We start from the raw sequence: 399,971 nt of genomic DNA on the forward strand, positions 1-399,971 counted from the left end.
CGGCGAACATCCGGTGATGCTGCATCGGGGCGGCTATTGGGAACCGCTGTTCGCCGTGCTGCCGACCCGGCTGAAGGAGGCCGTCGAACAGGCCTGGCTCGCCGGCGAACGCAGCCCGCAACGGATTTTCCGCGAACGCTCGCCCGTCGCGGTCGAGTGCGACATCGACGATCCGCGCCTGGCCAACCTCAACAGCCCGGAACTCCTGGCATCCGCCGCCGAAGACGGGGACCGGCCGCGCGCCGATTGAACGGCACCCGCCGGCGCAAAAAAAGCCCGCTCTAACCCCTTGTGCGGCAAAACTTTTTCGGTACAATGCGCGCCATTCTCGGAGCGTAGCGCAGCTTGGTAGCGCGTCTCGTTCGGGACGAGAAGGTCGCTGGTTCGAATCCAGTCGCTCCGACCAACACAAGGTTTCAGGCACATCGTCCCGCCTGAAACCACAAAAAAGCCCGCCTCGCGCGGGCTTTTTCGTTTCCGCTCGCCGGGCATCCTGCCCCGGGCGTTCCGGCAGGTCGGCTCCGGCAACCGTTTGCGCCTACAATCGCGCATCCGCCCTCTCTCAAGGAGTCCCCGTGCAACCGGCGATCTCGATCCAGCAACTGACCAAGTCCTATGCCTCCGGCCACCACGCCCTGAAAGGCATCGATCTCGACATCCAGAAGGGTGAAATCTTCGCCCTCCTCGGCCCCAACGGGGCCGGCAAGACCACCCTTATCAGCATCGTCTGCGGCATCGTCAATCCCGGCGGCGGCAAGGTCAGCGTCGACGGCCACGACATCCTCGACGACTACCGCCTGGCGCGGGCGAAGATCGGCCTGGTGCCGCAGGAGCTGTTCAACGACGCGTTCGAAAGCGTCTGGGCGACCGTGAAGTTCAGCCGCGGCCTGTTCGGCAAGGGGCCGAACCCGGCGTACCTGGAGAAACTGCTGCGCGACCTGTCGCTGTGGGAGAAGCGCGAGGCGCGCATCTTCGAACTGTCCGGCGGGATGAAGCGCCGGGTGATGATCGCCAAGGCGCTGTCCCACGAACCGGACATCCTCTTCCTCGATGAGCCCACCGCTGGCGTGGACGTCGAGCTGCGCCGCGACATGTGGGAGATGGTCCGCGGCCTGCGCGAACGTGGGGTGACCATCATCCTCACCACGCACTACATCGAGGAGGCCGAGGAAATGGCCGACCGCATCGGCGTGATCAGTAAGGGCGAGATCATCCTGGTGGAGGACAAGGCCGTGCTGATGGACAAGCTCGGCAAGAAACAGCTCCGGCTGATCCTGCAGCGCCCTCTGCAAAGCATCCCGCCCGCGCTGGATGCCTACGCGCTGGAGCTGTCCGCCGATGGTAACGAGCTGGTCTACACCTTCGATGCGCAACGCCAGCACACCGGCATCGCCGAACTGCTGCGCCATCTGGGCGAGCACGGCATCGACTTCAAGGACCTGCAGTCCAGCCAGAGTTCGCTGGAGGACATCTTCGTCAATCTGGTAAGGGGCCGGGCATGAATTTCTATGCGATCCGCGCGATCTATCTGTTCGAGCTGGCACGCACCTGGCGCACGCTGATGCAGAGCATCGCCACGCCGGTGATTTCCACCTCGCTGTACTTCGTGGTGTTCGGCTCGGCGATCGGCTCGAGCATGGTGCAGATCCACGGCATCGACTATGCGGCCTTCATCGTGCCCGGCCTGGTGATGCTGGCGCTGCTCACCGAGAGCATTTCCAACGCGGCCTTCGGCATCTATATGCCCAAGTACTCGGGGACGATCTACGAAGTGCTGTCGGCGCCGATTTCCTCGTTCGAGATCGTCGTCGGCTATGTGGGTGCGGCGGCCACCAAGTCGGTGATCCTCGGCCTGATCATCATGCTCACCGCGCGGCTGTTCGTGACCTTCGAGATCGAGCATCCCTTGTGGATGCTGCTGTTCCTGGTGCTCACCGCGGTGACCTTCAGCCTGTTCGGCTTCATCGTGGGCATCTGGGCCGACGGCTGGGAGAAGTTGCAGATCGTACCGGCCCTGATCGTCACACCGCTGACGTTCCTCGGTGGCAGCTTCTACTCCATCAGCATGCTGCCGCCGGTGTGGCAGAAGATCACCCTGTTCAACCCGGTGGTCTACCTGATCAGCGCCTTCCGCTGGTGCTTCTATGGCGTGTCGGACGTGAACGTCGCGGTCAGCCTGGGAATGACGCTGCTGTTTCTCGGCGGTTGCCTGGCCATCGTCTTCTGGATGTTCAAGACCGGCTACCGGCTGAAAAGCTAGGTAACTGGAGCCAATAAAAAGCCCCGGCTTGCATGACAAGCCGGGGCCTTTTTATTAACGGCGCTTATTGCAGCCAGCTTTCCACGGTTTGTGCGCCGTGCTGTTCTTTCCAGGCTTTCAGGACTTTGTGGTTGCCGCCCTTGGTTTCCACCAGTTCGCCGGTTTTCGGATTCTTGTAAACCTTCAGCACGCGCTCCTTGCGCTGGCGTGCAGCCGCCTTGGGCGCGCTGCGCGAGCTGCTGCTGGCGCCCACGTCGAGCAGCTCGACGATGTCGCGCAGGCCTTTGTCATAGTGAGCCATCAGCGCTTTGAGCTTTTCCTCGAACTCCATTTCCTTCTTCAATCCAGCATCGGACTTCATGGATTCCATCTGCGCCAGTTGCTCGGCCAGTTTCTGTTCGAGTGCGCGAAATTCGGCAAGTTTTGACATGTTCATTAGTCCCCGGATTAGTTGTGGCAAGTGTTTTAATCCATCAGTTGTTTTTTTTCAAGAGAATTACGATCACCTCGGAACTAACGAATGATCCCTGCGCACTTATCGCGCCCGTTACAAACAGTCCGCACTCATCTCAACTTCCCTTTGGCTTCTACCGTTTCGCAGCGCCTGGAGGGTCGCTGTGTACCGTTCGAGTTGCCAGCCCCCACGAAAAAGTTCCGCCACAGTTGTCGAAAAATGCATGCCTACCGTTCGTAACCTTCCCTGAACTTTGCAAAAAAAACGTCCCTCCTAATCCATGCGAATTATGTAAATCCATGAACGAAGAGGAAATCCAGCATGGACAATAAAGAAGTAATCTCCGTACTCAACGACCTCATCGAAACCAGCAAAGACGGCGAAGAAGGCTTCCGCACCTGCGCCGAGGACATCAAGAACGCCGAGCTGAAGGCGCTGTTCGTCAGCCGCTCGCAAGCCTGCGCCAGCGCGGCTGCCGAGCTGCAGCAAGTGGTCCGCTCCCTGGGCGGCGACCCGGAAACGAGCACCAGCGTCAGCGCGGACCTTCACCGCCGCTGGGTCGACCTGAAGTCGATCATCACCGGTAAGGACGAAGAGTCCATTCTCAATGAGTGCGAGCGCGGTGAAGACGTCGCGATGAAGAGCTACAAGAACGCGCTCTCCAAGGATCTGCCGGCGAATATCCGCTCGATCGTAGAGAAACAGTTCGAAGGCGTTCAGCGCAATCATGATCAGGTGAAAGCCCTGCGCGATATCGCCCGCGCCAGCTGATTCCCGGCCGGCAGTTAGCGCTACGAAAATAACGCCACTTGCTGGCGTTATTTTTTTGCCTTTTTTATCGGTCTAACACAATCGACACGCGTCGTCGGCGCGATTTGAATGGTTATCCGAAATGTTAAAAACCCTTCACGAAATTTTCACAGGGCCTGTTCTAAGGTGAATCTCAGCTGAAGGAACAGCGCCCCGTCAAAGCCCGCTCCGGCGGGCTTTTTCTTTACCGCACGGAAAGTAGCGATGCAGCATCGATCCAAATCCCTTTCATCGTTAACGAGCCGATCCATCGAACTCGCTACCGGTGATCACCCCATCAGGACAGGCATCACGCCGGCTGTTACACTGCGCGCCTCCTTTCCTTGCGGGAGAGGACCCTCGGTAAGACCGCCCGCTGCACTCACAGGCAGCCGCAGCCCTTCCCCACTCCGATGTCTGGTAGCCACGTCTTCGCAAGAAGGTGTCTCGTTTGGCTAGTTACGGCTCATGGTTAATTCGAACCTGCCGATACACGTCAGCCAACCCCCTGCATCGGGCGGAACTTTCTTTCGCCCCTTCAGCTCCGATAAGGATCATTCGGCCACCCCATTTGGGCGGCGACTGCGGAGCTTCTAGTCAACGGCCCACGCCGTATTCGTTCAGGAACATATAAGAACCATGTCGATTCATCATCACGCACAAAACGCCATGAGCGCACTCACCGCGGCCTTCGCCCCGTTGAGCTGCCAGATCATGGCTCTCAGCCGCAAAGGCAACTTCAGTTTCACGCTGGTCAACGAGCACGGCATTGCCTGCCACACCGAACGCCTCTACCCCGATCAGTACATGGGCAACGAGCGTTTGCAGAACGTGATCGAGCGCACCCGCAAGGCAATGACTGCCTGACGCGGACGACGCGCACAAAAAAGGCGGTGGAGAGATCCACCGCCTTTTTTTATGCCGCCAATACCGTGATCAGCCGCCCGTGACGCTCATGAAGCGGACCACTTGGACCTGCTCGTCGTTGCGGAAGAAATGCCGCTCCGGCTTCAGATGCAGGGCCTCGACCAGCGCATGCCGCAGGCGTTGTGCGTCCCCCGGATGCCGACGCATCAAGGCCTTGAGGTCCAGTGCGCCCTCGTGGCCAAGACAGAGCACCAGCTTGCCTTCGGCGGTGACCCGCACCCGGTTGCAGTCGCCGCAGAAGTTGTTGCTATGCGGAGAGATGAAGCCGACCCGCGTGGCGCTGCCCGCCACCTGCCAATAGCGCGAGGGCCCGCCCGTGGCATGACTGGAGCGCACCAGCGCGTGGCGCTGCTCGATGCGTGCGCGCACCTCGTCGCTGGAGCAGAAGGTGATCTCGCGGCTGTGGCTGGAGACGCTGCCCAGTGGCATCTCCTCGATGAAGCTGATGTCGAGGTCGCGGGCCATGGCGAATTCCACCAGATCCAGCACCTCGTCATCGTTGCGGTCCCTCTGCACCACGCTGTTGAGCTTGATCCGCGAAAAACCGGCGGCGCGCGCGGCGTCGATGCCGGCCAGCACCTGGTCGAGGCTGTCGCGCCGGGTGAACTCGGCGAAGCGCTCGCGGCGCAGCGAGTCGAGGCTGATGTTCAGCCGTTTGACGCCCGCGGCGCGCAGCTTTCCGGCCAGGTGCGGCAACTGGGAACCGTTGGTGGTGATGGAGAGGTCTTCCAGCTCGTTGCGCGCACCGAGCTTTTCCAGCAGCCCGACTACGCCCTTGCGCACCAGCGGTTCGCCGCCGGTGATGCGGATGCGTTTGACGCCGAGGCCGATGAAGGCGTCGGCCACCGCATAGAGTTCTTCGAGCGTGAGTATCTGCGCCCGCGGGGCGAAGACCATGTCCTCGCTCATGCAGTAGGTGCAGCGAAAATCGCAGCGGTCGGTGACCGACAGGCGAAGGTAGGTGATGCGGCGCCCGAACGGGTCGACCAGTTGTTCGTCCGACATGGCGGATACCTGATACGGCAGGAGTCTTCGGCGTGGCCGCCGATGAAACCAGAAATGACGGTGCGGGTACACCACTAACCTCCAGCCGGCGCACCCTCTTCAATCCGACTGCCCCCGCCTTGAGGGGTTCAGGAGGCCGGTGCTAGCATGCGCCGACCGGTTTGCCGCCATCTGCTGCGGCGGCCCTGGACCGAGAGCGCCATGAGCAGTATCCGCGAACGCAACAAAGGATTGATCCTGCGCGCGGCCAGCGAGGAGTTCGCCGACAAGGGCTTCGCTGCCGCCAAGACCAGCGACATCGCAGCGAAAGCCGGCCTGCCCAAGCCCAACGTCTACTACTACTTCAAGTCCAAGGAAAACCTCTACCTGGAGGTCCTGGAAAGCATCGTCGAGCCGCTGCTGCACGCCTCGTCGCCGTTCAACCAGCCCGGCCGCCCGGCCGAGGTGCTGCGCAACTACATCCGCTCGAAGATCCGTATTTCCCGCGAACTGCCGCACGCCTCGAAGGTATTCGCCAGCGAGATCATGCACGGCGCGCCGCACCTCACCGCCGAACAGATCGAGCAACTGAACAACCAGGCGCGACACAACATCAACTGCCTGCAGGGCTGGATCGACGAAGGCCTGATGGCGCCGGTCGATCCTCATCACCTGCTGTTCAGCATCTGGGCCGCGACCCAGACCTATGCCGACTTCGACTGGCAGATTTCCGTGGTCACCGGCAAATCCACCCTCGCCGACAGCGACTACGATGCCGCGGCGGACACCATCACTCGCCTGGTGCTCAAAGGCTGCGAGGTGGACGAGCGAGACGCCCGGGCGAGCCAGATCAAGCGCGCCTGAACCAAAAGCGCACCCGCGACGACTTCAGCGGTCCATCTGATGGATGAGCCCAAGGCTCGCAGCATCGAGAATTCCATGGAAAACGGCAGCCGGCGCGAGCGCCTCAATCGGATCATCTTTTTCAGCGACACCCCCGCCGGCAAGCGCTTCGACAGCTGGCTGCTGGGGATCATCCTCGCCAGCCTCGTGGTGGTGATGGTCGACAGCATCCAGCCGTTGCATCAACGCTTCGGCACGCTCCTGCTGGCGCTGGAATGGGGCTTCACGCTGATCTTCGCCGTGGAATACCTGGTACGCGCCGCCGTGCATCCGAAACCGCTGCGCTACATGCTCAGTTTCTACGGGCTGATCGACCTGCTGGCGGTGCTCCCGGCGTTCCTCACGCTGATCTACCCGGACGCCCACTACCTGATGATCGTCAGGGTGGTGCGGATGCTGCGGATCTTCCGGGTGCTAAAGCTGACGCCCTACCTGAGCCAGGCCAACTTCCTGCTGGTGGCGCTACGCGGCAGCCGACAGAAGATCGTGGTGTTCCTGCTCAGCGTGAGCACCCTGGTGACCGTCTTCGGCACCCTGATGTACGTGGTCGAAGGGCCCGAGCACGGCTTCACCAGCATTCCGATGAGCATCTACTGGGCGATCGTCACCCTGACCACCGTCGGTTTCGGCGACATCGTCCCGAGGACGCCGCTGGGCCAGGCGCTCGCGGCGCTGGTGATGATCACCGGTTACTCGATCATCGCGGTGCCCACCGGGATATTCACCGCGGAGCTGGCCAACGCCATGCGCGGCGACACCCTGCAGCAACCCTGCCCGACCTGCAGCAAGGCGACGCACGAAGCCAACGCGGCGTTCTGCAGCCGTTGCGGAAGCCCGCTGTTCAACGCGAAACCCGAACGCGAGAGTTGATCGGCGGAGTCAGGGCGTGTTCGGGTTCGCTACCGGCGTCATGGCCTGGGCCGCGTCCCGATCCGCCGAATCGGCAAAACCGGTGGTCAGCACCCGCGGCCTGTTCGCCTGCGGATAACGCGCAGCCAGCAGCTCTGGAACCCCCGCCCGGTCGACCTCGACCCAGGGCCCGCTCGGGCGATCGCTCCAGTGCCAGGTGTCGGCGAAGCGGTAATAGACCTGACCTCGGTAATAGAGATCGCGGTCATCGTTCATGACGAACACCTTCAATTGCGGGTCCCAGCGGCCCTGGCCGAAACGCGGCGGCGGGCCGGCCTCGGCGGGGAGTTCGACAGCCGCCGGATAACTCTGGGCGACGCAGCTTTGCCGATCGATCATCGAGCAGCCAGCCAAGGGCAGCAGCAATCCCAGGCCGAGAGAGCGAAGGTTCATGCGGAGTCCTCCTCGTCACGCCGCGCGCAAATCCGCACGGCGTGAACATGGGACTGTCCGAAGCTCGCTAAAAGTCCCGAGCGATCGGCGCCGGATCAGGGATGCCGGCTGCGCAGGCCCGGCGGAACGCTGGGACCGTCAACGCTTTCCCAGGGGCCGTCGATGCGCCCCGCGCAGTACCAGCCCTGATCCCAGCGGTAATAAAGCCTTTCGCGGTAGTACAACTCCTTGTTGTCGACCACGTAGACGCCCAGGCGCGGGTCCCAGAAGGCGTCGCCCTGGGGCGGTGGAGCGTAGCGCGGGTGTGTCTTCATCACCGCCGGAGGCGCGGGAACCTTCGGTGCGGGCGGCGGCGCAGGCGCCTGGGTCGTGCCGGAAGGCAGTTGTTCCTGCGGCAGACGCGGCAACGGCTGGTCGTCAGAGGGGGCGTTGCGCCCGGCACAGGCGCCCAGCAGGAGGGCCATGCCCAGCACACCGGCCAGGCGAAACAGACGGCTTTGCCGGCCTGGTGGAAACTCGTTCATCGTCACTCCACGGCCGGCTACTTCCGGCGGGTTCAGGGGCTATCGGGGCTGTCGACGGTCAACTGCTGCACGTCCCTGGTGGAGGTATCGAGCGCCTTGCTGCGACCGATCCACTCCCCGGCGGTGGCGTTGCCGGCGCGGGAAATCCGCGCCACCAGTTCGACCTTCGGGAATTTGGACAATTGCAGTTGCGGCATCATTGCATCCGAATCGCGCAAAGTTACTTCGCTGGGCAGGTCGGCCACCGTCAGGCGCTTGGCCGCCAGCGGCATGGGCGGGCCGGATACCGCGCGGGCGAAGACGAACACGACGTCGCCCGGCTCGACCTTGGCTTTCAGCGCCTCCGCCAGCTGCACGCGGACTTTCAGCGCCACGCCGGTTTCGGCCACCGCGGGAGCCTCTTCCTGCGGGTGTTCGGCGAGCTGTTCGCGGGCACGCTGGATGCCGCCCTGCAACGCCGCGCGCGAGGGGTCTTCGGGGGGAAGCACGTTGACCAGGCGCTCCCAATAGCTGACGGCGTCCTGGAAGCGCTTGCCTTCGAAGGCCGAGATGCCCAGCAGACCGAGACTGGTGACTTCGTTCGGATCGCTTTTCAGCGCTTCGTCGGTGAGGTCCTGGATCGACGCGCTCCATTGCTTGCCACCGGCGAAATACAGCGCCTGCGCCCACTGCCCGAGCAGCTCGGGCTGGCGGCCGGCCAGTTCGACGGTGCGACTGAACGCCCTGACCGCATCGTCCGGGCGGCTCTGCGCCATGTAGCTACGGCCAAGGAAGTACCAACCTTCGGCGGAGTCCGGCTGCGCCTTGACCGCCTGCTCGAGGCGGATCGTCATCTCGGCGAGGCTGCGCGGCTGCTGGGAAAACTCGCGGGCCAGTTCGACTTTGTCGCTGGCGCCCCAGTGCAGGTACAGCGCGCCACCGAGCAGCGGCATCAGCACCGCCATGACCAGCGGCACCGTACGGCCCAGGCGGGCGCTGCGCTCGCGATCGCTGCCTTCGGCATCGGCGAGCAGCTCGCGCCCGGCTTCGGCACGGCCGGCTTCCAGCTGATCGTCGGTGAGGATGCCCGCCGCGTGCTGGGCGACCAGTTCGGCCTGGCGCTCCTCGTAGAGCGCGACGTTGAGCGCGGTGCGGTCTTCTTCGGTCTGGGCGCGGCGGCCACGGATCGCGGGAATCAGCAGAAATGCCAGGGCTACCAGCAACAGCAGGCCGGCGGCGAGCCAGAAATCGGTCATGGGGCGTTCTTATCCAGCGGGTCTTTGGTCATGAGGGCGGAAAGGCGGGCCTGCTCGTCGGCGGACAGCAATGCATCCTGCGGGCGTGCATCGACACGCCGGCGGCGAACCACGATCACCGTGATCGTCAGCAGGCCGCCGAGCAGCAAGGCCGCGGGGCCGAACCAGAGCAAGGCGGTGCGCCCTTCCAGCGGCGGCTTGTAGCGGACGAAGTCGCCGTAGCGGGCGACCATGTAGTCGACGATGTCGGCGTCGCTCTTGCCCTGCTGCAACTGCTCGTGGATCTGCTTGCGCAGGTCAGCGGCGATCGGCGAGTTCGAGTCGGCGATGTCCTGGTTCTGACATTTCGGGCAACGCAGTTCCTTGGTCAGCAAGCCGAAGCGCTCGCGTTGCGATTCGTCGGCGAACTCGTAGGTATCGATCGCCGCATGGACGAAGCCGGCCAGCAGCAGGCCGGCCAGCCCGATGAAGGATGCGCGCTTCATTGCCCGCCCTCCTCGCTGAGCTGCGTCCACAGCGGCGCCAGTTGCTCGCGCCAGACACGCTCGTTGATCTCGCCGACGTACTTGTGCCGGATGATCCCGTTGCGGTCGACGAGGAAGGTTTCCGGCGCGCCGTAGACGCCCAGGTCAAGGCCCAGGCTGCCCTCGACATCGCTGACGTCGAGGCCGTAGGGGTTGCCGTACTGCGCCAGCCAGCGCTGTGCGGCCGCGGTGTCGTCCTTGTAGTTGATGCCGTGGATGGTCACGCCCTGCTCCGCCAGCTTGTTCAGCATGGCGTGCTCTTCGCGGCAGGTCGGGCACCAGGTTGCCCAGACGTTGACCAGCGACGGCTTGCCCTTGAACACGGCCTCGGTCAGCGTGCTCTGGCCGTCCACCGAGGGCAGCGAGAACGCCGGGAACGGCTTGTCGATCAGCGCCGAAGGCTGCTCGGTGGGGTTCAGGAACAGACCGCGGTAGAGGAACACCGCAACCACCAGGAAGATCGCCAGCGGAATCAGCAGCAATGCGCGCCTCATGCGGGAACTCCTTCGGCCAGCGCGCCACGCACGCGGGCACGCACCTTGACCCGGTAACGCTTGTCCAGCGCCGCGAGTACGCCGCCCAGGGCGGTCATCAGGCCGCCGAGCCAGATCCAGCGGATGAACGGCTTGACGTGCACGCGCACTGCCCAGGCGCCGTTCTCCAGCGGTTCACCCAGGGCGACGTACAGGTCGCGGGTGAAGCCTCCATCGATGCCCGCCTCGGTCATCATCGAGTTCTGCACGCTGTAGAGGCGCTTTTCCGGATGCAGGAGCGCGATTTCGCGGTCGCCGTCTAGCACCCGGATACTGGCCCGGTCGGAGGTGAAGTTGGGGCCCTGGAAGTGCTTGGCGCCCTCGAAGACGAAACGATAGCCCCCCAGTTCGACGGACTCGCCCGGCGCCATGCGCAGGTCACGCTCGGCGTTGTACTGGCTGGAAAGCACGACGCCGAGGGCGCAGAAGGCGATGCCGAAATGCGCGAGCTGCATGCCCCAGTAGCTTCGGGTGAGGCTGCGCACGCCGGCGACGAGCCCCTTGTGGCGGGTCTTGTCGAACAGGTCGCGAACGCCGGCGAGCACCACCCAGGCCGACAGCATGCAGGTGGCGAGGACCGCCCAGTGGAAATCGCCGAGGAGGAACGCCGCCAGCGCGCCGATCACGCCGCTGCCGATCAGCACCGGCGTGAGCATGCCGACCAGCCAGTTCACCGGCGTGTCCTTCCAGCGCACCAGCACGCCGACCGCCAGGGTGAACATCACCAGCGCCATCAGTGGCAGGAACAGCGCGTTGAAGTACGGCGGCCCGACCGACAGCTTGGCGCCACTGATGGCATCCAGCAGCAACGGATAGAGCGTGCCCAGCAGGATCATCGACGCCGCCACGATGAGGATCAGGTTGTTCGCCAGCAGCAGGGTTTCCCGCGACCACAGGGCGAAGCCGACCTGGCTCTTGACCACCGGCGCGCGAATGGCGAACAGCGTCAGCGAGCCGCCCACCACCGCCAGCAGGAACATCAGGATGAACACCCCGCGCTCGGGATCGGCGGCGAAGGCGTGCACCGAGGTCAGCACCCCGGAGCGGACCAGGAAGGTGCCGAGCAGCGACAGCGAGAACGCCGCGATCGCCAGCAGCACCGTCCAGCTCTTGAACACGCCGCGCTTCTCGGTCACCGCCAGCGAGTGGATCAGCGCGGTGCCGACCAGCCACGGCATGAACGAGGCATTCTCCACCGGGTCCCAGAACCACCAGCCGCCCCAGCCGAGTTCGTAGTAGGCCCACCAGGAGCCGAGCACGATGCCTATGCCGAGGAAGGCCCAGGCGACGATCGTCCACGGCCTCGACCAGCGGGCCCAGGCGGCGTCGAGGCGCCCGCCGAGCAGCGCTGCGATGGCGAAGGCGAACGCCACCGAGAAGCCGACGTAGCCCATGTAGAGCATCGGCGGGTGCACGATCAGGCCGATGTCCTGCAACAGCGGGTTGAGGTCGCGGCCGTCCGCCGGGGATTGCGGCAGCAGGCGGTCGAACGGGTTGGAGGTCACGATCAGGAACAGCAGGAAACCGATGCTGATGATGCCCATCACGCCCAGCACACGGGCCAGCATGTCCTCCGGCAGCTGCCGGGAGAAGATCGAAACAGCAAAGGTCCAGCCGCCGAGGATCAGCGCCCAGAGCAGCAGCGAGCCCTCGTGGGCGCCCCACACGGCGCTGAACTTGTAATACCAGGGCAGCGCGCTGTTGGAGTTGCTGGCGACATAGGCGACGGAGAAGTCGTCGTTCATGAACGCCCAGGTCAGGCAGCCGAAGGAGAACGCCAGGAAGGCGAACTGCCCCCAGGCCGCCGGCTGCGCCAGGCGCATCCACTGGCGATCACCGCGCCAGGCACCGATCAGCGGCAGGCTCGACTGCACGATGGCCATGCACAGCGCCAGGATCAGCGCCAGGTGGCCCAGTTCGGGAACGATCAACGCAGCGCTCATCACTTGGCTCCCTCTGCGGACGACATCTGCCCGCTTTCCTTCAGCGCCTTGGTGACTTCCGGCGGCATGTATTTCTCGTCGTGCTTGGCCAGCACCTCGTCGGCGACCAGCACGCCATCGGCATCCAGCTTGCCGAGGGCGACGATGCCCTGGCCTTCGCGGAACAGGTCCGGGAGGATGCCGCGGTAGCGGATGGTCACGTTGCGGGCGAAGTCGGTGACGACGAACTGCACGTCCAGCGAATCGCCGGAACGCTGCAGCGAGCCCTTCTCGACCATGCCGCCGGCGCGGATGCGGGTATCCTTCGGCGCCTCGCCGTTGGCGATCTGCGTCGGCGTGTAGAACAGGTTGATGTTCTCCTGCAAGGCGGAGAGCGCCAGCGCCACGGCGATACCGACCCCGGCCAGGATGGCGAGGACGATGTAAAGGCGCTTCTTGCGCAACGGTTTCACTTGGATTCCTCCCGGCGCATACGGCGCGCCTCATCTTGCAGGTAACGCAGGCGCGCCAGGATCGGCAGGCCGAGGTTGAGCAGCAGCACGCCAAGGCACACGCCGTAGGCCGACCAGACGTAAAGGCCGTGATGGCCCATGGCGAGAAACTCGCCGAACGAGGAAAAACTCATCGCACGCCCTCCACCCGAGCCCGCACTTCCGCCTTGGCCCAGCTGCTGCGGGCTTCGCGGCGCAGCACTTCCAGACGCATGCGCATCAGCAGCACACAGGCGAAGAAACAGTAGAAGCCGATCACCATGATCAGCAGTGGCACCCACATTTCCGCCGGCATCGCCGGTTTCTCGGTGAGCTTGAAGGTGGCTGGCTGGTGCAGGGTGTTCCACCACTCCACCGAGTACTTGATGATCGGGATGTTGACCACTCCGACGATCGCCAGCACCGCGCACGCCTTGGCCGCACTGTCGCGGTTACTGATCGCCTGGCCGAGGGCGATGATGCCGAAATAGAGGAACAGCAGGATCAGCATCGAGGTCAGCCGCGCGTCCCAGACCCACCAGGCGCCCCAGGTCGGCTTGCCCCAGACGGCACCGGTGAACAGCGCGATGAAGGTCATCCAGGCGCCGATCGGCGCGGCCTGCTGCACCGCGACGTCGGCCAGTTTCATCTTCCAGATCAGTCCGACCGCGCCGGCCACGGCCAGCATGATGTAGCAGGACTGCGCCAGCAGCGCCGCCGGTACATGGATATAGATGATGCGGAAACTGTTGCCCTGCTGGTAATCCTGCGGCGCGAACGCCAGCGCCCACACCGTGCCCACGACCAACAGCAACGCCGCGGCGCAGGCCAGCCAGGGCAGCCAGCGCCCGCTGATCTCGTAGAACCACTTGGGCGAGCCCAGTTTGTGAAACCAAGTCCAGTTCATCGCAGCACTCATCGGTCTTCGGGGTGGCAATCGAGCGTCGACTCGCGCCCCGCTAATCGGGTTGTTCTTTTCTTATTCGCCGACGCTGATGGTCAGGCCCGCGGCTATCGCAAAGGGTGTCAGGGTAACCGCCAGAGCGGTCAGGCTGGCCATCCATAGCAGGTAGCCGGTGGTCGGCAATCCTTGCAGGGCCGCCTGCAGCACGCCGCTGCCAAGTATCAGCACCGGGATGTACAGCGGCAGAATCAGCAACGCCAGCAGCAGGCCACCGCGCTTGAGGCCGACGGTCAGCGCCGCGCCTACCGCGCCGAGCAGGCTCAGCACCGGCGTGCCCAGCAGCAGCGAGACCAGCAGCACCGGCAGGCAGCGGCCGGGCAAGCCGAGCATCAGCGCCAGCAGCGGCGCCAACAGTACCAGCGCCAGACCGGAAAACGCCCAATGCGCGAGGACTTTGGCCAGCACCAGCAGCGACAGCGGATGCGGCGAGACCACCCATTGCTCCAGCGAACCGTCCTCGAAGTCGCTTCGGAACAGGCCATCCAGAGAGAGCAGCACGGCGAGCAGCGCGGCGACCCAGACCAGCCCGGGCGACAGTGTCTGCAGGAGCTGCGTTTCCGGGCCGACAGCGAGGGGAAAGAGTGCGATGACGATGGCGAAGAACACCAGGGGGTTGGCCAATTCCGCCGGGCGCCGACACAAAAGGCGGGCTTCCCGGACCACGAGCAGGGTAAAGACGTTGCTCATGCGACGCGCTGCCCCAGGTCAAGGTCGCGATAACCGCTTGGCCGCAGCCCCAGAGTGTGGTGCGTGGTCAGCACGACGAGGCCGCCCCGCTCGCAGTGCCGCGCCAGATGCGCCTCCAGTTGAGCGACGCCGTGCTTGTCCAGCGCGGTGAAGGGCTCATCGAGAATCCACAGCGGTGGCGGCGCGAGATACAGCCGGGCCAGTGCGACGCGGCGCTGCTGGCCGGCGGAAAGCGTGTGGCAGGGAACATCCTCGAAACCCTTGAGTCCCACTTCGGCAAGGGCAGCCCAGATCGATGCGCGGGAAGCGCGATGGTGCAGCGCACTCAGCCAGGCGAGGTTTTCCTCGGCGCTGAGCAGGCCCTTGATGCCGGCGGCGTGACCGATCCAGAGCAGGTTGCGCGCCAGCTCGCCGCGTTGCGCATCGAGTGGCTGGCCTGCCAGGCGGACTTCACCGGATGTGGGCTGCATCAGACCGCAGAGCAGGCGCAGCAGGCTGGTCTTGCCGCTGCCGTTGGGCCCGGAGATCTGCAGCATCTGGCCGGCATGCAGTTGCAGATCGAGGCGCTCGAAGAGCATCCGCCAGTCGCGCTCGCAGGCCAGGGATACGGCTTCAAGGAAAGGGCTGGTCACCACATCGCTACCATGGACGTTCAAGAAGGCGAGATCCTTGCCGCTATACTGCAGACCCGTCGCGACGGATCGCTGTCGTTCTGGCCAGGGATGTTCCGAACTCGACGTGCTACCGGCGGGACGCCGCACACGCTGGTCTGGACGGGGCGGCATTATACATGCGAGGCCTGACCTCCAAAGCTGGCTTTTTCGACAGGTTGTAACCCGTTCATGACCGAGATCAGCGGACCGGCTGCCGTATCGACTGTTGCGCCCGCCGTGCGTCCAAACGCCACAGCCGGCGAAGTGGCCCTCAAGTTGCTGCAACCCCTCGAAGGCCTGCTGCTGCCTGGCGAAAGCGCCGACGCCGAAGTCCTCGCGGTCAAGCAGACCAGCGAGAGCTTCCAGGCCCTGCTGCGCCTGACTCTGGAAAGCGGTCGGCAGACCATCCTCGCCACCGCTACCAACCGTCCGTTGGAGTTGGGGAGCGCCTTCGGCGTCACCGCCCTCTCCGAAACCAGCCTGACCGCCGCCTTGCAGAATGCCGCAAAGGGCGCCGCCGGGCAGCCGATGATCATGCTCGACCTCGACGAGCTGCCGCCGGGCACGCTGTTGCAGGGCAAGGTCACCGCTAGCCAGCCACTGCCGCAGACGCCCGGTGAACCGCAGGCGTTCAAGGTCATCGTCACCCTGCTCAACACCGCGCAGGCCGGCAGCAAGCTGGTCATCGAAACCAATCTGCAACTAGGTCTGGGCAGCCTGCTCACCGCCGAAGTCAAAGGCAGCCAGGAGCTGAACTTCCTGCCGCTGAGCGGCCGCCTCGACCAGCTCGAACTGGGCCAGCAACTGACCAACCAGGCCGGCCGCCAGGGTTCGCTGGACAACCTGACGCGGGCGCTGTTCAACCTCAGCAGCCAGCCGGATCTGCCGGAAGCGCTGAATGCCAGCGTCGACAAGCTGCTGGCGAGCATGCCGGACATCCAGGAACTGACCGATCCGAAGGCGCTGGCCAAGGCGCTCGACGCCAGCGGTCTGTTCCTCGAAGCGAAACTGCTGCAGGGCCAGGGCGGCGCCCTGCCCCTCGACCTGAAAGCCAACCTGCTGCGCCTGATCTCGCAACTGTCGCCGGGGCTGACCCCGGACAGCCCGCAACTGGGGCCCAACAGCGGCGCGATGATGGCGCAGGCGCTGCCCGCCTTCGTCCGCAATGCGCTGGGCGCACTGGGGCAGGCCGGCGCGCGCCAGCAGGCGATGGGCTTTCCGCTGCCCTCCGGCCTGATGCAATCGCTGGAGGACGAGGACGACCTGGAGAGCCTGCTCAAGCTCGCCGCCGCCGCGGTGTCGCGGCTGCAGACGCACCAGCTGTCGAGCCTCGCGCAATCTCAGGTGCTGCCGGACGGCACCCACCTGACGACCTGGCAGCTGGAGTTGCCGATGCGCGCCCAGCAAAACCTCGTGCCGCTGCAGATCAAGCTGCAGAAGGAAGAACTGCCGTCGCCCAAAGGCCGCCAGGAAGACGGGGAAAAAATCTGGAAAGTCGAACTGGCCTTCGACCTGGCCCCGCTCGGCCCGCTGCAGGTACAGGCGCAGCTGATTCGTGGCGCGCTCTCCAGCCAGCTGTGGGCTGAACAGGCGCGCACGGCCGAACTGATCGACCACGAACTAGGGCATCTGCGCGAGCGCCTCGTCGAAGCCGGCCTGCAGGTCAGCGAACTGGCCTGTCGCAAGGGCCAGCCGCCCCGGGGGCCCCGCACAACGCTCGAACAACGCTGGGTGGACGACACCGCATGAGGAGATCGAGATGAGCGGACGCCAGGCGATCGCGCTGAAATACGACGGTCAGAGCGCCCCGACGCTGAGCGCCAAGGGTGACGACGAGCTTGCCGAGGCGATTCTCGCCATCGCCCGCGAATGCGAGGTGCCGATCTACGAGAACGCCGATCTGGTGCGGATACTGGCGCGGCTGGAACTGGGCGATGCGATCCCCGAGGCGTTGTACCGCACCATCGCCGAGATCATCGCGTTCGCCTGGTACCTCAAGGGCAAGGCCCCTCAAGGCTTTGGCGAACGCCGGGAGCGCGAGTTCAGCAATCCGCCGCTGCGCCTGGAAGGCCCCATCAGGGACTGAACGCGACCACCTCGCCCGCCAGGCCCTTGCCCTGCGGATAGTCCTGCAGCATCCATGCGAAGTAGCCCTCGCGGAAGTAGAACACCTGCTTGTATCCCCACTTGACCGCCAGCGCGGAGGCCACGGCGCCGCGCGGGCAGACATCGCTGTCGCAGTAGATCACCAGCGGGACCTCGCGTGGCCATTCGGGGCGTGCAAGACCGGCGAAACGCTCGGAGAGCTCGAGGTGCACGGCGCCATGCACATGCCCCCAGCTCCACTCGCTCACCGGACGCACATCGATGAACACCGCGCCCAAGTCGAAAAGACGCTTGGCCTGTTCCACGTTCACGGTCATAGCACCGGCGATACGCTCGGGCGCCTCTTGCGCCTGCACGTAACCGGTCGTCAGCAGCATCAGCAGGAATATGCGCAACATGGCGGCCTCCGAGGTCCTCGGGCGAGAACCCACCCTCAGCGAAAGAAACGCGCGCAAATGAATGCCGTGAGCATGAGCCGCGTAAAGGTAGGAGGGAAAGCGAGCGGATGGGTTCCGGGGAGGGAGACGAACGGTGTGGCTCAGCCCTTGCGTTGCGACTGATGGAGCTTGGCGACCAGTTCCGCTTCGGCTTTGGACAGCCCGCAGGACTGGGTCAGGTCATCGACGCTCGCGCCCAGCCCGACCAGCCGCGCCGCCTGGGTGAAGGAAAGGCTGGAGGGGTCGCGTTGTTCGATCTGGGTCAGCTTGTCGGGCAACGGGGCGACGGTGCGGCGCAGCTCGTGCAGCTCCTCGCCCATGCGGATGCTGCCGGTAAGGTAGGCATCCAGACGCTTGCTCAGTTCCTTGATGCGCTGGTCGCGCGCATTATCGCGCTCGGCCTGCTGCCGCGCCTGTTGGCGCTGGCCCTGCGCCAGCCACCAGCAAACATAACCCAGCCCGACGCAGACCAGGGCAAGAAAGACCAGCGCGGCTTCCAGCATCAGATGCTCTCGAGTTCCGACCACTCTTCCTCGGACATCATCTTGTCCAGCTCGACCAGGATCAGCAGTTCGCCGTTCTTGTTGCAGACGCCCTGGATGAACTTGGCCGACTCGTCGTTACCGACGTTGGGCGCGGTCTCGATTTCCGACTGACGCAGGTAGACCACTTCGGCGACGCTGTCGACGAGGATGCCCACGACCTGCTTGTCCGCTTCGATGATGACGATGCGGCTGTTGTCGGTGATGGAGGCCGAATCCAGACCGAAACGCTGGCGCGTGTCGATCACGGTGACCACGTTGCCACGCAGGTTGATGATCCCGAGCACGTAGCTGGGCGCGCCCGGGACCGGAGCGATCTCGGTATAGCGCAGCACTTCCTGCACCTGCATCACGTTGATGCCGTAGGTCTCGTTATCCAGGCGGAAGGTCACCCACTGCAGAATGGGATCTTCGGAGCCTTGCGCAGATGTCTTCTTCATATCCCAGCCTCTTCAATCACCGCAGGCGCGGTATGCGCGGGTTGCTTCCCGCCGTTGTCGTTGTCGCTCGCGCCAATCTGCGCGAGCCGTGGATTCAATGCAACTGCCCGTTGTTCATGCGTTTCACCGCACCGCTGGCGATGAGTTCGGCGAGGGCCGATACGTCCAGCAAGGCGCACATGTGCTCGATCACCGTGCCGGCCAGCCAGGGACGCTGGACGCGCTGGCTGCGCCATTTTATCTCGCTCGGGTCTAGGCGTATCGAGCGACTCACCTGATGCACCGCCAGGCCCCACTCATACCCCTGCACCGAAATCACATACTGCAGGCCCCGGCGAAAATCGTCGCGATAACGGTCGGGCATCACCCAGCGGGCGGTGTCCAGCACCTTCAGGTTGCCGGCCTGCGAAGGCAGGATGCCGAGGAACCATTCCGGTTGCCCGAACAGCGGCGTCAACTCCTGGTCCACGAGCGGGTAGATCGAGCCCAGGCACACCAGCGGCACTGCCAGGGTCAGCCCGGCAACGTCGAACAGCAGGCACTCGAAGGGCTCCTCGGCCCAATCGGGACGCTCGTCGAAATTCAGCGGCGCCGGTACACGCTCGGCACGCTGCTCAAGCTGCAGATCGACCACCGGCTCGACCACGATCACCGGCTCGATCACCGGCGGCGGCTCGACGACCGCCGCCGACGGGAGCAGCTCGACGGTCGGCAGCACCAACGGCCTGGGCTCGGCGAAGTCCAGACGCGCAATCGGCGAAGGTGCACGGGCCGGAGCCAAGGCGGGCGCCGGCTGGCGCGCATCGCGGACCTGCTCCTCGAGCACGGCGGCCTGGAACTCGTCGATGGCGACGCTGCTTTCCGGCGCCGTCCCGGGCTCCAACTCGAGCGTGGCTTCCTGCAACAGACCATCCAGGTAGGACTGGAGAGCCAGTTGGGAGCGTGTTGAAGTGGCAGCCGAACGACTCATGAAAAGAATCCGGGGGAATGGGAATAGTCAGTAAAGCCTATCGGCCGCCCTGCCCGCCTACTTGAGCCATGACGATGAAGAAACCCTGGCATGTCAGGCGACCTGCGCCGCCGCCTGATGCTCGAGCAGATGCTTGAGCAAGGCGCGATAGGCGATGACGCCACGACTCTTGGGGTCGAACTGTGACGGCGTGAGGCCCGCGCGACTGGCATCGCGCAGGCGCGTATCGACCGGAATGTAGGCGTGCCACAGCTGCTCGGGATAGGCATGGCGCAGCGTTCGCAGCGTCGACATGGATGCCTGCGTCCTGCGGTCGAACAACGTCGGCACGATGGTGTAAGGCAACGCCTGCTTGCGCGAACGGTTGATCATCGCCAGCGTATTCACCATCCGCTCCAGGCCTTTGACGGCGAGGAATTCGGTCTGCACCGGAATGATCAACTGCTGGCTCGCGGCCAGGGCATTGACCATCAACACACCGAGCAACGGCGGGCTGTCGATGATCGCGTGGTCGAAATCCTGAAAAAGCTGCGCCAATGATTTGGCGATCACCAGGCCCAAACCGCCCTTGCTCGGCGATTGCCGCTCCAGCGTAGCCAGTGCGGTGCTCGAGGGCAGCAGGGAAATGCGCTCGTGGCTGGTCTCCAGCAGCAGTTCGCGCGGCAGTCCCTGCGGGACCGTGCCCTGATGCAAGAACAGGTCGAAATTGCTGCGATCCAGCGTGTCCGGATCATGCCCGAAGTAGCTGGTCATGGAGCCGTGCGGATCGAGGTCGACGACGACCACGCGCTTGCCGGCGTCGGCCAGCAGGCCCGCCAGGGCGATGGATGAGGTGGTCTTGCCGACCCCTCCTTTCTGATTGGCTACTGCCCAAACTCTCATGGCTGATTTCCTCCCGGCGCGGCTTGCACCGCGCCGAGATTGGCGCCGCCCGGTGGCGGCGACGAAGGATTGACGGCTTCACCGATGGAAGCCCGCGCGTCCTGAGTATTAGCAGGTTGCGTGCCAGCCCGCTTGAGGGCCGCATCCGGTTGCGCCTTGCCACTGCCGGAACCACTGACGCTACGGCGCACATCCAGGTTGCGCGACACCACCAGCACCACCCGGCGATTGCGCGCACGGCCATCCGCGGTGGCGTTGTCCGCGACCGGCTGGAACTCGCCGTACCCCACCGCCGCCATCCGCCCGGGCGCAACGCCCTCCATCGCCATCATCCTCACGATGCTGGCGGCACGCGCCGCCGACAGCTCCCAGTTGGTGGGGAACTGCGCGGTGCGAATCGGCAGGTTGTCGGTGAAACCTTCGACATGCACAGGGTTTTCGTAGGGCGCCAGGATCTTCGCCACCTTCTCGATGATGGAGAAGGCGGCGTCGTTGGGGATCGCATCGCCGCTCGGAAACAGCAGGCTCGAATTGAGGGTGATCTCGACCCACAACTCGTTGCCCCGCACAGTCAGCTGCTCGGTCTTCATCAGGTCGCCAAAGGCGTCGCGAACGTCGTTGGCGATGGTTTCCAGGGGATCGGCAGGCCCGCGCTCCGACGATGAGTCGCTGCCTTCGATATCGTCGGTCAGCGAGCGATCGGGCTCGGTGGTGCGCGGGCGTTCGTCGCCGATGGGAATCGCCTTGATGGAGCGGTCCGGCTGATTGAACGCGCCGACCATGCTGTCCGAGAGCACCTTGTACTTGCCCTCGTTGATCGAGGAGATCGAGTACATCACCACAAAAAAAGCGAACAGCAGCGTGATGAAGTCGGCATAGGAAACCAGCCAACGCTCATGATTCGCGTGTTCTTCGGGGCGACGGCGGCGGGCCATGGGTCAATCCATGAAGCCTTGCAGCTTCAGTTCGATGGAGCGCGGGTTTTCGCCTTCGGCGATGGAAAGGATGCCCTCGAGGATCAGCTCGCGGTAGCGCGACTGGCGCATCGCAACCGAGCGCAGCTTGTTGCTTATCGGCAGCAGCAGCAGGTTGGCGAAGCTCACCCCATAGATGGTGGCGACGAACGCCACGGCGATTCCGCTGCCGAGTTGCGCGGGGTCCGCCAGATTGCCCATGACGTGGATCAGGCCCATCACCGCGCCGATGATGCCGATGGTGGGCGCATAGCCACCGGCGCTCTCGAAGACTTTCGCCGCCTGGATGTCGCGGTCTTCCTGGGTCAGCATGTCGACCTCGAGAATACCGCGGATCGCCTCCGGCTCGGCGCCGTCAACCAATAGCTGCAAGCCTTTGCGCGCGTAGGGATCGGGCTCGGCATCGGCGATCGGCTCGAGTCCCAGCAGCCCCTCCTTGCGCGCCGTCATGCTCCAGCCGACCACGCGATCGACGCCGCCGAACAGGTCGATGCTGGGCGGGAAAATGATCCAGCGCGACACCACCAGCGCCCGCTTGAGCACGCTCATCGGGGTCTGCAGGAAGGAAGCGCCCAGCGTGCCCCCCACGACGATCAGCGCGGCCGGGCCGTTGAGCAGCGCACCGATGTGCCCGCCCTCGATGTAGTTGCCACCGACGATGGCCACCAGCGCCAGGACGATCCCGATGAGACTCAGTGCATCCATCAGATGACGGCCTCGGCCAGATGCCTGCCGATGTCGTCGAGGCCATAGACGGCGTCGGCCAGGTTGGCTTTGACGATCGCCATCGGCATGCCGTAGATCACGCAGCTGGCTTCGTCCTGCGCCCACACCTGGCTGCCGGCCTGCTTGAGCATTCGCGCGCCTTCGCGACCGTCGGCGCCCATGCCGGTCAGGACCACGGCCAGCACCTTGTCGTTGTACGAGCGCGCAGCCGAACCGAAGGTAATGTCGACGCACGGCTTGTAGTTGAGGCGCTCGTCGCCCGGCAGGATTTTCACCGCGCCACGGCCGTCGACCATCATCTGCTTGCCACCCGGTGCCAGCAGCGCCAGGCCCGGGCGCAGCAGGTCGCCATCCGCCGCTTCCTTGACGGATATCCGGCAGAGCTTGTCGAGACGCTCGGCGAAGGCCTTGGTGAAGGCCGCCGGCATGTGCTGGATCAGCACGATCGGCGCGGGGAAGTTGGCGGGAAGCTGGGTCAGGACCCGCTGCAGCGCGACCGGTCCGCCGGTGGAGGTGCCGATCGCCACCAGCTTGTAGGAGCGCCGTTTGGGCGTCGGGCTGCTCGCGCTCGGCGCGGCGGGCGCAGAGTGCGCTGGCGCAGCGGACGGACGAGCAGGCGCCGGCGCGGGATGAAGATGCGCGGACGTCGTGGAACCGGGTGCGTGGGAATGCACCGGCGCCTGGGCGAAACTGCCCAGCCGGCGGTTGCTGCGCGAGATGGTGTGAATCTTCTCGCAGAGCATCTGGCGGATCTTCTCGGGGTTGCGCGAGATGTCCTCGAAGTTCTTCGGCAGGTAATCCACGGCGCCGGCGTCGAGCGCATCCAGCGTCACCCGTGCGCCTTCGTGAGTCAGCGAGGAGAACATCAGAACAGGCGTCGGGCAACGCTGCATGATCGTCCGCACGGCGGTGATGCCATCCATCATCGGCATCTCGTAATCCATGGTGATCACGTCCGGCTTCAGCGCCAGCGCCTGGTCGATCGCCTCACGGCCGTTCGTCGCAGTGCCGACCACCTGAATGTTCGGGTCCGCCGAGAGTATTTCCGCCACCCTCCTGCGGAAGAAACCGGAATCGTCCACCACCAGGACTTTTACAGCCATAACAACTCCTCATGGAACGGGCCGTGACCCGCCCCGAAATCAGATGCGCCGCGCGTAGCGCTTGAGCATGCTCGGCACGTCGAGGATCAAGGCGATACGTCCGTCACCCGTGATGGTCGCGCCGGCCATGCCGGGCGTTCCCTGGAGCATCTTGCCCAGTGGCTTGATCACCACTTCTTCCTGGCCGACCAGTTGATCGACGACGAAGCCGATCCGCTGCGTGCCGACCGACAGGATCACCACATGCCCTTCGACCTGCTCGTCCTGAGCGGCGCGCGGCACCAGCCAGCGCTTGAGGTAGAACAGAGGCAGCGCCTTGTCGCGGACGATCACCACTTCCTGGCCGTCGACGACGTTGGTGCGCGACAGGTCGAGGTGGAAGATTTCGTTGACGTTGACCAGCGGGAAGGCGAAGGCCTGGTTCGCCAGCATGACCATCAGCGTCGGCATGATCGCCAGCGTCAACGGCACCTTGATGACGATCTTCGAGCCCTGGCCCTTGGTGGAGAAGACGTTGACCGTGCCGTTGAGCTGGGAAATCTTGGTCTTCACCACGTCCATGCCGACACCGCGGCCGGAAACGTCGGAAATCTCGGTCTTGGTCGAGAAACCGGGGGCGAAGATCAGGTTGTAGCACTCGAGCTCGGTGAGCCGCTCGGAAACGTCCTTGTCCAGCAGGCCTTTCTCGACGGCCTTGGCGCGCAGGACGTTGGCGTCCATGCCTTTGCCGTCGTCGGTGATCATCAGCAGGATGTGGTCGCCTTCCTGCTCGGCCGACAACACCACTCGGCCGGTGCGCGGCTTGCCGGCGGCCTCGCGCTCTTCCGGGGTCTCGATGCCGTGGTCGACGGCGTTGCGCACCAGGTGGACCAGCGGATCGGCCAGCGCCTCGACCAGGTTCTTGTCGAGGTCGGTCTCTTCACCGACCAGTTCCAGGTTGATCTCTTTCTTCAGGTTGCGGGCGAGGTCGCGAACCAGCCGGGGGAAGCGTCCGAAGACCTTCTTGATCGGCTGCATGCGCGTCTTCATCACCGAGGTCTGCAGGTCGGCGGTGACCACATCCAGGTTGGAGACGGCCTTGGACATGGCTTCGTCGCCGCTGTTGAGTCCCAGGCGCACCAGGCGGTTACGCACCAGCACCAGTTCGCCGACCATGTTCATGATTTCGTCGAGCCGCGCGGTATCCACGCGCACGGTGGTTTCCGCCTCGCTGACCGGACCGGCCTTGTCCGGGTGCGCCGCGGCCGGAGCGGGAGCTGGCGCCGCGGAGAGCTTGGGCGCGGGCTTCTCGGCGGGCTTTTCAGCCGGTTTGGCGGCAGGGGTCGCCGCGGGCGGGGGCGCGGGCTTCGCCGGCGCAGCCGCTACGGGGGCGGCCTCCACGGGCGGAACGAACTTGCCCTTGCCGTGCAACTGGTCGAGAAGCGCTTCGAATTCGTCGTCGCTGATGTTGTCGCTCGCGCCGGCGGGCGCGGCCTCTGGCGCAGGCGCAGGCGCAGCGGGTGCGGCATCGACGGGAGGCACGAACTTGCCCTTGCCGTGCAACTGATCCAGCAGGGCTTCGAATTCGTCGTCGCTGATGTCGTCGCCCGACGGGGCGGCAGCGGATGCAGCTGCTACAGGCGCGCTCGGTGCGGCGGGCGCAACGGCGGACACCGGTTTGTCGCCGTGTAGCTGATCCAGCAGGGCTTCGAACTCGTCGTCGGTGATTTCATCGCTGGCGCTGGCGCTGGCGGCCGGAGCCTGGGCGGGTTCGCTGATCGCGCTTAGCAGCTGCTCGAACTCGCTGTCGGTGATGTCTCCCGAAGGCTCTGCAGCCGGCGCCTCGGCCTGAACCACGGGCTCGACTTCGGCAGCGGTCTCCTCAGGAGGCGCTTCGGCCGGCGCGGCGGCAGAAGCCGGGGCGGCCAGACGAGAAAGCGCGGCGAGGAGTTCGCGCGGCGCCGGCGTCGGCGCGGTTCGCTCGCGCACTTCGGCGAACATCGCGTTCACCGCATCGAGCGCCTGCAGCACCACATCCATCAGTTCGGCATCCACGCGGCGTTCGCCCTTGCGCAGGATGTCGAAGACGTTCTCAGCGATATGGCAGCACTCCACCAGCTCGTTCAGCTGCAGGAAACCCGCGCCGCCCTTGACGGTGTGAAAACCGCGAAAGATCGCATTGAGCAGGTTCATGTCGTCAGGGCGGCTTTCCAGCTCCACCAACTGTTCCGACAGCTGCTCGAGAATCTCGCCGGCCTCTACCAGGAAGTCCTGGAGAATCTCTTCATCGGCGTCGAAGCTCATTTCCACCTTCCCATAGGATCTGTTGACGTTTCGTCGCGAACCGTGTTGAGCCGCAGGGACGGGGCGCGTTTTTCGCAGGCCGGCGTCACTCGTCGTTCATCTGGAGCAACCAACTTCTCTCCTCCTTCCTTGCCCTGCGAAAACGCCTAGGTCGTGGCCGTAACCAAAACGTCGACGGGTCCTAGAATCCAAGACTGGATAGCAGATCGTCGACATCGTCCTGACCGGATACGACGTCATCACGCTTATCGGCATGAATCTGCGGACCTTCACCCCGGGAGGACTCTTTTTGTTGTTTTTCTTGCTCGGCACGCAGCCCTTCGTGGTCGTGCTTGATGCCGGCGAAACGATCGACCTGGCTGGCCATGAGCATCAGCTTGAGCAGATTGCTCTCGACTTCGGTGACCAAGGTGGTGACACGCTTGATCACCTGACCGGTGAGGTCCTGGTAATCCTGCGCCAGAAGAATGTCGTTCAGGTGGCCGGAGAGCTTGGCGCCGTCCCGCTCGCTGCGCGCGAGGAACAGCTCGACACGCTTGGCCAGGTCGCGAAAGGCGTCCGCACCGATTTCGCGGCGCATGAAGCGCTGCCATTCGACGCTCAGGCTCTGGGCCTCGTCGGCCATGCCGTTGACCACCGGCGCGCACTCTTCCACCAGATCCATCGTGCGGTTGGCCGCACGCTCGGTCATCGTCACCACGTAGGAGAGACGCTCGGTGGCATCGGAGATCTGCGAGACTTCCTGCGCGTGCGGAACACGGGGATCGAGCTGGAAGTTGACGATGGCATTGTGCAGCTCGCGGGTGAGCTTGCCGACTTCCTGATACAGACCGCGATCGCGGACCTGATTCAGTTGATGGATGATTTGCACCACATCAGCGAAGTTGCCTTTTTCGAGGCTTTCGGTCAGCTGACGGGCGTGGGACTTCAGGGTCGACTCGAAGTCATCGCCCATAGAGATGTTGTCGTGATCCATAGCGCCCTCGAGGCGAACATCAGCCGTTGACCCGCTCGAAGATCTTTTCGATCTTCTCTTTCAGTACCTGGGCCGTGAAGGGTTTGACCACATACCCGTTCACGCCGGCCTGGGCCGCCTCGATGATCTGATCGCGCTTGGCTTCAGCAGTCACCATGAGCACGGGAAGGTGCTTGAGTCGATCATCGGCGCGCACCGCACGCAGCAGATCGATCCCGGACATGTTGGGCATGTTCCAGTCGGTGACCAGGAAGTCGAAGCTGCCGCTGTGCAGCATCGGTAATGCCGTGGTGCCGTCGTCGGCCTCCGCGGTATTGGTGAACCCCAGGTCACGCAGGAGGTTCTTGATGATCCGTCTCATCGTGGAGAAGTCGTCCACGATGAGGATTTTCATGTTCTTGTCCAAGTCGACCTCCGTACAATCCCAAACGCCGCCTCGCAGCGCGCGCCTCGCAAGCGTGAAACCGGCTGCCTCAGTGCGCGCGCCATTCAACCAGACGTGCCCGCAAACGCGCGGCACACTGGCTATGCAACTGGCTGACGCGCGACTCGCTGACCCCCAGCACCTCGCCGATTTCCTTCAGATTCAGTTCTTCGTCGTAGTACAGCGAAAGAACCAGCCGCTCGCGTTCCGGAAGATTGGCAATGGCGTCGGCCAAGGCCCTCTGGAAGCGGTCATCCTCCAGATCGCGGGCGGGTTCGTAATGGGTGAAGCTACCGTCCTCGTGCAGGCCCGAACCGTGCTCGCCTTCCTGCAGGAGGTCGTCGAAGCTGAACAGGCGGCTGCCCTGAGTGTCGCTCAGGATGCCGTAGTACTCTTCAAGACTCAATTTAAGTTCGGCCGCAACCTCTTGATCTTTAGCGTCTCTGCCCGTTCTCGCCTCGACGGCGCGGATGGCGTCGCTGACCATGCGGCTGTTGCGATGCACGGAACGCGGAGCCCAGTCGCCCTTGCGCACCTCGTCGAGCATCGCTCCACGGATACGGATTCCGGCGTAGGTCTCGAAGCTGGCGCCCTTGCCCGAGTCGTACTTCTTGGCAGCCTCGAGCAGGCCGATCATTCCGGCCTGCATCAGGTCCTCCACCTGCACGCTGGCCGGAAGCCGGGCCAACAGGTGGTAGGCGATCCGCTTGACCAACGGTGCATAACGCTCGATGAGCTGAGTTTGCGAGTCCTTCGCCTGCGATTTGCTGTACATACGAAGTCCACTGGCGGCTGTCATACGGGTGAGTCTGCGGTAGTCGGTTTAACCAGACGCTCGACGAAAAACTCGAGGTGACCGCGCGGGTTGGCCGGCAACGGCCAGGTGTCGACTTTCTGCGCGATCGCCTTGAACGCCAGCGCACACTTGGAGCGCGGAAAAGCTTCATAGACGGCGCGCTGCTTCTGTACGGCTTTGCGCACCGACTCGTCGTAAGGCACGGCACCCACGTACTGCAGGGCGACGTCGAGGAAGCGGTCGGTGACCTTGGTGAGCTTAGCAAACAGATTGCGACCTTCCTGGGGGCTGTGCGCCATATTCGCCAGCACCCGGAAACGGTTCATGCCGTAGTCGCGGTTGAGCAGTTTGATCAGCGCGTAGGCGTCGGTGATCGAGGTGGGTTCGTCGCAGACCACCACCAGCACTTCCTGGGCGGCGCGGACGAAGCTGACCACGCCGTCGCCGATCCCGGCCGCGGTGTCGATGACCAGCACGTCGATGTTGTCGCTGATGTCGCTGAACGCCTGAATCAGACCGGCGTGCTGCATCGGCGTCAGCTGCACCATGCTCTGGGTGCCGGAAGCGGCCGGAACGATGCGCACGCCGCCCGGGCCTTGCAGCAGCACGTCACGCAGGTCGCAGTGGCCGTCGATGACATCGGCCAGGGTGCGCTTCGGCGACAGGCCGAGGAGCACGTCGACGTTGGCCAGACCCAGGTCGGCGTCGAGCAGCATCACCCGCCGACCGAGGTCGGCCAGGGCCAGCGACAGGTTGACGGACACGTTGGTCTTGCCAACGCCGCCCTTCCCACCGGTCACTGCGATCACTTGAACTGGATGCAAACTAGCCATTTCTCTCACACCTTGTCTGCGACTGAGGCAGGCAACTGTCTCTCGACGGTCAATTAGCCGACGCGACGCGCCGAACTGTTATAGAGGCCGGCGAACATGTCGGCCATTGCATCTTCACTGGGTTCTTCCGGCGCCTGCAGGGCGACGGCGCGGCTCACCAGTTGATGACTGCGCGGAACGTGCAGATCATCCGGGATTCGCGGGCCATCGGCCAGATAGGCTACCGGCAGACGCTGGCTGATAGCCAGCCCGAGCACTTCGCCCAGGCTAGCCGCCTCGTCCAGCTTGGTCAGCATGCAACCGACCAGGCCGCAGCGCTTGTAGCTATGATACGCGGCCTTGAGCACCTGGCTCTGGCTGGTGGCCGCCATGACCAGGTAATTCTTCGATTTCAGGCCACGGCTGGCGAGCGCTTCGAGCTGCATGCGCAGGGCCGGGTCGTTGTTCGGCAGGCCGGCGGTGTCGATCAGGATCACGCGCTTCTTCGCCAACGGGGCCACGGCCTGGGTCAGCGAGCTGCCCGGATCGACCTGGGTCACCGAGACGTTGAGGATGCGGCCAAGGGTCTTGAGCTGCTCCTGGGCACCGATGCGGTAGCTGTCCATGCTCACCAGCGCCACATGCTGGGCGCCGTACTTGAGCACGTAGCGCGCCGCCATCTTCGCCAGGGTGGTGGTCTTGCCCATGCCGGCCGGGCCGACCAGAGCGATCACGCCGCCCTCTTCCAGCGGCTCTTGGGCCGGAGTCTTGATCGCGTGGGCCAGGTAGGCGAGAACCATGCGCCAGGCCTGACGCGGTTCCTGAACCTGGCCGACCTTGTCCAGCAGCGCGCGGGCGATTTCCGCCGGCAGGCCGAGGCGTTGCAGGCGACGCCAGAGGTTGGCCTGCTGCGGACGCTGACTCTGCATCTGGGTCCAGGCGAACGAGCCGAGCTGCACTTCGATCAGTTCACGCAGGCCATTGAGTTCGTGGCGCATGGCATCCAGCGCACGCGAATCACCGGCCGGAGCGGCGGCGACGGCGGCCGGCTGTGCCGGGACCTGCGGACGCGCGGTGACCTTGGAGGTCGGCAGCTCGGGGGCAACCAACGGTTCGTTGGCGAACAGCTGGCGGTCCTTGACCACTTCGCCAGCGGCGCGCACGGCCAGTTCGGCGTGGGCCGACGCGATCTTCGCCTGGGTCTTGCGCAGCTCGGCCTCAAGCTCGGCGTTCGGCTGGCGTACCGGCTCGGACGGCATCTGGTAGTCGAGCGCGGCAGTCAGCTCCACGCCGCCGGCAACCCGGCGGTTGGCGATGATCGCGGCATCGGCCCCGAGCTCATCACGAACCAGCTTCATGGCTTGACGCATGTCGGCGGCGAAGAAGCGTTTCACTTGCATGGCCTGTTAACCTCAGTTTTGTCCCACGGTGGCGACGATGGTGACCTGCTTGTTGTCCGGGATTTCCTGGTAGGCCAGTACGTGCATGTTCGGCACGGCCAGTCGAGCAAACCGCGAGAGCATCGCCCGGATCGGACCGGCTACCAGCAGGATCGCCGGTTTGCCCATCATCTCCTGACGCTGCGCCGCCTCCACCAGGGAACGCTGCAGCTTCTCGGCCATGCCAGGTTCGAGGAGGATGCCATCCTCGGAGCCCTGACCGGCCTTGTGAAGACTATTGAGCAATATCTGTTCCAACCTTGGATCGAGCGTGATGACAGGCATCTCCGGCTCTAGTCCCACAACGGTTTGCACGATTGAGCGGGCCAGCGCGACGCGGACCGCTGCAACCATGGCGGCGGGATCTTGACTCTTCGCAGCGACGTTCGCGATGGCTTCGGCGATGGTGCGGATATCGCGAACCGGAACCTGTTCGTTGAGCAGCGCCTGCAACACCTTGAGCAGCGTGGACAGCGAAATCATCCCCGGCACCAGCTCTTCGGCCAGCTTCGGCGAGCTCTTCGCCAGCAGTTGCAGCAGTTGCTGGACTTCTTCGTGGCCAAGCAGCTCGTGGGCATGCTTGTTCAGCACCTGATTGAGGTGAGTGGCGACCACGGTGCTGGCGTCGACCACGGTGTAGCCAAGCGATTGCGCCTGGTCGCGCTGGCTGGGGTCGATCCAGACCGCCTCCAGGCCGAACGCCGGATCTTTGGCGGCGATGCCGTTGAGGCTGCCGAATACCTGGCCAGGGTTGATCGCCAGTTCGCGATCGGGATAGATCTCCGCCTCGGCGACGCTGACACCCATCAGGGTCAGGCGGTAGGCGTTGGGCAGCAGGTCGAGGTTGTCGCGGATGTGCACGGACGGCATGAGGAAGCCCATCTCCTGGGAGAGCTTCTTGCGTACCCCCTTGATCCGCGCCAGCAGCTGGCCACCCTGGTTGCGGTCGACCAGTGGAATCAGCCGATAACCCACTTCCAGACCGACCATATCCACCGGGGTGACGTCGTCCCAGCCGAGCTCCTTGGTTTCCTGCGCGCGCTGGGCGGGGATCAGTTCCTGCTGGCGGGCGGTTTCCTGGACCTCGGCTTCCTTGGCCTTGTTGGCCTTGTTCCAGATCATGTAGGCGCCACCGGCGGCTATCAGGCCCAGACCGATGAAGGGCACGTGCGGCATGCCGGGAACCAGGCCCATGGCGACCATGATCAGCGCCGATACGGCCAGTGCCTTGGGCGAGGTGAACATCTGCCGGTTGACCTGCTGCCCCATGTCCTCGGAGCTGGACACGCGGGTCACCATGATCGCGGCGGCGGTCGACAGTAGCAGCGACGGAATCTGCGCGACCAGGCCGTCACCGATGGTCAGCAGTGCGTAGATGCGGCCGGCATCGCCGAACGACAGGTCGTGCTGGAGAATGCCGATGCCCATGCCGCCGATGAGGTTGATGAAGAGGATCAACAGGCCGGCGACGGCGTCACCGCGGACGAATTTGCTGGCACCGTCCATCGAACCGTAGAAGTCGGCTTCCTGACCCACTTCCTGGCGGCGCAGCTTGGCTTGCGCCTGGTCGATGATGCCGGCGTTGAGGTCGGCGTCGATGGCCATCTGTTTGCCCGGCATGGCGTCGAGGGTGAAGCGCGCGCTCACCTCGGAAATACGCCCGGCACCCTTGGTGACCACCACGAAGTTGATGATCATCAGGATCGCGAACACGACCACGCCGACCACGTAGTTGCCGCCGACGACCACGTCGCCGAAGGCCTGGATCACCTTGCCCGCGGCGTGGTGACCTTCCTGGCCGTGAAGCAGCACGACGCGGCTGGAGGCCACGTTCAACGCCAGACGCAGCAGCGTGGAGACCAGCAGGATGGTCGGGAAAACCGCGAAATCCAGCGGTCGCAACGCGTACACGCTGACCAGCAGAACGACGATCGACAGGGCGATGTTGAAGGTGAAGAACACATCCAGGAGGAAGGCAGGCACCGGCAGGATCATCATGCCGAGCATCACCAGTACCAGCAGCGGCACCCCGAGGTTGCCACGGCCGGCGCCGATCGCATTCATTCGCATGTTGTTGAACAGCTGAGTGCGTTCCACCCGATTCTCCTAGCCCGATCCAAACAATCTTTTGACGCCAGTGGGCGTGCGCCAATGCCAGTGCAAGAGCCCGGCCAACTTGGAGAACCCAATGAAGATCAATGGCTTGCGGTAGGCGCAAACCATTGGCGGGCGCTACGGAGAACCGCGCTGGCGGCGGGGAGTCAGAACACTGTCGGCGGGCAACGACGCGCGCCGCAGGTTGCAAGGAGCCACTTCATGAAGAACTGGATGATCGCCGCACTCGTAGGCGGCTGCGCACTCAGCGCCCAGGCGGAAAGCCTTTCGATTCCGATGAACATCGTCAGCGCCAACGGCATTGGCGAAAAGGTCGGCACGGTAAGCGTCGAGGAAACCCCGTATGGCCTGGTGTTCACCCCGCAACTGGCGGGCCTGGCGCAAGGCATTCACGGTTTCCACATTCACGCCAAGGCGAGTTGCGACGCCGCCCTCAAGGACGGCAAGCCCTCCGCGGCAGAAGCCGCCGGCGGCCATTGGGACCCGAAGGAGACTGGCAAGCACGGCGCGCCCTGGGGCGATGGCCACCTCGGCGACCTCCCTGCCCTGCTGGTGACCGCCGACGGCAAGGCGATGCAGCCGGTGCTCGCACCCCGCCTGAAGAGCCTGGCGGAGATCAAGGGTCATGCGCTGATGATTCACCAGGCCGGAGACAACCACTCCGACCATCCGCAGCCACTGGGCGGTGGCGGCGCGAGAATGGCCTGCGGGGTCATCCGGTAACGCCGCGAAACGCGGGAGCGGACTATCACTCGTCGCGACGAAGGTCCGGTGGAATCGGCAGATCGGGCAGCGGCGTGGGCCGCTTGCCCTTGCCGGAGCGGAACTGCTTGAGCTGGTAGACGTAAGCCAGCACCTGCGCGACCGCCAGGTACAGGCCCGCCGGGATTTCCTGATCGACCTCGGTGGAGTAGTACACCGAACGCGCCAGCGCCGGTGACTCCATCAGCAGCACCTTGTGCTCCTGGGCGATCTCGCGAATCTTCAGCGCGAGGAAGTCGCCGCCCTTGGCCAGTACGACCGGCGCCGTACCCTTGGTCGGGTCGTACTTCAGGGCGACCGCGAAGTGCGTCGGGTTGGTGATCACCACGTCGGCCTCCGGCACCGCCTGCATCATCCGCCGTTCGGCCATTTGCCGCTGCATCTGGCGGATCTTGCCCTTGACCTCGGGCTTGCCTTCGCTGTCCTTGTACTCGTCCTTGATCTCCTGCTTGGTCATCATCAGCTTCTGCTTGTTGTCCCAGAGCTGGAACGGCACATCCACCGCCGCAATCAGGATCAGCCCGGAGGCCATCCACAGCGCGCTATTGCCAAGCACCTCGACGGCGTGGCCAAGCGCCGTTTCCAGCGGCTGGCCGGACAGCGCCAGCAGGTCGTTGCGGTCGTTGGAGAGCACCACGATGCCGACCATGAGCGTAATGCTGAACTTGGCCAGCGCCTTGACCAGCTCGATCACCGACTTCTTGGAGAACATCCGCGCCAGGCCGGGACCGGGATTCATCCGACCGAACTTGGGCACCATGGTCTTGGTGGAAAACATCCAGCCGCCGAGCGCGATGTTGCCGACAATCGATGCCGCCAGCAGCACCGCGAGGATCGGCGCCAGCGCCTTGATCGCCATGGTGCCCGCCTTGAGCAGCAGCAGCGCCATGCTGCCGGTGTCCATCAGCGTGTCGCGGCTGATGCTCAAGCAACCACGCATGAGGTCGACCAGTGCGCTGGCCAGGTCGCCACCGTAGATCATCAGCGCGATCACCCCGGACATCACCACCACCAGCGTGCTCAGCTCCCGGGAGCGGGCGATCTGCCCCTCCTCCCGCGACTCGCGCAGGCGTTTCTCGGTGGGTTCCTCGCTTTTGTCGGCACCGCTCTCGCTTTCAGCCATCGCTCACCTCGCCTGCGCCAGATCGCGCAGCATCGCCAGGGCCACGCTGGAGAGATTCTGGTACTGATTGAGGGTATCGGCCATGCCGATCCAGACCACCACCAGGCCGAAGGTCAAGGTCAGCGGAAAGCCGACGGAGAAGATGTTCAGCTGCGGCGCTGCGCGGGTCATCACGCCGAACGCCAGGTTGACCACCAGCAGCGCGGTCACCACCGGCAGGGAAATCAGCAGCCCGGCGCCGAGCACCCAGCTGAGCTTTCCGACCAATTCCCAGTAGTGTCCGACCAGCATTCCGCTGCCCACCGGCAGCGTCACGAAGCTCTCGGTGATCACCTCGAAGACCACCAGATGGCCGTTCATGGCGAGAAACAGCAGCGTGGTGAGCATCGTCAGGAGCTGGCCCAGCACCGGCACGGAAATCCCGTTGGCGGGGTCGACCATCGCGGCGAAGCCGATACCCATCTGGATTGAGAGAATCTGGCCAATCACCGTGTACACATGGAAGAACAGTTGCAGCATGAAGCCGAACATCGCGCCGATCAGCACTTCCTGGGCGATCAGCAGCAGCGAGCGCAGGTTGAGCGCATCGACCTCCGGCATCGGCGGAAGGGTCGGCACGATGACCACGGTGATCGCCAGCGCCAGGTACAGCCGCACCCGGGTCGGGACCAGCTGGGTGCCGAAGATCGGCATCACCATCAGCAGCGAGGAGATCCGGAACAGCGGCAGCAGGAAGCTGGAGATCCAGCCGCCGATCTGGCCGTTGGAAAGCTCGAGCATCGCTAGCCGATCACCAGCGGAATGTTCTGTATCAGCGTCGTGGTGTACTCCATCAGTTGCCGGACCATCCACGGCCCGCCGACGATCAGCGTCAGCAGCATCACCAGCAGGCGCGGCAGGAAGCTAAGGGTCTGTTCGTTGATCTGCGTCGCCGCCTGGAACATGGCGACGACGAGGCCCACCAGCAGGCTCGGCAGCACCAGGATGCCGACCATCACCGTGATCATCCACAGCGCTTCGCGAAAGATGTCCACCGCCACTTCGGGTGTCATGTGTGCCTCCTGGCCGCCGGGCGGCCGAAATGTGCCGCTGCCGCTAAAGGGTGCCGAAGCTGCCCGCCAGGGTGCCGATGATCAGGCCCCAGCCGTCGATCAGCACGAACAGCATGATCTTGAAGGGCAACGAGATGATCATCGGCGAGAGCATCATCATGCCCATCGCCATCAGCACGCTGGCCACCACCATGTCGATGATGAGGAACGGAATGAAGATCATGAAGCCGATCTGGAACGCCGTCTTCAGCTCGGAGGTGACGAACGCCGGCACCAGGATGGTCAGGGGCGCGTCCTGCGGGCTGGCGATGTCGGTGCGCTTGGAGAGGCGCATGAACAGGTCGAGATCGCTCTCCCGCGTCTGCCCGAGCATGAAGTTCTTCAGCGGGCCCTGCGCCTTGGCGATCGCATCCTGGGCGGTCATCTGCTCATTCAGGTAGGGCTGCAGCGCCTCGCGGTTCACCTGGTCGAACACCGGCGCCATGATGAACAGCGTGAGGAACATCGCCAGGCCGATGAGTATCTGGTTGGACGGCGTCTGTTGCAGACCAAGCGCCTGACGCAGGATCGAGAAGACGATGATGATGCGGGTGAAGCTGGTCATCAGCATGACGAACGCCGGGATGAAGCTCAGCGCGGTCATGATCAGCAGGATCTGCAGGCTGACCGAATACTCCTGCTGCCCCTGCGGGTTGGTCGACAGCGTGATCGCCGGGACCGACAGCGGATTGGCGCTATTCACGGCCTCCTGGCCGAACGCCAGGGGCGCCGCGATCAGCACGAACAGGGTCAGCAACAAACGCCACATCAATTCTTATCCTTGTCCTTGTCTTTACCGAGCAGCTCCATCAGGCGCTGGGCGAACTCCGGCGACGCCGGCTCTGCGTCGGCGACCAGCACCGGCTCGGCGAGCACGTGCAGCGGCGTGATGCGGCCGGGCGAGATTCCCAGCAGCACCTGCTCGCGGCCGACCTGCACCAGCAGCAGACGGTCGCGCGGGCCGAGCGCCTGGCTGGACACCAGCTTGATCGCCTGGCTGCCGCGCGGGCCGATCTGCTGCACGCGGCGCAGCGCCCAGGCGAGCAGGAAGATCAGCCCGATCACCAGCAGCAGGCCGAGCAGCATCTGCCCGATCTGGCTGCCGAGGCTGCCGTTGCCCGGCAACGCGGCGCTGCCCGTTTCGGCGGCCAGCGCGGAGAGTGGCAAACCGAAGAGTACGGCGAGGGCGGCTCTGCTCATGCTCAGCTCAGCTTCTTGATGCGTTCGCTGGGGCTGATCACGTCGGTCAGGCGGATGCCGAACTTCTCGTTGACCACCACCACTTCGCCATGCGCGATCAGCGTGCCGTTGACCAGCACGTCGAGCGGCTCGCCCGCCAGGCGATCCAGTTCGATCACCGAGCCCTGGTTCAGCTGCAGCAGGTTGCGAATGGTGATGTCGGTGTTGCCGACCTCCATCGAGATCGACACCGGAATGTCGAGGATCACGTCCAGGTTCGGGCCGTCCAGGCTGACCGGCGCGTTGGAGCGCGGCACGCTGCCGAACTCCTCCATCTGCGCCCGCGGCGCGGGCGGCGCCGCGCTCTGCGAGAGCATGGCGTCGATATCGTCCTGGTCGGCGTCGCCGGCCTCGGCAAGTGCCGCGGCCCATTCATCGGCCAGTGCTTTCTCCTCGGGGGAGGTGTCTTGATCGTCTGCCATCGGTGTTCCTCGGCTGGCTCTGAAAAGGGAATGGAGACGCCCGCCTCAGCGGGCGCGGCCTATCGGCTCGAGCACCTGCAGGGACAGGTTGCCCTTGTGCGCGCCGATCTTGACCTTGAACGCCGGCACGCCATTGGCGCGCAGGACGATGTTTTCCGGCAGCTCCACCGGGATCACGTCGCCGGGCTGCATGTGCAAGATGTCGCGGACCTTGAGCTGGCGCCGCGCCACCGTGGCGCCGAGCGGCACGCTGACGTCGAGGATGTCCTCGCGCAGTGCCTTCACCCAGCGCTCGTCCTGATCGTCCATGTCGGACTGGAAGCCGGCGTCGAGCATTTCCCGGATCGGCTCGATCATCGAGTACGGCATGGTGATGTGCAGGTCGCCGCCGCCGCCGTCCAGCTCGATGTGGAAGGTCGAGACCACCACCACTTCGCTGGGACTGACGATGTTCGCCAGGGCCGGGTTTACCTCGGAGTTGATGTACTCGAAGTTCACGTCGAGCACCGCGTGCCAGGCTTCGCGAAGGTCGTTGAAGGCCTGGTCGATGACCATCCGCACCACGCGCAACTCGGTCGGGGTGAACTCGCGGCCTTCGATCTTTGCGTGACGGCCGTCGCCGCCGAAGAAGTTGTCCACCAGCTTGAACACCAGCTTGGCGTCGAGGATGAATAGCGCAGTTCCGCGCAGCGGCTTCATCTTCACCAGGTTGAGGCTGGTCGGCACGTACAGCGAATGCACGTATTCGCCGAACTTCATCACCTGCACGCCGCCGACCGCCACGTCCGCCGAGCGGCGCAGCAAGTTGAACATGCTGATACGGGTATAACGGGCGAAGCGCTCGTTGATCATCTCCAGCGTCGGCATGCGACCGCGAACGATGCGGTCCTGGCTGGTGAGGTCGTAACTCTTGACGCTGCCGGGCTCGACGTCGGTTTCGGTCTCGACGGCGCCATCGTCCACACCGTGCAGCAGGGCGTCGATTTCGTCCTGCGACAGCAGGTCTTGTACAGCCATGGACGGGCTCCTACTGCAATACGAAGTTGGTGAAGAGAACCTGCTCGATCACGGTCTTGCCGACCTCTTTCTGCGCCAGCTCCTGGACGCTAGCGGTGGCCTTCTGGCGCAACATTTCCTTGCCGACGGCGCTGGTCAGGCTTTCGAAATCCTGGCTGGAAAACAGCATCACCAGGTTGTTCCGCAGGACCGGCATGTGCACCTTCAACGCGTCGAGGGACGCCTGATCACGGGCCATCAGTGCCACCGTGACCTGCATGTAGCGCTGCCGGCCGTTGTAATTGAAGTTGACCACGAAGGCCGGCGCCAGCGCTTCGTAGATGGCCGGCTGCTTGACCGGCGCGGCGGCGTGCTCCTCGGCTGCGGGGGCCTCGTCCTTCTTCATGTTCTTGCTGAGGAGGAACCAGGTTGCGCCGACGGAACCGCCGATCGCCAGCAACAGGGCCAGCACGATCACGATGATCAGTTTGAGTTTGCTTTTGCCCGCAGGTTTCTCGGCCCCCTCGGGGCTGGGCTGGGGTGGAGCTTTCTTCGCCATGCCAATATTCCGTCGCGCGTCAGGGATCTTTACAGCCATCAATGGCTTAGGAGCAAGTGCTATGCCAGCTTATAAGTAAAAGGTCTTCCCGGAAAACTCTTTCGCCGGGCATCTTCGACCTCGCGTCGCGCGCTGCATAGCCCCTGTGTTGGCCGACCGCCGAGAAAACCGGCAGCGCCGGCGGGAGCGCAAACGAAAAAGGCCCAACGGGAGGAAGCCGATCGGGCCTTTCGCTTTTTTTTGAAACGCCGCGTCAGGCGTAGTAGTCGACCAGTCCGCGACCCGCCTTGAGCGGCGTGCTGGAGACCTCGACGCTGCCGATGACCACTTCGTCCTCGGAACCGCCCGAGCCGCCGCGCGACGATGAACCGCCGCGGCCCTGCCCTTCGCTACCCTGCCCCTGCCAGCCACGCGCCAGCGACTGGTCGGAAACGTTGACGTCGCCCAGATTCATGCCCTGCTGGGTGAACATGTCACGCAGACGGTTCATCTGGCCTTCCAGCGCCTCGCGGACCGCGGCATGCGGGCTGGCGAACGCGATCTGGGTCTGGTCCTGGTTAAGGCTGATCTTCACGTCCAGACGCCCCAGGTCCTGCGGATCGAGCTGTATCTCCGCTGACTTCAGATTCTGGCTGGACATCCACATCACCCGATCGACCACCGCTTCGGACCAGCCGTTCTGCTGCATGGGCACCGGCTGCCCCGGCACCACGGCGGAACGCTGGGTAGCGTTGACCTGCTGGGTCATGGCCTGGTTGAGCGAATTCAGTTTATTGGCGAAGTTTTCCGCGCGCAGCTCGCTGACACTGTCCTTCAGGTCACCCGAATCGGCTTCGAGATCGCCGGGCGTCAGTGCGGCGAGCGCCTCGCCATCGACCGGCAATTGCTCGACCAGCGGAGAGGCGAGCGCAGGGTCGAGCGGCGCCTTGGCGGCCTCGGTGTTCACGGTCTGGACCGCGACCGCCTTGGCCTGCTGCGCCACCACGGCCTGGGCGGCCTGGAAATCCTCCGGCAACGTCAGGCCGGGCGGCAGAAGGTCTTCGACACTGCCCGAGGCCTGCGGCTCCGGTTCGCCCTGCGTCGCAGCGGCCAGCGGAACGGCCGGCACCTCGACGGCGGCAACGTCCGTCGCCAGCGCGGCAGGCACCTCCACGGCCGGCTCCGGCACCGTTGGAACCACGGGCTGCGGCACCAGCCCCATCAGCACCAGCGGGTCGATTGGCTGGCCGTTAGGCTGGTCGGTCGCCTGCACCTGCTCGTCGGCCGGTTCCGCGTCGTCAACCGCCTTCTTGCTCGGCAAGGCTTTGCCGCTATCGGCAACCTCCGGCTTCGCCTTGGCGGTCGTGTCGTCACGCGCGTCGTTGCGCTTGTTGTCGGCGGTCTTCTCATGGCGCGCCTTCGCAGGCGCATCGCTGCGGTCCGCGGACTTGGGCTGGCGTTCCTTGGCATAGACGTCGGCGAAGCTGGAAGCCTCGCGTTTGCTGGTGTCGTCGGTCTTTACCGGGGCTTTCACCGCGGGCAACTTCATCCGCGTATCGGACGCGGACTGAAGAAGCAGATCGGGGGCGACGGACATGGGGCACTCTCCGCTCGGATGGGTCGTGCCTGAAATAAGCAAGTTAGGGGCCAGCTTTGGGAAAGCGCCGGTTTACGCGGCTTTGCGCCGGGATAAGGGTCTTCGCAGTCACTCAACCGCGAAAACGTTGACGCTCCGACTTCATCAGGATGCGGACAATGGCGAATTCACGGTTGATCTGCTCGACCAGAACGGCGGCGCTGTCAAACGACTGCCGCTCGCTCTGGTCTTCGAGCTGCTTGCACAGGTCCGCCAGCGACAGGGCGCCCATGTTGCTGCAGCTGCCCTTGAAGCTGTGCGCGGTCAGACGCAGGAGCTGCGCATCCTTGACCTGCAAAGCCCCGGCCAGCAGGCGCACGCGCTCTTCGGAATCGGCCAGAAAGGTATCCAGCAGAACCGGGTACTCCGCTTCCATGAGGTCCTGCAGTGAAGCGAGGACAGTACCGTCGAGATGCGCGTCTGACACTTGCTCACTCCATGATCAAGGGGGTGGGAATTATGCCTGAGCGGACCAGGAAAACTCCACGCTGACGCCCCGCCCATCGTTCTCCCAGTCACTCTTCTCGGCCAGCTGGCTGACCAGTTTCAAGCCACGCCCGTGCAGTTGTTCGGCGGCTTGCTCGCAGGCTCTGGCCGCCGCCAGGTCGAATCCGCCGCCGCTGTCCTCGACCCGCATGATCAGGCGCCCGCCTCCGTGCTCGGGGCGCAGTTCCAGGTGAAAACGCACGAAGCCTTCCTCCAGCCGGGCGAGCCGCTCCCGGCGCTCGCCGTAGTACTGGGCGAAGCCTTGCACGTCGCGCTTGAGCGACGAGTCCAGGCGCAGCACGCCGTGCTCCAGGGCGTTGGAGTAGAGCTCGACCAGCACGGTGTAGAGCGCTCCAACCTGAGAACGCAGGCCCTGCACCTCCAGCAGCAGCTGCAGCAGGTAGGGCAACGGATTCATATGCTTGAGGGTTTCCGCGCGGAATTCGAAACAGGCCGACCAGTCCAGCGGCGTGTCGTTGCCGTCGTTGGAGAACGTCAACGGCGAGGACCTCGCCTCCTCGATCAGGCTGAGTTCGATCAGGCTGACGTCGTCCTGGGTTTCGCCGCGGAAGGCGCTCAGGGCCTGCTGCACCTCGTCGAACAGCTGGCCGCGCTGCTCGTTCGCCGCCATCAGGTCCAGCAGGCGCTGTTCGCCGAACAGCTCGCCGGCATGATTGCGCGTCTCCAGCAGCCCATCCGACAGCAGCAGCAGACGGTCGCCCTCCAGCAGCGGGTAGACCTCGTACTTCTCGTCGAACACCGCCGGCTCCAGCACGCCGAGCGGCAGGTGACGGGAAACCAGCGGAATACGTTCGTTGCTCCCGCCGCGCAGCAGGTAGCCGTCCGGCAGGCCGCCGTTCCACACCTCGACCACGCGCCGGTGGAAACTCAGGTTGATCAGCGTCGCGCAGCAGAACACCCCGACCGGGAGGATGCGCTTGAGCTTGGCATTCACCTCGCGAAGGATGTCGGCAAGCCCGTAGCCCTTGGTGGTCATGCCGTAGAACACCTCCGCCAGCGGCATCGCCCCGATCGCCGCGGGCAGCCCGTGGCCGGTGAAGTCGCCGAGCAGCACATGCATGCCGCCAGAGGGTTTGTACGCGGCCAGCATCAGGTCGCCGTTGAACAGCGCGTAGGGCGATTGCAGGTAGCGGATATTGGGCGCGTTCAGGCAGCCCGAGTGCGCGACCTTGTCGAACACCGCCTTGGCCACGCGCTGCTCGGCAACCAGGTGTTCGTTGTGCTTGGCGATCAGGTCGCGCTGCTCCAGCACCGTCTGCTGCAGGCGGCGCAGGCGGTCCATCGCGCGAATCTTGGCGCCGAGGATCACCCGGTTGTAGGGCTTGGCGAGGAAATCGTCGCCGACCTCGAGACAATGCACCAGGGCGTCGTTCTCGGTCAGGGAGGTGAGGAAGATGATCGGGACGAGCGTCTCGCCAGCGGCGAGCTTGATCAGCCGCGCTGCCTCGAAGCCGTCCATCACCGGCATCAGCGCGTCCATCAGCACCAGCTGCGGCCGTTCGCGGCAGAACAGCTCCAGGGCTTCCTGCCCGTCGGCGGCGGTCAGCGCGCGATGGCCCTCGCGGGTGACGATGGCCGAGAGCAGCAGGCGATCGGCGGCGTTATCCTCCGCGATGAGGACCGACAACCGCTCAGACATACCGCCTCAACTGATCCGGAAGAGCTGTTCGAAATTGGAGATGGTGAGGATCTTGCGCACGTCCGGACTGCAGTTGATCAGGCTGATCGCGGCACTCTCGCCGCCGGCGTGATCGCGCAGCAGCAACAGCATGCCGAGCGCGGAACTGTCCAGATAGGTTGCACCCTTTAGGTCGATCACGTAGCGCTTGGGCGAGGTGCTTATGCGTTCGTAGGCGTCGCGGAATTCCTGGTGGGCACCGAAATCGAAACGCCCCTGGATGAGGATGGTCAGCTCCTGACCGTCATCGGAGGCTTGCGAGGTTATAGCCATGAATTCTCCTTATGCGCCGGGAAAGACTGCAGGCGGCGCCTGATCAAGATGTAGCACCGACTTGCCAGGGGAGCAACCGCAGTCAGTCGGTACGCCGCGCGGCCAGCCGGGCGGCAAGCTCGTCGAGCTGCTTCTGCTCGCGCTTCTCGTCCGCCGCCCGCGCTTCCTCGATGTAGCGCTGGACCAGCTTGCGCAGCCCTTCGAGGCGCGTGTAGCAGGCCTGCCAGGCGTCACGCGCCTTACGCAGGTTCTCGCGGTGAAAATCGACGTTGCGCTGCTGCTGGGCGACCGCCGTTTCCAGCTGCGACAGAAAGCGCTGGTAGTTGATCAGCCATTGCCCGGAAACGCCCTGCTGCCCCTGATTGACCAGTTGCTTCTGGTAGTCGCCGCGATACCGGTGCAGTTCGTTGAGCTGGTTTTCCACCTGGCCGAGCTGCGTCTGGCAGCGGCCAAGCATGCGCGCGGCCTCGCGCTCGGCCTTTTCCGCCATGTCCACCACCGGCACCAGCCGGGCCGCTCTGCTCTGCGCCATCTATCAGCCCTTGCCGGCCTGCAGAACCGCAGCCAGGTTCGCCGACGCCTGCTCCAGGCTCTCGCTTTCGCGCAGGCCCTGGCGCAGGTAGGCGACCATCAGCGGCTGCTTGGCGATGGCCATGTCGGTCTCCGGATCGCCGCCGGCGACGTAAGCGCCGACGCTGATCAGGTCGCGACTCTGCTGGTAGCGCGACCACAGCTGCTTGAAGCGCTGGGCGTTGCGCAGGTGTTCGGGGCTGACCACCTGCGGCATCACCCGGCTGATGGAGGCTTCGATGTCGATCGCCGGGTAGTGGCCCTCTTCCGCCAGGCGCCGGGACAACACGAAGTGACCGTCGAGGACCCCGCGCGCCGAGTCGGCGATCGGGTCCTGTTGGTCGTCACCCTCGGAGAGCACGGTGTAGAAGGCGGTGATCGAGCCGCCGCCGGCCTCGGCGTTGCCGGCCCGCTCGACCAGCTTCGGCAGCCGGGCGAACACCGAGGGCGGATAACCCTTGGTCGCCGGCGGCTCGCCGATGGCCAGGGCGATCTCGCGCTGGGCCTGGGCGAAACGGGTCAGCGAATCCATCAGCAGCAGGACGTTCTTGCCCTTGTCGCGGAAGTACTCGGCGATGCGCGTGCAGTACATCGCCGCGCGCAGGCGCATCAGCGGCGCTTCGTCCGCCGGCGAGGCCACCACCACCGAGCGCTTGAGGCCTTCCTCGCCGAGGATTTCCTGGATGAATTCCTTCACCTCGCGGCCACGTTCGCCGATCAGCCCGACGACGATGATCTCGGCCTCGGTGAAGCGCGTCATCATGCCCAGCAGCACGCTCTTGCCCACGCCCGTACCGGCGAACAGGCCGAGGCGCTGGCCGCGCCCCACGGTGAGCAGGCCGTTGATGCAGCGGATGCCGACGTCCAGCGGCTCATGGATGGGCTCGCGATTGAGCGGGTTGATGATCGGGCCGTCCATCGGCACCCAGTCCTCGGCCTTCATCCGGCCCTTGCCGTCGAGGGCGTTGCCTGCGCCGTCGAGCACCCGGCCGAGCATGCTCATGCCCATCGGCAGGCGGCCAGTATCGGGCATCGGTACCACGCGGGCGCCGGGCGCGATACCGGCCAGGCTGCCAACGGGCATCAGGTAGATCTTGCCGTTGGAAAAGCCCATGACCTCGGCTTCCACCTGGACCGGCTGGTAGCTGCCGTCATTGATCACCAGGCAGCGACTGCCGATGGCGGCGCGCAGCCCCTCGGCTTCGAGGGTCAGGCCGACCATGCGCAGCAGGCGCCCTTCCACCAGCGGCTGGCTGGGAAGCTGCACGGCCTCGACGTAGCCTGCCAGACGCCGGGCGAGGCTGGTGCGCTCAAGACGCATCGGGCGTGCTCAGGTCGACAGCGACATCGGCAGCCGGCGGGTGGACCTTCTGCTCGCGCTGGTGTTCGAAAATCTGGTTCATCGCCTGGGCCAGGCGCGTCTCGATGCTGGCGTCGATCTGGCTGTGCTCGCTTTCCACCTTGCAGCCTCCGGGCAGCAGGTTCTCGTCTTCCAGAATCCGCCACTTCTCCTCGTTGCGCTCACGCAACGCCTTGACCAGCTCGAAGTCCTGCGGATTGACATGGATACGCACGTTCTCGGCACCCATCGGCAGCAATTTGAGGGACTCACGGACGACCTGGCGCAACTGGCTGGAATCGGTCACCAGCTCGCGCTGGATGACCTGGCGAACGACGTGGCCGACCATTTCCACGAGCGTAGCCTCGAGCTGCTGGTCCTGCTCGCCGATGGGCTCGAACAGCTGTGACATCAGCTGTTCGAGCCGCTCGAGCTTGACGTTCAGCAGCGCGTCGGCCTCCTGCTTGGCCTTGATCTGGCCCGAATGGAAGCCGTCCTTCTCGCCGGTGGCGAAGCCTTCGTTGTAGGCGTCCTGGCGGATCGCCTCGAGTTCGTCGAGCGTCAGCGGCTTGACGGCCTGATCGGAGATGTCCTCGATCAGGTTCTGCGCACTCTCCTCGCTCGGCTCCGGCACCGCGGGCTCGCTGCCCGGCAGCGGCGGCGGGTCGAAACTGGGCAGCGACCAGCTCTCGAAACCACTGCCGCGAACGTCGCGCGCGCGGATCAGGTCGCTGGGCTCTTCCTTCGCCATTTAGATCATCTCTTCGCCGCCCTTGCCACCCAGGACGATTTCCCCGGCTTCGGCCATCCGGCGGGCAATGGTAAGAATTTCCTTCTGCGCGGTCTCGACGTCGCTGACGCGCACCGGGCCCTTCGCTTCGAGGTCGTCGCGCAGCAACTCGGCGGCGCGTTTGGACATGTTCTTGAAGACCTTTTCCTTAATCGCCTCGTCGGAGCCCTTGAGCGCTAGGACCAGCACGTCGGACGAGACTTCGCGCATCAGCGCCTGGATGCCGCGGTCGTCGACGTCGGCCAGGTTGTCGAAGACGAACATCAGGTCCTCGATCTGCGACGACAGGTCTTCGTCCATCTCGCGGATCGAATCCATCAACTGGCCTTCGGACGAGCTGTCCAGGTAGTTCATGATGTCGGCCGCACGCTTCACGCCGCCCATGGTGGCGCGCGAGGTGTTGGAGCTGCCGGAGAACTGCTTCTCGAGAATCTGGTTGAGCTCCTTCAACGCCGCCGGCTGCACGGTGTTCAGCGAGGAAACGCGCAGGATGATGTCCAGGCGCACCTTGTGGTCGAAGTGGCTGAGCACCTCGCCGGCCTGGTCGGGGTCCAGATAGGCGACCACGATCGCCTGGATCTGCGGGTGCTCGTAGCGGATAACGTCGGCCACGGCGCGCGGCTCCATCCACTTCAGGCTGTCCAGACCGCTGGTGCTGCCACCGAGGAGAATCCGGTCGATCAGGCTGCCGGCCTTGTCCTCGCCCAGCGCCTGGGTCAGCATCTTGCGGATGTAGCCATCGGCGCCGACGCCGAGGCTGGTCTGGTCGCCGACGATGTCGACGAACTCGCCCATCACCTTCTCGACCTGCTCGCGGTGCACGTTGCGCATCTGCGCCATGGCCATGCCGACGCGTTGCACTTCCTTCGGACCGAGGTGACGCAACACCTGCGCAGCGTCGGTTTCACCCAGGGACAACAGCAGGATGGCTGCCTTGTCGACCTTGTTCAGCTTGGTGGGGGCGCGCTCATTCATCGGCGTTGATCCAGTCTTTCACGACCTGGGCGACACGGCCCGGGTCTTCGGCCACAAGATTCTTGATGGCGTTGAGCTGCGCATCATAACCCTCGGACGGGCTCGGCAGCATGATGCTCTGCGGGCCGCCAAGGCTCACGCGATCGTCCGACAGCTCACCTTCAAGCCCACCGTTCAAGCCTCCGGCTACACCACCCGCGGCACCGAAGGCGCCCAGCTCCTTGCCCTTGCCGCCGCCGCTGATGTTGTTCAGCACCGGACGCAGGACGAACCACACCAGGATCATGATCAGCAGCGCCGGGAACAGTTGCTTGAGCGTACTCATCAGCATGCTGAACCAGGTCTGCTCGTACCACGGAATGTCGATGGCCTCGATGCCGGTGTCCGGAGCGAAGGCGTTGTTGATCACGCTCACGCTGTCGCCACGGCTGGCGTCGAAGCCTACGGCGTCCTGTACCAGGCGGGTGAAGCGCGCCAGTTCGTCGGCGTTCCATGGCGTGTGGGTAACTTCGCCATTCTCAGGGTTGACCTTGATCTGGTCGTCCAGTACCACCGCAACCGACAGACGGCGCAGACGGCCCTGCTGCTGCTTGGTGTAGCTGACGGAACGGTCCAGCTCGTAGTTGCGGGTAGCCTGTTCGCGCTTGTCGGCCGGGAACGGCGCCAGCATCGGCTGACCGGTGGCCGGGTCCATGATCTGTGCGCCATTGGCGTCGAGCAGCGGCTGGCCGGCGGCGATCGGGCCGGCAGGTGCGGCAGCGGCCTGGCCGGTCTGCTGCGGTGCGCTGGCGGGACCCGGAGGCTGGTTGGACAGCGCGCCCGGCACGCCGCCGCTGCTGGAGCTGGTGCTGCGTTGTTCGTTGACCGACTGCTCGCTGCGCAGCGCCGGCTGATCCGGGTTGAAGGTTTCGGAGGTGGATTCCACCGCGCTGAAATCGACGTCGGCGGAAACTTCGGCCTTGTAGCGGCCGTTACCGACCACCGGCTGGAGGATGTTCTGCACGCGCTGGGTGAACATGGTTTCCATGCGGCGGCTGTAGTCGTACTGCTTGCCGGCCATCGACAGCTCGGACAGCTCCTGCTGGTCGGACAGCAGGTTGCCCTTCTGGTCGACGACGGTGACTTGCGACTTGCTCAGCTCCGGCACGCTGGTGGCGACCAGATTGACGATCGCCATCACCTGGCTCGGCTCGAGGCTGCGGCCCGGGTACAGCTCCACCAGCACCGAAGCGGTCGGCTTGCGGTCGTCGCGAACGAATACCGAACTCTTCGGGATCGCCAGGTGCACGCGGGCAGCCCTGATGTTGTTGAGGCTGGCGACGGTACGCCCCAGCTCACCTTCCAGGCCGCGACGGTAGTTGGTCGCTTCCATGAACTGGCTGGTGCCGAGGGCCTGCTCCTTGTCGAGAATCTCGAAGCCGACGTTGCCGTCGGACTGCTGGATGCCGGCGCCGGCCAGCTTGATGCGGGCGCGGGCAACGTCGTCGGCCTTGACCAGCAGCGCGCCGGAGTTCGGCTCGATCTTGTAGGGGATGTCGGCCGTGGTCAGTGCTTCGATCACCTGGTTGGCGTCCATACCGGTCAGGCTGCCGTACAGCGGACGGTAGTCCGGCTGTTGCGACCAGAGCACCACGGCGAAGCCGATGGCCACGCTGGCGGCCAGGCCAACCAGCAGCCCGATCTGGCGCAGCATGCTCATCTGCGACAGGTTGCTGAGGAAGGCGAGACCCAGCAGCGGCTTCTTCGGCTCCGAAGCGTCGGCGGGGTTGCGGGCGGGAACGTTCATAACAGCATCGGCCATGTCTTGATCCTACCTGCCCTTAAACCGGCATCTGCATGATGTCTTGATACGCCTGAACCAGTTTGTTACGCACCTGGGTCATGGCCTGGAAGGAAACGCTCGCCTTTTGGGATGCGATCATCACGTCGGTGATGTCCACCCCACTCTTGCCCATCTCGAACGCATTGGAGAGCTGGCTGGAGGCTTGCTGGGTTTCATTCACCTTGCCTACGGCCTGACCGAGCATGTCGGCGAAGCTTGGCGCGCCCACTGCGGCGGGCTCGCTGGCCGCCGGTTTGGCGCGGGCCATCGCTTCCGTCTGCATGGAACGCATTTCCAGCATCAGTCGATTGAATTCAATACCCTGGCTCATCGCACTCTCCGGCTTCCGCAGCTTTTTTGACGCTTGGCGGCTTCTTGAACAGGAGATTGCAACTAGGGTGCCAAAACCTGAACAGGTTCGGCATACGGGCTGGAGCGCCCGGTGGACGCGGCCTGCAGCGATGCAGGCGCTTTCGTCAGGTCAGTTTTTCGATACCCGCGCGAACGAAATCTGTCGAGAAGTTCGACGGAATCGGCGGCTGGGATAGCCGCTGGCGGATTACTGGCGGGATGCTGCGGACGACCTCAACTGGCGTAGAGATAGGCCTCCACATCCATCCCGGCGTCGCGCATCTGGGCCAGCTTGTAGCGCAGGGTGCGCGGGCTGATCCCCAGGCGCTCCGCCGCCTCCTTGCGTCGGCCGCGCTCGCAGCGCAGCGTCTCGATGATCATCTTGAACTCCCGCCGGCGCAGGTCTTCGCTCAGGTCGCCAGCGGCCTGCGCCGCGGCGGGCGGCGGACTGACCAGCATTGGCGCGGCCACCGGCACCGGCACCGGGGCATAGCCGATGGGCGAGGTCAGGCACAGGTCGTGGGGCTGGATGATGCCGCCCTGCTGGAGGATCAGCGCGCGCTGGATGGCGTTGTCCAGTTCGCGCACGTTGCCCGGCCAGGGATGCGCGGTCAGGCAAGCGCGCGCCTGCTCGGAGAAGCGCACAGCGGCGTGGTTCATTTTCTTGACGTGCTTGCTGAGCAGACGTTCGGCCAGCGGCAGGATATCGGCGGTCCGTTCGCGCAGCGGGCGCCAGGCCAGCGGGAATACCGAAAGCCGGTAGTAGAGATCTTCACGGAAGCGCCCCGCCGCCACTTCCGCCTGCAGATCGCGGTTGCTGGTGGCGAGCACGCGGATGTCCAGGGCAATCGGCTTGCGCGCGCCGACACGCTCCACTTCGCGCTCCTGCAGCACCCGCAGCAGCTTGGCCTGCAGGCCGAGCGGCATTTCGGAAATCTCGTCGAGCAGGAGAGTCCCGCCCTCCGCCAACTCGAACTTGCCCGGCTGTGCGCTGACCGCGCCGGTAAAGGAACCCTTCTCATGGCCGAACAGCGTGGCCTCGAGCATGTTGTCGGGAATCGCCGCGCAGTTGATCGCGATGAACGGCTTGGCGGCACGCGGCGACTGCTGGTGGATGTAGCGTGCCAGTACTTCCTTGCCGGTGCCGGATTCGCCGGTGATCATCACCGTCGAGTCGCTCCGGGCCACACGGGCCGCCAGGTCGAGCAGTTGCAGGCTGGCCGGCTCCAGTGCGACCGGACCTTCCTCGCTTACGCCAGGACAGCCGAGCGCGTGGCGCCCGACGAGCTCCAGCAGGGTGTTCGAGTCGAACGGTTTGACCAGGTAATCGACGGCGCCCTGGCGCATCGCGTCCACCGCCCGCTCGACGGCGCCGTAGGCGGTCATCAGCAGCACTGGCAATTGCGGATAGCGCGAGCGGATCAGCCCGAGCAGCTGATGACCATCCATGCCCGGCATGTTCACGTCGCTCAGCACCAGGCTGAAAGCGTGTTCGTGCAGCGCGGCGAGCGCCGCCTCGGCGCAGTCCACGGCGACGAAATCGTGACCGGCCAGCGCCAGCGTGTCGGCCAGGGCCTCGCGCAGGGCGCGGTCGTCTTCGACGAGCAGGATGTTCGCGGTCATGGTCACTCCGGAAAAGCAGTGGGGGCCGCAGCGATCAGCGGCAGATCGAGAATCGCGCAGGTACCGAAGCCAACCCGCGAACGCAGTTGCAGCGTGCCGCGATGCGCACGCGCCACGGCCTTGACCACCGCCAGCCCGAGCCCGGTGCCGGTGGTCCTGGTGGTGAAGAACGGTTCGCCCAGCCGCGCCAGGGTCGGCGCATCGATGCCGGGGCCGTTGTCGCTGACGCACAGGCGCAGGTGGTCGCCGCGCGCGTACAGGTGAATCTTCAGGGCGACACCGCGCCCGGCGGCCTGGAGGGCGTTCTCGATCAGGTTGATCGCCGTGCCGACCAGGGTGTCGCGGTTGCACAGCAGTTCGCCCACCCGCGCGTCGCACTGCCAGCGCACGTTTACCCCGTCGATATGGGTCTCCGCGGCGCTGCGCAGCGCGTCGAACAACGCCACCGGCGTCAGTCGATCGGTCATCGGCAGCTCGCCACGGGCGAACACCAGCATGTCGCGGACCTGGTGCTCCAGCTCATGCAGGCGCTCCTTGAGACGCCCGGCGAAACGTTGTTGCTGCTCGGGAGGCAGCACGCGCTCGTTCAGATGGCTGGCATAGAGCATCGCCGCCGACAGCGGCGTGCGCACCTGATGCGCCAGCGAGGCGACCATCCGGCCGAGCGCGGAAAGCCGCTCGTGACGGGCCAACTGGTCCTGCAGGCGGCGGGTTTCGGTAAGGTCGGTGAGCAGCACCAACTGGCCCGGCTCCCCATTCAGCGAACGCGTCGCGATGGACAGCCGCCGGCCATCCTTGAGCGACACTTCGTGGCCATCGTCCTGGCGCGGCGCGAAGCAACGGACGATCACCTGGCGCCAGAGCACCCCGACCAGCGGCTGGCCGAGGAGTTGTCCGGCAACCGGATTGGCTTCGCGGACCAGGCCCTGGCCGTCGATGACCACGACCCCGCCGGGAAGCAGGTCGAGCAGGCTCTGCAGACGCTGCGCCAAGCGCTCCTTCTCCGCCAGCTCCTGCATGCGCTGAGCGCTGACCAGTTCCAGTTCGCCGGTGAGCTGATCGACGCGGGCCTGCAGCGATCCGTAGGAGTCGCTGAGCCGTTCCGACATCTGCTCGAACAACGCATACGCCCGGCCCAGTTCATCGGCGGAGCGATCGCTCGGCGGAACGGGTTCGATGGCGGCGCTCTGGGCGACTGGCTTCATGTGAATCTCTCGCGTGGCGACCGTCAGAGAACGGTCGTGTTGAGAGACGAATAGCAATCCCCGTGCCCATAAAAAAACAGCCCGCTTTTCAATGAGTTGAAAAGCGGGCGTCAAACTTTTGGAAGGGAAACCCGTGAAGCGGGCGTGAGAGACGAGAAGCGCGTCAGCCCTCGTCTTCATCCTCGCGGCGGCTCATGCCGTATTTGCGCATTTTCTCCACCAGCGTCGTGCGGCGGATGCGCAGGCGCTCGGCGGCGCGTGCCACCACGCCGTTGGCGTCGTCCAGCGCTTGCTGGATGAGGCCCTGCTCGAGGTTGCCCAGATAATCCTTGAGGTCCAGGCCCTCGGGCGGAAGCATGCTGCCGGAGTCGATGCCCACCGGAAGCTGGCTGGTCAGCGCGGCGCGCTCTTCGAGCTCTTCGCGCAGGCTGGCGGTGAGGTTCTCGTCCTCGTCGTCGACGTAGCGGAATTTCTTCGGCAGGTCGGAAACGCCGATCACCCCGTACGGATGCATGATAGCCATGCGCTCCACCAGGTTGGCCAGCTCACGGACGTTGCCCGGCCAGTCGTGCTGACACAGCGACATGATTGAGCCGGAGTTGAAACGGATCGAACCGCGCTTCTCATGCTCCATGCGCGAGATCAGCTCGCTCATCAGCAGCGGGATGTCCTCGACGCGCTCGCGCAGCGGCGCCATCTCGATGGGGAAGACATTGAGGCGGTAGTACAGGTCCTCACGGAAGCTGCCCTCCTCGATCATCTTCTCGAGATTCTTGTGGGTGGCCGCGATGATGCGCACATCGGCGCTCTGGGTCTTGTTGCTGCCGACGCGCTCGAAGGTGCGCTCCTGCAGCACGCGCAACAGCTTGACCTGCATCGGCAGCGGCATGTCGCCAATTTCATCGAGGAACAGCGTGCCTCCGTTGGCCAGCTCGAAGCGCCCTGCCCGGCTGGTGATGGCGCCGGTGAACGCGCCCTTCTCGTGGCCGAACAGTTCGCTTTCCAGCAGCTCCGCCGGGATCGCCCCGCAGTTGACCGGCACGAACGGCCCTTCGCGACGCTTGGAATGGTAATGCAGGTTGCGCGCGACCACTTCCTTGCCGGTGCCCGACTCGCCGAGGATCAGCACGCTGGCCTCGGTGTCCGCGACCTGCTGCATCATCGTCCGCACGTGCTGGATGGCGCGGCTTGTGCCCACCAGGCTGCGGAACAGGTTCGGCTCGCGCTGACGACCACGCTCGCGGGCCTCGTCGTACATTTCGCGATAGACCTGGGCGCGGTGCAGCGAGTCGAGCAGCTTGTTGTAGCTGGGCGGCATCTCCAGCGAGGCCAGCACGCGGCGGCGCAGCTCTTCTGGGCAATCCGCGGCGAGCGACTCTCCGATCATCAGCACCGGGAGGAACTCGTCCCAGGCACCGATCTGCTTGAGGAGCTCGCTGCTACCGCCCTTGGCGATGACTTCGCCGAGCAGTACGCCAAGCACGTCCCGACTGGAGTTCAACGGAGCGATGCAGTCCCGCCACTCCTGACTGCGACAGGCCAGGTGATCCTCGCCAAGAAAATTGAGGATAACCGCCAGGTCGCGACGACGGTCGTCATTGTCATCGATCAGGAGAATCTTGGTTTCACGCCACATAGAGGTTGGCTTCTAGGTCGGACGGAGAAAAGGCCACACGGCTCTAACGCGGTAGCAATATGCCGCTAGTAAAGTCAAAAAACGGTCGCCAGTCAAATTTATGGCACAAAAAAAGCCTGGATTTGACTCAGGCTTGCTTTGTGTCACTTCACCAGCACGGTGTCAGCCAAACATCTTGTAGATCTTGGCGCCCTGATGGGCCTTGTTGACCTGTGCCATTTCCTCGCCGAGGCGCTCGCGAACATTCCTGCAGGAGGTGACCAGATCGCGGTAGATCGCAAGGATGTCCTCCAGCGTCATCTTCAGGTCGCTGTCGCGCTCGACTTCGCGCATGGCGTCATCGACCGCTTCGCGGCACTGCTGATCGAGCAAGCCGATAGCCGCCCAATCCTGATTGGTCAGCGCATCCCGCAAAGCTAAACCGGTAGTTTCGAGACGCTTAACGGCAGTGTTCATGATCACGCACCTTGAATGGGAGCAGGAGCCGGCGCGATGCCGTCCCAACCATCTTTGACCTTGCGCAGCAGGGAAGAAACCAGTTCCAGGGAGCTGGGGTCGTTTTTCAGGTTGGCCTGAAGCAGACGCTGGCTCATGAATTCGTACAGGCCTTCGAGGTTGTCGGCGTACTCGCCGCCCTTGTCCTTGTCCAGCGCCTGACGCAAGCCGTTGATGATATTGATGGCTTTGCCGATCAGCACGCCTTTTTCGCTGGTCTGACCACGCGCCATGGCGCCCTGAGCCTGGGCTATCCGGTCCAAAGCGCCCTCGTAGAGCATCTGGATCAGGCGGTGAGGAGTTGCTTCGGCCAGTTGCGACTGGGTGCTGACTTGCTGGTAATTCCTGAGGGCAGAGGCTGGGTACATGCCGGCGGCTCCTAAATGAGACGAATGAAACCTTCTGATTTAGTTATCGGGTCAGCCGGTGGAATCTTTAGCGTGGAACGCAAATTTGCTCGGAGAAAGCGTGGCGGGGAGACACAAGGCAACGCCATTACGGAGCGTGGCGATCGCGGCAAATGCCCCGTTACTCATGCTCCGTCCCAGGTGGCGGATGGGGTGATAGCCCCGGAACATCAATTGTCCTTGTTGTTCAACGCGTTGAGCGTTTCGAGAATGCTCGAGCTGGTCGCGTTGAGCTGGGCCACCAGGGCATCCATGGTGTTGTACTTCTTGTAGAGGCTGGTCTGCAGTGTCTCGATCCGCCGATCAAGCGATTCCTGCTGGTCATCCAGTTTGTCCAGCGTGCCCTGCAGCGAGTCCTGCTTGCTTTCGAGAAGGCCGCCCTTGGCGGTGTACACCGAGGTGACATCGCCGAGACGCGAAATCAGCCCGTCGTCTCCCGTGAAGAAGGACTTGACCGAGTCGTAGTTGGCTTCGACTCCGGCGGTCAACGCCTTCTCATCGAGCTTCAGGGTGCCGTCCTTGTTCGTCGATACGCCCAGCTGCGCCAGGATGCTCAGGCTACCGCTGCCCGTGGACGGCTGGACCATTGCACTGCGGACCGAGTTCATCATGGTCCGCATCGTCGCATCACCGACCAGAGCGCCTGCGTCCGTGGTGCTGCCATCGGCGGACACGGTGACCTTGGTCAGCGCGTTGGTCACCGTCATCAGGGTGTTGTAGGCGTTTACGAAGGTCTCCACCGACGACTTGATGCCATCGGTGTTGGTCGACATCGAGATCGTCGACTCGCCCTTCCCCTTCAGGGTGATGGTCAAGCCGCTGAGGGCGGACGTGGTGTTGGTCGAACTGGACATCTCCAGCCCGTCGAGGGTGAACTTGGCATCCCCGGAAAGGGTGATGTAACCGGCACCGGTGCCGCTCTGCTTCTGCAAATTGTGCGACACGGTGGTGACGCCGTCGTCGTCGGTGGTGGACGTGACGTTGACATTCAGTGCGGCCAGATCACCGGTACCCGACATGAAGATATCGGTATTCTCGCCGGTGGTCTCCGACGACAGTACGAGGCGTGAACCATTGGAGTCGGTAACGATGTTCGCGGTGATACCGGCGCTCGAAGACAACTGCGAGTTGATCGAGTCGCGGATGCTGCTCAGCGAGGCGCCGGCAGCCACGTTCACCGAATAGGTGGCGTTGTCGCCCACGTCGATTTTCAGCTTCCCACCGGACGCAAAGGTGGTGGCGCTGCCGCCGCTGAGACTCGCGGTAGCCACCTTCGAGGCGGTGGCAAGACTGGTGACGTTGAGCGCGTAGGAACCCTCCACGGCACCCGACTTGGAGGTGACGGTGGCGACCGTCTCGGTGGACGACTTGGCACTGAGACCGTCGAAACTGGTGCTCTTCGACGTCAGCGCGGTCAACGAGGCCTCGAAGGCCTCCATTGCCGCCTTCAAGGTGCCCACGGCAGACAAACTGGTTTCGGTCTTCGCCGTAAGGCGATCGATCTGCCCCTGCTTGGGCGCCTTCTCGGCGTTGACGGTGACTTCTACCAGCGCATCGATATCCAGCCCGGAACCCAGACCGGTGATCGACGTTTTGGTGGACGACGAGTTGGTGGTGGTAGCCGGCGTCGTCGTAGACGTCGTTCCCGTCGTAGAAGTTGTAGTCACCATCGCTGATATCCCCTATGCCATTTTAGTGGCGCTGATACTTCCCTTCCAGCAAAAACCGCGCCAGATCAAGCCTGTTCGCGAAACAGCAAACTGCGCATGCCGTCCAGATTAGCAGCCAGTTCCAGCGCTTCCTCCGAGGGAATTTGGCGAATCACTTCACCGGAGTCGCTGGCGACGACCTGCACGACCACCCGGCCACTGGAGTCGTCGAGGTGGAAATCCAGATTGCGTTTAATCGACTGGGCGTAGTTCTGCATGCTCGCTACCGCCGAGTCCAGCTCGCCACGATCAATCGATTCACCCGCACTCACCGCGTTTTCGGCCTTCCCGGTCGCCACGCTGGTTACCGCCTCCGACGAAGCCTTGCCCGACGTAGCGGACGTGGACGTGGTCGTGGACGGGACATATTGCACATTCGGAGTCGTGATGTTCATTTGGAAATCACCTCACAACGGGAAAAGGGGGAAGGCATCAATGCACTTCCCCCTCCACCCTATTTGGTATCGATTACTGGAGCAGACTCAGTACAGCGGACGGCAGCTGGTTGGCCTGGGCCAGGATCGCTGTCGACGCTTGTTGCAGAGTTTGCTGCTTGGTCAGCTCGGCAGTTTCCGATGCGAAGTCAGCGTCCTGAACGCGGCTACGTGCAGCCGTGGAGTTCTCGGAGATGCTCTGCAGGTTGGAAACCGTGCTGTCGAAGCGGTTCTGTACGGCACCGAGGTCGGCACGCTGGGCATCGATGTTGGAGATCGCCTTGTCGATGACCGAGATCGCTTTCTGCGAGCCGCGAGCCGAGGTGATGTCAGTATCGGTGACGCTGGTCAGCTCGGACTTGGTGGTGCCGCTACCGAACACAGTGGCCGCTACAGTACCGGTCTTGTCGGTGAGGCTGTAAGCCTTGGCCGAGTTCAGATCGACAGTACCGCGGACGGTCTGGCCGTCGGCCACCTGAGTCCCAGCACCGAACTCGCCGTCAGAATCCTGCACCGCGACCTTCACGCCCGCTGCGGAAGCCGTGTTGCCTGCGTCCACGTCGAAGGAGATGTTCTCACCGGTGCTGGAGGTGATCGACAGCTCGCCGCTTTCTTCGTTGTAGTTGACGGAGATACCCAGCGCCGAGGCGTTCGAGCTGAGCTGGTCGGCCAGGTCGGAGGTCGAATGGGCACCCACGATGCTCGCCGAGGCAGTGCCGACGTTGACGGTGAACGAAGCACCGCTGGTTGCCGCGCCGCTACCGGTGTCGATGCTCAGTTGAGCGGTCGTGGAAGCGGTGGCGCTCAGGCCGGTGATCGAGTTGTTGAGGCCCTTGGCGATGTCCTTAGCGGATGCGCCGGCTTCGATATCGACGTCTTTGGTCTTGCCGCCACCAGTAACGGTGATGGTGCCTGCACCGGCAGCCGAGCCGCTGGCGACGACGGCCGCGTCGGCGGAAGCCTGCTGCGAACCGATACGGTTGGCCGAAACGTTACCCAGGGTCAGGTTGATGGTTTCGTTGGCGTTGGCGCCGACCTGGAAGCTGGAAGTACCGAAGGAGCCGTCGAGCAGGTTACGACCACCGAAGGTGGTGGTGCTGGCGATACGGGTCAGTTCGGTGGAGAGCTGCGAGTACTCGGCCTGCAGGGAGTTGCGGTCTTCGTCGCTGTTCGAGCCGTTAGCCGATTGCAGGGCCAGTTCACGCATACGTTGCAGGATGTTGGTGGATTCCTGCATGGCGCCTTCAGCGGTCTGCGCGATGGAGATGCCGTCGTTGGAGTTCTTGACCGCTACATCCAGGCCGTTGATCTGGCTGGTCAGGCGGTTGGAGATCTGCAGGCCAGCCGCATCGTCTTTGGCGCTGTTGATTTTCAGGCCGCTGGACAGACGTTGCATGGTGGTCGACAGAGCGTCAGAAGACTTGTTCAGGTTCTTCTGGGTATTCAGTGCGGCAATGTTGGTGTTGACGGTAAGAGCCATGACGAGAACCTCGTGGTGTGGGCTTGTACGACTCCCGGCCTTGGCAACCGCCGGGATTGGCCTAGAGAGCTTTCGTGATGTTTATCGTCGTGCCGGCAGAAAGCTTTAACGTTTTTTAAAACTTTTTTGCTGTAGGGCTTGACCGCCCTCGCGAGACTCCGAACATCACCACGGAGCCACGTCTTCAGGCATCCGGGTTATCGGTTCGGGCTCGCGAAACTTTAACGCTTTCAGTCAGGCAGCCAGGCCTTGCGCCAGGCCTGCAGATTGTCGCCTTCGAGCATCCACTCGGCACGCACCTTGGTCTGCAATGCCGCGCCCATCGCAGCCGCCGCATCCAGGTCCTGCAGGTGCGCCCGGATCGCGTTGAGCCAATCCTTGTAGCGGTTTTTCACCAGCGTCACCGGCAGGTCGCACCGGTAGGGCTCGATATCGCTGCACACTACCGGGAAGCCGCAGGCGCCGTACTCGAGCAGGCGAAGATTGCTCTTGCACTCGTTGAAGCGGTTTTGCTCGAGCGGCGCGAGGGCCAGATCCAGGTCCAGACTTGCCAGCCTTTCGGGATAGCGGTCGAACGGAACACCGGGGTGGTACTCGGCCATGAACGGCAACAGCTCGTCCGGGCACATGCCCATGAAGACCCAGTCCACCTCGCCCGCCAGCGCCCTGACCACGTCGGCGACCATTTTCAGATCGCCGCCATGACCAAGCCCACCAGCCCAGCCCACCCGGGGCTTCGGACCCGACCGGCGCTGCCCCTGCAAACCTTTCCACGACTCGGGAGCGAGCGTGTTCCTGACGACGCGAATGTCCGAATGCATGCCGGCCAACGCCGCCGCCAGCGGCTCCGTCGATACGACGAAACGGTCGCACAGGGAAAGGACCTTGCGCAGCGAACGCACGACTTCACGGGAAAAATCGGCACGGTGCTGGCTGCCGAGCGGAAGCTCGATGATGTAGTCGTCCAGCTCATAGACCTTGAGCGCCGTGGAGAACGCCTTGAGTCGGCTGACGTAGTTGATCTGCGGTTCCAGCAACTGCCGCTGGAGGATCACCGAGTCCGGCTTGAAGCGCTCGACCTGGGCAGGCGTCAGCAGATAGCGGCTGTATCCACCCTGTGCAAGCCCCGCCTGCGCCAATGCATTGAACGGCTGAAGAACGCGGTATTGCCCGCCGCCATACGCGTCCGCGGCGTGGCAAAGAATCGACGGCACGGCTTTCTCCGCGAACGGCTGCCAATAGAATCGCTCGCTCTCGGCAGCCAGGGAGAAACCGCCCGCATACAGCGTGAGGTTCTTGTTGTAGGCGGGGTCTTCCGCGATCTGTGGGAGCCAGCGGGCATACATCGCCAGTTGCTCGCTGTTGAAACGCTCCTTCTTCGACGACGCGTACTGCGAATCCAGATTCCTCTGACTGACGCTGCCCTCGTGCACCAAAACCGCATAGGGCGTCCACACCGTCAGATAGCCGGCGTAACGCACCTTGAGGCCAAGATCGACATCGTTGTACGAGACCTTGAAATCGTCTTCGTCCAGGCCACCGACCTCGGCATAGACCGAGGCACGGATCATCAGGCAGGCCGCGGTGACGACCGTGTAGTTCTGATCGACCAGCAGCCGATGCATGTAGCCGGGAGCGTCGGCCTGCTCCCCGATGAACGGGTGGTCGGCAGGGCCACCCAGACCCAGAATGACGCCGCCGTGCTGGATGGTCCCATCCAGGAAGTGAAGCTTGGCACCGACGATTCCCACTTCAGGGCGCCGGGCGTGGTTCAACAGGGCATCCAGCCAACCGGCTTCTATGATCGCGGTGTCGTTGTTCAGCAGAACCAGGTACTCGCCCCGCGCCTGCTCCGCGGCGAAGTTGTTGATCGCCGAATAATTGAAAGGCTTGGGATAGCGCAGTATGCGCACCTTGTCGCTACCGAGCTGCTCCATGCCGGCCAGCCAGGCGATGGCCTCGAGAGTTTCGCTCGCGTTGTCGACGATCAGCAGCTCGTAGTTCGCATACCGCGTCTTCTCGATGAGGCTTTCGACGCAGCGCCGCAGAACGGGAAGTTGGTCGCGGGTGGGAATGATGATGGAAACCAGCGGCTGGCTGGCGTTGTGGTAGGCCACCCGATTGATCATCGGCAAGGCGCCCTGGGTAATGCTGTGGGCAATGCCCAGGCGAGTCAGGTGATTGGACGTCAGCCGCGGTGCGTTCGCAATCACCTCATCCTCGGCCAGCCAATGCCCCATATGCCTGTCGCAGTGCACCAGCACTTCGGCGATATGACCAATCGAACCCAGCCCCCGGCTTTCCACCAGCCGGAACATCACATCGTGCGGGCTCAACTCGCCAAAGGACGGATCGAACCCGCCGACGGCCAGGAAGGCGTCCTTCTCGAAGGCCAGCGTGCGGCCGCAATAGGGATAGCTGCGCAGGAAGTCGAGGTTGAAATCCGGCTTGAAGAAAGGATCGCGATAGTGCGCGCCGTCCAGCGCGTCCTCATCGGCGTAGATACTCGATAACGACGGCTCGGCATTGAGGCGGTCGTTCAGCAACACCAGTGCGTGCGCGTCCAGCACGTCGCCCGCACGCAGCAGATAGAACCAGTCGGCCTCTAAGGACGGAATGACGTCGTTGATTTGCGACCACACTGAATCGCCCTCGAGCCAGAGGATACGATCGGACAGCTCGCCCGGCCTTCGCTGCGCGGAAAACACGATGATGGGCCCGGCGTGATAGCACTGCTCATCCACGGCACGGAGGGTTCGGCCCAGAAGCTCCGGCGAGCCGTCGTGATCGCTGATGACGACAGCGAAGCGCAAGGCGGCGGCATAGCCTTCGATGCGGGCGGGCAGATTATCCGCCTCGCCCAGCGACAGCGTTCTGCCGGCGACCCAGCGCCCGTAATCGGCGACGAACGAATCGAACGCCGGATCAGGCCGCACCGCTATCTCGCCGGCCACACTGACGGCTTCGTTGACGGCCTCGCGGGTTGCCTCTAGGTACGCCAGGCCGTGCCTGACGTCGGGCTCGAGGTGGCAGCCCTCGCCCCACTCGTTCCAGGCGTTGATGAAGACCAGACGCTCGTCGCCCTCGAATTCCTCCAGGGTCTTTCTCAGCGTCGTGCCAAGCCAGTCCTTGTAGGCCGCGGGGCTCGCATTGACCAGCATGGTCGCCCCACCCTTGCGGCGCCGCGCGCTGTTGTCCCAGCTCGGCACCAGCCCGCGGAAGCGCTTGTATTCCGCGCGAGGGCGGGACGACCAGAAGTCGGCGAGCTTTTCGTAATCGCCAATGGACTGGATGTGCTGCCGGGGGTGCGTCAACGGGCCTTCCGGAGCGAGCACGGAAAAATCGACCTGGTGCGGCAGGAACTCGCAGTTGGCATCGAAGCCGGCTTCGCTGGGGGAGAAGAACTTGAAGCTTTCCACGCCGACCAGATAGGCCTCGCCAATCCCCGCGTCCCGCCAGGTCTGGCGCCAGGTTTCGAGCGTCGTCTGGAGGTCCGGGATGATGTCGCTTCGATAAACGAGAAGCACCGGCTTGCCCTCGACCCGGATGTAGCGCGGGTCGGAGAAGTACGGAATCAGGTCTTCGGCGAACTTCTCGCTCAACTCCGGCGAGTAGCTCTGCGCGATCAATATCTCCTTGTCTCCGCCATCCCAGCGGCGGGTCCAGTTTTCATTGGCCCAGCACAGGCAGAACGGCAGATCGATGTCCGGATTGGCCAACAGCAAATCCACGGGCTTTTCGAGAAGCCGCTTTCTATCGAACCAGTAGTAGTAGAAACAGAAGCCATACACGCCGTGACTGCGGGCCAGTTCGGCCTGGCGACGAAGCGTCTCGACATCTAGAAGGTCGTAGTAACCCAGGTCCCCGGCAGGAACATGCGGCTGGTAATGCTCGTCGAACAGCGGCCGCCCGAGCTTGACGTTGTCCCACTCGGTGAACCCCTTGCCCCACCAGGCATCGTTCTCGGGGATCGCGTGAAACTGCGGCAGGTGGAATGCGATCAGACGCAGCAGGTCTTCGGGCCTGGGAACCGGCTCGCAAGGCACCACGGGAGCCAACTCGGTTGACTTGGATTCGGGCGCCTGCCGGTCGATTTCGACCGCCGCGCTCGCCACCACGGCGGCGAGCGTCGAGCTCTGCCCCAGGCTGCCGCGCAGGACGCCTTCCAGATTCGGCTTGTCGCCTGTGAGATAGGCGTCGTGAAGTTGCGCCAGCGTGTAGACGGGACGCTCCTCGTCGAAAACGCCCTGCCCGACGGACAGGCAGAACGACTCGAACCAGTCGCCGTCGTAGATCGATTCGAACAACACGTAGTAATGGCTGAACAGCCAGTACAACGCATGATCACGCGCCGCATCGAAGCCCTTCGCCAGAACGTCGTCCAGGCATTCGAGGCGATGGGCATCGGCGAACGGCGTCATGTAGGAGTCACCCAGCGCGATCAATGGGCGCTGGTAAAACAGGGCATGCATGCCGACCGAAGAGGTGACTGTAACGACGGCATCGCACAACAGCAGGACCAGCTGCGAGCAGGCGTAGATATCACGACCGCGCGCATCCCAGATCAGGTTGGGATGCCTGGCCTTCAGGTAGCTGTAAATCTCGTCCGTCACCGCCGGGTTCTCGGGGTGCTCGGTGACCACCACCGCGATATCGGCAGATACGTTGCGCAGGACGTGCTGCAGGTAATCGAACTGCGAGGAGAACTCGCAGTTGGCATCGAAGGCGTAATAGTCGGAAAACTGCAACGGCAGCAGAACGCTGCGGGAAAACGCGTTCAACCGGTCGCCGTAGATTTCCTCGGCGATCGGCAGCAGCTTTCTGAGCCCGTCATCCAGATAGCGCTCGCGCAGCTGCGAAATGAAATGCAGCGCCTCCGGCCCCGCACGAAAGGCGTTGATCGCATCGGCATGTCGGCACAGGTAGCTGTCCCGGAACATCCCGCAGGCGTCGAAATACAGTGTCATCGGGAAGGGCTTGCGGGAAAACATCCCCACTTCGATGTTCAGGATCTGCGCGTCGGGGAACACTCGGTTCAGAAACGGCGCGGGCGAAAAGGAAAAAATCACATCGGGCTTGTAGTCGCCCAGAAGACGCTCGGCATACGCCGCGAATACGTCGAGGACTTCGCCGTCCTCGCCGTTGTACCAGCGGGAGGTGATATCGAGATAATCGCGGCCGACCTTGCCAATGAATGGCTGATAGTCAGCGATATACAGCTCTTCCCGAGCAAACCCTCTCTTGAGCGCCTCCGACTCCAGTGGTTCACCGATCAACAGGCGAAAATCGCCCCCAACCTCCTTGAGCGGTTTGGCGAAGGTTTTCGCGAAGTCCAGCCAGCCCGCTTTCCAAAAGGGCCTCTGCCGTTCGATGAAGGGTTCGAGGTAGTACAGAAAATTCATCAAAACTCCCCAATCGAACTGAAGATTTCCTGGGCCGGAAGCCCCATCGCTACCGCCCTGCCGACGCGCCACTCCTTGTCGATGCCCTGCAGCACGGCGGCCTTGACCTCAGCCCATTTCTCCCGCGGAACCACGACGATTCCGTCTTCGTCGCCGAACACGTAGTCGCCGTTGGCCACGCGTACTTCGCCGATCAGAACCGGCTTGTTCATCGAGCGGACGACTCCGCGATACTTGATGTCGGAGCAGTAATGGCCCTGGGAGAACACCGGGAAATCCAGGTTGCGCACGGCGTTCACGTCGCGGGTCAGGCCGTTGATGACGGCGCCGACCGAGCCGGCGCGGGACGCGAGCCCAGCGTTCAGATTGCCGAAATAGGCGCTGTCCGGAACCGGATTGTTGACCACGATGACATCGCCCGGACGGACGAATTCGTAACTGCCCAGGGCGTCATAGATGCCCTCCCAGGACTCGGCGGGCTTGCAATGATCGAGCTGCAGGGTCTTCGCCAGGCCGAACACGCGCCGGCCCATGTTGGGCTTCAGCTCTTTCGGCAGCGTGCAGTCGTACCCCAGTTGCCGGGTGATATCGGAGAGGATTGCGGACGACAGGAAGGGTTTGAGCGCCTGCATCGCCAGGTTCTCCTGGGCGCGCTTGCCGGCGGAGACGGTCTCGGCCAACTGCAGGTCGGCGGGCCAGTTCACATCCAGGCTTTCTTCGGGGCTGAGCTCGAAAAACGTCGGCTTCTCGGTGAAACGCCGGGTGATGGGGGCGTCACCTCGCTTGACCATGTACAGGCTCATCGCCTCGATGTAGGTGGGCGGCAGATCCACGCTGTTGGGGATGCGCCCCGTGCCGTAGTGAGGGCCGTCCTCCCCCCAGGTGTATTGCTTTTCCTTGCGGATGGCGATCAGCGAATCCGCCCCGCTCTCGCGCAACTGGCGAAGCGCGCGGCCGATGCACTCGGCATCGACGAAGGGCGCGGTGCAAAGCGTCTGGATGTAGATGTCGGCCTCGACCTGGGCGCATTCGTAGGCGAACAGCTCATGCCCGTCGGTTTGATTGCTCGCCAGCTCGCTCGGGCGCTTCAGGAACTTGACGGGCAGATCATCGACCAGCGCAGCCAGCTCGTCCGAATCGGTGTCGAGATAGACCTCGTCGATCTCCTTGCAGTCGAGCAGTTGGCGAAGCTTTCTCTTGAAGAGGTGCTCACCGTCCAGAACGGCCAGGTTCTTGTTCTTGATTCGTTCGCTGCTGCCCTTTGCGGGCATGATGGCGACCACTTTTCCGGACATATCTGGCTCCTGTACCGAGCATTCGCTCAGAGACAATCGAATACGAAGGCACGTCCGTGCCAGCCGTAGGATGAGAGTTCGTTCAATTCGAATCCGGGATTGGCATTCAGCCATTCCGCGGTGGCCCGACGTTCGCCAAAGCGGTTGGAGGCGTTGAAGCAGTTCCAGTCGTCGAACAGCATTACCACGCCGGGACGCACGTGGCGGGTGACCGCCTGCAACACCCAGTTGCAGGACTCGTAGAGGTCGACATCGACATGGATGACGGCCACCGGTGAGTCGCCCAGCGCACGGGTGACTTCATCGGCGGTATCGGGTCCGAACCAGCCTTTCACGAACGAGACGGGCGCGGCATCCGCCACCCCGTACCGCTCCAGGAAAGCCTCGACGGCGGGCTGGTCGAACGCGTAGTCGCCGCGCTGGAACTGGCGGGAGCCCACGTCGACGCCGGTCAGCTCGGGCAGGCCCTCGAAGGAATCGCAAAGGATGTAGCGGTCACAAACGTTTTCACGGCGATAGGCCCGCAGCGCCGACACCGCCGAGCGGCCCTTGCCGACGCCGAACTCCAGGTAGGCGCCCTGGGTGCGGCTGTCGGAGAGGAACTTCGCCGCCAGACTGTGTATGTCGACCCGCCCCGTCACCGAAAGCAGACTGGGATAGCCCTCCGCGTAGGGCAAGGGATCCAATTCATCGCGACGCATGTTTCCTCCGGACGTCAAGGCAGCCCACCTGTTTTTCATACCCGTTGCGTGGCGCCTTGCGGCTGCCCCAACCCGCCCATGAAGCCATATGTCGATCAGGCATGCTCGAATACTCGTTCATTGCGGCGCAGAACGAAAAGTGCCTGGGGCAGACAGGAGCGGCTGTCGACGAAGTCCACCAGGTCGAAATACTTCAGCCAGTGCTTCTCGATATGCCCCTTCGGCACCAGCGTTTCGCCGTACGTACCACCATACTGACCGAAGCCCGCGTGCAGCAGTACACCGCTGTCGTAGTCGCGGTAACTGGCCTCGACATCGACGAACGAGTTGATCAGTGACACGAACCATTCGTTGGAGCGATCGTTGCGCCTTCTAATGTCGGCGCAGTAATCGATGAACGAACGGCCCTGGGTCGTCATCATGACCAGCCCGCCCGGCCGGGTAATGCGCGCGAACTCTTCGATCCAGGCGTTCGCGCAGTCCGGCGACAGGTGCGAGAACACCGAGTATCCGAAGGTGAGGTCCAGCAGCCCGTCGCGCAGATCGCAGGGCGGGAAAGCCTCGACCTTCAGGAAGTTGCCCAGGCCGAACGCCTTGCGGCAATGCTCGACCATGCCCCTGTTCACTTCGAGGCCGTAGATGTTGTCCGGGCTGGCGTACTTGAGCAGGAAGCGCGTGTAGCGGCCCCAACCGCTGCCGAAGTCGGCGATCTTGGTCTTGTCGTCGAAGGCGATGCCATTTGTCCTGGCGTACCGCAGTACGACGCGCATGAAGCGCATCGCCTCCTGAAGTGCCGCCCCGCCCGAAGAGCCGACGAATACCGCCTGATCGGTCGCGCTGATGAAGCCGGGGAGAAAATGGTCCAGCTGAACGGGATCGTCGACGCTTTTCAGAATGACCTTGAACCACTCCTCGTCTTCCAGCGCGGCGGCGGCGCGGTGCAGCGCGTACGGGCTGTCCTTGCGCCAGATTTCGAGGGCTTGGCCGGTCAGGCTGCGGCCCAGATCGGCGAAGGCGGATGAGACGGCGGATATCGGCGCGGGCGCAGGCGCGGCGACCGGCGCAGCGGGCTTGAGAGCCGCGCTCTTCACCTGTTCGTCGAGGATTTCGATGGCATTCACCGCGAGGAAATCGCCGCCGCCCAGGCTCAGGGAATGACGAAACTTCTCGACGGCCTTTTCCGTCTGCCCCAGGCGGTAGAGAACGACGGCGATGTCGTTCGCCAGTTCGGCGTCCTCCGCTTCGCTCTCCAGTTGCCGGAAAAGCGTCAGCGCCTCATCGAAGTTGCCCTGGCTGAAATGCTCATACGCTTGCTGCCGAACGGCTTGTGCCTCTTCCATCATCGTCGCTGCCTCTATGCGCTCAACCGCGTGGCGGTTTTTTGGCGGATGCTTAGGTTGTGACTGGGGTTTGCAAGCTTGATGCCTGTTTCCACCGAGCTTGTTTGTGAAAACAGCATAGAACGAACGAAAGCGCGCCGTTTCGGGCGCGCTTTTTCGTCAGCGAGGAAGGGAATTGCCGGCGAAGCCTTACATCTTGTCGAACAGGCTCAGCTGGCTGATCTTGATGAAAGAGGCCTGGGCGGCTTCGAGCATGGTTTGCTGCAGGACCAGTTGGGTGGTCGCGGCGGCCATGTCGGTGTCGCGGATGTCCGACTGGGTGGATTTGTTGGTGATGGAGAGGGTTTCGTTCTCGGTGCTCAGCACGTCGATGGTGTTCAGTCGTGCGCCGATCGAGGCCTGTGTGGCGAGGACCTGGTTGGAACCCTTGTCGAGGTTGGTGATCGCCGAGGCGACCGCGTCGCGCAGGGCGAGCTGCGCAGCGGTGTCGCCGGAGGTCGGCGTCTTCAGGGCAGCGGTCAGGTTGGAGATGGTTTCCAGGATGCCCTGAGTTTGCTGCGACTTGGGCTGCAGGGTGAACTGGTCGCCGTTGGCCGGCACGGCGCTGATGGTCATGTCCACGCCGCCCGCGCTGATGGTCTGCGGGAAGGTGGCGCCCAGGGTGCCAGTGGAGATCGCCGCATCGCCCGCCTTCATCGGCTGCGCGTACACCGAGTAGGCGGTCGCGCTGCTGAACTGGACGATCACGCCGTTGGCCGGGAACTGTGTGGTGTAGGCGTTCTGGTTAGCAACGCTGGCGGTCATCTGCGCGCTGGAGGTGTTGGTCGCGCTGCGGGTCACGGCGAACTCGTCGGGTGCCATGCCGAAGTCGAAGCTGTAGCCGGTCAGCAGGTTGTCCAGCGAGGTGTCGGAGGAGTTGTCGTTCTCCTTGAGGGCGACGTCCAGCTCAAGGCTAACCCCGCGGAAGGTCACGGTGTTGCCGTCGATCGCGGTCGGATCGAAGCTGCCGTTTGTGGCGGACGCCTCGGACGTGACATCCACGCCGGCGCTGTCGGTGATCCTGAACTGCGTGCTGCTGACCAGCTCCAGGGTGTACGGCGAGCCAGCGCGGAAGCTGTCGTTGTACTTGCTGTCGTTTTGCACCAGCCCCTGGGAAAGGAACACACGCTGATCGCCCGCAGCGACGGGGCCGGTCACGGCCACGCCGGTGTCCGGATCGGTGTAGTCGCGGGTGGGCGCATCCGAATAGGTCCGACTGGCGTTGGTGACGTTCTCGAACACGCTCCAGCCGCTGTCGTTGATCGACATCCGCGTCGAACTGGCCACCTGCAGGCCCAGCGCGCCCTGGTCGCCCTGGTAGGTGTAGGTGCCATCGGGATTCTGGATGTAGGGCTGGGTGCCGCTGTTGGAACCGCTGAACAGGTACTGCCCGCTGGAGTCCTTGCTGTTCATCAGGTTCATCAGCTGGGTCTGGATCTGCTCCAGTTCGCTGGAGATCGAGGTGCGGTCGTTGTCCGACAGCGAGCCGTTACCGGCGCGCACCGCCAGCTCGCGGGCGCGCTGCAGCACGTTGGTCACGGAGGTCAGTACGCCCTCCTCCTGGGTCAGGCTGTTGGTCGCCGTGGTCAGGTTGGTGCTGTATTGGCCCAGCTCGGAGCTCTGCTGCTCGAGCTGCAACAGGCGCGCGGCGCCCACCGGGTCGTCCGCCGGGGTCTGGATGCGCACGCCGCTGGACAGCTGCTGCTGGGTCTTGACGATCTCCGAGTAGCCTTTCTGGTAACCGGAGACGTTGGAGGTGAACACCTGCGAGGTGGAAAGACGCATTTCTCAGCCTCCGCTTAAAAGCTGTTGATCAAGGTGTCGAAGGTACTGCGCGCGATCTGGATGATCTGTGACGACGCGTTGTAGTACTGCTCGAACTTGATGAGGTTGGCGGCCTCCTCGTCGAGGTTGACCCCCGAATAGGAATCCCAGCTGCTCTTCGCCTGGGTCAGGATCGCCGAGGTCGCGCTGGCATCCAGCTTGGCCTGGTTGGTCTTGGCGCCGACCTGCTCGATCAGCGAGCTGTAGGCGGCGACGAAACTCTTGCCCGAGCTGCTGCCGCTGGAGCCGATGGTGGCCTTGGTCTGCAGGTCCAGCAGGCTCTGCGCGTTGCGGTTGTCGGCGGTGCCATTGGCGTTGAACGAGAAGGTGAAGCTGTCGCCGGCACCCGGTTTGCCGCTGATGGACGTCTCGAAGCTGAACGCCGAGGGGACGCTGGGCGGGTTGGCCGCCACGTTGACCGTCACGGTGTTGTTGTTGCCCGGCACGATGGTGCCGGTGCCGATGTTGTTGCCGGCCGAATCGTAGAGGTTGTAACCCTGGGTTCCGGCGCCAGCGGCGTCGAACACCATCTTCACCGGCATGCCGCTCTTCAGGCTCGCCTGCATGTTGGCCTGGGCGACGGGGTCGGTGATGTCGATCTTGGTGGTCAGCGTGGGCTGGGTGATCGCCCCGGAACCGTAGTTGCCGGTGGTGACCACGCCGGCCAGCGGCGCGGCGAACGCCAGTTGCCCGGCATCGGTCAGCGAGGTGCTGATCGAACCCGCCGCGGTACGCGTGGGAATGATGGTGAAGGTGTCGCCCGCCGCGGCGTTGCCGCCGGTGAGCTGCAGGGAAAATCCATCGACCACCGGCGCGGGATTCGTCGCGGTGTCGAAGGTGCCGTTCCCGGACGGGAACTTGGCGCCGTCGGAGGAGCGGGTCACCGTGTAGTGCGTGCTGTCGGTGAAGGTGACTTCGTAGTCGCTGGTGGTCAGCGCGCCGGAGTCCTTGATGGTGACGTTGAAGTTCGACGTCGCGCTGCTGTTGCCCTCCTGCGCGAGGCTGCGCTGGGCGATCAGCGTGGCGCTGTTGATGTCGCCGAACAGCGGAGCGCCGAACTCGCCCTTCAGGTCCAGGCCCTGGCCGAGCTGGCTGTTGACCGCGTCGGAAACGACCAGCGCCATGCGCCCGAGCTCGTTCATCGTCGAGTCGAGCACGTCGGTGCGGTAGCGCAGCAGGCCGCCGATCTCGCCGCCGGTCACCGCGGAGGTTACGTCACGGGTCGCCGAACCCTGGGTCAGAGTCAGCGCGTAGCGCGTCGGGTCGTCCTGGCTCGGCGTGGCGTTCAGCGTCGAGGCGCTGTTGCCGACGACCAGCGGCTGGCCGGAACCGATGTACAGGTTGTAGTTGCCATCCTGGTTCACCACGGACACGCCGATCAGCTCGTTGAGCTGGCGAACGGTCTCGTCGCGCGCATCGAGCAGGTCGTTGGGCGTGGCACCGGTGGACGCGGCCTGGGTGATCGCCAGGTTGTATTGGGCGACGTTGGAGGCCAGCTTGTTGACCTGGTTGGTCATGCTGCCGAGCTGCTCGTTGATGTAGCCGTTCTGGTCGGCGAGCTGGTCGTAGATTGCGTTGAAACGGCTGGACAGCGCGTTGCTCTGGGTCAGCAGCAGTTGCCGCGAGGCGGCATCGGTCGGGCTCGCGGCAGCGGTCTGCAGCGAGGTGAAGAAGCTCTGCAGCACGGTGCTGATGCCCGTGGTGCTGTCGGCCAGCAGCGAGTTCACCTGCTGGATCTGGGTGTAGTACGACTGCGAGTCGCTGCTCAGCGAGGTGCTGGTGTTCACCTGGGTGCCCAGGTAGCTGCTGTACATGCGTCGAACGTCGGTCAGCGTGGTGCCGCTGCCGATGTAGACGTTGCCGCTGCGCTGCGACGGCGCCGCCACCTGCTCAGTGGTCTTGCGCGTGTAGCCGGCGGTGTCGGCGTTGGTGATGTTGTTACCGGTGACGTTGAGCGCCGCCTGGCTGGCAGACAGTCCGGAAAGACCGATGGAAAGTAGGTTCGACATGGCTCAGGCCTTATATACGAGTGGTGCCGGAGCCGACCGAGGCCAGCGTCTGGATCGAGTGATAGGTGTCCATGCTGCGTGCGATCTGGTTCACCTTGCGGGCGTAACGCGGATCGGTGGCGTAGCCGGCTTCCTGCAGCTCGGTCATGAATTTCTCGGAGTTGCCATTGGTCTTCAGGGCGTCGCCGTAACGCTCGTTGGTCTGCAGGAAGTCCACGTAGTCGTGGAAGCTGTCCGCGTAGGAGTCGTAGGTGCGGAACTTGGCGACTTCCTTCACTTCCTTGCCGCCGACGTACTCGTTGGTCACCGCGTTCACCGAACCACCCTTCCAGCCGTGCGACTTGATGCCGAACAGGTTGTTGGCATTGCTGCCGTCGGCCTGGCGAATCATGTGCTTGCCCCAGCCGGTTTCCAGCGCGGCCTGGGCGACCAGGTAACGCGGGTCGACGCCGATGCGCTTGGCAGCGGCTTCGGCCATTGGCAGCATGGTCTGGATGAAGTCTTCCTTGCTGCTGAACCGGGTCTTTTCGCTGGTGGCGGCGACTGCATCGGCCTTGCTGATCGACGCCGGCGCGGCGCTCTTGTCGAGGCCGGCGATGCGGTTCTGGAAAGGGTTGGCGGCCTGGGTCTGCGCGCTCTGCTGAACCTGCTTCCAGTCGCTGCCGATCTGCTCGGCGATGCTGGCGACCGCCGCGGTCTTCTCGGCGCTGTCCGGGACGATGCCGGCGGCGATGCGCTGGGAAATCGACGCGGGCAGCGACAGGCGACGCTGGTTGATCAGCTTGGAGTCGTCGCGGGTCGGATCGACGGCGGCGAGCTTCTTCGAGGACGACGGCCACACCGCACCGTTGGGCTGGGTCTTGCCCTTCTCGGTGGTCGCGGTCACCGCGGCGGCATCGCCGGACTGGGCGAACGGATTCTTCCGCCCGGCGCCGCTGGTGGTGTGGCTGAGTTGGCGCTCGAGCACGCCCGCCAGGCCGATGCCGCCCTCCTTGGACAGGTTCATCGCCAGTTGCTGGTCGTGCATGTCCTGGTACTGCTTGCTGGTCTGGCTGGAGAACGGGCTGTCCTTGTCGGCCAGCACTTCGTTCGCCGAGCGCATGGACTTCATCATCTGGCTGAGGAACAGCGACTCGAACTCCTGGGCGACTTTCTTGACGTTCTCCGCGCTGTCCCGGTTCTTGCCTTTCATGGCGGCGAGACGGTTCAGATCGGTGACCGAGCCCGAGTCGGTGTTGCTGCTGTAGTTTCCGCCCAGGCGTGAGTCCATCGCTGTAATCCCCGCTTAGATGACGATCAGATCGGCCTGCAAGGCGCCGGCCTGTTTCAGAGCTTCGAGGATGGCCATCAAATCCCCCGGTGCCGCGCCGACCTGGTTAACCGCACGGACGATCTCGTCCAGCGTGGTACCCGGGCCGAACTTGAACATCGGCTTGGCTTCCTGTTCCGCCTTGATCTTCGAATTCGGTACCACCACCGTTTCGCCGCCCGCCAGCGCGTTGGGTTGGCTGACGATCGGGTCTTCGCTGATGGTTACGGTCAGGCTGCCGTGGGTCACCGCTGCGGGTGAGACCTTGACGTTCTGGCCGATGACAATGGTGCCGGTACGCGAGTTGATGATGACCTTGGCAACCGCCTGACCCGGATCGATGTCGAGGTTCTCGAGAATCGATATGTAGTCGACGCGCTGGTTCGGATCCAACGGAGCATTGACGCGTACAGAGCCTCCATCAATGGCTGATGCAACGTCCGGGCCAAGCAGCTCGTTTATCTTGTCGACAATGTGCTTCGCGGTGGTGAAGTCCGAACGGTTGAGGTTCAGCGTCAGGCTGTTGCCCTGGTCGAAGCCGCTCGGCACCGGCCGCTCGACGGTCGCGCCACCGGGGATGCGTCCGGCCGACGGAACGTTGACGGTGATCTTCGAGCCGTCGCGGCCCTCGGCGTCGAAGCCGCCGACCACCAGGTTGCCCTGGGCCACCGCGTAGACGTTGCCGTCGATCCCCTTCAGCGGGGTCATCAGCAGGCTGCCGCCGCGCAGGCTCTTCGAGTTGCCGATCGAGGAGATCGTCACATCGATGGTCTGGCCCGGCTTGGCGAACGCCGGCAGGTCGGCATGGATCGACACGGCGGCAACGTTTTTCAGCTGCACGTTGCCGCCAGCCGGCACTTTTATGCCGAACTGCGCGAGCATGTTGTTGAAGGTCTGGATGGTGAACGGAGTCTGCGTGGTCTGGTCGCCCGTGCCGCTGAGGCCGACCACCAGGCCGTAACCGATCAACTGGTTGCTGCGCACACCCTGGATGCTGGCGATGTCCTTGAGCCGCTCGGCGTGAGCGGCGGTGGCGGACAACAGCAGAGCGATCCCGACGAACATCGACTTGAACATAATCATGCGCCTCAGAAGGGCCACAGCGGACTGGTGAAGAACTGGCTCAGCCAGCCCGGCTGACTGGCATCGGCGAACGCGCCGGTGCCGGAATAGGTGATGCGGGCGTCGGCCACGCGGGTCGACACGACGGTGTTGTCGGTGGCGATGTCATCGGCGCGAACCAGGCCGGAGATGCGCATCAGCTCGTTACCGGTGTTCAGCGTCAGCCATTTCTCGCCGCGGACGGCGAGGACGCCGTTGGGCAGCACTTCGGCGATGGTCACCGTCAGCGAGCCGGTCAGGCTGTTGCCCTGCGCGGCCTGGGAGTCGCCCTTGTTATCGCGACTGCCGGAGAACTGGGCACTGAGGTCCATGCTGTTCTTGGTCAGCGGGTTGGTCCCGGACACCGCGCCGCCGAACAGCGAGGTCAGGCCGAGGTTGGCCGAGCTGTCCTTGGAGATGTCGGAGCTGGCGTTCTTGCTCGCCTGGGTACGTTCCTGCAGCGTGATGGTGATGATGTCGCCGACGCGGAACGCCTTGCGGTCGCTGTACAGGTTCTGGTCGAAACCCGGCTGGTAGATCGAACCGTTGGTGGCGGCGGCCGGCATCGGCGTGCGCGGCATCACCGGCGCGTAGTACGGGTCGTTGGGCTTGGCCGCCGGGGCCACGCATCCTGCGAGAAAAAGCGCTCCGAGCACGGGGACGATAACGGTAAGGCGGATCATGGAGCGCTACCTCGCGGGTATTACAGGTTCTGGGTGACGAAGCCGAGCATCTGATCGGCGGTGGAAATGACCTTGGAGTTCATCTCGTAGGCACGCTGGGTGGTGATCATGTTCACCAGTTCCTCGACCGTGCTGACGTTGGAGTTCTCCAGGGTGTTCTGCAGGACGGTCCCGAGGCCGTTGAGGCCCGGTGTGCCGGTCTGCGGCGCACCGCTGGAGGCGGTCTCCATGAACAGGTTGTTACCGGTGGCCTGCAGGCCGGCCGGGTTGATGAAGTTGGCGGTCTGGATGTTGCCGATCACGGTCGGCGTCGAGCTGCCGGCCACGGTGACGGAAACGGTGCCGTCCTCGCCGACGGTGAAGGTCTGGGTTTCCGGCGGAACGACGATCGCCGGCTCCAGCGGAAAGCCGTTGGCGGTCACCACCTGGCCATCGGAGTTCAGGTGGAAGGTGCCATCGCGGGTGTAGGAGACGGTGCCGTCGGGCATGGTCACCTGGAAGAAGCCGTCGCCGTTGACCGCCATGTCGAGCGGCTGGTCGGTGGTCTGCAGGCTGCCTTCGGTGAAGTTCTTCTGCGTGCCGACGATGCGCACACCGGTACCCAGCTGCAGGCCGGACGGCAGCTGGTTGTCCTGGGTCGCCTGGGCGCCCGGCTGACGACGAACCTGATAGAGCAGATCCTGGAACTCGGCGCGATCACGCTTGAAGCCGGTGGTCGAGACGTTCGCCAGGTTGTTGGAAATGGTGGTCAGGTTCATGTCCTGGGCGGACAGACCGGTCTTCGCGACCCAAAGTGCAGAAAGCATGTGGCTTCTCCTCGCGTCGGTTTTTCGACGCCTCAATCACTTATTCAGCTGAATTGCAAAACCTTGGCCAAGGCGGCCGAGTCGTCCTCGGCGGTTCGCATCATCTTGATGTGCAGTTCGAATTGGCGGGACAGAGCCAGGATCGAGGTCATCTCCTCGGCGGCGTTGACGTTGCTCGCCTCGACGAAGCCGGAGGCCACGCGCACGTTGGCATCGACGTCCGGCGCGGGCTGGCCGGCCTTCATGTGGATCAGGCCGTCGGTGCCCTTCTCCATCTGCTTCTGGTCCGGGTTGACCAGCTTGAGGCGGTCGACCTGGGCGATGACGTTGGCGCTCTGGCCCTGCGAGCGGATGCTGATGCTGCCGTCCTGGCCGATCTCGATCTTGGTCGCCGGCGGTACGGAAATCAGCCCGCCGTTGCCCAGGACCGGAAAGCCACTGGCGGTACGCAGGATGCCGACGGCGTCGACTTCGAGGCTGCCGGTGCGCACGTAGGCCTCGCCACCGCTGGGCGCCTGCACGGCCATCCAGCCATCGCCTTCGATGGCGACGTCGAGATCGCGACCGGTCTCCTGCAGCGCTGCCGGGGTGAAGTCAGTGGCCGGACGTTCGCTCATGGCGTAGACCCGCGACGGCATGCTCTCGCCGAAGACCTGCATGGAGCGCGCTTGCTCCAGGTCCTTGCGGAAGCCGGATGTCGAGACGTTCGCCAGATTGTTGGCGTGCGCGCGCTGGGCCATCTCGTTCTGGCTGGCACCGGTCATGGCGACGTAGAGAAGTTTGTCCATGAATCACCTCGAAGCGACGGAGGAGCGCCGTCATTGAATCGTTCGAGAGTGATAAAGCAAGCGCTATGCCAAAAACCAAACCGCGCTTTAGGCAACTGATTTTAAAAGAAAAAGCCTCGAACGAGGCTTTCTTGAAGCGGACCAGGCGGCAGTTATCTGCCGCCTGGAGCGGGGTCAGGTCATCTGGATGATGGTCTGGGAGATGGTGCTCTCGGTCTCGATGGTCTTGGCGTTCGCCTGATAGTTGCGCTGGGCGACGATCAGGTTCACCAGCTCGGCGGTCAGGTCGACGTTCGAGTCTTCCAGCGAGCCGGAGGACAGCGTACCCAGCGTTCCCGAACCCGGTACGCCGATCACCGGCTCGCCGGAGGCGAAGGACTCGGCCCAGTCGGTGTTGCCGACCGGCGTCAGGCCCTGCATGTTGGCGAACGTCGCCAGCACGGTCTGGCCGATCACCTTGGACTGCCCGTTGGTGTAGGTGGCGAACAGGCTGCCGTCGTCGGCGACTTCCAGGCCGGATAGCTGACCGGTGGTGTAACCGTCCTGGCTCACGCTGTTCACCGCGAAGTTGGTGTTGGTCTGGGTCGAACCGCGCATGTCCAGGGTCAGGCCCGTGGCGTTGGCCGTAGCGCCGTTGCTGCCCCAGGTAACCGGATTGGTGTTGCGGTTGGTGATGGTCGCAGGCACCCAGTCGGTCAGCGAAAGAACGCCGGCCGGAGACGTGGCGACACCGTCGAAGCCGGTTGCGCCAACCAGGTTCCCGGAGGCATTGAAGGTCAAGTTCGAAGCGTAGGGCGCGGTGCCCAGCGCTTCGGATGCCGCGGCCACGGCCGAAGCGACGCTGGCAGCGGTGGCGCCGGTGGCGGCAGCCGCAGCGTTGGCGGCCGCGGTCACGCTGGCGTCGGTGCCGGCAGGCAGCGCGGCGACCACGCTGGCCGGCGTCGAGCCGGCGGCGTTGGCGGCGGTCTGCGCGGCGCCTACGGCAGCGCTGTCACCGCCCGGGTTGCTCGGGTTGCGTCCGTCGACGGTCACGTACATGGTCCAGCTGTTCGCGTCGTTCTTCACGAAGTACTGCGACATGGTGTGCGAGTTGCCCTGGGAGTCGTAGACGTCGACCGAGGTGGACCAGTTGTAGCTCGCCGAGACCGACGGATTGAACGGCGTGGTGGTCGGAACGGCCGCGGTGGAGTTCAGCGCGACGACCTGGTCGATATCGGTGGTGGCCTTCGGCAACTGGTTGGTGGTATCGATCTTCAGATCGGTGATCACCCCGTTGACGATGTTGCCGCTGGCATCGACGCCGTAGCCCTGCAGCCTGTTGCCCGAGTTGTCGATGACGAAACCGGCGCTGTCCGAATGGAAGGTGCCGTTACGGGTATAGACCCGGGAGCCATTGTCGCTGAGCACGAAGAAGCCGTTGCCGTTGATCGCCAGGTCCAGGCTGCCACCAGTGGAGGTGATGTTGCCCTGGGTGAACTGCTGCGAGACGTTGGCGGTGAGTACGCCGCTGCCGGTGGTGTTCTTGCCGGAGCCGAACATCGAGGTGGCGTACACGTCGGCGAATTCGGCGCGGGAGGCCTTGAAGCCGGTGGAGCCCACGTTGGCAATGTTGTTGCCGGTCACGTTGAGGTTCTTGCTGGCGGCGTTGAGGCCACTCAGGCCGATATTGAAAGACATGAATTTCTCCTTCCGGCGCGCCGGCTTACTGGCCAATCACCTGGACTTGCGACAGCTTCACGCTGCCCATCCCGGCTAAGTTGAGGGTCATTTCTCCGCCGTCCTGTCCCAGCGTCACGCTGCTGACAGTCGCCGGCATGTAGGTCGAAAGAGCGGTCTTGGTGTCATCGATGGTGGCGGTCGCCTTGAACGTGTAGGTGCCGGCCGCGAGCTTCGTGCCATTGGTATCGGTACCGTCCCACTCGAACGTGACGTTGCCGGCCTCCTGGGCGCCGAGATTGATCTTCTTCACCACGGCGCCAGCGGAGTCGTACACGCTGACGGTGGTTTCGGTGCCGGCCTCAGGCAGCTTCACCGCGCCGGTGATGCCGGTAGAGGTATCCACGACCGCCTTGTCGGTTTGCGCGATCACCGAACGACCGACCAGCGACGAGGCCTGCAGCGCCTGCGAGGACTGGAAGCCGCTGGTGATGGTGTTGACGGACGCATTCAGGTTCTCCATGCCCTCGACCTGGCTGAACTGCGCCAGCTGGGCGACGAACTCGCTGTTGTCCTGGGGATCGAGCGGGTTCTGGTTGTTCAGCTGGGTGACCAGCAGTTGCAGGAAGTCGTTCTTGCCCAGGGAGCTGGAGCTGCTGGACGAACTGGTGCTGCTGGAATCTTTCGGCTTCGTGGTGCTGGACAGTCCGGCCAGTACGTCGGAGGCGCTATTGACAGTGCTCATTGAAGTTCTCCGCTTACTGACCCAGCGTCAGTACTTTCTGCATCATTTGTTTGGCGGTATTCATAATTTCCGCGTTGGTCTGGAACGCACGGCTGGCGGAGATCATGTCGGCCATTTCCTCGACGACATTGACGTTGGGGTAATACACGTAGCCGTCCTTGTCCGCGGCCGGATGGTTGGGCTCGTAGCGCGCCTGCAACTCACTCTGGTCCTCGACGATTCCGGTCACCTGAACGCCTACGCCGGCCTGGCCCTGGTCCTCGAACAGCGAACCGCCGCCAGCGCCCTGGGCGCCATTGAGCATGGTGGCGAACACCGGATGCCGCGCGCGGTAGGTCTGATCGACGCTGGAGGAAACGGTGTCAGCGTTGGCGATGTTGCTGGCGACGGTGTTCAGGCGCGTGTTCTGCGCACTCATGCCGGTACCGGCGATATTGAACAGGCTACTGAGTGACATGCTTATTCTCCGCGAATGGCCTCGATCAGCCCTTTGAACTTGCTGTTGAGAAGCGTGAAGCTGGCCTGGAATTCCAGAGAGTTCTGGGCGTAGGCGGCCTGCTCGACCTGTTCGTCGACGGTGTTCTGGTCCAGCGACGGCTGGGTCGGAATGCGGTAGCGCAGCGACGCGTCGGTGGTGGTCATGGCAATGCCTTCCGCCTCGATGTGGCGGCCGCTGGTGGTCGTCAGTGTCGGCATGTTCGAGCTGGAGCCACCCTTCGCCATCTTGTCCGCCTGCTCGGCGAGCACCGCGCTGAAGTCCAGGTCGCGGGCCTTGTAGTTGGGCGTGTCGGCGTTGGCGAGGTTATTGCCTAATACCTCGGCGCGTTGTGCACGGAAGGCCAGGGCTTTCTCGTGGATACCGAGGGCGTTGTCGAAACTGATGCTCATGGTCGCGGGACCTATGCGGTGTGCTGTATCAGCGATAAAGCAAGCGCCATGCCATGAATTTTTTTTACTTATAAATCAGTAAGTTGCAAATCAGCGACAAAAACCGGATGCGAAAACGGCAATTAATTTCCGCTTTCGGAGGTTATCTTCGGGAGGGGGCGGCAAAACTTTGGCGCCGAGGGCGGCAAGCCATGCCAGGGAGCGGCAAGCGCTTTCCGCCGCGGAAAGCGCTCAGGAGGAAAAGGCCTTACTTGACCTTGTAGATGATGCCGGGGCTGCACTGAACCATCTGGTAGAGGTCGGGCAGCCCGTTCAGCGCTTCGGAGGCGCCGAGGAACAGGTAGCCACCCGGTTTCAGCGTGGCGTGGATGCGCGTGAGGATGTCCTTCTTCACTTCCGCGGAGAAGTAGATCAACACGTTGCGGCAGAAGACGATATCGAACTTGCCGAGCACCGAGTAGCTGTCCAGCAGGTTCAGCGCGCGGAACTCGATCCGGTTGCGGATCGGCGCCTTGACCGCCCAGCGGCCCGGCGCCTTCAGATCGAAGTAACGCTGCAGACGCTCCTGCGAGAGGCCCCGCCCCATCGCCAGGCTGTCGTACTCGCCAGACTTGCAGGCGGTGAGCATGGTCCCGGAAAGGTCGGTGGCGACGATCTGCACGCCGGCCTTGAGCTGGCCGAGGTTGGTGCGCTCGAACTCGTCGATCGCCATGGACAGCGAATAGGGCTCCTGCCCCGACGAACAGGCGGCCGACCAGATTCGCAGCCGTTGCCCACCGGCGTTCTTGATCATCTCCGGAAGAATCCGGGATTTCAGTACCTCGAACGGGTAGGCATCGCGAAACCAGAGGGTCTCGTTGGTCGTCATCGCGTCGACCACCTGCTCGCGCAGGCCGCTGCGCGGCTGACTTTCGATACGCTGGACCAGCTCGCTCAGGGAACGGATGGATTGCTGCTCCATCAGTTTGTTGAGGCGGCTGGATACCAGGTACTGCTTGTTGCTGCCGAGCAGGATGCCGCAGGTTTTCTCCAGGAAAACCCGAAACTGCTCGAAGTCCAGATTGCCTGAAGACACGGGTACTGCCTCTCCGATCCGATGGGCTGCCAAGAGTATTCCTTAGCCGTTGACTGATTGTTTGACACGCTCGACGACCCGCGAAGCGAGGTCGTCGGGGCGGAACTTGGCGAGAAAATCGTCGGCGCCCACTTTCTTCACCATGGCCTGGTTGAACACGCCCGACAACGAAGTATGCAGGAGAATGTGCAGCTTCTGCAGGCGCTGATCGGCGCGAACCTCCGCGGTGAGCGTGTAGCCGTCCATCTCCGGCATCTCGATGTCGGAAATCATCATCAGCAATTCGTCTTCCGGGTGACGACCCTCGTCGGCCATGCTCTTGAGATAGTCCAGCGCCTGGCGACCGTCGTTCAACGCAGTCACCTCGACGCCGACGCTCTCCAGACAACGGCTCACCTGCTTGCGCGCCACCGACGAGTCGTCGACGATCAGCACGCGCTTGGTCACCGCGCGCTGCTGGGTCTCGACGTCGATCACGCCCTCGGAGATGACCTCCGAGGTCGGCGCCACTTCAGCGAGGATCTTCTCCACGTCGATGATTTCCACCAGCTGGTTGTCGACCCGCGTCACCGCCGTCAGGAAGTGGTCGCGACCGGCACCCTTTGGCGGCGGATGGATCTCCTCCCAGTGCATGTTGACGATGCGCTCCACGGAACGCACCAGGAAACCCTGCACCTTGGTGTTGTACTCGGTGATGATGACGAAACTGTCTTTCAGGTCGTTGAGACCCGGATTACCGGTGGCCATGGCCAGGTCGAGGATCGGAATGGTACCGCCGCGAATGCTGGCGACGCCGCGCACGACCGGGCTCGATTTCGGCATGATGGTGAGTTTCGGGCACTGCAGCACCTCCTTCACCTTGAACACGTTGATGCCGTACAGCTGTTTTCCGTCCAGGCGGAACAGCAGCAGCTCGAGGCGGTTCTGCCCCACCAGCTGAGTTCGCTGGTTAACCGAATCCAATACACCGGCCATGCCAGATTCCTCTAAATGAATGTCCCGCGTCTGCTCAGGTTAGCAGGCGGCACGACCCTTGCTATCTCACCTGTCATGAAAGAACTCACGACATTTTTTCGACGCATGATGTCAAAACGACAGCGCATGTCTCGTGTTTTACCCACTTTGTGCGGGCTCGGCTACACCGGTCTGGTGTTGGCCCAGCAAACCATGCCTGAGCAACTTATCGACACGACCCAGGGATTTCTTGAATTCGCCGTGGAAGATTATCTGCGTACCGTGGACATACCGGGCCGCTACGAAATCCAGGTCAACCGGCTCGATCCGCGCCTGCGCCTGCCGCTGTGCGATCAGGAGCTGAACGCCAAGCTGGAAAGCCCGGCCCAACCGATCGGGCGGGTCACGATTAAGGTCAGCTGCGACGGCAGTTCGCCGTGGAGCGTGTTCGTTCCGGCCCAGGTGAAGGTGTTCCGCGACGTCGTGGTGGTCAAGCGCCCGCTGACCCGCGGCAGCATTATCGGCGACGCCGATGTCGCGCTGGCGGAACGGGACACCGGAACCCTCGGCCAGGCCTTCCTCGTCGCTACCGAGCAGGCGGTCGGCAGCAAGCTGACACGACCGGTGGTCGCCGACCAGGCGATCCTCCTGACGAGCCTGGAAAAAGCCGACGTGATCGCCAAGGGCGACCACGTGGTGATCAAGGCGCAAAGCGGCGCCATCAACGTGAACATGCCCGGCGAAGCACTTTCGGCGGGCGCTCCAGGCGAGCAGATCCGGGTCAGGAACCTGCAGTCTCAACGTGTGATCAAGGCCCGGGTGACCGGCCCGGGCGTGGTAGAAGTGGCTATGTAAGGCATGAAACGGCTGGCGTGCAGACAGGACGGTTCTTTACACTGGCGGACGGCGCAAATCTTTTTGCTCTGTCTCGCTAAAGTTATCGGCGTGATCGCCGAAAAGCTGGGCAAGCGTCCAGACACCGTCCGAGGTTTTGCATCATGGTTATCGACTTCAACCGGCCCAACAATGCCGTTACGCCGTCTTCGACGACGCGTACCAGCAGCAGCCAGCCCGGCAGTCGCACCGAAGCCGCCGCCGACAGCAAAGCGAGCAGCACCGTCGAGCAGACCCCAGCCAAGGGCGGCGAACCCGTGCAGCTCAGCCAGGAGGCACAGCAATTGCAGTCCGTTAGCGACAAGCTGCGTGACCTGCCCACCGTCGATAGCGAGAAGGTCGCCCGGCTCAAGCAGGCGATCACCGAAGGTAGCTATCAGGTCGACAGCAAACGCGTCGCCAGCAAACTGCTCGATTTCGAGTCCCAGCGTTAGCTTCAGGCCGCGCTGGGGATTTTGGACGCTTGATTCCCAGAGCCCGCCGCCATGAACGACACGACCCTGCTGCACCTGTTCAGCGAAGATATCGGCCACGCCGAGCAGTTGCTTGAATTGCTCGAGAGCGAGACTCAGGCCCTGACGAGTCAGGACCTCACCTCCCTGGAAACCATCCTCACCAGCAAGCAGACCCTGCTCGCCCTGCTCGACCAGCATGGCCGGGCACGGAGTCGCGTGCTCGTCTCGCTGAACCTGAGCGCCGACCGCGCGGGACTGCAGGCACTCGCCAAGGCCTCGGCGCAGGGCGAGGAACTGCTCGCCGCCGGCGATCGGCTCAGCGCACTGCTGCGTGAATGCCAGGACACCAACCTGCGCAATGGACGGCTGATTCGCGCCAGCCAGACCAGTGTCACCAAGCTGCTCGGAATCCTTCGCGGCGCAGAGGTGCCCAACCTCTACAATAACCGTGGAGCGACGTCGCGCGTCGGCTATCAGCGTCCCTTGAGCCAGGCATAAATCCCTGAAATAAGAACGACATGCAGCCGTGTTGCCCGTATGCTAGCGCAGCCTATTGCCGGGAGAACGCTGGAGTGCCGAACCCCTTCATCGAGGAGAATGGTCCGCAAGAGCCCAGGCTGCTTAGAGCTCCGCTGGAGATCTTCGCCAACCTGCGCCTGCTGCAGCAGAACCATGACCCTCTCGTCATCACCTTCGAAGGCCGCTCGCAGCGTTTCCAGAGTTTCGTGGTCCAGGTCGACCGCGAGCGCAACCTGCTGGCCCTCGACGAACTGATACCCAACGACGGCGAACGCTATCTGCAAGCCGGCGAGTCCTTCCACGTCGAAGGTTTCCACGAGGGCGTGCGCATCGCCTGGGATTGCGAGCAGAAGCTCTACATCGGTGAGCTCGAAGGCGCCCGCGCGTACTGGGCGACGCAGCCCGAGGAGATGCTCTACCACCAGCGTCGGGGCGCCTTCCGCGCGGTGCTGAAACTGACCCAGCCGGTCCAGGTGAGCCTGGACGGCGACAAACTCAGGACCTCGATCGTCGGCCAGATGCTCGACATCTCCGCCACGGGCTGCAAGTTGCGCTTCACCGGTGACGTCACCGACCGTCTCAATCCGGGCGAAGTCTACGAGCGCCTGACCGCCGAGCTGCCGTTCGGCGCGGTCACCACGTCGGCGGAGCTGCGTCACCAGCGCCATGACGCGAGGCTCGACGTGACCTTCTGCGGGCTGCGCTTCTTCCGCCTCAACGGGCTCGAACAGCGCGCGGTCGAGCGCTTCGTCTATCAGCTGCAGCGCGAAGCCCGTCGCCTCGACTGAGCCCCGCCGATCAGCCGCTCGGCGGCGATTCCGACGACACGCCCCCCTCCCCGCTCTGCATCTGCGCTTCCACCACCTGCCCATCGACCCGCGGATCGAGCGCCGCCGTCAGGGGCGAGCTGGCCGTGCTGTCAGGCATCGGGATGTGCTGCAGCGGCGCATCGTCGACCTGATGCAGGTTGGTCACCGCTTCCGGGCGGATCCGCCAGACCAGGATCAGCGCGCACAGGCTGACGAAGGCATACAGCATGTTCGCGCCCAGGTACTTCATCAGCACGCCGGCGAGCAGCGGACCGACGCAGGCACCAATGCCGAAGGTGACCAGCAGCATGGCGCTCAGCGACACCCGGCGCTCGGCTTCCACATGGTCGTTGGAAAACGCCACCGCCAGCGGATAAAGACTGAACTGCAACAGGCTGACGACGAAGCCGAGCGGCAGCAGCACCGCCAGCGGCACCTCGCCCAGCAGCGCCAGCGGAAGCGCCGCCACGCTCAGCAGCAAGGCGCAGGCGCGAATCAGCCAGGCGCGGTCGCGACGATCGGAAATCCACCCTAGCGGCCACTGCACCAGCAACGCCGCGAGGATGCAGCTGCCCATGAACACGCCGACCTGCTGCGTCGACAGTCCCAGGCGCGTGGCGTACAGCGGCGCCAGGCCATAGAAGGAGCCGATAAGCAGTCCCGAGACCAGCACGGTGGTCAACGATTGTGGCACCCGGCGGATGAAGAAACGCGGTTCCAGCGGCGCCGGATGCAGCGCGGCGGGGTGAATCTTGCGAGTCGCCGCCACCGGCACCAGGCACAGCGCAAAACACATCGCCACCAGCATCAGCAGCTCGATGCCGAGGCCCGGGTGGACCACCAGGACCATCTGCCCCAGCACCAGTCCGAGGTACGAGGCGATCATGTAGCCACCGAATACCCGCCCACGCTGGCTGGCCTCGGCCTGATCGTTCAGCCAGCTTTCGATCACCATGTACTGGCACATCATGCCCAGGCCCACCAGCATGCGCAGGATCAGCCAAGCGGGCAGCCAGTCGATCAGGCCATGCCCCAGCACCGCGGCGGTTACGATCGCCGCGCAGGTGGAATAGGCGCGAATGTGGCCGACCCGGGCGATCAGCCGGTGGCCGGTCTTGCCGCCCAGCGCCAGGCCGAAATAGTTGGCGGCCATCAAGGCGCCCACCCAGAGCCCGTCGACGCTCTTCGACAGACGCAGGGCCAGGTAGGTGCTGAGCAACCCCGAGCCGAGCAGCATCAGGGTGGTGGCCAGGTACAGCGGGCCGAAAGACTTCCAGATCCTGGACATCGAGGCGGGAAACTCCTGCTGGGGCCGGACCGCCTGAGCGGCCCGGCGGAGGTCACGCCTGGGCGGCGAGAACGCGGCGTTCCCAGGGCGTGATTTCATCGAAGAAGCTGGTCAGCTCCATCGCCTTGCTGGCGATGTAGCCTTCGATGAACTCGCGACCGAACAGTTCCCGCGCCAGCTGGCTGCGGCGCAGACGCTCCAGCGCGGCGTGCATGGTACTCGGCAGGGTCAGTTCGTCCGGCACCACGAACTCGCCCTGGATCGCCGCGCTCGGCTCCAGCTCGCGCTCGATGCCGTGCAGCCCGGCGGCCAGGCTGGCGGCGATGGCGAGGTACGGGTTGGCGTCCGCGCCGGGCAGACGGTTCTCCACCCGTCGCGCGACCGGCGAGCTGGCCGGGATGCGCAGGCCCGCGGCGCGGTTGTCGTGGGACCAGCAGGCGTTGTTCGGCGAAGCGAAGGGATGGCAGAGGCGCTGGTAGGAATTGACGTTCGGCGCGAACAGCAGGGTGAAGTCCGCCAGCGCCGCCTGCTGACCGCCAATGAAATGGCGGAACGCGGCGGTCGGCTCGCCCTGCTCATCGCTGAAAATATTCCTGCCACTGCCCTGCTCCACCAGGCTCTGGTGGATGTGCATCGAGCTGCCGGGGGTTTTCGCCAACGGTTTGGCCATGCACACCACGGTGATGCCGTGCTTGAGCGCGACCTCCTTGAGCAGGTGCTTGAAGAGGAACGTCTGGTCGGCCAGCAGCAAGGGATCGCCGTGCAGCAGGTTGATCTCGAACTGGCTGACGCCCATCTCGTGCATGAAGGTGTCGCGCGGCAGGCCGAGCGCCGCCATGCAGCGATAGACTTCCTCGAAGAACGGCCGCAGGCCGTTGTTGGAGCTCACGCTGAACGCCGAATGGCCATCCTCTCGCCGCCCGTCCAGCCCCAGTGGCGGCTGGAACGGCTGGTGCGGGTCGCTGTTCGGCGCGAAGACGAAGAACTCCAGCTCGGTCGCCACCACGGGCGCCAGGCCGCGCTCGGCATAGCGGGCGATGACCTGCTTCAGCAACCCGCGGGTGGACAGCCCCGAGCAACCGCCTTCCAGTTCGTCGGCATCGCAGATCGCTAGCGCGCGGGGCGTCTGGCTCCACGGCAGGCGGTGGATCTGCGCCGGGTCGGCGACCAGCGCCAGGTCGCCATCGTCGCTGCCGTAGAAACGCGCCGGCGGGTAGCCGCCCATGATGCATTGCAGCAACACGCCGCGCGCCAGTTGCAGGCGGCGGCCTTCGAGGAACCCCTCGGCCGTCATCACCTTGCCGCGAGGCACGCCATTGAGATCGGGCGTGACGCACTCGATTTCGTCGATACCGGCCAATCGTTCGGCGAGTGGGCTGCGGCCGCTGCTGGTCATTGCGTCTGTTCCTTGATCATTCTGAAAGCCGGGATTCGGCGAGGTGGACAAAATACGCATCAGCCGTTCGAAATATCAAGCATCGGGCAATGGCCAGGCGCGCGGGTGTCGCATTGATATCGGGAGTGGCAGGCAAAGCGGCGCGAATGCGCGAAAGATGGCGTCCCCTACTGGAGTCGAACCAGTATCTAGCCCTTAGGAGGGGCTTATTCTATCCATTGAACTAAGGGGACAACGCCGCGGCGAAGCTTGCCGCCGCGACGGGGCCGCATGTTAGCGAGGCCGGCGCGGTTTGTCATGCGGCGGCACGCGCCGCGATCAGGCCGCTGGTTCGTAAAGATGCAGCACCTGCACCTCCCCCGCCTGCAACCGCGCCAGCAAACGGCGTTTCTCCTGCCTCGCCGCCTCCAGCGCGCGCTGCTTGACGTGACCGTAGCCGCGAATCTGCTCCGGCAACTCGGCGATCGCCACCGCCGTGCGGTAGTTGGCCTCGTTCAGGACGCCGAGCAGGTGGTCGACATCCGCCTCGTAGTCGGCGATCAGCTCGCGCTCCAGGCGCCGCTCGGCACTGTGCCCGAACGGATCGAGCACGCTGCCGCGCAGGAACTTGAACATCGCCAGCACGCGGAAAGCGCCGAGCATCCACGGACCGAACTCACGCTTGCGCGGCTCGCCGGTGCGCGGGTCCGGGCGGCTCAGCCAGCTCGGCGCCAAGTGGAACTGCAGGCGATAGTCGCCCTCGAACTGCGCCTCCAGCTGCCGGCGGAACGTCTCGTCGCTGTAGAGCCGCGCCACTTCGTACTCGTCCTTGTAGGCCAGCAGCTTGAAGTAGTAGCGCGCCACCGCTGCGGTGAGCGCCTGCTGCGGACCACGGTCGACACCTTGCACGCGCTCCACCAGTGCCCGGTAGCGCTCGGCATAAGCCGCGTTCTGGTAGTCGCGCAGCAGCGCCATGCGGTGGGCGATCACCTCATCGAGGCCCTCGCAGCGCGGCGCCGTCATCTCTTCCGGCTGAACCAGGCGCTCCACCGCGGCCAGATCATGGGCGGCGCGCCGGCCCCAGAGGAATGCCTGGCGGTTCGCCTCCACCGCTACCGCGTTCAGCGTGATGGCCTGCTCGATGGCTTCGGCGGAAACCGGCACCAGGCCCTTCTGATAGGCGTAGCCGAGCATGAACAGGTTGCTGGCGATGCTGTCGCCGAGCAGCCGGCTGGCCAGTCGCGTCGCATCGATGAAATGGATGCGCTCGCCGCCGACCGCTTCCGCCAGCGCCTCCCGCATCGCCGCACCGGGCACTTGCGCATCCGGGTTGCGGGTGAACTCGGCCGTGGGCGACTCGTGGCTGTTGATCACCGCGTGGGCGATGTTCTCGTTGAGCTTGGCCAGGGATTCCTCGCTGGCGGCGACCACCAGATCGCAGCCCAGCAGGAGATCGGTCTCACCGGCGGCGATGCGCACGGCGTGGATGTCCGACTGCCGCGCGGCGATGCGGATATGGCTGATCACCGGGCCGAACTTCTGCGCCAGGCCGGCTTGGTCGAGCACCGTGCAGCCCTTGCCTTCCAGATGCGCCGCCATTCCGAGCAACGCGCCGACGGTGGTCACGCCGCTGCCGCCGACGCCCGGCAGGAGGATGTTCCAGGGCCGCGTCAGCGCCGGCTGGCGCGGTTCGGGCAGCGCCTCGAACAAGGCCTTGGCGCCCATCGCCGCCGGTTTGCGCAGGCTGCCGCCATGCACGGTGACGAAACTCGGGCAGAACCCTTCGACGCAGCTGAAATCCTTGTTGCAGGCGCTCTGGTCGATCTGCCGCTTGCGTCCCAGCTCGGTTTCCAGCGGCAGCACCGACAGGCAATTGGACTTCACGCTGCAGTCGCCGCACCCCTCGCACACCGCCGGATTGATGAACGCGCGCTTCGCCGGGTCGACCAGCTTTCCGCGTTTGCGCCGGCGGCGTTTTTCGGTGGCGCAGGTCTGGTCGTAGATGATCACCGAGACGCCCTTGAACGCGCGCAACTCGCGCTGCACGGCGTCCAGCTCGCGGCGGTGGTGGAAGCTGACGATAGGCGCAAAGCCGGCGCGACTGGGGTACTTGTCCGGCTCGTCGCTGACCAGAGCGATGCGTTTCACCCCTTCGGCGAAGATCTGCTGGCTGAGCTGGTCGACGCGCAACTCGCCGTCGATGGGCTGGCCCCCGGTCATCGCCACCGCGTCGTTGTAGAGGATTTTGTAGGTGATGTTGACCCCGGCCGCCACGGCCGCGCGCACGGCCAGGTGGCCGGAATGGAAATAGGTGCCGTCGCCGAGGTTCTGGAACACGTGGGCGGTTTCGGTGAACGGCGCCTGGCCGATCCAGGTGGCGCCCTCGCCGCCCATCTGGGTGAAGGTGTCCGTGCTGCGGTCCATCCACTGGGTCATGTAGTGGCAGCCGATACCACCCTGCGCGCGACTGCCTTCCGGCACCTTGGTCGAGCTGTTGTGCGGGCAGCCGGAACAGAAATGCGGGGTGCGCTGGGTATGGTGGCGCGGCGCGGCGAGGGCTTTTTCCTTGGCGTCGAGGAACGCCAGGCGCTCCTCGATGGCCGCGCTGCTATAGATCGGCGCCAGGCGCCGGGCGATGACCCGGGCGATCATCGCCGGGGTCAGCTCGGCCAGGTTGGGCAGCAGCGAGGCGCCCTGCTCGTCGAACTCACCGACCACACGCGGGCGCTTGCCTACCGGCCAGTTGTAGAGCTGCCCGGTGAGCTGGTCCTCGATGATGCTGCGTTTTTCCTCCACCACCAGAATCTCGTCGAGCCCTTCGGCGAACTCGTGCACCGAGACCGGCTCCAGCGGCCAGCTCATGCCAACCTTGAGCACCCGCAGACCGACCTGGGCGCACAAGGCCTCGTCCAGGCCGAGGTCTTCCAGTGCCTGGCGCACATCGAGATAGGACTTGCCGGTGGTGATGATGCCGAGGCGCGGACTGGGCGAATCGAGCATCACTTTGTTCAGCCGGTTGGCGCGGGCAAAGGCGCGCGCGGCGTAGATCTTGAAGGTGTTGAGGCGTTTTTCCTGGGCCAGCGGCGGGTCCGGCCAGCGGATATGCACGCCGTCCTCGGGCAGCGCGAAATCCTCCGGCAAGGCGACCTGGATGCGCAGCGGATCGACATCCACCACCGCCGAGGAATCGACGTTCTCGGCGATGGTCTTCAGCGCCACCCAGCAGCCGCTGTAGCGTGACAGCTCCCAGCCGAGGATGCCGTAGTCGAGGATTTCCTGGACGTTGGCCGGATTGAGCACCGGAATCGACGCCGCGATGAAGGCGTGCTCGCTCTGGTGGGCGATGGTCGAGGATTTGCAGCCGTGGTCGTCGCCGGCCAGCAGCAGCACCCCGCCGTGGGGCGAGACGCCGGCGGAATTGCCGTGCTTGAACACGTCGCCGCAGCGATCCACGCCAGGCCCCTTGCCGTACCACAGGGAAAACACGCCGTCGTAGCGCGCGCCGGGGAACAGGTTGGTCTGCTGGCTGCCCCACACTGCGGTGGCGCCCAGTTCCTCGTTGATGCCGGGCTGGAAGTGGATGGCATTCTGCTGGAGAAACTCGCGCGCCTCCCACAGGCTCTTGTCGAGCCCACCCAGCGGCGAGCCGCGGTAGCCGGAAATGAAGCAGGCGGTGTTGAGGCCGTGGGCCAGATCGCGCTGGCGTTGCAGCATCGGCAGTCGGGTCAGGGCTTGCGTGCCGGTCAGGTACAGGTGACCTGTGGCGAGGCGGTACTTGTCGTCCAGACGGATTTCGGCCAGGGACATGGCGGTATTCCTCTTGTTCTTATTAGTAGGCACCGGCGGCCGGGACCGCTGCGGATCTCTGCCTAGAATATGACCGAGCGGTACCGGAGTTTTCTTCCTAAGTGGAGGGAGAAATGCCGATACTGCGCATGATCCTTGCGCCCATAACAAGAATAGGGAAACGAACATGCAGGTTTCGCTGAGCGGCATCGACCGCAAGATTCTTCGCCTGCTGCAGCACGACGCCGACCTCTCCGCCGCGGAGATCGCCGAACGGGTCGAGCTGTCGCAATCGCCGTGCTGGCGGCGCATCCATCGCATGCAGGAAGAAGGACTGATCGAACGCAAGGTCGCCCTGCTCAACCCGAAGCTGCTGGGCCTGAGCATGACGGTCTTCGTCAACATCAAGCTCTCGGCCCACGGGCGCAACAACCTCGCCGAGTTCGAGCAGGCCATCGTCGGCTACCCCGAAGTGCTGGAATGCCACACCATGGCCGGGAGTTCGGACTACCTGCTCAAGGTGGTGGCGCGCGACATCGATGCGTACGAACGCTTCCTGCGCGATCAGCTGCTGCGCCTGCCACACGTGCAGGAGGCGCATTCGAACATCGCCATGAGCGAAGTCAAACGCACCACCGAGTTGCCGCTGGATTGAGTCCTCAGCTGCGCGGCGGGGGCGCTTCGCCGAGCAAACCCAACAGCGCTTCCAGGGTCTGGGCCAGGGCGCCCGAATTGTCGAGGTGCAGCACGCCCTGCTCTTCGCTGCCGGACTGCAGCGCCAGGCTGCGGGCCAGGCGCTGCTCGATTTCTACGGAGTTCTCGCGTCCGCGCGCCACCAGGCGCTGGCGGAGGACCTCGGGCCGGACGCTGAGCAGGATCGCCAGCATCGCCGGGTAGCGCCGCCGGGCGTCAGGCAGATAACCGCGCGAGCCGTTGACCAGGACGTCCTGACCACCCGCCAGCCATTCGTCGATCTCACGCGGAATGCCATAGGCCAGGCTGTTGGCGCGCCAGCACATCGCGAACGCACCCTGCGCTTCGAGTTGGGCAAAGCGTTCCGGGGTGACCGCATGCGCGTCCTCGCCGACCGCTTCGGCCGAGCGAGTGATGACCCGCCGCGCAATTCGCCCGCCACGTTCCTGCCACGGCTGGCGGATGGCATCGAGCAGGCTGTCTTTCCCTGAACCGGACGGACCCATCAGATAAATCAGCCTGCCTGCCATCGAATCCCCTACAGTTGCTCGATCAAGCCAATGAATATAACCCGCGCACCTTCATCGCAGCCGAATGAGCGGATCGATAGCGGCAGCAGGGTTGTCTAACAAAGCGCACGTGCAATTTGCATGGTGTGCTGGCAAAAAGCCTGTACTTTATAAATAAATGACGCATAATTGGCGTCAACGAAACGTTATGCATGGCTTCGTCGGTATGCAGTACACTGATGCGATGGTTGAACGACTCGCAATTACGGAGGTCCAACCGGTGGATACTCCTGCCCATTGTGCCAGTACTGCCTTCTTGAACTAACCGGTCTCTAATGTATGCGCCCTATGAAACAGGCTATTTATTCCAGTCGTACAGCTGACAAATTTGTCGTCCGACTTCCGGACGGAATGCGTGAGCGCATCGCCGACGTAGCACGAAACCATCATCGCAGTATGAATTCCGAGATCATCGCCCGTCTCGAGCAGAGCCTGATCCAGGAAGGCGCGCTGAGCGATGATCTGACCATGCGCCTGGACAGCCCCGAGCTTTCCCTGCACGAACGTGAACTGCTGCAACGCTTCCGCCAGTTGTCCGGACGCCAGCAGACCGCACTGGTCGCCCTGATTGCCCACGACGCGGAAATGGCCAACGAAGACGCCTGATTCGCTCGTGCGATGCAAAGAAAAGCCGGCTTAAAAGCCGGCTTTTCCGTTTCAGACGTCCCACGGCGCCGTTTCAGCCAGGCAACCGCACCCGAAAGGCGATCACGCCATCCTGATACTGCACGTCGATGCTGCCCTGGTGAGCCTGGACGATGGCCTGGCTGATATACAGTCCGATGCCCAGTCCGCCCTTGTTGTGCAACGAGCCCGAAGCGTTCTTGAACGGGCTGAACAGCTGCGACAGGTCATCCAGCGCGATCGGCTCGGCTTCGTTGCGCACAGTCAGCTCCAGCTCCTGCTCTTCGCGCCTCAGCGTCAGTTGCACCAGACGGCCCTGCCTGCCGTGGTGGCGCGCGTTGCTGAGCAGGTTTGAGACCACCTGTGCGTAGCGGTCCGGGTCGATCACAGCGCGCAGATCGGCCTCGATGACGCTGTCCAGCTCCATTCCCGGAAACGCCATGAGCATCTCCCTGACCGAGTCGGCGACCAGCGCCGAGAGATCCACCTCCTGCATGCGCATCGCCAACCCGAGGCCGGCCTGCAGGCGGCTCATCTCCAGGATCTGGCTGATCAATCGCTCCATGCGCCCGCTGGAATAGGTGATGTGCTTGCGCAGCTCGGCGCTGCGGGTGTCGCTGGACGACATCATGGAAGCGGCCATGGAAATCGACTGCAGCGGATTGCGCAGGTCATGGCCGAGCACGGCGATCAGGCGCTGGCGCATGTGGTCGATTTCCGCTGCGCGGTTCAGGCAGATCTCGACCAGTTCGCCGCGCAGCTTCTCGGCGATCGCGAGCTCGGCCGCCGACCAGCCAACGGCACGGTCGCGCACCACTTCTTCCCAGGCCTCGAAGGACCCGCGCGGGGTCAGGCGCGAACCGGAAGGTCCGACACGCTCGATCTTCTCCGGCTTGCCGGCCCAGGTGATGGTCTGCGACTGCGGCTGGCGCAGCCAGACCAGCCAGCCGGATTCCTGGCGGTGAAAGCGCAGCGCCAGCACGCCGCAGAAGATGGCGCCGCGCGAGTCGGTGAAGGGCTCGTCGAAACGCGAGGTCTGGTAAAGATCGAGTTCGGGATCGGCTTCCAGCGAGGCAACGATGCGCACGGCGAAATCGGCCAGCTCAGGATTGTCGCCCGCCTCCACGCGTCCGCCGAGCATCACCACCACGTCGGAACAGTCGAACAACTGGCGGATATGAGCCGTCCCCTTGGTCAGCGCGGCGATCAGGTCGTCTGAATCGCGCGCCTGCTTGGCCAGCTGCAACTGCAGATAGGCGGCCTTGCGCACGCGTTCGGCGGCGATCTGCATCTCCAGGCGCGCCACCACGGCGCTGCACACCTGCGAGAGCACCTGGAACGCCAGCCGCGTCGGATACGGCAGGACCTTGGGCGCCATGTGGTGGCAGGCGAACATCCCCCACAGCTGGTCGCCGACCACGATGGAAATGCTCATCGAGGCGAACACGCCCATGTTGCTCAGGTATTCGCAGTGAATCGGCGACACGCTGCGCAGGTGGCTGTAGCTCAGGTCGAACGGGGTCCCGTCCGGGCAGGTCGACGGCGTCAACCTGACCGGCGCGTAGGCGATGTCGGCGATCATCCGCGTCGGGTTCTCGATGAACAGCCGGCGCGCCTGGGCGGGTATGTCCGACGCCGGGTAATGCTGCCCGACATAGCTGACCAGGTCCTTGCGCCGCGCCTCGGCCACCACTTCGCCGGAAAGGTCCGGCTTGAAGCGGTACGCCATTACCCGGTCGTAGCCGGAGAACTCGCGGATGCTCGCGACCAGGCTCTCCAGCATGACCTGGATGTCCTGCTGGTGCTGCAGCTGGCTGACCAGCCGGTAGATGTTGTGGGTGCCCAGCGACAGGCTGGTCAGGGCGGCCTCGCGGCGCTCGAACTCCAGGTAGAGGATGCCCTTGTGGGCATGCGCGATGACATCGAAAAGCGCGTCGCCGAAGCTTGCCTCCAGCACGTCCATCCACGGCTCGTCGCTGCGCAGGCCGCATTCGAGCATCTCCCGTACCGCGCGCGGCAGGCCGACCTGCCACAGCGGCTGGTCGGGAAGCACCTTCAGGCCAAGCATCGCCTGGGTGTTCTCGCTGGCGCTGAGCACCAGCCCCTGGCGGTCGAAGGCGATCAGCGCGCCGTGCGGCTGGATCGCCGCGGGAATGTGGATCGGCTCGTCTTCGCAGGTGGCCAGCGTCACCGGTTGGCTCATGCGGATTCCCCCCGCACGACCCAGCGGCTGAACGACTCGAAGGCCTCACGGGCGGCGGCGGACGCGGCCTCGATCTGCGCCGCTTCGCTCAGTTGCTCCTCGAGGCGGCGAATGAAGGATTTCCACAACGGCCCGGTGGCGGCTCCGTAGCCGAGCAGCCAGTGCAGCGGCAGCGGCGCCAGACGCGGTTGCAGGCGACGGAAGAGGAAGCTCGAGCCGAGCGTCGAACCCTCGAGCACATAGGCGATGCCGAAACGACGGGCGTCGTCGCTGGCCTGCGGCACATACGGACAGACCGGAATGGCATCGACCTGCGCGCGGCTCCAGCCGCCCTCGAGCAGGTCCGCTTCGATCCAGGCGAGCTTGCCGGCGCGCTGCCCGGCATCCGCCAGCGCTGGCCACGGCGACGCCCACAGCGTCGCTTCCAGCGGCTTCAGCCAACCGGAGACGCGGGAGATGTAGTTCAGGTAGTCGGCGTGAGCGAAATCGTCACGCTGCAGCGGAAGGTTCTGGTCCAGCGCGCTGTGCTCGGCCTGTGTGGCCAGTCGCAAGGCGGTCAGCGCGGAAGGAATGCGCAGGTCGGATTCGGTTGTTTCGGGCATATCCCTCGAGTGCCAGGCAAAGCAGTGCAGCAGGAGCCGGGAAAGTGAACGCCCGGAGTGTTCGATCAGCCGTGGATCAGACAGCGGCGAAGCTGCTGCGCATTCCCTGCGTCGAGTTCAACCCAGAATACAGGTTTTCCGGCAAGCAGTGCGCCGGCGGGGGCGCCATCCTGATACAAGACGCGATTGCCGGCAACAGCCGGTATTTTGGCACCCGGTAACAGGCTACCCAGCAGATTCAACGGATCGCTGGCGGATACGCTGATCAGGCTGCCATCACGCGGGCGCTTGCGTACCTCGCGCAGCAGCCCCACCGCTTCCGGCAGGGCGAACTGCTCGCCGGCCAGCCCCGCGACGAAGCGCCCGCCGCGGATGTCGCCGCGCGCCTCCAGCCGATGATAGACCCTCAGCAACTCGCGCCACGGCGGCAACCAGTCCGCTTCGCGGTCGAGCAAGCGCCAGAACACCACGCCATAGCGGCGCAGGAGCGTCATGGCGATGTGTTCCAGCGCCTGGGGATCGGTCTGCGGGCGGCGCTTCGCGGTGCTTTGCGCAACGTCCGCTCCCGGCGGGCGGCGCACCAATGACCAGCGCCCAGCATCCGCCATGCCGCCGATCAGCGACCCACCGCGCCCGCGCCGGCCGGCGCGCGGCTGACGCTTCGCCGCCGGCATCAGCAGCGCACGCAGCCCGGCGAAGCTGTCGGCATTCACCAGGCCGACCGCGACCAGCTCGCCGAGGGCATTTTCCAGCTCGGTGCGCAGCAGGCGCACGTCGTCCATCAGTTCGTCGAAGAACAGCGCGCCGTGCCTCGCCAGCGCATCGCGAACCAGTACGGCGCGGGAGGACAACTCGGGCTCCGGGGCGTCCATCGCCAGCGCGTTCCACTCGGCCAGGTGACGGCGCGGCAGCAGCACGACGGGCGTGCCGCGAACCGGCCCGCCACTGGCGCGCAGGCGGCCGGCAAGACGGGTCCAGACGATGCGCCCGGAGCGACAGAGGTCGTCGAGCCAGTTGATGCCGTAGTCGCGCACACGTGCCGGCAACAGCTCGCCTTCCCAGGCAGCGGCGGCGGCCTGGAAGCCTTCCAGCTGGCTGATCACTCCGCCCAGAGCCTCGGCGCCACGCGTGCGGGTGTCCGCCGAAACATGCTGCCAGTCGAACAGGAAGCGCATGAAATCGCTGAGTTCGACCGGCTCGATCTCCCGGCGCAGCCGTTTCACCGTGTAGCGATGGATGCGCGCCAGCAGGTGCCGCTCGCACCACTCTTCGTCCGGCGCACCCGGCGTGAAGCGTCCGCGCAGCACGTAGCCTTCGGCCTCCAGGCGGGTCAGCGCCAGCGCCACGGCGGAGGCCGGCTGCGCCAGGCCGCGGGCGATGCGGTCCAGCGGCAAGGGACCGAAACCGGTCAGGCGCGCGCGCACCACCTCGAGCAGCGCGTCCTCTTCGCTGCAGTCCTCCTCGAAGCCGGGCAGCACCTGCAGCGGCGGCTCGGGTAACGCGGAGGGATACAGGATGCGGAACAGCGCCAGCCGTTCCACCGGCAACCACAACCCGTCGCCGCGCGTCACCGGTATCCGCGCGGCGCGGCCGGCGCGGGCAAGTTCGGCGAGCAGCACCGGCCAGCGTTCGTCGCGCTGCGCTTCGGCGTCGCCGATGCAGGCCAGGCCCATCAGCGCTTCGTGCATTTCGTCGGCGTTGCGCGCCTGCGGCCAGGCCTCCTCGCTCACCGCCTGAATGGCGCCGATATCCAGCGCGCCGAGGTCATCGCTGGATTCGGGGTCCGTCCAGCGTCTATTGAGCACGGCCTGGGTACGGCGTTCCTCCAGCGGCGCGTCGTCGAGAAAGGCATACGGCCGCGCGCCGAGGGTCTCCATCGCCAGTGGCGACGGCGCCGGCAGATCGCGGGCGAGCAACCGCACCTCTCCGCTCTCCATGCGCCGCAGCAACGCCAACCAGGCGTCCGCGTCCATCGCGTCGTGCAGACAGTCGTCGAGGGTCTGCTCGACCAGCGGGTGCTCCGGCACCTCGCGCTCGCCGACGATGTTCTCCAGGCAAGCGACCTGATCGGGGAACACCGTCGCCAGCAGGTCCTCGCTCCTCATCCGCTGCAACTGCGGTGCGACCTTGCGCCCCCCGGCCATGCGCGGCAGCGCCAGCGCGGTGGTGGCGTTCCAGCGCCAGCGCACGCCGAACAGCGGAGCGTCGAGCAGCGCCTGGATCAAGACGTGCTCGGCGGAATTGGAATGCAGATAGCGCCACACCTCGTCCAGCGGAAAGCTGTGACTGGTGGACAGCGAGAGCACGATGGCGTCTTCGGTGGCCGCCGCCTGCAGCTCGAAGTTGAAGGTGCGACAGAAGCGCTTGCGCAGCGCCAGACCCCAGGCGCGGTTGAGGCGGCTGCCGTAAGGCGAATGGATGACCAGCTGAGTGCCGCCGGATTCGTCGAAGAAGCGCTCCATCACCAGCGTGCGCTGGCTCGGCAGCGTACCCAGCGCGGAGCGCGCGCGGGCCAGGTACTCGACGATCTGCCGCGCCGCCGGCTCCGGCAGGCCGAGTTCGTCGATCAGCCAGTCGAGGGCCAGCGTCAGGCGCGAGGGCTCCTGATCGTCACCAGGCAGGCTGCGTGAGGCTTCGGCAAGGGCCAGGCGACGGTCGATTTCCTCGCGCAGGCGCGCCACGCCGGCCGACAGTTCGTCGCTGCGCCCCGGCGCCTCGCCGAGCCAGAACGGGATGTTCGGCGGCTGACCCTGGGCATCCTCGACACGCACCCTTCCCGGCTCGATGCGGATGATCCGGTAGGAGGCGTTGCCCAGCTGGAAGATGTCCCCGGCGAGGCTTTCCACCGCGAAATCCTCGTTCACCGTGCCGATGTTCAGCCCGGCCGGTTCCAGCAGCACGCCATAGTCGGCGTTGTCCGGAATGGTCCCGCCGGACGTCACCGCGGTGAGCTTGCCGCCGCGCCGCCCGCGCAGGGTCCGGCTCACCGCGTCGCGGTGCAGGTAGGCGCCGCGCGCGCCGTGGCGGCTGGTGTAGCCCTCGGCGAGCATCGCCAGCACCGACTGGTAATGCGCCCAGTCCAGCCCGGCGTAGGGTTCGGCTCGGCGGATCAGGGCGAACAGCGCGTCCTCGTGCCACTCCTGGCTGCCGACCTCGGCGACGATCTGCTGCGCCAGCACGTCGAGGGGCGCACGCGGGATCACCAGCGTATCCAGTTCGCCGCGGCGCACGCAGTCCAGCAGCGCGGCGCACTCGATCAGGTCGTCGCGGGAATTGGGAAACAGCCGGCCCTTGGGCGTGCCGCCGACGTGGTGACCGGAACGCCCGACGCGCTGCAGGAATGCGGAAATCGAGCGCGGCGAGCCGAGCTGGCAGACCAGTTCCACCTCCCCGATATCGATGCCCAGCTCCAGCGACGCGGTGGCGATCAGCACACGCAGCTCGCCGCGCTTGAGACGCTGCTCGGCGTCCAGCCGCGCCTCCTTCGCCAGGCTACCGTGGTGCGCGGCGACCGCGGCGTTGCCCAGGCGCTGGGTCAGGTGGCGGGCGGCGCGCTCTGCCATCCGCCGCGTGTTGACGAACACCAGCGTGGTGCGGTGCTGCTCCACCAGCGCGGCCAGGCGGTCGTAGACGCCTTCCCAGACGTCGTTGCTCATCACCGCCTCGAGCGGCACCGGCGGGACTTCGATGGCCAGATCGCGGGGGCGGTCGTGACCGATATCGACGATGGCGCAGGGCCGCGGCGCGCCCGCCTCCGCGGACGCAGGCTCGGCTGCCTGGCGACCGGCGAGGAAACGCGCCACGGCCTCGATGGGCTTTTGCGTGGCCGACAGACCGACCCGCACCAGCGGCCGCTGGCAGAGCGCCTCGAGGCGCTCCAGCGACAGCGTCAGGTGGCTGCCACGCTTGCCGTCGGCGATGGCGTGGATCTCGTCGACGATCACGCTGCGCGTACTCGCGAGCATCCGCCGCCCGGACTCCGAGCCGAGCAGCACGTAGAAGGACTCCGGAGTGGTCACCAGGATATGCGGCGCGCGCTTGCGCATGGCAGTGCGCTCGGCCTGCGGGGTGTCGCCGGTACGCACCGCGGTGCGGATATCCACCTCCGGCAGCCCGAGGGCGGCCAGCTCGGCTGAGATCCCGGCCAGTGGCGTTTCCAGGTTGATGCGGATGTCGTTGGACAGCGCCTTGAGCGGCGACACGTAGACCACGCGGGTTTCGTCGGGCAAATGGCCGCCGTTGGCCAGCGCTTCCTGGACCAGTTCATCCAGGGCGGCGAGGAACGCCGTCAGGGTCTTGCCCGAACCGGTGGGCGCCGCCACCAGCGTCGACTGTCCGCCACGAATCAGCGGCCAGGCCGCGTGCTGCGCCGGCGTGGGTGCGGGAAACCGGCGCTGGAACCAGGCCGCCACCGCGGGATGGAAACCGGCCAATGCCTCGATCGGGGAATGCTCGTTCATCCGATGAATATGGTGGCGCGCCGGGCCAGTCGCAAGCGGTGAACGAAACGCTTCGTCGGTTGACGACGCTCCGTCGGCGCTGCGGAACCCTTCGGCAGGCACAGGTCTCTACCCTACTCCCGCCGCAACCTGGAGGCCGCCATGACCACCACCCCCGTGGAAATCGACAACGCCATGAAACTCGCGACCGAGGCGTTCCTGCCGCTCGGCTGCGTGACCAGCGTAAACACCGAGGACGACAGCTTCGGCTTCACCGTGATGAGCGAAGGCGGCAGCGAACTGCTCGGCGTACCGCACGTGCCGCGCACCCAGTATTCCGACCCGATCCGCCTCGCCGGGGTGTTCATGCAGGCGCGCCAGGATCTGAAGAAGAAAGGCGTCGAGCTGGAAGACTGGGAGATGCCCTTCATCACCGACGACAGCGCCATCCCGGAAACGCCGCCGAACTATTGAGGCTCATCGGCCTGGTTTTTCCGATGGTGGGTAACGCCGCGCGGGCTTCGTTGAACGAACCGAATCGTACGAGTCGCGGCCTAAACCACCCTACGAAACTACGAACCCCTAACTGTAGGGTGGGTTAGCGGCCTCTCTTGATGCTGGCAACGCCACCCATGCCCATTGCCGCGTAACCCACCAAGCGCATTCCCGGCGAAACACCGCCCGGTGGGTTACGCCGTGAGGACCTCGTCGCCTGCCTGAACCAACCGAGTCGCGGCTTTACCCACCCACGAAATATCGCCCCCGAAACTCCGAACCCGACCGTAGGGTGGGTTAGCAGCCCCGCTCGATATCTGCAACACCGCCAATCCCTACCGCCGCGAAACCCACCAGGCGAAGTCCCGCCGAAGCACATTCCCCTCACACCTGCGACAACGGCGCCGCGACGCTTTCCAGCGATTTGCGCTCCGCCGCGACGCCCCACACCGCCTGGACCACACCGCCCGCCAGCATCAGCACCGCGCCGATGGCGTAGCCGATGAAGACGTTCTCGCGGCTGGCGCTTTCGATCAGTTGGCCGAACAGCAGCGGGCCGACGATGCCGCCCAGGCCGGTGCCGAAGGCGTAGAACACGGCGATGGCCAGGGCTCGGATCTCCAGCGGGAAGGTTTCCGCCACCGTGAGGTACGCCGAGCTGGCCGCTGCCGAGGCGAAGAAGAAGATCACCATCCAGGCGACGGTCTGCTGCGTGGCATCCAGCAGGCCCTGGCGAAACAGCCAGCCGCTGATCAGCAGCAGGACGCCGGAAAGGATGTAGGTGGAACTGATCATGATCCGCCGGCCGATCACGTCGAACAGCCGGCCGAGCAGCAGCGGCCCGCAGAAGTTGCCCAGGGCGAACGGCAGGATGTACCAGCCCACCCGCTCGCTGGGCACGCCGTAGAAATCGCTGAGCACCAGGGCGTAGGTGAAGAAGATCGCGTTGTAGAAGAACGCCTGGGAGGTCAGCAGCGTCATGCCCACCAGCGCGCGCCGGCGAAGCCGGGAAAACAGCGCATGCAGCACTTCGCGCAACGGCGTGTGATCGCGGCCGCGCAGGCGCAGGCGCTGTTCCGGCGGCACCGGGGCCAGCCGATGGCCATGCTTGCGAAAGCGCTGCTCGATGTCCTCGACGATCCGCGTGGCGGCGTCCGGCTGGTTGTGGATCAGCAGCCACCGCGGGCTTTCCGGCAGCCACAGGCGCATCAGCAGGATCAGCAAGCCCAGCGCGGCGCCGAGGCCGAAGCACAGGCGCCAGCCGAGGTCGCCACCGGCCACGCTGGCATCGAGCAGCAGCACCGAGGCCATCGCGCCGAGCGCGGCGCCGATCCAGAAGGTGCCGTTGATCGCCAGGTCGACCCAGCCGCGAAAGCGCGCCGGGGTGAATTCCTGGATCGTCGAGTTGATCGCCGAGTATTCGCCGCCAATGCCGGCGCCAGTGAGGAAACGAAACGCCAGGAAGCTCCACAGGCTCCAGGAAAATGCCGTCGCCGCGGTCGCGCCGACGTAGACGATCAGGGTGATGAAGAACAGCTTGCGGCGCCCCAGGCGGTCGGCGAGCCAGCCGAAGAACAGCGCGCCGATCACCGCGCCGGCGATGTACGCGCCGCCGGCGAGGCCGATGCCGGCATTGCTCAGACGCAGCGCCGGGCTGTCCTTCAGGGCGCCGGCAACGGAGCCGGCGAGTGTCACCTCCAGGCCGTCGAGCAGCCAGGTGATACCCAGCGCGATCACCAGCAGGGTGTGGAAGCGCCCCCAGGGCAGGCGGTCCAGCCGCGCCGGCAGATCGGTCTCGTAGACGCGCTCGGCGTGTGGGGCCTGGGGGCTGGGCAGGGCTGACGTCATCGCGAACTCCCGCTGGCGGACCGACGCGATAACCGCCCGGCTGATGAAGCTCAGAGCCGCCCGGCGACCCGGGAGTTCGACGGCCATCGGAAAGCACACCCGGCGTGCGCGTCGGCCTAATAACCGCTGAAACTTTCGTTATGCCAACCGGTCGGTTCAAGAGGCCCACGCGATTCGAGCGTCGGCCGAACGCTCCCTGGAGGGACCAGCATGAGCAACCTGGCTCGACCGATTGCCGCCCTACCCATCCGTTTCGATGACCTGCTCGCCCGCTTCCGGCAGGTCCGCACCCTCAGCGAATCGATCTGCGCGCCCTTGCAGGTCGAAGACCATGTCATCCAGAGCATGCCCGACGTCAGCCCGCCCAAATGGCACCTGGCGCACATCAGCTGGTTCTTCGAGGCATTCCTGCTCAAGCCCTACCTGAAGGGCTACCGCTCGCCGGACGCCGCCTACGACCACCTGTTCAACTCCTATTACGAAACCCATGGCACGCCGTTCCCGCGCGCCAGCCGCGGGCTGATCTCGCGGCCGGGCGTCGCCGACGTCTATCGCTTCCGCCAGCATGTCGATCAGTGCATGGGCGAGCTGCTGAGCAACCCGCCGGCGGAGTTCGCCGCGGAGATCGCCCGGCGCGTCGAGCTGGGCCTGCAGCACGAGCAGCAGCACCAGGAGCTGCTGCTGATGGACATCAAGCACATCCTCGCGCAGAACCCGCTGCACCCGGTCTACCGCAGTGATCTGCGCCCGGCGCCCGGCGCCACGGCAGGCTCGGTGCAGCGCTGGCACGACTATCCCGGCGGCCTGCGGCAGATCGGCCATCCCGGCGGCGAATCCTTCGCCTTCGACTGCGAGCTGCCGCGCCATCGCCAGTTCCTCGAGGACTTCAGCCTCGCCAGCCGCCCGGTGAGCAACGCCGATTACCTGGCCTTCATGCTCGACGGAGGCTATTCGCGCTCGGACTTGTGGCTCTCCGACGGCTGGGCGCAGGTCAAGCAGGCCGGCTGGAACGCGCCGCTGTACTGGCTGCGCCACGAGGACACCTGGCACGAGATGACCCTCGGCGGGCTGCGCCCGCTGGACCTTCACGCACCGGTCTGCCACGTCAGCTTCTTCGAGGCCGACGCCTATGCGCGCTGGGCCGGGGCGCGCCTGCCCGCCGAAGCGGAATGGGAGATCGCCGCCGCCGAGCAGCCGGTGCGCGGCAACTTCCTCGACAGCGACCACCTGCAACCGGTGGCCGACCTCTCCGGCGACGGCCCGAGCCAGTTGTTCGGCGACGTCTGGGAATGGACCGCCAGCGCCTTCCGCCCGTATCCCGGCTTCCGCCCGCTGGAAGGCAGCCTCGGCGAATACAACGGCAAGTTCATGTCCGGCCAGATGGTCCTGCGCGGCGGCTGCTGCGCGACCCCACCGGAGCATGTGCGCGCCACCTACCGCAACTTCTTCTACCCCCATATGCGCTGGCAATTCGCCGGCTTCCGCCTGGCCAAGGAGATTTGAGCATGGCTCTCGCCGTTCGCTTCCACGATCAACGACAGTGCGAGGCCGGTGCCTCCCTGCGCGACGAGGCCCTGGCCGGCTTTGCTGCGAAGACCAAGCAGATTTCGCCGAAATTCTTCTACGACCGCCGCGGCTCCGAGCTCTTCGAGCAGATCTGCAAGCAACCGGAGTACTACCCGACCCGCACCGAGGAGCTGATTCTCAGCCGCGCGGCCAACGACATCGCCGAAATCGCCGGCCAGGACGCCAACCTGGTCGAGCTGGGCAGCGGCGCCAGCCGCAAGGTGCGCCTGCTGCTCGAGGCGATGCACCCGGCCAGCTACCTGGGCATCGACATTTCCGAGGATTTCCTGCTCTCCAGCACGCGCCGGCTGGCGGCGGATTACCCCTGGCTGGAAGTGCACGCCTCCTGCGCCGACTTCTCGCTGCCGATGACCCTGCCCGACGGCTTCGACGGCGCGCATCCGCTGGCGTTCTTTCCCGGCTCGAGCATCGGCAATTTCAGCCCCGAGCAAGCCCTCGCCGTCCTGCGCAACCTGCATGAGCTGCTCCCCGCGCAAGGCGGCCTGCTGGTGGGCGTCGACCTGGTGAAGGACAAGGACCTGCTGGAGGCGGCCTACAACGACGAAGCGGGCGTGACCGCCGCCTTCAACCTGAACCTGCTGCAGCGCATCCGCCAGGAGTTGGACAGCGACATCGATCCGGATCGCTTCATCCACCACGCGTTCTTCAACGAAGCGGAATCGCGCATCGAGATGCACCTGATCAGCCCGCAGGCGCAGGACGTGACCATCGAAGGCCGGCGCTTCCACTTCGAGCGTGGCGAGAGCCTGCACACCGAGAATTCCTACAAGTACACCCCGGCCAGCTTCCGCGACCTGGCGGGCAGTGCCGGATTCAAGGCGGTGGCAATGTGGACCGACCCGCGCGAGCTGTTCAGCGTGCATTACCTGCAGCGCGACTGAGGCACGGCGGTGGAGACGCAGGGTGCGTGACGGCACCCTGCGAGGCTGTGGTTATCAGGCCGCGAGGCTGTCGAAGACTTCCGGCACCAGCGCCGCTTCGCCCTTGGCGTCGAGCTGGCTGCGTGCGCCCTGCGGGTCCGGGCCATCGCTGTCGAGCAGATCCAGCAGTCGCATGCCGCGCTCGGTGAGGATGAAATTCACCCCGTTACCGCCCAGCTCTTCCGGACGCGGTTCGATGAAACCGCCCTGCAGCAGTACGCCTTCGAGGTCGCCCGCTTCCTTCTTCAGCGAGTCGACATTGCCCACCGTTTCGCCCTGATTGGCCTTCTCGCCGGCCAGTTCTTCGGCGTAGACGCGGGGCGCGAAGTTCTTCCCGGAGGAGTCCTGCACCTCCAGCAGCAGCCGTTCGATCAGGTCCCAGTTGTAACTCATAGCCACCTCTCTTGGCGGATGTGCCATCGGGTTCATTACCTAATTCCGACTCGCACCCACGGCCGATGGTTCGCGGCGCACCCCGGAACAATGGTCGCAGCGCACCGGTCAGAGGCTAGGGTTCGCGCCGCCTGCAGCCCTGCCTTCCGTTCCCGGCGCGCCTTCGATCATGGAGTTTTCGATGCTGCGCCCCCTGCTTCCGCTGCTCATGCTGTCCGCCCTCGCCCAGGCCGACGAACCGCTGCGCATCGAGCGGCTGCAACGTTGCGAGGACCTGCTGAGCGAGCGTCAGGTTTTCTGCGCCGGCACCCGCGGCCTGGCGGCTGGCGAGGTGAAGGTGTTGCTCGGCGGCAAGGCACTGCCCGCCTCCGCACTGCGCCGCGACGGCGACCGCCTGCGCCTGGACCTGGACGCCCGCCCCAGCGCGCCGCTGTGGATCGAACAGGGCGAGCGACGCAGCAATCCGGTATGGCTGAGCATGGCCGGCAGCCACGTACTGGCGGCAAAACCGAACGAAGTGGCGAAGAACATGGACGGCCTGACCACCTACGTCGATCTCGTCAGCCTGATCATCGAGGAGCGCTTCGACGGGCGTAAGGAAGCCGAGCGCCTGGCGCAGAAGTACGGCGCCAAGGTGGTGGGCGCCATCGCGCCCCTGAATACCTACCAGTTGCGCCTGCCGGCCGCCGACCTGGTGCAGCGCGACGCCCTCGTCCTGCGCCTGGGCAGCGAGGTCAGCGTCGACGCGGTGGTGGTGGAGGAATCCGCCGCAGAGTCCAGCGAGGCTGGCGCCGCCACCGAGCAGAAGCCGGACAAGGACGAATGGGCCGCCAACCGCTTCCTCGACGCGGTGAATTACTACCAGCGCCGCGTTCCGGCGAAACAGGCGCCTATCCAGGCGACACCGATCCGCATCGGCATCATCGAACGCGACGTGGATTTCGACGCCGCCGACTTTTCCTCATACCTCGCCCCCTGCGACCCGCAGCGGCGCACCTGCCTGTACGCCCGCGACGCCGACAAGCCCGACGGCCACGGCAGCACCGTCGCCGGGATTCTCGCGGCGAGCTGGAACCAGGGCGGCAACACCGGCTTTCTCAGCGGCCTTGACGGCGCCAGCCGAGGCTTCGAGGTGATCGTCGAGCGCAACTCGGACGCCGGCATCACCGCCAACGTCGCCGCCTCGGTGAACCTGGTCGAGGACGGCGCGCGGGTGATCAACTGGAGCTGGGGCATCCACCGGGTCGGCGCGAAGAACGTCGACGGCGACGAGGTGGACTCGCTGATCCGCTCCGGTCTCGCCATGGGCGGCTACGAGGAACTGCTCGAGGAGTTCTTCCTCTGGCTGCGCAAGGAGCATCCCGACGTGGTAGTGGTGAACTCGGCCGGCAACGGCTCGTCGTTCTCCAGCACCGACGAATACCGGCTGCCCTCCTCGTTCGTCACCGACCAGTTGCTGGTGATCGGCGGCCACCAGCGCAGCGAACGCGACGACGTGGCGGTCGACGATCCGGCCTACGTGGTCAAGCGCGCCTCGTCGAACGTCGACATGCGCGTGGACATCACCGCCGCGGCCTGCACCCACGCCTCGACCCTGCGCGCGGACGAAGTCGGCGAGGTGCATTGCGGCACCTCCTACGCCACGCCGATGGTCAGCGGCGTGGTCGCCGCGATGCTCTCGCTGAACCCGAGCCTGGCGCCCGCGCAACTGCGCATGCTGCTGCGGCGCAGCGCCATGACCATCGGCGGAAACTACGATTTCGAGCCCATGGACGCGGACGACCTGACCGCGCCGATCCTGCCCTCGGAGCGCAACTACGAGCTGCGCAACAAGGACGTCGGCCGCTCCGCCCGGCTGGACATGCAGAAGGCGCTGGACCTGGCGGTGCAGAGCCGGGATCGGGTGCGCTGAACTTTACCCGAGCGGCGGCGATCCATTTTTTGGGACCAGACCGAAAAAGGAGTTGCCCATGAAAAGCCTGATTTGCCTGACCGCCAGCGCGGCCCTGTTCGCCGCGACGCCGATCTTCGCCGAGTGTACACCCGAGCAGGCGACTGCGAAGGCCGAACAACTGGCACAGAAGGTCAGCGCGATTACCGAGAGCAATCCGCAGAAGGCCAAGGAGATCAACGACGAGCTGAAAGCGATGAAACTCAAGAACACCACCGACGGCATGCCCGACGAGTGCGCGACCTATGACCGTCGCCTGAAAGAGTTCGACGAAGTGGACCGCAAGACCGAATAACGCCGCGACACCGCCTTGCGTGCACGAGGCCCCTCCCGATCACGCAGCGCCGTTGCGGCGCTGCGATCGCGCAACTCCAGCCCCGCTTATTCTTCCGCCGGCTTGCGCTTCTTCAGCGGCGCCAGGCCGTCCTGGCTGACCAGCGTCGACGCCGCCGGGCGCTTGGCCACCGGCTTGCGTTTCGCCGGAGCCTTGGCCGCGCCCTTCTTGTCGTCGGTCTTTTTCTTCTTCGCGCCGACTGCCTTGCCGGACGCCTTGACCTTCTTCGGTCCCTGGTAGACGCCCTTCAGTTCCTTGATCACACGGCGTTCGAAGCGCTGCTTGAGGTAGCGCTCGACGCTGGACATCAGGTTCCAGTCGTTGTGGCAGATCAGCGAAATCGCCAGGCCGTCGTTGCCGGCGCGACCGGTGCGGCCGATACGGTGCACGTATTCGTCGCCCGAACGCGGCATGTCGAAGTTGATCACCAGGTCCAGGCCCTCCACGTCGAGCCCGCGGGCGGCGACATCGGTGGCGACGAGGATCTTCACGCCGCCCTGCTTCAGGCGGTCGATGGCCAGCTTGCGGTCCTTCTGGTCCTTCTCGCCGTGCAGCACGAAGACCTTGTGGTCGCTGGCCACCAGGCGCCCGTACAGGCGGTCGGCCTGGGCGCGGGTGTTGGTGAAGATGATCGCCTTCTGGTACGTCTCGTTGGCCAGCAACCAGTGCACCAGGCGTTCCTTGTGAGCCGGATCGTCGGCCGTGATGATCTGCTGGCGAGTGCCTTCATTGAGCTCGCTGATGCTGTTCAGGCGCAGGTGCTGCGGATCGCGCAACACCGCGGCGACCATCTCGCGCAGGCCGTTGCCGCCGCTGGTGGCGGAGAACAGCAGGGTTTGCGCGCGGTTCGCGCATTCATTGGCCAGGCGCTGGACGTCGTCGGAGAAACCCATGTCGAGCATGCGGTCGGCTTCGTCGAGGACCAGCAGTTCGACTTCCTTCAGATCGAGGTTGCCGGCGTTGAGTTGCTCGATCAGCCGCCCCGGCGTACCGATCAGCACGTCCGGCACCTTGCGCAGCATCGCCGCCTGGTACTTGAAGTCCTCACCGCCGGTGACCAGCCCGGACTTGATGAAGGTGAACTGCGAGAAACGCTCCACTTCCTTCAGCGTCTGCTGCGCCAGCTCGCGGGTCGGCAGCAGGATCAGCGCACGGATGCGCACGCGCGGCTGCGCATCGCCGATCAGACGGTTGAGCATCGGCAGCACGAACGCCGCGGTCTTGCCGCTGCCGGTCTGCGCCGTCACCCGCAGGTCGCGCCCTTCCAGGGCCGGCGGAATGGCCGCCACCTGGACCGGCGTCGGCTCGACGAATTTCAGCTCGGCGACGGCTTTGAGCAGGCGTTCATGCAGGGCGAATTGGGAGAACACGGGGCGTAACCTCGAAAAAAACGGAAAATCAGGCGCATAGCCTAACGGTTGTCGCGGCAAAAGGCCGCTTTTCTTCGGCGAGCGGCCCGCCTAAGCGCGGTTGAGCCGGGCCTGCCTGCGCAATACCCGCGCGCTGTCGGCGGCGCTCAGCAGCACGGCCAGCCAGATCGGCAGGTAGGTCCACAGCTTCGCCTGGTCGAAGGGTTCGCCGAGCAGCGCCAGCGATACCGCGAACAGCAGCACCGGCTCGCTGTAGCTCAGGATGCCGAACAGCCCGAGCGGCAGCAGCCGGCTGGCCGCCATCATCGCGGCGAAGGCCAGGGTGCCGAGCAGTGCGAACCCCGGCAGCAGCCAGATCAGCGCCGGCGCCTGGGTGAAGAGGTCCTGCGGGCCGTGGGCGACGATCAGCCAGATCGCCAGCGGAGCCAGCACCAGCATTTCCAGCAGAAAGCCGGACAAGGCATCCAGCCGCATCCAGCGACGCAGCATGAAGTACGGCGGGTAGCCCAGCGCCGTCACCAGGGTCACCCAGGAAAACGCCCCGGTTACCCACAGCTCATGCAATACCCCGAGGCCCGCGCAACAGACGCCAAGGCGCTGCAACGGGCTCAGGCGCTCGCCGTAGAACAGCCTGCCCACCAGCACCATCGCCAGCGGCAGGAGGAAGTAGCCGAGCGACACCTCCATCATCTGCCCGGCCAGCGGCGCCCAGACGAACAGCCCCCACTGCACGCCCAGCAACACCGCCGCCAGCGGGCAGGCGAGCACCAGCAGCGGCTCGTTGCGCAGGCGGGTCAGGACCTGGCGGAACGTCGCCCACTGCCCCGTCAGTAGCACCAGGGCGAACACCGCGGGCAACGACCAGAGCACCCGCTGGGCGAACACCTGAATGCCATCCAGCGGCGACAAATGCTGGACATAGCCGGGCATCAGGGCGAACAGCACGGAGGCGGACAGGGAAAACGCGACGCCTTTGCCGGAGAGATTCACGAAGAGGATCGACCTGAGAATGAACGAGAGCGAACGTCCGAGAGGTCTGCGGGCCCGTTCTTTCGCCAATGATAACAGTCACTTGAGATGACAGGGATGCCGCGCCGATTTCCCCGGCGATGGCGGCCGGGCCGCAGCGGCTCGTCGGAACGAAGCGTCTCTTCAGCGCGACGGCAATCTCCTACCAAACGGGTCAACATAGAATGGCGAAAACGGGCATCATGCCCGGCCGATTTTCCGCGGCTCGGCCAGAGCCTGCCCTGTGCAGCGGGCGCGCCACCCGTCCAGTCGAATAGTGATGACCATGCTTCCTCCCGCCAGTGTCGAGATTCCTCCAGAACCCGATCGCTACCGATTGCTCATCGAGTCGATCACCGACTACGCGATCTACATGCTCGATGTGAACGGTCACGTGAGCAGTTGGAATGCCGGAGCACGGCGCTTCAAGGGCTATGAGGAAGCGGAGATCCTCGGCGAGCATTTTTCCCGTTTCTACACCGAGGAAGACCGCGCCACCGGACTGCCGCGCCGGGCGCTGAAAATCGCCGAGAGCGAAGGCCGCTTCGAAAGCGAAGGCCTGCGCGTGCGCAAGGACGGCACGCGGTTCTGGTGTCATGTGGTGATCGACCCGATCCGCTCGGGCGATGGCCAGTTGCTTGGCTTCGCCAAGGTCACCCGCGACCTCACCGAACGCCGCGCCGCGGAGGAGTCGCTGCGGCGCTCCGAACAGCAGTTCCGCCTGCTCGTACAGGGCGTGACCGACTATGCGATCTACATGCTCGACACCACGGGACGCATCACCAACTGGAACGCCGGTGCACAGCGCATCAAGGGTTATCGCCCCGAGGAAGTCATCGGCCAGCATTTCTCACTGTTCTACGAGGAACAGGACCGCGCCAACGGTCTTCCCGACAGGGGCTTGCGCACCGCGATGAACGAGGGCCGTTTCGAGAGCCAGGGCTGGCGGGTACGCAAGGACGGCACGCGGTTCTGGGCGAGCGTGGTCATCGACCCGATCCACGATGACGCCGGAACGCTCATCGGCTTCGCCAAGATCACCCGCGACATCACCGAATCGATGGAGGCGCAGCGCGCCCTGAAGCTGACCGAGCAGGCGCTGTTCGAGTCGCAGAAGATGGAGGCCCTCGGCCAGCTCACCGGCGGCGTGGCGCACGATTTCAACAACCTGCTGATGGTGATCCTCGGCAGCCTGGAAATCGCCCGCAAGCGCTTGCCCGACGACGCGCGCATCACGCCGCTGCTGAACAACGCCATCCAGGGAGCCCAGCGCGGCGCCTCCCTCACCCGGCGCATGCTGGCGTTCGCGCGGCGCCAGGAGCTGAGCCTGGAGCTGATCGACCTCGCTGGCATGATGCATGGCATGTCCGACCTGCTGCACAGCTCGCTGGGGTCGGCGATCCACATCGAAACCCGCTTTGCGCTCGACCTTCCCTCGGTGAAGGCGGACGTGAACCAGCTGGAACTGGCGATCCTCAACCTGGCGGTGAATGCCCGCGACGCCATGCCCGGCGGTGGCGTGCTCACCATCGAGGCATGCCAGCGCCACCACGCCGGCGATCAATCCCGGCTGCAGCCCGGCGCTTACGTCTGCCTGTCGCTGACCGACACCGGCGAAGGCATGGACGCCGAAACCCTGGCCCGCGCCACCGAGCCCTTCTTCACCACCAAGGGCGCCGGGAAAGGCACCGGGCTGGGCCTGTCGATGGTGCATGGCCTCGCCGAGCAGATGGGCGGAAGGCTGCTTCTGAGTAGCCGTGTTCCCGGCGGAACAACCGCCGAGCTGTGGCTACCGCTCGCGGCGCAGGCGCCTGCCGAGGTCCCTCGGCAAAGCGAGGCGGCATCACGGCTGGCCATCCAGCCGAAGACGGTGCTGGTGGTGGACGACGACCCGTTGGTGCTCACCAGCACGGCCGCCATGCTCGACGACCTCGGCTATGGCGTCTACACCGCCGATTCCGGCGAAGAGGCGCTGGAGAGGCTCGGCGCTGGCGGCATCGACATCCTCGTCACCGACCACGCGATGCCGGGCATGAGCGGAACCGAACTGATCGATCGTGCCCGGGCACTGCGCGGATCGCTGCCGGCGCTGATCGTCACGGGCGTCGTCGAGGACGCCTGCAGCGGACTACCGCGCCTCTCCAAACCCTTCGACCAGCGCGCGCTGTCCCAGGCGCTGGACGCCCTGGAACGGACCAAACCACAGTGACGGCCCGGTGTGCTCACGCTCCGGGCAGGCACCGCGGAAGGGCCGTATAATCGTTGGCCAGCCTGATGAGGACACACACCATGCGACTTCTACACACCATGCTTCGAGTGGGCGACATGGATCGCTCCATCGACTTCTACACCCGGGTTCTGGGAATGACGCTGCTGCGCCGCAACGACTATCCGGAAGGCAAGTTCACCCTCGCCTTCGTCGGCTACGGCAACGAGGCCGAACACAGCGCCATCGAACTGACCCATAACTGGGGCGTGGACAGCTACGAGATCGGCACCGGCTACGGCCACATCGCCATCGAAGTCGAGGACGCCGCGAAGGCCTGCGACGACATCCGCCACAACGGCGGCAGCGTCACCCGCGAGGCGGGCCCGATGAAGCACGGCACCACGGTGATCGCCTTCGTCGCCGACCCGGACGGCTACAAGATCGAGCTGATCGAAAAGTCGACCTGATCCGCGATTGCGATGCCCTGAAACGCAAAAACCCCGGCGCGAGGCCGGGGTTTTCTTATGCGTTGCCGTACACCTGGGGGACCTGGCAGGCCCGCCGGACCGCCGGACCGCCGGACCGCCGGACCGCCAGACGCTTAGAACAGCGTGCGGCCCTTGCCGGCGGCGATGCGCATGCGCAGCGCGTTGAGCTTGATGAAGCCCGCCGCGTCCGCCTGGTTGTAGGCGCCGCCGTCTTCCTCGAAGGTGGCGATATTGGCGTCGAACAGCGAGTCGTCGGACTTGCGCCCGGTGACGATGACGTTGCCCTTGTACAGCTTCAGGCGAACCACGCCGTTCACGCTGGCCTGGGACGCATCGATCATCTTCTGCAGCATCAGACGCTCGGGGCTCCACCAGTAGCCGGTGTAGATCAGGCTGGCGTACTTGGGCATCAGCTCATCCTTGAGGTGAGCGACTTCGCGGTCCAGGGTGATCGACTCGATGGCGCGGTGGGCCTTGAGCATGATGGTGCCGCCGGGGGTTTCGTAGCAGCCGCGGGACTTCATGCCCACGTAGCGGTTCTCGACGATGTCGAGGCGACCGATGCCGTTCTCGCCGCCGATGCGGTTCAGCTCGGCCAGTACGCTGGCCGGGCTCATTTCCTTGCCGTCGATGGCCACGATGTCACCGGCGCGATAGGTCAGCTCGATGTAGGTCGGAGTATCCGGCGCCGCTTCCGGCGACTTGGTCCAACGCCACATGTCTTCTTCGTGCTCGGTCCAGGTGTCTTCCAGCACGCCGCCTTCATAGGAGATGTGCAGCAGGTTGGCATCCATGGAGTACGGCGACTTCTTCTTGCCGTGGCGCTCGATCGGGATCGCGTGCTTCTCGGCGTAGTCCATCAGCTTCTCGCGGGACAGCAGATCCCACTCGCGCCACGGGGCGATGACCTTCACGCCTGGCTTGAGCGCGTAGGCGCCGAGTTCGAAACGCACCTGGTCGTTGCCCTTGCCGGTGGCGCCGTGGGAAATGGCATCGGCGCCGGTTTCGTTGGCGATCTCGATCAGGCGCTTGGCGATCAGCGGGCGAGCGATGGAGGTACCGAGCAGGTACTCGCCTTCGTAGACGGTGTTGGCGCGGAACATCGGATAGACGAAATCGCGGACGAACTCTTCGCGCAGGTCGTCGATGTAGATTTCCTTGACGCCCATGGCCTGGGCCTTGGCACGGGCCGGCTCGACCTCTTCGCCCTGACCGAGGTCGGCGGTGAAGGTCACCACTTCACAGTTATAGGTGTCTTGCAGCCACTTCAGAATCACCGAGGTGTCCAGGCCACCGGAATAAGCCAGGACTACCTTCTTCACGTCCGCCATGCCATCGCTCCACGGGGTTGTACGAAAACCGTGGATTCTACCGACCGCGCGGTCCGATTTACAGGGGCGCGACAGGCAAAGACAGCTCGGCGACAGAGGAGCGCCCCGCCGCAGGACTCAGGACGTACCGGCGGTGGCGGGTGGCGTAGGCGCAGGCGCCGCCGGCTCGGTGGGCTTGCCCGGCGCCGTTTCGCGCGACAGGTGCAAGGTAACGCGGCGGTTCTTCTCGCGGTTGGCAGCGCTGGTATTGGGCACCAGCGGATACTGTTCGCCGTAGAAGCGCACGGTGATCTGCTCTTCGCCGATGCCGTTGGCCTTGAGGTACTGCTCCACCGCCAGGGCGCGGCGCCGCGAGAGGTCGCGGTTGCTCAGGCGGTTGCCGCTGTTGTCGGAATAACCGTCGAGGCTGAAGCGGTTGATGCTGGGGTCGGCCTTGACCAGTTGCAGAATGATGTCGAGCTTGGCGCGGGTGGTGTCATCCAGTTCGGCACCGCCGCCGGGAAAGCCCAGCGTCGCCTGCTTCACCTGGTCGTAGTTGACCGGCAGAAGCTTGGCGGTGCAGCCGAGGTAGTCGTTGTAGGCCTTGCTGAAGTTGGTCGGCAACAGGCGGACTTCCAGGCTGTCGCCGCCCTGCAGCGTGCGATGGCGAACCAGCGGGCTGCGCCCTTCCAGCAGCCCGGTGAGCAGGCGGCCGGCCTGCTGCTGAGTGCTGCTGAACGGCACGTCGCCATTGCCCACCGTCACCGCACCGAGGTTGATGTCGCCGCGTCCCGGCTGCCAGGGCGCCGCCGCAGCCAGCAGCGTCGCAGACCCTCTGTCCAGCCAGTGCTCGCGGGCATTCAGACGGAACACCGCCTGCTCGCCGGCCTTGCGCACGAACTCGCCGCTGCCGAAGTCGGTGACGGGTTGCGACAGGCGGCATTCGAACTGATCGCCCTGCACCTGCCACTCGGCCTTTTCCAGACGGGTCTGGAAAGAAACGGCGGCGGCGGGCGCACAGGCGAACGCACAGAGCAGGGCGAAATAACGCTGGCGCACGGGAGGCTCCACGATGAAAAACCACATTCCCGATGGGTATCGGTGCCTTGGCGGAAAACTTGAAGGTCGCGACGCGCTTCGGCGAATGGCCAGCATGGCCTCGCTCACCCTGCGAATCGGCGCCCCAGGGCGGCGGCGCACGGAACTGCGGCGTGCCGCCACAGCGCTTTTCCGGTAGCATTCCCGACAGCTTTCACCGTTTGGAAACCTTCATGTCCGACCGCCTTACCCTGCTGCGCCCCGACGACTGGCACATTCACCTGCGCGACGGCGCGGCGCTGCCGTTCACCGTCGGCGATGCGGCCCGCAGCTTCGCTCGCGTGATCGTCATGCCCAACCTGGTGCCGCCGGTACGCAATGCCGAAGAAGCCGCCGGTTATCGCGCACGCATCCTCGCCGCGCGGCCGCAAGGCAGTCGCTTTGAGCCGCTGATGGTGCTCTACCTCACGGACCGTACCCAGCCCGAGGACATCCACACGGCCAAGGCATCGGGATTCGTGTACGCCGCCAAGCTCTACCCCGCCGGCGCGACGACCAATTCGGACTCCGGCGTGACCAGCATCGACAAGATCTTCCCGGCGCTCGAAGCCCTGGCCGAATGCGGCATGCCGCTGCTGGTGCACGGCGAGGTGACGCGAGGCGAAATCGATGTGTTCGATCGGGAAAAGGTCTTCATCGACGAGCACCTGCGTCGAGTGGTCGAACGCTTCCCTACGCTGAAGGTGGTTTTCGAACACATCACCACCCAGGAAGCCGTGCAGTTCGTCGAGTCCGCGCCGGCCAACGTAGGCGCGACCATCACCGCCCACCACCTGCTGTACAACCGCAACCACATGCTGGTCGGTGGCATCCGCCCGCACTTCTATTGCCTGCCGATCCTCAAGCGCAACACGCACCAGGAAGCGCTGCTCGGCGCGGCCACCAGCGGCAATCCGAAGTTCTTTCTCGGCACCGACTCGGCGCCCCACGCGCAGCATGCCAAGGAAAACGCCTGCGGCTGCGCGGGCTGCTACACCGCCTACGCCGCCATCGAGCTGTACGCCGAGGCGTTCGACCAGCGCAACGCGCTGTCGCGCCTGGAGGCCTTCGCCAGCCACTTTGGCGCCGACTTCTACGGCCTTCCACGCAACCAGGATCGCATCACCCTGGTTCGCGAAGACTGGAAAGCCCCCGCTACCCTGCCCTTCGGCGAACATGCCGTTGTACCCCTGCGCGCCGGGGAAACCCTGCGCTGGCGCCTGCTGGAGACCAATGCGTGAGTGAAGATCAGTACGACGACGAACTCGACGGCAGCCTGCCGAGCGGCCCGCGCCATCCGATGGCGCTGCGCTTCCGCGGCTATCTGCCGGTGGTCGTGGACGTGGAATGCGGGGGCTTCAACGCCGCCACCGACGCGCTGCTGGAAATCGCCGCGGTGACCATCGGCATGGATCAGGACGGCTTCCTGTTCCCCGAGCACACCCATTTCTTTCGCGTCGAGCCGTTCGAAGGCGCGAACATCGAAGCGGCCGCGCTGGAATTCACCGGCATCAAGCTCGACCATCCGCTGCGCATGGCCGTCAGCGAGGAAACCGCGCTCACCGACATCTTCCGTGGCGTGCGCAAGGCCGTCAAAGCCAATGGCTGCAAACGGGCGATCCTGGTCGGGCACAACAGCGCCTTCGACCTCGGCTTCCTCAACGCCGCGGTGGCGCGCACCGGCATCAAGCGCAACCCGTTCCACCCGTTCTCCAGTTTCGATACGGCGACCCTCTCCGGCCTCGCCTACGGCCAGACGGTGCTGGCGCGCTCCTGCCAGTCCGCCGGGATCGATTTCGACGGTCGCGAAGCGCACTCCGCCCGCTACGACACCGAGAAGACCGCCGAGCTGTTCTGCGGCATCGTCAACCGTTGGAAACAGATGGGCGGCTGGGAAGACTTTGACGACTGATCGTTATCAGCCCTGGAAAAGCCCGGCACGACCGGGCTTTTTTTCGCCTGCGAATCGTGCGATCTACACTCAGGCACCTCACCGTCACCCGCAACCGCCTCCTGCCCAGTGCGCTAGCTCTGCGACCAGGCAACCGCTCATCGCCAGCCCAGCATCTTCTTGGCGCAAGGCCCTGTTCTTGACCCTCACGGGCCACTTAACTGATTGATTCGTATCGATTATCTGCGAACGTGAATGCGAGCCCCGATCTTTTGACTATCATTCTCATTTAGATTAGTATCGCTCCATCGACTCAACCTGATGAGCCCTTATCTATGTATGTCTGCCTCTGCCAAGGTGTCACCGACGGACAAATCCGCGATGCGATCTACGAAGGCTGCTGCAGCTACCGTGACGTGCGCGAGACCTTGGGCGTAGGCAAGCAATGCGGCAAGTGCGCCTGCCTTGCCAAACAGGTGGTACGCGACACCATCGGCGAGGCTCAAAGCCAGGCCGCGGCGAATTTCTCGGGAAATTTTGTCGCCGCCTGAAGATCGGATTTTCAAAAAACCGGACGCTATGTCCGGTTTTTTTATGCCTGAATTCAACGGTTTAGCGTCGCGATGCGGAACTCAAACATTCTCATTCGGATTTTAATCTTCTTGCAATTCAATAACTTAGGTTTGACTTAAACTTTTGACCGCGACAAACTTCGAGCCTGCCCTCACCTTGCGACAGGACCCGGCCATGAAAGGCGACAAGCAAGTCATCCAGCACCTGAACAAAATCCTCGGCAACGAGCTCATCGCCATCAACCAGTACTTCCTGCATGCACGCATGTACGAGGACTGGGGCCTGGAAAAACTCGGCAAGCACGAGTACCACGAATCCATCGACGAGATGAAGCATGCGGACAAGCTGATCAAGCGCATCCTCTTCCTCGAAGGCCTGCCCAACCTTCAGGAACTGGGCAAGCTGCTGATCGGCGAGAACACCAAGGAAATGCTTCAGTGCGACCTCAACCTGGAGCACAAGGCGCATGCGGATCTTAAATCGGCCATTGCCTACTGCGAGAGCGTCGGTGACTACGCGACCCGCGACATGCTCGAGGACATCCTCGAGTCCGAAGAGGAACACATCGACTGGCTGGAAACCCAGCTGGGCCTGATCGACAAGGTCGGCCTCGAGAACTACCTGCAGTCGCAGATGGACGAATAAATTCGCGGCGACTGAACGAAGGCGGGCCTAGGCCCGCCTTTTTCATGCCCGCAGAAACAGAAAACCCCGCCGAGGCGGGGTTTCTGCTTAGGGGGCGCGGATCAGGCGTCGGCTTTGCCGGTGGCAGCCTTGATCAGTTGCTGCAGCTCGCCCTTCTCGAACATCTCGGCAAGGATGTCGCTGCCGCCAACCAGCTCGCCACCGACCCACAGTTGCGGGAAGGTCGGCCAGTTCGCGTACTTCGGCAGGTTCGCGCGGATTTCAGGGTTCTGCAGGATGTCCACGTAGGCGAATTTCTCGCCACAGGCCATTAGTACCTGGGTAGCGCGAGCCGAGAAGCCACACTGCGGGGCGTTCGGCGAGCCTTTCATGTACAGCAGGACGGTGTTGTTGGCGATCTGCTCTTTGATGGTTTCGATGATATCCATGGGGTCACCTCGGCTGACTATCCGACCCAATGGCCGGCACGGTGGCGGCATTGTAACGGAAAGCCGCCGCCGGCGCTCAACCCCGGTATTGCGCTCAGGCGGCCTCCACCCGCACGGGCACGCCATTCAACGCGGCATTGCCGGACAACGCATCGAGTTCGCGTTCATCGGTGAGGTCGTTGGCGCTGGCGCCCGGCTGCGCGCTGGCGATGCGGGCCTGCACGCCAGGACGCGCGTGTCCCCAGCCATGCGGCAGACTCACCACGCCGGGCATCATCTCCTCGCTGGCGGCGACCTCCACCTCGATCAGCCCCACCCGCGAGCTGACCCGCACCCGCTGCCCGTCGGCCAGGCCGCGCGAAGTCAGATCCTGCGGATTCATCAGCAACTGATGGCGAGGCTTGCCCTTCACCAGCCGGTGATAGTTGTGCATCCAGGAATTGTTGCTGCGTACATGGCGACGACCGATGAGCAGCAGCTCGCCCGTCACCGGCTGTTCGACCGCCGCGAAACGCGGCAGGTCGCTCAGCAGCAAGGCTGGCGCGGCCTCGACCTTGCCCGACGGCGTCTTCAGCCTCGCCGCCAGGTTCGGCCTGAGCGCACCGAGGTCGAGGCCGTGCGGGTAGTCGCGCAGACGCGCGAGGCTCAGCTGGCGCGGCGAACGCTCACCGTGCGGGCCGTGTCGCAGGCCCAGATCGATCATCTGCTGCGGCGACAGGGTCGGCTTCAATTCGACGCCGGTCTGCTTCGCGAAGGCCTGGGCCAGGCCGACGAAGATTTCCCAGTCATCCAGCGCACCCTGCGGCTTGGCCAGCACCGCTTCGTTGAAACGCGTGACGTTGCGCACGGCCAGCAGGTTGAAGGTGGAATCGTAGTGGTCGTGCTCCAGCGGCGAGGTCGGCGGCAGGATCAGGTCGGCGTAGCGGGTCGACTCGTTGATGTACAGGTCGATGCTGAGCATGAACTCCAGCCCGTCCAGCGCCTGCTCCATCTGCCGGCCGTTGGGCGTGGAGAGCACCGGATTGCCGGCCACGCTGATCAATGCGCGAACCTGTCCGTCGCCGGGCGTGAGGATTTCCTCGGCGAGCGCGGAGACCGGCAACTCGCCGCCGTACTCGGGCAGGCCGGAAACGCGGCTCTGCCAGAGATTGAAATGCCCGCCGGAGGTGCTCGCCACCAAGTCGACCGCAGGCTCGGTGCACAGCACGCCACCTTCGCGATCGAGGTTTCCGCTGACCAGGTTGATCATCTGCACCAGCCACTGGCACAGGGTGCCGAACGCCTGGGTGGATACGCCCATCCGGCCGTAGCACACCGCCTTGTCGGCACTGGCGAAATCCCGCGCCAGCTGGCGGATCTGCTCGGCCGGGATGCCGCAACGCGGGCCCATGAGTTCGGCATTGAAGGGCGCCACGGCGCGGCGCACCTCATCCAGGCCCGCCACCGGCAAATGAGTGTCGCGGGTGAGGTTTTCCTCGAACAGGGTGTTGAGCAGGCCGAACAGCAGCGCCGCGTCCTGGCCAGGGCGGACGAACAGGTGCTGGTCGGCTATCGCCGCGGTCTCGCTGCGCCGGGGGTCGACCACCACCAGCTTGCCGCCCCGGCTTTTGATGGCCTTCAGGCGTTTTTCCACGTCCGGCACGGTCATGATGCTGCCGTTGGACGCCAGCGGGTTGCCGCCGAGGATCAGCATGAAGTCGGTGTGGTCGATGTCCGGAATCGGTATCAGCAGGCCGTGGCCGTACATCAGGTGACTGGTGAGATGGTGCGGAAGCTGGTCGACCGAGGTGGCCGAGTAGCGGTTGCGGGTCTTCAGCAGGCCGAGGAAGTAGTTGCTGTGGGTCATCAGCCCGTAGTTGTGCACGCTGGGGTTGCCCTGATACACCGCGACCGCGTTCCGCCCGTGCCGTTGCTGGATATCGGCCAGGCGCTCGGCAGCGTAGGCGAAGGCTTCGTCCCAGGCCATTGGTTCCCATTCGTTGCCCACCCGGCGCATCGGTTGGCGCAGTCGGTCAGGGTCGTCCTGGATATCCTGCAGGGCAACGGCCTTGGGACAGATATGCCCGCGGCTGAAACTGTCTTCAGGGTCGCCCTTGATCGAGAGGATGCGCTGCGAACCGTCGGCCTGGGTCTCGGTTTCGATGTTCAGGCCGCAGATGGCTTCGCACAGGTGGCACGCACGGTGGTGGAGGGTTCGGCTCATGGGCACGCCTCGTCTTGTTGTTCTAGCCGACCGGTCGGGTCGGGTCGGCGGATGACGAGACTATGGCGCGAAATGAAGGTGTTCACCACGAGCCTTCGCGGCATGAATCGACCGGCATCATGTACGCCGATTTCCGCGCTGGGGTCTGGCGCGTGGCGCCGTCACTCGGAGACGGCGAGCAACTCGTCGATCGAATGATCAAGCTGGTCGAGCATGAAGGGCTTGCCGAGCAGCAGCGCGTTCATCTGCTTGAAGCTTTCGGCTTCCCACACTTCGTAGGGGTGCCCGCTGATGAACAGCACCTTGATGTCCGGCAGCGAGCGCAGCGCCGCCTCGGCGACCATCAGACCGTTCATGCCGTCGTTCAGACGGAAATCCGAGATCAGCAGATCGACCGAATGATGACCGTCCAGCAGGGCAATCGCCTGCTGCGCAGTCTCGGCACCGAACGCTTCATAGCCGCTCCCTTCCAGGTGCTCCACCAGAAGCGAAAGGATCGACGGTTCGTCATCAACAACGAGGATGGACTTAGGCAAAACGGACACCGCTAAAGTTTGTTGGCATTTTCATCGAGACCGCGTACCGCTCATTTTTACAGACCCGGCCGGCCGCCTTTAATTCCGGCGAGCGACTAATGCAGACAAAAGGACGCGAGCGAACGTTGCGCGAGGAAAACTCAGCGCCGGGTGAGCCGCTCAAGAATCTGCGCGGTGGTGCGCTCAGCCTTGGATTCGGCGGACAGCTCCCTGGTCAGAATGCCCAGGACCAGCATCAGTTGGCCACGCACGGCGGGGCTCAGCTCATCCCAGTTGTCCAGCAGCGTCTCGAAGAGCAGCGCCCCGGTTACCGAGGGCGCGAAGTCCGGCAGGTCGTCCGTTGCGATCAGGCGTGTCAGCGCGGCGAGCAGCTCCTTTTCGGTCATACGACTCAGGCCCCGAAGTCCGGCGGCGGTTGATCCTCGATGTGCAGTTCACGACGGACCACGGCGAGCATGTTCTGCAAATCCACCGGTTTGAGCAGGAAGTCGATGACGTTGAGGTGCATCGCATCGATCGCGTCCTGCATGTCCGCCTGGCCGGACATGATCACCACCGGCAGTTCCGAACGTTCCGACTCGCGCACCCAACGAACCAGTTCCAGGCCACCGCTGGGCCCCATGCGCAGATCGGTGACGATCAGCGAGATGGTCGCGCGTTTTTTCAGCAGACGAATGGCGGACTCGACGCCATCGGCCGGAAAACAAAGGATCCCATGGATATGGAAGACTTCGGCAAGCAGTTCACGGAACGCTTCGTCGTCGTCGACCAGAAGCACTGCCGGCCGCGAGATCTCCGGTTCGTGAACCACCTCGGACAATGCTTTCTGCTCCTCCTTGCTCAACAAATCTTCGTCCATACATCTCTCTTGATATCGATGGAATAGCCGCTTTAGGGAAAAAAACCCGGCAAAACAGCGGCTCTCAATGACCGGTTACAGTACGTGGCGATTGGCCACTTGGCGTGCCAACGGCGACGAGCGGCATCTCCAGGACACCAACTGCGCAGGGTCGATGGCAGGCAGACACGTGCATTCGTGCAACGTTTGACCACCGGTCCGGGCTTACACAACCTTTACCTATGACCACTCCACGACGCGCTTGTTTAGCGGTCAGATATATCGCCCGGAACCTATTCCCCGGGCATGGAGGAACACATGTTTGGTCGCATCCCCCAGGTCGCTCTCCTGGTCGGCAGCCTCGTTCTCAGCGGACAGGCCGCAGCTCATGGGCATGGCTCGGACAACGCGGTAATGGGAGCCGTAGTCGGGGCTGTGGTAGGCGGGGTCTTCGTCGCTTCGCAACGACCGCCGGAACGGGTCTACGTCCAGGCGGCACCGCCGCCCGTCACCTACTACCCGGCTCAGCCGGCCTATTATCCGCCACCGCCGCCCGTCTATTACCAGCCGGTGCCGGTGTACTACCAGGCGTATCCCGTGGTGCGCATGCCGCCGCCGCACTACGGCCCGCCGCCAGGCTACTACTATGGTCCGCCACGCCCGCGCTGGTAGTCGCGGGCAAAGTAAAAGCCCGCTTCGTGCGGGCTTTTCGTTGCTGCGCCTCTGCGTTAGCATCGCCCCGTCCCTCAAGGAGCGAATGCCATGGCAATCCGCCTTTCCCGCACCTTCAAGATCAGAGTTCTGAGCGTCGCCGGTGCACTGGCCATCGGCACCGCCGGTTACCAGATCAGTCTCGCCCTGATAGACAGTTATACCGCGCGTCAGGTTGCCGAGGCGCAGGCCGCCGCCGAGCGTGTCCGTACGCTGGAGGCTGAACGAGTCGCCCTCGAGAAGACCTTGCAGGATCGCAGCGCCCAGGACGAGAAGCTCGAGGCGATGGTCATCGCCGTATCCGAAATGCGCCGCGAAGCCGAAAGCAAAGGCATGCAACAGACTTCCTGGTAGACCGAAAGCCCCTCCAACGCCTGCCGTTGCGTTCATTGCCAAGCGACGCAGGCGCAGTGTACAAATGCTCCCTTCCTGCTCCGGCTGGCGCTTTTTCACCTGGAAAAGGCTAGCCGTCGGTCCTGCCGGGATTGGCGATCCGGGGGAGTGCACAAGCCCTCGCCCGCCAAGCCGCAACAGCCGCAAACCCGGCGGTGACAGGTTCCAGCGTGGCGTGAAGCGACATTTTTTTATAACATCGCGCCTTCCCCGTTTCGTCGCACCGTGCGGCCTCAAGCCGTAGGTCGTCGTATTTTTCGTGAAAACAGGATGTCCGGACGGCGTCCGGTGCAGTCAAGGTAATGAACATGAGCGTCAGGCACTTTCTCTCGATGATGGACTTCACCCCCCAGGAACTGGTCGGGCTGATCCGCCGAGGCAGCGAGCTGAAGGACCTGCGCGACCGCGGCGTGCTCTTCGAGCCCCTGAAGAACCGCGTCCTCGGGATGATCTTCGAGAAAGCCTCGACGCGGACCCGGCTGTCCTTCGAAGCCGGCATGATCCAGCTGGGCGGCCAGGCGATCTTCCTTTCGCCGCGTGACACCCAGCTCGGCCGCGGTGAGCCGATTGCCGACAGCGCCAAGGTCATGTCGCGCATGCTCGACGCGGTGATGATCCGCACCTTCGCCCACGACACCCTGACCGAATTCGCCGCCAACTCGCGGGTGCCGGTGATCAACGGACTGTCCGATGACCTGCACCCCTGCCAGTTGCTCGCCGACATGCAGACCTACCACGAACACCGCGGCAGCATCGCCGGCAAGACGGTGGCGTGGATCGGCGACGGCAACAACATGTGCAACAGCTATATCGAAGCGGCCCAGCAGTTCGACTTCCAGCTGCGCGTCGCCTGCCCAGAAGGTTACGAGCCGAGCGCCACGCTGCTGGCCCAGGCCGGCGATCGTGTGCAGGTGATGCGCGACCCGCACCAGGCCGTGGCCGGCGCGCACCTGGTGTGCACCGATGTCTGGGCGTCCATGGGCCAGGAAGATGAAACCGCCGCCCGCCTGGCGCTGTTCCGCCCTTATCAGGTCAACCGCGCACTGCTCGCCGGTGCCGCCGAAGACGTGCTGTTCATGCACTGCCTGCCGGCGCACCGCGGCGAGGAGATCAGCGAAGACCTGCTCGATCAGCCCTTCTCGGTGGCCTGGGACCAGGCGGAGAACCGGCTGCACGTGCAGAAGGCGCTTCTCGAATTCCTCGTCGAACCGGCTTACCACTACGCATGAAACACGACCTCCTGCTCGACCTGCGCGACCTCGCCTGCGGCTACCAGGAGCAGCGCGTGGTGAAGACCCTCAACCTGCACCTGAATGCGGGCGACATCGGCTGTCTGCTCGGCCCGTCCGGCTGCGGCAAGACCACCACGCTGCGGGCCATCGCCGGCTTCGAGCCGGTGCAGGAAGGCGAGATTCGCCTGGCGGGCGAGGTGATTTCCCGCCCCGGCTTCACCGTCGCGCCGGAGAAGCGGCGCATCGGCATGGTCTTCCAGGACTACGCCCTGTTCCCCCATCTGAGCGTGGCGCAGAACGTCGCCTTCGGCATTCGCCAGAATCCCGACCGCGAGCGCATCACCGCCGAGTTGCTGGACATGGTCAACCTCGGCGCGCTGGCCAAGCGCTATCCGAACGAACTGTCCGGCGGCCAGCAGCAACGCGTTTCGCTGGCTCGCGCGCTGGCGCCTGAGCCTCAGCTGCTGCTGCTCGATGAACCCTTCTCCAACCTCGACGGTGAACTGCGCCGGCGCCTGAGCCATGAGGTGCGCGACATCCTCAAGGCACGTGGCACCAGTGCCATCCTGGTCACCCACGATCAGGAGGAAGCCTTCGCCGTGAGCGATCAGGTCGGGGTGTTCAACCGCGGGCATCTGGAGCAGTGGGATACGCCGTTCAATCTCTACCACGAGCCGGCGACGCCCTTCGTCGCCAGCTTCATCGGCCAGGGTTACTTCATTCCCGGCCGGATGACCGGCCCGGACTGCGTGCACACCGAACTCGGCGAACTGCGCGGCAACCGCGCCTATGCCTGGGAAAGCGGGACGCAGGTGGACGTGCTGCTGCGCCCGGACGACATCACCCTCGATCCGGGCAGTGCGCTGAAGGCGCGTATCCTCGGGCGCACCTTCCTCGGCGCGGCGACGCTGTATCGCCTGCAACTGCCGACTGGCTGCCAACTGGAATCGATCTTCCCGAGCCAGACCGAGTTCCTGCCCGGCCAGGACGTCGGTATCCGTGTCGCCGCCGAGCACTTGGTGCTCTACCCCGCGCAGGGCGAGACGTCGTCCGAGCAGATCGGCGTGCGCCGCTGCGGCGGCATGGCCTGATCCACCTCGCCCGACGCCTGCGCGCCGGGCGATTCGATTGCCGCGCTCAACCGATGTGCAGTTGCCCGCTGGCCACCAGCGTCGCGTAGCCGCCGATCTTCACCCGTTCGCCTTCCAGCCGACACCACAGCTGCCCGCCCCGCGCGCCGCCCTGGTAAGCCCGCAGCACGTTCTTGCCGAGCCGCTGCGCCCAGTAGGGAATCAGGATGCAATGCGCCGAGCCGGTCACCGGGTCTTCGTCGATACCGATCGCCGGGGCGAAGTTACGCGAGATGAAGTCGTACTCGCTGCCCGGCGCGGTGATCATCACGTTCGGCCAGTCCTGGCTGGCGAGGCGCTTCAAGTCAGGCACGCAGGCGCGTACCGCGTCCTCCGATTCGAGGAGCACGAGCAACTGCGGTGCATCGAATACGGCCGACACCTTCTGCCCGAGGATGCTTTCCAGGCCCTCGGGAATGGCGACGGGCGTCGCCGCCTGGGCGGGAAAGTCCAGCACCAGCCGCCCCTCCTCCCGCGTCACTGCCAGTTGGCCACTGCGACAGGTGAAATCGATGCGCTCACCCGGTTCGCGGTATACCTCGAACAACACGTGGGCGCTGGCCAGAGTCGCGTGGCCGCACAACGGCACCTCGGCGCTCGGGGTGAACCAGCGGATGTGCCAGGCGGCGCCCTCGCGCACCACGAAGGCGGTTTCCGCCAGATTGTGTTCGGCGGCGATGCGCTGCATCAGAGCGTCGTCGAGCCATTGATCGAGGCGATAGACCATCGCCGGGTTGCCGGCGAACGGGGTGTCGGAGAAGGCATCGACCTGGTGGAAAGCGAGGGGCATATCGGGCTCCATTGCTGAACGGTGGTGGCAAAGCATGCCCGTTCGACCGAAATGGCGAGCGATACAGTTTCGAATTTTTATGGCGATACAAGCCGCTGTACGGATGACCCTCGCAGGGTCGCCTGAGCCATCCGTGAGCGGACGGCGCGTTCAGCTCCGGCCGATAGCGGCGAACTGCCCGCCGGTATGCTCGGCCAGCACCGCGGCGGCCAGTTCCACTTCCAACCCGCGGCGCCCGGCGCTGACGTGGATGGTCGGGAAGTTCTGCGCGGAGACGTCGATGAAGGTGCGCAGACGCTTCTTCTGTCCCAGCGGGCTGATGCCCCCGACCAGGTAGCCGGTCGAACGCTGCGCGGCGTTGGCGTCGGCCATCTCGGCCTTCTTCACGCCCGCCGCATGGGCCAGCGCCTTCAGGTCGAGGCTGCCGGCGACCGGCACCACGGCGACCAGCAGTTCGCCCTTCTCGGTCGCCGCCAGCAGCGTCTTGTACACGCGCTCCGCCGGCAGCCCGAGTTTTTCGGCGGCCTCCAGGCCGTAGGACGGCGCCTTGGGGTCGTGGACGTAGCTGTGAACCTGGTGTTCGGCGCGGGCTTTCTTGAGCAGATCGATGGCGGGAGTCATGATCGTAACGGGCGTACTGAAGGGGTTTGTCTACCTTATCGCAAAGCCCGCGGCGCATGCAGCGCGCCGCGTCAATCGCCTCAGATTTCCACCTGGGTGCCCAGCTCGATCACCCGGTTGAACGGCAGCTTGAAGTAGCGAAGGCTGCTGTTGGCATTGCGCAGCAGGAAGGCGAACAGCGCCTCGCGCCAACGCGCCATGGCCATGCGCTTGGTCGGGATCACCGTTTCCCGGCTGAGGAAGTAGGTGGTGCGCATCGGGCTGAAGTCCAGGTCGGTGAGATGGCACAGGGTCAGCGCCTGCGGCACGTCCGGCTCCTCCATGAAACCGAAATGCAGGATCACCCGGTAGAAGCCCTCGCCATAGGCCTCGACCTCGAAGCGCCGGTCCTCCTCGACCCGCGGGCGGTCTTCGCTGACCACCGTGAGCAGCACCACCTGCTCGTGCAGCACCTGGTTGTGCAGCATGTTGTGCAGCAGCGCATGCGGCACCGCGTCGCTGCGGGCACTGAGGAACACCGCCGTGCCCATCACCCGGTGCGGCGGCTGGATGCGGATGCTGGCGACGAAGGTCGGCAACGGCAGCACGCTCTCGCCAAGACGCTCGACGAGAATCTCGCGACCGCGCTTCCAGGTGGTCATCAGAACGAACAAGCCCATGCCGGCGATCACCGGGAAGGCGCCGCCCTCGAAGATCTTCGGCACGTTGGCGGCGAAGAACAGGCTGTCCACTAGGAGGAAGCCGAGCAGGATCGGCAGCGTCACCAGCAGCGGCCAGCGCCACAGGCGCAGCATCACCACCGAGAACAGCAGCGTAGTGATCAGCATGGTGCCGGTCACCGCCACGCCATACGCCGAGGCCAGTGCGCCGGACGACTTGAAGCCCAGCACCAGCAGCACCACGCCGACCATCAGCGCCCAGTTCACCGCGCCGATGTAGATCTGCCCACGTTCATGGCTGGACGTGTGCTGGATGAACATGCGCGGGATATAGCCGAACTGGATGGCCTGGTGGGTCAGGGAGAAGGCCCCGGAAATCACCGCCTGGGAGGCGATGATGGTGGCCAGGGTCGACAGCGCCACCAGCGGCAGCAGCGCCCAACCCGGCGCCAGCAGGAAGAACGGGTTGCGTGCGGACTCGGGGTCGGCCAGCAGCAGTGCGCCCTGGCCGAAGTAGTTGAGCGTCAGCCCCGGCAGCACCAGGACGAACCAGGCGCGGGCGATCGGCGAACGGCCGAAGTGGCCCATGTCCGCATACAGCGCCTCGGCGCCGGTGAGCGCCAGCACCACGGCGCCGAGCACGGTTACACCGATGCCCGGATGAGCGAGGAAGAAATTCACGCACCAGTACGGGTTGATCGCCTTGAGCACTTCCGGGCTCTGCACGATGCCGTACAACCCGAGCGCCCCAAGCGCGATGAACCACGCCAGCATCACCGGACCGAATACCACGCCAATGCGCGCCGTGCCGTGGCGCTGGATGAGGAACAGCCCGATCAGCAGCACCAGCGACAGCGGCACCACCCAGTGCGCCACCGTGGGGAACGCCACTTCCAGGCCTTCCACGGCCGAGAGCACGGAAATCGCCGGGGTGATCATGCTGTCACCGTAGAACAGCGCGGCGCCGAACAGCCCGAGCAACATCAGCAGGTTCTGCAGCCGCGGGTATGCCGCCGCGGCACGACGCGCCAGCGCGGTGAGCGCCATCACGCCGCCCTCGCCCTGGTTGTCGGCGCGCAGTACGAAGAGCATGTACTTGATCGAGACCACCCAGATCAGCGACCAGAAGATCATCGAGAGAATGCCGAGCACGCCGTCGTGGTTGGCCTGCACGCCGTAATGCCCGGCGAAGACTTCCTTGAGGGTGTAAAGCGGGCTGGTGCCGATGTCGCCGTAGACGACGCCGACCGCGGCGATCAGCAGGCCTATCCCCGCAGGGCGATGCGCGTTGGCGACGGCGGGCGTGGGTTCGCTCATGGACTCTGGTTTTTCCGCACAAAAGGGAGCGAATGCTGCGCCTCTCTCGACGGCCGATCAAGCCCCCCGGCCGCCACGCCCGCGGCCTGCAAGTGTTCGTCGCGAGGCAAGGCGATGCCCACGCCTCGCCCGATGCCCTGCCGAACGCCGGCGGCCTGAAGCCGCCCCTGGGGCGAGCCGAACTCAGGCCAGTTGGCTACGCAATTGCCGCGCGGCGGCGACCATGTTCGTCAGCGCCTGTTCGGTTTCCGCCCAGCCGCGGGTCTTCAGGCCGCAATCCGGGTTCACCCACAGGCGCTCGGCGGGAATCCGCCGCGCCGCCTTGCTCAGCAGGCCGACCATCTCCGCGGTTTCCGGCACGCGCGGCGAGTGGATGTCATAGACGCCGGGGCCGATGTCGTTCGGGTAGGCGAAGGCCTCGAACGCCTCCAGCAGCTCCATGTCCGAGCGCGACGTCTCGATCGTGATCACGTCGGCATCCATCGCGGCGATGGACTCGATCACGTCGTTGAACTCGCTGTAGCACATGTGGGTGTGGATCTGGGTTTCGTCGCGCACGCCGGAGGCGCACAGGCGAAACGCCTCGGTGGCCCAGTCCAGGTAGTGCGGCCAGTATTCGCGGCGCAGCGGCAGGCCCTCGCGGAACGCCGCCTCGTCGATCTGGATGATGCGGATGCCGGCGGCTTCCAGGTCGACCACTTCGTCGCGGATCGCCAGCGCCAGTTGCCGCGCCTGCACCTCGCGCGACACGTCCTCGCGCGGGAACGACCACATCAGCATGGTCACTGGCCCGGTCAGCATGCCCTTCATCACCTTGTCGGTGAGGCCCTGCGCATGGCGGATCCAGTCCACCGTCATGGCGTGCGGGCGGCTCAGGTCGCCGTAGATCAGCGCCGGCTTCACGCAGCGCGAACCGTAGCTCTGCACCCAACCGAAGCGGCTGAAGGCATAGCCGTCGAGCTGCTCGGCGAAGTACTCGACCATGTCGTTGCGCTCGGCCTCGCCGTGCACCAGCACGTCCAGGCCGAGGCGCTCCTGCACCTGAACGGCGTGGCGGATTTCGCTGTGCATCGCCTCGGTGTACTCCGCCACCGACAGCCTGCCCTGCCTGAACGACTGTCGCGCCAGACGGATCGCCGAGGTCTGCGGAAAGGAACCGATGGTGGTGGTCGGGAACACCGGCAAGCGCAGGCGCTCGCGCTGCACCTCGATACGCGTGTCGAACGGCGACTGGCGCCGTGCGTGGACCGGCCGGATCGCCGCCAGGCGCGCCTGCACCTGGGGCTTATGGATGCGCGGCGAGGCGGCGCGGCTGGCCTGCACGGCGCGGCTGGTGCGCAGCGCGGCCTGCACGTCGGCGGCGTCCGGCTCCTCCAGCGCGCGGGCCAGGATCGACACCTCGGCACACTTCTGCACGGCGAAGGCCAGCCAGCTCTTCAGTTCGGCGTCGAAACGGTCCTCGCGGTCCAGGTCGACCGGGCTGTGCAGCAGCGAGCAGGACGGCGCCACCCAGAGGCGCTCGCCGAGCCGCTCGGCGGCCGGGCGCAGCACGTCCAGCGCCTTGTCCAGGTCGCACCGCCAGACGTTGCGCCCGTTGACCAGGCCCAGGGACAGCACCTTGTAGGTCGGCAGGCGGTCGAGAATCGTCGGGTACTGTTCCGGCGCGCGCACCAGGTCGACGTGGATGCCGTCCACCGGCAGATTCACCGCCAGCCCGAGGTTGTCATCGAGTGCCGAGAAATAGGTGGCCAGGAGTTTCTTCAGCGGCGCGTGCTGCAACAGGTTGTAGGCGCGTTCGAAGGCGTTCTTCCATGCCTGCGGCAGGTCGAGGGTGAGGATCGGCTCGTCGATCTGCACCCATTCGACGCCCTGCGCGGCCAGCCGGCCGAGCACTTCGCCGTACACCGGCAGCAGCCGTTCGAGCAGGTCGAGCTTGTCGAAGCCGGCCTCCTTCTCCTTGCCCAGCCACAGGTAGGTCAGCGGCCCGATCAGCACCGGCTTGACCGTATGGCCGAGCGCCCGCGCCTCGGCGACTTCCTCGAACAGTTGCTCCCAGGACAGGCGGAACTGCTGGTCGGCGCTGAATTCGGGGACCAGGTAGTGGTAGTTGGTATCGAACCACTTGGTCATCTCGGCCGCATGCGCGCCGCCGCAGCAGCTGGAACTGACGCCGCGCGCCATGCCGAACAGGGTGTCCAGCGTGGGCAGGCCGCTGGCCGGACGAAAGCGCTGGGGGACCACGCCGAACATCAGCGAGTGGGTGAGCACCTGGTCGTACCAGGCGAAATCGCCCACGGGCAGCAATTCGATGCCGGCATCCTTCTGCAATTGCCAGTGCGCGGCGCGCAACGCGCTGCCGACCGCACGCAGCCCGCTTTCGTCGAGTTCGCCCTTCCAGAAGGCTTCGAGGGCTTTCTTCAGTTCGCGGTCGCGACCGATGCGGGGAAAGCCGAGGTTGTGGGCGAGTGCCATGAATATCTCCATCCGATTGATGGGAGATAGTGTCGACGGCAGCGCGTACATGAGACAAACTCAACCTACTCTCTTTCATCACAAGTTCTGCTCATCCAAAAGCAGCCGGAGTCAGTCCTCCATGCTCGAACTTCGCCACCTCAAAACCCTTCACGCCCTGCGCGAATCCGCCAGCCTGGTGGAAGCCGCCGAACGCCTGCACCTGACTCAGTCCGCCCTCTCCCACCAGTTCAAGGAACTCGAGGATCGGCTGGGGATGTCGCTGTTCGTGCGCAAGACCAAACCGGTGCGCTTCACCAGCGCCGGGCTGCGCCTGCTGCAACTGGCCGACTCGCTGCTGCCGCAGTTGCGCGCCGCCGAGCGCGACCTCACGCGGCTGGCGGGCGGCACCGCCGGCCGGCTGCACATGGCCATCGAGTGCCACAGCTGCTTCCAGTGGCTAATGCCGACCATCGACCAGTTCCGCGACGGCTGGCCGGAGGTCGAACTGGACCTGGCCTCCGGTTTTTCCTTCGCGCCGCTGCCGGCGCTGGCGCGCGGCGACCTGGACCTGGTGGTGACCGCCGACCCGCTGGAACTGCCAGGCATCACCTACGTGCCGTTGTTCACCTACGAAGCGCTGCTGGCGGTGGCCAACCAGCACCCGCTGGCGAGCAAACCCTTCGTGCTGCCGGAAGACCTGGAGAAGGAGATCCTCATCACCTATCCGGTGGAGCGCGACCGCCTGGACATCTTCACCCGCTTCCTCGAGCCGGCCGACATCGAGCCGGCCCAGGTACGTACCTCGGAGCTGACGGTGATGATGATGCAGTTGGTGGCTTCGGGACGCGGCGTCTGCTGCCTGCCGAACTGGGCGATCCACGAGTACAGCTCGCGCGGCTACGTCACCGCCCGCCGCCTCGGCGAGAAAGGCCTGTACGCGACGCTCTACGCCGGCATTCGCAGCGACATGCTGGATGCGCCGTTCATGCGCGACTTCCTGCTCACCGCCAAGGACACCTCCTTCGCCACGCTGGAAGGCGTCAGCGCCGCCGCGAAGAACCGCTGAAAGGGGCAACCGCAGGGTGGGTTAGCGGCACGCCGAGGCCGAAGATTTCCCTCGCACCCTACCCGCGTAACCCACCGGGCGCCCGAGGCGAACCCCGCACCCTCGGCGAACCCCGATGCCCCGAATCACGCCTCGCTGAAGTCCATCTCCGGCGGCTGGCGGCGGAAGCCGCCGGTGAGCTTGACCAGGTAGATCACGCCAATCGCCAGCCAGGTCAGGCCGAGGATGATCGCCATGCGGTCGAGGTTGGCCATCAGCCAGAGGTCGGCGAGCATGCCGATCAGCGGCAGCAGCAGGTAGGAGAAGATCTCCTTCGGCCCGCGCTGGCTGGCGCCGATGAAGTAGTGGCCGATCACCGCGAGGTTGACCAGGGCGAAGGCAAGGAAGGCGCCGAAGTTGATGAACGAGGTCGAGGTGGTCACGTCCAGTTTCAGCGCCAGCAGCGCGACGACGCCACACAGCAGCAGGCTGTTCACCGGCGTGCCGAAGCGCGCGCTGAGCGTACCGAACAAGCCTTTGGGCAGCACGCCGTCACGGCCCATCGCATAGATCAACCGCGAGGCGCTGGCCTGGGCCGACAGCCCGGAGGTGAACTGGCCGACGATCAGGCCGATCAGGAAGATAGTGACGAAGACGTCGCCGCCGATGTTCCTGGCGATCTCGTAGGCCGCCGAATCGACGCTCTCGAACTGGATCGACGGATGCGCCAGCTGCACGAAGTAGGACACGGCGATGAAGATCAGCCCGCCGAGCAGGGTGATCAGCAGGATCGCCCGCGGAATGGTGCGCTGCGGGTCGCGGGTTTCCTCGCTGAGGGTGCTCACCGCATCGAAGCCGAGGAACGAGTAGCAGGCGATCGCCGCGCCGCCCATCACCAGCGGCAGCGAGGAACCGGCACCGAGGAACGGCTCCAGGGTGAACAGCGGCTGGCTGCCGTCGCCCAGCACGTAATGCACGCAGAGCACGACGAACGCCGCCAGCACCAGCAGTTGCACCAGCATCAGCAGGCTGTTGATGCCGTTGGCGAGCTTCAAGCCGACCACGTTGATCAGCGTGGTGACGCCGATGAAAGCGAGTACCCACAACGCCTGCGGCACCGCCGGGAAGGCCGAGTGCAGGTACGAGGCACCGATCAGCCAGATCGCCATCGGCAGGAACAGGTAGTCGAGCAGGATCGCCCAGCCGGCGATGAAGCCGAGCTTCGCGCTGATCGACTTGCGCACGTAGGTGTACGCCGAACCGGCCTGCGGGAAGGCGCGGGCCATGCGGGCGTAGCTCAGGGCGGTGAACAGCATGGCGACGGAAGCCACCAGGTACGCCGCGGGGACCTGGCCCTGGGTGACGTCGGCGAGGATGCCGAAGGTGCCGAGGACGATGATCGGGGTCATGTAGGCGATGCCGAACAGCACCACCGAACCCAGTGACAGGGTTCTTTGCAGACGGGCCATAACTTCTCTTCTCCTTTAGTTGTGTTTTGGCAGAGCGCCGGAAACCGGCTGGAAGCAAAAAGGAAGGCGAACCCCGCTCTGACCGGCTACGGAACGCGTCACGCAGCCTGTGCCGGCGGAGTTTCGGATCGAGCGGTTGTCAGGGAATCAGCAGCTCCCGGCGGCCATCGGCGTGTTCGATCAGCTCACCGGGCAGACGCATGCGGCGCTCGTCGAGGTAGCGGTAATCGCCGCGGGCGGCCTGTAGGCGGTCGAGGTCGAGTTCGAGGATCTGCCGGCATTCGTCGCGGCCGGCTTCGCAGAGCAGGGTGCCGAACGGATCGACCACCGCGCTGCCCCCGGCGAAGGTCAGCCCGCCGTCGCCCTCGCCGACGCGATTGACCATCACCGCGTAGGCCTGGTTTTCCATCGCGCGGGCCATGATCGCGGTGCGGTGCACCGGGCCGTAGGGGTCCATGTTGCCGTTGGTGACCACCAGCAGCTCGGCGCCGAGCTGGGCCAGGGCGCGGGCGGACTCGGGGAATTCGATGTCGTAGCAGATCAGCAGGCCGATGCGCAGGCCGTTCCACTCGCAGGTGGCGTAACGGTCACCTGGGCTGAACACGCCGCGGTCGGAGGCCCAGAGGTGGGTCTTGCGGTAGCGCAGCGCGATGCCCTGCGGGGTGATCAGCAGCGTGGTGTTGTAGAACTGCCCGGTATCGGCCTCGGCGATGCCCAGCACCACCGCCACGCCGCGCTCGCCTGCCGCGCGCTGCACCGCCTGGATGCTCGGCCCGTCCAGCGGCTCGGCCAGCTCGGCGATGTTTTCAGCGGTGGGAAAGCCCGTGAGGTGGGTTTCCGGGAACACCAGCAACTGGGTATCCGGGGCGCTGTTGGCGATGGCCTGCAGCGTGCGCGCCAGGTTGTACGCGGTGTCGCCGTCACGGCCGGCGAGCTGAACCAGTTCGACCTTCATCGATGCTCCTGGGAAGTTGGTCCCCGGTGCATGACCGGGGCGCGGCGAAGGGGCAGAATGCAGCCCTCGCCCAGTCGGGATGGCCTGAGTATGCGGCGCGTCTCGCGGCCGCATAATCACGCGCATGAGGTAACCCATCGGGGGTAGAAGTATGACGCTGACCTTGCAGGATGTGGCCTGGCACCGCGATGTCGGGCAGTTGATCGCGGCGCTCGACAAGCCGAATTTCTGGACGCTGCTGATCCGCCTGCTGCGCCGCTACCTGCCGTTCGATAGCTGGGTGGTGCTGCTGTTCGGCGCCGGCCGCCCGCAGGTGTTCGCCGAAAGCCCCGGCGCGGACGGCGGCGTCGACCCGCTGTTCCAGGACTATCTCAAGGGCCTCTACCTGCTCGACCCGTTCTACATCGCCGCGCGGGAAAACCCCGCCAGCGGACTGTTTCGCCTGGCCGACGTGGCGCCGGAGTGCTTCGAGCAGACCGACTACTACCAGCGCTATTTCAGCCTCAACGTGGTCGCCGACGAGGTGCAGCTCAACGTGCAGCTGGACGAGCATCGGGTGCTCTGCCTGTCGCTCGGCTCGCACCGCCCATTCAGCCCAGAGCAGACCGCCCTGCTCGGCCTGCTAAGCCCCTGGCTCGGCGCGCTGCTGGCGCAGCGCCGGCATTTCGAGGCGCTGCCGCGTGCCGAGACGGCCGAACCGGACTGGCAGTCGCGCCTGGCGCAGCAGCTCACCCAGCGCGAACTGGACGTCGCGCGGCTGATGCTCAGCGGCCATTCCGGCAAGGAGATCGCGCGCAAGCTGGAGATTTCCGCGGAAACCGTCAAAGTCCACCGCAAGCACATCTACAGCAAGCTCGGGATCAAATCGCACTCCGAACTGTTTTCCCTGCTGCTCAAGGCGCAGGACGCCTGAGCCGCCGACTGGCGGCGCTGAACCAGTGTCGTCACGCGGCGATCTAGTGTCCTGCACCGGAAACAGGTTGCGCCGCCGGCGAATTGCCATTGACGGCAACGCCGGACGAAGCGCGAAGACGCCGCCGCAGCGCGAGCGCCGCCTCCAGAACAGAACCCGGTTCCGTATTCACTCACCTCTCCCACCCGGATGGACCTCATCGTGTCAGCTGCCTACTCCGTCACCAGCCATCGCAACGGCCCGCGCAAGACCCGCCTGATCGGCGAAAAAGCCCACTACCAGTGCGCCTGCGGGCAGGCGGTGTTCTTTCGCAACAGCGTCTGCCTGGCCTGCTCCTCGCCGCTGGGATTCGCGCCGGACCGCGGCGAGATCGTCCCGCTGAGCCCGGCCGGCGAGGCGGATACCTGGCGCATCACCGACGACCCGAAATCGCAGGTCTATCTGCGCTGCGCCAACCTGACCATGCCGGCCGGCTGCAACTGGCTGGTGCCGCAGGCCAGCGGCCAGACGCTGTGCGTCGCCTGCCAGTTGAACCGGACCATCCCCGATCTCTCGGTGGAAGGTAACGGCGAGCGCTGGCACAAGATCGAAGCCGCCAAACGCCGCCTGGTGGCACAGCTGCTCGACCTCGGGCTGCCACTGATCAGCAAGGCGCAGAACGAGGAAACCGGCCTCGCCTTCGATCTGCTGGGAACCGACGCCGAAGGTCAGAACCCGATGACCGGCCACTCGGGCGGGCTGATCACCCTCAACGTCGCCGAGGCCGACGATGCGCATCGCGAGCGCATGCGCGCGCAGTTGCACGAGCCCTACCGCACCCTGCTGGGGCACTTCCGCCACGAGGTCGGCCACTACTACTGGGATCGCCTGATCGCGGGCAGTGGCTGGCTCGCCGACTTCCGCCGGCTGTTCGGCGACGAACGCCTGGACTACGGCGAAGCGCTGCAGCGCCACTACGACAACGGCGCACCGGCCGACTGGCAGCAGAGCTTCGTCAGCGCCTACGCGACCATGCACCCCTGGGAAGACTGGGCCGAGACCTGGGCCCACTACCTGCACATGATGGACACCCTGGACACCGCGGTGGGCTTCGGCATGACCGCGATGAACAGCGACCTCGACTTCGTGCCCTACACCCGTGACGTGCTCTACGACCCGCAGGACGAACAGGGCGACGACTTCATCGCCTTCGTCAACGCCTGGATCGAGATGGCCGCGATGCTCAACGAGCTGGCCCGCAGCATGGGCCAGCCGGACACCTACCCGTTCGTCCTGCCCGCGCCGGTGATCGCCAAGCTGCACTTCATCCACCGCGTGGTGCAGACCCGCGGCAACCCGCCCTCGCTGGCCAACCTGAACGACGCCTGAGGCGCGCCAGAGCGCACGGCGGCAGGCGATGCACGGCAACGCGCCGCGCCTGCCTTGCCGGGCACGCATCGCGAGGCGCCGAAACCGTCGCCGACGGCAATGCGCCGACGCCTCAACACATCTGGAAACCCCTTCCGACGAGCGGAGCACGGGGTTTTACGGCACCCTTCGCGCTGCACGCCGCTGCAGCATGTTGGCCCGAGGGCCGACGATTGCGCTCCCACGCCCTGCGGGCGCGAAGCTTGCTAGTAGAATGCGCGCCCATACGCCGCCGTCGACCCTTCGTCAGCGCTGGCGCCGAGGGCGCGAGCGCGCCCTGCACTAATTGGAAAAACGCATTGTCCATAAAACAGAGTCGCCTTTCGGCTGGCTGCCAGAGCCCTGCAGCCCCACTGTCGCGACAGAACGAGAGGCGCACGCCAATGAATACTGGACGTGATCACCGCATCGATTTTTTTCGCGGGCTGGCCCTGATCTTCATTTTCTGGGACCACATTCCGCAGAACGTCCTCGGGCTGATCACGCCGCGCAACGTCGGCTTCAGCGACGCCGCGGAGATCTTCGTGTTCCTCGCCGGCTACGCCTCCGTACTCGCCTACGGCAGGGTCATGCAGCGCGACGGTTATCTGGTGGGCTGCCTGCGGGTGCTGCGCCGCGCCTGGGTGCTCTACGTCGCGCACATCTTCCTGCTGGCGGTGCTGATGGGCATCGTGTTCACCGCCAACGACCATATCGAGACGCGCAACATCTCCCAGGAGATGGGCCTCGATTACTTCCTCGCCAACCCGCAGCAGGCCCTCATCGACGAGTTGCTGCTGCGCTTCAAGCCAAACCTGATGGACCCATTGCCGCTGTACATCGTGCTGCTGCTCAGCCTGCCGGTGGTGCTGCCGCTGTTGCTTAGGCGCGTCGACGTGGCCGTCGGGCTGTCGCTGCTGCTCTACGTGCTGGTGCAGGCATTCGGCTGGAACTTCAACGGCCTGCCGCCGGACGGCAAGTGGTATTTCAACCCGCTGGCCTGGCAGGTGATCTTCGTCCTCGGCGGCGCGGCGGCGGTGATGGCGCAACGTGAACCGACCACCACGCAGGCACAGCGTCGGCGCGGCGCGCTGTTCTTCGTGTCGATGGCCTACCTGGCGGTCTGCGCGCTGGTTGCGCTGTCGTGGAAATGGCAGCCGCTGCATGACGCGCTGGTCCCGGAAAGCGTCGCCCAGCTGATCTACCCGATCAGCAAGACCGACCTCTCCCCGGTGCGCCTGCTGCACTTCATGGCGCTGGCCTACTGCGTGCCGCTGCTGCTCGCCCGCGGCCCCTGGCTGCAGACGTGGCCGGCGCAACAGCTGTGCCGCATGGGACGTTATTCGCTGGAGGTGTTCTGCCTCGGCGTGCTGCTGGCGCCGCTGGCCGACTTCACCAATTCGCTGAACGGCGACACCCTCGCCGCCAGCCTCTTCACCGCCCTGCTCGGGGTCGTCCTGATGGCCTTGCTGGCGCTGTGGCTGGACTTCAACAAGCGCCTCAACGCTCCGCAGAAAGCGCCGGCCGCCGCCGCGCCGCTGACCGTCACGCCGACCTGATCGGCGTGCCGCGTGCGTGCCTAGCCCCTGGCACGCATGCGGATGAACAGCGCTTCGACCTTCTCCCGCGCCCACGGTGTCTTGCGCAGGAACGCCAGGCTCGACTTGATGCTCGGGTCGCTCTTGAAGCAGCGGATGTCGATGCGCCGCGCCAGCTCCTCCCAGCCGTAATGTTCCTGCAACTGCCGCAGGATGGCTTCCAGCGTGATGCCGTGAAGGGGATCGTTGGAACTCATGGGGATCGTCCTGGAGAAGAATCCGCGCACCTTAGCCGAGCGGCTCGAGGGGCGAAAGAGCCGCCAGGCAACATCGGGTAACGCCTGCGCGACGCCCTCGGCGCAACGCCGCAGCGCTGTCCCGGTCAACCAAGACGAGGTTTCATCCACCCGAGGAGGCCGAATGCCGGCTAGCTGGATCGAGGCGCTGAAACGGCGCTGGCTGCGCCTGTGCATTCTTGCCGCGCTGCTGCTGGCGCTGCCCATCGGCTGCGCACAACTGGAACAGAAGGAGCGCGAACTGGTGTTTCGCGTCGAGTCGGGAACCGCCAGCTGGTACGGCGGCCTGCCCGACGATGTGGAGGAAATGCAGCTGGATTCCAGCGACTTCCTCGCCGGCCAGAACGTCCACGCCTGGTGGTGGCCGGCGGCCCGCAAGGATGCGCCCGCCCTGCTCTACCTGCACGGTTCGCGCTGGAACCTGACCGGCCAGTTGTTCCGCATCGAGCAGTTGCACGACCTCGGCTTCTCGGTGCTCGCCATCGACTACCGCGGCTTCGGCGAAAGCCCGGGCGACCTGCCATCGGAACGCAGCGTCAACCAGGACGCACGCATCGCCTGGCAGCGCCTCGAGCAGTTGCAGCCGGCGCCCGGCAAGCGCTACATCTATGGCCACTCCCTGGGCGGCGCGGTCGCCGTCGACCTCGCCGAGGAACTCAGCCAGGACGCCGAACGCGAGGGCCGGGCGCCGGCGGCCGGCGGCCTGATCATCGAGTCGACCTTCACCAACCTCGCCGACGTCGCCGCCAGCATCGCCCACACCTCGCTGCCGATCCGCTGGATTCTTTCGCAGAAGTTCGATTCGCTGGAGAAGATCGCCCAGGTCCGCCTGCCGCTGTTGATCGTCCACGGCAGCAACGACCCGTACGTCTCGCCGCGCTTCAGCGAAGAGCTGTTCGTGGCCGCCAACGAGCCCAAGCAACTGGTCATGGTCGAGGGCGGCACCCACAACAACAGCATGCGCCTGGGCCACCGCCAGTATCGCCAGGCGCTGGAGCGCCTGCTCGGCGAGGTGCCGGCACAGGCGACGCGTGCCCCGTAAGGCCACCTGCAACCGACGCCGGTGGCGCTCAGTACCAGACCGACGCCGCCTCGCGCATGAAGATTTCCACGGTCTTGGGGCCGACGCCCTCGAACTGCGCCAGGCGCTTCTCGAACGCGGCGCGGTCTTCGCTGCGCGCCTGGATCGCGCCGACCGCGCCGTCGTACTCGTCCATCAGCTTCCGGCCGAGCTTGAGCAGGCGCGCGGCCGTCGACTCGTCGTAGCGCACGTAGCGCGCCTCGCCAAGCATGCGGACGAGCTGCCGTTGGCTGCAGGCGCACAGCTTGCGCGGGGTATCGAGGCCATGCCGGTCGACGATCACCCGGTAGGCCTGCGCGGCGATCTCGCCCTGGATGCGCTTGCCGAACAGGAAGCTGGCGATCAACCACCTGAACAGCGCGGCCTCGTCGCCGTGGACGAGGTCGATGTTCAATTGCCGCGCGCCGATCTGTGCCGCCATGTCTGACTCCCCATGATGCCGTCCTGCGGATGACGCGCGCCGCGCCGGGCGGGTTCGACCGAAGCGCCGAATGGCCCGCGCTGAAATGCAAACGGCCCGTCCTTTCCGGGACGGGCCGCGTGCCATACAGGGCTGCGCTCAGGACCTCAGAGGTGAGCGTCCTGGTATTCCTTCTCGGCGGCGTCGAAGCGTTCGAGCATGCCGGCGGTAGGGCCGCTGCCGATCTTGCTGAAGATCAGGATCGCCAGGCTGGCGAAGATGAAGCCCGGAATGATCTCGTACAGGCCCAGGCCGACGTACTGCTTCCACAGCACCACGGTCACCGCACCGACCAGCATGCCGGCCAGGGCGCCGTTGCGGGTCATGCCCTTCCACACCAGCGAGAAGATCACCACCGGGCCGAAGGCCGCGCCGAAACCGGCCCAGGCGTAGGACACCAGGCCGAGCACCTTGCTCTCCGGGTCACGGGCGACAATGATCGCGATCACCGAGATCAGCAGCACCATGCCGCGACCAACCCAGACCAGCTCGCGCTGCGAGGCACCCTTGCGCAGGAAGGCCTTGTAGAAGTCCTCGGTCAGCGCGCTGGAGCACACCAGCAACTGGCAGCTGAGGGTGCTCATCACCGCGGCGAGGATGGCCGACAGCAGCACGCCGGCGATCCAGGGGTTGAACAGCAGCTTGGCCAGCTCGATGAACACCCGCTCCGGGTTTTCGCTGACGGCGCCGGCAACGTCCGGGTTGGCCGAGAAGTAGGCGATGCCGAAGAAGCCCACGGCCACCGCGCCGCCCAGGCAGAGGATCATCCAGGTCATCGAGATGCGGCGTGCGGCGGGGATCGACTTCACCGAGTCGGCCGCCATGAAGCGCGCGAGGATGTGCGGCTGGCCGAAGTAGCCAAGGCCCCAGGCGAGCAGCGAGATGACGCCGACGAAGCTGGCGCCCTTGAGCATGTCGAAGTTGGTCGGATCGTTGGCCTCGATGGCCAGGAAGGTGGTGTCGACGCCGCCGGTGGCGAGCATCACCACGATCGGCGTGAGGATCAGGGCGAAGATCATCAGCGTCGCCTGCACGGTGTCGGTCCAGCTCACCGCGAGAAAACCGCCGACGAAGGTGTAGGCGATGGTCGCTGCGGCGCCGGCCCAGAGGGCGGTCTCGTAGGACATGCCGAAGGTGCTTTCGAACAGGCGCGCGCCGGCGACGATGCCCGAGGCGCAGTAGATGGTGAAGAACACCAGGATCACCAGGGCCGAGAACACACGCAGGATGCGGCTATTGTCCTCGAAGCGGGTGGTGAAGTAGTCCGGCAGGGTCAGCGCGTTACCGTTGTGCTCGGTCTGCACGCGCAGGCGCCCGGCGACGAACAGCCAGTTGAGCCAGGCACCGGCGATCAGGCCGATGGCGATCCAGCTTTCCGAGAGGCCGGACAGGTAGATGGCGCCCGGCAGGCCCATCAGCAGCCAGCCGCTCATGTCGGAAGCACCGGCGGAGAGCGCGGTGACGAAGCTGCCGAGGCTGCGACCGCCAAGGATGTAGTCGGAGAAGTTCCTGGTGCGCAGATAGGCGAACAGGCCGATCAGGACCATGGCAGCGATGTAGATCACAAAGGTGATCAGCATGGGGGTATTGGCGCTCATTGATGGCTCCATTGGTTGTTGTTATGGGCGCACGGGTTGGCCGTGGCCGTTTGCGCAAGCACGCTCTTGAGGCAGGCGTGTCGTCTGTCCGGCGTCGCGGTTGGCGCGGCGCGGATCTCTTGCTCGGAAATGAAAACGGGCCCGGCCCGCGAAAGCTGCAATCAGCGCTCGCGGACCGGGCCCGCCTTCTACGGCAAAACGGGGTGGATGATCAATCCCCCAGCGACAGCAGCGAGGCGTTGCCGCCCACCGCGGTGGTATTGATCGAGGTGGTGCGCTCGTTGGCGAAGCGCATCAGGTAGCTCGGCCCACCGGCCTTCGGGCCGGTGCCGGACAGCCCGCAACCGCCGAACGGCTGCACGCCGACCACCGCGCCGATCTGGTTGCGGTTGACGTAGAGGTTGCCGACCCGCGCCAGTGCCTCGATGCGCGCGGCGGTTTCCTCGTTGCGGCTGTGCACGCCGAGGGTCAGGCCGTAGCCGGTGGCGTTGATCGCCGCGACGACCTTCTCCAGGTCGGCCGCGTCGAAACGCACCACGTGCAGCACCGGGCCGAAGTGTTCCTTCTTCAGCTCGTGGATGCCGCCGATCTCGAACGCCACCGGCGCGACGAAATGACCGTTCAGGCCGGCCGGGAGCCTGGCTTCGGCGATTAGCTTGCCCTCGCCCTTGAGCGCGGCGATGTGCGCCAGCAGACCGGCGCGGGCTTCCTCGTCGATCACCGGACCGATGTCGTTCTCGCGCAGGTGGGTCGGGCCGACTTTCAGCTCGGCCATCGCGCCCTTGAGCAGGTCGATCACCCGCTCGGCGATGTCGCGCTGCACGTAGAGCACGCGCAGGGCCGAGCAGCGCTGGCCGGCGCTGGTGAAGGCCGAGCCGACGGCATCCTTGACCACCTGCTCGGGCAGCGCGGTGGAGTCGACGATCATCGCGTTCTGCCCGCCGGTCTCGGCGATCAGGGTGGCGATCGGACCTTCCTTCTCGGCCAGCTGGCGGTTGATGATGCGGGCGGTGTCGGTGGAGCCGGTGAAGCACACGCCGACCACGCGCGGGTCGCGGCAGAACACGCCGCCGAGGGTGGCGCCGTCGCCCGGCAGGAAGGCGATGGCCTGCTTCGGCAGACCGGCCTCGAACATCAGCTGCAGCGCGCGGGCGGCGATCAGGCTGGTCTGCTCGGCCGGCTTGGCCAGCACGGTGTTGCCGGCGACCAGCGCGGCGGCGATCTGGCCCAGGTAGATCGCCAGCGGGAAGTTCCACGGGCTGACGCAGACGAACACGCCACGGCCTTCGTGGAACAGTTCGTTGCGCTCGCCGGTCGGGCCCTTGAGCTCTTCGCGGCCGAGCTTCAGGCGCGCCTGCTGGGCGTAGTAGCGGCAGAAGTCGACAGCCTCGCGAACCTCGTCGATGCCGTCTTGTAGGGACTTGCCGGCTTCCACGGTGCACAGCGCCATCAGCTCGGCGCGGTTGCTTTCCAGCAGGTCGGCGAGACGCTCGAGGACGTTCGCGCGGGTATCCACCGGGGTAGCGTTCCAGCGCGGCCAGAACGCCGCGAGGGCGTCCACCGCCTGTTTGGCCTGGGCGGCCGTGGCGAACTGCGCACTGCCGACCACCTTGTTCAGGTCGAACGGGCAGCGCACCTCGCTGGCGCTGCCGGCGAGCGTCTCGCCATCGATGACCGGCGCGGCCTGCCACTGGCGGTCGATGAAAGGCTGGTAGGCGTTAGCCAGTTCGTTCCACTGATTCTGGATATTCATATTGAGGCCCTGGGAGTTCTTGCGCTGGCCGTACAGCGCCGGCGGGAGCGGGATTCTGTCGTTGGCGAGGGTTTTGAAACTGCGCAGCTGGGTGACCGGGTGATCGATGAGCGATTCGACGGCGACCCGCGGGTCGACCAACTGGTGGACGAACGAGGAGTTGGCACCGTTTTCCAGCAGGCGGCGGACTAGGTACGGCAGCAGGTCCTTGTGCGCGCCGACCGGGGCATAGATGCGCACGTTCTTGCCGTGCTTCTCCAGCACGGTGTCGTAGAGCGCATCGCCCATGCCGTGCAGGCGCTGGAACTCGAATTCGCGCTCGCCCGCCATCGCTAGGATGCAGCTGACGGTGTGCGCGTTGTGGCTGGCGAACTGCGGGTAGATGACCCCGCGGGTATGCTCGGAGAGCAAAAAGCGCGCGCAGGCCAGGTAGGAGGTGTCGGTGGCTTCCTTGCGGGTGAACACCGGGTAGCCGTCGAGGCCCCAGACCTGACACTGCTTGATCTCGCTGTCCCAGTAGGCGCCCTTGACCAGGCGCAGCGGGATGCGCGCGCCGAGCTCACGGCCCAGCAGGGTTAGCCAGACCAGGGTCGGTAGGCAGCGCTTGGAATAGGCCTGTACGACCAGGCCGAACTCGCCCCAGCCGGCGATCGCCGGGTCGCGCATCAGCTTCTCGAACAGCTCCAGCGACAGCTCCAGGCGGTCGGCTTCCTCGGCGTCGATGGTGATGCCGACGTTCAGCCCGCGGGCCATCACGGCCAGCTCGCGGACGCTGCCGAACAGCTCGGTGAGCACGCGCTCGCGCTGCGCCACTTCATAGCGCGGGTGCAGCGCGGACAGCTTGATCGACACCGACGGACGTGGGCCGGAGCCGACCTGCGGCTCGGCGCCCACGGTCTGCACCGCCTTGCGGTAGTCGGCCATGTACTTGGCGGCGTCCTCGACGGTGAGGGCCGCCTCGCCCAGCATGTCGAAGGAATAGGTGTAGCCCTTCTCGCGCTGCGGACGGCCGTTCTTCAGCGCTTCGGAGATGCTCCGGCCGAGGACGAACTGCTTGCCCATCAGCTTCATCGCCTGGTTCATCGCGGCGCGGATCACCGGCTCCCCGGAACGCTTGATCAGGCGGCCGAGAACGCTCTTCGGCCGGCCATCGGCGGTCTCCGGATCGACCACCTTGCCGGTCATCACCAGGCCCCAGGCGGCGAAGTTGACCAGCACGTTGTCGCTCTGGCCGAGGTGCCGTTCCCACTCGGCGGCATTCAGCTTGTCGCGGATCAGCGCATCGGCGGTGGCGGCGTCCGGCACCCGCAGCAACGCCTCGGCCAGGCACATCAGCATCAGGCCCTCGTGGGTGTCGAGGCTGTACTGGCGCAGCAGGGCATCGAGGGTGTCTTCGACGTTGTCGCGGCTGCGCACGTCTTCGATCAGGCTGCGGGCCTTCTGGCGAACGGCTTCGATGCCGGCTTCGCCCGGATCGGCGAGCTGCAGGAGTTCGGTGAGGTAGGCGGCCTCGTCGACGGCGTAGTTGGCGCTGATGACGGGGAAGAACTCGGTGGCCGATGCATTGAGTGCGTCGGCCTGCAGGACATGAGCGGCTTTGAACATCGAGACCCTCCTCGGGTGGAGACTGCTTTCGTGGGTCTTGCCAGGCGTGCACGGTCGGGCAAGGACCCGGCGCAGGCGAGCGCGTGAGCGGACGGTGGAATGTAGTGGCAGTCGCCGCGCAGGTTCTTGCGCAAAGCTACGGACTTTTTACGAAAAGCTCCGGCCCGGGGAACTCGATCGGAAAGCGGCGGCCCATAGCGGTTGGCCGCCCGGCGACCGCCGTCTCAGCGACCGACGACGTCGCCGCGCCCCGGCGCCAGGCGTGCCAGCAGTTGGCTCTGCACCGGGCCGGGAACGCCCTGGGCGTCCATCGACGCCCGCAGGTCCTCGACCAGCGCGCCGAAGCCCGCGGGCGAGAGGCCCAGCCCCTCGCTGATGCGCTGCACGCTGTCGCCGCGCTCGCAGGGGCCACCGCTCTCGGCGCAGAACTGCTCGATCAGCCTGTCGCGCAGGCGGACGATGTCGACGTCGTGGAAATGCCGGAAGATGCGGGGGTCGGCGGCGACGTTGAGCAGCATGCCTTCGACGATGCGAGTGATCCCGGCCTGCTCGCCCAGTTCGCGGTAGAGGCGTTCGTCCGGCGCCGGCTGTTGTGCGCACGCGGACAGCAGCAGCGCCAGCGCCACCAGCAGCACGCGCAGGTCGATGATTCTCCTGATGGACACCATTCAGGTCCTCCTGCGGACGTAGGCCCGCGCGGGCGGGCAGGCTTGTCGGGGCGGCCGCCGCCGGACGGGCTTGGGCCACCCACCGGCAAAAGGCAAATCAGGCGTCGCTGCCGCGCAGACGTTTCGGCGTCAGGCCCAGGTAGCGCCGCATGGCGGTGGTCAGCGCGCTCTGGCTGGAGAACCCGCACTCACCGGCGATGCGCACCAGCGGCAGCGGGCTTTCGCGCAACAGCCGGGCGGCGCGGTCCAGGCGGGTCTTCAGCAGGTATTGGTGAGGGGTCAGGCCGACGCTGTCCTTGAACTGGACGTGGAAGTGGCTCGGGCTGAGGCAGGCCACCTGCGCCAGTTCGGCCACGCTGATGCGCCGTGCCAGGTTGTCCTGGATGTGCGCGTCGAGCCGCTCCAGGTCCAGCGGGCCGCGCACCTGCGGCGACTGCTCGCCGAACAGGCGCAGGTGCATGGCACGCAGCAAAAGGCCGCCGAGGGCCCGCGACAGCGAGGGGTCGCTGCCGTAGCGGGTGAGTTCGGCGCCGGCGTAGTTGAGCAGGTTCTGGAAGTCCGGATCGAGGGCCGGATAGCGCGGAATCTCGAACAGCCGCATGAGCAACTGCAGATCCTCGGCGCTGGATTCCTCGCCGTCCATGTCGATGATCAGCATGCGGTTGTCACCCACGCCGGCGAACTCGTGCTCCGCATCGCCCGGCACCAGGCAGGCGCGCATCCGGCAGACTTCGCCGCCCGCACCGTTCACCTCGAATTCCGCGCGCCCGGAAAGGGACATCACCAGTTGGTGATAGTCATGGGCATGTTCGTGGGCCTGGGCATCCAGGCACATGAGGCGGGCTTTGAGCATGGCGGGATCACGACTGATCAAATTTTGCGCACTCTACTGTAATGGCGCTTTTTTTCCCAGTATCGAGCGGTCGACGGCAGCTTCCGGCGTGGCGGCATTGAATTCCTCGCTGCACCAACCCATGTAGAGCTGCAAACACGGCTTACAGGTGCCTCATGAGCGACCAGGACATCACCGCTGAACTCGTTGAAGAAGTCATCCATTCGGAAGGAAAACTGGCGCTGCCCGGGCAGACCCTGCCGGACAAGGTCTACATCATTCCGATCCACAACCGGCCGTTCTTCCCGGCGCAGGTGCTGCCGATCATCGTCAACGAGGAGCCCTGGGCGGAAACCCTGGAGCTGGTGGCGAAGACCGATCACCACTGTCTGGCGCTGTTCTTCATGGAGAACCCGCCCGAGGACCCGCGCCATTTCGACACCAGCAGCCTGCCCGAGCACGGCACCCTGGTGCGCATCCACCGCGCCAGCCGCGAGAACGGCAAGGTGCAGTTCGTCGCCCAGGGGCTTTCGCGGGTGCGTATCCGCGGCTGGCTGAAGCGCCACCGGCCGCCGTTCCTGGTCGAGGTGGATTACCCTCAGGCCCCGCCGGACCCGCGCGACGAGGTGAAGGCCTACGGCATGGCGCTGATCAACGCGATCAAGGAGCTGCTGCCGCTCAACCCGCTGTACAGCGAGGAGCTGAAGAACTACCTGAACCGCTTCAGCACCAACGACCCCTCTCCGCTCACCGACTTCGCCGCCGCGCTGACCACCGCGCCGGGGATCGAGCTGCAGGAAGTACTCGACTGCGTGCCGATGCTCAAGCGCATGGAGAAGGTGCTGCCGCTGCTGCGCAAGGAAGTCGAGGTCGCTCGACTGCAAAAAGAGCTGTCCGCCGAGGTCAACCGCAAGATCGGCGAGCGCCAGCGCGAGTTTTTCCTCAAGGAACAGCTGAAGGTGATCCAGCAGGAGCTGGGCATCACCAAGGACGACCGCAGCGCCGACACCGACGAATTCCGCGCCCGCCTGGAGGGCAAGACGGTGCCGCCGGCCGCGCAGAAGCGCATCGAGGAGGAGCTGAACAAGCTGTCCATCCTCGAGACCGGCTCGCCGGAGTACGCCGTCACCCGCAACTATCTGGACTGGGCGACCGCCCTGCCCTGGGGCGTGTTCGGCCAGGACAAGCTCGACCTGCGGCACGCGCGCAAGGTGCTCGACGCCCAGCACGCCGGCCTCGACGACGTGAAGAACCGCATTCTCGAGTTCCTCGCGGTGGGCGCCTTCAAGGGCGAGATCGCCGGTTCCATCGTGCTGCTGGTCGGCCCGCCCGGCGTCGGCAAGACCAGCATCGGCAAGTCCATCGCCGAATCCCTCGGCCGGCCGTTCTATCGCTTCAGCCTCGGCGGCATGCGTGACGAGGCCGAGATCAAGGGCCACCGGCGCACCTACATCGGCGCCCAGCCGGGCAAGCTGGTGCAGGCGCTGAAGGATGTCGAGGTGATGAACCCGGTGATCATGCTCGACGAGATCGACAAGATGGGCCAGAGCTTCCAGGGCGATCCGGCCTCGGCGCTGCTGGAGACCCTCGACCCGGAGCAGAACGTCGACTTCCTCGACCACTACCTCGACCTGCGCCTGGACCTGTCCAAGGTGCTCTTCGTCTGCACCGCGAACACGCTGGACTCGATCCCCGGCCCGCTGCTCGACCGCATGGAAGTGATCCGCCTGTCCGGCTACATCACCGAGGAGAAGCTGGCCATCGCCAAGCGCCACCTGTGGCCCAAGCAACTGGAAAAGGCCGGCGTGCCGAAGAACCGCCTTAGCATCAGCGACGCCGCCCTGCGCCTGGTGATCGAGGGCTACGCCCGCGAAGCCGGCGTGCGCCAACTGGAAAAGCAGCTGGGCAAACTGGTGCGCAAGGCGGTGATCAAGCTGCTCGACGACCCGCAGGCAAAGATCAAGATCGCGCCCCGGGATCTGGAAGAATCCCTCGGCATGCCGCACTTCCGTACCGAACAAGTGCTGTCCGGGGTCGGCATCATCACCGGTCTGGCCTGGACCAGCATGGGCGGCGCCACCCTGCCGATCGAGGCCACGCGCATCCATACGCTCAACCGCGGCTTCAAGCTGACCGGGCAGCTCGGCGAGGTGATGAAGGAATCGGCGGAGATCGCCTACAGCTACATCAGCTCGAACCTCAAGGCGTTCAAGGGCGACCCGACGTTCTTCGACCAGGCCTTCGTCCACCTCCACGTGCCCGACGGCGCCACGCCCAAGGACGGCCCCAGCGCCGGCGTGACCATGGCCAGCGCGCTGCTGTCGCTGGCCCGCGAGCAGGCGCCGAAGAAAGGCGTGGCGATGACCGGCGAGCTCTCGCTGACCGGCCAGGTGATGCCGATCGGCGGGGTTCGCGAGAAGGTCATCGCCGCGCGGCGGCAGAAGATCTTCGAGCTGATCCTTCCGGAAGCCAACCGCGGCGACTTCAAGGAACTGCCGGACTACCTCAAGGAAGGCATCACCGTGCACTTCGCCAAGCGCTTCGCGGACGTGGCGAACGTGCTCTTCCCCTGATGGCTGGCGCCCGGCGCCGTGATGACGAGCGGGCGCGGCCATGCCGGCCGCGCTCCGGTCTGCCGCCAGCTTGGGCGGCGGCGCGCTCGAACCGACCCAGCTGGCACGGTTTTGGGTAGAGTAAGGCGGCATCCCCTTCGAGGTATCCGTCGATGTCCGTTCCGCTCCGCCTGCTCCTGCCTGCCGTCCTGCTGCTCGGCGGCTGCGCCGGCAAGCCGCCCGCTACCGTGACCCTGGAAGAAAGCCAGGCTTCCCGATGCCATCCGCTGAAGTTGCACCAGGGCCAGACGCTGGTGCTCAGCCTGCCCAGCGACCCCACCAGCGGCTACCGCTGGCAATTGCTCGACGCCGCTCCCGCGGTGCTGCGCAGCCTCGGCCCGGAGGTCTACGCCAACCCGGAAGACAGCGGCGACCTGGTGGGCAGCGGCGGCGAGTCGACCTGGCGCTTCCAGGTGGCGAACGCCGGCGACGCGCTCCTGGCGCTGCGTTATCAGCAGGCGTGGGATGCCGACGGCGCCCCGGCCCGGACCTTCGAGTGCGCCCTGCACGCCGAGTGACGCCACGCCGCCCGAATGCGGCCAGCCGGCGTGCCGGCTTTGGCATTCGCTCAGGCTTGGCTAGAATGCCGGCCTTTCCGCACAGCGCCGGTAGTGACCACCGTGAAACAACAGCCCGACCGCCTCTTCGCCCAGCCCGTCCAGCAGGTGCCGGACTTCGTCTTCAACGAGGACGTGGTGCGCGTGTTTCCGGACATGATCAAGCGCTCGGTGCCGGGTTACCCGACCATCGTCGAGAACCTCGGCGTGCTCGCCGCGCGGTTCGCCCAACCCGACACCGCGCTCTATGACCTGGGCAGTTCCCTCGGCGCGGTGACCCAGGCGCTGCGCCGCCACGTGCGCACGGAGCGCTGCCGGGTGATCGCGATCGACAACTCGCCGGCGATGGTCGAGCGCTGCCGCGAATACCTGCACGCGCAGGATTCGATGTTCCAGGAACTGCTGCCGGTGGAGGTCATCGACGCCGACATCCTCGCCCTGGAGTTCCAGCCGGCGTCGCTGGTGGCGCTGAATTTCACCCTGCAGTTCATCGATCCGGCGCAGCGCCTCGCCCTGCTCGGCCGTATCCGCCAGGCGCTGGTGCCCGGCGGTGCGCTGATCCTCTCGGAAAAACTGCGTTTCGAGGACGCCGAGGAACACGCCCTGCTCAACGAGCTGCACCTCGACTTCAAACGGGCCAACGGCTACAGCGAGCTGGAAATCGCGCAGAAGCGCAGCGCCATCGAGAACGTGATGAAGCCCGACAGCCTGGAACAGCACCGCGAGCGGTTGCTGGCGGCCGGTTTCAGCAAGGTGGTGCCGTGGTTCCAGTGCCTCAACTTCGCCTCGCTGATCGCCCTGCCATGATCGGCCGCTTCGACCTCGATGCCCTGCAGGCCCGGTTGGCCGGTAGCCCGCTGCAGGACTGGAGCGCGGACCTGCCGGCGCAGATCGATGCCAAGCTGGCCATCGGCCACGGCGACCTGCCGCGCTGGTATGCCGCCGTCGAGGCGCTGCCGCCGCTGCACGCCGGGCAGGTCGACCTCCTGCACGCGTTCAGCCTCGACGGCCAGCGTGACGATTCCGCCCGCGACGCCCTGGAAACCGCCCTGCGCGGCCTGATTCCCTGGCGCAAGGGACCCTTCCACCTGTTCGGCGTGCACGTGGACACCGAATGGCGCTCGGACTGGAAATGGCAGCGCGTCGCCCCGCATCTGAACCTGGCCGGCAAGCGCGTGCTGGATGTCGGCTGCGGCAATGGCTACTACATGTGGCGCATGCTCGGCGCCGGCGCGGACGCGGTGGTCGGCATCGACCCCAACTGGCTGTTCCTCTGCCAGTTCCTGGCGATGAAGCATTACCTGCCGGACCTGCCCGCCTGGCACCTGCCGCTGGCGTTCGAGGAACTGCCGGGCAAGCTGCAGGGCTTCGACACGGTGTTTTCCATGGGCGTGCTCTATCACCGTCGCTCGCCCATCGACCACCTGCTCGACCTCAAGGACTGCCTGGTGCGCGACGGCGAACTGGTGCTGGAAACCCTGGTGGTGGAAGGCGATGCCCAGCAGGTGCTGGTTCCCGAGGATCGCTACGCGCAGATGCGCAACGTCTGGTTCCTGCCGTCGGTGCCGGCACTGGAGCTGTGGCTGCGCCGCGCAGGCTTCGTCGACGTGCGCTGCGTGGACGTCAGCATCACCTCGGTCGAGGAACAGCGCGCCACGGACTGGATGCGCTACCAGTCGCTGCCCGAGTTCCTCGATCCCGAGGACCACCGCCGCACCGTCGAAGGCCTGCCCGCTCCGCGTCGCGCGGTACTGGTCGCGCGCAAGCCGTGACCTGAAGGCCGACGGCCGGCCCGCGGCTACCCTCAGCGGCGCCCGGCCGCCGCCACGATCAGGTGCTTCATCTCCAGCACCGCGGCCTTGAAGCCGACGAACAGCGCGTGCGCGACGATGGCATGGCCGATGTTCAGCTCGTGAATTCCCTTGATCGCCGCCACCTGCTCGGCGTTGTGGTAATGCAGGCCGTGGCCGGCGTTGACGATCAACCCTTCGGCCACGCCAAAGGCCACGCTGTCGCGCAGACGCTGCAGCTCCTGAGCCGCGGCGGCCGGTGTCTCGGCGTCGGCGTAGCGGCCGGTGTGCAGCTCGATGGCCGGCGCGCCGATGCGTTTGGCGGCGGCGATCTGGCGTTCCTCGGCATCAATGAACAGCGACACCTCGCAGCCCAGCCGGCCGAGGCGCTCGACCGCGTCGCGGATGCGTTCTTCCTGACCGGCGACATCCAGGCCACCCTCGGTGGTCAGTTCCTGGCGGGTTTCAGGAACCAGGCAGATATGCTCCGGGCGAATGCCTTCGGCGAACGCCAGCATCGACTCGGTGACGCCCATCTCGAAGTTCATCCGCGTCTGCAGGGCGTCCTTCATCACCCGCACGTCGCGTTCCTGGATGTGTCGGCGGTCTTCGCGCAGGTGCAGGGTAATGCCGTCGGCGCCGGCTTCCTCGGCGTCCAGCGCCGCCTTCAGCGGGTCGGGATAACGCGTGCCGCGGGCCTGGCGCAGGGTGGCGACGTGGTCGATGTTGACGCCCAGCAGAATGCGATTGAGGTCACTCACTTGGGAGGCTCCTTGAGGATCATGAACAACTCGCGGCTGACCAGCGGTCGGCCGCCCAGATGGGGCGCCAGGGCCTGGCGCATCAGGCGCTTGGCCGCAGCCAGCGCGCCGGGAGAAGACCAGTCGGCCTCGGCCATGGCCAGCAGGTCGGCGCCATGGAACGAGCCGGGCTGCAGTTGGCCGATCGGCTCCAGGCCGGCGTCGGTGAGCAGCCGGTAGATGCCGTCGGCAGCGATCGCTTCGCCATGCCGGTCGGTGTCCAGGGCGAAACCATAGCCCAGCTCGTCCAGCAGGCGCCATTCGAAGGCGCGCAGCAACGGTTCGATCGGCCGCCCCTGGGCCAGCGCCGCGACTGTCGCGGCGTAGTGCTCGAAGAACTGCGGGTGCGCGACTTCGGCCGGCAGCAGCCGGATCAGCAACTCGTTGAGGTAGAAGCCGCTGAACAGCGCCTCGCCAGCCAGGAGGTTGGGAATGCCGGCGCTTTCCAGGCGGGCGATGCTCTTCAGCTCGCCGCGCCCGCGCAGTTCGACGTCCAGCGGCAGGAAAGGCCGCGCGCCACTTCCCGACTTGCCCCTGGCGCTGCGCTGTACGGCGCGCAGACGACCCTGCTCGCGCGTGAACAGGTCGACCATCGCGCTGGTTTCCTTGTACGGCCGACTGTGCAGGACGAACGCGAGCTGGCTCATGGGCGGGGACACTGCGGCGGTTCGGAAACGGACGCCCGCGCCGGGCACGGGCGCCGGAGGGTGCGGGGTTTACTGGTCGTGGTAGCCCAGCGAGTGCAGCGCGCGCTCGTCGTCGGACCAGCCGCCCTTCACCTTGACCCAGAGGTTGAGCATGACCTTGGAGTCGAACAGCACTTCCATGTCCTTGCGGGCGTTCTGGCCGATGCTTTTGATCCGCTCGCCCTTCTCGCCGATGATGATTTTCTTCTGCCCGTCACGCTCGACCAGGATCAGCGCATGGATGTGCAGGATGCGACCTTCCTGCTTGAACTCTTCGATTTCCACGGTGATCTGGTACGGCAGCTCGGCGCCGAGCTGGCGCATGATCTTCTCGCGCACCAGTTCGGCGGCGAGGAATCGGCTGGAACGATCGGTGATCTGGTCTTCGGGGAAGAAGTGCTCGTTTTCCGGCAGCCGCTCGGCCACCAGTTTCTCGAACAAGTCGAGATTCTGCCCGTGCTGGGCGGAAATCGGCACCACCTCGGCGTTGGGCAGTTGCTCGGACAGCCACTTCAGGTGCGGCAGCAGATCGCCCTTCTCGTCCAGGCGATCGGTCTTGTTCACCGCGACGATCACCGGCCCGGTGACGTACTGCACGCGCTCGAGAACCATCTGGTCTTCATCGGTCCAGCGCGTACGATCGACCACGAAGACCACCACGTCGACGTCCTTCAGGGCGGCCGACGCGGTCTTGTTCATGTAGCGATTGAGCGCTTTCTCGCCGTTCTTGTGCAGACCGGGAGTATCGACATAGACCGCCTGGATCGCGCCCTCGGTCTTGATCCCGAGCATGTTGTGGCGGGTGGTCTGCGGCTTGCGCGAAGTGATCGCCAGCTTCTGCCCGAGGATGTGGTTGAGCAGCGTCGACTTGCCGACGTTGGGACGGCCGACGATGGCGACATAGCCGCAACGCGTCACGCTTTCATCATTCATTGCCATTCTCCACGCCCAGGGCGATTAGGGCGGCGGCGGCCGCTACCTGCTCGGCGATACGCCGGCTGGCGCCCTGCCCGCGGGTCTTTTCATTCAACAGCGAAATCTGGCACTCGACGAAGAAACTCCGGCAGTGCGGTTCGCCCTGGATATCCACCACTTCGTAACGCGGCAGTTCGCAGGCGCGCGACTGGAGGAACTCCTGCAGGCGCGTCTTCGGGTCCTTGTTGGTGTCGACCAGCGTCAGGCTGTCCAGCTCGGAAGTGAGCCAGGCCAGCACGCGCTCGCGGGCGGCCTGCATCCCGGCATCGAGATAGATCGCGCCGATCAGCGCTTCCAGCGCATCCGCCAGGATCGACTCGCGACGAAAACCGCCGCTCTTCAGCTCGCCCGAGCCCAGACGCAGGTATTCGCCGAGGTCGAAACCGCGCGCCAGCAGCGCCAGTGTCTCGCCTTTGACCAGCCGCGCGCGCAAGCGCGACAGCTGGCCTTCGCGGGCCTGCGGGAAGCGCTCGAACAGCGCCTCACCGGCGACGAAGTTGAGGATCGCATCGCCGAGGAACTCCAGACGCTCGTTGTTGCGTCCGGCGAAGCTGCGATGAGTGAGGGCCAGGAGCATCAGCTCGCTGTCCTTGAAGGTATAGCCGAGCTGACGCTCGAGACGGGCCAACTGTGGGTTCACGGCATTCTTACGCGAAATTCTTTATCGAAACGGGCCACCAGATCGAGGTTCTGGATCAGCGGCTCGCGTTTTTCGTACTGGAGGTGAACGCGGAACTCGTTGTTCACCACTTCGACCTTGACCGCATCGTTGACGTTCAGGTCGCGGATGTTGTTGATCTGCATGCCCCGACTGACATGGCTGTAGAACTCGGGAATGGTGCGGATCTGCGAGGCCTTCTCGGTTTCCACCGAGGTGATGATCTTCTCCATCGACATGTAGTCGAGGTAGTGCGGGATCATCTTGAACGCCGCGCTGGCGAAGAACGCGACCAGTGCCAGGACCAGCATCCAGCCCAACAGCGAAAAGCCTTTCTGCGAACGCGCACCTTTCATGCTCGACCTCAATGTCATGTATTCCGATGGGGAAACGCAGCGGCGCCCGGAGGCGCCGTCGACAATCAGTGGATCAGACCGACCCGGCTGAAATTGGGCAGGTTGCTCATCTTCGGATCCGGCCAGCTCAGCCAGACCGCGAAGGCCTTGCCGACGATATTGCGGTCCGGAACCATGCCGAGAACGTCCTTCGGAATCTTCGGATCGTTCCAGTAGCGGCTGTCGTTGGAGTTGTCGCGGTTGTCACCCATCATGAAGTAGTGACCACCGGGCACCGTCCACTCGCGGCCGGGTTCGGCGCGGTAACGGCTCATCTCCTTGCGGATCAGGTGCTCGGCCTCGCCCAGCTGTTCCTTGTAAAGCACCGCGCTGCCGAGCGTGCCCGGCTCCTCGCCGATCAGTTGCTCGGCAACCGGCTGGTCGTTGACGAACAGGTGCTTGTCGGTGGTGTAGCGCACCTTGTCACCCGGCAGCCCGACCACGCGTTTGATGTAGTTGACGTTGGGATCGCTGGGGTAGCGGAACACCATCACGTCGCCGCGCTGCGGATCGCCCACCTCGATCACCTTGCTGTCCATCACCGGCAGGCGGATGCCGTAGGCGAACTTGTTGACGAGGATGAAATCGCCCACTTCAAGGGTCGGTTTCATCGAGCCTGACGGAATCTGGAAGGGCTCGACGAGGAACGACCGCAGCACCAGCACGATGGCCAGCACCGGGAAGAACGACTTGCCGTACTCGACCAGCAGCGGCTCCTTGTTCAGGCGCTCCACCACCACGGGATCGGCCTGCCCGACGCTGCCCTGGTAGGCCGCGATGGCCGAACGCCGACGCGGCGCCAGCACCAGCAGATCGATGAGCGCGAGGAGGCCGCAAACGGCCACCGCGATGACCAGCAACAACGGGAAATTGATCGACGACATCTAGCTATCCACTTTGAGTACGGCGAGGAAGGCTTCCTGGGGAATTTCCACGCTACCGACCTGTTTCATTCGCTTCTTACCGGCCTTCTGTTTTTCCAGAAGCTTGCGCTTACGGCTGACATCGCCGCCATAGCACTTGGCAAGAACATTCTTGCGCAACGCCTTCACGGTCGTCCGCGCAACGATCTGACCGCCGATGGCGGCCTGGATCGCGACGTCGAACATCTGACGCGGGATCAGCTCTTTCATTTTCTCGGTCAGGGCGCGGCCTTTGTAGTGCGCCTTGTCACGATGCACGATCAGGGCCAACGCATCGACCTTCTCGGCGTTGATCAGTACATCGAGCTTGACCAGGTTGGCCGACTGGAAGCGGTCGAACGCGTAGTCCAGCGAGGCATAACCGCGGCTGACCGATTTCAGGCGGTCGAAGAAGTCCAGCACCACCTCGTTCATCGGCAAATCGTAGCTGATCTGGACCTGGCTGCTGAGGAACTGCATGTCACGCTGCACGCCGCGCTTCTCGATGCACAGGGTGATGACATTGCCCAGGTGTTCCTGCGGCACCAGGATGTTGGCGCGCACGATCGGTTCGCGCATTTCCTCGATGGAGGCAAGATCGGGAAGCTTGGACGGGTTGTCGACGTAGAGCGTGTCGCCGTTCTTCATCACCACTTCGAAGACCACGGTCGGTGCGGTGGTGATCAGGTCGAGGTCGTACTCGCGCTCCAGGCGCTCCTGGATGATCTCCATGTGCAGCATGCCGAGGAAGCCGATGCGGAAACCGAAGCCCAGCGCCTCCGAGCTTTCCGGCTCGTACTGCAGCGCGGCGTCGTTCAGCGTCAGCTTCTGCAGCGCTTCCCGGAAATCCTCGAAATCGTCGGAGCTGACCGGGAACAGACCGGCATACACCTGCGGCTTGATCCGCTGGAAGCCGGGGAGCACGTCGACGTCCGGCGTGCTCGACAGGGTCAGGGTGTCACCCACGGGCGCACCGTGGATGTCCTTGATGCCAGCGATGATGAAGCCCACTTCGCCGGCCTTGAGGTCCTCGGTGCTGGTGTGCTTGGGGGTGAACACCCCGACGCTGTCCACCTGATGGATCTTGCCGGTGGACTTGACCAGGACCTTGTCGCCCTTCTTGATTCGCCCGTGGCGTACCCGCACCAGCGAGACCACGCCCAGGTAGTTGTCGAACCAGGAGTCGATGATCAGCGCCTGCAACGGCGCCTCGATGTCGCCGGTCGGCGCCGGGATCACCTTGACCAGGCGCTCGAGCACATCGATCACGCCCATGCCGCTCTTGGCGCTGCACGCCACCGCGTCGGTCGCGTCGATGCCGATGATGTGCTCGATCTCGTCCTTGACCCGCTCCGGTTCGGCCTGGGGCAGGTCCATCTTGTTCAGCACCGGCATCACTTCCAGGCCCTGCTCGATGGCGGTGTAGCAGTTCGCCACCGACTGCGCCTCGACGCCCTGGCCGGCATCCACCACCAGCAGCGCGCCTTCGCAGGCCGCCAGCGAGCGGCTAACTTCGTAGGTGAAGTCGACGTGCCCGGGGGTATCGATGAAGTTCAGCTGGTAGGTTCTGCCGTCCTGCGCGTTGTAGTGCAGCGTCACGCTGTGGGCTTTGATGGTGATGCCGCGCTCGCGCTCCAGATCCATGGAGTCGAGGACCTGGGCCTCCATCTCGCGATCGGCAAGGCCGCCGCAAATCTGGATGAAGCGGTCCGCCAGCGTCGACTTGCCGTGGTCGATGTGGGCAATGATGGAAAAGTTGCGGATATGACTCAGATCACTCACGGATCAACACTCGAAAGACCGCGGAAGATTCCCGCCGAAAAATAGCCGGCAAGTGTACCCGATAGGCCTGCCGAGCGTCACGCCCGCACAGGCCCGCGGGCATGAAAAAGGGCGATTCGCATCGCCCCTTTTCACGTCGCTCCAATGGCCTTTAGCCGCTATTCGGACAGCTTGAAGGTGATGAAGCTGGCGCGGCCCTGACGCAGTACACGCATCGATACCGAGCGATTCTTCGGCAGTTGCTGGGCAACTTCGGTGAAGGTCTTCGCCGAATCGATGGACTGGTTGTTCAGGTGGGTGATCACGTCACCCGGACGCAGCCCGATCAGCGCCGCGGGACCGTCGAGCACCTCGCGAATGACCACGCCGCCCTGCAGATCGAGGGATTTCTTCTGCTCGGCGGTCAGCTCGACCACTTTCACGCCCAGACGGTTGCTGCTGCGCTCGACGCCTTCCTCGGCGCCGCCCATCGACATCTCCTCGCCTTCCGCCGGCAGCGCGCCGACCGTCAGTTCGAGCGTCTTGCGCTGGCCTTCGCGGGCGACCTCCAGCTTGACCTTGGACCCCGACTTCATCGCACCGACCAGGTGCGGAAGGTCCGCGGACATCACGATCGGTTGCCCGTTTAGGCTGAGAATGACGTCGCCGACCTTCAGACCGCCAGCCGCGGCCGGACCGTTGTCGAGAACCTGAGCAACCAGCGCACCCGCCGGCTTGTCCAGACCGAAGGACTCGGCCAGATCCTTGTTCACTTCCTGAATCACCACGCCCAGCCAGCCGCGGCTGACCTTGCCGTCGGTCTTCAACTGGTTGGCGACGTCCATCGCGACATCGATCGGGATGGCGAACGACAGACCCATGAACCCGCCGGAACGGGTGAAGATCTGCGAGTTGATCCCGACCACTTCGCCCTTCAGGTTGAACAGCGGACCGCCGGAGTTGCCCGGGTTGATGGCCACGTCGGTCTGAATGAACGGCACGTAGCTCTCGTTCGGCAGGCTGCGGCCCTTGGCGCTGACGATGCCGGAGGTCGCGGAATGATCGAAACCGAACGGCGAGCCGATGGCCAGCACCCACTCACCGACCTTGAGCGCCTCGGAGTTGCCGATCTTCACGGTCGGCAGGTTCTTGCCGTCGATCTTCAGCAACGCCACGTCGGTGCGCGGATCGGCACCGATCAGCGTGGCCTTGAGCTCGCTGCGGTCGGGCATGCGCACGAGGATCTCGTCGGCATCGGCGACCACGTGGTTGTTGGTCAGGACATAACCGTCATCGGAAATGATGAAACCCGAACCCAGGGACTGCGCTTCACGCTGGCGACCCTTGGGCGCATTGGGCCCCTGCTGAGGCATCCCGCGCTCCAGGAATTCCCGCAGCATCGGCGGGAGACCTTCGAGGTCGGGCATCTGCGATTGCGCGACGCCGCGGTCGGGCAGTTTCTGCGTGGTGCTGATGTTCACCACCGCGGGCGAAGCCGCTTCCACCAGGCCGGTGAAATCAGGCAGTTCAGCCTTCGCCACCAGCGCCTGGGACATCAGCAGCAGCGCTGCGACACCCGACAGATAGGACTTGAAACTTGCTTTGAACATGGGGCCTCCCCGGAAACAAAAAAACTCGGCACGCGCCCGAAGGCACCGCGAGTCTGGTACGCCGCCCCAGGCGGCGCAACTCGACACCAGCGCAAGGCTGAGAATCAGGAAATGGGTATTTGCATCTGTAAGCCTCGCAGGACGACGGATACTACGAAATCACGCCTTTCTTCGCTCATTGCAGGCTTTGCGCTTCACCAGGACGGATCGACAGCGCTATTCGCTCGGCTGTGCCCAGCGGAATCTCGCCCACAACGGTCACCATCACCTCGCCCTCGGCGGTCGGCATATGCCGGGAGACGGCTACGGTCGGGCCCAGTTGGCTACGCGCATCGTCGAAACGGGCGCCACGCAACGGCTCGAGAAATACGGAAAACTGGGTGATGCCGTCGCCATAGAGCATGCAGGCGACAGGCTCGGAGGACGCAGGGCTGCGTCGCTGGAGAATGCTGTTCAGGGTAAATCCCGGTGGAACCCAGTCCGAACGCCAGGCGTTATCGGGAAGAACCTCGCTTTGCGAGACCTGGACCGGCTTGCAGTCACCGCTCGCCTTGGACGCGGCGCCATCCCCAGCCTCTTGCGGAACGAAGTCGGTGAACTGGAAACGCTCCAGGACGTGACCGTCTTCGTTGATCAGCAGGGACTTCAGCGGCAATGCGGTTTCCCGATCGAGGTGCAACTCGAAGCCGTAGCGATGCTGATCACGCGGAACCAGTGCCAGGACCACGGCATTGCGACCCGCGACCCGGGATTCGCCCGCATCGCGCAAGTCATACCATTGGGAGAGTTGCTGAGGGTCCAGCGTGCGGGTGAGCCAGGACTGACCCGCCTCGCTCGACTGCTCGACCAGAGTACCGGTGGCGCAGTCGGTTTTGCCATTGGTGCGCAGCACTTCGTAAGGAGGACCGTCGAGTTGCAACAGCCGCTCTTTCACGGCGCCACCCGCGTCCACCTCATGCCAGATGCCATGCGTGGAAAAGCTCCCATCGCGCTCATAGACGAACGTCCCATGGAAGCTTTTCTGTTGCTCGGCGCTTTGCAGTTTGAGAAGCCAGTCCTGCGCATCGGCGGCATTGGCCGCCGAGGTCGCCAACAAGCTCCCCATCAACACCACCAAGGGGAAACTGCGCATGTAACCCCTCAGTGCTGTTCTTCGAGGCTCGCTGCGCGGGCGTAAGGCAGAGGGCCTTCGACACCGTTGGAGGCGGACTGCTGGGCGTGCTGACGCAGGTACTCGGCCAGACGCTGGTCATGCCAGGCTGCCTGATTGCCGTCTGCAGCAACCGGAGTCTCGGCCTGGGCACCGTTGGCGGTGAAGCCTGCGAGCACAGCGCCACCAGCGACCTGTTGAGGCACGGTTACCTGAGAAGGCTGAGCCTGTTGAGCGAGCTGAACGCCGCCCACTTCGTCCTGGTTGTAGAAGCGCACGCCTGCCAGTACGGCGACGGTCACCGAAGCAGCAACGGCCAGGCGGCTAACGCTGCGCCAGGCGGTCGAAACCTTGCCCGGAACCTTCTCTTCGGCGATCGCTGCGGAGACCGCGGAAGCGATGTCCAGGTGAGGGACAAGCAATTCCTTGTGCATAACGGCGCGGGCGACCTGGTAGCGAGACCAGGTGGCACGTACGTCGGCATCGTCGCTGGCGGCGATCACTCGACGCAATTCAAGTTGGTCCGCTTCGTTATCCATCACCGCGGACAGCGATTCCTGCAGGGATTCACGAGTCATGGCAGTTCCTCTCTTGGCTTTCGCCGCTGTCTTAGGAGTTATCATGCAACAAGGGTTGCAATGCTTTATCGATCACTTCTCGCGCTCGGAAAATGCGCGAACGTACAGTGCCCACCGGACACTGCATGACGCTCGCAATGTCCTCGTAGCTCAAACCATCGAACTCGCGCAGCGTCAGCGCTGTACGCAAATCCTCAGGCAACTGCTGGATGGTTCGATGGACCGTGTCCTCGATCTCGTCCCGCAGCATTGCTCGTTCCGGTGACTCGATGTCCTTGAGGGCGTGATCGCCGTCGTAGAACTCCGCGTCTTCGGCACTCACGTCGTTGTCGGGTGGACGACGCCCGCGTGCTACCAGGTGATTCTTGGCCGTGTTGATGGCGATCCGGTACAGCCACGTATAGAACGCGCTGTCCCCGCGAAAGTTTCCCAGTGCCCGGTATGCCTTGATGAAGGCTTCCTGAGCCACGTCCTGAGCCTCATGGCTGTCGTGCACGAAACGCACGATCAGACCCAAAATCTTGTGCTGGTACTTGAGCACCAGCAAATCGAAAGCCCTTCTGTCTCCGCGCTGAACACGCTCGACCAGCTGCTGATCCTGCTCCTGGGTTAGCATGACAACTCCTCGTTGAGCCTGGAGTTAGGTCGCGCTCCGTGACAGATCGGCTTAGCAAAATAGACCCACATGTTGCGCAAAAGTTCTCCCCTCCAGGCAAAGCTCCAGCAGCCCGCTCAGGTTCTGCTTGGAAAATCAGGCAGTGGGCTTTCCACTGCGTCGAATACGTCTTTATGCCGAGCCTTGAAGTGAGGGCAACCGTGAGACTACTTTCACCACAAGCGCCGGGCGTACCTTTCTAGGTAACCTGCTATGGAACCTGGCTGAATTAGAAAGTTCCAGAGCACCACCGAACGACATAAGCCCGCTATTGTGCCGAGCACCTGCTCTATATACTAGGTCCCGCTTCTTCCGCGGAATCTGGTCATGAGCCAACACTTACAGCACGACGTCCTGGTCATTGGCAGCGGTGCTGCCGGTCTCACCCTCGCCCTCACCCTGCCCTCCCATTTGCGCATCGCCGTGCTCAGCAAGGGCGAGCTGGCGAACGGCTCGACCTATTGGGCCCAGGGTGGCGTAGCGGCGGTGCTGGACCACGCCGACACCGTCGAATCCCATGTCGAGGACACCCTCGTCGCGGGCGCCGGCCTGTGCCGCGAAGACGCCGTGCGCTTCACCGTCGAGCATAGCCGCGAAGCCATTCAGTGGCTGATCGACCAGGGCGTGCCGTTCACCCCGGATGACGAGACGGATCGCGAGGATGGCGGCTTCGCCTTTCACCTGACGCGCGAGGGCGGCCACAGCCACCGGCGCATCATCCACGCGGCGGACGCTACCGGCGCCGCGATCTTCAACACCCTGCTCGACCAGGCGCGACGCAAGCCGAACATCGAGCTGCTGCAGCAGCGCGTGGCCGTCGACCTGATCACCGAGCGCAAACTCGGCCTGCACGGCAAGCGTTGCCTCGGCGCCTACGTACTCAATCGCGACAGCGGAGAAGTGGACACCTACCACGCGCGCTTCGTCGTGCTCGCCAGTGGCGGTGCCTCCAAGGTCTACCTCTATACCAGCAACCCGGACGGCGCCTGTGGCGACGGTATCGCCATGGCCTGGCGCGCCGGCTGCCGGGTGGGCAACCTGGAGTTCAACCAGTTCCATCCAACCTGCCTCTACCACCCGCAGGCGAAGAGCTTCCTGATCACCGAAGCCGTGCGTGGCGAGGGGGGCCTGCTCAAGCTGCCCAACGGAGAGCGTTTCATGCAGCGCTTCGACCCGCGCGCCGAGCTGGCCCCGCGCGACATCGTCGCCCGCGCCATCGACCACGAGATGAAACGGCTGGGGGTCGACTGCGTCTACCTCGACATCAGCCATAAGCCCGCCGAATTCATCAAGGCACATTTCCCCACGGTCTACGAGCGCTGCCTGGATTTCGGCATCGACATCACCCGAGAAGCGATTCCGGTGGTCCCCGCCGCTCATTACACCTGCGGCGGCGTTCTGGTCGACCAGCATGGACACACCGACATTCCCGGCCTCTATGCGATAGGCGAGACCAGTTTCACCGGCCTGCACGGCGCCAACCGGATGGCCAGCAACTCGCTGCTGGAGTGTTTCGTCTACGCACGCTCGGCGGCGGCGGACATCGTCGGGCAACTGGACGACGTCACCTTGCCCAGCAAGCTGCCGACCTGGGACTCCAGCCAGGTCACCGACTCGGACGAGGATGTGATCATCGCGCACAACTGGGACGAGCTGCGGCGCTTCATGTGGGACTACGTCGGCATCGTGCGCACCAACAAGCGCCTGCAGCGCGCCCAGCATCGCGTGCGCCTGCTGCTCAACGAGATCGACGAGTTCTACAGCAACTACAAGGTGAGTCGCGATCTGATCGAGCTGCGCAACCTGGCGCAGGTCGCCGACCTGATCATCCGCTCGGCAATGCAGCGTCACGAAAGCCGCGGCCTTCACTACACCCTGGATTACCCGGAGATGCAGGCCGAAGCCCACGACACTATTCTGCTGCCGCCCATCTACGCCGACTGAATTTCAGACAGACCCGCAGGCGCCGATGCTCCGCACGGCTCAGGGCGTCACGGGGAATGCACAGGCTGCGTACCCGGCGCTGCCCCGGAAAACGAAAGCGCAGCACCACGATCGAGGGTAACGCCAGGCTGTCCGGTCGCAGTTGAACAGGCTGCCAGCCGGCGCCCCGGCTCCACAGCCGCCAGCCATCCTCGTCATGCTGCAACCCGCGAAACGCGACCTCTGCGCTCAGCAGCACGTTGCGCGGCAGATACCACGCCGCGTGGGCGAGACACAGGACGATGCCGAGCAGCCGGAATGGCCAGGGGATGTCGGCGACGATGACCGCTATCGAGGCCAGCACCGCCGCGACCAGGTAGAACGCCAGCAGCCACCGTGACGGTCGCCAGTGGCATTCGAATCGATCACTTGGGCTGGACACGGTCCAGGATCATGCGAACCATGCGCTGGAGGTCCGGATCGTCCGGTTCGGCGCGCTGCATGAACCAGCCGAACATGTCCTGATCCTCGCAGGTGAGCAGCTTGCGATAACGCGCGCGGTCCTCGTCATCGAGGTTGGGATAGACCTCGCGCACGAATGGCACCAGCAGCACGTCGAGTTCCAGCATGCCGCGGCGGCTGTGCCAGAAAAGTCTGTTGAGTTCGATATCGTCGACCATGCAGCGGGCTCCTTTGTGAAGGCCGGCATTATAGCCCCCCGCCCCTCGGCCGACACCCGCTGACAACCCGGGAGCGGCACTCTATGATGACGCTCCAAACCCTTGCGCAGCGAACTCCATGGCCGACTCCGCTTTTTTCTGCCCACTCGCCCACGAGGGCGTCATCGCCGTTCGTGGTCCGGATGCGAGCACATTTCTCCAGGGCCAGCTGACCTGCAACCTCAATTACCTGAACGAAAGCCACAGTCTCGGCGCCCGCTGCACGCCCAAGGGACGCATGCTATCCAGCTTTCGCATCCTGCCCCAGGGCGATGGTTACCTGCTGGCGATGGCCGCGGAACTGGTCCAGCCGCAGCTCGATGACCTGAAGAAATACGCCGTGTTTTCCAAGTCCAAGCTGTTCGATGAAAGCGACGCCTGGTCGCGTTTCGGCCTGTTCGAGGGTGATTCGGCCCTCGGCGAACTGGGCTTCGCCCTGGCACCGGAAGCCGGCGCGCTGCAGCAAAAGGATGGCCTGCTCGCCTTGCGCCTGGAGAACGGCCGCGCGGAACTCTGGGCTCCGGCCGACCAGGCCCGGACGCTACTCGGGAAACTGGTCGCCCTGCTGCCATCGGCCGACGTCGACGCCTGGAAGCTGACGCAGATTCGCGCCGGGGTCGGCCAGGTCTTCGGCGAAACCCGCGAGACTTTCATTCCGCAGATGATCAACCTGCAGGCCGTCGGCGGCGTCAGCTTCAAGAAGGGCTGTTACACCGGACAGGAAATCGTCGCGCGCATGCAGTACCTCGGCAAGCTCAAGCGGCGCCTGCAACGGCTGGCCGGTGACGCCGACCTGCCCGCCCCCGGCACCGAACTGTTCTCCCCGGTTCATAGCACCAGCGTCGGCGAGGTCGTGCTCGCCGCCCACTCGGAGGGCGGCATCGAGCTGCTCGCCGTGCTGCAGGAGGATGCCGTCGGCGACGGCCGGATTCACCTGGGGAGCAGCGACGGACCCGCTCTGCGCCTGCTGGACCTGCCTTACAGCCTGGACGCCGATCGCGAGATCATGCGCTGAGCGCAGTCCCCCAAGAACGCCTGAAACCTCAGAGAGAACCCATGAGCAAGCTTGCCGAAAAAGTACAACACGAGTTGATTCAGGCGATCGAGAACGACGAACTGGTACTGCCGACGCTGCCGGAAGTAGCGCTGCGCGTTCGCGAGGCGGCCGAGGACCCGAACATCGGCATCCCAACGCTGAGCAAGGTCATTGGCAACGACGCCGCGCTCAGCGCGCGCATCATCAAGGTGGTCAACAGCCCGCTGCTGCGCACCAACAAGGAGATCACCGATCTGCAGATGGCGGTCTCCCGGCTCGGCATCAACTACACCTGCAACCTGGCCACGGGCCTGGCCATGGAGCAGATGTTCCAGGCCACCTCCGACGTCATCGACCGCAAGATGCGCGAAGTGTGGAACCGCAGCACCGAAATCGCCGGCATCTGCCATGTGCTGTGCCGCAGCTACACCCGCCTGGCGCCTGACCAGGCGACCCTCGCCGGGCTGGTTCACCAGATCGGCGCGCTGCCGATCCTCACCTACGCCGAGGATCACGCCGAACTGATGAACGATTCGATCAGCCTCAACCATGTGATCGAGCGCATCCACCCGGTCATTGGCGACAAGATCCTGCGCACCTGGGATTTCCCGCTGCCGATCGCGGTGGTGCCCGGCGAGTACCTCGACTTCACCCGCAACTCGGAAAAGGTCGATTACGTCGATATCGTCCAGGTTGCCACGCTGCAGAGCTATCTGGGCACCGAGCACCCGTTCACCCAGATGGACTGGAGCGGCATCAGCGCCTTCGCCAAGCTGGGTCTCGATCCGAACATCGACATGCAGGCGGAGGACGAGTTGTCCAATGCGATGGAAGCGGCGATGAGCATGCTTCGCTGAGCAGCGCCTCCGCATGATGGGCCGCCGATAAGGGGCGGTGTCATCTCACCCGTCGGCCAAAAGGAATTAGCCATGCGCCAGTCGTTGACGTACCTGTTGTTCGCTTCGCTCGTGCTGTTCGGCCATGCCGTGGCGGCGGAGGAAATCCTCCTCACCAACGGCGAGTGGGCGCCGTACCTGGGCCAGCAACTGCCCCACAATGGCGTGGCCTCGCGCATCGTCAGCGAAGCCTTCGCCCTCGAAGGCGTCCAGGTGAAATGGGAATTCCTGCCCTGGGCGCGCGCGCTGCACCTGGCCGAACAGGGCCAGCGCGCCGGCACGGCGGTCTGGCTGCGCAGCCCCGAGCGTGACACGCAGTTCTACGTCAGCACCGAAGTGGTCAGCAGCGGTTACAGCCTGTTTCATCGCAAGGGTGAGACGCTGAACTGGCAACGCGTTGCCGATCTTCGCGGGCTGCGCATCGGCGGCATCAACGGCTATGACTATGGCGCGGATTTCCAGCGCGCCGAGCAGTCCGGCGAACTCAAGGTGGTCCGCCTGCCCAGCGAAGAACAGGGGCTGCGGATGCTCCTGGCGAACCGCCTGGATCTGTTTCCCATCGATCCCGTCGTGGCCATGGACCTGCTGCACAGCCACTTCAGCGCCGCCGAGCGCGCGCGTCTCACCTACGCCCCCAAGCCGCTGCGCAGCGACAGCCTGCACTTGCTGCTGTCGCGCAAGGTGGCCGGCAACGACGCCCTGATGGTTCGGTTCAACCGTGGCCTGGCCAGCCTGCGCGCCAGCGGACGGGTAGCCCAGTACCTGATGGAAACCCGGCAGTCGCTGAGCATGACGCAGTAAACGCACCCGCCGACAACGCACCCACACTCCATCGCGAATCCAGCACTACGCCCGCGGCTCAGCCCGCTTCGGGGAAACGCACCCGCACCAGCAGACCGCCCTGCGCGCCCTCGTGGAGGCTGATCTGCGCCAGGTGGGCACGGCAGATCTCGCCGACGATCGCCAACCCGAGCCCGGCGCCGCCGACCTGAGGGTTGCGCCGGTAGAAGCGCTGGAAGACCTTGTCTCGCTCCGCCGCAGGAATCCCCGGACCGTCGTCCTCGACCTCCAGCGTCGCCGGCGCGACCACCCGCAGGATGACGTTGCCGCCGCTCGCGCTGTGCGCCATCGCGTTGTCCAGCAGGTTGCTCAGGAGCTCGTTGAGCAGCGTCGGCTCACCCATCACCCAGGCCGTGTCTTCCGCCTCCAGCGCCACGGCGATGCCCCGCGCATGGGCCAGCGGCGCCAGCGCCATGCCCAGCTCACGCGCCAGTGCCCCCAGCTCGATACGCTCCGCGCCGCCCTCGGCGATGGCCCGCGCGCCGCTCTCGATGCGCGCCAGCGACAGCAATTGGTTGGCCAGGTGGGTGAGCCGGTCGGTGTTGGCGGCGGCCTCCACCAGGGTGCGATGCCACTGCTCCGGCTCCCGCTCGCGCAACCCCAGCTCCACCCGCGCCTTGAGCGCCGCCAGTGGCGTGCGCAACTCGTGGGAGGCATCGGCGATGAAATCCGCCTGGCGCTGGAACAGCCCGCGCAGGCGCTCGGTGAACTGGTTGAGGGCACCCACCAACGGCTTCAGTTCGGCCTGCACGGCCACCACCGGCAGCGGGCGCAGGTCGTCGGCCTGGCGTTCCTCCACCGCGTTGCGCAGCTCGGTCAGCGGGCGCAGCGCCGCACTCACCACCAGCCAGACCAGCCCCAGCGCCGCCAGCGACATCACCGCGAGGCGCCACAGGGTGTCCACCAGCAGCCCGCGTGCGAGGCGCTCGCGGGCTTCCTCGGTCTCGGCCACACGGATTTCCGCCATGCCCTTGATGCTTTCCTCGCTCACCGGCCGCAGCAGGCTCACCACACGCACGTCGACGCCCTCGTAGCGCGCATCGTAGAAGCGCGCCAGGGCCGGATAGTCATTGGTGCGCGGCATCCCCTTCGGCGGGCCGGGCAGGTTCTCGTAGCCGGAAACCAGGTTCCCCTCGATGTCGGTCACCTGGTAGAAGATGCGCCCCGCGTTGTCATAGGCGAAGGTGTCCAGGGCCACGTAGGGCACATCGGCCTTGAGCCGGCCGTCGGTCTCGTAGAGCCCGGCGGAAATGGCCCGCGCCGAGGCCAGCAGGGTGCGGTCATAGGCAGTGTCGGCGGCCTCGCGGGCGTTGAAGTAGGCGGTCAGGCTGCCTATCAACAGCAGCACCGTGAGCAGCGCGGCCAGGCGCAGCAGCAGCCGCCCGCGCAGGCTGCCGGCTTCACGCATCCTGGTGTTCCAGCAGGTAGCCGAGGCCACGGAAGGTGACGATGCGCACCGTGCTGCCTTCCAGCTTCTTGCGCAGGCGGTGGATGTAGATCTCGATGGCGTCCGGGCTCGCCTCCTGGTCCAGGCCAAACACCTGGGAAGCCAGCTGCTCCTTGCTCATCACCCGCCCCGGGCGGGCAATCAGCACCTCAAGCACCGCCTGCTCGCGGGAGGTGAGCGTCAGCACCTCGTCCTCGAGACTGAAGCGCCGGGTGCCGAGGTCGTAGAGCAACGGGCCGCAGCGTTGCTGCTGTTCGCCGCCGAGCACGCTGCGCCGCAGCAGCGCCTTGACCCGCGCCTCCAGCTCGCTGAGCTCGAAGGGCTTGGCCAGGTAGTCGTCTGCGCCGAGGTTGAGGCCATGCACACGGTCCTTGACCTCGACGCGCGCGGTGAGCATCAGCACCGGCAGCGTCTTGCCCCGCCCGCGCAGGCGCGCCAGCACCTCGAAGCCATCCATGCGCGGCAACCCCACGTCGAGCACCGCCAGGGCGTAGTTCTCGCTGGCCAGGGCCAGGTCGGCAGCCACGCCGTCGTGCAGCACGTCCACCGTCCAGCCCACGGCCTTGAAGGCCTGGGCGACGCTCTCGGCCAGTTGGGGGTGGTCTTCGACCAGCAGGATTCGCAAGGCGGCACTCCGGAAGACGGGCGATCGGGCTGAAGTGTAACGGCCAGAAAGCCGCTGTGAATGACACCGGGAGATTTCTTTCACGCTGAAAGGCTGGCGAAAGTTTCAGCCCCTAGCATCCGGCCAGGGTGGCAAGAACCACCCACAGACGCAGGCTCCTGGTCGGGCCCGCGTTAACAAAAACAAGAATTGGAGACCACCGATGCTCACTGCATCCCGCCAGGCGCTGCCGCCTGTTCGCACCCTGACGCTCAGCCTCGTAGGCTGCTCGCTCGCCCCCTTCGCCCAGGCCGACTTCTTCGAAGACAGCTCGGCGTCCCTGGAAGCCCGCAACATCTACCTGAACCGCGATTTCCGTGACGGCGCTGGCCAGTCGCGCCGCGACGAATGGGCCCAGGGCTTCATCCTCAACATCGAGTCCGGCTACACCGAAGGCACCGTCGGCTTCGGTCTGGACGCCCTCGGCATGCTCGGCATCAAGCTCGACTCCGGTCGCGGCCAAAGCGGCACCGACCTGCTGCCGGTGCAGGACGACGGCGGCACTCCGGGCGAGTACGGCAAGCTAGGCCTCACCGCGAAGATGCGCTTTTCCAAGAGCGAGCTGCGCCTGGGCAGCCACATCCCCGAGCTGCCGGTGGTCAAGGCCAGCGACAGCCGCATCCTGCCCCAGGTGTTCGAGGGCGGCCTGCTGAGCTCGAAGGAGATCGCCGGCCTGACCTTCAACGGTGGCCGCCTGCGCGAGGTCAAGGACCGCGCCTCGACCAACTCCGAAGACATCGCGCTGAACAACAAGAACCGCCGCTTCGCCAGCGCCGCCAGCGGTTCGCACTTCGACCTGGCCGGCGCCGACTACGCCTTCAGCAAGCAGCTCACCGGGCGCTACTACTTCGCCGAGCTGGATGACGTCTACCGCCAGCACTTCTTCGGCCTGCTCGCCAGCCAGCCCCTGGGCGCCGGCACCCTCAGCGCCGACCTGCGCTACGCCGTCAGCGATGACAGCGGCCGCGCCGAAGCCGGCAAGGTGGACAACCGCGCACTCAACGGCATGCTCAGCTACGCCCAGGGCAGCCACAAGGTCGGCCTCGGCTACCAGCGCATGAGCGGCGACACCGGTTTCGCCTACATCGATGGCACCGACCCCTTCCTGGTCAACTTCGTGCAGATCAACGACTTCGCCAACGCCGACCAACGCTCCTGGCAAGCCCGCTACGACCTGAACTTCGCCGCCATGGGCGTGCCCGGCCTGAGCTTCATGACCCGCTACATCAGCGGCGACAACGCCAAGGTCACCGGCAGCACCGAGGAAGGCCGCGAGTGGGAGCGCGATGTCGAGTTCAAGTACGTGGTTCAGAGCGGCGCGCTCAAGGACCTGACGTTCCGTGCCCGCCATGCGGGATTCCGTTCTACCTTCGCCCGTGATGCGGACGAGCTACGCCTGATCGTCAGCTACGCCCTGCCGATCTGGTGATTCACAATAAGACCCAAAGGAGAACACCGATGAAGATTGCCCTTACCCGCCTTGCCCTCGCCGCATCCTGCCTGCTGCTTTCCGGCCAGTTGCTGGCCGAACCCAAGCGCCCCGAGTGCATCGCACCGGCCGCGCCCGGTGGCGGCTTCGACCTCACCTGCAAGCTGGCCCAGAGCGCCCTGGTGGACGCCAAGCTGCTGAGCAAACCGATGCGCGTCACCTACATGCCCGGCGGCGTCGGCGCGGTCGCCTACAACGCCGTGGTCGCCCAGCGCCCGGCCGACGCCGGCACCCTGGTGGCCTGGTCCAGTGGTTCGCTGCTCAACCTCGCGCAGGGCAAGTTCGGCCGTTTCGACGAGAACGCCGTGAAGTGGCTGGCCGCCGTGGGCACCAGCTACGGCGCCATCGCGGTGAAGAGCGACTCGCCCTACAAGACCCTCGACGATCTGGTCGCGGCGCTGAAAAAAGATCCGGGCAAGGTGGTGATCGGTTCCGGCGGCACCGTCGGCAGCCAGGACTGGATGCAGACCGCGCTGATCGCCAAGGCCGCCGGCATCAACCCGCGCGACCTGCGTTACGTGGCCCTGGAAGGCGGCGGCGAAATCGCCACTGCGCTGCTGGGCGGGCATATCCAGATCGGCTCCACCGACATTTCCGACTCCATGCCGCACATCCAGAGCGGCAACATCCGCATCCTCGCCGTGCTCTCGGAAAACCGTCTGGACGAGCCGGAAATGAAGGACATCCCCACCGCCAAGGAGCAGGGCTACGACATCGTCTGGCCGGTGGTTCGCGGCTTCTACCTCGGGCCGAAGGTCAGCGATGAGGATTACGCCTGGTGGAAGGACTCGTTCGACAAGATGCTCGCCTCCGAAGACTTCGCCAAGTTGCGCGACCAGCGCGAGTTGTTCCCCTTCGCCCTGACCGGCGAGGAGCTGGACGCCTACGTGAAGAAGCAGGTGGCGGAATACAAGGCGCTGGCCAAGGAATTCGGGCTGATCCAGTAAGCCCTTCGGCTTCAGCAACCCGTTCACTCTTCCAGTTCGAGCATCTCCAACGAGGATTCTTCCATGATCCTGCAACGCCTTTTCGCCCTGGTTCTGCTGGCCGTATGCGCCGCCCTGGCCGTGATGGCCTGGCCCTACCAGGCTGCATTTTCCTATGAACCGGTCGGACCCCGGGCCTACCCGTTGCTGATGCTCGGGCTGATGAGCCTGGGCCTGCTGTACCTGGCCATCCGCCCCACCCCCATCGTGCACAAGGAAGACGAGCCGCAACTGGACCGCGAAAGCCTGATCAAGATCGCCGCCTGCGTCGGTCTGCTGATCGTCCTGGCCGCCACCTTCGAGTCGCTGGGTTTCATCCTCAGCGCGATCCTGGTCGGCCTGCCCATGGCACGCCTGTATGGCGGCCGCTGGCTGCCCGGCGCCATCGTCGTGGTGGGCATGAGCATCTTCCTTTACTGGCTGTTCGATCGCGTGATGGACGTGCCCCTGCCCCTGGGCCTGCTGAGCGCACTGGAGAACTGACACATGGATACTTTGAGCTACCTGGGCCAGGGCTTCGGCGTCGCCCTGAGCCCCTACAACCTGGTCACCGCCCTCACCGGCACCCTGATCGGCACCGTGGTCGGCCTGCTGCCGGGCCTGGGTCCGATCAACGGCGTGGCCCTGCTGATCCCCATCGCCTTCGCCCTGGGCCTGCCACCGGAATCGGCGCTGATCCTGCTGGCCGCGGTCTACCTGGGCTGCGAATACGGCGGCCGGATCAGCTCGATCCTGCTGAACATTCCCGGTGAAGCCTCCACCGTGATGACCACCCTCGACGGTTACCCCATGGCTCGCCAGGGCCTGGCCGGCGTGGCCCTGTCGCTGTCGGCGTGGAGCTCGTTCATCGGCGCGCTGATCGCCACCTGCGGGATGGTGCTGTTCGCCCCGCTGCTGGCGAAATGGGCGATCGCCTTCGGGCCGGCGGAGTACTTCGTGCTGATGGTGTTCGCCATCGTCGCCCTGGGCGGCATGGCCGGCGACAAGCCGCTGAAGACCTTCATCGCCGCACTGATCGGCCTGTTCCTCTCCGCCGTGGGCATCGACGCCAACAGCGGCGTGTACCGCTTCACCGGTGACAACGTGCACCTGGCCGACGGCATCCAGTTCGTCGTGCTGGTGCTGGGCCTGTTCTCCATCAGCGAGATCCTCCTGCTGCTGGAAAAGACCCACCATGGCCACGTTGCGGTCAAGGCCACCGGACGCATGCTGTTCAACATGAAGGAAGCAGCCTCGGTGTTCGTCGTGAACATCCGCTGCGGCCTGCTGGGCTTCTTCATGGGCGTACTGCCGGGCGCCGGCGCGACCCTGGCCAGCGCCGTGGCCTACATGACCGAGAAACGCATGGCCGGCGACAAGGGCAAGTTCGGCAAGGGCGACCTGCGCGGCCTGGCGGCCCCGGAAACCGCCATCGGCGCGTCCTGCTGCGGCGCCCTGGTGCCCATGCTGACCCTCGGCGTACCCGGCTCGGGTACCACCGCGGTGATGATCGGCGCGCTGACCCTGTACAACATCACCCCCGGCCCGCTGCTGTTCCAGCAACAGCCCGACATCGTCTGGGGCCTGATCGCCTCGCTGTTCATCGCCAACATCATGCTGGTGATCCTGAACATCCCGATGATCCGCATCTTCACCCGCATCCTCGCCGTGCCGAACTGGGCGCTGGTGCCGGTGATCGCCATCATCACCGCGATCGGCGTCTACGCCGTGCATGCCACCACCTTCGACCTGTTCCTGATGGTCGGCATCGGCATCATGGGCTACATCCTGCGCAAGCTGGACTTCCCCCTGTCTCCGATTCTGCTGGGTTTCATCCTCGGCGGGCTGATGGAACAGAACCTGCGCCGTGCGCTGTCGATCTCCAACGGCGAACTGGGCATCCTCTGGTCGAGCCCGATCAGCATGAGCACCTGGGCCCTGGTGGTGGTGATGCTGGCCCTGCCGCTGCTGCGCATCTGGCGCCGCCGCAGCGCCCGGCAGCGCGCCCTGGCCGATGCGTGATGGCTGGCGCGCCTGGTGGGCGACCCCGCTCGTAGGCGCGCTGGGCGGGCTGCTGGCCAGCCTCGCCCACTGGCCCCTGCCATGGATGATCGGCGCCCTGGTGGCGGTCATCCTGTTCCGCTGCACCACCCCCTGGCAGATCCGTGATCTGCCAGGGGGCCGCAAGACCGGTCAATGCATCATCGGCGTCGGCATCGGCCTGCACTTCAGCCCCGAAGTGGTGGAGCAGGTGCTGGCGCACTTCTGGCTGATCCTCTTCGGCGCCCTGTTCACCCTCCTCTCCAGCATCGCCGCCGTGTGGCTGCTGCGGCGCACCGGCGAAGACCCGGCCACCGCGTTCTTTTCCTGCATGCCCGGCGGCTCCGGGGAAATGGTCAACCTCGGCCAGCGTCACGGCGCGGTACTCAGCCGGGTCGCCGCGGCGCAAAGCCTGCGGGTGGTGGCCCTGGTGCTCTGCGTGCCGATGATCTTCAAACTGCTGATGGGCGACGGCGATGCACAGTTCCAGGCGGCGCCCGCGGACGGGCTCTGGCTGGCCGTGCTGCTGCCGGCCGGCGCGGCGCTCGCCTGGCTGTGGCAACGCCTGCAACAGCCGAACCCGTGGCTTTTCGGCCCGTTGCTGGTGAGCGCCACCGCGAGCATCGTGTGGAACCTGCACATCGGCCTGCCGCACGGCGCCAGCCAGCTTGGCCAGTTGCTCATCGGCAGCGGGCTGGGCTGTCATTTCGACCGTGCATTCTTCCGCCGCGCACCGGCGTTCCTGCTGCGCACGCTGTTTTCCACGGCCTTGATGATGGCGCTCGCCGCGCTGGCGGCATTCGCCCTGGGCGCGCTGACCGCGCTGGATATCCGCTCGCTGACGCTGGGCATGATGCCCGGCGGGATTGCCGAGATGAGCCTCACGGCGGAGACCCTGGCGCTGTCGGTGCCGCTGGTGACGGCGATGCAGGTGATGCGTCTGCTGCTGGTGCTGTTCCTCGCCGAACCGCTGTTCCGGGTCTGGCGCAAACGCCTGGATGAAGGGAGGTGAAACACGCCTCCCTCTCCGCACGGGAGAGGGAGGCAGCGCGGCTCATTCGCCGCCGGGGATGTCCTTGCGCAGCTTGACCGGGTCGTTCTGCTTGCGACCCAGCTTGGTGCGCAGGCGGATGTTCAGCGCCTCGACACCCAGCGAGAAGGCCATCGCGAAGTAGACATAGCCCTTCGGCACGTGGACTTCGAAGGCTTCGGCGATCAGCACCGTACCGACCACGATGAGGAACGACAGGGCGAGCATCTTCAGCGATGGGTGCTTTTCGATGAAGTCGCTGATGGTGCCGGCGGCCAGCATCATCACCATCACCGCGACGACGATCGCGGCGACCATCACCGGGACGTGGGCGACCATGCCGACCGCGGTGATCACCGAGTCCAGCGAGAAGACGATGTCGATGATGGCGATCTGGATGATGGTGCCGATGAAACCGCTGGCCTTGCTTTTCGGCTCTTCGCCGGCGGTTTCGTCTTCGCCTTCGAGGCCGTGGTAGATCTCCGAACTGCTCTTCCAGAGCAGGAACAGGCCGCCGAAGAAGAGGATCAGATCACGCCCGGAAATCCCCTGGCCGAGGACATGGAACAGGTCCGCCGTCAGGCGCATCACCCAGGTGATCGACAGCAGCAGCAGAATCCGCGTGACCATCGCCAGCGCCAGCCCGAAGAAGCGCGTCTTCGGCTGCATGTGCTTGGGCATCCGCCCCACCAGGATCGAGATCATGATGATGTTGTCGATGCCGAGGACGATTTCCAGGGCGGTCAGGGTGAAGAAGGCAATCCAGATTTCCGGATTGGTGAGCCATTCCATGATGGTTCCTCTAGGGGGTTCGAGAGTGTTCGGATGACGCTAAACGTGGCGACCCGGAAGCCCGGACTTCCTGCCTGCCCGGGCTTTTGCCATTCGCATCAGACGCCGCCGTGGCCGGGAAAATCCCCGTCGGCGAAACCGCCGAGCAGGATACAGGCACGGATGCCGACTGCCCACTTCGCGGTGAGGCGCGGCTCGTCAGACCCGATCCTCGCCCGCCCATCCGCAGATCGGGCAACGAAAGCGGCGCACAGGGCAGACGCGCCGGCTGTCGACGATCGAGCAACGTCGGCATCGGTTCAGGGCACGGCACGCGGTCAGCGCGGAGTTTCTGGCGCAGAGCAAACGATCGGTGGGAGAGACTGGAAGAGCGGCAAGGGACGTTTCATGGCGATCACCGTTGTTGTTTTTGTAACTGGCGCTGCGGCCAGGCGCCGATCGGAATCGGCGGCACGTCGATCCTAATGCGGCGAGCTTTCGCTCACCTTTCGCTGGGAATCGCGCAGCAACCGGCGCCCGGGCGCAGTGCCGGCACTCAGGGCGCGTCCGGCAGGCGCCAGTCGATCGGCTCCAGGCCCTGTTGCTGCAGGTACTTGTTGGTGCGACTGAAATGCCCGTTGCCATTGAAGCCGCGGTGCGCGGAGAGCGGCGAGGGATGCGCGGACTTCAACACCAGGTGCTTGGTCGCATCGATGAGCTTTTGCTTGCCCTGCGCATGGGAGCCCCAGAGCAGGAACACCAGGTGCGGGCGCCGCTCGCTCACCACCTCGATGATGCGGTCGGTGAACGGCTGCCAGCCCTTCGCCGCGTGGGAGCCGGCATTGCCCTGCTCCACCGTCAGCGAGGTGTTCAGCAGCAGCACGCCCTGCTCCGCCCAGTGCTGCAGGTAGCCGTGGCGCGGAATGTCGATGTTCAGGTCGCGCTTGAGCTCCTTGTAGATGTTCTGCAGCGACGGCGGAGTGGGCACGCCCGGCTGCACCGAGAAGCACAGCCCATGGGCCTGGCCGGGCCCGTGGTAGGGGTCCTGACCGAGGATCACCACCTTCACCTGATCGAGCGGCGTGGAGTTCAAGGCATTGAAGATCAGCGGCCCGGGCGGGAAAACGACCTTGCCGGCCGCCTTCTCCTGGCGCAGAAACTCGCTAAGCTGCCGCATGTAGGGTTTGTCGAACTCGTCGCGCAATACGGCCTTCCAGCCTGCCTCGAGCTTGATCCGATCCTGCGTCTGCGCCATGGTGCACCTGCTGTGAAAGTAGCCGCGGCACCCTAGGAAAGCCTCACCAGCTTGTCAATCCGCAATAGCGAGCCCCCATGCAAAGCCAACCCCATGCCGACGCCAGAAACCTGCGTCTCGCCCTCCTCGACCGCTTTCTGCGCGGCGAAGCCCGAGTTCCGCAGATGCCCGAGAACGCCGAAGCCATCAGGCGCCTGCTGGAAGATTCACGGACCCAGCTGGAACAGTTGTCGCGGGTGATCAACGGCGACCCGGCGCTGGCCGCCTACCTCATGCAGTTCGCCGAGAACCCGCTGTTCAAGACCGGCCGCCCCTGCCAGCACCTGCGCGACGTCCTCGGCCGCCTGGGCATCCGCAACCTCAACAACCTGGTTCTGGCGTTCTCCCTGCGCAACCTGTTCACCAGCACCGAACCGACCTTGCAGCGGGTCTTTCGCAACCGCTGGAAGAACGCCCAGCTGCGCGCCGCCTACAGCGCGGCGCTGTGCGGCCGCTGCCCGGGCATTGCGGTGGAGGATGCCCTGCTCGCCGGTCTGCTGCAGGACATTGGCAGCCTGCCCCTGCTCGACGAGATCGGCCGCTGGCCGGACGCGCCGCGCGACGAAGACGAACTGCACGCGCTCTGCGACGCCATCTCCGGGCCGATCGGGGTGATCTTGCTGACCAGCTGGAATCAGGTGCCGGCGATCGTCGATGTCACCCGTCACCGCGACGACTGGCAGCGCGAACACGCCGGCAAGGCCGACCTGGCCGATCTGGTGCAGGTCGCCAGCCTGCTGCAACAGCCCCGCGACGAGGCACCCTTGGCGCAGTTGCCCGCGCTCCGCCAGCTGTTTCCCTACGCCGACCACGCGGCGCTGGCGCAGCAACTGGGCGACGAGGTTCCAGGCGAGGCGGCGTTCTGGCTCAAGCTGCTGGGTGGCAAGGCCAACTGAAAACGGCATGACGCCCGCCGGAGAATGAGGCAACCTGAGGGCGTCCAGCGGCCGGCAGCCACGAGCGGCCCGCCCTGCAACCCTCGCACCGAGGGCATAACAAGAACAACGTACCCACGAGGACGCCCATGGATTTCGAATTCTCCGAAGAGCAGCGCCTGCTGATCGAAAGCGCACGCACCTTCGCCAGCCGCGAACTGGCGCCGCACGCCGCGGACTGGGACCGCGACCACCATTTCCCGGTGGATGTCATTCGCCTCGCCGCCGACCAGGGCTTCCTGGCGCTCTACCTCGACGAGGCGGACGGCGGGCTTGGCCTGTCGCGGCTCTCCGCCTCGCTGATCTTCGAACAGCTGGCCGCCGGCTGCGTCGCCACCACCGCCTTCCTCACCATCCACAACATGGCCAGCTGGATGCTCGCGCGCTTCGCCGAACCGGCGTTGAAGGACGCCTGGCTGCCGCGCCTGATCAGCGGCGAACTGCTCGCCTCCTACTGCCTCACCGAGCCGGACGCCGGCTCCGATGCCGCGCACCTGCGCACCCGCGCGCGCCGCGACGGCGACGACTATGTGATCGACGGCAGCAAGTGCTTCATTTCCGGCGCCGGCAGCACCCAGGTGCTGATCGTGATGGCACGCACCGGCGAAGACGGCGCCCGTGGCATTTCCTGCTTTCTGGTGCCCGGCGATGCCGAGGGCGTGCGCTACGGGCGCAACGAACTGAAGATGGGCTGGCGCGCGCAGCCGACCCGGACCATCACCTTCGAGGGCGTGCGCATCCCTGCCGGCAACCGCATCGGCCCGGAAGGCCAGGGTTTCGTCTACGCGATGAAGGGCCTGGATGGCGGGCGCATCAACATCGCCAGCTGTTCGCTGGGCGCCGCCCAGGCCGCGCTGGAGCAATCGCTGCGCTACGTGGAGGAACGCAAGCAGTTCGGCAAGCCGCTGGCGGAGTTCCAGGCGCTGCAGTTCAGGCTCGCCGACATGCTCACCGACCTCGTCGCCAGCCGGCAAATGGTCCGTCTCGCCGCGCACAAGCTCGACGCGGGCGACGCCGAGGCCAGCCTGTATTGTGCGATGGCCAAGCGTTTCGCCACCGACCATTGCTTCGAGCTGTGCAACCAGGCCCTGCAACTGCACGGCGGTTACGGCTATCTCAACGATTACCCGCTGGAGCGCTGGGTACGCGACAGCCGCGTGCACCAGATCCTGGAAGGCACCAACGAGATCATGCGGGTGATCATCGCGCGGCGCCTGCTCGAACAGGGCGGCATGCTCGACCGGATTGCGTAGGTGCGCCGCGGCGTGCGGCGCGCACGATGTTTCCCGCCAGGACTGAGAAGAAAACAGGAGGATTCGCATGAGCAATGCACTGGAACCCTACAAAACCCAGCTATTCGACCTGACCCACAAACTCACCGTGGAGAAGCACGGCAACACCGCCCTGCTGACCCTCAACAACCCGCCTGCCAACACCTGGGAGCGCGAGTCGCTGATCGGCCTGCGGCAGTTGATCGAGCACCTCGACCGCGACGATGACATCTATGCGCTGGTCATCACCGGCCGCGGCGAGAAGTTCTTCAGCGCCGGAGCCGACCTCAAGCTGTTCGCCGATGGCGACAAGGCCCGCGCCCGCGAGATGGCCCGGCTGTTCGGCGAAGCCTTCGAGGCGCTGCGCGACTTCCGCGGCGTGTCGATCGCCGCGATCAACGGCTATGCCATGGGCGGCGGGCTGGAGTGCGCGCTGGCCTGCGACATCCGCATCGCCGAGCGCCAGTCGCAGTTGGCCCTGCCGGAAGCCTCGGTCGGCCTGCTGCCGTGCGCCGGCGGAACCCAGGCACTGCCCTGGCTGGTCGGCGAAGGCTGGGCCAAGCGCATGATCCTCTGTGGCGAGCGCGTGGATGCGGAAACCGCGCTGCGCATCGGCCTGGTCGAGCAGGTCGTCGATGCCGGCGAGGCGCGTGGTCACGCCCTCCTCCTCGCGGCGCGCGTCGCGCGGCAGAGCCCGGTGGCGGTGCGCGCGATCAAGCCGCTGATCCAGGGCGCCCGCGAGCGCGGCCCGAGCACCTGGCTGGCCCAGGAGCGCGAGCGCTTCGTCGACCTGTTCGACGCCGAAGATACCCGCGAGGGCGTCAACGCCTTCCTCGAAAAACGCGACGCCCACTGGCGCAACCGCTGACCGACAACCGGATGCGAGGCCACGGCGCCTCGCGATGGGAACCCAAGAATGAATGTGATCTTTCAGGAACTCCCCGCGCTGCACGGCGTGCGCATCGGCATCGCCACGCTGGATGCGGAAAAAAGCCTCAACGCCCTGAGCCTGGCGATGAACGAGGCCCTCGACGAAAAGCTGACAGCCTGGGCCAACGACCCGGGCATCGTCTGCGTGATGCTGCGCGGCAATGGCGCCAAGGCGTTCTGCGCCGGGGGCGACGTGCGCAAGCTGGTAGAGGCCTGCCGCGAGCAGCCCGGCGAAGTACCGGCACTGGCGGCACGCTTCTTCGCCGCCGAGTACCGCCTCGACCATCACCTCCACCGCTTCCCGAAGCCGCTGATCGCCTGGGGCCATGGCTACGTGATGGGCGGCGGCATGGGCCTATTGCAGGGCGCCTCGCTGCGCATCGTCACCCCGAGCTCGCGGCTGGCGATGCCGGAAATCAACATCGGCCTGTACCCGGACGTCGGCGCCAGTTGGTTCCTTTCACGCCTGCCGGGCAAGCTCGGAACCTTCCTCGGGCTCACCGCCAGCCAGATGAATGCACGCGATGCGCTGGATCTGAACCTCGCCGACCGCTTCCTGCTCGACGAACAGCAGGACGAACTGCTCGAAGGGATGGTCCAGCTGAACTGGCTGGAACAGCCGGAGATGCAACTGATCAGCCTGCTCAGGTCGCTGGAACACGAAGCCCGCGATCGACTCCCGGCGGCCCAGTGGCTGCCACGCCGGGAACGCCTGGACGACCTGCTCGATGTCGCCGACCTGCCTGCCGCCTGGCGGGCGATCGCCGCGCTGCGCGACGACCCGGACAGTCTGCTGGCGCATGCCGGCAAGACCCTCGCCGAAGGCTGCCCGCTGACCGCGCACCTCGTCTGGCAGCAGATCGCCCGCGCGCGCCACATGTCGCTCGCCGAAGTGTTCCGCATGGAATACGCGATGAGCCTCAACTGCTGCCGCCATCCGGAGTTCAGCGAAGGCGTGCGCGCGCGCCTGGTGGACAAGGACCACGCCCCGCGCTGGCACTGGCCGGATGTCGCGAGCATCCCGGACGCGGTCATCGAGGCGCACTTCGAACCGACCTGGGAAGGCGAGCATCCGCTTGCGGATTTGCGCTAGTGACCCGTGGCTTGCCCGGCCAACGCTACTCGTCGGCCGGGCGGCCGCCTGTCGACGGCGTCGAAGGCGGAACGCCAGAACTCAGCGCTCGCGCAACGCCTCGGCGCGGGCGCGGAGGATCGGCTTGAGCAGGTAGCTGAGGATGCTCTTCTTGCCGGTCATGATGTCCACGGAGGCGACCATGCCGGGGATGATCAGCAGCGGCGCCTCGTCGGAACCCAGGTGGCTCCTGTCCGTGCGCAACTGGATCAGGTAGAAGCTGTTGCCGTCCTCGTCCGTCACCGTGTCCGCGCCGATCTGTTCCAGCTTGGCCTGCAGGCCGCCGTAGATCGTGTAGTCGTAGGCGGTGAACTTGACCACCGCCTTCTGCCCCGGATGGAGGAAGGCGATGTCCTGCGGACGGATGCGCGCCTCGACCAGCAGGTTGTCGTCCAGCGGCACGATTTCCACCAGGTCGCTGCCCGGCTGGATCACCCCGCCGATGGTGTTGACCAGCATCTGCTTGACGATGCCGCGCACGGGCGAGGTCACCAGCGTGCGGCTGACGCGGTCTTCCAGCGCCTTGCCGGTCGCCTGCGCCTTGCTCAGGTCGGTGCGCGCCTCGTTGAGGTTGCCGAGGGCCTCGCTGCGAAAACGCCCGCGGGTCTCGTCGATCTTGCGCTGGACTTCCTTGATCGCCGCCTGGGCGCGCGGAATGGCCAGGTCGGTGGCCTCCATCTGCCCGCGGTTCTCGATCTCGGAGCGGCGCAGGCGCAGCACCTCGACCTGGGAAATCGCACCTTCCGCCACCAGCGGCTCGGACATGCGGATTTCCTGGCTGAGCAGTTCCAGGCTGCGTGCGTACTGGCTGCGCTTTGAGCCGAACTCGCGCAGTTCCTGCTGGCGCTGGACCAGTTGTTCCTCGAGGCCGCCGATTTCGTCCTTGAGTTGCTGCTGGCGGCTCTTGAACAGCGCCAGCTCGCTCTGCGCAAGACCGGGAGCGGCCTTGACCAGATCGGGCGAGAGTTCCAGTTCGGTGCCGTCGACTTCCGCCTGCAGGCGTTCGACACGGGCCTGCATCGCCAGGCGATCGGCCTCGGTTTCGCCGACGTTGGAGGTGAAGCGGGTGTCGTCCAGGCGCAGCAGCGGCGCGCCGGCTTCGACGATCTGCCCTTCGCGCACGAACAGCTCGGCGACGATGCCGCCCTCGAGGTTCTGGATCTTCTGCAGCTTGGAGGACGGAATGGCCTTGCCGTCGCCGCGGGTGACCTCGTCGACCACCGCGAAATGCGCCCACACCAGGCCGAAGACGAAGAATCCGACCAGCACCCAGATGGTCAGCCGGATGACCCGAGGGGCATCCTCCACCAGCGCCTTGTCGACCTCCGGCACCGGTTGCCCGGCCAGCGAATCACCACCGTTGAAATAACCACGCAGGGCGCTGAACAGCCCCTGTCTACGCGAATCAGGCGACATTGATCTGCCCCTTCTTCAAGGCTTCCATCACTGCTTCCTTGGGTCCATCGGCGATGATCTGGCCCTTGTCGACGATAATCAGCCGGTCCACCAGGCTGAGCATCGAGGAACGGTGCGTGACCAGCAGCAGGGTCTTGTTCTGGATGACCGCGGCGAGACGCTGCTTGAGCCGCTCCTCGCCGGGGTTGTCCATGGCGCTGGTCGGTTCGTCGAGCAGCAGGATCGGCGGGTCGAGCAGCAGCGCGCGGGCCAGGGCCACGTTCTGCCGTTGACCACCGGACAACTGGTGGCCGCGCTCGCCCACCTGCAGCTCGTAGCCTTCCGGGTGCAGGCGGGCGAACTCGTGCACGCCGGCCAGCTCGGCCGCGCGCAGGACGCGTTCGTCCTCCACGTAGCGCGCACCGGACACCAGGTTGTCGCGCAGACTGCCGCTGAGCAGCTGGATGTCCTGCGGGACATAGCCGACGTTGTGGCGCAGGTCGCTGACATCGAGCTGGCGAACGTCCACGCCGTCCACCAGCAGGCTGCCGGCGTCCGGCTCGTAGAGGCCGATCAGCAGCTTGGCCAGCGAACTCTTGCCGGAGCCGCTGCGGCCGATGATGCCGATCTTCTCGCCGGGACGAACGACCAGGTTGACCCCGCTGAGCGCGGCGTTCTGCTGGTTCGGATAATGAAACTCCAGGCCGCGGCACTCGATGGCACCCTGCAGCGACTGGCGGACCAGCGGGCGCTGGTTCTCCTTGCGTTCCTGCGGCAGCTCCATCATCTGGTCGATGTTGACCATGGTCAGACGCGCCTGCTGGTAGCGCGTGAGCAGCCCGGAGAGCTGCCCCAGCGGCGCCATGGCGCGACCGTTGAGCATGTAGCAGGCGATCAGCCCGCCCATGCTCAGCTTGCCGTCGATGATCAGGTAGACGCCCAGCACGATCATCACCACGCCGGCCAGTTGCAGGATCAGCTGGGTGATGTTCAACGCCAGGCTGGAGAGCATCTTCGCCCGCAGCTCGAGCCGGCCGAGGGTGCCGATGGTCTGCTCCCACTGATACTGGCGCTCGCTCTCGGCATTGTTCGCCTTGATCGCGTCGAGCCCGGAAAGGGTCTCGATCAGGCTCGACTGACGCTCGGCGGACAGTGCCATGGTGCGGTTGAGGGTCTCCGCCAGCGAACGCTGCAGGACCCAGCCGATCGCCAGCGCCAGCGGGAACGCCAGCAGCGGAATCCACACCAGGTGCCCGCCGAGGATGGCGATCACCGCCAACACCAGCAGGGTGAACGGCATGTCGATCACGCTGGTCATGGTCAGCGAGGCGAGGAAGTCGCGCAGCGTCTGAAACTCGTGGATGTTCTGCGCGAAACTGCCGACCCGCGCCGGGCGCATGCGCATGGCCATGCCGGCGATGCGCTCGAACAGCGTCGCCGAGATGATCATGTCGGTCTTCTTGCCGGCCAGGTCCAGGCACAGGCCGCGCATGGTCTTGAGCAGCAGGTCGAACAGGTAGGCCCCGGAAATGCCGATCGCCAGCACCCAGAGCGTCGACGCGGCCTGGTTCGGCACCACGCGGTCGTAGACGTTCATCACGAACAGCGGCGCGAACAGACCGATCAGGTTGATCAGGAAACTGGCGGCGATGGCATCGACATACAGCCAGCGGGAGCGCCGGAGGGTGTCGCGGAACCAGGCGCGCGCACGCGGGACCAGGTTGCCGTGGTTGAGGTCGTACTTGTGCCGCGGCTGCGCGAAGAACACCTCGCCGCTGTAGTCGGCAGCGAGTTGCTCGGCATCCACGAGCGCCTCGCCTCCCTCGCTCTCGCTGAGCATCAACCGATAGCGGCCCTGCTCGTCGCGGCCCAGCAGGATCGCCGAACGGCCTTCCTTGAGCAGCAGCAACGCCGGCAGCGCGAGCTGCGGGATCTGCCCCAGGCTGCGACGCAGCAATCGGCCCTGCAGCCCCACCCGTGCGGCGGCGCGCGGCAGCAGGTCGGCGCTCAGGCGCTGATCCGGCAACGGCAGGCCCGCCGTCAGGATCGCCCGGCTGGCGGGTCGCTGATGGAGCATGCACAGAGACAACAGACTATCGAGCAGGGGGTCGTCGTAGCGGCTACGCGGATCGCCTCCGGGCTGCGCTTGACTGGCTTGGGACACCACGCGGGAACACTCTCGTGACGGAGGAAAGGAAAGTCCGACAACCACCGAAGGTCGCGGCCGGGCCGCATGCTCCAGCATTTCGTCGACCCACACCAGAGGGGAACGACGAAATCCGGTCTAGCCGTGCAGTCCCCGCCGGACGGCGGGGACTGCGGTGGATCAGTTCAGGCCGGGCAGCTGGACCTTGGTCTTGACGTCGGACATCGCGGTCGAGGCCATCGGCGCGACCACGCCCTGGCTCTTCAGCAGGTCACCCATGGTCGCCTTGATGCGGTACTGGGTCATCAGCTCGATGAAGTTGACGTCGGAGAGGCGGCGTTGCGCGGTGAACAGTTCGTTCTCGCTGTCCAGCAGGTCGAGCAGGGTGCGCTCGCCAAGACCGAACTGCTTCTGGTAGGCCTCACGCACACGCTTGCTGAAACCGACGTTGTCCTCGGCGATCGGCTTCTGCGTGCGGGCGTTTTCGAGGGCGTTCCAGGCCAGGCCGAGCTCTTCGTTGAGCTGGCGCAGGGCGTTGTTGCGGATGTCCAGCGCTTCGTTGATCTGGTAGCTGCGGGCTTCCAGCGTGGCCTTGTTGCTGCCACCCGAATACAGGTTGTAGCGCATGCGCAGCATCGCCTGCCATTCGTTGGAGTGACCTTCGATGCCGTCGATGTTGTTGTCGAAGCTCTGCGAAACCTCGGCGTCGACGCGTGGCAGGAAGGCCGACTTGGCGGCGGCGTACTGGCTTTCGGTGGCGGCCACGTCGGACTCGGCCGAACGCAGGCTCGGGTTGGTCGCGACCATCTGCTGCTTGGCTTCGGCGAGGGTCGCCGGGAGCAGGCCGTTGAGGCTGTTGGGCATGCTCAGATCGGTCGGCTCGCTGCCGATGACGCTGTAGTAGTTGACCCGCGCATCGGCCAGGTTGGTCTGCTCGGTGATCAGGTTGTTGCGCGCCAGGGCCAGACGCGCGTCGGCCTGGTCGCGGTCTGCGGTGCTGCCGACGCCACGCTGGCTGCGCAGGCTGATCTGGTCATAGATGCGCTGGTGGTTCTTGAAATTGTCCTCGGCCAGACGAACCAGTTCCTCGCGACGCAGCACTTCCAGGTACACCTGGATGGCGTCCAGCGCGGTGCGCTCGGAGGTGGCGAGCAGCCCGTAGGCGCGGGAATTGACGATGGCGGTCTGCCGGCCGACCTCTTCACGGGTGGCGGAACCGTCGTAGATCATCTGTTGCAGACGAATGGAGGATTCACCGCGGGTCAAGGTGCGGTAATGATCATTGTCGTTGCTGTTGAAACGGGTGGTGGTGTTGTCGGTGCCTTCGCGGCCGATGCCGGCGAGGATGTCGACCGACGGCAGGTATGCACCACGAGCCGCTTTCAATTGATAATCGGCCGCCAGACGGCCGTTGATGCCTGCCTGCACTTCCGGGTGATTCTCGATGGCTTGCTGGACGGCTTCCGTCAGTGTCTGTGCCTGGGCGTGAACGGCGATCGCCAGGGAAAGCGGGAGCAGAGCTAAATAGGGAAGACGCATTTATGATTTCCTTGTTTGACAGTGACGGCGCGCATCGCGCAGCCAAAAAACCATTCCTTCGTACACCTTTCCACCCAACTTTCGGAGGGCCTACAGGGCTTGAAGCGGTCGATCATGAAGTGCAATTAATATCAAAGTGACATGATGTAACAGATTCTTTAGGATAGGCCTCGTTTGGTCAAGACATTGGCGATTTTTCCCGGCAGGCGGACGCCATGCCAGATACTTGACGCAGCGTGTTTTGTCCATCTTTATTTGTTGTCCTGCGGGCACTCTTCGATGCCGGAAGCATCGAAGCGTTCAGTTCGAAAATAACCGGGAGTTACATATTCATGAGCAGTGTGATCGCGATCGTCAAAAGTGTTGTCGGCCAGGTCTTTGCAGTGTCTGCCGAAGGCGCCAGCCGCCTGCTCGTGGAGGGTGACCGCATATTCCAGGACGACCAGGTGCTGACCGGCACTTCGGGGATGATCACACTGGAAATGAGCGACGGAAGGATGCTCGATCTGGGCCGCGATACCCAGTGGAGCCAGCAGACCGGCTCCGAGTACACCGAGGACGTCGCCGCCACCGAACAGTCGGTCGCCGACCTGCAGCAGGCCATCGCTGCCGGGGCTGACCCGACGCAAGCCTTCGAACCCACCGCAGCAGGTCCGACCGCTGCGGGCACCGGCACCGGGAATGCCGGTGGCGGGCACAGCTTCGTGGTTCTCGACGCCACGGCGGGCAGCGTTCAGCCCACCATCGGCTATCCCACCTCCACCGATGGCTTCGCGATCGCCGCCGACGACACCTTCATCGGTGAGACCCAGCTGCCGCAGGACCTGATTCCACCGACCGTCTCCATCGCCCTCGACCCGATCACCTCGGACGACGTGATCAACCGCGGCGAAGCCAACAGCGGCACCATCACCCTGACCGGTACCGTCGCTGGCGACGTGCGGGTCGGCGACGCCATCACGCTGAACATCGGCGGCGTGGTCTACAACGGCAACGTGATTCAGCTGGCCAATGGCAACCTTGGCTTCAGCATCGACGTCAGCAGCAGCAACCTGGCGGCGAACAACAACGTCATTGCCACCGTTACCAGCAGCGACGAAGCCGGCAACGTCGCCAGCGCGACCACCGACCGCCCGTATACCGTCGATACCGAGGCCAATCTCACCGTCACCCTCGACGACCTCAACGGCGCCACCGTGGCCAATGCCCCGCTGAGCGGCACCTCCGACGTCGGCGGCGGGCGTACCGTGACCCTGGTGATCAGCGACAGCGACCCGAGCACGCCGGACATCACCGTCACCGCAGTCACCAACCCCGACGGCAGCTACAGCACCACGGCCGACCTCAGCAGCCTCAGCGACGGTCCGCTGACCGTGAATGCCAGTGTCACCGACGCCGCCGGCAACCCGGCCCAGGCGGTCGACGACGCCAACCTGGACACCATCGCCAACATCACCGTCAGCCTCGACGACCTGAATGCCTCGAACGTCGGCGATGCCCCCATCACCGGCACCTCCGATGTGGGCGGCGGTCGCACCGTCACCCTGGTGATCAGCGACAACGACCCGAACACGCCGGACATCACCGTCACAGCGACCACCAACCCGGACGGCAGCTACAGCACCAACGTCGACCTGAGCAGCCTGAGCGACGGTCCGCTGACCGTGAATGCCAGCGTCACCGACGCCGCCGGCAACCCGGCGCAGGCCACCGACGATGCCGCGCTGGACGCCACGCCGACCGATGCACCGACCATCGTCATCACCAGCGACGTCAACAACGACGCGTTCCTGAGCAACGGCGAGCTGGGCAACAGCACCACCGTCGCGGTCACCGTGGGTCTGCCGGCAACCGCGGTAGCCGGCGACACGCTGACCGTTACCGACGGCGTCAACAGCCAGGACATCATCCTCACCGCCGACCAGATCGCGGCGGGCTCGGTGGAAACCACCGTGCCCCGTCCGCCGGAAGGTGCCGAGCTGGTCGTCACCGCGACAGTCACCGACGCAGCGGGCAACGTCTCCGCGCCGGCCACCGACAGCGCCGTGCTCGACACCACCGCGCCCTCCGCGCCCACGGTCGTCATCGTCGACGACAACAACCCGGACGACGGGCAACTCACGGTCGGCGAGATCGGCAACGACGGCGTCCAGGTCAGCGTGCAGGTCAGCAACGCCGAGCTGGTGGCCGGTGGCTCCGTGACGCTCGAAATCACCAACGGCAACACGTCGAGCACCGTCAACCTCAGCCTCGACAATGGCACCGCCCAGTTCACCGATGCCCAGGGCAACCCGCTCAGTGGCTTCAATTACGACAACGGCACCATCACCTTCACCGAAAACGCACCGCCCCTCGGCGGCTCGCTGACCGTCGTAGCGACCCAGACCGACCTCGCCGGCAACCAGTCGGCGCCGGGCAGCGACAGCGCGATCGTCATCAACACCCCGCCGGACGCGGTGGACGACATTTCCGGAACCCCCTACACGGTCACGCTGGGGGACCGTAACCTCAGCGCGTCCGGCACCGGTTACGACTACGGCAACAACCGCTGGAACCAGGTCGACAGCAAGGGCAACCCGACCTCGATCGTGGCGCTGAACGCCGATGGCAGCACCGGCACGCTCTATCAGGGCGGCTGGGATGGCAACGCCAACGCCATTGGCGTCGATGGCACCACGCGTCCGGGCAGCCAGGTGGCCCCGCAAACCGAATTCGACCCCACCACCGGCAAGTCCGAAGCGATCGTGCTGAACTTCAGCGGCAACCTGAACAAGGCACAGTTCACCGTCGCCCACCTGATCGGTGACGAAAACGGCGGCGAAGTCGGCCGCTGGGTCGCGATGTACAACGGTGCGGAAGTCGCCAGCGGGACCTTCCAGCTCGACCCGACGAATACCACCGGCTACGCAACGTTCGGCATCGACACTGGCGGCAAGGCCTTCGACAGCATCCGCTTCGAGTCGCTGGACACCGCCGCTGGCGGCGGCGACGGCTCCGACTACTTCCTTGCCGGCTTCTCCGGCAGCGGCAGCGCGGCGCTCAACAGCCCGTACACCCTCAGCGAAAACGGGACCCTCGCCATCGCCAACGGCAGCACCAGCCTGCTCGCCAACGACAGCGACGCCGATGGGGATGCCATCGCCGTGACCGCGGTGAACGGCCAGCCGTTGAGCGGCACCATCACCCTCGCCAGCGGCGCGCTGCTCACGGTGAATGCCGACGGCAGCTTCAGCTACAACCCGAACGGCAAGTTCGACGCCCTGACCGCCGGGCAAGTCGGCAAGGACTCCTTCACCTACACGATCTCCGACGGCCACGGCGGCACGGATACCGCCACCGCGACCATCACCATCATCGGCACCAACGATGCCCCGCTCATCGCGGGCAACGACACCGGCGCCGTGGTCGAAGATGCCGCCAACCCCGTCCTGACCGACGCGGGCACTCTCACCATCACCGACGCCGATGCAGGCCAGTCGGTGTTCCAGACCACCGGCATCACCGCCAGCAACGGCGCGCTGGGTAGTCTGAGCATCACCGCCGCCGGCGCCTGGACCTATAGCGTCGCCAACGCCGATGTGCAGTACCTCAAGGCCGGCGAAGTGAAGACCGAAACCTTCACCGTGCGCAGCGCCGACGGCACCCCGCACGACATCGTCGTCACCATCACCGGCACCAACGATGGCGCGACCATCGCCGGCGACGACCGTGGCGCGGTGACCGAAGACGCCAGCAACCCGACCCTCACCGACACCGGCACCCTGACCATCACCGACCCGGACACCGGGCTCGACGGCAGCGGCGAGGCGAGCTTCCAAACCACCGGCATCACCGCCAGCAACGGCGCGCTGGGTAGCCTGAGCATCACCAGCGCCGGCGTCTGGACCTACAATGTCGCCAACGCCGATGTGCAGTACCTCAAGGCCGGCGAAGTGAAGACCGAAACCTTCACCGTGCTCAGCGCCGACGGCACCCCGCACGACATCGTCGTCACCGTCACCGGCACCAACGACCTGCCCGTCGTCAGCAGCAATACGCTGACCGTGGCGGAAGGAAGCGTGGGTACTCCGCTGGGCCTCCAGGCGCCCGCCGACGTAGACGGCGATGCGCTGAGCATCACCGTCACCGGCCTGCCCACCCTGGGCAGCGTCACTCTGGCCGACGGCACCGCCGTCACCAACGGCCAGACGCTGACCAGCGCCGAACTGCAGGGCCTCAAGTACAACGGGCCAGCCGACTACACCAGCGGTCAAGCGGTCGGCAACTTCACCTACAGCGTCAACGATGGCACGGCCACCGTCACCGGCAGCGTCACCCTCGGGGCGACCCCGGTCAACGACAACCCGGATGCCGTGGACGACCCGAGCGGCGCGGCATACAGCGTAGCCCTGGGGCAACTGGCCGGCGGCACCAGCGCCTCTCACTGGGATGCGCTGGACAGCAAGGGGCTGGGCATCACGCCGGTCGCACTGAACGCCGACGGCACTCCCGGCACCCTCTACGCGGGGAATGTGGACGGCGATCGCAACGCGCTCGGCGTGGCCGGCACGCCGCGTGATTCCACCGCCGTCGCCAACCAGATCGAATACGACCGGGCTACCGACAAGAGCGAATCCGTCGAACTGAACTTCAACGGCAACCTCAACCAGGCCGAGTTCACCGTCAGCCACCTGATCGCCAACGAGAACGGCGGCGAGATTGGTCAATGGGTCGCCCTGTACAACGGCTCGGTAGTCGCCAGCGGCACCTTCAGCGCCGCGACTGGCGGCACTACGACCGTGCAGATCGATACCGGTGATCTGGTCTTCGACAGCATCCGCTTCGAGTCCGTGGATACCGTCAACCGGAGCGGGGACGGCTCCGACTACTACCTCACCGGCTTCAAGGGAACCGGGCCTGCCAGCGCCAACACCGCCTACACGATCAACGAGAACGCCACGCTGTCGATTGCCGATGGCAACCGCGATCTGCTGGCCAATGACACCGACGCCGATGGCGACACGCTCACCGTCACCCAGATCAACGGCAGCAATCTCACCAGCGGTGCGATCACGCTCGCCAGCGGCGCGCTGCTTGTCGCGAGCGCCAACGGCAGCTTCAGCTACGACCCGAACGGCAAGTTCGACGGCCTGAAAGCCGGTCAGGTAGCCACCGACACCTTCACCTACACCGTCAGCGACGGGCATGGCGGTACCGATACCGCCACGGCGACCATCACCATCATCGGCACCAACGATGCGCCCGTGGCTACCGGCACCTATGCCAGCACCATCAATGACACGCCGGCGACCGACGACTTCGCCAACATCACCGGCACCCTGGTGGCCACCGACGCCGATGACAGCGTGCTCACCTGGAGCGGCAGCGCTTCGGGCACCTACGGGCAACTGATCATCGAAGCCAACGGCAACTACACCTACGTGGTGAACGACGCGGCGGTCAACGGGCTCAACGCCGGTCAATCGGTCACCGAAAACTTCACCGCGACGGTCACCGACCCGAATGGTGCGACCGATACCCGGACCATCGCGATCACCCTCAACGGGGCGAACGACATCCCGGTGATCACCTCCTCCGCCCCCGCGGCTACCGGTTCGGTCACCGAAGCGGGCGTGAACGGAAATGGCCAGCCCAGCGTTTCCGGTACCCTCACCTCGAGCGATGCCGATGCAGGCGCCACCGCGTCCTGGTCGCTGGCATCGACCGCCGGCACCTACGGCAACATCGCCATGACCAGCGCCGGCGTGTGGACCTACACCCTGGACAACAACGCCGCGGCCACGCAGGCGTTGAAAGAGGGCGAGTCCAAGCTGGAAACCTTCCAGGCGACGGTTTCCGACGGCCACGGCGGCACCGCCACCCAGACCATCACGGTCAACGTGCTGGGCGCCAACGACGCGCCGGTTGCCGTGGACGATCACTACAGCCTGGGTCTCACCGGTCAGTACTTCGGCTATGCGCAGAATGGGGCCAACCCCAACCTGACCAGCATCGCCCAGGTGGAAGGGTTCATCGCCGGCAAGACGCCGAACGCCACCTTCACCGCCACGTCGATCAACTACGGCTCGGTGGGTGGGGACCTCGGCCGCGCCGACCACCTGCAGCAGTTCCTCGGCAACGACAAGGGCAGCCTGTCGCAGGACCCGGGCGATACCTCTGACGCGATCATCAAGCTGAGCGGCCAGGTAACCCTGGCGGCGGGCAGCTACGACTTCAAGGTCACCTCGGACGATGGCTTCATCCTGCGCATCGACGGGCAAGACGTGGTCAAGTTCGACGGCATCCGCAGCCAGGGCGTGACCACTTCCACCGTTCCCTACACCATCGCCACCGGCGGTGCGCACCAGGTCGAGATCATCTATTGGGATCAGGGCGGCGACGCCATTCTCAAGGTGGAAAGCAAACCCGCCGGCGCAGCCGACAGCGCTTACAGCGTACTCGGCGCGAGTGGCAGCACCAGCTCGCTGGTGACCACCGAAGACACGCCGCTGACCATCAGTGCCGCTTCGCTGCTGGCCAACGACAAGGACGTCGACGGCACGCTGCTGACCCTCAAGAGCGTGCAATCCGCCGAGCACGGCAGTGTGTCGCTGGTCAACGGGGTGGTCACCTTCACCCCGACCGCCAACTACAACGGCGAAGCGACCTTCACCTACACCGTGCAGGACGCCAACGGCGCTACCGCCGATGCGAAGGTCACGCTCTACGTCACCGCCGCGACCGACGCCTTCAACGACACCGCCTCGGTCAAGGAAGACACGCCGATCACTCTCGACGTGCTGGCCAACGACACCTTCGGCACGGCGGCGAAGACCATCACCGCCATCGACGGGAAGGCCTTCGGCAGCGACGGCACCGTGAGCGTCGAGCACGGCGTCGTGAAGCTCGGCGCCGATGGCAAGCTGACCTTTACCCCGGCCGCCGACTACCACGGTGCCGCGACCTTCACCTACACCGTCTCCTCCGGCGGCGTGAGCGAAACGGCTACCGTCAACCTCGACGTGGTGTCGACCAACGATGCCGTCAACCCGACGCTGAACGTCACGCCGAAAGGCTTCTGGACCTTCAACGAAGCGCCTGGCAGCAGCGTCACGACCAACCAGTCCACCGGCGCCAAAGGCACCCTGGCGGACAGCGACAGCTCGGGCGGGACCGGCCTGCCGACCTTCGTCACCACCCCGCGCGCCGAAGGGGCCGGCAACTACATCTCGCTGAACGACACCGGCGACCGCATCAACCTCGACGCCAGCGCGACCCATGCGCTGATGGGGGCCGCGGCCACCCTCACCTTCTGGATCAAGGCGGCTGCCCAGCCAGACAGCGGCAACGATGGCGCAGGAAGATCCTGGGACCTGCCGAGCGTGATCGGCAGCGAACACAACGGTGGCGGCAACGACATCCAGTGGGGCGCGATCAACAACGCCGGCCAGATCGGGCTGGCGGTCGGCAACGCCGCTGGCGTCTACAGCACCACCTCGGTGACCGACAACCAGTGGCACAACGTGGCGATCACTCACAGCGGGTCGACCGTCGACATCTACATCGACGGTGTTCTCAACGCCAGCGGATCGACCAGCGACTCGGCGTTCAACGGCCTGTACAACCAGTTGCTGTCCATCGGCGCGACCAACCGCTTCGACCTCAACGGCAGTAACGTGACCGACTTGACGGACACCAAGTACCTGACAGCCGCCCTCGACGACCTGCGGATCTACAGCGGCGTGCTGAGCGCCGGGCAGATCGCGGCGATCCACAACGTCGAGAACGGTTACGAACACACCGCCATCGCCAACGCCTGGGGTTCGGCTGCCGACAAGCTCAGCCTGGGCCTGGCGGAAAGCGCCGGGGTGACCTCCACCACCGTCAGCGGCCTGGCCAAGGACATCGTCATCAGCGACGGCACCCACAGCCACACGTCGACCGGGATCAACGACAACGTCGACCTGACCGGCTGGACCCTGGGCTCGCTGACCCTGAGCAACACGGGTACGGAATCCGGCACCCTGGTGTTCACCGCCACCAGCACCCTGCCCAACGGCGACTCCGCCAGCACCAGCGAGTACCTGACGCTGGCCAACGGCAACTCGGTGCTCAGCACCGGAACCTCGGGCAACGACACGCTGAAGGGCTCCGAAACCCTCGCCGCGGCTGACCTGCTGCGCGGTGGAGACGGCAACGACACGCTGTATGGCTACGGTGGCGACGATCGCCTCGAAGGCGGCAACGGTAACGACACGCTGTATGGCGGTGACGGCAACGACATCCTCATCGGTGGAAAAGGCAACGATGTACTGTGGGGGGGTGCCGGCGCGGATACCTTCGTCTGGAAATCCGGCGATGCCGGCAGCATCGGGTCGCCGGCTGCCGACATCATCAAGGACTTCAGCCTGAGCCAGAAGGACAGCATCGACCTGCGCGACCTGCTGCAGGGCGAGACCACGGACTCCATCGACCACTTCCTGCAGATGAGCACGCAGAACGGCATCAGCACGCTGTTGGTCAGCACCACCGGCCAGTTCGATACCGCTGCCAGCGCCACCGCCAACACCGGCAAGGCCGACCTGACCATCCAGCTCGACGGAGTTGACCTGAGCAGCAGCAACCTTGGCGCCAACTCGTCGCAGATCATCAACTCGCTGATTCAAAGCGAACACCTGAAGGTCGACCACTAAGCGACGAGGTCTCCGGCAGCACCCCAACGGGTGCTGCCGGGATCGGCCGTTCGATAACGAGGATTAGCGATGCTTTACGTGCAACGCGACATGCAGGGACAGCTGGTTCGCGTGGAAGCGGCCGATTTTCCTGGCATGACCGAGACGCTTCCGGCGGACGATCAGGAAGTGCTGGCCTGGTATTCCAACCAGTCGGTGGAGACCAGCCTGCTGCAACTCAAGCAGAGCGACCTGGACATGATCCGGGTGCTCGACGACCTGCTGCAGCTGCTGATGATCAAGGGCGTCATTCGCCTCACCGATCTGCCGGCCGCGGCGCAGGCCAAGCTGCTCAACCGCAACCAGGCGCGTGAAGCCCTGGGCGGGTTGAACAGCCTGATCAACGAAGAAGAAGACGGGATGATCTGACGGCAACGCCGGACAGAAAGGCATTACATCCAGCGCAACGAAAAAGGACGCGACCTCGGTCGCGTCCTTTTTCATTTCAGCCCTGCCAGACGGCGATCAGTTGCCCACCCACGGCCCCGGCTCGCCGAACAGCCGGCCCTTCACGCCCTGGATGCCCATCTCGCGCAGCACCTGCAGTTCACCCTCGGTTTCCACGCGCTCGGCGATCAAGGGCAGATCGATGCTGTTGGCGGCGCGCTGGACCGCCTCGATGAACAGGCGCTTGTCGCTTTCCCGGTCGATATGGCGGATGTAGCTGCCGTCCACCTTCAGCCAGGCGAGGCCGAGGCGCGCCAGGTTGCCGATCATGCTGAAGCGTCCGCCGAAGTGTTGCAGGCTGAGGTTGAAGCCCAGGTCGTGCAGGCGCTTGTTCAGGCGCTCCAGGCCCGCCTGGTCGGGCAGACGGTTCTCTTCCAGCTCCAGCGTCAGGCGTGAACCGAAGGCGCTGTAGTGGGCCAGTTTGTCCAGCACCGCATTGAGCGCCGTCGAGTCCTCCAGCGTCGCGCCGGAGAGATTCAGGGCCAGCGATTTGTCATGGCTGGCCATTTGCGCCAGCACCAGGTCCAGCATCACCAGGTCGAGCCGGCCGGACCAGCCGAAGCGTTCGATCCAGGGCAGGAAGCGACCCGCGGGAATCAGCGCACCCTCGCCGTCCTGCAACCGCGACAGCACCTTGTAATGGAGTACGCGGCCGGTCTCGTGACTGTCCACCACCGGCTGGAAGAACAGCTGGAAGCGCTTGTGCAGCAATGCCTGGTCGAGCAGCGCATGCCAGGCATGGGTCTCATCGCCCGGAAGCGGTTCGCCGGCGAGTTCCACGCAGGCCCAGCAGCGCTCGCTCAGACCCTCGGCGCGAGTAAGCGCCTCGTCGACCTGGCTCAGCAGCGTGGCCGGCGAGATTCCCGGACTGAAGGGAGCCAGGCCGATGCTGGCGACCGGCAACACATCGGTGACGCCCGTTGCGTGCAGGCTGGCCAGCGCGCTTTCCAGGCTGGCCGCCAGTTGCTCGGCCTCCTCGCGTACCAGGCCGGGGACCAGCAAGGCGAACTCGCCGCCACGGGTGCGGGCGATCAGCACGTCGCTGCGCGTCGATGCGATCGGGTGGGGCAGCAGTTCGCCTATGGCCTTCAGCAACTGGTCGGTCCTCTGGCCGCCCAGCCGGGCATTCAGCCCGGCCAGGTCGTTGACGCGCAGCGACAGCAGGTAGCCGTGGCTGACCTCCTCCTCGGTGCCCAGGCGGCTCTGCAGCTGCATATCGAAGTAACGCCGGTTGGCGAGACCGGTGAGGCTGTCCTGGTACGCCTCCTCGCGCAGCTTCTCGCTGCGCAGCGCCTGCTCCTGGAACAGCGTCTTGAGCTTCTCGACCATCTGGTTCATGGCCTGCACGACCCGGCGCAGCTCCGGCGTGCGCGGCAGGTTCGGCAGGCTGAGGAATTCGCGACGGGCGATGGCGTGGGACTGTTCGACCATGTAGTCGAGCGGGCGCAGCTGACGACGCAGGAGGAACGCGCCGAGCAGGCAACTGACGACGCCGCAGACCGCCAGCCAGGCCAGGCTGCCGAGGGCGTTGCGCCACAGCCGAGCGACGGCGAACATCGGATGGCTGACCACCTCGACCCGCGCCGCCTGCTCCCAGCCGCGGCTGACGATGGCATCGCCACCGGCCGGTTCGAGGCCGATCAGCTTGACGAACCAGGCGGGCACCGAGGGCACGTCCGGCGTGCCGCTGCGTTCGACGATCACGTTGCCGCTGGCCAGGTCGACCACGCGGATGCTCTCGTAGTAGCCACTGTCGAAGATGGAGCTGACCATCAGCTCGACCATTGCCGGATCATCGATGTTCGGCGTCAGCGACAGGCCAAGAGCCGTCGCGGCGTCCTGCGCGTGGGAACGCAGCTGGTTGACGTACTGCTCGCGGGAGCTTTCCAGGCCAACCAGGAAACTTCCGCTGAACGCCACGACCAGGAACAGGCAGATGGCAAGCAAGAGCTGTTTGAACAGGGACATCGTTTCTCCTATTGAGGCAAGTCCGTGGGAAAACCCTCGGCTTCCATCTTCTTCAGCAGGTCCTGCCAGCGCGACAGCCGTTTGGCGTCGCCGACACGTTTGTTGCCCGCGGCGCCCTGCAACCAGAGACCGTCGGCGTTGAAGGCATAGACCGGCAGCAGGTCCTTGCGTTGACTCGCCGGCCGAATGCTGTCGATCAGGTTGTCCAGCACAAGGGGCACCGCTTCGGGGGTTTCGTAATAAGTCAGCACCATGTGTGCCTGATTCAGCTTCAACGCCTTGACGTAGGTGATGCGCAGCTTCTCGCTGGGAATCCCCAGATGACGCAGGCTCATGTACTTGGCGATGGCGAAATCCTCGCAATCACCGCCCCCGACACGCAGCGCCTCGACCGGCGTTGCCCAGTAGTCCTCGGTGTTCCACAGCGAGCGGTCGTCGGTGAACTCCAGCGACCGGTTGAAGAAGTCGTTCACTTCGCGCATCTGCTCATCCACCGGCTTGCCGGCCTCCGCTTCGAGCAGACGCTGCCAGGCATTGATCCGTCCACGCCCGGCACCCAGAGGACCGTACAGCGACTCGGCGCGTTCGGTGATCAGGGAGAAATTCCAGTCCGCCTGCAGCGAACCGATCAGCACGCCCATCAGCAGGCACAGCAGCGCCGTCAGCGAACAGCGCCGACGCCATGCGCAGAACCTGACGGAGCCTTTGAACACAGCCTGGATTCCCGAAAAAGTGACGCTGGCTCGCCAAGCGACCGATGGCCGCTGAGCGAACGCCTTCATGGGGGAGGAATGGTGCGGGCTGGCGGGTGAAAAGACAATGGCACTCTGAAATCACAGCGAGCGCTGCTCACCGCGGCAGGCAGGCGCCGCCGCTGCGCCCGCGACTTGGCCAAGCCGCCGTCAGCGGCGCGGCATGCCATGGATCGCCCCACCCTGCGGGCGCCCGTGCGGACGCGGCCCGCCGTAGCCAGGCGGACCGTAGTGACGCGGCGGCTGGTAATAGCGCGGCGGCGGTGGCGGCCGGCGGTAATCGTGACGCGGCGGTGCCTGACGATAACGGTAATTATCGTTGCGGAAATCCTCGCGGTAGTAATAGCGGCCATCGTTCCAGCGACGCTCGATGGGAGTGGCCCGGTAGTACTCGTAGGAGTCGTAACGCTGCACGTTGTAGCCGCCGTAGCCACCGCCACTGTAGATACGCACGCCATCGGCGTCGGCATAGGGCGAGGCGCAGCCGACCAGCGAAAGACCAATCACGGCGAACAGCAATGCTTTGAGTGACATGGGCGGCCTCCTGCGACCGCTGGAGAACCTGCTCACGAACCACGGTGGTGGCATTCGCAGGCGGTTCTGGGAAAGCGTCGACGGACGTCGACACCCGGGATTCACTCCCTGCCAGCTTGGACAACGAATCGGCGATTTTGCTGTGTGACGGCGCAAAATCTTGATTTCCAGTTATGTCGCGCACCGTTAGGGAGCACGAATGGCAACCTGCCCTTTGCGTGGAAAGCCGGCGAAACGCCCAGCCCGTGCGGAACGCCCCCAGGTTGGCACGTCATTCGCTTTGACCTTGGCGTGCAGGAGCTGCCCAGGACACCGGGTACGGCACCACAATTTGCAAATAGCCGACTAGGGTTCCGGCTCGCCACCTTCGGGTGCGACGAGTGTCTGGTCCGAGAGTTGGCGACCTCCAGTCGAGGTTACACGGCGGGATAAAAGCCCGGGAGAACGCGCGCCCCTCAACGCTTGGGGGACAGATCGCGCAGCTCCTGCCCGCCCCGAAACGAACTGGAGGTTACATGCACGATCCCCGCTCAATCGCCTTCCTCGTTGCCCGGCACCCGGGCGCCACGGCTCACCTCGCGCTGCGTTCCGCCACCCACGGCGGCAGGCGCTGATGCACGCGCCTGCCCGACGACGCCCCGCTTCCCGCACGAGGACACGCCCATGCGCCTGATCAACCGCTACCCGGATCGGCCCAGCCGGCTGCTCCTGGTGCTCATGCCGTTCGCCCTGGTGTTGCTGGTGTACTTCATCGGCTCGGCGGACAGGCTCGCGGAAAACCCCAACGACAAGCTGCTGCCCAGCGCCGCGCAGATGGTCGATGCCGTCCACCGGCTGGCTTTCGAAGCGGACAAGCGCTCCGGCGACTACCTGTTCTGGGGCGATACCCTGTCCAGCCTGCAACGCCTTGGCATGGGCCTGGGCATCGCCGCGCTGGTCGGCCTGTGCCTGGGCATCGCCGCCGGTAGCCTGCCGCTGTTCGGCGCACCGCTGTCGCCACTGATCGGCGTGCTGTCGATGGTGCCGCCGTTGGCGATCCTGCCGATCCTGTTCATCGTCTTCGGCCTCGGCGAACTATCCAAGGTGATGCTGATCGTGATCGGCGTCGCCCCGGTGCTGGCCCGGGACCTCGAACAGCGCGCCCGCGAGATCCCCAGCGAGCTGCTGGTCAAGGCTCAGACGCTGGGCGCCACCACCTGGACGCTGATCCTCCGGGTGATCCTGCCGCAGTTGCTGCCGCGCCTGCTGATCGCCCTGCGCCTGGCGCTCGGCTCGGCCTGGCTGTTCCTCATCGCCGCCGAGGCGATCGCCTCCACCGATGGCCTCGGCTACCGGATATTCCTGGTGCGCCGCTACCTGGCGATGGACGTGATCCTCCCCTACGTCGCCTGGATCACCCTGCTCGCCTGGCTGATGGACCTCGGCCTCAAGCACCTCACCCGCCTGGCCTTTCCCTGGTACGAAGGGGGCCGGGCATGATCGAAGTACGCAATCTGTGGAAGCAGTACGGCGACCAGACCGTGCTCGAACGCATCAACCTGACCATCAAGGAAGGCGAGTTCTGCTCGCTGGTCGGCGCCTCCGGCTGCGGAAAGTCGACCTTCCTGCGCATGCTGCTCGGCCAGGAACGGCCCTCGCGTGGCGAAATCCTCCTCGACGGCAAACCCCTGGCGGATGAGCCGGACAGCAGCCGCGGCGTGGTTTTCCAGCGCTACTCGGTGTTCCCGCACCTGTCGGTGCTGGACAACGTCGCCCTCGGCCTGGAACTGCCGCGCGCGCCCCTGCTCGGCCGCCTGCTCGGCAGTGCCAAGGCCGAAGCCCGCGAACAGGCGCGACAGCTGTTGCAGCGCGTCGGCCTCGGGCATGCGCTGGAGAAGTACCCGGCGCAGCTCTCCGGCGGCATGCAGCAGCGTCTGGCGATCGCCCAGGCGCTGATCATGAAACCGCGCGTGCTGCTCCTCGACGAACCTTTCGGCGCGCTCGATCCGGGCATCCGCAAGGACATGCACGCGCTGTTGCGCGAGCTTTGGCAGGAAACCCGGCTGACCGTGTTCATGGTCACCCACGACCTCAACGAAGGCTTCAGCCTGGCCAGCCGCGTGCTGGTCTTCGACAAGCTGCGCGTCGATCCGCACGAACCGGGCGCCTATGGCGCACGCATCACCTACAACATCCCGCTCAGCCGCCGCCGCGAACCGGTGTCGCTGGCTGCAGTGGTCACGTCGCCCGGCGCTTCAGCCGCGGCCCTGATCCCGAGGTAATCGCCATGACTTCGAGCTTGCCCCTGCGCCCCGCCCTCTACCAGGAAACCGTTCCGGGCGGCGGCCATACCTCCTTCGTGCTCAAGCGCGGCCAACTGCTGCGCATCACCGATCTCGAAGGCGGCGCCAACGTCAGCCTGATGCTGCTAAACGCCACCGAGAAGAGCGAACGGCTGAACCTGCCGGACACCCTCAAGTGCCAGCACACCGCCAAACTGACCACCGGTCACTGCCTGTATTCGGACATGGGCCGCGTGCTGGCGGCGATCACCGCCGACACCTGCGGCTGGCACGACAGCTTCGGCGGCCTGCTCAACGCCGCCGAGGTGAAGGAGAAGTACGGCGAGGGCCGCTATCAGGAACTGCGCAACGGCTTCTTCCGCAACGGCGTGGACAACCTGCTGGTGGAAATGGGCAAGTGGAACCTCGGCCTGGCCGACCTGCTGATGGTGCTCAACCTGTTCAGCAAGGTCAGCGTCGATGCCGAGGGCTACTTCCATTTCGAGGCGGAGAACTCCAAGGCCGGCGACTACATCGAGCTGTACGCGCCGATGGACTGCCTGGTGGTGCTCACCGCCCTGCAGCACCCGATGGACCCGAACCCCGAGTACGCGCCCAAGCCGGTCCAGCTGAGCTGGAGCCAGGTCGCCAGCGATGGCATCAGCGTGCTCTGCCGCACGTCGCGCCCGGAAAACGGCCGCGGCTTCCACAACACCGAACGTCTGTACCTCTGAGGGCTGCCGCCATGTCCCTGACCACCAGCGAAAAACATTCCGACGCCGCCACCCGCACCTACATCCCGGCGGGCGAACCGAGCCTGACTGAGCTGAAAGCCGGGCAGACCCTGCGCATCCACGACCTGGAGGGCAACCAGGCGGTCGACACGCTGTTCTTCAGCGCGCGCAACCCGCGCGAGCGCTACGACGCCCAGCGCACCCTGCGCAAACAGAACCGCGTCTACCTCACCACCGGCACGGTGCTCTGGTCCAACCTCGGCAACCCGATGCTGACCATCGTCGCCGACACCTGCGGTCGCCACGACACCCTCGGCGGCGCCTGTGCGCAGGAGAGCAACACCGTGCGCTACGCCCTCGACAAGCGCTACATGCACAGCTGCCGCGACAACTTCCTGCGCGCCAGCCTGCACGACGGCCGCCTGAGCAAGCCGGACATCGCGCCGAACATCAACTTCTTCATGAACGTCCCGGTGACCCCGGAAGGCGGGCTGACCTTCGAGGACGGCATCTCCGCACCGGGCAAATACGTCGAACTGCGCGCCGAGATGGACGTGATCGTGCTGATCTCCAACTGCCCGCAGCTGAACAACCCGTGCAACGGCTGGAACCCCACGGCGGCCGAGCTGCTGGTCTGGGAGTGACGCAACGTCCCGAAAGGGCAACCGGAGGATGGGTTGAGCCCGCGACACCCATCGCTTTCCAACGCCGGTCCCGATGGGTATCGCTTCGCCCGACCCAGCCTGCGAACACGCAACGCCCTCACCGTCCAGAAGGGATGAGGAAATACAGAGATACCACCCACCACGGACGACCGTGGTGTCAACCGAATAGCGGCGGGACGCCCCGCCCCTTCATGGGGAACACCTCATGTTCAGCACGCTGCTGATCGCCAACCGCGGCGCGATTGCCTGCCGCATCCTGCGAACCCTGCGCACGCTGCAGGTGCGCGGCGTCGCCGTGTACTCGGAAGCCGACGCCGCCAGCCTGCACATCAGCCAGGCCGACGAAGCCTTCAGCCTCGGTGAAGGCCCCGCGGCCGGCACCTACCTGGACGTCGCCAAGCTGCTCGACATCGCTAAACGCAGCGGCGCCCAGGCGATCCATCCCGGCTACGGTTTCCTCTCCGAAAACGCGGCGTTCGCCGAAGCCTGCGAGGCCGCCGGCATCGCCTTCGTCGGTCCGACGCCCGAACAGCTGCGCGTGTTCGGCCTCAAGCACACCGCCCGCGCGCTGGCCAGGCAGCACGGCGTGCCGATGCTGGAAGGCACCGAGCTGCTGGAAAACCTCGACGCCGCGCTCAGCGCCGGCGAACAGGTCGGCTACCCGGTGATGCTGAAAAGCACCGCCGGCGGTGGCGGCATCGGCATGCGCGTGTGCCGCTCGGCGCAGGAGCTGGCCGATGCGTTCGACGCGGTCAAGCGCCTCGGGCAGAACAACTTCAGCGACTCGGGCGTATTCATCGAGAAATACATCCAGCGCGCCCGCCATCTGGAAGTCCAGGTGTTCGGCGACGGCCAGGGCGAAGTCATCGCCCTCGGCGTGCGCGACTGCTCGGTGCAGCGGCGCAACCAGAAGGTGCTGGAGGAAACCCCGGCACCGAACCTGCCGGCCGGCATGGCCGACGCGCTGTGCGCGGCAGCGATCAAGCTGGCCAAGGCGGTCAGCTACCGCAGCGCCGGCACCGTGGAGTTCGTCTACGACAGCGAGGCCGAGCGCTTCTACTTCCTCGAGGTGAACACCCGCCTGCAGGTCGAGCACGGCGTCACCGAACAGGTCTGGGGCGTCGACCTGGTGCGCTGGATGATCGAGCTGGCGGCCGGCGACCTGGCGCCGCTGAGTGAACTGACGGAGCACCTGAAACCCAGCGGCCACGCCATCCAGGCACGCCTGTATGCCGAAGATCCGGGCCGCGACTTCCAGCCCAGCCCCGGCCTGCTCACCGCCGTGGACTTCCCCGAGACCGACGGCAAGGCCCTGCGCATCGACACCTGGGTCGAGGCCGGCTGCGAGATTCCGCCCTACTTCGACCCGATGATCGCCAAGCTCATCGCCTGGGCACCGACCCGCGAGGCCGCCCGCGCCGGGCTCGACCGGGCGCTGGCCGACACGCTGCTGTACGGCGTGGAATCCAACCGCGGCTACCTGCGGCAGATCATCGAAGACGCGCCCTTCGCCAGCGGCTCGCCCTGGACCCGCTGCCTGGAAAACCTGGTCTACCGGGCCAACACCTTCGAGGTGCTCTCCGCCGGCACCCAGACCACCGTGCAGGACTTCCCCGGTCGCCTCGGCTACTGGGCGGTCGGCGTGCCTCCGTCGGGGCCGATGGACGACCGCGCGCTGCGCCTGGGCAATCGCCTGCTGGGCAACGACGAAGGCGCCGCCGGCCTGGAAATCACCATGAGCGGTCCGCTGCTGCGCTTCAACACCGATGCGGTGGTGGCGGTGACCGGCGCGGAAATTCCGCTGAGCGTGGATGGCGTCGAACGCCCAATGAACACCGCGCTGCTGATCGAGGCCGGCAGCACGCTGAGCCTCGGCACCCTCGCCGGCAGCGGCGCGCGCGCGTACCTGACCCTGCGTGGCGGTCTGCAGGTGCCGGAATACCTGGGCAGTAAAAGCACCTTCACCCTCGGCCAGTTCGGCGGCCACGCGGGCCGCGCCCTGCGCGCCGGCGACGTACTGCACCTTCCGGCCCTGAGCGACGCCAGCAACGGCGCGCAACTGCCTGCCGAGCTGTGCCCCGCCTTGCCCGCCGTGCGCGAAATCCGCGTGATCTACGGCCCGCATGGCGCGCCGGAATACTTCACTCCGGCCTACATCGACACCTTCCTCGCCACCCATTGGGAAGTGCACTTCAACTCCAGCCGCACCGGCGTGCGCCTGATCGGCCCGAAACCGGAATGGGTGCGCGACAGCGGCGGCGAAGCCGGCCTGCACCCGTCGAACATCCACGACAACCCCTATGCCATCGGCGCGGTGGACTTCACCGGCGACATGCCGGTAATCCTCGGCCCGGACGGCCCGAGCCTGGGCGGCTTCGTCTGCCCGGTGACCATCATCGAAGCGGACCTGTGGCAGCTAGGCCAGCTCAAGGCCGGCGACAAGCTGCGCTTCGTGCCGGTGAACATCGAGACCGCCCGCACGCTGGCCAAGGCACGCAAAGCAGAAGTGGCCGGACTGGAAGCGGTCGCGGTGAACTGGCAGCCAATCCCGCTGGAGCCGCCGGTGATCCTCGACATCGGCAGCCAGGACAAGCGCCTGGTCGCCCGCCTCTCCGGCGACACCCACCTGCTGCTGGAAATCGGCCAGCCGGAACTGGACCTGGTGCTGCGCTTCCGCGGCCATGCGCTGATGCAGGCGCTGGAAGCCAAGAGCCTGAAGGGCGTAGTCGACCTTACCCCCGGCATCCGCTCGCTGCAGGTGCACTACCAGCCGGAAACCCTGTCGCTGGCCAACCTGCTGGCGGTGGTGATCGGCGAGTGGGACGCGGTGTGCAACACCCGCGACCTCAAGGTGCCGTCGCGCATCGTCCACCTGCCGCTGTCCTGGGACGATCCGGCCTGCCAGCTGGCCATCGACAAGTACATGACCACGGTGCGCAAGGACGCGCCCTGGTGCCCGAGCAACCTGGAGTTCATCCGCCGCATCAACGACCTGCCCAACCTGGATGAGGTCTACAAGACCGTCTTCGACGCCAGCTACCTGGTGATGGGCCTGGGCGACGTCTACCTCGGCGCGCCGGTGGCCACGCCGCTGGACCCGCGCCACCGCCTGGTCACCACCAAGTACAACCCGGCGCGCACCTGGACCGCGGAGAACTCGGTGGGCATCGGCGGCGCCTACCTGTGCGTGTACGGCATGGAAGGCCCCGGCGGTTACCAGTTCGTCGGCCGCACCCTGCAGATGTGGAACCGCTACCGCGAAGTCGGCGCATTCCACGGCAAACCCTGGCTGCTGCGCTTCTTTGACCAGATCCGCTTCTACCCGGTGGGCGCCGAAGAGCTGCTGCAGATCCGCCGCGATTTCCCGCTCGGGCGCTTCGACCTGCGCATCGAGGACAGCGAGCTGGCCCTGGCCGATTACCAGGGATTCCTCAACGAGGAAGCCGAGGGCATCGACGCCTTCCGCACCCAGCAACGCGCCGCCTTCGACGCCGAACGCCAGCGCTGGATCGCCTCCGGCCAGGCCCATTACGAAAGCGAGGAAGTGGTCGCCGAGCTGGGCGACGACGCCCCGCTCGCGGCCGGCCTGCACAGCATCGACAGCCACATCGCCGGCAATCTCTGGCAGGTGCAGGTCGAGGAAGGCAGTGCGGTGAAAGCCGGCGACGTGCTGGTGATCCTCGAGTCGATGAAGATGGAAATCCCGCTCACCGCCCCACGCGATGGCGTGGTCCGCGAAGTCCGCGTGCAACCCGGCTCGCCGGTACGCGCCGGGCAGCGCGTGGTGGTGCTCGAAGAGGCCTGAAACCGATTTGGGAGGCGGCTGGGGCCACACCCTCCGCCCCGAAACTCACAGACGCGCGGCGCCGTAGGGTGCGCCGCGCGCACCAACCGAACCTGCGGTGCGCACGGCGCACCCTACGAGGGAACTGCGATGACCCATGAATTCGACCTGCGCCTCGGCGCCCTGAAAACCGCCTATGCCGAAGGCCGCCTGAACCCACGCCAGTTGATCCTCGCCCTGCGCGAAAAAGCCGCCGCGCTGAACCCGGAATTCAACCTGTTCATCCACCTGCTCAGCGTGGAAGAGCTGGAACCCTACCTCGCCGCACTGGACGGCAAGGCCGCCGACAGCCTGCCGCTGTTCGGCGTGCCCTTCGCGCTGAAGGACAACATCGACCTGGCCGGCATTCCCACCACCGCCGCCTGCCCGGCCTTCGCCTACACGGCGGAGCGCTCGGCGACGCTGGTCGAGCAACTGATCGCCCTCGGCGCGGTGCCGATCGGCAAGACCAACCTCGACCAGTTCGCCACCGGCCTCAACGGCACCCGCTCGCCCTACGGCGAATGCCGCAACAGCGTGCACCCGGACTACCCGTCGGGCGGCTCCAGCGCCGGCTCCTCGCTGGCCGTGGCGCTGGGCGTGGCGAGTTTCTCGCTGGGCACCGACACCGCCGGCTCCGGCCGCGTGCCGGCGGCGCTGAACAACCTGGTCGGGCTGAAGGCGACCAAGGGCCTGGTGTCCACCGCCGGCGTGGTACCGGCCTGCCGCACCCTGGACGTGGTCAGCTTCTTCACCGCCAGCGCCCGCGAAGCCAGCCAGCTGCTCGCCCTGACCGCCGCCCTCGACCCGCGCGACGCCTACAGCCGCGCCAACCCGCTGTGGAACGACGGCAGCGCCTTCGGCAAGCCACGTCCGTTCCGCTTCGGGGTGCCGACCCAGCTGGAGTTCCTCGGCTGCACGGAAAGCCCGGCCCTGTTCGCCGAGGCCGTCGCCAGCCTGAAAGCCCTCGGCGGCACCCCTGTGCCGCTGGACTTCGCGCCCTTCCTCGAGGCCGCGCGCCTGCTCTACGAAGGCCCGTGGGTCGCCGAGCGCTACAGCGTCGCCGGCGAGCTGATGGAGAATGACCCGGAAGCCGTGCTGCCGGTGATCCGCGCGGTGCTGGCCAAGGCGCCGGGCACCACGGCTGTCGAGGCGTTCCGCGCGCAGTACCGTCTGCAGGAACTCAAGGCGATCTGCGACAAGGCGTTCGAGGGTCTGGATTGCGTGCTGACGCCAAGCATTCCACGCCCGGTAACGCTGGCCGAACTGCACGCCGAACCGGTCGCGCGCAACTCCGACCTCGGCTACTACACCAACTTCATGAACCTGCTGGACTACGCCGCCGTCGCCGTGCCGAGCGCCTTCATGGCCAACGGTCTGCCGTGGGGCGTGACGCTGTTCGGCCGCGCCTTCACCGACCAGTACCTGCTCGGCATCGCCGACGCACTGCAGGGCGAACGCAACCTGCCGCTGGTGGGTGGATGGGCGCTGGACGCCGTCGCCTCGGCCACGCCGTCGCGCAACGACAGGGCCCGCGTGGTGGTCTGCGGTGCGCACCTGGACGGCCTGCCGCTGAACTGGCAGCTGCGCAAGCGTGGCGGGCGGTTGCTGCAGACCACACACAGCTCGCCTGACTACCAGCTCCATGCGCTGGCCGGCGGCCCGCCGTTCCGCCCGGGCATGGTGCGGGTCGCCGAGGGCGGCGTGGCCATCGAAGTGGAAGTCTGGGAGCTGTCGAGCGCCGAGCTGGGCTCCTTCCTCACCGGCATCCCCGCGCCACTCGGCCTGGGCAAGGTGCAACTGGCCGATGGCAGCTGGGAAACCGGTTTCATCTGCGAGCCCTACGGCCTGCAAGGCGCCACCGACATCACCTCGTTCGGCGGCTGGCGCGCCTACATGAAGAGCCGCTGACCCCGGCGCGACCGCGCGCCGCCCGGCGCGTGACGCCCCGGCGGCGCCACGCTAGCATGGCGGCGCGTTCAACCAGGCCCGCCGTCCATGCCGCTGCCCACCGATTCCGGCGCTCGCGCCGCATCCTCCGTCGATCCCGCTCGCTGCCCGTTGTGCGGGCAAGCCAACCGCTGCGCGCAGAGCGACCCGGCGACCCGCAAGCTGCCCTGCTGGTGCTTCTCCACGCCGGTTTCGCCAGGCACCCTCGCGCGCCTGCCGGAAGAGGCACGCGACAAGGCCTGCCTGTGCCCGAACTGCGCCACGCTCGACGAGCCGGGCTGACGCGTGCGCCTGGATCGTTTTATCGCCAACCTGCCGCAGCTCAACCGTCAGCAGACCCAGCGCCTGCTGGTGGAACGGCGCGTGCGGGTCGACGGCGAGCCGGTTACCGATGGCCGTCACGAGGTGCGTGTGTTCAGTCGCATCGAGCTGGACGATGAACTGCTGCAGGCCGGCAAGCCGGCGCGCTACTTCATGCTGCACAAGCCGGCCGGCTGGGTCAGCGCCACCGAGCATGACGAACATCCCACGGTCCTCGACCTGCTGAACGAGCCGGACAAGCACGAGCTGCACCTGGCCGGGCGCCTCGACCTGAACACCACCGGGCTGCTGCTGATCACCAACGACGGCCAGTGGTCGAGACGACTGACCCAGCCGCAGACGCACCTGCCCAAGGTCTACCGTGTCGAGACCGGCGAGCCGATCCTGGAGGAATACATCGAGGCCTTCGCCCGCGGCCTGTATTTCCGCTTCGAGGACCTCACCACCCGCCCCGCCCGACTGCGGATTCTCGACAGCCACCATGCGCTGCTGACGCTGGTCGAGGGGCGCTACCACCAGGTCAAGCGCATGTTCGGCCACTTCCAGAACCCGGTGCTGCGCCTGCACCGGCAGAGCATCGGGCCGCTGCAGCTGGACCCGGCGCTCGCCGAAGGCGCCTACCGCGCACTGCGCGCGGATGAACTGGAGGCGCTGCAACGCGCGGTGGCAGACGCCTCGTCGGCCGACGGCCTGGCGGATGGCATCGAACCGGACTAGTCGCCTGACGCGAGGCGCCCAGCCGCGGGCAAGCCACCACGGCCCTCAGCAGATCCCAGCCTGAAAGGCGCGACCAGGCCACACAGGCCGCTTTTCGCGCACGGCCGGGACGCGCGCCAACGCCCCACAGGCCGCCAACCACGGTGCCTGCAGCCGCCCGTCCGAGCCGATAGGTGGCAGTTGGCCGTTACCGGGAAACGGCGCATGCTCTGGCACGCAGCTGTCCCGGTTCGCGGCACGTCCGGCCTTTTCTGGCGGGAACCCCGAACGCCATCTGCGTCTCCGATCCAGACGTAACTGAATGCCTCGTCAGCCCGTGCTCCCGCCAGCAACGGGCCGTTCGTGGTGCAGGGGGTGGATGGCCATGGATTTTCTCTCGATCCGCAACACCACTGGCTCCCCTACTACTATTCCTCACGTCCGGGCGATCACCGGGACGAGCCACTGGCATATTTTCAAAACCGCCGAACGTTATTGCGAGAAAACGGGTCAATTTCCGTCGCGGGACACGGGTGTTACGCACGACACGCAGTCCGAGGATAAAAATGCACAAAGGATGGGGCTGGTATGAAGAAGTCTGATAGCGAGATCGCCAAGATCGCGTTCGTTTTCGTGCCCATGGTCCTGCAACCGCTGCTGAACTTCCTCTTCCTGATCCTCGTGGCCAAGCATTCTTCGCTGGAGGAATACGGCTCGCTGGCGCTGAGCATGGTGCTGGTGTCGGTGGTGGTCGGCTTCTCGGATTTCGGCCTGCGCGATTACCTGCTGAGCAAGGGCGCCATCGCCAAGGGCCTTTCCAGCGGCGAGAACCTGTTCCTCCCGGCGACCGTGGGCTACCTGATTCTGGTCATGGCCACGATGTTCTACCTGGGCCAGGTCGGCGGCACCAACGCGTCCTACTACCTGCTGATCTGCTTCCTGCCCGAGGCGCTGGCCTTTGCCGTCCTGCAGCGCTGCCTGTTCTTTCACTACCAGCGCCAGGACCGGCTGGTGCGTTTCTCGTCGCTTGACTCGCTCTTCAAATCGCTGCCCTTCGCGGTGAAGATCGGCGTCTTCCTGCTCACCGGCAACCTGATCCTTTCCGTGGCGCTCGGCGCAAGCGTGGCGATGGTGGCCTACCTGGCCTGGTTCTACCTGCGCTGCATCCGTGAGCCGGGTTTCTTCGCCGCCAATACCCAGGTCTTCGCGACGCTGGGAAAGATGCTGACGCTGTGGCGCTCCTGGCTGCCGTTCACCATTTCCTTCTTCGCCTTCTTCCTCTACTTCGGCGCGGACCGGATTCTCATCGAGGCCCTCCTCGACTCCGAGCACCTGGCGATCTACGCCGCCGCCACCTCGTTCATCGCCATCGGCCAGATCGCCGTCACCGCCTTCTGGTCGCTGTACATGCCGCGCATCTCCCGCGGCTACAACGAACTCGGCCAGCGCAAGTTCATCGTGCTCGCCTTCGGCCTGTCGCTGGCCATGTTCGCCGCGTACCAGATCTTCGCCCTGTTCCTGTTCCACCTGTTCTATCCGAACACCTACGCCGGCGCCTCGCTGATCCTCAAGATCATGGCCTGCTTCTTCATTTTCCGGCTGGTCAACGTGGTGTTCGAGATGTACTGGGTGGCCAAGGAGCGCTACGCGATCTTCGTCAAGATGCGGGTGTTCTGCGGGCTGCTCAGCGTCGGCCTGAACTGGATCTTCATCCCGGTGTTCGGGCTGATCGCTCCCGCGGTCATCGTGGTCCTCTGCGAACTGACGCTGACGCTGTTCATTCTCGTTGCCGAGTACCGCTGGAAAGCCCTGCCCGTGGCCGAATTCCAGGAAACGCCCGTGGAGATCCTTCCGGCCGCCATACCGCTCGAGGTCAACGCCGAATCGCCGCCGGGCGCGATCGCCAGCAACACCTTCGTCGAGCAGACGGTGCTGGGCTCCGGCAGGCCCGGCGCCTGACCAGCCCCGCCGCTCAGCGACGGCTGCGCAGCGCGCGTTCGCGCAGGTAGTCCACCAGTTCGTCCTGCTTGCCGGCGAATTCGATGCGCTCGGCCTTGCTCTCGCGCTGGAAGGCGTACATCGGATCGTAGTACTCGCGCAGAAGCCCCTCGATCCAACCGCGGTGCAGGTCCACCGCGCCGCTGCGGCGCTGCTCGTCGAGCGCCGCCTGCATGATCGCCAGCAAGCGCTGGTAGCGCTCACCGCCGAGGCGCTTGTGGATGTTGCCCAGGCTCTCCAGCAGCCGTGCGGCATACTGCTCGAAGCCGGCTTCGCCCTGAAGGTCGACGAATTCGGCGCACAGATCGACCACGTAATCGCGCAGGATGCGCTCCACCCGGTCGTCGAACGCATCCTCCAGCCAGACCAGCGGGAACCCCTGCATGCCCTGGTACAGCTCCAGCGGAAGCGCGCAGCGACCGATCATCCGCCCCTCGTCCTCGACCACGAACTGCTCGATGCCGGCGGCGCGCTTCTTCAGTACGTCGACGGCCAGGCGGTTCTCGAAATCGATGTTCGACGGCTGCCCGGTGGCGCGCTTGCCGAAACTGGAGCCGCGATGGTTCGCGTGGCCCTCGAGGTCGAGGCTGTTGTCCAGCCGGGCGATGACGTCGGTCTTGCCGGTTCCGGTCAGCCCGCCGACGACGACGAACGCGCACCGCTCCAGCGCCTCGCGGGTGGTTTCGAGGAGAAAGGTACGCATCGCCTTGTAGCCGCCGACCACCCGCGGATAGGCGATGCCCGCCTCGCTCTCCAGCCACTGCTGGACGATCTGCGAGCGCAAGCCTCCGCGGAAACAGTACAGGTAGCCCTGCGGGTTGGCCTGGGCGAACGCCGCCCAGCGAGCGATGCGCTCGGCCTTGGTGGCGCCGGAAACCAGCTGGTGACCCAGTTCGATGGCGGCCTGCTGGCCGTGCTGCTTGTAGCAGGTGCCGACGCGCTGGCGCTCGACATCGGTCATCAGCGGCAGGTTGACGGCGCCGGGGAAGGCACCCTTGTCGAACTCGACCGGTGCGCGGGCGTCCATCATCGGCAGGTCGTTGAGGAAGATTTCGCGGTAGTCGGCGCTGTTGTCTCGCATCAGCAGACCTCGACCGCGTAACGCTGTCGCTCGACCAGCTCACCGATCGGCGCCAGGTCCAGCCCGAGCTCGGCGGCAACGGCGAGGAACTCCGCTTCGCCCTCGACGCTCACCGCCACCAGCAGGCCGCCGCTGGTCTGCGGGTCGCAGAGCAGGTGCTGCTGCTCCTCGCTGAGCGCGCCGATGCGCTCGCCGTAGCTCTCGTAATTGCGCAGGGTACCGCCGGGCACGCAGCCTTCGGCGAGGTAGTGCTCGACGCCAGGCAGTCGCGGGACCCGGGCGTACTCCAGGCGCGCGCTGAGCCCGCTGCCATCGGCCATCTCCACCAAGTGGCCGAGCAGGCCGAAGCCGGTGACGTCGGTCATCGCGGTGACTCCGGCCAGCTTGCCAAAGCGGCTGCCGGGCTTGTTCAGCGTGCACATCCAGTCCCGCGCCAGGCCGACGTCCTCGGCACGCAGCCTGGCCTTCTTCTCGGCGGTGGTGAGGATGCCGATGCCCAGCGGCTTGGTCAGGTAGAGGCGGCTGCCGACGCGGGCGGTGTCGTTGCGCTTCATGTGGCGCTTGTCCACCACGCCGGTGACGGCGAGGCCGAAGATCGGCTCGGGCGCATCGATGGAGTGCCCGCCGGCCAGCGGAATTCCGGCGGCGTCGCACACCGCGCGGCCGCCGCGGATCACCTCGCGCGCCACTTCCGCGGGCAGCAGGTTGACCGGCCAGCCGAGGATGGCGATGGCCATCAGCGGATCGCCGCCCATGGCGTAGATGTCGCTGATGGCATTGGTCGCGGCGATGCGGCCGAAGTCGAACGGATCGTCGACGATCGGCATGAAGAAGTCGGTGGTGGAAACCACGCCGCGCTCGTCGTCCAGCGCGTAGACCGCCGCGTCGTCGCGCGAGGCGTTGCCGACCCAGAGCTTCGGGTCGAGGTTCTGCGCGCCGCTGCCGGCGAGGATCACTTCCAGGACCTTGGGGGAAATCTTGCAGCCGCAGCCGGCGCCGTGGCTGTACTGGGTCAGACGAATAGGCTCGCTCATCGGGGTACCTCGGGACTGTGGCGGCGGATTCTAGCAAAGCGGGCCGCGCCTGCCCGCGTCGCTCCATCGGTTCACGCCTGCGGCCTGGAGGCGGATGCACGCGGACAGGGACAACGCTCGCGACCCGGTGCCGCCATGGCGCCACGGCGAAACCGTGAATCCATGGAGGACACCAAGCGCTGGAGTTCGAACGCTTGCAGTCGGCGCCCCGTCGCGCGGACAACGGCTCGCGACGACCATCCGTCGAGCGAAACTGCAGACAATCGCTGGCAGTCACAGTCATCCTTCTTATAATCGCCGCCACCGCGATCCGCCGCGAAGCATGCGGCGGCATCTCTTTCCTTTTTCCGCCATTGAACCGGAGAACTCCCATGCTCAAGCGATCCCTCGCGCTCGCCGCCGGCTTTGCCCTGTCCCTGACCGCCACCCTCGCCAGCGCCGCCGACGTGCTGCGCGTCAGCGCGATTCCGGACGAAGCCCCCACCGAACTGCTGCGCAAGTTCAAGCCGCTGGGCGAATACCTGGAGAAGCAGATCGGCATGAAGGTCGAGTTCGTCCCGGTCGCCGACTATCCGGCGGTGGTCGAAGCGCTCGCCACCGATCGCCTGGACATGGCCTGGCTCGGCGGCTTCACCTTCGTGCAGGTGCACCTGAAAGCCAAGGACGCCATTCCGCTGGTGCAACGCGAGCAGGATGCGCAGTTCACCAGCAAATTCATCAGCGCCGATCCAGCGGTGAAATCCCTCGCCGATCTCAAGGGCAAGACCTTCGCCTTCGGCTCGATCTCTTCCACCTCCGGCAGCCTGATGCCGCGCTACTTCATGCTGCAGGACGGCATCAAGCCGGAAACCTACTTCAGCCGCGTGGCCTACTCCGGAGCGCATGACGCCACCGCCGCCTGGGTCCAGGCCGGCAAGGTCGACGCTGGCGTGCTCAACGCCAGCGTCTGGCAGAAGCTGGTGGACAGCGGCAAGGTCGACATCGGCAAGGTGCACGTCTTCGCCACCACGCCCAGCTATTACGACTACAACTGGACCGTGCGCGGCAGCCTCGACCCGGCCATCACCGCCAAGCTGAAGGCCGCGTTCCTCGCCCTCGACCCGGCCGTCCCGGAGCAGAAAGCCATCCTCGACCTGCAGGCGGCCAGCCGCTTCATCGAAACCAGCCCGGAAAACTACAAGGGCATCGAGGAAGCCGCGCGCGCCGCCGACCTGCTGAAATGACCCTGCGCCTCACCCAGGCCGGCCTGCAGCATCGCGACGGCAGCCACGCCCTGCGTGGCGTGGACCTGAGCATCGAAGCCGGCGAACGGGTCGCCATCATCGGCCCGTCCGGTGCCGGCAAGTCGAGCCTGCTGAACCTGCTGGGCACCGCCAGGCCGCCCAGTTCGGGGCGGCTCGAGGTGCTCGGCCGGCAGCCCTGGCAACTGTCCGGACGCCAGCGGCAGAAGCTGCGCACACACATCGGCCTGATCCATCAAGCGCCGCCGCTGCCACCGCGCCAGCGCGTGGTCACCGCGGTGCTGGCCGGCAAGCTCGGCCAGTGGGGCTTGGCCAAAAGCCTGCTCAACCTGCTCTATCCGCTGGACATTCCCGGCGCCCGCGGGCAACTGGCGAAGCTGGATCTGGCGGACAAACTGTTCGCCCAGTGCCAGCAACTGTCCGGCGGCCAGCTACAGCGGGTCGGCATCGCCCGCGTGCTGTACCAGGCGCCGGAGTTGCTGCTGGCCGACGAGCCGGTGTCGGCGATGGACCCGGTGCTGGCCGACCACACGCTCTCGGTGCTCTGCCGACATGCCGGCGAGCATGGCGTGACGCTGGTCGCCAGCCTGCATACGGTGGAACTGGCGCTGGCGCACTTCCCCCGGGTGATCGGCCTGCGCGAAGGCCGAATCGTCTTCGACCGCCCCGCCGCAGAGGTCGACCGAGGGTTGCTCGACGCCCTCTACGCCAACGAGCAGTTGCTCCCGCCGGCCCCGCCGCACATCGGGGCCACGGCCGTACAGATTCCCCGATGCTGAAGACTGCCGAACGCGACCCGGCCGCCCTGCCGCGCCTGCTGATCGCGCTGCTGGCCATTGTCCTGCTGTGGCCGGGCGTGCGCCTGAGCGAACTGGACCTCGGGGTATTCCTGCAGTCCGGCAGCAGCGAGGTCGGCCGCTTCCTAGCCGGTTTCTGGCCGCCGGCGAGGGACGCCGAGTTTCTGCAGATCCTGCTCGACGCCACCCTGCAGACCCTGGCCATCGCCACCGCAGGGATGACCCTGGCGCTGCTCATCGCGTTGCCCGCCAGCCTGATCGCCAGCCGCGCGCTGTCGCTGTCCGCCGCAGTGCGAGGCGGCCAGCCGCTGTGGTGGGCGCAGTTGCTGCGCTGGCCGGTGCGCGGCCTGCTGATCTTCCTGCGCAGCGTGCCGGAGATCGTCTGGGCGCTGCTGTTCGTGCGCGCCGTCGGCCTCGGCCCCACGGCCGGCGTTCTGGCCATCGCCATCACCTACAGCGGCATGCTCGGCAAGGTCTATGCGGAAATCTTCGAGTCGGTGGACCAGCGCCCGGCCCACGCCCTGATGCAGGCTGGCAGCGGTCGGCTGGCGGCCTTCCTCTATGGCGTACTGCCGAATGCCGCGGCGGAAATGCTCTCCTACAGCGTCTACCGCTGGGAGTGCGCGATCCGCGCCTCGGTGGTGATGGGCTTCGTCGGCGCCGGCGGCCTCGGCCAGCAGATCGATCTCTCGCTGCGCATGTTCGCCGGCAGCGAAGTCGCCAGCATCCTGCTGACCTTCTTCGTCCTGGTGCTGCTGGCCGACCTGCTCAGCCGCCTGTTGCGCGGGAGGCTGGGATGAAGCGTCTGCTGGACGCCGGCCTGCTGCTGGCATTGCTGGCGGCAGTGATTGCCGCGTTCGCCTACCTACGCATCGATCTCGGCGCCCTGACCGGCAGCGAGAACCTCGGCCACATGGGCGACTACGCCAGGCGCTTCCTCAGCCCGGACCTCAGCGCCGGGCACCTCGGGGCGATCGGCAAGGGCGCGTTGGAAACCCTGGCGATGTCGGCCGTGGGCACGCTGCTCTCGGCCGTCTTCGGCCTGCTGCTCGCGCTGCCCGCTTCCGGGCGTTTCGGCTGGGCCGCGGCGAACCCGGCGCGGCTGCTGCTGAACGCACTGCGGGCGATTCCGGAACTGGTCTGGGCGGCGCTGATGGTATTCGCCGCCGGCCTCGGGCCGAATGCCGGCACCCTCGCCCTCGCCCTGCACACCACCGGCGTACTCGGCCGGTTGTTCGCCGAAGCGCTGGAAAACACCCCGCAGGCGCCGGCCCAGGCGATCCGCCTGCAGGGCGGCGGCGCCGTGCTGGCGTTCGTCTACGGCACCTTGCCGATCCTCTGGCCGCAACTGCTCGCCTACAGCCTGTATCGCTGGGAAAACAACATCCGTATGGCCAGCGTGCTTGGCTTCGTCGGCGCCGGCGGCCTCGGGCAGATGCTCTACGTGCACCTGAGCCTGTTCCAGGAGGCCCAGGCCAGCAGCGTGATCATCGCCATGCTGGCGCTGGTGTTCGCCGTCGACGCCTTGAGCGGCTGGAGCCGTCAGCGCTGGGTCAAGGCCTGAGCGCGGGAGTGCTCGGGTTGGCGCGAATCCGCTCAGCGTTCTTCGCGCCGGGGCGCCAGCTCGTCGACCTGGAGGTCCAGCCCCCAGTCGCCGGAGGCATGCCAGTCCTCGCCGAAGAGCTCCGCCGGATGCTGGGTGCGGCTGGCGCCATTGCCGCAGTCCATCGCATCGGTCGCGCAGTAGCGGTCGCAGCCCCAGCAGATGCGCTCGGGATGCTTGGGGTTCAAGGGAAATTTCTTGGCCATTGGCGTGGTGTCTTGTTCTGTCGATTTCACGTTCGCAGAGGATGCGCCAATGGCTTTTCCAGGAGCTTGACCATGCTCAAGACGTCGGCCGAAGCCGCGACATTTTGCCCGCAGTGCGACCGACTGGAACCCTTGCTGCGTCATTCTGTCTGAGCCTCGGCTCCCCCTCATCCGCCGCCCCGTCAGGCCTGCCGATCCGCGAGAACGAAGCGACGGCGCGCCTGTCCACCGCTTAGCTACCTCGCCTCCGGAACCGCCGAACGACGGGGCCTGTGCTACGCTTGAAGTCACTCACCGGCCCCATTGCAATACAGGCCGGAGCGGCCAGAAACGGAGGTTGGGAAGCTGGATCGTTCATGACCAATGACCCGGACCGCAGACTGATCCGGCCCCCATTCAAGCGGCAGAGAAGCGCTGCAATGATAGGAAGAGTGAAGGGATTGTGGCTGACATTGATGTCTGTGCCCCGCGACAATCCTCGGCTGTTGAGGGCCCAGTACGTCGCCTTGTCCCGCCAGTTGCCGATGATGTATTTCATCCTTCTGGTGAATACCTGGGCGCTCGCCGTTACCCATCTCGATACGGCGCCCGGCTGGCTGACCCTCGCAATGCCGGCGTTGCTCACGATCATCAGTTTCTGGCGTGCGCAGATCTGGTGGCGCAACCGGAACGACCCGGTTTCCGAGGCCGACATTCTCGCCACGCTGACGCGCACCAATCAGTTGGCGCCGTTCATCGCCGCCGGATTCACCGCCTGGTCCCTGGCCCTCTATCCCTATGGCGATGCCTACGCCCAGGCGCATGTGGCGTTTTTCATGGGCATCACGGTGATCGTCTGCATCTTTTGCCTGATGCACCTGCGCTCGGCGGCGCTGATCACCACGCTGGTGGTCGACGTGGCGTTCGTGGTGTTTTTCGCCTCCACTCATAACCCGACGTTCATCGCGACGTCCATCAACATCCTGCTGGTATCGTCGGCGATGCTCATCGTCCTGCAGAACAACTACCGCGATTTCACCAGCCTGGTGAACGCACAGGCGAAAACCGAGCAGTTGAGCAACGAGAACCTTCGCCTGGCCAATCTGGACAGCCTCACCGGCCTGCCGAACCGGCGCCAATTCTTCACCACCCTCGACAACGCGACGTCCGAGGCCTTGAAAAGTCGCAAACGCCTGGCAGTGGGCATTCTCGATCTGGATGGCTTCAAGCCGGTCAACGACCTGTACGGCCACAGCGTCGGGGACAAGGTGCTGACGCTGGTCGCCGAACGCCTGCTGGAACTGTCCAGCCCGACCGTGCACGTGGCGCGGCTGGGCGGCGACGAGTTCGCGCTGGTGATGAAGGACGACCTCAGCGACGAATCGCTGCAGGCCCTCGGCCGCAAGGCCTGCGGCCTGCTGCGCACCGAGTTCATGCTCGCCGACGTGCCCATCCACATCGGAGCGACCCTGGGCATCGCCACGTTTCCCGGCTCGGCCTCCGACACCACGCAGCTCTATGAGTACGCCGATTACGCGCTGTACCAGGGCAAGCGCAGCAATCCGGGTACCGTCTGCCTGTTCTCCGCCAGCCACCACGAACAACTGCATCGCGACGCCATGACCGAGCAGGCGTTGCGTCGCGCCGACATGGAGGATGAGTTCTACGTCCTGTTCCAGCCGATCCTCAACAGCCACAGCCATGAGACCGTGGCATTCGAGGCGCTGGCCCGATGGAACAGCCCCGAGCTGGGTCAGGTCGCGCCCGGCGTGTTCATACCCGTGGCCGAACACACGGGCCTGATCAGCCGGCTGACGCCTCCGCTGCTCGGCAAGGCGCTCCGCGAAGCCCACGCCTGGCCGGAGGGCATACGCCTTTCCTTCAATCTCTCCGCGATCGACTGTGGGTCACATGAAAGCGTCCAGCAGATCATCGCACTGATCCGGGACAGCGGATTCGACCCCGCCCGCCTGGACCTGGAGATCACCGAAACCGCCATCGTCCAGGACATGGCGCAGATGCAGCGCGCGATCATCCAGTTTCGCCAACTGGGCTGCGGCATCTCGCTGGACGACTTCGGCACCGGCTATTCCAGCCTCAGCCAGCTGCACGCGCTGTCCCTCACCAAGCTGAAGATCGACCGCAGCTTCGTCGCCGGCATCCAGCACAATCCGGCGACCTTCAAGATCGTCAAATCGCTGGTGGGCCTGACCCACGACATGGATATGGAGTGCGTCATCGAAGGCGTCGAAACCCGTGAGGAGCTGGCCGCCCTCACCAGCCTGGGATGCACCCAGGTGCAGGGCTACCTGTTCAGCCGCCCCATCCCCGCAGCCGAGACGCTGGCCTGGCTGGGACAGGCCCGTGTGGAACGGCTATCGAGCTAGGCCCACGAATCCCCGCAAGCAATCGCCAGAGCCTTCCCGCCCCGCAACCCACCAAAAGCCAGCCTCCAGAAACGACAAAGCCCCGAAAACGGGGCCTGGCAAAGCGATTCTGGAGCGGGCGAAGGGAATCGAACCCTCGTCATGAGCTTGGGAAGCTCAGGTAATGCCATTATACGACGCCCGCTGAGGGCGCTCTTTTTACCAGAAAGTGTTTGGGAATTGAAGCGCGTTCGGAAGTTGGACAGCCAAAGGCCGCGGCTGGCCGTGGGGCGCGTCGTCAGTCTCGTGGAGGTTCGCTGCCGGCAACGGCAGCGCCTGCGAACCTTCATAAACCGTTGATCTTCCGTGAAATAGCCGCGCATCCAGGGCAGACGCCGGCATTTTCGCGTGATTCGCATGAAACCCGCTTCGACGAAAAACCTGCAGGAGTCACTTGCAGAGTGAAATTCACCCATTTAGATTATGACTGTAATTCTAAAGCCCTAGGATCGTTCGCGATGAAGAAAACCCGCTTCCAGAGCACGCAATGTCCCGTCGCGAGGAGCCTCGATCATGTCGGTGAGTGGTGGAGCATCCTCATCCTGCGCGATGCCTTCTACGGGCTGAGCCGCTTCGACGATTTCCGCAAAAGCCTCGGCATCGCACCGAACATGCTCACCCGGCGGCTCAACGGGCTGGTCGAGAGCGGGTTGCTGGAGCGCCGCATCTACAGTGAAAAACCGCTGCGCCACGATTACCTGCTGACCGACCGTGGCCGTGACTTCCGGCCGGTGCTGCTGACGCTGATGGACTGGGGCAACAGGCATTTCGCCAAGGGCGGCGCCAGCGTGTTGCTTGCCGACAAGGCCAGCGAGCAGCCCGTGCGATTGCAGCTGATCGACGCCCATAGCGGCGCGCCCATCAGCCGTGAGCGGCACGTGGTGCGCCCAGGCCCGGCGGCGGACGAAGCCCTGCATCGGCGGCTGGACAGCGGCCGGCGGCGGCGCGCCGAACGTGATGCCCAACTGCCCGCCACCTCGGTGACCCTGCCATGACTTCACTGAGCGGCATCGAGCCCGCCACCCAGGCCACCACGCTGAAACCTGCGCGCGGCAAGCCGTTCAAGCGCGTCGTCGCGCTACTGCTGCTGATCGCCCTGTTGGTCGCCGCGGCGCTCTATGCGCTGCACTGGTGGCAGGTCGGTCGTTTCATCGAGCACACCGACGATGCCTACATCGGTGGCGACGTGACGGTGATCGGGCCGAAGGTTGCCGGCTACATCACGCAACTGGCGGTGACCGACAACCAGCCGGTGCGCGCCGGCGACCTGCTGGTGAAGATCGATGATCGCGATTACCGCGCTCGCCTCGACCGCGCCGAGGGTGCGGTGGCGGCCGAGCAGGCGCTGCTGGCCAACCTGGATGCCACCTTGAATCTGCAGCAGGCGCTGATCACCCAGGCCCGTGCGGATATCGAATCCGCCAGCGCCGAGCAGAACCGCGCGCGCAACGACAACCGGCGCTACGTTTCGCTGGTCAGCAAGAACGCCGTTTCGGTGGAGAACGCGCAGCGCGTGGAAGCCACCTACAAGACCGCCCAGGCGAACCAGGCCAAGGCACAGGCCGGGCTGCTCGCCGCCCAGCGCCAGCTGGATGTGATCGCCACGCAGAAGCAACAGGCCCGCGCCGCGCTGATGCAGGCGAACGCGGAACGCGAGATGGCGCAGCTGGACCTGAGCTACACCGAACTGCGCGCGCCGGTGGACGGGGTGATCGGCAACCGCCGTGCGCGGGTCGGCGCCTATGCCGCTGCCGGTACGCAACTGCTGGTGGTGGTGCCGGCGAGCGGGCTCTGGGTGGATGCCAATTTCAAGGAAGACCAGCTTGCCGAGATGCGCCCCGGCCAACCGGTGAGCGTGCGTGCCGACGTACTACCCGGCCGCGAGTTCCACGGCCACCTGGACAGCCTGGCGCCGGCGACCGGCGCGCAGTTCAGCGTGCTGCCTCCGGAGAACGCCACCGGCAACTTCACCAAGATCGTCCAGCGCGTCCCGGTGCGGGTGATCCTCGATCCGGCCGACGGCCTGCTCGGCCAGTTGCGGCCAGGGCTTTCGGTGACCGCCTCGGTGGACACCAGGGCGCAGGCCGAAGCCGCCTCCGCGCCGCTGGCCAGCGTGCCGTGAGCGCTGCCGCCGGCGCCCCGGCATTCGATGCCGCCAGCATGCCCACCGCCCAGAAGGTATTCGCCTTCGCCGCCATGTGTGTGGGCATGTTCATCGCGCTGCTGGATATCCAGATCGTCTCCGCCTCGTTGCGCGACATCGGCGGCGGGCTCTCCGCCGGCGCCGACGAGACCGCCTGGGTACAGACCAGCTACCTGATCGCCGAGATCGTGGTGATCCCGCTGTCCGGCTGGCTGTCGCGGGTGTTCTCCACGCGCTGGCTGTTCTGTGCCTCGGCGATCGGCTTCACCCTGACCAGCCTGCTCTGTGGCCTGGCCTGGAACATCCAGAGCATGATCGCCTTCCGCGCGCTGCAGGGTTTCCTCGGCGGCTCGATGATCCCGATGGTGTTCACCTCGGCGTTCATCTTCTTCAGCGGCAAGCAGAAGGTCATCGCCGCCTCCACCATCGGTGCCATCGCGTCGCTGGCGCCGACCCTGGGGCCGGTGATCGGCGGCTGGATCACCGAGGTTTCGTCCTGGCACTGGCTGTTCTACATCAATCTGGTGCCGGGCATCTTCGTCGCCGTCGCGGTGCCGATGCTGGTGCGCATCGACAAGCCGGACCTGTCGCTGCTCAGGGGCGCCGATTACGCCAGCATGGCGTTCATGGCGATCTTCCTCGGCTGCCTGGAATACACCCTGGAAGAAGGCCCACGCTGGAACTGGTTCAGCGACAGCACCATCGTCGCCACCGCGTGGATTTCCGCCATCGCCGCACTGGCCTTCGTCAGCCGCAGCCTGATCGTCTCCAACCCGATCGTCGACCTGCGCGCACTGAAGGAGCGCAACTTCGCCCTCGGCTGTTTCTTTTCCTTCGTCACCGGCATCGGCCTCTTCGCCACCATCTACCTGACACCGCTGTTCCTCGGTCGAGTGCGCGGCTACAGCGCGCTGGACATCGGCCTCGCGGTGTTTTCCACCGGCGTGTTCCAGGTGATGTCGATCCCGCTCTACGCATTCCTCGCCAACCGCATCGATCTGCGCTGGATACTGATGGCCGGCCTGGCGCTGTTCGCCGTATCGATGTGGGATTTCTCGCCGCTCACCCATGACTGGGGCGCCCGGGAACTGCTGCTGCCGCAGGCCCTGCGCGGCATGGCCCAGCAACTGGCGGTGCCGCCGGCGGTCACCCTGACCCTCGGCGCGCTGGCTCCGGCGCGCCTCAAGCACGCCTCCGGCTTGTTCAACCTGATGCGCAACCTCGGCGGCGCGATTGGCATCGCCGCCTGCGCCACCCTGCTAAACGACCGCACCAACCTGCACTTCACCCGCCTGGCCGAACACCTCAACAGCAGCAACGAGGCGCTGAACCGCTGGCTCGACCAGGTCGGCGGCACCTTCGCCAGCCTTGGCCAGAGCGGCATCGAAGGCAGCACCGCCGCCTTGCGCCAGCTCTGGCTGCTGACCTACCGCGAGGCGCAGACGCAGACCTTTTCGGATGCCTTCCTGACCATCATGTGCTGCTTCATCGTCGCCACCGCGCTGGTGCCGCTGATGCACAAGATCGTGCCACCGGCCGCGCCGCCGGCGGATGCGCACTGAGCAGGAGCGCTGGCGCGCCGCCACTCAGCCACGCGGCTGGTCGTCCCAGAACGGGCGGTTGAATTCCTGCTCGACGTCCACCCGGGTCAGGCCGATGTCCTTGAGCGTCGCGTCGCTGAGGCTCGCCAGGTGACGGCGCTGCGCCGCCAGGCGCTGCCAGCGCGCCAGCAGGGCAAGCAGCCGGCGCCAGTACGGGGGGCGCGATGCCGGGGATAGCTGCCCGCGCATCACCAGCGCATAGCCCTTCTGTTGTTTTTTCATCGCAACCTCCTTCCGCGCAGGCGGGGTTTCGGGCGGCTAACGCGCCGGTGTTTCGAGGAATATCGCCAGGCGCTCGGCTTCGCTGGCGAAGGCGTCGAGCGCGGGATAGGCGCGGGTATCGAGCGCATCGCCGAGCATCATGCGAGTGAAGCTCCAGACGACGGCGACGGTGATGCCGTCCTGGCCGATCGTCTCGCCACCCTGCAGTGGCCGCTGCACCAGTTCGGCCTCCAGCTCGGCGTAGGCCGCGAGCAGTTGGCCGTTGACCCGTTCCAGCCAGGGAGCGTGCTGTTTCTCCACCGGGCGCAGGTTCCGCTCATAGACGATCTGCACGGTCTTCTCCGCCGCGGCGAGCGCCAGGCCGATCACCCTCAACGCGCGCAACCGGTCTGGGAGTGCGGAAGGCATCAGGCTGTGGCCCGGCCCGGCGAGGGCCTCCAGGTAGTCGATGATCAGCGTGGAATCCATCAGCGATTCGCCGCCGTCGCAGACCAGCGTCGGCGCCTTCACCACGGGGTTGATCCGGCGAAAACGCTCGAAGGTGCTGAACACCGAGAGCGGCTCGTGCTCGAAGGCAATGCCCAGCCGCCGGAGGGAAATGGCGACCCGGCGGACGTAGGGCGAATCCAGCATACCTATTAGTTTCATTAACGAATTCCTTTGAGTGTGGATAGCGCCAAGCTGTTTCCCTGGGCGCCATATGGCGGCTCCATGGCAGTTAAATTAGCGCTTAATCTGCCGTGCGAAAATCGATAGAAATTAAGCAATTCTGTTAGATTTGCTTACATGACCACACTTCCCCCGCTCTCCGCATTGCGCAGTTTCGAAACCGTCGTCCGCCTCGGCAGCATCACCCTGGCGGCCGGTGAACTGCACGTCACTCATTCGGCGATCAGCCAGCAGATCAAGCTGCTCGAACAGTTGCTCGGTTTGTCGCTGTTCGTCCGCGAGGGCCGCGGCCTGACGCTGACCGAGGACGGCCGGCTGTATGCGCTGCAGATTCGCCACGCGCTGGCGAACATCGCCGAGGCGACGCGGCTGGTGCAGGACCGCCCCGGCCGCGACGACCTGGTGATCGCCGTGGTGCCCTCCTTCGGGCTGAGCTGGCTGCTGCCGCGGCTGCCGGGTTTCCAGGCGCGATACCCGCGTTACCGGGTGCGCCTGCAAGCCAGCCTGGGCCTGCAGAACATCCGCCAGGAGGCCATCGACGTGGCGATCCGCATGGGCCAGGGCAATTGGGAAGGAGCGACGCAGAAGAAGCTGTTCGACGACGAACTGATCCTGGTCGCCTCGCCACGGCTCAACGGCGGCGAGTTGCCGGACACCCCCGAAGCGGCCATGCGCCTGCCATTGATCCGCACCGGCGAGCCCTGGCTGCGCTGGTGCCAGGCGGCCGGTGTGGAGGAACCTTCCGACAGCGCGGGCCTGTGGATCAACGATTCCAACCTGGTGCTGGAAGCGGTGCGGCTGCAGCAGGGCATCGCCCTGGAGCGCCGCAGCCTGGTCCACGCCGCGTTGCAACACGGCGAACTGGTGCAACTGACCTCGATCGCGGTGCCCTATGCGCATCCGTACTGGCTGGTCTGGCCGCCGCGCGAAAGCAGCCGGCGCAAGCAGGAGGAATTCGCCGGCTGGCTGGAGGAGGAAGTCGCGTTCTATCTGGCGCAACTGAGCCGCTAGGACGCGATCTGCGTTGCTCCGTCCAAGACCCGCGTAGTTCTCTCCAACCCGGCGCGGGGCGGCTTGCGCACACTGCTGGCAAGCAAACCGACAGGAGACCTGCCATGAGTGACTACGTGATCGCCCCCAACGCCCTGCCCTCGGTGGCCGTCGCCGGCCAGTTCGCGCGCTTCCCGATTCGCCGGGTGTTCTGCGTCGGGCGCAATTACTCCGAGCACGCCCGCGAGATGGGCCACGACCCGGACCGCGAACCGCCGTTCTTCTTCATGAAACCGGCCGACGCGGTCGTCCCGGCCGAGGGCACCCTCGCCTATCCGCCGCTCACCGCCGACCTGCACCACGAGGTGGAACTGGTGGTGGCGATCGGCAAGGGCGGGGTCGATATCGACCCCGCGCAGGCGCTGGATCACGTCTGGGGATACGCCGTGGGCCTGGACCTGACGCGCCGCGACCTGCAGGCGCAGGCCAAGAAGATGGGTCGCCCGTGGGAATGGGCCAAGGCCTTCGACGGCTCCGCGCCCTGCAGCGCGCTGGTGCCGGCGAGCGTGGCTGGGCACCCGCAGCGCGGCGCGATCTGGCTCAAGGTGAACGGCGAGGAGCGCCAGCGCGGCGACCTGGCCGAGCAGATCTGGCCGGTCAGCGACGTCATCGCCCATCTCTCGCGATCGGTGCAGCTCAAGGCCGGCGACCTGATCTTCACCGGCACCCCGGCGGGCGTCGGCGCCTTGCAGCCAGGCGACCGCCTCGAAGGCGGCATCGAGGGCATCGCCGAATTCAGCCTGGACATCGCAGCACGCTGATTAAGGCGCGCAGCGGCGAACTCTCCAGGACCAGGGCGCTCCCACAAGCAGATAGGATGGCGCAGCGCACCCGCGCTCGCCCTCCCCGATCACCCTGCGGCCTTCACCGCCCGAGATTCCGGTTACGCCGAACATGCCCGATCCGTCCCGCGTGCCCACGTACGGCATGCACCAGCGCAGCGACCGCGCGGACTTCTACATCCGCGACAAGCAGGCGCGCCCGGCACTGACCGCTCCGCACCGGCACGAGTACTTCCAGATCCAGATCAACCTGGGCGGCGACACGCTGCAGCACATCGGCGGTGCGATCCGACCGTTCCCGCGCAACACCCTGGCGTTCATCCTGCCGCATCGCCTGCACGTGATCCCGCACCCCGAAGACGGCAACTTCGTGCTGATCAACTTCGCCCAGGAGTTCCTCCTGCCGCAGGTGCGCTGCGACGCGCTGGACCTGGAGGACATTCCGCTCAGCGAGGCGCAGGAACTGGCGCCGTTCCGCTTCCAGGAGCACCTGGATTTCATCCTCGACGACGACGAATTCGGCCCGGTCGCCGAGCTGCTGGAACGGATGCGCGCGGTGGACGGCGCGCGCCACTTCGGCTCGGAGCTGATCCTCAAGGGCTACCTGCTGCAGTTGATCGGCCTGGTCTGCGCACGCTACCAGAACGAGTTGCTGGCGCTGTCGGCGAACAAGGCCGAGAAGCGCGGCCGGCGGGATGCCATGGGCCGGGTGTCCAGGTACATCCGCGAACACCTGCTCGACCCGCGGATGAACCTCAAGGACGCCGCGGCGGCGGCGTTTCTGTCGCCCAACTACCTCACCCACCTGCTGCGCAAGGAAACCGGCAGCAGCTTCTCCGAACTGGTGCTGGAACGCCGCATGCGCCTGGCGCGCACCCACCTGATCAACGGCAACAAGCCCCTCGCCCACGTCGCCCTCGCCTGCGGCTTCACCGACGAAGCCTACTTTTCGCGCTGTTTCCGCAAACGTCACGGCATGCCGCCAGGACAGTTCCGCCGCGAGCAGCAACGGGGCGCGAAACCCTGAACCAAAAACGGCGCCCTACGGCGCCGTTCTTTTGTCAGACGTTTTCCATCGGAGGCTTGGGGTAGACCAGCGCGCGCAACTTCTTCAGGCGATCCTTGATTCGGCGCTTCAGCCCGACGCCCTTGCGTAGCGCGTTGAGCTTGATCTGCTGCAGCAGGTTGCCGGCCACGTACATCTGGTTGGTGGCGATACAGAACACCGGTTTGCCGGTGATGCGCATGATCTCCTGCGCCTGGAATTCCTCGCTCTCGATGAACAGCCGCGAACTGAGGTTCTTGCCGTAGACCTCGGCCTTGAACTTGTGGTGGATGTTCAGGCGCCGCCGCTCCTCGGCCGAAGGCAGGTCGACCATGTACAGGGTTTCGTACTGAACCCCGTGGCGGGCCAGCCATGCTTCGGTTTCGCCGCGGTATTTCTCCAACCGGCTGGTGACCAGCGCGGCCACCTTGGTGGACGGAATGAACAGCGGTTTGGCGGTGTTGAGGAACTCGATATAACGCGGGCCGTCGTCGTTCTGCTCGGGAGTGGGGTCTTCGCAGAGGACGCCATCGATATCCAGACAAGCGGACATCAATAACGGGTGATGCATGATGTTCCACTCGAACAGTCGTGGCTGCGGGACAACTTCGAAGTGCACATCGACCTGCGCGGTATTATCGCTTTGGGCGAATACCGCCAGGCTCACCACGTCGCCGGAATATGCGGCCCTGACCTGTTCCAGTGCGGCCTGCATGGACTTCCCCGTAGAGATGCTGTCGTCCACCAGAAGAATCTTCTTCGCCTCCTGAGGTTTGCTCCGGGTCGCGAACTTGTAGGTCCGGGTACTGCCCTTCTTCAGGTCGTCGTTGCGCAGGAACGAGTAGAGATCGGTCAGCGGAAGATTGAGTTTCAGGGAGATGATGCTGGCGGCCAGCATGCCGCTTCGCGGAATGCCCACGACGAGCTCTACATCAGGCGGAATGCGGGTTGCAAAGCGGGTGGCCAGGTAGGACACGTCGTTGATGCTTCTGTAGTTCATGCACGAAACTCCTGGGCGCAGAATCCTTCTTGACGACAAACGGAGGCGCCTTGCGGGGATGGCCGCGAAGCATCGTTCGATAATCGGAGGGGGTAACCTCGGCGACTTCCCTGTTTGTCGGGAACGACTATGTCGTAGTGGTCATATACGCATCGGACTGCACTTCGCCGGACGCCCGATCAAACCGGCGAAGTCCGCGAATGCATGCTTTTTTCATTCGGGAATATATATGAACGAATTACCGAGAAACCCCGCTTGTCATAACTCGTAACACTCGCCTGTCTTCAGCCCCACGCGAAGGAAGTTATCCGCCCTGTATCACGTGGTCATATCTGGCCAATGACGCACATGCAGACACGCCGATATGTGAAGTGTCGGGAAAAGTGTGTCAGGAAAGTTGGAGTCCAATCCCGGGAAGTTCGGCATCAACGCGGACGATCCGTCCCGAAGAAAGCCTGCGCGTCTGGCGGCTCAGGCTTGGGTGGCGGCCCGTGGAGGTTTAAAATGACGGCCCTTTTGCAGTGCGGTGCTTCCCAATGAGCTTATCGATTTCCACGGCGGCCCCGGCTCCGCGTCCAGGTACGCCGATGGTCGCCATGGCCTTGCTGCTGCTCGGTGCGGTCGCCCTGAGCCTGGGCGTCAGCGGCCGTCAGGCGTTGCTGTTCATCGTCGGCGCGGCGCTGGGCCTGGTGCTCTATCACGCCTCGTTCGGCTTCACCTCGGCCTGGCGGGTGTTCCTCAACGACCGCCGCGGCGCGGGCCTACGTGCGCAGATGGTGATGCTCGCGGTGGCGGTGCTGCTGTTCTTCCCGGCGCTGAGCGCGGGCACGCTGTTTGGCATGCCGGTGAAGGGGCTGGTCGCGCCGGCAGGCACCTCGGTGGTGATCGGCGCCTTCATCTTCGGTGTCGGCATGCAGCTGGGCGGCGGCTGCGCGTCCGGCACGCTGTTCACCGTCGGCGGCGGCAATGCGCGAATGCTGGTCACCCTGCTGTTCTTCATCGTCGGCGGCGTGCTGGCTACCCATCACCTGCAATGGTGGTCGGCGCTGCCGAGCCTGCCGCCCACGTCGATCATCACCACCATGGGCATGCTGCCGGCGCTGATCTTCAGCCTCGCGCTGTTCGCCGCCATCGCCGCCCTGAGCGCGCGCCTGGAACTGCGTCGCCACGGCCAGCTGGAACGCGCGGCACCCAGCGAACATCAGGGCATGCAGCGCTTTTTCCGTGGCCCCTGGCCGCTGGTCTGGGGCGCCGTGCTGCTGGCGCTGCTCAACTACGCGACCCTGGCGCTGGCCGGACGCCCGTGGGGCATCACCTCGGCCTTCGCCCTGTGGGGCGCCAAGGTGCTGCAAGGGATGGGGGTAGCGGTGTCCAGCTGGCCGTTCTGGCAGCAGCCGGCGAATGCCAGCGCGCTGGCCGCACCGGTCTGGCAGGACATCACCACGGTGATGGACATCGGCATCATGCTCGGCGCGCTGCTGGCGGCCGGCCTGGCCGGACGCTTCGCACCGAACCTGCGGATTCCGCTGCGCTCCCTGGTGGCCGCGGTGATCGGCGGGCTGATGCTCGGCTACGGTTCGCGCCTGGCCTATGGCTGCAACATCGGCGCCTACTTCAGCGGCATCGCCTCCGGCAGCCTGCACGGCTGGCTGTGGCTGGTGGCGGCGTTCGTCGGCAACGGCGTCGGCGTGCGCCTGCGACCGCTGTTCTTCCCCGGTGAACGCCGCGAAGTCCAACTGACCGGCTGCTGAACCTGGGCGGCTCAGGGAATGAGCCGCAACTCGCGCAGGCGGGCGAACACGTCGAAGAAGGCATCGTCGCTGGCCTGGTAGTCGAGAAAGCCCAGCTTGCGGCTCTTCGACATGTCGGTCACCACCTCGATGGGTCGGCCAAGGTCGGCGTCGGTGTGCCAGGGCGAGATCAGCCGGTTCAGGTCCGCTTCGGCCAGGCCGAACTTCGCCACCATCTCGGCCCAGACCTTGCCGTCATCCGCCATCTGCCGCTCCAGCGGCTGCAGGCTGCCGTCGAACGGCGCCGCCTCGAGGCCGAACCACTCGGCGATGCGTCGCCACATCCAGCTCCAGCGGAACACGTCGCCGTTGACCACGTTGAACGCCTGGTTGGCCGCTGCCGGCGTGGTCGAGGCCCACAGCAGCTGGCGCGCCAGTTGGCGGGCATCGGTCATGTCGGTGAGGGCATTCCACTGCACCTCGGAGCCCGGGAAGCGGAACGGACGACCGCTGAAGCGGCAGATCGAGGCGTACACCGCCAGGGTGGTCGCCATGTTCATCGCATTGCCCACCGCCACGCCGGTAATGGTGTGCGGGCGGTGCACGCTCCAGCGGTAGCCATGCCGCTCGGCGCCGGCGAACACTTCGTCCTCCTGCGCGTAATAGAAGTTCTCGACGTCGAGGCGGCCCTGTTCCTCGCGGAACGGTGTTTGCGGCAAGGCGCCCTTGCCATAGGCCTCGAACGGGCCGAGGTAGTGCTTGAGCCCGGTGACCAGTGCCACGTGTTCGAGGCTGCCGCGCGGCCCGACGGCATCGAGCAGGTTGCGCACCATGGCGGCGTTGACGCGGATGTTCTCGGCCTCGCTGGACTGGCGCGACCAGGTGCTGATGAACAGGTGCGACGGCGCCAGCGTGGCCAGGGCGGCGTTGAGCGAGGAGGCGTCCAGCAGGTCCGCTCCGATCGGCGTGACGCCAGGCCGGGCAACCGGTTTGCGCGCCAGGCCGGCAACCTGCCAGCCCAGCCCGAGCAGTTCCTCCACGGTCGCGCTACCGACGATCCCGCTCGCCCCGACAACCAATGCAACCTTCGACATAATCGACTCCACGGATAAACGTTCCCGACACCATAAAGACCCCTGGACCGTTGTCCAAGTCGGCACCAAAAGGTAACCACCGATGAAACCCGGGACTCCCGAAGAGCAATGGCGCGAGGATTGCGCGCCGCGCCGCGTGCTGGAACTGTTCGCCACCAAGTGGACCAGCATGATCCTGCACACCCTCCACGCCCGGCATGGCGGGCGGGCGCGTACCGGCGCGCTGCACCGCAGCCTGTCCGGCATTTCGATGAAGATGCTCAGCCAGACCCTGCGCGAGCTGGCCGCCAGCGGCTTGGTCACCCGACATGTGGAGGACAGCGTGCCGCCGGCGGTGGAGTACGCGCTGTCGCCGCTCGGCGAGCTGATGGTGCAGCCGATCGAGATGGTCTACGACTGGGCGCGGGCGAACGCCGCGGCGCTGGACGATCTCGAGCCGCGGGCTACCTCGAAGCGACGCTGAGGCTCAGGCGAACGGCAGCGGGCCGGTGAACGAGCCGATCGGTAGCCAGTGGGTGATCAGCCCGGTTTCGGCCCGCCAGTGGTGCAGCAACATCGCCGGCGGCTCGATGTAGGACGCTTCCTCGGCGTCCGGGTCCAGGCGCAGGGCGATGGCCGTGGTGGTGCTCGGCGCGGTGCACAGCAGCGTGCCGCCGAAGCGCAGCTGCATCGAGCGGTGGATATGTCCGCAGACGATCCGCTCGACCGCCGGGTAGCGCGACACCAGCTGCGCCAGCCGATGGCCGTTGCGGCATTTGTACAGATCGATGTAGGGGATGCCGCTGTCGAACGGCGGCTGGTGCAGCATGATCAGCGTCGGCCGCTGCGGCTCGCGCGCCAGCGCCTGCTCCAGCCAGGCGACGGCGGCTTCGCTCATGTCGCCGTGGTGCTCGCCGGGCACGGTGACGTCCAGGCCGATGATGCGCAGCGGTCCGTGGTCGGCGGCAATGAAATGCAGCGGGCCGCCGGCAGGCAGATAATGGTGGTCGGTGAAGGCTGCGCGAAACGCCTCGCGCTCGTCGTGATTGCCGGGAATGAGCAGCATGGGCTGGCGAACCCCGGCCAGTAGCGCCCTGGCCATCGCGTACTCGGCGGGAGAACCTTCGTCGACCAGATCGCCGCTGATGATCAGCAGGTCGGGCTGCGGATGCAGCTGGTTCAGCTGGTCGATGGCGGCGCGGAACATCGCGTTGGAATCCACCCGTCCCTGGTAGAGCGTATCGGCAGGACGGATGTGCGGGTCGGACAGTTGGGCGATGAGCATTCTTTCCCCAGGGCTCGTATGATCGATGCCCCGGCGGCAATCACGCAGAGCATTCGGCGGAATACCGCAGCAAGTAACGCGCCACACAGAAGGGCCCGGGGAAGGACAAGTTCATCTGGCGCTTCTCGGAAAAATCCATATATTGAATGCAAAATACAAAAAGAGAGGTGACGAAATGAACAACCCGCCCCTTCGCCCGGTCACGGTGCGCTTCAAGGGTCCTTCGCTGCTGAGCACGCCGCTGCTGAACAAGGGCACCGCCTTCTCTGCCGAAGAACGCCGCGAACTGGGCCTGCTCGGCCTGCTGCCGAACCAGATCGAAACCATCGACCAGCAGGCCGCCCGCGCCTACCGGCAGTTCGAGGCCTGCAATACCGATCTCGAACGCCACGTGCTGCTGCGTTCGATCCAGGATTTCAACGAAACCCTGTTCTACCGTCTGGTCGACGAGCACCTCGAGGAGATGCTGCCAGTCATCTACACGCCGACCGTGGGCAAGGCCTGCCAGGAATTCTCGCGCATCTACCGCAGCCACCGCGGCCTGTTCATCTCCTACGATGACCGCGAGCAGATGGATGAAATCATCGGCAACGTCACCAAGGACAACGTCAAGGTGATCGTGGTCAGCGACTGCGAACGCATCCTCGGCCTCGGCGACCAGGGCGTCGGCGGCATGGGCATCCCGATCGGCAAGCTGTCGCTGTACACCGCCTGCGGTGGCGTCAGCCCGGCCTACACGCTGCCGATCGTGCTGGATGTCGGCACCAACAACCCCGAGCGCCTGGAAGACCCGCTGTACTTCGGCATCCGCCGCCAGCGCGTGCGCGGCGAGGAGTACTACGCCTTCGTCGAGCAGTTCGTCGCCGCGGTGAAACGTCGTTGGCCGAACGTGCTGCTGCAGTTCGAGGACTTCGCCCTCGCTACCGCGATGCCGCTGCTGGAGCGCTACCGCGACGAGCTGTGCTGCTTCAACGACGACATCCAGGGCACCGCGGCGGTCACCGTCGGCACCCTGCTGGCTGCCTGCAAGCTCAAGGGCGAGAAGCTCAGCGAGCAGACCGTGGCCTTCGTCGGCGCCGGTTCCGCCGGTTGCGGCATCGCCGAGCAGATCATCGCTGCAATGAAGGCCGAGGGGCTCAGCGACGCGCAGGCACGCCAGCGCGTCTACCTGCTCAACAGCAAGGGCCTGCTCACCGACGACCAGGAAGGCCTGTACGACTTCCAGAAGCGCCTGATGCACAGCCGCGACGAGGTGGCCGTCTGGAAGACCAGCGCGACGCTGCCCTCGCTGCCCTCGCTGCTCGACGTGGTCGCCAACGCCAAACCCAGCGTGCTGATCGGGGTGTCCGGCAAGGGTGGGTTGTTCACCCAGGAAATCATCGAGACCCTGCACAGCCACTGCCCGCGGCCGATCATCATGCCGCTGTCCAACCCGACCTCGCAGATCGAGGCGCGCCCGGAAGACGTGCTGACCTGGACCAAGGGCCAGGCGCTGATCGCCACCGGCAGCCCGTTCAAGCCGGTCACCGTGGACGGCAAGACCTACCCGATCGCCCAGTGCAACAACTCCTACATCTTCCCCGGCATCGGCCTGGGCGTGCTGGCGGTGCAGGCTGAGCGCGTCACCGAAAGCATGCTGATGGCCTCGGCGCTGGCACTGGCCGAATGCTCCGCCAGTGACGAGATGCTGCCGCCGCTGAGCAAGGTGCAGGAAGTCAGCAAGCGCATCGCCTTCGCCGTGGGCAAGGCCGCCCAGGAAGCCGGCGTGGCGCCGGGGCGCAGCGACGACGAGCTGCACGCGGCGATCGAGGCGAACTTCTGGTATCCGCGTTACCGGCAATACCGCGCGCAGGACTGATCGTCCCGACGCCTTGGCGAAACCAGAACCCCCGGCTTGTCCGGGGGTTTTTCGTTATGGGGACGCAGTGTCGGGGGGACTGAACGGCGGGAGGCTGGACGGCGGTGGGCTGAAGCCCACCCTACGCGCTGCGATTCGGCGAACCCCAAACGCGGGGTGATGGGCGCAAACGAAAAGCCCCCGGCATCGCTGCCAGGGGCTCTGGAATTTCGCGCAACGCCCGTAGGGTGGACTTCAGCCCACCACGATACCGCACCTACCGAACGCGGCCGCCGCCGGAACTCAGACCAACGTCAACTCCACCGCCGGCAAGCCGGTGATGCTGCCTTTCACGGCACCGGCGCCTTCGGCGAAGTACATGCCGATGTAGGAACCGGTGGTGACCACGGTTTCCGGGGTCAGCACGATGCCCTGGGCGGTGCAGTGATTGACCAGCCACGGCAGCAGGCGGCGTGGATCGCCGGCGGTGTTGACCGCGGTCCAGTCCGGCAGGCGGCGCTCGCCGGCGAACTCGAAGTTCAGCGAAGGGGCGGCGAAGGGAAAGTCCTCCCGGTAGGGAATGAACTCGCCGACCACCAGCGCGCCGTGGCTCATCAGGTCCGCCAGTTGCCAGAGCGGCTCGACCTTCGGCCAGTCGGCGTAGCGGCTGGTGACCAGCTCGATGGTCGGGCCCATGGAGCCGATGGCCTGCATCACCTCCTCGTCCGAATAGCTGCGCCCCGGCTCGAAGCGGCGGTTGAAGCGGAACGCCACCTCGAGTTCCAGCGCCAGCGGCTGGAAGTCGTCGCGGCGCAGTTGCACGCCGGTCGGATGCACGCCGTCGGCAGGCAACGGGGCCGCCTGGATCGGGCCGTCGGAGGATTTCGAGCCGACCTTCCAGCCCGCCACTCCTACATTGCGCAAGCCGAGAATCTGCTTGTGCACGGCGTAGGCGGCAGCCGGGTTGGCGGGCGCCAGCGCCGGGTCCAGCCCGGTCAGCGGCTGGCGGTCCTGGCGCGCCCGATGAAGCAGGCTGGCGAGCGTTGATGCGGGAGCAGTGGTAGTCACGGCGGATTCCTCGTTTCGTTCGGTCGGTCGCCACCCGAGGGTGGCGGCCGAGGATCAGGGCGTGAGCGGCCGTGTCGCTAGTGCTGCACCACGGCGCCCACGGGAGCTTGCGGCTGGTAGGACTGGATGTCGAACTTGCGCTCGGGGTGCATGCGGAACGACAGCAGCACGCCACAGCCCATCAGCACCATGCTTACCACAAACGGCAGTTCCCAGCTGCCGTAGTGGTCGATGAGGAACCCGGAGACCACCGGCGAGAGGATCGCCGCGGCAGCCGAGCCGGTGTTCATCATGCCGCTGGCGGTGCCCGAGCATTCCGGCGCGATGTCCATCGGAATCGCCCACACCGGGCCGATCATCAGCTCGGCGAAGAAGAAGCCGGCGGACAGGCAGGCCATGGCCAGGTACATGTTCTTGGTGAAGGCCACCGGAATCAGCGCGATCAGTGCCAGCGTCATGCAGATGGCGATCATCCAGCTGCGCGAGCGTTTCAGGCAGTTGGTCTTCACCAGCACGCGGTCGGTGATGATGCCGCCGAGGGTGTCGCCGATGACGCCGGCGAAGAACACCGCCGAGGCGAAGATCGCCGACTTCTTCAGGTCCAGGCTGTAGTTGTGCAGGAAGTACTGGGGAATCCAGGAGAGGAACAGCCAGAGCGTCCAGCCGTAGCAGAAGTAGACGATGGTCACCGGCCACATGCGCTTGAACAGCGGCCCCCAGGGAACGACGATCTTGACCTTCTTGGGTTCGGGCAGGGAGTCGATTTCCTGCTGGGTGATGCGCGGGTGGTCCTTCGGGTTCTCGGTGAAGAGGAAGGCCCAGGCCGCGACCCAGATCAGGCTGATGATCCCGCAGGCGAAGAACGAGGCGCGCCAGCCGTAGATCGACATGATGCCGACGATGGCCGCCGGCGCCACGGCGTTGCCGATGCGTGCCGCCGAGTGGGTGATGCCCTGGGCGAAGCCGCGCTTCTCCTTCGGCACCCAGCGCGACATCGCCGCGGTGGCCGCGGGAAAGGTCGCGCCTTCGCCCAGGCCCAGCAGCAGGCGGGCGACGAGCAGGGAAACCAGGCCGCCGGCGAAACCGGTGAGCAAGGTGGCCGCGGCCCACATGAGGCCGCAGAAGATCAGCGTGCGGCGCGATCCGAAGCGGTCGCTGACCCAGCCGCCGATGATCTGGAAGATCAGGTAGGGATAGGCGAAGGCGGAGAAGACCAGGCCGATTTCGGTGTTCGACAGGTGGAATTCGGGGCCGAAGCCGGAGGCCGCGGTACTGACGTTGACCCGGTCGAGGTAGGTAATGAAGTACATGACGCAGAGCATGCCCAGCACCAGGCTGGTGGCACGGAAACGAAGCAGTTTCATGTAGCTATCTCCACATTCTTATTGTTCGTGCCTGGGCGGCACATGAGTCGGGATAGTTCGGTCTTGAAGCTTGGAGCAGTGGGTTCCGTGCACGACGGCAAGGTGCGAAGGCGTGCCCCGGCGGCGGATCGCCGGGGCACACGACGGTTCAGCGATTGAACGGCACGCGTTGCGAAACCAGATAGTCCATGGCGGCGCTGACACCGCTTCCGGCGAGTTTCATGCCGGCGATCTGCATGCCCATCTCGCACCCGGTGAGGGTCGCCATCAGGGTCAGGTCGTTGCAGTCGCCGAGGTGGCCGATGCGGTACATGCGCCCTTTCATCTTGCCCAGGCCGGTGCCCAGCGACATGTCGAAGCGCTCGTAGATGGTCTTGCGCAACTGGTCGGCATCGATGCCTTCGGGCGTCATCACGCCGGTCAGCACCGGGCTGTAGACCGCGGGGTCGGCGCATTGGATTTCCAGGCCCCAGGCGCGTACGGCGATGCGACAGGCTTCGGCCAGGCGGTTGTGGCGGATGAAGACGTTGTCCAGGCCTTCGCCGAGGATCATGTCCAGCGCCTCGGACAGGCCATAGAGCAGGTTGGTGCTCGGCGTGTACGGCCAGTAGCCGGTCTTGTTCATCTCGACGATCTCGTCCCAGCCCCAGAATGCGCGCGGCAGCCTGGCGGTCTTGCTGGCTTCGAGGGCTTTCGGCGAGAGGGCGTTGAAGCTGATGCCCGGTGGCAGCATCAGGCCCTTCTGCGAGCCGGAGACGGTGACGTCGACGCCCCACTCGTCATGCCGGTAGTCGGCCGAGGCCAGGCCGGAAATGGTGTCGACCAGCAGCAACGCCGGGTGGCCCGCCGCGTCCATCGCCTTGCGCACGGACGCGATGTCCGAGGTGACGCCGGTGGAGGTCTCGTTGTGCACCACGCAGACGGCCTTGATGGTGTGGCCGCTGTCCTGGCGCAGGCGCGCTTCGATCTGGTCGGCCTGCACGCCGCGGCGCCAGCCCTCGATGCCCGGCAGGCCGATGAACTCGGGATTCAGCCCGAGGTTCTCGGCCATCTTCTTCCACAGCGTGGCGAAGTGCCCGGTCTCGTACATCAGCACCGTGTCGCCGGGGCTCAGGGTATTGACCAGCGCGGCTTCCCAGGCACCAGTGCCGGAAGCGGGATAGATGACGACGGGATGCTGGGTCTTGAAGATCTGCTTGATGCCATCGATGACCTTCAGACCCAGTTCGGCGAACTCGGGGCCGCGGTGGTCGATGGTGGGGTAGCTCATGGCCCGAAGGATGCAATCGGGGACCGGGCTCGGGCCGGGGATCTGCAGAAAATGACGACCAGCGGGATGGTAATCGAGTCGGAGCATGTAAGTGCCTTCTGTCTTTTTGTTTTTTGAATGCAAAATACAATATCAATGTCTGTCGATACGTCAATAGGGGTTTGATAATCTGCAGGCCTTGAATTCAGGGAACGCGCCTGCCGGCGTTATGGGGATTTTGTATGCCAGATGCGGGAATGAACGTCGAACGACCCGTTGCAGCGATTCCGCTCAAGGTGGAGCGCCAGCAACTGCACGACACCGTGGTCGGGCACCTGCGGCGGTTGATCATCGAAGGCGTGCTGGAGCCGGGCAAGAAGCTCAACGAGCGCGAGCTTTGCGAAACGCTGGGGATTTCCCGCACGCCCCTGCGCGAGGCGCTGAAGGTGCTCGCCGCCGAAGGGCTGGTGGAAATATCGCCGAACCGCGGGGCAAGCATCGCCAGCATGTCGGAAACCGAAATCCGCGAGGCGTTCGAGTTCATGAGCGGCCTGGAGGCCTTCGCCGGGGAGCTGGCCTGCGAGCGCATCTCCGCCGAGGAACTGGCCGAGATCAAGTCGCTGCACGCCAGCATGCTCACCTGCAAGGCACAGAACGACCTGCCCGGTTACTACCAGCGCAACCAGGCGATCCACGACCTGATCAACCAGGCCGCGCGCAACGCCACGCTACGGCAGACCTACGTGTCGCTGAACTGGCGCATCCAGGCGCTGCGCTTCCACTCCAACCATCACGTCTACAAGTGGGATCGTGCGGTACACGACCACGAGGAAATGATCGAGGCGCTGGAGGCGCGTGACGGCAAGCGCCTGAGCAACATCCTGCGCCATCACCTGCTGGAGAAGCGCGACGCCGTGCTGTCGATGCTGCAGGCGAACACGCTCAAGCTCTAGTCACAGAGCGGACTGACAAGCTGATACAGCCCGAGCAGGATCAGGCTGCCGAAGAAACACGAACGGAACAGCGCCGGCGAGAGCACGCCGCGCAAGCGCTGGCCGAGGTACATGCCGGCAAGCGCCGGAGCGAGCATCGACAGCGAGGCACCCACCTCGCCGCCCGAATAGCTGCCGTTGAACGCCAGGGCGACGGCCAGCGCCAGCGTGGAAATGCTGAAGGACACGCCCATCGCCTGGATCAACCCGTCGCGCCCCAGGCCCAGCGCCTGCAGATAAGGCACCGCCGGCACCACGAAGACGCCGGTGACGGCCGTTACCAGCCCCGTCAGCAGGCCGACCAGCGGCCCCAGCCAACCTTCTGATCGCGTCGCCACCGCCGGCGGAGAACCGAACAACCCCCACAGCGCATAGGCGACCAGCACGACACCCAGCGCAGCCCCGGCCCAGGCACCGTGCGGCGCACCCAGCGCCGCGGCGCCGAGCCAGGTGCCCAGGCAGACGCCCACCTGCATCGGCGCGATACGGCGCAGCAGCGGGCCCAGTGTGCGCCACGGCCAGACCTGCCAGAGGTTGGTCAGCAGCGACGGCACGATCAGCAGCGCGGCGGCCTGAGCCGGCGTCATCAGCACTGCCAGCAGCGCCATGCAGACCGTCGGCAGCCCAAGCCCGACCACGCCCTTCACCACTCCGGCGAGCAGGAACACCGCGGCGATCGCCACGAACGACAGTGAGCCGAAGACGGACAGCGAATCGGAAAAAGGCATGCGGCACTCCTTGGGCGAGGCGCCAGTGTCGCCGCCCTGCCCGGCGGGAAAAATCGGGAAGCCCCGTAGCCGGCCTCAGGCACAGCCTGAACCACGCATGCTAGGCTCGGCCAATGCGCTTCGATCTGACCGACCTGCGGCTTTTCCTGAATGTCCACGAGGCAGGCACCATCACGGCCGGCGCACAGCGCTCGCACATGACCCTGGCCTCGGCCAGCGAGCGCATCCGCGGCATGGAGGAACTGCTCGGCGTGGCCCTGCTCAAGCGCGACCGGCGCGGCGTCGAGGTCACCGCCGCCGGGCGCACGCTGGTGCAGCACGCGCGCATCGTGCTGCAGCAGATGGACCGCCTGCGGGGCGACCTCGGCCAGTACGGCCGCGGCCTGAAGGGCCAGGTCCGGCTGCTCTGCAACACCGCCGCGCTGAGCGAGCACCTGCCGGAAATCCTCGGCCGCTTCCTGCGCAGCAACCCACAGATATCCCTCAACCTGGAGGAGAAGCTCAGCTACGAGATCGTCGATGCCCTGCGCCAGGGGCTGTGCGACCTGGGCATCGTCTCCGATGCCACCGACCTGCAGGGCCTGCAGGTGTTTCCCTTTCGCCACGACCCGCTCGACCTGGTGGTGCCCCGCGAACACCCGCTGGCGGGCAGCCGTGGCATAGGCCTGGCCGAAGTCAGCCACTACGATTTCGTCGGCCTGGTGGAAGGTAGCGCGCTGCAGGATCACGTCGCCCATCACGCGCGGCGGCTGGGCAAGCGGCTGAACTACCGGGTGCAGTTGCGCAGCTTCGAGTCGATCTGCCGGATGGTCGGCGAGGGCATTGGCGTGGCCATCGTGCCGCGCACCGCGGCGATCCGCTGCGCGCGCTCGATGCCGATCAAACGCATCGCCCTGAGCGACGCCTGGGCCGCGCGCAGCCTGGTGCTCTGCGTGCGCAGCCTGGACGAATTGCCCGCCCATGCGCGCCTGCTGGTGCAGCACATCCTGCACGGAGGCGATGCCGCCGCGAGCACCGATGACGGCGCGCAGGCGCCCTAGAACTGCGGCCCCGAGCGGGTGTTGTTGCCTTTCGCCAGACGGTCGTAAAGCACCACGTTGACCGTCGCCGCGAGGTTCATGCAACCGTTGGTGGGGATGTAGACGACGTCCTCGCACCAGTCGCGGATTTCCTTGCTCAGCGAGCCGTCCTCGGCGCCGAAGATGTACAGCGCGCGGTCCGGATGGGTGTACTCGGGCAAGGCGCGGGCGCCTTCGACCAGTTCCACGGCCACCGGGATACAGCCCAGCGGGAGGATCTTGCGCAGGTCGTCGATGTTGATCAGCGGAATGCCCTGGTGGACCTTCTTGGTGTCGGTGATGAAGTCCTTCGCACGGTCGTAGCGGGTGCCGGTGTAGAACACCGAACTGACGCCGTAGCAACCGGCGGCGCGCATGATCGAACCGACGTTGGAGGGCGACTTGGGATTGCTCAGGCCGATGCAGGCGTAGCGTTTGCTCAAGAGAAGGTAACTCGCGGGAAAAACGCGATTATACGGACAGCGACGGCGGGCGTGCCCGTCGCGCGAAATGCCCTCGTCCTCAGACCGCGCGCGGCGCCTTGAACACCTTGAACGCCAGCGGATAGCGGCCTTCCTTGTTGCGGCGCACGCGGTAGAGGTTCCACACCACCGTGGCCAGGGTCAGCGGCATGGCGATGAAGACGTTGAAGAACAGCGCCAGTTTCGGCGCCAGGATGAACAGCACCGCGGTGACGCCGAACAGGGTCAGCTGGAAGTTGAACGCATTGCGTGCGGCATCCACCAGCACCCGCTGATCGCTGTGGCGCTGCGCCCACCAGTAGGCACCGGTGGAGATCACCGCGAGGAAGGTACTGAGTATCACCGTCAGGCCCAAGGCATGGGCGGCATAGACCTTCCACAGCGGGTTCGCCTGCCAGGCCGCCTTCAGCCGGGTGAAGGCCGTCGGTTCGCCGTCCGTCGGCGCCTGCGCTCTAGCGCCGTCGGTTGCGTGCCGGGTCGCGGCGGCCGGGTCAAGGGAGGCAACGAACAGGCGCACGGCGGCATGGATCAGGCTGGCGAGGATCAGCGACAGCAGCAGGTGTTCCATCAGCCCGTCGCCGAAGCGGTAGTCGAGGCTCCCGCGCACCGCGACCGACTCGCCGAGCAGCGCGCCGAACACGGCCACCACCAGCAGCGCGACGTAGCGACGAAGGTATCCGGTAACCAGGCCGTTGATGACCGCGACCAGGCCGGAGACGACAAAAGCACCCATTCGAAACTCCTCGTATTCGAGTGATGACGGCGAAAGGTGGTTTCTTGTTGTGGAAGGCCGTGGGGAACGGCCGGACATGCAGTACCACTACCGACCACCGGGCGAACCCGTGAGTTCGCCCGCCGCGGTCATCGCGAGGTGCTTCGCCTTCAGTCGGGGCGCAGTTCCTTCTCGTCCTGGCTGTCCGCCTCGAACAGCCGCTCGAGTTCGGCGCGCGCCTCGCGGGCGGTCTGCATGACCTTCGCCGCGTCGTCGTAGACCCGCTGCTGCGCCTCGAGGAGCTGTTCGTCATGGCGCTTGAAGCGCGCCACCCGGGCGTCGGCCTGGGCCGGGCTGAGCCCCAGCCCGACCAGCGTGCGCCGGCTCATCTCCAGGGCGGAGTGGAAGGTCTCGCGCACCGCCTGTGCGTCGAGGTCGACCAGCCGGTGCACGTGCTGGCGGTTGCGCGCGCGGGCGAGGATATTGATGTGCGGGTAGAGCCGGCGCACCAGCGCGGTGGTCTTGATGTTGGTTTCCGGATCGTCGGTGGCGATGACGAAGTACTCGGCCTGCTCCACCTTCGCCGCGCGGAGGATTTCCGGTCGCAGCGGGTCGCCGTAGAACACCGGCACGTGGCCGAAGCTGCGCGAGAACTCGATGGACTCCACCGCGGTATCCAGGGCGACGAAGGAAATCTTCTGCGCGCGCAGTATCCGCGCGATCACCTGGCCCATCCGGCCCATCCCGGCGATCACCACCCGAGGTGCGTCGCCGACGATGTCGCGGTACTCCTCGGGCACGTCCAGCGGCGCCGGCTTCGGTTTTGGCAGGCGCGACAAGGCCAGCAGGAGCAACGGCGTCAGCGCCATCGACAAGGTGATGGTCAGCACCAGAAGGTCGTAGAGACCCGCCTCGAAGAGCCCGCGGTCGCGGCCGATCTTGAACACCACGAAGGCGAACTCCCCGCCCGCCGCCAGCACCACGCCGAGGCGCAGCGCGCTTTCGCGGCCGAGGCCGCCGGCCATGCGCCCGACGAAATACAGCAAGGGCAGCTTCAGCACGATCAGCAGCAGGGTCAGCTCCAGCACCCTCACCGGCGCACTGAACAGCAGGCCGATGTTGGTGCCCATGCCGACGCTGATGAAGAACAGGCCGAGCAGCAGCCCCTTGAACGGTTCGATCTGCGCCTCGAGTTCGTGGCGGTATTCGGAATCCGCCAGCAGCAACCCGGCGAGGAAGGCGCCCAGCGCCATGGACACCCCGGCCAGCTCCATCAGCCAGGCGGTGCCGATCACCACCAGCAGCGCGGTGGCGGTGGACACTTCCTGCAGGCCGGTCTTGGCGACGATGCGGAACACCGGGCGCAACAGATAGCGCCCGCCGATCACCACGATGGCGATGCTGCCGAGGATCTGCAGGCCGTGGGCCAGGTCGTTCTCGGCGTTGTGCTCGACGCCGGCGAGCAGCGGCACCATGGCGATCAGGGGAATCGCCGCGATGTCCTGGAACAGCAGAATGGAGAACGCCAGGCGCCCGTGCGGGCTGTTCAGCTCCTTGCGTTCGGCCAGACTCTGCAGGCCGAACGCGGTGGACGAGAGCGCCAGACCCAGGCCGAGCACCACCGCGGCGTTCAGCGGCTGCTCGAAACCGAGCAGCGCCACCGCGCCGATCACCACGCCGGTCAGCAGCACCTGCGCCAGCCCGACGCCGAACACCGACTTGCGCATCACCCACAGCCGCCGCGGCGACAGCTCCAGGCCGATGATGAACAGCAGCAACACCACGCCCAGCTCGGAAATCTGCCCGACGCTCTGCGGATTGCCCGCCAGGCCAAGCACCGCGGGGCCGATGACCACGCCGGCCAGCAGGTAACCGAGCACGGCCCCGAGTTGCAGACGTTTGGCCAGCGGCACGGTGATCACCGCGGCGAGCAGAAAAACCACCGCGGCCTGCAGCAGATTGCCTTCATGGGGCATGGGTCACTCCTGGTCGAAAAGAATCGCCACGCACCCTCCCGGCACGCGCGGCGACATGCTGCCAGCTCAGCGGCGTCGCAGTCGAGGCGCGCATGTTGTCTCAGCCCTAATTAGCTGCGGCGGAGACAGACCCAAAGGTGCGCCTACCATCCCGTAGGGTGCGCCGCGCGCACCGATGGAACCTGCGGGTTTACCAAGGCGGCTGAACCTGCGCCGCCGCTGCCCGGCGCGTCTGCGCTCGTGGGTTTCACCCGCCCTAGAAGATGGCGATGCTTGGTGTAGGGCGGGTGAAACCCGCGAGCGGCAATACCGGTATCGCCCGGCAGGCACACAGGAGGAATGGATAATCGACGACATGATCCTCGAAGCGCGTATCGGCGAACTGCTCGCCGCGCGCAGTCCCGACGCTTCCCTCTGCCCGTCCGACGTGGCGCGCTCGCTGGCCAGCGGGGAGAACGCCTGGCGGGCGCTGATGCCGGCTGTCCGCCGCGTCGCCGCGCGCATGGCGGCGAGCGGACGCATCCGCGCGACTCAGGGCGAGCGCGAGGTGGACCTGGACGGCGAGGTGCGCGGACCGATCCGCCTGCGTCGCGGCGATCGCTTCGACTGACGGCGAACGAAAGAAGCCGCCCGATGGACTGATGCCGTTTACGTTGCCGTGGCCGAACCCGATCAGTCCCTTCACCCTCCAGCGGAGGGGAGACTGGCCGTTCCGCGGCGTTTCGCCCCTCTCCCCCAGCCCCTCTCCCATGAATGGGAGAGGGGCGGTACGGACGAACCTGAAGTGAACAGCGTTGGCCCCGGCCTGCGGCTTCGTCTACAGCCCGATACGCCAATCAGCCGGCCGACACCGGCGGCACGCGCCTGCCGGGTTGCAGCAGGGAGCGTGCGCCCTCCTCCGTGGACGCCGCGCCAGGCTGCGGGCTACCGCAGGCGACGAAGTCCTTCTGCCGCAACATCAGCAAGGCGATCAGCGAGGCGACGCCGGTGCCCACGTAGAAGTACCAGGGCGAGGTGATGTCGCCGGTCCGCTGGATCAGCCAGGTGGAGATCAGCGGCGCGCTGCCGCCGAACACCGCGACCGGGATGTTGTAGGCCACCGCGATACCGGTGGAGCGGATGCGCGTGGGCAACAGCTCGCTCATGGTCGCGTAGGTCGAGGACGCGTAGAGGCCGAAGAACACCGCCACGGCCATCAGCGGGTAGATGAAGGTCGCCGGCGTCGCCGTCGGCGCCGACTTGAAGAACCAGTACATCGACAGGCTGGCGAATACGCCGACCACCATGAGGAACGGCTTGCGCCCGTAGCGATCGGTGAACATGCCCCCCAGCGGCATCACCAGCGCCGAGGACAGACTGGCGACGAAGACGTAGAGCAGCGTGGTGCCGCTGTCGAACTTGAGCACCTTGGCCATGTAGGTCGAGGCGAAGGTCAGCACCAGATAGAAGATCGAGCTGTGCAGCGTGATGATGAAGAACACCAGGGCGATGGCGCGTTTCCACTGCAGCACCTCGCGCAACGGCGCCTTGGAGGTTTCGCCCTTGCTCACCAGGGCAAGGAATTCCGGGCTGTCCTCGAGCTTCAGGCGGATGTACATCGACACCAGGCCCATGGGGGCGGCGAACAGGAACGGAATGCGCCAGGCCCATTCCTGCATGGCTTCCGCGCCGAGGAAGAAGGTCATGCCGTTCGCCACCACGCCGCCGAGCACCAGGCCAAGCACGGCGGTGACCATCAGCCAGCTGGTGGAAAAGCCGCGACGGCCAGGGCCGGCGTATTCGGAGATGAAGCTGGTGATGGTGCCGATCTCGCCGCCGGCGGAGAAGCCCTGGATGCAGCGGATCAGCACCAGCAGGATCGGCGCGGCGATGCCGATCGACTCGTAGGTCGGCAGCAGGCCGAGCAGGAAGGTCGAGCCGGCCATCATCATCAGCACGGTCACCAGGGTCTTGCGGCGACCGATCTTGTCCGCCAGCGGGCCGAAGAACAGCCCGCCGATGGGCCGGATGAAGAAGCTCAGGGCGAAGGCGGCGAAGCTGCTCAGCAGGCTGGTCATCGGGTCGTCGGAGACGAAGAACGCCTGGCCGATGTAGACGGCGAGGAAGCCGTAGACACCGTAGTCGTACCACTCGATGAGGTGCCCCGAGGTGGCGCCGATGAAAGCCCGGCGGCGTTGCCGGGCCTGTTCGCGGGTGATCGTGCTCATGGGGATGTTCCTTTTTGTTGTTGTTCTGTGGATCGGGAAACCAGGCCGGCGTCAGGACGCCGCAGCGGCCGACTCCAGCGACTGGCGCAACTCGGTCTTGAGGATCTTGCCGTAGCTGTTCTTCGGCAGTTCCTCGCGGAACAGGTAGCGCTTGGGCTTCTTGAACGACGCCATGCGCTCGACGAACCAGGCGTTGAGCGTCTGCTCGTCGGCGTGCTGGCCGGGGTGCAGGACGACGAAGGCGACCACGATCTCGCCCCAGTCGGCTTCCGCCTCGCCCACCACCGACACCTCGGACACCGCCGGATGCAGCGCCAGCACTTCCTCCACCTCACGCGGATAGATGTTGCTGCCGCCGGAGATGATCACGTCCTTGGAGCGGTCGGTGAGGGTCAGGAAGCCCTGCTCGTCGAGGTAGCCGATGTCGCCGGTGTAAAGCCAGCCATCCACCAGGGTCGCGGCGCTGGCGGCGTCGTTGCGCCAGTAGCCGCGCATCACCGTGGCGCCGCGCACGGCGATCTCCCCCGGCACCCCGGGCGCCAACGGCTGGCGCTGCGCATCCACCACCCGCACCTCGACGCAGGACTGCGCCTGGCCGACCGACGAGGCCAGCCGTTGCCAGTGCGGGTGCGTGCGGTCGGCGATCAGCTCGCGCGACAGCGCGGTGACGGTCATCGGGCTTTCGCCCTGGCCGTAGATCTGGATCAGCCGCGGGCCGAAGGTGGCCAGCGCCTCCTGCAGGTCGGCCAGGTACATCGGCGCGCCGCCGTAGATGATCGACTTGATGCCTTCGCCGGCATAGCCCTGGCGCCGCGCCTCGTCGGTCATCCGCTTCACCATGGTCGGCGCCGCGAACAGGCTCAGTTGCCCGTGGCCGCGCGCCAGCTCGAACAGCTCGCCGGCGCCGAAGCCGCGCGACACCGGCACCACGTGGCGCGCGCCGCAACGCACGTGGATGAAGTTGTACAGCCCGGCGCCGTGGGACATCGGCGCGGCGTAGACGAAGGCATCGTTGGCATCCACCGCATCGACGTCCACCGGGTAGCACAGCGACATCGCCGTGAGGTTGCCGTGGCTGAGCATCACGCCCTTGGAGCGCCCGGTGGTGCCGGAGGTGTAGAACAGCCACGCGAGGTCGTCGGCGCTGCGCGACTGCGGCCCTGGCGCCGCGCCACGGTCGGCCTTGAGCGCCTCGAGGGCGGCGCCGCGACCGGCCAGCTCGACGCAGCCGGCGTGCAGTTGCCCAGCGCCGAACAAGGCGCCCTCGTCGGTGAAGATCAGCCGCGCCTCGGCGTTTTCGGCGATCCAGGCGGCCTCGCTGCGGTGCAGCTTGCAGTTGATCGGCACCGCCACCGCGCCGGCCCACCAGATCGCGTAGAAGAGTTCGAGGTACTCGCAGCAGTTCTTCATGAACAGGGCGACGCGCTCGCCGGGGGCGATCCCGTGTTCCTCGCGCAGGGCGACCGCCAGCGCGGCGGCGTCGGCGGCGAAGCCGGCGTAGTCGCTGACCAGGCGCTCGCCCTCGAACAGCGCCGGCCGCTGCGGCCAGCGTCGGGCCGCATCGTTGAGCCAGTTGGCGATGTTCATCCTCAGGCCCTCCGCGCGTGCAGCACGCTGGCGTAGTTCGCCACCGCCATGCCGCCCATGTTGAACAGCAGGCCGAACTCCGGCTGCTGCAGGGCGATGCCGATCGGGTTGCCGGTGAGCTGACGGAACGCCATGGCGTGCATAGACACCCCGGTGGCACCGACCGGATGCCCCTTGGCCTTGAGCCCGCCGGAGAGGTTCACCGGCAAGCGCCCGTCGGCCAGCACCGTGCCCTCCTCCAGCGCGCGGAAGCCCTCGCCCTTCGGCGCCAGGCCCATGGCCTCATAGATCAGTAGTTCGGCGATGGTGAAGCAGTCGTGGACCTCGGCGAAATCGATCTCGCCCAGGTCGACACCGGCCTCGTGCAGCGCCGCCGCGATGGCCCGCTGCGGCCCCTCGAAGGCGAGGAAGTCGCGGCTCGACATCGGCAGGAAGTCGCTGACCTGCTGCATGGCGCGGATCGCCACTTCGCGCTTGAAGGTTTTAGCCCGCTCGGCCGAGGCCAGCACGATGGCGGCGGCGCCGTCGGAGATCAGCGAGCAGTCGCTCAGGCGCAGCGGTGGCGCGATCAGCGGGTTGCTCTCGGAGACCGTGCTGCAATGCTCCAGGGTCATCGGCTTGTGCATCTGTGCCAGCGGGTTGTGCATGGCGTTGGCGTGGTTCTTCACTGCGATCGCCGCCATCGCCGGCAGCGGGTCGCCGTAGCGCTCCTGGTAACCGCGGGCGGCTACGCCGAACTGCTGCGGAAAGCTCAGCGCCGCTTCCTGCGCATCGTTCTGGTAGCCGGCGCCGGCCAGCGCGCGGGTCACCTCCGCGGTGGAGTTGTTGGTCATCTTCTCCGCGCCGACCACCAGCACCAGCTCGGCGGCGCCACTGCGAATCGCATTGATGCCGGCCATGATCGCCGCCGATCCCGACGCGCAGGCGTTCTCGCAACGGCTCGCCGGCTTGAAGCGCAGCGCCGGGTCGGCCTGCATGACGAGGGAAGCCGCGAAGCCGTCCGGGACCATCCCGGAGTTGAAGTGGCCGAGGAAGATCGCGTCGATCTGCGCCGCGTCGATGGCCGCATCGGCCAGCGCCTCGCGCGTCGCCTCGACGATCAGGTCTTCCAGCGTCTGCCCCTGCAGGCGGCCGAAACGGGTGTGGCCGGCGGCCACGATGGATACCGAATCCGTGTTCATGTGCAGTCCTCTGCTTCGGAAATTGACGATCAGCCGAGCATCCCGGCGCCGGCGAACCCGCCGTCCACCGCGATGATCTGGCCGTTGATGTAGCTGGCCTTGTCTGAAAGCAGGAAGGCCACCGTCGCGGCGACTTCCTGTGGCAGACCGTAGCGGCCTTGCGGAATCTGTGCGCACCAGCGCGTGCGGGCCTCGGCGCTGTGTAGTACCTGGGCGAGCGGCGTGTCGATCGGGCCGGGGGCGACGGCGTTGACGCGAATGCCCTGCCCGCCCAGTTCGGTGGCGAGCACCTGGGTCAGCAGGTTGAGGCCGCCCTTCGCCGAGCCGTAGGCGGCGCGCCCGCGGTTGCCGCGCAGGCCGGAGACCGACGAGACGTTGACGATGCAGCCGGGTGTGCACGCCTCGAGCCAGTGCCGCGCGGCGAGGCGCGCCAGGGCGAACGGGCCGATCAGGTTGATTTCCAGCAGGCGGCGGAAGTCGGCGACCTGGGTCTCCACGGCCAGGCGGTCCATGCCGACCCCGGCGCAGTTCACCAGCCCGGCCAGCGGGCCGCAGCCCAGCGCGCGCTGGAAGGCGGATTCGACCTGCTGTTCGTCGGTGATGTCGCAGCACAGGGTGCGCTCGCTGGGCACGCCGAGTTCACTGCCGGCATCGGCCAGGGCACTGCGGTCTCGGTCGAGCAGGATCGGCAGCCAGCCTTGGGCGGCGAGGAGACGGGCGGACTCCAGGCCGATGCCGGAAGCTCCACCGGTGATGAGGACGTGCGGGAGCGCAGTCATTGTTGCGGTCTCCTGTTATTTTTATGAGGACCGGGACGCCAGCGCCGCAAGGCGTGAAGCAGCGTCGGATTTACAATGACCCAGCCGTGCGCCGGCCCGCCATTCGTACAACTACGTACAGGTGTGAGTATTTCTTGCGGAGCCGGAAGGCTCGCGTAGGCTGGGCGCAACAACGACAAGAAGGGCCCGCGATGGCTGCCAACCCCGCCGAACTGGACGACCTGGAACGCCTGGCATTCCGCGTGTCACCCGCGCCCCAGGTGATCACCGCCAACCGCCTGATGCTGGATTTCAACGAAGCGTTCCAGCGCCTGTTCGGCTATCGCCGCGAGGAACTGCTCGGCGAGCTGATCCTGCGCCTCTACCCATCCCGCGCCGACTACCAGGCGATCGGCGAGCGCTGCCTGAGCTGGCTGCGGCAGAGCCGTTCCTACTCCGACGAACGCTTCATGCAGCAGCGCGACGGCGAGGTGTTCTGGGCACGCGCCGATGGCTACACGCTGACCCCGGAAGAACCCTTCCGCCTGATGGTCTGGCACTTCGAGCGCATGGAACGGCCGATGCGCGCCACGGTGAACCTCACCGCGCGCGAACGGGAAATCTCCGCGCACATCGTCAACGGCCTGACCTGCAAGGAGATCGGCCGCAAGCTGGGGATTTCCCACCGCACAGTGGAAGTGCATCGGGCTCGGCTGATGAAGAAGCTGGCGGCGAAGAACAGCGCCGAACTGGTGTCCAAGATCATCGTTCTGCACTGATCGCGCAGACAAGACGAGATGGCGAGGCCCGAACGGACCTCGCCCGACGCGCTTACTGGCGGCGCTCGTAGGTGCCGACCGCCACCGCGTAGTCACCGATCTTGCGCAACAGCGTGCGCTTGTATTCGCTCTGCCCGGTCATCGGGTTGCGCCACAGGTAATCCACTTCGCCTTCGCTGCCGGCGGCCATCACGGCGAGCATCTGCTGGCCGATCGGCTGGCCATCGGTGGCCTTGAGTGCGGAAAAGTCGGTGCCGACCAGGCGCCGCTGGAAGCCGTGGGCGACGAAGCGCTTGCTGTTCAGGTCGACGACAAAGACGTAGAGGTCGTCGGCGATGAAGGTCTTGTCGCCGGAACGGTTGATCTTCTCCAGGGTGCCCTTGGGATCGGCGGCGATGGCCTCGGAGGCCTTTTGCAACAGCGCCTGGGCCTGCGCTTCGGTGGAACGCGGCATGTAGTAGCCGACGGCGAAGATGCGCTCGCCGACGCGCTGGTAGAACACGTGCTTGCGCTCGACCTTGCCGTCGTTCCAGTTCCACCAGCGGTACTCGGCGCTGTGGATCTGGCCGTCCTCGGGCTGGCTGATGGCGCGCTGGAACACCGGGCGCAGGTCGTCGTCGAGGAAACCGGCCACCGGTTTGCCGATCAGCGAGACGGAAGGCCCGCCGCTGGCGAGCATCACGCCGGAGGTGTCGACCACGTAGATGTACAGCTGGCCGTCGATGAATTCGCCCTGGCGGCTGAAACTGGCCAGCGCCTTGTCGCCGTTCTCCCGGTAGTGGGCGATGGCCTTGCCGAGCAGCGCCTTGGCCTGGCTGGCCTCCTCGGCGTAGGCATCGGTCTGGGCCTTGGTCTGGGCCTGGGTCTGGGCGAAGCCCAACAGGGAGAAGGCGCTGAGCCAGAGAAAAGCAACGACGCGGTACACTCTCATTATTGTTATCCCTCGGGGTGAACGAAGCGGCGCGCCAGGTCGGCCTGCGCGCCCCTCAGTGTAGGCGAAGGCGACCCGCGACGGCACAGCATGCGTGGCGATGATCGCCCGCCATAACCCGAGACTTCGTCACGGGTGCCGTTTAAGCTGCTGCCTTCCCGATACGACCCCATCCGCCGCCCGTGATGTTCAAGCTCCCCACCACCGCCACCGCCCCCTTCTGCCCGTCGGCCGTGAGCCACAGCATCGACGTGCCCGCCAACGCCTCTCTGGCGCGCAAGGCGCTGCTGTTCATGGGCCCCGGCCTGCTGGTTTCGATCGGCTACATGGACCCCGGCAACTGGGCCACCGCCATCGAGGCCGGCTCGCGCTTCGGCTACGCGCTGCTGTTCGTGGTGGTGCTCGCCAGCCTCTCGGGGATGGTCTTGCAGAACCTCTGTTCGCGCCTGGGCATCGCCACCGGGCGCGACCTCGCGCAACTGTCGCGCGAGCGCTATAGCCCGCGCGTGGCGCGCGGTCAGTGGCTGCTGGCGGAACTCTCGATCATCGCCACCGACCTCGCCGAAGTGCTCGGCGCGGCGCTGGCCTTCCACCTGCTGTTGGGCGTATCGATCACCACCGGCGTGGTCTTGACGGCGTTCGACACGCTGATCGTGCTGGCCCTGCAGGGCGCCAACTTCCGCCGCCTGGAGGCCATCGTGCTGGGCCTGATCGCCACCATCGGCGCGTGTTTCTTCATCGAGCTGGTGCTGATCAAACCCTACTGGCCGGAGGTCGCCGCCGGGCTCAAACCGTCCTGGGAGATGCTCAGCCAGCAGGAGCCGCTGTACCTGGCGATTGGCATCCTCGGCGCCACGGTGATGCCGCACAACCTCTACCTGCACTCCTCGGTGGTGCAGACCCGGGTCAACGGCAGCGACCTCGCCAGCAAGCGCAGCGCGGTAAGGTTCGCCCGCCTCGACACCATCGCCTCGCTGTCGCTGGCGCTGCTGATCAACGCGGCGATCCTCATCCTCGCCGCGGCCGCCTTCCACCGCAGCGGACACACCGATGTGGTGGAGATCCAGGATGCCTATCACCTGCTCGACCCGCTGGTGGGCGGCACGCTGGCGAGCATCCTGTTCGGCGTGGCGCTGCTCGCGGCCGGGCAGAGTTCGACCTTCACCGGCACCATCGCCGGGCAGGTGGTGATGGAAGGCTTCCTGCAGGCGAAGATTCCCTGCTGGCAGCGCCGCCTGATCACCCGCGCGCTGGCGCTGATACCGGCGCTGATCGGCGTGGTCTGGCTCGGCGACGACGCGGTCGGCAAGCTGCTGGTGCTCAGCCAGGTGGTGCTCAGCCTGCAACTGCCGTTCGCCCTCTGGCCGCTGATCCGCTTCAGCAGCGACCGGCAGCTGATGGGCCCGTTCGCCAACAGCCGGCTGACCCGATACCTGGCCTGGGGCCTGTTCGGGCTGATCTCGCTGGCCAACCTGACGCTCCTGTATTTCTGGGTCGCCTGACTCCCGTCGGGGCGAGTCCGCTTTCCAGGCAATCGATAGCAGGGTATCGGTTACACTCCCCCGCTTTGTCCCGCCGCCAGGAGTCCGCCCATGGAAACCATCACGCTGGTATTGGTGATGTTCGTCGGAGTCATCGTCAGCAGCACGCTGATCCGCATGCTGCCCGTTCCCCTACCGCTGCCGCTGATGCAGATCGCCATCGGCGCCGCCATCGGGATGATCGGCAACTGGCGCCTGGACCTCGATCCGGAGGTGTTCTTCCTGCTGTTCCTGCCGCCGCTGCTGTTCCTCGACGGCTGGCGGATTCCAAAGGAAGGCCTGCTGCGCGACAAGGGGATGATCCTTGCCCTGGCCCTCGGCCTGGTCTTCATCACCGTGCTCGGCGTCGGCTACTTCATCCACCTGCTGATTCCGTCGATGCCGATGCCGGTGGCTTTCGCCCTCGCCGCGGTGATCTCGCCGACGGACCCGGTGGCGGTTTCGGCGATCGCCGCGCGGGTGCCGGTGCCCAAGCGGCTGATGCACATCCTCGAAGGCGAATCGCTGCTCAACGACGCCAGCGGCCTGGTCTGCCTGCGTTTCGCCATCGCCGCCACCCTGACCGGCAGCTTCGTGCTCTCCGAGGCGACCCTGAGTTTCATCATGCTGGCCCTGGGCGGCATCGCCATCGGCGTGCTGGTGACCTGGGTTATCACCCGCATCAAGAGCTGGACCTCGCGCCGCTTCGGCGAGGAAACCGGTGCGCAGATCCTGATCAGCCTGCTGATTCCCTTCGTCGCTTACCTGTTCGCCGAACACCTGCATTTCTCCGGCATCCTCGCCGCGGTCGCCGCCGGCATCAGCATGAGTTACACCGAACTCTCCGGCAGGGCGCTGGCAGTCACCCGGATGCGCCGCACGGCGGTCTGGGACACCCTGCAGTTCTCCCTCAACGGCCTGATCTTCGTGCTGCTCGGCGAACAGCTGCCGGGCATCGTCGCCGGCGCCAGCCAGGTGGTGCGCGACACCGGCCACCACGAACCGATCTGGCTGCTGCTCTACGTCGTGGTGATCAACCTCGCCCTCGGCGCGCTGCGCTTCTGCTGGGTCTGGCTGTCGATCCGCTTCAGCATCTACCGCCGCCGCGCCGATGCGCCGCGCTCGCTGTGGCGGGTGGCCGCGGTGATGACGGTGGCCGGCGCGCGCGGCACCATCACCCTCGCCGGTGTGCTGACGCTGCCGCTGCTGATGAACGACGGCACGCCCTTCCCCGCCCGCGACCTGGCGATTCTGCTGGCCGCCGGGGTGATCATCGTTTCGCTGGTGGTCGCCAGCATCGGCATGCCGCTGCTGCTCAAGGGCGGTCTCGACGTGCCCGCCGAGCCCGGCCACCAGGCGGAAATCGACCGCGCCCGCGACATCGCCGCCCGCGCCGCGATACGGGCCATCGAGCAGGCGCAACACCAGATGAGCGAAGGCCGCGCCGACGCCGACCGCTACATCGAGGCGGCCGGCCGCATCGCCGACCTGTACCGCTACCGCATCGACACGCGCGCCCGCCCGGACGAGGAAGGCGCCCGCGAGAACGCCTCGCGCGAAGAGGAAATCGAACGCCAGCTACGCCTCGCCGGCCTGCGCGCCGAACGCGACGAGTTCTTCCGCCTGCTGCGGCACAAACGCCTCGGCGAAGAACAGGCACGCAAGCTGATCCGGGAGGTCGATCTGCTGGAAACGCAGCAGACGGGCTGAGGCGGGAGCGCTGAGCACTGTACGGTGGGGCGGACACTCGCCCTTGTTTGACTGTGCTGCGTCTGACTTGTCGAGCAGTTTGAAGTAATGGTTCCGCTCTGCTGAGCGGGGCCCCTGCTTCAAACCACTCAGTAATTCAGAATCGCCATAAAGGCCATGCCCGCAAACACGCTTAAAGTCACGCAAAAATGCAGGTGGATGACGCTCTTTTCATCCACCGTTACACCGCCGGTGGATCGATGAAGCGCGATCCCCCTACGAACTCAAAATCCAAAATGCACTCAAGCAAGATCCCGCAACGCCGGCTCCAGACTCGGATAACGAAACCCGAACCCCGCCTCCTGCAACCGCCTCGGCACCACCCTCTGCCCATCGACGAAGAGTTCCGCCATCTCCCCCGCCAGCCAGCGGATCGGCGCCGCCGGCAGGTGCAGCCACACCGGGCGGCCGAGCACCCGGCCGGCAGTCGCAGCGAATTCGGCCTGGCTGACCGCGCCGGGCGCCACCAGGTTGTACACGCCGTCGAAACGCTCCTCGCCCAGCGCAAGGGCGATGAACTGCAACACGTCGTCGCGATGCACCCAACTGATCACCTGCTCGCCGCTGCCCAGGCGACCGCCCAGCGCCAGGCGGTGCGGCAGGAGCAACGGCTTGAGCGCGCCGCCGGGGCCGAAGACCACGCCCAGGCGCATCGTCACCTGGCGCACGCCAAGCGCCACCGCCGGTTTCGCCGCCGCTTCCCAGCGCGCGCAGAGTTCGGCCATGAAGCCATGGCCCATGGCGCTCTGCTCGTCGAGGGATTCCTGCGGGTCGCGCACGCCGTAATAGCCGATCGCCGATCCCTGCACCCACACCGCCGGGATGTGCCGGGTTCGCTTGAGCCAGGCAATCAGGTCGTCGGTGGTGCCGACCCGGCTGGCCAGCAGCGTTCCCTGTCGCGCCGCACTCCAGCGCGGCCCTACCACCGGCGCACCGGCGAGGTTGATGACGGCGTCGAAGGCGTCGTCGGCCGCCAATCGGTCCAGCGCATCGATGCAGCGTGCGCGGCCGTTGAAACGCGCGCTGGCGCGTTGCGGATGGCGGGTCAGCACGCACAGCGAGTGACCGGCATCGAGCAACTGGCGGACCAGGGTTTCGCCGATGAACCCGGTGCCGCCGGTGACCAGAACGCGCCGCGGGGTAATACCGGTGAAAGGATTCATGCCCTACCCGCTCCTGGAAATGTCCCGCCATCGCGTCGCCGGGTGGCGTGCAACCGGTGGGATGCGAAGGTCGATGGACTGTCCTCGATAGACCGCCACGCGCGCTGGCTGTTCGAGCGCCCGCTCAGGCGGGTTCGGGGAATACCCGGTTGCGCCCGCCGGCCTTCGCCGCGTACAGCGCCTGATCGGCCGCCTGCAGCAGTTCCTCCGCGCCAGGCTCGTGCCCGTCGGGGCGCCAGCTGTGGACGCCGGCGCTGATGGTGACGATGCCCTTCTGGTTACCGGTGTGGGGAATGTTCAGGTCGCGGACGGCCTGCAGGATATGCGCGGCGATCCGCTGGCTGCCTTGTGCGTCGGTCTCCGGCAGCAGCATCAGGAATTCCTCGCCGCCGTAACGCACGGCCAGGTCGCCGGCGCGCCCGGCGCACATCTGTATCGCCCGCCCCACAGCCTTGATGCAGGCGTCACCGGCGGGATGACCGTACTGGTCGTTGTAGCCCTTGAAATGATCGATATCGAGCATGATCAGGCCCAGAGTCTTGCCGTTGCGCCGCGCGCGGGCGATCTCGTCCGGTAACGCCTGATCCAGTCGCCGGCGGTTCGCCAGCCCGGTGAGGCCGTCCTGCAAGGCCAGCTTGCGCAGTTCGCGGTGGGCCTCCTGGAGTTGCGCTTCCGCGCGCATGCCGAGGCGAATCTGCCGGATCAGGACGATGCCGAAGATCCCCATGGTGAAAATCATCAGGGCGACGATATAGGCGGAGCGATAGATGTTGGCTTCCCAGGGCGCGAGGATGGCCTGCCGGGACTGCGCCGCTTCCACCACCAGCGGATACTTGTCGAGCGCCTGGTAGCCGTACAGGCGCTCGATGCCGTCCACCATCGAGTGAAGCGTGGCGGTCCCGGCCTTAGCCTGCGGCATCAGTTCGGAAAATATCCTGCCGCCGGCGAGGCTACTGCCGATGACCGTTTCGTTGAAGGGCCGCCTGACCAGCAGCGTGCCGTCGCGCAACGCCAGCACGATGGCGCCCTGCCCATCGATATCGAAGCCGTCGTAGAACCTGCGGAAGTAATCCACCCGCAGCGCCGCCAGGGCGACGCCGGCGAAACTCCCGTCCGGCGCGTTGATGCGCCGGGAAACGGGCAGCACCAGGCGCCCGGTGGAACGGCTCCTGATCACCGGGCCGATGTGCACGCCGCTGTCGGGGTTGTTTTTGTGGAAGGTGAAGTAATCCCGATCGGTGCTGTTGACCCCGGGAGGCTCGCTGGCTTCCGACGTCACCAGCCAGTTGCCGTTGCGATCGAAGACGAACAGCCCGTTGAGCTGCGCCAGGGAAGCGACATTGCCTTGCAGCAGGCGCCTGAGGCGTTCGAGCTGCGCGTGGGAGGTGCCGTCGGTTTCGACGCGTTCGACCACGTTGGCGAGCACCAGGTCGGCTTCCTCGAAGACATCCTCGGCATGCTGCGCCAGCGAGCGGGTGAGGTTGGAAGTGGTGGTTTCCGCCATGCGCAACGTTTCGCGACGCGCCGTCCAGGCCTGCCAGATGTCCAGGCCGATGATCGACAGGATGACCAGCACCACGAATACGAAAGCCAGCCGCTGGAGCGACTGTCTGGGTCTGATAAAGCTTTCCAGGAGACTCGGCATCGGTCGGACGGGACTCTTTGTAATCGACGGTTACCCGGACTCTGCCGGGTAACTTGGCGTGAGTGGCGCCTAACCTGCGTATTGCCGCTGCACCCTGGCTGCGGGTCGCGCGGCCGGGGTCGTCCGGGATTGTACGGGCTGCTTCGGCGCCAGGTAAAACCCTGTCGGCGCCCTATCGAGTAAGCAGATTTTTCGCGGGCACGCATTCGGCGCCCCATGACCGGGCGATCTGCGCTGCGCGGCCCAACGGCACGGATGCGTTCTCGAAATCCACCACCACGCAGAAATCCGCCGACGGCGGTCGCGCCGGCAGCGGGTCGAAGCGCCCATCGCTGAGCAGCCAGAGGCCGATACGCTTGCCGCGGGCGTTGCGGCGCTCCCTGGCCAAGGTGCGCTCGGCCAGCTCCAGCGCCGCGGCCACCGGCGAACCGCCGCCGCCGCCAATGGCATCGATCCAGGCGTGATTGGAGGACCGCGCCTTCTGCGGTTTGCACAGCAGGCGCGCCTGCCCGGCGGCGAATCCGATCACCATCAGCTCGCCGCGCTGGCGATAGACCTGCTCGCTCCAGCGCAGCAGCAGGCCCTTGGCCAGCGTCAGGTTGCGCCGCTTGAGCATCGAGCCGGAGCAATCCAGCACCAGGCAGTGCAGCGTCCCCGCCTCGGCTGCCTGCTGCTGGAAACGCAGGTGCGGCGCACGCAGCGGCTCGGAGCCTTTCGCCAGCAAGGTGCGCGGCCAGTGAAGGCGCGCGCTGGCCGCCGTGCCGCACTGACGGATGCGGCCCGCGCGAGCCCCGTCGCCGGCCTGCGCGCCGGGCGAGGCGTGCGGGCTCAGGGCTTTTTTGTCGGCAGCGGCCTCGCGCCGTCTAGCTGGGCGGTGGGCACCGCCTGCGGCGGCAATTCGCCCCAGTCGTTGCCCTCGTTCGGCGCGGTGGCGCCCCCTTCCCGCGGCGGCTCGGCGCGCGGCGAGGGTGGCGGCGCGTCGGGCGGCAGTTTGCGGCGGTGCGCCAGCACCAGCTCGGCCACCACCGCGACATCCTCGGCGCCGATCCGCGCGTGGCCCTGCCAGGCCGCGTGCGCGCAGGCAGCGCGCAGCAGCACCAGGTCGGCGCGCACGCCTTCCACGCCGGCGGCGTAGCAGAGATCGCTGACCTGGCGGTGCAGTGCATCGTCGAATTCCAGTTGCCCGACCTTCGCCCGCGCCCGTTCCAGGCGCTGCATCAGCGCCTCCTGCGCCGCGCGCTGGCCTTCGACGAAGCCCTGCGGGTCGCGGTCGAAGCGCAGCCGGCTACGCACGATCGCCTCACGCGCCGCCGGCTCGATGCGCTCGCCGAGGCGCACGAACAGGCCGAAGCGATCGAGCAGTTGCGGACGCAGTTCGCCCTCTTCCGGGTTCATGGTGCCGACCAGGGCGATGCGCGCCTCGTGCTGGTGGGAAATGCCGTCGCGCTCGATGCGGTTGACCCCGCTGGCGCAGACGTCCAGCAGCAGGTCGACCAGCGCATCGGCCAGCAGGTTGACCTCGTCGACGTAGAGCACGCCGCCGTCGGCGCGAGCCAGCAACCCGGGACGGAAATCCACGCGGCCGTCCTGCAGCGCCGCCTGGATGTCCAGCGAGCCCACCAGCTGTTCCTCGCTGGCGCCCAGCGGCAGGTTGACGAAGCGCCCGGCCGGCAGCAGGTCGGCCAGCGCGCGGGCACTGGTGGACTTGGCGGTGCCGCGCGGCCCCTCGATCAGCACGCCGCCGATCTGCGGGTCGATGGCCGCCAGCAGCAGCGCCAGTTGCAGCTGCGGCTGGCCATGCAGGGCGGAGAACGGGAAATGTGGGCGGTTCATGGGATTAGTCTTCCAGATGCTGTTCGGCGGCGATCAGCTGATTTTCGATGCGTTCGCGGTAATCGCCCGGCGCTTGCCAGAGGCCGCGCTGGATGGCTTCGAGCAGGCGCTCGCTGATTTCCAGCAGGGCGTCGGGGTTGTGTCGCTGGAGGAACTCGCGGGTCGACGGATCGCCCAGGTAGGCGTCGGTCAGGCTGGCGTACTGGTCGTCGCGGACCACGCCGGTGGTGGCGTCGAAGGCGAACAGGTAGTCCACGGTCGCGGCCATCTCGAAGGCGCCCTTGTAGCCGTGGCGCTTCACGCCATCGATCCACTTCGGATTGGTCACCCGCGCGCGCATCACCCGGCTGATTTCCTCGGCCAGGTTGCGCACCTTCGGCGCCTGCGGGTTGCTGTGGTCGCCGAAGAGCATCGCCGGCTGCGTGCCGGAGAGGTGCCGCGCGGCCGCGCTCATGCCGCCGTGGAACTGGTAGTAGTCGTCGGAATCGAGCAGGTCGTGCTCGCGGTTGTCCTGGTTCTGCACCACCGCCTGGATCTGCGCCAGGCGCCTGGCGAAACCGTCGCGGTCCTGCGCGCCGTAGACCTTCTGCCCGTAGGCATAGCCGCCCCAGTTCAGGTAGGCGTTGGCCAGGTCGGCGTCGGTTTGCCAGTCGCGCGAATCGATCAGCCCCTGCAGGCCCGCGCCGTAGGCACCGGGCTTGGCGCCGAAGACGCGGTAGCCGGCCTGCTGGCGCGCGCTGTCGGCGTCCAGACCACGGGCCTGCAACTCGGCGGTCTCGCGGCGGATGCGCGCGCGGATCGGGTTGATGTCTTCCGGCTCGTCCAGCTCAGCCACGCGCTGCACGGCGGCGTCGAACATCTGCATGACGTTGGCGAAGGCGTCGCGGAAGAAGCCCGACACGCGCAGGGTGACGTCGACCCGCGGGCGGTCCAGGCGCTTGCCCGGCAGCACCTCGAAATCGGTGACGCGAAAACTCCCTTCGGCCCACTGCGGGCGCACGCCGAGCAGGGCGAAGGCCTGGGCGATGTCGTCGCCGCCGGTGCGCATGGTCGCCGTGCCCCACACCGAGAGGCCGATGCTGCACGGGTAGTCGCCGTTGTCCTGGACGAAGCGCTCGACCAGCAGCGCGGCGGATTTCTCGCCCAGCGCCCAGGCGGTCGGCGTGGGGATCATCCGCGTGTCGACGGAGAAGAAGTTGCGCCCGGTGGGCAGCACGTCCGGCCGCCCGCGCGACGGCGCCCCGCTCGGCCCCGGCGGCACGAATCGACCCGACAGGCCGCGACATAGCTGATACAGCTCCTGTGTTCCGCAGGCCTGAAGGCGCGGGCGCAGATCACCCTCGACGCGGTGCATGACGGCGACGGTGTGCGCCCACTCGGGGTCGGGCGCGCGCCGGGTGCCCTCCTCCAGCAACCCCAGCGCCAGCAACTCCAGCCGCTCGCGGGTATCGCCGCGGGTGCGCCAGGGCTGTTCGTCGATATCCGCCAGGGCGGCCGGTCTTGCGCCGTTCCACGGCAGGCTCCAGTCGTCGTCCAGCGGATCGAAATCGGCGCCGGGCAACAGGTCCTGGGCCAGCGCGCGGACCAGGCTGGCGTTGCCGCCCAGGCCGTCGCCGACGCCGTGCCGCGCCAGGGCCAGCAGGGTATCGCGTTGCAGGCGGCCCTGCGGCGAGCGGCCGAACACGTGCAGGCCGTCGCGGATCTGGCTTTCCTTCAGCTCGCAGAGGTAGCTGTCGGTGCGGTTGAGCAGCAGCTGTTCCTCCTCGGCGTTGCGCGGCGCTTCCAGGCCGAGGTCGGCGTGCAGGTTCTGCGCGGTGATCAGCCCGAGGATCTGCTTGCGCAGCAGGCCGGCGCGCCGCGGGTCGAGGGTCAGCGCCTCGTAGAATTCGTCGATCAGGCGCTCCAGGTCGCGGGTCGGGCCGTAGCTTTCGGCGCGCGTCAGCGGCGGCATCAGGTGATCGATGATCACCGCCTGGGCGCGGCGCTTGGCCTGGGTGCCCTCGCCCGGATCGTTGACGATGAACGGGTACAGGTGCGGCATCGGGCCGAACACCAGGTCCGGCCAGCATGCCTCGCTCAGCGCGACGCTCTTGCCCGGCAGCCATTCCAGGTTGCCGTGCTTGCCGACGTGGACGATGGCGTCGCTGGACCAGTGCTCGCGCAGCCACAGGTAGAACGCCAGGTAGTAATGCGGCGGCACCAGGTCCGGGTCGTGGTAGTTGGCCTTCTGGTCGAGGTGATAGCCGCGCGCCGGCTGGATGCCGACGAACACCTGGCCGAGGCGCACGCCGGCGATCATGAAGCGGTCCTGGCGCAGCATCGGGTCCTGCTCCGGCGCGCCCCAGCGGGCGACGATGGCCGCGCGGCTGGCGGCCGGCAGCGCGTCGAAGAAGCGCTGGTAGTCGGCCAGCGCCAGGCTCTGCTTCGCCGGGCGCAGCGCCCACTGGTCGGGGTCGTTGGTGACGCCCTGTTTGAGCCGCTGCATCAGCGCGTCGCCGTCGGCGGGAATGCCGTCCACCGCGTAGCCCTCGTCGGCCAGGCGGCGGAGGATTTCGATCGCCGAGGCCGGCGTATCCAGGCCGACGCCGTTGCCGAGGCGGCCTTCGCGAGTCGGATAGTTCGCCAGCACCAGCGCCAGGCGTTTCTGCGGATTGGCCAGCGCGCGCAGCCGGCACCAGCGCCGCGCCAGCGCGCAGACGAAATCGATGCGTTCCTCCAGCGGCTGGTACTCCACCACGTCGCTCTGGGTCAGCGCGCTGCGCACGCCGAAGCCCTTGAAGCTCACCGCGCGGCTGATGATGCGTCCGTCGACTTCCGGCAGGGCCACGTGCATGGCCATGTCGCGCGGCGCCAGGCCATGCGGGTCGGCGCGCCAGCTCTGCTGGTTGCCGCCGGAAAGCACCACCTGCAGCACCGGGATGTCGCCGGCCAGGGCGTGGTCGCCGGGATCGTCCATCGCCGACTGGGAGAACGCCGTGGTGTTGAGGATCAGCGCCACGTCATTGCCTGCGCAGAGTTCGCGCAGGCTGCTCAGGCACAGCGCGTCCTTGAGCGACAGCAGCGCGATCGGCAGTGGGTTCAGCCCCTGCGCCAGCAGGCGCTCGCACAGGGCGGCGAACACCCGCGTGTTCCCAGCCTGCAGGTGCGCGCGGTAGAACAGCAACGCCACGCAGGGCGCGCCGGCGACCCACTGCGCCTGCCAGTCGGCCACGCCGGCGTTGTCCTGCGCGGGGTGGAACACGGCGATCGGCGGCAGCGCGCGCGGTGGCCCTGGCGCCCTGTCGAGGCCGAAGAACTGCACGCCGATGAAACGGTACAGCGCGCGCGCGTTGCCCGCGCCGCCCTCGCGCAGGTAACGCCAGAGCGTATGGCAGGTCGGCGCGTCGACGGTGCTCAGCGCGGTGAGGTTGGGGTCCTCGCTCATGTCTCCGGAGAACATCGCCAGGGCGATGCCCTTGCGCCGGCACAGCGCGACCACCTGCTCGGTGCCGTAGGGCCAGTAGCTTTCGCCGCCGAGGTGATCGATGACGATCAGCCGCGCGTGCTGCAGCACCTCGTCCAGGTAGAGGTCGATGGAAGCGTGCTGGCGCAGGTGCATGAGGTTCGCCAGGCGCACCGAGGGATAAACGACGTCCGCCGCGCCGGCCTGCGGGTGGGCGGCGGCGAGCAGCGCCAGGGTGGTGTCGGCGGCGCTGAGGATGACGATGTCCGCCGGGTCCTGTTCGAGGCGGGTGATGATCGCTCCGCTCTCGTCCACGTACCCGCCGGGCAGCGCCGTCAGCATGTGCATCGGCTCAGCCCTCGACCACGGCGGCTTGCAGCGCATCCTGCAGAAGCGCGGCATCCAGCGCCTGGCCGATCAGCACCAGGTGCGTGGACGGCGTTTCGTCGGCGTTCCAGCGGCGGTCGAAGTAGCTGTCGAAACGCTGGCCGACGCCGTGCACGACCAGCCGCATCGGCTTGCCCGGCAGCGCCACGAAGCCCTTGACCCGGTAGATCGCGTGCCCTTCGACGAGCGCCTGCAGGCTCGCCAGCAGGCGCTCGCGGTCCACCCGCGGCAGCTTCACCACCACCGAATCGAACAGGTCGTGGTCGTGCTCCTCGCCCTCTTCGTGATCGTGGTGGCTTTCGCGCAGGTGGATGGTCTCCTCCGAGGCGCTGGACAGCCCGAGGATCAGCTCCAGATCGAGGCGACCCTTGTCGCTGGCGATCACCTTGACCTGCGCCGGCAGTTCCTCGCGCACCAGCGCGGTGACCTGCTCGACGGCGGCCGGCGCGACCAGGTCGGTCTTGCTCAGCACCACCAGGTCGGCGGCCATCAACTGGTCCTCGAACAGCTCGTGCAGCGGCGATTCGTGATCCAGGTTGGGATCGGCGCGGCGCTGCTCGTCCACCGCCTGCGGGTTGGCGGCGAACTGGCCGGCGGCCGCGGCCGGCACGTCGACCAGCGTGACCACCGCATCGACGGTGCAGGCGTTCTTGATCTCCGGCCAGTGGAAGGCCTGCACCAGCGGCTTGGGCAGCGCCAGCCCGGAGGTCTCGATGAGGATGTGGTCGATGTCGCCGCGGCGCTCGATCAGCTCGCGCATCACCGGATAGAACTCCTCCTGCACGGTGCAGCACAGGCAGCCGTTGGACAGCTCGTAGAGCTGGCCGGCCTGCTCCACGCCGTATTCGTCGCACCCGATGCCGCAGCCGCGCAGGATGTCGCCGTCGATGCCCAGCTCGCCGAACTCATTGACGATCACCGCGATGCGGCGGCCGTCGGCGTTCTCCAGGATGTGGCGCAGCAGCGTGGTCTTACCGCTGCCGAGAAAGCCGGTGACGATGGTGACGGGAATCTTGGCCTGGCTGGACATGGGTTTTCCTCTGAAGATCGATAAGGCTTTCGTGGATCACGCAGGATGAGCGGATCGCCCTGGCAAATACCGGCTGGTGGGCTGCTCTGGAAATCGGTTGATCGGTAAAGCGAACGCTTCGTAGGGTGGGTCACGCTTCACCGACCCACCGGGCGGGGGCACGGTGGATGAAAAGAGCGTCGCTACGCGCCCCGATCCCCCTACGGTTTGCCATCCACACCCGACGACACTCATTGCTCGAACACCGGAATGCGCGCGATGAACTTGCCCTTGATGCCGGCGGGCCAGGTGCGGAACGGCACTTGGCCGGTATCGGATTGCTGGTGCTTGCGCGCGTAGTCGAGCAGCGCCTCGGCGGCGTCCTCATCGGCGGCGAGGTCGCCGAGCACGTAGCCGATCTTGCCCGGTCCGCGCAGCAGCGCCGTGCAGTGCCGCTGGCAGGCCATCAGGCAGCGCGTGCGGGCGATCGCCAGCGGCGCGGCGCCGGCTTCCTCCTGTTGCCGCGCCAGGCGTTCGACCTGATCGGCGAACAGCGCGCCCCTGCGCGGTGCCTCGGGCTGACTGGCATCGGCGCCGCCGCAGGTTTCGCAGAGCATCAACTGGCTGGTCATGGGTTTTCTCCGTCCTGGCGGCACGACCAGGGCAGCACGAAGCGCTGCTCCTGGTGTTCGCCGAGCATCGCCTGCACGCGGTAGACCTGCTGCAGGTTCTTCGGGGTCAGTACGTGCCGCGCGCTGCCGCAGTCCACCACGCGGCCCTGGTCGAGCAGCATGATGCGGTCGCAGAAGCGGCTGGCCAGGGTCAGGTCGTGCAGCACCACCAGCGCCGCCTTGCCCTGCGCGCACTGCTGGCGCAGCAGTTCCATCACGTTCAACTGGTGGAACGGGTCGAGCGCCGCCACCGGCTCGTCGGCCAGCAGCAGCGGGCTGCCCACCGCCAGGGCACGGGCCAGCCGCGCACGCGCGCGCTCGCCACCGGAAAGCTGATCGAAACGCCGTTCGGCCAGTTCGCTCAGGTGCATCTGCGCAAGCGCGGCGTCGATGGCCTGCTCGTCCGCGCCGCGCAGTCGCGCCGGCACGCCCCAGCCGCCGCGGTGCGGCAGGCGGCCGAGGGCCACGTAGTCGCGCAGGCGCAGCGGCCAGCTGCTCTGGTCGCCCTGGCCGAGGTAGGCGCAGCGCAGCGCGCGTTCGCGCGGCGACAGTTCGCCCAGCGCGACGCCGTCCAGCAGCAGTTCGCCGGTATACGGCAGCAGGTGCGCGAGGGCCTTGAGCAGGCTGCTCTTGCCGGCGCCGTTGGGCCCGATCAGGCCGAGCAACTCGCCCGACTGCAGCGTCAGCGAGACGCCGTCGACCAGCCGGCGGCCGTCGATCTCGACGCCGATGTCGCGCAATTGCAGCTGCATCATGGCACTCCCCTGCGCTGACGCAGCACCAGGGCGAGGAAGAACGGCGCGCCGATCATCGCGGTGACCACGCCGAGCATCAGCTCCTGCTCGCCGCTGACCAGGCGCAGCACGATGTCCGCCGCCAGCAGCAACAGCGCGCCGCCGAGGGCGCTGGAGAACAGCAGGCGCGACGGGTGATAGCCGACCGCCTTGCGCAGCAGGTGCGGCACCACCAGGCCGACGAAACCGATCGAGCCGGTCACCGCGACGCTGGCGCCGACGCACAGCGCGGTGCCGAGGATGATCTGCACGCGCAGCCGCGGCAGGTTGACGCCGAGGCTGCTGGCTTCGTCCTCGCCGAGGGTCAGCGCGTCCAGTTGCGGGCCGCAGGCGAACAGCAGCAACAGCCCGGCGGCGATGAAGGGCAGGCACAGGCGGATATCGGCGAAGCTGCGGTCGCTCAGCGAGCCCATCAGCCAGAGCACGATGTCCTGCATGTCGGTGGGGTTCGGCGCCAGGTTGATCGCCAGCGAGGTCGCCGCCGCCGCCAGCGACGACAGCGCCACGCCGCAGAGGATCAGCGTCAGGTTGCTCGCGCGTTGCCGGGCGATGCCGTAGAGCACCAGGGTCGCCAGCGCCGCGCAGCCCATCGCCGAGGCCGGCACCAGCCAGGGGCTCAGCGCGCTGACGCCGTAGTAGAGGCAGAGCACCGCGCCGAGGCTGGCGCTGGAGCTGACCCCGAGCAGCCCCGGCTCGGCCAGTGGATTGCGCAGCAGGCCCTGCATGGCGGCGCCGGCGGTGCCCAGCGACATGCCGACGAGGATCGCCAGCAGCACCCGCGGCAGGCGGATCTCGTTGACGATGATGCGCTGCTGGACCAGCACGTCGGCCAGGTTCGCCGCCTCCGCGCCGGGACGCAACAGCGCGTGGCCGACCTCGCCCAGCGTCAGCGGCACCGGCCCGATGCGCAGGGAAAGCAGGAACGACAGCGCCAGCGCCGCCAGCAACAGCAGGTTGAGCAGGCCCGGGGCGAAACGCTTCATCGCGGCGCTCCGAGGCGATCGAGCTGGGCGGCGAGGTCTTCCGCGGCGATCACCAGTTGCCAGTCGCTGCAGCCCCAGCGGTTGCCGCCGATGCTGACCACCGGTCTGGCGGCCATCAGTTGCTGCAGGCGCGGGTGCCGCGAATAGGCGGACTTGGCGTAACCGTCGTCCACCAGCAGGTCGGCGGTGACGAACACGTCCGGCGGGCCGGCGATGAGCTCCTCCAGGGAATAGCGGCCCCAGCCGGAGCGACCGAGGTCGGCCATGTGGTTGCGCACGCCGACCGCCTGGAACACGTTGTCGACGTAGGTGTTGGCACCGGCACTGCCGCCGTTGGCGCGCAGGTACAGGGCGCTGAACGGCCGCGGATGTTCGCGCAGCCGCGCCAGGCGTGCCTGCACGTCGGTCACCAGCGCGGCGCCGGCCTCCTCGCGGCCGATCTGCGCGGCGACGAAGCGGGTGCTGTCGAAAATCTGCTGCCAGGTGGTCGGGTACGGCAGCACCAGGGTGCGGATGCCGTGGCGGGCCAGCAACTCGGCGCGGTTGTGCGTCTGCCAGCGTCGCGAGGCGAGCACGATGTCCGGGTGCAGGGCGATGATTTCCTCGGCGGTGGCATCGTTGGCCGGAAAGCGCCGCGCCCGCTCGGGCATCGACGACACCCGCGCGTCCTGGCTCTTGCGCGACACAGAGAGCAGTTGCTCCGGCGCCGCCAGGCTCAGTGCCAGCATGTCCGCGCAGAGGTTGGTCGAGACCACCGTCGGCAACGGGGACGCGCCGGCCAGCGGCGCGAGCCCGAGCAGCAGCCAGGCCAGCAGGCGCACCGCCGCATGGGCGCCGCCCGCAGGATGGAGACGCGCCATCGCCGCAGACCGACGCACTCGCCGAACCGCCCCGGTCCCCATCAGAAATCGATACCCGCCTGGCCTTTCACGCCGGCGTTGTAGGCGTGCTTGACGTCGCGGATCTCGCTCACCGTGTCGGCCAGCTCGATCAGCTCGGGCTTGGCCGCGCGGCCGGTGATGATCACGCTCTGGCTGGCCGGGCGCGCACGGATGGCGTCGAGCACCATCGCCAGGTCGAGGTAGTTGTACTTGAGCATGTAGGTCAGCTCGTCGAGCAGCACCAGGTTCAGCTGTGGATCGGCGAGCATGCGCGAGGCGTGGGTCCAGGCTTCGTCGGCGGCGAGCTTGTCGGCGTCCCAGTTCTGCGTGTTCCAGGTGAAGCCGGTGGCCATCGCGTGGTACTCCACCAGCGGCGCGTTCTGCCGCAGGTAGGTGACTTCGCCGGAGGCCTGGGTGCCCTTGATGAACTGCACCACGCCGGCCCGATGGCCATAGCCGAGCGCGCGGTACAGGGTGCCGAAGCCGGAGGTGCTCTTGCCCTTGCCGTTGCCGGTGATCAGCACGACGATGCCGCGCTCTACCTGGGCGCGCTCGATGCCGGCGTCGACCACCTCCTTCTTGCGCTTCATCCGCTCGGCGTGATTCTGCTTCTTCTGTTCGTCGATCATCGCTGCACACTCCAGGCCCATGCGCCGCCGCGCGGGCGGGCAGGATTCGATGGCACGAACCACGGGCAGGGACGCGATGCGCAGGCATCGCGCGCAGGTGACGAGACTGAGGAAGGCTGCGCGAGGCAGACGACAGCACCGGCAACCACCCACACCCCGGGGTACGTACCTTGTTCTCGAATCAGGCCGGTCTTCTGGCTCGCCTTCATCCGATCACCGCGCCTTCCCGACCGGAGTCAGTGGCATCGTGCGGTGTCGTCAGGCTCTACAGCAGCGGGGGCTGCGCCGGAATGCTCTGGGGGTTTGCCCCGAGGTCACCGGACTTCCCGTTTCAGCCCCTCGCGCGGTCGCGCTCGGGGCACCTGTTCGTTGGCCGGCAGGGTAGCCTTTCGCCGGGGCCGGGGCAATCGCACGAACGCCGGCCCGGTTGACGAGGCATCACCTTCGTGATGAGGTGGCGCGTGTTTTTCAGGTGTCTCGTGTCAACGCCACGAGGTTAAACGGGAAGCCGGTGGGTCCGATCAAGACGATCGAACGAGTCCGGCGCTGCCCCCGCAACGGTAAGCGAGCGAAGCCTTCGGCATACCACTGGACCGCGATCCGGGAAGGTGAAGACTTCAGGCCTGTACGCCACGTACAGGCCGCCTCGCCAGCCCGGAGACCGGCCTGGAATCCCTTTGGCAACCCGCGGTGGGCGGGACGCGCCGGAAACAGTCCGCTTCACCGCGTGTGCGATCGCTGCACTCACGCGCCCGGCCTGCCCTTCTGCGTCCTTCCACGCGTGCCGATCACTCGACTCATTGGAAGGTCTTCATCATGACAAGCCGCACGCTGCCCTCCAGCACCGCCGTTACGCTCCCCCTCTCGCAACGCCTGACGCTGGCCGTCGTCAGCATCCTGGTCGGCGCCGCGCTGATCTATTTCGCCGGGTTCTCGCACATGGAGCTGGTGCACAACGCCGCCCACGACACCCGACACAGCGCCGCCTTCCCCTGCCACTGAGGAGCGAACCGATGATCAAGCGCATTGCACAGACGGCGGGTTTCTCCGGGCTGCTGGCGGCCATTTTCCTGACCCTGCTGCAGAGTTTTTGGGTCAGCCCGCTGATCCTGAAGGCGGAAACCTACGAAAACGCCGGCGCCAGCGAGCAGGCCGAGCACAGCCACGAAGCCGGCGCAGCGGCCCATGAGCACGGCGCCGAAGCCTGGAGCCCGGAAGACGGCCTGCAGCGCACCCTGTTCACCGGCCTCGGCAACCTGGTCGTGGCGGTCGGTTTCGCCCTGATGCTCGCCGGGCTCTACACCCTGCGCGCCCCCGGAAAGACCTGGCAGGGCCTGCTCTGGGGCCTGGGCGGTTTCGCCGTGTTCAACCTGGCGCCGTCCCTCGGCCTGCCGCCGGAAGTGCCGGGCACCGCGGCCGCCGACCTGCTGCTGCGCCAGTACTGGTGGATCGGCACGGCGCTGGCCACCGCGGTCGGCCTGGGGATGATCGCCTTCGGCCGCAACTGGGCGCTGCGCATCCTCGGTGTGATTCTGCTGGCGCTGCCGCACCTGATCGGCGCGCCGCAGCCGGATGTTCACCAAAGCCTGGCTCCCGAAGCCCTGGCCCACGAGTTCGTCTACGCCTCCCTGCTGACCAACGCCCTGTTCTGGGCTGCCCTCGGCCTGGCCAGCGCCTGGTTCTTCAGCCGCGCCACGCGCAACGCCTGACAGGGCGCGGCCTGCGCACCGCCGCCAAGGTGCACGCGGCACACCCTACGGTTGGTGCCGCCCATGCCTCGTTGGGGTGCGCCATGCGCACCCTACGCAATCCGACGCATGCCGTAGAGGTTCTGGTCGACCTTGCCGTGGTTGTCGACGATGACGATCTCGCCGCCCAGCGCCCGCAGGCGCGCATTGAAATCGCTGGTGTACAGCCGCTTCAGCCAGCCCGGATAGTCCTCGTCGCGGCCGCCGAGAAAGGCGTGCACGGCCGGCAGGGAAAACCGCCAGCCGCCCGCCTCGCAGGCGAATCCCCGCGCCCGCAACTGCGCGATCAGCGCGGCGTCGCCGTCCAGCACGCGCGCACAACACGCGAAAAACGCCTCCAGCTGGTCCATCCACGCCTGTCCTCCGATGCAAGGCGCCCAGTGTGCCGTAAGTGGATGCCTCAGGTTATTCCCGACCGGCAATCGAACCGGCCGACGAAAGACTCTGGTCAGCATGGAGGGCAAAAGAGTACAAATGTATCCCATGGACAGATTATCTCCGCGCCGCCGCGCCATTCTCGATTTCATCCGCGACCGCATCGCCGGGAACGGCCAGCCGCCGAGCCTGGCGGAAATCGCCGAAGCCTTCGGCTTCGCCTCGCGCGGCGTCGCGCGCAAACATATCGTCGCCCTGGCCGAGGCCGGGCTGATCGAGGTGGTGCCGAACCAGGCGCGCGGCATCCGCCTGGTGGAACGGGCGCCGCGCCCGGAACTGCTGGAAATCCCGGTGCTCGGCCGGGTCGCCGCCGGCGCGCCGATCGGCCCGGACGCCGACCTCCACGGCCACCTGCTGCTGGACCGCCAGACCTTCTCCAAGCTGCCGGACTACCTGCTGCGGGTGCAGGGCGACTCGATGATCGAGGACGGCATCCTCGACGGCGACCTGGTCGGCGTGCACCGCAGCAGCGAGGCGCGCGACGGCCAGATCGTCGTCGCCCGCCTCGACGGCGAAGTCACCATCAAGCGCTTCCAGCGCGCCGGCGACACCATCCGCCTGCTGCCACGCAACCCGGCCTACGCGCCTATCGTCGTTCGCGACGACCAGGAACTGGCCATCGAAGGCGTGTTCTGCGGCCTGGTGCGCCGCGAATGAGCGCCGCGCCGGTCGCCCTCGACAGCCTGCTCGACCAGCGTCGGGTCTGGCGTGGCCAGGCGGAAAGCCGACCGGCGACCGCGCAGCCGACCGGGCATGCCGCGCTGGACGCGGTGCTGCCGGCCGGCGGCTGGCCGGAGGCGGCGCTCAGCGAAATTCTCATCGCCGCCGAGGGCATCGGTGAGCTGCAACTGCTCTGGCCGACCCTGGCGCGACTGACCGCCGAGGGCGAGCGCGTGGTGCTGGTGGCGCCGCCTTTCCTGCCCTATCCGCAAGCCTGGCTGGCCGCCGGTGTCGACCTGCGCCAGTTGGCGCTGATCGAAGCGAGCGGGCGCGATGCCCTGTGGGCCGCCGAGCAGTGCCTGCGCTCCGGCAGTTGCGGCGCGGTGCTGTGCTGGCCACAGCAGGCCGACGACCGTGCCCTGCGCCGGCTGCAGGTGGCGGCCGAGAGCGGCCAGACCCTGGCGTTCGCCTACCGACCGCTGCGCGAGGCGGTCAATCCGTCGCCGGCCGCGCTGCGCCTGGCGGTGGACAATCGCCCGGCGCAGTTGCGCGTGCTCAAGTGCCGGGGCGGGCTCGCCGCCGCGGTGCCGATTCCGCTCGCGGCGCGGCATTGAGGCGGACATGCGCTGGGCCTGCATACTGCTGCCACAACTGGCGCTGGACAGCGTGCTGCGCGGCCGCGCCGATCCCGACGCCGCCCTCGCGCTGATCAGCGGCACGCCGCAGCGCCGCGTGCTGCAGACGGTCAACCCGGCCGCGCGCGCCCTCGGCCTGCGTCCCGGCCAGTCGCTGGGCGCCGCACAGGCCCTGAGCCGCGACTTCGCCATGCTCGAATACGACCCCGCACGCATCGAGCGCGCCCAGCAGTTCCTCGCCGCCTGGGCCTATCGCTTCAGTTCCCACGTCAGCCTGCACTACCCGCGCTGCCTGCTGCTGGAGGTGGAATCCAGCCTCGGGCTGTTCGGCCCCTGGCCGCGCTTCGAGGCGCGCCTGCGCGACGAGCTGAACGCGCTGGGCTTTCGCCAGCGCATCGTCGTCGCGCCCAATCCGGCCGCCGCGCGCATGCTGGCCAACGTCCACGACGGCCTGGCGGTGGACGCCGCGGGCCTCGCCGAAGCCCTCGGGCGGATGCCCATCGAGCGCGTCGGTTTCACCCGCGAGGTCGCCAGCGCCTTCGCCCGCATGGGCGTGCGCCAGTTGCAGCAGGTCCGCAACCTGCCCCGCGAGAGCCTGGCCAAGCGTTTCCCGCAGGACGTGCTGCGGCACCTCGATACGCTGCTCGGCGAACGGCCGCTGGCGCTGCGCTGCTACGCGCCGCCGGACCGCTTCGATGTACGCATCGAGCTGAACTTCGAGGTCGAGTCGCACCAGGCGCTGCTGTTCCCGCTGCGCCGCCTGACCGGCGACCTGGCCGCCTTCCTCGCCGGCCGCGACAGCGGCGTGCAGCGCTTCACCCTGCACCTGGAGCACCGCAGCGGCGAGGACAGCAGCCTGCCGGTCGGCCTGCTCGCCGCCGAGCGCGAGGCGGCGATGCTCTTCGAACTGGCGCGCGGTCGCCTGGAACAGTTGCAGGTGCCCGCGCCGGTGCAGGCCATGCGCCTGGTGGCGCGCGACCTGCCGGCGTTCGTTCCGCAGCACCGCGAGCTGTTCGATGAGCGCCCGCAGCAATCGCTGCCCTGGGAACAGTTGCGCGAACGCCTGCGTGCGCGCCTCGGCGACGACGCCGTGCTGGGTCTGGGCGCCGTCGCAGACCATCGCCCGGAACGTGCCTGGCAGGCGGCGCCCGTCGCACGCTCGGAAACCCTGCAACAGGAGGCACCGCGCCCGGCCTGGCTGCTGCGCGAAGCCCAGCCCCTGCGCGAATTCGCGCCGCGCATCCTCGCCGGCCCCGAGCGCATCGAGTCCGGCTGGTGGGACGGCGGCGACGTGCGCCGCGACTACTACCGGGTGGAGACCCGCGGCGGCCAGCGCGCCTGGGCCTACCGCCGGGTCGGCGACGACGGCCCGCTGCAGCTGCACGGCTGGTTCGCATGACTCGCCCCATACATCACGGATGGCCATCGATGGGCTTCGCAGGCTCAACCCATCCTACGAAAGAGCGCGCACCGCGATTGCCCGGGAGGCTACGCAGGCACCCCAGCGTAGGATGGGTCGAGCGCAGCGACACCCATGCAGAGCCGCCACCGACGGGGTTCGCATGAATCACACCCATGCCGCTTCCCCGCCCGCCTACGCCGAGCTGCACTGTCTGTCGAATTTCAGCTTCCAGCGCGGCGCGTCCAGTGCGCAGGAGCTGTTCGAGCGCGCCAGGCAGCATGGCTATGCGGCGCTGGCGATCACCGACGAGTGCAGCCTGGCCGGCATCGTGCGTGCCTGGCAGGCGGCCAAAAAGACCGAGCTGGCGCTGATCGTCGGCAGCGAGATGCAGCTCGAGGACGGGCCGAAGATCATCCTGCTGGCGGAGGACCTGGCCGGCTACCAGAGGCTCTGCGGGCTGATCAGCGTCGCCCGCCGCCGGGCGAAGAAAGGCAGCTACCGCCTGCTGCGCGAGGATTTCGAGGAGCCGCTGGACGGTCTGCTGGCGCTCTGGCCAGCCCAGGGCGAAACCCCGCACGCCGATGGCCGCTGGCTGCGCGAGCGGTTCCCCGAGCGCCTGTGGCTGGCCGTGGAGCTGCACCGCGGCCCGGACGACGCCCGCCGCCTGGCGCAACTGCTGGCGCTGGCCACGGACCTCGGCATTCCCGCCGTGGCCAGCGGCGACGTGCACATGCACGCCCGTGGCCGGCGCGCGCTGCAGGACTGCATGAGCGCGATCCGCCACCACCTGCCGGTGGCCGAGGCCGGGCACCGGCTGTTCCCCAACGGCGAGCGCCACCTGCGCCGGCGCGAGGAGCTGGCCGGGCTGTACCCCGCCGAGCTGCTCGAGGAAACCCTGCGCATCGCCGCGCGCTGCCGCTTCGACCTCGGCCAGCTGCGCTACCAGTACCCGCGCGAACTGGTGCCCGAAGGCCATACGCCGACCACCTGGCTGCGCCACCTGGCCGAGAAGAACATTCCCTGGCGCTGGCCGCTGGGCATCCCCGACAAAGCGCGCAAGAATCTCGAACACGAGCTGAAGCTGATCGCCGAGCTCGAGTACGAGAGCTACTTCCTCACCGTGCACGACATCGTCCAGTTCGCCCGCAATGAACGCATCCTCTGCCAGGGCCGAGGCTCGGCGGCCAACTCGACGCTGTGCTTCGTGCTCGGCATCACCGAGCTGGACCCGGCGAACTCCAACCTGCTGTTCGAGCGCTTTCTCTCCAAAGAGCGCAACGAGCCGCCGGACATCGACGTCGACTTCGAGCACGAGCGCCGCGAGGAAGTCATCCAGTACGTGTTCCGCCGCTACGGCCGCACACGCGCCGCGCTCACCGCGGTGGCCAGCACCTACCACGGCGCCGGCGCGGTGCGCGACGTGGCCAAGGCGCTCGGCCTGCCGGCCGACCAGATCAACGCCTTGGCCGACTGCTGCGGGCGCTGGAGCGGCGAGCTGCCGCCCGAGGAGCGCCTGCGCGAAGCCGGTTTCGACCCGCAGAGCCCGATCATGCGCCGGGTGCTGGCGCTGACCGGCGAGCTGATCGGCTTTCCCCGTCACCTGTCGCAGCACCCCGGCGGCTTCGTCATTTCCGAGCAGCCGCTGCACAGCCTGGTGCCGGTGGAAAACGCGGCGATGGCCGGGCGCAGCATCATCCAGTGGGACAAGGACGACCTCGACCTGGTCGGCCTGCTCAAGGTCGACATCCTCGCGCTGGGCATGCTCAGCGCGCTGCGCCGCTGTTTCGATCTGGTCGAACGCTACCGCGGCACGCGCTGGGAACTTGCCACTCTCCCGCCCAACGACAAACCGACTTACGACATGATCAGCCGCGCCGACACCGTCGGCGTGTTCCAGATCGAGTCGCGGGCGCAGATGGCCATGCTGCCCAGGCTCAGACCCAAGGAGTTCTACGATCTGGTGATCGAGGTCGCCATCGTGCGTCCCGGGCCGATCCAGGGCGACATGGTTCACCCCTATCTGCGCCGCCGGAATGGCGAGGAGGAAGTGACCTATCCCTCCGAAGAGCTGGTGCCGGTATTCGAGCGCACCCTCGGCGTTCCGTTGTTTCAGGAGCAGGTCATGCAGTTGGCCATCGTCGCCGCGAAGTACACGCCCGGCGAGGCGGACCAGTTGCGTCGCTCCATGGCCGCCTGGAAGCGCCACGGTGGTCTGGAACCGCATCGCGCGAAGTTGATGGAACGAATGACCCGAAGGGGCTATCCGGCAGAATTCGTCGCGCGCATCTTCGAGCAGATCAAGGGCTTCGGCAGCTATGGCTTTCCCGAATCCCACGCCGCCAGCTTCGCCCTGCTGACCTACGCCAGTTGCTGGCTGAAATGCCACGAGCCGGCGGCGTTCGCCTGCGCGCTGATCAACAGCTGGCCGATGGGTTTCTACAACCCCGACCAGGTCCTGCAGGACGCGCGCCGCCACTGCATCGCCACGCACCCGGTGGACGTGCGCCACAGCGACTGGGATTGCAGCCTGGAGCCCGACGCGGGCGACCAGCCGGCGATCCGCCTCGGCCTGCGGATGATCCGCGGCCTGGCCGAGGACGCCGGCCGGCGCGTCGAGGCGGCGCGTGCCGTCGGGCCGTTCGCCGACGTCGCCGACCTGGTGCGCCGCGCCGCCCTGGATGCCCGCGCCCGCGAACGCCTGGCCGATGCCGGTGCCCTGCGCGGCCTGGCCGGCCATCGTCATCGCGCGCGCTGGGCGATCGCCGGGGTGGAAAATCAGGCACCGCTGTTCGCCGGTCTGCCGAGCCAGGAGGAAATCCAGGTGGCCCTGCCGCTGCCCAGCGTCGGCGAGGACCTGCATGCCGATTACGCCACCCTCAGCACCACCCTCGGCCCGCACCCGCTGTCACTGCTGCGCAGCGTCCTGCGCAACCGGCGCTGCCGCAGCTCGCGCGAACTGCCGGGCATCGAGCACGGCAAGCACATCGGCCTCGCCGGCCTGGTGATCGGTCGCCAGCGCCCGCAGACCGCCAGCGGCGTGGTCTTCGTCACCCTCGAGGACGAGTTCGGGATGGTCAACGTGGTGGTCTGGCACGACCTCGCGGAACGCCAGCGCAAGGTGCTGGTGGGGGCGCAGTTGATGCAGGTGGACGGCCGGCTGGAATCGCAGAATGGCGTGCGCCACCTGATCGCCCGACGGCTGATCGACCTGACGCCGCTGCTCACCGGGCTCGACGTGCGCAGCCGCGACTTCCGCTGAGCCACCCGATACCCCGGCGCGCGCGAAACCCGCTCCGCAGGAACGACGAACCCGCCGGGAAACGGGCGGGTTCGCTGTTCATTCGCCGGGTTCGTCCACTTCCATGGGCTCCGGCTTTTCCGGTTCCTTGCGCGGCGGCGCCTTGGGAATGCTCGGGTCCTGAACGTCCGGGTCCGGCTCGGGTGCGTCGTCGATGTCCATGTTGCTCTCCTCGTTCGGCGTGGCGTGTACGCTTATTCGAGGCCGGGGGAACGCCGGCGTTCGCCCCGGTCATCGGCCGGCAACCTAGCGGGACGCCGGGCGCAGCAGCCCCGCCAGGCGCGCACCGAACACGTTGATCAGCAGGCCGAGCATCACCACGGTCGCGCCGACGACCTGCACCGCGCTCAGGTGTTCGCCGAGCAGCCAGGCCGACGAACTCAGGCCGATCACCGGCACCAGCAGCGAGAACGGCGCCACCTGCCCGGTCGGATAGCGCGACAGCAACCGGCTCCACAGGCCGTAGCCAAGGATGGTGGCGCCGAACGCCAGGTAGACCAGCGCCAGGATCGAATCCAGGCTGATGCCGCGTAGCGCGGCCTCGATGGTCTGCGGCCCTTCCAGCATCCAGGACAGCGCGAAGAACGGCAGCGGCGGGATCAGGCTGCCCCAGACCACCAGACCGACCAGGTTCACCTTGCCGACCTTGCGCGTGACGATATTGCCCAGCGCCCACATCGACGCCGCGGCGATGGTCAGCACGAACCCGGCGAGGGTCATGCTGCGATCGCCCTCGGCGCCGATCAGGATCAGCCCGCCGGCGGCCACCACCAACCCGACCAGGTTCGCCGGCCGAATCCGCTCGCTGAGGAACAGCGCGGCGAAGAACAGCGTGAAGAACGCCTGCGATTGCAGCACCAGCGAAGCCAGCCCGGCCGGCATGCCGACGTACATCGCCGAGAACAGGAAGGCGAACTGGCCGAGGGAGATCGTCAGCCCGTAGGCCAGCAACCAGCGCAGCGGAATCTGCGGCCGCTTGATGAAGAACACCGCGGGAAAGGCCGCCAGCATGAAGCGCAAGGCGCCCAGCAGCATGGGCGGCAGGCCGTGCAGGCCGACCTTGATGACCACGAAGTTGAGGCCCCAGACGATGATGACGACGAGCGCCAGCAGCAGATCTTTCGGTGACATGTAGAACTCTTCTCAGGCAGCACGGGCAAGGCCGGCCATTAGAAACCATCCGCCACCCGGCCGACGCGATACAGTCGCCGGGCAAAACATCCATACAGCGCCGATTGTCCCTCCGCCGCCGCGACAGGTGCCGACGCGCACCGGGGCGAGCTAGAATTCGCGCCTGATAGCGATGAACCTCCTTTTTTACAGAGTTACGAGACCAGTCATGGGCGCACAGTGGAAAGCGAAACATAAGGAAGCGGCAGCCAACGCCAAGGGCCGAATCTTCGGCAAACTGGCGAAGGAAATCATGATCGCCGCGCGCAACGGCGCCGATCCGGACATGAATCCGCGCCTGCGGATGGTCGTCGAGCAGGCCAAGAAAGCCTCGATGACGCGCGAGACCCTGGAGCGCGCGATCAAGAAAGGCGCCGGTCTGCTCGGCGAAAGCGTGCATTTCGAGCGCACCACCTACGAAGGCTTCGCCCCCCACCGCGTACCGGTGATCGTCGAGTGCCTGACCGACAACGTGAACCGCACCGTGGCGGAAATCCGCGTGCTGTTCCGCAAGGGCCAGCTCGGCGCCAGCGGTTCGGTGTCCTGGGACTTCGACTACCTGGGCATGATCGAGGCCGCGCCGAGCGCCGCCGATGCCGATCCCGAACTGGCCGCCATCGAAGCCGGCGCGCAGGACTTCGAGCCCGCCGAGGACGGCGCCACGCTGTTCCTCAGCGAACCGACCGACATGGACGCCGTGTGCAAGGCGCTGCCGGAATTCGGCTTCCAGGTGCAGTCGGCGCAGCTCGGCTACCGCCCGAAGAACCCGGTGAGCCTGTCCGGCGCCGAGCTGGAAGAGGTCGAGGCCTTCCTCGATGCGCTGGACGGCCACGATGACGTGCAGAACGTCTACGTCGGCCTGGCCGAGTGAGCCGGAGCACGCGATGAACAAGCCGCACGTCCCCTACGCCCAGCGCGAGCAGGGCTACCGCGAGAAAGCGCTGAAGATGTATCCGTGGGTCTGCGGCCGCTGCGCGCGCGAGTTCTCCGGCAAGCGGCTGAGCGAATTGACGGTCCATCACAAGGACCACAACCACGACAACAACCCGGAAGACGGCTCGAACTGGGAGTTGCTGTGCCTGTACTGCCATGACAACGAGCACTCGCGCTACACCGACAACCAGTACTTCGCCGAAGCCAAGCCCGGTGACAACGGGCCCAAGCAGACCTTCAAGGGTCTCGCCGGCCTGGCCGACCTGCTGAAGAAGCAGGACTGATCGAACGGCGCACCGCCGGCGCGAGCCGGCGGTTCCTTCCTGCGAGCCCCGCGATGAAACCCGAAGACCTCCTGCTGCTGGTCACCCGCAGCATGCCCTACGGCAAGTACAAGGGCCGGCTGATCGCCGACCTGCCGGGCAACTACCTCAACTGGTTCGCCCGTGAAGGCTTTCCGCCCGGCGAGATCGGCCGACTGCTGCAACTGATGCAGGAGATCGATCACAACGGCCTCTCCGGACTGCTCACCCCGCTGCGCCAGCCGCGCTGAGCAACCGATGTCCTGCGCACAGGGGCGCGCCGGGCTCAGGTATAATCGCCGCCGATTCCCATCCTTCCCTTACCAGCGCCCCGCGGACCTGCCATGACTTCCAAGCCGAATCTCCCCCAGGACGACACGTCCGCCCCAGAAGCCAAGGACAGCGTGCAGGCGAAAGGTGAGGAAATCACTGCGGCAGAAAGCCGAAAGCCGGGTTCGATCCCGGCTTTCGGCTTCCCGTTCGCGATGGCTGAGCTGGCGAAGTCGAAGAACGACAAGCCGTGGTATCAGAAGTCCAACAGCAGCAACCATGACAAGACGCCCGGTCCGGCTCCGCGGGGAACCCGCCGGGCGATGGGCAAGCGCTGATCAGCGCTTGGTTTCGTGAAGACGCGCGTTGAGCTCGTCGACCACCGGCGCCCACTCGGCATCCTCCAACAGCAGTTCCTTCAGCAAGCGTCCCTGGTTCTCCGTCCAGAACGGCGCCTCCGAGACCTTCACGTCGTCCGGCAGGGGCGCGTGCTGGCCGATGAAGGCGTCGATGGCGGCCGGATCCGATTCCAGGCCCAGTTGTTCGAACAGCGTACCGAGGTCGTGAAATCCTGGCAGTTCCATGGTGAGTCTCCAATGTGGGTGGCTGATGAAGGTGAGACCCTTCGCGGCCGGGAGAGATTCAACCGCAGCCTGCTTCAGTCCTCTTATCGAACAATCGCTATTTAGTCGCCCCAAGTTTGCTCATTTTGTGTACAATGGTCGGCCGACTACGCATCGAAGAGGTTTAGAACAGCATGAGCAAGGTAACCGCTAGCAAGGCCAAGAATGCAGCCGCTGTTGAAACTCGTGAATCCATCGACGCTCAAGTCAAAGCGTTCCTGAAAGCCGGTGGCGAGATCCAGCAAGTGGCCAAAGGCGTCAGCGGTCAGGTATGGGGCTCCTCGCGCCAGATCAGCCTGGGCAAGAAGTAGGATTGCTCGCTGGGGCCTCGTTCGAGGCCCCGCTGTCACCCCGCGTTACTCTCCTCGCTCCACCCTCCGCTACAGATCGTCCACCAACGCCTTGCCCCACTTCACGCCGGCGGCACCCGCCTGTTCGATATCCACGAAGCTCTGCTCGGGATCGCGCTGAAGATCGACGACGACGTCTGCCCCCTTCACCACTTCCACGCCCATCGCCCAGAGCGGCGGAAGCGTCGACTCGACGTATCCGGTGAGATGGACGATGACCGTATGGCCGCGGTAGCGGAACGCGTGGCTATGGGCGACCGGCCTCGCTTTCGGCGACGGGCGCAGCTCCGGTGCCTCGAAGTACAGCGTTTCGGCGCGGGGAAGCTTCATCGATACGCCCATCGGTCAGGGTGAAACCGGGTCGCTGGCCGGAAAGGAGTCTTCCAGCGCCTTATCGAGTTTCTCGTCCTTCTCGTGCTTCGGCGCCTCGGCTGGCTCGTGAGTGGATGGCTTTTTCGGATCGCTGTCGTTGCTCGGCTGCGTAGTGTTGTTCATCGTGCGTACCTCTTGTCTTCGGATGACGCGCCCGTTGTGAACGCCAGAAACGCGAAGGGCCATCTGCGATGGCCCTTCGTTGTGCTCGGCATGCTCGATCAGAGATTGCCGGCCTTTTTCACAGCATCTTTGGTTTTGCCGATGGCAGTCTGGGTTTCGCCTTTGGCTTCCTGCAGCTTGCCTTCGCCTTTCAGGCGGCTGTTGTCGGTCGCCTCGCCCACACCTTGCTTGACCTTGCCTACGGCTTCGTTGGTCTTGCCTTTGATCTTGTCGGTAGTGCTGCTCATATCATCACTCCACAGGTTGGTAGGTACATAAAAACTGACTGCTGCGTCAGTTGTGGAGTTCGAAGAACCTGACGACCGGCATCGCCTCGTTTACGAGGAACGCGAGCGCATCAGGCGTTCCAGCAGTGGCCTGCCGGCCAGGTGAAGGAACACCGGCGCGCCGGCGATCAGGTAGAAGTAATAGGTCACCGCGCGCCAGATCAGGATCGCGGCGCCCGCGGTCGACTTGCCCACCATCGGCGCGAGCAACGCGGCGGACGCCAGCTCGGCGCCCCCCGCGCCGCCGGGCAGCAGGCTCAGCTGACCAGCGGTGAGCGCCAGCATCTGCACCAGAAAGGTCCAGGCCCAGGGAATCGCATGGCCCAGCCCGGCGAGGGTCAGGTACAGCACGCTGTAGCGCAGCAGCCAGTGCGCGGCGGTCAGGGCGAAGACGCCGAGCAGCACCCGCGGCGGGCGTCGCAGGCTGGCGCGCAGCGCGTTGCGAAACGCCAGCAGCTTGCGCGCCAGGTGCAGCCGTCGACGCGCATCGATACCGACGCGCCCGGCGAGCCGGCCGAGGCCGCGAAGTGCGCCGTGGTGATAGCGCCCGAGCAACGCCAGCGCCAGCAGCGCGCCACCGAGCAGCGCCGCGCTGCTGCCCAGCAGCCAGCCGACATGAGCGTTGAAGGCATGCGACAGTGCATAGGCCAGGATGCCGAGCAGCGCGCAGACGAACACCAGCAGGTCGCTCAACTGGTCCACGGTATAGATCGCCGTGCCCTGCGCCGGGCGCACGCCGCGGCGCATCAGCAGCGCCATCATGGTCAACGGGCCGCCGGCGCCACCGGGCGTGGCACAGATGGCGAACTCGGTGGCGACCACCACGCCCAGCGCCTGGCCATGACCGATCGGGTGATCGCCGAGGAGCAGCCGCAGGCGCAACGCATTGAGGTTCCAGCACAGCAGGATCATGCCGAACATCAACGCCAGCATGCCGCCCGGAAACGTCCGCAGGCGCTCGAACAGGCCGCTGCCGCCGAGCAGCAACGGCACCAGCGCCGCGCCCAGCAGCGCGCCGAGCAGCAGCCAAAGGCTGCGACTCATGCCGCCGCGCTCGTCGCTCGAAGCCGGCTTCGCAGCCAATCGATCTTGGTGGTCGGCACGCGGCCCTCGTCCATCAGCCGGCGCAACAGGTCGAGCCAGTAGTCGCGGGAAAAGCCGTGGCGCATGTCCACCGGATGCAGGCCGAGGCGCAGCAGTGGCGCCTCGCGATGCTCACGCAGCGCCCGCTCGCTGATCAGCCGCGACATGCCACGCCGCCAGGCGCTACGCGCGCTCCAGACCAGGCCGGGCGCGTCGATGGGGGTGTGCTCGGGGAGCAGATAGAAGTGCTGCGGGTCGCTGGTATAGCTCAGCCCGCTGGCGCTCAACGCCTCGCGGGTGCCTGGGCTCATCAGCCAGGCCGGCGCGACGAAACCGTGCAGTGGCCAGCCATTCCGCTGGAACAGCGCCATGCCCTCCTCCAGGCGCCGCTGCGCCTCAGCCCGATCCAGCGCGTAGAACTCCCCTTCCCAGGTGTAGACCCGGCGCATGAACCAGTCCTTCGGGGTACGCGGCTTCGGCGCGTCGTCGCAATGGTAGAAACCGTGCAGCGCCAGCTCGTCGCCGCGCGCCAGCCGCGTGTCGAGCAGGCGACAGAATTCCGGATGCGCATCGAGGGCATTGCGGTGGTGGAAGTCCGGCACCACCAGCCAGGTGATCGGAATCGGCCCCAGCGCTGTCCGGCCGAGCGCGTCCACCGCCTCGACGAAGGGCCGGTAGTCGGGCCAGGTTTCCGGTGCCACGTCGTGCAGCACCAGCATCAGGCTGCGCTCAGCCATTGGCGGCCATCGGCAATTCGAAGGTGCCGAGCACCGCGCGGTAATGGGCGAGCAGCCCGGCCACCACGGCGTCCCAGGAATACTGCGTTTCGACCAGTTGGCGTGCCCTGGCGCCGAGCAGCCGCACGTCGTCCTCGAACAGTTCGCGCACGCTGCTGGCCATCGCGACGGCGTCGTTCGGCGCGCACAGCCGGCCGCCCTGCGAGGTGACGATCTCCGCCAGCGCGCCCGCGCGCACGGCCACCACCGGGATACCGCTGGCCATCGCCTCGAGCGCCACCAGGCCGAAGGTTTCCTGGTCGCCGGCATGCAGCAGCACGTCGCTGCTGGCCATCAGCCGGGCCACTTCGTCGGCCGGGCGGAAGCCTTCCAGCACCGTGACGTTGTCCGGCACATGGCGCGGCATGTTCGAGCCGACCAGCAGCAGGTGATAGGGCGAGCCCAGGCGGCGCGCGGTTTCCAGCAGCACCGGAAGGTTCTTCTCGCGCGAGCCGCGGCCGGCGAAGATCATCAGCCGGGCGTCCTCGGCCAGGCCCAGTTCACGGCGCAGGCTGGCGTCGCGGCGTTGCGGCCGGAAGGTCTGCAGGTCCACCCCCAGCGGGCGCACGTGCACGTCCCGCACGCCGAGGCGGCTGAGCTTGTCGGCCATCACCTGGCTAGGCGCGAGGACGCGGTCGAAGCTGCGGTAGAGCCGCGCGACATAGGCCTCCATGTTGGTGCCGATCCATGGGCCGAGACGGTTGCAGGCCAGCAGCGGCAGGTCCGAGTGATAGAAGCCGATCACCGGCACGTCGAGCTGGCGGCCGGCGTCCAGCGCCGCCCAGGCGGTCATGTACGGATCGCCCACTTCGATCAGGTCCGGGCCCAGCGTGCGCAGCAGGTTGCGCCAGGGCGCCCGGCGCACCGGGAAACGGTAGCCCTTGCCGAACGGCAAGGCGGGAGCAGGCACCTGGTAAATGCCATCGGCCTGCTGGTACGCGGGGCCCGGAATCAGCACGCTGTGCTGCACATCGGGATGAAGGCGCAAGCGGCGGTGCTTCGCTTCCAGGTAGGTGCGCACGCCACCGCTGGCGGGCGCGTAGAACATGGTCATATCGGCGATATGCAAGGGTCGGCTAGCTCCATTCGATTTCGCTCCACAATCAGGGGCGTGCCGCGCAAGCCAGTGCCTGAGCCGCGGTCGCCCAAAATGGACCGTTACAAAATGAAGACGTTCGACGCAGCGCTCAGCGGCGAGCGCGGGCCAGCAGGCGGCGAATGGCCGGAGTGGCGGGCCGCGACGGGGGCAATGAGGTTACCGCCCGAGCGGCAAGGACCGGGGATCGAACCGCCGTCACGGCAGTTCGATGCGGTCTTCTAGGATGCGGATCAGCCCCTGCTTGTAGAGGCCGCCGATGGCCTTCTTGAAGTTGCCCTTGCTCACGTTGAAGCGCCGGGTGATCTCTTCCGGCGAACTCTTGTCGCTCAGCGGCAGCGCGCCGTGGTTGTCGCGCAACTGGCGCAGGATCTGCTCGGCGAGGCTTTCGGCGGCCTTCTCGCCCACCGGCTGGAGGCTCAGGCTGATCTTGCCGTCGTCGCGCAGCTCGCGGATGAAGCCCTTCTCCTGCATGCCGCTGCGCAGGAACTTGAACGCCTCGTTCTTGTGAATCAGCCCCCAGTGCTGGCCGTTGATGATCGCCTTGAAGCCCATGTCGGTGGCTTCGACGACCAACAGGTCGACCGCCTGGCCGACGGCGTAGCGCGGCGGCGTCTTGTCCAGGTAGCGGTCCAGACGCGCGGTGGCGGTAATGCGCCGGGTCCGCTTGTCGAGGTAGACGTGCACCACGCAATAGTCGCCGACCTGCAGCGGGCGCTTCTCTTCCGAGTGCGGCAGCAGCAGGTCCTTGGGCAGGCCCCAGTCGAGAAACAGCCCGACACGGTTGATTTCCGCCACCTTGAGGCTGGCGAAACCACCCACCTGCACCTTGGGTTTCAAGGTGGTAGCGATCACCCGGTCGTCGCTGTCCAGGTAGACGAAGACGTTCAGCCAGTCGCCGATATCGGTCGGTTCACCCTTGGGAACGTAACGGTTGGGCAGCAGGATTTCGCCGTCCGGCCCGCCATCCAGGTAGAGCCCGAAGTCGGTGTGCTTGACCACCTGAAGAGAATTGAAACGCCCGATGAGTGCCATGTTGTGTGCCTTGATGCGCCAGGCCGCGCATTCTACCCGCAGCGCCCGGCCACGGGCTGGAATTTCCCCGCGTGGCGGAGCGATTGACGAACGGCGGTTCGCCGAGGACGCCTTAGCTGTTAAAAGGTTCCACGGATAGGTCTGGAATGCGGCTTTGCGCCGCACCAGCCGATCGGTGGACACGGAGCCTGGGCTCTTCCTGCGGTGGCTGGGCGCTGACACGAGCAGCGTGACGAGTCACTCCTTTGATTCAAGAGGAGTGCGCGACATGCGTGAATCATGGCTTCTTCTGACGCTTTGCCTGGGCGGCTGCGCCTCGCAGTTGCAAACCACCAACATCCAGCGCGAGGTCGGCGATTTCGACCTCAAGCTCGGCTCGGCCCCGACCCGCAGCATGGCCCAGGGCCTGGTCAAGCCGCAGACCAGCGGCCAGGTGCACGGCGGCTTCGACCTGACCCACAGCAGCGGCTGGTACCTCGGGCAATGGGCGCCGGACCTCGCCCCGGAGCAAGGCGAGCAGTTGACAATGGAAACCTACGCCGGCTTCAAGCACCCGGTGGACGATCACTTCGGCTACGAACTGGGCACCCTGCTCAACAGCTATCCGAGCGTCGGCCAGATGGAAGTCGAGGAGTACTACGGCGGGCTGACGGTGTTTGGCCATCGCCTGGGCGCGTCCTTCAGCCTCGACCCCGACCGCCAGGACCGCACCCTGCTGGCCAACTTCGACCTGCAGGAATCACTGGGCTTCCAGGTGATCGTGAAGTACGGCAACCATGTGCTGCAATCGCCCGTGGCACTGGCCGACGGCGCCAACGTCCGCGTATTCAACGACTGGTCGGTGAACCTGAGCCGCCCCTGGCTGGGCTTCGACCTCAACCTGTCCTACAGCGCCTCCAGCCTGAGTGACGGCGAGTGTTCGGCCTATTCCGGCTTCAACACCCGCTGCGACGGTGCCATGCGCTTCCAGGCCTCGCGCCCGCTGTAGCCTTACTCCAGGCCGACCTTCAGCAGTTGCCCGTCGGACGCATCGGTCAGCAGGTAGAGGTAGCCATCCGGTCCCTGGCGGACGTCGCGGATGCGGCTGCCGAAGTTTTCCAGCAGGCGTTCCTCGCCAACCACCTTGTCGCCCTCCAGCTGCAGGCGGATCAGGTAGCCGCGCAGCGCGCCGATGAACAGACTTTGCCGCCATTCGGGGAAGCGCGGGTGGTCGTAGAAGGCCATCCCGCTGATCGCCGGCGACTTCTCCCACACGTGCAGCGGCGGCTCGGTGCCTTCGACGAACTCGCCGCGCGCCTCGGGAATCGGCAGCAGGCTGTAGTTGATGCCGTGCGTCGCCAGCGGCCAGCCGTAGTTCCTGCCGGCGGCCGGGACGTTCACCTCATCGCCCCCGCGCGGACCGTGCTCGTGGCTCCAGAGGGCGCCGCTCCAGGGGTTGATCGCCGCGCCCTGCTGGTTGCGATGCCCGTAGGACCAGATTTCCCCACGCACGCCGGCCTGGCCGACGAAGGGGTTGTCGTGGGGCACGCTGCCGTCCGCGTGCAGGCGCACCAGCTTGCCCTGCAGCTTGTCGAGGTCCTGGGCAGTGGACCGCTGGTTATTCTCGCCCAGGGCGATGAACAGGTAGCCGTCGCGATCGAACGCCAGGCGCGACCCGAAATGCTCCCCGGTGGAGAGCTTGGGCTGCTGGCGGAAGATCACCTGGAAGTCCTCCAGGCGCGAACCGTCGCTCGCCAGGCGACCGCGCCCCACCGTCGTCCCGGCCTTGTCCTCGCCCGCCTCCGCGTAGGACAGGTAGACCAGGCGGTCCCGGGCGAAATCCGGCGACAGTGCCACGTCGAGCAAGCCGCCCTGCCCGCGCGCGAAGACCTCGGGCACGCCGCCCAGCGGCGCGGACAGGCCGGCGTCGCCGAGCAGGCGCAGGTTGCCGCTGCGCTCGGTGATGAGCATGTCTCTGCCGCCGGGAAGGAAGGCCAGCGCCCAGGGGTTTTCCAGCCCGCCGACCACCTCCACCACGCTCAGCTCGCCGCCCCCGGACGCCTGCGCGGCCGCCTCGGTAGCCCACAACAGGGCGCCGCACAACAGCGGCAGAAGGGTTCTTGGCATCATGCAGTCGGTCCTCTGGATGAAAATCCCGCGAACAGTCTGACCGCTGCGCCAGGCATTCCGCGACGAATCACATAGCCGGTTACAATCCCCCACCGTCTTCAGAGCCCAGACCATGACCGAACCCGTGCGCCTCTCCAAACGCCTCGCCGAACTGCTGCCCTGCTCGCGCCGCGAGGCCGAACTCTATATCGAGGGCGGCTGGGTCAGCGTGGATGGCAAGGTGGTCGAGGAACCGCAGTTCAAGGTCGATGCCCAGCGCATCGAACTGCTGCCCGGCGCCGTGGCCGCACCGATCGGCTTCGCCACCCTGCTGCTGCACAAGCCGGCGGGTTACGGCATCGGCTCGGGCGCCAACTCCGTGCAGCAACTGCTCGGCGCCGAGCACCACGCCGACGACGACAGCTCCGGGCAACGCCCGGTGAAGAAGCACTTCCTCCGCCAGGAACTGCTCACGCCACTGGAAACCGATGCCAGCGGGCTGGTGATCTTCAGCCAGAACCACGGCGTTGCGCGGGCGCTGAAGGAAGACGCCGCCAAGCTCGAGCAGGAGTTCATCGTCGAGGTGAGCGGCACGATCATCGAGAACGGCCTGAAGCGCCTGAACCGCCCGCAAAGCTACAAGGGCCAGCCGGAAACGCCGCTGAAGGTCAGCTGGCAGAACGAAACGCGCCTGCGCTTCGCCCTCAAGGCGCCGCAACCAGGGCAGATTCGACACTTGTGCGAGGCGGTGGGCCTGCAGGTGGTGGCGATGAAACGGATCCGCATCGGTCGCGTGGCGATGGCTAAACTGCAGCCGGGGGAATGGCGCTATCTCAAGCCCGACGAGCGTTTCTGAGGCCCGTCCTGGAACCCTCGGCGCAGGGCGCCAGCGTGGTGAAACAGCGAACCGCATGGCCTTCGCGCAGTCGAACCTGCGGTCAACGCAGCACATGGGGACACAAGAAGAATGAAGAAATGGATTGTCCTGGCCGCTTCGCTCGGCCTCGCCGGATGCAGCTCGTCGATGTGCGACAGCCCGTGGAGCCGCTCCGACTGCCAGACCGAGCGCCTGCTTTACCAGAACGACCTGCTGCAGGCGAAGATCCTGGTCGGCTCCGGCGATCTGGAAAGCCTGGAACTGGCCGAGGCGCTGCTCGATCGCGCCGCACGCGACGACCAGACCGGCGAAACCGCTTTCTACAAGGCCGTGCTGCTGATCCGTCTCGGCCCGCAGACGGACGAAGTCCTCAAGCTGCTGGAGAAGGCCGTCGCCAAGGGCCATCCGCACGCCACCGCGCTGATGTACAAGATCTATTCAGAACCCTTCCTGGTCAGCGAGGCCGATCCCGAACGGGCCGAGGAATACCGCGCCGACTACGCCAACCTGGACGTGGCGAAAAGCGGCTACCCGTCCTTCGAGCGAGCGCTGGCGCTGGTCAACGCACTGGTCACGCCGCCGCCCGAAAGCCTCACGCCCGTCGATCCCCAGTAGCTTCGCGCCCGCGGGCCGGCCGGCTCCAGGGGTTGGCCTCGAGGCTGTTGTGGATCGCCGTCGCCGCCTGCGCCGCCTGGCCGGTCGCTGTGCTCACCTGGTGCAGCGCCGAAACCACGTCGCCGGCGGCATAGAGCCCGGGCACGCTGGTGCATTGCTGGCGGTCCACCCGCAGCGCTCCGCTCTCGTCACACACAGCTCCCAGCCTGATCGCCAACTCCGAGCGCACCCGCGACCCCAGCGTGGGATAGACCATGTCGAAGCACAGCTCCTCGCCCTTGCAGGTGAGCAGGATGACCTTGTCGTCCTCGATCCGCATGCGATCGACACGGTCGCCGATCATGCGAATGCCGTAGTGTTCGGCGAGCTCCAACGCCTGCGCGCAGGCTTCGTTTTCGCCATGGGCGATCACCGTCACCCGGTCGGTGAAGGTGCGCAGGAACACCGCGTGGCGGATGGCGCATTCCGCCTCGCCATAGACCGCCACGTCGTCGCCATCGACCTCATAGCCGTCGCAGATCGCGCAGAGGCGCACGCGCGCCGCGCGGATGGCGTCGTAGGGTTCTTCCAGCTCGGGCGGCAGCTCATCCTCGATGCCGGTGGCCAGCAGTACGCTGCGCGCCTGCAACCGGCTGCCGTCGTCCAGTACGGCCTCGAAGTGCAGGTCGTCCCGGCGCTGCAGGCTGCGCACCTGGGTGTGCAGGGTTATGGCGCCATAGCCATCGACCTGCTGCCGGAGACGGGCCAGCAGGTCGATGCCGGAAATGCCGGGAGGAAAACCCGGATAGTTGTGCGACAGCGGGATCAGCTCGGCGCGGCTGGCGCCGCCGTCGATCAGCCGGATGTCGCGGTGAAAGCGCGCAAGGTAGATCGCCGCGGTGAGCCCGGCAGGACCTGCGCCGATGATCAGGCAGTCGATCATGGCGCACCGCCCGATGCGCGCCCTGGCCGTGCTTCGGCCGGCTTACGTCCGCTCATGGGAGCTCCTCGAGGTAGGCCGCCGCTCAGTGCGCGGCGACACGGGCCAGTGCATCGCCGAAGGTATCCGCGCTCAGCGGCTGGTAGGAATCGCTCGTGCCGCCGAGCTTTTCGTCAAGCAGCGGTTGCAGCCGTCGCCAGCGCGCCTCGTCGTCCAACCAATCGAGCAGTTGCGAACCCAGCGGCGTGATGGCGAAGATCCACGCTTCCTCGTCGAACGGCAGCGAGGCGCGGATGAAGCCGTTGCTGGCCAGGGCGTCGCCTGCCGCCAGGATCGCCCGGATGACTTCGGGGTCATCGGCGCGGGTTCCGATGCGCGCCGCGACCACGACGCTGGCATCGTGAAAACCCAGGACTTCATCGCGTCTCGCGATCCTCAGTAGGTCCCGGATCGTCGCCCAGTCGGCGGTGAAATCGGTCATCGATAGGCTCCAGATAATGGTGATCATCCCTAACTGACCGTCTCCAGCGGGCATCGCTCGTGCCAGTGGTCGGCTCGCCGGGCGAACTGCGAGACCCTCTTGCGCCTCTGATGAGGTGTCACGGACAGAGACTGCCTCCATGCGCCCTGCTTATCGACACGCGTTCCTGCTGGTGCTCGCCAGCGCCCTGCTGCTGCAAAGCTGTACCCGCATCGGCCTCGCCTACCGCCATCTGGACCGGCTGATTCCCTGGTCGGTGAGCGACTACCTGGACATGACCCCGGAGCAGCGCAGCGCTTTCGACAGCCAGCTGCGCGAACAGTTGAGCTGGCACTGCAGGACCCAGCTGCCGGGCTATCTCGCCTGGATGGACAAGGTCCACGCGATGGTCGCCGAGCGGCGGGTCAGCGAACCCGAGCTGCGCGCGCGGCTGGCGGAGGCGAAGCAGGCGGTGGCCACGGTGGCGGAGGAAATCACCCCGTCGACGGTGGAGATGCTGCGCGGCCTTAACGACGAGCAGGTCGAGGAACTGGCGACGTCCTTCGCCGACGACCGCCGCGAGCGCAGGGAGAAGTACCTGGACGTGCCGCTGCAGGAGCAGATCGACGAGCGCGCCGAACGCATGCGCAAACGCCTGGAAACCTGGATGGGGCGCCTCAGCGAGGCGCAACGGCAACGCGTACGGCTGTGGTCGAGTTCGCTGGGCGAGCAGAACCAGGCCTGGCTGGAAAACCGCGCGCGCTGGCAGGACGAACTGCTGATCGCCCTCGAACAGCGCCACAGCGCGGAGTTCGCCGGACGGATCAAGGTGCTTCTGCAGCAGCGTGAAACGCTATGGACGGAGAGTTACCGCCAGGCGTTCGCGGCCACCGAACAGGCCGGGATCGACCTGTTCGTCGACCTGATGGCGACCGCCAGCGACACCCAGCGCGCCACGCTGCTCAAGCGCGGCGCCGCGTTGCGCGAGGATTTCGCCGGGATAAAATGCCAGGATTGAAGACGCGGGAGGTCACAGCAGGAAGAGAGTCGCCAGGCCGAGGAAGATGAAGAAGCCGCCGCTGTCGGTCATCGCGGTGATCATCACGCTGGCGCCCATCGCCGGGTCGCGGCCCAGCCGCGCCAGGGTCATCGGAATCAGCACGCCCATCAGCGCGGCCAGCAGCAGGTTCAGCGTCATCGCCGCGGTCATCACCACGCCCAGCGACCAGCTGCCGTAGAGCGCATAGGCGACCGCACCGATCACCCCGCCCCAGACCAGCCCGTTGACCAGCGCGACTGCCAGCTCCTTGCGCAGCAGACGCTGCGTGTTGCCGGTGCCGACCTGGTCCAGCGCCATCGCGCGGACGATCATGGTGATGGTCTGGTTGCCCGAGTTGCCGCCGATGCCGGCAACGATCGGCATCAGCGCGGCGAGCGCCACCAGTTTCTCGATCGAACCCTCGAACAGGCCGATCACCCGCGACGCGATGAACGCGGTGATCAGGTTGATCGCCAGCCAGGACCAGCGGTTGCGCAGCGATTTCCAGACCGAGGCGAAGATGTCTTCCTCCTCGCGCAGACCGGCCATGCTGAGGACTTCGCTTTCGCTCTCCTCGCGGATCAGGTCGACCATCTCGTCGATGGTCAGGCGGCCGATCAGCTTGCCGTTCTTGTCCACCACCGGGGCGGAAACCAGGTCGTAGCGCTCGAAGGCCTGGGCGGCGTCGTAGCCGTCCTCGTCCGGGTGGAAACTCACCGGATCGTTGGCCATCACCTCGGCGACCTGTTTCTCCGGGTCGTTGACCAGCAGCCGCTTGACCGGCAGCACGCCCTTGAGCACGCCGTCGTAATCGACCACGAAGAGTTTGTCGGTGTGGCTCGGCAGTTCCTTCAGGCGGCGCAGGTAGCGCAACACCACTTCCAGGCTGACGTCCTCGCGGATGGTGACCATCTCGAAGTCCATCAGCGCACCGACCTGGTCCTCCTCGTAGGACAACGCCGAGCGCACGCGCTCGCGCTGCTGCGCATCGAGGGTTTCCATCAGCTCGTGGACGACGTCGCGCGGCAGCTCCGGCGCCAGGTCGGCGAGTTCGTCGGCGTCCATCTCCTTGGCCGCGGCGAGCAACTCGTGATCGTCCATGTCGGCGATCAGGTTTTCCCGGACGGCATCGGAAACTTCGAGGAGGATGTCGCCGTCGTTCTCGGACTTGACCAGTTGCCAGACGGTCAGACGGTCGTCGAGCGGCAGCGCTTCGAGAATGTGGGCGACGTCGGCGGGGTGAAGCTCATCGAGCTTGCGTTGCAGCTCGGCGAGGTTCTGCCGGTGCACCAGGTTTTCCACGCGATCGTGGTGCATGCCTTCCTGACGGTGCGTCAGGTCTTCCACCAGCTTGTGCCGGTGCAGCAGATCGATCACCTGCGCCAGGCGATCCTGCAGGCTTTCTTGCGGTTTCTTGATTTCTACTTCGTTCATGGCGCACTCCCCCCCCAGCAGCGGCGCGCGCCAAGGGTTCAATCGGTCATGTGATCGGCGAAACGGGCTTTTAAGCGACTACTGGGTAAGTCCATGGGGGTGTTCCACAAGCCCCGGCGGGGCTGACGCCGGCAATCATACCCACTGCCCGGCGCCTTTGCACTCGACAAAACCCGACCAAGAACAAACGTTTGCGAAGCGAATCTCGGCGAAGGCTGAATAGCCGTGCGACGCCATGGAACGACGCCGGGACACCTCGTGCGCGCGGCGAGCAACTACACTGCGCTCGTTTCGTCAGGAGGACGTTTCCATGCATGGATCGCTATACGCAGGGCTCTTCGCCCTGGCGCTCGGCCTGCCGCACGCCGCGACGGCCGCCAGCGTGTTCCGCTGCGTCGACGCCGCGGGCAAGGTCACCTTCAGCCAGCGCGGCTGCCCCATCGACCAGCAGCAGGCGCTGCAACAGGCCGAGAATCCGACGCCGGGCAACGGCAAGCCGGTGCCGATGGCGACGCCGAAGAAGAACGCCGGGGTCAAGTCCGGGAAGAAGCAGGCAAAGCCGCGCGAGCTGGTGGTGACCGGAGGCCAGGATGACGGTTGCGGCAACCTGCTGGACGCGAGCCAGCGCCGCCAGGCGACGATCCGCCGGGAAGTGCGCGACGGCATGAGCCGGCAGGACATCGAAAGCGCCTTCGGCCGCCCGGACAAGGTCAGCACGCAAAACGGCCAGGTGCGCTACACCTACGAGGCGGACGGCAATGGCCGCAGCCGCCAGGTGACCTTCGACGAAGCCGGTTGCGTGAAAAGCAAGGCGAAGAAAAAACGCTGACAAAGAAAAAGGGCCTGCATCGCTGCAGGCCCTTCCTTGTATGGTGCACTCAGGAGGATTCGAACCTCCGACCGCTCGGTTCGTAGCCGAGTACTCTATCCAGCTGAGCTATGAGTGCATGTGGCGCTTGATGGACCAGGTCACCGCTGGTTGAAACAAAATGGCTTGCATCGCTGCAAGCCATTCTAAATTGGTGCACTCAGGAGGATTCGAACCTCCGACCGCTCGGTTCGTAGCCGAGTACTCTATCCAGCTGAGCTATGAGTGCATGGGGTGCGCATTATAGGGAACTCGCTCTGTGATTCAAGTAGGTTGTCAGCTATTTCAATACCTTGCTGTTCAACTCACTTGCACCACACCCAGGTAATGCAATGGCGGAGAAGGGGGGATTCGAACCCCCGACACCCTTGTGAGGTGTACTCCCTTAGCAGGGGAGCGCCTTCGGCCACTCGGCCACCTCTCCGCAACGGGGCGCATGATACCCATGTTCCCCCGCTTTGCAAAGCCAAAATTTTGAGAAAAATTAGTGGCTTGGTTCTTGATCTTTCTCTTTCTGGATGCGCTGGTAAATCTCTTCGCGGTGAACCGCCACTTCCTTGGGCGCATTCACGCCGATGCGCACCTGATTACCCTTCACGCCCAACACCGTGACCGTAACGTCGTCACCTACCATAAGGGTCTCCCCTACCCGGCGAGTCAGAATCAGCATTCCTTTCACTCCCTTTCGGATTCATAGCAAGACAACTGTGTCTGCAGATATTCACTACTGCCCGGCACAATCTTCCGGCCGGGCTTGCTCCCCAGTATTGACCGTCTTCGAGGAACGTAAAGTTCCGCCGGCACAGCCAATTACGACAAAAGGCGCGAAATAGCGCCTTTGTCGGGGGTTTATTCTTCGTTGCCGGGTCGCGAAGGCGCGTCCAGCTCGAACGCGGTGTGCAACGCACGTACCGCCAGCTCAAGGTACTTCTCTTCGATTACCACGGAAACCTTGATTTCGGACGTCGAGATCATCTGGATGTTGATGCTCTCCTTGGCCAGCGATTCGAACATGCGGCTGGCGACGCCGGCATGGGAACGCATGCCGACACCGACGATGGACACCTTGGCGATCTTCACGTCGCCGACCACTTCCCGGGCGCCAATTTCGCGCGCGGTGTTTTCCAGCACGGCATGGGCGTTCTGGTAGTCGTTGCGATGCACGGTGAAGGTGAAATCGGTGGTGTTATCGTGCGCGACGTTCTGCACGATCATGTCCACTTCGATGTTGGCCGCGCTGATCGGGCCGAGAATCTTGAAGGCCACGCCGGGATTGTCCGGCACGCCACGGATGGTCAGCTTGGCTTCGTCGCGGTTGAAGGCGATGCCGGAGATGATCGGCTGTTCCATGGATTCCTCTTCATCAAGGGTAATGAGGGTGCCCGGACCCTCCTGGAAGCTGTGCAGGACGCGCAGCGGGACGTTGTACTTGCCGGCGAACTCGACCGAACGAATCTGCAGCACCTTGGAACCGAGGCTGGCCATTTCCAGCATCTCCTCGAAGGTGATCTTGTCCATTCGGCGGGCCTGCGGCACCACGCGCGGGTCGGTGGTGTAGACGCCGTCGACGTCGGTATAGATCTGGCACTCGTCGGCCTTCAGCGCGGCCGCCAGGGCGACGCCGGTGGTGTCCGAACCGCCGCGACCGAGGGTCGTGATGTTGCCCTGCTCGTCGACACCCTGGAAACCGGCGACCACCACCACGCGACCGGCCTTCAGCTCGGCCCGCAGCTTGCGATCGTCGATCTGCAGGATGCGCGCCTTGTTGAAGGCGCTGTCCGTGAGGATGCGCACCTGGTTGCCGGTATAGGACACCGCTGGCACGCCGCGCTTGTTCAGCGCCATGGCCAGCAGGGCAATGGTCACCTGCTCGCCGGTGGAGATCATCACGTCCAGCTCGCGTGCGTGCGGCTGCTCGTCGATCTGCTTCGCCAGCGCGATCAGGCGGTTGGTTTCACCGCTCATGGCCGAGACCACGACGACGATGTCGTCGCCGTTCTCGCGGAATTTCTTGACCTTCTCGGCCACCTGCTCGATACGCTCGACGGTGCCGACGGAGGTGCCCCCAAATTTCTGTACGATCAAAGCCATTTCAAAAGCCGCCTAAGCCCGCGAAGGGCGCCCATTAAACATACAACCCCAACCACTGCCAAGGCCTGCACCGCGCCGATACCCGATCGGCGCCGGCAGTCACATCAGAGACCCTGTTCGACGAAGGTTTTCGCCAGCGCCAGAGCCTCGTCGAGTTTCGCCGGCTCGCTGCCGCCGCCCTGAGCCATGTCCGGACGACCGCCGCCCTTGCCGCCGACCGCCGCAGCGGCCTGCTTCATCAGTTCGCCGGCCTTCAACTGGCCAGTCAGGTCGGCGGTGACGCCGGCCACCAGCACGACCTTGTCGTCGAGCACGCCGCCGAGCAGGATCAGCGCGCGCCCCAGCTTGTTCTTCAACTGGTCGACCAGCGCCAGCAGCGCCTTGCCGTCGAGCCCGTCGAGACGCGCGGAAAGCACCTTGACGCCCTTCACGTCCACCGCCGACCCAGCCAGGTCGTCGCCGGCGCTGCTCGCGGCCTTGGCCTTGAGCTGGGCGAGTTCCTTCTCCAGCTGGCGATTGCGCTCGAGCAGGCCGGACAGCTTGTCGATCAGGTTGTCGCGGCTGCCCTTGACCAGGTTGGCGGCCTCCTTGAGCTGCTCTTCGGCGCCGTTCAGATAGGCGAACGCGGCCGCTCCCGTTACCGCTTCGATGCGCCGCACGCCCGCCGCGGTGCCGCCTTCGCTGGTGATCTTGAACAGGCCGATGTCGCCGGTGCGCGACACGTGGGTGCCACCGCACAGCTCGACGGAGAAACCGCCGCCCATGCTCAGCACGCGCACGCGGTCGCCGTACTTCTCGCCGAACAGCGCCATGGCGCCCTTGGCCTTGGCGGTCTCGATGTCGGTCTCCTGCGTTTCGACCGAGGTGTTGGCGCGGATCTCGCGGTTGACGATGTCTTCTAGCTCTTTCAGCTGCTCGGGCTTGATCGCCTCGAAATGGCTGAAGTCGAAGCGCAGGCGCTGGCTGTCGACCAGCGAACCCTTCTGCGACACGTGCTCGCCGAGTACCTGGCGCAGCGCCGCGTGCAGCAGGTGGGTCGCCGAGTGGTTGAGCGCCGTGGCCTGGCGCACCGAGGCGTCGACGGTGGCCTCGACGCTGGCGCCAACGCTCAGCGAGCCGCTGTCGAGGATGCCGTGGTGAAGGAACGCGCCGCCGGCCTTGGTGGTGTCGCGCACGTCGAAACGCAGGCCTTCGCCGGCAAGGAAACCGGCATCGCCGATCTGGCCGCCGGACTCGGCGTAGAACGGCGTCTGGTCGAGCACGACCACGCCCTCCTCGCCCGCGTGCAGCTGCTCGACCGCCGCGCCGTCCTTGAACAGCGCCAGGACCTTGCCTTCGCCGGTGGTGCCCAGGTAGCCGGTGAAACGTGTCTCGCCCTCCACCTTGACCAGCGCGTTGTAGTCCATGCCGAAGGCACTGGAGGCGCGGGCGCGCTTGCGCTGGGCGTCCATCTCGCGCTCGAAGCCTTCCTCGTCGAGGGTCAGCTCGCGCTCACGGGCGATGTCGCCGGTGAGGTCCATCGGGAAGCCGTAGGTGTCGTACAGCTTGAAGATGATTTCGCCGGGAATCACCGAGCCCTGCAGGTCGGCCAGATCCTGCTCGAGGATCTTCAGGCCCTGCTCGAGGGTCTTGGCGAACTGTTCTTCCTCGGTTTTCAGCACGCGCTCGATGTGCGCCTGCTGCTGTTTCAGCTCGGGGAAGGCCTCGCCCATCTCGGCCACCAGCGCGGCGACGATGCGGTAGAAGAAGCTGCCGGTGGCGCCCAGCTTGTTGCCGTGACGGCAGGCGCGGCGAATGATGCGGCGCAGCACGTAGCCGCGCCCCTCGTTGGAGGGCGTGACGCCGTCGGCGATGAGGAAGCCGCAGGAACGGATGTGGTCGGCGACCACCTTCAGCGAGGCCTGCTCTTCGTTGGCGCAGCCGATGGCCTGCGCGGAGGCGTTCAGCAGGTTCTGGAACAGGTCGATCTCGTAGTTCGAGTGCACGTGCTGGAGCACCGCGCTGATCCGTTCCAGGCCCATGCCGGTATCCACCGACGGCGCCGGCAATGGGTGCAGCACGCCGTCCGCGGTCCGGTTGAACTGCATGAAGACGTTGTTCCAGATCTCGATGTAGCGGTCGCCATCTTCTTCAGGCGAGCCGGGCGGGCCGCCCCAGATGTCGGCGCCGTGGTCGAAGAAGATCTCGGTGCACGGCCCGCAGGGACCGGTGTCGCCCATCGCCCAGAAGTTGTCCGACGCGTAGGGCGCGCCCTTGTTGTCGCCGATGCGGACCATGCGCTCGACCGGGACGCCGATGTCCTTGGTCCAGAGGTCGAAAGCCTCGTCATCCGAGGCGTAGACGGTGACCCAGAGCTTTTCCTTGGGCAGGTTCAGCCATTTCTCGGAGGTCAGGAACTCCCAGGCGTAGCTGATCGCATCGCGCTTGAAATAGTCGCCGAAGCTGAAGTTGCCGAGCATCTCGAAGAAGGTGTGGTGACGCGCGGTGTAGCCGACGTTTTCCAGGTCGTTGTGTTTGCCGCCGGCGCGCACGCACTTCTGGCTGGAGGTGGCGCGGGTGTAGGCGCGCTTTTCCAGGCCGAGGAAGCAGTCCTTGAACTGGTTCATCCCGGCGTTGGTGAACAGCAGGGTCGGATCGTTCGCCGGAATCAGCGAACTCGACGCCACACGGGTGTGCCCCTTCTCTTCGAAGAAGCGGAGGAAGGCTTCACGGATTTCTGCGCTTTTCATTGGATTTTTCCAGGGAAACGGCCGGACAGGAAATAACGGCAAAGGGCCGCATTATATAGGCCCCGCGCCCGCCCGATAGTGCTTTGTGAATAGACTCACGCTATCGGGGCGACAGGTATCTGGGTATCGGGCGAAACGCCCCGAGGGGCAGCGCGGCGGTCAGCGGAAACCGGCGAACAGCTCGCGAACCCGCGGGATGTGTTCGGCGTGGAAATCCAGGTGAGTCACCAGGCGCGTGCGGGGCGCGGTGCTCAGCTTGATTCCCTGCTCGGCGGCGCGGGCCTTCAGCGCGCCGGCCTGATCGCCCATCTGCACGTAGACCATGTTGGTCTGCACCGGCTCCACCTCGAAGCCCAGCCCGCGCAGCTGTTCGGCGAGAAGCTGCGCATTGGCGTGGTCCTCGGCCAGGCGCTCGACCTGGTGCTCCAGCGCATGCAGCCCCGCAGCCGCCAGCATGCCGGCCTGGCGCATGCCGCCGCCGACCATCTTGCGCCAGCGACGCGCCTTGTCGATCAGCGCCTGGCTGCCGCACAGCACCGAACCGATGGGCGCGCCGAGACCCTTGGACAGGCACACCGAGACGGAATCGAAATGCCGGGCGATCTCCTGCGCATCGACGCCCAGCTTGACCGCCGCGTTGAACAGCCGCGCGCCGTCCAGATGCAGGGCGAGGCCGCGCTCGCGGGTGAAGCTACGGGCGCGGGCCAGGTAGTCCAGCGGCAACACCTTGCCCTGCATGGTGTTTTCCAGCGCCAGCAGGCGCGTGCGGGCGAAGTGAAAGTCGTCCTCCTTGATGTACGCGGCGACCCGGGCCAGGTCGAGCGAACCGTCGGCCTCCATCTCGATCGGCTGCGGCTGGATCGAACCCAGCACCGCCGCGCCACCGCCCTCGTACCTGTAGGTGTGCGCCTGCTGCCCGACGATGTACTCGTCGCCACGTTCGCAGTGCGCCAGCAGGCCGAGCAGGTTGCTCATGGTGCCGGTCGGCACGAACAGCGCCGCGGCGAAGCCGAGCCGCTCGGCCAGGTAGGCCTCGAGACGGTTGACCGTCGGGTCCTCGCCGTAGACGTCGTCGCCCAGCGGCGCGCGGGCCATGGCTTCGCGCATCGCCTCGGTGGGCTGGGTGACGGTGTCGCTACGCAGGTCGATCAGGGACATTCTCGGGCTCCGGTGAGTGCGGCGGGCCGCCGCAGAACGGCAGCCGGGTGCGCAGGATAGCGCCAGCCGTCGGCATTGTGCAGGCAGCACGAGTGGTTCAGACGCCGGACGGAGCCTGCGTGGGGACGATCAGGATGCCGGCGCGCAGGCCGTTGGCGACTTTCGGATTGGGGAAGATGATCCGCGCGCCCTCCTCTTCCACCAGCCAGCGGCTTCCGGCGATGTCCTCGGCGAGCAGGTAGCCCGGCGGAAGTTCGCTGAAGTTCTCCACGTCGGCGGCGAGATGAAGCTGGAATGCATCGCTGTGCTTGATCACCTCGCGGGCGACGGCGAACAGCTGCAAATCGTCGAGGCTGTCGTCCGCCGACTCCTCGCGGCCTTCGATGAGGGCCGCCAGTCGCGCTTCCAGCAGGTGCAGGTCGACCCCGTCGTTGTGCCCGAAGGGGCGCGCCTTGCCCAGTTCCAGGGTGAAGGCCTCGGCCTGCAGGTGCGTATAGGTGTAGGCGCTGAAGGTGATCCCCGGCTTGCTCTGCAGTAGCACGGCGTCGATCCCCGCCGCGCTCAGGCGCGCCAATTGGCGCCGCGAATGCTCTCGGCCGCTGGCGAACGGATAGAGCGCGAAACGCTCGATCTTCGAGCCACGAATCGCCGTGTGCAGGTCGTAGTGCAGGCGCTCGCGCCCGGGACGGGAGAAGAACGCCGCGGCGAGCCGCTCCAGCTCGGCGGCGCGCAGGGCTTCGAAGCCGCTGGAGTCCTCGTGGCGACCGTTGAACAGGCGATTGAGATCCTGCTCCAGGTAGCGCTCGCCACGGCGCATGGCATCCGGGTTGCCGTACATGAACAGGACCCGCGCGCGCGGCTTCAAACGGCCGCTGGCGATGTCCTGCAGCAGCCGGTCGAGCAGTTCGATCGGCGCGGTTTCGTTACCGTGGATGCCCGCGGAGAGCAACAGGTCGAGGCCGTCGTCCTTGCCGCTGGGCGGAGTGACCTCTAGCACTCCCTCGGTCAGCCAGTGCAGGCGAACGCCCTCTACCGTCAGTTGAATCTTCTCGGTCGGCTCACGGCGGACCAGGGTCAGTTCAAGCAGTTTGCCGAGGGCAAGCATGGGCGTACTCCCTGTCTGGCGCGTCGCGCGCTGCTCAGTGGCCGCAATCCGGGCCGTGCACGTGTTCGTCGTCTTCCTCGTCGGCTTCCACCGGCTCCATCTCCAGCTGCAGGCTGACCAGGTTGGTGGCCATCGGGCGCAGCAGCAGGTTGGCGTATTCGCTGTCGCCGTCCTCGATGTCCACGCCGATCAGCAACTGCCCGTTGTTCTGCTGAATCCACAGCTCGCGGCCCTGCCAGACCACGGCGAAACGCGTGCAGGAAGTTTCCAGCTGGGTGCCGTCGGTGTCTTCGAGGATCAATTGAAGGGCGTCGCTCATGGGTTACTCCAGATGGCGGGCGCGGCCCGCATGGCAAGGCGGAAGCCGCGGGAAGCCCGCGGCCGGGAGAATCAGTTGGTCTGGAACGGATAGACCGAGCCCAGTTTAAGTATCCGGGTCAGCTCGTCCAGCGCCGTGCGGCATTCCAGCAGCAGTTGAGGGTCGCCCAGATCGGCTTCGCCGAGGCGATCACGGTAATGGGCATCGACCCAGGCGAGCAGTTCCTGGTACAGCGCCGGCGTCAGCACGACGCCCGGATTGACCGCCGCCCGTTCGGCATCGTTGAGCGCGACGCGCAGGCGCAGGCAGGCCGGACCGCCGCCATTCTGCATGCTCTGCTTGAGGTCGAAGGCCTTCACCTCGCGGATCGGACCGCCGCTGGCGGCGAGCCCCTCGAGGTAACGCCACACCGCCGGGTTGCTGCGGCATTCCTCCGGGACCACCAGCAGCATGCTGCCATCGGCGCGGCTGAGCAGTTGGCTGTTGAACAGGTAGGAGCGCACTGCGTCGTCCACGGCCACCGCATCGCGCGGCACCCCGATCGGCTGCAGACGGCCGCCGCGGCGCGCCAGCTTGTCGTGCAATTCGGCGAGCACGCGCTCGCTGTCGAGGAAGGCGTCCTGGTGATGGAACAGCACCTCGCCGTTGCCCACCGCGATCACGTCGTTGTGGAACACGCCCTGATCGATCACCGCCGGATTCTGCTGCGCGTAGACCACCCCCGCGTCGCTCAGCCCGTGCAGGCGCGCCACGGCCTGCGAGGCTTCCAGCGTCTGCCGCGCCGGATAGCGCGAGGGTTGCGGGTAGCGGCCATCGAAGGCGCTGCGGCCGAAGACGAAGAACTCCACGCCGGGCTCACCGTAATCGCGGCAGAACCGCGTGTGGTTGGCCGCGCCCTCGTCGCCGAACTGGCTGGCCGCCGGCAGCGCCGGGTGATGGGCGAAATGCTGCGGATCGGCGAACATCGCCGCCAGCACGCGGCTGGTCTGCGGGTGCTCGATGCTGCGGTGGAACTTGCAGTTGAGGTTGGCGGCGGTGAAGTGCACACGGCCGTCGGCGGTGTCGGCGCTGGGGCTGACCGTCGCGGCGTTGGCCGTCCACATGCTGGACGCCGAACTGCAGGCCGCCAGCAGCAATGGCGCTTCGCGGGCGGCTTTCTCCACCACCTGCGCGTCGCTGCCGGAGAAGCCCAGGCCGCGCAGCGCGGCGATGTCGGGGCGCTCCTGCGGGGCCAGTACCCCCTGCTGGAAGCCTAGATCGAGCAGCGCCTTCATCTTCGCCAGGCCCTGGCGCGCGGCTTCCTTCGGGTTGGACGCGGTCTGGCTGTTGCTCTGCGAAGCGACGTTGCCGTAGGACAGCCCGCCGTAGTTGTGCGTCGGCCCGACCAGCCCGTCGAAGTTCATTTCATGTGCCGTCATAGGCTGACTCCCGGGGTCAGGGTGGCGGGCAGGCTGAGACGCTCGCTTTCCAGCGAGGCGACCGGATAGGCGCAGTAATCGGCGGCGTAGTAGGCGCTGGCGCGGTGGTTTCCGGAGGCGCCGACACCGCCGAAGGGTGCGCTGCTGGCGGCGCCGGTGAGTTGCTTGTTCCAGTTGACGATGCCCGCGCGGCTTTCCAGCCAGAACTGCGCGTAGCGCTCCGCCGAATCCGACAGCAGCCCGGCGGCGAGCCCGTAGCGGGTGGCGTTGGCCTCGACGATGGCCGCGTCGAAATCGACGTAGCGGATCACCTGTAGCAGCGGGCCGAACAGCTCTTCGTCGTCGCGCCCGGCGACCGCGCTCACGTCGAGGATGCCCGGCGTCAGCAGCGCCGCGTTTTCCAAGGGCTGTGACATGTTCAACAGCGAAACCGCGCCGCGCTCGATCAACTGGCGTTGCGCCTTGAGCAGCTGCTTCGCGGCGTCCAGGGAGATCACCGAGCCCATGAACGGCGCTGGCTGTTCATCGAAGGCGCCGACCCGAATCGTCGAACTGACCGCCACCAGGCGCGCCAGCAGCACATCGCCCCAGGCGCCCTGCGGCACCAGCAGACGGCGCGCGCAGGTGCAGCGCTGGCCGGCGGAAATGAACGCGGACTGGATGATGGTGTAGACGGCCGCGTCGAGGTCCTCGACCTGATCGACCAGCAGCGGGTTGTTGCCGCCCATCTCGAGCGCGAGGATCTTTTCCGGACGCCCGGCGAACTGGCTGTGCAGCAGGTTGCCGGTGCGGCTGGAGCCGGTGAAGAACAGCCCGTCGACGCCATCGTGGCCGGCCAGGGCGGCACCGGTGTCGCGCGCGCCCTGCAGCAGTTGCAGCACTCCGGCGGGCAGGCCGGCGTCGATCCAGCACTGCACGGTCAGCTCGGCGGTTTTCGGCGTCAGTTCGCTGGGTTTGAACAGCACCACGTTGCCGGCCAGCAGCGCCGGCACGATGTGCCCGTTGGGCAGGTGTCCGGGGAAGTTGTACGGGCCGAACACCGCGACCACGCCATGCGGCTTGTGGCGCAGCGCAGCCGTGGCATCGGCCAGCGGCGCACTCTTCTCGCCGGTGCGCTCGCGATAGCTCTGCAGCGAGATGGCGACCTTGTTGACCATGCTGGTGACTTCGGTGGCAGCCTCCCACAGGGGCTTGCCGGTCTCCGCACCGATGCAGTGGGCCAGCGCGTCGGCGCGCGCCTTGAGTACCTCGGCGAAGCGCTCGAGCAGGCCGACGCGCTCCCCGAGCGGACGCCGCGCCCAGACCGGGAACGCCGCGCGGGCGGCGAGCAGCGCCGCCTCGACCTGCTCGGCGCTGGCCGCACGGCCGCTCCACAGGCACTCCTGGGTCACCGGATTGAGCGATTCCAGGGCCTCGCCCTGCCCCGCCTGCCAGGCGCCGGCGATGTAATGCGTACTCATGGCGGAAACTCCTCGACCGCGCCTGGGCTCAGGCGCTCAGCGGCACGGCGCGCACCTGGGCGCCGGGGGTCAGTTGCAGGCGCCGCGCGGTCATCGGGTCGACCACCAGGGTGCCGGCGGCCATCCGCGCGGGGGCGGCGGTGATCCGGCAATCCTGGCGCTTGCGGTTGTGGATGAGGAACGGCGTGGCATCGTCGCCCGGCGTACCGACGGCCAGCACCAGCGGCTGGCTGTCGCGAACCGCGCGGATCTTCGCCGTCTCGCACTCGATGGCCGGGCCGGCGTCGAAGATGTCGACGTAGCCCTGGTGACTGAAGCCTTCGCTCTTGAGCATCGCCAGCGCCGGTTCGGTGTCCGGGTGGACGCGGCCGATCACGTTGCGCGCGTCCTCGGAAAGGAAGCAGGCGTAGAGCGGGAACTTGGGCATCAGCTCGGCGATGAAGGCCTTGTTGCCGACCCCGGTGAGGTAGTCCGCCTGGCTGAACTCCATCTTGAAGAAGTGCCGGCCCAGGCATTCCCAGAACGGCGAACGGCCGGCCTCGTCGGACATCCCGCGCATCTCGGCGATGACCTTCTCACCGAACAGTTGGCGGAACTCGGCGATGAACAGGAAGCGCGCCTTCGACAGCAGCCGGCCGTTCAGGCCGCTGCGGTGATCGGCATGCAGGAACAGCGAGCACAGCTCGGAATTGCCGGTGAGGTCGTTGGCGAGGAACAGCGTCGGAATCTGCCGGTGGATGTTCAGCTCCTGCGAGGCGCTGACGGTGAGCCCCACGCGGTAGTTGTACCAGGGCTCGCGCAGGCCGACGGCGCCGGCGATGGCGGAGATGCCGACCACCCGCCCCTCGTCGTCCTCGAGCACGAACAGGTAATCCGCATCGGCCCGCTCGGCCTCGCCGCGGAAGGTCTTCTCCGCCCAGCCGACGCGGTGCGCCAGGCGCGCCTCGTTGGCCGGCAGCGTGGTCAGCCCGGCGCCGGTGCTGCGCGCGAGGTCGATCAGCGCCGGCAAATCGGCGCTGCGTACGGGACGAACGATCATGGAATTCTCCGCAAGACTGCCGCGCTCATCACACCGCCACCAGGCGCACCGAGGCACCTTCACCCGCGCCCAGCGCTTCGGCCGCGGCGCCAGGCAGGGACACCGGCTTGCCGGGCACCCAGTCCAGCTCCACCACCAGCGCACGGAAATCCTGCAATTGGCCATTGGAGACCAGGTACGGACGACCGCCACGGATCGGCTCGCGACGCTCCTCGAGAATCGCCACCGGCACCATGCGGCTCTGGGCGATCGAGCGGATGCCCGAGGTTCGCGCGTGCAGGGTCGGCCCGCCGTCGAAGATGTCGATGTAATGATCGGTCTCGAAGCCTTCGCGCATGAGGATGTCGAAGGTGATCTGCGCGCGCGGATGCACCTGGCCCATCGCCTCCTGGGCGGAATCCGGCAGCAGCGGCACGTAGATCGGGTAATGCGGCATCAGTTCGGCGAGGAACGTGCGGCTCTTCAGGCCGCAGAGGCGCTCGGCCTCGGCGTAGTTGATGTCGAAGAAATTGCGTCCGACCGCGTCCCAGAACGGAGAATCGCCGTTCTCGTCGCTCTGTCCGACGATCTCGGTGACGATGGCGTCGGCGAAACGCTCCGGATGATTGGCGACGAACAGCAGGCGCGCCCGCGACACCAGCTCGGCGGCGATCGAATCGACCAGACCCGGCTCGATGTAGAAGCTGGTCAGCAGGCTGTTGCCCGTGAGGTCATGGCACAGCGAGAGGACGTGGGTCTTGTTGTGGATCTTCAGCTCGCGCGCGGCGTGCACGAAGGTCTCGTTGCGAAAGCTGTAGAAGGGCTCGGAATAGCCGGCGGAGGCGACGATCCCTGAACAGCCGACCAGGCGGCCACTGTCGCTGTCCTCGAGGACGAAGAAATAGGTCTCCTCGCCGTTGAAGCTGACCTCGGCGGCGAACGAGGCCTCGGAGGCGCCGATCTTTTCGCCAAGGCGACCGCTGTCGTCGGGCAGCGACGTGACACCGACCGGGCTGTCCGCGGCCAGGCGCTGCACTTCGGCCAGATCGGACATTTGCGCGGGGCGCATCACCAGCATCCTGTGACTCCTCCAGAAAAACGCGCCGCCAGAGGGCGGCGAACACGGTTAGCGGCGCGCCGAAACGCGACGCCGGGCTTGGATCAGGCGGAAGTCAGCTTGACCACCGCCCGCTCGAAGCGCGCCAGGCCTTCGTCGATGTCGGCTTCCTCGATGACCAGGCTGGGGGCGAAACGGACCACGTCCGGCCCGGCCTGAAGCACCATCAACGCCTCTTTCTCGGCGGCGACGAGGACATCCTTGGCCTTGCCCTTCCAGGCATCGGCAAGCACGCAGCCGATCAGCAGGCCGAGGCCGCGAACCTCGCTGAACAGGCCGTACTGCTGGCCGATGCGCTCCAGCGCGGTGCGGAAGCGCTGGTGCCGCGCCTTCACGCCGTCGAGGGTCTCGCGGGTGTTGACCACGTCCATCACCGCGCAGCCGACGGCGCAGGCCAGCGGATTGCCGCCGTAGGTGGTGCCGTGCACGCCGACCGAAAAATGCTTGGCCAGGTCGGTGGTGGTGAGCATCGCGGCGATCGGGAAACCACCGCCCAGGCTCTTGGCGCTGGTGAGGATGTCCGGCGTCACGCCGAAATGGGTGTGGGCGAACAGCTCGCCGCTGCGGCCCATGCCGCTCTGCACTTCGTCGAAGATCAGCAGCGCGTTGTGCGCATCGCAGAGTTCGCGTGCGCCCTGCAGGAAGGATTGCTCGGCGAGCAGCACGCCGCCCTCGCCCTGGATCGGTTCCAGCACCACCGCGCAGGTCCTGTCCGAGATCGCCGCCCTGAGCGCGTCCAGGTCATTGAACGGAATGTGGCTGATACCCTGGATCTTCGGCCCGAAGCCGTCGGAATACTTGGCCTGGCCGCCGACGCTCACGGTGAACAGGGTGCGCCCGTGGAAGCTGTTCAGCGCGGCGATGATCTCGTACTTCTCGTCGCCGAAGCGATCATGGGCAACGCGGCGCGCCAGCTTGAAGGCGGCCTCGTTGGCCTCGGCGCCGGAGTTGCAGAAGAACACCCTCTCGGCGAAGGTCGCGTCGACCAGCTTCTGCGCCAGGCGCAGGGTCGGCTCGTTGGTGAACACGTTGGAGACGTGCCAGAGCTTGCTGGCCTGCTCGGTCAGCGCGCCGACCAGCGCGGGATGGCAGTGGCCGAGCACGTTCACCGCGATGCCGCCGGAGAAATCGACCAGTTCTCGGCCGCTCTGGTCCCAGACTCGCGAACCCTGGCCGCGCACCGGAATGAAGGCGGCAGGTGCGTAGTTGGGAACCATGAACTGGTCGAAATCGGCGCGTTCTACTTGCGCGTGCGGAGCGGACATCGAGGTTTTCTCCTGCCATGAATGGCCAGTGGTGAGCGGGATTGTAGGGACTGCACCGGGGCCGTCATTGCCGCCATGCGACAACTTGTTATAGCGGCCACCCGGCCGTTCGCCGTGCTTTCAGCAATGCGACAGAAAGCGTCGGGACTGCGCAGTTTAAACGCACTGCCCGGGCCGTTGGCGCTGCCGGGGAAATTTTCCGTGGGTAGTTTGCGGGATGCGCTGGCCGGGTAACGGTGGGCTGAAGCCCACCCTACAGGTCCGTAGGACCGCGCAGCTGCGTAACCCATCGCATGACCCGCAACCGACAGCGACGCTACTCGCGTTCGCCCGATCCGCTCAGCTCGAAGGGGTTGGCGCTGCGCCGCTGGTTGCGGTCCTCGCGCGGGGTGGCGCCGAAGAAGTTGCGGTAGGCGCTGGAGAAGTGCGGGCCGGACGAGAAGCCGCAGGACAGGCCGATCTGGATGATCGACTTGCTGGTCTGCATCAGCATCTGCCGCGCCTTGTTCAGGCGCAATTCCAGGTAGTACTGGCTCGGCACGCGGTTGAGGTACTGCTTGAAGATGCGTTCCAGCTGCCGGCGCGACACGCAGACGTGCTGGGCGATTTCGTCGGTGGTCAGCGGTTCCTCGATGTTCGCTTCCATCAGCAGCACCGCCTGGGTCAGCTTCGGATGGCTGGAACCGAGGCGATTCTGCAGCGGGATGCGCTGACGCTCGCCGCCCTCGCGGATGCGCTCCACCACCAGTTCCTCGCTCACCGCGCCGGCCAGTTCGGCACCGTGGTCGCGCGCCAGCAGCGCCAGCAGCAGGTCGAGAACGGCAAGACCGCCGCAGGCGGTGAGGCGATCGCGATCCCAGTCGAACAGGTGGCTGGTGGCGATCACCTTGGGAAAGCGCTCGGCGAAATCGTCATGCCAGCGCCAGTGCACCGCGGCGCGGTAACCGTCGAGCAGGCCGAGTTGGGCCAGCGCGTAGACGCCCGCGGACAGTCCGCCGATCACGCAGCCGCTGCGCACCAGTTGCTTGAGCGCCGCGGCGAGCGGCGCGGAGACGTTCAGCGGCGGCTCGTCGGCCACCACGAAGAGCCGCTGCAGACCCTCCAGGCGTCCGCTCCAGGGCTCGCCCGGCAGGCGCCAGGCGTCGGCCGCCGGGGTTTCGGCCTGCAGGAAGGACAGCTCGTAGACGACCTCCGGATGCAGCCGCTGCGCCACCCGCAGCGCTTCTTCGGCCAGGGACAGCGTCATTGCCCGGGTCTCGGGCCAGATCAGGAAGCCGATTCGATAAGAGGTCATGGCGGTCGAGTCTAGGGCTTATTTGAGGCTGCCGGAAAGAAACTGCTTGAGTCGTTCGGACTGCGGATTCGCCAGCACCTCGCGCGGGTTGCCGCGCTCCTCGACCAAACCCTTGTGCAGGAACACCAGTTGGCTGGAAACCTCGCGGGCGAAACCCATCTCGTGGGTCACCACCAGCATGGTGCGCCCCTCCCCGGCCAGGTCCTGCATCACCTTGAGCACGTCGCCGACCAGCTCCGGGTCGAGCGCCGAGGTCGGCTCGTCGAACAGCATCACCTCCGGCTCCACCGCCAGCGCGCGGGCGATCGCCACGCGCTGCTGCTCGCCGCCGGACATGTGCGCGGGGTAGGCATCCTTGCGGTGCGCCACGCCGACCTTTGCCAGGTAGTGTTCGGCCTTTTCCAGGGCTTCCTTCTTCGGCACGCCGAGCACGTGCACCGGCGCCTCGATGACGTTCTCCAGCGCGCTCATGTGCGACCACAGGTTGAAGTGCTGGAACACCATCGACAGCCGCGAACGCATGCGCTGCAACTGGCGCTCGTCGGCGGCCTTCAGCGCGCCGTGCTTGCCGGGCTTGAGCTTGAGCGCCTCGCCGTTGAGCAGGATGCTGCCGGCGTGCGGCTGTTCGAGCAGGTTGATGCAGCGCAGGAAGGTGCTCTTCCCCGAGCCTGAGGAACCGATGATGCTGATCACGTCGCCGGCCTTGGCCGCCAGTGACACGCCCTTGAGCACCTCATGGTCGCCGTAGCGTTTGTGCAGATCCTGGACTTCGAGCTTGTACATGTTCTCTCTCTGGTCAGTCGCTGAGCAGGCGACCCTGGCGAATGGGTTGGCGGCCGGCGACCTTGGTCAGCCACAGCCCCGGACGGGCGAAACGCATGCGCTCGCGGACGAAGAGCACGCCGTCGACCTGGGAACGCACGACGCTGTGGCGGCCGTCCAGCGGGTCGATCACCTCGAACAGCGGATCGCCGACGCGCACCTGCGCGCCGAGCGGCTGGAGGAAGCTGACCACCCCGGCATGCGGCGCCAGGGCGAATTCGGCGCCCTCGAAGGGCGTCGCCTCGCAGCAGTCGGCCGGCGCCGCCGGCCAGTCGCCGGCGATCAGCCCCTGTTCGGCGAGGAACGCGAGAATCGCCTCGGCGCTGGCCTCGGCCTGCTCGCGGCCGGTGTCGCCCATGCCGCCCAGTTCGACGGTGGTCGCCAGGCACGCCAACGGCACGCTGGCCTCGGCGAAACGCCGCGCCAGGCTCAGCCAGGGCATCGAGCAGGCTTCGTCGAAGGAATTGCCGCCCGACTCCTCGGCCAGCAACACCGCGCCGGCGCCCAGGCGCGCGGCCAGCGAGCGCCAACGCGGCCCGTGCTGCGGGATCGCGTACAGGTGGGTCAGCGCTTCCATGTCGCAATGCAGGTCGAGCACCACGTCGGCGTCGCAGGCGTGGCCGAGCAGCAGACGCTGCAGCCCTTCCAGCTCGGAAGGTGCGGCGGGCATGCACGCCAGCGCCTCGCGCATCGCGGCGCGGATCAGCCGCACGTTGGCCGCGGCGTCGGCGCCGAGCATCCGCTCCAGCGCCGGTGCGATGAGTTCGGCGAGGTCGAGGAAACCCCGGTTGAAGTTCTTCCCGCTGCCGAACTCGAAGCGCCCGAGGTGGCTCGCCTGCAACAGCTGGCCGAGGCCGATCGGGTTGGCCACCGGCACCAGTTCGATGGTGCCGGTGAGGCGGCCCTGTGCTTCCAGATCGAACAGGCGCTGCTTGAGCTCGACCGCCACGCGCATGCCGGGCAGTTCGTCCGCGTGCAGCGACGCCTGCACGTAGGCCTTGGCCGGGCCGCTGCCGAAACGGAACACGCTGAGAGTACGCTGGGTGCCTGGCGTGCCCCAGGGCAGCGGATGATCGATGCGTTGCATGGCGCTCTCCTCAGGACGCCCGGGGCGCCAGGTAGGCCAGCCAGCGACGCTCGGCCAGCTTGAAAAGGCGCACCAGGATGAAGGTCAGGCAAAGATAGAACACGCCGGCGGTGATGAACGCCTCGAACGGCAGGTAGTACTGCGAGCTGACGGTGCGCGCCGCGCCGGTGATGTCGATCAGGGTGACGATCGAGGCGAGGCTGGTGGTGTGCAGCATCATGATCACTTCGTTGCTGTACTGCGGCAGCGCGCGGCGCAGCGCTGAGGGCAGCAGGATGCGCCGGTACAGGCGCGCGTGCGACATGCCCATCGCCCTGGCCGCTTCGATCTCGCCGTGCGGCGTGGCCTTGAGGCTGCCGGCGAGGATTTCCGCGGTGTAGGCGCTGGTGTTGATGGCGAACGCCAGGCAGGCGCAGAACGTGGCGTTGGACAGGTACGGCCAGAGCAGGCTCTCGCGCACCAGGGTGAACTGCGCCAGCCCGTAGTAGACCAGGAACAGCTGCACCAGCATCGGGGTGCCACGGATGACGTAGGTGTAGAGCCAGGCCGGGAAGTTGATCGCCGGCTGCCGCGACACGCGCATCAGCGCCAGCGGAATCGCCGCCGCGAGCCCGACGACGAGGGCGATGGCCAGCAGCTTGAGCGTCACCAGCACACCACCGAAGTACAGCGGCAGGCTGTCCCAGATGACCGAGAAGTCGAGGATCATGCGCGGCTCCGTGGGTCCGTGACCGGCCTGGCTTTCATAGCTCGGCCACCTTGATGCCGGCGCTGTAGCGCTTCTCGAGGAAACGCAGGGCGAGCAGCGACACGCTGGTCAGCACCAGGTAGAGCGCGGCGACCGCGAGGAAGAAGGTGAACGGCTCGCGGGTGGCGTCCGCCGCCTGCTTGGCCTTGAACATCATGTCCTGCAGGCCGACCACGGATATCAGCGCAGTGGCCTTGGTCAGCACCAGCCAGTTGTTGGTGAACCCGGGAATCGCCAGGCGGATCATCTGCGGCACGAGGATGCGGAAGAACACCTGGCGCCCGCTCATGCCATAGGCGGCGCCGGCTTCCGCCTGGCCCTTGGGAATCGCCATGAAGGCGCCGCGGAAGGTTTCCGACAGGTAGGCGCCGAAGATGAAGCCGAGGGTGAAGACCCCGGCGACGAAGGGATTGATGTCGATGTAGTCCTCGTAGCCGAGCAGCGGCGCGAGGCGGTTCACCAGGTCCTGGCCGCCGTAGAAGATCAGCAGGATCAGCACCAGGTCGGGGATGCCGCGGATCACCGTGGCGTAGGTCTCGCCCAGCAGCGCCAGCCAGCGCAGCGGCGACAGCCGGCAGGCCGCACCGAGCAGGCCGAGGCCGATGGCCACGGCCATCGAGGTCAGCGCCAGCAGCAGGGTCAGCCAGGCGCCATCGACGATGGTCGCCCCGTAGCCGTTCAACATCGAGCAGTCCTCAGGCGAAGCGGCGCGCCAGATGCGCGCCGCACGGGTGAGCGACGAACGCAGGACTCATCGCCCTGCCTTCATCAGACGCGTTCCTGGCGTCAGCCCTTACTTGCCGTAGACATCGAACGCGAAGTACTTGTCCTGCACCTGCTTGTATTTGCCGTTGGCGCGGATCGCCAGGATCGCCGCGCTGATCTTGTCGGCGAGCGCCTTGTCGCCCTTGCGCACCGCGATGCCCTGGCCTTCGCCGAAGTACTGCTCGTCGGTGAAGTCCGGGCCGATGAAGGCGAAGCCCTTGCCGGCGTCGGTCTTGAGGAAGCCGTCGTCGATGTTCACCGAGTCGGCCAGGGTGGCATCGAGGCGGCCGCTGGCGAGGTCAAGGAAGACTTCGTTCTGCGAGCTGTAGCGGACGATCTCGGCACCGGCCGGGGCGAAGACGTCGGTGGCGTAGCGGTCATACACCGAGGAGCGCTGCACGCCGATCTTCTTGCCCTTGAGGTCGGCCACGTCCTTGTAGGTCGCGCCGTCCTTCATCGCCAGCTTGGCCGGCGTGGAGTAGTACTTGCCGGTGAAGTCGACCGACTTCTTGCGCTCGTCGGTGATCGACATCGAGGAGAGGATAGCGTCGAACTTGCGCACCTTCAGCGCCGGGATCAGGCCGTCGAACTCCTGCTCGATCCACGTGCACTCGACCTTCATCTCTTCGCACAGGGCCACGCCGATGTCGTAGTCGAAGCCGCTGATGTTGCCTTCCGGCGTCTTGAAGGCGAACGGCGGGTAGGCCGCCTCGATGCCGATGCGCAGCGGCTTGTCGGCCATCGCCAGCGGTGCCAGCAGGGACAGCGCCAGTGCGCCGAACAGGACGATCTTGTTCTTCATCGAAAGCTCCATGGTGCGGAAATGTCGGGTGCCGCGGGGTTGGCCCGCCGGAACGAAGGGAGTTGGCAGAGGCGCCGGCGACACGAACCTTTTGGGATCGGCGGCCCTCCTTTCGGGTGGGCGGCATTCTAGCGGCAGGCCGAAGCGCGATATTTCCTCAATGCGACAACTAATTACAGAAGCACCGAAAGCGCACGGAGGCGATATTGACAGCCCGTCCGAAACGTGACCAACCGGACAGGAAACAGCCAACCAGTGAACGAAGCAATTAGCGCACCGCAAGGGCCCGAGGGCTCTGGAACGCGCCTGCGTCCGTTGCGGGCGAAGCACGGTAACCGCCACGGCGTTTCGATTCGCCACCACCCGGACAGGCGGTTACAGCCGAAATGAAAACGCCCCGCCCGGCGGAACCGGGCGGGGCGTCGTGGCCAGCGGGTCAGGCGACCTGCATGGTCTTGTGGGTATTGATTAGATGCTCCACCACGCTCGGATCGGCGAGGGTGGAAATGTCACCCAGTGCGCCGTATTCGGCCGTGGCGATCTTGCGCAGGATGCGCCGCATGATCTTGCCCGAGCGGGTCTTCGGCAGGCCCGGCGCCCACTGGATGACGTCCGGCACGGCGATCGGACCGATCTCCTTGCGCACCCAGGCCTTGAGCTCCTGGCGCAGCTGCTCGGAGTATTCCTCGCCGCTGTTGAGGGTGACGTAGACGTAGATACCCTGCCCCTTGATGTCGTGCGGCACGCCGACCACGGCGGCTTCCGCGACTTTCGGGTGGGCGACCATGGCGCTCTCGATCTCGGCGGTACCCATGCGGTGGCCGGAAACGTTGAGCACATCATCCACGCGGCCGGTGATCCACCAGTAGCCGTCTTCGTCGCGGCGCGCGCCGTCGCCGGTGAAGTACATGCCCTTGAAGGTCTTGAAGTAGGTGTCGACGAAGCGGTCGTGGTCCTTGTACAGGCTGCGCGCCTGACCCGGCCAGGAATCGATGATCACCAGGTTCCCCTCGGCCGGACCATCGATGATGTTGCCCAGGTTGTCCACCAGCGCCGGCTGCACGCCGAAGAACGGACGGGTCGCCGAGCCCGGCTTGAGCGCGGTGGCGCCCGGCAGCGGGCTGATCAGCACCCCGCCGGTTTCGGTCTGCCACCAGGTGTCGACGATCGGGCAGCGGCTCTGGCCGACGCACTCGTGGTACCAGTGCCAGGCTTCCGGGTTGATCGGTTCGCCGACCGAGCCGAGCAGGCGCAGACTGGAGCCGTCGGCACCTTCGACCGCGGCCTTGCCCTGGGCCATCATCGCGCGGATCGCGGTGGGCGCGGTGTAGAGGATGTTGACCTTGTGCTTGTCGATGATCTTGGCGACGCGGGTGATGTCCGGGTAGTTCGGGATCCCTTCGAACAGCAGCGTGGTGGCGCCGTTGGCCAGCGGGCCGTAGACGATGTAGCTGTGGCCGGTGACCCAGCCGACATCGGCGGTGCACCAGTAGATTTCACCCGGGCGGTAGTCGAACACACGCTCGTGGGTCAGCGCGGCGTACAGCAGATAGCCGGCGGTGGTGTGCAGCACGCCCTTCGGCTTGCCGGTGGAACCGGAGGTGTAGAGGATGAACAGCGCTTCCTCGGCGCCCATTTCCTTCGGCGCGCAGACGCTGCCGGCCACTTTCATCAGGTCCTCGAACCAGATGTCGCGGTGCTGGTTCCACTTGATGTCGGCACCGGTGCGCTTGCACACGATGACCTTCTGGATGCTGTTGGTTTCCGGGTTGGTCAGCGCGTCGTCGACGTTGGCCTTGAGCGGCGTGCGCTTGCCGCCGCGCAAGCCTTCGTCGGCGGTGATCACCACTTTCGACTTGCAGTCGATGATGCGGCCGGCCAGCGCTTCGGGCGAGAAGCCGCCGAACACCACCGAGTGGATCGCGCCGATGCGGGCACAGGCGAGCATCGCCACCACGGCCTCGGGGATCATCGGCATGTAGATGGTCACCACGTCGCCGCGGTGGATGTCCTGGCCGCGCAGGGCGTTGGCGAACTTGCAGACCTGCTCGTGCAGTTCGCGGTAGGTGATTTCCTTGTGCTCGGACGGGTCGTCGCCTTCCCAGATGATCGCGATCTGGTCGCCGCGCTCTGCCAGGTGACGATCCAGGCAGTTGTAGGAAACGTTGAGGGTGCCGTCGGCGAACCACTTGATATCGACATGGTGATCGTCGAAAGAGGTCTGCTTGACCTTGGTGAACGGCTGGATCCAGTCGAGACGCTTGGCCTGCTCGCGCCAGAAGCCATCCGGGTTGATGACCGATTGCTGGTACATGGCTTTGTAGGTGGCTTCGTCGGTCAGCGTGTTGGCTACGACCTCGGGACTGACGGGATAAAGAGAAGCGGCGCTCATGGACTAGGACCTCGGTAGATAGTTGTTTTTCTATGGTGTCTTTGTATCCGCCGGGTGCCCCCGGCAACCATTCGACCATTGTCTTACCGGGTTAAGACAATAGTCGCAGTCGCCGGAAAATCGACCTGATGGCCCGTATTCGCTGGCGCAACGGACCTGGGCGACGCCCGTCGAGCGCGGTGTGCGGGAAAAAAAATCCCGCGCGCGAGGCGGCGGGATCAAGGGGGTTTCGGTCCGTTGCCGACGCCGGGGACGTCGTCGGCAACGCTTGCGCCGCGCTACATGCCGAGCCAGTTCGGCAGTGCCAGCGAGATGAACGGCACGTAGGTGACGAGGATCAGGAACAGCAGCAGGATGCTCAGCCAGGGCAACGCCGCGCGGATCGTCTGGCCCAGGGTCAGCCCGGTCACCGCAGAGGTCACGAACAGGTTCAGCCCCACCGGTGGATGCACCAGGCCGATCTCCATGTTCACCACCATGACGATGCCCAGGTGGATCGGGTCGATGCCCAACTGCATGGCGATCGGGAAGAAGATCGGCGCCAGGATCAGCACGATCGCCGAAGGCTCCATGAAGCTGCCCGCAACCAGCAGCACCACGTTGACCATCAGCAGGAAGCCGATCGGCGTCAGCCCTTCGGAAATCACCCACTCGGTGATCTGCTGCGGGATCTGCTCGGTGGTCAGCACGTGGGCGAAGAGCATGGCGTTGGCGATGATGAACATCAGCATGATCGCCAGCCGGCCGGACTCCAGCAGCACCTTCGGGCAATCGCGGATGCGCATGTCCTTGTAGACGAACAGCGCGACGAAGGCCGAATACACCGCCGCCACGGCCGCCGCCTCGGTGGGCGTGAACATGCCGCTGTAGATGCCGCCGAGGATGATCACCAGCAGCAACAACCCCCAGAAGGCGCGGCGTGCGGTGGCCAGCCATTCGCGGAAGGACACCCGCGGCTGCGCCGGCAGGTTCTTGATCCGCGCGACGATGTAGATCACCACCATCAGGATCACGCCGAGCAGGATGCCCGGTATCACGCCGGCCATGAACAGCTTGCCGACCGAGGTTTCGGTCGCGGCCGAGTAGACCACCATGACGATCGACGGCGGGATCAGGATGCCCAGGGTGCCGGCGTTGCAGATGATCCCGGCGCCGAACTCGCGCGGGTAGCCGGAGCGCACCATGCCGGCCACGGCGATCGAACCCACCGCCGCCACCGTCGCCGGCGACGAACCCGACAGCGCGGCGAAGAGCATGCAGGCGAGCACCGCGGCGATGGCGAGACCGCCACGGATGTGGCCGACGCAGGCGTTGGCGAAGTCGATCAGCCGCTGCGCCACGCCGCCGGTGGTCATGAAGGCACCGGACAGCAGGAAGAACGGGATCGCCAGCAGCGTGTACGCCTCGGAAGTCTCGAACAGCTTGATCGCCAGCGAGCTGAGCGAATCCTGGCTGAACATGAGGATCGACAACGCGCCGGACAGGCCGAGGGAAATGGCGATCGGCACGCCGAGGAACATCAGGATGAAAAGAACGAGGAACAGACAGAGAACGGCCATTAACGCTGCTCCTCTATGTCATTGGCGAGTTTGCTGGCTTCCGCCGCTTCATCGGCGAGGCCAAGACCGGTCTGGCGGTGGGTCACGATGCGCCACATGATCTCCAGGTAGCGGATCAGCACCATGGCGAAACCGATCGGTACGATGATCGCGATGTGGCCCAGCTCGATGCCGAACTGGTCGAGATCCTCGGCGGCGATGCCGGCGACGAACAGGGTCTTCACCCAGGAGTAGCTGGCGATCATGAATACGCCGGCGTAAGCCAGGCAGCACAGGCAGGCGATCATCGCCAGCACGCGCTGTACCGGACGCGGAGTCAGCTTGACCACCGCATCCACGCCCAGGTGGCCGGCGGTGCGCACGCCGTAGGCGATGCCGAAGAAGATCAGCCAGCCGAACAGCGCCTTGGTCAGTGCCACGCTCCAGGTCATTTCCTGGGCCAGGCCCATCAGCGTGTCGCCGATGGCAAAGAAGAATCCGCTGGTGAATTCCCATTTGTCGCCCAGCGTGTAGAACAGCGTGTAGACGTTGTTCAGCACTACGTAGACGAAGGTCACCAGGGTCATGGCCGCCAGCAGGAAAGCGATGAACGCCTCCTCAAAGCGCGCCCAGAATCGCGTCAGCGCTTGCATCGGGATACTCCGCGAGAGAACTGCAGGGAGAACGGTCGCCGCGCGGGCGGCGACCGGAAGCCATCACGGGGCCTGGTTGGAGTCCTCGGCGGCCTTGATCAGGTCGGCGCCGATTTCATCCTCGAACTTCTTCCACACGGGGCGCATGGCTTCGCGCCATTCCTCGCGCTGGTCGGCGGTGAGCGTGATGATCTCGCTGGTCTTGGCGTCGATGATCTTCTGCCGCGAAGCCTGGTTGAGCGCCTCGGCCTGCTTGTTCACCTCGACCGATACCTCGGCCATGATCTCTTCGAGCTGGGTGCGGATGTCCGGCGGCAGGCCTTTCCAGAACTGCGCGTTGGTGATCACCATGTAGTCGATCAGGCCGTGGTCGGATTCGGTGAAGTACTTCTGTACCTCATGCACCTTCTGGCTTTCATAGTTCGACCAGGTGTTCTCGGTGCCGTTTACCACGCCGGTCTGCAGACCCTGATAGACCTCGGCGAAGCTCATCTTGCGCGGGTTGGCGCGCACGGCCTTGAACTGCTCCTCGAGCACGCTGGAAGCCTGCACACGGAACTTCAGGCCGCGGGCGTCCTTCGGCTCACGCAGCGGCTTGTTCGCCGACAGCTGCTTCAGGCCGTTGTGCCAGTAGGCCAGGCCGAGAATGTTCTTGCCCTCCATCGAGGTCAGCAGCGCCTTGCCCTGCGGGCCCTGCTGGAAACGGTCGACCGCCTGCAGGTTGTCGAACAGGAACGGCAGGTCATAGATCTGCAGCTGTTTGGTGTAGTGCTCGAACTTCGCCAGCGAAGGCGCCAGCATCTGCACGTCGCCCAGCAGCAGCGCTTCCATTTCCTTGCCATCACCGAACAGCGACGAGTTCGGATAGACCTCGACCTTGACCTTGCCCGGCAGGCGCTCCTCGGCGAGCTTCTTGAACAGGTTGGCGCCCTGCCCCTTCGGCGTGCTGTCGGCGACCACGTGGGCGAACTTGATGGTGATGGGAGCATCCGCCGCATGGGCGAAGCTGGCGACGGTCAGGGTGGCGGCGCAGAACAGCGCCTGGGAGAGCTTCAGCATGAAATCACCTTTTATTGTTTTTGGACGCGAAGACACCCGGCGCGCGGAGCGCCGGAAGCCGGCCAGCGGGCTGGCTGAACAGTGACGTGGGGGAACTGCCGGTGGGGACGGAGCGTTCGAGCATGCTTTTGCCTCTGCGGCTGTTGTTTTTATTCAAGCGAATTGCAGGTTGCCCAAGGCTGGGCGTTTCGTGAATTAGCTTTTAAATAAGCCGGCGTTCAGCTTTGCCGAACGCAAACCCTCACGAGACCGCCCAGCCGACCCGATCCCAGGCCACACGCCTGTTACCGGGCATTTCATCGTGGTCGCCGATCGACGTTGCAGCCAGCGCAGGGCGACCAAAGTCGTAGTCCGAAAGGCGCGGTTCACGCCTTCGCCAGTGCCAGCAGCCGTTGTGCGCGGGCCAATACGGGCGCGTCGACCATCTGTCCGTCGACCTGGTAGGCCCCCGCGCCGCCACTGCCGGCGTCGATGACCCGCTGCGCCCAGGCCAGCTCCTCGGCGCTGGGCGCCAGCGCCTGGTGAATCACCTCGATCTGCCGGGGATGGATGCACAGCGCGCCGGAGAAACCCATGCCCGCCGCCAGGCGGATCGAGGCACGCAGCCCCTCTGTATCGCCGATGGCCGGATGCACGCCGTCCAGCGGTGCGGCCAGCCCCGCGCCGCGCGAATGCAGCAGCACCGCGTAGCGCGCCTGGTCGAGCACGCGTCCGGCGCCCTCGCTGCCGCTTTGCAGGTTGAGGTCCAGGGCCAGGTCCAGGCCGCCGAACGACAGGCGCTCCACACCCGGCGCGCCGGCGATCTCGGCCAGTGCCAGCAGGCCGCGCGCGCTCTCGATGATCGGCCACACCGGCTTGCCGACGGCGGCCACCGCGGCCACCTGCGCGGCGCTTTCCACCTTGGGCAGCAGCACGCCGACGACGCCCGCCTGGGCCTTGCAGAACGCCAGGTCGGCCGCGTGCTCGGCGTGCTCCGGGGCGTTCACCCGCACCAGCAGGCGCACGCCGGGTTCGGCCGCGAGGAACGCCGCCAGGTTGTCGCGCGCCTGGCGCTTGAGCGGCTCCTCGACGGCGTCCTCGAAATCGACGATGACGGTATCGGCGCCGCTGGCCAGCGCCTTGGCGAAACGCTCCGGGCGACTGCCGGGCACGAACAGGGCCGTGCGAAGGGGGGATGGACTCATGGCTCTTCTCTTGTTGTGGCGGGGAGCGTGGCGCTCCCCGGTCCTCTCCCGCGGGAAGAGGGATCGTTCGGAGGACGCGGCGTCTAGATGACGCCGCTGTCGCGCAGGCGCTCCACCTCGTCGCTGGAATAACCCAGCCCGGCGAGGATCTGCGCCGAATGCTGGCCGAGGCCGGGCACGGCGTCCATGCGCGGGCTGAAAGCGTTGCTGCGCCCCGGCGGCAGCAGCGAAGGCAGCGGACCTGCCGGGCTGTCGATCTCGCGCCAGCCGTCGCGCGCCTTGAGCTGCGGATGGGCCCAGACGCCGGCCATGTCGTTGACGTGGGCGTTGGCGATCTGCGCCTGCTCCAGGCGCTCGATTACCTGCTCGGCGCTGAGTGTGGCGAAGGACTCGACGATGATCCCGCGCAATTCGGCGCGGTTGGTCGAACGCTTGAAGTTGGCCGAGAAGCGCTCGTCCACCGCCAGCTCCGGCTGCAGCAGCACCTTGTCGCAGAACGCCGCCCACTCGCGTTCGTTCTGCAGGCCGAGCATCACCGTACCGCCGTCGCCGGCCGGGAACGGGCCGTAGGGGTAGATCGTCGAGTGCGCGGCGCCGGCACGGGGCGGCGGGGTCGCCTCCTGGTAGGCGTAGTACATCGGGTAGCCCATCCACTCGACCAGGCTTTCCAGCATGCTCACGTCGATGCGGCTGCCCTTGCCGGTGCGGCCGCGCAGCAGCAGCGCGGAAAGAATGTTGCTGTAGGCGTACATGCCGGCGGCGATGTCGGCGATCGAGCAGCCGGCCTTGGCCATTTCCTCCTCGCCCGGCCCGCCGGTGACGGACAGGAAGCCGCCCTCGCTCTGGATCAGCAGGTCGTAGGCCTTCTTCTTCTCGTAGGGACCGCCCTCGCCGTAGCCGGAGATGTCGCAGACGATCAGCCTGGGAAATCGCTCGTGCAGCGCCTCGAACGACAGCCCCATGCGCGCCGCCGCGCCGGGCGCGAGGTTCTGCACCAGCACGTCGGCGTCCTGCAGCAGGGCGTCGAGGATCTTCGTCGCAGCGTCCTGCTTGAGGTCCAGGCTCAGGCTTTCCTTCGAGCGGTTGGTCCAGACGAAGTGCGAGGCCAGGCCATTGACGCGCTCGTCGTAGCCACGCGCGAAGTCGCCTACGCCAGGGCGTTCGACCTTGATCACGCGGGCGCCGAGGTCGGCCAGCTGGCGCGTGCAGAACGGCGCCGCGATGGCGTGTTCGAGGCTGACCACGGTGATGCCGTCCAGCGGACGCGGGTTGTGTGCGATGTCGTTCATGTCCGGTTCCTGTGTTTCTTGTTTGTGGCCGCGGCGCCGGCCGCTCGGTGGATCGATGAAGCGCGATCCACCCTACGACTCGTTCGTGACTGCGGCGCCCGTAGGGTGCGCCATGAGCACCGATCCGCGACTCAGGCCAGCACGCCGAGGTCGTCCAGCTCGCGCAGGCGCCAGACCAGAGCGATCAGTTCGTCGGCCTGCTCGGGCGAACGCGCGCCAGCGAAAGCCAGCAGGCGGCGGAACTTGTCTTCAAGTTCGGGGCGGCTGAGGGTGTTGCCCGGATCGCCCTTCGGCTCGTCGATGGCGGCGGCCAGCCGGCGCCCGTCGGTGGTGGTCACCTCGACCCGGCCGAGCCAGCGCGCCGGGTAGGCGCCGTCGACCTCGGGATCGAGCTGCATGCTGACCTTCTCGCGGAACGCCGAGACGTTCGGGTCGGTCAGCGCCAGGGTGTGGAATTCGGTGAGCTGCGCCTTGCCGTGCACGGCGATCAGGCCCAGCACCGTGCCCATGGAAAACTTCGCCTGGTGCACGGTCTGCGGCACCACCACGCGACCGAGCACGTCGATGGCGCTCTGGTGCACGCGGGTGGTGACCTGCTCGATCTGCTCATGGCTGAGCCCTTCGCGCTGCATTAGCTGCAGCAGGGCGTCGGCTGCCGGATGGGTGTGACGGCAGGAGGCGTGGAACTTGAACGAGGTCTCCACCAGCGCCCAGCGGCTGCCGAGGCGGTCGGACAGCTTGCTCGGGTCGGCATCGCTGGACATCCCGGCGGCTATGCCCTGCTCACCTTCGAGGATGTTGCGCGCGCCGGTCAGGCCGTCCTCGGTCAGGTAGGCGGCGAGCAGCCCGTCGGCGGCGGCCTTGGCCGTGTGCAACTGCTTGGAGTCCGCCGCGTCGCGGAGGAACTCCCAGAGCCCGGCGGCCTGGGTGCCGGCGTTGCCGAGCAGGTTGACGAACTGTTCCTGGTCGAATTCCAGCAGCTTGCCGACCGCCACCGCCGCGGCGAGGGTGCCGACCGTGGCGGTGGTGTGGAAGATGCGGTAGTGCGAGCGGCCCATGAATTCGCCGACGCGGATGCCCGCCTCGTAACCGGCCAGCGCCGCCAGCAGCAGCGCGCGGCCGGACTTGCCACGGTCCTGCGCGGCGGCCAGCACGGCGGGGAACACCACCGTCGCCGGGTGCAGCACCGAGCTGTTGTGCAGGTCGTCCTGCTCGACCAGGTGCGAGCTGGCGCCGTTCACCAGGGCGGCGAAGTACGCCGAGCTGCGGCTGCCATTGACCAGGATGTTCGCCGGGCCGCTGGCCGGGCCCATCTTCTGCGCATAGCGCTCGAACAGCGGAATGGGGTGCGAGCCCTGGCTGGCCAGCGCCGAGCCGAGCCAGTCGAGGAACAGGTCCTCGGTGCGCGCGAGCACCGCCTCGGGCACGTCTTCATACGCGAGATCGGCCAGGAAGGCGGTCAGTTGCCGGGTGTGTTCGCTCATTATTGTTGTCCTTCGTCCAGCGGATTCGAGAGTTCGATCAGGTTGAAATCGGGGTCGCGCACGTAGACCGAGCGGATCGGCTGCGTCGCGCCGGTACGTCGCACCGGGCCTTCGAGGATCGTCACGCCCTGCGTTTCAAGATGCGCGATGACCTCATCCAGCGGCGTGGCGACGATGAAGCAGAGGTCCGCCGAACCCGGCGTCGGGCGTTCGGCCTTGGGCTCGAACTCCTTGCCGGCCTGGTGCAGGTTGATCTTCTGCATGCCAAAACCGAGCGCTTTGCGCCCCTCGCCGAAAGTCACTTCCTGCATGCCCAGCACGCGGGTGTAGAAATCCACCGTGACGTCGAGGTCGGCGACGGTGAGTACCAGGTGATCCAGGTGGTCGATGTGCATCGTTGATCTTCCGTCCAGGCGGTCAGTGGCGCGGGGGTTGGTGGGCTGAAGCCCACCCTACGGAGGTCCGGGTGGGTGGGCTTCAGCCCACCGATCTTCAGCCCCCCGCTCCAGGTCAGAACGAACGCGGCAGTTCGAGCAGATGCTCGGCCACGTAGGACAGGATCAAGTTGGTGGAGATCGGCGCCACTTGGTACAGACGCGTCTCGCGGAATTTGCGCTCAACGTCGTACTCGTTGGCGAAGCCGAAACCGCCGTGGGTTTGCAGGCAGGCGTTCGCCGCTTCCCAACTGGCCTTGGCCGCCAGGTACTTGGCCATGTTGGCCGCCGCCCCGGCATTGATGCCGCTGTCGTATTCGGCGCAGGCGCGCCAGCGCATCAGGTCGGCGGCCTCGATCTCGATGTGCGCCTCGGCGATGGGGAACTGCACGCCCTGGTTCTGCCCGATCGGCCGGCCGAACACCACGCGGTCGCGGGCGTAGGCGCTGGCCTTCTCGATGAACCAGCGACCGTCGCCGATGCACTCGGCGGCGATCAGCGTGCGCTCGGCGTTGAGCCCGTCGAGGATGTACTTGAAGCCCTTGCCCTCTTCGCCGATCAGGCTGCTGGCGGGAATCTCCAGGTTGTCGAAGAACAGCTCGTTGGTCTCGTGGTTGACCATGTTGGCGATGGGCTGCACGGTCAGGCCGTGGCCGATGGCTTCGCGCAGGTCGACGAGGAAGATCGACATGCCCTCGGACTTCTTCTTCACCTCGGCCAGCGGCGTGGTGCGCGCCAGCAGGATCATCAGGTCGGAATGCTGGATGCGCGAGATCCACACCTTCTGCCCGTTGATCACGTACTTATCGCCCTGGCGCACCGCGGTGGTCTTGATCTTGGTGGTATCGGTGCCGGTGGTGGGTTCGGTGACGCCCATCGACTGCAGGCGCAGCTCGCCGCTGGCCAGCTTCGGCAGGTAGTAGCGCTTCTGCTCCTCGCTGCCGTGCCGCAGCAGGGTGAACATGTTGTACATCTGCCCGTGCACGGTGCCGGAGTTGCCGCCGCAGTGGTTCACCTCCTCGAGGATCACCGAGGCCTCGGCCAGGCCAAGGCCGGAGCCGCCGTATTCCTCGGGAATCATCGCCGAGAGCCAGCCGGCCTCGGTCAGCGCCTTGACGAAGGCTTCGGGAAAGCCCTTCTCCTCGTCGATCTTGCGCCAGTACTCGGCGGGGAATTCGGCGCAGAGCGCGCGCACGCCGTCGCGGATGGCATTTAGTTCGTCCTGGTCGTAGGTCTTCATAGCGTCCTCTTGTTCTTGTCGGGCGCACCGGCGCCGATCGGGTGGGGCGTCGTCACGGGGACGGATTACGCCGGGTCGAATTCCACTTCCGCGCTCTGCGCGATGCCGTCGGCGTTGCCGGCCCACAGCTCGGCCTTGCCCGGCGCGACGATGCGCCCGCCGACCTCGAACGGCTGCGGCGCGATCAGCGGACGCACGCCGCGGTAGGCGAAGCGGCGCAGGCGCGCCTGCGGGTTGGCGCGGCAGAACGCGCGCAGGTTCAGCGTGGCGATCATCGGGCCGTGCACCACCAGGCCGGAGTAGCCTTCGGTGCCGGTCACGTAGGGGAAGTCGTAGTGGATGCGATGGCCGTTGAAGGTCACCGCCGAGTAGCGGAACAGCAGGGTCGGCGTCGGCTCCACCGATTCGCTCCAGTCGCCCGCCGCCGGCAACTCGCCGCTGGCCGTCTTCGGAGGCGTCGGTTCGCGGTAGACGATGTCCTGCTCCTCGCGGATCGCCAGGCGGCCATCCTGCGAGTAGTCATGGCGCACGGTGACGAACAGCAGCGCGCCGGTACGGCCGTGCTTTTCCTCGATGTGGGTGATGGTCGATACGCGCCCGGCTTCGCTGCCAGCACGCAGCGGCTCGTGAAACTCCAGCCGCCCGCCGGCCCACATGCGGTTGCGGTTGTCGGCCGGCGGCAGGAAGCCGCCGCGCGCCGGATGGCCGTCGCCGCCGAGGCCGCTTTCGGCGATCGGTTCCTGGAAGAAGCACCACTGCCACAGCGGCGGCAGCGCCTCGCCGTGGGCCGGCGTCGGCTCGTCGAAGGTGGCGGCGATGCGCTTGAGCAGGTTGCGGCTCAACTGATCGTGAGCCTCCTCGGTGCGCCCGATCCAGGCGCTGAAAGCAGAATCGCTCATGGGTGAATTTCCGCAGCGGTTATTGTTGTGGGCGGATCATGCTGGGCGACCAGCGTTCTGAGAATTTGCATTTACGTAAGCCGGCGTTCGTTTATGCTGAACGCAGTGCCGCGTTTGAGCGGCACACACCGGGGGCTTCAGCCTCCCAATACTCGCCCGCGACTTACCGCGTGGGCTGAAGCCCACCCTACGGACTGTTGTCAATTCGCGAGCATTCGACCTTGCGTTCTACAAGGGAAAACAGCGTATGCATTTCGATCTGGCTGACCTGCGACTGTTCATCCACATCGCCGAATCGCCCAGCCTGACCCAGGGCGCCCGCCGCGCGTTTCTTTCGCCGGCCGCGGCCAGCGCGCGGATCAAGGCTCTCGAAGGCCAGCTCGGCAGCCGCCTGCTCTATCGCGACAGCCGTGGCGTAGAGCTGACTCCGGCGGGCGAACGCCTGCTGCAGCACGCGCGACTGATCATGCGCCAGGTCGATTACCTGAAGAGCGAGTTCGCCAGCAACGGCGCCGAAACCGCCGGACATATCCGTATCTACGCCAACACCACCGCGGTGACCGAATTCCTTCCTGAAGTGCTGGCGCGCTTCCTCGCCGAGCGCCCGGCGGTCACGGTGGACCTGCAGGAAAAACTCAGCCGCGACATCGTTCGCGGCGTGCTCGACGGCGCTGCCGACCTCGGGATCATCGCCGGGCCGGTGGAAGCTACCGGGCTGCAGGTGCTGCATTTCAGCACCGACCACCTGGTGCTGGCGGTGCCGCTGGGCCATCCGCTGGCCAGCGAGCAGCGCGTCACCCTGCGCCAGACGCTCGCCTACCAGCACATCGGCCTGCACGACGGCAGCACCCTGCTCAGCTTCCTCCGCGACCACGTCGAGCGCCTCGGCGAAACCCTTTCGCTGCGCATCCAGATGTCCAGCTTCGAGGCGATCTGCCGGATGGTCGAGGCCGGCGTCGGCATCGGCATCATTCCCGAATCGGCGGCGCGCCGGCACAGCCGCACCATGCAGCTGGCGACGGTGGAGCTGGACGAACCCTGGGCCATGCGCGAGCGCAGCATCCTGGTGCGCGAACTGGAGGCGCTGCCGGGTAGCGTGCGTGCGCTGATCGCCACCCTGCGCCCGGACGTTGCGCTGCTGCCGGTGTCCGAAAACACGGACAACCTGCTCACGGAGCAACCATGAACGACCTCGGAAAACTCCCCTGCGAAGCCTGCCGCGCCGATGCGCCGGTCCTCGACGAGCAGGCGATTTCGGCCCTGCACGCACAGCTTCCGGACTGGTCCCTGGTGACTCTCGACGGTGTGCGGCAACTGGAGCGCGACTTCGCCTTCGCCGACTTCAAGGCGGCGCTGGCCTTCGCCAATGCCATCGGCGAACTGGCGGAGGCGGAAAACCATCATCCGGCGCTGCGGGTCGAGTGGGGCAAGGTGCGGGTCAACTGGTGGACCCACAAGATCCACGACGTACACCGCAACGACTTCATCCTGGCGGCGCGGTGCGACGAGGCGTTCGCCCGCCTCGGCGCCTGACGCGCAGTCAGGCCAGGGTCAGGCCATTGGCCGGCAACGGCAGCGCGGTCTTGTAGAGCACCTGCTTGAGCGCGAAGCTCGAGCGGATGTTGGCCACGCCCGGCACCTTGGTCAGGTGATCGAGGATAAAGCGCTCCAGCGCCTGGATGGTCGGCACCAGCACCCGCAACAGATAGTCGGCGTCGCCGGTCATCAGGTAGCACTCCATCACCTCCGGCCGCTCGGCGATCGCCTGCTCGAAACGCTGCAGTGCGTCTTCCACCTGTTTCTCCAGGCTGACGTGGATGAACACGTTGACGTGCAGCCCGAGCAGGTCCGGCGCCAGCAGCGTCACCTGCTGGCGGATCAGTCCGAGCTCCTCCATCGCCTTGACCCGGTTGAAGCACGGCGTCGCCGAGAGGTTCACCGAGCGGGCTAGCTCGGCATTGGTGATGCGGGCGTTCTCCTGGAGACGGTTGAGAATGCCGATGTCGGTGCGGTCGAGCTGGCGCATGAGAGAGATATTCTCCGAAAATAAGACTTTGGAGAGTGAATATCTTCAAAAAGCCATAAACGCAATGAATTTGAGAAAAACTCTCCCCTCGGGGAGTAATAAAGTTTTCTCCAGCCACGCCAACCCTAGCCGCGCTGGAGGATATCCATGGCCCACTTTCGCAACGCCTGCACCGCCGCCCCGGACGCGCGCCGTGCGCTGTTCTCCACCCGCAGCAAAGGCGTCGCCCTGCTGCTGGTGGCGATCCTGATCTGGGGCGCGAACTGGCCGGTGATGAAGACCGGCCTGGCGCACGTCACGCCGATCTGGTTCTCGGCCACCCGCTTCGTCCTCGGCTGCCTGTGCCTGTTCGTCGTGCAGATCGTCACCGGCACCCTGCGCCTGCCGCGCCGCCGCGACCTGCCGCTGATCGCCAGCGTCGGGCTGCTGCAGATGCTCGCCTTCACCGTGCTCGGCGCCATCGCCATGCTCGACATCCCGGCCGGGCGTTCGGCGGTGCTCGCCTACACCACGCCGCTGTGGGTGACGCCGGCGGCGATCCTGTTCTTCCGCGAACGGCTTTCCCCCCGCCAGTTGGCCGGCACCCTGCTCGGCGTGCTGGGCGTCGCCGTGCTGTTCAACCCGCTGGCGCTGGACTGGAGCGACGGCCGCCTGGTGAAGGCCAACCTGATGCTGCTCGCCGCCTCGTTCTGCTGGGCGCTGTGCATCCTTCACCTGCGCCACGCGAAGGGCAGCGCCAGCGCCTACCAGCTGGCGCCCTGGCAGATGCTCACGGCGAGCGTGCCGCTGCTGGCGATCGCCTGGATCGTCGAGGGGCCGTTCAGCGGCGATGGATCGCGCACGTTCTGGCAGGTGGCGCTGTTCGTCGGCCCGCTGGCGACGGCGTTCTGCTTCTGCGCGGTGAATGCGGCGAGCATGTGGCTGTCCACCACCAGCATGTCCTCGGCGATGCTCGGCGTGCCGGTGGTAGGCCTGATCATGGCGGTGATCTTCCTGGGCGAAAGCCTCAGCCTGACGCTGGTCGCCGGAGTGCTGGCGATCGTCGGCGGCATCCTGCTGGTGACCGTCGCGCCGCGCGCCGGCGGCGCACGCTGAGGGCGAAGCCATGCGCAAACCGCGCTTCAGCGACGAGCAGATCGCCGCGATTCTCGCCGAGGCGGCGGCCGGCGTGCCGGCCGCCGAACTGTGCCGGCGCCACGGCATGTCCGACACCACCTTCTACACCTGGCGCAGTCGGCGCTGGCAGCAGGACGAGCGGAAATCCGGCTGCGCCGAACTGCGCCGCGCGCTGGCGCAGCAACAGGAGCAGATTCGTCGCCTGCGGGCATGCCTGGAGAACCACGCCGGCGGCGAATCGATCAGCGGCTGAGCGGCGTCTCAGACGCGGAAGTGGCCGACCATGGCCTGCAACTGCCCGCCGAGGCGCGCCAGTTCGACGCTCGACTTGGCGATTTCCTCGCCCGCCGTGGCGGTCTGCTCGGAGATGTCGCGCACGTTGACCACGCTGCGGCTGATCTCCTCGGCCACCGCGCTCTGCTGCTCGGCCGCCGCGGCGATCTGCTGGTTCATCGACTGGATGTTCGACACCGTGCCGGTGATGTTTTCCAGCGCGCTACCGGCCTTGCGGCTCAACTCCACGCTGGTATCGGTGACCGCGCGGCTGCCCTGCATGATGGTGGCGACTTGTTGCGTGCCCTGCTGCAGGCCGGCGACCAGCACCTCGATTTCTTCGGTGGAGTGCTGCGTGCGTTTCGCCAGGGCGCGCACCTCGTCGGCGACCACGGCGAACCCGCGCCCGGCCTCGCCGGCCCGCGCCGCTTCGATGGCCGCGTTGAGCGCCAGGAGGTTGGTCTGCTCGGCCACCGCCTTGATCACGTCGACCACGCTGCCGATCTTGTCGCTCTCGGTCTGCAGCACGCCCATGGCGTCCGAGGAGCGCACCACTTCCTGGGCCAGCCGCTCGATCTGGGCAATCGCCTCGATCACCACCCGGTCGCCCTCGCGGGCTTCGCCATCGGCCTGCGAGGCCGCCAGCGAGGCCTGCTCGGCGTTGCGCGCGACCTCCTGCACGGTGGCGGACATCTCGTGCATGGCGGTGGCGACCTGGTCGGTCTCGATCTTCTGCGTATTGACCCCGGCAGCGGTCTGCTCGGTCACCGCGGACAGCTCTTCGGCCGCGCTGGCGATCTGGGTGACGCCGTCGCGAATCCCGCCGATCAGCTCGCGCAGGGTCGCGCCCATGCGCTGGATGCCCTGCTGCAGCACGCCCAGTTCGTCGCGGCGCTCGACGACGAGGCTCTGCGCCAGGTCACCGGCGGCGATGCGCTCCACCGCGGCCAGGGTATCGCGCAGCGGACGGGTGATCTGACGGGTGATGATCCACGCCGCGAGCACGCCGAAGAGCACCGCCAGCAGCGCCGCGACGATCTGCACGCCACGCGCCTGGGCGCTTTCGGCGTCGCGCCGGTCGACCTGCAGCTGGGTCAGACGCTCGTCGTAACTGACGATCTCCTCCGCCTGTTCGGTCAGTTTCCCGCGCACATCGACGAGGTCGGCGTTGGCCTTGACGAAGGCCAGCAAGGCGTCTCGGTAGGCACTCAGGGCGCTGTCGATCTGGGTGACGAGTTGCGGATGGTCCGCGCCGAACACGGCCTTGAACGCGGCGAACGCGCGCTGGGTGTCGTCCAGCTGGGTCATCGCCGTGCGCTCGGTGTCGGCAGTCGGATTGCCGGTGTAGCCGCGCACCTGGTAGCGCACCATCTGCCAGTCTTCCCGGGTCTGGGTGATCGAGCGGAACTGCGAGAAGCGGCTCTCGTCGTCACTGGGCAGCTGCAACACCTGGGCGTTGATGGTCTTGATCGCGTCGTTGATCCTGAGCGCATTGTCACCCATCGTCAGGCGCGCCTGCTGGGTGGCCTTGTAGGCCTCGCGCATCAGGTTCAGCGAACGCTGGTAGTCGGCGATCACGGCCGACTGCTGCTCCAGCAGGCGCGTGCTCTCCGGGCTGATGAAGAGTTCGTGGATCTTGTCGTGGTCGCGAAGGTAGGTGTCCAGCGCGCGCTGCACGGCGGCGGCGGCCTTCTCGTCGCCGTTCGCCAGCATGTACTGCAGGCGGGCGATGCGCAGCGCCGTCAGCGCATCGCCGAGCCGGTTGATCTGGCTCATCGCGTTGCTGCGTTGAATCACGCTTTCCAGGCTGTTCCAGCCTGCCGAGGCGAGGATTACGGTAAGGATCAGCACCACGCCGAAGCCAAGTCCCAGCTTGCGTGTGACGCTCAGGTTGTCGAGCCAGCTCTTCATGAACACTCCCAAAGATTTCGATTTTCGATTGTCGGTAATCGCTGGAATTGTTCTTGTAAGCCAGCAGCACGCAGAAGCCGCTGTCACGGCCGCTTGGTTGACACTACGCGGCGCCCGGGCGCCGCCAGGGCGCTCAGGCCAGCGCAGGCGCCGGCGGTATCGCGTTGTCGGCGGTCAGCACCGCCTCCATCCAGTCCTCCACGGCGGCGGCGTCGACGCCCAGGCAGACATCCACCGGCGGCGTGCCGCTCCAGCGCTCGCTGACGAACTCGCGACCGGCCTCGGCGAACACCGTCTGCCCCTCGGCGATGCCCTCGGTGACCACGTTGAGGTGCCCGCGCACGCTACGAAACAGCTCCGGCCGACGCAGCCAGGCCACCGCGCAGCTGTCGTGCGGGCAGCAGCCATCGCGGCCGAGAAAGGTGCGATAGAAGCCCGCGTAGAACTCGAAGGCGCGCGCCAGGACCGGCCCCAGGCGCGGCTGCGCATGGGCGATGCGCGCCATGCGCGGCGGGTCGATGAGGGTGCGGTGGGTGACGTCGAGGCCGACCAGCGTCAGCGGCCAGCCGGCGGTGAGCACACGCTGCGCGGCATGCGGGTCGGAGTAGATGTTGGCTTCGGCCAGCGGCGTGACGTTGCCGCCCTCGCGGATCGAGCCGCCCATCACCACCACCCGCGCCACCCGGCCGGCCAGGTGCGGATCGAGTGCCAGCGCCTGCGCCAGGTTGCCCAGCGGGCCGACCGCGACCAGGGTGATCTCGCCGGGGCGCAGGCGGGTCTGCTCGATGATGAACTCGGCGGCGTTCTGCTCGATCGCCCGGCGTCGTGGTTCGGCGAGGTTCTGGTTGCCCAGGCCGTCGGCGCCATGGATGTGCGCCGGAACCGGCAGCGGCTCCTTGCGCAGCGGCTTGCCGATGCCGCGCGCCACCGGCACGTCGACGCCGGCGTGTTCCAGCAGGAGCAGCGCGTTGCGCGTCGCCGTGTCGACGGAAACGTTGCCGAAGGTGGTGGTCACGCCGAGCAGCTCGATGCCCGGATCGGCGAGGATCAGGGCCAGTGCCTGGGCGTCGTCGATACCGGGATCGGTGTCGAAAATGATCGGGATGGGCACGCGACTCTCCAGAAGCGGACTGGCCGCGTGGGAAAATGCGCGGATTCTACCGAGCCAACCAGCGAATGACACGCTTTAGTCACTTTACCGGCGTCAACTTCGTGACAGCCTATGTCAGACGTTGAAGAACTCCCCCGGCGTGCAGCCGAAGTGCTGGCGGAAGGCGGTGATGAAGGCCGAGGTGGATTCATAGCCGCAGCTCAGGGCGACATCGGTGACCCGCTCGCCGTTCTCCAGTGGCGCCAGCCCGTGCAGCAGGCGCAGACGCTGGCGCCAGGCGCGGAACGACAGCCCGGTCTCGCGCAGGAAGATCCGCGACAGGGTCTTCTCCGACACGCCGATGCGCGCTGCCCAGTAGCCGAGATCGCGCCCGTCGGCCGGGTCCGCCTGGAGGCTCTCGCAGAGCACGCGCAGGCGCTCGTCCACCGGCAGCGGCAACGACAGGCTGACCTCCTCGGCCTGGCGCAACTGGTCCAGCAGCACCTGCACAAGGCGGCCGTCGGCGCCCTCCTCGGCATATTCGCTGGGCAGCGCGGTGAAGCTGCGGATCAGCTCGCGGGTCAGCGGCGAGACCTCCACCACCTGGCAGCGCGCCGGCATCCAGGGCGCCGCCGATTGTTCGATGTAGAGGCTGCGCATCTCCGCGCGGGCGTTGCTGCCGACCTGGTGCTGCAGCCCGGCCGGGACCCAGATCGCCCGCTGGGGCGGCGCCACGTAGCTGCCCTCGGCGGTGTGCACGCCGAGCACGCCCTGGATCGCATAGGAAAACTGCACCCAGGGGTGGCTGTGCAGCGCCGACCAGGAATCGCTACCGAGGGATTCCACCCGCGCATAGACCGGCCGCGGCAGCCGGTCCAGCTGCGGAATCTCACGCGGAACGATGGAATGTCCGTTTGGCGGCATATTCTGGCTTTCTAGCGTTAGTCGGAAGTTTCCCCGAGGCGTAGAGTCGCAGACCTGATCAACCCACGCCACCGCCGAGAGATTCCATGGCCCGTCCTCGTCTGCTGCCCGACAACCTCACCCTCGCCCTGATCGCCACGGTGATCACCGCCAGCCTGCTGCCGTGCAGCGGTTCCGTCGCCGAGGTGTTCCACTGGGCGACCACCTTCGCCATCGGCATGCTGTTCTTCCTGCACGGCGCCAAGCTGTCCCGCGAGGCGGTGCTCGCCGGCTTCCTGCACTGGCGCCTGCACCTGCTGGTGCTGTGCTGCACCTTCGTGCTCTTCCCGCTGCTCGGCCTGGCGCTGAAACCGCTGCTCTCGCCGCTGGTCACGCCGCAGCTGTACCTCGGCATCCTGTTCCTCTGCGCGCTGCCGGCCACCGTGCAGTCGGCCATCGCCTTCACCTCGCTGGCGCGCGGCAACATCCCGGCGGCGGTGTGCAGCGCCTCGGCTTCGACCATGATCGGCATCTTCCTAACACCGCTGCTGGTGCAACTGATGCTCGGCGTGCAGGGCAGCAACGGCGGCCTCGACGCCATCGGCAAGATCGTCCTGCAGCTCTTCGTGCCCTTCGTCGCCGGCCAGCTGGCCCGCCGCTGGATCGGCCGCTGGGTGGATGCACACAAGGGTTCGCTGAAGTTCTTCGACCAGGGCTCGATCCTGCTGGTGGTCTACACCGCGTTCAGCGAGGCGGTCATCCAGGGGCTCTGGCAGTCGATTCCGCTGCCGGCGCTGGTCGGCCTGCTGGTGTGCTGCTGCATCCTGCTGGCCCTGTCGCTGGGCATGACCACGCTGCTCGCGCGCAAGCTCGGCTTCTCCAGGGAGGACGAGATCACCATCGTCTTCTGTGGCTCGAAGAAGAGCCTGGCGAGTGGCGTGCCGATGGCCAACGTCCTGTTCGCCAGCAGCGCGGTGGGCGCGATCATCCTGCCGGTGATGCTGTTCCACCAGATCCAGCTGATGGTCTGCGCGGTGCTCGCGCAACGCTACGCGCGGCGTTCCGAAACCCCGGCCATGGAAACCAAAGCCGCCAACGCCCCCCTGTAGGAGCCCTTCAAGGGCTCCGATTGCGAGCACGGGTACCCGAAGCATGCGTAGGGTGGAACGCGCTTTATCGATCCACCTGGCGGTGCAACGGATTCACTCTGCAAGGCGGTGCAACGGATTCAGCGCCGCTGCAACGGTGGATGAAAAGAACCTTATCACCCTGCAAGGGGCGCCCGGAGCCTCTGCTGGATTGCTGTGCGCCGGAGGGTCAGATACGCGACTACGCCGGATCACACCTCCACCCGCCCGCGCCCGGCCTTGATCGCGCCGCGCTTGGCCTTGCCCTCCAGGCGGCGCTTCTTCGAGCCGAGGGTCGGCTTGGTCGGGCGACGCTTCTTCTCCACCTTGCCGGCGCCGCGAATCAGCTCGGCCAGGCGCTCCAGGGCGTCGGTGCGGTTCTGTTCCTGGGTGCGGTACTGCTGCGCCTTGATCACCACCACGCCCTCTCCGGTGATGCGACTGTCGCGCAGCGCCAGCAGGCGTTCCTTGTAGAACGGCGGCAGCGACGAGGCCTGGCTGTCGAACCGCAGGTGCACCGCGCTGGAGACCTTGTTGACGTTCTGCCCGCCGGCGCCCTGGGCGCGGATCGCGGTGAGTTCGATCTCGTCATCGGGCAGGTGGACGGCGTTGGAGATTTCCAGCATGGCGGGCGTTCGTCGTGGGAGCGGATGACTACCCTACCTAAGACCGCGACGCCTGGCCTCCGATCCGCGCAAAACCCGCCCCGGCGTCGACACCGGCGACATTCGCGGAAACCTTTTCCGACGATCCGTTGCCCACCGCACGGGCACCGATGGATTACCGTTGCGGCAACGACCGGCAAAAGAGACCAGCATGGATTCGATAACCCAGGCGGTGCTAGGCGCCACGCTCCAGGCCGCCCTGCTCGGCCGCTGGCAGGGACGCAAGGCGCTGCTCTACGGCGCCGCCCTGGCGACCCTGCCGGACCTCGACGTGGTGATCGATTATGGCGACGCGGTGGCGGGAATGACCTACCACCGCAGTTTCAGCCATTCCCTGCTGGTGCTGACCGGCCTGGCGCTGGCGCTCACCCTGCTGCTGCGCTGGCGCCCGCATCCCGGTTATTCCGCCGGGCGGCTGTTCGTCACGCTGTGGCTGGTGCTTGCCACCCATCCGCTGCTGGACGCCTTCACCAGCTACGGCACCCAGCTGTTCTGGCCGTTCACGCCGACGCCGACCGCCTGGTCGACGGTGTTCATCATCGACCCGCTGTACACCGCGCCGCTGCTGGTGGCGGTGATCGGCGGGCTGGTCCACGGCCTGCGCGACAAGCCTCCGCGCCTGCCGCTGCTGGCGCTCGCGCTGTCCAGTCTGTACCTGGGATTCACCGTCGCCGGCAAGCAGATGGCCGAGCAAGCGGTGGAGAAGGAACTGGCGCGCCAGGGCATCCACGCCGACGCGCTGTTCAGCGGGCCGACACCCTTCAACAGCCTGCTCTGGCGGGTCATCGTGCGCGACGGGGCGGATTACCACGAGGCGGTGGTCGGCTGGTTCGACCGCCAGCCGCCGCGGATCGAGCGCTTCGCCCGCGGCACCGGCTTGCACGCCGTGCTGGCCGATTCGCCGCAGGAAAAGCGCCTGGAATGGTTCACCGGCGACTGGCTGCGCTACGACGAGATCGGCGACCAGCTGATCGTCACCGACCTGCGCCTGGGCATGACCGGCTTCCATCCCTTCCGCTTCCCGCTGGCGGAACGCCGCGACGGGCAGTGGCAGCTGATCCCCTACGTCGAACGCCTGCCGATGGAGCGTGGCGGCGCGGCGCAGATGAAGCTGATCTGGGCACGCATCTGGCAGCAGCAACCGCCGCTGCCGCTGCGCGAATGGGCGGAAATGCTGAAGCAGACGAGTCGCCCTGTTGGAGCGTGAGCCCTGGGCGCCACGCTGCTGCGGTATTGGTGCGCGCGGCGCACCCTACGGAAGCATCGGCTCCCGACCTCATCGCGCAAAGCACCGCACCGTAGGGTGCGCCATGCGCACCGCTGCCTTTGGTGCGCGCGGCGCACCCTACGAATTGCATTGGCATTCCGACCGCATCCCCCGGAACATCGCACCGTAGGATGCGCCACGCGCACCGATGCGGTGGCTCTGCGCACCGGAGGGCCAGATCAGCCTTCCAGCCGCGCCAGGCGCTCTTCCAGCGCGGCGACGCGGGCTTCCAGTTCGGCCAGGCGTTCGGCCTGACCACCCCGCGTGGTGGAGGATTCGCCGCCTTCGGCACGCGCGGCGATGATCGCCTGCAGCTCTTCCGGGTCCACCAGCAAGTGCATGAAACGCTCCTCGCGCTGGCCGGGCTGGCGCTGCAACTGAACGGCCATCTGGCGTGACGCCAGGCGTTCGAGGTGATGCTGGACCTGCCCCACATCCTCGAAATCGTGCATGCGACCGCTACGCGCGAGCAGCTCGCCGAGGGTCTGCGGACCACGCAACAGCAGCAGGCCGAGCAGCACCAGTTGCGGCGCGACCAGCCCGAGGGTCTTGTCCGCGCGCTGCTCCCAGCGGTCGGCGCGGCTGCCCATCACCAGGCGCACCAGCCCGCGCCCTTCGAGGCTGCGCAGGGCCTGGCCGACCTGGCCGGGGGTCAGTTCCATCACCGGCTCGCGGCTGGTCTTCTGGTTGCACGCGAGAACCGCCGCATTGAGGGTCAGTGGATAGCTTTCCGGGGTGGTGAGCTGCTTTTCGATCAGGCTGCCGAGCACGCGCGCTTCGGCGGCGTTGAGGGGTTCGACGGGCTGGATGTCCGTTTCTTCGGTCATGCGGGCGCTCTCCGGGTGAAGGTTCGGGCGAAGTTTACCGGCTTCGCGGCCTCCGGCAGAGGCGCTTTTCGACGGCCTTGCGGGCGTCGCCAGCGCACGTGCTTCTTGGCTAAGATGCCGACGCCTCCACCCTCGAGCATGCCATGGCCCGCGCCACGCCCCCCGACCTGAGCAGCACTAGCAAGCCCCTGCGCGGGCTGGCGCGCAGCTATCCGCGCGGCCTCTACATCGAGCCGCACCAGCACGCCTGGGGCCAGGTGCTCTACGCGATCTCCGGCGTGATGTGGCTGGAGACCGAACGCGAAGCGTTGCTGGTGCCGCCGCAGCGCGCGGTGTGGCTGCCGCCGGGGGTGACGCACGGGATTCGCGTGGTCTCCGAGCTGGAGATGCGCAACATCTACCTGCGCCCGACGCTGGCCGAGGCGCTGGAACCGCAGGTGCGCATCGTCGAGGTCAGCCGCCTGCTGCGCGAACTGGTGCTGGCGCTGGTCGAGCAGGAGCGCGAGGACGATCCCGGCTACTACGAGGCGCTGGCCAACCTGGCCCTGCTCGAACTGCGCCGCGCGCGGCATTCCTGGTTGCGCGTGCCACTGCCCGACGACGCCGACCGCCGCCTGCTCGGCCTATGCCAGGCGGTGATGGCGGCGCCATCGCTGGAGATTTCCTTCGAGCGCCACGCCGAACAGGCCGGCGCCAGCGTGCGCACCCTGACCCGCCTGTTCCAGCGCAGCCTCGGCCTGGGCTTCGCCGAATGGCGCCGCCAGGTGCAGCTCGCCACCGCCGTCACCGCGCTGATCCAGGGCACGCCGGTGAGCACGGTGGCGCGTTCGCTGGGTTATCAGCCGAGCAGCTTCAGCGACATGTTCCGCCGCGAACTGGGCGTGGCGCCATCGGACTACCTGCGCCGCGATGGCGACTGAGCGGCGAGATTGGCCGATAGGCAGAAGCCTATGGCCGGAGCGTGACAGCGCGCCTGCATAGACTGGCCGCCATCGCCCACGCCACCCGGAGGTTTCGATGAACTACCTGATCTCGCTGCTCATCGGCCTGGGTGTCGGTGCGCTCTACGCCCTGCTCGACTTCAAGTCGCCCGCGCCACCGGCCATCGCCCTGGTCGGACTGCTCGGCATGCAGATCGGCGAAGCCCTGCTGCCGCTGGGTCGCCAGTTTCTCGCCCAGTGGCTGCACTGACCCCCGAAGAGGAATCCCCATGAAAGCTTTGCAATTCGCCCGTACCGGCGACCTCGCCGCCCTCGAACTGCGCGACATCCCGCCGCCACGCCTTTCCGAAGGCGAGGTGCTGGTGCGCGTGGAAGCCGCCGGCCTGAACCCCAGCGACGTGAAGAACGTGCTCGGGCGCTTCCCCTACACCACCCTGCCGCGCGTGCCGGGTCGCGACTTCGCCGGCGTGGTCGTGGAAGGCGCGGGCGATCTGCTCGGCGCCGCCGTATGGGGCACCGGCAAGCCGCTCGGCTTCGCCCGCGACGGCAGCCACGCGCAGTTCATCGCCCTGCCCGCCAGCGGCGTGGCGCACAAGCCGCAGCGGCTGAGCTTCGTCCAGGCAGCGGCCCTCGGCGTGCCCTACACCACGGCCTGGGACGCGCTGGAGCGCGCCGCGGTCGACGCCGGCACGCGTTTTCTGGTGATCGGCGCCAACGGTGCGGTGGGCAGCGCCGCCCTCGCGCTGGCCAGGGCGCGGGGCGCCGAGCTGCTCGCCGCGGTGCGCAAGCCCGAGCAGGCCGATCGCCTGAATGCCGCCGGCATCCCGGCCATCGTGCTGGAGCAGCCGGAGCATCTGGGCGCCCAGGTACAGGCACATTTTCCCGGCGGCGCCGAGGTGATCTTCGATACCACCGGCTTCTGGCTGCCGGCAGCGGTCCCGGCCCTGGCGGATTTCGGTCGCATCGCGATCATCGCCGCGCCGGTCGACGGCCAGGTGCAGTTGCCCGCCCTGGCGCTGTATCGCCGCGGCGGCTCGGTGGTCGGGGTCAACTCGTTGCTGTACGACGCCACCCAGTGCGCGGCGATGCTGGAAGCGTTCGGCCGCCTGTTCGACGAGGAACGCCTGCCGCTGCCGACGGGATTACGCGAAATGCCGTTGGAGCAGGGCCCGGCGGCCTACGCCGAGGTGAACGCCGGCAGCGCGGAGAAGATCATCCTGCGTCCCTGATGCCTCGGAAAGACCGGGGCGCGGATCAGCCCCGGACGTTGCGCTCCAGCCAGCGGGTCAGCAGCGGCGCCAGATGCTCCAGCGGCTGGTAGCCGTTGGTCAGCAGCGCCATCTGCCCGTCGTGCTCGGCGAGCAGCGTGGGGAACCCGGCGATGCCGAGGTTCTGCGCCCAGGCGAAGTCTCCGGCGGTCTGCTCGCGGATTTCCAGCTCGTCGAAGGCCGCGGCGAATTCGATCCGCGGGATGCCCGCACGCTCGGCCAGCTCCACCAGCACCGTCGGCAGGGTGACGTCGCGCCCCTCCTGGTAGAAGGCGCGCTGGATCAGCTCCAGCAGCGGCCAGACGCTGTCCTCGTCCAGCTCGCGCGCCGCGACCAGCGCGCGGCAGGCCGGCTCGGTGTCGTAGACGAACCCGTCCGGCAAGCCCTCGTTGAAATTGAACAGTTGCCCGGTGGTGGCGTTCACCGCCTGCCAGTAACCCAGGGTGCGCACCCGCGCCGCCGGCTCCATCGCTGCGCGCTCGTGGCGCAGGCCGCCGACCACCAGATGGGTCGGCACGCCGGCGGCCAGCGCCTGTTCGGCCAGCGCATCGACCACCGGGGCGAACCCCCAGCACCAGGAACACATCGGATCCATCACGTAGATCAGGCGAGCGGCCATCGGTTGCTCCGAATCGGGTCTGTGGAACGTCAGTCGGCCTGGCGCGGATCGCGGCCCAGCGGGTGCGGCTGGTTGCGCGCCCTGGCCAGTTCGATCTGTTTCTGCCGTTCGCGGGCGCCGGCGCGGGTCTTCTCGCTCAGGCTGTCCCAGCAATGCGGGCAACTGATGCCGGGCGCGTAGTGTTCGGATTCGCGGTCCGCGACCGAGATCGGCGTGCGGCACGCATGGCACTGGTCGTAGTCGCCCTCGGAAAGATCGTGGCGCACGGTGACCCGGTTGTCGAAGACGAAACAGTCGCCGCGCCAGCGGGTTTCGCTCTCCGGTACTTCTTCGAGGTATTTGAGGATGCCGCCCTTGAGGTGATAGACCGTCTCGAAGCCCTCGCCAAGCATGTAGCTTGAGGCCTTCTCGCAGCGGATGCCGCCGGTGCAGAACATCGCCACCTTCTTGTGCCGCGCCGGGTCGAAGTGCGCCTTGACGTACTCGGGGAAATCGCGGAACGACTTGGTCTGCGGATCGACCGCGCCCTCGAAGCTGCCGATCGCCACTTCGTAGTCGTTGCGGGTATCGATCACCAGCACCTCGGGGTCGTCGATCAGCGCGTTCCAGTCCTTCGCCTCGACGTAGGTGCCGACACGGGCGTTGGGGTCCACACCCGGCACGCCGAGGGTAACGATCTCCTTCTTCAGCTTGACCTTGGTGCGGTAGAACGGCTGATCCTCGCAGAAGGACTCCTTGTGGTCCACGTCGGCTAGGCGCGGGTCGCGGGCGAACCAGGCGAACAGCGCGTCGATGGCGGCGCGCGAGCCAGAGACGGTGCCGTTGATGCCCTCCTCGGCGAGCAGCAGGGTGCCCTTGATGCCGTTTTCGAGCAGGGTCTGCAGCAGCGGTTCACGCAGCGCGACGTAGTCCGGCAGGGAGACGAACTTGTACAGCGCCGCGACGACGATCTTGTCGGTCATGGAATTACCTTTCAGTGGTCACCCTCGCAAAGGGCGGACTGAGCGCACGGACGCAAGGCCCGAAGCGCCTGATGAAAACGCCCGGATCGGCGTGGTCGCGCAGTCTACGTTTCCGCGTCGCGCTCGTGTAGCCGGCCGGCGAAAAAGCCCGGCGGTTTTCGACGGCCTGCGCTCGCGCAGGCGTCAGGGTTTATCGACCGCAGGCCCGTTGCGCTGGCGGATGAACTCGGCGAGATCGGCCATCGGCATCGGCTTGCCGAACACGTAGCCCTGGGCGAACTGCACGCCGGCGTCACGCAGGATGTCGCGCTGGCGCTCGGTTTCCACACCCTCGGCGATCATCTGCAGGCCCAGGCTGCGAGCGATCTGGATGATGTGGAAGGCCATCTGCGTGCTCGAGGGGTCGTTGCCCAGGTCATCCACGAAGCTCTTGTCGATCTTGAGGAAGTCCAGGTCGTAGGTGGCGAGGTAGGACAGGCTGGAATTGCCTGTGCCGAAGTCGTCGATGGCCACCCTGAATCCCTGCTGGCGAATCCTCGCCAGGATTCCGCGGGCCTTTTCCGGGGACATCAGGCCGCTCTCGGTGGCCTCGATGATGATGTTGTGCGAGGCCGCGCCGCATTCGCGGACCAATGCCTGCAGACGCGACTCGGTCTGCGGCGAATGCAGGTCCTCGGCGGAGAAGTTGATCGCGATGTGGGTCTGCGGGTTGTCGCGCAGCAGCTGCGCGGCATCCCGCGCGACCATCTGCAGGACGCTGGCGGTGATCTTCTGGATCATCCCGCTCTTTTCCGCGGCGGGAATGAACACCATAGGCGGGACCACTACGCCGTCGCTGCGATGCCAGCGGATGAGCGCTTCGGCGCCCGTGCAGCGGCCATGGCGCAGGTCGATCACCGGCTGGTAGAGCAGGAAGAATTCGTGGCGCTTGAGCGCCGCCTGCAACTCCGTCTTGAACGACAGCCGATTGCGCGCGATGAGGAACACCAGCGCCGCCAGCAGCACGCCGACCAGCAGCCCGATGGGCATCCTGCGCCAGGCGGCGCTCCTGATCAGGCCCTCGACCTGATCGCGCGTCATGGCGGCGAAAACCTCGTTTTGCCCGTTATGCGACGGGCGCACCACAACGAAGTGCTCGGCGTCGGTGAACTCGGCGGGCTTGCCATCGTAGTGCGCCAGCCACTCGCGCTTGAACACGCCCCGCGTGCGAAGCATCCGCGGCGGGTGACCGCCGACCTGGCTCAGCGAAAGGGTCGAATTCTGGTCGAGGATGTCGATCACCAACTGCGGCGCGATGATCGCTGCGTACTCGTCGTGCGCGTTGATGTTGAAGAGCGCGCCGGGCACGCCCGGCAACGCCACCCCGCCCCACGACCAGATGTGGGGCGGGTTGATCCGGTGCGGCGGGCCCAGCTCCACCGGTGCCTCGAACGTGGCCATGGTGGAACACATCAGGCGGGTGCCGTCCAGGTAGCCGAAGCCGACTAGGTAGCTGGAGCGGGCGACGACCACCCGCATGCGCGCCAGTTGTTCCTCCGAGCAGGGCAGTAGCGGCGGACCCGAACGAAGCAGGAGCACCGCCATATCGATTTGCGCGCGCGTGGCATCGGAGCGACGCAGGACGTCGAGGGCCAGACTTTCGAGGTAGGCGTTCGCCTCGTCGTGGCCGTCCTGCTGCGCCAGCCGGTACGCCACGACGAGAGGCGTGGCGAGAGCGAGAACGCCGACCACCAGCGCAAACGAAAGCAGGGTTTTCTTCCGCATCGGCGCACTCGATTGTTCTCAAGTGACTGGAGTGTAGTCAGCGGAACGACTACCACTGGGGAAGATTGAAGGCCCGGATTCGCTCCGGGCGGGCATCAATGATCGTGCTTGGAACCGCCCAGGCAGGTGGGCGATTCGGGCGCGGTGCCCTGCGCCGCCCATTCCTCCGGGGTGTAGGTGTGCAGCGCGAGCGCGTGGAACTGACCCATCAGTTCGCCGAGTGCCGCGTAGACCTTCTGATGCCGGCGCACCGCATTCAGCCCGGCGAACTCCGGGCTGACGATGACCGCCTTGAAGTGCGTATCTTCGCCCCGGCTGTGCATGTGGCTCTCATTGACCAGTTCGAGGTGATGGGTGGACAGGCCACCCAGCGCCTCGCGGATGCGCTCCTGCATCATCATTTCGCCGGGCTCCCCGATTTAGCCGGGCTGCCGGCGCCCAGTTCGCTGCTCATGTCCTGCAGGAGCTTGTTGACCTCCGGCACCGCGCTTTCCAGCTTGGCCTGGGTCAGTTGCGCGGACTGCGCGGTGAGGGTCGGCATCTTCTCGAGCACCTTCTTGCCCAGCGGCGACTGGTAGAAGTCGATCAGGTCCTTGAGTTCCTTCTCGGTGAAATTGCTGGTGTACAGCGCAACCATGTCCGGCTTGATCTTGTTCCAACCCACGGCCTTGTCCAGCGCGGCGTTGGCCTTGGCCTGGTAGCTCTCCAGCGTGGCCTTCTTCGACTCTGGAGCCTTCGCCTCGGCGAAGCGTTGGGCGAACATCTGCTGCACCTGGGAGTAGACCGGCGTGGTCAGTTTGTCGGCATGCGCCAGCTTGAGGAATTTTTCCGCCTGGGCGTTGTGGCTGGCCGTATCGGCCATGGCCGGGGCGCTCACGGCGGCGAAGAGTGCGGCGGCACACAGGGTGCGGAATAACGTCATCGATTGTTCCTTGCGTAGAGAATTCGGGCTGTTTGACAGCGCGGAACGGCATTCTGCGCCCAAGCCGGTGCCGGCCTCAAGGCGCGCCGGGCCCAGCGAAGCGGCGCGGAACGCGCGCTCGTTCGTGCACCGCCGCGCGGCGATCCTGTAGGCTCGGGCGGAACCCCGCGCCTCGCCGCGCAGACTAAAACAGCCTGAACGTACTGGAAGGACGCCGCCATGAGCCGCACCGAAACCGATAGCCTGGGCGCCATCGAGGTCCCCGAAGACGCCTACTGGGGCGCACAGACCCAACGTTCGCTGATCAACTTCGCGATCGGCGACCAGCGCATGCCCCTGGCCCTGCTGCGCGCGCTGGCCCTGGTGAAGAAAGCCTCGGCGCGGGTCAACGACCGTATCGGCGAGCTGCCCTCCAACATCGCCCGGCTGATCGAGCAGGCCGCCGACGAAGTGCTCGCCGGCAAGCACGACGACCAGTTCCCGCTGGTGGTCTGGCAGACCGGCAGCGGCACGCAGAGCAACATGAACGTCAACGAGGTGATCGCCGGTCGCGCCAACGAGATCGCCGGCGGCCAGCGCGGCGGCAAGACACCGGTACACCCCAACGACCACGTCAACCGCGCGCAAAGCTCCAACGACTGCTTCCCCACGGCCATGCACATCGCCGCCGCGCAGGCGGTGCATGACCAGTTGCTGCCGGCCATCGCCGAACTCGCCGACGGTCTGGCCGAGCAATCGGCGCGGCACATCAAGCTGGTCAAGACCGGCCGCACGCACATGATGGACGCCACGCCGATCACCTTCGGCCAGGAGCTGTCCGGCTTCGTCGCCCAGTTGCACTACGCGGAGAAAGCCATCCGCGCGACCCTGCCCGCGGTCTGCGAGCTGGCCCAGGGCGGCACCGCGGTGGGCACCGGCCTCAACGCGCCGCATGGCTTCGCCGAAGCCGTCGCCGCGGAACTGGCCGCGCTGTCCGGCCTGCCCTTCGTCACCGCGCCGAACAAGTTCGCCGCCCTCGCCGGCCACGAGCCGCTGGTGGCCCTCGGCGGCGCGCTGAAGACCCTCGCCGTGGCGCTGATGAAGATCGCCAACGACCTGCGCCTGCTCGGTTCAGGCCCACGCGCCGGCTTCGCCGAAGTCAAGCTGCCGGCCAACGAGCCGGGCAGTTCGATCATGCCCGGCAAGGTCAACCCGACCCAGTGCGAAGCGCTGTCGATGCTCGCCTGCCAGGTCATGGGCAACGACGCCACCATCGCCTTCGCCGCGAGCCAGGGCCATCTGCAGTTGAACGTGTTCAAGCCGGTGATCATCCACAACCTGCTGCAATCGATCCGCCTGCTCGCCGATGGCTGCCGCAACTTCAACGAACACTGCGTCGCCGGACTGGAACCGGACGCCACGCAGATGGCCGCGCACCTGGAGCGCGGGCTGATGCTGGTGACCGCGCTGAACCCGCACATCGGCTACGACAAGGCCGCCGAGATCGCCAAGAAGGCCTACGCCGAAGGCAGCACCCTGCGCGAAGCGGCCCTGGCGCTGGGGCACCTGACCAGCGAGCAGTTCGACCAGTGGGTACGCCCGGAAGACATGCTGGGAAACACGCCATGAGCGATGCGCGCAGCGGCGCGACGCGCCTGGAAGGCGACGGCAAACGCATCCTGATGATCTACGGCACGCCGAAAGGCGCCAGCTTCTGCCACGCGCTCGGCGAGACCTACGCCAACGCCGCGCGCAGCAAGGGGCACGTGGTGCGCGTCCTGGCGCTGGGCGAGCTGCAGTTCGACCCCATCCTGCATGACGGCTACGAGCACAGCCAGACGCTTGAGCCCGACCTGCTCGACGCGCAGCGGGAGATCCACTGGGCCGAACACCTGGTGTTCGTCTACCCGGTCTGGTGGGGCGGCGTGCCGGCGCTGCTCAAGGGCTTTCTCGACCGGGTGTTCCTGCCCGGCTTCGCCTTCAAGTTCCGCGGCCGCTCGCAAGCCTGGGACAAACTACTCACCGGCCGCAGCGCCGACCTGCTGGTGACGCTGGACACCCCGAGCTGGTACTTCCGCTGGATCTACGGCGCCCCGGCGCATCGGCAGATGGTGCGCACCGTGCTGGGCTTCTGCGGAATCAGGACGCGCCGGCTGAGCGAGTTCTCGCCGATCCGCACCTCCAGCGAGGAGCAACGCCAGGCGTGGCTGCGCAAGGCGGAAAAACTCGGCCTGAGCGTTTAGTCCTCGCAAGGCCCGAGGAGCGATGACGCGGAACCGAACGGCATCCGACGGGTCCATGATCTGCACGACATGATGGCACTGCGCCAGAACAGCACACCGTCCGTCTGCCGTGGCCCCGCTGAAAGCCGGACGGTCGGTAGACTCAGCCTCATCGACAGGGAGAACGACAACATGCTCGGACAGCGCAAAGTGGATGCAACCCCCGCCAACCATTTCCGCAGCGAGCGGATCAGCGTGGTCAACGGCCGCTACTTCTTCTCCACCCGCGAAGGCACCCTGGAAGGCCCCTTCTTCAGCAAACAGGACGCCGAGCGCGAAGTCACCCGCTACCTCGCCCGCCACGAATGCGCGCGCAATATCTCGGAGTACAAGGTGTTGCGGTGAGGGGCCGAACTAACTATCGGGACACCTCCGCCTTTCTCCACGCCCTCTGTACGCCTGAAGCGTCGCTGTAACGCCACGACGCTGCGAAACCGAAAAACATTCGCGCGTCGAGCCGCGCTTGGTCCAAAGCGCCGCCGACTTCTGTGACCTGTTTCAGCAAGCGACGCCGGGCTGGCCGGAGGCGGCGCCCGTCACCTCGATGGAACAGCGCACGCGACGTCGCCTACGTCCGCCGTATCACCGCCCAGAACCTCGAGCAGATACGCCAGAGAGTTGGCCGTCAGCAAGCGCTGTGCACTGGCCGCCGCCACCTCAGCCCGCGCCATCATCGTCTGTTCGTGCGCCCGCACGGCGGCGTGCCAGTCATGGCTGCACAGCGCATCGGCCAAGTCGGCGGCGTCGCGCAGGGCCAGGTTGGCGCCCTCGCCCGCTGGCGGCATCAGGTGCGCGGCATCGCCGATCAGGGTGACCGTCGGGCGATGTACCCAGCGATGCTCCGGCGGCAACCTGTAGATCGGCCAAGGCCGCACCGCATCGCCGGCCTCGGCGATCAGCCGGCGCAGGTCCGGGTGCCAATCGGCGAAGTGCTGCAACAGGTCGGCACGCGACAGCGACGGCGCCAGTTCGCCCTCGCCCAGCACTTGCGGCAACGAGGCGTACACGCGGACATGGGCATCGGCATTGCGCTGGGCGAACAGGGTGTACTGGCCGCGCTTGGCGATCAGCGTGCCGTGCCCGACCAGCGCGGACAGCTGCGGGTGGGCACGGTCGATATCCGCCAGCGAAAGTTCGTACAGGCTGATGCCGGCGTGCAACGGACGAACGTCGGTGAGCAGCGCGCGCAGCCGGGACCATGCACCGTCGGCACCGACCACCAGGTCGAAACGCTGGACGTCGCCATTGCCGAAGCGCAGTTCGACCTCCTCGTCCACGAGTGAAGCCTGCTGCAACGCATGGCCCCAGTGCACGCGGCCTGGTAGTGCCGCCAGCAGCAGGTCACGCAAATGCCCGCGGTCGATTTCCGGGCGGTCGCCGGCCTGGCCGTCATCCTCCAGCAGCAGCCGGCCTTCGGCGTCGAAAAGCCGCGTGCCCTGGTCCTCATAGCGCGCCCAACGCTGGAAATCCTCGAACAGACCGGCGCTGCGCAGTGCGGCCTGGCCGGTCTCCGCATGCAGATCGAGCATGCCGCCCTGGGCGCGCGCATCGGCGGCGGCGTCGGCCTCGAACAACGTGAACGGTCTGCCGGCGCGGTGCAGCCGGCACGCCAGCAACAGGCCGGCCGGACCGGCACCTACGACAGCGATACGGGGAAACACCGACACGGCCGGCCTCCTGAGCTTCAACATAGGCCCCTATGATCAATATCATAGGGGCCTATGTCAATCAGTCGGAGCCACGTATGGAACAAGCCGACCCAAGGAACGTCCCGTCTTTTCTGATCAAGCGAGTGGCCCGCGAGCTGAGCCGGATGGCCGAGACCGAGCTGCGCCCACTGGGCCTGGGAATGGCCAGCCTGCCGGTGCTGGAGGCCCTGCGCCAGGGCAAGGCCGCGACCCAGGCCGAGCTGGCACGCCTGCTGCGAGTGGAGCAACCGTCGATGGCGCAGACCCTGGCGCGGCTGGAGCGCGATCAGTTGATCCGGCGCTTTCCCGATCCGCACCATCCGCGTGCGCAGCGCATCGAACTCACCCCGCTGGCGCTACAGCGCTTACCGCAGGCACGCTCGATCCTCAACGATGGCAACACCCGCATGCTGGCTGGTTTCAGCCCGGATGAAACCCTGCTGCTGACCAGCTTCCTGCAGCGGCTCAGTGCCAACCTCGATCGCGGGTCATGAGTCGGTAGCGCCGTAGCAAAGCGCCGAGGTAGCCGGACGCTTCGTGTTCAAGCGAGGCCCCACCGAGGCTCCCTCGCATTCAACGCTTAAATCGTTTCGCGGTTGCCCTCCCCGCGTCCCACGACAGTTAACGGCGAACTCGCCGTGCGTGCGCGTTCTCCTGTGCCAGGTCAATGGTCGCGTTGACGCAATTGCGTTCACTGGGCGGCCGCGGCGGCGGGCGCCGGGTGCTCTGGAATGGGCTTTCCGGCTGTCCGTGTCGTCGCTCAGACGAGGAGAAACATGCATGGCTTACGCAACGACCAACCCATACACCGGCGAAACGCTGGCCACCTTTCCCGACGCGACGGATGCCGAAGTCGGCGCCGCGCTGGACGTCGCCCAGGCGACTTTTCTGAACTGGCGCGAGCAGCCCATCGCGGCCCGCCTGGCGGTGCTGCAGAAGGCCGCCGACCTGCTGCGCGCGGATGCCCAGGGCTATGCCCGCCTGCTGACCTTGGAAATGGGCAAGCTGTTCAGCGAGGCACAGGCCGAGGTGGAGCTGTCGGCGGCGATTTTCGAGTACTACGTGGAGAACGCCGAGGCGCTGCTGGCTCCCGAGGCGCTGCCCTCGAAGGACCCGGCGGTGCTCGAGGCGCAGCTGGTGCACGAGCCGCTGGGGATCATCCTGGCCATCGAGCCGTGGAACTTCCCCTACTACCAGATCGCCCGGATCATCGCCCCGCAGCTGGCGGTGGGTAACGTGGTGGTACTCAAGCATGCCTCCAACGTGCCGCAATGCGCCGCGCTGTTCGAGCGGCTGATGCGCGAGGCCGGGCTGCCCGAAGGCGGTTTCACCAACCTGTATGCGACCCGCGGGCAGATCGAAGCCATCCTCAACGACCCGCGCGTGCACGGCGTGGCGCTGACCGGGTCGGAAGCGGCCGGGGCATTGGTGGCGGCGCAGGCCGGCAAGGCGCTGAAGAAGTCGACCATGGAGCTGGGCGGCGCCGACGCCTTCATCGTGCTCGACGATGCCGACCTCGACAAAGCGGTGAAGTGGGCGGTGTTCGGGCGTCACTGGAACGCCGGCCAGGTGTGCTGCTCGTCCAAGCGCATCATCCTGCTGGAGTCGATCTACGACGCCTTCCTCGACAAGTACCACGCTGGCGTGGCCGCGCTGAAGGCGGGCGATCCGATGGACGCGCAGACCAGCCTCGCGCCGCTGTCCTCCCAGGGCGCCGCGGATGACGTGCGTCGCCAGGTGGAACAGGCCGTCGCGCACGGCGCCACCGTCAGCGTGATCGGTGCCGAAGTCCCGGATCAGGGTGCCTTCGTGCGCCCGGTCATGCTCACCGGCCTGACCCCGGAAAACCCGGCCTACTACGAGGAGTTCTTCGGCCCCGTTTCATTGATTTTCAAGGCCCGCGACGAAGCCGAGGCGATCTCCATCGCCAACGACTCGCCCTTCGGCCTGGGAGGTTCGGTGTTCACCCGCGACATCCAGCGTGGCAAGGCGGTGGCACGGCAGATCTCCACCGGCATGGTCTACATCAACCATCCGACCGCGGTGAAGGCGGACCTGCCGTTCGGCGGCGTGCGCCGTTCCGGCTACGGCCGCGAACTGATCGGCCTGGGCCTCAAGGAGTTCGTCAACCACAAGCTGATCGGGGTGACGGATATCGACGGCGGGTTCTGAGCCTTCGGCGCGGAACGCCACGCCTCCGAGCCGGTGGAAAACGCTTCGCGGTTTTCCACCCTACGCTCACGCGGAAATTGAAGTAGCCATCAGATCGATCGATACGCCGTTACCCCGGCGTATCGATCCCCTCTTCCTTTAGCGCACCGCCTCGAACAGCCCCGTGGCGCCCATTCCGCCGCCTACGCACATGGTGACGATGCCGTAGCGCAGCGAGCGGCGTTGCAGTTCGCGGATCAGGTGGCCGACCTGGCGCGAGCCGGTCATGCCGAAGGGATGGCCGATGGAGATCGAGCCGCCGTTGACGTTGTACTTCTCGTTATCGATGCCCAGGCGGTCGCGGGCGTAGAGGCATTGCGAGGCGAAGGCTTCGTTGAGTTCCCAGAGGTCGATGTCGTCGATCGACAGGCCGCGCGCTTTGAGCAGCTTTGGCACCGAGAACACCGGGCCGATGCCCATTTCGTCCGGTTCGCAGCCGGCGACGGTGAAGCCGCGGAAGAACGCCTTCGGCTTGAGGCCCAGCTCCAGTGCCTTGTCCAGGCTCATCACCAGGGTCATGGAGGCGCCGTCGGAAAGCTGCGAGGCGTTGCCGGCGGTGACCGAGCCGTCCTCGGCGAACACCGGCTTGAGCGCGGCGAGGCTTTCGTAGGTGGTGTCCGGGCGGTTGCAGTCATCGTGATCGACCACGCCGTCGACGATCTTCTTCTCGCCGCTGGCCTTGTCCTCGACCTGGTAGCGCACGTTCATCGGCACGATCTCGTCGTCGAACAGCCCTTCCGCCTGCGCCCGCGCGGTGCGCTGCTGGCTCTGCAGGGCGTAGCGGTCCTGCGCCTCGCGGCTGACGCCATAGCGGCGCGCGACGATCTCGGCGGTCTGCCCCATCGGGTAGTAGATGCCGGGCAGGTTCTCCTGGATCAGCGGGTTGTACAGGTGATCGGTGTTGACGCTCTTCAGCGTCAGGCTGATCGATTCGACGCCACCGGCGACGATGGCGTCGCTGCAGCCGGAGGCGATCTGGTTGGCGGCGATGGCGATGGCCTGCAGGCCCGAGGAGCAGTAGCGGTTGAGGGTCATGCCGGCGACGTCCTTGCCGAGCTTCGACAGCACGGCGACGTTGCGCCCGATGTTGTAGCCCTGGGCGCCTTCGTTGGAGCCGGCGCCGACCACGCAGTCGTCGATCAGCGCCGGGTCGATGCCGGTGCGCGCCAGCAGCGCATTCACGCAATGCGCCGCCATGTCGTCGGGACGGGTCTGGTTGAATTTGCCGCGAAAGGACTTGGCCAGGCCAGTCCGCAGGCTGTCGACGATGACTACTTCACGCATGGCACACCTCGGATTCTTGTTCGATGAGGGTGCCGAGAATAGGACCGCCGCCGGGCCGCGGCGACGATCATTCATCCGGCGTATGCGCCGGCATCCCGCGCGTGCCGGCGCGGCTATTCCTTCTCGAGTACCGCGGCCAGGGCGTCGTTGAGGGTGCGCAGAACCTTGATCCGGGCGAAGCGCTTGTCGTTGGCCTCCACCAGCGTCCAGGGCGCCAGCTGGGTGCTGGTGCGGTCGACCATGTCGCCGACGGCGTCGCTGTACTGCGCCCACTTCTCGCGGTTGCGCCAGTCCTCCGGGCCGATCTTGAAGCGCTTGTGCGGGATCTTCTCGCGCTCCTCGAAGCGCGCCAGCTGGGTGTCCTTGTCGATGGCCAGCCAGAACTTCACCAGCACCACGCCGTTGCGCACCAGGGTTTCCTCGAAATCGTTGATCTCGCCGTAGGCGCGCAGCCAATCGGCCGGGCTGCACAGGCCCTCGATGCGCTCCACCAGCACGCGGCCGTACCAGGAGCGGTCGAAGATGGTGAACTTGCCGCGCGGCGGGATGTGCCGCCAGAAGCGCCACAGGTAGGGCTGCGCGCGTTCCTCGTCGGTGGGCGCGGCAATCGGCACGATGTGGTACTGGCGCGGGTCCAGCGCGGCGGCGACACGACGGATCGCGCCGCCCTTGCCCGCCGCATCGTTGCCCTCGAAGGCGGCGATCAGCGCGTGCCGGCGCATCCGCTTGTGGCGCATCAGGCCGGCCAGGCGCGCCTGCTCCAGGGTCAGCTGGCGCTGGTAGTGATCCTTTTCCAGCACCTGGCGCATGTTCAGGCTCGCCAGCAGCTGATGCTCTTCGAGGTTGGCGCCGATGGTCGCCGCGTGCGGCTGCTCGGGCTTGTCGGCGGGCGTGCGCAGCGCGGCCTGCAGCCCTTCGAGCAGCAGCCGGCCAACCGTCAGCGCGCGGTAGTTCTGGTCATTGCCTTCGATGATGTACCAAGGCGCGTAGTCGCGACTGGTCTGGCGCAACATGTGCTCGCCGTGGCGGACGAACTTGTCGTAGGTCTTCGATTGCTGCCAGTCCAGCGGGGTGATCCGCCAGCTGCGCAACGGGTCCTCGGCGAGCACCTTGAGGCGGGTCTTCATCTGTTTCTTGGACAGGTGGAACCAGAACTTGAAGATCAGCGCGCCCTCGTCGCAGAGCATCCGCTCGAAGCGCTGCGCGGCGTCGATGGCCTGTTCCAGGCCGGCATCCTTGATCTCGCCGGCGACCCGCGCCTGCAGCATCTGGCTGTACCAGTTGCCGAAGAACACGCCCATCCGCCCCTTCGGCGGCAGGCGGCGCCAGTAGCGCCACTCCGGCGGCCTGGCGAGTTCCTCGTCGGTCTGCACGTCGAAGGTTTCCACCTGGATCAGGCGCGGGTCCATCCATTCGTTGAGCAGCTTGACCGTCTCGCCCTTGCCCGCCCCTTCGATGCCGTTGATCAGCACGATCACCGGGAAACGCGCCTGCTCCTTGAGTGCGTACTGCGCATCCAGCAGCCCTTCGAGCAGCGCAGGCAGCGCGTCCTCGTATTCCTTGTGGCCGATGCTGTGGCCGATTTCCGCCGATTCGAACATCTGTGTCTCCTCTGTCCCGGGCCAGCCTAACGGATTTGCCGCTGCGTCGATAAGCCGTCCGCGGCGCGGCGCGACGTAGCGGCTACAATGCGCGCCCCGCTGCCAGGTAAACGCATGAACGACACTCCCCACGCCCAGCTCGACTGGGACGAACAGGGCCAGCCGCTGTCCCGCGAATTCGGCGATGTCTACTTCTCCCGCGCCAGCGGTCTGGAAGAAACCCGCCACGTATTCCTCGCCCACAACGCGCTCGCCGAACGCTTCGCCGCGCTGCCGGCGGGCGGGCGCCTATGCATCGGCGAGACCGGCTTCGGCACCGGGCTGAATTTTCTCTGCGCCTGGCAGTTGTTCGACCGATGCGCGAACGCCGAAGCCCGCCTGCATTTCGTCAGCGTCGAGCGCTACCCACTCGCGCATGAGGACCTCGCCCGCGCGCTGGCCCTGTGGCCGGAGCTGGCGCCCTGGGCGGAACCGTTGCTGGCGCAGTACGTCGGCATCCATCCGGGCTTCCAGCGCCTGAGCTTCGCCGGCGGCCGCGTGGTGCTGACGCTGCTGATCGGCGACGTACTGGACTGCCTGCCACAGCTGGACGCACGCATCGACGCCTGGTTCCTCGACGGTTTTTCACCGGCGAAGAACCCGCAGATGTGGAGCGCCGGCCTCTTCGCCCAGCTCGCCCGGCTGTCCGCGGCCGGCGCGACGCTGGCGACCTTCACCTGCGCCGGTTTCGTCCGCCGCGGGTTGAACGAGGCCGGCTTCGCCATGGCCAAGGTCAAGGGCTTCGGCCACAAGCGCGAGATGCTCGCCGGGCACTACGACGGCCAGCCGCAGGACAGTGCCAGGCCCTGGTTCGCCCGCCCGCGCTGGCGCCCGCAAACCCGCGAGGCACTGGTGATCGGCGCCGGCCTCGCCGGTTGTGCCAGCGCCGCCAGCCTCGCCGCGCGCGGCTGGCTGGTGACGCTGATCGAGCGGCATGCCGAGGTTGCCCAGGAGGGTTCGGGCAACCCGCAGGGCGTGCTCTACCTCAAGCTCTCCGCGCACGGCACCGCCCTCTCGCAACTGGTGGTAAGCAGTTTCGGCCACACCCGCCGGCTGCTGGAGCGGGTCGAGCGCGGTCGCTACTGGGAGCCGTGCGGTGTGCTGCAGATCGCCTTCGACGCCGCCGAAGCCACGCGCCAGCAGCGCCTCGCCGAGGCATTCCCGCACAGCCTGCTGCGCCTGCTGCCGCGCGAGGAAGCCGAAGCGCTGGCCGGCGTCGGCCTGCCCGCCGGCGGACTGTTCTTTCCCGAGGCCGGCTGGGCGCACCCGCCGGCGCTGTGTCGCGCGCTGGTCGATCATCCGAACATCCGTCTGCTCAGCCATAGCGAAGCGCTGCGCCTGGAACGCGAAAGCGGCCGCTGGAGGGTCTTCTCCGAGAACGGCCTGCTGGAGGAAGCGGAGGTGGTGGTGCTGGCCGGCGCCGCGGACATCCAGCGTTTCCCTGTCGCCGCCGAGCTGCCGCTCAAGCGTATCCGCGGACAGATCAGCCAGATTCCCGCCACCGCGCCGAGCCAGGCGCTGCGCACGGTGCTCTGCGCCGAGGGCTACATCGCCCCGGCGCGCGGCGAGGAACACACGCTGGGCGCGAGCTTCGGTTTCGATGACCCGGACCTGACGCCGACCGCCGCCGATCATGCCGGCAACCTGCGCATGCTCGAAGAGATCTCGCCGGACCTGGCCGCGCGCCTGAACGCTTCGGCGCTCGACCCGCACCAGTTGCAGGGCCGCGCAGCATTTCGCTGCACCAGCCCTGACTACCTGCCGATGGTCGGCCCGCTGGCGGATGCGTCGGCCTTCGCCGAGGCCTACGCGGTGCTCGCCAAGGACGCCCGCCAGGTGCCGGACACGCCCTGCCCCTGGCTCGACGGCCTCTACATCAACGCCGCCCACGGCTCGCGCGGCGTGCTCACCGCGCCGCTCTCCGGCGAACTGCTCGCCGCCTGGCTGGACGACGAACCGCTGCCGCTGCCGCGCGCGGTAGCCGAAGCCTGCCATCCGAACCGGTTCATGTTGAGGAAGCGGGTGCGCGGCAAGAGTTGAGCACCCGAGGGCGGCCAGGCGATGGGTATCGCGGGCTCAACCCATCCTACGACGCTGCGCCGGGGTTCCCTCGGGCCATCGCCGCTCGGCCTCCTGGAGGGGCGAGCGGTGTCGTCCGGTAGTTCGATACAGCAAGAGCGAAAGACCTGACGGCGATCATTCAGGACGCATGCACTCAATCCATCCCACGAACCGCCAGCGCCCGCGCCAATCAACCCGCGCCGTTCGCCTGCTCGGGCATCTCGAACAGCTCCGCCGCCCGCAGCAAGCCGGCCAGCAGCGCGTGGCGTTCCCATTCGGGGAGGCTGGCGAAGCGCTGCAGCACGTGGTCGGGGAGCAGCGGTGGGGCTTCGCCGAGGGCTTCGCGTCCGGCGTCGCCGAGGACCAGCCACTGCTTGCGGCGGTCCTGCTCGTCACGCCGTCGGGAGAGCATGCCGCGCCCTTCGAGGCGCTCCAGCACGCCGGACAGCGAGGCCGGCGAGAGGCTGACGAAGCGCGCCAGCTGGCTCGCCGTTAGCTCCTTCTCCACGGCCAGCACCTGCAGGATCAACAACTGGAGAGGAGTCAGTCCGCCGTAACGCGAGAGCCGCTTGGCGTGCACTTCGGCCGACTGCTGCAGCCGCCGCAGGGCCTGGAAAACTGACAGCGCGTAGGTATCGCTGAGGTTCTTATTAGTTTCGGTCATAACTTTCCTGGCCGTCTTCTTCCGTGAACACCTATCGGTGAATGCATAGAACTACTTTGACCTGAAATCGGTCACTAGTTCTGATTCGCGATATCAACGCCGCGAAAAAAACACACCCACACCCCAACGGAGAACCGGTAAGGATCATGTGCGGAATAGCAGGAGAACTGCGCTTCGATAAGCGCCCGAGCGACTTGGCAGCCGTCGAGCGCATCACCCAACACCTGGCCGATCGTGGCCCCGACGCCTGTGGTTTCCACAGCGAAGGCCCGCTGGGCCTCGGCCACCGGCGGCTGAAGATCATGGATCTGGAAGCCGCGTCGGGACAGCCGATGGTCGACCCTTCGCTGGGCCTGTCGATGGTCTTCAACGGCGCCATCTACAACTATCCGGAGCTGCGCGCCGAGTTGCAGACGCTGGGTTACGCGTTCTTCTCCGAAGGCGATACCGAGGTGCTGCTCAAGGGCTATCACGCCTGGGGCGAAGCGCTACTGCCCAAGCTCAACGGCATGTTCGCCTTCGCCATCTGGGAGCGCGACTCCGGTCGGCTGTTCCTCGCCCGCGACCGCCTCGGCGTCAAGCCGCTGTACCTGTCGCGTACCGGCGAACGCCTGCGTTTCGCCTCGACCCTGCCGGCGCTGCTGCAGGGTGGCGACATCGCCAAGATCATCAACCCCGTCGCGCTCAACCACTACATGAGCTTCCACGCCGTGGTGCCGGCGCCGCACACGCTGATCGCCGGTATCGAGAAGCTGCCGCCGGCCACCTGGCTGCGCGTCGAGGCCGATGGCCGCAGCGAGCAGAAAACCTGGTGGACGCTGGAATACGGGCAGACCGCCGAGGAAGCCGCGCTGAGCTTCGAGGACTGGCAGACGCGCACGCTGGATACCCTGCGCGAGGCGGTGGCGATTCGTCAGCGCGCCGCGGTGGACGTTGGCGTGCTGCTCTCCGGCGGCGTCGATTCGAGCCTGCTGGTGGGCCTGCTGCGCGAAGCCGGCGCGGCGGACAACCTGCTGACCTTCTCCATCGGCTTCGAGGATGCCGGCGGCGAGCGCGGCGACGAGTTCCACTATTCCGACCTGATCGCCAAGCACTACGGCACGCGCCACAACCAGTTACGCATCGACGAGAAGGAAATCATCGAGCAACTGCCGGCCGCCTTCGCCGCGATGAGCGAGCCGATGGTCAGCCACGACTGCATCGCGTTCTATCTGCTCTCCCGCGAGGTCGCCAAGCATTGCAAGGTGGTGCAGAGCGGCCAGGGTGCGGACGAGCTGTTCGCCGGCTACCACTGGTATCCGCAGGTGGACGGCGCCGCCGACCCGGTGGAGGCCTATCTGCAGGCGTTCCGTGATCGCGACTTCGCCGAGTACGCCGATACCGTGCAGGCCAAGTGGGTCGGCGACGACCATTCCGGCGATTTCGTGCGCCAGCAGTTCGCCCAGCCCGGCGCCAGCGCGGCGGTGGACAAGGCGCTGCGCCTGGACAGCACGGTGATGCTGGTGGACGACCCGGTGAAGCGTGTCGACAACATGACCATGGCCTGGGGCCTGGAGGCGCGCACGCCCTTCCTCGACTACCGGGTGGCGGAGCTGTCGGCGCGCATCCCGGGGAAATTCAAGCTGCCCGACGGCGGCAAGCACGTGCTCAAGGAAGCCGCGCGTCGGGTGATTCCCGCCGAGGTGATCGACCGGCCCAAGGGCTATTTCCCGGTGCCGGGGCTCAAGCATCTGCAGGGCGCGACGCTCGGCTGGGTGCGCGACCTGCTGCTCGACCCGAGCCAGGACCGCGGCCTGTTCAACCCGCAGTTGATCGACCGCCTGCTCAGCGATCCGCAGGGCCAGCTCACGCCGCTGCGCGGTTCGAAACTTTGGCAACTGGCCGCACTCAACCTTTGGCTGACCCAGCAAGGCCTGTAGCGCCGCCGGTATCCGGCCCGCGGCCCGGATGAGCGCTCCCGCGAGACCGGCGCTCCGCCCGCACACGATTTCCCCGCGGCACGCCTGCGCGCCGCGGTTTTCAGGAGGCTTCATGCAAAAGTCACAAGCCTACGGCCAGCGCCTGCTGCGCGGCCAGGCACCGTCCTACGAGCGCCTGCAGGCGCAGCGCGCGGAGGACGGCCTCGACGGACCCGGAGGCCCAGTCGCCCTGCAGTGCGGCTGGGGCCGGCTGCTGATCGGCCATACCTATCCCGACCCGGTGCACTTGGCGCGCGACCTGCTCGCCGAGAAGACCGGCGAGCGCGACATCGCGCTCTATGTCGCCGCCCCGCAGCAGGTGCTGGCGCAGGCGCCGCAGCAACTGTTCCTCGACCCCTCCGACACCCTGCGCATCTGGTTCTCCGACTACCGTCCGGCACGCCGGCCCTTTCGCGGCTTCCATCTGCGTCGCGCCCAGAGCGCCAGCGACTGGGCCTCGGTCAATCGACTCTACCAGAGCCGCGGCATGCTCCAGGTCGACCCGCAGAAGATCACCCCGCGCGAGGAAGGCGGCCCGGTGTACTGGCTCGCCGAGGACAGCGATACCGGCACGGCGCTGGGCACGGTGATGGGCCTGAACCATCAGGAAGCCTTCGCCGATCCGGAAAACGGCTCCAGCCTTTGGTGCCTGGCGGTCGATCCGCAGTGCAGTCGGCCGGGCGTCGGCGAGGCGCTGGTGCGTCACCTGATCGAGCATTACCAGTCGCGCGGGCTGACCTACCTCGACCTCTCGGTGCTGCACGACAACCGTCAGGCCAAGGCGCTCTACGCCAAGCTGGGCTTCCGCACGCTGTCGACCTTCGCCGTGAAGTGCCGCAACGGCATCAACCAGACGCTGTTCCTCGGCCCCGGGCCGGACGTGGAATTCAACCCCTACGCGCGGATCATCGTCGACGAAGCGCTGCGCCGCGGCATCGAGGTGCAGGTCGACGATGCGCCCGCCGGGCTCTTCACCCTGGTCCACGGCGGCCGCAGGGTGCGCTGCCGCGAGTCGCTCTCCGACCTCACCAGCGCGGTGAGCATGACGCTGTGCCAGGACAAGCGCCTGACCAACAGCTACCTGCGCCGTGCCGGTCTTTCACTGCCGACGCAACAGCTCGCCGGCAGCGACGAGGACAACGCCGCCTTCCTCGAAGCCCACGGCAGCGTGGTGGTGAAGCCGGTGGACGGCGAACAGGGCCAGGGCGTCGCAGTCGATCTGCGTACCGTCGAGGAGTTGCAAGCCGCCATCGAGGCCGCGCGCCAGTTCGACAGCCGCGTGCTGCTGGAGAGCTTCCACGAAGGCCATGACCTGCGCATCCTGGTGATCGGCTTCGAGGTGGTCGCCGCCGCCATCCGCCGCCCGGCCACGGTGATCGGCGACGGCCGCAGCAGCATCCGCAAGCTGATCGAGAGCCAGAGCCGCCGGCGCCAGGCCGCCACTCACGGCGAGAGCAAGATTCCGCTGGACGACGAAACCGAGCGCACCCTGCGTGCGGCCGGCCACGACTACGACACGGTGCTGGGCGAAGGCATGCAGCTGGCGGTGAGGCGCACCGCCAACCTGCATACCGGCGGCATTCTCGAGGATGTCACCGCGCAGCTGCATCCGACCCTGGTCGACGCCGCCGTGCGCGCCGCCCGCGCGCTGGACATCCCGATGGTGGGTCTCGACCTGATGGTCAAGGCCGCCGATCAGCCGGAGTACGTGTTCATCGAGGCCAACGAGCGCGCCGGCCTGGCCAACCACGAGCCGCAACCCACTGCCGAACGCTTCGTCGACCTGCTGTTTCCGCTGAGCAAGATCTAGCGTCCCGCCTGGCGAGGGATTGCCAGGCCAGCCGCGACAGCCACTCACCTCGGATTCGATTCGGCTGAATGATTCCGCACCTTCCGGGTCGGAATAGCTGTAGGCCGCACCCTGCCAAACCGGCCCGTGCGCCCTCGCCGCCCAGCCGTAAGGGAGAACACCATGACCGCAAGACTGCCCGAACCGGACATGCAGTACATGCAGAAGGTCCTGCTGGAAATGCTCGCCATTCCCAGCCCCACCGGGTTCACCGACACCATCGTCCGCTACGTCGCCGAGCGCCTCAACGAGCTCGGCATTCCCTACGAGCTGACCCGCCGTGGCACCATCCGCGCGACGCTCAAGGGGCGCCGCTACAGCCCGGACCGGGCCATCTCCGCGCACCTCGACACCATCGGCGCCAGCGTGCGGGAAATCCACGCCAACGGTCGCCTGGCGCTCGCCGCGGTGGGCTGCTGGTCGAGCCGCTTCGCCGAAGGCAGCCGGGTCAGCGTATTCACCGACCGCGGCGTGCTGCGCGGCAGCGTGCTGCCGCTGATGGCCTCGGGGCATGCCTTCAACACGGCCGTCGACCAGTTGCCGGTCAGTTGGGAGCACGTCGAGTTGCGCCTCGACGCGCTGACCAACTCCCTGGAGGAAACCCGCGCGCTGGGTGTCGCCATCGGCGATTTCGTCGCCTTCGACCCCTTGCCGGAGTTCACCGAGAGCGGCCATATCAGCGCCCGCCACCTGGACGACAAGGCCGGCGTGGCGGCGCTCCTGGCCTCGCTCAAGGCCATCGTCGACAGCGGCCTGGAGCCGCCGATTGACTGTCATCCGCTGTTCACCATCACCGAGGAAACCGGCTCCGGCGCCGCCGCCGCGCTGAACTTCGACGTCAGCGAGTTCGTCGGCATCGACATCGCCCCGGTCGCCCCCGGCCAGCAATCCACCGAGCATTCGGTGACAGTGGCCATGCAGGATTCCGGCGGTCCCTACGACTATCACCTGTCGCGGCACCTGCTGCGGCTGGCCGACCGCCACGAGATTCCGGTGCGCCGCGACCTGTTCCGCTACTACCACAGCGATGCGCAGTCGGCGATCACCGCCGGCCACGACATCCGCACCGCCCTGCTCGCCTTCGGCTGCGATGCCACCCACGGCTACGAGCGCACGCATATCGACAGCCTGCTGGCCCTGGGCCGGCTGATCTGCGCCTACCTGCTCAGCCCGCCGGTGTTCGCCAGCGACGCGCACCCGGAAAAGGCCTCTCTGGAGCGCTTTAGCCATCAGATCGGCGAAGATGTGCAGCTGCAACCGGAAACCCGCGTGCCGGCAGTGGAGGATGTGGTCGGCGACAAGCCGTAGCCTCCCAGGCGTTCGCAGGGTGGGCTTCAGCCCACCCCTGCCAGACGCAGCGCCGTATCGCTTGGGCTGAAGCCCACCCTGCCGGGCGAGGACGGCCGAACTTATCTAGAACAAGCCCATCTGCCCATCCACCAGCGCGGCGAAGCCGTCGTCCACGAACGGCAGGATGGCGTCCGCCACCGGTTGCAGCTGGCGCGTCACGTAGTGGTCGTAGTCGATCGGCGAGCGGCGCGCTTCGAGCGGCTCCGGCCCGGCGAGGGTGATCACGTAGCTGATCCAGCCGCCACGCTGGTATTGCCGCGGGCGGCCGTGCTGGTCGTTGTGCTCGTCGGCCAGACGCGCCGCGCGCACCTGCGGCGGGACATTGCGCTGGTAGTCGTCGAGCCGCCGACGCAGGCGCTTGCGATAGACCAGCAGCTCGTCCAGCTCGCCGGCGAGGGTGCGGCGCACGTAGTCGCGCACATAATCCTGGTAAGGCTGGCGGTTGAAGATGCGCAGGTAGAGTTCCTGCTGGAAGCGCTGGGCCAGCGGCGACCAGTCGGTGCGCACGGTCTCCAGGCCCTTGTAGACCATCTCCTCGCTGCCGTCGGCGCGCCGCACCAGGCCGGCGTAGCGCTTCTTGCTGCCCTCCTCCGCGCCACGGATGGTCGGCATCAGGAAGCGCCGGAAGTGCGTCTCGAACTGCAGTTCCAGCGCGCTTTCCAGGCCGTATTCGTCGCGCAGGTGGGCCCGCCACCATTCATTGACGCGCGCCACCAGCGCCCGGCCGATGCGTGCCGCCTCTTCCTCGGCATGCTCGCCGCCGAGCCAGACGAAGGTGGAGTCGGTATCGCCGTAGATCACCAGGTGGCCCTCGGCTTCGATCAGCGCGCGGGTGCGGCGCATGATCTCGTGCCCGCGCAGGGTGATCGAGGAAGCCAGGCGCGGATCGAAGAAGCGGCAGCCGCTGGAGCCGAGCACGCCGTAGAAGGCGTTCATGATGATCTTCAGCGCCTGCGACAACGGCTTGTTGCCCTCGCGCTTGGCCGCCTCGCGGCCTTCGGCGACGCGCGCGACTATGGCCGGCAGGCAATGCCGCGTGCGCGAGAAGCGCGCGCCGCGAAAGCCAGGCACCGAGTCGGCGTCGCTGCGATGGCGCAGGCCATCCACCAGCCCGACCGGATCGATCAGGAAGCTGCGGATGATCGACGGGTAGAGGCTCTTGTAGTCCAGCACCAGCACCGACTCGTAGAGCCCTGGACGCGAGTCCATGACGAAGCCGCCGGGGCTCGCCTCCGGCGGGCGCTCGCCAAGGTTCGGTGCGACGAAGCCCTGGCGGTGCATGGCCGGCAGGTACAGGTGACCGAACGCGGCCACCGAGCCGCCGCTGCGGTCCGCCGGCAGGCCGGTGACGCTGGCGCGTTCGAGGAGGAAGGTGAGCAGTTCGGTCCTGGCGAAGATCCGCGTGACCAGTTCGCAATCCTTGAGGTTGTAGTGCGCCAGCGCCGGCTTGTCCTCGGCGAACATCCGGTTGATCTCGTCCATGCGCTGGTACGGCGTGCTGATCGCCTTGCCCTCGCCGAGCAGCGTCTGCGCGACGTTCTCCAGGCTGAACGAGGGGAAGCTCCAGGTCGCCGAGCGCAACGCCTCGATGCCGTCGATGATCAGCCGGCCGGCGGCGGCCGCGAAGAAGTGCTGCTTGCTGCCGTGCTCGCGCCACTCCATCGGCTGGGCGTCGCGCCCCAGCAGCAGCGGCACCTTGAGCCGCTGCGAGTGCTCGTGCAGTACGCGTAGGTCGAACTGCACCAGGTTCCAGCCGATGATCGCGTCCGGGTCGTGCCGCGCGATCCAGCCGTTGAGGCGCTCCAGCAACTGCGCGCGGCTGTCGCAATACTCCAGCGGGAAGTCCAGCCCGGCGGAATCGCCGTTGGCCGGCCCGAGCATGTACACCTGGCGCTGGCCGCAGCCTTCCAGGGCGATGGAATAGAGTTCGCCGCGCTCGGTGGTCTCGATGTCCAGCGACACCAGGCGCAGTCGCGGGCGATAGCCCGGCGCCGGTTTCAGCACGGCGTCGAGGAGCAGCCCGTCGGCGTCGGGCGTGCCGGCGAACTGCACGGGCGCGGTGATGAAGCGCTCCATCAGGTAGCGCTCCGGCGGCCGGATGTCGGCTTCGTAGACGTCCAGGCCGGCGCCACGCAGGCGCTTCTCCAGCTGGATGAGTTGGCGATGCTGACGGCAGTACAGCCCGAGCACCGGGCGATGCTGGAAGTCGCAGAGCTCGAGCGCACGCAACTCGACGTCGCGTTCACCTTGCAGCAGCAGTTCCACCCGCGCGCGCTGTTCGGCGGGCACGAAGGCCACCGAGGTCTGCAGCGGCAGACGCAGGCGCCGCGGGCCGTGGTCGGTCGCCAGCCAGAACTCCACCTGGGTGCCCGCGGGCGTGTCCTGCCAGTGCCGGGTCAGAACGAAGCCCTGCTGTAGATCCACCGTCGCATCCCGTGAAAACGCCATCGCGCCATTCTACCGGCCAACGCCGGACCGCGCGCCGCAGAACCAAGCGCGCCGTCGGCTGCCTAAGCGCCAGGCGCTGGCGCCGACACACAACAAGAGGTTTCCACGCGTGAGCATCGAGCGTTACACCGGGCTGGCCCAGGCGCTGCACTGGCTGACCGCCGCGGCACTCTGCTTCGTGCTGCCCTTCGTCTGGGTCGCCGAGAACTTCCCTCCGGGACCGATCCGCACGTTCTGGTACATGGCCCACGAATCCATGGGCATCTCGGTGTTCCTGTTGATCCTGCTGCGCCTGACCTGGCGCTGGCGCCACCGAGTGCCGGCCTACCCCGCCGGCACACGGCGCCTGATGCGGCTGATCGCGGGGCTCAATCACGGGCTACTCTACGCCGTGCTACTGGCGATGCCGGTCACCGGCTATCTGATGGCCGGCAACGGCCAGGACGTGCCGTTCTTCCGGGTGATCTCGCTGCCCGGCTTCGAGAAGAACGAAGCGCTGGGGCAACTGGCCAATACCCTGCACGTGTGGGGGCAGTTCGCCGTGTACGGGCTGATCATCCTGCACGTGGCCGCCACCGTCTGGCACGTCGCCGTTCGCCGCGATGGCCTGCTGGAGCGAATGCTGCCGGAGCAGCGCCACTAGTCGGTACGCCGCGTCCGGCGCCCCTTGAACCCCCTGCAGCATCCGGGCACAGTGCCGCCACGGAGCTTTAATCTTTGAGGTCACGATGCCTCGCATCTGCTTGTTGCTGTTGGTGTTTCTGTTTTCCGGAGGGGTTTGCGCGATGCCGGTGGCGCCTCTGGATCAGGACGAACTGCGCCTGTCCCTGGGCCCCTACGTGGGCATTCTGGAAGACCCCGAAGGCCTGCTCGATATCGAACAGGTGCGGCGGATCGAAGACCGCCTGTTCCGGCCCGCCCCCGGCGTTTATCCCAACATGGGCAAGAGCCGTTCGACCTGGTGGCTGAAGGTGGACTTGCGCAACAGCCGGCCGCACACGCTGGACGGCTTCATCGAGGTCAACTACCCGCTGCTCGACGACATCCAGCTGTACCTGATCGCGCCGGACGGGACGCTGACCCGGCAGGCCGGCGGCGACACGCATCCGTTCGGCGAGCGCCCGGTGCCGGTGCGCAACTTCTGGTTCCCCACCCGTGTGCCGCCCGGCGACAGCGTGCTGCTGGTGCGCGTGCAGACCACCAGCACGGCGTTCGTGCCGCTGTTCTTCGCCACTCACGCCGCCAGCGCGTCGGCGCAGGAAGTCGCCATGGGCTTCAACGGCGCCTTCTATGGCGTGCTGTTCGCGATGTTCTGCTACAACCTGTTCCTCTACCTGTCGCTGCGCGAGCCGGCGTACTTCTGGTACCTGATGTACAACGTCAACATCGGCCTGTTCGCCGCCAGCTTCGACGGCCTGATGTTCCAGATGCTGCCGGACTGGCTCGAGCTGGAGGCGCTGGGCATCTACGCCCTGATGTACAGCCACTGCCTGTTCGCCCTGCAGTTCAGCCGGCACTTCCTGCACACCCGGCAGCACTTCCCGAGCATGGACCGCGCGCTGCAGCTGCTCATGCTGGGCACCGTGGTGTGCCTCTGCTCGGAGCCGCTGATCGGGATGATGGCCTGGACCATCCTCGCCAGCCTGACGGTGCTGACGGTGTCCTTCTTTTCGCTGCTGGCCGGCATCTATGTGTGGAATGCCGGGCTGCGCTATGGCTCCTACTACATGCTGGCCTGGGGCGTCCTGCTGCTGACGTTCATTCAGGCCACCACGGGCTCGCTGGGCCTTGAGGTGTTCGGCATCTACGGCGCCACTGCCGTGAAGATCGGCGTCACCGTCGAGCTCATCACGCTGTCCATCGGCCTCGCCGACCGCATCAACCTGCTCAAGGAGGAAGGCTTCCTGTCGCGCCAGACCGCCGAGCAGGCGGTGATCGAGAACAAGGCCAAGAGCCGTTTCCTCGCCACCATGAGCCACGAGATCCGCACCCCGCTGAACGGCGTGCTGGGCATGCTGCAGTTGCTCAAGGAAACCAGCCTGGACCGCAGCCAGCGCTTCTACGTGGAAACCATCGCCAGTTCCGGCACGGCGCTGATGGCGGTGATCAACGACATCCTCGATTACGCGCGCATCGAATCCGGCAAGCTGACCCTGGAGAACATTTCCTTCGACCTCGAGGAACTGGTCTCCGACACCCTCAGCCTGTTCACCGCCCAGGCCATGGAAAAACGCCTGCGCCTGCACGTGAGCCTGGAAGGCGGCGTGCCGCAGCGGATCAAGGGCGACCCGACGCGCCTCAAGCAGGTGCTGATGAATTTGCTGGGCAACGCGATCAAGTTCACCGCCGAAGGCCACGTCGCGCTCGGCGTGACCCGGCGCACCGATGCGCGCGGCCAGGAACAGCTGGTGTTCAGCGTCAGCGACAGCGGCATCGGCATGCGCCGCGAAGTGCTCAACACGCTGTTCCAGTCCTTCGCCCAGGGCGACTCCAGCACCACCCGCCGCTACGGCGGCAGTGGCCTGGGCCTGGCGATCAGCAAGGAGCTGGTGGAGATGATGGGCGGTCGCATCGAGGCGCAGAGCAAGCTCGGCCAGGGCACCCGCTTCACCTTCGACATCCCGCTGCAGGCCGAGCCCGATACCGACGAGCTGCGCCACCTGCTCGAAGGTCAGCACGCGCTGCTAGCCTCGCTGGACGCCACCGCGCTGGAAACCGTCGGCCACCTGCTGCGACGCTGGGGCATCCATACCGAACACTGCCAGAGCCCGGAACACCTGCTGGAACGCCTCGAAAGCGCGCCGAGCCCGCAGTTGCTGGTGCTGATGGCGCCCTGGCCGGGCAGTGCCGAGTACTGGCTGGACAGCCTGCGCAGCTCCCTGGCACCCGGCCAGCGGGTCCTGCTGCTGTGCCCGCCGGAGCAATGCCAGCGGGTGCCGGCCAGCCAGGTGCTGAAACTCTTCGCGCTGGCGCAGCCGATCTCGGTGAAGCCGCTGCGCGAGGCGCTGCTGAAGGTCTATGACCGTACCGAGGAACTTCCACCCGAAGCGGCTCCGGCGCCACGACAGGCGCTGGGCGATGCGCCCTGCGTGCTGGTTGCCGAGGACAACGCGGTCAACCAGCTGGTCGTGCAGGGTTTCCTGCGCAAGCGCGGCTACCGGATCAGGCTGGTGTCCAACGGCGTTGCCGCGGTGGAGGAATACCGTCACTTCCCGCGCGGCGTGCAGGCGATCCTGATGGACTGCGAGATGCCGGAAATGGACGGCTTCGAGGCGACCCGGCGGATTCGCCAGCTCGAACGCGAGCAGGACCTGCCGCCGGTACCGATCATCGCGCTCACCGCGCACATTCTCGAGGAACACCGCCAGCAGGGCGCGGCCGTGGGCATGGACGACTTCCTCGGCAAGCCGCTGGACAGCCTGCTGCTCTACGCCACGCTGGAGCGCTACCTGCCACGACCGTCGCCGGCGGCCGCGCCGGTCGTCGAGGGCACGGATGACCACTCCAGGCCGGCGCGGTAGCATGCCGGCGCCAGGAGACTATCGATGCTCATCCCCCACGACCAACTGCAAAGCGACACCCTCACCCACCTGCTGGAAGACTTCGTCACCCGCGAGGGCACCGACAACGGCGACGAGACGCCGCTGGAAACCCGTATCGAACGTGCGCGCAGGGCGCTGGAGAAAGGCCGCGCGGTGATCGTCTTCGAGCCGGAAAGCCAGCAGTGCCAGTTGATGCTCAAGGAACAGGTGCCGCGCGAATGGCTCGATTGAGCCGTTGCGGCGGGCGCCACGCCTAGCCCAGCGTGCCGCCCTCGCGCTCCCAGGCGCAGCGCATGCGCAGGTCGCTGTCGTGCGGGCTGTGCAGGCCGCTTTCGGATTCCCAGCGGAAGGTGTGGGTGCCGTTGAGCTCGGTTTCCAGGTGAACCACCGCGCTGGCCCAGTACAGGCGCCGCAGCAGCGCCTCGAACTGCTCGATCCAGATTGACCATTCGTACTCCACCGCCGGATAGCTGGCGCCGAAGTGGATCACCTGGGTTCGATAGAGCCCATCGCCAGGCTGTTCGCAGCAGCTGAACAGGTCGCGGCCGAGAAAGCTCCAGCCCTCGGCCGGCAATGAGGCGAGCACCGCACGGTTGTTCGCCCGGCGCTCGGCGCACTCCTGCGAACTGACCGTCGGCCAGTCGCGGATACAGCCATAGACGATGGATTCGGACTCCACGCCGTTACTCCGAAAAAACCAGGCTGCCTTCTAACACAGCGACGGCGGTCGGAGAAGCGCTCGCCGGGAGTCCGACGAAACCGCCCGGCCGCTTCAGCCGCGCTGGGCCTTGGCGCGCATCTTCTCCGCCATGCCGGCCATTTCCGCGTACAGGGCCTGCGGGTTCTTCTGCTTGAGCGCCCAGGCCATGCGGCCCATCTCATGCGGCAGGATCATGAATTCGCCCTTGGCGATCTCCTGGTAGATGTAATCGGCGATCTCGGCGGCGCTGATCGGCGAGCCCTCCAGCAGCTTGCCGACCTGCGCCTTCATCGCCGGCGTCGGGCCGCGGAAGGAGTCCAGCAGGTTGGTCTGGAAGAACGACGGGCAGACCACGTGCACACCGATGCCTTGCTGCTTGAGCTCGATCAGCAGGCTCTCGGAGAGCGCCACCACACCGGCCTTGGCGACGTTGTAGTTGCTCATGGCTGGCCCCTGCATCAGCGCCGCCATCGAGGCGATATTGACGATCCGGCCCTGGCTGCGCTCGAGCAGCGGCAGGAACGCCTTGCAGCCCTTGACCACGCCCATCAGGTTGATCGAGATCTGCCATTCCCAGTCCTCCAGCGACAGCTCGCTGAAAAACCCGCCGGACGCCACGCCGGCGTTGTTGACGATGATGTCGATGCCCTCCAGACGCTCTTCGCAGGCCTGGGCGAACGCCGTGAGCTGGCTGTAGTCGCGCACGTCGCAGCGCTGGGTGAAGCCATCGCCGCCGGCCTCGCGTACCAGTTTCAGGGTTTCCGCCAGGCCCGCTTCGTTGACGTCGGAAAGCGCCAGCTGGCTGCCCTCGCGCGCCCAGCGCAAAGCCATTTCGCGGCCCAGTCCGGAACCGGCGCCGGTGATCATGATGCGTGTTTGCATGGGGTTTCTGCCTTCTTGTTGTTCGTCGTGAATGGCCGCAGTGTAGCGAAGGCAAACCGCCCTCCGGCCAACCATCAGGCTGCTGAATGGGTGCTCAGACGCAGTGACGATTCAGCGTTGGCGCCGCAGCCAATGTGCGTAGACCGCCAGGTTGAGCAGCAGCACCACGGCGCCCATCCACAGCTGCGCCTGGGCGGTCAGGCCCTCCGGGTAAATCAGCCGAAGCAGGTAGTGCTCGATGAAATCGCCCGGGTAGCCGACCTCTCCGGCGGCGCGGCGCAGGCGGTTTTCCCAGGGTGTCAGCGGGCAATACAGGTGCAGCAGCTCGACCGCCGCGCCCCAGCCCGCCGCCGGCAGATGCAGCCACGGCATCCAGCGCCAGCGCAGCGCGAGCAGGCCGCCGAACAGCACGAAGATAATGAACGCCAGATGCAGTACCAGCAGCGCATCGGCGGCGAAGCGGTAGGCCATCGGCGACTCCACGAAGGCTCTGCAAAGGGGATGGGATGCGGATCATCGCGCTTCGGGTGAATTTTTCCCGCGCCGCGACAGTCGGATCAGATAAGCGTCGCCAAAAGCTCAACGCTGCTGGATGCGCGCCTCGAGCACCGTTCTTACATAAGGAGTTCCACCATGGGCATCAGCACTATTCTGATCATCGTCCTGATCCTGCTGTTGATCGGCGGTCTGCCAGTCTTCCCTCACTCGCGCAGCTGGGGTTATGGCCCCTCGGGGATCGTCGGCACCGTGCTGATCATCCTGCTGATCCTGGTACTGCTGGGCAAGGTATAGCCGGCTCCGTAACGAAAGAAGCCCGCCTCGCGCGGGCTTTTTCGTGCCTGCGATTCGCCTCCCGGCAGGCATGAAAAAGGGCAGCCGAAGCTGCCCCAGGTGCCAGAGGAAATGGCGGTCAGTGCGCAGTGGCACCGCTCGAACCGAGGCCAGTCTGCGAGCGAACGAACTGCGGGAAGAACAGCGCACGTTCGCCGGCGGCGGCTTTCGACTTGTCGGTGACCGAGAAGAACCAGATCCCGGCAAAGGCGATGAGGATGGAGAACAGCGCCGGATACTCGTACGGGTAGATGGCTTTCTCGTGGCCGAGGATCTGCACCCAGATCGTCGGGCCGAGCACCATCAGTACCACCGCGGTGATCAGGCCGAGCCAGCCGCCGATCATCGCGCCACGGGTGGTCAGGTTCTTCCAGTACATCGAGAGCAACAGCACGGGGAAGTTGCAGCTCGCGGCGATGGAGAACGCCAGGCCGACCATGAAGGCGATGTTCTGTTTCTCGAACAGGATGCCCAGGCCGATCGCCAGGATGCCGAGGGCGACCGTGGTGATCTTCGATACGCGCATCTCGTCCTTGTCGTTGACGCGGCCCTTGCGGAACACGCTGGCGTACAGGTCGTGGGACACCGCCGAGGCGCCGGCGAGGGTCAGACCCGATACCACGGCGAGGATGGTGGCGAAGGCCACCGCCGAGATGAAGCCGAGGAACACGCTGCCACCCACCGCATTGGCCAGGTGAACCGCCGCCATGTTGTTACCGCCCAGCAGAGCGCCGGTCGCGTCCTTGAAGTCCGGGTTGGTGCTGACCAGCAGGATCGCGCCGAAGCCGATGATGAAGGTCAGGATGTAGAAGTAGCCGATGAAACCGGTGGCGTAGAACACCGACTTGCGGGCTTCCTTGGCGTCGCTGACGGTGAAGAAGCGCATGAGGATGTGCGGCAGGCCTGCGGTACCGAACATCAGTGCCAGGCCCAGGGAGAAGGCCGAGATCGGGTCCTTCACCAGGCCGCCGGGGCTCATGATGGCCTCGCCTTTCGGGTGCACCTTGATCGCTTCGCTGAACAGCGTGCTGATATCGAAGTTGACGTGCTTGAGCACCATGATCGCCATGAAGGAGGCGCCGGAGAGCAGCAGCACAGCCTTGATGATCTGCACCCAGGTGGTCGCCAGCATGCCGCCGAAGAGCACGTAGAGAACCATCAGGATACCCACCAGGACCACGGCGACGTGGTAGTCGAGGCCGAACAGCAGCTCGATCAGCTTGCCGGCACCGACCATCTGGGCGATCAGGTAGAACGCCACCACCACCAGCGAACCACAGGCGGACAGCGTGCGGATCTGGGTCTGGCCGAGGCGGTAGGACGCTACGTCGGCGAAGGTGTACTTGCCCAGGTTACGCAGACGTTCGGCGATCAGGAACAGGATGATCGGCCAACCGACGAGGAAGCCGATCGAATAGATCAGGCCGTCGTAGCCGGAGGTGAACACCAGCGCGGAAATACCCAGGAAGGACGCCGCCGACATGTAGTCGCCGGCGATCGCCAGGCCGTTCTGGAAACCGGTGATGGAGCCGCCGGCGGTGTAGAAGGCAGAGGTGGAGGTGTTGCGTTTGGAGGCCCAGTAGGTGATGCCCAGGGTCAGCGCGACGAAGGCGACGAACATGGCGATCGCCGAAACGTTGAGCGGCTGGCGCTGTACATCGCCGGTGAGCGCGTCGGCCCAGAGCAGCGGAGAGAAGCCGGCCAGGGCGAAGGCGGAAAGCAGGCGCGCGATCATTGTTTCACCTCATCCAGGATGGCTTGGTTGAGGCGATCGAACTCGCCGTTGGCGCGCTGCACGTAGATGCCGGTGAGCACGAAGGCCGAGACGATCAGGCCGACACCCATGGGAATGCCCCAGGTGACGCTGGAGTCGGGGCTGATGCGGGCGCCCAGCAACTGTGGCTGGAAGGCGATCAGCAGGATGAAGACCACGTAGAGGCCGAGCATGATGGCGGAGAGAATCCAGGCGAACTTCTCGCGCTTGGCCACCAGTTCTTTGAATTGCGGGCTCTGTTCGATCCGCTTGTAAGCAAGGTCGTGCATTTTATTTTTATCCTCCACCGACGATTTGCGGTGAAGTTACTGTAAGCCGCCGGTTAGGCCGCGACAGCCGACCTTAGTAGTAATCGCGACCATAGTCGTAGAACCGGTCACAGACGTGCCGCGCTAGCCTGCGGCGCCTGCCAGCCGCCGCCGAGGGCGAGGAACAGGTCGATGCGGCTCATCGCGACCTGCGATTCCGCCGCCGCCAGTTGGCCGCGCACGTCGGTGTAGGTGCGCGTCGCCTGCAGGTCGGCGAGGAAGGATTCGCGGCCGGCCTGGAAGAAGCGGTGCGTCTGCTCCGCCGCCTGCTGCGCCGAGCGCGCGGCGTCGGCCAGCGCGTCGCGCCGCTCCAGCGTCGCGCGGTACTGGGCCAGCCCGGTCTGCGCCTCGCGGATGGCGTTGAGCACCACGCCGTCGAAATGCGCCAGCGCCGCCTGGCTCGCCGCCTCCGCCTCGCGGATGCGTTCGCGCGCGCCGTTGGACGGCACCGTCCAGCTCAACAGCGGGCCAAAGCCCCAGCGGTTGGTCGACGGCTTGCCGAGGTTATCGATGATGCCCACCGTGCCGACGGTGGCACCGATGCTGATGTCCGGATACAACTCGCCGGTGGCGATGCCGATGCCCGCGGTGGACGCCGCCAGGCGCCGTTCGGCCTGACGGATGTCCGGGCGCCGCTTGAGCAGCGCGGCGCCGTCGCCGACCGGCATCACCTGACTGATCCGCGGCAGGTGTGCGCATTGCCCGACACCCGCGGGCAATTGCTCCAGCGGCCGCGCGAGCAGCATCGACAGGCGAAACAGCCCGGCCTGGCGCTGCGCCTCGAAACGCGGCAGCTCGGCGCGCAGCGATTTGAACTGGGTTTCGCTGCGCGTCACCTGGGTCTCGTCACCGCGACCGGCATCGCGAAGACGCTGCACCAGCGTCACGCCCTGCTGCTGCAGGTCGAGCGATTGCTCGGCGATGGCGCGCTCCTCGTTGGCCGCGCAGACCTGGGTGTAGGCGCGCACCACGTCGGCGACCAGGGTGATCCGCGCGGTATCGGCCGCGGCCTGGGTGGCGTCGGCATTGGCCCTGGCGGCCTCGATGCCGCGCTGCAGCACGCCGAACAGGTCGAACTGGTAGAACGCGCTGAGCGCGACGTTGCCGATGTTCGCCACCGGCACCTTGTCAGGCAGCAGGAAGGCCTCGCCGGATTCCTGGATGCGCTCGGCGGCGAGGTCCACGCCACCGCCGAAGCCACCGGCGGCGGCCGCCTCGTCGACCTGGGCGCGGGAGCGCGCGAGGTTGGCCGCGGCGACCCGCAGGTCGGCGTTGGAGGCCAGCGCCGCGGTCACCAGCTGGTCCAGACGCGGGTCCTGATACAGCTTCCACCAGTCCGCCGGCACCGGCGCCGACACCACCTCGGCGCCCGCGCCGGCCAGCTCGCCCTGCAGGTCCGGGCGATTCAGCGCGGCCTTCTCAGACAGGTGGTAATCCGGCCCGACGACCTGGCAGGCGGCGAGCAGCAGGGCGACGCCGGCGGCGCCTGCCCGGAGCAGCGCGTTCATTGCCGACCGCCCTCCCCGGCGCTGCCCTCGACGATCGACACCGTCGCGGTGCGTCCGGCGATCATGCGGAAATCCTCGGGCACCTCGTCGAAGTCGATACGCACCGGAATCCGCTGCGCCAGGCGTACCCAGCTGAACGCCGGGTTGACGTTGGGCAGCAGGTTGCTGCCGCTGCTGCGGTCGCGGTCCTCGATGCCGGCGGCGATGCTCTGCACGTGGCCGCGCAGGCGCGCGCCGTCGCCGACCACGCGGATGTCCACCGACTGGCCGACCTGGATGCCGGCCAGCTTGGTTTCTTCGAAATAGCCGTCGATGTGGAAGGATTCGCCATCCACCACCGAGAGCACCGGCCGCCCCGCGCTGACGAACTCCTGGGCGCGCGGTGCGCGGTCGTTGAGGTAGCCGTTCACCGGGCTGCGGATCACCGAGCGGTCCAGGTTCAGCTGCGCGCTGTCCACCGCCACTTGCGCCTCGGCCAGCGCGGACAACGCCCGCGCCTCGCGCGACTGGCTCTCTTCCAGTTGCTCGCGGGCGACCAGGTTGCCCAGCTGCTGGTTGCGCCGGGTTTCGCGGCGCGCCTGCTCGTAGGTTTCCTTGCGCTCGGCGACGGTCGCCTGCGCCTGGCGCAGCGCAAGCCCAAAGCGTTCCGGGTCGATGCGGAACAGCACCTGGCCACGCGTCACCACCTGGTTATCGCGCACGTCCACCTGGTGAATCAGCCCGGAAACGTCCGGGGCGATCTGGATCACGTCGGCGCGGATGTGGCCGTCGCGGGTCCAGGGCGCGAACATGTAGTACATCACCATGCGCCAGACGATCACCGCGGCGAAGGAGACAACGAGCAGGGTCAGGACCACGCGGCCCAAGGTCAACCAGGGTTTCTTCATGTCATCAGGTATCGACTGAGCCCGTCCACCGCGCCCAGTAGCAGCGCGTAGAGACCGACGTTGAACAAGGCCCGGTGCCAGACCAGGCGATAGAAATGGAGGCGCGTCAGCACGGCGTGCACCCCGAGGTAAAGCACATAGGTGATGCCCATCAGCACCAGCAGCGTGGGCAGAAACACCCCGCTGATATCCAGATCGCCGATCACAGGGGAGCTCCATCGATGCCATAGGGCGGCTGTTCTTCGACCTCGCCGCTGCCGGGCACCTCGACGCCGGGCAGCAGCGCCAGGCGCAAGCCGCTGAGCGCGTGCAGCACGTGCGGGCGCGCTTCGTTGATGGCGTCCAGCGACGAGGTCGACAGCGCGCGGCGGGCGCGGTCCATGGTCATCTGCAGACCCTTGGGCGCGGGCAGGCGTTCGCCGGCGTCCAGGCAGGCCTGGAAATGCGCGCCCACCTCCTCGACGATCTGCCGCAGCAGCGCCTGCGGGTAGGACGGCAGGCGCGGCAGGTACGCCAGCAGGTCGAGCAGGTTGAGCGCGATACGCAGGTCGCGCAGGGCGACACCGGTGTCCTGTCCGGTCTGCGCCAGGCGCGGCAACTGCTGCATCAGGCGATCGAGCATGCGCACCGCCATCACCCGGTGCTCATTGAGGTTGGCCGGCTCGCCCAGGCGGGCGATGTCGCGCCAGCCGGAATGGGTCATCCGCCGCGCCGCCAGCTCGACGCCGAACGGACGCATCACCAGCGTCCAGACGAAGGCGAACAGCAACCCCACAGGCCCGGCGAGGTTGGAATTGATGAAGCTCATGAAGTCGGCGTCGTAGGCGCCCTGGATGCTGATGAACGACGCGGTGTTGACGATGGTCAGCAGGGTTCCGAGGTAGAAGCGCGGCTGCACGGTGAGCGTGCCGACGCAGATGAACGGCACGGCGAACGCCAGCACCAGCATCGGGAAGTCGTGCAGGTTGGGCAGTACGAGGAACAGGTAGAGGCTGGCGAACAGCACCGACATAGCGGTCCAGAAGAAGAACCGGTAGATCTGCGGCGCCGGATCGTCCATCGCGGCGAAGAAGCTGCAGGCCACCGCGGCGAGGATCACCGCGCTGCCGCCGTCGCTCCAGCCGAGCAGGATCCACAGGAACGACGCCACGCTGATCGCGGCGATGGTCGAGCACACCGAGTAGAGCATCATGCCGCGGTCGAGGTAGGGCGTGAGGCGACCCAGCCGCCAGTGCCGGTACACCGCGCGCCACGGCGTCTGGCTCTCGGTCTGGATGGCGTGCTGCAGGCTGCGGCAGTCCTGCCACAGGTCGATCCACTCGCCGAGGCGATAGAGCGCGTTGGAAAACAGCAACTGGCGACGTTCGTCGAGCTGCTCCGAGCGGGGCTGCAGGCGCTCGAGACTGTCGCGCAGGGCCTGCCAGCGCTCGACCGGCGCGCCCTCGCGGGTGTCTCTGAGCCAGTCCCGCGTCTCGTCGAGCAACGGCGCCAGCCGCGCCACCAGCTCCGGCGAACGGCGCTCCAGCGCCCACCAGGCGTCGTCCAGCGCATCGACCACCGGCAGCAGGTGGATCATCCGCCCGCGCAGCTCCTTGGCATTGCGCACCGTCTGCGGCCGGGCTCCCTCATGGGGCAACTGGCCGATCATCGGCTCGAGGGTATTGAAGGTGGTGACCATCGAAGCCCGCAGCGCACCGACCTCATCCGGCTGCACGTCGCGCGCCAGAAAGCGGTCGCTGTAGGTGCTGGCATCGGCGAACCAGCGCCCCGCCGCGTCCACCAGCACGGGCGCCAGACGCCGCGGCCAGAACATGCTGCCGACCACCGCCGCGCAGACGATGCCGAGAAAGATCTCCTCGGTACGCGAAACGGCCACCTCGAAGACGGCTTCCGGGTTGTCCACCACCGGGAAGGCGATCAGCGGCAGGGTGTAGCCGGCGAGCATCAGCGCATAGCTGTTGGCGGTGCGCAGGTGCAGCGAGAGGAACAGCAGGACGCCGGTCCAGAGCGCGATGACGATGGCCAGCAGATAGGGCGTCTGCACCAGCAGCGGCACGAAGAACACCGCCGCGCTGGCGCCCAGAGCGGTACCGGCGGCGCGGTAGAGGGCCTTGGAACTGGTCGGCCCGACGAAGGGACTGGAGACGATGTACACGGTGGCCATGGCCCAGTACGGTCGGGGCATTTCCATGAGCAGCGCGATGTACAGCGCGATCATCGACGCGGCGAAGGTGCGCACGCCATAGAACCAGTCGCGCGCCGGCGGCACGCTGCTGAAGAACCCGGTCATGGCGCGCCCGAGCCCGGCACGCCCGCCGCCTCGAAGGCACGCAACACGCGCAGTGTCGCTTCGAGGTCGGCGGGAGCGACGTCCTGCAGTACCTCACGGCGCAGGCGGGTCAGTTCGGCTTCGATCGCCGACGCCAGCGCGCGCCCGCTCTCGGTGAGGCTGAGGGACTTGGCGCGACGGTCGGCGGCATCTTCGCTGCGACAGACGAATCCGGCGCTGCACAGCTGATCGAGCAGCCGCACCAGCGACGCCCCTTCCAGCCCGGCGGCATGGGCCACGGTGACCTGCCGCACGCCGTCGCCAAGCCGCGCGATCATCAGCAATGGCACCGCGCAGGCTTCGGAAATACCGTGGTTGACCAGCGCCGACTGGCAGATCCGCCGCCAGTGGCGGGTCGCCACCACCATGCCGCTGCTGATGCTGAGTCGAAGGGCGTCGAGATTCATAGGAATGAAATAGAATGCATAAACATAGTTCGCTAACTATCAATATGCGTGAAACCTGTCGGGCTCGTCAATTGTTCGCGACGAGCGACCTTGTCTACCTACGTCAGCGCCGTCTGGAGGAAGGTTCAACGAAGAACCGCGGATCGGTCGACATAGCCGCCCTGCCCTTTGCCGCATCGACGATGCCGCTCAAGTGCCGGTCACTCGAAGCCATGCCCCGCGTCGACCAGCAGGCGCCGGCCCCGGTCGAGGTCGGCGGCCTTGAGCATCAGGAAGTCGCCGTCGTACGTCGAAACGACGAAGATCCCCAGCCCCGCCTCCGACAAGGGACGCACCACCGACAGCACGATTCCGGTCTCGTCGAAGGCGAACGGCCCCACCAGTTGCAGGCAGGCCCAGCCGCCGTCCGAGGTCACGCCGGCCGGCACGCGATGCTGCGGACAGACGATGGACAACTCGTCCGCACTTCGGCTGATGGAGACGAAGCCCGGACCATCGGCCCACGCCGGAATAGACTCGAAACCGTCCAGTCGGGATACCGCATAGCGTTCGGGCAGCACGCGAAGGCGAACGGAGGCAGTCATTCGTGAATCCTGGAGGTAGGGATCGGCAAGTGGCGACGTGTGGAGAGCACAGCAAGGGAGGTGAACGACCAGCCGCCGACTCCATGCATCAGCCCGATGCAAGACGCCGACTGGTCGCCCGCGCGCATCATAAGCTACCGACGCGCTATTGACGTCAATTTCACATCTTTAACTGAAGCCGCAGAAACGCTTCCGCTCGCAAAGCGCAGCGGCGGTTTTTGCAGGCACAAAAAAAGCCGCTCAAGGCAGCTTCTTTTGTTTCTCCGGTGAGGGAGAAGATATGGCGCAGCGGACGGGACTCGAACCCGCGACCCCCGGCGTGACAGGCCGGTATTCTAACCGACTGAACTACCGCTGCGTGTCGGTTGGACTTTCGTCCGATTCTCACATGGTGGCTGATGACGGGATCGAACCGCCGACCCCCTGCGTGTGATGCAGGTGCTCTCCCAGCTGAGCTAATCAGCCTTCGCCTTGCGAGGTGGCGCAATTTACGCAGCGGCCGACGCTAAGTCAACACCCCGCTTGAACTTTTTCCGAAAACGCTCAGTCGGCGTAGATCATCTTTCGGGTCATGCCACCGTCCACGACGAACTCCTGGCCGGTGACGAAAGTGGCGTTCGGCGAGACCAGCCAGCTGACCAGCGAAGCGATGTCCTCCACCGTCCCTACCCTTCCTGCCGGATGCTGGTCGTGGTCGCTTTCGGACAGCGGATCGGCGCGCCGATCGCGTGGGTCGCGGGCGTCGATCCAGCCGGGGCTGACCGCGTTCACGCGGATATCCGGCCCCAGGCTGACCGCCAGCGCACGGGTCAATGCCAGCAGCCCACCCTTGCTCGCCGAATAGGCTTCGCTATGGGCTTCGGATTGATGCGCGCGGGTGGAGGTCAGGTTTACGATCGAACCGCCATGGGCGCGCAGGTAGGGCGCGCAATGCTTGGCCAGCAGCATAGGCCCGGTGAGATTGACCGCCAGGACGCGGTTCCACTCGCCCATGGGAAGGCTTTCCAGCGGCGAGTTATAGGGATCGGCGTGTCCGGCGTTGTTGATCAGCGCATCGAGGCGGCCGAACTGGCCAAGCACTTCGGCCACCGCGGTGGCGACCTGTTTCTCGTCGCTGACGTCCATCCGGATGAACCAGGCGCTTTCACCCAGCGCCCTGGCGACGCGCGAACCCCGTTCGCGCTCGACGTCGGCGAGCACCACCTGCCAACCCTCGGCGATCAGCCAGGCGGCGATCCCCAGGCCGATACCGCGCGCGCCACCGGTGACCAGCGCGACCTTGCCGTTCGCTCCTGCGGCGGAACGGGGCGCCCACTCCAGGGCGTCCCGCTCGCCCGCCGTCATACCGTGCGCAGGGCAGCGAGACCCAGAGCCAGGTCCGCCTTGATGTCGTCGATGTCCTCGAGGCCCACGGCGACACGGATCAGGTTGTCATGAATCCCGGCGCGTTCGCGATCCTGTTGCGACAGGCGACCGTGCGAGGTGGTCGCCGGATGGGCGATGGTGGTCTTGGTATCGCCCAGGTTGGTGGTGATGGAGATCATCCGTGTGGCATCGATGACCGCCCAGGCGCCCGCCTTGCCGCCGGCAACCTCGAAGCTCACCACCGCGCCGAACGCCTTCTGCTGCCGCTTGGCCAGCTCATGCTGCGGATGGCTGGCCAGGCCGGAGTAGTAGACGCGCTCTACGCCCGGCTGGCCTTCCAGCCACTGCGCCAGCTCCAGCGCCGACTCGCTGTGCGCGCGCATGCGCACGCGCAGGGTTTCCAGGCCCTTGAGGAACACCCAGGCATTGAACGGACTCAGCGTGGGACCGGCGGTACGCAGGAACCCCACCACTTCGGCCATCTGCGCCGCGCGACCGGCGACCACGCCGCCGAGGCAGCGACCCTGGCCGTCGATGTACTTGGTCGCGGAGTGGATGACGATGTCCGCACCGAGCTTCAGCGGCTGCTGCAGCGCGGGCGTGCAAAAGCAGTTGTCCACCGCCAGTAGCGCGCCGTGGGCGTGGGTGATTTCGGCCAGCGCGGCGATATCGACCAGTTCGGCGAGCGGGTTCGAAGGGGATTCGACGAAGGCCAGCCTGGTGTTCGGCTTGAACGCCGCGCGCCAGCCGTCGAGATCGGCCAGTGGCGGGTAGTCGACCTGCACGCCGAAACGCTTCAGGTACTTCTCGAACAGGCTGATGGTCGAGCCGAAGACGCTGCGCGAGACCAGCACATGATCGCCGGAACTGCACAGGCTCATGACCATGGCCAGGATCGCGGACATCCCCGAGGCGGTGGCGACCGCCTGTTCGGCGCCTTCGAGCGCGGCGATGCGCTCCTCGAACATGCGCACGGTGGGGTTGGTGTAGCGCGAATAGACGTTGCCCGGCACCTCGCCGCCAAAGCGCGCGGCGGCATCGGCAGCAGTGCGGAACACGTAGCTGGAGGTGAAGAACAGCGGCTCACCGTGCTCGCCTTCTGGCGTGCGCTGCTGGCCGGCACGCACCGCCAGGGTATCGAAACCTACGCCGCCCAGGTCGCTGTCGAGCCGACCGGCATCCCATTCCTGGGTCATATCGCTACCTCACGAAAAGTAGGACTGCAGGGTGCGCCGTGCGCGCCCTCGAAACGGACAGGGTCGCCCCTGCCCGCCATCAGTTGTTGTACAGGTCGATGATCGCGCTGACCGCCTGAGATTTGACCTTGCTCGCGTCGTTGCGCGCCTGCTCGATGCGGTTCAGGTAGGCCTCGTCGATGTCACCGGTGACGTACTTGCCATCGAACACCGCGCAGTCGAAGTTGGCGATCTTGATCTTCTTGCTGCCGCTGACCGCTTCGATCAGGTCCGGCAGATCCTGGTAGATCAGCCAGTCGGCGCCGATCAGCTCGCAGACTTCTTCGGTGGTACGGCCGTGAGCGATCAGCTCATGGGCGCTTGGCATGTCGATGCCGTAGACGTTCGGGTAACGCACCGCCGGTGCTGCCGAGCAGAAGTAGACGCTCTTCGCACCGGCTTCGCGGGCCATCTGGATGATCTGCTTGCAGGTGGTGCCACGCACGATGGAGTCGTCCACCAGCATCACGTTCTTGCCGCGAAACTCCAGCTCGATCGCGTTGAGCTTCTGCCGTACGGATTTCTTGCGCGCCGCCTGGCCGGGCATGATGAAGGTCCGCCCGATGTAGCGATTCTTGACGAAGCCCTCGCGAAACTTCACACCCAGGCGGTTGGCCAACTCCAGCGCGGCGGTGCGGCTGGTATCGGGAATCGGGATGACCACGTCGATGTCGTGCTGCGGACGCTCGCGGAGGATCTTGTCGGCCAGCTTCTCGCCCATGCGCAGGCGCGCCTTGTAGACCGAGATGCCGTCCATGATCGAGTCCGGACGCGCCAGGTAGACGTGCTCGAAGATGCACGGAGCGTATTTCGGATTCGTCGCGCACTGCCGGGTGAACAGCTTGCCGTCCTCGGTGATGTACACCGCCTCGCCCGGCGCCAGATCGCGGATCAGGGTGAAGCCGAGCACGTCCAGCGAGACGCTCTCGGAGGCGATCATGTATTCCACGCCCTCGTCGGTGTGGCGCTGGCCGAACACGATCGGACGAATGCCGTTGGGGTCGCGGAACCCGACGATGCCGTAGCCGGTGATCATCGCCACCACGGCGTAACCGCCCAGGCAACGCTCGTGCACGTGGGTGACGGCGGCGAACACGTCTTCCTCGGTCGGCTGCAGCTTGCCGCGCTGGGCCAGTTCGTGGGCGAACACGTTGAGCAGCACTTCCGAGTCGGAATTGGTATTCACGTGGCGCAGGTCGGATTCGTAGATTTCCTTGGCCAACTGCTCGACGTTGGTCAGGTTGCCGTTGTGTGCCAGGGTGATGCCGTACGGCGAGTTGACGTAGAACGGCTGTGCCTCGGCCGAGCTGGAGCTGCCGGCGGTCGGGTAGCGCACGTGGCCGATGCCCATGTGGCCGACCAGGCGCTGCATGTGGCGTTGCTGGAAGACGTCACGCACCAGGCCGTTGTCCTTGCGCAGGAACAGGCGACCGTCGTGGCTGGTGACGATCCCGGCAGCATCCTGGCCGCGGTGCTGGAGGACGGTCAGGCCGTCATACAGCGCCTGATTGACGTTCGACTTACCGACGATACCGACGATGCCACACATGTGACGCAACCTCACTGGTTCAGGCTAAAGACAGGTTTGCGAAGGCCGGCATGTTCGCACGACAACCGCATGACCTCTTTTACTTGGGCATCAGCCCACTGGCGTTCAATCCCTGGGAAACGGCGCTGTCGATCATCCAATGACCGGCAAGATTCAGAATCAGGTTCTTCGACCAATCGGCGACCATCAGGAAATGCGGCAACAGCACCGACTGTTGCCACCAGACGTCCTCCTGGACCGGCGCCAGGCTCAGCAGCCCCACAAGGACCACCACCAGCAGCGCACCGCGCGCCGCGCCGAAGACCATGCCGAGAAAACGGTCGGTACCGGAAAGGCCGGTGACCCGGATCAGCTCGCCGATCAGGAAATTGATCAACGCACCGACCAGCAGTGTCACCACGAAAAGAATGATGCAGGCGGCGATCACGCGCGCCGACGGGGTTTCGATGAAGCGGTCCAGGTACACCGACAGTGCACCGCCGAACATCCAGGCGACCACGCCGGCAACGATCCAGGTGAGCAGCGACAGGGCTTCCTTGACGAAGCCGCGCTTCAAACTGATCAGACTGGAAACGGCGATAACGGCGACTATCGCCCAATCGACCCAGGTGAATGCCACGATGCTGCCTGCCAACACGGTGCTGCCTGCGAACGGGAAAGGCGCGGAATTTTAGCAGAGCCGACCCGCTCCGGTAAGCGAAGCTTTCTATCGCCTCGCCTGGCTGCGCCTATCAGGGTTTGAAGCGCACCACGAAACCGTTGAGCTTCTGCTGCTTGTTGAGCTGATCGCGCAGACGGTCGGCCTCCGCCCGCTCGATCACCGGACCGACGAATACCCGGTTCATGTTCTCGGCGTTGCGGATGTAGGCGTTGTAGCCCTGATTGCGCAGGGTCGCCTGCAGCGTTTCGGCGCTGGCGCGATTGGACAGGCTGGCCAGTTGGACCGACCAGCTGATGGGGAGATTATTGGCATCCAGACGACTATCCGCCGGTTTGCTCGCCGGTGCCGGCGCGGGAACAGTTGCCGAGGGGGCAGCCGGAGCAGCCGGCGCGGTCGGCGCCGGAACGCTGGCGGCAGACGTAGCAGGCAAAGCGGCAATCGGCGTCTGAGGCGGATCGGCCGGCACCGGCTCGTCCGGCAGAGGCTGGGGCTCGGGCACCGCGACCGACTCGACCTCGATGGTCGGCGCCGCCGGGGTCGCCGGCATGCTCGGCGCGTCCACCACGACGCGACGCAGTTCGTCGTCGCGGGAGAGCAGCATCGGCACGAAGATCACCGCCAGCGCGACCAGCACCAGCGCGCCGACCATACGTTGCTTGAGCCCTTTGTCCAGCACAGCCATTCCCCGCTCCTAGTACCGGGCCAACCATTCCAGGGCCTCGGCCACACAATAAAAAGAACCGAATACCACGATTTCGTCGCCCGTCGACGCCCGCTCGCACTGAGCCTCGATGGCGCGGCCGATGTCGCCTGCGTCGCTCGCCTCGGCCCCGACCTCCTGCAACGCGGCCAGCAATTCGGCGGCCGGCCGAGAGCGCGGCGTCGGTAGCGCAGCGACCGACCAGCTGGAGATCTGTGGCAACAGCGGCTGCAGCACGCCCGCAAGGTCCTTGTCGGCCAGCAGACCGAACACCGCCAGACGTTGCCCGCCGATCGGCGTCGATGCCAGACGGCGTGCCAGGTACTCGGCGGCATGGGGATTATGCCCAACATCGAGCAACAGTGTCAGGGACTTGCCTCGCCAGTGAATCGCCCGCCGGTCCAACCGCCCGGTAACGCGGGTTCGCGCCAGCGCCTCGAAGAGCACCGGAGGATGCCAGTCGAGCCCCAGTAGCGCGAAGGCCTGCAGGGCGAGCGCTGCGTTTTCCATCGGCAGGTCTAGCAGCGGGAGGTCGTGCAGCTCCAGCACCTGGCCGGCGCCATCGCGGCCCTGCCAGTGCCAGCCCTGCTCGCCGATCGCCAGATCGTAATCGCGTCCCCGCAAGTACAGGGGCGCCTCCAGCTCGGCGGCCTTGTCCAGCAACGGCGCCGGGGGATCGAGGTCGCCGCACAGCGCGGGCTTGCCGGCGCGCAGGATGCCGGCCTTCTCGAAGGCGACCGACTCGCGGCTGTCGCCCAGCCAGTCGGCGTGATCGAGGCCGATGCTGGTGACCAGCGCCAGATCGGCATCGATTAGGTTCACCGCATCCAGCCGCCCGCCGAGGCCGACTTCGAGCACCACGGCGTCGAGCCCGGCCCGCCCAAACAACCAGAAGGCCGCCAGTGTGCCCATCTCGAAATAGGTCAGGGAAATCTCGCCACGCGCGGCCTCTACCGCGGTGAAGGCTTCGCACAGTTGCGCATCGCTGGCCTCGACGCCATTCAGCCAGACGCGCTCGTTGTAACGCAGCAGGTGCGGCGAGCTATAAACGCCGACGCGCAGCCCCTGCGCCCGCATCAGCTCGGCGAGAAACGCGCACGTAGAGCCCTTGCCATTGGTGCCGGTGACGGTGATCACCCGCGGCGCGGGTCTGCCCAGCCCGAGGCGCCGGGCCGCTTCCCGCGAGCGTTCCAGGCCCATTTCGATGGCCGTGGGGTGCAGTTGCTCGAGGTAAGCGAGCCAGTCGTCGAGGCTGCGCTCGATCATGCCTCGGCGGGAGCCTGGACCGGCGCCACGGAGTGCACGGGGCTGGGAAGCCCCATGAGCTGGGCGAGCAGGCGCGCCAGACGCGGGCGCAGTTCGGCACGGTGGATGATCATGTCGATGGCGCCGTGATCGAGAAGGAACTCGCTACGCTGGAAGCCTTCCGGCAGTTTCTCGCGCACCGTCTGTTCGATCACGCGCGGGCCGGCGAAGCCGATCAGCGCCTTGGGTTCGGCCACGATCACGTCGCCGAGCATGGCCAGACTGGCCGACACCCCGCCATACACCGGGTCGGTCAGCACGGAAATGAACGGCAGGCCTTCTTCGCGCAGACGCGCCAGCACCGCCGAGGTCTTGGCCATCTGCATCAGCGAGATCAGTGCTTCCTGCATGCGCGCGCCGCCGGACGCGGAGAAGCACAGCATCGGGCAGCGCTGCTCGAGGGCGACGTTGGCCGCGCGCACGAATCGCTCACCCACCACGGCACCCATCGAGCCGCCCATGAAGGAGAACTCGAAAGCCACCGCAACCACCGGAATGTCCTGCAGCGTGCCGCGCATGGCAATCAGCGCGTCCTTCTCGCCGGTGTCCTTCTGCGCAGCGGTCAGACGGTCCTTGTACTTCTTGCTGTCACGAAACTTGAGGCGATCCACCGGCTCCAGCTCTGCGCCGATCTCTTCGCGACCCTCCGGATCGAGGAAGATGTTCAGCCGCGCACGCGCATCGATGCGCATGTGGTGGTTGCACTTGGGGCAGACGTCGAGGGTCTTTTCCAGCTCCGGCTTGTACAGCACCGCCTCGCAGGACGGGCACTTGTGCCAGAGCCCTTCGGGCACGGAACTCTTCTTCACCTCGGACCGCATGATCGAAGGGATCAGTTTGTCTACCAGCCAGTTGCTCATGCTGTCGTTCTCCAAAGCTTCGGGCCCGCGCGCCACGAGGGCGCTTGCCGGGCGGATTCAAAGTCGCGACCGCGAGCGGCGCATTCGGCGTGCCAGGCACCCACGGGGCCGGGCTGATCCGCGCCGCCACTCGAACGAGCAGGCACACGGATCGAAAAACAGTTCGTCGACAGGCGCCGTAGAGCGCCCGCAGCGCTTCGCGCCTGCGTCGACGACGCGTCAGTGCTAGTGGACGGCTGACGAGGGAAGGCCGTCACATGAACAGCGTCCACGCGCAGCATCACGCCGCCGAGCCGCCTTTGACGGCATCGATGAACGCACGAATCTTCTGCGCATCCTTGATGCCCTTGCTGGCCTCCACTCCGCCACTGACGTCCACGGCATACGGACGAACCTGCCGAACGGCATCGGCGACGTTATCGGGCGTGAGCCCACCGGCGAGGATCAGCGGCTTGGACAGTTCCCGGGGAATCAGCGACCAGTCGAAGGATTCGCCGGTACCACCGGGAACACCGGCGACATAGGTGTCGAGCAGAATGCCGCTGGCCTTCGGGTAGCGGGCGGCCAGCGCGGCGATGTCATCGCCCGGCTTGACCCGCAGCGCCTTGATGAACGGCCGGTGATAGCCGTCGCAGGCATCCGCGCTTTCATCGCCATGGAACTGCAGAAGATCGAGCGGCACGGCGTCGAGGATCTCTCCCAGTTCGCAGCGACTGGCATCGACGAATAGACCGACGGTGGTTACGAAGGGCGGCAAGGCCGCGATGATCGCCCGCGCCTGCTGAACGGAAACCGCACGTGGGCTGCGCCGGTAGAACACCAGGCCGATCGCATCGGCACCGGCGTCAACCGCGGCGAGAGCGTCTTCGATGCGGGTAATACCGCAGATTTTGCTGCGAACGGCTGGCAAGTTGCGAGGACCTCGGGGATCTGATAGCCCCGAATGGTAGCAAATGCGCTTCTAGGCGTCAGCCATCACGTCCGGCAGGCCGGAGAGGAAATGCGGGCCCAGGTAGCGTTGGGGGAGCTCGAACTCGGCCGGATACTCGACCTGCACCAGGTACAGACCGAACGGATGCGCCGTCACGCCGCCGGTGCGTCGTACACGGGTTTCCAGCACTTCCCTAGCCCATTCCAGCGGACGCTCTCCGGCGCCGATGGTCATCAGCACACCGGCGATGTTGCGCACCATGTGATGAAGGAACGCGTTGGCACGGATGTCCAGAACGATGAAGCGACCGTGTTCGATCAGCTCGAGGTGATGGATGGTCTTTATCGGCGACTTGGCCTGGCACTGACGCGCGCGAAAGGCGCTGAAATCATGCGTGCCAACCAGACTGCGCGCGGCTTCGCGCATGCGCGCGATGTCCAGCGGGCGGTGATTCCAGGTCACCTCCTCAGCCATGTGCGCCGGACGAATCTGATCGTTGTAGATGACATAGCGATAGCGCCGCGCCATGGCCGAGAACCGCGCATCGAACGCGCGCGGCATGAACTTGGCCCAGGTCACGCTGATGTCCGGGGGGAGATTCAGGTTGGCGCCCATGATCCAGGAATGCAGCGAACGCTCCACCGAGGTATCGAAGTGCACCACCTGGCCGCTGGCATGTACCAGGGCATCGGTACGCCCCGCGCAGCTCAGGGTAACGGGTGCCCCACCGGCGACCTTGGACAGGGCCTTTTCGAGGGACTCCTGAATCGACGGAACGCCGGCGCGCTGACGCTGGAAGCCGCGGTAGCGGGTTCCGCGGTACTCAACGCCCAGGGCGACTCTGAAAAAGCCAGCGGCAGCCACTGGGGCTGCCGCTTCGGGTACTGCATCGGTCATATGTCAAACCAGTCGGGAAATCATCTCGCGCGCTTCCTGCTGCTGGGCAGAGTCGCCTTCGGCGAGCACTTCGTCGAGGATGTCGCGGGCGCCTTCGCTGTCGCCCATGTCGATGTAAGCACGCGCCAGGTCCAGCTTGGTCGCGGTTTCGTCGGTACCGGAGAGGAAGTCGAAATCGTCTTCGTCGCTCGGCCCGGCCAGGGTATCGGCTGTCATCGGCGCATCGGCGAACGGGTCATCGAACGGCTCATCGACAACTGGCTCGGGAACGACCGGCGGCTGAGCCTCGTCATTCATCTGATCGAGCTGCGCCGCAACGCGGTCGAGCTGCGCGGCGAAGTCGTCCTTCACCGGCTCATCGTCGTCCAGCGACAGATCGAAATCGGCCAGCGGCGCGTCGACCGAGCTGCGCGGATCGACGACCGGCTCTTGCGGCAACTCGAAGCTCGGCTCGTCGAGGGTGCCCGTCTCAGAAGTTACAACAGGCTCGTCTTCGAGGTTGAAGAGGAAGTCATCATCAGCGGACAGCGGCTTTTCATCGGCTTCCTGAGCGTCCAGATCCAGGTTGAAGTCGGCAAGCTCGTCGGTCAGGTCGGGGCTGGAAGCGCCCTCGTCCTTGTCCAGATCCAGATCCAGATCCAGATCGAAATCCAGATCCGGCTCGGCCGCTGGCGAGGACGTCGACGCAAATTGCAGGTCGTCATCCAGCGACAGATCGCCCAGGTCGTCTGCCGGCTCGGTCTTCGCAGCCGGGGACGTGTCGGTATCGAAGTCCAGATCGAGGTCGTCGAGATCGAAGGCATCGTCATCCAGGGCCGCACTGGGTGCAGGCTCCTGAATCGCCAGATCATCCAGATTGAACTCGTCACGCTCGTCATCGCGGGAGGCCGCGGCCGCGGCGCTAGCCAGGGCGGCGGCGGCCAGCGCACTCATGGCCGGGTAGCGGAGCTTCAGCGAGTCGATATCGGAACTGCTGCCGCCCATTTCTCGCAGTTCGTTTTCCTGGCGAACGAAGCCTTCCCGATCACCCAGCTCCGCATACACCTCCATCAGCTTGAGACGCAGGTCGGCACGTTGCGGCTCGTCATTGATGGCGCCCTGGAGCAACTCCGCCGCCTGGTTGAAACGGCCGTAGGCGATGTAGATGTCCGCCTCGCCCAGCGGATCGCCGGTCTGCGGCGTGACACGTTCACTGACAGGGGTCGAAAGCTCGACCTGCGGATCGTCGTCGAGGGCGTCGAAACTGCCGGCGCCCAGCCCCATGTCGCTGTCGAACTTGTTGGCGGCGTCATCGCCACCGATGATCACGTTGTTCTGCTGGACCGTTTCCTTGGCGGCATTGCGCCGCGACAGGATCAGCAGGGCGATAAGCAACAGCAGCAAGGCCCCGCCGCCCAGCAGGGCGAGCATGGTCGGATTGGCCAGCAGCGAGCCGAGGATACCTTCGTCGGGCTCGTCGGCCGCGGGCAGCGGTTGAGCAGGCGCAGGTTCCGGAGTTGGCTCGACCGGCGCGGGAGCCTGTTCGGCCTGAGGCTCCACGGGCGCGGCAGGTTCGGCGGGAGCAGCTTCCGGCGCAGTGGCCGGAGCGCCCGCAGCGTTCTCGGTGGCATCCGGTTCCCCGGCGGCTGCAGAAGGCTGGGCGCCAGCAGGCTGGTTTTCGGTGGGTGCTGCGGGCGCTGGTGTCGGCACAGCCGGGGCTGGCGAGGCGGTCGCGGGTGCAGCAGGCGTTGCCGGAGCCTGACCCTGCTCGGCCACGCTGGCCTGGAGTTTGGCCAACTGGCTGTCCTTGAGCTGGATCAGCCGCTGCAGCTTGTCCAATTGGCTCTGCAGGTCGTCGACCCGACTCTTCAGCTCGGCGCTTTCGCGACGTGACGAGTCGAGGCTCTCCTGCGTGACCGCAAGCTTGTCCACCAGCGCCTTGCTGTTACCGCCACCGGTGCCACCGGCATCGCTGCCGCTGGTGGCGCTGCCGGCTTCCGGAGCCACGAGGCGGAGGTTGTCGCTACGTTCGCTCTGCGCGGGCGCGGCGCCCGCTTCGGCGCGGCGTGTGGCATCCAGTTGCCGGGCGCCAGGTGCCGCGCGGCGACCCGAGCGCCAGGCGGCGTTCTGCGCAGCGACCTGGGCCAGCGCTTCGCTCTGCGAGCGGCTGCGGATCTGCTCGTCGGTGGGCAGGCGCAGTACCTGCCCGCTCTTCATGCGGTTGATGTTGCCGTCGAGAAAGGCATCCGGGTTGAGGTCCTGGATCGCCAGCATCGCCTGGTGGACGGTGCCGCCGCTGCGGACCTGCTGGGCGACTTCCCAGAGGGTGTCGCGGGAAGTGGTGCGGTATTCGCTGCTGGCAACGCGTGGAGCGGATGCCGCCGGAGCCGAAGGCCGTGGCGCGGTCGCGGGCGCTGCGCTCGGGGCCGGAGCGGGAGCCGGGCGCGGCGCGGTGGCTACCGGCGGACGCGTGGCCGGCCTGGCGACCGGCAGTTGCGGCGCCACGGCGGCCGCGGTTTCCGGGGAATACAGCGGCGGGTCGAGCAGCAGGGTGTACTCGCGCAGCAGACGACCGCTCGGCCAGAGCACTTCCACCATGAAGTTGAGGTAAGGCTCGCGCACCGGTTTGGAAGAGGTCACGCGGATGACGTTCTTGCCGTTGGCATTCAGGGCCGGGGTGAACTTGAGGTCGGTGAGGAAGAACTGGCGATCGACGCCGGCCTTGGCGAAATCTTCGGGAGAGGCCAGTTTCGGGCGGACTTCGTCGGTTTCGAGCCCCTTGACGTCGAGGAGCTCGATCTCCGCCTGCAACGGTTGGTTCAACGCGGATTTCAGGGTGACTTCGCCCAAGCCCAGCGCATACGTCATCCCTGAGGTGAGCGACGTAGCGGCTGCGATTGCCAGCACCAGTTTGCGAACCCGAACCATAGTGTTTTCCCTTGTTTTCGCCTTCCCCCGAAAACCCGGGGAGAAACTAGATACTCGCTGCCCGCTCCATCCTGGGATGGTCCCCGTCAGCGATCAGCCAAGCACGTAGCAACAAACCTAGAATAGTTCTTCAAACTCAAAGGTAAGTATCTTTTACGGATAGTGTTTTATCAACAACTCAGCCAGTTGCAGCACATTCAGCGCGGCGCCTTTTCGTACATTATCAGAAGCAATCCACAAATTGAGTTCATGGGGATCGTCCAGCCCGCCACGCACGCGCCCTACGTACACCACGTCCTGACCGACCGCATCCCCGGTGGCCGTCGGATAATCGTCCTCCAGCAACTCTACACCCGGCGCAGTGCCCAGTATTTGACGCACCGCGGCCATGTCCAGCGGCTCTTCGGCGATGATCGATACGCTGAGGCTGTCGCCGAAGAACACCGGCGCCTGGATGAAAGTCGAGGACACCGCCAGGCGCGGCAGGTCGAGGAGCTGCTTGAGCTCGCCAGCCAGACGCTTCTCCAGCGAGCCATGGCCGTGGGCATCGCATGCCTCCACCTGAGCCAGCAGGTTGAAGGCGATCTGCCGATCGAACAGACGCGGCTCCAGCGGGCGCAGGTTGAGCAGTTCCGTGGTCTGCCTGGCCAGCTCGCTGACGCCCTCGCGGCCGCGGCTCGACACCGCCAGGCAGGCGCTGACCGTGACCCGCTGCAATTCGACCAGTTGCCGCAACGGCGCCAGCACCACCGACAGCGCGATAGCTACCGGCGACGGGCTGCTCAGTTGCACGGGCAGGTTCAGCGCCTCGATCGCCAGCCCATTGGCCTCGGGCACCGCGCTCGGCGCGCGTTGCGCATCCAGCGCGCCGGTCACGTCGAGCAGCGAGCACCCCGCCGCTTCCGCCCGCGGCGCGTAGGAGCGGGTCAGCGCCTCGCCTGCGACGAAGAACACCAGGCTGACCTGGGAGAAATCGAAGTCGGCGACATCGCGCACGCGCAGGTTCTTGCCGCGAAACGGCAGCGATTCGCCGGCGCTTTCAGGGTCGCCAAGAAGGAACAGGTTGCCGACCGGGAAGTCGCGCTCGCCGAACAGTTCGACCAGGGTCTTGCCGACCTCGTCGCTGGCGCCGACTACGGCGATGTCGATGGTTTGGCTCATGACGGAAGCGGCCTCTTGCGAATGGAGAGGCACTTTATAGAGGAAAACCGGAGGGGGAAAGCACACGGCCCGCCGCCGTTCGCGGCGGGCGCGCGTGCCGGGAGCGGAGAGATCCGCTCCCGGAGGGCATCGCCATCAGCGTTCGAGGAGAATCCGCAGCATGCGCCGCAACGGCTCCGCCGCACCCCACAGCAACTGGTCGCCCACGGTGAAGGCGCCCAGGTAATGCGAGCCCATGTTCAGCTTGCGCAGGCGACCCACCGGAACGCTGAGGGTGCCGGTGACGGCGGTCGGCGTCAGCTCGCGCATGCTGATCTCGCGCTGGTTCGGCACCAGCTTGACCCACGGGTTGTGCTGGCTGATCAGCCCTTCGATATCGGACAGCGGCACGTCCTTGTTCAGCTTGATGGTCAGCGCCTGGCTGTGGCAACGCATGGCACCGATGCGCACGCAGATGCCGTCCACCGGGATCGGGTTCTTGAACCGCCCGAGAATCTTGTTGGTCTCGGCCTGACCCTTCCACTCTTCACGGCTCTGGCCGTTGGGCAGTTCCTTGTCGATCCACGGGATCAGGCTGCCGGCCAGCGGCACGCCGAAGTTTTCCGTCGGGAAGGCTTCGCTGCGCTGCATCTCGGCGACCTTGCGGTCGATGTCGAGGATAGCGCTGGCCGGGTTGGCCAGCTCGTCGGCCACGGAGGCTTCGATGGCGCCCATCTGTTTGATCAGCTCGCGCATGTTCTGCGCGCCTGCGCCGGAAGCCGCCTGGTAGGTCATGGCGCTCATCCACTCGACCAGGCCGGCCTCGAACAGGCCGCCGAGGCCCATCAGCATCAGGCTGACGGTGCAGTTGCCGCCGATGTAGTTCTTCACACCGCCGTCGAGCTTCTGGTCGATCACCTTGCGGTTGACCGGGTCGAGCACGATCACCGCGTCGTCGTCCATGCGCAGGCTGGAGGCGGCATCGATCCAGTAGCCCTGCCAGCCGGCTTCGCGCAGTTTGGGGAAGACTTCGCTGGTGTAGTCGCCGCCCTGGCAGGTGAGGATCACGTCCAGACCCTTGAGCTCGTCGATGCTGTAGGCGTCCTTCAGCGGAGCGACTTCCTTGCCCACGTCAGGGCCCTGGCCACCGACGTTGGAGGTGGTGAAGAACACCGGTTCGATCAGGTCGAAATCCCGCTCTTCCAGCATCCGCTGCATGAGCACGGAACCGACCATGCCGCGCCATCCGATCAAACCTACACGTTTCATCGCAACCGTACCTTTATTGTCGAAATCGCCCGCCGAACCGCGGCGGGCCGAAGAGATTAACGCCTGAAACCTCAGAGTGCACGCAGTGCCGCGACCACCGCATCGCCCATCTCGGCGGTGCCGACCTTGCGCATTCCGGCGGAATGGATGTCGCCGGTGCGCAGGCCCTGGTCGAGCACCTTGCTGACCGCCTGCTCGATGGCGTCGGCCGCCGGGGTCTGGTTGAAGCTGTAGCGCAGCATCATGGATACCGAGAGGATGGTCGCCAGCGGGTTGGCGATGCCCTGCCCGGCGATGTCCGGCGCGGAACCGTGGCAAGGCTCGTACATGCCCTTGTTGCTGGCGTCCAGCGAGGCCGACGGCAGCATGCCGATGGAGCCGGTGAGCATCGAGGCTTCGTCGGAGAGGATGTCGCCGAACATGTTGTCGGTGACGATCACGTCGAACTGCTTGGGCGCGCGGACCAGTTGCATCGCGGCGTTGTCGACGTACATGTGCGACAGCTCGACCTGCGGGTAATCCCTGGCCACCTCCTCGACCACTTCGCGCCAGAGCTGGCTGGAGGCGAGCACGTTGGCCTTGTCCACCGAGCACAGCTTGTTGCCGCGCACGCGCGCCATGTCGAAGCCGACGCGCGCGATGCGGCGGATTTCGCTCTCGCTGTAGGGCAGCGTGTCGAAGGCCTTGCGCTCGCCGTTCTCCAGGGTCTCGGTACCACGCGGGGCGCCGAAGTAGATGCCACCGGTGAGTTCGCGAACGATCAGGATGTCCAGGCCGGAAACCACTTCGGGTTTCAGCGACGAGGCGTCGGCCAGTTGCGGGTAGAGGATCGCCGGACGCAGGTTGGCGAACAGGCCCAGTTGCGAACGGATCTTCAGCAGGCCGCGCTCGGGACGGATGTCGCGCTCGATCTTGTCCCACTTCGGCCCGCCGACCGCGCCGAGCAGCACCGCATCGGCCGCGCGGGCGCGCGCCAGGGTCTCGTCGGCCAGCGGCACGCCGTGCTTGTCGATGGCGGCGCCGCCGATCACGTCTTCGATCAGTTCGAAGCCCAGGCTGTACTTCTCGTTGGCCAGGTTCAGCACCTTGACCGCCTCGGCCATGATTTCCGGACCGATGCCGTCGCCAGGGAGAACCAGAATCTGCTTGCTCATGCTTTTCTCTCGTTGGGTGCCGCCTGGCACCGGTAAAAAATCAACGTTCGGCCCAGACCAGCAGCACGTCGGTGCTGAAGGAGCCGTCGTCGGCAATCTCGAAATACTCGCGAACCTCGTCGCCCACCGCCTGCTGCATCGCCCGGATCGCCGCGCGGAACACATCCGGCGTGCGCATGCGCTCGACCCAGGAGCTGTACTCCAGGCGCAGGCGCTGACGGCTGCACGCGGTCACCACCAGACCGGCCTCGCCAAGCTGCCGGGTCCACTCGGAGGGCGAATAATCGCGCGCATGGCTGCTGTCGCGCAGCACTTCCACCGTTTGCAGATGCGTATCGAACAACGGCAGGCCGGGTGCCGCGACATCGACGAAGGCGGCCAGGCCACCCGGTTTGAGCACCCGGCGCACTTCGCGCAGGGCCTGGCCGAGATCACTCCAATGGTGCGCGGAGTAGCGGCTGAAGACGAAATCGAAGCGGGCATCGGCGAACGGCAGGTGCTCGGCCGCGCCGCATTGGGTGCGGATGTTGCCCAGGCCGCGCTCGCCGGCGGCTTTGGCCACCACGTCGAGCATGTCCTGCGACAGGTCGTAGGCGACCACTTCGGCCACCGCCGGTGCGACATGGAACGCCACGTGGCCGGCGCCACAGCCGAGATCGAGCAGACGCGCATCGGCGCGGCCGGCGACCGCGGCCTGGAGGGCGGCGAATTCGCTGCCCTGCGCATGCACGGCGCTGTTCAGGTAGGCGTTGGCCTGTTCGCCGAACTGCGTCTGCACCACCTGGGAATGGGCTTTCTGGTTCACGTCGTGACTCCGCGTAGAGGGCAAGGTGCGCATGGCGCACCCTACGGCGCGCCGCTTACTTGATGGCGCCGAACAGCCAGGGCTGGCGCTGCTGGTGACCGGCCTCGAACTGCTTGATGGCATCGGCGTCCTGCAGGGTCAGGCCGATGTCGTCGAGCCCGTTGAGCAGGCAATGCTTGCGGAAGGCGTCGACCTCGAACGAATAGCTCTTGCCGTCCGGTCGGGTCACCGTTTGCGCGGCGAGGTCGACGGTTAGCTGGTAGCCCTCGTTGGTCTCGACCTGCTCGAACAGCTCGTCGACTTCCTCGTCCTTCAGGATGATCGGCAGCAGGCCGTTCTTGAAGCTGTTATTGAAGAAGATGTCGGCGTAGCTCGGCGCGATCACGCTGCGGAAGCCGTACTCGTCCAGCGCCCAGGGCGCGTGCTCGCGGGAGGAACCGCAGCCGAAGTTTTCCCGGGCGAGGAGCACGCTGGCGCCCTGGTAGCGCGGGAAGTTCAGCACGAAATCCTTGTTGATCGGGCGCTTGGAGTTGTCCTGGTTCGGCTGGCCGACATCGAGGTAGCGCCACTCGTCGAACAGGTTCGGCCCGAAGCCGGTGCGCTTGATCGACTTGAGAAACTGCTTGGGGATGATCTGATCGGTATCGACGTTGGCGCGGTCGAGCGGCGCGACGAGACCGGTGTGCTGGGTAAAGGCTTTCATGTGTGCTTCCTCAGGCCTGGATCAATTCGCGAACGTCGATGAAACGGCCGGTCACCGCGGCGGCGGCGGCCATCGCCGGGCTGACCAGATGGGTACGCCCACCGGCGCCCTGGCGGCCTTCGAAGTTGCGGTTGGAGGTGGAAGCGCAGTGTTCGCCGCTGCCGAGCTTGTCCGGGTTCATCGCCAGGCACATCGAGCAGCCGGGCTCACGCCATTCGAAACCGGCGTCGAGGAAGATCTTGTCCAGCCCCTCCTCCTCGGCCTGCTGTTTGACCAGCCCGGAACCCGGCACCACCATCGCCTGGATCACGTTGGCCGCGACCTTGCGGCCCTTGGCCACTTCGGCGGCGGCGCGCAGGTCTTCGATCCGCGAGTTGGTGCAGGAACCGATGAACACACGGTCCAGCTTGATATCGGTGATCGCCTGATTGGCGGCCAGGCCCATGTACTTGAGTGCGCGCTCGATCGAATCGCGCTTGACCGGATCGGCCTCGCGCGCCGGGTCCGGCACGTTCTGGTCGACGGCGAGGACCATTTCCGGCGAAGTGCCCCAGCTGACCTGCGGCTTGATCTCTTCGGCACGCAACTCGACCACGGTGTCGAAATGCGCGTCGTCGTCCGACACCAGGTCGGCCCAGGCCGCCACGGCCTTGTCCCAGTCCTCGCCCTTGGGCGAATACGGGCGGCCCTTCACGTAATCGATGGTCTTCTGGTCCGCGGCGACCATGCCGACGCGGGCACCGGCCTCGATGGACATGTTGCAGAGGGTCATGCGGCCTTCCATCGACAGATCGCGGATCGCGCTGCCGGCGAATTCCAGCGCATGGCCGTTGCCGCCGGCGGTGCCGATCTTGCCGATCACCGCGAGGACGATGTCCTTGGCGGTCACGCCGAAGGGCAACTTGCCTTCGACGCGTACCTGCATGTTCTTCATCTTCTTGGCGATCAGGCACTGGGTGGCGAGCACGTGCTCGACTTCCGAGGTGCCGATGCCGTGCGCCAGCGCACCGAACGCACCGTGGGTCGAGGTGTGCGAATCGCCGCAGACCACGGTCATGCCCGGCAGGGTCGCGCCCTGCTCCGGGCCGATCACGTGAACGATGCCCTGGCGCACGTCGTTCATCTTGAATTCGAGGATGCCGAAGTCGTCGCAGTTCTCGTCCAGGGTCATCACCTGGATGCGCGAGACTTCGTCGGAGATCGCCGCAAGGCCGCCCTGCCGCTCGGTGCGGGTAGTCGGCACGTTGTGGTCGGGCGTGGCGATATTGGCGTCGATGCGCCAGGGTTTGCGACCGGCCAGGCGCAGGCCCTCGAACGCCTGCGGCGAGGTCACCTCGTGAAGGATGTGGCGGTCGATGTAGATCAGCGACGACCCATCGTCGCGCCGCTTCACTTCGTGGGCTTCCCAGAGCTTGTCGTAGAGCGTCTTGCCGGCCATTTCGGTTGTTTCCTCATCAGGATCTTTTCTATGCCGGGGGTGGCGCTGCATAAAACCCACCTGGCTTGTAGGGGCGAATGCTAAAGGGCACGCCTGGATAACTCCAATTCATCTTTTTCATCAGGCGCATTCCCGCCGGGAATGACTTGAGCTATAACGCCAGCGAAAGCCGCCCGAAGCGCGCGCTCAAGGGATCTACCGTGGACCTCGCCAACCTCAACGCCTTCATCGCCGTCGCCGAAACCGGCAGTTTTTCGATAGCCGGTGAACGCCTACACCTGACCCAACCGGCGGTGAGCAAGCGCATCGCCGCCCTCGAGCAGCAGCTCAAGGTGCGCCTGTTCGACCGCCTGGGCCGCGAAGTCAGCCTTACCGAAGCCGGTCGCGCCTTGCTGCCGCGCGCCTATCGCATCCTCAACGTGCTCGACGATACGCGCCGCGCGCTGACCAACCTGAGCGGCGACATCAGCGGTCGGCTGACCCTCGCCACCAGCCACCACATCGGCCTGCATCGCCTGCCGCCGCTGCTGCGCGCCTTCACCCGCGCCCATCCGCAGGTGGCGCTGGACATCCAGTTCCTCGATTCGGAAGTGGCCTACGAGGAAATCCTCCATGGCCGCGCCGAGCTGGCGGTGATCACCCTGGCGCCTGCCACGGCGGCGCCGGTGAAAGCGGTGCCGGTATGGAGCGACCCGCTGGATTTCGTCGCCGCGCCCGAGCACCCGCTGGCCTTGAAGCAGCGGATCAGCCTGGAGGACGTCGCCCAGCACCCGGCGGTGTTTCCTGGCGGCAACACCTTCACCCATCACATCGTGCAGCGGCTGTTCGAGGGCCAGGGGCTCACGCCGAACATCGCCATGAGCACCAACTACCTGGAGACGATCAAGATGATGGTCTCCATCGGACTGGCCTGGAGCGTGCTGCCGCGGACCATGCTCGACGAGCAGGTGGCGCGCCTGCCGCTGGACGGTATCCAGCTCGATCGCCAGCTGGGCTATATCCTGCACACCGAGCGAACGCTGTCGAATGCGGCAAAAGCCTTCATGGCCCTGCTCGACCGCAGCGCCGATGGTTGCGCTGGCGTCGGGACGGACGCTAACGTAGCCACATAATGGCATTCTGCCGCTGCACGACCCTGTCGCGCGGCCGCCAGCCCCAAGAAGAATCGCGATGGCCGACAAGCGCCGCTTCCCCAATCCCCGCATCGTTCCGCAAGACTCGCCTGGCTTCGACGATATCTGGCACGACGCGCCTCTGCTGCTGGCGGCGCTGGACGGTGCGCATCTCGGCGTCTGGTACTGGGACGTCGACAGCGGCGAACTCCATGCCTCGCCGGGCGCGCTCAGGCTGTTCGGCCTCGATGGCAGCGGCCGGGCGGGCGCCGTCGATTACCTGAGCCAGGTGCCGGACGAGGAACAGGGCGAGGTCCTGGCGATCTTCCAGGCGCTGGCCGACGGCAGTGCGCAGACCTATCGCCACCGGATGCACCGCGCCGACGGCGGCCTGTACTGGCTGGAACTCGGTGGCAGCCTGCGCCAGCGCGAAGACGGCAGCCGCCTTCTGCTCGGCGTATGCCGCGGCATCGACGAGCAACGGGCGCGCGAGGAAGCGCTGATCAATTCAGAGCACCGCTTCTCCAGCCTGTTCGAGATGAGCCCGGACGCGATCTTCCTGGTGAAGTACCCCGACGGGCTGCTGATCGAAACCAACCACCAGTTCAAAACCCTGTTCGGCTGGAGCCGCGCACAGACGCAAAACCACACCACCCAGGACATCGGGCTTTGGGTCAACCTGGCGCAACGCGACTTCATCATCCGCAGCGTCTCGCTGACCTCGGACCCGGTGATCCAGGAGGTCCAGCTGCGCACCCAGGACGGCCGCGTGCTCGACGGCACGCTGTCCTGCAAGCACCTGGAAATCCACGACGAGCCCTTCCTGCTCTGCACCTTCCTCGACACCAGCGAGCGCAAGCGCGCCGAATCCGCGCTGCGCGCCAGCGAGAACAAGTTCGCCAACGCCTTCCTTAGCAGCCCCGATGCGGTGGTGATCACCGAACTGCTCAGCGGGCGCTTCCTCGAGATCAATCCGGGCTTCGAGCGCCAGTTCGGCTGGAGCAAGGCCGAAGCCCTCGGCCGCACCTCGATGGACCTGGGCATCTGGAGCGACCTCAGTGAACGCCAGCGCATGCTCGAAGCCCTGAAGCAGGGCCATTTCCGCGACCTCGAGGCACACCTCTACCATCGCGATGGCCGGCGCAGCATCAACCTGCTGTACGGCGGCGAGGTGGAACTCGAAGGCCAGCGCTGCCTGGTGCTGACGGTGCGCGACATTACCGGCCAGCGCGAACAGGAGCAGGCGCTGAAAGTCAGCCAGGAACGCCTGCAACTGGCGCTGGAATCCGCCTCCCTGGGCACCTGGAACTGGCACATTCCGAGCGACGCGTTGTACGGCTCCGCGCGCTCGTCGGCGCTTCACGGGCTCGCCGAGCAGCCCTACCAGGGCAACTTCCAGGACTTCTTCGGCAGCGTCTATCTGGATGACCGGATCAAGATCCGCAAGACCTATCGGGCGCTGCTCGCCAGCCGCCGCACCGAGTACCAGAACGTCTACCGCACGCGCCTTGCCGACGGGCGCCTGCGCTACCTGGAAAACACCGCCAGGCTCTACCGCGACGAGCGTGGCAAGCCGCTGCGCATGGCCGGCATCCTGGTCGACATCACCGACCGGGTGGAGCGCGAGCAGCGCCTGGCGGCCTCGGAGGAGAAATTCGCCACCCTGTTCGAGGCGAGCCCCGACCCGATCTGCGTGACCCGCGTGGACCCGGGCACCTTCATCGAGATCAATCCCAGCTTCACCGCCACCTTCGGCTGGAAGCCCGAGGACGCGGCCGGCAAGAGCGCCGAGCAGTTGAATTTCTGGGCCGACCCGGAACAGCGCCAGCGGCTCTACGAGCGGATCCAAACCGAACGCGAGCTGACCAACATCGAAGCGCATTTCCGCACGCGCGCCGGCCAGGAGCTGACCTGCGTGATCTCCAGCCGCTTCATCCATGTCGACGGCGCGCTGTGCATCACCACCACCTTCCGCGACATCACCAAACGCAAGCGTGCCGAAGCCGCACTGCAGGCCAGCGAGGAGAAGTTCGCCAAGGCGTTCCACTCCAGCCCGGACGCCATCACCATCAGCGAGCGCGACAGCGGCCGCTACATCGAGGTCAACGAGGGCTTCACCCGGCTCACCGGCTACCGCGCCGACGAGGTCATCGGCAAGAGCGTGTTGGAGCTCGACATCTGGGCCGACCCCGCCGAGCGCGAGGCGATGATCGAGACGCTGAAGCGCGATGGCCGGGTCAAGCACCAGGAGCTGCGCGGCCTGCACCACAACGGCGAGATCCTCACCTTCGAGGTGTCGGTGGAGCCCATCGAGCTGAATGGCATGCACTGCCTGCTGCTCACGGCGCGCGACATCAGCCAGTTGAAGGCCGCGCAGGCCCAGGTGCAGCACCTGGCCTATCACGACTCGCTGACCAACCTGCCGAACCGCGCGCTGCTGATGGACCGTCTCAAGCAGCAGATCGCCCTGCTCCGCCGCCACGGCATGCGCGGCGCGCTGATGTTCGTCGACCTCGATCACTTCAAGCACATCAACGACTCCCTCGGCCACCCGGTCGGCGACGCCGTGCTGAAGATGATCACCGCACGCCTGGAAGCCAGCACCCGCCAGGAGGACACCGTCGCTCGCCTGGGTGGCGACGAGTTCGTCGTGCTGCTCTCCGGGCTGGAGGGCGAACGCGGCGAAGTCACCCGCCGGGTCCGGCAGATCGCCGACAAATTGCGCCGGCTGCTCGCCGAACCCATGCTGCTCGACGGCCAGCGCCTGCAGGTCACGCCGAGCATCGGCATCGCGCTGATTCCCGATCATGGCAGCACCCCGGCGGACCTGCTCAAGCGCGCCGACATTGCCCTGTACAAGGCCAAGGAGCAGGGGCGCAACGCCATCCAGCTGTTCCGCAGCAGCATGCAGGAAGCCGCCAGCGAACGCCTGCGCCTGGAAAACGACCTGCGCCTCGCACAGGCACGCAACGAATTCGACCTGCACTTCCAGCCGCAGGTGGACGCCCGCAGCGGCCGCATCGTCGGTGCCGAGGCGCTGTTGCGCTGGGAGCATCCGACGCTGGGGCCACGCCCACCGGGGCAGTTCATCCAGATCCTGGAGGAAAGCGGGCTGATCTACGAAGTCGGCGGCTGGGTCCTGCAGCGCGCCTGCGAGGTCTGCGCCGAGCTGCTGCGCGACGGACTGATCGATGCGCAGCACTTCAGCCTGTGCATCAACATCAGCCCGCGCCAGTTCGGCCACAGTGACTTCGTCGCCCGTGTCGAACGCTGCCTGGAACAAAGCCAACTGCCGGAAACCCTGCTGAAGCTGGAGATCACCGAAAGCATCGTGATCCAGAACCTCGAGGAGACCATCGCCAAGATGCTGCGCCTCAAGCGTCTGGGCCTGACCTTCGCGATGGACGATTTCGGCACCGGCTACTCGTCGCTGACCTACCTCAAGCAGCTGCCGGTGGACATGCTGAAGATCGACCAGTCGTTCGTCCGAGACGCGGTGAACAACCCCAGCGATGCGGAAATCGTCCGCGCCATCATCGCCATGGCGCGCGCACTGGGCCTGGAGATCCTCGCCGAGGGCGTCGAGCAGAAGGACCAGCTCGCGCTTCTCCAGCGCCAGGGCTGCCACCTCTATCAGGGCTACCTGTTCAGCAAGCCGCTGCCGCTGGAGCGGTTCCGCGAATTGCTGAAAAACGCGGCGCCAGCCGACTGATCCCGAGCGGAAAATCGCGGGCAAGAAAAAGGGGCGCCACGGCGCCCCTTTTCGTCTTTGACGATGACTCAGCTGTTCAGCGCCGGACGCTCGCTGGCGATCGGAATGCGCTTGGCCTTCGCTTCTTCCGGTACGACGCGCAGCAGGTCGATGCTGAGCAGCCCGTTGGCCAGTCCGGCCGATTTCACTTCGATGTGGTCGGCGAGGCGGAACGACAGCTTGAAGCCGCGCTGGGCGATGCCCTGGTGCAGGAAGGTGACGTTTTCCTCGCTACGCTCGCGCTTGCCGCCGCTGACGGTCAGTACGCCGCGCTCGACCTGCAACTCGAGATCGGACTCCTGGAAGCCGGCCGCAGCGATGACGATGCGGTACTGGTCGTCGGCGTGCTTCTCGACGTTGTAGGGTGGGTACGAGCTGCCGGCGTCATTGCGCAGGGCCGACTCGAAGAGATCGTTGAAACGATCGAAACCGATGGATTGGCGGAACAGTGGAGCCATGGAAAGAGCAGTACTCATGTCGAATCTCCTGAATAATCAGCAAGTGGTAAGTGGCGGAAACCCGTCTTCGGCATCCCCGCGAGAACCAAGATGAGGACGCAGAAAACGATTTCAAGCCCGCCGAAAAATACCGTTCGTCAGGAAATCTTCAGGACGAAAACAGGCGCAGCACCCAACGCGCTGCTGGACTTGGGTGGTCGCTGAGTTGGAGAGAACTCAGGCGATTCGCATCGCCGGCAGCGCCATCGGGTCCACGCCGAGCAGGCGGTCGATCAGGGGGCAGTCGCTCTCCCGACGGATCGCGCCGAACAGCGCCACCGCCTCGGGATAGCTGCGCATCAGCATGGCCAGCCACTGCTTGAGGCGCCCCGGCGCATAGCGCGGCGACAGCTTGCGCCGTGCCTGCAGCCAGAACGCGCGCAACAGCGGCAGCAGCTCGCTCCAGGTCATCGGTTCGTCCGCGCGCCCGGCCTCCGCCGCGGCGATCTGCCGGGCGAGATCCGGGCAGGAAACCAGTCCGCGACCGAGCATGATGTCGCGGGCGCCGCTGATCTCGCGGCAGCGCCGCCAATCCTCCAGCGTCCAGATATCGCCGTTGGCGAACACCGGGACCGGCACCACCTCCTGCACGCGCGCCACCCATTCCCAGTGCGCCGGCGGCTTGTAGCCCTGCACCTTGGTTCGCGCATGGACCACGATCTGCGCGGCGCCAGCGTCCGCCAGCGCCCGCGCGCAATCCAGCGCGACATCGGGGCTGTCGAAACCCAGGCGCATCTTCGCCGTGACCGGAATCGCCGCCGGCACGCCGCGGCGAACCTCGGCAACGATCGCGTGAAGCAGCTCGGGCTCCCTGAGCAACACCGCACCGCCACGCGATTTGTTCACGGTCTTCGCCGGGCAGCCGAAGTTGAGGTCGATCACCGGCGCGCCCAGGCCACAGGCGAAGGCCGCGTTGTCGGCCAGACAGGCGGGATCGGAGCCGAGCAGTTGCACCCGCATCGGCGTGCCGGACGGCGTGCGCGAACCGTCGCGCAGTTCCGGCGCCAGCTTGTGGAAGTGCGAGGCGGGCAACAGCCGGTCGCTGACGCGGATGAACTCGGTGACGCACCAGTCGACGCCGCCGACGCCGGTCAGCACATCGCGGAGAATTTCATCGACCAGCCCCTCCATGGGCGCCAGGGCGATCTGCATAACGGCGGTCTCGCGGAAAAAGTCGCGTAGTTTACGTGCCCCGTCCGGGCGGGCACAGGGGCCGGGAGCTATCGCCGGCGCCGGCTGTCTGTGTAGACAGGACATGGAGAATCGACGATGAACCTGCAAAGAAGCCTGCTTGCCGCGCTGCTCACGGTTTCCTGCGGACTGGCCACGGCCAGCCCGCCACCGGCGATGGGGAACGGCGCGATGGCGCCGCCAGCGGAAAACCCGGCACCCGATTCGCCGGCACGGCTGATCGTAAGTCGCGACGAGGAAGGGCTGAATGCCTGCACGGTAGACCTGTACGTCCAGAGCCAGATGGCGGCACAGATACCGCCGGGCGAACAGGTGGTGCTGGAAGTGGCGGCCGGCGATATCGCCCTGAGCGTCGCACAGGCCGGCTCGGCGCTGTGCAAGCCGGACCAGGCCCAGGTCAGCGTACAGTCGGTGCTTCTGCAGCCGGGCGAGACCCGCGGCTACAAGGTGATGCAGAACGCGTCCGGATTCTTCCTCTCGCCGCAGATCGAGTGACTCAGCCCCTGGCGGCGGCAGGAAGCAGCGCGCGCCCGTAACCCTCGACGAACTCTGCAGGCATTCGCTTGGGGCGGCCGGTGGACAGTTCGATGCAGACGAAGGTGGTCTGCGCGCGCAGCAGCACGCTGGCATCGCTGCCCCGTATCAACTGGAAGTGCCGGTTCATGCGCAGGCGCTGATCGGATTCGACGATCCAGGTCGCCATGCGCAGCTCGTCACCCTCGTGGGCGGCAGCCAGGTAATCGATCTCGTGCCGCACCACGGCCATCGCCCGGTCGAGCCGACGGTACTCGGCCAGGTCCAGCCCCAGGCTCTGCGAATGACGCCAGGCGCAGCGCTCCAGCCAGCTGACGTAAACCGCATTGTTGGCGTGGCCGAGGCCGTCGATGTCTTCGGCGGCGACCTGGATGTCGGTCAGGAAAGGCTCGGGGAAATCCCAGTTCACGGTTCGACTCCCGGTTGGCAAAGACTGCGAGTCTAGCGGTTGCGATGCGCCGAACGAAAATCCGGCGACAGAAAAACAAAAGGGCCACCCAATGAGGGGTGACCCTTAACATCCCGTAAGACACGGGTAAAAAAATGGCGTCCCCTAGGGGACTCGAACCCCTGTTACCGCCGTGAAAGGGCGGTGTCCTAGGCCACTAGACGAAGGGGACG

Annotated in this window: 368 protein-coding genes, 9 tRNA genes, 3 pseudogenes and 3 riboswitches (1 of these 383 cut by a window edge); of the genes and pseudogenes, 128 read left to right on the plus strand and 252 right to left on the minus strand. The window is 66.1% G+C overall.

Annotation, left to right across the window (positions count from 1 at the left end; translation table 11 throughout):
- The 4 genes from mobA to BLV15_RS14125 all read left to right on the plus strand — a co-directional run.
- A protein-coding gene (gene mobA, locus BLV15_RS14110; RefSeq protein ID WP_090229469.1) for a molybdenum cofactor guanylyltransferase MobA crosses the window boundary here: on the plus strand, positions 1 to 250 show its final stretch. It extends 356 nt beyond the left edge of the window; 250 of the gene's 606 nt are visible here — the last part of the coding sequence; its start codon lies off the left edge, out of view; its stop codon occupies positions 248 to 250.
- A 79-nt stretch (positions 251 to 329) separates the two neighbouring features.
- Positions 330 to 406: transfer RNA gene (locus tag BLV15_RS14115), tRNA-Pro, on the plus strand.
- A 169-nt stretch (positions 407 to 575) separates the two neighbouring features.
- Complete coding sequence (locus BLV15_RS14120; RefSeq protein ID WP_175534361.1) at positions 576 to 1,502, plus strand: ABC transporter ATP-binding protein; 927 nt, start codon at positions 576 to 578, stop codon at positions 1,500 to 1,502.
- Entirely contained in the window at positions 1,499 to 2,260 is a 762-nt protein-coding gene (locus tag BLV15_RS14125) for an ABC transporter permease (protein WP_090229473.1), read from the plus strand. The genes BLV15_RS14120 and BLV15_RS14125 overlap by 4 nt, the downstream gene beginning before the upstream one ends.
- Before the next feature lie 64 nt (positions 2,261 to 2,324).
- Here the strand turns inward: BLV15_RS14125 and BLV15_RS14130 are convergent, their stop codons facing one another.
- A complete protein-coding gene (locus BLV15_RS14130; RefSeq protein WP_090230372.1) occupies positions 2,325 to 2,690 on the minus strand; it encodes a histone-like nucleoid-structuring protein, MvaT/MvaU family in 366 nt (121 codons plus the stop codon).
- A 345-nt stretch (positions 2,691 to 3,035) separates the two neighbouring features.
- On the opposite strand from BLV15_RS14130, the gene BLV15_RS14135 reads away from it, so the two are divergent.
- Both BLV15_RS14135 and BLV15_RS14140 read left to right on the plus strand, forming a co-directional pair.
- On the plus strand, positions 3,036 to 3,485 hold the full coding sequence (locus BLV15_RS14135; RefSeq protein ID WP_090229476.1) for a PA2169 family four-helix-bundle protein: 450 nt from the start codon (positions 3,036 to 3,038) through the stop codon (positions 3,483 to 3,485).
- Positions 3,486 to 4,142: 657 nt separating this feature from the next.
- Positions 4,143 to 4,370: a hypothetical protein gene (locus tag BLV15_RS14140; RefSeq protein WP_090229479.1), complete on the plus strand. Its 228-nt coding sequence runs from the start codon at positions 4,143 to 4,145 to the stop codon at positions 4,368 to 4,370.
- Between the two features lie 69 nt (positions 4,371 to 4,439).
- On the opposite strand, the gene moaA is transcribed toward BLV15_RS14140, so the two are convergent.
- Positions 4,440 to 5,435: a GTP 3',8-cyclase MoaA gene (moaA, locus tag BLV15_RS14145; RefSeq protein WP_090229481.1), complete on the minus strand. Its 996-nt coding sequence runs from the start codon at positions 5,433 to 5,435 to the stop codon at positions 4,440 to 4,442.
- 201 nt (positions 5,436 to 5,636) lie between these two features.
- Here moaA and BLV15_RS14150 point away from each other — a divergent pair, with 201 nt between their 5' ends.
- Both BLV15_RS14150 and BLV15_RS14155 read left to right on the plus strand, forming a co-directional pair.
- Positions 5,637 to 6,278 carry a TetR/AcrR family transcriptional regulator gene (locus BLV15_RS14150; protein ID WP_090229484.1) on the plus strand — a complete coding sequence of 214 codons (642 nt, stop codon included), beginning with the start codon at positions 5,637 to 5,639 and terminating at the stop codon, positions 6,276 to 6,278.
- 39 nt (positions 6,279 to 6,317) lie between these two features.
- Positions 6,318 to 7,187 carry an ion transporter gene (locus BLV15_RS14155; protein WP_305087434.1) on the plus strand — a complete coding sequence of 290 codons (870 nt, stop codon included), beginning with the start codon at positions 6,318 to 6,320 and terminating at the stop codon, positions 7,185 to 7,187.
- Between the two features lie 9 nt (positions 7,188 to 7,196).
- On the opposite strand, the gene BLV15_RS14160 is transcribed toward BLV15_RS14155, so the two are convergent.
- The 11 genes from BLV15_RS14160 to ccmA form a co-directional block, all read right to left on the minus strand.
- The gene (locus tag BLV15_RS14160) at positions 7,197 to 7,619 is read right to left on the minus strand and encodes a hypothetical protein (protein WP_090229487.1); all 423 of its coding nucleotides are present in this window, start codon (positions 7,617 to 7,619) and stop codon (positions 7,197 to 7,199) included.
- Between the two features lie 95 nt (positions 7,620 to 7,714).
- Positions 7,715 to 8,143, minus strand: coding sequence for a hypothetical protein (locus tag BLV15_RS14165; protein ID WP_090229488.1), 429 nt, complete (start codon positions 8,141 to 8,143; stop codon positions 7,715 to 7,717).
- Positions 8,144 to 8,175: 32 nt separating this feature from the next.
- Positions 8,176 to 9,378, minus strand: a complete 1,203-nt coding sequence (gene ccmI / locus BLV15_RS14170; RefSeq protein ID WP_090229490.1) for a c-type cytochrome biogenesis protein CcmI — start codon at positions 9,376 to 9,378, stop codon at positions 8,176 to 8,178.
- Positions 9,375 to 9,863, minus strand: coding sequence for a cytochrome c-type biogenesis protein (locus BLV15_RS14175; RefSeq protein ID WP_090229492.1), 489 nt, complete (start codon positions 9,861 to 9,863; stop codon positions 9,375 to 9,377). The genes ccmI and BLV15_RS14175 overlap by 4 nt, the downstream gene beginning before the upstream one ends.
- Positions 9,860 to 10,396 carry a DsbE family thiol:disulfide interchange protein gene (locus tag BLV15_RS14180; RefSeq protein WP_090229494.1) on the minus strand — a complete coding sequence of 179 codons (537 nt, stop codon included), beginning with the start codon at positions 10,394 to 10,396 and terminating at the stop codon, positions 9,860 to 9,862. Before BLV15_RS14180 ends, BLV15_RS14175 begins: the two co-directional genes overlap by 4 nt.
- A complete protein-coding gene (locus BLV15_RS14185) occupies positions 10,393 to 12,363 on the minus strand; it encodes a heme lyase CcmF/NrfE family subunit (RefSeq protein ID WP_090230379.1) in 1,971 nt (656 codons plus the stop codon). The genes BLV15_RS14180 and BLV15_RS14185 overlap by 4 nt, the downstream gene beginning before the upstream one ends.
- 14 nt (positions 12,364 to 12,377) lie before the next feature.
- Positions 12,378 to 12,830, minus strand: a complete 453-nt coding sequence (ccmE, locus tag BLV15_RS14190; RefSeq protein ID WP_090229497.1) for a cytochrome c maturation protein CcmE — start codon at positions 12,828 to 12,830, stop codon at positions 12,378 to 12,380.
- Positions 12,827 to 13,003: a heme exporter protein CcmD gene (gene ccmD / locus BLV15_RS14195; protein ID WP_090229499.1), complete on the minus strand. Its 177-nt coding sequence runs from the start codon at positions 13,001 to 13,003 to the stop codon at positions 12,827 to 12,829. The genes ccmE and ccmD overlap by 4 nt, the downstream gene beginning before the upstream one ends.
- On the minus strand, positions 13,000 to 13,755 hold the full coding sequence (locus BLV15_RS14200; RefSeq protein ID WP_090229502.1) for a heme ABC transporter permease: 756 nt from the start codon (positions 13,753 to 13,755) through the stop codon (positions 13,000 to 13,002). The genes ccmD and BLV15_RS14200 overlap by 4 nt, the downstream gene beginning before the upstream one ends.
- A 72-nt stretch (positions 13,756 to 13,827) precedes the next feature.
- The gene (gene ccmB / locus BLV15_RS14205) at positions 13,828 to 14,499 is read right to left on the minus strand and encodes a heme exporter protein CcmB (protein WP_090229505.1); all 672 of its coding nucleotides are present in this window, start codon (positions 14,497 to 14,499) and stop codon (positions 13,828 to 13,830) included.
- Positions 14,496 to 15,131, minus strand: coding sequence for a cytochrome c biogenesis heme-transporting ATPase CcmA (ccmA, locus tag BLV15_RS14210; protein WP_090230381.1), 636 nt, complete (start codon positions 15,129 to 15,131; stop codon positions 14,496 to 14,498). The genes ccmB and ccmA overlap by 4 nt, the downstream gene beginning before the upstream one ends.
- A 210-nt stretch (positions 15,132 to 15,341) precedes the next feature.
- Between ccmA and fliK the strand changes: the two genes are divergently transcribed.
- Together fliK and BLV15_RS14220 are read left to right on the plus strand one after the other, a co-directional pair.
- Positions 15,342 to 16,901: a flagellar hook-length control protein FliK gene (gene fliK / locus BLV15_RS14215; RefSeq protein WP_090229507.1), complete on the plus strand. Its 1,560-nt coding sequence runs from the start codon at positions 15,342 to 15,344 to the stop codon at positions 16,899 to 16,901.
- Between the two features lie 10 nt (positions 16,902 to 16,911).
- Positions 16,912 to 17,238: an EscU/YscU/HrcU family type III secretion system export apparatus switch protein gene (locus BLV15_RS14220; protein ID WP_090229510.1), complete on the plus strand. Its 327-nt coding sequence runs from the start codon at positions 16,912 to 16,914 to the stop codon at positions 17,236 to 17,238.
- Here BLV15_RS14220 and BLV15_RS14225 read toward each other — a convergent pair.
- The 15 genes from BLV15_RS14225 to flhA all read right to left on the minus strand — a co-directional run bounded on the left by BLV15_RS14225 (position 17,228) and on the right by flhA (position 32,159).
- Positions 17,228 to 17,656 carry a rhodanese-like domain-containing protein gene (locus BLV15_RS14225; protein ID WP_090229512.1) on the minus strand — a complete coding sequence of 143 codons (429 nt, stop codon included), beginning with the start codon at positions 17,654 to 17,656 and terminating at the stop codon, positions 17,228 to 17,230. The two genes, BLV15_RS14220 and BLV15_RS14225, sit on opposite strands and share 11 nt — an antisense overlap.
- Before the next feature lie 140 nt (positions 17,657 to 17,796).
- A complete protein-coding gene (locus tag BLV15_RS14230; protein ID WP_090229515.1) occupies positions 17,797 to 18,198 on the minus strand; it encodes a DUF2802 domain-containing protein in 402 nt (133 codons plus the stop codon).
- Positions 18,198 to 18,677 carry a chemotaxis protein CheW gene (locus BLV15_RS14235; RefSeq protein WP_090229518.1) on the minus strand — a complete coding sequence of 160 codons (480 nt, stop codon included), beginning with the start codon at positions 18,675 to 18,677 and terminating at the stop codon, positions 18,198 to 18,200. The genes BLV15_RS14230 and BLV15_RS14235 overlap by 1 nt, the downstream gene beginning before the upstream one ends.
- A gap of 94 nt (positions 18,678 to 18,771) precedes the next feature.
- On the minus strand, positions 18,772 to 19,647 hold the full coding sequence (locus tag BLV15_RS14240; protein WP_090229520.1) for a CheW domain-containing protein: 876 nt from the start codon (positions 19,645 to 19,647) through the stop codon (positions 18,772 to 18,774).
- Positions 19,648 to 19,740: 93 nt separating this feature from the next.
- The gene (locus BLV15_RS14245) at positions 19,741 to 20,529 is read right to left on the minus strand and encodes a ParA family protein (RefSeq protein WP_090229523.1); all 789 of its coding nucleotides are present in this window, start codon (positions 20,527 to 20,529) and stop codon (positions 19,741 to 19,743) included.
- Positions 20,526 to 21,464 carry a flagellar motor protein MotD gene (gene motD / locus BLV15_RS14250; RefSeq protein ID WP_090229526.1) on the minus strand — a complete coding sequence of 313 codons (939 nt, stop codon included), beginning with the start codon at positions 21,462 to 21,464 and terminating at the stop codon, positions 20,526 to 20,528. The genes BLV15_RS14245 and motD overlap by 4 nt, the downstream gene beginning before the upstream one ends.
- 3 nt (positions 21,465 to 21,467) lie before the next feature.
- On the minus strand, positions 21,468 to 22,208 hold the full coding sequence (locus BLV15_RS14255) for a flagellar motor protein (protein ID WP_090229528.1): 741 nt from the start codon (positions 22,206 to 22,208) through the stop codon (positions 21,468 to 21,470).
- Positions 22,208 to 23,332, minus strand: coding sequence for a protein-glutamate methylesterase/protein-glutamine glutaminase (locus tag BLV15_RS14260; protein ID WP_090229531.1), 1,125 nt, complete (start codon positions 23,330 to 23,332; stop codon positions 22,208 to 22,210). The genes BLV15_RS14255 and BLV15_RS14260 overlap by 1 nt, the downstream gene beginning before the upstream one ends.
- 39 nt (positions 23,333 to 23,371) lie before the next feature.
- Positions 23,372 to 25,615: a chemotaxis protein CheA gene (locus BLV15_RS14265; protein WP_090229533.1), complete on the minus strand. Its 2,244-nt coding sequence runs from the start codon at positions 25,613 to 25,615 to the stop codon at positions 23,372 to 23,374.
- A 181-nt stretch (positions 25,616 to 25,796) separates the two neighbouring features.
- Complete coding sequence (locus BLV15_RS14270; RefSeq protein WP_090229536.1) at positions 25,797 to 26,591, minus strand: protein phosphatase CheZ; 795 nt, start codon at positions 26,589 to 26,591, stop codon at positions 25,797 to 25,799.
- Between the two features lie 19 nt (positions 26,592 to 26,610).
- Positions 26,611 to 26,985 carry a chemotaxis response regulator CheY gene (locus BLV15_RS14275; protein ID WP_175534363.1) on the minus strand — a complete coding sequence of 125 codons (375 nt, stop codon included), beginning with the start codon at positions 26,983 to 26,985 and terminating at the stop codon, positions 26,611 to 26,613.
- Positions 26,986 to 27,064: 79 nt separating this feature from the next.
- Entirely contained in the window at positions 27,065 to 27,814 is a 750-nt protein-coding gene (gene fliA / locus BLV15_RS14280) for an RNA polymerase sigma factor FliA (RefSeq protein ID WP_090229542.1), read from the minus strand.
- Entirely contained in the window at positions 27,811 to 28,644 is an 834-nt protein-coding gene (gene fleN / locus BLV15_RS14285) for a flagellar synthesis regulator FleN (RefSeq protein ID WP_090229545.1), read from the minus strand. The genes fliA and fleN overlap by 4 nt, the downstream gene beginning before the upstream one ends.
- Before the next feature lie 53 nt (positions 28,645 to 28,697).
- The gene (gene flhF / locus BLV15_RS14290; protein ID WP_090229548.1) at positions 28,698 to 30,023 is read right to left on the minus strand and encodes a flagellar biosynthesis GTPase FlhF; all 1,326 of its coding nucleotides are present in this window, start codon (positions 30,021 to 30,023) and stop codon (positions 28,698 to 28,700) included.
- Between the two features lie 12 nt (positions 30,024 to 30,035).
- A complete protein-coding gene (gene flhA, locus BLV15_RS14295; RefSeq protein WP_090229550.1) occupies positions 30,036 to 32,159 on the minus strand; it encodes a flagellar biosynthesis protein FlhA in 2,124 nt (707 codons plus the stop codon).
- A gap of 219 nt (positions 32,160 to 32,378) precedes the next feature.
- On the opposite strand from flhA, the gene sodC reads away from it, so the two are divergent.
- Positions 32,379 to 32,900, plus strand: a complete 522-nt coding sequence (sodC, locus tag BLV15_RS14300; RefSeq protein WP_090229553.1) for a superoxide dismutase family protein — start codon at positions 32,379 to 32,381, stop codon at positions 32,898 to 32,900.
- Positions 32,901 to 32,925: 25 nt separating this feature from the next.
- On the opposite strand, the gene flhB is transcribed toward sodC, so the two are convergent.
- The 30 genes from flhB to BLV15_RS14450 all read right to left on the minus strand — a co-directional run bounded on the left by flhB (position 32,926) and on the right by BLV15_RS14450 (position 65,797).
- Positions 32,926 to 34,062: a flagellar biosynthesis protein FlhB gene (gene flhB, locus BLV15_RS14305; RefSeq protein WP_090229556.1), complete on the minus strand. Its 1,137-nt coding sequence runs from the start codon at positions 34,060 to 34,062 to the stop codon at positions 32,926 to 32,928.
- A 3-nt stretch (positions 34,063 to 34,065) separates the two neighbouring features.
- Positions 34,066 to 34,842 carry a flagellar biosynthetic protein FliR gene (fliR, locus tag BLV15_RS14310; protein ID WP_090229558.1) on the minus strand — a complete coding sequence of 259 codons (777 nt, stop codon included), beginning with the start codon at positions 34,840 to 34,842 and terminating at the stop codon, positions 34,066 to 34,068.
- Positions 34,843 to 34,844: 2 nt separating this feature from the next.
- Positions 34,845 to 35,114: a flagellar biosynthesis protein FliQ gene (fliQ, locus tag BLV15_RS14315; RefSeq protein ID WP_090229560.1), complete on the minus strand. Its 270-nt coding sequence runs from the start codon at positions 35,112 to 35,114 to the stop codon at positions 34,845 to 34,847.
- A 43-nt stretch (positions 35,115 to 35,157) separates the two neighbouring features.
- Positions 35,158 to 35,922 carry a flagellar type III secretion system pore protein FliP gene (fliP, locus tag BLV15_RS14320; RefSeq protein WP_090229563.1) on the minus strand — a complete coding sequence of 255 codons (765 nt, stop codon included), beginning with the start codon at positions 35,920 to 35,922 and terminating at the stop codon, positions 35,158 to 35,160.
- A complete protein-coding gene (gene fliO / locus BLV15_RS14325; RefSeq protein ID WP_090229565.1) occupies positions 35,922 to 36,353 on the minus strand; it encodes a flagellar biosynthetic protein FliO in 432 nt (143 codons plus the stop codon). Before fliO ends, fliP begins: the two co-directional genes overlap by 1 nt.
- Before the next feature lie 2 nt (positions 36,354 to 36,355).
- Positions 36,356 to 36,814, minus strand: coding sequence for a flagellar motor switch protein FliN (gene fliN, locus BLV15_RS14330; RefSeq protein WP_090229568.1), 459 nt, complete (start codon positions 36,812 to 36,814; stop codon positions 36,356 to 36,358).
- 45 nt (positions 36,815 to 36,859) lie between these two features.
- Positions 36,860 to 37,831: a flagellar motor switch protein FliM gene (gene fliM / locus BLV15_RS14335; RefSeq protein ID WP_090229570.1), complete on the minus strand. Its 972-nt coding sequence runs from the start codon at positions 37,829 to 37,831 to the stop codon at positions 36,860 to 36,862.
- Between the two features lie 10 nt (positions 37,832 to 37,841).
- A complete protein-coding gene (gene fliL, locus BLV15_RS14340) occupies positions 37,842 to 38,369 on the minus strand; it encodes a flagellar basal body-associated protein FliL (RefSeq protein WP_090229571.1) in 528 nt (175 codons plus the stop codon).
- Between the two features lie 253 nt (positions 38,370 to 38,622).
- Positions 38,623 to 39,945 (minus strand): flagellar hook-length control protein FliK, encoded by a 1,323-nt coding sequence (locus BLV15_RS14345; protein ID WP_090229573.1) that lies wholly within the window; start codon positions 39,943 to 39,945, stop codon positions 38,623 to 38,625.
- A 112-nt stretch (positions 39,946 to 40,057) separates the two neighbouring features.
- The gene (locus tag BLV15_RS14350; RefSeq protein ID WP_090229576.1) at positions 40,058 to 40,411 is read right to left on the minus strand and encodes an Hpt domain-containing protein; all 354 of its coding nucleotides are present in this window, start codon (positions 40,409 to 40,411) and stop codon (positions 40,058 to 40,060) included.
- A gap of 30 nt (positions 40,412 to 40,441) precedes the next feature.
- Positions 40,442 to 42,130, minus strand: coding sequence for a fused response regulator/phosphatase (locus tag BLV15_RS14355; protein WP_090229578.1), 1,689 nt, complete (start codon positions 42,128 to 42,130; stop codon positions 40,442 to 40,444).
- A 6-nt stretch (positions 42,131 to 42,136) separates the two neighbouring features.
- On the minus strand, positions 42,137 to 42,442 hold the full coding sequence (locus BLV15_RS14360) for an STAS domain-containing protein (protein WP_090229581.1): 306 nt from the start codon (positions 42,440 to 42,442) through the stop codon (positions 42,137 to 42,139).
- Between the two features lie 82 nt (positions 42,443 to 42,524).
- Positions 42,525 to 42,974 carry a flagellar export protein FliJ gene (gene fliJ, locus BLV15_RS14365; protein ID WP_090229583.1) on the minus strand — a complete coding sequence of 150 codons (450 nt, stop codon included), beginning with the start codon at positions 42,972 to 42,974 and terminating at the stop codon, positions 42,525 to 42,527.
- 3 nt (positions 42,975 to 42,977) lie between these two features.
- Entirely contained in the window at positions 42,978 to 44,333 is a 1,356-nt protein-coding gene (fliI, locus tag BLV15_RS14370) for a flagellar protein export ATPase FliI (RefSeq protein ID WP_090229586.1), read from the minus strand.
- Complete coding sequence (gene fliH, locus BLV15_RS14375; protein WP_090229588.1) at positions 44,323 to 45,102, minus strand: flagellar assembly protein FliH; 780 nt, start codon at positions 45,100 to 45,102, stop codon at positions 44,323 to 44,325. Before fliH ends, fliI begins: the two co-directional genes overlap by 11 nt.
- Positions 45,103 to 46,116 carry a flagellar motor switch protein FliG gene (gene fliG / locus BLV15_RS14380; RefSeq protein WP_090229590.1) on the minus strand — a complete coding sequence of 338 codons (1,014 nt, stop codon included), beginning with the start codon at positions 46,114 to 46,116 and terminating at the stop codon, positions 45,103 to 45,105.
- Positions 46,109 to 47,917 (minus strand): flagellar basal-body MS-ring/collar protein FliF, encoded by a 1,809-nt coding sequence (gene fliF / locus BLV15_RS14385; protein ID WP_090229592.1) that lies wholly within the window; start codon positions 47,915 to 47,917, stop codon positions 46,109 to 46,111. Before fliF ends, fliG begins: the two co-directional genes overlap by 8 nt.
- A gap of 19 nt (positions 47,918 to 47,936) precedes the next feature.
- Positions 47,937 to 48,269 (minus strand): flagellar hook-basal body complex protein FliE, encoded by a 333-nt coding sequence (fliE, locus tag BLV15_RS14390; protein ID WP_090229594.1) that lies wholly within the window; start codon positions 48,267 to 48,269, stop codon positions 47,937 to 47,939.
- 254 nt (positions 48,270 to 48,523) lie between these two features.
- On the minus strand, positions 48,524 to 49,912 hold the full coding sequence (gene fleR, locus BLV15_RS14395; protein WP_090229598.1) for a sigma-54-dependent response regulator transcription factor FleR: 1,389 nt from the start codon (positions 49,910 to 49,912) through the stop codon (positions 48,524 to 48,526).
- 2 nt (positions 49,913 to 49,914) lie between these two features.
- A complete protein-coding gene (locus BLV15_RS14400; protein ID WP_090229601.1) occupies positions 49,915 to 51,117 on the minus strand; it encodes a sensor histidine kinase in 1,203 nt (400 codons plus the stop codon).
- Positions 51,118 to 51,280: 163 nt separating this feature from the next.
- Positions 51,281 to 52,753 carry a sigma-54 dependent transcriptional regulator gene (locus tag BLV15_RS14405; protein ID WP_090229604.1) on the minus strand — a complete coding sequence of 491 codons (1,473 nt, stop codon included), beginning with the start codon at positions 52,751 to 52,753 and terminating at the stop codon, positions 51,281 to 51,283.
- A gap of 162 nt (positions 52,754 to 52,915) precedes the next feature.
- A complete protein-coding gene (fliT, locus tag BLV15_RS14410) occupies positions 52,916 to 53,209 on the minus strand; it encodes a flagellar protein FliT (protein ID WP_090229606.1) in 294 nt (97 codons plus the stop codon).
- Positions 53,210 to 53,211: 2 nt separating this feature from the next.
- Positions 53,212 to 53,616 carry a flagellar export chaperone FliS gene (fliS, locus tag BLV15_RS14415; RefSeq protein ID WP_090229609.1) on the minus strand — a complete coding sequence of 135 codons (405 nt, stop codon included), beginning with the start codon at positions 53,614 to 53,616 and terminating at the stop codon, positions 53,212 to 53,214.
- 209 nt (positions 53,617 to 53,825) lie between these two features.
- Entirely contained in the window at positions 53,826 to 55,325 is a 1,500-nt protein-coding gene (fliD, locus tag BLV15_RS14420; protein WP_090229612.1) for a flagellar filament capping protein FliD, read from the minus strand.
- A 65-nt stretch (positions 55,326 to 55,390) separates the two neighbouring features.
- The gene (locus tag BLV15_RS14425; RefSeq protein WP_090229614.1) at positions 55,391 to 55,759 is read right to left on the minus strand and encodes a flagellar protein FlaG; all 369 of its coding nucleotides are present in this window, start codon (positions 55,757 to 55,759) and stop codon (positions 55,391 to 55,393) included.
- 73 nt (positions 55,760 to 55,832) lie between these two features.
- A complete protein-coding gene (locus BLV15_RS14430) occupies positions 55,833 to 57,278 on the minus strand; it encodes a flagellin (RefSeq protein ID WP_090229617.1) in 1,446 nt (481 codons plus the stop codon).
- Positions 57,279 to 57,508: 230 nt separating this feature from the next.
- Positions 57,509 to 62,680 (minus strand): glycoside hydrolase family 99-like domain-containing protein, encoded by a 5,172-nt coding sequence (locus BLV15_RS14435; RefSeq protein ID WP_090229619.1) that lies wholly within the window; start codon positions 62,678 to 62,680, stop codon positions 57,509 to 57,511.
- Positions 62,680 to 63,975, minus strand: coding sequence for an RraA family protein (locus tag BLV15_RS14440; protein WP_090229622.1), 1,296 nt, complete (start codon positions 63,973 to 63,975; stop codon positions 62,680 to 62,682). Before BLV15_RS14440 ends, BLV15_RS14435 begins: the two co-directional genes overlap by 1 nt.
- 26 nt (positions 63,976 to 64,001) lie before the next feature.
- Entirely contained in the window at positions 64,002 to 64,676 is a 675-nt protein-coding gene (locus tag BLV15_RS14445) for a TylF/MycF/NovP-related O-methyltransferase (RefSeq protein ID WP_175534365.1), read from the minus strand.
- Between the two features lie 95 nt (positions 64,677 to 64,771).
- A complete protein-coding gene (locus tag BLV15_RS14450) occupies positions 64,772 to 65,797 on the minus strand; it encodes a class I SAM-dependent methyltransferase (protein WP_175534366.1) in 1,026 nt (341 codons plus the stop codon).
- Between the two features lie 33 nt (positions 65,798 to 65,830).
- Between BLV15_RS14450 and BLV15_RS22120 the strand changes: the two genes are divergently transcribed.
- On the plus strand, positions 65,831 to 66,079 hold the full coding sequence (locus BLV15_RS22120; protein WP_175534367.1) for a hypothetical protein: 249 nt from the start codon (positions 65,831 to 65,833) through the stop codon (positions 66,077 to 66,079).
- A gap of 126 nt (positions 66,080 to 66,205) precedes the next feature.
- Here BLV15_RS22120 and BLV15_RS14455 read toward each other — a convergent pair whose 3' ends face one another.
- The 13 genes from BLV15_RS14455 to BLV15_RS14515 all read right to left on the minus strand — a co-directional run bounded on the left by BLV15_RS14455 (position 66,206) and on the right by BLV15_RS14515 (position 79,914).
- Entirely contained in the window at positions 66,206 to 67,840 is a 1,635-nt protein-coding gene (locus tag BLV15_RS14455) for a flagellar hook-associated protein 3 (protein ID WP_090229628.1), read from the minus strand.
- Between the two features lie 14 nt (positions 67,841 to 67,854).
- Positions 67,855 to 69,888, minus strand: a complete 2,034-nt coding sequence (gene flgK, locus BLV15_RS14460) for a flagellar hook-associated protein FlgK (RefSeq protein ID WP_090229631.1) — start codon at positions 69,886 to 69,888, stop codon at positions 67,855 to 67,857.
- Positions 69,889 to 69,898: 10 nt separating this feature from the next.
- Entirely contained in the window at positions 69,899 to 71,158 is a 1,260-nt protein-coding gene (gene flgJ / locus BLV15_RS14465) for a flagellar assembly peptidoglycan hydrolase FlgJ (RefSeq protein ID WP_090229633.1), read from the minus strand.
- Positions 71,159 to 71,173: 15 nt separating this feature from the next.
- Positions 71,174 to 72,280 carry a flagellar basal body P-ring protein FlgI gene (locus BLV15_RS14470; protein ID WP_175534368.1) on the minus strand — a complete coding sequence of 369 codons (1,107 nt, stop codon included), beginning with the start codon at positions 72,278 to 72,280 and terminating at the stop codon, positions 71,174 to 71,176.
- Positions 72,281 to 72,285: 5 nt separating this feature from the next.
- Positions 72,286 to 72,981, minus strand: coding sequence for a flagellar basal body L-ring protein FlgH (flgH, locus tag BLV15_RS14475; RefSeq protein WP_090229638.1), 696 nt, complete (start codon positions 72,979 to 72,981; stop codon positions 72,286 to 72,288).
- A gap of 20 nt (positions 72,982 to 73,001) precedes the next feature.
- Complete coding sequence (flgG, locus tag BLV15_RS14480; protein WP_090229641.1) at positions 73,002 to 73,787, minus strand: flagellar basal-body rod protein FlgG; 786 nt, start codon at positions 73,785 to 73,787, stop codon at positions 73,002 to 73,004.
- 44 nt (positions 73,788 to 73,831) lie between these two features.
- Positions 73,832 to 74,575 (minus strand): flagellar basal-body rod protein FlgF, encoded by a 744-nt coding sequence (flgF, locus tag BLV15_RS14485; protein WP_090229644.1) that lies wholly within the window; start codon positions 74,573 to 74,575, stop codon positions 73,832 to 73,834.
- A 174-nt stretch (positions 74,576 to 74,749) separates the two neighbouring features.
- Positions 74,750 to 76,252 (minus strand): flagellar hook protein FlgE, encoded by a 1,503-nt coding sequence (locus tag BLV15_RS14490; protein ID WP_090229647.1) that lies wholly within the window; start codon positions 76,250 to 76,252, stop codon positions 74,750 to 74,752.
- Positions 76,253 to 76,277: 25 nt separating this feature from the next.
- A complete protein-coding gene (gene flgD, locus BLV15_RS14495; RefSeq protein ID WP_090229648.1) occupies positions 76,278 to 76,976 on the minus strand; it encodes a flagellar hook assembly protein FlgD in 699 nt (232 codons plus the stop codon).
- 13 nt (positions 76,977 to 76,989) lie between these two features.
- Positions 76,990 to 77,433, minus strand: a complete 444-nt coding sequence (gene flgC / locus BLV15_RS14500; protein WP_090229651.1) for a flagellar basal body rod protein FlgC — start codon at positions 77,431 to 77,433, stop codon at positions 76,990 to 76,992.
- Positions 77,434 to 77,435: 2 nt separating this feature from the next.
- Positions 77,436 to 77,864, minus strand: coding sequence for a flagellar basal body rod protein FlgB (flgB, locus tag BLV15_RS14505; protein ID WP_090229653.1), 429 nt, complete (start codon positions 77,862 to 77,864; stop codon positions 77,436 to 77,438).
- 247 nt (positions 77,865 to 78,111) lie between these two features.
- Entirely contained in the window at positions 78,112 to 78,939 is an 828-nt protein-coding gene (cheR, locus tag BLV15_RS14510; RefSeq protein WP_090229656.1) for a protein-glutamate O-methyltransferase CheR, read from the minus strand.
- A 42-nt stretch (positions 78,940 to 78,981) separates the two neighbouring features.
- On the minus strand, positions 78,982 to 79,914 hold the full coding sequence (locus BLV15_RS14515; protein ID WP_090229659.1) for a chemotaxis protein CheV: 933 nt from the start codon (positions 79,912 to 79,914) through the stop codon (positions 78,982 to 78,984).
- 75 nt (positions 79,915 to 79,989) lie between these two features.
- Here BLV15_RS14515 and flgA point away from each other — a divergent pair, with 75 nt between their 5' ends.
- The 4 genes from flgA (at position 79,990) to BLV15_RS14535 (ending at position 82,549) form a co-directional block, all read left to right on the plus strand.
- The gene (gene flgA, locus BLV15_RS14520) at positions 79,990 to 80,748 is read left to right on the plus strand and encodes a flagellar basal body P-ring formation chaperone FlgA (RefSeq protein ID WP_090229662.1); all 759 of its coding nucleotides are present in this window, start codon (positions 79,990 to 79,992) and stop codon (positions 80,746 to 80,748) included.
- Positions 80,749 to 80,891: 143 nt separating this feature from the next.
- Positions 80,892 to 81,221, plus strand: a complete 330-nt coding sequence (gene flgM / locus BLV15_RS14525) for a flagellar biosynthesis anti-sigma factor FlgM (protein ID WP_090229666.1) — start codon at positions 80,892 to 80,894, stop codon at positions 81,219 to 81,221.
- A gap of 51 nt (positions 81,222 to 81,272) precedes the next feature.
- Positions 81,273 to 81,740 (plus strand): flagella synthesis protein FlgN, encoded by a 468-nt coding sequence (locus BLV15_RS14530; protein ID WP_090229668.1) that lies wholly within the window; start codon positions 81,273 to 81,275, stop codon positions 81,738 to 81,740.
- Between the two features lie 20 nt (positions 81,741 to 81,760).
- Positions 81,761 to 82,549, plus strand: a complete 789-nt coding sequence (locus BLV15_RS14535; RefSeq protein ID WP_090229670.1) for a flagellar brake protein — start codon at positions 81,761 to 81,763, stop codon at positions 82,547 to 82,549.
- A gap of 10 nt (positions 82,550 to 82,559) precedes the next feature.
- Here BLV15_RS14535 and BLV15_RS14540 read toward each other — a convergent pair whose 3' ends face one another.
- The 4 genes from BLV15_RS14540 to BLV15_RS14555 form a co-directional block, all read right to left on the minus strand.
- Positions 82,560 to 83,858 carry an MFS transporter gene (locus tag BLV15_RS14540; RefSeq protein WP_090229672.1) on the minus strand — a complete coding sequence of 433 codons (1,299 nt, stop codon included), beginning with the start codon at positions 83,856 to 83,858 and terminating at the stop codon, positions 82,560 to 82,562.
- Between the two features lie 52 nt (positions 83,859 to 83,910).
- A complete protein-coding gene (locus tag BLV15_RS14545; protein ID WP_175534378.1) occupies positions 83,911 to 85,152 on the minus strand; it encodes a glutamine synthetase family protein in 1,242 nt (413 codons plus the stop codon).
- A gap of 260 nt (positions 85,153 to 85,412) precedes the next feature.
- Positions 85,413 to 85,487 (minus strand) — tRNA-Arg (locus tag BLV15_RS14550).
- An 85-nt stretch (positions 85,488 to 85,572) separates the two neighbouring features.
- Entirely contained in the window at positions 85,573 to 89,040 is a 3,468-nt protein-coding gene (locus tag BLV15_RS14555) for an indolepyruvate ferredoxin oxidoreductase family protein (protein ID WP_090229677.1), read from the minus strand.
- Between the two features lie 166 nt (positions 89,041 to 89,206).
- On the opposite strand from BLV15_RS14555, the gene BLV15_RS14560 reads away from it, so the two are divergent.
- Positions 89,207 to 89,674, plus strand: a complete 468-nt coding sequence (locus BLV15_RS14560) for an Lrp/AsnC family transcriptional regulator (protein ID WP_090229680.1) — start codon at positions 89,207 to 89,209, stop codon at positions 89,672 to 89,674.
- 4 nt (positions 89,675 to 89,678) lie between these two features.
- Here BLV15_RS14560 and phnN read toward each other — a convergent pair whose 3' ends face one another.
- A complete protein-coding gene (gene phnN / locus BLV15_RS14565; protein WP_090229683.1) occupies positions 89,679 to 90,242 on the minus strand; it encodes a phosphonate metabolism protein/1,5-bisphosphokinase (PRPP-forming) PhnN in 564 nt (187 codons plus the stop codon).
- A gap of 318 nt (positions 90,243 to 90,560) precedes the next feature.
- Here phnN and BLV15_RS14570 point away from each other — a divergent pair, with 318 nt between their 5' ends.
- Entirely contained in the window at positions 90,561 to 90,887 is a 327-nt protein-coding gene (locus BLV15_RS14570) for an Arc family DNA-binding protein (protein WP_090229685.1), read from the plus strand.
- A gap of 73 nt (positions 90,888 to 90,960) precedes the next feature.
- Here BLV15_RS14570 and BLV15_RS14575 read toward each other — a convergent pair whose 3' ends face one another.
- The 3 genes from BLV15_RS14575 to BLV15_RS14585 form a co-directional block, all read right to left on the minus strand.
- Positions 90,961 to 93,108, minus strand: a complete 2,148-nt coding sequence (locus BLV15_RS14575) for an ATP-binding protein (RefSeq protein WP_090229688.1) — start codon at positions 93,106 to 93,108, stop codon at positions 90,961 to 90,963.
- The gene (locus BLV15_RS14580) at positions 93,105 to 93,710 is read right to left on the minus strand and encodes a biliverdin-producing heme oxygenase (RefSeq protein WP_090229691.1); all 606 of its coding nucleotides are present in this window, start codon (positions 93,708 to 93,710) and stop codon (positions 93,105 to 93,107) included. The genes BLV15_RS14575 and BLV15_RS14580 overlap by 4 nt, the downstream gene beginning before the upstream one ends.
- A gap of 65 nt (positions 93,711 to 93,775) precedes the next feature.
- The gene (locus BLV15_RS14585) at positions 93,776 to 98,170 is read right to left on the minus strand and encodes a DEAD/DEAH box helicase (RefSeq protein ID WP_090229693.1); all 4,395 of its coding nucleotides are present in this window, start codon (positions 98,168 to 98,170) and stop codon (positions 93,776 to 93,778) included.
- Positions 98,171 to 98,311: 141 nt separating this feature from the next.
- On the opposite strand from BLV15_RS14585, the gene BLV15_RS14590 reads away from it, so the two are divergent.
- Positions 98,312 to 98,623, plus strand: coding sequence for a hypothetical protein (locus BLV15_RS14590; protein ID WP_090229696.1), 312 nt, complete (start codon positions 98,312 to 98,314; stop codon positions 98,621 to 98,623).
- Positions 98,624 to 99,028: 405 nt separating this feature from the next.
- Here the strand turns inward: BLV15_RS14590 and BLV15_RS14595 are convergent, their stop codons facing one another.
- On the minus strand, positions 99,029 to 100,492 hold the full coding sequence (locus tag BLV15_RS14595; protein WP_090229698.1) for an MFS transporter: 1,464 nt from the start codon (positions 100,490 to 100,492) through the stop codon (positions 99,029 to 99,031).
- Between the two features lie 210 nt (positions 100,493 to 100,702).
- Between BLV15_RS14595 and egtB the strand changes: the two genes are divergently transcribed.
- Together egtB and egtD are read left to right on the plus strand one after the other, a co-directional pair.
- The gene (egtB, locus tag BLV15_RS14600) at positions 100,703 to 101,995 is read left to right on the plus strand and encodes an ergothioneine biosynthesis protein EgtB (RefSeq protein ID WP_090229701.1); all 1,293 of its coding nucleotides are present in this window, start codon (positions 100,703 to 100,705) and stop codon (positions 101,993 to 101,995) included.
- A 2-nt stretch (positions 101,996 to 101,997) separates the two neighbouring features.
- Positions 101,998 to 102,960 carry an L-histidine N(alpha)-methyltransferase gene (gene egtD, locus BLV15_RS14605; RefSeq protein ID WP_090229704.1) on the plus strand — a complete coding sequence of 321 codons (963 nt, stop codon included), beginning with the start codon at positions 101,998 to 102,000 and terminating at the stop codon, positions 102,958 to 102,960.
- 54 nt (positions 102,961 to 103,014) lie between these two features.
- Here egtD and BLV15_RS14610 read toward each other — a convergent pair whose 3' ends face one another.
- Entirely contained in the window at positions 103,015 to 103,392 is a 378-nt protein-coding gene (locus BLV15_RS14610) for a transcriptional regulator (protein WP_090229707.1), read from the minus strand.
- 169 nt (positions 103,393 to 103,561) lie between these two features.
- On the opposite strand from BLV15_RS14610, the gene BLV15_RS14615 reads away from it, so the two are divergent.
- Both BLV15_RS14615 and BLV15_RS14620 read left to right on the plus strand, forming a co-directional pair.
- The gene (locus BLV15_RS14615) at positions 103,562 to 105,304 is read left to right on the plus strand and encodes a S8/S53 family peptidase (protein ID WP_090229710.1); all 1,743 of its coding nucleotides are present in this window, start codon (positions 103,562 to 103,564) and stop codon (positions 105,302 to 105,304) included.
- A 58-nt stretch (positions 105,305 to 105,362) separates the two neighbouring features.
- Positions 105,363 to 105,638, plus strand: a complete 276-nt coding sequence (locus BLV15_RS14620; protein ID WP_090229712.1) for a hypothetical protein — start codon at positions 105,363 to 105,365, stop codon at positions 105,636 to 105,638.
- Positions 105,639 to 105,724: 86 nt separating this feature from the next.
- On the opposite strand, the gene BLV15_RS14625 is transcribed toward BLV15_RS14620, so the two are convergent.
- Both BLV15_RS14625 and rarD read right to left on the minus strand, forming a co-directional pair.
- Positions 105,725 to 107,047 (minus strand): DEAD/DEAH box helicase, encoded by a 1,323-nt coding sequence (locus BLV15_RS14625; RefSeq protein WP_090229715.1) that lies wholly within the window; start codon positions 107,045 to 107,047, stop codon positions 105,725 to 105,727.
- Between the two features lie 90 nt (positions 107,048 to 107,137).
- Entirely contained in the window at positions 107,138 to 108,037 is a 900-nt protein-coding gene (rarD, locus tag BLV15_RS14630; protein ID WP_090229717.1) for an EamA family transporter RarD, read from the minus strand.
- 304 nt (positions 108,038 to 108,341) lie between these two features.
- On the opposite strand from rarD, the gene BLV15_RS14635 reads away from it, so the two are divergent.
- Together BLV15_RS14635 and gloA are read left to right on the plus strand one after the other, a co-directional pair.
- On the plus strand, positions 108,342 to 110,264 hold the full coding sequence (locus BLV15_RS14635; RefSeq protein ID WP_090230384.1) for a hybrid sensor histidine kinase/response regulator: 1,923 nt from the start codon (positions 108,342 to 108,344) through the stop codon (positions 110,262 to 110,264).
- A gap of 80 nt (positions 110,265 to 110,344) precedes the next feature.
- The gene (gloA, locus tag BLV15_RS14640) at positions 110,345 to 110,731 is read left to right on the plus strand and encodes a lactoylglutathione lyase (RefSeq protein WP_090229720.1); all 387 of its coding nucleotides are present in this window, start codon (positions 110,345 to 110,347) and stop codon (positions 110,729 to 110,731) included.
- Between the two features lie 134 nt (positions 110,732 to 110,865).
- Here gloA and BLV15_RS14645 read toward each other — a convergent pair whose 3' ends face one another.
- Positions 110,866 to 112,083: an argininosuccinate synthase gene (locus tag BLV15_RS14645; RefSeq protein ID WP_090229723.1), complete on the minus strand. Its 1,218-nt coding sequence runs from the start codon at positions 112,081 to 112,083 to the stop codon at positions 110,866 to 110,868.
- A gap of 117 nt (positions 112,084 to 112,200) precedes the next feature.
- Positions 112,201 to 113,121: a flagellar protein MotY gene (locus BLV15_RS14650; protein ID WP_407072428.1), complete on the minus strand. Its 921-nt coding sequence runs from the start codon at positions 113,119 to 113,121 to the stop codon at positions 112,201 to 112,203.
- 212 nt (positions 113,122 to 113,333) lie between these two features.
- Here BLV15_RS14650 and pyrC point away from each other — a divergent pair, with 212 nt between their 5' ends.
- The 4 genes from pyrC to bfr all read left to right on the plus strand — a co-directional run bounded on the left by pyrC (position 113,334) and on the right by bfr (position 116,248).
- Positions 113,334 to 114,380: a dihydroorotase gene (gene pyrC / locus BLV15_RS14655; RefSeq protein WP_090229727.1), complete on the plus strand. Its 1,047-nt coding sequence runs from the start codon at positions 113,334 to 113,336 to the stop codon at positions 114,378 to 114,380.
- Positions 114,377 to 115,051, plus strand: a complete 675-nt coding sequence (gene rnt, locus BLV15_RS14660; RefSeq protein ID WP_090229730.1) for a ribonuclease T — start codon at positions 114,377 to 114,379, stop codon at positions 115,049 to 115,051. The genes pyrC and rnt overlap by 4 nt, the downstream gene beginning before the upstream one ends.
- A 314-nt stretch (positions 115,052 to 115,365) precedes the next feature.
- Positions 115,366 to 115,581, plus strand: coding sequence for a bacterioferritin-associated ferredoxin (locus BLV15_RS14665; protein WP_090229731.1), 216 nt, complete (start codon positions 115,366 to 115,368; stop codon positions 115,579 to 115,581).
- A gap of 196 nt (positions 115,582 to 115,777) precedes the next feature.
- Positions 115,778 to 116,248, plus strand: a complete 471-nt coding sequence (gene bfr / locus BLV15_RS14670; protein ID WP_090229734.1) for a bacterioferritin — start codon at positions 115,778 to 115,780, stop codon at positions 116,246 to 116,248.
- A gap of 101 nt (positions 116,249 to 116,349) precedes the next feature.
- On the opposite strand, the gene grxD is transcribed toward bfr, so the two are convergent.
- The 5 genes from grxD to BLV15_RS14695 form a co-directional block, all read right to left on the minus strand.
- On the minus strand, positions 116,350 to 116,676 hold the full coding sequence (gene grxD / locus BLV15_RS14675) for a Grx4 family monothiol glutaredoxin (protein WP_090229736.1): 327 nt from the start codon (positions 116,674 to 116,676) through the stop codon (positions 116,350 to 116,352).
- A gap of 94 nt (positions 116,677 to 116,770) precedes the next feature.
- Positions 116,771 to 118,879, minus strand: a complete 2,109-nt coding sequence (locus tag BLV15_RS14680) for a molybdopterin oxidoreductase family protein (protein WP_090229739.1) — start codon at positions 118,877 to 118,879, stop codon at positions 116,771 to 116,773.
- 161 nt (positions 118,880 to 119,040) lie between these two features.
- Complete coding sequence (locus BLV15_RS14685) at positions 119,041 to 119,415, minus strand: response regulator (protein WP_245728199.1); 375 nt, start codon at positions 119,413 to 119,415, stop codon at positions 119,041 to 119,043.
- Between the two features lie 140 nt (positions 119,416 to 119,555).
- Positions 119,556 to 119,801, minus strand: a complete 246-nt coding sequence (locus BLV15_RS14690) for a hypothetical protein (RefSeq protein WP_090229744.1) — start codon at positions 119,799 to 119,801, stop codon at positions 119,556 to 119,558.
- Between the two features lie 5 nt (positions 119,802 to 119,806).
- The gene (locus BLV15_RS14695; protein WP_090229747.1) at positions 119,807 to 120,274 is read right to left on the minus strand and encodes a response regulator; all 468 of its coding nucleotides are present in this window, start codon (positions 120,272 to 120,274) and stop codon (positions 119,807 to 119,809) included.
- A gap of 297 nt (positions 120,275 to 120,571) precedes the next feature.
- Between BLV15_RS14695 and BLV15_RS14700 the strand changes: the two genes are divergently transcribed.
- The 4 genes from BLV15_RS14700 (at position 120,572) to BLV15_RS14715 (ending at position 123,680) form a co-directional block, all read left to right on the plus strand.
- Positions 120,572 to 120,925, plus strand: a complete 354-nt coding sequence (locus tag BLV15_RS14700) for a hypothetical protein (RefSeq protein WP_090229750.1) — start codon at positions 120,572 to 120,574, stop codon at positions 120,923 to 120,925.
- 90 nt (positions 120,926 to 121,015) lie between these two features.
- Positions 121,016 to 121,318, plus strand: coding sequence for a hypothetical protein (locus BLV15_RS14705; RefSeq protein WP_090229753.1), 303 nt, complete (start codon positions 121,016 to 121,018; stop codon positions 121,316 to 121,318).
- A 347-nt stretch (positions 121,319 to 121,665) separates the two neighbouring features.
- Positions 121,666 to 122,586, plus strand: coding sequence for an ornithine carbamoyltransferase (gene argF, locus BLV15_RS14710; protein WP_090230387.1), 921 nt, complete (start codon positions 121,666 to 121,668; stop codon positions 122,584 to 122,586).
- Positions 122,583 to 123,680, plus strand: a complete 1,098-nt coding sequence (locus tag BLV15_RS14715; protein WP_090229755.1) for an ABC transporter ATP-binding protein — start codon at positions 122,583 to 122,585, stop codon at positions 123,678 to 123,680. Before argF ends, BLV15_RS14715 begins: the two co-directional genes overlap by 4 nt.
- A gap of 46 nt (positions 123,681 to 123,726) precedes the next feature.
- On the opposite strand, the gene BLV15_RS14720 is transcribed toward BLV15_RS14715, so the two are convergent.
- From BLV15_RS14720 to metE, 4 genes are all read right to left on the minus strand, one after another.
- Positions 123,727 to 124,509 carry a PhzF family phenazine biosynthesis protein gene (locus tag BLV15_RS14720; protein WP_090229758.1) on the minus strand — a complete coding sequence of 261 codons (783 nt, stop codon included), beginning with the start codon at positions 124,507 to 124,509 and terminating at the stop codon, positions 123,727 to 123,729.
- 150 nt (positions 124,510 to 124,659) lie between these two features.
- Positions 124,660 to 125,130: a Cys-tRNA(Pro) deacylase gene (ybaK, locus tag BLV15_RS14725; RefSeq protein WP_090229760.1), complete on the minus strand. Its 471-nt coding sequence runs from the start codon at positions 125,128 to 125,130 to the stop codon at positions 124,660 to 124,662.
- Positions 125,131 to 125,210: 80 nt separating this feature from the next.
- A complete protein-coding gene (locus BLV15_RS14730; protein WP_090229763.1) occupies positions 125,211 to 127,106 on the minus strand; it encodes a potassium transporter Kup in 1,896 nt (631 codons plus the stop codon).
- 183 nt (positions 127,107 to 127,289) lie between these two features.
- Positions 127,290 to 129,578, minus strand: coding sequence for a 5-methyltetrahydropteroyltriglutamate--homocysteine S-methyltransferase (gene metE, locus BLV15_RS14735; RefSeq protein ID WP_090229765.1), 2,289 nt, complete (start codon positions 129,576 to 129,578; stop codon positions 127,290 to 127,292).
- Positions 129,579 to 129,699: 121 nt separating this feature from the next.
- Here metE and metR point away from each other — a divergent pair, with 121 nt between their 5' ends.
- Positions 129,700 to 130,626: a transcriptional regulator MetR gene (gene metR, locus BLV15_RS14740; protein WP_090229768.1), complete on the plus strand. Its 927-nt coding sequence runs from the start codon at positions 129,700 to 129,702 to the stop codon at positions 130,624 to 130,626.
- A 125-nt stretch (positions 130,627 to 130,751) separates the two neighbouring features.
- Here metR and BLV15_RS14745 read toward each other — a convergent pair whose 3' ends face one another.
- Both BLV15_RS14745 and BLV15_RS14750 read right to left on the minus strand, forming a co-directional pair.
- Complete coding sequence (locus BLV15_RS14745) at positions 130,752 to 132,074, minus strand: APC family permease (protein WP_090229770.1); 1,323 nt, start codon at positions 132,072 to 132,074, stop codon at positions 130,752 to 130,754.
- 139 nt (positions 132,075 to 132,213) lie between these two features.
- Positions 132,214 to 133,029 carry a carbon-nitrogen hydrolase family protein gene (locus tag BLV15_RS14750; protein ID WP_090229773.1) on the minus strand — a complete coding sequence of 272 codons (816 nt, stop codon included), beginning with the start codon at positions 133,027 to 133,029 and terminating at the stop codon, positions 132,214 to 132,216.
- Between the two features lie 151 nt (positions 133,030 to 133,180).
- Here BLV15_RS14750 and BLV15_RS14755 point away from each other — a divergent pair, with 151 nt between their 5' ends.
- From BLV15_RS14755 to BLV15_RS14765, 3 genes are all read left to right on the plus strand, one after another.
- Positions 133,181 to 133,942 (plus strand): LuxR C-terminal-related transcriptional regulator, encoded by a 762-nt coding sequence (locus tag BLV15_RS14755; protein ID WP_090229774.1) that lies wholly within the window; start codon positions 133,181 to 133,183, stop codon positions 133,940 to 133,942.
- Between the two features lie 255 nt (positions 133,943 to 134,197).
- Positions 134,198 to 135,310, plus strand: coding sequence for a zinc-binding metallopeptidase family protein (locus tag BLV15_RS14760; RefSeq protein ID WP_245728207.1), 1,113 nt, complete (start codon positions 134,198 to 134,200; stop codon positions 135,308 to 135,310).
- A gap of 422 nt (positions 135,311 to 135,732) precedes the next feature.
- A complete protein-coding gene (locus BLV15_RS14765) occupies positions 135,733 to 136,887 on the plus strand; it encodes an OpgC family protein (RefSeq protein WP_090229778.1) in 1,155 nt (384 codons plus the stop codon).
- 20 nt (positions 136,888 to 136,907) lie between these two features.
- Here BLV15_RS14765 and BLV15_RS14770 read toward each other — a convergent pair whose 3' ends face one another.
- Positions 136,908 to 137,123, minus strand: coding sequence for a VF530 family protein (locus BLV15_RS14770; protein ID WP_090229781.1), 216 nt, complete (start codon positions 137,121 to 137,123; stop codon positions 136,908 to 136,910).
- Between the two features lie 163 nt (positions 137,124 to 137,286).
- On the opposite strand from BLV15_RS14770, the gene BLV15_RS14775 reads away from it, so the two are divergent.
- Positions 137,287 to 138,204: an alpha/beta hydrolase gene (locus BLV15_RS14775; RefSeq protein ID WP_090229783.1), complete on the plus strand. Its 918-nt coding sequence runs from the start codon at positions 137,287 to 137,289 to the stop codon at positions 138,202 to 138,204.
- A gap of 28 nt (positions 138,205 to 138,232) precedes the next feature.
- Here the strand turns inward: BLV15_RS14775 and BLV15_RS14780 are convergent, their stop codons facing one another.
- The 5 genes from BLV15_RS14780 to BLV15_RS14800 form a co-directional block, all read right to left on the minus strand.
- Positions 138,233 to 138,664 (minus strand): HhH-GDP family DNA glycosylase, encoded by a 432-nt coding sequence (locus BLV15_RS14780; protein ID WP_090229786.1) that lies wholly within the window; start codon positions 138,662 to 138,664, stop codon positions 138,233 to 138,235.
- 146 nt (positions 138,665 to 138,810) lie between these two features.
- Positions 138,811 to 140,301 carry a sodium/proline symporter PutP gene (gene putP, locus BLV15_RS14785; RefSeq protein WP_090229788.1) on the minus strand — a complete coding sequence of 497 codons (1,491 nt, stop codon included), beginning with the start codon at positions 140,299 to 140,301 and terminating at the stop codon, positions 138,811 to 138,813.
- Between the two features lie 211 nt (positions 140,302 to 140,512).
- Entirely contained in the window at positions 140,513 to 143,659 is a 3,147-nt protein-coding gene (gene putA, locus BLV15_RS14790; RefSeq protein ID WP_090229790.1) for a bifunctional proline dehydrogenase/L-glutamate gamma-semialdehyde dehydrogenase PutA, read from the minus strand.
- 224 nt (positions 143,660 to 143,883) lie between these two features.
- Entirely contained in the window at positions 143,884 to 144,300 is a 417-nt protein-coding gene (locus BLV15_RS14795; protein ID WP_090230390.1) for a group I truncated hemoglobin, read from the minus strand.
- Positions 144,301 to 144,424: 124 nt separating this feature from the next.
- Positions 144,425 to 145,180 carry an AraC family transcriptional regulator gene (locus tag BLV15_RS14800; protein ID WP_090229793.1) on the minus strand — a complete coding sequence of 252 codons (756 nt, stop codon included), beginning with the start codon at positions 145,178 to 145,180 and terminating at the stop codon, positions 144,425 to 144,427.
- Between the two features lie 155 nt (positions 145,181 to 145,335).
- Between BLV15_RS14800 and lon the strand changes: the two genes are divergently transcribed.
- The 4 genes from lon to cmoB all read left to right on the plus strand — a co-directional run bounded on the left by lon (position 145,336) and on the right by cmoB (position 150,100).
- Positions 145,336 to 147,732 (plus strand): endopeptidase La, encoded by a 2,397-nt coding sequence (gene lon / locus BLV15_RS14805; protein WP_090229795.1) that lies wholly within the window; start codon positions 145,336 to 145,338, stop codon positions 147,730 to 147,732.
- Positions 147,733 to 147,884: 152 nt separating this feature from the next.
- A complete protein-coding gene (locus BLV15_RS14810) occupies positions 147,885 to 148,289 on the plus strand; it encodes a protease inhibitor I42 family protein (protein WP_090229798.1) in 405 nt (134 codons plus the stop codon).
- 102 nt (positions 148,290 to 148,391) lie between these two features.
- The gene (gene cmoA / locus BLV15_RS14815) at positions 148,392 to 149,135 is read left to right on the plus strand and encodes a carboxy-S-adenosyl-L-methionine synthase CmoA (RefSeq protein ID WP_090230393.1); all 744 of its coding nucleotides are present in this window, start codon (positions 148,392 to 148,394) and stop codon (positions 149,133 to 149,135) included.
- Positions 149,132 to 150,100 (plus strand): tRNA 5-methoxyuridine(34)/uridine 5-oxyacetic acid(34) synthase CmoB, encoded by a 969-nt coding sequence (cmoB, locus tag BLV15_RS14820; protein ID WP_090229800.1) that lies wholly within the window; start codon positions 149,132 to 149,134, stop codon positions 150,098 to 150,100. Before cmoA ends, cmoB begins: the two co-directional genes overlap by 4 nt.
- A 32-nt stretch (positions 150,101 to 150,132) precedes the next feature.
- Here cmoB and pdxJ read toward each other — a convergent pair whose 3' ends face one another.
- The 11 genes from pdxJ to rpoE all read right to left on the minus strand — a co-directional run bounded on the left by pdxJ (position 150,133) and on the right by rpoE (position 160,249).
- A complete protein-coding gene (gene pdxJ / locus BLV15_RS14825) occupies positions 150,133 to 150,879 on the minus strand; it encodes a pyridoxine 5'-phosphate synthase (RefSeq protein WP_090229803.1) in 747 nt (248 codons plus the stop codon).
- Complete coding sequence (gene recO, locus BLV15_RS14830) at positions 150,876 to 151,565, minus strand: DNA repair protein RecO (protein WP_090229807.1); 690 nt, start codon at positions 151,563 to 151,565, stop codon at positions 150,876 to 150,878. The genes pdxJ and recO overlap by 4 nt, the downstream gene beginning before the upstream one ends.
- Before the next feature lie 69 nt (positions 151,566 to 151,634).
- Positions 151,635 to 152,537 carry a GTPase Era gene (era, locus tag BLV15_RS14835; protein WP_090229811.1) on the minus strand — a complete coding sequence of 301 codons (903 nt, stop codon included), beginning with the start codon at positions 152,535 to 152,537 and terminating at the stop codon, positions 151,635 to 151,637.
- Positions 152,530 to 153,219: a ribonuclease III gene (gene rnc, locus BLV15_RS14840; RefSeq protein WP_090229814.1), complete on the minus strand. Its 690-nt coding sequence runs from the start codon at positions 153,217 to 153,219 to the stop codon at positions 152,530 to 152,532. The genes era and rnc overlap by 8 nt, the downstream gene beginning before the upstream one ends.
- The gene (locus BLV15_RS14845; protein ID WP_090229816.1) at positions 153,216 to 153,593 is read right to left on the minus strand and encodes a DUF4845 domain-containing protein; all 378 of its coding nucleotides are present in this window, start codon (positions 153,591 to 153,593) and stop codon (positions 153,216 to 153,218) included. Before BLV15_RS14845 ends, rnc begins: the two co-directional genes overlap by 4 nt.
- A 65-nt stretch (positions 153,594 to 153,658) precedes the next feature.
- The gene (lepB, locus tag BLV15_RS14850; RefSeq protein WP_090229819.1) at positions 153,659 to 154,516 is read right to left on the minus strand and encodes a signal peptidase I; all 858 of its coding nucleotides are present in this window, start codon (positions 154,514 to 154,516) and stop codon (positions 153,659 to 153,661) included.
- On the minus strand, positions 154,517 to 156,316 hold the full coding sequence (gene lepA / locus BLV15_RS14855) for a translation elongation factor 4 (protein ID WP_090229821.1): 1,800 nt from the start codon (positions 156,314 to 156,316) through the stop codon (positions 154,517 to 154,519).
- Positions 156,317 to 156,474: 158 nt separating this feature from the next.
- Positions 156,475 to 157,905 carry a DegQ family serine endoprotease gene (locus tag BLV15_RS14860; protein WP_090229824.1) on the minus strand — a complete coding sequence of 477 codons (1,431 nt, stop codon included), beginning with the start codon at positions 157,903 to 157,905 and terminating at the stop codon, positions 156,475 to 156,477.
- A gap of 175 nt (positions 157,906 to 158,080) precedes the next feature.
- Positions 158,081 to 159,037, minus strand: a complete 957-nt coding sequence (locus tag BLV15_RS14865) for a MucB/RseB C-terminal domain-containing protein (RefSeq protein WP_090229827.1) — start codon at positions 159,035 to 159,037, stop codon at positions 158,081 to 158,083.
- An 8-nt stretch (positions 159,038 to 159,045) separates the two neighbouring features.
- Positions 159,046 to 159,633 carry an RseA family anti-sigma factor gene (locus BLV15_RS14870; RefSeq protein ID WP_090229829.1) on the minus strand — a complete coding sequence of 196 codons (588 nt, stop codon included), beginning with the start codon at positions 159,631 to 159,633 and terminating at the stop codon, positions 159,046 to 159,048.
- A gap of 31 nt (positions 159,634 to 159,664) precedes the next feature.
- Positions 159,665 to 160,249: an RNA polymerase sigma factor RpoE/AlgU gene (rpoE, locus tag BLV15_RS14875; RefSeq protein WP_090229832.1), complete on the minus strand. Its 585-nt coding sequence runs from the start codon at positions 160,247 to 160,249 to the stop codon at positions 159,665 to 159,667.
- A 366-nt stretch (positions 160,250 to 160,615) separates the two neighbouring features.
- On the opposite strand from rpoE, the gene nadB reads away from it, so the two are divergent.
- Complete coding sequence (gene nadB / locus BLV15_RS14880) at positions 160,616 to 162,232, plus strand: L-aspartate oxidase (RefSeq protein WP_090229834.1); 1,617 nt, start codon at positions 160,616 to 160,618, stop codon at positions 162,230 to 162,232.
- Here nadB and BLV15_RS14885 read toward each other — a convergent pair.
- Positions 162,201 to 162,653 carry a protein YgfX gene (locus BLV15_RS14885; protein WP_090229837.1) on the minus strand — a complete coding sequence of 151 codons (453 nt, stop codon included), beginning with the start codon at positions 162,651 to 162,653 and terminating at the stop codon, positions 162,201 to 162,203. The two genes, nadB and BLV15_RS14885, sit on opposite strands and share 32 nt — an antisense overlap.
- Positions 162,637 to 162,891, minus strand: a complete 255-nt coding sequence (locus BLV15_RS14890) for an FAD assembly factor SdhE (protein ID WP_090229840.1) — start codon at positions 162,889 to 162,891, stop codon at positions 162,637 to 162,639. The genes BLV15_RS14885 and BLV15_RS14890 overlap by 17 nt, the downstream gene beginning before the upstream one ends.
- A gap of 118 nt (positions 162,892 to 163,009) precedes the next feature.
- Here BLV15_RS14890 and ygfZ point away from each other — a divergent pair, with 118 nt between their 5' ends.
- The 3 genes from ygfZ (at position 163,010) to BLV15_RS14905 (ending at position 165,663) form a co-directional block, all read left to right on the plus strand.
- Positions 163,010 to 163,945 (plus strand): CAF17-like 4Fe-4S cluster assembly/insertion protein YgfZ, encoded by a 936-nt coding sequence (ygfZ, locus tag BLV15_RS14895; protein WP_090229843.1) that lies wholly within the window; start codon positions 163,010 to 163,012, stop codon positions 163,943 to 163,945.
- Positions 163,946 to 163,986: 41 nt separating this feature from the next.
- Entirely contained in the window at positions 163,987 to 164,823 is an 837-nt protein-coding gene (locus BLV15_RS14900; RefSeq protein WP_090229845.1) for an HDOD domain-containing protein, read from the plus strand.
- Positions 164,824 to 164,895: 72 nt separating this feature from the next.
- On the plus strand, positions 164,896 to 165,663 hold the full coding sequence (locus tag BLV15_RS14905; RefSeq protein ID WP_090229848.1) for a substrate-binding periplasmic protein: 768 nt from the start codon (positions 164,896 to 164,898) through the stop codon (positions 165,661 to 165,663).
- 58 nt (positions 165,664 to 165,721) lie between these two features.
- Here BLV15_RS14905 and BLV15_RS14910 read toward each other — a convergent pair whose 3' ends face one another.
- Both BLV15_RS14910 and BLV15_RS14915 read right to left on the minus strand, forming a co-directional pair.
- Positions 165,722 to 167,110, minus strand: a complete 1,389-nt coding sequence (locus BLV15_RS14910; RefSeq protein ID WP_090229851.1) for a sensor histidine kinase — start codon at positions 167,108 to 167,110, stop codon at positions 165,722 to 165,724.
- Positions 167,103 to 167,774 carry a response regulator gene (locus BLV15_RS14915; RefSeq protein ID WP_090229853.1) on the minus strand — a complete coding sequence of 224 codons (672 nt, stop codon included), beginning with the start codon at positions 167,772 to 167,774 and terminating at the stop codon, positions 167,103 to 167,105. Before BLV15_RS14915 ends, BLV15_RS14910 begins: the two co-directional genes overlap by 8 nt.
- A 202-nt stretch (positions 167,775 to 167,976) precedes the next feature.
- Here BLV15_RS14915 and BLV15_RS14920 point away from each other — a divergent pair, with 202 nt between their 5' ends.
- From BLV15_RS14920 to BLV15_RS14940, 5 genes are all read left to right on the plus strand, one after another.
- Complete coding sequence (locus tag BLV15_RS14920) at positions 167,977 to 169,242, plus strand: OprD family porin (protein WP_090229856.1); 1,266 nt, start codon at positions 167,977 to 167,979, stop codon at positions 169,240 to 169,242.
- A gap of 29 nt (positions 169,243 to 169,271) precedes the next feature.
- The gene (locus BLV15_RS14925) at positions 169,272 to 170,249 is read left to right on the plus strand and encodes a Bug family tripartite tricarboxylate transporter substrate binding protein (protein WP_090229858.1); all 978 of its coding nucleotides are present in this window, start codon (positions 169,272 to 169,274) and stop codon (positions 170,247 to 170,249) included.
- Between the two features lie 63 nt (positions 170,250 to 170,312).
- A complete protein-coding gene (locus tag BLV15_RS14930; protein WP_090229861.1) occupies positions 170,313 to 170,771 on the plus strand; it encodes a tripartite tricarboxylate transporter TctB family protein in 459 nt (152 codons plus the stop codon).
- A gap of 3 nt (positions 170,772 to 170,774) precedes the next feature.
- A complete protein-coding gene (locus tag BLV15_RS14935) occupies positions 170,775 to 172,289 on the plus strand; it encodes a tripartite tricarboxylate transporter permease (protein WP_090229865.1) in 1,515 nt (504 codons plus the stop codon).
- Positions 172,282 to 173,319 (plus strand): AbrB family transcriptional regulator, encoded by a 1,038-nt coding sequence (locus tag BLV15_RS14940; RefSeq protein WP_090229867.1) that lies wholly within the window; start codon positions 172,282 to 172,284, stop codon positions 173,317 to 173,319. Before BLV15_RS14935 ends, BLV15_RS14940 begins: the two co-directional genes overlap by 8 nt.
- A 42-nt stretch (positions 173,320 to 173,361) precedes the next feature.
- Here BLV15_RS14940 and BLV15_RS14945 read toward each other — a convergent pair whose 3' ends face one another.
- Both BLV15_RS14945 and ung read right to left on the minus strand, forming a co-directional pair.
- Positions 173,362 to 174,129 carry a TerC family protein gene (locus tag BLV15_RS14945; RefSeq protein ID WP_090229870.1) on the minus strand — a complete coding sequence of 256 codons (768 nt, stop codon included), beginning with the start codon at positions 174,127 to 174,129 and terminating at the stop codon, positions 173,362 to 173,364.
- Positions 174,130 to 174,664: 535 nt separating this feature from the next.
- A complete protein-coding gene (ung, locus tag BLV15_RS14950; protein ID WP_090229873.1) occupies positions 174,665 to 175,363 on the minus strand; it encodes a uracil-DNA glycosylase in 699 nt (232 codons plus the stop codon).
- A gap of 77 nt (positions 175,364 to 175,440) precedes the next feature.
- Between ung and BLV15_RS14955 the strand changes: the two genes are divergently transcribed.
- The 4 genes from BLV15_RS14955 (at position 175,441) to BLV15_RS14970 (ending at position 179,631) form a co-directional block, all read left to right on the plus strand.
- A complete protein-coding gene (locus BLV15_RS14955; protein WP_090229875.1) occupies positions 175,441 to 176,298 on the plus strand; it encodes an HDOD domain-containing protein in 858 nt (285 codons plus the stop codon).
- Positions 176,299 to 176,426: 128 nt separating this feature from the next.
- Positions 176,427 to 177,590, plus strand: coding sequence for an isobutyryl-CoA dehydrogenase (locus BLV15_RS14960; protein ID WP_090229878.1), 1,164 nt, complete (start codon positions 176,427 to 176,429; stop codon positions 177,588 to 177,590).
- A 67-nt stretch (positions 177,591 to 177,657) separates the two neighbouring features.
- Entirely contained in the window at positions 177,658 to 178,476 is an 819-nt protein-coding gene (locus BLV15_RS14965; protein ID WP_090229881.1) for an enoyl-CoA hydratase, read from the plus strand.
- 48 nt (positions 178,477 to 178,524) lie between these two features.
- Positions 178,525 to 179,631, plus strand: coding sequence for an enoyl-CoA hydratase/isomerase family protein (locus tag BLV15_RS14970; RefSeq protein ID WP_090229883.1), 1,107 nt, complete (start codon positions 178,525 to 178,527; stop codon positions 179,629 to 179,631).
- 81 nt (positions 179,632 to 179,712) lie between these two features.
- On the opposite strand, the gene BLV15_RS14975 is transcribed toward BLV15_RS14970, so the two are convergent.
- The 3 genes from BLV15_RS14975 to BLV15_RS14985 form a co-directional block, all read right to left on the minus strand.
- Positions 179,713 to 181,086 (minus strand): HlyD family type I secretion periplasmic adaptor subunit, encoded by a 1,374-nt coding sequence (locus BLV15_RS14975; RefSeq protein WP_090229886.1) that lies wholly within the window; start codon positions 181,084 to 181,086, stop codon positions 179,713 to 179,715.
- A complete protein-coding gene (locus BLV15_RS14980) occupies positions 181,076 to 183,232 on the minus strand; it encodes a type I secretion system permease/ATPase (RefSeq protein WP_175534369.1) in 2,157 nt (718 codons plus the stop codon). Before BLV15_RS14980 ends, BLV15_RS14975 begins: the two co-directional genes overlap by 11 nt.
- A 159-nt stretch (positions 183,233 to 183,391) precedes the next feature.
- Positions 183,392 to 184,750, minus strand: a complete 1,359-nt coding sequence (locus BLV15_RS14985) for a TolC family outer membrane protein (protein WP_090229890.1) — start codon at positions 184,748 to 184,750, stop codon at positions 183,392 to 183,394.
- Positions 184,751 to 185,082: 332 nt separating this feature from the next.
- Between BLV15_RS14985 and BLV15_RS22410 the strand changes: the two genes are divergently transcribed.
- Positions 185,083 to 193,422, plus strand: coding sequence for a retention module-containing protein (locus BLV15_RS22410; protein WP_090229893.1), 8,340 nt, complete (start codon positions 185,083 to 185,085; stop codon positions 193,420 to 193,422).
- A gap of 69 nt (positions 193,423 to 193,491) precedes the next feature.
- Positions 193,492 to 193,830 (plus strand): tryptophan synthase subunit beta, encoded by a 339-nt coding sequence (locus BLV15_RS14995; RefSeq protein ID WP_090229896.1) that lies wholly within the window; start codon positions 193,492 to 193,494, stop codon positions 193,828 to 193,830.
- 96 nt (positions 193,831 to 193,926) lie between these two features.
- Here the strand turns inward: BLV15_RS14995 and lapD are convergent, their stop codons facing one another.
- The 3 genes from lapD to BLV15_RS15010 form a co-directional block, all read right to left on the minus strand.
- Positions 193,927 to 195,876 (minus strand): cyclic di-GMP receptor LapD, encoded by a 1,950-nt coding sequence (gene lapD, locus BLV15_RS15000; RefSeq protein WP_090229900.1) that lies wholly within the window; start codon positions 195,874 to 195,876, stop codon positions 193,927 to 193,929.
- Between the two features lie 8 nt (positions 195,877 to 195,884).
- Positions 195,885 to 196,589 carry a cysteine protease LapG gene (gene lapG, locus BLV15_RS15005; protein ID WP_342741565.1) on the minus strand — a complete coding sequence of 235 codons (705 nt, stop codon included), beginning with the start codon at positions 196,587 to 196,589 and terminating at the stop codon, positions 195,885 to 195,887.
- A gap of 189 nt (positions 196,590 to 196,778) precedes the next feature.
- Positions 196,779 to 197,162 (minus strand): hypothetical protein, encoded by a 384-nt coding sequence (locus BLV15_RS15010; RefSeq protein WP_090229905.1) that lies wholly within the window; start codon positions 197,160 to 197,162, stop codon positions 196,779 to 196,781.
- A gap of 334 nt (positions 197,163 to 197,496) precedes the next feature.
- Positions 197,497 to 197,607, plus strand: a riboswitch (guanidine-I (ykkC/yxkD leader).
- Between the two features lie 218 nt (positions 197,608 to 197,825).
- Between BLV15_RS15010 and BLV15_RS15015 the strand changes: the two genes are divergently transcribed.
- The 10 genes and pseudogenes from BLV15_RS15015 (at position 197,826) to BLV15_RS15055 (ending at position 209,571) form a co-directional block, all read left to right on the plus strand.
- Positions 197,826 to 198,641, plus strand: a complete 816-nt coding sequence (locus BLV15_RS15015; RefSeq protein WP_090229906.1) for an ABC transporter permease — start codon at positions 197,826 to 197,828, stop codon at positions 198,639 to 198,641.
- On the plus strand, positions 198,638 to 199,423 hold the full coding sequence (locus tag BLV15_RS15020) for an ABC transporter ATP-binding protein (RefSeq protein ID WP_090229908.1): 786 nt from the start codon (positions 198,638 to 198,640) through the stop codon (positions 199,421 to 199,423). The genes BLV15_RS15015 and BLV15_RS15020 overlap by 4 nt, the downstream gene beginning before the upstream one ends.
- A 5-nt stretch (positions 199,424 to 199,428) precedes the next feature.
- A complete protein-coding gene (locus BLV15_RS15025; RefSeq protein WP_090229911.1) occupies positions 199,429 to 200,157 on the plus strand; it encodes an urea amidolyase associated protein UAAP1 in 729 nt (242 codons plus the stop codon).
- Positions 200,158 to 200,168: 11 nt separating this feature from the next.
- Positions 200,169 to 200,801 carry an urea amidolyase associated protein UAAP2 gene (locus tag BLV15_RS15030; RefSeq protein WP_090229913.1) on the plus strand — a complete coding sequence of 211 codons (633 nt, stop codon included), beginning with the start codon at positions 200,169 to 200,171 and terminating at the stop codon, positions 200,799 to 200,801.
- Positions 200,802 to 201,027: 226 nt separating this feature from the next.
- Positions 201,028 to 204,627 carry an urea carboxylase gene (gene uca, locus BLV15_RS15035; protein WP_090229916.1) on the plus strand — a complete coding sequence of 1,200 codons (3,600 nt, stop codon included), beginning with the start codon at positions 201,028 to 201,030 and terminating at the stop codon, positions 204,625 to 204,627.
- 129 nt (positions 204,628 to 204,756) lie between these two features.
- Positions 204,757 to 206,556 carry an allophanate hydrolase gene (gene atzF / locus BLV15_RS15040; protein WP_090229918.1) on the plus strand — a complete coding sequence of 600 codons (1,800 nt, stop codon included), beginning with the start codon at positions 204,757 to 204,759 and terminating at the stop codon, positions 206,554 to 206,556.
- A gap of 87 nt (positions 206,557 to 206,643) precedes the next feature.
- Positions 206,644 to 206,877 (plus strand): cysteine-rich CWC family protein, encoded by a 234-nt coding sequence (locus BLV15_RS15045; RefSeq protein WP_090229921.1) that lies wholly within the window; start codon positions 206,644 to 206,646, stop codon positions 206,875 to 206,877.
- Positions 206,878 to 206,880: 3 nt separating this feature from the next.
- Positions 206,881 to 207,561 (plus strand): annotated as a pseudogene (locus BLV15_RS15050) (pseudouridine synthase); the annotation flags it as partial.
- A 436-nt stretch (positions 207,562 to 207,997) separates the two neighbouring features.
- Positions 207,998 to 208,204, plus strand: a complete 207-nt coding sequence (locus BLV15_RS21890) for a hypothetical protein (RefSeq protein WP_139210729.1) — start codon at positions 207,998 to 208,000, stop codon at positions 208,202 to 208,204.
- Positions 208,201 to 209,571 (plus strand): oligosaccharide flippase family protein, encoded by a 1,371-nt coding sequence (locus BLV15_RS15055; RefSeq protein ID WP_090229925.1) that lies wholly within the window; start codon positions 208,201 to 208,203, stop codon positions 209,569 to 209,571. Before BLV15_RS21890 ends, BLV15_RS15055 begins: the two co-directional genes overlap by 4 nt.
- A gap of 13 nt (positions 209,572 to 209,584) precedes the next feature.
- Here the strand turns inward: BLV15_RS15055 and mnmH are convergent, their stop codons facing one another.
- A complete protein-coding gene (gene mnmH / locus BLV15_RS15060; RefSeq protein WP_090229928.1) occupies positions 209,585 to 210,691 on the minus strand; it encodes a tRNA 2-selenouridine(34) synthase MnmH in 1,107 nt (368 codons plus the stop codon).
- Positions 210,691 to 211,725: a selenide, water dikinase SelD gene (selD, locus tag BLV15_RS15065; RefSeq protein WP_090229930.1), complete on the minus strand. Its 1,035-nt coding sequence runs from the start codon at positions 211,723 to 211,725 to the stop codon at positions 210,691 to 210,693. The genes mnmH and selD overlap by 1 nt, the downstream gene beginning before the upstream one ends.
- A gap of 371 nt (positions 211,726 to 212,096) precedes the next feature.
- Here selD and BLV15_RS15070 point away from each other — a divergent pair, with 371 nt between their 5' ends.
- From BLV15_RS15070 to phnE, 4 genes are read left to right on the plus strand one after another with little or no spacing between them, the layout of a single operon-like run.
- Positions 212,097 to 212,948: a putative selenate ABC transporter substrate-binding protein gene (locus tag BLV15_RS15070; RefSeq protein WP_090229933.1), complete on the plus strand. Its 852-nt coding sequence runs from the start codon at positions 212,097 to 212,099 to the stop codon at positions 212,946 to 212,948.
- Complete coding sequence (locus BLV15_RS15075) at positions 212,945 to 213,745, plus strand: phosphonate ABC transporter ATP-binding protein (protein ID WP_090229936.1); 801 nt, start codon at positions 212,945 to 212,947, stop codon at positions 213,743 to 213,745. The genes BLV15_RS15070 and BLV15_RS15075 overlap by 4 nt, the downstream gene beginning before the upstream one ends.
- Positions 213,739 to 214,563 carry a PhnE/PtxC family ABC transporter permease gene (locus BLV15_RS15080; RefSeq protein WP_090229938.1) on the plus strand — a complete coding sequence of 275 codons (825 nt, stop codon included), beginning with the start codon at positions 213,739 to 213,741 and terminating at the stop codon, positions 214,561 to 214,563. The genes BLV15_RS15075 and BLV15_RS15080 overlap by 7 nt, the downstream gene beginning before the upstream one ends.
- The gene (gene phnE / locus BLV15_RS15085) at positions 214,560 to 215,327 is read left to right on the plus strand and encodes a phosphonate ABC transporter, permease protein PhnE (RefSeq protein WP_090229941.1); all 768 of its coding nucleotides are present in this window, start codon (positions 214,560 to 214,562) and stop codon (positions 215,325 to 215,327) included. The genes BLV15_RS15080 and phnE overlap by 4 nt, the downstream gene beginning before the upstream one ends.
- Before the next feature lie 32 nt (positions 215,328 to 215,359).
- Here phnE and BLV15_RS15090 read toward each other — a convergent pair whose 3' ends face one another.
- Positions 215,360 to 215,572 (minus strand): DUF3079 domain-containing protein, encoded by a 213-nt coding sequence (locus BLV15_RS15090; RefSeq protein ID WP_090229943.1) that lies wholly within the window; start codon positions 215,570 to 215,572, stop codon positions 215,360 to 215,362.
- 419 nt (positions 215,573 to 215,991) lie between these two features.
- Between BLV15_RS15090 and BLV15_RS15095 the strand changes: the two genes are divergently transcribed.
- Positions 215,992 to 217,938, plus strand: a complete 1,947-nt coding sequence (locus tag BLV15_RS15095; protein WP_090229945.1) for a putative bifunctional diguanylate cyclase/phosphodiesterase — start codon at positions 215,992 to 215,994, stop codon at positions 217,936 to 217,938.
- A gap of 110 nt (positions 217,939 to 218,048) precedes the next feature.
- Here the strand turns inward: BLV15_RS15095 and BLV15_RS15100 are convergent.
- A tRNA-Gly gene (locus BLV15_RS15100) sits at positions 218,049 to 218,122 on the minus strand.
- 313 nt (positions 218,123 to 218,435) lie between these two features.
- Here BLV15_RS15100 and BLV15_RS15105 point away from each other — a divergent pair.
- From BLV15_RS15105 to BLV15_RS15115, 3 genes are read left to right on the plus strand one after another with little or no spacing between them, the layout of a single operon-like run.
- Positions 218,436 to 218,972, plus strand: coding sequence for a winged helix-turn-helix transcriptional regulator (locus BLV15_RS15105; protein ID WP_090229947.1), 537 nt, complete (start codon positions 218,436 to 218,438; stop codon positions 218,970 to 218,972).
- The gene (locus tag BLV15_RS15110; protein WP_090229950.1) at positions 218,969 to 220,099 is read left to right on the plus strand and encodes an HlyD family secretion protein; all 1,131 of its coding nucleotides are present in this window, start codon (positions 218,969 to 218,971) and stop codon (positions 220,097 to 220,099) included. Before BLV15_RS15105 ends, BLV15_RS15110 begins: the two co-directional genes overlap by 4 nt.
- The gene (locus BLV15_RS15115) at positions 220,096 to 221,682 is read left to right on the plus strand and encodes a DHA2 family efflux MFS transporter permease subunit (protein WP_175534370.1); all 1,587 of its coding nucleotides are present in this window, start codon (positions 220,096 to 220,098) and stop codon (positions 221,680 to 221,682) included. Before BLV15_RS15110 ends, BLV15_RS15115 begins: the two co-directional genes overlap by 4 nt.
- A gap of 24 nt (positions 221,683 to 221,706) precedes the next feature.
- Here BLV15_RS15115 and BLV15_RS15120 read toward each other — a convergent pair whose 3' ends face one another.
- Positions 221,707 to 221,943 carry a DUF1127 domain-containing protein gene (locus BLV15_RS15120; protein WP_090229954.1) on the minus strand — a complete coding sequence of 79 codons (237 nt, stop codon included), beginning with the start codon at positions 221,941 to 221,943 and terminating at the stop codon, positions 221,707 to 221,709.
- A 36-nt stretch (positions 221,944 to 221,979) separates the two neighbouring features.
- The gene (locus BLV15_RS15125) at positions 221,980 to 222,591 is read right to left on the minus strand and encodes a glutathione S-transferase (RefSeq protein ID WP_090229957.1); all 612 of its coding nucleotides are present in this window, start codon (positions 222,589 to 222,591) and stop codon (positions 221,980 to 221,982) included.
- 138 nt (positions 222,592 to 222,729) lie between these two features.
- Here BLV15_RS15125 and BLV15_RS15130 point away from each other — a divergent pair, with 138 nt between their 5' ends.
- From BLV15_RS15130 to BLV15_RS15140, 3 genes are all read left to right on the plus strand, one after another.
- On the plus strand, positions 222,730 to 223,623 hold the full coding sequence (locus tag BLV15_RS15130) for a LysR substrate-binding domain-containing protein (protein WP_090229960.1): 894 nt from the start codon (positions 222,730 to 222,732) through the stop codon (positions 223,621 to 223,623).
- 104 nt (positions 223,624 to 223,727) lie between these two features.
- Positions 223,728 to 224,423 carry a fumarylacetoacetate hydrolase family protein gene (locus tag BLV15_RS15135; RefSeq protein WP_090229961.1) on the plus strand — a complete coding sequence of 232 codons (696 nt, stop codon included), beginning with the start codon at positions 223,728 to 223,730 and terminating at the stop codon, positions 224,421 to 224,423.
- 133 nt (positions 224,424 to 224,556) lie between these two features.
- Positions 224,557 to 225,471: a helix-turn-helix transcriptional regulator gene (locus tag BLV15_RS15140; protein ID WP_090229964.1), complete on the plus strand. Its 915-nt coding sequence runs from the start codon at positions 224,557 to 224,559 to the stop codon at positions 225,469 to 225,471.
- A 34-nt stretch (positions 225,472 to 225,505) separates the two neighbouring features.
- On the opposite strand, the gene BLV15_RS15145 is transcribed toward BLV15_RS15140, so the two are convergent.
- The gene (locus tag BLV15_RS15145) at positions 225,506 to 226,489 is read right to left on the minus strand and encodes a phosphoribosyltransferase family protein (protein ID WP_090229966.1); all 984 of its coding nucleotides are present in this window, start codon (positions 226,487 to 226,489) and stop codon (positions 225,506 to 225,508) included.
- A gap of 536 nt (positions 226,490 to 227,025) precedes the next feature.
- On the opposite strand from BLV15_RS15145, the gene BLV15_RS15150 reads away from it, so the two are divergent.
- A complete protein-coding gene (locus BLV15_RS15150) occupies positions 227,026 to 228,240 on the plus strand; it encodes a YeeE/YedE family protein (RefSeq protein ID WP_090229969.1) in 1,215 nt (404 codons plus the stop codon).
- Positions 228,241 to 228,251: 11 nt separating this feature from the next.
- Here the strand turns inward: BLV15_RS15150 and BLV15_RS15155 are convergent, their stop codons facing one another.
- Positions 228,252 to 229,313 (minus strand): SDR family oxidoreductase, encoded by a 1,062-nt coding sequence (locus tag BLV15_RS15155; RefSeq protein WP_090229972.1) that lies wholly within the window; start codon positions 229,311 to 229,313, stop codon positions 228,252 to 228,254.
- An 82-nt stretch (positions 229,314 to 229,395) separates the two neighbouring features.
- Here BLV15_RS15155 and BLV15_RS15160 point away from each other — a divergent pair, with 82 nt between their 5' ends.
- Entirely contained in the window at positions 229,396 to 229,776 is a 381-nt protein-coding gene (locus BLV15_RS15160; RefSeq protein ID WP_090229974.1) for a winged helix-turn-helix transcriptional regulator, read from the plus strand.
- A gap of 3 nt (positions 229,777 to 229,779) precedes the next feature.
- Here BLV15_RS15160 and BLV15_RS15165 read toward each other — a convergent pair whose 3' ends face one another.
- The gene (locus tag BLV15_RS15165; RefSeq protein WP_090229978.1) at positions 229,780 to 230,577 is read right to left on the minus strand and encodes a phosphodiesterase; all 798 of its coding nucleotides are present in this window, start codon (positions 230,575 to 230,577) and stop codon (positions 229,780 to 229,782) included.
- Between the two features lie 175 nt (positions 230,578 to 230,752).
- On the opposite strand from BLV15_RS15165, the gene BLV15_RS15170 reads away from it, so the two are divergent.
- Positions 230,753 to 232,435, plus strand: a complete 1,683-nt coding sequence (locus BLV15_RS15170; RefSeq protein ID WP_090229980.1) for an NAD-dependent malic enzyme — start codon at positions 230,753 to 230,755, stop codon at positions 232,433 to 232,435.
- 282 nt (positions 232,436 to 232,717) lie between these two features.
- Here the strand turns inward: BLV15_RS15170 and BLV15_RS15175 are convergent, their stop codons facing one another.
- The 3 genes from BLV15_RS15175 to BLV15_RS15185 form a co-directional block, all read right to left on the minus strand.
- A complete protein-coding gene (locus BLV15_RS15175) occupies positions 232,718 to 233,482 on the minus strand; it encodes a 2-keto-4-pentenoate hydratase (RefSeq protein WP_090229983.1) in 765 nt (254 codons plus the stop codon).
- 77 nt (positions 233,483 to 233,559) lie between these two features.
- The gene (locus BLV15_RS15180; protein WP_217632893.1) at positions 233,560 to 234,846 is read right to left on the minus strand and encodes an MFS transporter; all 1,287 of its coding nucleotides are present in this window, start codon (positions 234,844 to 234,846) and stop codon (positions 233,560 to 233,562) included.
- 148 nt (positions 234,847 to 234,994) lie between these two features.
- Positions 234,995 to 236,116, minus strand: a complete 1,122-nt coding sequence (locus BLV15_RS15185) for a pyridoxal-phosphate-dependent aminotransferase family protein (protein WP_245728200.1) — start codon at positions 236,114 to 236,116, stop codon at positions 234,995 to 234,997.
- Positions 236,117 to 236,352: 236 nt separating this feature from the next.
- Here BLV15_RS15185 and BLV15_RS15190 point away from each other — a divergent pair, with 236 nt between their 5' ends.
- The gene (locus BLV15_RS15190; protein WP_245728201.1) at positions 236,353 to 237,048 is read left to right on the plus strand and encodes a GntR family transcriptional regulator; all 696 of its coding nucleotides are present in this window, start codon (positions 236,353 to 236,355) and stop codon (positions 237,046 to 237,048) included.
- Here the strand turns inward: BLV15_RS15190 and BLV15_RS15195 are convergent.
- Positions 237,045 to 237,815, minus strand: a complete 771-nt coding sequence (locus tag BLV15_RS15195; protein WP_090229991.1) for a sulfite exporter TauE/SafE family protein — start codon at positions 237,813 to 237,815, stop codon at positions 237,045 to 237,047. The genes BLV15_RS15190 and BLV15_RS15195 overlap by 4 nt on opposite strands.
- A gap of 113 nt (positions 237,816 to 237,928) precedes the next feature.
- On the opposite strand from BLV15_RS15195, the gene BLV15_RS15200 reads away from it, so the two are divergent.
- Complete coding sequence (locus BLV15_RS15200) at positions 237,929 to 238,855, plus strand: LysR substrate-binding domain-containing protein (RefSeq protein WP_090229994.1); 927 nt, start codon at positions 237,929 to 237,931, stop codon at positions 238,853 to 238,855.
- Here the strand turns inward: BLV15_RS15200 and BLV15_RS15205 are convergent.
- From BLV15_RS15205 to BLV15_RS15215, 3 genes are all read right to left on the minus strand, one after another.
- On the minus strand, positions 238,852 to 239,316 hold the full coding sequence (locus BLV15_RS15205; RefSeq protein ID WP_090229996.1) for an RNA methyltransferase: 465 nt from the start codon (positions 239,314 to 239,316) through the stop codon (positions 238,852 to 238,854). The genes BLV15_RS15200 and BLV15_RS15205 overlap by 4 nt on opposite strands.
- A 79-nt stretch (positions 239,317 to 239,395) precedes the next feature.
- A complete protein-coding gene (locus tag BLV15_RS15210) occupies positions 239,396 to 240,088 on the minus strand; it encodes a DUF4870 domain-containing protein (protein WP_175534371.1) in 693 nt (230 codons plus the stop codon).
- Positions 240,089 to 240,237: 149 nt separating this feature from the next.
- The gene (locus BLV15_RS15215) at positions 240,238 to 242,043 is read right to left on the minus strand and encodes a monovalent cation:proton antiporter-2 (CPA2) family protein (RefSeq protein WP_090230001.1); all 1,806 of its coding nucleotides are present in this window, start codon (positions 242,041 to 242,043) and stop codon (positions 240,238 to 240,240) included.
- Positions 242,044 to 242,398: 355 nt separating this feature from the next.
- Here BLV15_RS15215 and BLV15_RS15220 point away from each other — a divergent pair, with 355 nt between their 5' ends.
- Positions 242,399 to 242,653 (plus strand): DUF3253 domain-containing protein, encoded by a 255-nt coding sequence (locus BLV15_RS15220; protein WP_090230004.1) that lies wholly within the window; start codon positions 242,399 to 242,401, stop codon positions 242,651 to 242,653.
- Between the two features lie 226 nt (positions 242,654 to 242,879).
- On the opposite strand, the gene BLV15_RS15225 is transcribed toward BLV15_RS15220, so the two are convergent.
- Genes BLV15_RS15225 through BLV15_RS15240 form a run of 4 tightly spaced genes read right to left on the minus strand, consistent with a single transcriptional unit; the run spans position 242,880 to position 247,797 of the window.
- Positions 242,880 to 244,250 (minus strand): MFS transporter, encoded by a 1,371-nt coding sequence (locus BLV15_RS15225; protein ID WP_090230007.1) that lies wholly within the window; start codon positions 244,248 to 244,250, stop codon positions 242,880 to 242,882.
- Between the two features lie 51 nt (positions 244,251 to 244,301).
- Positions 244,302 to 245,837 (minus strand): class I adenylate-forming enzyme family protein, encoded by a 1,536-nt coding sequence (locus BLV15_RS15230; protein ID WP_090230011.1) that lies wholly within the window; start codon positions 245,835 to 245,837, stop codon positions 244,302 to 244,304.
- A 2-nt stretch (positions 245,838 to 245,839) separates the two neighbouring features.
- Positions 245,840 to 247,018, minus strand: a complete 1,179-nt coding sequence (locus BLV15_RS15235) for a thiolase domain-containing protein (RefSeq protein ID WP_090230014.1) — start codon at positions 247,016 to 247,018, stop codon at positions 245,840 to 245,842.
- 29 nt (positions 247,019 to 247,047) lie between these two features.
- Positions 247,048 to 247,797 carry an SDR family NAD(P)-dependent oxidoreductase gene (locus BLV15_RS15240; RefSeq protein ID WP_090230016.1) on the minus strand — a complete coding sequence of 250 codons (750 nt, stop codon included), beginning with the start codon at positions 247,795 to 247,797 and terminating at the stop codon, positions 247,048 to 247,050.
- Positions 247,798 to 247,988: 191 nt separating this feature from the next.
- Here BLV15_RS15240 and BLV15_RS15245 point away from each other — a divergent pair, with 191 nt between their 5' ends.
- Entirely contained in the window at positions 247,989 to 248,555 is a 567-nt protein-coding gene (locus BLV15_RS15245) for a LuxR C-terminal-related transcriptional regulator (RefSeq protein ID WP_090230019.1), read from the plus strand.
- A gap of 52 nt (positions 248,556 to 248,607) precedes the next feature.
- Here BLV15_RS15245 and BLV15_RS15250 read toward each other — a convergent pair whose 3' ends face one another.
- Positions 248,608 to 249,234, minus strand: coding sequence for a cache domain-containing protein (locus tag BLV15_RS15250; protein ID WP_425438511.1), 627 nt, complete (start codon positions 249,232 to 249,234; stop codon positions 248,608 to 248,610).
- Between the two features lie 437 nt (positions 249,235 to 249,671).
- Here BLV15_RS15250 and BLV15_RS15255 point away from each other — a divergent pair, with 437 nt between their 5' ends.
- Positions 249,672 to 250,988: an Nramp family divalent metal transporter gene (locus BLV15_RS15255; RefSeq protein ID WP_175534372.1), complete on the plus strand. Its 1,317-nt coding sequence runs from the start codon at positions 249,672 to 249,674 to the stop codon at positions 250,986 to 250,988.
- 90 nt (positions 250,989 to 251,078) lie between these two features.
- Positions 251,079 to 252,716 (plus strand): Na+/H+ antiporter, encoded by a 1,638-nt coding sequence (locus BLV15_RS15260; RefSeq protein ID WP_090230027.1) that lies wholly within the window; start codon positions 251,079 to 251,081, stop codon positions 252,714 to 252,716.
- Between the two features lie 281 nt (positions 252,717 to 252,997).
- Here the strand turns inward: BLV15_RS15260 and BLV15_RS15265 are convergent.
- The 11 genes and pseudogenes from BLV15_RS15265 to cobO form a co-directional block, all read right to left on the minus strand.
- A pseudogene (locus BLV15_RS15265) lies at positions 252,998 to 253,915 on the minus strand (TIGR01777 family oxidoreductase); the annotation flags it as partial.
- 127 nt (positions 253,916 to 254,042) lie between these two features.
- Positions 254,043 to 255,494, minus strand: coding sequence for a sensor domain-containing diguanylate cyclase (locus BLV15_RS15270; protein WP_217632894.1), 1,452 nt, complete (start codon positions 255,492 to 255,494; stop codon positions 254,043 to 254,045).
- A gap of 241 nt (positions 255,495 to 255,735) precedes the next feature.
- Positions 255,736 to 256,287: a vWA domain-containing protein gene (locus tag BLV15_RS15275; protein ID WP_217632895.1), complete on the minus strand. Its 552-nt coding sequence runs from the start codon at positions 256,285 to 256,287 to the stop codon at positions 255,736 to 255,738.
- Between the two features lie 104 nt (positions 256,288 to 256,391).
- Positions 256,392 to 257,396 (minus strand): magnesium chelatase ATPase subunit I, encoded by a 1,005-nt coding sequence (locus BLV15_RS15280; RefSeq protein ID WP_090230034.1) that lies wholly within the window; start codon positions 257,394 to 257,396, stop codon positions 256,392 to 256,394.
- A 4-nt stretch (positions 257,397 to 257,400) separates the two neighbouring features.
- Positions 257,401 to 261,186, minus strand: a complete 3,786-nt coding sequence (gene cobN, locus BLV15_RS15285) for a cobaltochelatase subunit CobN (protein ID WP_090230037.1) — start codon at positions 261,184 to 261,186, stop codon at positions 257,401 to 257,403.
- A gap of 4 nt (positions 261,187 to 261,190) precedes the next feature.
- Complete coding sequence (cobW, locus tag BLV15_RS15290; RefSeq protein WP_090230039.1) at positions 261,191 to 262,255, minus strand: cobalamin biosynthesis protein CobW; 1,065 nt, start codon at positions 262,253 to 262,255, stop codon at positions 261,191 to 261,193.
- Between the two features lie 230 nt (positions 262,256 to 262,485).
- The gene (locus tag BLV15_RS15295) at positions 262,486 to 262,866 is read right to left on the minus strand and encodes a DUF1636 domain-containing protein (protein WP_090230041.1); all 381 of its coding nucleotides are present in this window, start codon (positions 262,864 to 262,866) and stop codon (positions 262,486 to 262,488) included.
- Positions 262,863 to 263,660 carry an ABC transporter ATP-binding protein gene (locus BLV15_RS15300; protein WP_090230042.1) on the minus strand — a complete coding sequence of 266 codons (798 nt, stop codon included), beginning with the start codon at positions 263,658 to 263,660 and terminating at the stop codon, positions 262,863 to 262,865. Before BLV15_RS15300 ends, BLV15_RS15295 begins: the two co-directional genes overlap by 4 nt.
- Positions 263,657 to 264,682, minus strand: a complete 1,026-nt coding sequence (locus BLV15_RS15305; RefSeq protein ID WP_090230045.1) for a FecCD family ABC transporter permease — start codon at positions 264,680 to 264,682, stop codon at positions 263,657 to 263,659. Before BLV15_RS15305 ends, BLV15_RS15300 begins: the two co-directional genes overlap by 4 nt.
- Entirely contained in the window at positions 264,679 to 265,542 is an 864-nt protein-coding gene (locus BLV15_RS15310; RefSeq protein WP_175534373.1) for an ABC transporter substrate-binding protein, read from the minus strand. Before BLV15_RS15310 ends, BLV15_RS15305 begins: the two co-directional genes overlap by 4 nt.
- 41 nt (positions 265,543 to 265,583) lie before the next feature.
- Positions 265,584 to 266,192 carry a cob(I)yrinic acid a,c-diamide adenosyltransferase gene (gene cobO, locus BLV15_RS15315; RefSeq protein WP_175534374.1) on the minus strand — a complete coding sequence of 203 codons (609 nt, stop codon included), beginning with the start codon at positions 266,190 to 266,192 and terminating at the stop codon, positions 265,584 to 265,586.
- Positions 266,193 to 266,359: 167 nt separating this feature from the next.
- A riboswitch (cobalamin riboswitch) is annotated at positions 266,360 to 266,573 on the minus strand.
- A gap of 72 nt (positions 266,574 to 266,645) precedes the next feature.
- Positions 266,646 to 266,876: riboswitch (cobalamin riboswitch) on the plus strand.
- A gap of 132 nt (positions 266,877 to 267,008) precedes the next feature.
- Between cobO and BLV15_RS15320 the strand changes: the two genes are divergently transcribed.
- Positions 267,009 to 267,194, plus strand: a complete 186-nt coding sequence (locus BLV15_RS15320) for a CbtB domain-containing protein (RefSeq protein WP_090230050.1) — start codon at positions 267,009 to 267,011, stop codon at positions 267,192 to 267,194.
- A gap of 11 nt (positions 267,195 to 267,205) precedes the next feature.
- On the plus strand, positions 267,206 to 267,901 hold the full coding sequence (locus BLV15_RS15325; protein WP_090230052.1) for a CbtA family protein: 696 nt from the start codon (positions 267,206 to 267,208) through the stop codon (positions 267,899 to 267,901).
- Positions 267,902 to 267,993: 92 nt separating this feature from the next.
- Here the strand turns inward: BLV15_RS15325 and BLV15_RS15330 are convergent, their stop codons facing one another.
- Positions 267,994 to 268,290, minus strand: coding sequence for a hypothetical protein (locus tag BLV15_RS15330; RefSeq protein ID WP_090230055.1), 297 nt, complete (start codon positions 268,288 to 268,290; stop codon positions 267,994 to 267,996).
- A gap of 124 nt (positions 268,291 to 268,414) precedes the next feature.
- On the opposite strand from BLV15_RS15330, the gene lexA reads away from it, so the two are divergent.
- The 4 genes from lexA to BLV15_RS15350 all read left to right on the plus strand — a co-directional run bounded on the left by lexA (position 268,415) and on the right by BLV15_RS15350 (position 274,331).
- Complete coding sequence (gene lexA / locus BLV15_RS15335; protein ID WP_090230058.1) at positions 268,415 to 269,032, plus strand: transcriptional repressor LexA; 618 nt, start codon at positions 268,415 to 268,417, stop codon at positions 269,030 to 269,032.
- A complete protein-coding gene (imuA, locus tag BLV15_RS15340; protein ID WP_090230061.1) occupies positions 269,029 to 269,649 on the plus strand; it encodes a translesion DNA synthesis-associated protein ImuA in 621 nt (206 codons plus the stop codon). Before lexA ends, imuA begins: the two co-directional genes overlap by 4 nt.
- Before the next feature lie 7 nt (positions 269,650 to 269,656).
- Positions 269,657 to 271,069, plus strand: a complete 1,413-nt coding sequence (locus BLV15_RS15345) for a Y-family DNA polymerase (protein ID WP_090230063.1) — start codon at positions 269,657 to 269,659, stop codon at positions 271,067 to 271,069.
- Positions 271,070 to 271,232: 163 nt separating this feature from the next.
- A complete protein-coding gene (locus tag BLV15_RS15350; protein ID WP_090230066.1) occupies positions 271,233 to 274,331 on the plus strand; it encodes an error-prone DNA polymerase in 3,099 nt (1,032 codons plus the stop codon).
- A gap of 78 nt (positions 274,332 to 274,409) precedes the next feature.
- On the opposite strand, the gene BLV15_RS22415 is transcribed toward BLV15_RS15350, so the two are convergent.
- Together BLV15_RS22415 and BLV15_RS15355 are read right to left on the minus strand one after the other, a co-directional pair.
- Entirely contained in the window at positions 274,410 to 274,532 is a 123-nt protein-coding gene (locus BLV15_RS22415) for a hypothetical protein (protein WP_255964468.1), read from the minus strand.
- A gap of 84 nt (positions 274,533 to 274,616) precedes the next feature.
- Positions 274,617 to 275,501, minus strand: coding sequence for an EamA family transporter (locus BLV15_RS15355; protein WP_090230068.1), 885 nt, complete (start codon positions 275,499 to 275,501; stop codon positions 274,617 to 274,619).
- Between the two features lie 208 nt (positions 275,502 to 275,709).
- Between BLV15_RS15355 and BLV15_RS15360 the strand changes: the two genes are divergently transcribed.
- From BLV15_RS15360 to BLV15_RS15375, 4 genes are all read left to right on the plus strand, one after another.
- A complete protein-coding gene (locus BLV15_RS15360; protein WP_090230071.1) occupies positions 275,710 to 276,411 on the plus strand; it encodes a YebC/PmpR family DNA-binding transcriptional regulator in 702 nt (233 codons plus the stop codon).
- A gap of 13 nt (positions 276,412 to 276,424) precedes the next feature.
- Entirely contained in the window at positions 276,425 to 276,757 is a 333-nt protein-coding gene (locus BLV15_RS15365) for a YajD family HNH nuclease (protein WP_090230073.1), read from the plus strand.
- Positions 276,758 to 276,810: 53 nt separating this feature from the next.
- Positions 276,811 to 277,026: a DUF3820 family protein gene (locus BLV15_RS15370; protein WP_090230076.1), complete on the plus strand. Its 216-nt coding sequence runs from the start codon at positions 276,811 to 276,813 to the stop codon at positions 277,024 to 277,026.
- A 93-nt stretch (positions 277,027 to 277,119) separates the two neighbouring features.
- Positions 277,120 to 277,383: a hypothetical protein gene (locus BLV15_RS15375; protein WP_245728202.1), complete on the plus strand. Its 264-nt coding sequence runs from the start codon at positions 277,120 to 277,122 to the stop codon at positions 277,381 to 277,383.
- Here BLV15_RS15375 and BLV15_RS15380 read toward each other — a convergent pair whose 3' ends face one another.
- Positions 277,384 to 277,629 (minus strand): DUF2789 domain-containing protein, encoded by a 246-nt coding sequence (locus BLV15_RS15380; protein WP_090230078.1) that lies wholly within the window; start codon positions 277,627 to 277,629, stop codon positions 277,384 to 277,386.
- 173 nt (positions 277,630 to 277,802) lie between these two features.
- Between BLV15_RS15380 and BLV15_RS15385 the strand changes: the two genes are divergently transcribed.
- Positions 277,803 to 277,979, plus strand: a complete 177-nt coding sequence (locus tag BLV15_RS15385) for a hypothetical protein (protein WP_090230081.1) — start codon at positions 277,803 to 277,805, stop codon at positions 277,977 to 277,979.
- Between the two features lie 69 nt (positions 277,980 to 278,048).
- Here BLV15_RS15385 and BLV15_RS15390 read toward each other — a convergent pair whose 3' ends face one another.
- The 7 genes from BLV15_RS15390 to BLV15_RS15415 all read right to left on the minus strand — a co-directional run bounded on the left by BLV15_RS15390 (position 278,049) and on the right by BLV15_RS15415 (position 282,829).
- Positions 278,049 to 278,348, minus strand: a complete 300-nt coding sequence (locus tag BLV15_RS15390) for a hypothetical protein (RefSeq protein ID WP_090230083.1) — start codon at positions 278,346 to 278,348, stop codon at positions 278,049 to 278,051.
- Between the two features lie 15 nt (positions 278,349 to 278,363).
- Complete coding sequence (locus tag BLV15_RS22125) at positions 278,364 to 278,513, minus strand: hypothetical protein (protein WP_175534375.1); 150 nt, start codon at positions 278,511 to 278,513, stop codon at positions 278,364 to 278,366.
- A gap of 98 nt (positions 278,514 to 278,611) precedes the next feature.
- Positions 278,612 to 278,800 (minus strand): CsbD family protein, encoded by a 189-nt coding sequence (locus BLV15_RS15395; protein ID WP_090230085.1) that lies wholly within the window; start codon positions 278,798 to 278,800, stop codon positions 278,612 to 278,614.
- Between the two features lie 90 nt (positions 278,801 to 278,890).
- On the minus strand, positions 278,891 to 279,883 hold the full coding sequence (gene gpgF, locus BLV15_RS15400) for a glucosaminyl phosphatidylglycerol flippase (RefSeq protein ID WP_090230087.1): 993 nt from the start codon (positions 279,881 to 279,883) through the stop codon (positions 278,891 to 278,893).
- Entirely contained in the window at positions 279,880 to 280,659 is a 780-nt protein-coding gene (gpgD, locus tag BLV15_RS15405; RefSeq protein WP_090230089.1) for an N-acetylglucosaminyl phosphatidylglycerol deacetylase, read from the minus strand. Before gpgD ends, gpgF begins: the two co-directional genes overlap by 4 nt.
- Entirely contained in the window at positions 280,652 to 281,767 is a 1,116-nt protein-coding gene (gene gpgS, locus BLV15_RS15410; protein WP_090230091.1) for an N-acetylglucosaminyl phosphatidylglycerol synthase, read from the minus strand. Before gpgS ends, gpgD begins: the two co-directional genes overlap by 8 nt.
- A 225-nt stretch (positions 281,768 to 281,992) precedes the next feature.
- Entirely contained in the window at positions 281,993 to 282,829 is an 837-nt protein-coding gene (locus BLV15_RS15415; protein ID WP_090230094.1) for a CvfB family protein, read from the minus strand.
- Positions 282,830 to 283,097: 268 nt separating this feature from the next.
- On the opposite strand from BLV15_RS15415, the gene BLV15_RS15420 reads away from it, so the two are divergent.
- Positions 283,098 to 283,817 (plus strand): TorF family putative porin, encoded by a 720-nt coding sequence (locus BLV15_RS15420; RefSeq protein WP_090230095.1) that lies wholly within the window; start codon positions 283,098 to 283,100, stop codon positions 283,815 to 283,817.
- 2 nt (positions 283,818 to 283,819) lie between these two features.
- On the opposite strand, the gene BLV15_RS15425 is transcribed toward BLV15_RS15420, so the two are convergent.
- Positions 283,820 to 284,938 (minus strand): PQQ-dependent sugar dehydrogenase, encoded by a 1,119-nt coding sequence (locus BLV15_RS15425; RefSeq protein WP_090230098.1) that lies wholly within the window; start codon positions 284,936 to 284,938, stop codon positions 283,820 to 283,822.
- Between the two features lie 112 nt (positions 284,939 to 285,050).
- Between BLV15_RS15425 and BLV15_RS15430 the strand changes: the two genes are divergently transcribed.
- Positions 285,051 to 285,773 (plus strand): rRNA pseudouridine synthase, encoded by a 723-nt coding sequence (locus tag BLV15_RS15430; protein WP_090230100.1) that lies wholly within the window; start codon positions 285,051 to 285,053, stop codon positions 285,771 to 285,773.
- Between the two features lie 111 nt (positions 285,774 to 285,884).
- The gene (locus BLV15_RS15435; RefSeq protein WP_090230103.1) at positions 285,885 to 286,409 is read left to right on the plus strand and encodes a hypothetical protein; all 525 of its coding nucleotides are present in this window, start codon (positions 285,885 to 285,887) and stop codon (positions 286,407 to 286,409) included.
- Here the strand turns inward: BLV15_RS15435 and BLV15_RS15440 are convergent.
- Positions 286,387 to 287,331 (minus strand): NAD(P)/FAD-dependent oxidoreductase, encoded by a 945-nt coding sequence (locus tag BLV15_RS15440; RefSeq protein WP_090230107.1) that lies wholly within the window; start codon positions 287,329 to 287,331, stop codon positions 286,387 to 286,389. The genes BLV15_RS15435 and BLV15_RS15440 overlap by 23 nt on opposite strands.
- A gap of 82 nt (positions 287,332 to 287,413) precedes the next feature.
- The gene (locus tag BLV15_RS15445) at positions 287,414 to 287,809 is read right to left on the minus strand and encodes a hypothetical protein (protein WP_090230110.1); all 396 of its coding nucleotides are present in this window, start codon (positions 287,807 to 287,809) and stop codon (positions 287,414 to 287,416) included.
- Positions 287,810 to 287,948: 139 nt separating this feature from the next.
- Between BLV15_RS15445 and BLV15_RS15450 the strand changes: the two genes are divergently transcribed.
- A complete protein-coding gene (locus tag BLV15_RS15450; RefSeq protein WP_090230113.1) occupies positions 287,949 to 288,806 on the plus strand; it encodes a DUF6279 family lipoprotein in 858 nt (285 codons plus the stop codon).
- A gap of 12 nt (positions 288,807 to 288,818) precedes the next feature.
- On the opposite strand, the gene mgtE is transcribed toward BLV15_RS15450, so the two are convergent.
- The gene (mgtE, locus tag BLV15_RS15455; RefSeq protein WP_090230115.1) at positions 288,819 to 290,261 is read right to left on the minus strand and encodes a magnesium transporter; all 1,443 of its coding nucleotides are present in this window, start codon (positions 290,259 to 290,261) and stop codon (positions 288,819 to 288,821) included.
- Positions 290,262 to 290,571: 310 nt separating this feature from the next.
- Between mgtE and BLV15_RS15460 the strand changes: the two genes are divergently transcribed.
- Entirely contained in the window at positions 290,572 to 291,090 is a 519-nt protein-coding gene (locus BLV15_RS15460; RefSeq protein WP_090230117.1) for a DUF4124 domain-containing protein, read from the plus strand.
- A gap of 41 nt (positions 291,091 to 291,131) precedes the next feature.
- Here the strand turns inward: BLV15_RS15460 and BLV15_RS15465 are convergent.
- The 30 genes from BLV15_RS15465 to BLV15_RS15610 all read right to left on the minus strand — a co-directional run bounded on the left by BLV15_RS15465 (position 291,132) and on the right by BLV15_RS15610 (position 322,499).
- Positions 291,132 to 291,208, minus strand: a tRNA-Arg gene (locus tag BLV15_RS15465).
- Between the two features lie 73 nt (positions 291,209 to 291,281).
- Positions 291,282 to 291,358: transfer RNA gene (locus BLV15_RS15470), tRNA-Arg, on the minus strand.
- A gap of 104 nt (positions 291,359 to 291,462) precedes the next feature.
- Positions 291,463 to 291,553 (minus strand) — tRNA-Ser (locus BLV15_RS15475).
- 60 nt (positions 291,554 to 291,613) lie between these two features.
- Positions 291,614 to 291,799 carry a carbon storage regulator CsrA gene (gene csrA / locus BLV15_RS15480; protein ID WP_003283978.1) on the minus strand — a complete coding sequence of 62 codons (186 nt, stop codon included), beginning with the start codon at positions 291,797 to 291,799 and terminating at the stop codon, positions 291,614 to 291,616.
- A gap of 179 nt (positions 291,800 to 291,978) precedes the next feature.
- Positions 291,979 to 293,220, minus strand: a complete 1,242-nt coding sequence (locus BLV15_RS15485) for an aspartate kinase (protein WP_090230120.1) — start codon at positions 293,218 to 293,220, stop codon at positions 291,979 to 291,981.
- A 104-nt stretch (positions 293,221 to 293,324) separates the two neighbouring features.
- On the minus strand, positions 293,325 to 295,949 hold the full coding sequence (gene alaS, locus BLV15_RS15490; RefSeq protein ID WP_090230123.1) for an alanine--tRNA ligase: 2,625 nt from the start codon (positions 295,947 to 295,949) through the stop codon (positions 293,325 to 293,327).
- A gap of 159 nt (positions 295,950 to 296,108) precedes the next feature.
- The gene (gene ltaE / locus BLV15_RS15495) at positions 296,109 to 297,107 is read right to left on the minus strand and encodes a low-specificity L-threonine aldolase (protein ID WP_090230125.1); all 999 of its coding nucleotides are present in this window, start codon (positions 297,105 to 297,107) and stop codon (positions 296,109 to 296,111) included.
- A 97-nt stretch (positions 297,108 to 297,204) separates the two neighbouring features.
- Positions 297,205 to 298,212, minus strand: a complete 1,008-nt coding sequence (astE, locus tag BLV15_RS15500; RefSeq protein WP_090230128.1) for a succinylglutamate desuccinylase — start codon at positions 298,210 to 298,212, stop codon at positions 297,205 to 297,207.
- A 34-nt stretch (positions 298,213 to 298,246) separates the two neighbouring features.
- Complete coding sequence (locus BLV15_RS15505) at positions 298,247 to 298,531, minus strand: topoisomerase II (protein WP_090230131.1); 285 nt, start codon at positions 298,529 to 298,531, stop codon at positions 298,247 to 298,249.
- A gap of 71 nt (positions 298,532 to 298,602) precedes the next feature.
- Positions 298,603 to 299,949: an N-succinylarginine dihydrolase gene (gene astB / locus BLV15_RS15510; RefSeq protein ID WP_090230133.1), complete on the minus strand. Its 1,347-nt coding sequence runs from the start codon at positions 299,947 to 299,949 to the stop codon at positions 298,603 to 298,605.
- On the minus strand, positions 299,946 to 301,409 hold the full coding sequence (gene astD / locus BLV15_RS15515) for a succinylglutamate-semialdehyde dehydrogenase (protein ID WP_090230136.1): 1,464 nt from the start codon (positions 301,407 to 301,409) through the stop codon (positions 299,946 to 299,948). The genes astB and astD overlap by 4 nt, the downstream gene beginning before the upstream one ends.
- A gap of 28 nt (positions 301,410 to 301,437) precedes the next feature.
- Positions 301,438 to 302,448 (minus strand): arginine N-succinyltransferase, encoded by a 1,011-nt coding sequence (astA, locus tag BLV15_RS15520; RefSeq protein WP_090230138.1) that lies wholly within the window; start codon positions 302,446 to 302,448, stop codon positions 301,438 to 301,440.
- A 28-nt stretch (positions 302,449 to 302,476) separates the two neighbouring features.
- Positions 302,477 to 303,505: an arginine/ornithine succinyltransferase subunit alpha gene (gene aruF / locus BLV15_RS15525; RefSeq protein ID WP_090230141.1), complete on the minus strand. Its 1,029-nt coding sequence runs from the start codon at positions 303,503 to 303,505 to the stop codon at positions 302,477 to 302,479.
- An 83-nt stretch (positions 303,506 to 303,588) separates the two neighbouring features.
- Positions 303,589 to 304,809: an aspartate aminotransferase family protein gene (locus BLV15_RS15530; protein ID WP_090230143.1), complete on the minus strand. Its 1,221-nt coding sequence runs from the start codon at positions 304,807 to 304,809 to the stop codon at positions 303,589 to 303,591.
- Between the two features lie 316 nt (positions 304,810 to 305,125).
- The gene (gene argR / locus BLV15_RS15535; RefSeq protein ID WP_090230146.1) at positions 305,126 to 306,103 is read right to left on the minus strand and encodes a transcriptional regulator ArgR; all 978 of its coding nucleotides are present in this window, start codon (positions 306,101 to 306,103) and stop codon (positions 305,126 to 305,128) included.
- 18 nt (positions 306,104 to 306,121) lie between these two features.
- Positions 306,122 to 306,886, minus strand: a complete 765-nt coding sequence (locus BLV15_RS15540) for an ABC transporter ATP-binding protein (RefSeq protein WP_090230148.1) — start codon at positions 306,884 to 306,886, stop codon at positions 306,122 to 306,124.
- Between the two features lie 13 nt (positions 306,887 to 306,899).
- Positions 306,900 to 308,012 (minus strand): succinylglutamate desuccinylase/aspartoacylase family protein, encoded by a 1,113-nt coding sequence (locus BLV15_RS15545; protein ID WP_090230150.1) that lies wholly within the window; start codon positions 308,010 to 308,012, stop codon positions 306,900 to 306,902.
- Positions 308,013 to 308,022: 10 nt separating this feature from the next.
- On the minus strand, positions 308,023 to 308,721 hold the full coding sequence (locus BLV15_RS15550) for an ABC transporter permease (RefSeq protein WP_090230153.1): 699 nt from the start codon (positions 308,719 to 308,721) through the stop codon (positions 308,023 to 308,025).
- A 34-nt stretch (positions 308,722 to 308,755) separates the two neighbouring features.
- Entirely contained in the window at positions 308,756 to 309,445 is a 690-nt protein-coding gene (locus BLV15_RS15555; RefSeq protein WP_090230156.1) for an ABC transporter permease, read from the minus strand.
- Positions 309,446 to 309,553: 108 nt separating this feature from the next.
- Positions 309,554 to 310,327, minus strand: coding sequence for an ABC transporter substrate-binding protein (locus BLV15_RS15560; RefSeq protein ID WP_090230159.1), 774 nt, complete (start codon positions 310,325 to 310,327; stop codon positions 309,554 to 309,556).
- 436 nt (positions 310,328 to 310,763) lie between these two features.
- Positions 310,764 to 312,719, minus strand: a complete 1,956-nt coding sequence (acs, locus tag BLV15_RS15565) for an acetate--CoA ligase (RefSeq protein ID WP_090230162.1) — start codon at positions 312,717 to 312,719, stop codon at positions 310,764 to 310,766.
- A 278-nt stretch (positions 312,720 to 312,997) separates the two neighbouring features.
- Positions 312,998 to 314,278 carry a C4-dicarboxylate TRAP transporter large permease protein DctM gene (gene dctM, locus BLV15_RS15570; RefSeq protein ID WP_090230164.1) on the minus strand — a complete coding sequence of 427 codons (1,281 nt, stop codon included), beginning with the start codon at positions 314,276 to 314,278 and terminating at the stop codon, positions 312,998 to 313,000.
- Complete coding sequence (locus tag BLV15_RS15575) at positions 314,278 to 314,910, minus strand: TRAP transporter small permease (RefSeq protein ID WP_090230167.1); 633 nt, start codon at positions 314,908 to 314,910, stop codon at positions 314,278 to 314,280. Before BLV15_RS15575 ends, dctM begins: the two co-directional genes overlap by 1 nt.
- Before the next feature lie 63 nt (positions 314,911 to 314,973).
- On the minus strand, positions 314,974 to 315,969 hold the full coding sequence (locus BLV15_RS15580) for a TRAP transporter substrate-binding protein (RefSeq protein WP_090230170.1): 996 nt from the start codon (positions 315,967 to 315,969) through the stop codon (positions 314,974 to 314,976).
- A gap of 365 nt (positions 315,970 to 316,334) precedes the next feature.
- A complete protein-coding gene (locus BLV15_RS15585) occupies positions 316,335 to 317,153 on the minus strand; it encodes an HpcH/HpaI aldolase/citrate lyase family protein (protein ID WP_090230172.1) in 819 nt (272 codons plus the stop codon).
- Positions 317,154 to 317,236: 83 nt separating this feature from the next.
- Positions 317,237 to 318,442: a CaiB/BaiF CoA transferase family protein gene (locus tag BLV15_RS15590; RefSeq protein WP_090230175.1), complete on the minus strand. Its 1,206-nt coding sequence runs from the start codon at positions 318,440 to 318,442 to the stop codon at positions 317,237 to 317,239.
- 131 nt (positions 318,443 to 318,573) lie between these two features.
- Positions 318,574 to 319,926: an MmgE/PrpD family protein gene (locus BLV15_RS15595; RefSeq protein WP_090230177.1), complete on the minus strand. Its 1,353-nt coding sequence runs from the start codon at positions 319,924 to 319,926 to the stop codon at positions 318,574 to 318,576.
- Complete coding sequence (locus tag BLV15_RS15600; RefSeq protein ID WP_090230180.1) at positions 319,926 to 320,321, minus strand: VOC family protein; 396 nt, start codon at positions 320,319 to 320,321, stop codon at positions 319,926 to 319,928. Before BLV15_RS15600 ends, BLV15_RS15595 begins: the two co-directional genes overlap by 1 nt.
- Before the next feature lie 115 nt (positions 320,322 to 320,436).
- The gene (locus BLV15_RS15605; RefSeq protein WP_090230183.1) at positions 320,437 to 321,600 is read right to left on the minus strand and encodes an acyl-CoA dehydrogenase family protein; all 1,164 of its coding nucleotides are present in this window, start codon (positions 321,598 to 321,600) and stop codon (positions 320,437 to 320,439) included.
- Between the two features lie 65 nt (positions 321,601 to 321,665).
- Positions 321,666 to 322,499 (minus strand): HTD2 family dehydratase, encoded by an 834-nt coding sequence (locus tag BLV15_RS15610; RefSeq protein WP_090230186.1) that lies wholly within the window; start codon positions 322,497 to 322,499, stop codon positions 321,666 to 321,668.
- 247 nt (positions 322,500 to 322,746) lie between these two features.
- Between BLV15_RS15610 and BLV15_RS15615 the strand changes: the two genes are divergently transcribed.
- Both BLV15_RS15615 and BLV15_RS15620 read left to right on the plus strand, forming a co-directional pair.
- The gene (locus tag BLV15_RS15615) at positions 322,747 to 323,685 is read left to right on the plus strand and encodes a LysR family transcriptional regulator (protein WP_090230189.1); all 939 of its coding nucleotides are present in this window, start codon (positions 322,747 to 322,749) and stop codon (positions 323,683 to 323,685) included.
- Complete coding sequence (locus BLV15_RS15620) at positions 323,682 to 324,032, plus strand: 4a-hydroxytetrahydrobiopterin dehydratase (protein WP_090230191.1); 351 nt, start codon at positions 323,682 to 323,684, stop codon at positions 324,030 to 324,032. Before BLV15_RS15615 ends, BLV15_RS15620 begins: the two co-directional genes overlap by 4 nt.
- Positions 324,033 to 324,039: 7 nt before the next feature.
- Here the strand turns inward: BLV15_RS15620 and bkdR are convergent, their stop codons facing one another.
- Positions 324,040 to 324,525 carry a Bkd operon transcriptional regulator BkdR gene (gene bkdR, locus BLV15_RS15625; RefSeq protein WP_090230193.1) on the minus strand — a complete coding sequence of 162 codons (486 nt, stop codon included), beginning with the start codon at positions 324,523 to 324,525 and terminating at the stop codon, positions 324,040 to 324,042.
- 147 nt (positions 324,526 to 324,672) lie between these two features.
- On the opposite strand from bkdR, the gene BLV15_RS15630 reads away from it, so the two are divergent.
- Positions 324,673 to 325,620, plus strand: coding sequence for a DMT family transporter (locus BLV15_RS15630; RefSeq protein WP_090230196.1), 948 nt, complete (start codon positions 324,673 to 324,675; stop codon positions 325,618 to 325,620).
- A 10-nt stretch (positions 325,621 to 325,630) separates the two neighbouring features.
- Positions 325,631 to 325,894: a transposase gene (locus tag BLV15_RS22350; protein ID WP_245728203.1), complete on the plus strand. Its 264-nt coding sequence runs from the start codon at positions 325,631 to 325,633 to the stop codon at positions 325,892 to 325,894.
- 8 nt (positions 325,895 to 325,902) lie between these two features.
- Here BLV15_RS22350 and BLV15_RS22550 read toward each other — a convergent pair whose 3' ends face one another.
- The 4 genes and pseudogenes from BLV15_RS22550 to BLV15_RS15650 form a co-directional block, all read right to left on the minus strand.
- Positions 325,903 to 326,766 (minus strand): methyl-accepting chemotaxis protein, encoded by an 864-nt coding sequence (locus BLV15_RS22550; RefSeq protein ID WP_425438512.1) that lies wholly within the window; start codon positions 326,764 to 326,766, stop codon positions 325,903 to 325,905.
- Positions 326,767 to 326,805: 39 nt separating this feature from the next.
- Positions 326,806 to 327,825: pseudogene (locus BLV15_RS22555) on the minus strand (methyl-accepting chemotaxis protein); the annotation flags it as partial.
- Positions 327,826 to 327,958: 133 nt separating this feature from the next.
- Positions 327,959 to 328,936, minus strand: coding sequence for a nucleoside hydrolase (locus BLV15_RS15645; RefSeq protein WP_090230201.1), 978 nt, complete (start codon positions 328,934 to 328,936; stop codon positions 327,959 to 327,961).
- A gap of 114 nt (positions 328,937 to 329,050) precedes the next feature.
- A complete protein-coding gene (locus BLV15_RS15650) occupies positions 329,051 to 329,839 on the minus strand; it encodes an AraC family transcriptional regulator (protein WP_090230203.1) in 789 nt (262 codons plus the stop codon).
- 86 nt (positions 329,840 to 329,925) lie between these two features.
- Between BLV15_RS15650 and BLV15_RS15655 the strand changes: the two genes are divergently transcribed.
- Positions 329,926 to 330,927: a bile acid:sodium symporter family protein gene (locus tag BLV15_RS15655; RefSeq protein WP_090230206.1), complete on the plus strand. Its 1,002-nt coding sequence runs from the start codon at positions 329,926 to 329,928 to the stop codon at positions 330,925 to 330,927.
- A 230-nt stretch (positions 330,928 to 331,157) separates the two neighbouring features.
- On the opposite strand, the gene arfB is transcribed toward BLV15_RS15655, so the two are convergent.
- On the minus strand, positions 331,158 to 331,571 hold the full coding sequence (gene arfB / locus BLV15_RS15660; RefSeq protein ID WP_090230208.1) for an alternative ribosome rescue aminoacyl-tRNA hydrolase ArfB: 414 nt from the start codon (positions 331,569 to 331,571) through the stop codon (positions 331,158 to 331,160).
- A 190-nt stretch (positions 331,572 to 331,761) separates the two neighbouring features.
- Between arfB and BLV15_RS15665 the strand changes: the two genes are divergently transcribed.
- Positions 331,762 to 332,817, plus strand: coding sequence for a metal-dependent hydrolase (locus BLV15_RS15665; RefSeq protein WP_090230211.1), 1,056 nt, complete (start codon positions 331,762 to 331,764; stop codon positions 332,815 to 332,817).
- A 239-nt stretch (positions 332,818 to 333,056) separates the two neighbouring features.
- On the opposite strand, the gene BLV15_RS15670 is transcribed toward BLV15_RS15665, so the two are convergent.
- Positions 333,057 to 333,704 carry a YceH family protein gene (locus BLV15_RS15670; protein WP_090230213.1) on the minus strand — a complete coding sequence of 216 codons (648 nt, stop codon included), beginning with the start codon at positions 333,702 to 333,704 and terminating at the stop codon, positions 333,057 to 333,059.
- 143 nt (positions 333,705 to 333,847) lie between these two features.
- On the opposite strand from BLV15_RS15670, the gene BLV15_RS15675 reads away from it, so the two are divergent.
- The 3 genes from BLV15_RS15675 to BLV15_RS15685 all read left to right on the plus strand — a co-directional run bounded on the left by BLV15_RS15675 (position 333,848) and on the right by BLV15_RS15685 (position 335,874).
- A complete protein-coding gene (locus BLV15_RS15675) occupies positions 333,848 to 334,624 on the plus strand; it encodes an AraC family transcriptional regulator (RefSeq protein ID WP_090230216.1) in 777 nt (258 codons plus the stop codon).
- 97 nt (positions 334,625 to 334,721) lie between these two features.
- The gene (locus BLV15_RS15680; RefSeq protein ID WP_090230219.1) at positions 334,722 to 334,895 is read left to right on the plus strand and encodes a DUF1427 family protein; all 174 of its coding nucleotides are present in this window, start codon (positions 334,722 to 334,724) and stop codon (positions 334,893 to 334,895) included.
- 19 nt (positions 334,896 to 334,914) lie between these two features.
- Positions 334,915 to 335,874 (plus strand): quinone oxidoreductase family protein, encoded by a 960-nt coding sequence (locus BLV15_RS15685; RefSeq protein ID WP_090230221.1) that lies wholly within the window; start codon positions 334,915 to 334,917, stop codon positions 335,872 to 335,874.
- Between the two features lie 25 nt (positions 335,875 to 335,899).
- Here BLV15_RS15685 and BLV15_RS15690 read toward each other — a convergent pair whose 3' ends face one another.
- From BLV15_RS15690 to BLV15_RS15710, 5 genes are all read right to left on the minus strand, one after another.
- Positions 335,900 to 336,532, minus strand: a complete 633-nt coding sequence (locus BLV15_RS15690; RefSeq protein ID WP_090230224.1) for a DsbA family protein — start codon at positions 336,530 to 336,532, stop codon at positions 335,900 to 335,902.
- Positions 336,533 to 336,561: 29 nt separating this feature from the next.
- Positions 336,562 to 337,494: an oxygen-dependent tRNA uridine(34) hydroxylase TrhO gene (gene trhO / locus BLV15_RS15695; RefSeq protein WP_090230226.1), complete on the minus strand. Its 933-nt coding sequence runs from the start codon at positions 337,492 to 337,494 to the stop codon at positions 336,562 to 336,564.
- A 183-nt stretch (positions 337,495 to 337,677) separates the two neighbouring features.
- Positions 337,678 to 339,258 (minus strand): EAL domain-containing protein, encoded by a 1,581-nt coding sequence (locus BLV15_RS15700; protein ID WP_090230229.1) that lies wholly within the window; start codon positions 339,256 to 339,258, stop codon positions 337,678 to 337,680.
- A gap of 95 nt (positions 339,259 to 339,353) precedes the next feature.
- On the minus strand, positions 339,354 to 339,659 hold the full coding sequence (locus BLV15_RS15705; RefSeq protein WP_090230231.1) for a BolA family protein: 306 nt from the start codon (positions 339,657 to 339,659) through the stop codon (positions 339,354 to 339,356).
- Positions 339,656 to 340,180, minus strand: coding sequence for a DUF2059 domain-containing protein (locus tag BLV15_RS15710; protein ID WP_090230233.1), 525 nt, complete (start codon positions 340,178 to 340,180; stop codon positions 339,656 to 339,658). The genes BLV15_RS15705 and BLV15_RS15710 overlap by 4 nt, the downstream gene beginning before the upstream one ends.
- A gap of 219 nt (positions 340,181 to 340,399) precedes the next feature.
- Here BLV15_RS15710 and BLV15_RS15715 point away from each other — a divergent pair, with 219 nt between their 5' ends.
- From BLV15_RS15715 to BLV15_RS15725, 3 genes are all read left to right on the plus strand, one after another.
- A complete protein-coding gene (locus tag BLV15_RS15715; protein ID WP_090230236.1) occupies positions 340,400 to 341,788 on the plus strand; it encodes a class II fumarate hydratase in 1,389 nt (462 codons plus the stop codon).
- Complete coding sequence (locus BLV15_RS15720) at positions 341,785 to 342,402, plus strand: NAD(P)H-dependent oxidoreductase (protein ID WP_090230238.1); 618 nt, start codon at positions 341,785 to 341,787, stop codon at positions 342,400 to 342,402. Before BLV15_RS15715 ends, BLV15_RS15720 begins: the two co-directional genes overlap by 4 nt.
- A gap of 171 nt (positions 342,403 to 342,573) precedes the next feature.
- Positions 342,574 to 342,786 (plus strand): DUF6316 family protein, encoded by a 213-nt coding sequence (locus tag BLV15_RS15725; protein ID WP_090230239.1) that lies wholly within the window; start codon positions 342,574 to 342,576, stop codon positions 342,784 to 342,786.
- 191 nt (positions 342,787 to 342,977) lie between these two features.
- Here BLV15_RS15725 and BLV15_RS15730 read toward each other — a convergent pair whose 3' ends face one another.
- Positions 342,978 to 344,108 (minus strand): FAD-dependent oxidoreductase, encoded by a 1,131-nt coding sequence (locus BLV15_RS15730; RefSeq protein ID WP_175534376.1) that lies wholly within the window; start codon positions 344,106 to 344,108, stop codon positions 342,978 to 342,980.
- Between the two features lie 77 nt (positions 344,109 to 344,185).
- Between BLV15_RS15730 and BLV15_RS15735 the strand changes: the two genes are divergently transcribed.
- Both BLV15_RS15735 and BLV15_RS15740 read left to right on the plus strand, forming a co-directional pair.
- Complete coding sequence (locus tag BLV15_RS15735) at positions 344,186 to 344,623, plus strand: MarR family winged helix-turn-helix transcriptional regulator (protein WP_090230243.1); 438 nt, start codon at positions 344,186 to 344,188, stop codon at positions 344,621 to 344,623.
- 286 nt (positions 344,624 to 344,909) lie between these two features.
- Positions 344,910 to 346,301 carry an NAD-dependent succinate-semialdehyde dehydrogenase gene (locus BLV15_RS15740; RefSeq protein WP_090230246.1) on the plus strand — a complete coding sequence of 464 codons (1,392 nt, stop codon included), beginning with the start codon at positions 344,910 to 344,912 and terminating at the stop codon, positions 346,299 to 346,301.
- Between the two features lie 138 nt (positions 346,302 to 346,439).
- Here BLV15_RS15740 and BLV15_RS15745 read toward each other — a convergent pair whose 3' ends face one another.
- Positions 346,440 to 347,624, minus strand: coding sequence for a thiolase family protein (locus BLV15_RS15745; protein WP_090230248.1), 1,185 nt, complete (start codon positions 347,622 to 347,624; stop codon positions 346,440 to 346,442).
- A gap of 113 nt (positions 347,625 to 347,737) precedes the next feature.
- Positions 347,738 to 349,225, minus strand: a complete 1,488-nt coding sequence (pap, locus tag BLV15_RS15750; RefSeq protein WP_090230251.1) for a polyphosphate:AMP phosphotransferase — start codon at positions 349,223 to 349,225, stop codon at positions 347,738 to 347,740.
- 114 nt (positions 349,226 to 349,339) lie between these two features.
- Between pap and mnmC the strand changes: the two genes are divergently transcribed.
- Positions 349,340 to 351,304, plus strand: coding sequence for a bifunctional tRNA (5-methylaminomethyl-2-thiouridine)(34)-methyltransferase MnmC2/FAD-dependent 5-carboxymethylaminomethyl-2-thiouridine(34) oxidoreductase MnmC1 (gene mnmC / locus BLV15_RS15755; protein ID WP_090230253.1), 1,965 nt, complete (start codon positions 349,340 to 349,342; stop codon positions 351,302 to 351,304).
- Positions 351,305 to 351,515: 211 nt separating this feature from the next.
- Here mnmC and BLV15_RS15760 read toward each other — a convergent pair whose 3' ends face one another.
- Positions 351,516 to 351,989: a MarR family winged helix-turn-helix transcriptional regulator gene (locus BLV15_RS15760; RefSeq protein WP_090230256.1), complete on the minus strand. Its 474-nt coding sequence runs from the start codon at positions 351,987 to 351,989 to the stop codon at positions 351,516 to 351,518.
- Between the two features lie 146 nt (positions 351,990 to 352,135).
- Between BLV15_RS15760 and BLV15_RS15765 the strand changes: the two genes are divergently transcribed.
- The 3 genes from BLV15_RS15765 (at position 352,136) to BLV15_RS15775 (ending at position 357,104) form a co-directional block, all read left to right on the plus strand.
- Positions 352,136 to 353,908, plus strand: coding sequence for an N-acetylglutaminylglutamine amidotransferase (locus BLV15_RS15765; protein ID WP_090230259.1), 1,773 nt, complete (start codon positions 352,136 to 352,138; stop codon positions 353,906 to 353,908).
- 112 nt (positions 353,909 to 354,020) lie between these two features.
- Complete coding sequence (gene ngg, locus BLV15_RS15770) at positions 354,021 to 355,757, plus strand: N-acetylglutaminylglutamine synthetase (protein ID WP_090230261.1); 1,737 nt, start codon at positions 354,021 to 354,023, stop codon at positions 355,755 to 355,757.
- A gap of 162 nt (positions 355,758 to 355,919) precedes the next feature.
- On the plus strand, positions 355,920 to 357,104 hold the full coding sequence (locus BLV15_RS15775) for an osmoprotectant NAGGN system M42 family peptidase (RefSeq protein ID WP_090230264.1): 1,185 nt from the start codon (positions 355,920 to 355,922) through the stop codon (positions 357,102 to 357,104).
- A 105-nt stretch (positions 357,105 to 357,209) separates the two neighbouring features.
- On the opposite strand, the gene BLV15_RS15780 is transcribed toward BLV15_RS15775, so the two are convergent.
- Positions 357,210 to 359,570, minus strand: coding sequence for a DNA polymerase II (locus tag BLV15_RS15780; RefSeq protein ID WP_090230409.1), 2,361 nt, complete (start codon positions 359,568 to 359,570; stop codon positions 357,210 to 357,212).
- 133 nt (positions 359,571 to 359,703) lie between these two features.
- Between BLV15_RS15780 and BLV15_RS15785 the strand changes: the two genes are divergently transcribed.
- The 3 genes from BLV15_RS15785 to BLV15_RS15795 all read left to right on the plus strand — a co-directional run bounded on the left by BLV15_RS15785 (position 359,704) and on the right by BLV15_RS15795 (position 363,367).
- Positions 359,704 to 360,237, plus strand: coding sequence for a cytochrome b (locus BLV15_RS15785; RefSeq protein WP_090230266.1), 534 nt, complete (start codon positions 359,704 to 359,706; stop codon positions 360,235 to 360,237).
- Between the two features lie 85 nt (positions 360,238 to 360,322).
- Entirely contained in the window at positions 360,323 to 363,115 is a 2,793-nt protein-coding gene (locus BLV15_RS15790; RefSeq protein WP_090230269.1) for a hybrid sensor histidine kinase/response regulator, read from the plus strand.
- Positions 363,116 to 363,139: 24 nt separating this feature from the next.
- Positions 363,140 to 363,367, plus strand: a complete 228-nt coding sequence (locus tag BLV15_RS15795; RefSeq protein ID WP_090230271.1) for a YheU family protein — start codon at positions 363,140 to 363,142, stop codon at positions 363,365 to 363,367.
- A 22-nt stretch (positions 363,368 to 363,389) separates the two neighbouring features.
- On the opposite strand, the gene BLV15_RS15800 is transcribed toward BLV15_RS15795, so the two are convergent.
- The 3 genes from BLV15_RS15800 to BLV15_RS15810 all read right to left on the minus strand — a co-directional run bounded on the left by BLV15_RS15800 (position 363,390) and on the right by BLV15_RS15810 (position 365,189).
- Entirely contained in the window at positions 363,390 to 363,815 is a 426-nt protein-coding gene (locus BLV15_RS15800; protein WP_090230274.1) for a hypothetical protein, read from the minus strand.
- Positions 363,816 to 363,908: 93 nt separating this feature from the next.
- On the minus strand, positions 363,909 to 364,718 hold the full coding sequence (locus BLV15_RS15805; RefSeq protein WP_090230278.1) for an SDR family oxidoreductase: 810 nt from the start codon (positions 364,716 to 364,718) through the stop codon (positions 363,909 to 363,911).
- A 111-nt stretch (positions 364,719 to 364,829) separates the two neighbouring features.
- Positions 364,830 to 365,189 carry a DUF2784 domain-containing protein gene (locus tag BLV15_RS15810; protein WP_090230280.1) on the minus strand — a complete coding sequence of 120 codons (360 nt, stop codon included), beginning with the start codon at positions 365,187 to 365,189 and terminating at the stop codon, positions 364,830 to 364,832.
- Between the two features lie 162 nt (positions 365,190 to 365,351).
- Between BLV15_RS15810 and BLV15_RS15815 the strand changes: the two genes are divergently transcribed.
- A complete protein-coding gene (locus tag BLV15_RS15815) occupies positions 365,352 to 365,510 on the plus strand; it encodes a DUF3309 family protein (protein ID WP_090230285.1) in 159 nt (52 codons plus the stop codon).
- 118 nt (positions 365,511 to 365,628) lie between these two features.
- Here BLV15_RS15815 and BLV15_RS15820 read toward each other — a convergent pair whose 3' ends face one another.
- The 26 genes from BLV15_RS15820 to leuC all read right to left on the minus strand — a co-directional run bounded on the left by BLV15_RS15820 (position 365,629) and on the right by leuC (position 392,265).
- Positions 365,629 to 367,284 carry a cation acetate symporter gene (locus BLV15_RS15820; RefSeq protein WP_090230288.1) on the minus strand — a complete coding sequence of 552 codons (1,656 nt, stop codon included), beginning with the start codon at positions 367,282 to 367,284 and terminating at the stop codon, positions 365,629 to 365,631.
- Positions 367,281 to 367,592, minus strand: a complete 312-nt coding sequence (locus BLV15_RS15825) for a DUF485 domain-containing protein (protein ID WP_090230291.1) — start codon at positions 367,590 to 367,592, stop codon at positions 367,281 to 367,283. Before BLV15_RS15825 ends, BLV15_RS15820 begins: the two co-directional genes overlap by 4 nt.
- A gap of 107 nt (positions 367,593 to 367,699) precedes the next feature.
- Complete coding sequence (locus tag BLV15_RS15830) at positions 367,700 to 369,139, minus strand: efflux transporter outer membrane subunit (protein WP_090230293.1); 1,440 nt, start codon at positions 369,137 to 369,139, stop codon at positions 367,700 to 367,702.
- Positions 369,136 to 370,026, minus strand: a complete 891-nt coding sequence (locus tag BLV15_RS15835) for an efflux RND transporter periplasmic adaptor subunit (protein ID WP_090230296.1) — start codon at positions 370,024 to 370,026, stop codon at positions 369,136 to 369,138. Before BLV15_RS15835 ends, BLV15_RS15830 begins: the two co-directional genes overlap by 4 nt.
- Positions 370,023 to 370,232, minus strand: a complete 210-nt coding sequence (locus BLV15_RS15840; RefSeq protein ID WP_090230298.1) for a DUF1656 domain-containing protein — start codon at positions 370,230 to 370,232, stop codon at positions 370,023 to 370,025. The genes BLV15_RS15835 and BLV15_RS15840 overlap by 4 nt, the downstream gene beginning before the upstream one ends.
- Positions 370,229 to 372,316, minus strand: coding sequence for an FUSC family protein (locus BLV15_RS15845; RefSeq protein ID WP_090230301.1), 2,088 nt, complete (start codon positions 372,314 to 372,316; stop codon positions 370,229 to 370,231). The genes BLV15_RS15840 and BLV15_RS15845 overlap by 4 nt, the downstream gene beginning before the upstream one ends.
- Positions 372,313 to 372,762: a MarR family winged helix-turn-helix transcriptional regulator gene (locus BLV15_RS15850; RefSeq protein ID WP_090230303.1), complete on the minus strand. Its 450-nt coding sequence runs from the start codon at positions 372,760 to 372,762 to the stop codon at positions 372,313 to 372,315. Before BLV15_RS15850 ends, BLV15_RS15845 begins: the two co-directional genes overlap by 4 nt.
- 200 nt (positions 372,763 to 372,962) lie before the next feature.
- A complete protein-coding gene (locus BLV15_RS15855) occupies positions 372,963 to 373,346 on the minus strand; it encodes an ACT domain-containing protein (protein WP_090230306.1) in 384 nt (127 codons plus the stop codon).
- A 281-nt stretch (positions 373,347 to 373,627) separates the two neighbouring features.
- Positions 373,628 to 373,704, minus strand: a tRNA-Asp gene (locus BLV15_RS15860).
- Positions 373,705 to 373,735: 31 nt separating this feature from the next.
- Positions 373,736 to 373,811, minus strand: a tRNA-Val gene (locus tag BLV15_RS15865).
- 78 nt (positions 373,812 to 373,889) lie between these two features.
- Complete coding sequence (locus BLV15_RS15870) at positions 373,890 to 374,690, minus strand: SDR family oxidoreductase (RefSeq protein WP_090230309.1); 801 nt, start codon at positions 374,688 to 374,690, stop codon at positions 373,890 to 373,892.
- Positions 374,687 to 375,907, minus strand: coding sequence for an O-succinylhomoserine sulfhydrylase (locus BLV15_RS15875; RefSeq protein WP_090230312.1), 1,221 nt, complete (start codon positions 375,905 to 375,907; stop codon positions 374,687 to 374,689). The genes BLV15_RS15870 and BLV15_RS15875 overlap by 4 nt, the downstream gene beginning before the upstream one ends.
- A 79-nt stretch (positions 375,908 to 375,986) precedes the next feature.
- Complete coding sequence (gene purF, locus BLV15_RS15880; RefSeq protein ID WP_090230314.1) at positions 375,987 to 377,495, minus strand: amidophosphoribosyltransferase; 1,509 nt, start codon at positions 377,493 to 377,495, stop codon at positions 375,987 to 375,989.
- 79 nt (positions 377,496 to 377,574) lie between these two features.
- Positions 377,575 to 378,114: a CvpA family protein gene (locus BLV15_RS15885; RefSeq protein WP_090230412.1), complete on the minus strand. Its 540-nt coding sequence runs from the start codon at positions 378,112 to 378,114 to the stop codon at positions 377,575 to 377,577.
- A gap of 112 nt (positions 378,115 to 378,226) precedes the next feature.
- On the minus strand, positions 378,227 to 378,838 hold the full coding sequence (locus tag BLV15_RS15890) for an SPOR domain-containing protein (protein WP_090230317.1): 612 nt from the start codon (positions 378,836 to 378,838) through the stop codon (positions 378,227 to 378,229).
- 9 nt (positions 378,839 to 378,847) lie between these two features.
- Positions 378,848 to 380,122 carry a bifunctional tetrahydrofolate synthase/dihydrofolate synthase gene (folC, locus tag BLV15_RS15895; protein WP_090230320.1) on the minus strand — a complete coding sequence of 425 codons (1,275 nt, stop codon included), beginning with the start codon at positions 380,120 to 380,122 and terminating at the stop codon, positions 378,848 to 378,850.
- Positions 380,119 to 381,021: an acetyl-CoA carboxylase, carboxyltransferase subunit beta gene (gene accD / locus BLV15_RS15900; RefSeq protein ID WP_090230323.1), complete on the minus strand. Its 903-nt coding sequence runs from the start codon at positions 381,019 to 381,021 to the stop codon at positions 380,119 to 380,121. Before accD ends, folC begins: the two co-directional genes overlap by 4 nt.
- Before the next feature lie 280 nt (positions 381,022 to 381,301).
- Complete coding sequence (locus BLV15_RS15905; protein WP_090230325.1) at positions 381,302 to 381,931, minus strand: phosphoribosylanthranilate isomerase; 630 nt, start codon at positions 381,929 to 381,931, stop codon at positions 381,302 to 381,304.
- Between the two features lie 51 nt (positions 381,932 to 381,982).
- Entirely contained in the window at positions 381,983 to 382,849 is an 867-nt protein-coding gene (gene truA, locus BLV15_RS15910; protein WP_090230328.1) for a tRNA pseudouridine(38-40) synthase TruA, read from the minus strand.
- A gap of 3 nt (positions 382,850 to 382,852) precedes the next feature.
- A complete protein-coding gene (locus BLV15_RS15915; protein ID WP_090230330.1) occupies positions 382,853 to 385,756 on the minus strand; it encodes a motility hub landmark protein FimV in 2,904 nt (967 codons plus the stop codon).
- 153 nt (positions 385,757 to 385,909) lie between these two features.
- Positions 385,910 to 386,917, minus strand: coding sequence for an aspartate-semialdehyde dehydrogenase (locus BLV15_RS15920; protein ID WP_090230333.1), 1,008 nt, complete (start codon positions 386,915 to 386,917; stop codon positions 385,910 to 385,912).
- Between the two features lie 135 nt (positions 386,918 to 387,052).
- Complete coding sequence (asd, locus tag BLV15_RS15925) at positions 387,053 to 388,165, minus strand: aspartate-semialdehyde dehydrogenase (protein ID WP_090230336.1); 1,113 nt, start codon at positions 388,163 to 388,165, stop codon at positions 387,053 to 387,055.
- 71 nt (positions 388,166 to 388,236) lie between these two features.
- Entirely contained in the window at positions 388,237 to 389,319 is a 1,083-nt protein-coding gene (leuB, locus tag BLV15_RS15930; RefSeq protein ID WP_090230338.1) for a 3-isopropylmalate dehydrogenase, read from the minus strand.
- A 40-nt stretch (positions 389,320 to 389,359) separates the two neighbouring features.
- Positions 389,360 to 390,124 (minus strand): class I SAM-dependent methyltransferase, encoded by a 765-nt coding sequence (locus BLV15_RS15935; protein WP_245728204.1) that lies wholly within the window; start codon positions 390,122 to 390,124, stop codon positions 389,360 to 389,362.
- Between the two features lie 55 nt (positions 390,125 to 390,179).
- Positions 390,180 to 390,827, minus strand: coding sequence for a 3-isopropylmalate dehydratase small subunit (gene leuD, locus BLV15_RS15940; RefSeq protein ID WP_090230341.1), 648 nt, complete (start codon positions 390,825 to 390,827; stop codon positions 390,180 to 390,182).
- 10 nt (positions 390,828 to 390,837) lie between these two features.
- The gene (leuC, locus tag BLV15_RS15945) at positions 390,838 to 392,265 is read right to left on the minus strand and encodes a 3-isopropylmalate dehydratase large subunit (protein ID WP_090230343.1); all 1,428 of its coding nucleotides are present in this window, start codon (positions 392,263 to 392,265) and stop codon (positions 390,838 to 390,840) included.
- A 200-nt stretch (positions 392,266 to 392,465) separates the two neighbouring features.
- Here leuC and BLV15_RS15950 point away from each other — a divergent pair, with 200 nt between their 5' ends.
- Both BLV15_RS15950 and BLV15_RS15955 read left to right on the plus strand, forming a co-directional pair.
- The gene (locus BLV15_RS15950; protein WP_090230415.1) at positions 392,466 to 393,377 is read left to right on the plus strand and encodes a LysR family transcriptional regulator; all 912 of its coding nucleotides are present in this window, start codon (positions 392,466 to 392,468) and stop codon (positions 393,375 to 393,377) included.
- Positions 393,378 to 393,429: 52 nt separating this feature from the next.
- Complete coding sequence (locus BLV15_RS15955) at positions 393,430 to 397,089, plus strand: PAS domain S-box protein (RefSeq protein ID WP_425438513.1); 3,660 nt, start codon at positions 393,430 to 393,432, stop codon at positions 397,087 to 397,089.
- Positions 397,090 to 397,157: 68 nt separating this feature from the next.
- On the opposite strand, the gene BLV15_RS15960 is transcribed toward BLV15_RS15955, so the two are convergent.
- Positions 397,158 to 397,604 (minus strand): Hsp20 family protein, encoded by a 447-nt coding sequence (locus BLV15_RS15960; RefSeq protein ID WP_090230347.1) that lies wholly within the window; start codon positions 397,602 to 397,604, stop codon positions 397,158 to 397,160.
- Positions 397,605 to 397,802: 198 nt separating this feature from the next.
- Complete coding sequence (locus BLV15_RS15965; protein WP_090230350.1) at positions 397,803 to 398,777, minus strand: tRNA dihydrouridine synthase; 975 nt, start codon at positions 398,775 to 398,777, stop codon at positions 397,803 to 397,805.
- A 117-nt stretch (positions 398,778 to 398,894) separates the two neighbouring features.
- Here BLV15_RS15965 and BLV15_RS15970 point away from each other — a divergent pair, with 117 nt between their 5' ends.
- Complete coding sequence (locus BLV15_RS15970; RefSeq protein ID WP_090230352.1) at positions 398,895 to 399,311, plus strand: hypothetical protein; 417 nt, start codon at positions 398,895 to 398,897, stop codon at positions 399,309 to 399,311.
- A 1-nt stretch (position 399,312) separates the two neighbouring features.
- Here BLV15_RS15970 and BLV15_RS15975 read toward each other — a convergent pair whose 3' ends face one another.
- Together BLV15_RS15975 and BLV15_RS15980 are read right to left on the minus strand one after the other, a co-directional pair.
- Positions 399,313 to 399,759, minus strand: coding sequence for an acyl-CoA thioesterase (locus BLV15_RS15975; RefSeq protein WP_090230355.1), 447 nt, complete (start codon positions 399,757 to 399,759; stop codon positions 399,313 to 399,315).
- 135 nt (positions 399,760 to 399,894) lie between these two features.
- Positions 399,895 to 399,970 (minus strand) — tRNA-Glu (locus BLV15_RS15980).
- Position 399,971 lies beyond the last annotated feature (1 nt).

It is taken from the genome of Pseudomonas kuykendallii, assembly GCF_900106975.1.
In the GTDB taxonomy this organism is placed as follows: domain Bacteria; phylum Pseudomonadota; class Gammaproteobacteria; order Pseudomonadales; family Pseudomonadaceae; genus Pseudomonas_O; species Pseudomonas_O kuykendallii.

Bases quoted from the DNA above. Each gene is read 5' to 3' on its own strand.
- BLV15_RS14125 (WP_090229473.1), top strand. From the start codon at position 1,499: ATGAATTTCTATGCGATCCGCGCGATCTATCTGTTCGAGCTGGCACGC.
- BLV15_RS14130 (WP_090230372.1), bottom strand. From the start codon at position 2,690: ATGTCAAAACTTGCCGAATTTCGCGCACTCGAACAGAAACTGGCCGAG.
- BLV15_RS14135 (WP_090229476.1), top strand. From the start codon at position 3,036: ATGGACAATAAAGAAGTAATCTCCGTACTCAACGACCTCATCGAAACC.
- BLV15_RS14140 (WP_090229479.1), top strand. From the start codon at position 4,143: ATGTCGATTCATCATCACGCACAAAACGCCATGAGCGCACTCACCGCG.
- moaA (WP_090229481.1), bottom strand. From the start codon at position 5,435: ATGTCGGACGAACAACTGGTCGACCCGTTCGGGCGCCGCATCACCTAC.
- BLV15_RS14150 (WP_090229484.1), top strand. From the start codon at position 5,637: ATGAGCAGTATCCGCGAACGCAACAAAGGATTGATCCTGCGCGCGGCC.
- BLV15_RS14155 (WP_305087434.1), top strand. From the start codon at position 6,318: ATGGATGAGCCCAAGGCTCGCAGCATCGAGAATTCCATGGAAAACGGC.
- BLV15_RS14160 (WP_090229487.1), bottom strand. From the start codon at position 7,619: ATGAACCTTCGCTCTCTCGGCCTGGGATTGCTGCTGCCCTTGGCTGGC.
- BLV15_RS14165 (WP_090229488.1), bottom strand. From the start codon at position 8,143: ATGAACGAGTTTCCACCAGGCCGGCAAAGCCGTCTGTTTCGCCTGGCC.
- ccmI (WP_090229490.1), bottom strand. From the start codon at position 9,378: ATGACCGATTTCTGGCTCGCCGCCGGCCTGCTGTTGCTGGTAGCCCTG.
- BLV15_RS14175 (WP_090229492.1), bottom strand. From the start codon at position 9,863: ATGAAGCGCGCATCCTTCATCGGGCTGGCCGGCCTGCTGCTGGCCGGC.
- BLV15_RS14180 (WP_090229494.1), bottom strand. From the start codon at position 10,396: ATGAGGCGCGCATTGCTGCTGATTCCGCTGGCGATCTTCCTGGTGGTT.
- ccmD (WP_090229499.1), bottom strand. From the start codon at position 13,003: ATGAGTTTTTCCTCGTTCGGCGAGTTTCTCGCCATGGGCCATCACGGC.
- BLV15_RS14200 (WP_090229502.1), bottom strand. From the start codon at position 13,755: ATGAACTGGACTTGGTTTCACAAACTGGGCTCGCCCAAGTGGTTCTAC.
- ccmB (WP_090229505.1), bottom strand. From the start codon at position 14,499: ATGAGCAACGTCTTTACCCTGCTCGTGGTCCGGGAAGCCCGCCTTTTG.
- fliK (WP_090229507.1), top strand. From the start codon at position 15,342: ATGACCGAGATCAGCGGACCGGCTGCCGTATCGACTGTTGCGCCCGCC.
- BLV15_RS14220 (WP_090229510.1), top strand. From the start codon at position 16,912: ATGAGCGGACGCCAGGCGATCGCGCTGAAATACGACGGTCAGAGCGCC.
- BLV15_RS14225 (WP_090229512.1), bottom strand. From the start codon at position 17,656: ATGTTGCGCATATTCCTGCTGATGCTGCTGACGACCGGTTACGTGCAG.
- BLV15_RS14230 (WP_090229515.1), bottom strand. From the start codon at position 18,198: ATGCTGGAAGCCGCGCTGGTCTTTCTTGCCCTGGTCTGCGTCGGGCTG.
- BLV15_RS14235 (WP_090229518.1), bottom strand. From the start codon at position 18,677: ATGAAGAAGACATCTGCGCAAGGCTCCGAAGATCCCATTCTGCAGTGG.
- BLV15_RS14240 (WP_090229520.1), bottom strand. From the start codon at position 19,647: ATGAGTCGTTCGGCTGCCACTTCAACACGCTCCCAACTGGCTCTCCAG.
- BLV15_RS14245 (WP_090229523.1), bottom strand. From the start codon at position 20,529: ATGAGAGTTTGGGCAGTAGCCAATCAGAAAGGAGGGGTCGGCAAGACC.
- motD (WP_090229526.1), bottom strand. From the start codon at position 21,464: ATGGCCCGCCGCCGTCGCCCCGAAGAACACGCGAATCATGAGCGTTGG.
- BLV15_RS14255 (WP_090229528.1), bottom strand. From the start codon at position 22,208: ATGGATGCACTGAGTCTCATCGGGATCGTCCTGGCGCTGGTGGCCATC.
- BLV15_RS14260 (WP_090229531.1), bottom strand. From the start codon at position 23,332: ATGGCTGTAAAAGTCCTGGTGGTGGACGATTCCGGTTTCTTCCGCAGG.
- BLV15_RS14265 (WP_090229533.1), bottom strand. From the start codon at position 25,615: ATGAGCTTCGACGCCGATGAAGAGATTCTCCAGGACTTCCTGGTAGAG.
- BLV15_RS14270 (WP_090229536.1), bottom strand. From the start codon at position 26,591: ATGGATCACGACAACATCTCTATGGGCGATGACTTCGAGTCGACCCTG.
- BLV15_RS14275 (WP_175534363.1), bottom strand. From the start codon at position 26,985: ATGAAAATCCTCATCGTGGACGACTTCTCCACGATGAGACGGATCATC.
- fliA (WP_090229542.1), bottom strand. From the start codon at position 27,814: ATGACAGCCGCCAGTGGACTTCGTATGTACAGCAAATCGCAGGCGAAG.
- fleN (WP_090229545.1), bottom strand. From the start codon at position 28,644: ATGGCTAGTTTGCATCCAGTTCAAGTGATCGCAGTGACCGGTGGGAAG.
- flhF (WP_090229548.1), bottom strand. From the start codon at position 30,023: ATGCAAGTGAAACGCTTCTTCGCCGCCGACATGCGTCAAGCCATGAAG.
- sodC (WP_090229553.1), top strand. From the start codon at position 32,379: ATGAAGAACTGGATGATCGCCGCACTCGTAGGCGGCTGCGCACTCAGC.
- flhB (WP_090229556.1), bottom strand. From the start codon at position 34,062: ATGGCTGAAAGCGAGAGCGGTGCCGACAAAAGCGAGGAACCCACCGAG.
- fliR (WP_090229558.1), bottom strand. From the start codon at position 34,842: ATGCTCGAGCTTTCCAACGGCCAGATCGGCGGCTGGATCTCCAGCTTC.
- fliQ (WP_090229560.1), bottom strand. From the start codon at position 35,114: ATGACACCCGAAGTGGCGGTGGACATCTTTCGCGAAGCGCTGTGGATG.
- fliP (WP_090229563.1), bottom strand. From the start codon at position 35,922: ATGTGGCGTTTGTTGCTGACCCTGTTCGTGCTGATCGCGGCGCCCCTG.
- fliO (WP_090229565.1), bottom strand. From the start codon at position 36,353: ATGAGCAGAGCCGCCCTCGCCGTACTCTTCGGTTTGCCACTCTCCGCG.
- fliN (WP_090229568.1), bottom strand. From the start codon at position 36,814: ATGGCAGACGATCAAGACACCTCCCCCGAGGAGAAAGCACTGGCCGAT.
- fliM (WP_090229570.1), bottom strand. From the start codon at position 37,831: ATGGCTGTACAAGACCTGCTGTCGCAGGACGAAATCGACGCCCTGCTG.
- fliL (WP_090229571.1), bottom strand. From the start codon at position 38,369: ATGGCGAAGAAAGCTCCACCCCAGCCCAGCCCCGAGGGGGCCGAGAAA.
- BLV15_RS14345 (WP_090229573.1), bottom strand. From the start codon at position 39,945: ATGTCCGTCGCCCCCGATCTGCTTCTTCAGTCCGCGTCCGATACGCGG.
- BLV15_RS14355 (WP_090229578.1), bottom strand. From the start codon at position 42,130: ATGTCTGAGCGGTTGTCGGTCCTCATCGCGGAGGATAACGCCGCCGAT.
- BLV15_RS14360 (WP_090229581.1), bottom strand. From the start codon at position 42,442: ATGGCTATAACCTCGCAAGCCTCCGATGACGGTCAGGAGCTGACCATC.
- fliJ (WP_090229583.1), bottom strand. From the start codon at position 42,974: ATGGCGCAGAGCAGAGCGGCCCGGCTGGTGCCGGTGGTGGACATGGCG.
- fliI (WP_090229586.1), bottom strand. From the start codon at position 44,333: ATGCGTCTTGAGCGCACCAGCCTCGCCCGGCGTCTGGCAGGCTACGTC.
- fliH (WP_090229588.1), bottom strand. From the start codon at position 45,102: ATGGCGAAGGAAGAGCCCAGCGACCTGATCCGCGCGCGCGACGTTCGC.
- fliG (WP_090229590.1), bottom strand. From the start codon at position 46,116: ATGAATGAGCGCGCCCCCACCAAGCTGAACAAGGTCGACAAGGCAGCC.
- fliF (WP_090229592.1), bottom strand. From the start codon at position 47,917: ATGGCCGATGCTGTTATGAACGTTCCCGCCCGCAACCCCGCCGACGCT.
- fliE (WP_090229594.1), bottom strand. From the start codon at position 48,269: ATGAGCCAGGGTATTGAATTCAATCGACTGATGCTGGAAATGCGTTCC.
- fleR (WP_090229598.1), bottom strand. From the start codon at position 49,912: ATGACCGCGAACATCCTGCTCGTCGAAGACGACCGCGCCCTGCGCGAG.
- BLV15_RS14400 (WP_090229601.1), bottom strand. From the start codon at position 51,117: ATGAAGCCAGTCGCCCAGAGCGCCGCCATCGAACCCGTTCCGCCGAGC.
- BLV15_RS14405 (WP_090229604.1), bottom strand. From the start codon at position 52,753: ATGTGGCGTGAAACCAAGATTCTCCTGATCGATGACAATGACGACCGT.
- fliT (WP_090229606.1), bottom strand. From the start codon at position 53,209: ATGAACACTGCCGTTAAGCGTCTCGAAACTACCGGTTTAGCTTTGCGG.
- fliS (WP_090229609.1), bottom strand. From the start codon at position 53,616: ATGTACCCAGCCTCTGCCCTCAGGAATTACCAGCAAGTCAGCACCCAG.
- fliD (WP_090229612.1), bottom strand. From the start codon at position 55,325: ATGGTGACTACAACTTCTACGACGGGAACGACGTCTACGACGACGCCG.
- BLV15_RS14425 (WP_090229614.1), bottom strand. From the start codon at position 55,759: ATGAACATCACGACTCCGAATGTGCAATATGTCCCGTCCACGACCACG.
- BLV15_RS14430 (WP_090229617.1), bottom strand. From the start codon at position 57,278: ATGGCTCTTACCGTCAACACCAACATTGCCGCACTGAATACCCAGAAG.
- BLV15_RS14435 (WP_090229619.1), bottom strand. From the start codon at position 62,680: ATGAATTTTCTGTACTACCTCGAACCCTTCATCGAACGGCAGAGGCCC.
- BLV15_RS14440 (WP_090229622.1), bottom strand. From the start codon at position 63,975: ATGTCCGGAAAAGTGGTCGCCATCATGCCCGCAAAGGGCAGCAGCGAA.
- BLV15_RS14445 (WP_175534365.1), bottom strand. From the start codon at position 64,676: ATGCGTCGCGATGAATTGGATCCCTTGCCCTACGCGGAGGGCTATCCC.
- BLV15_RS22120 (WP_175534367.1), top strand. From the start codon at position 65,831: ATGACGAAACTTCTCGACGGCCTTTTCCGTCTGCCCCAGGCGGTAGAG.
- BLV15_RS14455 (WP_090229628.1), bottom strand. From the start codon at position 67,840: ATGCGTCTTTCCACCTCGCAGGTGTTCACCTCCAACGTCTCCGGTTAC.
- flgK (WP_090229631.1), bottom strand. From the start codon at position 69,888: ATGTCGAACCTACTTTCCATCGGTCTTTCCGGACTGTCTGCCAGCCAG.
- flgJ (WP_090229633.1), bottom strand. From the start codon at position 71,158: ATGGACTCACGCCTGGGCGGAAACTACAGCAGCAACACCGACTCGGGC.
- BLV15_RS14470 (WP_175534368.1), bottom strand. From the start codon at position 72,280: ATGATTATGTTCAAGTCGATGTTCGTCGGGATCGCTCTGCTGTTGTCC.
- flgH (WP_090229638.1), bottom strand. From the start codon at position 72,981: ATGATCCGCCTTACCGTTATCGTCCCCGTGCTCGGAGCGCTTTTTCTC.
- flgG (WP_090229641.1), bottom strand. From the start codon at position 73,787: ATGCTTTCTGCACTTTGGGTCGCGAAGACCGGTCTGTCCGCCCAGGAC.
- flgF (WP_090229644.1), bottom strand. From the start codon at position 74,575: ATGGACAAACTTCTCTACGTCGCCATGACCGGTGCCAGCCAGAACGAG.
- BLV15_RS14490 (WP_090229647.1), bottom strand. From the start codon at position 76,252: ATGTCTTTCAATATCGGCCTGAGTGGCCTCAACGCCGCCAGCAAGAAC.
- flgD (WP_090229648.1), bottom strand. From the start codon at position 76,976: ATGAGCACTGTCAATAGCGCCTCCGACGTACTGGCCGGACTGTCCAGC.
- flgC (WP_090229651.1), bottom strand. From the start codon at position 77,433: ATGTCACTCAGTAGCCTGTTCAATATCGCCGGTACCGGCATGAGTGCG.
- flgB (WP_090229653.1), bottom strand. From the start codon at position 77,864: ATGAGCATCAGTTTCGACAACGCCCTCGGTATCCACGAGAAAGCCCTG.
- BLV15_RS14515 (WP_090229659.1), bottom strand. From the start codon at position 79,914: ATGGCCGGTGTATTGGATTCGGTTAACCAGCGAACTCAGCTGGTGGGG.
- flgA (WP_090229662.1), top strand. From the start codon at position 79,990: ATGAAAGAACTCACGACATTTTTTCGACGCATGATGTCAAAACGACAG.
- flgM (WP_090229666.1), top strand. From the start codon at position 80,892: ATGGTTATCGACTTCAACCGGCCCAACAATGCCGTTACGCCGTCTTCG.
- BLV15_RS14530 (WP_090229668.1), top strand. From the start codon at position 81,273: ATGAACGACACGACCCTGCTGCACCTGTTCAGCGAAGATATCGGCCAC.
- BLV15_RS14535 (WP_090229670.1), top strand. From the start codon at position 81,761: ATGCAGCCGTGTTGCCCGTATGCTAGCGCAGCCTATTGCCGGGAGAAC.
- BLV15_RS14540 (WP_090229672.1), bottom strand. From the start codon at position 83,858: ATGTCCAGGATCTGGAAGTCTTTCGGCCCGCTGTACCTGGCCACCACC.
- BLV15_RS14545 (WP_175534378.1), bottom strand. From the start codon at position 85,152: ATGACGGCCGAGGGGTTCCTCGAAGGCCGCCGCCTGCAACTGGCGCGC.
- BLV15_RS14555 (WP_090229677.1), bottom strand. From the start codon at position 89,040: ATGTCCCTGGCCGAAATCCGTCTGGACGACAAGTACCGCCTCGCCACA.
- BLV15_RS14560 (WP_090229680.1), top strand. From the start codon at position 89,207: ATGCAGGTTTCGCTGAGCGGCATCGACCGCAAGATTCTTCGCCTGCTG.
- phnN (WP_090229683.1), bottom strand. From the start codon at position 90,242: ATGGCAGGCAGGCTGATTTATCTGATGGGTCCGTCCGGTTCAGGGAAA.
- BLV15_RS14570 (WP_090229685.1), top strand. From the start codon at position 90,561: ATGCGCCCTATGAAACAGGCTATTTATTCCAGTCGTACAGCTGACAAA.
- BLV15_RS14575 (WP_090229688.1), bottom strand. From the start codon at position 93,108: ATGAGCCAACCGGTGACGCTGGCCACCTGCGAAGACGAGCCGATCCAC.
- BLV15_RS14580 (WP_090229691.1), bottom strand. From the start codon at position 93,710: ATGCCCGAAACAACCGAATCCGACCTGCGCATTCCTTCCGCGCTGACC.
- BLV15_RS14585 (WP_090229693.1), bottom strand. From the start codon at position 98,170: ATGAACGAGCATTCCCCGATCGAGGCATTGGCCGGTTTCCATCCCGCG.
- BLV15_RS14590 (WP_090229696.1), top strand. From the start codon at position 98,312: ATGACCACCACCCCCGTGGAAATCGACAACGCCATGAAACTCGCGACC.
- BLV15_RS14595 (WP_090229698.1), bottom strand. From the start codon at position 100,492: ATGACGTCAGCCCTGCCCAGCCCCCAGGCCCCACACGCCGAGCGCGTC.
- egtB (WP_090229701.1), top strand. From the start codon at position 100,703: ATGAGCAACCTGGCTCGACCGATTGCCGCCCTACCCATCCGTTTCGAT.
- egtD (WP_090229704.1), top strand. From the start codon at position 101,998: ATGGCTCTCGCCGTTCGCTTCCACGATCAACGACAGTGCGAGGCCGGT.
- BLV15_RS14610 (WP_090229707.1), bottom strand. From the start codon at position 103,392: ATGAGTTACAACTGGGACCTGATCGAACGGCTGCTGCTGGAGGTGCAG.
- BLV15_RS14615 (WP_090229710.1), top strand. From the start codon at position 103,562: ATGGAGTTTTCGATGCTGCGCCCCCTGCTTCCGCTGCTCATGCTGTCC.
- BLV15_RS14620 (WP_090229712.1), top strand. From the start codon at position 105,363: ATGAAAAGCCTGATTTGCCTGACCGCCAGCGCGGCCCTGTTCGCCGCG.
- BLV15_RS14635 (WP_090230384.1), top strand. From the start codon at position 108,342: ATGCTTCCTCCCGCCAGTGTCGAGATTCCTCCAGAACCCGATCGCTAC.
- gloA (WP_090229720.1), top strand. From the start codon at position 110,345: ATGCGACTTCTACACACCATGCTTCGAGTGGGCGACATGGATCGCTCC.
- BLV15_RS14645 (WP_090229723.1), bottom strand. From the start codon at position 112,083: ATGGCGGACGTGAAGAAGGTAGTCCTGGCTTATTCCGGTGGCCTGGAC.
- pyrC (WP_090229727.1), top strand. From the start codon at position 113,334: ATGTCCGACCGCCTTACCCTGCTGCGCCCCGACGACTGGCACATTCAC.
- BLV15_RS14665 (WP_090229731.1), top strand. From the start codon at position 115,366: ATGTATGTCTGCCTCTGCCAAGGTGTCACCGACGGACAAATCCGCGAT.
- bfr (WP_090229734.1), top strand. From the start codon at position 115,778: ATGAAAGGCGACAAGCAAGTCATCCAGCACCTGAACAAAATCCTCGGC.
- grxD (WP_090229736.1), bottom strand. From the start codon at position 116,676: ATGGATATCATCGAAACCATCAAAGAGCAGATCGCCAACAACACCGTC.
- BLV15_RS14680 (WP_090229739.1), bottom strand. From the start codon at position 118,879: ATGAGCCGAACCCTCCACCACCGTGCGTGCCACCTGTGCGAAGCCATC.
- BLV15_RS14690 (WP_090229744.1), bottom strand. From the start codon at position 119,801: ATGACCGAAAAGGAGCTGCTCGCCGCGCTGACACGCCTGATCGCAACG.
- BLV15_RS14695 (WP_090229747.1), bottom strand. From the start codon at position 120,274: ATGGACGAAGATTTGTTGAGCAAGGAGGAGCAGAAAGCATTGTCCGAG.
- BLV15_RS14700 (WP_090229750.1), top strand. From the start codon at position 120,572: ATGTTTGGTCGCATCCCCCAGGTCGCTCTCCTGGTCGGCAGCCTCGTT.
- BLV15_RS14705 (WP_090229753.1), top strand. From the start codon at position 121,016: ATGGCAATCCGCCTTTCCCGCACCTTCAAGATCAGAGTTCTGAGCGTC.
- argF (WP_090230387.1), top strand. From the start codon at position 121,666: ATGAGCGTCAGGCACTTTCTCTCGATGATGGACTTCACCCCCCAGGAA.
- BLV15_RS14715 (WP_090229755.1), top strand. From the start codon at position 122,583: ATGAAACACGACCTCCTGCTCGACCTGCGCGACCTCGCCTGCGGCTAC.
- BLV15_RS14720 (WP_090229758.1), bottom strand. From the start codon at position 124,509: ATGCCCCTCGCTTTCCACCAGGTCGATGCCTTCTCCGACACCCCGTTC.
- ybaK (WP_090229760.1), bottom strand. From the start codon at position 125,130: ATGACTCCCGCCATCGATCTGCTCAAGAAAGCCCGCGCCGAACACCAG.
- BLV15_RS14730 (WP_090229763.1), bottom strand. From the start codon at position 127,106: ATGAGCGAACCCACGCCCGCCGTCGCCAACGCGCATCGCCCTGCGGGG.
- metE (WP_090229765.1), bottom strand. From the start codon at position 129,578: ATGGCACTCGCCCACAACCTCGGCTTTCCCCGCATCGGTCGCGACCGC.
- metR (WP_090229768.1), top strand. From the start codon at position 129,700: ATGCTCGAACTTCGCCACCTCAAAACCCTTCACGCCCTGCGCGAATCC.
- BLV15_RS14745 (WP_090229770.1), bottom strand. From the start codon at position 132,074: ATGGCCCGTCTGCAAAGAACCCTGTCACTGGGTTCGGTGGTGCTGTTC.
- BLV15_RS14750 (WP_090229773.1), bottom strand. From the start codon at position 133,029: ATGAAGGTCGAACTGGTTCAGCTCGCCGGCCGTGACGGCGACACCGCG.
- BLV15_RS14755 (WP_090229774.1), top strand. From the start codon at position 133,181: ATGACGCTGACCTTGCAGGATGTGGCCTGGCACCGCGATGTCGGGCAG.
- BLV15_RS14765 (WP_090229778.1), top strand. From the start codon at position 135,733: ATGAATACTGGACGTGATCACCGCATCGATTTTTTTCGCGGGCTGGCC.
- BLV15_RS14770 (WP_090229781.1), bottom strand. From the start codon at position 137,123: ATGAGTTCCAACGATCCCCTTCACGGCATCACGCTGGAAGCCATCCTG.
- BLV15_RS14775 (WP_090229783.1), top strand. From the start codon at position 137,287: ATGCCGGCTAGCTGGATCGAGGCGCTGAAACGGCGCTGGCTGCGCCTG.
- BLV15_RS14780 (WP_090229786.1), bottom strand. From the start codon at position 138,664: ATGGCGGCACAGATCGGCGCGCGGCAATTGAACATCGACCTCGTCCAC.
- putP (WP_090229788.1), bottom strand. From the start codon at position 140,301: ATGAGCGCCAATACCCCCATGCTGATCACCTTTGTGATCTACATCGCT.
- putA (WP_090229790.1), bottom strand. From the start codon at position 143,659: ATGTTCAAAGCCGCTCATGTCCTGCAGGCCGACGCACTCAATGCATCG.
- BLV15_RS14800 (WP_090229793.1), bottom strand. From the start codon at position 145,180: ATGCTCAAAGCCCGCCTCATGTGCCTGGATGCCCAGGCCCACGAACAT.
- lon (WP_090229795.1), top strand. From the start codon at position 145,336: ATGAGCGACCAGGACATCACCGCTGAACTCGTTGAAGAAGTCATCCAT.
- BLV15_RS14810 (WP_090229798.1), top strand. From the start codon at position 147,885: ATGTCCGTTCCGCTCCGCCTGCTCCTGCCTGCCGTCCTGCTGCTCGGC.
- cmoB (WP_090229800.1), top strand. From the start codon at position 149,132: ATGATCGGCCGCTTCGACCTCGATGCCCTGCAGGCCCGGTTGGCCGGT.
- recO (WP_090229807.1), bottom strand. From the start codon at position 151,565: ATGAGCCAGCTCGCGTTCGTCCTGCACAGTCGGCCGTACAAGGAAACC.
- era (WP_090229811.1), bottom strand. From the start codon at position 152,537: ATGAATGATGAAAGCGTGACGCGTTGCGGCTATGTCGCCATCGTCGGC.
- BLV15_RS14845 (WP_090229816.1), bottom strand. From the start codon at position 153,593: ATGAAAGGTGCGCGTTCGCAGAAAGGCTTTTCGCTGTTGGGCTGGATG.
- lepB (WP_090229819.1), bottom strand. From the start codon at position 154,516: ATGTCGTCGATCAATTTCCCGTTGTTGCTGGTCATCGCGGTGGCCGTT.
- BLV15_RS14860 (WP_090229824.1), bottom strand. From the start codon at position 157,905: ATGTTCAAAGCAAGTTTCAAGTCCTATCTGTCGGGTGTCGCAGCGCTG.
- BLV15_RS14865 (WP_090229827.1), bottom strand. From the start codon at position 159,037: ATGCGCAGTTTCCCCTTGGTGGTGTTGATGGGGAGCTTGTTGGCGACC.
- BLV15_RS14870 (WP_090229829.1), bottom strand. From the start codon at position 159,633: ATGACTCGTGAATCCCTGCAGGAATCGCTGTCCGCGGTGATGGATAAC.
- rpoE (WP_090229832.1), bottom strand. From the start codon at position 160,249: ATGCTAACCCAGGAGCAGGATCAGCAGCTGGTCGAGCGTGTTCAGCGC.
- nadB (WP_090229834.1), top strand. From the start codon at position 160,616: ATGAGCCAACACTTACAGCACGACGTCCTGGTCATTGGCAGCGGTGCT.
- BLV15_RS14890 (WP_090229840.1), bottom strand. From the start codon at position 162,891: ATGGTCGACGATATCGAACTCAACAGACTTTTCTGGCACAGCCGCCGC.
- ygfZ (WP_090229843.1), top strand. From the start codon at position 163,010: ATGGCCGACTCCGCTTTTTTCTGCCCACTCGCCCACGAGGGCGTCATC.
- BLV15_RS14900 (WP_090229845.1), top strand. From the start codon at position 163,987: ATGAGCAAGCTTGCCGAAAAAGTACAACACGAGTTGATTCAGGCGATC.
- BLV15_RS14905 (WP_090229848.1), top strand. From the start codon at position 164,896: ATGCGCCAGTCGTTGACGTACCTGTTGTTCGCTTCGCTCGTGCTGTTC.
- BLV15_RS14910 (WP_090229851.1), bottom strand. From the start codon at position 167,110: ATGCGTGAAGCCGGCAGCCTGCGCGGGCGGCTGCTGCTGCGCCTGGCC.
- BLV15_RS14920 (WP_090229856.1), top strand. From the start codon at position 167,977: ATGCTCACTGCATCCCGCCAGGCGCTGCCGCCTGTTCGCACCCTGACG.
- BLV15_RS14925 (WP_090229858.1), top strand. From the start codon at position 169,272: ATGAAGATTGCCCTTACCCGCCTTGCCCTCGCCGCATCCTGCCTGCTG.
- BLV15_RS14930 (WP_090229861.1), top strand. From the start codon at position 170,313: ATGATCCTGCAACGCCTTTTCGCCCTGGTTCTGCTGGCCGTATGCGCC.
- BLV15_RS14935 (WP_090229865.1), top strand. From the start codon at position 170,775: ATGGATACTTTGAGCTACCTGGGCCAGGGCTTCGGCGTCGCCCTGAGC.
- BLV15_RS14940 (WP_090229867.1), top strand. From the start codon at position 172,282: ATGCGTGATGGCTGGCGCGCCTGGTGGGCGACCCCGCTCGTAGGCGCG.
- BLV15_RS14945 (WP_090229870.1), bottom strand. From the start codon at position 174,129: ATGGAATGGCTCACCAATCCGGAAATCTGGATTGCCTTCTTCACCCTG.
- ung (WP_090229873.1), bottom strand. From the start codon at position 175,363: ATGGCGCAGACGCAGGATCGGATCAAGCTCGAGGCAGGCTGGAAGGCC.
- BLV15_RS14955 (WP_090229875.1), top strand. From the start codon at position 175,441: ATGCAAAGCCAACCCCATGCCGACGCCAGAAACCTGCGTCTCGCCCTC.
- BLV15_RS14960 (WP_090229878.1), top strand. From the start codon at position 176,427: ATGGATTTCGAATTCTCCGAAGAGCAGCGCCTGCTGATCGAAAGCGCA.
- BLV15_RS14965 (WP_090229881.1), top strand. From the start codon at position 177,658: ATGAGCAATGCACTGGAACCCTACAAAACCCAGCTATTCGACCTGACC.
- BLV15_RS14970 (WP_090229883.1), top strand. From the start codon at position 178,525: ATGAATGTGATCTTTCAGGAACTCCCCGCGCTGCACGGCGTGCGCATC.
- BLV15_RS14975 (WP_090229886.1), bottom strand. From the start codon at position 181,086: ATGTCGCCTGATTCGCGTAGACAGGGGCTGTTCAGCGCCCTGCGTGGT.
- BLV15_RS14985 (WP_090229890.1), bottom strand. From the start codon at position 184,750: ATGCGTCTTCCCTATTTAGCTCTGCTCCCGCTTTCCCTGGCGATCGCC.
- BLV15_RS22410 (WP_090229893.1), top strand. From the start codon at position 185,083: ATGAGCAGTGTGATCGCGATCGTCAAAAGTGTTGTCGGCCAGGTCTTT.
- BLV15_RS14995 (WP_090229896.1), top strand. From the start codon at position 193,492: ATGCTTTACGTGCAACGCGACATGCAGGGACAGCTGGTTCGCGTGGAA.
- lapD (WP_090229900.1), bottom strand. From the start codon at position 195,876: ATGTCCCTGTTCAAACAGCTCTTGCTTGCCATCTGCCTGTTCCTGGTC.
- BLV15_RS15010 (WP_090229905.1), bottom strand. From the start codon at position 197,162: ATGTCACTCAAAGCATTGCTGTTCGCCGTGATTGGTCTTTCGCTGGTC.
- BLV15_RS15015 (WP_090229906.1), top strand. From the start codon at position 197,826: ATGCGCCTGATCAACCGCTACCCGGATCGGCCCAGCCGGCTGCTCCTG.
- BLV15_RS15020 (WP_090229908.1), top strand. From the start codon at position 198,638: ATGATCGAAGTACGCAATCTGTGGAAGCAGTACGGCGACCAGACCGTG.
- BLV15_RS15025 (WP_090229911.1), top strand. From the start codon at position 199,429: ATGACTTCGAGCTTGCCCCTGCGCCCCGCCCTCTACCAGGAAACCGTT.
- BLV15_RS15030 (WP_090229913.1), top strand. From the start codon at position 200,169: ATGTCCCTGACCACCAGCGAAAAACATTCCGACGCCGCCACCCGCACC.
- uca (WP_090229916.1), top strand. From the start codon at position 201,028: ATGTTCAGCACGCTGCTGATCGCCAACCGCGGCGCGATTGCCTGCCGC.
- atzF (WP_090229918.1), top strand. From the start codon at position 204,757: ATGACCCATGAATTCGACCTGCGCCTCGGCGCCCTGAAAACCGCCTAT.
- BLV15_RS15045 (WP_090229921.1), top strand. From the start codon at position 206,644: ATGCCGCTGCCCACCGATTCCGGCGCTCGCGCCGCATCCTCCGTCGAT.
- BLV15_RS21890 (WP_139210729.1), top strand. From the start codon at position 207,998: ATGGATTTTCTCTCGATCCGCAACACCACTGGCTCCCCTACTACTATT.
- BLV15_RS15055 (WP_090229925.1), top strand. From the start codon at position 208,201: ATGAAGAAGTCTGATAGCGAGATCGCCAAGATCGCGTTCGTTTTCGTG.
- mnmH (WP_090229928.1), bottom strand. From the start codon at position 210,691: ATGCGAGACAACAGCGCCGACTACCGCGAAATCTTCCTCAACGACCTG.
- selD (WP_090229930.1), bottom strand. From the start codon at position 211,725: ATGAGCGAGCCTATTCGTCTGACCCAGTACAGCCACGGCGCCGGCTGC.
- BLV15_RS15070 (WP_090229933.1), top strand. From the start codon at position 212,097: ATGCTCAAGCGATCCCTCGCGCTCGCCGCCGGCTTTGCCCTGTCCCTG.
- BLV15_RS15075 (WP_090229936.1), top strand. From the start codon at position 212,945: ATGACCCTGCGCCTCACCCAGGCCGGCCTGCAGCATCGCGACGGCAGC.
- BLV15_RS15080 (WP_090229938.1), top strand. From the start codon at position 213,739: ATGCTGAAGACTGCCGAACGCGACCCGGCCGCCCTGCCGCGCCTGCTG.
- phnE (WP_090229941.1), top strand. From the start codon at position 214,560: ATGAAGCGTCTGCTGGACGCCGGCCTGCTGCTGGCATTGCTGGCGGCA.
- BLV15_RS15090 (WP_090229943.1), bottom strand. From the start codon at position 215,572: ATGGCCAAGAAATTTCCCTTGAACCCCAAGCATCCCGAGCGCATCTGC.
- BLV15_RS15095 (WP_090229945.1), top strand. From the start codon at position 215,992: ATGATAGGAAGAGTGAAGGGATTGTGGCTGACATTGATGTCTGTGCCC.
- BLV15_RS15105 (WP_090229947.1), top strand. From the start codon at position 218,436: ATGAAGAAAACCCGCTTCCAGAGCACGCAATGTCCCGTCGCGAGGAGC.
- BLV15_RS15110 (WP_090229950.1), top strand. From the start codon at position 218,969: ATGACTTCACTGAGCGGCATCGAGCCCGCCACCCAGGCCACCACGCTG.
- BLV15_RS15120 (WP_090229954.1), bottom strand. From the start codon at position 221,943: ATGAAAAAACAACAGAAGGGCTATGCGCTGGTGATGCGCGGGCAGCTA.
- BLV15_RS15125 (WP_090229957.1), bottom strand. From the start codon at position 222,591: ATGAAACTAATAGGTATGCTGGATTCGCCCTACGTCCGCCGGGTCGCC.
- BLV15_RS15130 (WP_090229960.1), top strand. From the start codon at position 222,730: ATGACCACACTTCCCCCGCTCTCCGCATTGCGCAGTTTCGAAACCGTC.
- BLV15_RS15135 (WP_090229961.1), top strand. From the start codon at position 223,728: ATGAGTGACTACGTGATCGCCCCCAACGCCCTGCCCTCGGTGGCCGTC.
- BLV15_RS15140 (WP_090229964.1), top strand. From the start codon at position 224,557: ATGCCCGATCCGTCCCGCGTGCCCACGTACGGCATGCACCAGCGCAGC.
- BLV15_RS15145 (WP_090229966.1), bottom strand. From the start codon at position 226,489: ATGAACTACAGAAGCATCAACGACGTGTCCTACCTGGCCACCCGCTTT.
- BLV15_RS15150 (WP_090229969.1), top strand. From the start codon at position 227,026: ATGAGCTTATCGATTTCCACGGCGGCCCCGGCTCCGCGTCCAGGTACG.
- BLV15_RS15155 (WP_090229972.1), bottom strand. From the start codon at position 229,313: ATGTCGAAGGTTGCATTGGTTGTCGGGGCGAGCGGGATCGTCGGTAGC.
- BLV15_RS15160 (WP_090229974.1), top strand. From the start codon at position 229,396: ATGAAACCCGGGACTCCCGAAGAGCAATGGCGCGAGGATTGCGCGCCG.
- BLV15_RS15165 (WP_090229978.1), bottom strand. From the start codon at position 230,577: ATGCTCATCGCCCAACTGTCCGACCCGCACATCCGTCCTGCCGATACG.
- BLV15_RS15170 (WP_090229980.1), top strand. From the start codon at position 230,753: ATGAACAACCCGCCCCTTCGCCCGGTCACGGTGCGCTTCAAGGGTCCT.
- BLV15_RS15180 (WP_217632893.1), bottom strand. From the start codon at position 234,846: ATGAAACTGCTTCGTTTCCGTGCCACCAGCCTGGTGCTGGGCATGCTC.
- BLV15_RS15185 (WP_245728200.1), bottom strand. From the start codon at position 236,116: ATGAGCTACCCCACCATCGACCACCGCGGCCCCGAGTTCGCCGAACTG.
- BLV15_RS15190 (WP_245728201.1), top strand. From the start codon at position 236,353: ATGAACGTCGAACGACCCGTTGCAGCGATTCCGCTCAAGGTGGAGCGC.
- BLV15_RS15195 (WP_090229991.1), bottom strand. From the start codon at position 237,815: ATGCCTTTTTCCGATTCGCTGTCCGTCTTCGGCTCACTGTCGTTCGTG.
- BLV15_RS15200 (WP_090229994.1), top strand. From the start codon at position 237,929: ATGCGCTTCGATCTGACCGACCTGCGGCTTTTCCTGAATGTCCACGAG.
- BLV15_RS15210 (WP_175534371.1), bottom strand. From the start codon at position 240,088: ATGGGTGCTTTTGTCGTCTCCGGCCTGGTCGCGGTCATCAACGGCCTG.
- BLV15_RS15215 (WP_090230001.1), bottom strand. From the start codon at position 242,043: ATGCCCCATGAAGGCAATCTGCTGCAGGCCGCGGTGGTTTTTCTGCTC.
- BLV15_RS15220 (WP_090230004.1), top strand. From the start codon at position 242,399: ATGATCCTCGAAGCGCGTATCGGCGAACTGCTCGCCGCGCGCAGTCCC.
- BLV15_RS15225 (WP_090230007.1), bottom strand. From the start codon at position 244,250: ATGAGCACGATCACCCGCGAACAGGCCCGGCAACGCCGCCGGGCTTTC.
- BLV15_RS15230 (WP_090230011.1), bottom strand. From the start codon at position 245,837: ATGAACATCGCCAACTGGCTCAACGATGCGGCCCGACGCTGGCCGCAG.
- BLV15_RS15235 (WP_090230014.1), bottom strand. From the start codon at position 247,018: ATGAACACGGATTCGGTATCCATCGTGGCCGCCGGCCACACCCGTTTC.
- BLV15_RS15240 (WP_090230016.1), bottom strand. From the start codon at position 247,797: ATGACTGCGCTCCCGCACGTCCTCATCACCGGTGGAGCTTCCGGCATC.
- BLV15_RS15245 (WP_090230019.1), top strand. From the start codon at position 247,989: ATGGCTGCCAACCCCGCCGAACTGGACGACCTGGAACGCCTGGCATTC.
- BLV15_RS15250 (WP_425438511.1), bottom strand. From the start codon at position 249,234: ATGCTCGCCAGCGGCGGGCCTTCCGTCTCGCTGATCGGCAAACCGGTG.
- BLV15_RS15255 (WP_175534372.1), top strand. From the start codon at position 249,672: ATGTTCAAGCTCCCCACCACCGCCACCGCCCCCTTCTGCCCGTCGGCC.
- BLV15_RS15260 (WP_090230027.1), top strand. From the start codon at position 251,079: ATGGAAACCATCACGCTGGTATTGGTGATGTTCGTCGGAGTCATCGTC.
- BLV15_RS15280 (WP_090230034.1), bottom strand. From the start codon at position 257,396: ATGAACCGCCCACATTTCCCGTTCTCCGCCCTGCATGGCCAGCCGCAG.
- cobN (WP_090230037.1), bottom strand. From the start codon at position 261,186: ATGCACATGCTGACGGCGCTGCCCGGCGGGTACGTGGACGAGAGCGGA.
- cobW (WP_090230039.1), bottom strand. From the start codon at position 262,255: ATGTCCAGCCAGGCCAAGATTCCCGTCACCATCGTCACCGGCTTTCTC.
- BLV15_RS15295 (WP_090230041.1), bottom strand. From the start codon at position 262,866: ATGACCAGCCAGTTGATGCTCTGCGAAACCTGCGGCGGCGCCGATGCC.
- BLV15_RS15300 (WP_090230042.1), bottom strand. From the start codon at position 263,660: ATGATGCAGCTGCAATTGCGCGACATCGGCGTCGAGATCGACGGCCGC.
- BLV15_RS15305 (WP_090230045.1), bottom strand. From the start codon at position 264,682: ATGAAGCGTTTCGCCCCGGGCCTGCTCAACCTGCTGTTGCTGGCGGCG.
- BLV15_RS15310 (WP_175534373.1), bottom strand. From the start codon at position 265,542: ATGGCGCGTCTCCATCCTGCGGGCGGCGCCCATGCGGCGGTGCGCCTG.
- cobO (WP_175534374.1), bottom strand. From the start codon at position 266,192: ATGATCGACGAACAGAAGAAGCAGAATCACGCCGAGCGGATGAAGCGC.
- BLV15_RS15320 (WP_090230050.1), top strand. From the start codon at position 267,009: ATGACAAGCCGCACGCTGCCCTCCAGCACCGCCGTTACGCTCCCCCTC.
- BLV15_RS15325 (WP_090230052.1), top strand. From the start codon at position 267,206: ATGATCAAGCGCATTGCACAGACGGCGGGTTTCTCCGGGCTGCTGGCG.
- BLV15_RS15330 (WP_090230055.1), bottom strand. From the start codon at position 268,290: ATGGACCAGCTGGAGGCGTTTTTCGCGTGTTGTGCGCGCGTGCTGGAC.
- lexA (WP_090230058.1), top strand. From the start codon at position 268,415: ATGTATCCCATGGACAGATTATCTCCGCGCCGCCGCGCCATTCTCGAT.
- imuA (WP_090230061.1), top strand. From the start codon at position 269,029: ATGAGCGCCGCGCCGGTCGCCCTCGACAGCCTGCTCGACCAGCGTCGG.
- BLV15_RS15345 (WP_090230063.1), top strand. From the start codon at position 269,657: ATGCGCTGGGCCTGCATACTGCTGCCACAACTGGCGCTGGACAGCGTG.
- BLV15_RS15350 (WP_090230066.1), top strand. From the start codon at position 271,233: ATGAATCACACCCATGCCGCTTCCCCGCCCGCCTACGCCGAGCTGCAC.
- BLV15_RS22415 (WP_255964468.1), bottom strand. From the start codon at position 274,532: ATGGACATCGACGACGCACCCGAGCCGGACCCGGACGTTCAGGACCCG.
- BLV15_RS15355 (WP_090230068.1), bottom strand. From the start codon at position 275,501: ATGTCACCGAAAGATCTGCTGCTGGCGCTCGTCGTCATCATCGTCTGG.
- BLV15_RS15360 (WP_090230071.1), top strand. From the start codon at position 275,710: ATGGGCGCACAGTGGAAAGCGAAACATAAGGAAGCGGCAGCCAACGCC.
- BLV15_RS15365 (WP_090230073.1), top strand. From the start codon at position 276,425: ATGAACAAGCCGCACGTCCCCTACGCCCAGCGCGAGCAGGGCTACCGC.
- BLV15_RS15370 (WP_090230076.1), top strand. From the start codon at position 276,811: ATGAAACCCGAAGACCTCCTGCTGCTGGTCACCCGCAGCATGCCCTAC.
- BLV15_RS15375 (WP_245728202.1), top strand. From the start codon at position 277,120: ATGACTTCCAAGCCGAATCTCCCCCAGGACGACACGTCCGCCCCAGAA.
- BLV15_RS15380 (WP_090230078.1), bottom strand. From the start codon at position 277,629: ATGGAACTGCCAGGATTTCACGACCTCGGTACGCTGTTCGAACAACTG.
- BLV15_RS15385 (WP_090230081.1), top strand. From the start codon at position 277,803: ATGAGCAAGGTAACCGCTAGCAAGGCCAAGAATGCAGCCGCTGTTGAA.
- BLV15_RS15390 (WP_090230083.1), bottom strand. From the start codon at position 278,348: ATGAAGCTTCCCCGCGCCGAAACGCTGTACTTCGAGGCACCGGAGCTG.
- BLV15_RS22125 (WP_175534375.1), bottom strand. From the start codon at position 278,513: ATGAACAACACTACGCAGCCGAGCAACGACAGCGATCCGAAAAAGCCA.
- BLV15_RS15395 (WP_090230085.1), bottom strand. From the start codon at position 278,800: ATGAGCAGCACTACCGACAAGATCAAAGGCAAGACCAACGAAGCCGTA.
- gpgF (WP_090230087.1), bottom strand. From the start codon at position 279,883: ATGAGTCGCAGCCTTTGGCTGCTGCTCGGCGCGCTGCTGGGCGCGGCG.
- gpgD (WP_090230089.1), bottom strand. From the start codon at position 280,659: ATGGCTGAGCGCAGCCTGATGCTGGTGCTGCACGACGTGGCACCGGAA.
- BLV15_RS15415 (WP_090230094.1), bottom strand. From the start codon at position 282,829: ATGGCACTCATCGGGCGTTTCAATTCTCTTCAGGTGGTCAAGCACACC.
- BLV15_RS15420 (WP_090230095.1), top strand. From the start codon at position 283,098: ATGCGTGAATCATGGCTTCTTCTGACGCTTTGCCTGGGCGGCTGCGCC.
- BLV15_RS15425 (WP_090230098.1), bottom strand. From the start codon at position 284,938: ATGATGCCAAGAACCCTTCTGCCGCTGTTGTGCGGCGCCCTGTTGTGG.
- BLV15_RS15430 (WP_090230100.1), top strand. From the start codon at position 285,051: ATGACCGAACCCGTGCGCCTCTCCAAACGCCTCGCCGAACTGCTGCCC.
- BLV15_RS15435 (WP_090230103.1), top strand. From the start codon at position 285,885: ATGAAGAAATGGATTGTCCTGGCCGCTTCGCTCGGCCTCGCCGGATGC.
- BLV15_RS15440 (WP_090230107.1), bottom strand. From the start codon at position 287,331: ATGATCGACTGCCTGATCATCGGCGCAGGTCCTGCCGGGCTCACCGCG.
- BLV15_RS15445 (WP_090230110.1), bottom strand. From the start codon at position 287,809: ATGACCGATTTCACCGCCGACTGGGCGACGATCCGGGACCTACTGAGG.
- BLV15_RS15450 (WP_090230113.1), top strand. From the start codon at position 287,949: ATGCGCCCTGCTTATCGACACGCGTTCCTGCTGGTGCTCGCCAGCGCC.
- mgtE (WP_090230115.1), bottom strand. From the start codon at position 290,261: ATGAACGAAGTAGAAATCAAGAAACCGCAAGAAAGCCTGCAGGATCGC.
- BLV15_RS15460 (WP_090230117.1), top strand. From the start codon at position 290,572: ATGCATGGATCGCTATACGCAGGGCTCTTCGCCCTGGCGCTCGGCCTG.
- csrA (WP_003283978.1), bottom strand. From the start codon at position 291,799: ATGCTGATTCTGACTCGCCGGGTAGGGGAGACCCTTATGGTAGGTGAC.
- BLV15_RS15485 (WP_090230120.1), bottom strand. From the start codon at position 293,220: ATGGCTTTGATCGTACAGAAATTTGGGGGCACCTCCGTCGGCACCGTC.
- alaS (WP_090230123.1), bottom strand. From the start codon at position 295,949: ATGAAAAGCGCAGAAATCCGTGAAGCCTTCCTCCGCTTCTTCGAAGAG.
- ltaE (WP_090230125.1), bottom strand. From the start codon at position 297,107: ATGTCCCTGATCGACCTGCGTAGCGACACCGTCACCCAGCCCACCGAG.
- astE (WP_090230128.1), bottom strand. From the start codon at position 298,212: ATGCTTGCCCTCGGCAAACTGCTTGAACTGACCCTGGTCCGCCGTGAG.
- BLV15_RS15505 (WP_090230131.1), bottom strand. From the start codon at position 298,531: ATGAGCGACGCCCTTCAATTGATCCTCGAAGACACCGACGGCACCCAG.
- astB (WP_090230133.1), bottom strand. From the start codon at position 299,949: ATGACGGCACATGAAATGAACTTCGACGGGCTGGTCGGGCCGACGCAC.
- astD (WP_090230136.1), bottom strand. From the start codon at position 301,409: ATGAGTACGCATTACATCGCCGGCGCCTGGCAGGCGGGGCAGGGCGAG.
- astA (WP_090230138.1), bottom strand. From the start codon at position 302,448: ATGATCGTTCGTCCCGTACGCAGCGCCGATTTGCCGGCGCTGATCGAC.
- aruF (WP_090230141.1), bottom strand. From the start codon at position 303,505: ATGCTGGTGATGCGCCCCGCGCAAATGTCCGATCTGGCCGAAGTGCAG.
- BLV15_RS15530 (WP_090230143.1), bottom strand. From the start codon at position 304,809: ATGTCCGCTCCGCACGCGCAAGTAGAACGCGCCGATTTCGACCAGTTC.
- argR (WP_090230146.1), bottom strand. From the start codon at position 306,103: ATGACCTCTTATCGAATCGGCTTCCTGATCTGGCCCGAGACCCGGGCA.
- BLV15_RS15540 (WP_090230148.1), bottom strand. From the start codon at position 306,886: ATGTACAAGCTCGAAGTCCAGGATCTGCACAAACGCTACGGCGACCAT.
- BLV15_RS15545 (WP_090230150.1), bottom strand. From the start codon at position 308,012: ATGCAACGCATCGATCATCCGCTGCCCTGGGGCACGCCAGGCACCCAG.
- BLV15_RS15550 (WP_090230153.1), bottom strand. From the start codon at position 308,721: ATGATCCTCGACTTCTCGGTCATCTGGGACAGCCTGCCGCTGTACTTC.
- BLV15_RS15555 (WP_090230156.1), bottom strand. From the start codon at position 309,445: ATGTTGAACGGCTACGGGGCGACCATCGTCGATGGCGCCTGGCTGACC.
- BLV15_RS15560 (WP_090230159.1), bottom strand. From the start codon at position 310,327: ATGAAGAACAAGATCGTCCTGTTCGGCGCACTGGCGCTGTCCCTGCTG.
- acs (WP_090230162.1), bottom strand. From the start codon at position 312,719: ATGAGCGCCGCTTCTCTTTATCCCGTCAGTCCCGAGGTCGTAGCCAAC.
- dctM (WP_090230164.1), bottom strand. From the start codon at position 314,278: ATGGCCGTTCTCTGTCTGTTCCTCGTTCTTTTCATCCTGATGTTCCTC.
- BLV15_RS15575 (WP_090230167.1), bottom strand. From the start codon at position 314,910: ATGCAAGCGCTGACGCGATTCTGGGCGCGCTTTGAGGAGGCGTTCATC.
- BLV15_RS15580 (WP_090230170.1), bottom strand. From the start codon at position 315,969: ATGCTGAAGCTCTCCCAGGCGCTGTTCTGCGCCGCCACCCTGACCGTC.
- BLV15_RS15585 (WP_090230172.1), bottom strand. From the start codon at position 317,153: ATGAGTCCATCCCCCCTTCGCACGGCCCTGTTCGTGCCCGGCAGTCGC.
- BLV15_RS15590 (WP_090230175.1), bottom strand. From the start codon at position 318,442: ATGAACGACATCGCACACAACCCGCGTCCGCTGGACGGCATCACCGTG.
- BLV15_RS15595 (WP_090230177.1), bottom strand. From the start codon at position 319,926: ATGAGCGAACACACCCGGCAACTGACCGCCTTCCTGGCCGATCTCGCG.
- BLV15_RS15600 (WP_090230180.1), bottom strand. From the start codon at position 320,321: ATGCACATCGACCACCTGGATCACCTGGTACTCACCGTCGCCGACCTC.
- BLV15_RS15605 (WP_090230183.1), bottom strand. From the start codon at position 321,600: ATGAAGACCTACGACCAGGACGAACTAAATGCCATCCGCGACGGCGTG.
- BLV15_RS15610 (WP_090230186.1), bottom strand. From the start codon at position 322,499: ATGAGCGATTCTGCTTTCAGCGCCTGGATCGGGCGCACCGAGGAGGCT.
- BLV15_RS15615 (WP_090230189.1), top strand. From the start codon at position 322,747: ATGCATTTCGATCTGGCTGACCTGCGACTGTTCATCCACATCGCCGAA.
- BLV15_RS15620 (WP_090230191.1), top strand. From the start codon at position 323,682: ATGAACGACCTCGGAAAACTCCCCTGCGAAGCCTGCCGCGCCGATGCG.
- bkdR (WP_090230193.1), bottom strand. From the start codon at position 324,525: ATGCGCCAGCTCGACCGCACCGACATCGGCATTCTCAACCGTCTCCAG.
- BLV15_RS15630 (WP_090230196.1), top strand. From the start codon at position 324,673: ATGGCCCACTTTCGCAACGCCTGCACCGCCGCCCCGGACGCGCGCCGT.
- BLV15_RS22350 (WP_245728203.1), top strand. From the start codon at position 325,631: ATGCGCAAACCGCGCTTCAGCGACGAGCAGATCGCCGCGATTCTCGCC.
- BLV15_RS22550 (WP_425438512.1), bottom strand. From the start codon at position 326,766: ATGGGCGCGACCCTGCGCGAGCTGATCGGCGGGATTCGCGACGGCGTC.
- BLV15_RS15650 (WP_090230203.1), bottom strand. From the start codon at position 329,839: ATGCCGCCAAACGGACATTCCATCGTTCCGCGTGAGATTCCGCAGCTG.
- BLV15_RS15655 (WP_090230206.1), top strand. From the start codon at position 329,926: ATGGCCCGTCCTCGTCTGCTGCCCGACAACCTCACCCTCGCCCTGATC.
- arfB (WP_090230208.1), bottom strand. From the start codon at position 331,571: ATGCTGGAAATCTCCAACGCCGTCCACCTGCCCGATGACGAGATCGAA.
- BLV15_RS15665 (WP_090230211.1), top strand. From the start codon at position 331,762: ATGGATTCGATAACCCAGGCGGTGCTAGGCGCCACGCTCCAGGCCGCC.
- BLV15_RS15670 (WP_090230213.1), bottom strand. From the start codon at position 333,704: ATGACCGAAGAAACGGACATCCAGCCCGTCGAACCCCTCAACGCCGCC.
- BLV15_RS15675 (WP_090230216.1), top strand. From the start codon at position 333,848: ATGGCCCGCGCCACGCCCCCCGACCTGAGCAGCACTAGCAAGCCCCTG.
- BLV15_RS15680 (WP_090230219.1), top strand. From the start codon at position 334,722: ATGAACTACCTGATCTCGCTGCTCATCGGCCTGGGTGTCGGTGCGCTC.
- BLV15_RS15685 (WP_090230221.1), top strand. From the start codon at position 334,915: ATGAAAGCTTTGCAATTCGCCCGTACCGGCGACCTCGCCGCCCTCGAA.
- BLV15_RS15690 (WP_090230224.1), bottom strand. From the start codon at position 336,532: ATGGCCGCTCGCCTGATCTACGTGATGGATCCGATGTGTTCCTGGTGC.
- trhO (WP_090230226.1), bottom strand. From the start codon at position 337,494: ATGACCGACAAGATCGTCGTCGCGGCGCTGTACAAGTTCGTCTCCCTG.
- BLV15_RS15700 (WP_090230229.1), bottom strand. From the start codon at position 339,258: ATGCGGAAGAAAACCCTGCTTTCGTTTGCGCTGGTGGTCGGCGTTCTC.
- BLV15_RS15705 (WP_090230231.1), bottom strand. From the start codon at position 339,659: ATGATGATGCAGGAGCGCATCCGCGAGGCGCTGGGTGGCCTGTCCACC.
- BLV15_RS15710 (WP_090230233.1), bottom strand. From the start codon at position 340,180: ATGACGTTATTCCGCACCCTGTGTGCCGCCGCACTCTTCGCCGCCGTG.
- BLV15_RS15715 (WP_090230236.1), top strand. From the start codon at position 340,400: ATGAGCCGCACCGAAACCGATAGCCTGGGCGCCATCGAGGTCCCCGAA.
- BLV15_RS15720 (WP_090230238.1), top strand. From the start codon at position 341,785: ATGAGCGATGCGCGCAGCGGCGCGACGCGCCTGGAAGGCGACGGCAAA.
- BLV15_RS15725 (WP_090230239.1), top strand. From the start codon at position 342,574: ATGCTCGGACAGCGCAAAGTGGATGCAACCCCCGCCAACCATTTCCGC.
- BLV15_RS15735 (WP_090230243.1), top strand. From the start codon at position 344,186: ATGGAACAAGCCGACCCAAGGAACGTCCCGTCTTTTCTGATCAAGCGA.
- BLV15_RS15740 (WP_090230246.1), top strand. From the start codon at position 344,910: ATGGCTTACGCAACGACCAACCCATACACCGGCGAAACGCTGGCCACC.
- BLV15_RS15745 (WP_090230248.1), bottom strand. From the start codon at position 347,624: ATGCGTGAAGTAGTCATCGTCGACAGCCTGCGGACTGGCCTGGCCAAG.
- pap (WP_090230251.1), bottom strand. From the start codon at position 349,225: ATGTTCGAATCGGCGGAAATCGGCCACAGCATCGGCCACAAGGAATAC.
- mnmC (WP_090230253.1), top strand. From the start codon at position 349,340: ATGAACGACACTCCCCACGCCCAGCTCGACTGGGACGAACAGGGCCAG.
- BLV15_RS15760 (WP_090230256.1), bottom strand. From the start codon at position 351,989: ATGACCGAAACTAATAAGAACCTCAGCGATACCTACGCGCTGTCAGTT.
- BLV15_RS15765 (WP_090230259.1), top strand. From the start codon at position 352,136: ATGTGCGGAATAGCAGGAGAACTGCGCTTCGATAAGCGCCCGAGCGAC.
- ngg (WP_090230261.1), top strand. From the start codon at position 354,021: ATGCAAAAGTCACAAGCCTACGGCCAGCGCCTGCTGCGCGGCCAGGCA.
- BLV15_RS15775 (WP_090230264.1), top strand. From the start codon at position 355,920: ATGACCGCAAGACTGCCCGAACCGGACATGCAGTACATGCAGAAGGTC.
- BLV15_RS15790 (WP_090230269.1), top strand. From the start codon at position 360,323: ATGCCTCGCATCTGCTTGTTGCTGTTGGTGTTTCTGTTTTCCGGAGGG.
- BLV15_RS15795 (WP_090230271.1), top strand. From the start codon at position 363,140: ATGCTCATCCCCCACGACCAACTGCAAAGCGACACCCTCACCCACCTG.
- BLV15_RS15805 (WP_090230278.1), bottom strand. From the start codon at position 364,718: ATGCAAACACGCATCATGATCACCGGCGCCGGTTCCGGACTGGGCCGC.
- BLV15_RS15810 (WP_090230280.1), bottom strand. From the start codon at position 365,189: ATGGCCTACCGCTTCGCCGCCGATGCGCTGCTGGTACTGCATCTGGCG.
- BLV15_RS15815 (WP_090230285.1), top strand. From the start codon at position 365,352: ATGGGCATCAGCACTATTCTGATCATCGTCCTGATCCTGCTGTTGATC.
- BLV15_RS15820 (WP_090230288.1), bottom strand. From the start codon at position 367,284: ATGATCGCGCGCCTGCTTTCCGCCTTCGCCCTGGCCGGCTTCTCTCCG.
- BLV15_RS15825 (WP_090230291.1), bottom strand. From the start codon at position 367,592: ATGCACGACCTTGCTTACAAGCGGATCGAACAGAGCCCGCAATTCAAA.
- BLV15_RS15830 (WP_090230293.1), bottom strand. From the start codon at position 369,139: ATGAACGCGCTGCTCCGGGCAGGCGCCGCCGGCGTCGCCCTGCTGCTC.
- BLV15_RS15835 (WP_090230296.1), bottom strand. From the start codon at position 370,026: ATGAAGAAACCCTGGTTGACCTTGGGCCGCGTGGTCCTGACCCTGCTC.
- BLV15_RS15845 (WP_090230301.1), bottom strand. From the start codon at position 372,316: ATGACCGGGTTCTTCAGCAGCGTGCCGCCGGCGCGCGACTGGTTCTAT.
- BLV15_RS15850 (WP_090230303.1), bottom strand. From the start codon at position 372,762: ATGAATCTCGACGCCCTTCGACTCAGCATCAGCAGCGGCATGGTGGTG.
- BLV15_RS15855 (WP_090230306.1), bottom strand. From the start codon at position 373,346: ATGACTGCCTCCGTTCGCCTTCGCGTGCTGCCCGAACGCTATGCGGTA.
- BLV15_RS15870 (WP_090230309.1), bottom strand. From the start codon at position 374,690: ATGACGGCGGGCGAGCGGGACGCCCTGGAGTGGGCGCCCCGTTCCGCC.
- BLV15_RS15875 (WP_090230312.1), bottom strand. From the start codon at position 375,907: ATGACCCAGGAATGGGATGCCGGTCGGCTCGACAGCGACCTGGGCGGC.
- purF (WP_090230314.1), bottom strand. From the start codon at position 377,495: ATGTGTGGCATCGTCGGTATCGTCGGTAAGTCGAACGTCAATCAGGCG.
- BLV15_RS15890 (WP_090230317.1), bottom strand. From the start codon at position 378,838: ATGGCTGTGCTGGACAAAGGGCTCAAGCAACGTATGGTCGGCGCGCTG.
- folC (WP_090230320.1), bottom strand. From the start codon at position 380,122: ATGATCGAGCGCAGCCTCGACGACTGGCTCGCTTACCTCGAGCAACTG.
- accD (WP_090230323.1), bottom strand. From the start codon at position 381,021: ATGAGCAACTGGCTGGTAGACAAACTGATCCCTTCGATCATGCGGTCC.
- truA (WP_090230328.1), bottom strand. From the start codon at position 382,849: ATGACCGATGCAGTACCCGAAGCGGCAGCCCCAGTGGCTGCCGCTGGC.
- BLV15_RS15915 (WP_090230330.1), bottom strand. From the start codon at position 385,756: ATGGTTCGGGTTCGCAAACTGGTGCTGGCAATCGCAGCCGCTACGTCG.
- BLV15_RS15920 (WP_090230333.1), bottom strand. From the start codon at position 386,917: ATGAGCCAAACCATCGACATCGCCGTAGTCGGCGCCAGCGACGAGGTC.
- asd (WP_090230336.1), bottom strand. From the start codon at position 388,165: ATGAAACGTGTAGGTTTGATCGGATGGCGCGGCATGGTCGGTTCCGTG.
- leuB (WP_090230338.1), bottom strand. From the start codon at position 389,319: ATGAGCAAGCAGATTCTGGTTCTCCCTGGCGACGGCATCGGTCCGGAA.
- leuD (WP_090230341.1), bottom strand. From the start codon at position 390,827: ATGAAAGCCTTTACCCAGCACACCGGTCTCGTCGCGCCGCTCGACCGC.
- leuC (WP_090230343.1), bottom strand. From the start codon at position 392,265: ATGGCCGGCAAGACGCTCTACGACAAGCTCTGGGAAGCCCACGAAGTG.
- BLV15_RS15960 (WP_090230347.1), bottom strand. From the start codon at position 397,604: ATGAGTACTGCTCTTTCCATGGCTCCACTGTTCCGCCAATCCATCGGT.
- BLV15_RS15965 (WP_090230350.1), bottom strand. From the start codon at position 398,777: ATGCAGATCGCCCTGGCGCCCATGGAGGGGCTGGTCGATGAAATTCTC.
- BLV15_RS15970 (WP_090230352.1), top strand. From the start codon at position 398,895: ATGAACCTGCAAAGAAGCCTGCTTGCCGCGCTGCTCACGGTTTCCTGC.